We start from the raw sequence: 427,645 nt of genomic DNA on the forward strand, positions 1-427,645 counted from the left end.
GATTTTCGCAGCCGGACAGGCAAGCCGGACGATTCAAAGGTGGTCGATCTCGATGAAGAGGACTATCATCGTCAGCCGAACGGAAAGTCGCCCTGGTCCGGCAAACAGATCGAAGACTGACACGGCATCGCATTAACCGCGCCGGACGCCCAGGGTTGTAAGCCTATCCCCGAAATGTTAGATGGCGGCACCATTCAATGCCCCTCGAGGAAAAGCCCATGGCAGACGATAACAGCAGCAACGGCGCAGCGAGCCCGACCCTTTCGATCCTTGCCCAGTACGTCAAGGATCTTTCCTTCGAAAACCCGGGCGCGCCGCGCTCGCTTCAGGCCCGCGACAAGGCACCGGCGATCAACATCAATGTGAACGTCAACGCCAATCCGCTGTCCGATACGGATTTCGATGTCGTGCTTTCGCTGATCGCCGAAGCCAAGGATGGAGACAAGACGGTCTTCCATACCGAGCTCGTCTATGGCGGCGTCTTCCGTGTGGCCGGCTTCCCGCAGGAGCACATGCTGCCGGTTCTCTTCATCGAGTGCCCGCGCATGCTCTTCCCGTTTGCCCGCCAGATCATTGCCGATGTCACACGCAATGGCGGCTTCCCGCCGCTGATGATCGACCCGATCGATTTCGCACAGATGTTCGCGCAGCGCGTTGCCGAAGAGCAGGCTCGTTCCAAGGTTCAGGCCGTTCCGAACTAAGCCGGTTTCACAGGCCCCCAGGTTCAGATGCCCGGCTTGTCCGGGCATTTTCATTTTCAGTCGAGCCGATCGTATTTCGACCAGACCGCTTTCTGGCCAAGCTTGGCGATCAGAGCGTGATGGGCCTCGGCTTCCGCTTCGCTCAAACGCGGCGCCAGCGGCCGCGGTCTCTCCATAATGGCGGCGACCACGATTTCTTCCACCTCGGCATCGGCCTTGTTCTGGCTCGCGGACCCGGAAACGCCGAGCCCGAGTGCTGCCTGGCGACCGCCGATCATCTCGATATAGACTTCGGCGAGCAGTTCGGAATCGAGCAGAGCGCCGTGTTTGGTGCGGTGAGAATTGTCGATGCCATAGCGGCGGCAAAGAGCATCGAGCGAGTTCGGACCCATCGGATGTTTGCGGCGGGCAAGTGAGAGCGTGTCGACGACGCGATCCGGCAGGATCGGCGGCAGACCGAGCCTGGCAAGCTCGGCATTCACAAAGCCCATATCGAAAGTGGCGTTATGGGCGATCCATTTGCCGTCACCGAAAAATTCGAGGATCTCTTCGACGAGATCGGCAAAGGGCGGTTTGTCCTTCAGGAACTCATCGGTGATACCGTGAACGGCGAGCGCATCCGGATGAACTTTCTGATCGCCCGGATTGATAAAAAGGTGGAGCGTCCTTCCGGTCGGGAAATGATTGAACAGCTCGATGCCGCCGATTTCGATGATGCGATCCGTGCGGTTGTCGAGGCCGGTGGTTTCCGTATCGAAAATGATCTCACGCATGCGGGACGTCTTCCTTCGTTATCCGCCTCTTCAGGTCGGCGATGATGTCTGCCACCTGTTTTCTCGCCGCCTCGATGCTGTGGCCGCTGTCCACGATATAGTCGGCCCGACGACGTTTTTCCGTGTCCGGCGTCTGGCGGGAGAGAATCATATTGAATTTTTCTTCCGTCATGTTCGGGCGCGCAAGCACCCTTTGCCGCTGAACCTGTGGATCGGCACTGACGACGACTATGACATCCACCCTTTGTTCGGCCCCGGTTTCGAACAGCAGGGGGATATCGAGCACAACCATATCCGCGCCCGCCTCTTTCTGCCGGGCCAGGAATTCACTCTCCCGTTTGCGCACCAGGGGATGAACGATCTGTTCAAGCCGCTTGAAGCCGGTTGGGTCGCGGGCGAGCTGCCGGCCAAGCTCCTGACGGTCTATGGCGCCGTTCTTCATCGTGCCCGGGAAAGCTGCATCGACCAGAGGTGCCGCCTCGCCGGCATAGAGGTCATGCACGACAGCATCCGAATCGTTGACCGCGACACCGGCTTCGGCAAAGAGCTTCGCCGTCGTCGACTTGCCCATGCCGATGGAGCCGGTGAGACCGATCTTCAGCATCAGTGTTTTTCCATGTCCGCAATGATCAGCGTGCGCAGCCTTTCATCGACGGCAGGCCGCTTGCCGAACCATTTCTCAAAACCGGGGACCGCCTGATGCAGTAGCATGCCGAGGCCGTCGACGATGGCAAAACCCTGTTCTTCCGCCTGGGCGAGGATCGGTGTTTTCAATGGCACGTAGACGATATCAGTGACCACCGCATCCGAAAGCAGCGGTGAGAAATCGATGGCGGGTGCGGCCTCTCCGTCCATGCCGAGGGAGGTCGTGTTGATGAACAGTCCGGCCCCGGCCATTACTTCGGCGAGTGCGGCGGTCGGATGGGCATGAACCTTCGGGCCAAAGCGGTCGGCCAGTTCACGCGCGCGCTCGACTGTGCGGTTGACGACGTGGATTTCCTTGAGGCCGCGATCGCGGACCGCCTGGATGACGGCGCGACTTGCGCCACCGGCGCCAAAGATGACAGCCCGGTCGTGGCGATCCCATCCGGGATGGCGTTCATCGAGATTGGCGGTGAAACCGCGGCCGTCCGTATTGGTGGCGAAAAGTTTCCCGTCCTCCAGCCACAGCGTATTCGATGCGCCGAGTTCCTGCGAAAGCTCGTCCGGTCTGTCGGCGAGTTTGAACGCCATTTCCTTATGCGGGATCGTGACATTACCGCCGACGAAACCGGCGCTGCCGTTTCTTAGCGAGCTGATGAAATCTGCAAAGTCTTCCGGAGCAACCTCATGTGCCCGGTAGCTGCCGGGCAGATCCAGCGTCTCCAGCCAATAGCCGTGGATCAGCGGCGAGCGCGAATGCCTGACAGGAAAGCCCGTGACAAACGCCCTCGGCCCGTGTGTTTCACGTGAATCATCCATCGATCGCATCCAGTTCCCGGAGTTTGGCAAGGAGAGGCAGCATCGGCAGACCGAGGATCGTGAAATAGTCGCCATCGATCTTGTCGAACAGTTGAATGCCCTCTCCCTCAAGCTGGTAGGCGCCGACGCTCGCCAGAGCCTTCGATCCGACGCGCTTCAGGTGACGCGCGATAAAATCATCGGTCAGCGGGCGCATCGACAGTTGCGCATGTGCGACATGCCGCCACAGGACTTCACCGTTCCTGACAATGGCGATTGCGCTGTTCAAGCGGTGCGTCCTGCCTTCAAGCATGTGCAGGTGATCGGCGGCATCGGCCATATCCTTCGGCTTGTGAAAGACCTGGGAGCCGAGCGACATCGTCTGGTCCGAACCGATGACGAGCGCGCCAGGGAATCGGCGGCTGACCTCATCTGCCTTGGCCTCGGCAAGAACGAGAGCCACCTGATCGGGCGTTGCACCCGATTTTTCCAAGGGAGCCTCAATTGCGCGTTCATCAATGTGGGCGGGATGGGCTTCGAAAGCCAGGCCGGCATTCTCCATCAGCGTCCGGCGGAACGGGCTTGACGATGCGAGAACGAGCTTTGGTGTCATCCGATGTCCTCGGGAGCGATTCAGTTGTTCAGCGCTTAACGCAGCTTCGGGCGCAGGGCAACGATTGCCGCGGCCGTTTCCTCGATCGAACGCCGGGTGACGTCGATCATCGGCCAGTTATGGCGGGCGCAGAGAGAGCGGGCATATTTCAGCTCCTCCGAAATTGCGGCACGGTCGGTATAGTGTTCGCGGTCGAAGCCGGGCGTCGTCCCGAGCAGGCGATTTTCACGGACCTGAGAAATCCGGTCCGTGGTGGCAATAAGGCAGACAATCAGCGGTCTGGTTGCCGTTGCCAACGTTTCAGGCAGAGGCACGCCATAGACGATCGGGATATTCGCGGTCTTGATGCCTCGGTTTGCGAGATAGATGCTGGTCGGCGTCTTCGAGGTGCGGCTGATGCCGACGATTACCACGTCAGCCTCATTATAATCCTCCGGCATCTGGCCGTCGTCATGATCCATGGTGAAGTTCAGCGCCTCGATACGGGCGAAGTAGCCAGCATTCATCACATGCTGAGCGCCAACTCGTCGTCTGGAGGGGGCGCCAAGATAGATCTGGAACGCACCGATAACCGGTTCCAGAACATTGACCGAGGCGACGCCCATTTCGGCGCAGCGTTCGTCGATGATGCTGGCAAGCTCGGGATCGACGATCGTGTAGAGAACGATGCCGGGTTCAGCGTCGATCGCCTGGAGGACCGGCATCAGCTGCTTGCGGTTTCGGATCAGCGGATAGACGTGTTCGATCGGTTGGGCCGATTTGAATTGGGCCGAAGCGGCGCGACCGGCGGAGATCAGGGTCTCCCCCGTTGAGTCAGAAATCAGATGCAGATGAAAGAAGTTCGTTCTGTTCTCCACGCTATTTTCCGCTGCCTGTTGAAAAGACTGGACAGCGAAGAGCTAATGGCCGCGCCGGGATCGAGGCAAGGGAAAACATGCCACCTTATCCACATCTCGAACTTTCGAAGGTCGTCTCCGAGAGGGCTGTGGATGATGGGGACCGTGATCGTGCTTCCTATCATCGTGCACAGCTTATCCACAGCAAGGGCGTCAGCATGAGTGCATGGAAGTTCATGGAATCGCTTCCGGATTCGGATTTTTCATCATTTTTGGCTCGAACAGACGAATCTTTGTTCCCGTTGAGACGGCGTGCGTGACAAATCGCGCTGCCGGTGGATGGATTTTAATCCTTGATAGAAACCGACTCTAAGAAATAGAAACCTTTTAAAATATCTTTGGATTTTTATAGGGAAGAAGCGCTTGAGCGAAACGCGCCGGAAAATCATGCGGGTTCTCGATGGTGAGACCCTGACGCCCCCTCCTCTCTGGCTTATGAGGCAGGCAGGTAGGTATCTGCCCGAGTACAGAGAAACGCGCGCTAAGGCAGGTAGTTTACTTGATCTCTGTTATTCGCCGGATCATGCCGTGGAGGTGACGCTTCAGCCGATACGACGTTACGGCTTTGATGCCGCCATCCTGTTTTCCGATATCCTGGTCATCCCTGACGCGATGAAGCGTAACGTGCGTTTTAGCGAGGGACATGGCCCCGAGATGGATCCGATCGATGAGACCGGTATTGCCGGGCTCGATGGAGAAGGTGTCGTTGATTATCTGCAGCCTGTCCTGGAAACGGTGAAGCGGCTGCGCAAAGAGCTTCCTGCGGAGACGACGCTGCTGGGGTTCTGTGGAGCGCCTTGGACGGTTGCGACCTATATGATCGCCGGACACGGTACGCCGGACCAAGCGCCCGCCCGCCTCTTCGCCTATCGGCATGCGCGCGCTTTCGAGCATCTGCTGATGCTGCTTGCGGACGTCTCGGCCGATTATCTCGTAGCGCAGATCGATGCGGGTGCCGACGCCGTGCAAATTTTCGATTCCTGGGCCGGCGTTCTCGGCGAGAAGGAATTTGAGGCTTTTGCGATCCGTCCGGTGGCGCGCATGATCGCTTCGATCAGGGCACGGCGGCCGCAGGCGCGAATCATCGCCTTTGCCAAAGGCGCCGGTTATATGCTCAAGACTTACCGGCAGAAGACCGGGGCAGATGCGATCGGGCTCGACTGGTCCGTACCGCTCGCCTTTGCGGCCGAGCTGCAGAAGGACGGACCGGTTCAGGGTAATCTTGATCCGATGCGTGTCGTGGCCGGTGGCCGTTCACTGGAGGAAGGTATCGACGACATTCTTCAAGTGCTCGGAAACGGACCGTTGATCTTCAACCTCGGTCACGGCATCACGCCGCAGGCCGACCCGGAGAATGTTCGCCTTCTCGTCGAGCGCGTGCGCGGCGCGGGGGGCGTGTAATGGAAAAGCAGACGGACGAAAGGCCGGGTGTCTACGCCAGGCGGCGCGCGCATTTTGCACTGATCTTCTTTGCGCTTCTCGGCATCGGGCTTTTCGTCTGGAATCCCGACAATCTCTATCTCTGGATCAAGGCGCTTCACATCATCGCCGTGATCTCGTGGATGGCCGGCCTGTTCTATATGCCGCGGCTTTTCATCTACCACACGGATGCGGAGCCGGGCTCGGTTCAATCCGAAACCTTCAAAGTGATGGAGCGCCGGCTGCTGAGGATCATCATGAATCCGGCGATGATGCTGACGTGGATTCTCGGTCTTTATCTCGCCTGGTCGGTCTATGGTTTCCAGGGTGGCTGGCTGCACGCCAAGATCGCGCTCGTGGTTCTTCTGACCATCGTCCATGTCTTTTTCAGCAGGGCCGTAAGGGCGTTTGAGCGCGACGAAAACCGGCGCTCGGCCCGCTATTGGCGCTTCATGAACGAGGCTCCGACGGTGCTGATGATCCTCATCGTCATCCTTGTCGTGGTGAAGCCTTTCTGATGCGGGAGGCGACTGAGGTTAAATTTCAGTCATTTTAAGCAGCCCCCTTGCGGGCCGGGTTCCGACTCGCTATTTTCCGCGCATCTCATCTTCGTGGCATGTGTGTAGAGTTCAGTCGCCTGCGAGCCCCTTTCGCAGTACCGAATACGACCCAACATCGCCTTTCCCCTTCTAAAATAAAGAGTATTGGTCACTTCATGGCTGAGATGAAGCTTCAGGAACTTAAGAGTAAATCCCCGACGGATCTTCTGGCTTTTGCCGAATCGCTCGAGGTCGAGAATGCGAGCACGATGCGCAAGCAGGAGCTCATGTTCGCAATCCTCAAGGTTCTTGCCAGTCAGGATATCGAAATCATCGGCGAGGGTGTCGTTGAAGTCCTCCAGGATGGTTTCGGGTTTCTGCGTTCCGCAAATGCCAACTATCTGCCCGGCCCGGATGATATCTACATCTCTCCCTCCCAGATCCGCCGCTTCTCGCTGAAGACGGGTGACACGGTCGAGGGTCCGATCCGCGGCCCGAAGGAAGGCGAACGTTATTTCGCCCTGCTCAAGGTCAATACGATCAATTTCGACGATCCGGAAAAGATCCGTCACAAGGTCCATTTCGACAACCTGACGCCGCTCTATCCCAACGAGCGTTTCAAGATGGAGCTGGATGTTCCGACATCGAAGGATCTGTCGCCGCGCGTCATCGATCTCGTGGCGCCGCTCGGCAAGGGCCAGCGCGGGCTGATCGTTGCCCCGCCGCGAACAGGTAAGACGGTTCTCCTGCAGAATATCGCGCATTCCATCACCGCAAACCATCCGGAATGCTATCTGATCGTTCTGCTCATCGACGAACGTCCGGAAGAAGTCACGGATATGCAGCGCTCGGTCCGCGGCGAAGTCATTTCCTCGACATTCGACGAGCCTGCGGTTCGCCACGTCCAGGTCGCCGAGATGGTGATCGAAAAGGCAAAGCGGCTCGTGGAGCACGGTCGTGACGTCGTCATCCTGCTCGATTCCATCACCCGCCTCGGACGCGCCTACAATACCGTTGTTCCTTCCTCCGGCAAGGTTCTGACCGGCGGTGTCGATGCGAACGCGCTTCAGCGGCCGAAGCGCTTCTTCGGCGCTGCCCGTAACATTGAAGAGGGTGGTTCGCTGACCATCATCGCGACTGCTCTCATCGATACCGGCAGCCGTATGGACGAAGTTATCTTCGAAGAGTTCAAGGGTACCGGCAACTCGGAAATCGTTCTCGACCGCAAGGTTGCCGACAAGCGCATCTTCCCGGCCATGGATATCCTGAAGTCGGGTACGCGTAAGGAAGACCTTCTCGTTCCGCGTCAGGACCTGCAGAAGATCTTTGTTCTGCGCCGCATCCTTGCGCCGATGGGCACGACGGACGCGATCGAATTCCTCATCGACAAGCTGAAGCAGACGAAGAATAATGGCGACTTCTTCGACTCGATGAATACCTGATCTTTAGCCGGATTCGACAAGCAGAGGCTGGCGAGTCGTTTGCGCGACTGCCAGCCTCTTCTGTTTTGAACTGATTCGGAAACGGACCGACAGGCCGAGGACTGTATGGAGATGTGGAACGACACCATATTCGCGCTTTCGAGCGGCGCCCCACCCTCAGGCGTGTCCGTTGTTCGCATCAGCGGTCCGCAGACGCGTCTTATCCTGGAGACCTTGATCGGCAATTGCCCTTCCCCGCGGACCGCAGCTTACCGAACGATTCGGACTCGGAACGGTCTTCCGATCGATGCCGGGCTGGTTCTCTACTTTCCCGGTCCTGCCTCTTTCACCGGTGAGGATTGCGCGGAGTTTCAGATCCATGGCTCAAGGGCCGTCGTATCTGCGCTCTCGAAGGAGTTGGCGACTTTTCCGCAAACGCGGCTTGCGATGGAAGGGGAGTTCAGCCGTCGTGCCTTCGAAAACGGTAAGCTCGACCTCGTCGAGATTGAGGGATTGGCCGATCTGATCGCAGCGGAGACGGAAATGCAACGCCGCCTGGCGCTTGAGCAGAGTTCGGGCGGCCTGTCACGGCTATATGATTCGTGGGCGGAACGAATCACTCGCTCTCGTGCGTTGATCGAGGCGGAACTCGACTTTCCGGACGAAGACGACGTCCCGGGCTCCGTTTCCGATCAAATCTGGGCATCGTTGGCAGCGCTACGGCTGGAGATGGAGGAACATCTGTCGCATGCCGAAATGGGTGAGATCGTTCGCGACGGTTTCAAGATTGTCATTGCCGGAGCGCCCAATGTCGGCAAGTCCAGTCTGATGAACTGGTTCGCACAGAGGGATGTAGCGATCGTCACGGAGATCGCCGGCACAACACGTGACGTGCTTCATGTCGATATCAACTTGAATGGCTATCTCGTCAGGCTTTACGACACAGCCGGTCTGCGCGACACAGCTGATATCGTGGAGCAGGAGGGCATCAGGCGGGCACAAGTCGCTCTGAACAATGCGGATCTCGTGCTCTTTCTTGTCGATATGGGGTCTCCCTCGCCGATCGATCCCGCTGACTTGGAACGGGCTCCGTCGCGTGTTATTGTCGGGACGAAGCGGGACCTGTATTCAGCGGTCGATTGCTATGACCTGCAGATCTCCACGATGACGGGCGAAGGTCTTTCGGAACTTCGGGACTTGGTTTCTTCCCATATCGAACAAAGGTTTGGAGGCTTGTCGCTATCCGTGCCGACGCGCGAGCGACATAGAGATACGCTCTCGAAATGTGTCGGGGCTCTCTCGGCGGCGATTGAGCAGGAAGGGCAAAGCCTGGAGATCAGGGCGGAATCTTTGCGGCTCGCGGGTGAACATTTGGGGCGTATCACCGGGAGAGTTGACGTTGAAGACCTGTTGGGCGTCATCTTTTCGGAGTTTTGTATCGGAAAATGATTCACGTGGAACAGCGGGCAGCCGTCGGAGAGTTTCACGTGAAACCTTTTGTGGAGTAGCGCATGAGCGCCAAGAGTTATGATGTGATCGTGATCGGCGGCGGCCACGCCGGATCGGAAGCGGCTGCGGCTGCGGCCCGAATGGGTGCGAAGACAGCCCTGATTACCCATCGACGCGATACGATTGGGGTCATGTCGTGCAACCCAGCAATCGGCGGATTGGGCAAGGGCCATCTCGTTCGAGAGATCGACGCGATGGACGGCCTCATGGGGCGCATTGCGGATGCCGCAGGCATCCAGTTCCGCATGTTGAACAAGAAGAAAGGTGCAGCGGTGCGTGGCCCACGCACGCAGGCGGACCGCAAACTCTACCGCCTCGCGATGCTGGATGCCATTGAGGCCATCGAAAATCTTGATGTGATCGAAGGCGACGCATTCGATCTGGAGATCAGTGATAATCGAGTCGCTGGCGTAACAATGAAGGATGGCAGAACTATCCGGAGCCCAGCTGTCGTTATTACGACCGGTACGTTCCTGCGTGGCCTTATTCATATCGGAACTGACAAGACCCCGGCGGGCCGAACCGGAGAACCGCCATCGATGGGATTGTCGATGACCTTCCTTCGATTGGGATTGAAGCTGGGCCGTCTCAAGACCGGAACCCCGGCGCGTTTGAATGGGAAAACGATCGATTGGGCGTCTGTCGGACGCCAGGCTGCTGATGACGAATTGATTCCGTTTTCCTTCATGACGGATCGGATCACGAATCCGCAGGTCGAATGCGGGGTGACACGGACCACCGAGGCGACACATCGGATCATCGTCGACAATCTGCAGAAGTCGGCAATGTATTCGGGACAGATCGAAGGTGTCGGGCCGCGATATTGCCCCTCTATTGAGGACAAGCTGGTCAAATTCGGTGAACGCGACGGCCATCAGGTCTTCCTGGAGCCTGAAGGGCTCGACGACGACACGGTCTATCCGAACGGAATTTCGACGTCGCTGCCGGCCGATGTGCAGGACGCATTCATCAGGACGATCCCTGGTCTGGAGCGGGTGGAAATTTTGCATCCTGGCTACGCGATCGAATATGACCATGTCGATCCGCGTGAGCTCTCAGCGACATTGGAAGTCAAGAAACTTCCGGGGCTTTTTCTTGCCGGACAGATCAATGGAACAACGGGTTATGAGGAAGCTGGCGCGCAGGGCCTGGCTGCAGGCCTCAATGCCGCATTGTCGAGCGGCAATTCGAAGCCCTTCCTATTCAGCCGCACGAATTCCTATATTGGCGTCATGATTGATGACCTGACCTCTCATGGCGTCACAGAACCATACCGGATGTTCACATCGCGCGCGGAGTATCGATTGAGCCTTCGCGCTGATAATGCGGATGCGAGGCTGACACCGAAGGCAACCGAACTTGGCTGCGTATCCACCGAACGTCGCGCTCGTTTTGCGGCATATCGAGAAGAGTTGGACAGCGGCCGTGCGATGCTTCAATCGCTCTCCATCACGCCGAGCGAGGCGCGCAAAGCGGGGCTGAACCTCAACCTGGACGGCCAACGTCGGACGGCTTATGAGCTGCTGTCCTATCCGGAATTCACACTTGCGGATCTGGAGCACGTTTGGGGAGAGTTGCGATCGTTTTCGAAGAAGGTGGGTGAGGCCTTGGAAATCGAAGCAGGTTACTCGGTCTATATGGACCGTCAAGCGGCCGCTATCGAGACGCAGCGGCGAGATGAAGCCCGCTCTATTCCGGGAGACTTCGACTACGATGCCCTATCGGGACTCTCCAACGAGCTGAAGAACAAATTGAACACGCAAAGGCCGACCAACATTGCCCAGGCTCTGAAAGTCGAGGGTATGACACCGGCCGCGATTTCCCTCTTGCTCGTGCATTTAAGGCGAGTCGATCGCGTTCATGAGCGAGTGGCGTAGTGCCTGCAAGGTTTGAGAGTCTTCCAGAATGGAATTGAACGGATTGCGTGTTTCACGTGAAACACAGGAACGGCTGCAGCTTTTTGCCGGGCTGTTTACGAAATGGGCCAAGGCCATCAACCTTGTCGCACCCTCAACAATGGACGATATGTGGAGCCGGCATATTGCCGACAGTGCACAGCTATTCCAGATCGCCCCTCGCCCCCAGACCTGGATTGATCTCGGAAGCGGCGGGGGTTTCCCCGGGGTGATTACCGCCATTTTTCTGGCCGAGCAGCAGCAAGGCTGGGTTCATCTGGTCGAGAGCAACAATAAGAAAGCCGCGTTTCTGCGAACCGCCTTGCGCGAAACCGGTGCACGGGGAGAGGTGCATGCTGTCAGGATTGAAGATGCGCCAAAGCTTGTTCCGGCTTGCGATGCCATCTCCGCCCGTGCGCTCGCTGATCTTGATCGGCTGATGGAATACGCGGCGCCCTGGATGGCTGGCAAGGAGAATAATCGCGCATATTTTCATAAAGGCCGGGATTACCAACAGGAAATCCAGAAAGCACGTGGCCGCTGGGCCTTTGATCTGCTAGAACACAATAGCGCCGTTGAGCGGGATTCTGTCATCCTCGAACTATCGAAACTCCGGCGCCTGGTTTAACAAAGCGGATATTGCGGCAATGGCTGGCGAACGTAATCGGATTATCACCATCGCAAATCAAAAGGGTGGCGTCGGCAAGACCACCACTGCAATCAATTTAGCAACGGCCCTCGCCGCCATCGGTGAGCGAGTGCTGATCGTGGATTTGGACCCGCAGGGCAATGCAAGCACTGGTTTGGGAATCGATCGCCGCAATCGCAAGCTTTCCTCCTATGATCTGATGGTCGGCGAAGCCGGCGTCGCGGAAACCGCGTTGGAGACGGCCGTTCCCAATCTCTTTATCGTTCCGTCAACAATGGACCTTCTCGGGGTCGAGATGGAGATCTCGCAGCAGAGCGATCGCGTTTTCAAGCTCAAAAAAGCTTTGTCGTCGTCCGACGCGCTTGCTTTTTCTTATATTCTTCTCGATTGCCCGCCCTCTTTCAATCTCCTGACCATGAATGCGATGGCGGCCGCCCATTCCGTGCTTGTGCCGCTGCAGTGCGAGTTCTTCGCGCTCGAGGGCCTGAGCCAGCTTCTGGAAACCGTCAATCAGGTTCGGCGAACGGTCAACCCGCAACTCGATATTCAGGGTATCGTGCTGACGATGTTCGACGCTCGTAACAATCTGGCGCAACAGGTCGTCAATGACGTGCGGACGCATCTCGGCGAGAAGGTCTATCACACGCTTATCCCGCGGAACGTGCGCGTTTCGGAAGCGCCTTCCTACGGCAAGCCGGCAATTCTCTACGATCTCAAGTGCGCCGGCAGCCAGGCCTATCTTCAGCTGGCATCGGAAGTCATTCAGCGGGAGCGACAGAGGCTGGCCGCCTAACATAACAGAGTACATGGCAGAGTAAGCGAGTTTTGAACATGAGCGACGATACATCGAAAAGACGGCTTGGCCGCGGCCTCGCAGCCCTTATCGGCGAAATGGATCAGCCTGTTCCGGCAGAAGCGGAGCGACCGACCGTCAGTGCTGATCGGATGATCCCTATCGAGTTCGTCACTCGCAACCCTCGCAACCCTCGCCGCTTCTTTGACGATGCCGAGCTTCACGACCTTGCCAGTTCCATCCGCCAGCACGGTATCGTGCAGCCAATCGTCGTCAGAACGCTTGCGCGGGATCGCTATGAAATCATAGCCGGCGAAAGACGTTGGCGGGCGGCCCAGCTTGCAGGCTTGATCGAAATCCCTGTGATCATCCGCGATGTGGACGACAAGACAGCGTTGGAAATCGCGATCGTTGAAAACGTTCAACGCTCCGATCTCAACGCGCTTGAAGAGGCGCTTGGTTACGAGCAGCTCATTGCCGAATATGGATATACGCAAAACGATCTTGGCGAGATCATCGGCAAAAGCCGCAGTCACGTCGCCAATTCCTTGCGCCTTTTGAAGCTGCCGGAGCCGGTCCGCGACATGTTGGCGGCTGGGAGCCTTTCTGCGGGCCATGCGCGTGCGCTGGTTTCGACCTCGGATCCGGCAGCACTCGCACGCACGATCGTTGCCAAGGGCATGTCGGTGCGTGACGCGGAGAAGCTTGCACAGAACGACATCAAGGCCCAGTCCGAGCCGCAGGCTCCCGTTCAAAAGAACCAGAAAGACTCCGACACGCTGGCTCTGGAGCGCACGTTGTCGGACACGCTCGGGCTCGATGTGTCCATCAATCACAAGGCCAGCGGCGGCCAGATCCGCATCTCCTACAAATCGCTGGAGCAGCTTGAGGAAGTCTGCAGGCTTCTGGAACGCCGCTGATCAGGCTTGAGGGCGTCTTGCCGATTGCAGGGTCGTGGAAAGCAGAGTTTGCATGGCGATGCTATCTTCCAGGATCTGACGCTGTCTCGTCTGCAGGACGGCCGCCTGCAGACGCTTTGTCTCGCGAGAGATTGCGTCCGCGCTCCAGCTCTTTAAAGCTTGTTCCATAATCGGCTTCCGGCGGAAATGCAGGTGCCTGCCCAGCGTCTGCATGACCTGCGCAGGCGGCAATCTCTTCTCATCCATCTCCGCCCGCATCGTGTCGAGAAGCTGGAACTGGCGAAGGCAAGCCTGGAGAACGAGAAAAATCGAGGTCTTGGAACTGGTGATCTTCTGCATCGCATGCAGGAAACTGTTGCTGTTGCCGCTCAGGATCGCGTCAACGGCGTCATCGACCGAGATGGCGCTGGCGTCGCCGATTATTTCGGTAACGTGATGATCGTCAATCGTTCCCATGCCACGGCAATAAAGCGCCAGTTTGCGAATTTCGTTCCTTGAGGCAATTCTGTCGCCGCCGATCAATGCGACAAGCGCCTGCCTCGCGGCCGGCGTTATGCCGAGCCCTTCAGCGGAAAGTTCATTGTCGATCAACGCGTTCAGCGCGCGGCCATCGTCGGCATAACAGGGGATGGCAACGGCCGCACGAGCAGCCTCGACTGTCTTGCGCAAGGCGGACCCCTTTTTTAGGTCGCCTGCTTCGATAATGATGCTTGCTGCCTCAAGAGCAGCACCCGACAGGAATGCAATAGCGTCGACGAGATATTTCTCGTTGGCAGCGCCGCGTATCCAGATCAGCTTTTCGCCGCCGAAGAGGCCGATGGACTGGGCTTCATCGACTAGCCGGCCCGGCTCTTTCTGCAGGTCGCCGACATCAAGCTTGGTAACGGAGAACGGATCGTTCTGATCGATGCCGGTCTTTCCGGCGATCATCGCGGCGCGCTCGGAGACGAGCCCGCGGTCAGGGCCATAGATCAGATAGATGCGATAGAGGCGTGCCGATTTCTGCAGAAACCCTTCGAACTCATGGGATTTGATTTCCGCCACGCCACCGCTCCCTTAGCGGCTGAGCGCGGCGGCGATATCTGCTCCCACGAACTCGGCTGCCTGGTTGGCGGCGCGATTTTCGGCATCGCGGATGGCACGCAGCTTTGCAAATTCCTGATCGGGAAAGTCGACGAGGGCCGTCGCTTCGCGTCTGCCCGCCTTGATTACCTGGTTGTCCTTCGTGGTGCGCAGGGTGTAGCTGACGGAAACCGTCGCGCGGCCCGCGCGAGAGGTATCGGAGGATTGAACGAGCAGGGTATCGGCAACGACCGATGAAACCTGCATGTCAACCATGTAATCGGGCTTCACGGGTTCACCGGCGCCACGTGACGCCAAGAAGATCAGGTGGTTGCGAACTTCCTGTCCGACACGCGTGCTGGCTTCGGAAAAGCCGACGGAACCGAGCTTCTCGTTAACGCCGGTGCTCTCGGAATAGAGCGGCCGAACCTGGCAGGCGGAAAGCAATGCCGCAGAGACAAGGATTGTGACGATGCCGGCGCGTCGCGCAAGCTTGCGGGCGAAATCAGACGACAATGTTTACGATCCTCTGCGAAACCACGATGATTTTTTTCGGTGCCTGACCGTTCAATGCATTCTTCACCGCGTCCAATTCCAGCACGGCTTCGGTGACAGCATTCTGATCTGCGTCGCGCGAAATTGTCAATTCGGCGCGCTTCTTACCGTTGATCTGCACCGGCAGAATCACCTCATTCTCCACGACCAGCGATTCGTCATAATCCGGCCATGCTGTATGGGCGATCAGGTCCTTGTTGCCAAGCGTCATCCAGCATTCCTCGGCCAGGTGCGGCGTCATGGGCGCAACGAGCTGGATGAGGATCTCGGCGGCATTTCGGATGGCAGCCCGGTAGGTCGCATCGCCCTCGCCGGCCGCGACCTTCGTCAGCGGTCCCGCCAGCGCATTGACCAGTTCGTAGATGCGGGCGACGGCCTTGTTGAACCAGAGCCTGTCATAGTCGTTCTGGACGGCCTTCAGCGTCTTGTGGGCAAGCTGCGAGATCGCCAGTGCTTCGCCTTCCTTCGCGGGCCTGGGCTCTACGGCCGACAGTGCCTCCGCAGCCTCCGAGATCAGGCGCCAGAGGCGCTGCGTGAAGCGGTGAGCGCCTTCGACACCGGCCTCGGACCAGATGACGTCCCGCTCGGGCGGGGAGTCGGAGAGAACGAAGAAGCGGGCAGTATCGGCGCCGTAGGAGGCAATGATATCGTCGGGATCGACGACGTTCTTCTTCGACTTCGACATCTTTTCTATCGAGCCGATGGTGATCTCTTCGCCACCTTCCAGCAGATAGGCACTGCGTTTGCCGTCGATCTCCTCGATGCGGATATCAGCAGGGGAAATCCATTCGCGGTGCGTGCCGGCGCCGCGGCTATAGGTTTCGTGGACCACCATACCCTGTGTGAAGAGGCCCTTGAAGGGTTCCTTGACGTCCACATGGCCGGTCTCCCGCATCGCGCGGGTGAAGAAGCGCGAATAGAGCAGGTGCAGGATCGCATGCTCGATACCGCCGATATACTGATCGACCGGCAGCCAGCGGTTGGCGGCAGCCGGGTCGGTCGGCTGCTTCTCCCAGGGCGCCGTAAAGCGGGTGAAGTACCAGCTCGAATCGACGAAAGTGTCCATCGTATCGGTTTCGCGTCGTGCATCCTTGCCGCATTGCGGGCAGGAGACGTGCCGCCAGGTCGGGTGACGGTCCAGCGGATTGCCGGGCTGATCAAAAGTCACGTCCTGCGGCAGCTTGACCGGCAGGTCCTTCTTCGGAACCGGCACAACGCCGCAATCATCGCAGTGGATGACAGGGATCGGGCAGCCCCAGTAGCGCTGACGGGAAATGCCCCAGTCGCGCAGGCGGAAATTGACCTTGCGTTCGCCCTGCGGCGCGTTGCCAAGCAGGGTCGAAGACAGCTTGTCGGCGACGGCCTGGAAGGCTTCGTCCGTCGTCTTGCCATCCAGGAAGCGTGAATTGATCATCACGCCGTCGCCGTCATAGGCGGTATCGCCGATGGTAAAGCTGGCAGCATCACCATCCTTCGGCATGACAACCGGCACGACAGGCAGTCCATATTTGCGGGCGAAATCCAGGTCTCGCTGGTCGCCGGAGGGGCAGCCGAAGATGGCGCCCGTGCCATAGTCCATCAGCACGAAATTCGCGACATAGACCGGCAGCTCCCAGGACGGATCGAGCGGATGCTTCACGCGGATGCCCGTATCCATGCCCTTCTTTTCCGCCGTCTCCAGCGCGGCAAGAGAGGTGCCGGCGCGGCGGCATTCCTCGCAGAAGGCCTCGATTTCGGGGTTCCTGCCGGCAATCTCCTTGGCGAGCGGATGATCGGCGGCAATTGCCAGGAAGGAGGCGCCGAACAGCGTGTCGGGACGGGTCGTGTAGACCACGACTTCGGTTTCGCCGGCAGGGGCGGTTTCCGGGACGATTTCCCAGCGGACCGTCAGGCCCTCGGAGCGGCCGATCCAGTTCTTCTGCATCAGGCGGACTTTTTCCGGCCACTGGTCGAGCGTATCGAGCGCGTCCAGCAGGTCCTGGCTGAAATCGGTGATCTTGAAGAACCACTGTGTCAGTTCGCGCTGTTCCACCAGCGCACCGGACCGCCAGCCGCGACCGTCGATGACCTGTTCATTGGCGAGAACGGTGTTGTCGACCGGATCCCAGTTCACCTTGGACTGCTTGCGGTAGACGAGGCCCTTCTCCAGGAAGTCGAGGAAGAGATGCTGCTGCTGCTGGTAATATTCGACATCGCAGGTCGCGAATTCACGCGACCAGTCCAGCGACAGGCCCATGGCCTTCAGCTGTGCCTTCATCGAGGCGATATTCTGATAGGTCCAGGATGCGGGATGCACGCCGCGCTCCATCGCCGCATTTTCCGCCGGCATGCCGAAGGCGTCCCAACCCATCGGATGAAGGACGTTATAGCCGCGCGCGCGCTTGTAACGCGCCACCACGTCGCCCATGGCGTAGTTGCGGACGTGACCCATGTGAATGCGGCCCGACGGATAGGGGAACATCTCTAGGACGTAATATTTCTCGCGCGGATCGGAGTTGTCGGTCTCGAAGACCTTTTCCTCGTTCCATTTCTGCTGCCAGCGGGGCTCGGCATCGCGCGGATTGTAACGTTCGGTAGCCATGTATCAGAATTTCCGGAAAATCAGGGGAGGTTGGTCGAGACCTTCACCATGAAACCAACCGAGCGTCAAGTTTTGCCGGCACTTCACGCGTTCGATCTTGGCTTTGAGCGATTTCGCAGAGAGAAGTCTTGGCAAGGCCGCGCCTGCCCAGTAGTGCATTGCCGGTGGATTTATGCCTGTTATCGGGACAGAACGATGGAACTTCAAGAGCGGTTGAAAGAAGTATGGTCCAGAATTGCCGCGGCAGCGCGGGATGCAGGCCGCGCAGAGCCGGCAGTGCAGCTTGTGGCTGTCTCGAAGACGTTCGAGGCCGATACCATTCGCCTGGCGATCGATGCTGGCCAGCGCATCTTTGGAGAAAACCGCGTTCAGGAAAGCCAGGGGAAGTGGCCGGGGCTGAAGGCGGAAACGCCCGGCATCGAGCTTCACCTCATCGGCCCGCTGCAATCCAACAAGGCTGCCGAAGCGGTCGCGCTCTTTGACGTGATCGAAACCGTCGATCGTGAGAAGATCGCGCGTGCCCTCGCCGAAGAAATGAAGCGGCAGGCCAAGGTGCTGCGTCTTTATGTGCAGGTCAATACCGGCCTGGAACCACAGAAGGCGGGCATTGCCCCTGACGATACAGCTGCTTTCGTCAGGTTCTGTCGCGATGAGCTCGGTCTTGCCATTGAAGGGTTGATGTGCATTCCGCCGGCGGATGAAAACCCCGGCCCGCATTTCGCGCTGCTCGCCAAACTCGCGGAAAAATGCGCCGTCAAAAAACTGTCCATGGGCATGTCCGGCGATTACGAGACGGCCATCGCGTTCGGTGCCACCAGCGTACGCGTCGGCTCGGCGATCTTCGGAGCGCGTTAACAAACGCGCCCAAAGCACCCTTCCGAATCAGAGGATTGCTCATGATTCGCGGAGCCGTCGCCTGGCCGTTGTTTGGAAAGCGATAATATTCATTAATACGAAAAAAAGTTTAAGCGGGCGCTTTCATTCGCAATCGGAGCGCGCGCAGGTTCTGCGGTATCTCTCTAACCTATTAAAATAATTATATAATCCTCATTGCATCCAATTGTTGCCTCACCGGCTGCCGGGCGCTGCCGCAAGCCCTAACGAGAGCTTAAATTAAATTTTCCGCAAGGCTAATTGAGGAATTATTAACTATGTCGGGCGCAACCATTCGTTAACGGCAATGACCCGGCTCGTTCGGGTTTTGCATGAAGCGTCGCCGTTACCGGACTTGTCCGGATGACCCCTTTCACTTCGATTGCGGAAAACGGAACATGACAAGCATCATCACCAACAACGCTGCCATGGCAGCGCTGCAGACCCTGCGCGCCGTAAATGACAGCCTCAAGGACACGCAGGGCCGTGTCTCCTCGGGATATCGCATCGACAAGGCCGCCGACAACGCGGCTTACTGGTCGATCGCAACCACCATGCGTTCGGACAACAAGGCCCTCTCGGCCGTTTCCGATGCTCTCGGCCTTGGCGCTGCAAAGGTCGATACCGCCTACACGGCTATGGACAACGCCATCGACGTCGTCACGGAAATCAAGGCGAAGATCGTTGCCGCCACGGAAAAGGGCGTCGACAAGACCAAGATCCAGGAAGAAATCGACCAGCTGCAGGAGCAGCTGGTGAGCATTGCCCAGTCGGCTTCCTTCTCCGGCGAAAACTGGGTTGCCGGCGCTTCGGGCACGAAGAGCGTCGTTTCCTCCTTCGTCCGTGACGGCTCCAACGCCGTTTCGGTCAAGATGACGGACTATGTTCTCGATGCCGGCACGCTCGGCAACGTGCTGTTCGGCATGAATACCAACGGGACGATCCAGACGACGAGCGGCATCATCGGTACCGCATTCAACGGCACCTATGGCAATGTCTCCATCGTCATGCCGTCGATCTATGCGCTCGATCTCACCAACTTCACGCAGGGCCAGCTCGATGCGGCGCTCTCCGGCGTGGAACTCGTGCTGCAGGCCATGACGAATGCGGGCTCGCAGCTCGGTTCGATTTCGACCAGAATTCAGCTGCAGGAAAACTTCGTCAGCGCGCTGAGCGATTCCATCGACTCCGGTATCGGCCGCCTCGTCGATGCCGATATGGAAGAAGAATCCTCCAAGCTCTCTGCGCTCCAGACGCAACAGCAGCTTGCCATCCAGTCTCTGTCGATCGCCAATTCCTCGGCGCAGAACATTCTCACGCTCTTCCGCAGCTGACGGCTGCTCAGGAGAAGGGCCACAAAAAACCCCGCCAATGGCGACCGACCATTGGCGGGGTTTATTCGCTTCAGGAGATGACGATCTCAGAACTGATCGTCTTCATCCTCGTCCTTCGGCGTCGAGCGCAGCGAACTCAGCTTGCGGAAGACGGCATCGGCGTCGATTTCCTTTTCTTCCTCACGCTCGTAGCTCGGCGTCAGGCGCTCGGTTTCCTGGGCAGACTGCAGGGTCGCGCCAAGCTCGGCAGCGGTCGGTAGCGGACGGCCCTTGGATGCCTTTTCCACTTCCATATCAAGGTCGATCTGGCTGCAGAGGCCGAGCGTGACCGGATCCATGGGCGTCAGGTTCGCGGAGTTCCAGTGGGTGCGCTCGCGGATCTGTTCGATCGTCGACTTGGTGGTGCCGACGAGGCGCGAGATCTGAGCGTCCTTCAGTTCCGGATGGTTGCGAACCAGCCAGAGAATGGCGTTCGGACGATCCTGGCGCTTGGAAACCGGCGTGTAGCGCGGGCCGCGGCGCTTGGATTCCGGCACGCGGACCTTCGGCTCGGAAAGTTTCAGCTTGTAGTTCGGATTGCCTTCCGCACGGGCGATCTCATCGCGCGAAAGCTGTCCGGTGGCAATCGGGTCCAGACCCTTGATGCCCTGCGCGGCTTCGCCGTCGGCGATCGCCTTGACTTCGAGCGGATGCAGTTTGCAGAACTGGGCGATCTGGTCGAAAGACAGGGCTGTATTGTCGACGAGCCAGATGGCAGTCGCCTTCGGCATGAGCAGTTGTTGAGCCATGGATATAGTCCTTCTGTCGTCCGCGCCGGTGTCGCGGTCCGTGGATTGTCACCACAATGTCCGGGAAATATGGCGCTATATAATCGCACTGTCGCAGAATTGCAATTCTTCAGAAATGAAATGACCTTTGTCTAATTGCCGTCATTTGACGACCTGATATGAATTGCGCAATTCGAGTCCGGTCGCTGCTTCGAAACCGGCGGCTGTTGCATAGCCTTGTGAGGAGGAGTTTCGATGTTGGAGAAGATCTATCCGGTTTCCAAACCGGTGAAGACCCGTGCGCTGATCGATCAGGCCAAGTACGAACAATGGTACGAGGAAAGCATTGAAAACCCTGACAAGTTCTGGGGCAAACACGGCAAGCGCATCGACTGGTTCAAGCCCTATACAAAGGTCAAGAATACGTCCTTTACCGGCAAGGTCTCGATCAAGTGGTTCGAAGACGGCCAGACCAATGTTTCCTATAATTGCATCGATCGTCACCTGAAGACGAACGGCAACCAGACGGCCATCATCTTCGAAGGCGACAACCCCTATATCGACAAGAAGGTCACCTATAACGAACTCTACGAACATGTCTGCCGCATGGCGAACGTGCTGAAGAAGCACGGCGTCAAGAAAGGCGACCGCGTCACCATCTACATGCCGATGATCCCGGAAGCGGCCTATGCGATGCTCGCCTGCGCCCGCATCGGCGCGGTCCATTCCGTCGTCTTCGGCGGCTTCTCGCCGGAAGCGCTGGCCGGTCGTATCGTCGACTGCGAATCCACCTTCGTCATCACCTGCGACGAGGGTATCCGCGGCGGCAAACCGGTGCCGCTGAAAGACAATACGGATACCGCCATCCATATTGCGGCCCGTCAGTATGTGGCGGTCAACAAGGTGCTCGTCGTGCGTCGTACCGGCGGCAAGACGGGCTGGGCGCCGGGTCGCGACCTCTGGTACCATCAGGAGATCGCCAAGGTGAAGCCGGAATGCCCGCCGGTGAAGATGAAGGCGGAAGACCCGCTTTTCATCCTCTACACTTCGGGCTCCACGGGCAAGCCGAAGGGCGTGTTGCATACGACGGGCGGATATCTCGTCTACGCGGCGATGACGCACGAATATGTCTTCGACTACCATCCCGGCGATATCTACTGGTGCACGGCCGATGTCGGCTGGGTCACAGGCCATTCCTATATCGTCTATGGGCCGCTTGCGAACTGCGCCACGACGCTGATGTTCGAAGGCGTGCCGAACTTCCCGGATCAGGGCCGTTTCTGGGAAATCATCGACAAGCACAAGGTCAATATCTTCTACACGGCGCCGACGGCCATCCGCTCGCTCATGGGTGCCGGCGACCATTTCGTGACGCGCTCGTCCCGCGAGAGCCTGCGCCTGCTCGGCACGGTCGGCGAGCCGATCAATCCGGAAGCCTGGGAATGGTATTACAATGTCGTCGGCGACAAGCGCTGCCCCGTCATCGATACCTGGTGGCAGACGGAAACCGGCGGCCATATGATCACGCCGCTGCCGGGCGCGACCGACCTCAAGCCGGGTTCGGCCACCAGGCCCTTCTTCGGCGTCAAGCCGCAGCTTGTCGACAATGAGGGCAAGGTGCTGGAAGGTGCCGCCGACGGCAATCTCTGCATCACCGATAGCTGGCCGGGCCAGATGCGGACGGTCTATGGCGACCATGAGCGCTTCATCCAGACCTATTTCTCGACATACAAGGGCAAGTATTTCACGGGCGACGGCTGCCGCCGCGATGAAGACGGCTATTACTGGATCACCGGGCGTGTCGATGACGTTCTGAACGTTTCCGGCCACCGCCTCGGCACCGCGGAAGTCGAATCCGCCCTCGTCTCGCACAATCTCGTCTCGGAAGCCGCCGTCGTCGGCTATCCGCACCCGATCAAGGGGCAGGGAATTTATTGCTATGTGACGCTGATGGCAGGCAATGAGGGTACGGATGAACTGCGCCAGCAGCTTGTCAAACACGTGCGTTCCGAAATCGGCCCGATTGCTGCGCCCGACAAGATCCAGTTTGCGCCCGGCCTGCCGAAGACGCGATCCGGCAAGATCATGCGCCGCATCCTGCGCAAGATTGCCGAGGACGATTTCGGCTCGCTCGGCGATACTTCGACGCTTGCCGATCCGGCTGTCGTCGAGGATCTGATCGCCAACCGACAGAACAAGGCTACGGCCTAAATCGACGAAGGCCGTTCCGTTATCGGGGCGGCCTTATTCTCCGGCGCAAGAAACCGGCGGCTTGCGGCCGCCATCATAGGCACGAACCAGCCCGTCGCCGAGCAGGTCGCGCGCGGGATCGCGCCCATCGGAAAGCCTGACATTGGCGAGGATGCGTCCGAAATATTTGTCGCCGCTGATGTCGGTCAGTCTGATACTGGGAATACCTGCGATCATCCGCTCCAGCGCCTGGCGCGCTTCGGCCGCCGCCTTTCTGATCTCTGGGCACCGCGAATGGATTTCGGGTGCGTCAATGCCGCGAATGCGGACGTAGACTTCCATCGTCTGCTGCGGCCAGGGCGTTGCCTCCACCAGCAGCGTATCTCCGTCAATGACTTTGATGATCTCGGCCGAAACCGGCCCGGCAATCTCGTCCCGCGCCGCGAAAGCCGGCACGGTGCCAAGAAACAGCAGGAGAATCGGAAGCACTCTGAACATGAAAGGAATAAATTCCTTCATGCTCTCAAAGTCAATAGGAATATTTACTTAGAAATCGATGGCTCGACCATTGATCTCATAGTCGCCGAAGCGCGAAGGCTCGGCCCCGCCCCGCCCGCCGATCTCGGTCGGCAGTTCGGCAGGCTTTGCATTCTTCCGACGTTCCTCGGCCTCGGCGAGTGCGCGCCTGGCGGCCGGAGAAAGCATCTTGCGTGGCGGCTCCGTGCCCTCCGGCACGGGAGTTTCCACGTTGTCGTTATCGGCCGTCTGCATGCTGCACTCCCGCCTGGAAATATTGAAAATGGCTGGCGAATAACCAAATCATAATGCGCCGGCGCCAGGATTTAAAGCATCGCGCCGCAATCGGGAGATGGAGACCTCTGATGAACCTCATGCGTACTGCCATGTTGCTTGCCTTCATGACGGCGCTTTTCATGTTTGTCGGCTTTTTGATCGGCGGCCGCGGCGGCATGATGATCGCCTTTCTCATCGCTGCCGGCATGAACTTCTTCTCCTATTGGAATGCCGACCGGATGGTGCTGTCGGCCTACCGCGCGCAGGAGGTCGATGAGCGCAACGCCCCGGAATTCTACCGGATCGTGCGTGAACTCGCCCGCAATGCCGGTTTGCCGATGCCGAAGGTCTATCTCTACGACAGCCCGCAGCCGAATGCCTTTGCCACCGGCCGCAACCCGGAAAACGCCGCCGTTGCCGCTTCGACCGGCCTGCTGGCGGCGCTTTCGCCACAAGAAGTCGCAGGCGTGATGGCGCATGAACTCGCGCATGTCCAGAACCGCGACACGCTGACCATGACGATCACCGCCACGCTTGCCGGTGCGATTTCCATGCTCGGCAATTTTGCCTTCTTCTTCGGCGGCAATCGCGAGAACAACAACAATCCGCTCGGCTTCGTTGGCGTGCTTGTCGCGATGATCGTGGCGCCGCTTGCCGCGATGCTGGTGCAGATGGCGATCAGCCGTACCCGCGAATATTCGGCCGACAGGCGCGGTGCCGAAATCTGCGGCAATCCCCTGTGGCTCGCCTCGGCGCTCGGCAAGATCGCCCGCGGCGCGGCGCATGTGCCGAACTATGATGCGGAGCGCAATCCGGCCACTGCGCATATGTTCATCATCAATCCGCTCTCCGGCGAGCGCATGGACAACCTGTTTTCGACCCATCCGGACACCGAAAACCGTATTGCGGCCCTTGAGGAAATGGCACGCGGCGGCTTCGACGTCTCGACGCCGCCGGTTCGGGCTGCTAATCCGACGCGCAAATCGCGCTCGGTTCCCAATACCGGTTTCGGCCGCGGTGACTCGCAACCGCCGAAGGGTCCGTGGTCTTGAATTCAGACGGCAAGAAGAAGTCAGCTCGCAAACATAAGCCTTCTGCAGAACGCTCTGCGCCGGCGCCGGTAAAACCCGGCCTGCCGGCGCGTGCCGCTGCCGCAAAGATCCTCGCTGCCGTCGTAGACAAGAAACTGCCGCTCGACGGCGCATTGGACCACGAGCATGGTAATCCGGCCTACAAGGCGCTTGGGGAAAGCGATCGTGCGCTGGTGCGCGCCATCCTCAACGCCGCGCTCAGACATCTGCCGCGCATCGATGCCGCCATTGCCTCGCTGCTCGAGACGCCGTTGCCGGATGGTGCCCGCGCTTTGCATCATGTGCTGGCCGTCGGCGCTGCCCAGATTCTCTATCTTGATGTTCCCGACCACTCCGCCGTTGACCTTGCGGTCGAACAGGCCAATCAGGATCCTCGCAACCGGCGCTTCGCCAAGCTCGTGAATGCTGTCCTGCGTCGTCTTGGCCGGGAGAAGGAACCGATCCTTGCCGAGATTGCCGCCATTTCGCCGATGCCGGCATGGTTTATCGAGCGGCTTGCAAAGGCCTACGGGAAGGAGCAGGCATTTGCCATTTCCGAATCCCAGCTCGAGCCGGCAGCGATCGATCTTACCGTCAAATCCGATGCCGCGGGCTGGTCGAACCGACTGAACGGCATCGTGCTTCCGACAGGAGGTGTGCGGCTCTCCGCTTTTGAGGGCAGCATTCCCTCGCTGGATGGATTTGAAGAGGGAGAATGGTGGGTTCAGGATGCGGCCGCGAGTATCCCGGCAAAGCTCTTTGGTGATCTCGCCGGCAAACGTGTTGCCGATCTCTGTGCTGCGCCCGGCGGCAAGACCGCACAACTCATCCTTGCCGGCGGCAGGGTGACGGCGATCGATCAGTCCGAAAACCGGTTGCGGCGTCTGCGTTCCAATCTGGAGCGGCTCGGCCTCGAAGCCGAGGCGATCGCAGTGGATCTTACGAAATTCGAGCCATCCGAACGCTTCGATGCGATCCTGCTCGACGCTCCCTGCTCGTCGACAGGTACGACGCGCCGGCATCCCGATGTGCTCTGGACGAAGGGTCCGGAGGATATTGCCAAGCTGGCGGCTCTGCAGGAACGTCTTCTGCGCCACGCGATCACCCTATTGAAGCCCGGCGGCGTGCTCGTCTTTTCCAATTGCTCGCTTGATCCGCAGGAGGGTGAAGAGGTCGTTGCCCGCGTTCTCGAAGATGTGAAGAACATCGAGCGGGTGCCGATCGATGCCGCGAAATGGCCGGGCATGGAGCAGGCCATTACACCGGCGGGCGAATTCCGCACGCTTCCTACAATGCTGGATATGCCCGACGGTTTCGCCTCGGGCCTCGATGGCTTCTACGCGGCGGTGCTCAGACGCGCCTGAATGCCATTATATTCTAATTTCATCACAAAATAATACATCGCGGCTGATGAAATCGGTTGGGATTCATCTATTCTTAACCACGAGGGTCAATAGACATTTAATATGCAGTCCGGTCGGCGTCTTGCGAGCATGTATGTTCGGGAAGCTTGGCGGCGCGGTACGCGCCGTGCCGCACTTCTGCGTCTGCGCTTCTTTCGGCATGCAATTCCGGTTCCCGAACGGCTGATCGTCGCGCCGACGGATCTGAGGGGCATCGATTCCCACGTTGCCGACGAGATCATCGACGGCCGGTTTCCGCTCGCCGGCCGGATGCTGGAAACCGGTGGAAAGTCCCCCTTCACGCTCAGTCTCCCGTCGCGCGCCTTCGCGATCCGACTCCACAGTTTCGGCTGGCTTCGGCATATGCGGGCCAACAAGAGCGAGCGCGGCTCGGCCGTCGCCCGCGTGATCGTCGATAGCTGGCTCTCGATCCACGGGAGCCGTATCGAGGGCATCGCCTGGGAGACGGACGTCGTCTCGCAGCGTGTCATTGCCTGGCTATCGCATTCTCCTGTCGTGCTGCAGAATGCCGATCGCGGTTTCTATCGCCGCTTCATGAAGTCGCTCGCCTTTCATATCGGCTATCTGCGCCGCATGGCGCCTTATGCGACCGGCGAGGTCCGATTCCGGCTCCGCATCGCGCTGGCCATGGCCTCTGTCGCCATGCCGGTGCGCGCTTCGACACTGCGGCGGGCAGCCCAGGCGCTCGACCGCGAGTTCGACAGCCAGATTCTGCCGGACGGAGGCCATATCTCCCGCAATCCGCGCATCGGGCTCGAGCTGCTTCTCGACCTGCTGCCGCTGCGCCAAACCTACGTCAATCTCGGCCATGACCTGCCGCAGAAGCTGATTTCCGGTATCGACCGCATGTACCCTGCCCTGCGCTTCTTTCGCCATCAGGATGGGGATCTGGCGCTCTTCAACGGCGCGACATCGACGCTGGCGGACGAACTGATGTCCGTGTTGCGCTACGACGAGACGGCGGGCCAGCCGTTCAAGGCGCTGCCGCATTCGCGCTATCAGCGGCTTGCGGCCGGCAAGACGGTGATCATTGCCGATACCGGCCCCCCCTCGCCCAGCTGCTTCGGAACAGCCCATGCAGGCAGTCTTTCCTTCGAAATGTCCTCCGGCCGCTACCGCTTCATTGTCAATTCCGGATCGCCGAAATTCGCAGGCCAACGCTATGTCCAGATGGCCCGCACTACGGCTGCCCATTCCACGGTGGTGGTAAACGATACGTCCTCCAGCCGGTTTTCCACTTCGCCTTTTCTGGCGCATATGATGACCGAGCCCGTGGAAACGGTTGCTGCCGAGCGGGTGGAGACCGAAGACGGCCGCGAGGGCATCAAGGCGAGGCATGACGGCTATCTCGACACTTTCGGCGTCATTCATGAGCGGGAGCTGACGCTGAACGCGGCCGGCTCGATCGTGACCGGCATGGATCGTTTCGTGACGGATGACCGGTATCACAGCGAAGGCCCGCTGCGGGCGGTTGCCCGCTTCCACATCCATCCCGCCATCGTGCCACGGCAGAACGACACGGAATCCGTGCTGCTGACAGCGCCGGACGGCGAAAGCTGGCTGTTTTCTTCTCCCGGCAACGAAGTGTTGATCGCGGAGGATATTTTCTTTGCCGACAGCGCTGGCATCAGCAGCTCGGACCAGATCGAGATAGATTTCAATCTGGCGGAGAAACCCGAAATTCGCTGGTTTCTGTCACGCAAGGGATAGAGCATTTCCGTCTTCCTTGAATCGCGGCAAGGCTCCGAGTTTCATTCTCACGCAGTTCCAAACGCAAAACCGCGGCACACTTTTGCTGTAATTGCCCCGGCGGCTGTTTGCGTTGGCTCCAAGCTGTGCTAACGCGGCCTCATCAGAACGTCCCTTGCCCGGATGTCTCCCGCCAAGCCCGAACGGAGAAGGTTCATGGCCGTTATTTCCAAGAAAATCCCCGCCCCCGACAAGGTCGAGATCAAGACCGCGCTGCTGTCCGTTTTCGACAAGACCGGCATTATGGAACTTGCCCGCGCGCTTTCGGCGCGCGGCGTGCGACTGCTGTCAACCGGCGGTACCTACAAGGCGATCGCGGCCGAAGGCCTCGCCGTCACCGACGTTTCGGAAGTGACGCAGTTTCCGGAGATCATGGACGGCCGCGTAAAGACCCTGCATCCCAAGGTGCATGGCGGCCTGCTGGCGATCCGCGACGATGCCGAACATCAGGAGGCCATGAAGGCGCACGGCATCGAAGCTATCGACCTGCTGGTCGTCAACCTCTATCCCTTCGAGGACGTGCGGGCGGCCGGCGGCGACTATCCGACGACGGTCGAGAATATCGATATCGGCGGCCCCGCAATGATCCGCGCTTCGGCCAAGAACCATGCCTATGTCACCGTCATCACCGATCCGGCCGATTACGCGGAGCTTGCCGAGCAGCTTTCGGCCGATGCCGGCAAGACGGCCTATGCCTTCCGTCAACGTATGGCAGCCAAGGCCTATGCCCGCACCGCCGCTTATGATGCCGCCATTTCCAACTGGTTTGCCGAAGCCCTTTCCATCGATACGCCGCGCCACCGCACGATTGGCGGCGTCTTGAAGGAAGAGATGCGCTACGGTGAAAATCCGCACCAGAAGGCTGCCTTCTATGTGACGGGTGAAAAGCGTCCGGGTGTCTCGACCGCGGTCCTTTTGCAGGGAAAGCAGCTCTCCTACAACAATATCAACGATACCGACGCGGCCTATGAGCTGGTCGCCGAATTCCTGCCGGAGAAATCGCCGGCCTGCGCCATCATCAAGCATGCCAATCCCTGCGGTGTCGCAACCGGCCCGACACTTCTGGAAGCCTACAAGCGGGCGCTCGCCTGCGATTCCGTTTCGGCTTTCGGCGGCATCATCGCGCTGAACCAGACGCTCGATGCAGAAACGGCCGAAGAGATCATCAAGCTCTTCACCGAGGTTATCATCGCGCCTGACGTCACCGAAGAAGCCAAGGCGGTCGTTGCCCGCAAGCCGAACCTGCGCCTGCTCTCGGCAGGCGGCCTGCCGGATGCGCGTGCGGCCGGCATCACCGCCAAGACGGTTTCCGGCGGCCTGCTCGTCCAGAGCCGCGATAACGGCATGGTCGAGGATCTGGAGCTCAAGGTCGTCACCAAGCGGGCGCCGACGGCTCAGGAGCTCGAAGACATGAAGTTCGCCTTCAAGGTCGGCAAGCACGTCAAATCGAATGCCGTCGTTTATGCCAAGGACGGCCAGACGGCCGGTATCGGCGCCGGCCAGATGAGCCGCGTCGATTCCGCCCGCATCGCGGCGCTGAAGGCCGAGGAAGCGGCCAAGGCGCTTGGTCTTGCCGTCCCGATGACGCATGGTTCGGCAGTCGCCTCCGAGGCCTTCCTGCCCTTCGCCGACGGCCTTCTGTCCATGATCGCCGCCGGCGCGACCGCAGTCATCCAGCCGGGCGGCTCGATGCGGGATCAGGAAGTCATCGACGCGGCAAACGAGCACAATGTCGCGATGGTCTTTACCGGCATGCGTCACTTCCGCCACTGAGGCGGGACAATCGCTCTATTCCCCGGCTTCCGCGGCCGGGGCATGATCAGCTGCGATCCGCCGGATAGGGCGTGCGGATCAGCAGCACCAGGCCTCCGGCCAGGAAGAGGATCAGCGTCGACATGCCGAGATGCGCCGATCCGGTCAAATAGGTCACGATCGAAAACAAAAGCGTTGCCATGAAGCTCGTGGCGCGGCCGGATAGCGCATAGATGCCGAAGTAACGGCCGGCCTCCTCAAGGCTGACACTGCGCGCCAGATAGGAACGTGACGAGGCCTGTACCGGGCCGAAAGCCACACCGATCAGCAGGCCATAGAGGATATAGGCCTTTTCCGCCATCGTGCCGAAAAGGCCGCCGCTGTCGATATTCGAAAGCGGCATCAGCCCGAAGAATGTGTAGCCGGGGCCGGTGGAAATGATGCCGATCGTCGCCAGCAGCAGCAGGGTCAGGCTGATAATGACGGTTGCCTTCGAACCTATTCCCTTATCGACGCGGCCGGCAATCAGGCAGCCGAGGATTGCGACGACATTGAGGATGATCCCGTAAATGCCGATCTCGATCGTCGCCCAGCCGAACATGCCCGCCGCGAAGGCGCCGCCAAGGATCAGCAGGCCGTTGACGCCGTCCTGATAGATCATGCGGGCGATGAGGAAGGTCAGGATGCCGCGGCGCGCCTTCAGTTCACCGAGCGTATTGCGCAATTCCCTGAGACCGAAGCGTACCGCAAAGCCGAAAGGCAGCCCCTTGCGGGCATCCGGCGTGAAGAAGAACATCGGCAGGATGAAGATCAGGTACCAGACGGCCGAAATCGGACCGGTGACGCGCGCATCCTCGCCCGTGTGAGGATCGAGGCCGAACAGCGGATCGAGGCCCAGAATGGTCTTGCCACCTTCCGGGCTGCCGGCCAATAGCGCGACGACGGCAATCAGCACGATCATGCCGCCGAGATAGCCGAGCCCCCAGGCAGTGTTGGAAAGCTTGCCGACTTCATCCTTGCCGACGAGGCGCGGCATCATGGAATCGTTGAATACGATCGAAAACTCCGCCGAGATCGAGGCAAGAATCATGAAGATGACAGGGTAGACAACCGGCGAACCCGGGGCTGCGAACCAGAGGCAGCAGAGGCTGACGATCTTGACGGCCGCGAAGAAGGCGATCCAGGGTTTGCGCGCGCCTGACTGGTCGGCAATGGAGCCCAGAACGGGAGACAGGATGGCGATGATGACCGAGGAGATGGTCGCCATGTTGCTCCACGTCGTCTGCGCGGCGACCGGATCGGCCGTCAGCCGCGAGACGAAGTAGGGGCCGAAAATAAACGTCGTGACCACGGTGAAGAAAGGCTGGGCTGCCCAATCGAAGAGCATCCAGCCCCATATGCCCTTCTCCGTGGCTTTCGGCGGCTGCGTTCCTGTCCAGTCTATGCGATTCAAGCGTCCGCTCCTTTTTGGGGCGGACTGTCTCATCTCGCCCGGTCGCGCGCAAGATCGGTGAGGATGCCTGCGGCAACTGTGATGCGTGCGAGGTTCGGATCGGCGCCGTCGCTGAGGCTAGCGAGCTCCTCGACGATGCGGTTGATGCGCACCCTGTCCTGCGCATGCCAGGCCTGGACCGGCTGCCTTTCCTTGCCGTGATCGGAAAGGGCGGAGATCACGATATCGCGACGGGCGCTGGCGATCTGATCGATACTGCGGGCAAGGGCGAGGTTTTCGTAGTGGTCGGAGGTGACGATGCGGTTGCCCGCGGCAAGCAGCCGGCCGACTCGGAAGGTCTGGGTAACGGCAAAGTAGTTCTCCGCCGCACGCGGCAGCGCCTCTCCGGTGCGGGCAGCGATCTGCATGATTTCAGGCACGAGAGCGAAGGTCGGCAGAGCCGCGATCTCGGCGGCGAGTTTCTCCGGCAGACCGGCCTGCTGGTACTCCTGCTGGCGCGTGGCAACGTCGGATCCCGCCTGATCGGCGAAGGAGGGCCTGAGTTTTTTCAGTGTTGCCTGAAGCCGGCTAATAATTTCGGCCATATCGCCCTTGGTCATGCCGGTTTTGAGCAGCAGGCGTGTCAGCACGGTGAAGCTGTTGCCGATCTCTTCGTAGATGCGGTTCTGAACCTCGCCGGAAACCTTGTTGTCCAGAGCATCCGTTTCGCCCCACAGCCGGTTGAGATCGAAGCCGTCGCGGGCAACGATGGCAGCGCGCACGACTTCCGGAGCAGAGGCTGCGGTCGCGTCCATCATGCTGACGACGAAGCCCGGTCCGCCGCGATTGATCGCCTCGTTTGCGAGCACCGTTGCGACGATCTCCCGTTTCAGCCGGTGGCTGTCGATGTCGGAGGCGTTGGACTTGTGCATCTTCGCCGGGAAGTAATTGAAGAGCGTGTCGACGAAATAGGGATCGTCGGGCAGTTCGCTGGCGATCAGTGCGTCGAAGAGGACGATCTTGGCGTAGGAGAGCAATACGCCGATCTCGGGGCGTGTCAGCGGCCGGCCGGCCGTATAACGTTCGGACAGGGCGGCATCGTCGGGAAGGGTCTCGACCTTGCGGTTGAGCTGTCCGGCCGCTTCCAGCACGCTCATGAAACGGCCGAGTTCCAGACCGTTCGCCGTTCCCTTGCGGGCCGTCAGCGAGATCGCCAGGGATTGCAGGTAGTTGTTGCGCAGCACGAGCGAAGCCACCTCGTCGGTCATGCTGCCGAGAAGCTGGTCGCGCTTGGCGCGGCTGAGCCGCTGTTCGTGCATGGCGTTGGCCAGCGCAATCTTGATATTGACCTCGACGTCGGACGTATTGACGCCGGCCGAGTTGTCGATGGCGTCGGAGTTGCTGCGCCCGCCCTTCAGCCCGTAGGCAATGCGGCCCTTCTGCGTGACGCCGAGATTGGCGCCCTCGCCGATCACCTTGGCGCGCACTTCGTCGGCCGTGATGCGGATCGGATCGTTGGCGCGATCGCCGACGTCCGTATCGGTTTCCGATGCGGCTTTCACGTAAGTACCGATGCCGCCGAACCAGAGCAGGTCGACGGGGCTCTTCAAGATCGCCGTCATGATCTCGAACGGGGTGGCGACCGCCTTGTCGATTCCGATCGCGGCGACGGCCTCCGGCGTCAGCGTGACCGATTTTGCCGAGCGCGAAATGATCATGGCGCCCTTCGAGAGCACGGACTTGTCGAAGTCCTGCCAGCTCGAGCGCGGCAGGTTGAACAGGCGCTGACGCTCGGCAAGCGTCTTGTCCATATCCGGATCGGGATCGATGAAGATGTCGCGATGGTCGAAGGCGGCCAGAAGCCGGATCTTCGGCGACAGCAGCATGCCATTGCCGAAGACGTCGCCGGACATGTCGCCCACGCCGGCCACCGTAAAGGGCGTCGTCTGGATATCGATGTCCATTTCGCGGAAATGGCGCTTTACGGTCTCCCAGGCGCCGCGCGCGGTGATGCCCATCTTCTTGTGGTCGTAGCCGGCCGAGCCGCCCGAGGCAAAGGCGTCGTCCAGCCAGAAGCCGGCTTCCTGGGCGAGCGCATTGGCGGTGTCGGAGAAGGTTGCCGTGCCCTTGTCGGCGGCGACGACGAAATAGGGGTCATCGCCATCGAGACGAACCGTATTGTCCGGCGGGACGATATCGGCGCCGGAAATGTTGTCGGTAATGGACAGCAGTGTGCGAATATAGGTCTTGTAGGCTTCCCGGCCCGCATTGAAGATTTCCTCGCGGCTGCCGCCGACCGGCAGCTTCTTGGGATAGAAACCGCCTTTCGCGCCGACAGGCACAATGACGGCATTCTTGACCTGCTGCGCCTTGACGAGCCCCAGAACTTCGGTGCGGTAGTCCTCGGCACGGTCCGACCAGCGCAGGCCGCCGCGGGCGACGCGGCCGAAACGCAGATGGACACCTTCGACCTCCACGCCATAGACGAAGATTTCACGGAAAGGCTTCGGTTCCGGCAGGCCATCCGCCAGATGCGGGTCGAGCTTGAAGGCGAGCATGGCCTTCGGCGTTCCGTCGGCATTGCGCTGGAAATAATTGGTGCGCAGCGTCGCATCGACGATGTTGACGTAGCGGCGCAGGATGCGGTCGTCATCCAGGCTCGGCACGTCGGCAAGCTTGGCCTCGATTGCCTCGTGCAGTTCGGCGAGCTTCCTGATCCGCACCTTTTCCGTAAGCTTGGTATCGAGCGTGTCGTGGAACAGGCGGAAGATCGAGGCCGCGATGACGGGGTATTTGTCGAGCGTCGTGGCGATATAATCCTGCGAATAGGCAATGCCGGTCTGGCGCAGATAACGCGCATAGGCACGCAGCACATTCACCTCGCGGGCGGAGAGGCCAGCCGAGAGGATCAGCCGGTTGAAGCTGTCATTGTCGATCGTGTCGCTGAAAGCGGCGACAAAGGCTTCTTCGAGCGGTGCGCCAAAACGTGCGAGGTCAATGTCCGCACCGCTGCGGGCCTCGAGTTCCATATCGTGCAGCACGACCATGTTGATGGCGCCGTCGGCGGCCGGAACTTCGATATCGAAGGTCCGTTCGCTCAGGACGTTGAAGCCGAGGTTTTCCAGGAGAGGCACGCGGCGCGACAGCGGCAGCTGCTCGCCGGAATGGAAGATCTTCAGCGACAGGATGCGGCCGCGTTCATCGTCCTGGCGATAGTAGAATTCGATGCGGATCGGCTCGCCGGCGGCACATGCGGCAATGTCGGGCAGATCGCCGACCGCCTCATCCGGCGTGAAGGCTTCCTGGAAAGCGTTGCTGACGCCGAGCTTCGGCGCCTTGGGGCCGGCAAGCATCTCGAAGCGACTGTCCCAGCGCGCGGTGATCTGACGGATCGTTCCCTCGAGCTTGGCCTGTTGGATACGCGGTGTCTTGCCGCCGGAGCGGCCGATGATGAAGTGCACACGCGCCACGCCGCCTTCCGGAAAGGCCGGATAATAGGCGGAAACGCGGCCGTCATAGACGGTCTTCAGATAGGCGCCGATGCGCTCCCGCACGGTCGAGTCATATTCCTCACGCGGCACGAAGACGATGACGGAGACGAAACGGTCGAAATGATCGATGCGCGGCAGCACGCGCACGCGCGGCCGGTCGGTGAGGTCGTTGATCTGCTCGGCAAAGGCGGCGAGCAGCGGCGTGTCGATCTGGAAGAGGTCGTCGCGCGGATAGGATTCCAGCGTATTGTCGAGCATGCGCCCCGAGTGGCTCATCGGGTCGAAGCCGAAATGCTCCTTCACTTTTTCGATCTTGGACCGCAGCAGGGGAATTTCACTGGCAGAGGAAGTGTAGGCGGTCGATGTGAACAGGCCGACGATGCGCAGTTCGCCGGTCACATTGCCCTGCGCATCGAAGCGCTTGACGCCGACATAATCCATGTAGGCACGGCGATGGACGATCGATTTCACATTGGCCTTGGTGACGATCAGAAAGTCCGGGCCATCGAGGAAGGCCAGGATTTCCGGCGTCGTCGTCACCGCGTCCTTGCCGGTGCGCAGAACAAGAACCTCGGGATTGGCAAGAATGCCGAGACCCGTTCCCTTGTCGCGCTCCACCTTCGCATCCGGTCCCTTGCCGGAATAGACGTAGTCGCGCATGCCGAGGAAGGTGAAGTTCTCGTCACGCAGCCAGGTGAGAAACGCGACCGCCTCGTCGCGGTCGGCCTTCTTGCGGCTGGCATTGTAGTTCGAAAGCTCCGCAATCACTTCATCGACGCGCGCAAGCATCGGCTTCCAGTCGGAAACGGCAAGCTCCACCTGCTCAAGCACTGCCTTGATCCGCTTGATCAGGTCGGCGGCCTGAGAGGGGCTTAGCGGCGAAATGTGAAGCTGGATGTGGCTGACCCGCTTTGCCGGGTCGCTCGGCACATCGGCGGAATAGAGTTCCGGAGCCTTGCCGTCTTCCAGGATCAGGATCGGGTGGACCGCCATGAAGATGTCGCGATAGGTGCTGGTCACCTCGCCCATGACGGATTCGTAGAGGAAGGGCTTGTTGTGATCCGTCACCGAGAGGATGGAGACGACAACGCCATCGGGTGTGACATCGGCAACAGTGTCGATGCTGACACGCGGCGTCTTGCCGTTCCAGGCGGCAAGCTCGGATGCCGAGTGTACGGCGGAAAGCGCAAGCATTTCCGGGGTGTAGAGCTCAAGATCGTCGCCGCTTGCCCGGCCGAAGAGAATTTCGGGGTCGAGATGGGGTTCGCCGGTGGCGGCGGCGATCTTGCGCGCGCTCTCGATCTGCTTTTCCCGTTTCGGATTGTTTCTGGTAGCCATGAATCATCCCCCCGATTGTTTTGATGTGGGCAAGTTAGCAGAAGGTTCTTCGAAAGAATCTTTAAAAGAGGGCTCCGAAAAGCAGTTTTCGTGCTTTTTTGGCCATGTTGGCGAGAGATTTCGAAAGTTTTTGGGCCGTCTGGCGCCGGTGCGAGAGGAGGTCTCCTTATCCGGCTTTTGTGTCCCGCCGCACATTTCCACGCTCGCGTGAAGAATGGTTGACAGCGGCTCGTCAAAAAGATCATCAACGGCGGTCGAAATTCGGATTCGGATGCCATGTCGGAAAACGCAGCAGGGGCAGTTATCGTCATTTCCAGCCATGTGGTGCGCGGATCGGTCGGAAACCGCGCCGCGGTCTTCGCGCTGGAAACGCTCGGCCATCAGGTCTGGGCACTGCCGACGATCGTGCTGCCCTGGCACCCCGGCCACGGTCGCTCGACACGGCTCACCTTTGCCGAAACCGATTTCGAGGCGGCGATCGACGATCTCATCCGCGCGCCGTGGATCGGCGAGGTCAAGGCCGTGCTGTCGGGCTATTTCGGCAATGCCGCGCAGGCGCGTTCCGTCGCGAAACTCGTTGCGTCCCTGCGCGAGAGGAATCCGGAACTGCTCTATGTCTGCGATCCGGTGATGGGCGATCTCGGCGGCCTCTACGTGCCGGAAGCGACAGCCGAGGCAATCCGCGACCATCTGATACCGCTTGCTTCGCTTGCGACACCCAACCGCTACGAACTCGCGTGGCTGTCGGGCGCGGCGCTCGACGACAACAATGCGGTCATGGAGGCAGCGCTTTCGCTCGGCCCCTCGCGCATGCTCGTCACATCGGCGGTGCCGATGATGGCGGGCGGTACCGGCAATCTCTATCTTTCCGGAAAACATGCGCTGCTTGCCGAGCATCGTCTTGTCGAGAACCCGCCGAACGGCCTCGGTGATCTGCTTGCCGCCCTTTTCCTGTCCCGCCTGCTCTCGGGCATGGAGGACGAAAAGGCGCTGCAGCTGGCGACCGCCAGCGTGTTCGAAGTGCTGGCGCGCGCCGTCAAGCGCGGCAGCAACGAGCTGATGCTGGCAAGCGATGCCTCCAGTCTTTCGACACCGATGGCGATGGTGCAGATGCGCCACCTCGTCCATCCCGCTCAACGGCGGAAAAAATAGGTTTCGTGCTTTTGCAGTGCAGCAGTTGATCTTGGGTCCGTCGCGCGCTAATCCAATGGCATGTTGAGCTTTCCCAACTCCCTGCTGGACGGTTATCGCAATTTCATGAGCGGGCGCTATGCCGATGCCCGCGACCGGTATCGGCAGCTTGCCGAAAACGGGCAGAACCCGACGACGCTCGTTATTGCCTGTTCCGACTCGCGCGCGGCACCAGAGCTGATCTTCGATGCCGGGCCGGGTGAGCTCTTCGTCATCCGCAACGTCGCCAATATGGTGCCGCCCTATGAGCCGGACGGTCATTTCCATTCCACGTCGGCGGCGCTCGAATTTGCCGTGCAGGCCTTGAAGGTCGAGAATATCGTGGTCATGGGCCACGGCCGCTGCGGCGGCATCCGCGCCGCGCTCGATCCCAATGCCGAGCCTTTGTCGCCTGGCGACTTCATCGGCCGCTGGATGTCGCTGGTGCGACCTGCCGCCGAACAGATCGGCAGCAACGACGTGATGACGCCGGCCGAACGGCAGACCGCGCTCGAACGTGTCTCCATCCGCAACTCGATCAACAATCTCAGGACTTTTCCGGACATCAAGGCATTCGAGGAAGAGGGGAAGCTGCAGCTTCACGGCGCCTGGTTCGACATCTCGACCGGTGAGCTCTGGGTGATGGATTCCGAGACACTGGATTTTATCCGTCCCGAAATCTAGGGATAGACCGCTTTATCAGTTTTTTAGGATATTCCACTACGCTCGCCAGCAGGCAGTATATGCGCGTGGATCAATCATGAATTTCGAAGCGGTGAAATTCAAGAATATCAGAAGGGCAGTGCTGGCCGCCATTCTGCTGCCGTTCGTTTTCATGATTGCCGAGGGAGTGGTGTTGATCCGCTCCTCGCTCACGCAGTACCGCGCGCTCGAAAATGACCATCTCTTTGCCGATGTTCTTGCCCGCGGAGGGTCGATTGCCGCCAATCAGATTCTGGCGGAACTCGTCACCACGCGAACCTACATCAACAATCCCGACGCGACGACCAGGGCTGCGATGCTGGAAAGGCGCAGCGCTCTCGACATGGAACGCGCGCATTTCAACGCCAGTCTTCCAGCCGCCGAAGCGCTGGATGTCGGCCTGCGGTCGCAGCTTTCCAATCTTCGCCTCGCCTATAGCCGCATCATCGCCGCACGCTCGGCGGTGGATCAGGGTTATTACGGCAAGGGCGGCAACCCCGTTCATATCTATGGACAGGCCGGATTAAAACAGCTTGGGCTCGTCGAGTCGCTGTCGCTGCGCATCCACGATCCCGTGTTGATGCGCAAATCCAGCGAGCTGATGAGCATCCTGCTCAGCTATTACGGCGAGCGGCTGATCGGCAATCTCGGCCAGCGCTATCTCGACCGGACCGATTTTTCCGCCATGTCGCACGAGCAGCTCGTTCAGGGCCAGATGATGCTCGGCAACGGTATGGATCGGCTACGCTTCCATTCCTCTTCGCCGGTCGTGCGGGACATTCTTGCTTACAGGGCGCAGGCCGACGAAGTCTGGGCCGATACCTTCACACAGGCCATGGTTTCCGGGGCGCTGCGGCCGGATAAGGCGATCCGGGACAAATGGATCGGCATCCAGAACGCGCGTCTGAGCTTTCTGCGGCAGAAGATCGATTCCGTCACCACCGATATTCATGTGACCGGGCAGGCGTTGTCGATGCGCTCGCATGTTCACATGACGATCGTGCTCGCTCTGTCGTGCGGCCTGGTCCTGCTCGTTGCCCTTATTGCGGCGCTTGCGGTGCGGGGCATCCGTCTCGTCGCCCGCGTCACTGAAGAGCGTGAACTGCTCATCAAGGAGTTGCGCAATGCTGCCCAGACCGATCTTCTGACGGGTCTTTACAACAGGCGTGGCTTCGAGGCTGCCGCTTTGGCGCTTCTGATGCAGGCCAAGTATGGGTCACGCTGGATTTCGGTCGTGCTGTTCGATCTCGATCACTTCAAGAAAATCAACGACATGCACGGCCATGACGCCGGCGATATCGTGCTGAAACGCGTCGCCGGCATCGCACGCGAGACCTTCCGTTCCTTCGACCTGCTGGTGCGCCACGGCGGCGAGGAGTTCATGGCGCTGCTGCCGGATTCGACGCCTGAAGATGCAGCCGTCGTTGCCGAACGTGTCCGGTCGGCCATCGAAGCGGCGGAAATCGAACTGCCGGGTGGCGAGATTCTGCGCGTAACGGCGAGTTTCGGCTGCGCGGGACGTGCGAACGCGGCCAGCAATCGCAATTTCGAAGATCTGGTAAAGCGCGCCGATCTTGCGCTCTATGCCGCCAAAGCCTCGGGGCGCAATTGCGTCGTTGCCGGACCGGTCGTTCCTGCTACAGGCCAGGAAGAGCGGCGCAGGATGGCCGCTGGATCCCACGAATCCCGCCTGTGAAAAAAACGCCGCATTCGCATGCGGCGTTCCAATCACGTCCTATCGTACGTCTTTTCAGCCGCCGTCGATCTGCTGACCGATATAGGCGATTGCCTCCTGGTAGACCGTTGCGGCATTCCAGCCCTGGATGGCGACGAAGTTCGGCTCGCCCGGCTGGTAGCCGGCGCCGGCGCGCCAGCCGTGACCCTTGAGGAAATTGGCCGTCGAAGCCAGCGCATCGGCGCGGGAGCCGACCATATCGACGCGTCCGTCACCATCGCCGTCGGCGCCGTAGCGCACGACGTTGCGCGGCAGGAACTGGGTCTGGCCGATTTCGCCGTGGGCGGCACCTCGGGCCTGCGGGCTGAGATAGCCCTCCGAAACGAGCTGCAAGGCTGCGTAAAGCTGGTCGGTGAAATATTCCGAGCGGCGGCAGTCATAGGCGAGGGTAGAGACTGCGGACAGCGTATGCTGGTTGCCCATATAGCTGCCGAAGCCGGTTTCCATGCCCCAGATGGCGATCAGCGGGCCGGCCGGAACACCGAAGCGGCGCTCGATCGAGGCGAAGAGAGCCTGGTTGGCGGCCTTCATCGAGCGGCCACGGGAAATAACGGCGGCACCGCCGCGCTTCTTCATGAAAGCGTCGAAGGACAGCTTGAAGCTCTTCTGGCCGCGGTCGGCCGAAATTGTCGGCTTGTTGTAGCTGACATTGGCGAAGGCACGGGTGAGAACCGACTGGCTCACGCCATTGGCCGCCGCCGTCTGCTTGAAATCGGCGACCCAGGCTTCGAACCCGGCACTGGTATTGCCGCATTGGGCACCCTGCGCGAACGCCGGTACCGCGTGGAGGACGCCCATTGCCGCGGCGGCCGCCAGAAAGAATTTTGTCATGCGCATGGAGAAACCCCGCTCTCGATCTGCATAGCTTTTAAGCCGGGCAAGAGAATGCCAGCCGTCGGCGATTTTGTCACGATCACCTTTTAGCGAGCGCTTATACGGCAGTATTTGCCCGAAAAAGCCCCGCTCGTCGAGCAGGGCTTTAGCATATTATGGTTTACAAATGGTATCACGCTGCCTGCTTGCGCGGCTTGACGAGGCCGCGGTTGATGAGCAGCTCGGCGATCTGGATGGCGTTGAGGGCCGCACCCTTGCGCAGGTTGTCGGAGACGACCCACAGGTTGAGGCCGTTCTCGACCGTTGCGTCCTCGCGGATGCGCGAGATGTAGGTCGCGTCCTCGCCGGCAGATTCATAAGGCGTGATGTAGCCGCCGTTCTCGTGCTTGTCGATGACGAGGCAGCCCGGTGCTTCGCGCAGGATATCGCGGGCCTGATCGGCGGTGATCTCGTTTTCGAATTCGATATTGACCGATTCCGAATGGCCGATGAAGACGGGAACGCGGACCGCGGTGCAGGTCACCTTGATCTTCGGATCAAGCATCTTTTTCGTCTCGGCGAGAACCTTCCATTCTTCCTTCGTGTAGCCGTCTTCCATGAAGACGTCGATATGCGGAATGACGTTGAAGGCGATGCGCTTGGTGAACTTCTTATTCTCGATCGGATCGGCAACGAAGACGGCGCGCGTCTGGTTGAAGAGCTCGTCCATGCCTTCCTTGCCGGCGCCGGAGACGGACTGGTAGGTCGAGACGACGACGCGCTTGATCTTGGCGAAGTCGTGCAGCGGCTTCAGCGCGACGACGAGCTGGGCGGTCGAGCAGTTCGGATTGGCAATGATGTTGCGCTTGGTGAAGGAGGTGATCGCGTCCGGGTTTACCTCCGGAACGATCAGCGGCACGTCGGCGTCGTAGCGCCAGGCCGAGGAATTGTCGATGACGACGCAGCCCTGCTGGCCGATCTTCGGGGAGAAACGCTTGGAAACCTCGCCGCCGGCCGACATCAGGCAGATATCGGTATCGGAGAAATCGTAGTTCTCCAGGTTGGCGACCTTCAGCGTCCGGTCGCCATAGGATACCTCGGTGCCCTGGGAGCGGGCGGAGGCGAGCGCTACGACTTCATCGGCCGGAAAACCGCGCTCGGAGAGGATGTTGAGCATTTCCCGCCCGACATTTCCGGTCGCTCCCGCGACTGCAACTTTGAAACCCATTTCTCAAGCTCTCTTTCTCTTCTCTCCTCTTGTCCGGTGAGGGGGGAAGCGCGCCATTGTCGCGGCTTCCTGTCCCCGGCCGGGCCGGGGAGAGAGCGGCAGGCCAGAGACGTCAGACGGTTTTCGTCGTCGTTTTGGCCTTGGTTTTGGAAGAAACCGGAACGGCAAGATCCAGCCCGGCATCTTCTGCCAGGTCATTGCGCTCAGCGATGGTGTGCTGGTGGCGAACCATGGATATTCCTTTTCCGTCGTTGCTCATAAGAGGTTTTCCACAGGAGTCAAGGTTTTTGCGCGTGCGGCGCGAGCAGGGGAAGGGCGTCGCAATGCTGCGGCCTTTTGTCATCCCTCTGTCATTGCCGGGGGGTATCCCCGACCCGTTGTAATGACTGCAACGAAAAACGGGGGTTTTTCCATGCGTATGCTTCTCGCCGCCTTTGCGGCCACCACGATTCTCGCCGGCGCTGCCCAGGCAGCTTCGATCTATCCGCTGGATCGTGCCACGATTCTTGCCGGTTCACCGTTCGACTTCAAGGTCGAGCTTTCCAAGCAGGTCAAGCCGGAAGACGTGAAGATCACGGTCAACGGCCAGGATTACAAGACTGTCCTCGGGGGCGAGGCGCAGTTCATCGAGCTGGAAAAGGGCAAGGACGACAAGGCTCTCGGCTCCGCTCTCCTGCTGCGCGGCCTGAAGATTTCCGCTCCGGGCACCTACAAGGTCGAAGTTGCCGCCGGCGATGAAAAGAAGGCCGTGACCTGGGAAGTCTTCGGCACTTCCGCACAGCCGAAGGCCAAGAACATCATCTTCTTCCTCGGCGACGGCCTTTCCGTCGCTCACCGCACCGCCGCCCGCATCATGTCCAAGGGCATGACCGAGGGCAAGGCGAACGGCCGTCTGAACATGGACGACCTCGACCATATGGCCTTCATCGGCACGTCGGCGACCGATTCGATCACCACCGACAGCGCCAATACCATGTCGGCCTATATGACCGGCCATAAGGGCGCCATCAACTCGCTCGGCGTTTATGGCGACCGGACTCTCGATACGCTGGACGATCCGCGTGTCGAAACCCTCGGCGAGGCCCTGCGCCGCCAGACCTCCAAGTCGATCGGCATCGTCACGACTTCCGAATTGCAGGACGCGACGCCGGCTGCCGTCGTCTCCCACACGCGCCGTCGCGACGATAAGGCCGAAATCACCGGCATGCTGTTCGACGTGAAGCCGGACGTCGTCCTCGGTGGCGGCTCGGCCTACTTCCTGCCGCAGGCAACTGCCGGCTCGAAGCGCAAGGACGACAAGGACTATGTCAAGATGTTCCAGGACGCCGGCTACAAGCTCGCGACCGACAAGACGGAACTTGCAGCCGCTGCCGGCGCCAACCAGGACAAGATCCTCGGCCTGTTCCATACCGGCAACATGGACACGACGCTCGATCGCGAATTCCTGAAAAAGGGTACGGTCGGCAAGTTCCCGGCCCAGCCCGGCCTCGTCGAGATGACCAAGGTCGCGCTCGACAAGCTCTCGAAGAACCCGGAAGGTTTCTTCCTGATGGTGGAGGCCGCCAATATCGACAAGATGACCCACCCGCTCGACGGTGAACGCGCTGCCGTCGATACGATCGAGTTCGACAAGGCCATCGGCCTGGCAAAGGAATTTGCCGCCAAGAACCCGGACACGCTGATCGTCGTCACCGGCGACCATACGCACGGCATCACCATCGTCGGCACGATCGACGATACGATCGAAGGTACGGAGATGCGCGAGAAGGTCGCGGGCCGCAGCTTCACCAACTATGTCGATGCCAACAATGACGGTTATCCGGACAGCGTCGACGTTTCCAAGCGTCTGGCCCTGTTCGTCAGCAATTATCCCGACCACTACGAAACCTTCCGCCCGAAGCTGGACAATCCGTACACCCCGGCCATCCAGAACGAGAAGAAGGACTACGTCGCCAACGAAGCCTATAAGGACGTTCCCGGCGCCGTCTTCGTTCCGGGCAACCTGCCGAAGAACGCCGCTTCCGGCGCCCACACCGTCGACGACGTCGTGCTGCAGGCGACTGGCCCCGGCTCCGAAGGCTTCAAGGGCTACATGGAACAGAGCGACGTCTACCGCGTCCTCGCCGATACCTTTGCCCTCGGCGCCAAGCAGACGAACTAACAGCCTGCATCCGGGGTCGCTTGCCGGCCCCGGACTTTTCGTCGATCCTCAATCCCGGCCGCCATGCGGCCGGGTATCCGTTTCCGGAGATCGCCATGGAAAAGCTCTCTTTGCTGCATGTCAGCCGCCGTCGCCTTATCGGCGTCATGGCTGCGCTTCCCTTTGCCGCTGCCCGGCCCGTTCTTGCCGATGATTCCTCGATCAGTTTCGATGAGCTCTACGGAAAGTTCGGCGTGCTCGGTCTCGAATTTTCCGACAAGGTCAAGCGCCTTGCCGGGAAGGATATCAGCATCAAGGGCTTCATGGCGCCGCCGCTGAAGGCCGAAGCACAGTTCTTCGTGCTCACCGAAGTGCCGATGTCACTCTGCCCCTTCTGCTCTTCGGATGCGGATTGGCCGGACAATATTGTCGTCGTCTATCTCGGCGAGAAGCAGACATTCGTACAGCCGAGCCAGACGATCGAAGTGCGCGGCACGCTGGAATACGGGTCGTGGAAGGACCCCGAAACCGGGTTCGTGAGCCTGCTGCGCATTCGCCAGGCCGAATATTCCACCGTTTGAGCACCGATGCTGGCTCTTGAAATCGAACATCTGGCCGTAAGGTTTTCCGGCCTCTCGTCGCCGGCGCTGGCGATCGATCATTTGTCGATCGCTGCCGGCAGCCGGATCGCGGTAACCGGAGCCTCCGGTTCCGGAAAGAGCACTTTCGTCAACGCGATCACCGGCCTGGAACGGGTCCGCGAAGGCCGTATCCGCTGGAACGGCGAGGATATCGCCGCGCTCTCCGAAAGTCGCCGTGACCGTTTCCGGGCTGCCAATATCGGACTGGTCATGCAGGAGTTTCACCTTTTTCCGGGCCTTTCGGCCGCCGAAAACGTGCTCTTGCCCGCGCGTCTCGCGCGCGCCGCGACATCGGCGATCATCGAGCGCGCTCACCATCTCCTTGAGATCGTTGGGCTTGAGCGCGCCGGGCAGAGGATCGAAACCATGTCGCGCGGCGAGATGCAGCGCGTGGCGATTGCCCGGGCGCTCCTGCGCAAACCTGGCGTCATCGTCGCCGACGAGCCGACCGCCAGCCTGGATGCCGAAAGCGGCGAGGCCGTCGGCGACCTGCTGCTCGACCTTGCGGTGGCCGAAGGCAGCACCCTGATCGTCGTGTCGCACGATCCTCGCCTTGCCGGCCGCCTCGATCGCCGCCTGACGTTCCGTTCCGGCCACATCGTCGACGATTCCGCCATCAGGGGAGCGGCAGCATGATCCGCTTCATCCTCGCCGATCTGCGCCGCCTGTGGGCCGGTTCCGTCGTCGTCGTCCTGCTGGTGGCGCTTGCCACGGCGCTTGGCGTTTCCGTCATCCTGCAGGAGCGGGCGCTTCGCCTCGGCAGCGCACGGGCGGCCGACAGGTTCGATCTCGTCATCGGTGCCGGCGGCAGCGAAACCCAGCTCGTGCTTTCGTCCGTTTTCCTGCAGCCGTCCGCGCTGCCGCTGATGTCCGGCGACGTTCTGGCCAGGCTTGCCGCCGATCCGCGCGTCGAATGGGCCGCTCCTGTCGGCTTCGGCGATTCCTTCTCCGGCTATCCGATCGTCGGCACGACGAGAGCGCTGACGGAAACGATTTCCGGCGGGTTCTTCGAGGGCCGGGTTTTTACCAGCGAGGGTGAGGCCGTCATCGGCTCGAGCGTCGACCTTGCCATCGGCAGCGAGATCAAGCCGATGCACGGCGCGGTCGATACCGGCGGCCATACCCATACCGAACTTGCCTATCACGTGACCGGGCGCCTGTTGCCGACAGGCACGGCATGGGACCGCGCCATTCTGGTTCCGATCCAGGCCGTCTGGCATATTCATGGACTGGAAGCGGGCGAAGAGCATGAGCATGAGCATACCGCGGAAGCGGATCGTCCTGAGGGGGCCGTACATGCGGAAGGCGCCGAGGAGGATGCCGACCATCATGCCGAAGCTGATCCGCATGCCGGCCTGAACGAGAACTGGACCACGCAAACGCCGGGCCTCCCGGCAATCCTCGTCAAGCCGAAGACGATTGCCGATGCCTACAAGCTGCGGCAGGACTATCGCGACGGCACGACGATTGCCGTCTTTCCGGGCGAGGTGCTGACCAACCTCTACGCGACGCTCGGCGATGCCAAGCAGATTCTCGTTGCCGTCGCCTCCGGCGCGCAGGGGCTCGTTGCCGCCTCGCTGATCCTCGTGACCGTTATCCATATCGGCCAGCGCCGGCGGCAGATCGGCGCGTTGCGCGCTTTCGGCGCTCCCCGCGGAGCGATCTTCGGCATTGTCTGGCTGGAGTTCTTTATCCTGGTCGCTGCCGGGGTCGGGCTCGGCTTTGCACTCGGTTATGGCGCGGCACTCGTTCTTTCCGGCTTCTTCTCGCAAAGCAGCGGCGTCAGCCTGCCGGTTGGTTTTGCACGCGAAGACGTAGCGCTTGCAATGATCCTTCTCGCCTTTACCGCCGCTCTCGCTGCCTTGCCGGCAGTGCTCGCCTACCGCCAGCCTCCGGCCCAGGCTTTGCGGGGGTGAGGATTGCCGGTTGCGCCGCGGAACCGTGCGGCTGCCGCAATCCATGCACAAAAATTAGACTAAAGTCATAATCCCAAAGCATCCCTCTTTCTGACGCGCCTTTTCTGTCAAACTCTCGTCAGGCGTGTCGTGGCCGGGGATATGCTTTGAGGAGAGTAGGCCGCGACCGTTGCTCATCACTCTGTGGAGGACAGACAATGGCAAATGTCGCAAGCATCGACGGCGCAAAAGCCGGTGCGATGACGGGCGAGGAGAAGAAGGTCATCTTCGCCTCGTCGCTCGGCACGGTTTTCGAATGGTATGATTTCTATCTCTACGGTTCGCTCGCCACTTATATCGGCGCCACCTATTTCACCCAATATCCGGAGGCGACGCGTAACATCTTCACGCTGCTCGCCTTCGCTGCCGGCTTCCTGGTGCGTCCGTTCGGCGCATTGGTCTTCGGCCGCCTCGGCGATCTCGTCGGCCGCAAATACACCTTCCTGATGACCATTCTCATCATGGGCATGTCGACCTTCCTGGTTGGTATCCTGCCCGGGGCCGCTTCCATCGGTATTGCCGCTCCGATCATCCTGATCGGCCTGCGTCTGCTGCAAGGCCTGGCGCTCGGCGGCGAATACGGCGGCGCGGCGACCTATGTCGCCGAACACGCGCCGAACGGCCGCCGCGGCTACTTTACGTCCTGGATCCAGACGACGGCAACGCTCGGTCTCTTCCTGTCGCTGATCGTCATCGTCACCGTCCAGTCGATTATGGGCACGACCGCCTTTGCCGCCTGGGGCTGGCGTATTCCGTTCCTCGTCTCCGTCGTGCTTCTCGGCATTTCCGTCTGGATCCGGCTGAAGATGAACGAGTCGCCCGCCTTCCAGCGCATGAAGGCGGAAGGCAAGGCATCGAAGGCGCCGCTGACGGAGGCTTTCGGCCAGTGGCGGAATGCGAAGATCGCGCTGATCGCGCTTCTCGGCGCCACGATGGGGCAGGCTGTCGTCTGGTATGGCGGCCAGTTCTACGCCCTGTTCTTCCTGCAGAACGTATTGAAGGTCGACCTGCTGTCGGCCAACATCATGGTTGCCATCGCACTCTTCCTCGGCACGCCATTCTTCGTCATCTTCGGCGGACTGTCGGACAGGATCGGCCGCAAGCCGATCATCATGGCAGGCCTGCTGATCGCCGCGGTCACTTACTTCCCGCTGTTCAAGGCGATGACCTATACGGCAAATCCGGCCCTCTATGAGGCGCAGGCGACGATCCGGGCAACGGTGACGGCCGATCCGGCGGATTGCAAATTCCAGTTCAATCCGACCGGTACGTCGAAGTTCACCAGTTCCTGCGATATCGCCACGGCGTTCCTGACCAAGAACTCGGTGCCTTATGACGTCGTGCCGGGTCCGGCCGGCCAGCCCGCGACCGTGAAGGTCGGCAACGATACCATCACCAGCTACGATGCCGTTGCGGCCGGCGCAGATGCGGCCAAAACCGGTGCCGCCTTCGAGAAGGGTGTCAATCTTGCCCTTCACGAGGCTGGCTACCCGCTCAACCGCGGCGCTGCCAAGGTTGCCGATGCCAAGCTCGACGCCTTCATCGCCGCCAATCCGGAACTCGCCCTCAACGCCGATGCGGTACGCGCCGGCCAGAAGGAAACGCTACCGGCCGACAAGCTCGTTGCCGGCAAGCTGCTGACGGCGGACGAGGCGAAGAGTGTGACGGACATGGCCGTCTACACGATCCCTGGCGGCGGTTCCTTCGTGATGTCGGCCGATCCTGCCCGCGTCAACTGGATTGGCACGATTGCCATTCTCTTCGTGCTCGTGCTCTACGTGACGATGGTCTACGGGCCGATCGCGGCCCTGCTGGTCGAACTCTTCCCGACCCGTATCCGGTATACCGGCATGTCGCTGCCCTATCATATCGGCAACGGCTGGTTCGGCGGTCTGCTGCCTGCGACCGCTTTCGCGATGAGCGCTGCCGCCGGCAATATCTACTATGGCCTGTGGTATCCGATCGTCTTTGCGGCGATCACGCTGGTCTTCGGCGTGCTGTTCCTGCCGGAAACCAAGAACCGCGATATCCACGCGCTCGACTGAGGCGCAGGCGATAGCCTGAAATCAAGGACCCGGCGCTCGCAAGGCGCCGGGTTTTTCATGCGCCTTTCTCATGCATCCGGAAAGTATCGCTTGGACGTAGGCCAGCCGTCCGGGCAAAGCTTGAAGAGCAGGCCGTAGCGGGCATAGACGATCGCCGTCAGCAGCGAGAACCAGGCGCCGAAGGCAAGGCCGGCAATGACATCGCTCGGATAATGGGCGCCGACCATGACACGCGTCATGCCGAGCCAGATGGCACCGGCGATGAAGGGAACCCGGTAGCGCGGGAAGAGCAGCGCGGCGGCGGCGAAGAAAGCGCCCACGGTGGTCGAATGGCCGGACGGGAAGCTTTCCAGCGCTGCATGACCGGAAAAAGGCGTGAAGGAGAGCACGCCGAGATCCTGGAAATGTTCAGGGCGGGCGCGGCCGATGGTGCGTTTCAAAACGTTTGCGAGCAGGCCGGAAAAGACGACGGTCGTGAAGAGATATGCGCCGATCCAGCTCACATAAAGCGCCTGGGCCTTTGCTCTCGCGCTCTTCAGAAGCTTGTAGCCGGCCCGGCCGTGAAAGAAGAGCAGGACACTGGTCAGGATCAGCCAGGCGGAATCGCCGAAGTCCGTCAGCACTTTCCCGAAACGACGGATGGCTTCCGGCATATGACCGGCCCCGATCGGTGCGTCGAAGATCAGCATGGAAAGGACGACGGCGTTCAGCGTGATAAAAAAGCAGGCGCGCCATCGCAAAGATGGCATGACGTGTCCACTTCTGTGCCAGCGCCTATCCAGGGAGACTAAGAGCGTCCGCATTCATACTACCCGTATAATCCTTATGGGTAGGAATAGGCAGCGAAACTGCACAGGATTACGACAGAGGCCGGGTCGGTTCAGAAAATTCTCGTCAATGCTGATAACTGTTGCCCGGAAGGCAGTGCGGAGAAGAGCAGGCCGAGGCGCGTGAACAGGATCACGGCAATATGCGGCCCACGCACCGAGCGCAAACCGCCGCCTGTCGGATGAGGATGGATGCCGGCTTCAATAAAAAACCCTCCGCACGGGGTGCGAAGGGCCAAAAAGCGTTTCACGTGAAATATCAGGCAGAAAGCGCCTTGAACTCGGCAAGGATTGCATCGCCCATCTCGACAGTGCCGACCTGGTTGCAGCCGGGCGCCATGATGTCGCCAGTGCGGATGCCCTTGTCGAGCACGTTGGCAATCGCCTTTTCCAGGTTGTCGGCTTCCTTGACCATGTTGAAGGAGTAGCGAAGGCACATGGCGAAGGAGGCGATCATGGCGATCGGATTGGCGATGCCCTTGCCGGCGATATCGGGTGCCGAGCCATGGACCGGCTCATAGAGCGCCTTGCGCTTGCCGGTCTTGCCGTCCGGCGCGCCGAGCGAAGCGGATGGAAGCATGCCGAGCGAGCCGGTCAGCATGGCGGCGACGTCGGAGAGCATGTCGCCGAAGAGATTGTCGGTGACGATGACGTCGAACTGCTTCGGCTGGCGCACGAGCTGCATGCCGCCGGCGTCGGCCAGCATGTGTTCCAGCTGTACGTCGGAATATTTCGCCTTGTGCGTCTCGGTCACGACCTGGTTCCAGAGCACGCCCGATTTCATGACGTTGCGCTTTTCCATCGAGCAGACGCGATTGTTGCGGGTGCGGGCCATTTCGAAGGCGACGCCGGCAATGCGCTCGATCTCGTAAGTATCGTAAACCTGGGTATCGATGCCGCGCTTCTGGCCGTTGCCGAGATCGATGATTTCCTTCGGCTCGCCGAAGTAAACGCCGCCCGTCAGTTCGCGGATGATGAGGATGTCGAGGCCTTCGACCAGTTCCGGCTTCAACGAGGAGGCGGATGCGAGTGCGGGATAGCAGATTGCCGGGCGCAGATTGGCGAAAAGTTCCAGATCCTTGCGCAGGCGCAGCAGGCCGGCTTCCGGGCGCACCTCGTAGGGAACGCTATCCCATTTCGGGCCGCCGACGGCGCCGAACAGGACGGCATCGGCGGCAAGCGCCTTCTTCATGTCGTCTTCCGAGATCGCCGCGCCATGCGCATCATAGGCGCAGCCGCCGACGAGGCCTTCATCGGTGACGAAACCGGCCTTCATCGCCTCGTTCATATAGGCAATGATCTTGCGGACCTCGCCCATGGCTTCGGGACCGATGCCGTCACCCGGCAGCAGGAAAAGATTGCGCACTGTCATGAAAGCCTCCGCGGAAAAACAAGCTGCGGCTTCTTAGACCCCGGAAATGGGCATTTCAAGCGAGAGAACGGGTGAATCGGTACGCTTGCCTGCGCGCCGTGCGATGGCCGGCAAGGTTGCTCCCGCGCCCGCAAACGGGCTAGAAAGATGGCCCTGCCTTTCTTCCCTGGATATTCTGCCATGTCTTTCGCGCCCCTTCATCTCGACACTCCTCTGATCCGGACAGCGCCCGATTTCAGCGCCAGCGGCAAGCCGCTCTGGCTGAAGCTCGATGCCCTCCAGCCCTCCGGAAGCTTCAAGCTGCGCGGCGTCGGCCGGCTTTGCCAGCATGAGGTTCAAAACGGGGCGCGCGAGATTTTCTGCGCTTCCGGCGGGAACGCCGGCATTGCCGCAGCCTATGCCGGGCGGGCGCTCGGCGTGCCTGTCACGATCGTGGTGCCCGAGACCACGGCACCCGACGTGCGCCGGACGATTGCAGCGACGGGCGCCAATGTGCTGGTCCATGGTTCTGTCTTCGATGAAGCCAATGCGCATGCGATCGAACTCGCCGAAAGCCGCAAGGCGACTTACGTGCATCCTTTCGATCATCCGCTTCTGTGGGATGGCCATGCGACGCTGATCGACGAGGTCGTGGCAAAAGGTGCCAAATTCGATTGCGTCGTTACCAGCGTCGGCGGCGGCGGGTTGCTGGCCGGTATTGTCGAGGGGCTGAAGCGGAACGGGCTTTCCGGCGTGCCGGTCATTGCCGTCGAGACGGAAGGTGCGGCCTCGTTTCATGAAAGCCTCAAGGCCAATGAACGGATTTCACTTGCAGGGATCACTTCGATCGCCACGTCGCTCGGGGCTCGGCAGGTGGCCAAGCATGTCTTCGATCTGCCGAAGCATCATCCGATCGAAAGTGTTCTCGTCAGCGACGCCGATGCCGTGGCCGCCTGCCTGAAATTTGCCGATGCACAGCGCATCCTGGTCGAGCCGGCCTGCGGTGCGGCCCTTGCCGTTGCCGACGTGCATGCAGGCCTGTTGTCGCGCTTCGACAATCCGCTGATCGAAGTCTGCGGCGGCATCGGCGTGTCGCTCGAAAAACTCAATGCCTGGAAAGAGAAGTTTCTCTGAGCTGTGGTCAAAGAAAAAGCCGGGCGAAAACCCGGCTTGATCGGCAGGCCATTCGATGGGGCTCAAGCGGCCCAGGGATGAGAAGCGGCGTTCTTCTTTTCGAATTCGTCGATCGCCTTGCCCTTTTCCATGGTCAGGCCGATATCGTCGAGGCCGTTCAGCAGGCAGTGGCGCTTGAATTCGTCGAGATCGAACGTGATCGAGCCGCCGTCCGGGCCGGTGATTTCGAGGTTTTCGAGATCGACGGTCAGAATGGCGTTGGAGCCGCGCTCGGCATCGTCCATCAGCTTGTCGAGGTCTTCCTGGCTGACCTTGATCGGCAGGATGCCGTTCTTGAAACAGTTGTTGTAGAAGATATCGGCAAAGCTGGTGGAGATCACGCAGCGGATGCCGAAATCGAGCAGTGCCCACGGCGCATGTTCACGCGAGGAGCCGCAGCCGAAATTGTCGCCGGCAACCAGGATCTTGGCCTCGCGATAGGCCGGCTTGTTCAGCACGAAATCGGGATTTTCGGAACCGTCTTCGTTGTAGCGGGCTTCGGCGAAAAGGCCCTTGCCAAGGCCGGTGCGCTTGATGGTCTTCAGATAGTCCTTCGGAATGATCATGTCGGTGTCGATGTTGACGACCGGCAGAGGGGCGGCAACGCCCGTGAGCTTCACGAATTTATCCATGACCCATGCTCCATTTCAGCAAAACGTACTTTCTAATTTTGCATCTATTCCAGTTTTCCGGCGAAATGAAGAAGAATCTTTCGCGATGGCGGCCGCACGGTATTTCGCGCGGCCTGCCGATTGTGAACGTCCGCTGCCTGGCTTTTACTTCGACGGTGCGTTCAGGCTCCAGAGCACACCGAACGGATCGCGAAGCTGGCCGTAGCGGTCGCCCCAGAACATCAGTTCGACCGGCATGACCACTTCGGCGCCGGCAGCCACAGCGCGCTCCCACCAGAAATCGATATCGTCGATGACCAGCTGGATGGCGAAGCCCTCATGGCCTTTGAAGGGGTGGCCGTATTCGGGATAGGCGTCCGACAGCATCAGCGAACTGCCGTTGATATAGAGATGGACATGCATCGTGCGGCCGCTCTCGTCCGGCGGTACGAGATAGGCCTGTTCGGCGCCGAAGGCCTTTTTGTAGAATTCCGCGGCCTTAACCGCGCCATCGACCGTCAGATAGGGAAGCAGGCCATTCTTGACCGGCGGCATCCTGGTCTCGTTGCTCTCCATCGCGTCCATGCTCATCCTCCATTCGTTTTTTAAAGTGCCGGCTGAATGCCTGGTCGCTTCAAGGACGTAACATGGGGATGTGAGCCGACAATGCCGGTCAGAATTTTTGGCGAGGGTGATCAGAGATCGATGATCGTGCCGCGACCGTCGTTCCAGATGCGCATTTCACGCTTGCCATCGGTGCGAGCGCGGGCGCGGACAGGAGCGGGCTTCATCTTCATCGAGAGGGCGCGGCCGACCATGAGCACGGTCAGAATGCCGCCGACGGCGAGCGTGACCGAGAACGTCAGGAGCAGCATGGCCACAAAAACCGTGGCGCCGGCGAGCATGAAGAAGATGGAGCGAATGTTCTGCATCGGTTAGAGACCTTTCTACAGAAAGGAATGTGGTCCTTCTTTTTCTTCTCTGCAAGCCAAGCATGGCTTTTTGTTGTCTTGCCGGGCTTTGCGAAGCTTGGCACTAATGTTCCATGAGCCGAACACCACCTCTGCGTTCCCTGCGTCTGCGCCGCTCGGTGCTGAGCGTTCCCGCCATCAATGCGCGGGCGCTTGAAAAGACCCATTCCCTTGATTGCGATGCGGTTATTTTCGATCTGGAGGATTCCGTCGCATCCGAGAAGAAGGCGGAAGCGCGCGACAATCTGAAGGATTTTTTCGCCGGGCCGGCGCTCGAGGGCAAGGAAAGGATCATCCGTATCAATTCTCTGTCATCCGGCTTCGGGCCGGCTGACCTGGAGCTGGTGAAGGCGCTGTCGCCCGATGCCGTTCTTCTGCCGAAAGTGGATGAACCGCAGGACGTGATGGTCATCGGCGATCTGCTTGCCGAGGCCTATGCGCCGGAGGAGCTGCGCATCTGGGCGATGATCGAGACGCCGCGCGGCGTGCTGAATGCCGCAGCCATTGCCGAATCCGGGCGCACGCCGGGCTCGCGGCTTGATTGCCTTGTCGTCGGCCTTAACGATCTGCGCAAGGAAACGGGCGTGCTGCCGCAGCCGGGGCGGACCTATCTCGTGCCCTGGCTGATGCAGGTCGTTCTGGCGGTCAAGGCTTACGGGCTGGATGCGCTCGACAGCGTTTTCAACGATTTCCGGGATGGTGACGCTTTCGATAGCGAATGCGCGCAGGGCCGTGCCATGGGCTTTGCGGGCAAGATGCTGATCCATCCGGCGCAGATCGAAGCCGCCAACCGGCATTTCGGGCCGAGCGCGGAAGAGATCGCAGAGGCTGAGGCAATTATCGCCGCCTTCGCCGATCCGGCTGCCGAAGGGCTTAACGTCATCAATGCGAACGGGCGGATGATCGAACGGCTGCATCTTGTCCAGGCCGAAGCTCTGGTCCATAAAGCGCACCTGATTTCTGCAAGAAAGCCCGCCTGATGAAACTCTACCGCTTCCTGACCGGTCCTGACGACGCCTCCTTCTGCCACAAGGTAACGGCGGCGCTGAACAAGGGCTGGTCGCTGTCCGGCTCTCCCACCTATGCTTTCAACGCTGCGACCGGCCAGATGCAGTGCGGCCAGGCCGTCGTCAAGGAGGTCGAGGGCAAGGATTACGACCCGGACATGAAGCTGTCCGAGCAGTAGGTTCAGCGGTCCGCCGCCTCTTCGGCGCTCGCCTCGATGCGTTCCATGTCGTCGTCGCTGAGGCCGAAATGATGGCCGATCTCGTGGATCAGCACATGGGTGATGATGTCGCCCAGCGTCTCGTCGTTTTCCGCCCAATAATCGAGGATCGGGCGGCGATAGAGGCGGATGCGGTTCGGCATCTCGCCGGTTTCCACGGTGAAACGCTCGGAAATGCCGCGCCCCTCGAAAAGGCCGAGCAGGTCGAAGGGCGTTTCCAGCGCCATATCCTCGAAAACCTCGTCATCGGGGAAGTCTTCGATTTCGATGGTCAGATTGGTCGTCAGCTTGCGAAACTCGTCCGGCAGGTGGCTGTAGGCCTCCATTGCCAGCGACTCGAAGGCGCTGATCGTCGGCGCATGGCGGTCCCGCCAATCATCGCTCCGGTCTATATGGGCCATGAATATTCCTTCCTTTGCGGCCCATATAGAACCTTTAGCGACGATTTTCGAGTGCGGAATCAAAGGCAGGAATAAATTCTTATAAAATGCCGGTTGACTCTTCATTAGAGCTCTGGAATCCATAAGAACATAACAGGAACAAGACGAATGGAGAGAACGCCGTGGCGCAGACCGCCCTGGCGCGCGAGCGGCTTTTTGCGCTCCGCGAAACCATTGCCCGTTTGGAAGGAAAGCCCGCGCCGGTGCTTGCGGCGGCGGAACGTGAAGCCGTAGCGGAAGGGCGTGAAGCGCGGCCGGAGCGCATTCTGCCGCGCCTGCCTTTTGGCATAGGGCCGTTCGACGAGGCGCTGGAAGGCGGTCTGCCGCTTGATGCGATCATCGAGTTCCGTGCGGCCGGCTCCCGCGATGCGGGAGCAGCAAGCGGACTTGCCATGGCGGTTGCGGCACGGCTGCAGAGGCAGGAGGAGGGTGCCGGCCGGCAATTGCCGCTGCTGTGGATCGGCGATGCGGTCGGCACGCTGGAGGCGGGGCGTCCCTATGCTCCGGGCCTTAAGGATTTCGGGCTGAATCCGGAGCGGTTCTTCCATGCCGCGCCGCGCAAGCTGGAGGATGCGCTCTGGCTGGCGGAGGCTGCCATCGAAAGCGCGGCCTTCTCGGCCGTCGTCTTCGAAGTGCGTGGCAATCCCCTGCATTTCGGCCTGACGGAAAGCCGCAGGCTCAGCCTTCGGGCGCGCGCCGTCCATCGCCCGCTCTTTCTGGTCCGCCAGGCGGGGGAGGAGGAGGCAAGCAGTGCCGCCTTCCGCCTGCATGTCGAGCCGGCGCCGTCTGCCCTGCGGCCGCTGCCGAACGGATCCAGACTTTCCGGCAGCATCGGCAATCCGATTTTCCGTCTCACGCTGGAGAAGAGCCGCAATCCGGCCCCGCTCTCCTTTCTTCTGGAGTGGAATCCTCATGAACGCGAATTTCTCCCTGTCGGCGAACCAGACGTCGCTCGTCCTCCAGGCGAACAGTCAGCGCATTCTGGCACTCAGCTTTCCGCATCTGGCAACGGACCGTATCTCCCGCAGGCGATGGGGGCTGTCCTGGCGTTCGAAAGGGCGTCCTGAAGCGGCACCCATCGTCTGTTCCGGCAAGCTCAACAATGCCATGCGGCTGACGGCGCTGGACGAATTCGCCGAGAGACTGGGCTTGAGGAAAGATCAGGGCGTGGCCGAGGCGCGGGCCATGTATCCGGCGCTCGATGTCGTGGAGGAGGATCCTGCAGCCGATCGCCGGCTGCTGGAAGGGGTTGCCGACTGGTGCGACCGCTATACGCCGATGGTGGCGCTCGACGGCAAGGACGGGCTGTTTCTCGACATTACCGGCTGTGCCCATCTCTTTGGCGGCGAGGCGGCGCTTCTCGGAGATATCCTGTCGCGGCTCTTTCATATGGGGCTCGATGCCAGGGCCGCGGTTTCCTCATCGCCGGGCCTTTCCTGGGCCGTTTCCCGCTTCGGGCGGGGCGGCGTCGTGGAAGAGGAGGAGGCGGAGCGTGTGCTGACGCCGCTGCCCGTCGCGGCCTTGCGGCTGGAGGATCAGACTGTCGACGCATTGAGGAAGCTCGGCCTCAAATATGTCGGCGACGTCATCCATGCGCCGCGGGCGCCTCTGACCCGCCGCTTCGGGCCGACGCTGCTTCTGCGCCTTGACCAGGCGCTGGGGCGCGAGGAGGAGCCGATCTCGCCTCGGTTTCCTGTCGCCAGCCTCTCGTGCGAACGCCGTCTGGTCGAGCCGATCGGAACGGAAGAACAGATCCTTGCCGTCGCCGGACAGGTTGCCGTGTCGCTGAAACCGTCGCTGGAGGCGCGCGGTGCCGGGGGGCGGGTATTCGAACTGGTGCTCTTTCGTGTCGACGGCAGGGTTTTCCGCATTTGTGTCGGCGCTTCGCGGCCGCTGCGCGAACCGAAGCTTGTCGCCGGCCTGTTTTCCGAACGCCTGCAGGTGATCTATGACGATATCGATGCCGGCTATGGTTTCGAGATCCTGCGCCTGAATGTGCTGCGGCACGACCCGTTCAGCGAGGCGCAGGGCGATTTCGAAGGCGACCGGCAGGGGGAAATCTCGCTTTCGGGTTTTGTCGACCGTGTCGCAGCCCGGCTCGGCGCGGACTGCCTGCAGAGCTTCCAGCTTCGCGAGAGCCATGTGCCGGAGCGCGCCGTCGTCACGATGCCGGCAATGGAGAGCCTTTCGGCGCGGCGCAGGGCGGAGCAGGGCAGTGCGCCGCCGTTTCGTGGGGAACGTCCGCTGCGGCTCTTTGCGACGCCGGAGCCGGTCGAGGTCGCATTTGCCGAAGTGCCTGACGGGGCGCCGCAGACTTTCCGCTGGCGGCGTCTGCAGCATCAGGTGGCAAGAAGCGAAGGGCCGGAACGGATTGCCATGGAATGGTGGATCGACGGCGCTGACGGCCCGGCACGGGATTATTTCCGGATCGAGGATGAGGCCGGACACCGCTTCTGGATCTACCGTCAGGGCCTCTACGGTGAGACCCCCGATCCTCGCTGGTTCATGCACGGGGTCTTTGCATGAAACCCGATCCTACATTTTTCGAGATCGGCGCGAAGACGAATTTCTCGTTCCTCGAAGGTGCCTCGAAGCCTGAAGAGATGGTCGTACAGGCTGCCTGCCTGAAGCTCGGTGGCCTCGGCATCGCGGACCGGAATTCGGTTGCAGGCGTGGTGCGGGCTCATGCCCAGGCGCAGCAGCTTGAGGAGAGATACAGGAACAGGGATGCGATCTTAGCCGAGGCGAAGAAGAAGGGAAAAACGGAGATCATTCTCGATCCTATCCGGGTTCAGCCGGGCGCCCGCCTCGTCTTTTCGGATGGAACGCCTGAGATGCTTGCCTATCCGCGCAACCGGAAAGGCTGGGCAAATCTCTGCCGCCTGCTCAGCGCCGGCAATCTGAAGGAGGAAGCGGTCAAGGGAACCTGCATCCTGACCGAAGCGGAGCTTATGGAATGGGGCGACGAAATGATGCTTGCCCTTGTTCCGGATCGGGCCGTCGTGAATGATCCGGGCCGCCAGCCTGCCTTCGAAGAATATCTGGAGCGATTTCGCAAACGGTTTCGCAAGGCGTTCTTCATGGCGCTGTCGCCGGTCTATGACGGCCGCGACCGGCAGGCCTTTGCAGTGCTTGCCATGCTTGCCGCCCGCAACCGGGTGCCGCTGATTGCGACCAATCAACCCCTCTATCATCACCCCGAGCGCCGGCCGCTTTCGGATATCGTCATCGCCATCCGGGAACATGTGGAAATACCGAAAGCCGGGTTCCGTCTGGCTGCGAACGGAGAGCGGTATCTCAAGGATTCACGTGAAATATCCAGGCTCTTCCGGGATTACAGAGATGCGGTCGAGAACACGCAGCTGTTTTTCGGCAAGCTGGGCTTTTCGCTGAACGAGTTGAAACACAATTATCCGCCTGAAAACGATCCCGGCGAAACGCCGCAGGAGACGCTTGAAAGGCTGACGAGAGCAGGTGCGCTCATACGCTATCCTGATGGCGTTCCGGAGGAAGTGGCCAAGCAGATCGACTATGAACTGAAGCTGGTCGGCGAGAAGAATTACGCTTCCTATTTCCTGACGGTTCACAGGATCATTCACCACGCTCGCTATAAGCTTGAGGTTCTCTGTCAGGGGCGCGGTTCGGCGGCGAATTCGGTTATCTGCTATTGTCTTGAGATCACGGAAGTCGACCCCACAAAGACCACGCTTCTCTTCGACCGATTCATTTCTATGGACCGGGACGAACCGCCGGATATCGATGTCGATTTCGAGCATGAACGGCGGGAAGATGTCATTCAGTCCATTTATGAAAGATACGGTCATGAGCATGCCGGTCTGACGGCGGCTGTCACCAGCTATCGCACGCGTTCGGCTGGCCGCGAAGTCGCCAAGGCCTTCGGTCTGTCGGAGGATGTTCAATCGGCGATCAGCAGCCTCGTCTGGGGCTGGTCGGAGGATAATCTCTCAGAACGGGATGCGAAGGCTGCCGGCCTCGATATCAAGGACCCGGTGACACAGCACGTACTCAAATATGCCTCCGCACTTCTCGGCTTTCCCCGCCACCTGACCCAGCATGTCGGGGGGTTCGTTATTACCCGGGACCGGCTTGATGAAGTGGTGCCGATCATGAAGACGGCAATGCCCAACCGTTACATGATCGAATGGGACAAGGACGATCTCGACAATGTCCAGATCCTCAAGGTGGATGTGCTGGCGCTCGGCATGCTGACTTGCTTGCGCAGGGCGTTTACGCTCCTTGAGCTGCACTACGAGGTGAAGAAGACACTTGCCGACCTCGGCAACAGGGAACACGGAGAGGAAGGCGAGCCGGTCTATAAGATGATGTGGCGAGCGGATACGCTTGGCGTCTTCCAGATCGAAAGCCGGGCACAGATGAGCATGCTGCCGCGTCTTAAGCCTGAGAGATTCTATGACCTTGTCATCGAAGTTGCCATCGTCCGGCCCGGGCCGATCCAGGGCAACATGGTTCACCCCTATCTGAGACGTCGGGAAGACAAGAAAAAGGGCATTCCGATCGAGTATCCGAGCAAAAAACTGGAAACGGTACTCGAGAGAACGCTTGGAGTTCCGCTGTTTCAGGAACAGGCTATGCAGATCGCTATTACTGCGGCAGGTTTTGAACCCGCAGAAGCAGATCGTCTCCGCCGGTCGATGGCGACATTCAAGAGAACCGGCACAATCGATAATTTTCAAGAGCGGTTTGTCGAGGGGATGGTTGAAAATAACTATCCTCGTGAATTCGCGGAGCAATGTTTCAACCAGATCAAAGGCTTTGGTGAATACGGCTTCCCGGAAAGCCATGCGGCCTCTTTTGCCCTGCTCGTCTACGCCTCTTCATGGCTGAAAGCCTATTATCCCGACGTCTTCTGCGCGGCGATGCTGAACTCGCAGCCGATGGGGTTCTATGCGCCGGCGCAGCTGGTGCGGGATGCGCGCGAGCACGGCGTGAAAATCCTGCCGGCCGATATCAACCGCTCGGACTGGGAATGCACCCTGGAAGCGGACGTTTTTGACCGAACAAATGTCGATTTTCGCCACAGCGAGATGCGGGCGGTCATCAAGACGCGCCATGCCGTGCGGCTTGGCCTTCTGCAGATCAAGGGCGTTTCTTCCAAAGATATGAAGCAGCTCGTGGAAAACCGCGGTGAGGGCTATAAATCAGTGCGCGACCTCTGGCTGCGCTCCGGCCTGCAGAAGTCCGTCATCGAACGACTGGCGGATGCGGATGCCTTCCAATCCCTTCAGCTATCACGACGCCAGGCGCTGTGGGCGGTGCGGGCGCTGGATGTGAAAAGCGCGGCTGAGGAACTGCCGCTGTTCGAGGCGGTTCGTCACATCGACCTTCAGCCTGAACCGATTGCGAGGCTGCCGGACATGCTGCCGGGAGAACAGGTCATCGAGGATTACCGCTATCTGTCGCTCTCTTTGAAAGGGCATCCCGTTTCCTTCCTGCGCGAGGCGTTAGGCAGGGCAGGTGTGACGCGCAATGTCGATCTGCTTGGCGTTGCGAACGGGCAGCGGGTGATGATCGCGGGGTTGGTGCTGGTGCGCCAGCAACCGGGTTCCGCCAAAGGCGTGATCTTCATGACGCTGGAAGACGAGACCGGTGTTGCCAATGCCATCGTCTGGAAAAAGGTCTTTGAAAAATACCGCGCTGTGGTCATGGGCGCCCGGCTTGTGAAAATCCACGGCAAATTACAAAGCCATAGCGGGGTCATCCATACCGTCGTCGAACATATCGAGGACATGACGCCGCTGCTCGGCATGCTCCAGCGCGAAACGAGACGCTTCGGTGTCCGCGAGCGCTCGGACGAGGTGTTGCGTTCGACACAGGATCATCGGCAGCAGAAGGAGGCGGACATTCTTGCACGGGACAACCTGCTCAGAAAAATCAGCGAGAGAAGGCCGTCGGAGAGGGCGCGAGATAGCGATGTCGCGGAGACCGCAAGCGTGATGCCGCGCGGACGGAATTTCCACTGACAGGCTTTCGCAGCTTCGAAACTGTTCCTTCTTAAGGACTTGCGCATGGGCTCGCCGGCATGTGATCGCTTGCCGCGGAATCGTGATCGGATTCGGATCGCGAATTTTCTTGACAGTTCCTATCTTCTTTTGCACAAAACACGATAGTAAGTGTCATGTTTGGAATGAAGACGTGCTCGTCTGCAGCTGCAACTACATAACCGACAAGGAAATCCGAGACGTTATCAACAATCTTCTCGATGAGGATTGCTGGCAGCTCATCGTGCCCGCGAAGGTCTATCACGCCATGTCCAAGCGTGGCCGTTGCTGTGGCTGCTTCCCCAACGTTGTCGATATCATTATCCAGACAACGGAAGAGTATCACGCTCGTCGCCACTCGACGGAAGCGGAAATATTTGATTTCATGTCCCGCCTCAGAGAATTCCATGAAGAAAACAGGAGAGCGGACATTGAAAGGCGACAAAAAAGTCATCGAGCGGCTTAACGAGGCCCTCTTTCTAGAGCTCGGTGCAGTTAACCAGTACTGGGTCCATTATCGCCTTCTCGAGGATTGGGGTTACACCAAGCTCGCCAAGAAGGAACGCGCCGAATCCATCGAAGAAATGCACCATGCCGACCGCCTGGTCGCGCGTATCATCTTCCTCGAAGGCCACCCCAATCTGCAGACACTCGCGCCGCTGCGCATCGGCCAGAACGTCAAGGAAGTTCTGGAAGCCGATCTTGCCGGCGAGTATGACGCCCGCACCGCTTACAAGAAGTCGCGCGACATCTGTCATGACGCCGGCGATTACGTTTCCATGAAGCTTTTCGAAGAGCTTCTGGCTGACGAAGAAGGCCATATCGACTTCCTCGAAACCCAGATCGACCTGCTCGAGAAGATCGGCGAAGCTAAGTACGGCCAGCTCAACGCCGATTCGGCCAACGAGGCCGAATCCGAATAATTCGCCGTCGGCAACCCGTTTCAGCCGGCCGTCCTCTGGGCGGCCGGTTTCGTTTGGGATCTGACGAAGCCCGTCCCAGTGCGCTCAATCGCCCGGGGTGAGGCCGCAGAGGTGGCCAAATTCGGCCACCACGCGCTCGTACACGGCGCGCTTGAAGGGAACGATAAGGCCGGGCAACGCCTGCATGGGCTTCCATTCCCAGGCGTCGAATTCCGGTTCGTGGCCGCCCGGGGGCGGATTGATGGCAATTTCGCTTTCGTCGCCCTCGAAGCGGAAGGCGAACCAGCGCTGGGTCTGGCCACGGTATTTGCCCTGCAGGCCAATGCCGATCAGCTGCGGCGGCAGGTCGTAATTGATCCAGTCCTTCGCCTCGGCAAGCAGCGTCACGGTCTTGATGCCGGTCTCCTCATAGAGTTCGCGATAGGCTGCCTCCAGCGGATCCTCACCCTTGTCGATGCCGCCTTGCGGCATCTGCCAGAGCTGCGGAGAACCGTCATATTCGCTATTGCCTTCGGAAATGCGCCGCCCGGCCCAGACAAGGCCCGCGCGGTTGAGGATCATCACGCCAACGCAAGGGCGATAGGGCAGGTCTTCGGCTTTTACGGTCGCCTGGCTCATGGTCTTCTCCGCTTTGGGATTCCCATCAGGGATTCTTGGGGTCGTTGACGAGGGCAGCGACGCCGACGATTTCGATGCCGCGCATGGTCGCTTCCTCGCTCCATTTGGAAATCGCGTCAATGCTCTCGTCGAAAGCCGAGGCGACGCCGATTGCTTGCCCGTTGCGGCGGGCGATGCGCTCCAATTCGTCGAGCTTCTGCAGGATGGCGTTCACGTCGACCTGGCTGTCCAGCTGCAGGTCGGCAAAGGCGTAAGGAAGTTCCGTGCCCTTGGCAATCACGGCCGTCTTGGATTGCGCCGACGTGCCGTCGTCGAGAAAGAGCAGCCCGCGTTTGCCGATATCCCGCATGACAGGCTCCATGGCCTTGGGATCGGAAAGGAACCGCCCGCCCAGATAGTTCATGATGCCGGTATAGTTGGTGATCTCGCCCATCGCCCGGTGCAGGCTTTCGATGTTGCGTGCCACGGGCTTCGAGGTCAGCAGCGTATCCGGTCCCGGGTCGTTCGCCGGATAGTCGAAGGGCTCCAGCGGCACTTGCAGCAATATTTCATGACCGCCGCGGCGGGCGTCCTGCATCCAGCGCTGCAGGCTGTTGCCGCTGGCGGCAAAGGCGAAGGTGATCTCCTCCGGCAGCTGCTGGATGGCGCGCTGCGTGCCGGTCTGGCTGAGACCAAGGCCGCTGAGGACGATGGCGATGCGGATGCCGCGCGTGCCGGACCATGGCCGCGCATATTGGTCCATCGGACGGCGGCCGTCGGGTCCTGTGATCGGCAGCCGGCCGAAGGGTGTCTCTTCGAGCAGGCTGTCGTTGGGGATGGCCGCCATGCGGGGATCCTGGCCCATCTGCATGGCATCGACGATAACCGGGCCGCTGCCGTCGCGCGGGCGGGGGCTGTATTTGGTAACGACGGAGCCGTCTCCAGTCACCGTGCGTTCCACGTTGGCGCCGGAATTCGGTTCCGAGCGCGGAATGCCGTTCGCTGCCTGACTGTCCGACGTTGGCGGTTGCTGGATTGTGTCCGTCGGCGGGGCGGCGGCCGACCTGTCCTGCGATGCCGGAGGTTTCGCCGGCTCCAGACCATCATCGTGAAATGCCGTGTAGAGGGAAAAGCCGCCGATAGCGATGAGGCAGAAGCTCGCGGCAATCTGTCCGATCCGCAATATGCCGGGGCGCTTGCGCGCCGCCTTGCGGCCGCGGCCTAGAGGTGCATGCAGGTCCGTTCCCAATTCCTTGCCCGCTCCAAAACCGGGAAACAGCGGAAAGCCTCAAGGCCGGGCCGTGCCCGGCCTTGAGGAGGATGAATTACTTGGCAACGACGGCCTTTTCCGGGTCCGGCGGGAAGGACGGATCGGTCTTCTTGCCCCGCAGCAGGTCGAGCGCATAGTTCAGCTGCACGTCGTCCTTCGGATCCGGCGGTACGTAGGCAACGGAGCCCGAACCTTCGTCGGTCTCGTTCTGGCCCTTGATATGGCCGCGCAGGGCGGATTCACCCTCCGTCACCATCTTGCCCTGGAGATCGGCCGGAAGGGGCTCTTCCACCTTGATGTCGGGCGTAATGCCGGTGCCCTGGATCGAGCGGCCCGACGGCGTGTAGTAGAGCGCCGTCGTCAGGCGCAGCGCGCCGTTCTCGCCAAGCGGGATGATCGTCTGGACCGAACCCTTGCCGAAGGAGCGCGTGCCGAGAACCGTCGCGCGGCGCAGATCCTGCAAGGCGCCGGCAACGATTTCCGATGCGGAAGCCGAACCGCCGTTGATGAGAACGATCAGCGGCTTGCCATCCGTGAGGTCGCCGGGACCGGCATTGAAGCGGCGGGTCTCATCCGGATTGCGGCCACGGGTGGAAACCACCTCGCCGCGCTGCAGGAAGGCGTCGGAGACGTTGATCGCCTGATCGAGCAAACCGCCGGGGTTGAGGCGCAGGTCAAGGACAAAACCCTTGAGCTTGTCGGCCGGAACGGCTGCCTTGATCTTGGTGATTGCCTTTTCGAGATCCGGGTAGGTCTTCTCGGTGAAGGAGATGACGCGCAGGTAGCCGACATCATCCTCGACGCGCGACTTGACGGCCTGGACGGCAACGACGTCACGCACGATCGTCAGTTCGATCGGCTTGTCGGCGCCCTTGCGGATGAGCGTCAGCTTGATCGGCGTGTTGACCGCGCCGCGCATCTTCTCGACAGCGTCTTCGAGCTTCAGGCCACGGACGGACTGGCCGTCGATTTCCGAAATATAGTCGCCGGCCAGAACGCCGGCCTTGGCAGCAGGCGTATCGTCGATCGGGGTGATGACCTTGACGAGCTCGTCTTCCATGGTGACTTCGATACCGAGGCCGCCGAACTCACCCTTGGTCTGGGTGCGCATGTCCTCGGCGTCCTTCGCATTCATGTAGCTGGAATGCGGGTCGAGCGAAGACAGCATGCCGTTGATGGCGCTTTCGATCAGCTTGTCCTCAGCCGGCGGCGTTACGTATTGCGCACGCACACGTTCGAAGACGTCACCAAATACCGACAGCTCCTTATAGGTCGATGCACCCGCCGCCTCCGCAGGCACGCCTGCAGAGTAAATGACGCTCATCGCGGTCGCGCCCATCAGTGCGCCGACCAGAACAAGAGAAGCCCTACGAATCATTGCGTGCCTTTCCAGTGTCTTTGGCGGTCCACCACGGTCGGGAATCGACCGGTTTACCGTCCTTTCGAAACTCAATGTAAAGCGTTGGCCGATCTGTTTCCAGCGCCAATGCGGTTGCGCTTGCCACTCTTTTCGCACCCATCACGGCCAGGGGTTCGCCGGAGAAAACGAATTTTCCCTGACGGGTGCTGATCGTGTCCATGCCTGAGAGTACCAGGTGATATCCGTCGCCAGCGTCGAGGATGATCATCTGGCCATAGCTGCGGAAAGCGCCGGCAAAAACCACCAGCCCATCAGCAGGGGCCGTAACCACCGTTTCCGGATTGGTCGCAACCGTCATTCCCATGGCCTCGTGTCCGGTGCCGTCGGCATCTCCGAACTGGCGCAGGATATCGCCCGCCACAGGCAGCTCCAGTTTTGCCTTCAATTCTCCGAAGGGATATGCGGGCGCAATGCGGTTTTTATCGGGCACACCGCTGTCGGCCAGGGCCTTGGCCTGGGCGCGCTGTTCATCGGTCAGGAGCTTGCGATTTTCCTCCGCCTGACGGGCAGCGGCAGCCGCATCGCGTACGGAGGCGATCTCCGTCTCCATCGAGGCGACAAGGCTTTCGAGCGTCGTGGCTTTGCTCGCCAGTTCCTGCGAACGCTGCTTTTCGGCCTCCAGTTCGGCGGCGCTGGAGCGGCTGAGCTTGTCGTTCTCGGCCAGCAGCAGATCCATGCGCTTCTCCTCCTCCAGGCTATTGGCCATGGTGGTGGTCAGGTCTTGCTTCTCCTTGGCGCTTGCCGTCTGCAGCGCGGAGAGATCGGCAAGATCGGCCGCGAGCTTTTCGGTCTCCTTGCGGATGCCGGGCACGACGGCGCCGAGCAGAATGGCGCTGCGGACGGAAGCCAGCGCATCGTCAGGCGTCACGAGAAGGGCGGGCGGCGGATTGCGGCCCATGCGCTGGAGGGCCGCAAGGACTTCGGCAAGAAGGCCGCGCCGCTCATGCAGCGAGCGGCGGATTCCGTCTTCCTTGACGCCCAGTTCGGCAAGCTTCTTCTCGCTGTCGAGAATCCGGCCTTCAAGGGATTTGCGCCGCGCGGCGGAATCGATCAGCGCCTGACGGATGCTTGCCGTGCTCTTTTCCAGATTGGCGATACTGTTCTGAAGCTCGCTCACCTTGTCGGAGGACAGGCTGATCGTCTTTGATAGCTTGTCGAGTTCAGCCCTCGTCTCGTCGCGTTTTCGGGCAAGTTCGGCGGCAGGATCGGGCGGCGGCTGTTCGACGGTTGTCGCCGCCGCGGCCGGTTCGGCCGCGGCTGGCGGAGCATCCTGCGCTCGCGCGGCGAAAGGGTTTCCCGAAATGGCGATGACGGCCGCACCGAGCCCTGCGGCAACGGCCGGCAGAAACAGGCGGGATCGCTTGGTGGCAGCTCTCGTCATGCGTGTCGGGGTTTACTCGTTCAAATCGCCCGGAACCTAAGCTGATTTGGGGCTGTTGACCAGAAAGTTTGAAGGAGAAGAGGCCGCGAGGCAAAACACGGCTGCGTGACCATTTCCGGCTGTATCAGACACGATGGTAGGGGTGGCCGGACAGGATGGTCACGGCGCGATAGAGCTGCTCGGCAATGAGGGTCCGGACGATCTGGTGCGGCCATGTCATCTTGCCGAGGCAGAGCGTCATATCGGCACGGTCGTAAAGGGAAGGGTCAAGGCCGTCGGCACCGCCGATCGCGATCGTCAGGTCACGCTTGCCCTGATCGCGATAGGTGCCGAGCAGGTTGGCAAAGGCTTCGCTGTCCAGCGCCTTGCCGCGTTCGTCCAGAAGAATGAGGACGCTGCCGTCGGCAAGCGATTTCGAGAGCATGGCGGCTTCCTCGCGCTTGCGGGTCTCCGCATTGGCGGCGCGGCTTTCGGCCACTTCGGCAATACGGGAAAGTTCCAGGCCGACCGCAGGACCGGCCTTCGCAAAACGGTCGAAATAACGGGCCGCAAGATCCTTTTCGGGGCCGGACTTCAGCCGTCCCACCGCAAAAAGACCAATCCGCATTCATCCGCTCCTGCCATGCCGCGCTTTGGAAGCGCAATGTGGACGTACCGGCCAATCGACGAGGATCGGCTCGGTCAGTTACCACGTCTCAGGCGCCGGGCGAATGCCGGGCTGCCTGTCAGTGCAGCGTTTCCTCGTCCATATCCGGAGCCGCCCACATCTTTTCGATGTTGTAGAATTCGCGGATTTCGGGACGGAACACATGCACAATAATGTCACCGGTGTCGATCAGGATCCAGTCGCCGCCTTCCTGACCTTCGACACGGGCCGTACCGAAGCCCTCGTCCTTGAGATCAGTGAGCAGGTGATCGGCGATCGCCATGACATGCCTGTTCGAGCGGCCGGAGACGACAACCATGTAGTCTCCCAGCGCCGATTTTCCGGCAATGTTGATGGTGACGATATCTTCAGCTTTGGAATCCTCGAGGCTAGCGAGGACGGCTTCCAGAGCACGGGCAGCGGCATCGGCGCCACGTTCCGCACCCTTCGGGACAACGGCGAGCGTTTTTCCCTTGGCGTGTACTGTTGTCAGTGCTTTCCCTTTCCTGGAATGACAAACCATGCACAACACAGATCCGGCACAACCGGATCACGGTTAAGATAGGCATCAAACCATTAACGTTTCAAGACGCGGCGCAGCGCGCGGGCGGCCGAAAGTGGCATTTGGCGTCACGAAATCGAGATTTCGACCCTGGGTCGATCGGAAGGTGCTGTGTACAGCGTCTGCGGTCGGGCGTAAAGTGCCGGCGATTCCCGCAAATTTCGACTGATATGACCAAAACAACTGAAAATCCGCTCACGCCCGTCCTGCGAATCACCTTCCCCGATGACGACCGCCTCGGCCACGGCAAGATGGAACTGCTCGAGCATATCCGCGAGACAGGTTCGATCTCGGCCGCCGGCCGCGCGATGGACATGTCCTATCGCCGGGCCTGGATGCTGGTTGCCGAAATGAACCGTATGTTCAAGGCGCAGGTGGTGGAATCCCAGCGCGGCGGCCAGAAGGGCGGCGGGGCGGCATTGACGCCCTTCGGCGAGGAACTGCTGGCGCGCTTTCGCGATATGGAAAAGACGGTACGCGCCAGCCTTGCCGACGATCTCGCCTGGCTGGAAGACAACCGTAACCTGCAGCCGGGCGACCGGCGCTGATCAGGCTTCCAGCGCCACCGTCTTGATAATGGCGAAGGCAGGCATGCCCGGGCATAATCCCAGGCGCTCGCAGGACAGCGCCGTGATGCGCGACAGCACGGCGTCTCCGGCGCAGTCGAGGCGGATCTCGACGGTCCCATCCGCCGCCGGCGAAACCTGCAGGATGACACCTTCCAGAATGTTGAGAGCGCTCAACCCTTCCGGCTTGCGTGTCGCCAGCATCACGTCTCTGGCCGGGATGCGGATGCGCACGGGCTTGCCTACGGCCGGGGCGGCGCCGGGGACATAGAGCCTTCCCGCCTTCAGCAGCACCGTCGATATGCGATTGGCCGGATCGATGCTTTCGGCCGTGCCTTCCAGCACGGCGCCGGCTTCCTTTCGGTCTTCCGGCAGCAGGGACGAGCGGCTGAGGATTTCCGTTGCAGGGCCTGCGGCTTCCACTGTGCCGTCGCGCATGACCACGACCTGGTTTGCCAGGCGCGCGACCTCGGCGATCGAATGGCTGACATAGACGATCGGAATATCCATCTCGTCCCGCAGGCGTTCGAGATAGGGCAGAATCTCCGCCTTGCGGGCTTCGTCCAGCGCGGCAAGCGGCTCGTCCATCAGCAGCAGGCGCGGCGAAGACAAGAGCGCGCGACCGATGGCGACACGTTGCTTCTCGCCTCCCGACAATTTTGAAGGGCTGCGGGCCAGCAACTGGCCGATATCCAGCAGATCGACGACGGTGCTGAAATTTTCCGCACGCGCCGATTTCGGCGCGAACCAGCGGCCGTAGGAGAGGTTGGCCCGCACGCTCAGGTGCGGAAAGAGTCGCGCCTCCTGGAAGACGTAGCCGAAACGCCGGCGGTAGCGCGGAACGAAGATGCCCTTTGCCGTGTCCGTCAGCGGTTCGCCATCCAGCAGGACGCGGCCTTCGGTCGGGCGGGTGAGGCCGGCAATGATGCGGATGACGGAGGTCTTGCCGGAGCCGGAACGGCCGAAAAGCGCCGTCACGCCGCGCTCGGAGGTGAAGGCGGCATCGAGGCCGAAGGCGCCGAGGCGGTGTCGTGCTTCGACAATGAGGGTCATTCCGGATCGATCCTCCGACCGGCAAGATAGGCGAGGAATTCGGAAGCAAGCAAGGCGAGCATGGAAATCACGATGGACACGAGGGTAAGCCGCATGGCGCCGGTATCGCCGCCCGGCACCTGGGTAAAGGTGTAGATGGCGGCCGACAGCGTCTGCGTTTCGCCGGGAATGTTGGAGACGAAGGTGATGGTGGCGCCAAATTCACCCATCGCTTTGGCAAAACACAGGATCATGCCGGCGATGATGCCGGGGATGGTGAGCGGCAGCGTGACCGTCAGAAAGACCCATAGCGGGCTTGCGCCCAGCGTGCCGGCCGCCTCTTCCAGCTTGCGGTCGACGGATTCGATGGAGAGGCGAATGCTGCGCACCATCAGCGGAAAGCCCATGACGGCGCAGGCAAGTGCCGCACCGGTCCAGCGGAAGGAGAGCACGATGCCGAGATATTGATCGAGCAGGCTGCCGATCGGGCCGCGACGACCGAAAAGGATGAGAAGGATGAAACCAGTGACGACCGGGGGCAAGATCAGCGGCAGGTGGATGATGCCGTTCAGGACGGACTTGCCCCAGAAGCGCCCGCGGGCAAGCAGCAGGGCGACGAGGATACCGAGCGGCAGGCTTGCCGTCATGGCGACGAAAGAAACACGCAGGCTCAGCAGGATCGCCGTCCACTCTTCATCGCTCAAGCCGAACATATGCAAGCGTCTTCTTTTCAAGAATCAAAATGGTGAAGGCCCGCCGAAGCGAGCCCTCACGCTAAGCTGTCAGCGCCGATTGCGCAATTATTTCAGGATGGTGAAGCCCTGTGCCGTGAAGAAGGGGGCAGCCTTGTCCGATTTCAGAAAATCGAGATAGGCGGCGGCATCCGGATTCTTGCTCTCGGCGAGAAGCGCGATCGGATAGATGATCGGCGGATGGGAATCGGCCGGGAAGGTGCCGACGATCGCAACGCCCTTATCGGCGGCCGCATCCGTCTGGTAGACGATGCCGTAAGGCGCTTCGCCGCGGGAAACGAGGGCGAGCGCGGCGCGCACGCTTTCGGAATAGGCGACCTTGGGTTCGACCGACTTCCAGACGCCGAGCTTGTCGAGCGCCGTCTGCCCGTATTTACCGGCCGGAACCGACTTCGGCTCACCCATGGCGAGCTTGCCATCGCCGACCAGCCCCGCCAGATCGAAGCCCTGCTTGATTTCTACCGGCTTCTGCTTGCCGTTTTCCGCCACGAGCACGAGGCGGTTGCCGAGAAGGTTGGAGCGCGTGTCTGCCTTGATCAGTTTCTTGTCGGCGACATAGTCCATCCAGTTGAGGTCGGCGGAAATGAAGACATCGGCAGGGGCGGCATTTTCGATCTGCTTGGCGAGCGCGCCGCTTGCCGCGTAGGAAGCGACGGCTTCCTTGCCGCTTTCCTTGGCCCAGGCGGCATTGGCCGCATCAAGGGCATCCTTCAGGCTTGCGGCGGCGAAGACCGTTACCTTTTCGGCGGCTGCGGCAGGTGCCGAAAGCGCCGCCGCGCCGAGCCAGATGGCCGAAATCGCGGCGGTTGCCAGTTTCATCCAATAGCGGCGGTTCTGCATGATTTTTCGCTCCATGTTTCGAAATATCTAAACGGATATAACGGCGTGCGCGCTTTGGCTAGAGTTATGTTTCATGAAACATAGCGGCCGCGGAGTCCCGGTTTCCCGCGCCGCATCTTCACGCATTCGTGAGGTGCATGGCTTCTGTCAAGCCTAGCAGGCAGAAGGCAAAAATGTGGCACTTCCGCTTGCCAAACGGCAAGGAGTTCCAGCCAGCCGGTCCGGATCGATCAATATTTGCTGATTAAACCGGCAACGAATTCGGCCTTGATTTGCGGAGGTCTGCGCTACATGCATTGCTGCATTGCACCTGTATATATTCACCTTCTGAACAAATGTGCTAAAAGATAATCATCCGACGGCTTCTCCTCCTCCCATAGCCGTCCGATAGGATCGACAACACTCCTCCTCCCAGTTGTCGATCAAGTTTTAAGCCCGACGCACCTCCTCCCGCGTCGGGCTTTTCATTTCCCGGAAGTTTTCAGACGATCAGACCTGTTCGGCTGCCTTATGCAGCGCGCCGTCGCGAATGGCTGTCGAACTCAGGGTCGAGCGCGGGCCGTGAATGAAGGTCCAGGCCGGGGCGGGCTTCTTCCAGAGAATACGGGCATCATCTTCGTCGATGCGGGCAAAGGCAAAGGTCTTGGCCATTTTCGAGGAAAGGTAGGAGAGCGTCGAGCCCGGCCGGTCGATAACGGCGATCGGGAAGGTGCGGGCGATATCCTGCCATTTTTGCCAGCGATGGAAATTTTCCAGGCTGTCGGCGCCCATGATCCAGATGAAATGCACATGCGGATTGCGGGCTTTCACGCGGGCGAGCGTATTGGCCGTATAGCTGACGCCGAAGGCCTGTTCGAAGGCGGTCACTTTGATATGCGGATCGGTAGCGATGCTTTCGCTGCGCGCGATACGCTCGGCAAGCGGTGCCAGATGATTGCGGCTCTTCAGCGGATTGCCGGGCGTCACCATCCACCAGAGCTGGTCAAGCCCAAGACGGCGGATGGCGATTTCGGCGACCAGGGCATGTCCCTCGTGCGGCGGATTGAAGGAGCCGCCGAATAGGCCGACGATCATGCCGCGTTCACTATGCGGCATGCGGAGATAACGCCGGTCTAGCTGCTCCGTGGTCACGTCAGGGCCGCGTCTGTCCATTGCCGCGAACGCGGTATTTGAAGGAAGTGAGCTGCTCGACGCCGACGGGGCCGCGCGCATGCATCTTGCCGGTGGCGATACCGATCTCCGCACCCATGCCGAATTCGCCGCCATCGGCAAACTGGGTCGAGGCGTTGTGCAGGAGGATGGCCGAGTCGATCTCCGTGAAGAAACGCTCGACGACAGCAGGATCTTCAGCGAGCACGGCTTCCGTGTGGTTCGACGAATATTTCTGGATATGGTCGATCGCGCCGGAAATGCCGTCGACGACGGCAACGGAAATGATCGCATCCAGATATTCGGTCGACCAGTCTTCCTCGGTCGCGGGCTTCAGGCCGGGTACGACCTCAAGAACGGCTGCCGAGGCACGAACCTCGCAGCCGGCTTTAACCAGAACCTCGATCAGCGGTGCCAGATGCGTGCCCGTTGCGGCGCTATCGACCAGCAGGGTTTCGGCTGCACCGCAGACGCCGGTGCGGCGCATCTTGGCGTTGACGATGATCTTCTTCGCCATATCGAGATCGGCCGACGCATCGACATAGATATGGCAGAGGCCTTCGAGATGGGCAAAAACCGGCACCCGCGCCTCGTTCTGCACGCGGGCGACGAGGCTTTTGCCGCCGCGCGGCACGATGACGTCGATTGCACCGTCAAGGCCGCGCAGCATGGCGCCGACGGCGGCGCGGTCCGTGACGGGTACGAGCTGGATTGCATGTTCCGGCAGGCCGGCAGCCTTCAGGCCTTCGACCATGCAGGCATGGATCGCAGCCGAAGAGCGGCGCGAATCCGAGCCGCAGCGCAGGATGACCGCGTTGCCGGCCTTGAGGCACAGCGCACCGGCATCGGCCGTCACGTTCGGCCGGCTTTCGAAGATGACGCCGATGACGCCGAGCGGCGTGCGGGCACGCTCGATCTTCAGGCCGTTCGGACGATCCCAGGACGCAATCACTTCGCCGACAGGATCGGGAAGGGCGGCAATCGCCCGGATGCCCTCGGCCATTTCCGTGACACGCTTGTCGTTCAGCGTCAGGCGGTCGATGAAGGAGGCGAGCATGTCCGTGCCTTCTACATCTTTCAAATCCTTGGCATTTTCCGAAAGAATATGGGCCTTGTTCGCCAGGATGGCGTCGGCCATGGCGCTTAGAGCCATGTTCTTGGAATCGGTGGAAGCAAAGCCCAACGGTCGCGCGGCGGCCTTGGCCTTGCGGCCGATGTCATTCATCAGCACGTCAATGTCAGGGCTTTGCACAACCGCATCAAGCATAACTTGCGTCCTTCTTCTGCCTTTCCGATTTCGAACCGATCTGCGCCGTCATGACCATATCGTCTCGATGGACCATGGCGGCGCGGCCGGGATAACCGAGGATTGCCTCGATCTCGGCCGATTTGCGGCCGGCGATCTGGCGGGCTTCCTCCGCATCATAGCTGACGAGGCCGCGAGCGATCTCGCGGCCCGAGGGCGCGATGATCGCGACCGTATCGCCCCGGGAAAAATTGCCGGAAATGTTGCGTACGCCAGCGGGCAACAGGCTTTTGCCGGCGCCGAGCGCCGTAACGGCACCTTCGTCGAGATGCAGCGTGCCGGCCGGCTGCAACTGCCCGGCAATCCAGGTCTTGCGGGCGGTCACGGGCGTACCCGAAGGGGCAAACCAGGAGGACCGCGCACCGTTTTCGATGGCCGAAAGCGGGCTTTCCGTCTTGCCCGATGCGATAATCATGGCGCAGCCCGCAGTCGTCGCAATCTTGCCGGCATCGATCTTGGTGCGCATGCCGCCGCGCGAAAGCTCAGAGGCCGCGCCACCGGCCATGGCCTCGATCTCGGGCGTGATTTCGGCAATGGTTTCCAGGAATTGCGCATCCGGATCGAGATGCGGCGGAGCGGTGTAGAGACCGTCGATATCGGAGAGAAGGATCAGCAGGTCGGCGCCGGTCATGGTGGCGACACGGGCGGCCAGGCGGTCGTTGTCGCCATAGCGGATTTCACTGGTCGCGACCGTATCGTTCTCGTTGATGATCGGCACGGCGCCGATCTTCAGAAGCTGGTTGATCGTGGCGCGGGCGTTGAGGTAACGGCGGCGCTCCTCGGTATCACCAAGCGTCAGCAGGATCTGGCCGGCAACGGTCTCGTCGCGCGAAAGGCTCTCCGACCAGGCCCGGGCCAGGGCAATCTGGCCGACGGCCGCCGCCGCCTGGCTTTCCTCCAGCTTCAGGGCGCCGGAGGGAAGGTCCAGCACCGAGCGGCCGAGCGCGATGGCACCGGAGGAGACGACGAGAACATCGGCGCCCTTCGACTTCAGCGCGGCGATATCGGCGCACATGGCGTCAAGCCAGGCTTTCTTCAGGCCGGTCTTGCGGTCGACCAGCAAGGCAGAGCCGATCTTGATGACGATGCGGCGATAGCGATCCAGCGGCTTTCGGCTATTCATCACTCTCGTCCTCATCGGTGAGGATCATGTCGCGATGGCGCAGCTTCGGCGTCTTGGCCGGCTTTTCCTCGGTATTGGCTTCGACGATGATGTCGCGCAGCGCACGCAGCACGTCGGTCATTCCCTTGCCGGTCACGGCGGAAATCAGAAACGGCGTCTTGCCACAGGCCTTGGCGAGTTCCTTGGCCTTCTTCTTCAGCGTCGCATCGTCAACGGTGTCGATCTGGGAGAGCGCAACGATTTCGGGCTTGTCGGCCAGATCCCTGCCATAGGCTTCGAGTTCGTGCTTGACCGTCTTATAGGCCTTGCCGACTTTCTCTTCCTGGGCCGAAACGAGATGCAACAGCACGCGCGTGCGCTCGACATGACCGAGGAAGCGGTCGCCGATGCCGACACCCTCATGCGCGCCCTCGATGAGGCCTGGAATATCGGCAAGGATGAATTCCCGCTCGTCGATGGTCGCAACCCCGAGATTCGGATGCAGGGTCGTGAACGGATAGTTGGCGATCTTCGGCCGGGCGCGGGTGACGGAGGCCAGGAAGGTGGACTTGCCGGCATTCGGCAGGCCGACGAGGCCGGCATCGGCGATCAGCTTCAGATGCAGCCAGATGGTCTTTTCTTCGCCCTCGAGGCCGGGATTGGCCCAGTCCGGCGCCTGATTGACCGAAGACTTGAAATGCGCGTTGCCGAAGCCGCCATTGCCGCCGCGGGCGAGGCAGAAGCGCTGGCCTTCCTCGGTCAGGTCGCAGATCAGGGTCTCCTTGTCCTCCTCGAAGATCTGCGTGCCGACCGGAACCTTGAGGGTCACATCGTCGCCGTTGGCGCCGGTGCGGTTCTTGCCCATGCCGTGCATGCCGATCTTGGCCTTGAAATGCTGCTGGTAGCGAAAATCGATCAGCGTATTGAGGCCGTTGACGGCCTCCACCCAGACGTCGCCGCCGCGTCCGCCGTCGCCTCCATCCGGGCCGCCGAACTCGATGAATTTCTCGCGGCGGAAGGAAACGCTGCCTGCGCCGCCGTCACCCGACCGGATATAGACCTTTGCTTCATCGAGAAATTTCATTTTACTTCCAGTACTCAGTGCGTTTGGGCGACCCCTCTTGGCCCATTCGATATAGGCGGTTCAGGCAGAGGTCAAAGAATATCGTGATTTTTACGAGCTATAACATACAGTACGGCTTCGGTCTCGACGGCAGATACGATCTGGAGCGTATCGCCAAGGGTCTCGAAGGTGCCGATGTCATCGCCCTGCAAGAGGTGACGAGAGGCTTTGCCCGCAACGGTCATGCCGATATGCCCGGCGCTATCGGGGCGCTGTTTCCCGACCATTTCTGGGTCTATGGACCAGCCTGCGATATTCATGTCGAGGCGGCGCCGGGCCAGATTTCGTTGCCGCGCGGCACTCGCTTCCAGTTCGGCAACATGGTTTTGTCGCGCTGGCCCATCCTGTCGGTGCGAACGCTGCTTCTGCCGCGCAGCCGCACGGTGGACAAGATCAATCTGCAGCGCGGCGCAACGGAAACCGTCATTGCGCTGCCCGATGGCGCTGTCCGCGTCTATTCCGTCCATCTCGACCATGTCTCCGGAGACGAGCGCATCGCGCAGCTCCGCTATCTCAACGAGCGCATCAATGCCTTCGTTCATGAAGGCGCGTCGCTCACCGGTGGCGCCGAATTCGGGCTTGCCGAGCCACCGCTGCCGACGGATTATGTCGTTATAGGCGATTTCAACATGGAGCCGGAATCGCCGGAATACTGCGCCTTTGCCGGATCCGCCGACCGGTTTTACGGCCGCACGGCGCGCGTCGGCACACCTGTCGACGCCTTTGCGGCGCTCGGAGCCTATAGGCCCGAAAGCTACAGCTGGATGGATCCGGACGATCGCGGCAGGCGCATGCATCTCGATTACTGTTTCGTCAGTTGCGGCCTCAAGGACCGGTTGAAATCCGCTTTCATCGATACGGATTGCCAAGGCTCCGATCATTTTCCTCTTCGGGTCGAGATCGGCGATTAAAAGGACGCCGCCGTCGGGCGGCGTCCTTCGACGTCATGCCACTTTTCTCTGCTGCAACGCGCCCGGCTGCAGCACGGTTTCGATATGGGCGACCATCGTGTTGCGGGCGAAAGAATAGATTTCGCTGCAGCCGGTCATCCGGAAACCGAGCTTTTCCTGCAGCCGGAGCGATGCAGGATTGTCGGCAAAGACGCCCGAATGAACCGGGACGTCAGGCATGCGTCGCGAGAAACGCTCCAGCGCGGCTTCCGCCGCCTCGCTCATATAGCCGCGCCGCCAGTAGTAGCGGTTCAGCCAGTAACCGAGGTGCCAGCGGCCGTGACGAAGTTCGATCGACACGTTGCCGATATGGACATCGTCGCTGCCCGTTATCGCCAGGCTCCAGTCCGGCAGGGCGCCCGACGTGACCGGGATCAGCCAATCCAGCGCATCCTGCCGGTCGTAGGGAGCAGGAACGCGGGCCAGCATGCGGGTGACTGCGAAATCGGAAAGCGATTCCGCGATCGCCGGAGCGTCGCTCAGCCGGTGCGGACGCAGCGTCAGCCTTGCCGTCGTGATGACCGGCGCGGGGCCGGGCATCATGGGCTTGGTCCTGGGTCTCTGCAGGGTAACGGCACTCATGAGATTGCCCCCCAGCTTCTCAGCGACATCCAGGTCTTGCGGTCGAGCCGGTACCATTCGACCGGCACGTTGCTGCCGAGCGCGAGCGAGGCGGCAAGGCCGGAGCCCTGGAACTGGAAGCCGCACTTCTGGATGACGCGGCGCGAGGCGACGTTCATGACCCGGCAACGCGCGTCGATCTGCTCGACCTGCTGCCTTGTCCTGAACACCATGTCGACGAGCGCATGGCAGGCCTCGGTCATATAACCCTGGTTCCAGTAGGGTTCGCCCAGCCAGTAGCCGATCTCGACGGTCTTCTCGTCGGTGTGCGGCTCTACGCCGCAGCAACCCATGAAGGCACCGTTCTCCGCCTTGGTGATGGCATAGACGCACTTACCAATCTCGCCATTTCGCGTACGCCAAACAAAGTCGGCGGCATCATTGGCGGTATAGGGGTGCGGCATACGCGATACCATGGTGGCGACTTTGGCGTTGTTGGCGAGATGGGCAAGGGCGTCAATGTCTTCCTCGTGGGGCGCGCGCATGACGAGCCGTTCCGATAACAAGACAGGGCAATCGGTCCTTAACCGCTCCGGCCTCAGCCGTTCCATGGAAGACCGCTGGTCTTCCCGGGATGACCGTGATTGGTCAACCCTTATCAATTCGCCTTGCATGTTCAGTCCTCCTGTTTGGACAAAGAAAAAGGGGAGATGGCGCCCCATCTCCCCTGTTTTCTGGACTGAACCTGGTACGGTCAGCCGGGTCGATGAGACGCCGGCTGTTTTTGAGCGCTACCGGCTTATTCCGCTGCTTCCGCTTTCGGCATTACAGACACGTACACGCGACCATTGGCCTTCGTTCGGTAGTCCACATTGCCAGCCGTAAGCGCAAAAAGAGTGTGATCCTTGCCGAGGCCGACATTGGCGCCCGGATGCCACTGGGTTCCGCGCTGGCGAACGATGATGTTGCCAGCCACGACGTTCTCGCCGCCGAACTTCTTCACGCCGAGGCGCTTGGATTCGGAATCGCGACCGTTGCGCGAGGAACCGCCAGCTTTTTTATGTGCCATTGGAGTTCTCCTTTAAACCTGAAACCCGTTGATCTTACTTGGCAGCCACGATGTCCGTGATGCGGACAACCGTGTGATGCTGGCGATGGCCGCGCGAACGCTTCGAGTTCTGACGACGACGCTTCTTGAAGGCGATGACCTTCTTGCCGCGGGTCTGGTCGACGACTTCCGCCTTGACGGAGGCGCCGGCTACGAAGGGCGCACCGATCGCCGCGTCGGCGCCTTCGCCGATCACGAGGACTTCGGTGAATTCAATGGAGTCGCCAGCGGAGGCTTCAAGCTTCTCGATGGTCAGCACGTCGTTGGCCGCCACGCGATACTGCTTACCGCCGGTCTTGATGACTGCGAACATTATTTTATCCTTTCATGTTCGATCCAGCTCTCCCCGCAAAGCGCAGGTGGCTGTCTTTTTATCAGTCGAAGTTAAGCAGGGATTTCAGGGAACTGGCCCGGAACTCTGGTCTGCCGGTGAAACCCCGCGCGAGCGCGAGGCGGGCAAGGGGCGGACTTCTCCACTCCTATTGCTGAGGCGGGATACGCGAGTGACAGAAAAGTGTCAAGGCAAAAGGATGGAAAAGCTTGAGATTTCGGCTTGCCAGTCTGTCATTTGCTCGTTATGAGAACGCCCGCGCCGAACAAGCGCCGACCAAGACCGCGGAGAGGTGGCAGAGTGGTCGAATGCACCGCACTCGAAATGCGGCATACCTGCAAGGGTATCGTGGGTTCAAATCCCACCCTCTCCGCCATAACGCTCTTTCGGCCGTAGGGCTTCCCCCGCGATCTGCTGAACTTGTTACATCTTCGATGAAGAAGCCGGAAACAGTTTGGGCCACAATTGAGGCACTGTTAGCGCGAATCTCGAGGCTGGACTTGCTTCGGTTTATAGGAGCGTGAGCGTCGGTTGATGTATTCATCGACCGTTTGCGGTAGAATCGCATCGTTGAGAGTTAACAAAGCCCGCAGAAGGTATTCGCGGATTCCGGAGCGAGACTTCTTCGTCGCGGAACTTTCTATTGCGCTGTGTATGTCTGATAAGACGCTCGATAGCTGACGACATAAGATTAGATCAGCGTCACGCTTGAATACAAGATCATCGATTACCCAATGGTCGGATGGCGCGTTGCGATCTGAGCACGGGCACTTGCAGAGGCGATTTCCTTGATAGAGCTGGTCACCTTCCCACACGAGCTTTTTAGATCGATACGGTATCGCGAAGCCATATTGGTTACTCGTTGGATACTCCGGGTGTTGTTTGTTCGGGCAATCGCAGTGCCGGGTGACAACTAGTATTCCGTGATCTGCGGCTGCAGTCGTGTAACGCTCCAACACATTGACAAGAGATCGGCGAGTCGAATAGTTCGAGGCAGTGTTGTCCCACCACAGCGAATGCCTCGCGTTTTCTATAACTCCGATTTGGCCCATGAGCTCTTTTCTGAGGCTCACCAGATATTCGAATTGATCCATCTCAGCGCCCGGACTTTACGAGGTGCCGTTAACCGGCCCATTCGAAGCGTGCAGTTGTCCCTCAGTTCAAGCTGATGATCTTCGCGGGCGAGAAACTCTGAAACTTTTTAAACCCGCTGACCATTCCCTTGCCTGGCATGGGTGTGCCAATCGACCCTTTCAGCCAGCACTGCTTCTTCGAGTAATTATAGGTGAAGGCCATGCAGCGATTGTCGTCAACGCAGGCAAGGCGACAGTCGAGCGGCGTCTTGGCGGTGCTATGAGGGCGCGCGGAGAGATCGCTGCCTCGAAAGTCAACGTCGTGAAAGAGTGCGCTCTGCGGGTCGATCGTTCCAAGAGCAAATGTGGGCGGGTCGGCGTCGGCACCGCTGAGGAATCGGCCTGAGAAGGCGACGCTATTTCCATCTGCCCGCCCTGCACTGGATTTGAGGAAGCAGTTCGGCCCTTTTGTGATCTTTGGGTTGGCGTTGAAGGTGAATGCCTTGCATTGACCGTTCATCATCAGGCAACTCTGAGCACATTCGGCAGCGTCGCTTGCTCGGATAGAAGAAATGTCGTCGCCGAAGAGATCTAAGCCGGTGTAGATGGCGATCCGGTTTGGGCGCTTTGTGAACTCTTCGATGGGTGAAAGTTTCGCTTGTGTCTGCGGCGTCGGCGTTGTGCTTACCGTTGTCTCTGTCGAGTGCGGCTGCTCCGGCGTCACTGGCTGCGTAGTTGATTCCGTTGCGCTCGTCGTGTTTGGGGCGGGCGGAGATGTATCTGGTGCCGCAGGCGCGCCGGCGGCAGAGGGCTTTGACCCATCGCCAGTTCGATTGAGCTTATAACGGTCAATCTCTTCTGGCGTGAAGACGTGCATGTCATTCGGCGGCGTCTTGAACATGACGCTCAACACGTCCACAGGAGTATCGAAGCGGTTGAGGACGTCAATGATGTCGGAAATCGTGAGCTGCGCTCCCACAAGATCTGAGGTATCAGAGGAAATCTGATGCACGCCGAGCTTGCCGTCGACTTTCCGCTCGATGCCCGCAAGAAACATATAAGCACATGCGGATAGGCATGCGCTGTCTTTCGGGATGTAGGTCGCGAGCTTTCGCTCGTGAATGTCGTCTGCCATCAGCAGACCCATTTGCACGGCACCGCCTGAGCTGTTCAAGGTAACAAGTTTAGCGCCTGGCGCTGCGTGAAGAGCTCGCCTGAAGTTGAGTGCTGAGCCGACGTCGATATCGCCGTTCATTACTATAACATCTGGCTTGGCGTCATCCACGACGAAGGGACCAAAGACTTTCTCAGAAGCGGCTGCAAGGCTGGCCATTGTTGTTACACATAGCGCAGCGCTCAACGCGGCAAATCGAAGCAATTTACGCATGAACAAGCTCCCGGCCCAAGATTATCAAACTACATAGACCTCAAGTTGACAAGGTTGTTGTAGGCGCGACGCTGTATATTCTGGATTGCGGTTAATGGACGACGCTCGTGCCGGGATAGTCCTTGGCACCCCTCTAGGGGCATCCTACGCGTGATCTTCAATTTCGATTAGAGATGACATGGCGACGATCCGGAAGCTCAGAGGACGCTGGCAAGCGCAGGTCCGCCGGCGCGGTATGAAGCCCCGCTGCAAGTCGTTCGACAGCAAGTTCGAAGCTGAGAAGTGGGCACGCGACCTTGAGGCTCAAGTCGATCGTTTCGGCGCTGCGCCAGACACGAGAATCCTGGAAAGCACGACGCTCGGCGAGCTACTGGAGCGCTACCAGCGCGAGGTCTCACCGACCAAGCGAGGCTCGGTGCAGGAAATCCAGCGGATCGATGTTTTGCGACGGCATGAGCTGGCCTATCGAACCATGATTGGGCTGAGCCAGCAGGATATAGCTCTCTTTCGCGACGAGCGCCTTCGGACCGTAGCTCCATCTACGACGGTGCGCGAGCTTGCAATCCTCAGCCACGTGATTGAGGTCGCGATCCGCGACTGGGGTTTTCCACTCGGTCGCTACGTTGTGAAGCTAGTGCGGCGTCCTGTTATCAGAAATGAGCGGCGCCGGCGTCTAAACGGCGATGAGGAGCAGCGTTTGCTCGATCGCTGCGACGCGGGCAAGATCCCCTTCTTCAAGACGATCATCATTCTCGCGGTGGAAACAGGGATGCGCCGCGGGGAGATCTTGGGGCTGAAGTGGCGCGACATCTCGCACAATCGCCGGGTGATCACATTGGCGATGACGAAGAACGGCTCCGGTCGCGAGGTGCCGCTGTCACAACGAGCATTCCAGGCTCTTAACGAGTGGAAGGAAAGAGCGGCCGTAGATCACGCTACCGTCTTCCCGATAACAGCCGGGGCACTCGAACAAGCCTGGCGTCGTCTATTGACGCGATCGAGCGTCAAGGCACTTCGTTTCCACGATTTACGTCACGAGGGAATCGGCCGGCTGTTCGAGCGGGGCTTGAACATCATGGAAGTGAGCAGCATCAGTGGTCATAAGGAGATCCGCATGCTGAAGCGCTACACACACCTGAGCGCCGACGATCTGGTCGTCCGGCTCTCCTGAAATATCCGCGGCGATCGAAGTCCTAGAAAATACGCTGGACACGCTACATGATGCGGCCTGCTGGCTGAGCAAATCCGGCATCCAACTACCCATCCCCGACCCGTCTTGATGTTGACGGCCGTCAACATTTGTCAACAAAACACGGCCTATATATTGACAGCCGTCACATTGACCCGGCCGAAAACACCCGCGTTTTGTCTAATGACCATCCTCATAAGGATACTGATGTTGACGTAAGTTAACGCTACGCTGACAAAAATCTCGCGATTTTGCGATTTTTCCGAGCTGTCAACATGCCCGCGCGCCCTATCAGAAAGCTTACGCGTCTCGGTGCAAGCAATTTCCATCGCTTCACTGATTCGCGCTTCCATCGCACCAGAGCTGTGCTGCTTCGAGCATTCAATCGCTCCGCACCGCAACCCGCCGCTGCCGCCCCGAACACAGCAACCCAAAACCGCTGTAGCGAACTCAAAACCGGATAAAACTTGGGGGCAAGGTCACAGTGGCTGGCTGCCACGATGGATATCCGGTTCGGCGAGAGCAGCGCGATTAAGGGCTGGCGGACGTTACCGTCCTTTTAACTATAGTTGCCGAAAACTACTCTCTCCGATGCAATTTATCCTGCAGAACTACAGTCGGCAGTAACGACTCCTAAAGTCCCGGCTGGCACCTTTGTTCGCATTGATATTGCGTGAGCCTTTTGACCGCTGGGGTTTTACAATGAGTCGTAATCGGGATGATTGGGTCAGCCAGCGGGCATATGCCATCTGGGAAGAGGAAGGAAGGCCGCATGGCCGGGGCGAGAGCCACTGGGCGCAGGCGCTGAGGGAGTTCGAGCAGCTCGAAGCCACCAAGGCTTCCGCAGACGGAAGCGACCTTATCGAGAAGCTGAAGGCTGCCGGTCGGCTGATGCGGGCTTATGACGAGGCCGAAACACAGAACATCAGGCGCAGCCGGCGCAAAGCCGCGAGCCGTTAGGACGGCAACGCGAGCCTTGCGAGTTATGGTCAGGCCGCCGCCCGTCGGGTCGGCGGCTTTTGCGCCTTCAGGCCAGTCTGTCCGCAAGCGTGATGTGGACGTTCTTCAATTCCGAATATTCGTCGAAGCCGTGGCGGCCGAGTTCGCGGCCGATGCCGCTCTGCTTGTAACCGCCGATCGGCATTTGCGGCGTGCCGTCGCCCATGCCGTTGATCCAGGTACGGCCGGCCTTGATGCGGCGGATCGCCTGCAAGGCGGTCGAAAGATTGTTCGACCAGACACAGGCTGAAAGGCCGAAAGGCGTATCGTTGGCAAGCCGGATTGCCTCCTCCGGATCCTTGAAGCGGAAAGTGGAGAGGACTGGGCCGAAGATTTCCTCGCGGGCGATCGACATGTCCGGCCTGACGCCGGTAAAAATCGTGGGTGCAAAGAAGGCGCCGCCTTCGCCGAGAACCGTGCCGCCGGTATAGACCTCGGCGCCATCGGCTTTGCCTTCGGCCACATAGCCGGCGACCTTTTCCAGATGGGCCTTGTGGATCAGCGAGCCGACGGTGCTGGAATTGTCGAGCGGATCGCCGGTGACGATCCTTGCCGCCAGCGCCGCCACCTTCTCCAGAAGTCTGTCGGCGACGGAGTCGTGGACGATCAGGCGGCTTCCGGCAATGCAGGCCTGGCCCGAGCAATGGAAGGCGCCGCCGGAGATCTTTGCCGCGGCTGCGTCGAGATCGGCATCGGCGAAGACCACCTGCGGGCCTTTGCCGCCGAGTTCGAGGCCGACCCTTTTGATGTTCTCGCCGGCAATCGCGCCGATGATGCGGCCGACGCGCTGCGAGCCGGTGAACGTCACCATATCGACATCGGGATGTTCTGCGAAAATCTGGCCGACATCGGCACCGTAGCCGGTCACGACATTCAGCACGCCATCCGGCAGGCCGGCCTCGCGGGCAAGTTCGGCAAGCCGGACGGTCGAGCCCGAGGTGAATTCGCTGGGCTTGATGACGACGGTGCAGCCGGCGCCGATCGCCCAGGGGATGCGCTCGGAACCGATCAGAAGCGGAAAATTCCAGGGCGTGATGATGCCGACGACGCCGGCCGGTTCGCGCAATACGAGGCCGAGCGTATTGGCGCCCATGTCGTTGTGCGTTTCGCCTTCCAGCCCCTGTGCGTGACCGGCGGCATAGTGCCAGAGCGTTGCGGAAAATCCCATTTCGCCGCGCGCCTGGCTGATTGCCTTGCCGACCTCCAGTGCCTCGATCGTGGCAAGCTCTTCCAGATTGGCTTCGATGAGATCGCCGACGCGGCGCATGATGCGGGCGCGTTCGCCGCCGGTCATTTTCGGCCAGGGGCCGTTGTCGAAGGCGTTGCGGGCAGCGGCGATCGCAGCCTCGGCATCGGCGCGCGAACCCTTCGGAATCGTGCCGACGATATGGCCGGGATGGGCGGGGCTTTCGCGGGCGATCGTCTCTCCCGACCGGGCGGCAACGCTCTTGCCGCCGATCAGCATGGAATAGCGGCGATCCTGCAGAAGACGCGGATCATCAAGGCGCGGCGCGATGAAACGATACTGGACGGTCATGACATTGTCCTTGCGGCTGCTGGTTTGGCTATTGGCGGGCGGCCCAGCTCAGGCCGCGCCGGAGAATGAGGGGCATGTAGGGATGGCTGAATTCGGCGGCGACATGGCCGAGGGCCGAATAGAAAATACGGCCCTCGCCGAAATGCCGCTTGAAGACGACCGGCATCGTCACATTACGCGCGGCAGGATCGTACTGGCCGGTGAAAGTGGTCGTGGCGAGGATTTCGACCGAAGGATCGTAGTGCAGGTAATATTGTTCCGAGCGGTAGTCGAAATCCGGAATGCCCTCCATCAGCGGATCGTCCTGCCGGGTGATCGCCACGCGGAAGTCGATGATATTGCCGGGATGGGCGACCCAGGTGACGCCGGAGACGTAGCGGAAGGGAGCGCTTTCCTTGAAGGAGGTGGCAAGGCAGCCATGATGGCCGCCAAGGCCCAGGCCGCCACGCACGGCACCGACGAGGGCATCGGCATGCGGCTTTTCCAGTTTCTCGCCGGTGATGACAGGCACCAGGAGATCGGCCCTGGCAAGTTGCGGGGAGGCGAAAATGCCGAGATCATTCGTGATCTCAACTGCAAAACCGTCCTCACGCAGCAGCTCGCCGACGATATTGGCGCAGGGTTCCGGCTCGTGGCCCGGCCAGCCGCCCCAAACGATGATCGCCTTCTTCATATTTCCTCCTCTAGGCCTGGTGCAACAGGCCCTCGACGGTAACACTATGGCGCAGCGGCGCTCCCGCCAGATAGCGCTCGATCTCTTCGACCACGAGGCGGCCAAGGCGATGACGCTCGCTGCCGATGGCGCCGGCAATATGCGGCGTCATCAGCACATTCTCCAACGTATAAAGCGGCGAAGCGGCCGGCGGCGTTTCGGGCTCCGTCACGTCGAGAATTGCCCAAAGCCGGCCGCTGACAAGCTCGGCTTCCAGGGCCGCGCCATCGACAATGCCGCCGCGGGCCGTGTTGATCAGCGTCGCACCGTCCGGCATGCGGGCGAGCATGCCGGCATCGATCATGCCGCGGGTGGAGGCAAGCAACGGCGCATGGATGGAAACCGTGTCGCAGCTCTCCATCAGTTCCTCGAGCGAAACGAGCGTTGCTCCGATCCTTCGAGCCTCGCCCACATCCATCAGCGGGTCGTGCAGCAGGATGTCGACGTTGAAGGGGCGCAAAAGCTCGATGACGCGCCGGCCGATGCGCGAAGCGCCGACGATGCCGACGCGCTTTGCCCAATTGCCGGCTTTGCCGTCATAGTGCTGGGAAACATTGACGAAGCTGCGCTGGCGCGAATAATCCCGGCCAAAGCGGAAGACCTGCTTGTTGGCAAAGAGGATGGCGGCAAGCGTGAATTCGGCGACCGGGACGGCATTGGCATCGGCGGCGTTGGTCACGAGGATACCCCGTTCAAAAACCTCCGGCGCGATGAAATGCTTCACCGAACCGGCCGCATGGGCAATCAGCCGCAGCGCCGGTGCGGCGTCCAGGACTGCCGCGTCGATCATCGGGCAGCCCCAGCCGGTGACGAGGATCTCCACTTCGGAAAGAGCCCGTTTGGCTTCAGCCGTGGTGAAATCGCGGATGGGCAGATCGGTGATAATACGGCAGGAGGGGCTCAGCCGGCCGGCATCAGAAGCGTCAAAGAGCTTGTCCACGCCAAAGGGGCCGAAGGCGAAAGCAAGTGCCGGGCGGGCTTTCTGCGCGATCAAAGCATCCTGAAGCAATTGCATTCTCCCTTGCGCCGAGAAGAACTCCGCGCAGTCCCGGAGCGGCCAGGCCGCATGGACATTCAGATCGCATGGATGCGCAAGTTACGCAAGTTAATTACGCATATTTCTCAAATTTGCGCAATTTGCGTAACGGTCTCGCCGCGCTGCAGGCTGACGCCGCATTCGATCTGCAGGGGCGTGGCGCCTTGATCCGCGAGACGCCGTTGCACGAGGCCGATCGCCTGCCGGGCCATTTCCGCACAATCGACACGCATCGTCGTCAGCCGCGGATGCATGAGCGCGGCATAGGGAAGGTCGTCGAAGCCGATGACGGAGACCTTCTCCGGCACGGCGATGCCGGCTGCTTCCAGGGCATTCATCAGGCGGAAGGCGCCCATGTCGTTGGCGCAGAAAACGCTCGTCCAGCCGGATTGACCGCGCGAGCGCCTTTCCACCTCGGCCAGCAATTCCGCATCCGTGCCGCCGGCAACGCTGATGGCCGTGCAGACGGCGTCGGGGCAGGTTTCCAGCGCCGAATAGAAGCCGCGGCGGCGCTGGGTGGTCGTCCAGCGCGTATGATCGTGAATATAAAGCAAGTTCCGGTGCCCCGCCTGCAGCAGGGTGCGGCCCGCCAATTCGGCGCCGAAGAAATTGTTCGGGGCCACGCAGTCAAAACGCATGGCGGGATCGTAACCGTTTACCAGCACGGCATGGTGCCTGCCGTCGAGGAAATGCGCCGCAAGGTTTTCCGAAAGGTCGATGCCGACGAAGATCGTCATGTTCGCCTCTTCGTTTTCCTGGTCGCGCAGCATGCGCTCCGGGCCGAGGGCGGTTTCGTCCACCATGCGGATGGAGAGCGTGAAGCCGCTTTCTCTGGCGCTGCCCTTCAGGCCGGCAATGACGGCTTCGTAGAAGGGCGCGAGGCCGCCTGTAGCAAGGCTGCCGGTCACATAGGCCCGCAAGTGGCGCGCCTGCGCCGCCGGCTGGCGGCCGCGCCCGAGATAACCGGCATCCTCCGCCAGTTTGCGGATTTGCAGACGGCGCTCGTCGCTGATGCCGCGCGCATCGGAAAGTGCGCGCGAAACCGTGCTGACGGAAACGCCTGCCGCCTTCGCAATCGCGATCTGGTTCGCGTCGGGCTTACCTGACTTCTTCAATCCCTGTCCTCCTGAACCCTCCGATCATTCGAGGATTCCTGCGACAAATCCACCCTTTGCCACCGGATTTCAACGGCTCTTCGCAGCTTATCGCAACGCAAGAGGGGAGGTTTCGCGCAATCAAATTTGCACAAAGCCGAAATTTGCGCAATTGACAACGCAAATTGCGCATGCAGAATTGCGTCCCTGTGGAAAGCCGGTCTTGCTGCGCACCTGTCGCTCGCGGATTGGCGCCGTCGATTCGGGAGGAGAGGTTCCATGACAAACGACATGAAACGCGAATTCATTCAGGCGATGATCAGCCGCCGTCAGCTTCTGCAGGCCGCCGGCGCCGGTGCCGCGGCTGCGGCCATGTCGGGCCTCGGCTCGGCGGCGAGCGCACAGGAGAAGGTGGAACTGACGATCTGGGCATGGACGCCCAATACGCAGAGCGAGATCGACCTCTTCACCAAGGCCTTTCCCAATATCAGCGTCAAGCTCGAGAATGCCGGCCAGGGGCCGGATGAATATGTGAAGCTGCGCAACGCCATCCAGGCCGGCAGCGGCCTGCCGGATGTCGGCCAGGTCGAATTCACCAATATTGCGGGCTTCCGCCAGCTGCAGGCGCTGCTCGATATGGGCCAGCACGGCGCCAACGAGGTCAAGGACAAGTTCATCGACTGGACCTGGGCTTCTGCTTCGGATGGCGATGCCGTCTACGGTATTCCGTGGGATTCCGGCCCGATGGGCATCCTCTACCGTGCCGACGTGCTTGACCAGCACAAGATTGCCGTTCCGAAGACCTGGGCGGAATTTTCGGCCAATTCCAAGGCGCTCTCGAAGGCGGCGCCCGGCACCTACCTTACCAATTTCGGCGGTACGGCCGACGGCGGCTGGGTGATTGCGCTTCTTGCGCAGGCCGGCTGGAAGCCTTTCGAACTCAAGGGCACGGACCTCAAGCTGAACCTCAACGATGCGGTCGCCAAGAAATGGGCGGTCTTCTGGCAGGACCTGATCGATGCCGATGCCGTCGGCGTCAAGACGCCGGTCTGGACGACCGACTGGTTCACCGGGCTCGACGAAGGCACCTATGCCTCGTGGATGACCGGTGCCTGGGGCGCCGTCTTCATTCCGCAGTTTGCCAAGAAGAGCAACGGCCACTGGCGCGCGGCACCCCTGCCGCAGTGGGAAGAGGGCAAATACGTCTCCGCCAATCTCGGCGGCTCCACATTCGCCGTCTTCAACACGACGAAGCATCCGAAGGAAGCCACGCAGCTTGCCGTCTTCCTCGGCAGCAATCCGGACGTGGCGCGCATGTGGACGACCAAGCAGTTCCTCTTCCCGGTTCTGAAGGAGCTTGCCTCCGATCAGGAGCTGATGGGCCACAAATACGACCTCTATGGCGGCCAGGCCGTCAACGAGATCTTTGCCGAAAGCGCCAAACACGTCGATTCTTCGTTCCAGTATGCGCCGTTCCAGGATTATCTCGCCGCCCAGGTGCAGCAGGAATTCTCGGCCTCCATCGGCGGCAAGGGCTCGCTCAGCGATGCCTTCGACCGCCTGCAGGAAGGGGTCAGCGCCTATTGCGCCGATCAGGGCTACACCGTCTCCCAAGGATGAGCCGCACGGGTGCGGGATTTTCCTCCCGCATCCCTTTTTCGCATGACGCGCCATGCCGGCGCATTTCGCATCGAACTGCCGGAGACGGATAGATGGCCGGTCTGAAAAGCCGCAAGCGGCGATACCGGGTGAGCAAGGGAATTGCGCCCTATCTCTTCCTCGCGCCCTTCGCGCTGCTTTTCATCGCCTTCCTGATCGCGCCGATGGCCTATGCCTTCACGCTGGCGATCTACAAGACGACTGTGGTTGCCGGCACAAAATTCGTCGGCGCGGAGAATTTCGTGCGCGCGCTCGGCGATCCGAAGTTCTGGCAGGGCGTTGCCGTGCTGGTGAAGTTCGCGCTGATCCAGATCCCCGGCATGGTCGCCGCGGCCCTCATCATCGCGCTCATTCTCGACAGCGGCACTGTTTATGCGAAGAGCTTCTTCCGCGTCAGCTTCTTCATTCCCTATGCCGTGCCGGCGGTGATCGCGACGCTGATCTGGGGTTATCTCTACGGCCCGTCGTTCGGACCCTTTACCCAGCTCGCCACGGCCCTTGGCCTGCCGGCGCCGAATTTCCTCGGGCCGAGCACGATCCTGCCGTCGATCGCCAATATCGCGAACTGGGAATATACCGGCTACCAGATGATTATCTACTACGCCGCCCTGCAGGCCATCCCGGCCGATCTCGAAGAGGCGGCCTCCATGGACGGGGCGAACGGCTTTGCCTATGCGATGCGGGTGAAACTGCCGCTGATCGCGCCGATGGTCGTCGTCACCATCATCTTCTCGATCATCGGTTCGCTGCAGCTCTTCTCCGAGCCTTACCTGCTGCGCAACCTGGCGCCGACAATGATCAACAATGCCTATACGCCGAACTATTACGCCTACACGCTCGCCTTCACCAACCAGCAGTACAATTATTCGGCTGCGGTCTCCTTCGTGCTCGGCGGCGTGACGGCGGTGATCTCCTATGCCTTCATGCTGATCGTCAACCGCGGAGGCCGCAAATGACCATTGTCGGCAAATCGAAGCGCTCTTCCGCCTTTCGCCGCAACCGCTGGACGCTGACGGCGATCCTCGCCGTGATCTGGCTCTATACGGCGCTGCCGCTGTTTTACGTGCTCGTCTCGGCGTCGAAATCGAACAACGATCTCTTCACCAGCTTCGGCCTCTGGTTTTCAGGCGATTTCCGGCTGTTCGAGAATATCGGCCAGGTCTTTTCCTACCAGGACGGCATCTTCTCGCGCTGGCTGCTCAATACCGTCTTCTACGCGACGGTTGCCGGGGTCGGCGCGGCGCTGTTTTCAACCATGGCCGGTTATGCGCTGGCAAAATATGATTTTCGCGGCAAGCGGCTGATCTTCGCAATCATCCTCGGCGCGGTCATGATCCCGCAGACGGCGCTCGTCGTGCCGCTCTTCCTGCTGATGTCGAAGGTCGGCATGGTCAATACGCCCTGGGCGGTCATCCTGCCGTCGCTCGTCTATCCGCCGGGCGTCTTCCTGATGCGGGTCTATGCCGACGACGCCATTCCGAACGAGCTGATCGATGCCGGCCGCGTCGACGGTGCCGGGGAATTCCATATCTTCTCGGCGCTGACGCTCAGGCTTCTGATGCCGGGCTTCGCAACCGTGCTGATCCTCTCCTTCGTCGCAACCTGGAACAATTACTTCCTGCCGCTGGTGGTGCTGAGTTCGGCGGAATATTTCCCGGTCACGGTCGGTCTGGCGCAATGGTATGCGACAGCCACCGTCGGCTCTGGCGGCGGGGCCGCCCTCTTCACGCTGGTGCTCGCCGGTGCGCTCATCAGCATCGTTCCCGTCATCGTCGCATTCATCGTCATGCAACGCTTCTGGCAAGGCGGCCTCGGTGCCGGCGGCGTCAAGGCGTGAGGAGACCGGCACATGGCCGTCATTGAACTTCGCAAGATCCGCAAATCCTTCGGTGCACTCGACATCATCGGCGGACTGGACCTCCATATAGAAGACGGCGAATTCGTCGTTTTCGTCGGTCCGTCGGGCAGCGGCAAGTCAACGCTGCTGCGCCTCGTCGCCGGTCTGGAGGAGGCCACCTCCGGCCAAATCCTGATCGACGGCGAGGATGTTACGGAGCTCGGCCCGGCAGACCGCAGCCTGTCCATGGTCTTCCAGTCCTATGCTCTCTACCCGCACAAGACGGTGCGCGCCAATATGGCCTTCGGGCTAGAGGTGGCGCGCACGCCCAAGGCGGAGATCGAGCGGCGCGTGCAGGCGGCGGCGGCATCGCTCAGGCTCGGACCTTACCTTGACCGAAAGCCGAAGGAGCTTTCCGGCGGCCAGCGGCAGCGTGTGGCGATCGGCCGCGCGATCGTGCGCGATCCCGTCGCCTTCCTGTTCGACGAGCCGTTGTCGAACCTCGATGCGGCGCTGCGGGCGGAAATGCGCATCGAGATCGCCAAGCTGCACCAGCGGCTGAAGGCGACGATGATCTATGTGACCCATGACCAGGTCGAGGCGATGACGCTTGCCGACAAGATCGTGGTCCTGAAGGATGGCGAAATCCAGCAGATCGGCTCGCCGATCGACCTCTACGAAAAGCCGGCAAATCTTTTTGTCGCGCAGTTCCTCGGTTCGCCGAAAATGAATGTGTTTGATGCGGAGGCCGTCCCCGGCGGGCTGCGTGTGGCCGGTACGGGACGTCTCGATCTCGCCGCGCCGCCGGCCACTGCCGTCAAACTCGGTGTACGACCGGAAGACATTGCCGTTGCGGCTCCCGGTCAGGGCAATCTCGATGGCAAGGTGGATGTCGTGGAAAGGCTGGGTTCGGATACCTATGCCTATGTGGCGCTTTCCGACGGTGCGCTGGTGACCGTGCGGCTTGCAGGAAATGCCCGGCTATCGGTCGGCGAGACGATCAGCCTGCGGTTCGACAGCAGCGAACTGCATCTTTTCGACGGGGTCGGCAAGGCCATCGCCTTGTAAACCAGCGCATCCGGTATGCAAGAGATTCCTAATCTTCTTCTTTTTGCAAATATGTAACCGAGATAACTTTTTACTGACGTGTAACTTGGCTAAGGTCCGTGCATCTGTGGCTTGCAAAAGGTGAGATGTATGGCAGGTGAAACCGTACTGGTCGTCGGCGGCGCTGGTTATATCGGCTCGCATACGTGTCTCGATCTGGCGAACAAGGGCTACAAGCCTGTCGTCTTCGACAATTTTTCCAACGGTCATCGCGAATTCGTCAAATGGGGGCCGGCGGAAGAGGGCGATATTCGCGATCGCGCCCGGCTCGACGAAGTGCTGGCAAAACACAAGCCGTCCGCGATCCTGCATTTTGCGGCGCTGATCGAGGTGGGCGAATCGGTGAAAGATCCGGTCGCCTTTTACGATAACAATGTCATCGGCACCCTGACGCTGCTGTCGGCGGCGCAGGCGGCGGGCATCGATGCCTTCGTCTTCTCGTCCACCTGCGCGACCTACGGCCTGCCGCAGAGCGTGCCGCTTGACGAGACGCACCGCCAGGTGCCGATCAATCCCTACGGCCGCACCAAATATATCGTCGAGCAGGCGCTTGCCGACTACGACCAGTACAAGAATTTCCGTTCGGTCGTACTGCGTTACTTCAATGCCGCCGGCGCCGATTTCGAAGGCCGTATCGGCGAGTGGCACCAGCCGGAAACGCACGCGATCCCGCTGGCGATCGACGCGGCTCTCGGCCGCCGTCAGGGCTTCAAGGTCTTCGGCAGCGATTACGAAACGCGCGACGGCACGTGTGTGCGCGATTACATCCATGTTCTCGATCTCGCCGACGCCCATGTGCGCGCCGTCCAATATCTGCTCGATGGCGGCTCATCGGTCGCGCTCAATCTCGGCACCGGCACCGGCACGACGGTGAAGGAACTGCTCGGCGCTATCGAGGATGTCTCCCGCAAGCCCTTCCCGGTCGAGTATATCGGTCGTCGCGAAGGCGATTCGCACACGCTGGTCGCCAATAACGACAAGGCGCGGGACGTGCTGGGCTGGGTGCCCCAATACGACCTCTCGCAGATCATTCAGTCGGCCTGGAACTGGCATGCGAGATCGAACCACCACTGAATGCCGGCGAAAGCCCAACGTTCTCATCGTCACTGCCGATCAATGGCGCGGCGATTGCCTGTCTTCGGTGGGGCACGCCTGCGTCAGGACGCCGAATGTCGACGCTCTGGCGAAAGAAGGCACGCTCTTCCGGCGGCACTATGCCGGTGCTGCGCCCTGTTCGCCGGCGCGCGCCACGCTTTATACCGGTCTCTATCAGATGAACCACCGGGTCTGCCGCAACGGCTCGCCGCTCGACCGGCGGTTCGACAATCTGGCGCTGGCGGCACGGCGGGCAGGTTACGATCCGACGCTGTTCGGCTATACGGATACGGCGCCCGATCCGCGTGATATGGATGCCAACGATCCGCATCTGACAACCTATGAGGGCGTGTTGCCGGGTTTTTCGGTTCGCCAGCTGCTGCCGGAGCATGAGAGGCAGTGGCTTTCCTGGTTGCGTTCGCGTGGCCATGCCGATGCCGTCAGCCGCGACGTTCACATTCCCGTCGGCAGCACGGCGGGAGAAATCTCCAGTGCGGCACCCGCCTATTCGCGCGACGAGACGCAGACCGCCTTTCTGACCGGCGAGTTCGTTCGCTGGATGGGCGAGCAGGATGCGCCCTGGTTTGCTCATCTTTCCTTCCTGCGGCCGCATCCGCCCTTTTCGGTGCCGGAGCCGTTCAATTGCATGTTCAAACCGGGTGAAGGCCCGGCCTTTGCGCGCGCAGCGGATCGCGAAACGGAGCAGCAGGGCCATCCCTACCTCGCCTATGCCATGGCGCGTGCCGGCAAGAGCGGCTTCATCCACGGGGCGGAAGGGCCGCTCAGCGATTGGAATAGCGCCGATTTCGACGCCATCCGCTCAATCTACTACGGCATGATCGCCGAAGTGGACGATCAGCTCGGCCGGATCTGGCGGGCGCTCAAAGATGCCGGCGAATGGGACAATACGATCGTCGTCTTCACGTCAGATCATGCGGAGATGGCAGGCGACCACTGGACGCTCGGCAAGGGCGGCTATTTCGACGGCAGCTATCATATTCCGCTCGTTATCCGCGATCCCGCCGCAGCTTCCGCCGGCCGTACGGTCGATCATTTTACCAGCGCTGCGGATCTGTTCCCGACCCTCTGCGAGCGGCTCGGCATTGCGCCTGCCAATGGCGTCGACGGCCGTTCGCTGGCCCCCTTCCTCAATGGCGACAGGGCACAAGGCTGGAGGGACGCGGCTTTCTGGGAGTTCGACTTCCGCGACATAGCCGGGGGCGAGGCGGAGCGGCATTTCGGCCTTCGGCCGAACGAACTCAATCTTGCCGTCATACGCGACGAAAGGTTCAAATATGTGCATTTCGCTGCGTTGCCGGCACTGCTCTTCGACCTTTCGGAGGATCCGATGGAGCTGCGCAATCTAGCCGAAGATCCGGCCTATGCCGGCGCGCGGCTTGCCTATGCCGAACGGCTGCTGTCGCTGCGGGCGCGCCACCTCGACCAGACGCTCGCCTATACCGAACTGACGGAGAAAGGGCCGGTGACGTACCGGCCCTGACTGTGGTCAGAAATTTCCGAGGAAATCCCGTTTGCCGACCGGCGCGCCCTGGTTGCGCAGGATCGCGTGCGCGGTCGTCACATGGAAATAGAAGTTCGGCAATGCGAAGAGGGCAACATATTCGATGCCGGGAACGACCGAGCCGTTGCGGCCCGGTATTGTGATTTCCCTGACGTCGCTGCCTTCGAGCGCTTCCTGCGAGAAGCTTGCGAGATAGGCCTCGGTCTTGGCCATGCGTTCGCGCAGGTCGGCAATCGTCGTCTCGTTGTCCTCGAATTTCGGCGCTTCGCTCGCCGTCAGGCGGGCGAGCGCAAACTTGGCGCTGTCGCTGGCGCGCTGGTACTGGCCGGAAAGCGGCAGCATGTCCGGGGCGAGGCGGGCATTTATCAGGATGGTCGGATCGATCTTCTTTTCCTCGGCATAGGCTTGCGTCTTGTCGAGATAGGTCTTCAGGCTGGCAATGCCGCGCTGGAACATCGGCACGGTGAGGCGATACATCGAAATGGACATTTGTCCTGTCTCCAAAATCCAAAAAGAACAGCCTGTGTGCGCAGGCTGTTCGGGGCTCCGACTAGATGGGGATCTCTACGGTTTTCACAAGAAGCGGCTGTGACAGTTGCGCGGCTATTATGGCCGGATTGCCGCAGGCTGATCACGCATAATTCACCTCTGCAGGAGGCTGCCGGCTCCGCAACGTCAGCGGAAATCGGCAAAGAGGCTTGACGCCGTTTCGATAAAATGGAATGAATATTCCGCGAAACAAATTTTGCGGTTTGTTTGTTCCGTTTTGACGGAGCCGCCACGGGAGAGGCGGCGCGGAATTGAGGTCTGCGGACGGATGTCTGGGACCCCGGCGTGAGGAGGGTGCAGCCGGGCACCGCTTTGTGGAGGAAATACAAATGAAGAAATTCATCCTGGGCACTGCGATGGCGCTCGTCATGTCGACGGCCGCGCACGCAGAAACCGTCGGCGTTTCGATGGCCAAGTTCGACGACAACTTCCTGACCGTTCTGCGCAACGGCATGCAGGACTACGCCAAGACGCTCAGCGGCGTCACGTTGCAGGTCGAAGACGCGCAGAACGACGTGTCGAAGCAGCAGAGCCAAATCCAGAATTTCATCGCATCCAAGGTCGATGCGATCATCGTCAACCCTGTCGATACGGACGCGACGGCTGCCATGTCGAAGATTGCCGCCGAAGCCGGCATTCCGCTCGTCTATGTCAACCGCGAGCCCGTGAACGTCGACAGTCTTCCGGACAAGCAGGCCTTCGTCGCTTCGAACGAACAGGAATCCGGCACGCTGGAAACCAAGGAAATTTGCCGCATTCTGGGCGGCAAGGGCAAGGCCGTTGTCATGATGGGCGAGCTTTCCAACCAGGCCGCCCGCATGCGCACGCAGGACGTCCATGACGTCGTCAAGACGGACGATTGCAAGGGCATCGAGATCGTCGAAGAGCAGACGGCCAACTGGGAGCGCACGCAGGGTGCCGACCTGATGACCAACTGGCTATCGAGCGGCCTCGAGTTCAATGCCGTCATTTCCAACAATGACGAAATGGCGATCGGCGCCATCCAGGCGCTGAAGGCGGCCGGCAAGGACATGAAGGACTACGTGATCGGCGGTGTCGACGCCACGCAGGATGCGCTTGCCGCCATGCAGGCCGGCGATCTCGACGTGACGGTCTTCCAGGATGCTGCCGGCCAGGGCAAGGGCGCGCTGGATGCGGCCCTGAAGCTCGCCAAGGGCGAGAAGGTCGAGAAGAAGGTCTACATTCCCTTCCAGCTCGTCACCCCCGACAACGTCAAGGACTTCGTCGCCAAGAACTGAGACGTGCCGAGATGAAGCGGATGCGGGCGGGAAAGCCCGCATCCCCTACCTGTCCGTATCCGGAGGAAACCAGATGGCTGTCAGCCCGACCACCATGGCCGCGGTCCGCGCAAGCGGCGCAATCCCGAATGCGGAATATCTCCTGACCGCCGAAGGCGTGCGCAAGGAGTTTCCGGGCGTCGTGGCACTCGACGACGTGCAGTTCCGGCTGAAGCGCGGCTCCGTGCATGCGCTGATGGGCGAGAACGGCGCCGGTAAATCCACGCTGATGAAGATTCTTGCCGGCATCTATACGCCCGACAAGGGCGACGTGCGGCTGAAGGGCGTCGAAATCCGCCTGCAGTCGCCGCTCGATGCACTGGAAAACGGGATTGCCATGATCCATCAGGAGCTGAACCTGATGCCCTTCATGACGGTGGCGGAAAATATCTGGATCCGGCGCGAGCCGAAGAACCGGCTGGGTTTCGTCGATCACGGCGCCATGTATCGCCAGACCGAGGAATTGTTTTCCCGGCTCAATATCGCCATCGATCCCGATATCGAGGTTCGGTATCTGTCGGTCGCCAACCGGCAGATGGTCGAGATCGCCAAGGCGGTGTCCTACAATTCCGACGTGCTGATCATGGACGAGCCGACTTCGGCGCTGACGGAGCGCGAGGTGGAGCACCTCTTCCGCATCATCCGCGATTTGAGAGCCCAGGGCATCGGCATCGTCTACATCACGCACAAGATGAACGAGCTCTTCGAGATCGCCGACGAGTTCTCCGTTTTCCGTGACGGCAAATATATCGGCACCCACGCCTCTAGCGACGTTACCCGCGACGACATCATCCGCATGATGGTCGGCCGCGAGATCACCCAGATGTTCCCCAAGGAGGAAGTCCCGATCGGCGAGGTGGTGCTGTCGGTCAAGAACCTCAATCTCGACGGCGTCTTCCGCGACGTGTCCTTTGATGTCAGGTCGGGCGAAATCCTCGGCGTGGCGGGTCTCGTCGGCTCCGGCCGGTCGAATGTCGCCGAGACGCTGTTCGGCGTGACGCCGGCAAGCTCGGGCACGATCGAGCTATTCGGCAAACAGGTGGAGATCACCTCGCCGACGGTGGCGATCCGCAATCACATGGCGTTCCTCACGGAAGACCGCAAGGACACGGGCTGCCTGCTCATCCTCAACGTGCTCGAAAACATGCAGGTGGCCGTGCTGCACGACAAGTTCGTCAAGGGCGGCTTCGTGCAGGAGGGTGCCATCGAGGAGACCTGCGAGGACATGGCGCGCAAGCTTCGCGTCAAGACCCCGAACCTTTACGAGCGGGTCGAAAACCTCTCCGGCGGCAACCAGCAGAAGGTGCTGATCGGCCGCTGGCTGCTCACCAATCCGAAGATCCTGATCCTCGACGAGCCGACGCGCGGCATCGATGTCGGCGCCAAGGCGGAAATCCACCGGCTGGTCACGGAGATGGCGCGCAACGGTGTCGCCGTCATCATGATCTCCTCGGAAATGCCCGAGGTTCTCGGCATGAGCGACCGCATCATGGTGATGCATGAAGGGCGCGTCACCGGTTTTCTCAATCGCGACGAAGCAACGCAGATCAAGGTGATGGAGCTCGCCGCGCAGTGATTGCGCGCGATCGCGATCGCCAAAGGGAGGTTTGACATGACTATCAAGGCAGCAGAGGGCGCAGCGCCGCTTGCAACCCGGCCGAGACGGCGGCGCGTGCCGCCCGAACTCAACATCTTCCTCGTGCTGGTCGGCATCGCGCTGGTCTATGAAATCCTCGGCTGGATCTTCATCGGCCAGAGCTTCCTGTTCAATTCGCAGCGCCTGACGATCATGATCCTGCAGGTTGCCGTCATCGGCATCATCGCCGTCGGCGTCACCCAGGTCATCATCACGGGTGGTATCGACCTCTCCTCCGGTTCGGTCGTCGGTATGACCGCCATGATCGCGGCGAGTTTCGCCCAGGCCTCCACCTGGCCGCGCGCGCTCTATCCGGGGCTCACCGACCTGCCTTTCTTCATTCCGATCGGAATCGGCCTGCTGATCGGCCTTGCAGCCGGCTATATCAACGGCCAGCTGATCGCCAAGACGAAGATCCCGCCCTTCATCGCCACACTCGGCATGATGGTGTCGGCGCGCGGTATCTCCAAATGGTACACGAAGGGCCAGCCGGTTTCCGGCCTGACCGATCAGTTCAATTTCATCGGCACGGGTATCTGGCCGGTCGTCGTCTTCCTCGTCGTGGCACTGATCTTCCACATCGCGCTGCGCTATACGCGCTACGGCAAGTTCACCTATGCGATCGGTGCCAACGTGCAGGCGGCGCGCGTCTCGGGCATCAATATCGAGGCGCATCTCATCAAGGTCTACGCCATTGCCGGTCTCCTGGCGGGCCTCGCCGGCGTCGTCACGGCAGCGCGCGCCCAGACCGCGCAGGCCGGCATGGGCGTGATGTACGAACTGGACGCGATTGCCGCGACCGTCATCGGCGGCACATCGCTGACGGGCGGCGTCGGGCGGATCACGGGCACGGTCATCGGCACCGTCATCTTGGGCGTGATGACCTCGGGCTTCACCTTCTTGCGCGTCGACGCCTACTATCAGGAGATCGTCAAGGGCGTGATTATCGTCGCAGCCGTGGTGGTTGACGTTTACAGGCAGAAGAAACGAACCAAGCACTGAAACCGCAAAGGGGGCTTCGGCCTCCTTTTGCATCGCAAAATTGCAATGCACCGATATTGCCCAAGGGTGAAAAAATAGGTGGCGCTTTCCGTCAGCTTTTCTATTCTTGCCGCTTCGATCCGCCCGTTCGGGCAGCGCAGGAAAGCAGATGCAACTCGTATTCGACGGTCACAACGACGTTCTCCTTCGACTCTGGTCCCATGCGAAAGACGGAAACGATCCGGTCGCGGAATTCGCCGATGGGACGACTGCGGGCCATATCGACGCGCCGCGGTCGAAGGCCGGCGGTCTGGCCGGCGGGCTTTGCGCCATCTACATTCCCTCTGGCGACCTGGTCTTTGCCGATCCAGACGCCAACGGCCACTATGCGACGCCGCTTGCCGCTCCTCTCGACCCATTGTCGTCGCTCGCCATCGCCACGGAAATGGCGGCGATCGCGCTGAGGCTCGACCGCGCCGGCGCCTGGCGCCTCTGCCGCTCGGTGAAGGATATCCGTAGGGCGATGGCGTCGGGCCTTTTCGCCGCCGTCCTGCATATCGAAGGCTGCGAAGCGATCGGCGCCGATCTTGCGGCACTCGACGTCTTTTATGCCGCCGGGCTGCGTTCGCTCGGCCCGGTCTGGAGCCGTCACAATATTTTCGGCCACGGCGTGCCTTTCGCCTTCCCGAGTTCGCCGGATACGGCGCCGGGCTTGACGGATGCCGGCTTCGCGCTGGTGCGGGAATGCAACCGCCTCGGCATCCTGATCGACCTTGCCCATATTACCGAGAAGGGTTTCTGGGATGTGGCCAAGACCAGCGACCAGCCGCTGGTTGCCAGCCATTCCAATGCCCACGCGCTCACGCCGGTCGCGCGCAACCTGACCGACAGGCAGCTGGATGCGATCCGCGAACGTCGCGGCCTTGTCGGCGTGAACTATGCGACGGCCATGCTTCGCCCGGATGGCCGCTCCGACGCCGATACGCCGCTTTCCGATATGATCCGCCATATCGACTATCTCGTGAACCGTATCGGAGTGGATTGCGTCGCGCTCGGTTCCGACTTCGACGGCGCCACCATTCCGGAGGAAATCGGCGACGCCGCCGGGAACCAGAAGCTGATTGCCGCTCTCCGGCAAGCTGGCTATGGTGATGAAGAACTGAGAAAAATGGCCAGCGAAAACTGGCTTCGCATCCTGGCTTCGGCGTGGAGGGAAGAGGACGTCTGAAACCGAACGAGACATTTGTAATCAATCAAAAACAGGGGAACAGACCATGATGATTACCAAACTGAACCGCAGCTTCCGCCTTCTTTCCGCAGGAGCTGCCCTTTCGCTCCTGATGGTGGCAGCGCCCGCCGCCTTCGCGGAGACGCCGAAGGATACGCTTGTGGAAGGCTTCGCCATCGACGACATCATCACGATGGATCCGGGCGAGGCTTTCGAACTTTCGACGGCTGAAGTGACCAGCAATACCTACAGCCTGCTCGTTCGTCTCGACATGAACGACACGTCGAAGGTCAAGGGCGATCTCGCCGAGAGCTGGACCGTTTCCGATGACGGCCTGACCTATACGTTCAAGCTGAAGCCGGGCCTGAAGTTCGCTTCCGGCAATCCGATCACCGCCGAGGACGTGGCCTGGTCCTTCGAGCGCGCCGTCAAGCTCGACAAGAGCCCGGCCTTCATTCTCACCCAGTTCGGCCTGACGGGAGACAATGTCACCGAAAAGGCGAAGGCCGTCGATGCGACGACCTTTACCTTCACCGTCGACAAGCCCTACGCGCCGAGCTTCGTGCTGAACTGCCTGACGGCAACCGTCGCGTCCGTGGTCGACAAGAAGCTGGTCATGGACCATGTGAAGCCGGTCACCGTCGATGCCGACCACAAGTACGACAACGACTTCGGCAACGAGTGGCTGAAAACGAACTATGCCGGTTCGGGCGCCTACAAGCTGCGTGAGTGGCGCGCCAACGAAGTCGTCGTCATGGAGCGCAACGACAATTATTACGGCGAAAAGGCAAAGCTCAACCGCGTTATCTACCGCTACATGAAGGAAAGCTCGGCGCAGCGCCTGGCGCTCGAAGCCGGCGATATCGATATCGCCCGCAACCTCGAGCCCGGCGACCTCGACGCCGTTTCGAAGAATGCGGATCTGGCGACCACCAACGCGCCGAAGAGCACGGTCTATTACGTCAGCCTCAACAGCAAGAACGAGAACCTGAAGAAGCCCGAGGTCCAGGAAGCCTTCAAGTATCTCGTCGATTATGACGCGATCGGCGCCACCCTCATCAAGGGCATCGGCGAGATCCATCAGACCTTCCTGCCGACAGGGCAGCTCGGCGCGCTGAACGAGAACCCCTACAAGCTCGACGTTGCCAAGGCGAAGGAACTGCTTGCCAAGGCCGGCCTGCCGGACGGCTTCTCGGTCACGATGGATGTGCGCAACACGCAGCCGGTGACGGGCATTGCCGAATCCATGCAGCAGACGCTCGCCCAGGCCGGCGTGAAGATGGAAATCATCCCCGGCGACGGCAAGCAGACGCTGACGAAGTACCGCGCCCGTACGCATGACATGTATATCGGCCAGTGGGGCTCGGACTATTTCGACCCGAATTCCAACGCCGACACCTTCACTTCCAATCCGGACAATTCCGATGCGGGCACGGTGAAGTCGCTGGCATGGCGCAATACCTGGGAAGCGCCTGAACTCGACAAGGAAACGAAGGCTGCCCTGCTCGAACGTGACGCCGCCAAGCGTGCTGCCATGTACGAGGACATCCAGAAGAAGTTCCTGGCCAACAGCCCCTTCGTCATCATCTTCCAGCAGATCGAAGTGGCCGGCTATCGCAAGAGCCTCAAGGATTTCAAGCTGGGGCCGAGCTTCGATACGAACTATGTAGGGCCGATCTCGAAGTGATAAGCCGGCTAGGCTGATCCAGTGAGCATCGTCGAAACAAGACAGGAGGCGCGGCCCCGCAAGGGCCGTGCACTCTCCTTTGCCAAGGCGGTGGGGCGTTTCCTCTTTGCCGCCGTCACCACCTATCTCGGCCTTCTGGCCGTCACCTTCTTCATCGGCCGCGTCGTGCCGATCGATCCCGTGCTCGCCATTCTCGGCGATCGCGCGCCGACCCATGTCGTGGAGCGTGTGCGCCGCGAAATGGGCTTCGACCTGCCGCTTTACGAGCAGTTCTACATCTATCTCAAGGGCATTCTGTCAGGCGATTTCGGCAATTCGGTCCTGACCACAAACCCGGTCATGGTCGATATCCGCCGCGTGTTTCCGGCGACCCTGGAACTTGCCACTGTCGGCACCATCATCGGCTCCGTCATCGGCGTGCCGCTCGGCGTGCTCGCCGCCGTGCGCCGCGGCAGCATTGCCGACCAGATCGTGCGCGTCATCGGCCTTGTCGGCTATTCGGTGCCGATCTTCTGGCTGGCGCTGATCTCGCTGGTGATCTTCTATGCGCAGTTGCGCTGGGTGGCCTTCCCCGGCCGCATCGACATTGTCTACGAATACAGTTTTACGCCGGTCACGGGCTTCTATCTGCTCGACAGCGCCTGGCAGGGGCAGTGGGATGTCTTCTATGATGTCTTCCGCCACATCATCCTGCCGGCCTCGCTGCTTGGGTATTTCTCGCTCGCCTATATCAGCCGCATGACCCGCAGCTTCATGCTGAACGAGCTGTCGCAGGAATATGTGGTGGCGGCGCGTGCCAAGGGCCTGTCCGAAACGCGGGTGATCTGGGGCCATGCGCTGAGAAACGCGGCGGTGCCGCTCGTGACCGTCATCGCGCTTTCCTATGCCGGCCTGCTCGAAGGTTCGGTGCTGACCGAGACCGTCTTCTCTTGGCCGGGCATCGGCCTCTACATCACCAATTCGCTGCAGAGCGCCGATATGAATGCCGTGCTTGGCGGCACGATCGTCATCGGCACGGTCTTTGTCGGCATTAATCTCGTCTCTGATCTTCTCTATCGGATACTCGACCCGAGGACGCGCAACCGATGACGGTTCCGACCACGCCTTCCATGCCCATGAGCCGCCGCGATTGGCTGCTGTCCGACAGGCCGCAGTCGCGCATGCAGGCGCGGCTTGGCCGCGCCTATGTCACCTGGCGGCAGTTTACCGCCAACCGGCTTGCCGTCGTCGGCCTGCTGATTATCGTGGCGCTGTTGCTGATTGCCGCTTTTGCGGATGTCATTGCCACGCATAATCCCGTTGTGGGCGATCTCAAGAATGCCCGCCTGCTGCCGCCGGGCAGCACCGGCTACCTGCTCGGCACCGACGATCAGGGCCGCGATATCTTCTCCCGCCTCGTCTACGGCTCGCGGCTGACGCTGCTCGTCGTGGTGCTGGTCGCCATCATCTCCGCGCCGATCGGTCTCATCGTCGGCACGGTGTCGGGCTATGCCGGCGGATGGGTGGATGCGATGCTGATGCGCATCACCGATATCTTCCTCGCCTTCCCGAAACTCGTGCTGGCGCTTGCCTTCGTTGCGGCGCTCGGACCGGGCATTCAGAACGCCATCATCGCCATCGCCATCACGTCCTGGCCGCCCTATGCGCGCATCGCCCGCGCCGAGACGCTGACGGTTCGCCGCTCGGACTATATTTCGGCCGTCAAGCTGATGGGGGCCTCGCCGTTGCGCATCATCGTGCGCCACATCATGCCGCTCTGCATTTCCTCGCTCATCGTGCGCGTGACACTCGACATGGCGGGCATCATCCTGACGGCGGCAGGCCTCGGTTTCCTTGGCCTCGGCGCGCAGCCGCCGCTGCCCGAATGGGGCGCGATGATCGCCTCCGGCCGCCGCTTCATCCTCGACCAATGGTGGGTGGCCGCCATGCCCGGCATTGCCATCCTCGTCGTCAGCCTGGGCTTCAACCTTCTCGGCGACGGCCTGCGCGACGCCCTCGATCCGAAGGAGGCCGGCCAGTGAGTGCGCTTCTGACCGTCAAGAACCTGCGCGTCAGTTATCCGACCCGCACCGGTGTCATCGAGGCCGTGCGCGGCGTTTCTTTCACGCTCGGCAAGGAGCGTCTGGGGATCGTCGGCGAATCCGGCTCGGGCAAGTCGCAGACCGGCCGCGCTATTATGGGCCTGACGCCTAAACACGGCATCGTCGCTGCCGATACGCTGGATTTCAGCGGTATCGACCTCTTGAAGGCATCGGCCGGCGAGCGGCGCAGGCTGCGCGGCAAGCGCATCGCCATGATCCTGCAGGATCCGAAATATTCGCTCGATCCGGTCATGACCATTGGCAAGCAGATCTGCGAAACGCTGCGCACGCATGAGAAGATAGGCAGGGGCGAGGCGCAGGAGCGCGCGCTCGACATGCTGGAAGCGGTGCAGATCCGCGATCCCAAACGCGTCTTCGATCTCTATCCGCATGAGGTCTCGGGCGGAATGGGCCAGCGCGCCATGATCGCCATGATGCTGATCGCCGGGCCGGAGCTGCTGATCGCCGACGAGCCCACCTCGGCCCTCGACGTCACGGTCCAGCTCGACGTTCTCCGGATCATGGACCGGCTTGTGGCCGAACGCGGCATGGGGCTGATCTTCGTCTCCCACGATCTGAGGCTCGTTTCCTCCTTCTGCGACCGCGTCATCGTCATGTATGCCGGCCGCATCGTCGAAGAGATTGCCGCATCCGAGCTTCGCAACGCGAAACATCCCTATACGCAAGGCCTGCTCAACTGCATGCCGCAGATCGGCGAAAACAGGCATCCGCTGCCGGTGCTCGACCGCAAGCCGGAGTGGGCAGCATGACGACGGCGCTTTCCGCAGACCATCTTGGCGTCATCTACGACCATTTCCATGCCCTGAAGGATGTGAGCGTTTCCATCGAAAGCGGCGAATCCTTCGGCCTCGTCGGTGAATCCGGCTCGGGCAAGTCGACGCTGCTGCGTGCCGTCGCAGGTCTTGCTCCCGTCAGCGAGGGAACGATCCGCGTTCATGGCGAGCCGCTGAAAGGGTCGAAGCGCAGCAGAAGCTTCTACCGCAGCGTCCAGATGGTCTTCCAGGATCCCTACGGCTCGCTGCATCCGCGCCAGACGGTCGACCGGCTGCTTCTGGAGCCGCTTGCGATCCACGGCATCGGCGACAGCGAGAGGCGGATTGCCCGCGCGCTCGACGAAGTCGGACTCGGCAACGGTTTCCGCTTCCGTTATCCGCACCAGCTTTCCGGCGGCCAGCGGCAGCGTGTGGCGATTGCCCGCGCGCTGATCGTCGAGCCGTCGATCCTGCTCCTCGACGAGCCGACCTCGGCGCTCGATGCTTCCGTGCAGGCCGAAGTCCTCAATCTTCTGGAGCAGATCCGCCGCGACCGGAAGCTGACTTTCGTCATGGTCAGTCACGATCTCGGCGTTGTCACCCATATGTGCGAGAGGCTTGCCGTCATGCGTGGCGGCGCCGTTGTCGAGCGGCTGACATCGGCCGAACTTGCCGCCGGCAGCGTTCACGAGGAGTACACGCGAAATTTGATGGTTGCCAGCAAAGGGTTCGTGAAGGCTTGAAAGCCTGTGTTTTCAAGCCCTTGAAAAATCTCATGCGTCGCCGGCGTTAAGGATAATCATTCCCTAAAACACGACCATTCGACTAGACTATTGACAGCTGCCTTAGTTCTGTCATGATCCCGTTAACGACCGTTAGCTTTCGTGATCGATGGAGGTTGAGGCATGTTCTTTCTCGGTGGGATGACCATGGGTTACCTCGATCCTCCTGTTAAGGCCGAGCGGAGGGAAAGCGCCTCCGTGACGATCCCGGCGGAAAAGGACCGCCGGTTGATCGAAACTTCCTCCAATGCACCCCAGAACGACGGCGCTCTCGAGCGCTCCTGGATCTGGGCATGGCGCACGCTCTGCTGAGTTGACGCCGGGTGGATTTTCTCTTCCGTCCGCTCTGGACGGAAATTTATCTCTACCTACCTTATAGGGAATATAAGAATATAAAGGCGAGCCGAGGGTTCGGCCGCAAAACAAACAGACGGAGGCGACACATGGCAAATCTGGGTATTTCGCATACTCACGTGAACCAGTACGGATCCGTACCGGCAAAGAAGCCGGTCACTACGCGGCACAGAATCCAGACCGCGATCCATGCAACGCTTTTCACGGCGGCTTTCCTTTTTGTCGTCGCAATGGTTTGCGGCGTCGTCGGCTGAAACCGGCGCGTTCGAGGCGCCGTCTGAGGGCGTCTGACTGATCGAATATTTTCCTGTCCGGAACAATTGGGATGCGCTGGCATTCTCCTGACACTTCGATGTTGTTCAGGGAGAATGTTCATGAAAGGTATCCTGCTGTGGCTGATCGGTATCCCGATCCCCATCATCATCCTTCTTTATCTGTTCCATGCGGTCTAGCCCGTTGCGGAAAGTAGGCGTGAGGCGCTGAGGGCGCCGGGAACGCCGTGCAGGCGCATGGACATCGTCCGTGCGCCTTTTTCACGCCGGCCAGGGGGCGCAGGAGAAAGGTCCTGCGACTTGAATTCTCGAAAGGGTGTCCAACCTTCCCGGACAGTTTTGCCGGGAAGCGTCTTCCCCCGGCTGCGAAGATGACCGGTCCGTCCATTCGAGGGTCATCACGAACAATGCAGAACCGTGCCGAAATCGCACCGTCGTTTGGATCCAGAACCGAGCCCATGGCCATTTCCATTCCGTCTCCGAGCCTGTCGCGCGAGCCCGAGAAGAAGCTGATCGACCACAATGATTCGATCCGCTCGACCTATCTGTCGAACGAAGACATCAGAGCCATGAGCGAAAGGGTCGCCTGCGAGGCCGTGAGCGAGTTGCCAGGTTTCGCGGCATTCGACTTCTTCGCGCGCCACAAGGAAAACCAGGAGGAGATCCTGCGCGTCTACCGCACGACTGCGGCCGACGTCGAGGCGGGGGAGGCGATCACGCCGGCCGCAGAATGGCTGCTGGACAACCACTACATCGTCGAGGAAGCGATCCACGAAGTCCGCCGTGACTTCCCGCGCCGGTTCTACCGGGAACTGCCGCTTATGAAAGTCGGCGGCGTCGAGATACCGCGCACGCTGGCACTGGCCTGGCTTTATGTCGCCCATACGCACGGCACGATCTCGCAGGAAAGCCTGACGGCGCTGGTCGACGGTTTCCAGCAGCACGAAACTCTCAGGATCGGCGAACTCTGGGCATTGCCGTCCCTGGTGCGCTACGTGCTGGTGGAAAACCTCCGTCGTATTTCGAGCCGGGTCGAACGCAGTCGCCGCATGCGCCGCCGCGCCAACGAGGCGGCCAACGAACTGGTGCGTCTTGCCGATGCCGCAAAGGCTGCCGCCTATCTGAAGACCCTGGAAGACCTCGCCGAGGACAACACGTTCTCGACCCAATTCCTCTACCGCATGCGGGACGGGTCGCAGACGTCGAGCCTGGCGATCTCCTGGCTCGACGAACGCCTGGAAAAGCTCGGGCGCGACAGCGAGGAGACGATGATGGCGGAGCATGGCCGCCTCTCGGCCGGCAATGTCACGATGGGCAACATTATTCGCAGCCTGCGCGAGATCAACGATGCCGAATGGTCGGTTTGGGTCGAGCAGGTCAGTCACGTCGACAGGTTGCTCTGGGGCCAGTCCGACTATGGCGACCTCGACTCCGGTTCGCGCAACAGCTACCGCCGGCAGATCGAAAGGCTTGCGAGGCGCTCGCCGCTGAGCGAGGTGCAAATCGCCCAGCTGGCCGTCGACATGGTGGCCGAGGCGAAGCTTGCCGATCAGCCGCAACCGCATGAGCCCGATATCGGCGGTTTTATCGCCGGGGCTCAACGCCCAAAATTCGAAGCGCGCGCAGGCTACCGCCCGACGCTGGCGCAGCACGTCATTCGCGCGGTGCGCAAATTAAACTGGATGGCGATCGCCCTGCCGGTCGGGCTGATCACGATCATTGCCATGGCGATCGTCGCAGGGTTCATGGCCAATGCCGGCATGGGGTCTATTGAGATCGCCCTGCTGGTGATCCTGTTCGCGTTGCCGGCCTCGGAAGGTGCGAGCGGGCTGTTCAACACGATGCTTTCTTTCTTCGTCACGCCCGCGCGGCTTGTCGGATATGAGTTCAAACAGGGCATCCCGGAGGATGCGCGCACGCTCCTCGTCGTGCCGTGCCTGATTTCCGATCGCGACAGCGTCGACGAGATGGTGCGCAATCTCGAGGTCCACTATCTCGCCAATCCGCGCGGCGAGATCTATTTCGCACTGCTCAGCGACTGGCCGGACAGCGAGGTTGAAGAAACCCCTGGCGATCTCGAGGTGCTGGAATATGCGCGCCGGGAGATCGCCGGCCTCTCGGCCCGTTATGCCCATGACGGCAAGACGCGCTTCTATCTGCTGCACCGCCGCCGCCTCTATAATCCGTGCGAGGGCGTATGGATGGGCTGGGAGCGCAAGCGCGGAAAGCTGCACGAACTGAACCTGCTGCTGCGCGGCGACCGCGATACGACCTATCTGCCGGGGGTGAACACCGCGCCGGCCGGTATCGAATATGTCATGACGCTCGATGCCGATACGCGCCTCATGCGCGATACCGTCACCAAACTCGTCGGCAAGCTCCATCATCCGATCAACCGCCCGGTCGTCAACCCTGTAAGCGGGCGCGTCGAAAGCGGCTACGGCATCCTGCAGCCGCGCGTCACGCCGTCATTGACGACAGGCAAGGACGCGTCGGTCTTCCAGCGCATCTTTTCGATCAATCGCGGTCTCGATCCTTATGTCTTCACGGTTTCGGATGTCTATCAGGACCTTGCCGGCGAAGGCACGTTCACCGGCAAGGGCCTCTATCATGTCGATGCCTTCGAGGCCTCGCTGAAGGGGCGCATCGAGGAGAATTCGGTTCTGAGCCATGACCTTCTCGAAGGTTCGATGGCACGTTGCGCACTCGTCACCGATCTCGAACTCGTCGAGGACTTTCCGGTGCGTTACGAGGTCGAAACCTCGCGCCAGCATCGCTGGGCGCGGGGCGACTGGCAGCTTCTGCCCTATATGTTCGGTCCGCAACACGGCGTTACCGCGCTTGGCCGCTGGAAGATGTTCGACAATCTGCGCCGCTCGCTGACACCGATCGCCTGGTTCCTCGCTTCGGTGCTCGGCTGGTATCTGTTGGAGCCATTTGGCGCGCTGATCTGGCAGATCCTGCTGATCGTCTGCCTGTTCGTGGCGCCGACCCTTTCGCTCATCAGCGGCATTATTCCCCGCAGCGGCGATATCGTCGCCAGCGCCCATCTCTATACCGTCTGTTCGGATATAGCGGCCGCCAACGCTCAGGTGGCGCTGCGCATCATCTTCATCGCCGACACCGTCTGCATGATCGCGGATGCGATCGGGCGATCGCTCTACCGCCTCTTCGTCAGCCGCAAACTGCTCCTGCAATGGCGCACCGCCGCCAGTGTCGGGGCCGGCAAGCAGGGCACCATCCTTTCCTACTACCGGGCCATGTGGCATGCGCCGGTGCTGGCGATCTTATCGGTTGCCTTCGCCGCGCTGTCGGGCACCGATGCTTTTTTCGTCGGCGTTCCCTTCGCGCTGCTCTGGATCTGTTCGCCGGCGGTCGCCTGGTACGTGAGCCAGTCGGCCGAGACGGAAGACCGGCTTGACGTGCCCGATGGCGTCTCCAGCGAATTGCGCAAGATCGCGCGCCGCACCTGGCGTTATTTCGAAACCTTCACGACGGCGGAGCAGAACCATCTGCCGCCCGACAACGTGCAGGAAACGCCCCAGGTCGTCGTGGCGACACGCACTTCGCCGACGAATATCGGCGTCTATCTGCTGTCGGTCATTTCCGGCCGCCATTTCGGCTGGTTCTCCTTCGAAGAAACGATCGAGCGCCTGGAGCAGACGGTCGCCACGATCGACCGCATGGAAAAGTTTCGCGGCCATCTTTTCAATTGGTATCACACCGATACCTTGCAGACCCTCGGGCCGCGCTATGTCTCGGCGGTCGACAGCGGCAATCTCGCGGGTCATCTGATTGCCGTTTCCTCGGCCTGCCGCGACTGGGCGGAAGCGCCCTCGGCGCATGTCCAGGGCAATCTCGACGGTGTCGGTGACACGGCCGGCATTCTTGGGGAGGTGCTTGCGGACCTGCCCGACGACCGCAAGACGGTACGGCCGCTGCGCCGCCGGCTGGAGGAGCGCATTGCCGGCTTCCAGAATGCGCTTGCCGCCGTCAAGCGCGAGCATGAGTTCGCCTCGATCCGTGTCATCAACCTTGCGGTCCTGGCGCGCGACGTCCAGAAGCTCGCCGGTAACCTGCACCACGAAGTGAAGTCAAAACAGACGGAAGAGGTCACGTCGTGGGCGGCCTCGCTGGTCAAGGCCTGCGAGGCGCATATCGCCGACAGCACCTTCGACCTTTCCAATATCGACGCGCTGCGCCCCCGTCTGGTCGCGCTCCGCGACAAGGCCCGCGATCTCGCCTTTTCGATGGATTTCGGTTTCCTCTACCGTCCGGAACGCCGGCTTCTGTCGATCGGATACCGTGTCGAGAGCGGCGAACTCGATGCGGCCTGCTATGACCTTCTGGCGTCGGAATGCCGTCTTACCTCGCTCTTCGGTATCGCCAAGGGCGACCTGCCGACCGAGCATTGGTACAAGCTCGGCCGCCAGGTGGTGCCGGTCGGATCGCGCGGCGCGCTGGTCTCCTGGTCCGGATCGATGTTCGAATATCTGATGCCGCCGCTCGTCATGCAGGAGCGTGGCGGAGGCATCCTCAACCAGACCAACAATCTCGTCATCATCGAGCAGATGAACCACGGCCGCAAGCTTGGTACGCCCTGGGGCATCTCGGAGGCGGCCTTCAATGCCCGAGACCACAATCTCAACTATCAATACACGAATTTCGGCGTGCCGACGCTCGGCCTCAAGCGCGGTCTCGGCCATAATGCCGTCATCGCGCCCTATGCTTCGCTGCTTGCCAGCCAATACGATCCCGAGGCGTCGCTGGAGAACCTGCAAAAACTTCGCAAGCTCGGCGCTCTTGGCAGGTTCGGCTTCCATGACGCGGTCGATTTCACGCCGACGCGCGTGCCCGAAGGCAAGCAATGCGCCGTGGTCTACAACTACTATGCCCACCACCACGGCATGTCGATCGCGGCCGTCGCCAATGTCGCGTTCAACGGCCATCTGCGCGAACTCTTCCACTCCGATCCCGTCATCGAGGCGGCCGAACTGCTGCTGCAGGAAAAGGCGCCGCGTGACATCCCGGTCATGAGCGGCAGGGACAAGTCCGAAACGCCTGCCGCCATCCAGGACGACCTGATGCGTCCGGTCGTCCGCAAACTCGCCGATCCGGCATCGCGCGAGCGCGAGCTCGTGTTCCTTTCGAACGGCCACTATTCCCTGATGCTGACGGCAACAGGCGCAGGCTACGCCCGCTGGAACGGTCTGTCCGTGTCCCGCTGGAAACCGGATCCGACCGAAGACCGCTGGGGCAATTTCATCTTCCTGCGCGATACGGCGACCAACGAATGGTGGTCGGCGACAGCCGAACCGAAGAGCGCGGAGGGAGAAACGGTCCGGGTGGAATTCGCTGACGAAAAAGCCGTGTTCAGCAAGGTCCTTGGGGAACTCACGAGCGAGCTCGAATGCATCGTTGCCACCGAACATGATGCGGAGGCCCGCCGCCTGACGCTGTTCAACACGGGTGCGGAAGATCGCTTTATCGAGGTGACGTCCTATCTCGAACCGGTCATCACCTCCGACGACACGGACAATGCGCATCCGGCCTTCGCCCGCATGTTCGTCAAAACGGAGATCGACAAGCGCGGCGACGCCATCCACGCCGAGCGGAACAAACGCGATCCGAACGAAGCGAACATGAGCATCGCGCATCTGATCGTCGACAATGCCGGGGATACGCGCCACACGGAATTCGAGACCGAACGGCGCGCCTTCATCGGTCGCGGCCGCAGCCTTTCGAATGCCGCGGCCTTCGATCCGGGGAGCCGCCTTTCCGGCACCGACGGTTTTACCCTCGATCCTGCCCTGTCGTTGCGCCGGACGGTGCGCGTGCCGGCCGGCAAGAAGGGGGGCGTGATCTTCTGGACGATCGCCGCCCCCAGCCGTGCCGAGGTGGACAAGGCCGTCGACCGCTATCGCCATCCGGATGCCTTCAATCACGAACTCGTCCAGGCATGGACGCGCACTCAGGTGCAGATGCGCCATGTCGGGGTCAGTTCGCAGCAGGCGGCAGCGTTCCAGCATCTCGGCCGCTATCTCGTCTATCCCGACATGCAGCTTCGCGGCGACGGCAATCTTGTCCGAGCCGGCCTGCAGCCGCAATCGGCACTCTGGCCGTTGGCAATCTCGGGCGATTTTCCGATTTTCACGCTGCGCATCGATGACGACATGGACCTTGAGATTGCCCGCGAGGCGCTGCTGGCGCAGGAATATCTGCGTTCACGCGGCGTGACCGCCGATCTCGTCATCATGAACGAGCGGGCGTCTTCCTACGCGCAGGATATGCAGCATGCGCTCGACGCGATGTGCGAGGGCGTGCGCCGCATGGGGCATGCCGACGGTCTGCGCCAGCACATTTTCGCGGTCCGCAAGGATCTCATGGAAGAGAGCACCTACCAGGCGCTGATCGCCGCCTCGCGCGTGACGCTGCATGCGAAAAACGGCAAGGTGATCGACCAGATCAACCGCGTCCGCATGCTTTCCAAACCCGTCGGCCGCAAACCCGCGGGCCAAGAGCCGGAAGAAACGGAAAAGGCGGATCGCGCCGGGACGCCGGGCAAGCGTAGGTCGCCTCTGCCTGCCCCGGCTGTCAAGACCGTTTCGCTCGAGGATGAAGGCGACCTCGACTTCTGGAACGGCTTCGGCGGTTTTGCCCGCGACGGCCGCGAATATGTCGTGCGCCTGCCGGGCGGGCGGGCGACGCCGCAGCCCTGGATCAATGTCGTCTCGAACGACCGGTTCGGTTTCCACGTATCGGCAGAAGGCGCCGGTTTCACCTGGAGCGTCAATTCGCGCGACCATCAGCTCACCGCCTGGTCGAACGATGCCGTCGTCAACCGTCCCGGCGAGGCCCTCTACGTGGCGGATCTCGAAAGCGGTGCAGTCATGACACCATTCGCAAGCCTGTCCCGCCGCAACGACATTCGTTTCGAAGCGCGCCACGGTCTCGGCTACTCCACTTTCTCCAGCACGCAGCACGAGATCGCGCTGGAGGTGACGCAGACCGTGCATCGCGACAAGCCGGTGAAGCTGCAGCGCCTGCGCCTGCGCAACACCGGTTCGGCAGGCCGCAAGCTCAGGCTCTACGCCTATGTGGAATGGGTCCTTGGAAACAATCCGCAGAAGACCGCCCCCTTCATCCTGTCGAAACGGGACGAGGAGGCAGGAGCGCTGTTTGCGACGAACCCCTACAGTATCGACTATGCGGGCCGGACCGCCTTCTTCGCCGCAAGCGAGGCGGTTTCGAGTTTTTCGGCCAGCCGCCGTGAGTTCATCGGCCGGAGCGGGACAATCGAGGCGCCCGTTGCAGTGACGGCCGCTGCTGCTCTTTCCGGCTCAACGGGACTCGATGGCGATCCGGCAGCGATCCTTGCGATCGACATCGAACTCGGCGCCGGCGAAGAACGCGATGTTGCTTTCTTCCTGGGCGATGCGTCCGGCGAAGAGGAGGCGCGTGCCCTGATTGCCGATATTCGCAAGGCATCGTTCGACGATGCGGTGCAGGCAAACCGGGGGTTCTGGCAGGAATTCACCGGCAGGCTGCAGATCTCGACGCCGGATCGGGGCATGAACTACCTCGTCAATAGCTGGCTGCCTTATCAGAGCCTCGGTTGCCGCATCATGGCCCGCACGGCCTTCTACCAGGCGAGCGGCGCCTTCGGCTTTCGCGACCAGTTGCAGGACACGCTGGCCTTCGTGCTGCAGGAGCCGGGCATTGCGCGGCGCCAGATCGTCAACGCTGCGTCGCGCCAGTTCCGCGAGGGGGATGTGCAGCACTGGTGGTTGCCGGGGACGGGGGCGGGCGTGCGCACCATGATCTCCGACGATGTCGTGTGGCTCGCCTATGCGATCGATCACTATTGCAGTGTCAGCGGCGACAAGAGCGTGCTCGACGAGCAGCTGCCCTTCCTCGAAGGCCCGGACCTCTTGGACGGCCAGCATGACTCCTTCTTCAAGCCGGAACTATCCGAGGATACGGTCAGCGTCTACGAACATGCGGCGCTGGCACTCGATCTTGCCATTGCCCGCAAGGGAACGAACGGCCTGCCGCTTTTCCTCGGCGGCGATTGGAACGACGGGATGAACCGCGTCGGCATCGAGGGCAAGGGTAAGAGCGTCTGGCTCGGCTGGTTCCTCGCGGGCACATTGCGTTCTTTCATACCCTATGCCGAAGACCGGGGCGACAAGGCCCGCGCCGCGCACTGGAAGGCGCATCTCGCCGAACTCAGGAAGGCGCTCGAAAGCGTTGCCTGGGACGGGGGCTATTATCGCCGCGGTACGTTCGACGACGGCACGCCGCTCGGCTCGAAGGAGAGCCTGGAATGCCAGATCGATTCGATCGCGCAGTCCTGGAGTGTTCTCTCGGGTGAAGGTGATCCTGAGCGGGCGATCAAGGCGATGGATGCGGTGCTCGAGCGGCTGGTCGATGAGGATGCGCGCATCGTTCGTCTCTTCACGCCCCCTTTCGAACGGTCGCTGCAGGACCCGGGCTATATCAAGGCCTATCCGCCCGGCGTCCGCGAGAATGGCGGCCAATACACACATGCCGCGGCCTGGGTGGTGATGGCGCTGGCGGCACTGAAGCGCGGCGACGATGCCCTGCGCTGTTTCCAGATCCTCAACCCGATCACCCATTGCCTGGACAAGGCGGCCGTCGAACGATACCGGGTCGAGCCCTACGTTGTTGCGGCCGACGTCTACGGGCATCCACCCTATGCCGGGCGCGGCGGCTGGACCTGGTATACGGGCTCGGCCGGCTGGCTCTACCGCGCGGCGGTGGAGGGCATTCTCGGTATCCGGCTAAAGGGTGGAAAACTCTATATTCGCCCGTCGCTTCCTTCCAATTGGGACGGGTTTGCGGCAGAGATCGAACGCGGCGGAAGCAAATACCGCATTTCGGTCTCAAAAGCGTCCAATGCTGACGGCTACACTGCGTCGATAAACGGCAGCGAAATAGCCAATCCCAACGAGGGGTATCCGGTCGGATAACAGCAATCTCCAAGCTGAATTTCCGGCGATTCGCACGGCCAGAGGGGAACCCTTTTGGCCGGCGTAGCGTTTGCAAAACGGATAACAGGAGAGACACCATGGCAGGTATGCCGACCAGAGCCATTGGCGCCCAGCGAAGTTCGATATCAGTGGCGGCGTCCAAGCGTGATACGAGGCTCGATGTGATTCGCGGTCTGGCGCTCATCACGATCTTCATCAATCACGTTCCGGGGCAGATCTTCGAATATATCACGACCAAGAATTTCGGCTTTTCCGATGCCGCCGAAGCCTTTGTGCTGATCTCGGGCATCGCGGTCGGGCTTGCCTATGGTTCGCGCTTCAAGCCGGGCAAGCGGTTGGAAATGGCGATCAAGGCGGCAAGGCGCGCCTTCACGCTTTACCTCGCCCATATGATCACCACCTTCGTCACGCTTGCGCTCTTCATCTGCGGTGCCTGGCTGTTCCATCGACCGGGCCTGCTGGTCGAGATCAACATCCTGGCGGTGCTGATGAACCTGAAGGAGGGCATTCCGGCCCTGCTGCTGCTCGGCCACCAGATCGGCTACAACAATATCCTGCCGATGTACGGCGCGCTGATGCTGATGGTGCCGCTGATCCTGCTTCTGAACGAGAAGAGCACGCTGCTGGCGCTGGCCGTTTCCGGCACGGTCTGGCTGCTTGCGGGCATCTACCATTTTGTCCCGCAAAACATGCTGTTCGAGGGAGACTGGTTCCTCAATCCGTTCTCCTGGCAGTTCCTGTTCACGATCGGCATCGTCTCGATGATGCATGTCAAACGCGGCGGCAGCCTTCCCCGTCATCCGCTGCTTTTCGCGCTGGCGCTGGGCTATGTCGTTCTCTCCTTCATCTGGGTGACGGCGCATCTCTGGGATCTCGGAAACCATCTTGCCGCGCTCGGCCTGCCTGCCGTGCTGACGGGCTTCGACAAGACATTCCTGTCGCTGCCGCGCCTTCTGCACGTGCTGGCGCTCGCCTATCTCGTGGTCAATATTCCGGCAGTATCGCAGGCTTTCCGCCGCCCGGCCGATCATCCGCTGACGATCCTCGGTCGTCACTCGCTGAACATCTTCGTTGCCGGCACGATCCTTGCGATGGTCGGGCAGGTGCTGCTCTACATCACCAATCGGGACCAGGTCATCGGTCCGATCTTCGTGCTTGCCGGCATCGCTGCCCAGCTCGCTTACGCTTATTATCTCGAAGACAAGCGCGAACAGGAAAAGGCCCGGCCTCTCGGCGGCGGCGCTATCCCGGTGCCGGTCCGTATCAACCGGGCTTACAGCCAAGGCAAACGGAAATAGGCCGAGGCTTTGCTGGACAATCGTCAAGCCGGCGGTCGGAAGGCCGCCGGCTTTCCTTTCGTGCGGAACGACCGCGATTGCGCGGCTTCGAAGACCGGGTCACGACTATAAGATTTTGATTTTTTAGCCATTCAACTCGAATGGAACGGCTATGTCCCGCGATCCATCTTGGCTGCGAAAGCAATGCCAATGACAGGGAGCACGACGGTGTACTTCGAACTCAAGGACGCTACGGCCGATATCCTCGCCAAGAGCCGCCAGCACAACGACGTTTGCGATCTTCCGCTCGACCTGATTTCTTCCGAACGCGAAGCCTACGACATTCAGGCGATTGCGCAGGACGCGCTGGGTTTCGAGCGCAGGGGCTATGCTATTGTCGGCAGCAGCGAGCAATCGCGCCGCACTCTCGGCCTTCTCACGCCGATCTATTCCGAGATTCCCGCCTCCGCACTGCATGCCTGTGTCAAGGAATTTCAGCTGCCTGCCGGGACCATCGGCGTCCAGTGCGAACTGGCTTTCACCATGCTGCGGCCCTATCCGCAAACCGGAGAGCCGGTCACTCTCGACAGCGCAGCCGACGCAGTGCTCGATTGTCGGCCGGCCATCGGCATCATCGGGCGACGGACGCGACGTGTCTTTGTCGGGGACAGGGCCGCGATCGCCGACTTCGGCCTGCATGTCGCAACCATCTGTGGCGATCGTATCGGAACTTTTTCGCCCGCAGGCCTCGCCGACATCGACGTTACGACCTTCCTGTTCAAGCAGACGGTCTTTGCCGGGAGGGCGGCTTCAGTCATGGGCAATCCGCTCAATGCCGTCGCCTGGCTGGCGGATCGGCTCTCTGCCAACGGCAGGCAGCTTCAGGCCGGCGATATCGTCGCTACGGGATCGTGCACGGCCATTCTTCAGGTCTGGCCCGGGCAGCATCTGGCGGCGGATTTCGGGCCGCTTGGGCAGATCGAATGCATCTTTAAGTGACACGCGTTTCACACGGAAAGGACGGATCATGAGGCCGCAGCGAAAGCCATTCATTGTCGAGATCAAGAAGGCGAAACAGTTTTGCCGCAAGCCTGCTGCGATCGCGGGCAATCGCGCGGATGTCGTGGCGAAGGCAGAGGCCAAGAGCGCTGTGCGAGGCGAGGGCCGCAGCTGATGGTCAGCCGTAACGTCCCGCATGAATATTTCCTGCTTGATGCCGCCAGGACCGATGGTCCGGTGATCGGCCACCTTCGCGGCAGGCCGATTTCCGCTCTGGTGATTGACCGGAACGGCGGTCGTTACCGCTTCGTCGGCGTCGCTGCCAGGGACGGCCACGGCAGGCTGGATGTCCTGTCCCTCAAGCGGGGCGAATGGATCGTTGCGCCCGATCTTGTCTATGAGAGGGCGGCCTAGCTCAGCTGGGTGTTGCGGGGATGGCGCAAATGACGGGCGGGCCTTCCGTCAATGTTTCACGTGGAATCCCAACCAACGAAAGAGCCGGAAGAGCGATGCTCTTCCGGCTCCCGATCATGTTCCTGTCAGGCCGATCAGGCGGCCTCGGTCGCGTGGGCCTTGCGGACTTCGTCGTCCGTGAGGATGCCGCTGGCGCGCAGCAGGGCGGCGAAGCGGCCGTTCGAGTGGCTAAGCTCATCGAAGCTGCCGTGCTCGACGATGCGGCCGTTGTCGAGGAACAGCACCATATCCGCCTCACGGACCGTCGAGAGACGGTGGGCGATGATGAAGGTGGTGCGGTTCTGGCGCAGATTGTCGATCGCCGCCTTGACGCGGGCTTCGGTCTCGACGTCGAGCGCGGAAGTCGCCTCGTCCAGCACCAGGATCGGCGCATCCTTGAGGATGGCGCGCGCAATCGCGATGCGCTGGCGCTCACCGCCGGAAAGCTTGTTGCCGCGCTCGCCGACATGGGTCTCGTACTGTTCGTCACGGTTCTCGATGAAGTCGGCAGCGGCGGCTGCTTCTGCCGCGCGGCGCATCTCCTCTTCCGAGGCGTTCTCGCGGCCGAGGCGGATGTTGTCGCTGATCGAGCGGTTCAGCAGGCCGGCATCCTGGAAGACGGTGGCGATATAGCGGCGCAGCGACTTGCGCGTGACCTTGCTGATATCATGGCCGTCGACGAGGATCTGGCCGCTTTGCGGATCGTAAACGCGCTGCAGCAGGTTGACGAGCGTCGTCTTGCCGGCGCCGGTCGGGCCGACGATCGCAACCGTCTGGCCGGCCTTTACCTTGAAGGAGACGTTGTGCAGGCCCTGCGAGCTGTTGGCGAAGCCGAAGGAGACGTCGTTGAACTCGACATCGCCCTTGACGTCCTTGATCTCGCCGTTGCCGGCCGGCTCTTCGCGTTCACGGACGGAATCTTCCAGATTGTAGAAGTCCTCCAGCTTCGAACGGGCTTCGAAGATCTGCGTGGCGAACTGGCGCATCAGGTCCAGGCGGGCAATCAGCAGGTTGGCGAAGCCGATGAAGGCGATGACGTCGCCGACGCGCAGCTCGCCGTTCTGGACGAGCACGGTGCCGATGACGAGCACGATCATCATGGCGATCGTGGAGGCCATGCGGTTCAGCGCGCTGGCCAGCGCCCACCAGTCGAGAACCGGATACTGGGCCTGCAGCAGGCGGTCGGCAAAGGATTTCAGGGCGCGGGTTTCAGCCTCGATGCGGTTGTAGCTATGCAGCACCGAGACGTTGCTGATGGAATCGCTGACATGGCCGAAGACGGTATGATAGTGGTTTTCGACCGAAGCCTGGCCGTCCTTCGTGCGGCTCATGACCACGCGGCCGATGAGCCAATAGGCGATGCCGAGGACGATCAGGACCGCAGAGAGGCGGTAGTCCATCGAGATCGCGGTCGGGACAAGCAGGGCGAGCGCAATGGCCGTCGAAAGATGGTTGCGCATGAATTCAAGCCAAAGGCCGAACAGGGTTTCGCAAGCGCGCAGCAGCGTATGCAGCGCGTTGGACGTGCCCCGCTGGTGATGCCAGGAAAGCGGCATGGAGATGATGCGGCCGAAAGCTTCCGTCAGCAGCGTCGCGCGGCGGCCATGGGCCAGCCTGTCGGCTTCACGCGCCACGAGAACGAAGGCAATGGTGTTGAAGACGGCAAATGCCGCCCACATCATGAGGATCGGCTTGACCTCACCCTTGCCGGAAATCGCATCGATGATGCGTCCGAACAGGATCGGTTCGGCGATGGTGATGGCCGCCAATACGATATTCGCGATAACGACGAGGGATACGCGGAGCCTGTAGGCGCCGAGATAGCGCAGAGCCCTTGCATAGACCTTGAATAACGACACGTCGGGACCTCTTTTGCATCTGCGAAAAACGGGATGATGCGATGCTATAAAAACCTACCTGAACCGACGATTAACGGGATATTCAGGTTTGGAATCCGGCTTCGAAATTCGCGCGTCCTGCGCGATCGTAAAGTGCGATAAGTGGCCCCAGTTTCGAAATTGTTGCTTAGGCATACATCGCGACAATTTGCGCTTGCATTCCCCGGAGCGTCTAGCGCACCATCCGGTTTGTGAACTGCAGCTTTTAAGAAAGACCGTTCAGCGGCGGGTTATGAGGCCTGCTCCGGCGGCCTCGAGGGTCCGGGCAAGGGGCATTTTGTGCAAATTCATTCTTTAATTCAATTACTTGTTGTTCTAGAGGAATATTCCGACAGCGAAAGTGCGGTCGAAGAGCTCGGCAAGGTTATCCATGCCAGGGGATTCGATTTCTACGGTCTTCTTCGCCATCCCAAGCAGGGAGACAACCCATGGAGTGTGACTATGGCCAGCCGGTGGCCCGACAGATGGTCACACGTCTACGCGGTGAAAAAATACGTGCTCGTCGATCCGACCGTGCGGTATCTTGCCCATGCGCAACGGCCCTTCCGCTGGCGCGACAGCATGGCGGCTTTCCGGGAGGACCCGCATCAGCGCCGCATGGAGCAGATGATGGTCGATGCCTTCGGTCACGGGCTGGAAGACGGCTATGTCTTCCCGATCTACGGACGCAACGGTATCCTCGGCAGCCTCAGCCTTGGCGGTAAACCTGTCGAACTGTCACCGGCCGAAATCTCGCTTTTCGACGCGATCGCCCGCAAGGCTTTCTGGCGGCTGCTCGATCTGCAGGGCGAAGCTGCTGCGCTGGAAACGGTGCCGGTGACGGATACGCAGCTGACCCGGCGCGAAATGGAAATCCTGCACTATCTTGCCGAGGGCATGACCTCGATGGAGATCAGCAAACATCTGAAGATTTCCAACCATACGGTAGACTGGTACATGAACGGCCTGCAGGATAAGCTGAAGGCCAAGAACCGGCAGCAGGCAGTAGCGCTGGCGTTCCGATATGGGCTGATTACCTAGAATTCGAGAAATTCTGTTTCGCCATAGCGGAGGAAATTGAACTTTCTGTAACAGCACGTTAAGAATTCTTTTCGCGGGTGCAGCATTGCCCGTTTTCGTGCTTTGAGGAGAGTACATTGCCCATATCGAAGATCCTTGTCGCCAACCGATCCGAAATCGCCATCCGCGTCTTCCGCGCGGCCAATGAACTCGGGATAAAAACGGTTGCGATATGGGCCGAGGAAGACAAGCTGGCGCTGCACCGCTTCAAGGCCGACGAGAGCTATCAGGTCGGCCGCGGCCCGCATCTTGCCCGTGATCTCGGGCCGATCGAGAGTTATCTTTCGATCGACGAGGTGATCCGCGTCGCCAAGCTTTCCGGCGCCGATGCCATTCATCCGGGCTACGGCCTGCTTTCGGAAAGCCCGGAATTCGTCGATGCCTGCAATGCCGCCGGCATCACCTTCATCGGCCCGCGGGCCGATACGATGCGCCAGCTCGGCAACAAGGTGGCGGCGCGCAATCTTGCCATTTCGGTCGGCGTGCCGGTCGTGCCGGCCACCGATCCGTTGCCGGACGATATGGCGGAAGTTGCCAGGATGGCCGCTGCAATCGGCTATCCCGTCATGCTGAAGGCCTCCTGGGGCGGCGGCGGGCGCGGCATGCGCGTCATCCGCTCGGAAGCCGATCTTGCCCGCGAAGTGACGGAGGCCAAGCGCGAGGCGATGGCCGCCTTCGGCAAGGACGAGGTCTATCTCGAAAAGCTGGTCGAGCGCGCCCGTCACGTTGAAAGCCAGATCCTCGGCGACACGCACGGCAATGTCGTGCATCTCTTCGAGCGCGACTGCTCCATCCAGCGCCGCAACCAGAAGGTCGTCGAGCGTGCGCCCGCGCCGTATCTTTCGGAAGCGCAGCGCCAGGAGCTTGCCGCCTATTCGCTGAAGATCGCGCAGGCGACGAACTATATCGGCGCCGGCACGGTCGAATATCTGATGGATGCCGATACCGGCAAATTCTATTTCATCGAGGTCAATCCGCGCATCCAGGTCGAGCATACCGTTACCGAGGTCGTGACGGGCATCGATATCGTCAAGGCGCAGATCCATATCCTCGACGGTTTTGCGATCGGCACGGAGGAATCCGGCGTGCCGAAGCAGGCGGATATCCGTCTCAACGGCCATGCGCTGCAGTGCCGCATCACGACGGAGGATCCCGAGCATAATTTCATTCCGGATTACGGCCGCATCACCGCCTATCGCTCGGCCTCCGGCTTCGGTATCCGTCTTGACGGCGGCACGTCCTATACCGGCGCGATCATTACCCGCTATTACGATCCCCTGCTGGTGAAGGTGACGGCCTGGGCGCCGAACCCGCTGGAAGCCATTTCCCGCATGGACCGCGCGCTTCGCGAGTTCCGCATCCGCGGTGTCGCGACCAACCTGACCTTCCTCGAAGCGATCATTACGCATCCCCGGTTCAAGGATAATTCCTATACGACGCGGTTCATCGACACGACGCCGGAACTTTTCCAGCAGGTCAAGCGGCAGGATCGTGCCACCAAACTCTTGACCTACCTTGCCGATGTCACCGTCAACGGCCATCCCGAGGCGAAGGATCGTCCGCGTCCGTCGGAAGATGCCGCAAAGCCGGTGGTACCCTATGCAGACGGCGGCAAGATCCCCGACGGTACGAAGCAGCTTCTCGACAAGCTCGGACCGAAGAAGTTCGGCGAGTGGATGCGGCAACAGAAGCAGGTGCTGTTGACCGATACGACGATGCGCGACGGTCATCAATCGCTGCTCGCCACCCGGATGCGCACGCATGACATCGCCCGGATTGCCGGCACCTATGCGCATGCGCTGCCGAACCTCCTGTCGCTGGAATGTTGGGGCGGAGCGACTTTCGACGTCTCCATGCGCTTCCTGACCGAAGACCCCTGGGAACGTCTGGGGCTGATCCGCGAGGCGGCTCCCAACCTGCTGCTGCAGATGCTGCTGCGCGGCGCCAATGGCGTCGGCTACAAGAACTATCCCGACAATGTCGTCAAATATTTCGTCCGTCAGGCGGCAAAGGGCGGCATCGATCTCTTCCGCGTCTTCGACTGCCTGAACTGGGTCGAGAACATGCGCGTCTCGATGGATGCGGTTGCCGAGGAGAACAAGCTCTGCGAAGCGGCGATCTGCTACACGGGCGACATCCTCAATTCGGCGCGGCCGAAATACGACCTGAAATATTATACGGATCTTGCCGTCCAGCTCGAAAAGGCCGGCGCGCATATCATCGCTTTGAAGGACATGGCGGGTCTTCTGAAGCCGGCAGCGGCCAAGGTTTTGTTCAAGGCCTTGCGCGAGGCGACCGCCCTGCCGATCCACTTCCATACGCACGATACGTCCGGCATTGCCGCCGCCACGGTTCTTGCGGCCGTGGATGCCGGTGTCGATGCCGTCGATGCGGCCATGGATGCGCTGTCCGGCAATACGTCGCAGCCCTGCCTCGGCTCGATTGTCGAGGCACTGCGCGGTTCCGAACGCGATCCGGGCCTCGACCCGGAATGGATCCGACGCATTTCCTTCTATTGGGAGGCGGTGCGCCATCAATACGCAGCCTTCGAGAGCGACCTGAAGGGACCTGCCTCGGAAGTCTACCTGCACGAAATGCCGGGCGGGCAGTTCACCAACCTCAAGGAACAGGCTCGCTCGCTGGGGCTTGAGACGCGCTGGCACCAGGTGGCGCAGGCCTATGCCGACGCCAACCAGATGTTTGGCGATATCGTCAAGGTGACGCCGTCTTCCAAGGTCGTCGGCGACATGGCATTGATGATGGTCTCGCAGGACCTGACGGTTGCCGATGTCGTGAGCCCGGACAGGGAAGTTTCCTTCCCGGAATCGGTCGTCTCGATGCTGAAGGGCGATCTCGGCCAGCCGCCGGCCGGATGGCCGGAAGCGCTGCAGAAGAAGGCGCTGAAGGGCGAGCAACCCTATACCGTGCGCCCCGGCTCGCTGCTTGCCGATGCCGATCTCGATGCGGAGCGCAAGGTGATCGAAGCCAAGCTGGAGCGCGAGGTCAGCGACTTCGAGTTTGCCTCCTACCTGATGTATCCCAAGGTCTTTACCGATTTCGCATTGGCTTCGGACACCTATGGCCCGGTCTCGGTGCTGCCGACGCCTGCCTATTTCTACGGTCTGGCTGACGGCGAGGAACTGTTTGCCGATATCGAAAAGGGCAAGACGCTGGTCATCGTCAACCAGGCGATGAGCGGCACCGACAGCCAGGGCATGGTAACGGTCTTCTTCGAACTCAACGGCCAGCCGCGCCGCATCAAGGTGCCGGATCGCGCCCACGGTGCTTCGGGGGCGGCGGCGCGCCGCAAGGCGGAAGCCGGCAATGCGGCCCATGTCGGGGCGCCGATGCCGGGCGTCATTTCGCGCGTCTTCGTTACCCCCGGACAAGCGGTCAACGCCGGCGACGTGCTCGTCTCCATCGAAGCGATGAAGATGGAAACGGCGCTGCATGCGGAGAAGGATGGGACGATCCTGGAGGTGTTGGTCAAGGCCGGCGACCAGATCGATGCCAAGGATCTGCTCGTCGTTTATGCCGGCTGATCGGAATGTCAGCGATGCCGGGATGACCGTGTCCCGGCATCGCTTCAGATATCGTAGGTATGGGCGGCGTTGATCGTGGAGATGAAGCGCTTGGTGCGCTCCCGTTCCGGCGCATTGAAGATCGCTCTTGCGCTGCCCGTTTCCACCACGCTGCCGGCTTCCAGAAAGACCACGTCGTTGGCGATCTTGGAGGCGAGCCTGAGATCGTGGGTCGCCATGACCATGGTGGTGCCCTCGCGGGCAAGCTGGCCCAGCACATCCACCACTTCCGCAGACAGTTCCGGATCGAGCGCGGAGGTCGGCTCGTCGCAGAGGAGGACGCGGGGCGAAGGGGCAAGGGCACGGGCGATCGCCACGCGCTGCTGCTGGCCGCCGGAAAGCGTTGAGGGCCAGGCGTCGGTCTTGTGGGCCATGCCGACCTTGGTCAGCAGTTCCAGGGCGCGTTCGCGGGCCCTTTCCTTCGGCCATTTCAGGACCGTGACCAGGCCCTCCATGACGTTTTCGATCGCCGTCTGGTGCGGGAAGAGCTGGAAGTTCTGGAAGACCATGCCGGTCTGGCGGCGGATCTTCTGGATCGCCTGCCATCCGACGCGCTTGCCGGGGGAGAAGGAGAGCGCTTCTTCGCCGAGGCGGATGGTGCCGGCGGTCGGAATCTCCAGAAGATTGATGCAGCGGAGCAGCGTGCTTTTGCCGCCGCCGGAAGGGCCGACCAGGGCGGTGACGCTGCCTTCCGGGATGCGGATGCTGATGTCCTTCAGAATGACGGCGTCGCCAAAACGCTTTTCGATATTGGAGAGCTCGATCATGCATTTGCCTCCAGCATGCCGCCATAGCGCGCGAAGCGGCGTTCAAGCCGCTGCTGCAGCGCCGAGAGAACGGAACTCAGGGCGAGATAGATCAGCGCCGCTTCAATATAAAGGATCAGCGGCTCATAAGTGGTGGCGACGATGCGCTGGGCCGCCTGGAAGAGTTCGGGCACGGTAATGGCGGCCGCAAGCGACGTATCCTTGACCAGCGAGATGAAGGTGTTCGACAAGGGCGGAACCGCGACGCGCGCGGCCTGCGGCAGGATGGTGCGGCCCATGGCCTGGCGCCAGCTCATGCCGATCGAATAGGCCGCTTCCCACTGGCCTTTCGGCACGGAAGAGATGACCGCGCGGATGATCTCCGAACTGTAGGCGCCGATATTGAGCGTGAAGCCGATCAGGGCGGCCGGAAAAGCATCAAGCAGAATGCCGATGCTCGGCAGGCCGTAAAAGATGACGAAAAGCTGGACGAGCAGCGGCGTGCCGCGGATGACCCAGACGTAGAAGCGGGCGATGGCTGCGACGGGTGCGGGACCGAAGAGCCGCGCAATCGCGGTAATCAGGCCCAGGATCAGGCCGAAAAGGAAGGAAAGCAGGGTCAGCGGAATGGTGAAGATCAGCCCTGCCCAGAGGAGCGAGGGAAGCGATTCCGCCATCAGTTGAAGCCAGTGCGGCAAGGGCGTGTCCTCAAGAAAAGAGGCGTCCGGCGAGGGTTCGCCGAACGCTTTTTCATGCAGCTATAAAGGATATGGCGGCAGCGCGAAACCGCCGGTTTCAGGACTTACTTCGAAACGTCCTGGCCGAAATATTTGTCGGCGATCTTCTGGTAGGTGCCGTCGGCCTTGATGTCGGCGAGCGCCTTGTTGATCGCTTCGAGCAGTTCAGGCTCGCCCTTGCGGATGATGATGCCGGAATAGTCGGCATTTTCCTGCTGGGCGACGATCTTCACCGGGGCGTCCGGCTTGTGCTTCTTGAAGTCGAGGAAGGACAGGCTGTCGTTGATCGTTGCGTCGGCGCGCTTCGTCAGCACGAGCTGGATCGACTGGTCGAAGCCGTCGGTGCCGACGAGTTCGGCGCCGGCTTCGGTGGCGAGCTTGCCGAAGTTGCTGGTCAGCGACTGGGCGGCTTTCTTGCCCTTGAGATCGGCGAAGGACTTGATGCTGTCGTCGCCGTCGCGGACGATCAGGACGGCCTTGGACGCGATATAGGGTTCGGAGAAATCGTACTTCTGCTTGCGCGCGTCGGTAATGCCGACCTGGTTGATGACGGTGTCGTAGCGGTTGGCGTCGAGGCCGGCGATCAGGCCGTCCCACTTGCCTTCGACGAACTCTGCCTTGACGCCCAGCTTGGCGGCAATCGCTTCGCCGATCTCGACGTCGAAGCCGACGAGCTTGCCGCTTTCGTCGTGATAGGTGAAGGGCGCGTAGGTGCCTTCGGTGCCGATCTTGAAGACGCCGGCAGACTTGATGGCGCCCAGGTTTTCGCCGGCATGGGCGGGCATGAGGGCTGCGGCCTGAATGAGAGCGGCGGCGGCGACGGTTTTCAACCAGTTCATTGTTCTTTCCATCCTTGGGAAGAGTGTGTTCGGATGGCGATACATCGCAGAAAATTGCGGCAACGGAAGCGTAGAAAACTGCAAATAAAAGCGGCAACTGCGAATATTTTTCTCAAGTCGCCGCTCCAGCCGTGAATCCGGCTGAAACCGGTATCAGGCCATGGCGCGACGGCGCAGCCGCTCGCTGACGATGATGATGAAACCTGCCCCGAGGATCATGACCGCGCCGACGACAACATTGTGCGCGGGAATGTCGGCCCAGATCAGATATCCAAGGACGAAGGCCCAGACAAGCGAGGTATATTCGAAGGGCGCCAGCACCGAGACCGGCGCCTGACGCATGCCTTCGAAGAGGGCGAACTGGGCGCAACCGGCCACCACGCCGGTGCCGATCAACAGGGCGAGTTGCGACAGTGTCGGGGTCTGCCAGGTGTAGATGACGGCGATGCTCGTCATGATGAGGAAGAAGACGTTGGAAACCGCAAGCTGGACGATCGTCTTCTCATGCAGCGAGGTCTTGCGCAGCAGCACCATTGCGCATGCCCAGAGCACGGCTGCCTGCAGTGCCAGATAGACCGACCACGAAATCGTCAGCCCGACCGGGTTGCAGGCTATGAGCACGCCGATAAAGCCGATGCCGACGGCGAGCCAGCGTGCAGGCGTCACCTCTTCCCTGAGAATGAGCCAGGCAAGCACCGTGCCGACGACCGGTGCGGCATAGTAGAGGGTCGTGACCTCCGCGAGCTGCAGGTGGCTTGCGGCGGTATAGTATGAAAGCCACGCACAGAGCAGAAGGATGCTCCGGGCGATCATCGGCTTGATGATCGGCGAGGTGAGGGCCTGATGCACGAGCCTGGCGCGACCATAGGCGAGACAGCCGAGAAGAATGGTGAGACTGCGGAAGAACAGGATCTGCCAGACGGGAATGCTCGCCGTCAGAACCTTGACGATGGCGTCATGGAAGGTGAACGCCATATAGGCTGTTGTCGTGAGCAGAATGCCCAGGCTGACGGAGTTTTTCACGGGGACGTACCAGAGGCAGGATGTGCCGGCAGGAATCGGAACGGCCGATCGATAGTGCCGCCCCCGGGGACGGTCAATATGCGATATTTCGCCCTTTGCGCGGGGCATTGTTTCAGACCGTCAGAAAACGTGTAGCCGTGCATGTTGCATGCACGTTTGTCATTGTTTATGCATGGTTTCAGATCCAGAAAGATTGATCCGGTATAAACATGCAAGATTTCCTGTTGCGAGAACGCCAGGCTGTTATTTCCGAGAGGCTCAAGACGCGTGGCCGCGTACTGGCTGCGGAGCTTGCTCTCGAATTCGGCGTCTCGGAGGATACGGTGCGGCGCGACCTGCGCGAGATGGCGGCGGCAGGGCTCTGCGAGCGGGTTTATGGTGGCGCGTTGCCGGCTTCGCCGGCGCGCGGAAGCCTGAGCCAGCGCATGAGCTTTGCCGCCGAGCGGAAACAGGCGCTGGCGCGCGCCGCGGCACGGGAAATTGCAGCCGGCAGCACGGTCTTTTTCGATGCGGGCAGTACCAATCTGGCGATCGCCCAGGCGCTTTCGGCCGATCTTCCGTTGACGGCTGCCACGAATGCACCGGCAATCGCCGCCGTCCTGATTGAGAAACCCGATGTCAACGTGATCCTGATCGGCGGTCTGGTCGATCGCCAGACCGGCGGTTCGCTCGGCGCCAAGGCGCTGCGCGACATGGAGCAGCTGTCGCCCGATCTCTGCATTCTCGGTGCCTGCGGCGTCGATATAGAGGCGGGGTTGACGACCTTCGGCTTCGAGGACGCCGAGTTCAAGCGGTTCGCCACATCGCGGAGCAAGCGGGTCATGGTTGCGGCCACGTCGGAGAAATTCGGCACGGCGGCGCCGCACAGCGTTTTGCCGGTCGCGCATTGCGAATGTCTTGTGGTGGAACATGACGCGGATGCCGTCATGCTTGAGGAATACCGCGCGCGGGGGTGCCGGACGATCATTGCGGAGAAGACGGTCTGAGGCCGTTCCGCCTGTTGTTGGGATCGGGCGGTCAGCCGGATCAAGAGGAAAGACAAGGAAATGGATAATCAGGTGCGCACGGTTCCGGGGGCACGGAGCGGCTTCATCACCAGGAGCAGGGCGGCGGTTTCGCTGCTCTTTCTCATGAACGGCTTCGTCGTCGGCTGCTGGGCGCCGAAGATTCCCGATTTTGCCGAGCGACTGGGGCTTACCAAGTTCGAACTCGGGTTGATGATCCTCGTCTTCGGCTTCGGTTCGCTGGTCATGATGCCGATCGCCGGCGCGCAGATCGCAAGGCATGGCTCGCGCGTCGTCGTGCTGGCGCTTGCCGTCTGTGTGCTGCCAATGCTTCTGGCGCTGACGCTGGCGCCAAACGTCATTACCGGCGCAATCTCGCTCTTCCTGTTCGGCGGCTTCATCGGTGCGATGGACGTGGCGATGAACGCCAATGCGGTGGCGGTGGAAAAATCCATGCGCCGTGCCATCATGTCGTCCTGCCATGCCTTCTGGAGCCTTGGCGGATTGATCGGCTCCGGCCTCGGTGGTTTCGTCATCTCCAAGCTCGGAATTCTCGGCCATGCGGAACTGGCGACCGTGCTGGCCGCAATCTTCCTTGCCGTCGCCTGGCCGATGGTTCTCGCCGATCCGCCGCATCCCGAAGACAAGAAGGAAAAGACGCGGCTGCCGATGGTGCCGCTGCCCTGGCTGCTTGGTCTCATGGCGTTGTTCTGCATGGTGCCGGAGGGCGCGGTGCTGGATTGGGGCGCGCTTTATCTGCGGCAGGAAATGGGTGCGTCGGTCGCGCTGTCCGGCCTCGGTTTTGCAGCCTTCTCGGCGACCATGGCGATCATGCGCTTTGCGGGCGATCTGGTCCGCGACCGCCTTGGCGGCGTGAAAACGCTGCGTATCTGCACCCTGTTTGCCATCGTCGGCATGTTGCTCGCCAGCCTCGCACCGAATGCGGAGATTGCCATACTCGGCTTTGCCTTCTGCGGCGTCGGCATTTCCAACATGGTGCCGATTGCCTTTTCGGCCGCAGGCAACATTCCCGGCCTGAAACCCGGCATCGGCATTTCCGTCGTCACGACCATGGGCTATTCCGGCATGCTGGTGGCGCCTTCGGTGATCGGCTTCGTGGCGGAGCATGTCGGCTTTGCTGCCGTCTTTATGGCGCTGCCGGTGCTGCTTCTGGTCGTGCTCGCCTTCTCCAGGCTTGCGCATTATGCGGACGGCGCCTCGGGTGGCGGCCACTGAGCCGCCTCCAAGCAAAAGTGATATGCGGGGCGGTTGACAAGCCCGCGGGCTTGATCCACCTGAAAGGCTCTGTTTTCCGGGTGTAGAGTTCTTCATGTCTGCTTTCGATTTCGATCCGAAACCGCGCCGCGCCTCCGTAGCCGTTGATGTCGGCGGCGTCATTGTCGGTGGCGGGGCGCCGGTCGTGGTGCAATCCATGACGAATACCGATACGGCGGATGTCGATTCCACCGTGGCCCAGGTGGCCGCGCTCCACCGCGCCGGTTCGGAACTGGTGCGTATCACTGTCGATCGCGATGAAAGTGCGGCTGCCGTGCCGAAGATCCGCGAACGCCTGCTGCGCCTTGGCATGGACGTGCCGCTGATCGGCGATTTCCACTATATCGGCCACAAGCTGCTGGCCGACCATCCGGAATGTGCTGAAGCGCTGGCGAAATATCGCATCAATCCCGGCAATGTCGGCTTCAAGGACAAGAAGGACAAGCAGTTTGCCGAAATCATCGAGATGGCGATCCGCTACGACAAGCCGGTGCGCATCGGCGTCAACTGGGGTTCGCTCGATCAGGAACTGCTGACGCAGCTGATGGACAAGAACCAGGCGGAGGGCTCGCCGCTTTCGGCGCGCCAAGTGACGCATGAGGCGATCGTGCAGTCGGCGTTGCTTTCAGCCCAGCTTGCCGAAGAGATCGGTCTGCCGCGCAACCGCATCATCCTGTCGGCCAAGGTCAGCCAGGTGCAGGATCTGATCGCGGTGAATTCCATGCTGGCCGAACGCTCCAACCATGCGCTCCATCTCGGCCTGACCGAAGCCGGCATGGGCACGAAAGGCATCGTCGCCTCTTCGGCTGCCATGGGCTATGTGCTGCAGAACGGCATCGGCGATACGATCCGCATTTCGCTGACGCCGGAACCGAACGGCGACCGCACGCGCGAGGTGCAGGTGGCGCAGGAGTTGTTGCAGGTCATGGGTTTCCGCCAGTTCGTGCCTGTGGTTGCGGCCTGTCCCGGCTGCGGGCGCACGACCTCGACGGTATTCCAGGAACTTGCCCAGAACATTCAGAACGACATCCGCAAGAACATGCCGGTCTGGCGCGAGAAATATCCGGGCGTGGAAGCGCTGAACGTCGCCGTCATGGGCTGCATCGTCAACGGTCCGGGCGAGAGCAAACATGCCGATATCGGCATCTCGCTGCCCGGCACCGGCGAGACGCCGGCCGCTCCGGTCTTCATCGACGGCAAGAAGGCGCTGACGCTGCGCGGGCCGAACATCGCTTCGGATTTCGAAGCGCTTGTCATCGACTATATCGAGAAGCGCTTCGGCAGGAAGACAGCGGCGGAGTAATCACTCCGCCTTCGTGCTTTCTGCCAACGCGCCGGCAAGCAAGGTCCTTGCGGCCCAGCGCAGGGTCTTTTCGGCTTCCTTCGGCTCCAGCTCGCAAATATCGCGCATCACCACGACCGACTCTATGCCCATGACGAGCGAGAGCGCGTTGACGAGGCGCTTGAACTCCTTTGGCGGTATTTCGCCTTCCAAAGGCGCCATCGCCTGTTTCAGCCAGTCGATGCGGCGGCCGCCACGACGAACCTGGCTGTCGCCGACCGCCGAGCTGCCGAGCAGCGCGCGGAAGACGCTCTCATTGCCGAGCACCATCTGAAAGACGTCCGCAACCAGCCTGTCCAGCCGGTCCGCGACGGTTGCCGCGCCGGCATTGTCAGGCGCGGGCGCAACCTTGATCACATCGGCCACGCCATCCAGTACCGCTTCGCGGATGATCTCGTCCGGTGTCGAGAAGTAGCGATAGGCGGTTGCCCTGGAGATCCCGGCCAAGTCGGCCACCTCGGCGACCGAGGGATGCCCCCCTTTTTCAATGATCTTTCGCGCCGCCCGCAACAGTTCCGTGCGGGTACGGCGCTTCTGGTTCACGCGCTCGAACTTTTTCTCTTGACTGTCCATTTTTGCCTCGTTATGAGATTTTAGTCTCATTAAGAGTTGAGTGTATCACAAACTATCTGGAGCACAAGGCAAATGAATTCCACACCTTCCTTCAAGACGGGCGCAGCGGCACCGATGACCGTCCACTTCCTCGGCAACATCCTCACCTTCCGCGCCCGCTATGCGGATACGCAAGGCAGCTTTACCGTGATCGAAGTCTATACCGCGCCGAATGCCGGCCCGCCGCCGCATACGCAGACCGATCAGGAAGCCTTTCTGGTTCTCGAAGGTCGCTACGAGATCATCGTCGGCGACGAGACGAAGCATTGCGGCCCGGGCGATTTCGTTCATGTCTCGCCGGGCGTCATGCACAGTTTCCGCAATATCGACAACAAGCCGTCGCGCATGCTGCTGATCAATTTCCCCGGCGACCTGCACGAGGAATTCTTCGTGGCCGTCGGCGATCCGCTCGCGCCGGGAACGACGACCTTCCCGCCGATGGGTGTTCCCGATGTCGGCAAGATCGTCGAGACGGCCGCCAGGTTCGGCATCGACATTCCGCTTCCGCCCATGGGCTGAGCATCATCGAAGGGGAGCGATCATGACACCCGATTTCATCAACCGGCTGCTGGCATCTGCCATCACCAGGCTTTTCGCCCGCATTCTCCTGACCCTGATGTTCTGGTCGAGCGGGCTTGCCAAGCTTTTCGACTTCAACACGGCACTTGCCGAGATGGAGCGCTACGGGCTTTCGCCGGCAGCGCCGGTCGCGCTTGCCGTCATCTTCGTGCAGCTCGTCGGATCGGCGCTGGTCATATCAGGGCGCTACGTCTGGCTCGGGGCCGGCGCCCTCGGCGTCTTCACCGTGCTGACCATTCCGATCGCTAACGCCTTCTGGGGCATGAGCGGCGAGGCGGCGTTTCTCGAGATGATATTTGCGGTCGAGCATCTGAGCGTGATCGGCGGCCTCGTGGTCGTGGCGATCCTGATGCGGCAGTCCTCACCCGCGAAAGAAACGGGGCATTTCGCACGCGCCTGACAGGCAATGGGTGGGGCAGGGAGAGGGCGTCGCGCAAGCGGCGCCTCTTCTGTTGCGTCAGCTTTTTCGTTCGGCGATGAAACGGGCCGTGGCAACCAGCGCCGCGGCATGTTCGCCATAGGGGGAAAGCAAAGTTTCCGCATCCTCGACATGCCGGCGCAACTGTTTTTCAGCCCATTCCATCCCGTGCAGCGCCACCAGTGTTCCCTTGCCGCGGGCAGCGTCCTTGCCGGTTGCCTTGCCCATCGTCTTGATGTCCGAGGTCAGGTCGAGGATATCGTCGGCAAGCTGGAAGGCGAGGCCGATCTTCTCGCCGAAACGGCGCAGGCGCTGCCGGTCGTCTGCGGAAGCGCCGGCGACGATGGCGCCGGCCTCGCAGGCAAAGCGGATCAGCGCCCCCGTCTTCATGGCCTGCAGGCGGATGATGCCGGCCTCGTCGGGCGCCTGTTTTTCCGCCGCGAGATCGAGCGCCTGGCCGCCGGCCATGCCGCCGAGGCCGGCAGCACGGGCGAGCGCCAGCACGAGTTCCGTCTTGGCCCGGTCCGGCAGGTCCGTTTCGGGCGCGGCAATGACATCGAAAGCGTAGGTCAGGAGGCTGTCGCCGGCGAGGATCGCGGTCGCCTCGTCGAACTGGATATGCACGGTCGGCTTGCCGCGCCGCAGATCGTCATCGTCCATCGCCGGAAGGTCGTCGTGAACGAGCGAATAACAATGAATGCATTCGAGGGCCGCTCCGACACGCAAGGCCGCCTGCCTGTTGCCGCCGAGAAGGGCCGCACTTTCCACGACAAGGAAGGGTCGCAGGCGCTTGCCGCCGTTGAGCACGGCATAATGCATGGCGCCGCGCAGGAGATCCGGACGGGCGATCTCGTCGGACAGGACCGCCGCAGACAGCAACTGGTCAAGCAGCGCCTCGACCTCGGCAGCGCCGCTTTTCAACCGTGTCTCGAATGTTTCCCTTTTGGCGTCCATGCGCGCTCTTTGGCACGACGGAACGGCTGCTGGCAACGGAATTGTCGATCACCGCGCCAAGATTTCAGCTGTGCTCTGGCAATGCGGGTTTTCAGGCGGTATGACAACGGCGAGGGCGAAAACGGACTGGGACATTGGATATAGCGCCGGAGACAGAGGAGAGCGCCGAGGCGCCGGTTCGCCGGCGCTGGTTTGGAGACCGCCAGGTGCTGAAGCGCATCGTTCTTGCCGTGCTGGCCGTGCTGCTTTTGCCTTACGTCCTGATCTTCCTCTATCTTCTGCCCTTCATCCATCCGGTTTCGACGCTGATGTTGCGGGATCTCGTGCTCCTGCGCGGTTATGACCGGCAGTGGGTGTCGATCGACGATGTCGCGCCTGTTCTCGTCCAATCAGTGATGATGTCGGAGGACGGCCAATATTGTTTCCACGGCGGCGTCGACTGGGGCGAGATGCGCATGCTGGTCGAAGATACGCTGCAGGGCCAGGAAACGCGTGGCGGCAGCACGATCCCCATGCAGACGGCGAAGAACCTCTTCCTTTGGAACAGCCGCTCCTTCATCCGCAAGGGGTTGGAACTGCCGCTCGCGGTTGCCTCCGATTTCGTCTGGTCGAAGCGGCGGCTGATGGAGATCTACCTCAATATCGCCGAGTGGGGTCCCGGCATTTACGGCATCGAGGCCGCGGCGCAGTATCACTTCAAGGTGCCGGCCGCCAAGCTCACCCGCCGGCAGGCATCGCTTCTGGCGGTTTCCCTGCCGAATCCCATCGACCGCAATGCCGGGAAACCCGGGCGGGGTCTGCGGCGGCTGGCGGGCGTGATCGAGCGACGGGCTCAAGGTTCGGGCGATTACATCAAATGCATCTATGATTGATATCAGAACTTGTCGTTGGAAGCGGCAAGCGTCATCTGACATTCTTGGTCCTGCCATAAGGGCGAAAGCAGCACCAACGGAAGCCCTGAGTCGCCCATGACGTCAACGATACTTTCCCCTGAACTTCTTCAATATTCCAGGACCCATAATCCCCATCCGCCGGCGCATCTGGGCACGCGCTACCGCAAGGTCGGCGGCTTCCTGCCGGAGCAGGGCAACACGATCGTCTGCCACCCGGTAAAGGGCTCGCAGACACAACGGACGCTGATCGCGGCGCGCGAAAAGTATCTGGCGATGCCAGAAGCGCCGCAGTTTCTCTTCACGCCGATCACAAGCCTCCACATGACGCTTTTCGAGGGCGTTATCGAGGGCCGCCGTGCGGAGAATTTCTGGCCCGGCGACATTCCGCTGGAAACGCCGATCGACGACATGACCGAGCTTATGGCGGCGCGGCTCGAAGGGTTCTCGGTGTTCGAGCCTTTCAAGGTCGCCGTCGTCAATGGACGGCCGACCGGCCTGCTCGTCGAAGGGGCAACGGCGGCAGACCGCAAGGTGATGCGCGCCTGGCGGGATGCGTTTGCCGATCTTCTGGGTTATCGTCAGCCCAACCACGACGACCACAAGTTCCACATGACCTTCGCCTACGCGATCGAGCGACTGGAAGACGAGGCGCTGCCGCGCTGGCAGGCCATGCTCGACGAGGTGACGGAGGATATCCGCCGGGAGGCTCCGGTATTCGAGCTGATGCCCCCGGCCTTCTGCGTGTTCGAGGACATGAACCATTTCCACGAACTGCTGATTTTCGATTTCGAACCCTGACAGGAAATCACATGGACAAGCTGACGCTTTATATCGCCAACAAGAACTATTCTTCCTGGTCCTTCCGGCCATGGATGGCGCTGACCGGCGTCGGCATCGATTTCGAAGAGGTGCTGATCCCCTTCGATTATCCAAACGGCAATCCCAACATCAAGGCCGTATCGCCGAGCGGCCATGTGCCCTTGCTGCAGCATGGCGGACTGAAGATCTGGGAATCCTTCGCCATCATCGAATACGCGGCGGAGCTTTTTCCTGAAGCCGGATTGCTGCCGGAGGACCGTGCCGGTCGGGCGCTTGCGCGGTCGGTTTGCATGGAGATGATGTCGAGCTTCCGGGCGCTGCGCAGCGCCTGCCCGATGAATATCCGCCGGCCGAAGGGCAGGATTGCGCTGCCGGACGGCGTTTCGGCCGATGTCATCAGGATCGAAACGATCTGGCGCGACCTGCTGCAGGCATCCGGCGGGCCATTCCTGTTCGGTGCCTTCAGCGGCGTGGATGCGATGTTTGCCCCCGTCGTCAACCGCTTCGATGTCTACGATCTCGTCGGCAGCGCCGATATCCTGGCCTATATGGATACGATGAAGGCGCACCCGGCCTGGCGGAAATGGGAAGAGGCCGCGCATGCCGAGCCGTGGATTGTGCCGGAAGACGAGGTCTGAACGGGGAATCAGCGGCATCGCAAAAAATACATCTGGGGACTGGTCAAGACCGCGCCTTGCATGTATAAGCGCGCAAAATTTCCGAAATCGCGACATGTCCGTTTCGGCCGCCAGTCTGGCCGTGGAGATGTTTTGCCCGCAAGTGGAGTAAGAGAAATGGCTGTACCGAAGAGAAAAACAAGCCCGTCCAAGCGCGGTATGCGCCGTTCGGCTGATGCACTGAAGGCTCCGACCTATGTCGAAGACAAGAACTCCGGCGAACTGCGTCGCCCGCATCATATCGATCTGAAGACCGGTATGTACCGTGGCCGTCAGGTTCTGACGCCGAAGGAAAACGCATAATTCCTTATGCGGCTTGTCCGATGAAGTTTTAAAGGCCGGCTCGACGCCGGCCTTTTCTTTTCAGGATATTATAACCTTCGGTGTCTTGAAGTGCGGCGGTGATGTCGGGCAGTATTCCCGACAGTTCAGGGAGATCAGGCCGCATGATGACCGTAATACCGCTGATGGTTATACCTTTTATTCTTTACAATCTGGCGATGTTGGGCCTGTTGGGCGGCGGCGGTATTCCCGCGCTCCAGCACGACGTTATCGTGCTGTCGATGCTCTCGGGTGCGATCTGGAGCATGGCGCTCGGCGACCTCTTCATCGTCGTGGCGCTCGTCGTGCTCTTCTTCGAAATATTGAAGGCAACCCGGAACGGTTCCGGCAACCTCGTCAATCACATGCTGTCGATGCTGGTCTTCATCGCCTTCCTGGTCGAGTTTCTGCTCGTCCAGGATGCGGCGACCCAGGTCTTCTTCATTCTGATGACCATTGCGCTGATCGACGTGATCGGCGGCTTTGCGGTGTCGATCCGCAGCGCCGGCCGCGACGTCTCGATCGGCCTATAGGCTGTCGAGCTTGTTCTGCAGCGCGCGAAGCTGTTCCTTCAGCTCGTCGATATCCTTGGCCTCCGCCTTGCGCGTTTCCTTGGGCGGCGGCGTCATGAAGGGCGAGAACATCTGCATGGCCTGCTGGAACATTTCGGTGTTGCGGCGGACCTGATCCTCGACCATCTGCATGGGAAGCTGCAGGTTCTTGCCGAGCGGCGTTTCGCCGAAGGCGCGGTTCACCTGCTCGCGGATCTGTGCCTGCTGTTCGGTGAAGGCGCGCATGGAATGTTCGAGAAAGCTCGGAACGACCATCTGCATCTGGTCGCCGTAATAGGTGATGAGCTGGCGGAGAAAGGAGATCGGAAGCAAGGTGTTGCCGGTCTTCGATTCCTGCTCGAAAATAATCTGGGTCAATACCGAATGCGTGATGTCGTCGCCGCTCTTTGCGTCCTGGACGACAAAGTCCTCCCCCTTCTTCACCATCTCCGCCAGGTCTTCCAGCGTCACGTAGGTGCTGGTGCCTGTATTATAGAGGCGGCGATTGGCATATTTTTTGATGACGATTTGACCTTCGGTCTTTGCCATTATCAGTCTCCCGAACCCCGTCTGATTGTATGGATACTCCTCCGGTTGCGACTGTAGACGCAAAAGAAGGGTGGTGACAATCTCTTTGTGCGATGCGGCAAGCCCTTTCCTTTACGAGCAAATTCATTCTGGCGCGCTGCAACAATGTGCCCCCGCCGTCTTGGCATTTGACTTGGGCCTGCAGCTTTGTCAGTTTCGACTTATATGTGTGATGAGAAACGAGGAAACCACCCATGAGCAGTTCATCCGTCGTCATCGCCAGCGCAGCGCGTACCGCTGTCGGTTCCTTCAACGGTGCTTTCGGTGCCGTTCCCGCTCACGAGCTTGGTGCCGCCGCCGTCAAGGGCGCGCTGGAGCGAGCTGGTGTTTCCCCTGAAGAGGTCGATGAGGTCATTCTCGGCCAGGTTCTGCAGGCTGGCGAAGGCCAGAACCCGGCCCGCCAGGCGGCGATGAAGGCCGGAATTCCCAAGGAGGCGACTGCCTGGGGCGTCAATCAGCTGTGCGGCTCGGGCCTGCGCGCCGTTGCGCTTGGCATGCAGCAGATCGCGCTTGGCGATGCGAAGATCATCGTCGCCGGCGGCCAGGAATCCATGTCGATGGCGCCGCATGCAGCGCATTTGCGCGGCGGCGTGAAGATGGGCGACATGAAAATGATCGACACCATGATCAAGGACGGCCTGACCGACGCCTTCTACGGCTACCACATGGGCATCACCGCGGAAAATATCGCGCGGCAATGGCAGCTTTCCCGTGACGACCAGGACCAGTTCGCCGTCGGCTCGCAGAACAAGGCCGAAGCCGCGCAGAAAGCCGGCCGCTTCAAGGATGAAATCGTTCCCTTCGTCATTCAGACTCGCAAGGGTGACGTGACCGTCGATGCCGACGAGTATATTCGCCACGGCGCGACGCTGGAGGCCATGGCCAAGCTGCGGCCCGCTTTCGACAAGGATGGCACGGTGACCGCCGCGAATGCCTCCGGTCTCAACGACGGCGCCGCCGCCGCCGTGCTGATGAGCGAGGCGGAAGCTTCGCGCCGCGGTATCCAGCCGCTTGCCCGCATCGTTTCCTGGGCAACGGCCGGCGTCGACCCGCAGGTCATGGGCACAGGCCCGATCCCGGCTTCCCGCAAGGCGCTGGAAAAGGCGGGCTGGTCTGTCGGCGATCTCGACCTTGTCGAAGCCAACGAGGCCTTTGCGGCCCAGTCCTGCGCCGTCAACAGGGATCTCGGCTGGAATCCCGATATCGTCAACGTCAACGGCGGTGCGATTGCGATCGGTCATCCGATCGGCGCTTCGGGAGCACGTATTCTCAACACCCTGCTCTTCGAGATGAAGCGCCGGGGCGCCAGGAAGGGGTTGGCTACTCTGTGCATCGGCGGCGGCATGGGCGTCGCGATGTGCTTCGAAGCAATGTAAATAGCGTACGATGCATGTTTCTTGAGGCCCGCCCGAGAGCGGGCTGACAACAAAAGGGGAGCGGAACATGAGCAGAGTGGCTCTGGTCACTGGGGGTACGCGCGGCATTGGCGCGGCAATTTCGATGGCGCTCAAGAATGCCGGCTATCGAGTGGCCGCCAACTATGCCGGCAATGAGGAAAAGGCGAGAGCATTTCACGATGCCACCGGTGTTCCGGCCTTCAGGTGGGACGTCTCCGACTACGACGCCTGCGGCGAGGGCATAGCGAAAGTCCAGGCCGAACTCGGGCCGGTCGAGATCCTCGTCAACAATGCCGGCATCACGCGCGACGCGATGTTCCACAAGATGACGCCGCAGCAATGGCACGAGGTCATCAACACCAATCTCACCGGCCTGTTCAACATGACGCACCATGTCTGGAACGGCATGCGTGACCGCAGCTTCGGCCGTATCGTCAACATATCTTCCATCAACGGCCAGAAGGGTCAGATGGGGCAGGTGAACTATTCGGCCGCAAAAGCCGGCGACCTTGGATTTACCAAGGCGCTTGCCCAGGAAGGCGCCGTCAAGAACATCACCGTCAATGCCATCTGCCCCGGTTATATCGGGACGGAGATGGTGCGTGCGGTGCCGGAAAAGGTGCTCAACGAGAAGATCATTCCGCAAATCCCGGTCGGGCGCCTGGGCGAACCCGAGGAGATCGCGCGCTGCGTAACCTTCCTCGTTTCCGATGATGCCGGTTTCATTACCGGTTCGACGCTGACGGCCAATGGCGGCCAGTTCTTCGTCTGAGCCTATTTCTTCTGGCTGTGGGCATAGCTGTTCGGGAAGCTGCCGGTACCGTCATAGGGGCCGGCAGACGCACCATAGGCCGCAAGGGCGATGGTGATGAGGGCAGCGATTGCGATGATCCTGTTCATATTCGCTTCTCCCCGGGGACGGCTGCTCGGATAGCAGCTGCCACGCTGCTCCGGTTTCGTCGATAGGTCAGGCGTTTGGATGATGGCGCCTGCCGGCTCTGACGGGCACTTTCTGGATAGCGCGGTCCCGGCTGCGGAAGGCAGCGACTGCCGTCGTCAGAAAAGCCGAGGCGATCAGGACCGCGACGGCGGAATTGAGGAAAATCTGGGCCATGGTAGCGTTCCTTTGCGCTCGCGGGCGGCATGTGCTCGGTCCCTGCGATGTCGGAAGGAATATGGGCCCGGCCCTGGCGACGCGCTAGATTTGACTTCGGCGACCCATCGTCAACGCAGCGTTGACGACGAAAAGGCGGAAGAAAAACGGGCGCCGAAGCGCCCGTTGAAAATTTCTGATGGGCCGATGCCGATTAGCGGCAACGCGCTTCGTAGCGGCGGCCGTAGCGGTCGCGATAGATGCAGTAGCCGCGGCGTTCGACCGACTGGCCGATCAGGGCGCCTGTCAGGCCGCCAGCGACTGCGCCGACTGCCGCGCCGCCCCAGCTGTTGGTGACAGCGCCGCCGATGATGGCGCCCGTGCCGGCGCCGATCGCCGTGCCCTGCTCCGTCGGTGTGCAGGACGCGAGAGCGCCGATGAGAGCGCAGCTAAGAACAATCTTCTTCATGTCTAAACTCCCCAGGTTCTGGCCTTTAAATTCGGCCCATCAGGACAAGAATGATAATGATGACGAGAACTAACCCCAAACCTCCGGAAGGTCCATAGCCCCATCCGCGGCTATAACCCCAATTCGGCAAGGCGCCGATCAATAATAGAATAAGGATAATAAGAAGTATCGTGCCAAGCATGGTGTTTGTCCTGCCTCATCCTCATTTCGACTGGACTAGTAACACGCATCCGCGATTTTTGTTCCCGGCTAAGCTCTCGGAATATCACGCCGGCGTTATCGGCCACCATGACAGAACCGGATTTCGCCGGTTTCGAGGAAAGCAGGTCGGCAAACCGATGTCGACCATTTCCTGTTATGGTTAAAATTCCATTTAAATACAATATGTTGTAGCGAACAAAGCCGGAAAATGAAGATGTCTCTGATTCGTCGGCGATTCGTTCCGGCTTTGATCGGCGGTGACTCCTAAGCCAATTGCCGGCAGCGGCCGGCTTAAAGCATCGTGAATTCGACATGTAAAAGATTAATGCGGTCATACGGCTTTGAACGGCGGCAGCAAAATCGGAATCCGTATCTTGGGATCAGAGACCACAGCGCTCACAAGATCTCGCCGTGAACGAAAAGGGAAAACCTCGACATCAGCGATTCGTCTCCGATTCGTTCCGGCTTTGGTCGAACTGTTAATTTTGGGCTTGACCTTGCGTTTCTGCGGTGCATGCCACAAGCGTTAATCGCGGTTGCCGGCATTTGTTCTCGGTCGTATCGGCAGATTCAGCATCTAGTGTAAAAAAGTGATTCAAAATCAATACTTAGCCGTGAACAAAAGCTGAATCAGCGGGAGTCAGCGATTCGTCTCCGATTCGTTCTCAAGCTGTTCCGAATCTTAAATCAAGCACTTAGCTACTGTGGCTTCCACGCTCAATCCAAAGTCTATTTCAAATCTGCCCTTGCGTTTGGTGCTTCGGCTGTCCATGTGTTCTGTGCCTCTCCCGCAGGAGCCGACTTGACCCCGGGGCGTTCGCGCCTCACTTGCATGGACCATGACCCTGACTTCGCAGCCGATGATACTGAGCGGGCGCGGCGTGACCGCGGTGCTCGGGCCGACCAATACCGGCAAGACCCATTATGCGATCGAACGCATGGTGGCGCACGGCACGGGTGTCATCGGCCTGCCGCTGCGTCTGCTGGCGCGCGAGGTCTATACGCGGGTGGTCGAAAAGGTCGGTGCCCAGAACGTGGCGCTGGTGACAGGCGAAGAAAAGATCTCGCCGCCGAATGCGCGTTTCTCGGTGTGCACGGTCGAAGCAATGCCGCGGGAGACCAAGGCGGCCTTCGTCGCAATCGATGAAGTGCAGCTCGCGGGCGATCTCGAGCGCGGCCATATCTTTACAGACCGGATCCTGCATCTGCGCGGCCGCGAGGAGACGCTTCTGCTTGGCGCTGCCACCATGCGGCCGATCCTGCAGCAGCTCCTGCCGGGGATTACGGTTACGGAGCGGCCGCGGCTTTCCCACCTTCTTTATGCCGGGCAAAAAAAGATTACCCGGCTGCCGCAGCGCTCGGCGATCGTCGCCTTCTCGGCGGACGAGGTCTACGCGATCGCGGAGCTGATCCGACGCCAGCGCGGCGGGGCAGCCGTCGTGCTTGGCGCACTCAGCCCGCGCACCCGCAATGCGCAGGTGGCGCTCTATCAGGCTGGCGATGTCGAATATCTCGTTGCGACCGATGCGATCGGCATGGGCCTCAATCTCGACGTCGACCATGTGGCCTTCGCCCAGGACCGGAAATTCGACGGCTACCAGTTCCGCAACCTCAATCCCGGCGAACTCGGCCAGATCGCCGGCCGTGCCGGCCGGCACGTGCGCGACGGTACCTTTGGCGTCACCGGCCAGGTCTCGCCCTTCGACGAGGAGCTCGTGCAGCGCATCGAGGGCCATGAGTTCGACAATATCAAGGTTCTGCAGTGGCGCACCAAGGATCTCGATTTTTCCTCGATACAATCCCTGCGGGCAAGCCTGGAGACCGGCCCCCGCGTGCCGGGCCTGACGCGGGCGCTGCCGGCAGTCGACCAGCAGGCGCTCGAACACCTGTCGCGCTATCCGGAAATCATTGATCTCGCTAACACGCCGGCACGGGTCGAAAAGCTCTGGGAGGCTTGCGCTCTGCCGGACTATCGGCGCATAACGCCTGCGCAACATGCCGATCTTATCTCTACCCTCTTTTCCGATCTGGTGCGCTATGGCACGGTGAACGAGCAATTTCTTGCGGAGCAAGTTCACCGCTCAGATCGGACAGATGGGGAAATTGACACGCTTTCGGCGCGAATCGCGCAGATAAGAACCTGGACCTATGTATCGAATCGGCCCGGCTGGCTTGCCGATCCGACACACTGGCAGGAAAAGACGCGGGAAATCGAAGATCGATTGTCCGATGCGTTACATGAAAGGTTGACGAAACGCTTTGTTGATCGCAGGACATCTGTGCTCATGAAGCGCCTGAGAGAGAATGCGATGCTGGAAGCTGAAATCAGTGTGAATGGCGATGTCTTCGTTGAAGGACATCATGTGGGGCAGTTGACCGGGTTCCGTTTCACGCCTGTCGGGGGAACGGACGGGCCGGACGCCAAGGCGGTTCAGGCTGCGTCGCAAAAGGCGCTCGCGCTCGAATTCGAAGCTCGCGCCGCGCGCCTGCATGCCGCAGGCAATGCCGATCTGGCGATCGGCTCGGATGGGCTGGTGCGCTGGCTCGGCGATCCCGTCGGCCGTCTTTCCGGCAGCGACCATGTGATGCGGCCGCGTGTCATCCTGCTTGCCGACGAGCAGCTCACGGGCAATGCGCGCGATCATGTCGCTGCCCGTATCGAACGGTTCGTCAACCACCATATCAGCACGGTACTGAAGCCGCTGGACGACCTGTCGCGCGCCGAGGACCTGCAGGGTCTTGCCAAGGGGCTCGCCTTCCAGCTCGTGGAAAATCTCGGCGTGCTCTTCCGCCGCGACGTGACGGAAGAGGTGAAGTCCCTGGATCAGGATGCCCGCGCCTCCATGCGCCGTTACGGCATCCGCTTCGGCGCATATCACATCTTCGTACCGGCGCTTCTCAAGCCGGCGCCGGCGGAACTCATCACCCTGCTCTGGGCGCTGAAGAACGACGGCCTCGAAAAGCCCGGCTATGGCGATCTCATCCCGGTGCTGGCCGCCGGCCGCACGTCCGTCGTCACCGATCCGAGCTTCGAGCGCATGTTCTACAAGCTCGCGGGCTTCCGTTTCCTCGGCAAGCGCGCGGTGCGCATCGACATTCTCGAGCGTCTTGCCGACCTCATCCGTCCGCTGCTGCAGTGGAAGCCGGGTCAGGGCACGCGCCCGGACGGCGCCTATGACGGCCGCCGCTTCACGACGACGACGGCGATGCTGTCCATTCTCGGCGCGACACTGGAAGACATGGAAGAGATCCTCAAGGGTCTCGGCTACCGTGCCGACGCGGTAAAGGCCGAAGAGGCGACCGCATTCCTTGCGACGCAGGATGCGGCATCCGCACCGGCGGCGGTTGCGGCCGAGCCTGCGGCCGAAGAAACGGCTGAGAAGGCCGACCATGACGACGCCGACGGTGCTTCGGAAGAGGCGCCCGCCGTCGAAGCCGCGCCGGCGGCCGCGGAAGCGCCGGCAGTTGCCGAAGCTTCGGCCGAGGCCGGCGAGGCTGCGGAGCCCAAGCCGGTTCTCCTGTGGCGTCTCGGGGGACGCAACGAAAACCAGCGTCAGGCGCGCGGCCATGGCGAGCGCCGTGGCGGACAAGGCCAGGGGCAGGACCGCGCAGACCGCAACAATCGCCGCCATGGCGGCGAAGGCGGCGAAAGCCGGGACGGCAACCGCAACAACAACCGCAACCGGGACGGCGGCAACCGCGAAGGCGGCAATCGTGACGGCGGGCGTCCTCAACATGCGCGCAATGACCGCAACGAGCAGCGCGGCGACCGCAACAAGGATCGTGGCGATCGCAACGACCGCAACAATAACCGCGGCAATTCGCAGCCGCTGCGCTTCGAGGCCAAGCCGCCGCGCAAGGAGAAGCCGATCGATCCGGATTCTCCCTTCGCCAAGCTTGCTGCGCTCAAGGAGCAGATGAAGAAGTAACCATGGGCGAAGAAACACAGCCAGGAAGCGGTTCGCGCCAGCGCATCGACAAATGGCTGTTTTTCGCCCGCATGGTGAAGTCGCGCTCGCTGGCGCAGAGCCATATCCAGTCCGGTCACGTCAGCATCAACGGCACGCGCTGCGCGCAGCCCAGCCAGACGGTCAAGGCGGGCGACCGTGTCGAGCTGACGCTGGAGCGGCGAGATGTCGTCCTTGTCGTCCGCCTGCCCGGCGACCGGCGCGGACCTTATGAGGAGGCGAAGCTGCTCTACGAGGATCTGTCGCCGCCCCCGGATGAGGCAAAACGTCTCACCCCCTATGAGCAGGCCATTCGCGCTAGCGGTTCCGGAAGGCCGACGAAAAAGGAACGCCGTGCAATCGACAGGCTGATGTCGGACGAGGATTAGAAAACTCTTCCCGCCGTCAGCCTTTCAGAGATCGTTTGTCCTTGAAATCCTGCTGTAAAGCCGATACGTCACACGCAGCCTGCCGGGTAGCGTGCTTGCCTCCCAAGCCTGTCCACGCTTTCTCTCCGGCTCAGGGGACAGGCGCGACGTTCCAGGTTGCCCGACCCCGCCCGCATGGACATCCTGGAGTTCTTCATGACCTATGTCGTGACCGACAATTGCATCCGCTGCAAATACACCGATTGTGTCGAAGTCTGCCCGGTCGACTGTTTCTACGAGGGCGAGAATTTCCTCGTCATCCATCCCGATGAGTGCATCGACTGCGGCGTTTGCGAGCCGGAATGTCCTGCCGAGGCAATCAAGCCCGATACCGAGCCGGGGCTCGACAAGTGGCTGAAGATCAATGCCGAATATGCCAGCATCTGGCCGAATATCACGGTGAAAAAAGAGCCGATGGCCGGGGCCAAGGAACTGGACGGCGAGACCGGGAAATTCGAGAAATACTTCTCGGAAAAGCCCGGCAGCGGCGATTGAAAATATCCGCTTGCCGTGCCGTTGAAACCGGGTTCAACGGTAGGTTAAACGTTTCAAATTACGCGTGAGTCACATGGGGGCTATGTGTTGCCTACATGACTCACGTTCAGCAAATTATTGATTTCCTCATATTTTTGTGATACGTTCACCACACTGTTCCATTTGTGGCATGACGCATGCCCAAAACCATCACGAAAGTAGAACAAATCCGTACGCGGTTTCCGTGACATATCAATAACTTGAGCTGTCGGATCCCAAGATCGCGCGCAAGGATGGCTTTTGCTTCTGTCTGGTGGAACCAGAGTGAAGTCACCCGACGGATTTAACCGTCTCATCCGGGCCTGACTGACCCGGCTCCGGCCGCTGCCGGAAGCGTAACAGGGAGTTTTTGATTAGAATGACCACCCAGCAGAAAAAACCTTCTACCGCACGTCACGGCTTCAAGACTGGTGAATCGATCGTGTATCCCGCACACGGCGTCGGTACCATCACGGCTATCGAAGAGCAAGAAGTCGCAGGCATGAAGCTTGAACTTTTCGTCATCGATTTTGAAAAGGACAAGATGCGTTTGAAGGTTCCGGTCGCGAAGGCCATGAGCATCGGCATGCGCAAGCTTTCCGAGACCGACTTCGTTGAGCGTGCCCTCAAGGTCGTGCAGGGCAAGGCTCGCGTCAAGCGCACCATGTGGTCCCGCCGCGCCCAGGAATATGATGCGAAGATCAATTCCGGCGACCTGATTTCCATCGCAGAAGTCGTTCGCGACCTTTACCGTGCAGAGAACCAGCCGGAACAGTCCTATTCCGAGCGCCAGCTTTACGAGGCCGCTCTCGACCGCATGGCCCGCGAAATCGCGGCCGTCAACAAGATGTCCGAAACCGAAGCCGTTCGCCTCGTCGAGACCAATCTCAACAAGGGTCCGAAGCGCGGCAAGGCAATCGAAGAGGACGACTCGCAGGACGAAGCCGCTTAACAGCGCATTGTTTTTGCTGATGAAAAAACCCGGCCTTGGTGCCGGGTTTTTTATTGGAACTTTTTCGACGCTCCAGCGTTCATACACAGTGATGCGGACTTAAGCCGGAGCCTTGAAGCTCGGCCCGATGTCCGCCAAAGCTGTCAATGTTCGATGAGGAGCGGATCATGATCTCCAGAATTTGCCTTTCCGGCAATCTCAAGAAACTGATCCAATCCAGCCGCTTCGGCGGCACATGATGAGAGATAGGGCCTCCTCCTGAAAAGTCCAGGAGCGAGGCCCTTATGCATTCAGGATCCGAGTTTGCTCCGGAACAGCGATGTTCCGGAAACGATGTTTGCTTGTTCATTTTTAGGCACGTGGCCCGTTTAGGAGAGCGATATGAAGAACATGTCTGCAGATCGGCGCATGATCAAAATAGCAATGGCGGCTCCCTATCTCGCCCGTGAAGAAGAGCATAACCTGGCCATCCGCTGGAAAGACCATGAGGACCGCGGTGCCCGCAATCAGATCGCCATGGCGCATATGCGCCTCGTGATTTCCATGGCCGGCAAGTTCCGCAATTTCGGCCTGCCGATGAGCGATCTCGTGCAGGAAGGCTATGTCGGGCTCCTGGAGGCTGCGGCTCGTTTCGAGCCGGCGCGCGATGTGCGGTTTTCCACCTATGCAAGCTGGTGGATCCGTGCCTCGATCCAGGACTATATCCTGCGCAACTGGTCGATCGTGCGCGGCGGTACGAGTTCGGCCCAGAAGGCGCTGTTCTTCAACCTGCGGCGCCTGCGTGCTAAGCTTGCCAAGGGCGATACGCAACTGACGCTGCAGTCCATTCATCAGGAAATCGCCGCTGCTCTCGGTGTTAGCCTCGCCGACGTGCAGACGATGGACGCGCGCCTTTCCGGCAACGACGCTTCGCTGCAGGCGCCTTCCGTGTCGGGTGATGCCGACAGCGCGGAAAAGATGGATTTCCTCGTCAGCGACGAGCCGCTGCCGGATGAGCAGGTCTCCAACATGATTGACGGCGAGCGCCGCCGCGTCTGGCTTGCGTCTGCCCTCAAGCATCTCAACGAACGGGAAATGAAGATCATCAGCGCGCGCCGGCTCGCCGAAGACGGGGCAACGCTCGAAGAGCTCGGCGCCGACCTCGGGATTTCCAAGGAGCGCGTGCGGCAGATCGAAAGCCGGGCGATGGAAAAGCTTCGTACGGCGCTCGTCAGCGCCGATCCGCATATGGCAACCTACGCCTGACCAGGAATTACTCCCCAGCAGCACAGACTGGCCCGGTTTGAAGCCGGGCTTTCTTTTATTCGGAGATAATCTTCACCCGGTCGCCCGGAGACACGGCGGCACCCGTCGGCAGGGCGTTGATCAGCTTGAAGAGATCGAGCTTGCGATCGGTGCCCATCATGCGGGAGGCGAGCGTGGTGATGTTGTCGCCAGGGCGGACCGTCACCACCCGCACGCGCAGCGGCTTCAGCGAAGCGGCTTCGCTCGGCGTCATCCGGCGGAAGCTCGCGCGCAGAACGTTTGCCGTCGGCTCCAGCGACGGGCTGCCCTTCGGCACTGCCGTCAGAAAACGGAAAATCTGGTTGTTGTTTCTGATGACTGTGACATCGAAGTCCCAGCGGTCGGCGGTGGCGCGCGCGGTCGCGGCCTCCATGCCGTTGACGTTGATCGGCTGGATGGTCGAGGGGTCGAGGCCGGTCACCCAGCCGCTGGAAATGTAATTCGTCAGGCTCTGGTTCTGGTTGTCGGCCACACCGTCGAAGCGGATGGCGATATCGTTCGGGCCGGTTGCCATGACCGCTTCGACCTTGTTGTCGATGCTGAAGTCGGGCGGCACGTCGAAGCGGATGCCGAGGCCGCCGTGCAGGAAGGTCTGGCCCCGCACATACCCCTCTTCCGGACTGTCGCCATAGAGGAGGCCGTCGATACCGTCGAGATAATAGTCCCGGCCCTTGTCGCCGACCGAACCTTCCTGGCCGAAGGCGCGGGCATGGCTGCGGGCAAGCTCGATGCGCTGGGCGGAATTCGGATGGCTCGACAGGAAGTCCAGGCTCTGGTCGGCTTCCGGATCGACCGACATGAAGCGGCTGTAGGCGGCCATGGAATCGAGGAACCGGGCGGCCGCATAGGGATCATAGCCGGCTTCGCCGAGCATGCGCACGCCGATGACGTCGGCCTGCAGTTCCTGCTGGCGGGAGAAGGCGGCAAGGCGCAGTTTGCCACGGGCAAGCGCCTGTTTGCCGGCGATATCGCTCGACAGAACTTCGGCGACGACGCGGCTGGCGATCACTTCCGCCTCTTCGCGCTTCTGGCGTTCGATGCCGTGGTTTGCTGTGACATGGCCCATTTCGTGCGAAAGAACGGCGGCCACTTCCGAGGCGTCGTTGGCGAGCGCAAGCAGGCCGCGGGTGACATAGAGATAGCCGCCCGGCAGTGCGAAGGCGTTGATGGCAGGCGAGTTGAGGATGGTGATGCGGTAGGACTGGCTCGGATTTTCCGAGACGGCCGTCAGCGCGCCGGCGATGCGGGCGACAAGGCGCTCGGTCTTGGCGTCCTTGTATTCACCGCCGTAGCTCGCAACGATGCGCGGATGTTCGCGCGCGCCCATGGCGGCACGCGGATCGTTCTTCTGCACTTCGTCGACGATTTGCGGGTTGGACGAGGGGCCGACGGTTGGCTGATAGGACTGCTCGATCAGCGACTCGCAACCGTTCAGCGCCACGGCGCAGGCCGAAAGCAGCAGGAGGCGGCGCGCCCAACGGCGTGGCGCAAGAAAGGCATTCCTGGAAAGCGCGGGCGATTTCCACGTCGTCATGCTGTCCAGTCTGTCTCTCCGCGTCATTTTAAGTCGCCGGTCCGCCGCATCTTCGGGCCGGCCGTTGCCAGGAAAATTCAATAGGCTTCCGCCTCGGTTCTCGCGCTGCACAATCGGCCAATCCAAGTCTTTGCTCTAGCTGATTTCCGCGTGGGTTGCATAGCGAGACTCTATCTAAATGTGGCGCCGTTGCATTTCGGCAATGCCTCGCCCGTCGAGGCACTTCTCGCTCCGATGAAATTATGGCGAAAGTTCCATCGCAAGTGCAGATTCCGACCGCACTGCGGAAAAAATCGGCCATTACGGCGACCGATGCGGGCAAGCGTAACGCTTGCGCGAAGAATGCAATTAAAGGTAGCGTTTCGTCTCTGCTAAAATGAGAGAGGGCAGGCGAGCGCGCCTGTGCCTATTCTGCGGCTTCCGCAGCGAGGTTGGCCGGGTCGCTCTTGCGTTCGCCGGCGCGCGGCAGCTGCACCGGTTTCAGCATGATGGCGGCCACCAGACCGATCAAAGCAATGCCGCAGGAGGTCATGAACAGCGGCGAGAAGGCGGCGGCATAAGCGTCGGCCACGGCCTGGCGGCTGGCTTCGGGAAGTGCTGCCATCATTTTCGGCGTTAGCTCCTCGATATTGGCAACACCGGGAATGGAGGAGCCGAGCCTGCCGAGCTGTGATGCGATGATCGCGCCGTAGATGGAAATGGCAATCGAGGCGCCGCCCATGCGCGACAGCGTGACCGAGCCGGTCGCCGCGCCGACATCGCGGGCCGGCGCGGCGTTCTGAACGCCGATGACCGGAACCTGCTGTGCAAGGCCGATACCGATGCCGTGCAGCAGCATGATGGCGCCGATGAAGGCGATCGGCGTTCCGGCATGAACTTGCGAGATCAAGGCGAAGGCAATGGCGCTGCAGGTGAGGCTGGCGATGGCGAAGGGCTTGTAGCGGCCGGTCTTCGAAATGATACGGCCGGCATTCAGGGAGCCGCAGACGAGGCCGCCTGTCAGCAGGATGAAGAGCAGGCCGGCGCCGGAGGGCGAAAGGCCCGTCGTCGTCTGCAGGAACAGCGCGAGATAGTTGACCATGCCGATGGCGATCGCGCCGCCCATGATGGAGATCACCAGCAACAGGCTGAAGGTTGAATTGCGGAAAAGCTGCAGCGGTACGATCGGCTCCGGCGCGCGGCGCTCGACGAATACCCAGGTGACGGCGCACACCACGCCGAAGGCGACGATGCCGATGCTTTGCGGCGAGATCAGCGCGCCGAAAAGCTCGCTGCTGTCGGTCGCAAGCACGATGCTGGTCGTCGTCAGCGCCAGCAGGAGCGCGCCGGCATAGTCGATCTTCGGCCGGCGATGCGGCTTGCGGTAGGGCAGCATGAAGGCGAGACCGGTCAATACGATGAAACCGATCGGCACGTTGACGAGGAAGATCGAGCGCCAGCCGAAGAGATCGCTCATCGTGCCGCCGAGGACCGGGCCGATGGCGCCGGAGGCCATCAGAACGAGGCTGGAATAACTCTGGTAGCGGGCGCGCTCGCGCGGCTCGAACAGGTCGGCGTTGACGGCGAAGATCGAAACCATGATGCCGCCGCCGCCGAAGCCCTGCAATACGCGGGCGGCAATCAGCGTGTTCATGGAGACGGCAAGGCCGCAGACGGCAGAGCCCGCCGTGAAGATCGCGATCGCCGTCATCATCACATATTTGCGGCCGAAGAGATCGCCGAGCTTGCCGTAGAGCGGCATGACGGCGCTGAGCGCCAGCAGATAGGCAGAACCGACCCAACCGAAGCGATCCAGATGGCCGAACTCGCCGACGATGGTCGGCAGAGCGGTGGAGACAATCTGGTTGTCGAGCGTTGCCATGAACATGGCGGTCATCAGGAAGAGGAAAAGGATGAGACGCTTGCGGGGATCCGTCACGAGCGGTGCGGGGGCAGGTTGCATATCCATGGGAGGGCCATATTCGTTGTGCCAGTGCTTTATGTGCTAATGTCATATATTTGTCAATGGCACATTATTGACATCGGCATATTTTATTTTCGACTCCCGTCTGTTATGGTTCCGTCATGAACGAGACCCTGACCAAGACAAGACCGATCGCGCTTGACGATGCCTCCATGGACAGCGTGCCACGCATCGGCCGCACCATGACGCGCATGCGAATGATGACAGGCCGCCGGCTGATCGGCCGCCTGGCGATCCAGAGCGTGGCGCCGGATCTGGAGCTTTCGCATCTGGACGTGCTCGATGCCGTGCGCCGCGCGCAGGAAAACGGCGAGGTGACGGTCGGGGCCATTGCCGAGATGCTGCGCATCGACCCATCGCGGGCAAGCCGGGTCGTGTCCGATATGGTCGGCCGCAACGTCCTGCGCCGCGAGGCTTCGCAGGCGGATGCGCGCCGTATCGTCGTCGTCATGACGCCGGTCGGGCAGAATCTGCTGGCGGAAATCCAGGCCCAGAAGCTTGCCTTCGTTTCCGAGGTCGTGCGGGACTGGCCGCAGGAAGAAGTCGAAACTTTCTCGCTGCTGTTCGAGAAATTCATCGGCGGCTATGAGACGATCTTCCTTTCCCGCGACAAGGATACGCCGGGCTGAGGAAAAGAGGCGGAGCGTTTGATCTCGCTCAAGCCGGCCCGTCCAAGGCAAGTCTAAGTCTCTCCTCGTTCGACGACATCAGGAGAGATTCACATGAAACATCATCGGCTTCGGCTGAGAGGCATGTTTGCCGCCATTGTTTTCGCATCCTTCGGGCAGGCGGCGCTTTGCGCCGATCTGACGCCTCCGGCAGACGCGCCGGCGGCTGCGCAAAGCCCATGGCAGGTGCGCCTGCGCGCGCTCGGGGTGATCACGCGCGACAACGGCTCGGTCGACGGCATCTCCGGATCGGGTCTGTCCTATTCGGACACTGTGGTTCCGGAAGTGGATATCTCCTATTTCTTCACGGACAATATTTCCGCCGAACTCATTCTCGGCACGACCTATGCCAATGTGCATGGCGAAGGTTCGATTGCCGGACTCGGCGAAATCGGCAAGACCTGGCTGCTGCCGCCGACGCTGACGCTGCAATATCATTTCACCGATTTCGGTGCCTTCCAGCCCTATCTCGGCGCCGGTGTGAACTACACGGTCTTCTACAACCAGTCCGGCAAGAGCGCCGACAGCCTCGACGTGAAGAACACGTTCGGCGTCGCCCTGCAGGCGGGCTTCGACTATATGTTCGACGAGCACTGGGGCGCGAACGTGGATGTGAAGAAGATCTTCCTGCGCCCGGATTTCGATGCGACAGTCGGCGGTGCCGACGTCAGCGGCAAAGCGAAACTCGATCCCTGGCTGATCGGCGCCGGCGTGACCTACCGCTTCTAGGAGAAAGGCGCCGGATGCCCGGCCGGATGTCTGGCGCCCCTTCCCCTTCACCCCCCGTTTGCGCTATGGGCAATGCCCATGAGCCAGTCCACCTTCACCATCCTGCTCGGCGGGGCACTCAGCCTGACCGATCGCCTGCGCGACGCCGTTCGGGACAGCCGCTTCATTGCGGCCGATGGCGGCATGCGCCATGCGGCGGCTCTCGGCGTGGTGCCGGAACTGTGGGTCGGCGATTTCGATTCGACGCCGCCCGATCTCGACGGGGCCTTTCCCACCGTGCCGCGCCAGCCCTATCCGGCCGCAAAGGCTGCGACCGATGGTGAAATCGCCGTTGCCGAGGCGATCGAGCGCGGCGCAAAACGCCTGATCCTTGCAGGTGCGCTGGGCGGCGAACGTTCCGACCACGCGCTTCAACATTTGCTTTACGGGGTCGAACTGGCACAGCAAGGTTTCGACGTGCTGCTCACCTCGGGCAGCGAGGAGGCGGTGCCTTTGCTTCCCGGTGCGCTGGAGATCGACCTTCCGCCCGGCAGCCTGTTTTCCGTGCCGGGTTTCAGCGAACTCAACGGGCTGTCCATCGAAAATGCCCGCTATCCGCTCATCGACTTCCATTTGCCCTTCGGCTCGTCGCGCACCATTTCCAATGTGGCGGAAGGCCGCGTGCGCTTCTCGCTTGCCAGCGGCAGGGCCATCGTGCTCGCGCGGCCCTATGATCTTTCCGGAGTCTGATACTTGGCGCCTCCCATCCTGAAACTCGACGATATCTTCCTGAGCTTCGGCGGCACGCCGCTGCTTGCCGGCGCTGCGCTACAGGTAGAGCCTGGCGACAAGATCTGCCTCGTCGGCCGCAACGGCTCGGGCAAATCGACGCTGCTGAAGATTGCCGCCGGCCTCGTCGATGCCCAGTCCGGTGAGGTATTCCGTCATCCGGCATCGACGGTGCGCTACCTGGAGCAGGCACCGGATTTTGCCGGCTTCGAGACCGTGCAGACCTATGCCGAAGCCGGGCTCGGGCCGGGTGACGATCCCTACCGTGTCACTTATCTTCTTTCGCACCTGGGGCTCACCGGCGAGGAAAGCCCGAAAAATCTTTCCGGCGGCGAGGCGCGTCGCGCAGCCCTTGCGCGCGTGCTGGCGCCGGAGCCCGACATTCTGCTGCTCGACGAGCCGACCAACCATCTCGACCTGCCGACCATCGAATGGCTGGAAGGCGAACTGCAGAAGACGCGCAGCGCGCTGGTCCTGATTTCGCACGACCGCCGTTTCCTGGAAAAAGTCTCGACGGCGACCGTCTGGCTGGACCGCGGCACCTCTCGCCGGCTCGACAAGGGTTTTGCGTTTTTCGAGGCTTGGCGCGATCAGGTGCTGGAGGCGGAAGAGCTTGAACAGCACAAGCTCGGCAAGGCGATCGAGCGGGAAGAACATTGGCTGCGCTACGGCGTGACGGCGCGGCGCAAGCGCAATATGCGCCGCCTGGGCGAGTTGCAGACGATGCGCGCGCAGTATCGCGGCCACAAAGGGCCGCAGGGAACGGTACAGGCGAGCGTTTCCGACGCGCAGGAATCCGGCAAGCTGGTGATCGAGGCCGACAAGATCACCAAGAGCTACGACGACAGAGCGATCGTCGCGCCGTTTTCGATCCGCGTGCATCGCGGCGACTGCATCGGTCTCGTGGGACCCAACGGTGCCGGCAAGACGACGCTTCTGAAGATGCTGACCGGCCAGCTTGCGCCGGACAGCGGCACGGTCAAGCTCGGCACCAATCTCGAGATTGCTACCCTCGACCAGAAGCGCGAGGATCTCGATCCCGAGGATACGCTCGCCAATTACCTGACGGATGGGCGCGGCGAGAACCTGCTCGTCAATGGCGAGCAGCGGCATGTGACCGGCTACATGAAGGAATTCCTGTTCCAGCCGGAGCAGGCACGCACGCCGATCAAGAACCTCTCAGGCGGTGAGCGCGCTCGGCTGATGCTGGCGCGCATCCTGTCGCGGCCGGCGAACCTTCTCATCCTCGACGAACCGACCAACGACCTCGACATCGAGACGCTGGATCTGTTGCAGGAGATTGTCACGGGCTTTCCGGGCACGGTCATCCTCGTCAGCCACGATCGTGATTTCCTCGACCGGACGGTGACGTCAACGATCGCTCCGGCCAATCCGGAAGCGCCCGACGGACGCTGGATCGAATATGCCGGCGGTTATTCCGACATGCTGGCACAGCGCAAGGGTGCGGCCGAAGAGCGCCGGAAGGCCGAGAAGGCTGCGGACAAGCCCAAGACACAGGAGACTGCGGCTGCCGCTCCTTCCGCCTCCAAAGGCAAGCTTTCCTACAAGCAGAAGTTCGCGCTCGAAAACCTGCCCAAGGAAATGGCGAAAGCCGAAGCCGAAATCGCCAGGCGCGAAGAGAAGATGGCCGACCCGAACCTCTTCACAAAGGATCCCGCAACCTTCAGCCGGATGGCATCGGAGATGGAAAAGCTGCGTGACAGCCTGACCCGAATGGAAGAGGAGTGGCTGGAACTGGAAATGCTGCGCGAGGAGCTGGAAGGCTGATCCAACAATAATTTCCCGAAATGTCGGATCGGGTGGTTTTGCGCCGTCCTTGGGCCGAACGTGATCGACGGCATGGTGCCGCCACCTCATAAGGGAGATTTTTCATGCGCATGATTTTCGTGAACCTGCCGGTCAAGGACCTGGTCAAGTCGAAGGAATTCTTTTCGGCGCTCGGCTTTTCCTACAATCCCGCCTTCACCAACGACGATGCCGCCTGCATGATCGTCGAGGAAAATATCTATGTAATGCTGCTGACGCACGGGCACTTCCGGCAGTTCATCGACGGCGAGATCGCCGATACGTCGAAGGGCAAGGAAGTGTTGACCTGCCTTTCGGCCGGCAGCCGCGCCGAGGTGGACGATTACCTGAAGAAAGCGCTGGCAGCCGGCGGCAGCCCTGGAAGCCGATACTCGACATGGGGCCGATGTACGGGTGCAGCTTCCAGGATCTCGATGGTCATGTCTGGGAAATCATGTACATGGACATGTCTGCGGCCGGCTGAGCGGGCCTTTCACAGGCTTTCGCGGACCTCCGGCGGCCAAGACCCGGCATCGGGGTCCGCTTCCCTCACTTTTCCTTGATTCGCCGGCGCCACGTCATGCGGCATAGAGTGCCGCTCCGGCAGCCGGGGGCTGGTGCCGACCAATGGCGACAAGGAAGAGCCACATGCCTCGCAGATTCTATACCGGATTATTCATGGCGCTTGCCGCCAGCAGCTTCGTCGCTTTCGGTCTTTCGCAGGCGGCGAGCGCGCAGGAAAACCAGCGCGTGCGGGTGCGCGGCACGGTGGAAAGCTTCAGTGGCGATACGCTGGTCGTCAAGACCCGTGAAGGCAGCGATGCGACGATTGCGCTCAAGTCCGGCTGGAAGGTCGCCGGCATCAGGAATGCGTCGGTCGACGACATCAAGGTTGGCGATTTCGTCGGCGTCGCCTCGCTTCCGAAAGGCACGGGGCCTGACGGCGCAATCGAGGTGCTGATCTTCCCCGCCGCGATGAAGGGGGCCGGCGAAGGCAGCCGCCCCTGGGATGTGCAGCCGAACAGTTCGATGACGAACGCGACTGTCAGCAATGCGGTCAAGGCGGTCGACGGGCATACGATCACGCTCACTTATCAGGGCAAGGAAAAGACCATCTCGATTGCCGACGGCACGCCGATCGTCACTTTTGCGCCGGCGACGAAGGATGACCTGAAGCCCGGTGCCGGGGTCATCGTCATGGCGGAAAAGGCGGCCGACGGGCGCATTTCGGCTGCGCAGGTCAGCGTCGGCATCAATGGCGTGATGCCGCCGATGTGAATTTGTCTGGCGCCTCGGTTTTACGCCATTCCGGGCGAAGGGCCGCGGCCGCGTTTCTTGAATTGGCTTAGAGTGCCGGGGCAGGAGCCGCCGCGGCGCTCGATCCCGGAGCCGACGCTGCCGGTTCTCCCTGGGGTTTGGAAGGCAGCGCCTCCAGATGCAGCGTGCGCGGATGCAGCGTCTCCAGATAGGTCTCCGAGCGGCCGATATAGATCATGCCGGTTTGCGGCAGGGTGGCGAGCAGCTTCGTCATCGTGTGCTGCCATTCCGGTTCCATGCCTTCGAGCACTTCGTCGAAAACGGCCCAGCGCGGCTTGACGAGAAGCAGGCGGGCAAAGCCGATCGCCTTCTGCTCATCGGCATCGAGAAGCTTATCCCAGCGCGCGCGGTTGTCGATCCGGGCGACCAGCGAATGCAGGCCGGCAGCCTCAAGCGCGGCCTCGACCGCGGCCGTGTCGTAGGCTTCAGGCTTTTCGGGAAAAGCGATCGCCTCGCGCAGCGTGCCGCCCGGGACATAGGCAAGCTGCGGGATGAACATCATATCCTTGATCGGCGGCAGGCCCATGGTGCCGTGACCGGAGGGCCAGAGGCCGGCCATTGCCTGGAAGAGCAGGCGGCGGTTCACGCTGTGATCGCCGTTGATCATGACCTTCTCGCCGGCCTTGATCGTCACGTCGTTCTCACGCATGCGGAAGCCGCCGCACTCGTCGATATCCTCGCCAAGCTTGGCAACGATAACGATGTCTTTCAGCGTCAGCGTATCGGAAGCCGTTTCCTCATAGGTGATGGCGTCCTCTACTTCGAAGCCATCGTCCATGTCCTGAAGCGCCTGGCGAAAATCGGTGACGCGCATCAGTGTCGCGCGCCATTCGGCGATCGGGCCGAAATTGGCGACATACCAGCGCAGCGCCGTGTTGACCTGGTTGAAGGCGCCGACCGACATCATCAGCTGGCCGAAGGTCAGCCCGCCGGAAAAATAGGCGGGTGCTGCGACGATGATCGGTATGACGATGACCAGCCAGCCGTAACCTGCCGAAACCCAGGTGAGGTTGGTATTGGCCATGGCAAGCCGCTTGATGACCGAGAGAACGTTGGTGATATCACCGTTGATGCGCTTGCGCTCGTTCTCTTCGCCACGCGCCACCGTGATCGCCGGCATGTTCTCGTTGGCGTGCATCAGCGCGAAGCGTAGCTCGGCTTCCTTCGAGAACCGGTCGGCATTGAGCTTGACGAGCTTGCGGCCAACGACCTGGCTCAAGACCGAGGCAGATGCGGCGTAAAAGATTGCCGCCCAGACCATGTAGCCGGGGATGGTGAAGCTGTAGCCATTGATGCGGAAGATGAAGCCGCTCGAAAGCTCCCACAGGACACCGATGAAGCTGACGAGCAGGATGGTCGACTGCAGGAGGCCGAGGGCAAGGTTGGTGGTGCTTTCGGCGAGATTGCGGGAATCCTCGTGAAGGCGCTGGTCGGGATTGACGCCGAGGATGCCGATGGTGGAGAGCTTGAGGGCGCGCTTGCGCTCCAGCCACTGATCGACGAGATCGCGCGACAGTCCTTCGCGCATATAGAGGGCCGTCATCTGGTTCAGCCATGCCTGCAGCACGTTGAGCAGCAAGAGCGCGCCGGCGATCATCGCGAAGACTTCAAGCTGGCGGAAGAACTCGCCGAGATCACGACGCTCCAGCGAATCGTAGAAAGGGGCGTTCCATTCGTTGAGGATCACCTGTCCATAGGCAGTCGCCAGGATGATGACGACAAGCAGGATCGCAAGCGCAACGACCTTGCCCCGAACCTGCGAATTCCAGAATGCGGAGAACATCACCCCAAGCCGATACGTCAGGCTGAGATCGTATCCCACCCGGTCCTGACGCTGGATGTCCTTCCTCCCGTTGACGTCATTCTTCATTATTTTTTCCAAAATCGCCCATCCTCCATTATTAACATGGGGACGTTACTGGTCCATCAACAGATTCCACCACCCATAAAGAAAGCGTGATGGTTTGCGCAGCTGTCCGTATTGACAGTTGATTCGCGGGCGGACTGGCGCTAATTAAGATGCCTCGTGGTGATTTGGCCGGCCGGCTTGCAGCCACGTTAAATAAGTCGCTAAAGGGCCGCGTGCGGACCGGTAGCGATTCTTTCGCCGCCGGTTTTTTATTTTGATCGAGTTGACCGCAATGCCCATCAAGATCCCCGATACGCTGCCCGCCTTCGAAACCCTCGTAAACGAGGGCGTGCGGGTGATGACCGAAACGGTGGCGATCCGTCAGGATATCCGCCCGCTGCAGATCGGGCTGCTCAACCTCATGCCGAACAAGATCAAGACCGAAGTGCAGATGGCGCGCCTGGTCGGCGCTTCGCCGCTGCAGGTGGAATTCTCGCTTGTCCGCGTCGGCAATCACAAGGCCAAGAATACGTCCGAAGAACACCTGCTTGCTTTCTACCAGACCTGGGAGGAAGTGAAGCACCGCAAGTTTGACGGCTTCATCATCACGGGCGCGCCAATCGAGACGCTGCCCTACGAGGATGTTACCTATTGGAAGGAAATGCAGCAGATTTTCGACTGGACGCAGACAAATGTCCATTCAACCATGAACGTCTGCTGGGGCGCGATGGCGGGAATCTATCATTTCCACGGCGTGCCGAAATACGAGCTGAAGGAAAAGGCCTTCGGCGTCTACCGCCACCGCAACCTCAAGCCTTCCTCTGTCTATCTCAACGGTTTCTCCGACAATTTCGAGGTTCCGGTGTCGCGCTGGACCGAAGTGCGCCGGGCCGATATCGAGAAGGTCGATGGCCTTGAGATATTGATGGAATCGAGCGAGATGGGTGTCTGTCTCGTCCATGAGCCGAAGGGGCGGCGGCTCTATATCTTCAATCACGTCGAATATGATTCCACGTCGCTTTCGGACGAATATTTCCGCGATGTGAATGCCGGCGTGCCGATCAAGATGCCGCATAACTACTTCCCGCATAACGATCCGGCGCTTCCGCCGCAAAACCGCTGGCGCAGCCACGCGCATCTGCTTTTCGGCAACTGGATCAACGAGATCTATCAGACGACGCCCTATGATATCGAGGAGATCGGTTCGGACATCTGAGCGTCACCGGCCGGGTTTGCGAACGGCGCCGTCGCATTTCTGCGACGGCGTTTTGTTTTCCGGTTCCGCCCGGTTGCGGTTTGCGGCGAAAGGGGGCAGGTTCCGGTTTCTGAAACCCAGGGGCGGAGTGAGCGTCGATCATGGCGGACAAGTTGGAACGGGAAGTTTTCGGCCAGACGAAAGAGGGAGAGACCGTTCATCGCGTCGCCATCAGCGGCGGCGGACTGACGGTCAAGGTGTTGAACTGGGGCGCGGTCATCCAGGATATCAGGCTCGACGGGCACGATGCGCCGCTGGTGCTCGGCTTCGAGAATTTCGACAGCTATCTCGACCATTCGCCATTCTTCGGCGCAACGCCGGGACGCTGTGCCAACCGCATCGGCGACGGCAAGTTCACGCTCGATGGCAAGGCCTACCAGCTTGAGCTCAACGAGAAGGGCGTCACGCACCTTCATGGCGGCAGCAACAATATCGGCAGGCTCGTCTGGACGATCGTCGAACACGAGGCCGACCGGGTCGTGCTGAAGATCGTCGATCCCGATGGCCGCGCCGGCTACCCCGGCAATTGCACGATCCAGGCCAGCTATCATGTGCATGGCAATGGCGTGCTTTCCGTCAACTACGAGACGGTGACGGACCAGCCGACGCTCGCCAATGTCTGCCAGCATTCCTATTTCAATCTCGACGGTCGGGAGGATGCGCTGGCGCATGACATCATGATCGCCGCCGACCACTATCTGCCGACCAACGAGAAGCAGATACCGACCGGCGAGATCCGCCCGGTCGAGGGCACTGCGTTCGATTTCCGGACGATGGCGCCGATGAAGCGTTTTTCCGGACAGGAGCAGGCGCTTTACGACCATAATTTCTGCTTCTCGAACGCGCGCACGGCCAAACGTTCCGTCGTGCTTGCTCGCAGTCTGCATTCCGGCGTTTCGCTGGAAGTGCGCACGACGGAGCCTGGCGTTCAGTTCTATGCCGGCTTCAAGCTCGGTGTTCCGGTTCCGGGCCTAGACGGCCGTAAATACGGCCCCTTCGCCGGCTTCTGCCTGGAAACGCAGGTCTGGCCCGACGCCGTCAACCATGCGGGCTTTCCGAACGCGGTTCTGCGCCCGGGCGAAGTGCTGCGGCAGGAAACGGACTACATCTTCACGAAGGGCTGAGCTCGCTCATGCTCTCGGGATCTATGACCCTCGCGGCCTTCCCGCGAGGGTTTTTCTTTCTGCGAAGCGAATCCGACTTGCTGAATGGTCCTAGATAGGTTCTATTGTATCCTCATGGATAGAACCAGTCTGATAGCAGAGCTGAACGGCCGCGGGCTGCGCGACGAGGCGGCAACGGGTCCGCTTTACAAGCGGCTGGCGCAGGCCCTGACGGGCCTCATTCAGGAAGGTCTCCTGAAACCCGGCGCCGCGCTGCCGGGCGAGCGTGATCTGGCGGAAGCGCTCAAGCTCGGCCGCGTGACGGTGCGGACAGCCTATCGCGATCTCATGACGTCAGGTGCGCTGGAGTCTCGCCACGGCAGCGGCACCTTCGTTTCCAGCAAGGTGGAGCGGATGGAGCAGTCGCTGTGGCGGCTTTCCTCCTTTTCGGCGGATATGCGCTCGCGCGGGCGCTCGCCGGCGGCGAAGATCCTGTCGCGTACGGTCAACAACCCTTCGCCGGAAGAATCCTTCCTGCTCGGTCTTGGAGTCGACGAACCGGTGTTGCGGCTCGACCGCCTTCGCCTCGCCGACGGACTGCCGCTCGCAATCGAGCGCGCCGTCGTACCGGTCAAGTTTCTCGGCGAGGATGCCGGCGGCGAAGGTTCGCTCTACGATGCGCTCGCGGCCCGAGGCCACAAACCGGTACGCGCCATGCAGCGGCTGACCGCCGTCACGCTCGATCCTTCGTCGGCGGCTATCCTGAACGTCAAATCCGGCGCGCCGGCCCTTCTGATCGAACGCGTCTCGCGCCTGGAAGACCAGCGCGTCGTTGAATACACCCGCTCGCACTATCGTGGCGACGCCTATGATTTCGTCGCCGAACTGAGAATTGGAGATGACCTATGAGTGAGAACCAGTCGCTGATGCTGCAGGAGGCGGGCCAGTCGCCCGAGGTGGTCGCTACCCTGCTCGAAAAGGAAAAACCGGTCTTTGCCGAAATTGCCCGGCTGTTCTCCGCCTCCCGCCCAAGCGTCGTGACGACTGCGGCACGCGGCTCCTCCGACCATGCGGCGACCTTTTTCAAATATCTCTTCGAGATCACCTGCGGCGTGCCGGTCGCCTCGATCGGTCCGTCGATCGCCTCGGTCTACGGCGCCCCCCTGCATCTGAAGGGCGGCATCCATTTCACCGTTTCCCAGTCGGGCGCGAGCCCCGACATCGTGGCGCTGCAGGACGCGGCCAAGAAAGGCGGGGCGACGACGATCGCCGTCGTCAATGTCACCGACAGCCCGCTTGCCAAGCAGGCCGATATCGTTCTCGGCCTCAATGCCGGCGCCGAAAAGAGCGTGGCGGCGACGAAGTCCTTCATCGCATCGGTTGCCGCGCTCGCTGGCGTTACGGCTGCGATTGGCGGCAAGGCCGATCTGCAGGCGGCGCTCGAAAAGCTTCCGGCCGCTCTTTCCCAGACGTCCGGCATCGATACCAAGGCGGCCGAGGACGTGCTGTTCAATGCCGCTTCGCTCTATACCGGTGGCCGCGGCACCGCTTTCGCCATTGCTCTCGAAGCTGCGCTGAAAGCCAAGGAAACGGCCGGCCTTCATGCAGAAGCTTTCTCTCTTGCGGAACTGATGCATGGCCCGATGCGCCTTGTACAGCCTGGCTTCCCGATTGTCGGCTTCGTGCCTGACGATGCCGCCTTCGACAACAATGTGAAAGCGCTTGACCGGCTGCAGAAGCTCGGCGCCACCACCGTACCCTTCTCGACAAAGGCGCTCGCCGGCGTCAATCTGCAGGTTCCGACGACCGGCAACGGCCTTGTCGATCCGCTGGTTTCGCTGCTCGTCTACTATCGCCTGATCGAGTCCGTCACCCGCCGCAAGGGCTTCGATCCGGACAAGCCGGCAAACCTGCTCAAGGTGACGGAGACCGTCTGATGACCCGCAAGATCTTCACCGGAGCCCGTATCTTCGATGGCGAACGCTTCCATGACGAGCGGGCGCTGATCGTCAAGGACGGACATGTCGAGGCGATCGTCGGCCTGAACGATCTGCCCGAGGGCGAGGTCGCAAGACTGGCGGGCGGCGTGCTGTCCGCCGGTTTCGTCGATGCGCAGGTCAATGGCGGCGGCGGCCGCATGCTGAACGACGAACCATCGCCGGATTCCATGTACATGATCGCCGACGGGCATCGCCCTTACGGTACGACGGCATTGCTGCCGACGCTGATCACCGACACGGCCGCGGCGACGGCCGCGGCGATCGAAGCGGCCAAGGTTGCGGTGAAGAGCAATCGCGGCGTGGCCGGCCTGCATCTGGAAGGTCCGCATCTGGCGCCGGCCCGCAAGGGCGCGCATCTGGCCGAACTGATGCGTCCGGTCGAGGATCGGGACGTCAAGGCCTTCATTGCCGCGCGCGAGGCGATCGGCACGCTGCTCGTGACCATGGCGGCAGAGCAGGTGACGGTTGCGCAGGTGCGTGAACTGAGCGAAGCCGGCGTCATCGTCAGTATCGGCCATTCCGACAGCACCAGCGAGGCGGCGGAAGCCCGCTTCGATGCCGGAGCTCGGGGTGTGACGCACCTCTTCAACGCCATGAGCCAGCTGGCGCACCGGGCGCCGGGGCTGGTTGGCGCTGCGATCGACCATCCGGCGGTCTGGTGCGGCATCATCGCCGATGGCCACCATGTTGATCCCAAGGCCCTGCGCACGGCGCTGCGCGCCAAACGTGGCGAGGGCCGGCTTTTCTTCGTGACCGATGCGATGTCGCTGGTCGGCTCGCAGACGGATACGTTCACTTTGAACGGCCGCACCGTGCGGCGCGAAAGGGGCGGTTTCTGCTCGAAGCTCGTGCTTTCGGACGGCACGCTTGCAGGTTCGGATGTCGATATGGCATCGACTATCCGCTATGGCGTCACCTATCTGGATCTGACGCTTGCCGAGGCGCTCAGGATGGCGACACTCTACCCGGCGCGTTTCCTGCGGCTTGCCGATCGCGGCCACCTGTCGCCGGGCGCACGCGCCGATCTGGTGCATTTCACCGATGCGATCGAAGTCACTGCGACCTGGCTCAGCGGCGAGCCGGCGTAAGGAGGACGGTGGATGAGCGACATCACCGACGCCTATTTCTCCAATCTCATCGGCCGGCTGGAGGAATTGAAGCGGGCACTTGCCGAACCGATGGCGCAGGCCGCCGAAGCGATCCTCGCAGCCGCCCGCGCCGACAAGCGGGTCTATGTCTTCGGTACCGGCCATTCGCATATGCTGGCGGAAGAGGTGCATTACCGCGCCGGCGGGCTTGCTTTCACCGTGCCCGTTCTCGTCGGCTCGGCCATGCTGCATGAGGGTGCCGTCATCAGTTCGGTCTATGAGCGCACACAGGGCCTGGTGCGGCCGATGCTGGAGCGTTACGGCATGCAGCCGGGCGATGTCATCATCATCGCTTCCAATTCAGGCGTGAATGCTGCACCGATCGAGGCGGCCGACTACGCGCGCGAAATCGGCGCCAAGGTGATCGCCATTACTTCGATCGCCTATTCGACGGCGATCGCCAACGGGCGCCGCCGGCTTGCCGACGTGGCCGACGTGGTTCTGGACAACGGGCTGCCGCCGGGCGATGCCGTTCTCGGTCTTGACGGCACGGGGCTCCGGGTCGGGCCGGTCTCGACGGCGGTGGGCGTCACCGTCATCAATGCCATCTTCGCGGACGTCGCCTCCGAGCTTTCGAAATTGGGCGATGCGCCCGTCTATCTCAGCGCCAACATGCCGGGTGCGGCCGAGATCAACCAGAAGCTCGTGAAGAAATACAGGCCGCGCAACCCGCATCTTTGAACCGGAGGCTCGCGCTTTTGCCTGCCTTCCACTGTTCGGCATCGGCGCCGCGGAAGCGAGCGGATATTTCCGATCAAACGAAAACGGCCCGAAGCGCGTGCTTCGGGCCGTTCGAATCCCTGAAAAGCGATGCGCTCAGTCCTTGGCGCGCTCGACGTAGGAATTGTCTTCGGTCGCGATGACAACGCGCGTGCCGGCGTCGATATGGGGCGGAACCGAGGTGCGGATGCCGTTGGAGAGGATTGCCGGCTTGTAGGAAGAGGAAGCCGTCTGGCCCTTGACGACCGGCTCGGTCTCGACGATCTCGAGGGTCACGTGGCGCGGCAGTTCGAGAGCGAGCGGGACGCCTTCGTGGATCGACAGGATGCAGGTCATGCCTTCCTGGAGATAGGCCTTCTGGTCGCCCATGGTTTCCTCGCTGACGACCACCTGGTCGTAGGTCGCGGGGTTCATGAAGTGGAAGCCTTCACCATCCTCATAGAGGTACTGGAAGTTGACGTCTTCGACGAAGGCGCGCTCGACCTGCTCGGTCGTGCGCCAGCGTTCGGAAACCTTCACGCCGTCGACGATGCGGCGCATGTCGACCTGCGTGACCGGCGTGCCCTTGCCCGGGTGGAAATTCTGGGCGGTGAGAACGACGTAGAGCTTGCCGTCGACATCGAGAACGTTGCCCTTGCGGACCGAAGAGGCGATGATCTTGACCATAAGACTTCCTTGTAAGTCGGCTTTCGGCGTCGTAGAGGACTGTCGGAATGGCCCTGAAGACGCAAATGATTTTTTCTTCGGGGGCGCACTAACCTAAAATCGCGGAAATAGCCACCCCATCCCGGCCGATTCCGGCAAGGAAAGCGTTGAATGAACCTTACGAGCACCAAAGCGTCTCCCTGGTGGACGCCATCAGTGCATTCCGATCGCCGCCCGTTCCTCATCGGGCGCAACGCGATCCAGGCGGCATTGCGCGGTTATTTCGCTCGTGAGGACTTCGTCGAGGTCGATACCGCCACGCTGCAGATCTCGCCGGGCAACGAGGCGCACCTGCACGCCTTTGCTACGGAGGCGCTCACGACCGACGGACAGGCCGCAGCCTTCTACCTGCATACGTCGCCGGAATTTGCATGCAAGAAGCTGCTGGCGGCCGGCGAGCAGCGCATTGCCTGTTTTGCGCATGTCTACCGCAACCGCGAGCGCGGGCCGCTGCACCATCCCGAGTTCACGATGCTCGAATGGTATCGGGCAGGCGAGAGCTATGAGAGCCTGATGATGGACTGCGTGCGTATGCTGGCGCTCGCCGCTGAAACGGTAAAGACGGCGAAACTCACCTATCGCGGCGCCGAGTGCGATCCCTTTGCGGGGCCGGAGCGGCTGAGCGTCGCGGAAGCCTTCGGCCGCCATGCCGGTATCGATCTTCTGGCTTCGGTTGGCGCCGACGGCTCGACGGATCGCGAACATCTGGCCGCAGAAATGCGGCGGGCTGGTATGCGGGTTGCCGATGACGATCATTGGGCCGATCTCTTCAGCCGGGTCCTTGTGGAAAAGGTCGAGCCGCATCTCGGCTTCGGTCGCGTTACCATTCTCGACGAATACCCGGTTTCGGAAGCCGCCCTTGCGCGGCCTTCGGCAGGCGATCGGCGGGTAGCGGAGCGCTTCGAGCTCTATGCCTGCGGGGTCGAGCTTGCCAACGGCTTCGGGGAACTGACCGATGCTGCCGAGCAGCGGCGGCGTTTCGAGATCGAGATGGCCGAGAAGATGCGGGTCTATGGCGAGACCTATCCGCTCGATGAGGATTTTCTGGCAGCACTCGCCCTCATGCCCGAGGCGAGCGGCATCGCGCTCGGTTTCGACCGGCTGGTGATGCTGGCGACAGGAGCCTCGCGGATCGATCAGGTGCTCTGGGCGCCTGTCGCGGAGTATGGCCGATGAATGTCATGCGTCCTCTCAAGAGCGTCGACGATCTCGTCAGGACAGGCCTGATCGAGGAGGCCGAGCGGCTGGCGCTCGAGGAGGTCGCTGCGCGCTATGCCATTGCGCTGACGCCTGCTATGGCACGGTTGATCGATCACGCCGATCCGGCCGATCCGATTGCGCGGCAGTTCGTGCCGGATACGGCGGAGCTTGTCACAAGGCCCGAGGAGCGGTCCGATCCCATCGGGGACCATGCCCACAGTCCGGTGGAGGGTATCGTCCATCGTTATCCGGACCGCGTATTGCTGAAGGCCGTGCATGTCTGCCCGGTCTATTGCCGCTTCTGTTTCCGGCGTGAGATGGTGGGGCCGCAGGGGCTCGGCACGCTCGATCCCGCGGCCCTGTCGGCGGCCTTCGACTATATCCGCTGCCACGGCGAAATCTGGGAGGTGATCCTGACCGGCGGCGATCCGCTGGTGCTTTCGCCGCGTCGTCTCGGCGAAATTCTGAGCGAGCTTGCAGCGATCGAGCATGTGAAGATCGTGCGCTTCCATACACGCGTGCCCGTCGTCGATCCGCAGAAGATCGACGCGGATCTGGTCGCGGCGCTGAAAGCAAGCGGCAAGACCGTCTATGTGGCGCTTCACGCCAATCATCCGCGCGAGTTGACGGCGGAAGCGCGCGCCGCCTGCGCCCGGCTCGTCGATGCCGGCATCGTCATGGTCAGCCAGTCGGTCCTGCTCAAGGGTGTCAACGATGATGCCGATGTGCTGGCGGAATTGATGCGGGCCTTCGTTGAGACGCGGGTGAAACCTTATTATCTGCACCATCCGGATCTTGCGCCCGGCACCAGCCATTTCCGGCTGTCGATAGAGGAGGGGCAGACGATCGTCGCCGCGCTTCGCGGCCGTATCTCCGGCCTCTGCCAGCCTACCTACATCCTGGATATTCCCGGCGGCTACGGCAAGGCCGTGATCGGCCAAAGCGCCCTGAAGGCGACCGGCGAGGGTTGCTACTCGGTCTCGGACTATCGCGGAGGCGAGCATTCTTATCCGCCGGCCGGTTAACGCAGAAGCGTGGCCCCGGCGTACCATTTCTGCACTCGACGCAGCCAAAGCCATTTGCCGCCGGCTTTCTCAGGTCATATCAAGCTATTGATAGATATGAATTATCAGTCATCGTGCGGGCAAGTTCTGTAAAATGCAAAGTGTGAGTCATAGTCATATTTAACCAGTTGTATTAGCGGAATGTTCTGTTTTCCGTACTAAAAGCACTCCCATGAAAAGGCGATGAATGCCGGCTCAGGATCATGAAAATCTGGAGTGAATGGGATGAACAAGACAATCCGCGACCTCGTAGCCAAGTTCGGTAAGCTTCCTGTACCCGTCGATCAGGTCGCCGACGATGCGGATCTCTACGCTGCGGGCCTGACGTCCTTCGCCTCGGTGCAGCTCATGCTCGGCATCGAAGAAGCATTCGACATCGAATTTCCAGACAATCTCCTGAACCGCAAGTCCTTCGCGAGCATCTCGGCGATTGCCAAGACGGTCGATCTCATTCGGGATAGCCGAAAGGTCGCCTGATGAACGTCCCGGTCAAAATCACGGAAGACAGCCTGGTCGCAAGGGCTGCCCGCGTCGCCGAAATTGCGGCAAGACATGCGGATGCCGTCGATTTCGAAGGCCGGTTCCCGCAGGAGGCCGTCAATGCGATGAAGGCCGAGCGCCTGCTCGGCATCCAGATTCCGCGCCATCTCGGCGGCGAGGCCGCTTCCACGACCGATATCGCCGAATTGTGCTCGATGCTCGGCCAGGCCTGCGCGGCAAGCGCGATGGTCTTTGCCATGCACCAGATCAAGCTTTCGAGCCTCGTCGAACACGGCGCCGACAGCGAGTGGCATAGCGCCTTCATGCGCCGCATCGTTGCCGAGCAGCTGCTGATCGCTTCCGCCACCACCGAGGGCGGGATCGGCGGCAACCTGCGCAACAGCATCTGCGCCATCGAAATCGACGGCGACATCTGCAGGCTGCAAAAGGATGCGACCGTCATTTCCTACGGTTCGCACGCCGATGCCATTCTCATCACTTCGCGCAGCCATCCGCAGGCGGCTTCGTCCGATCAGGTGCTGACTGCTTTCCTGAAGGATCAGTACACGCTCGAAAAGACGCATGTCTGGAACACGCTCGGCATGCGCGGCACCTGCTCCGATGGCTTTCTCTTCAAGGGCGAGGCGCCGGCCAAACAGATCCTGCCGAAACCTTTCGCGGAAATCGCCGCGCAATCGATGCTCGCCTCCTCGCACCTTCTGTGGAGCGGCGTCTGGTACGGCATCGCGGTCGATGCCGTTTCCCGCGCGCAGGCCTTCGTGCGCGCTGCCGCCCGCAAGTCTCCCGACGCCACGCCGCCCGGTGCGCTTCGTCTTGCGGAGGTCTCCAACCTTCTGCAGATGGTGAAATCGAATGTGGTTGCCGGCCTCAAGGCCTATGAAGAGGCAAAGGCGGACGGCGACAAGCTCTCCTCGATGGGCTTTGCCGTGGCGATGAACAACGTCAAGATCGCCTCTTCGGAAACGATCCTCGAGATCGTTAATCACGCCATGCTGATCTGCGGCATCATGGGCTACAAGAACGGCACGCCCTTCAGTCTCGGACGCCATCTGCGCGACGCTCATTCCGCGCAGCTCATGATTTCGAACGACCGCATCCTCGGCAACACGTCGAGCATGCTCCTTGTCCATAAGCAGGACACTAGCCTACTGGGGTAAAGCCATGGATATGCAGACATCGTTTCTGGACCGGCTCTTCGAGTCCGGCCTGCTGATCGATACCGGCGTTGACGGCCTTTATGGCCGCAGCGGCCAGTTCGAAGACGTCATTGCCGCCTTCGAGCGGTTGATCGACACGTTCGGCGGCGCAGACGGCGCCGAGGCGATGCGTTTTCCGCCCGGCATGAACCGCGCGCTTTTCGAAAAGAGCGGCTACATGAAGAGCTTCCCGCAGCTTGCCGGTACGGTACACAGCTTCTGCGGCAGCGAACTCGACCACATGAGCCTGCTGCAATGCATGGAAGTCGGCGACGATTGGACCAAGGGCCAGGAAGCGACCGATATCGTGCTGACGCCGGCCGCCTGCTATCCGCTCTATCCGACAGTTGCCAAACGCGGCAACCTGCCGGCCAAGGGTGGTCTTTTCGACCTGCAGTCCTACTGCTTCCGCCATGAGCCTTCCAAGGATCCTGCCCGCCAGCAGCTCTTCCGCATGCGCGAATATGTCTGCATGGGCACCGAGCAGCATGTGACCGATTTCCGCCAGTGCTGGATGGACCGCGGCGTCGAAATGATGAAACAGGTCGGTCTCGATGTGACGATCGACGTTGCCAACGACCCGTTCTTCGGACGCGCCGGCAAGATGATGGTCAACAACCAGCGCGACCAGAACCTGAAGTTCGAATTGCTGATCCCGATCACATCTGCGGCAAAGCCGACGGCCTGCATGAGCTTCAACTATCATCAGGACTCGTTCGGCCTGAAGTGGGGCCTGAACCTTGAAGACGGCAGCGTGGCCCATACGGCCTGCGTCGGTTTCGGCCTCGAGCGTATCGCGCTCGCCCTGTTCCACACCCACGGCCTCGACGTGAAGGAATGGCCTGCAAGCGTGCGGAAAGTGCTGTGGGGCTGAGCGGTTCCATGACGTCGGTCTTTGCGGGTATCGATCCCGATACCTACAAGACGCATGCGCTGCATTCCGGCGAGCGCATGTGGCCGGAGACCAATTGTTATATCGATCTCTGGATCGAGGTGCTCTCGACCTTCGGCGTTGCGCCGGAGGCCATGCTCGGCTTCACGCTGACGCAGGATTTCGAAGGCGACCAGTTCACCTTCTTCAAGGTGCCGCTCGAAGATCTCGAAGCGCTTTACGGCATCCGCGCCACCGAGCTTGCGATCTATGACCGTGTCGAACGGCATGTCGAGGTGCAGATCGCCCGCGGCCGGCTCTGCCTGATCGAGATGGATTCCTTCTACATGCCGGATACGCGCGGCACGGCCTATCGGCAGGAACACGGCAAGACCACGGTTGCGATCAACCGGCTGGATTTTGCCGGCAAGCGTGTCGATTATTTCCATAATGCGGGCTATTTCCGCATCGAGGGCGAGGATTTCGACGGGCTGTTCCAGACTCATCTGACGGATGAGGATGCGCCGTTCCTGCCCTATACGGAATTCGCCAAGTTTCCGGAACGTCCGGCTGGCGAAGCGCATCTGCGCGCGGTTTCCCGACGGCTGCTTGGTTTCCATTTCGGCCGCCGTCCGGGGGCCAATCCGATCCGTGCCTTCGCAGAGGTTTTTCCGCTGCAGGTCGAAGCGGTGGCCGACCGCCCCTTCGGCTTCTTCCACAAGTACGCCTTCAATACGTTGCGGCAGGTGGGCGCGAATTTCGAGCTTGCTGCCGATCACCTCGCCTGGCTTTCTGCCGGCGAATTTGGTGCCGCGGTCGAGGAAGCGCGTCGAATCTCGGAAGCGGCGAAGTCGGTTCAGTTCCAGCTTGCCCGCGCCGTCACCCGCCGCAAGTTCGAGCCGCTGAAGGCTGCTCTTGATCCGGCCGCCGATGCGTGGGATTCGATGATGGCTTCGCTTGCGGAGCGAGTCTGACGCCGGAGATCTGACCATGCGGGGGCGGTTGGCAAGCATCGGGGCTGAGGAAAGCCTGCTTTCCGAAGGCTGGAATCTGGTTCTGACCGAGCCTGACGCCTGCGCGACCCCCCACGATATCCACCTTTCCGCACAGTTCATTCCGGCGCCCGTCCCGGGCACTGTCGCAGCCGCGCTCGAAAGAGCCGGTCTCTTCGACCGCGAAAATCCGCAGGCACTGAACACCAGGGACGCCTGGTATCTGACCCGCCTCTTCGACGCGGAGCCGGGCGAGGCGATCCTGCGCCTCCAGGGGCTTGCGACGGTTTGCCATGTCTTCCTGAACGGTCAGGAAATCCTGTTTTCCGAGAGCATGTTCACGGCCCATGAGATGCCGGTGACGCTGACAGGCGGTGATGAGCTGGCGCTTTGCTTCCGGGCTCTCGGCCCCCGTCTGGCGGAGCCCGGGCCGCGTGCGCGCTGGCGGCCGCAAATGATCACGCCCCAAGGGCTGAAGAACGTGCGCAACACGTTGCTCGGCCATATGCCCGGCTGGTGCCCGGAAATCCACGCAGTTGGCCCATGGCGGCCGATTTCGCTGGTGTGCCGGGGCGCGGCCTCGGTCGATAACGTCACGGTACGCGCCGTGCTGGAGGAAAACGGCACGGGGCGGCTCAGCGTCTCGCTTTACACAGCCGGCGAAGAGCCTGTCATGCTGCTGCGCTGTGCCGGCGCCGAGCAGGGTTTCGAAAAGATCGGCGACCGGCACTATTCGGCGATCCTCAAATTGCCTGACGTCGAGACATGGTGGCCGCACACGCATGGCATACCGCGTCTCTACGACGTGACGCTCGTTCTGGACGGTGAAGAACATTCGCTCGGCAAGACAGGCTTCCGGCGGATCGAGGTCGACCATGGCGCGGATGGCAATGATTTCGCGCTTCTCGTCAACGGCGAGCGGGTCTTCTGCCGCGGCGCCGCCTGGACGACGGCCGATATCGTAAGACTGCCGGGCGAACGGGCCGATTACGAGCCCTTCCTGCGGCTGGCCGCCGAGGCTGGAATGAACATGATCCGCGTCGGTGGTACCATGGCCTATGAGACGCCTGAATTTTTCGCGCTCTGCGACGAACTCGGGCTGATGGTCTGGCAGGACTTCATGTTCGCCAATTTCGACTATCCGAAGAATGACAAGACTTTCATCGGCCATGTTCATGCCGAGGTGGAAGAGTTCCTGCACGGCGTACAGCTTTCACCCTCGCTTGCGGTTCTCTGCGGCGGCAGCGAAATGCACCAGCAGGCGGCGATGTTCGGGCTGCCCGCGGATTTCTGGAGCGGACCGATCACCGACGAGATCATCCCCGCGATCTGCCAGCGCATGCGGCCCGATGCGCCCTATGTGCCGAATTCACCCTATGGCGGGGCCATGCCCTTCTCGCCCAATGCCGGCGTGACGCATTATTATGGCGTCGGCGCCTATATGCGGCCGCTCGGCGATGCGCGGCGCGCTGACGTGCGCTTTGCGGCCGAAAGCCTCGCTTTCGCTCACGTGCCGCAGCAAAGGACCCTGCAGCGGCATCTCGACGTACCCTCTGTTCACAGTCCGCTCTGGAAGGAGCGGGTGCCGCGCGACCGCGGCGCTTCGTGGGATTTCGAGGATGTCAGAGATTTTTATCTCGGCCTTCTCTACGATGTCGATCCGGCCAGGCTGCGCCGCGAAGACCCCGAACGCTATCTTGAGCTTTCGCGCGCCGTGACCGGCGAGGTGCTCGAGGAAACGTTTGCCGAATGGCGGCGCAAGGGATCGTCCTGCAACGGCGCACTCGTCTGGACCCTGCAGGATCTGCTGCCAGGTCCAGGCTGGGGCGTGATCGATTCCACCGGCGAGCCGAAGCCCGTCTGGCATGCCATGCGCCGCGCCTTCCGCCCTGTGCAGGTTATCTTCACGGATGAGGGGACAAACGGCCTCTACGCACATGTCATCAACGAAACCGACAAGGTCGTTGCTCTCGAACTCGATGTCGCGTGCCTGCGCGACGGGCGGCAGCAGGTCGCGAGCGGCAGCAAGGCCTTCAATCTGGAACCCAGAAGCACCGAGCGTATCGCCTGCACCGATCTCTTCGGCGGCTTTTTCGATGCGGCCTATGCCTTCCGTTTCGGGGCGCCCTCGCATGATGTCAGCGTTGCCTGGCTGCGCTCGACGATAGATGGCGCGCTACTCGCACAAGCTTTCCATTTTCCGCGCGGCCGGGCCGAAGCGTTCCACGACGCGACGATCGAGGCGTCCTTCATGCGAGAGGGCGACGATTGGTTCGTCACGCTTGCGACCGACAGGCTCGCCCAATCGGTGCATATCGACGTTGAAGGCTATCGAGCGGAAGAGGACTGGTTCCACCTGGCGCCAGGTCCATCCAAGCGGGTGAGGCTGATCGCGGCTGCGGGCATCGACGGCGATGCGTTGCCGGCGGGCGAAATCAGGAGCGTCGGCGCGTCGCGCCGTTTCGCGCTTTAAGGTCTGGAGAACGGCAGTGACCATCAGGGTGCAGGCGGAAGAAGCTTTGCGGGGCGTCTATCGGAGCGTGCGCGGGCATTTGCTGCAGCGGCTCATTGTGAGGTCGCGGCTCGCTTTCAATCCGCGCCGGCCGGTGGAGATCGTCGGCTATCTGTCGATGGCGGCCGGCGTCGGGGAATCGGCAAGGCTTTGTGCGGCCGCGCTTTCGCATGCGGGTCGGGAAATCATGCTTGCCGATGTCAGCACGCATCCGGACGAAGGCAAGCTGGTGGAGTGGGCGTTCGCCCACGTCTCCGGCGGCCAGCCGGGAAGCCGCATATGGCATCTCAATCCGCCCATGCTGCCGCGGGCGATCCTGAAGAAAGGCCTCGGCAATTTTGCCCGCGCTTTCAATATCGGTTACTGGGCCTGGGAGCTCGAGGTGGTGCCGGCGGAATGGCGCAATGCCATGCATTACATGAATGCCGTCTTCGTTCCCTCAGAGTTCACCCGACGGGCAATCGCGCCGCATACGACAGCACCTGTCATCGTCGTGCCGCATCCGGTGAGCGAGCGGCCGGCGGCTGACGGGACCAGGCAGAAATTCGGGATCGCCGAGGATGCTTTCCTCGTATCGTTCATCTTCAGTGCGGGCTCCTCGATCAACCGCAAGAACCCGCAGGCGGCGATCGAGGCCTTCAGGCTTTTCAGCGCCGAATGCCCCAATGCCTTCCTGCTGATGAAGGCCAGTGGCCATCCTGACCGCGATGAGGCGCTTCGGGCGCTCGTGCAGTCCGTGGAAGGCGACCGCAACATCAGGATCGTCACCGACAATCTGGCAAGTTCGGAGATCAACGGCATTCTTCGCGATTCCAACGCCTATCTCTCGCTGCACCGTTCCGAGGGCTTCGGCCTGACGGTGGCCGAAGCGATCATGCACCGCACGCCCGTCGTATCGACCGGATGGTCCGGCACGGTCGATTTTTGCGATCCCGACAATACCTGGCTGGTCGAGCCGGCGCTCATTCCCGTCGTCGACAGCCATCCGGAATTTGCCGATCTCAAGGACGTCGTTTGGGCCGATCCCTCGCCGAGGGCAGCTGCGGCCCATCTGAGGAACATCCATTCCGATCCTGATGCCGCGCGGCGAAAGGCGGAGGGAGCGCGGGCCTATCTGATACGTCATCTTGCCGAGCACAGCTACGACAAGGCGCTTTCAAGGCTTTCGGCGATGCAGGCGAGCTAAGCCGGGGCCTCACTCCCCTTTATTTTAATATTTCCACTCTAGAGATGGCTTGTTTTCGGCCGCGATGCGGCCCCCAGTGGATGGACGGATGTCGAAGGGCATTATCGCAAACTCAGTGATGAATGCGGCAGCGGGGATGTTGCTTCTGATAACGGGGTTCGTGTCCTCGATCATAACCGCGCGCCTGCTCGGACCTGAGGCCAACGGTATCGTCGCCTTCTCGCTCTGGCTCGTCGTCACCGGTGCCTCGATTGCCGAACTCGGCTCCAGCATCACGCTTCTGAAGACGCTGCCGCAGCTCTCGGCGCAGGGCTACAGCCTCGATCAGCGGAGGGGCTTTGCCTCGATCCTGGTCACGTTCATGGTCTGCTCCACGCTGGTCTTGCTTGGGCTTTATGCCCTGTTCTTCCTGACATCGGAGGAAATGCACTGGGCCGATACCGCCCCCTCGGTAGCGCTTGTGACGGGCGTCCTCTTCTTCATTCAGGCAATCGGCTCTTTCGTCAAATTCTACCTCATCGGTGAAAAGCGGCTCGGCACTTTCTTCCAGCTGACGCTGATCGTCTCGGTTTTCCAGCTTGCGGGCGTGGCCGTCGGTGCGGTCTTCTACGGGGTCGAGGGTGTGCTCGTCGGTTATGCGCTCGGCCAGCTCGTGCTTTTCATCGCCACCCTGCCCATTCTTTTTGCCCGGCGCGATCGTTGCGGCGTTTCCCTCAAATACCTGGCCTCGTCTTCGGTAATCCTGTCGATGCAATTCATCATCGATTCGATCTTCCTCAATCGTATCGAGCTGCTTTTTCTGCAGCAGTTCTGGTCTGTGGAAATGGTCGGCTTCTATGCCGCGGGCCTGTCGATTGCCAATATCGCGCTGCAGCTTCCGATCCAGATGAGCGGCAGCCTGCTGCCCTATTATTCGGAACGGCGGCATACCAGCGCCGATCTGAAATTCCCGGTCGAAGCCTTTGCCGCTGTTATCCGCAGCATGGCCTATATCGTGCTGCCCATGAGCCTCGGCCTTGCGGCGATCTCCAGCCAACTGGTGCATGTGGTCTTCGGCGAAGCTTTCGACCGAAGCGGCGGCGTTGTCGCCCTGCTTGCGCTCGTCGCACCGGCCTATACGTTCATGCAGGTTCTCAGCCTATACCTGCTTTCCATCGAGAAGGCCAATGTGCGGTTGAAAATCAGTGTGATAGGTGGCCTCCTGATGGTAGTGGGTTGTTTACTCATCGTACCTAGTCTGGCTGCCGAGGGTGCCGCGCTCGTGCGCATAGCCGTATTTGTTGCGATGTCGGTAATGATGGTCAGACAAACGGGCTTCGGAACTCAGCTTTCCGGCCTATATCTCAGCCTTGCGAAGATTTTTGTCGCCGCTCTATTCTGCGCTTGCGGCGCTATTGCTGCGCTCGAGCTTGCGCAGGGGCCGATCGGTCTTGTTGTGGCGATCGTCGCCGGCACGTTCGCCTATTTTGCTGCGCTGAAAGTCCTTCGTGCCGTTCCGGCCGAAGACATCCACGTGCTGCGCTCGATCCTCGACAAGATGCCCGCGCTGTTGCAGGGACCGGCAAGGCGCGCGGTCAATTTCATCACCCCGTCGCCAGAAGGGGAAGAGAAGAAGCCGCTCAACGAAGAATTCTCGCGCGAGCCCGCAGAAGGCGCCGGCCGCGCGGCCGCTCTTCCTGTTGTCTTCGACGGGACGATCGGCCTCTTCATGCCGGAAAAGGCTGGCGTGGCGAAACGTTCGGCTGCCGTTCTCTTCGTCAGTCCCTGGGGTTTCGAGGAAATGTGCACACGGAAATTCTATCGTGTGGCAGCCGAGCATTTTTCCGACATTGGCGTGCCGAGCCTGCGTTTCGACTATACGGGCACGGGTGACGCGCTCGATTTCGGCGACGAGACACCCAGCCTTGCAATCTGGAAGAATTGCATTGGCGCGGCCGCCGCGCGGCTGAAGGCGCTCAGCGGCTGCTCGCAGGTCATTCTTGTCGGCCAGGGTCTCGGCGGCACGCTTGCCCACCTGACCGGCCATGAGATCGAGGGCGTCGACAGCATCGTTCTGCTCGCGCCGGTTCTGAGCGGCAGAGGCCATCTGCGCGAAATCAACATGTGGTCGCGGATCATCCATGCCGACCTCGGTCTCGGCAAGGAGCATGCGCCGAGCGCCCAGGTCCAGATCGCGGGCCTGACCCTGCCGGACACGATCGCAGCGGAAATCGGCAAGCTCAACATAAGCTCGCCGCAGGGCCTGGGGGCGCCGAACTACCTCATCCTCGAACGCCCGGTTCGGGCCGACGACACGGCCTTCGCCGATGCCCTGAAGGCGCTTGGCGGCAATGTCGAGCAGCGCGTCTTCGAAGGTTACGACGAGCTGGTCACCAACCCGCTCTTTGCCAAGACGCCGATGGCGGTCGTCAAATTGCTCAGCGAATGGCTCGTCGAAACGACGACGTTTGCAGCGTCTGCCGGGCACTCGGCCCAGGCGATCGAAAACCCGCCGCTCGTCGGTGACGGTTTTGAGGAAATCCCCGTTCGTTTCGGCGCTTTCCAGCATCTCATCGGTGTCGTCAGCCGGCCTCGGGGCGAGATCAAGGGCAATGCCGTGCTCTTCATGTCGACGGCCTATGACCGGCATGCCGGTTGGGGTCGCACGACCGTCGATATGGCGCGTGAGCTTGCGCGTCAGGGCGTCGTTTCCCTGCGTTTCGATTCCGCCAATGTCGGCGACAGCGTTCCGCGCCCGGATGCGCCCGAGCAAGTTCTCTATTCCGCGACGCAGACGGAAGATGCGCTCGCCTCGCTCGATCTCCTGGAAAGCTTCGTGGCCGGACCGATCATGGTTGCGGGCCGCTGCAGCGGCGGTTATGTGGCGCTGCGCGCAGGCATCGAGGATGAGCGGCTGAAGGCGATCGTTTCCATCAATCCCTTCGTCTACTACTGGGACCCCGAGATGCCGGTGCGGCGCGAGCATGTCGTCTCCGTCCCGCGAAGCGTCGACGATTACGGCCAGCGGATGATGCGGCTCGACACGGTCAAGCGGCTGTTCCGTGGCGAGGTCGATGTGATCGCAGCCCTGCAGAATATCTTCATTGCAGTCGGGCGCCGGCTGTCGCCGCGTATTGCGCCGCTCGTCGAGCTTATCCCGGGCCGCCGCCACGTCGCACGCCAGGTGCGCCAGTCTTTCGCGGTGCTCGGCAGACGCAAGGTGCCGCTGACGCTGATCTACAGCGAAGGCGATGTCGGCCTCGACCACATGTACTTCCATTTCGGTCCACGCGGTCACAAGTTTGCCCGGCATCCGAATGTGCGGCTGGTGATGCTGCAGGACGCCGATCACAACCTGACGCCGCCGGAATCGCGCAAGCTGGTGCTGGACGAGATCGTCCGGCTGGCGAAGGCCTGAGATTTCCTGATCTTCCGGATCACGCCAGCAGACCTGCCGTGCGCCCTGCGTCTGGAATCCCATGAAAAGACGGAGATGGAGCGCTTCCGCGGCTTGAAGAAAGCGGAACTGTTCTAGGCGATGATCCCGATTGACCGATAAAGGTCGATATAGCGCTCTGCGACCGCATCCCAGGAATAGGCGTTTGCGGCTTTCATGAGGCTCCTGCGCAGGGCCAGGCCCTCGGCGGCAACCTTCTGATAGGCTTCTTCGATCGCGCTCGCGGCTGCGTCCGGTCGCGTGAAGTCGGCAAGGACGATCGCCTCGTGGCGTCCAGCCAACGACCGATAGGCGTCGTTGGCATTCAGGACCGGCAGCAGGCCGGCACTCATCGCTTCAAGCGCGACGAGGCCGAAACCTTCATATTCCGAGGCGGAAGCAAAGAGAGACGCCCTGGCAATGATGTCGCGGATCGCCTGGTTGTCGGGCGAGATTGCGAGCGTGACGGCGTCCTGCAGCGACCGTTCGGCGATTTCACGCCTGAGATCGGCGGCATTGAGATCGGATTCGGCGCCGACGATATCGAGATGCCAGCCGGGATGGCGTTTGACGAGCACGGCTGCGGTATCCAGCAGGTGATCGAGTCGCTTGTTCACGGAGAAGCGCCCGATCGTGACGATGCGCCTTTCGGGCTGGCGCGAGGCAACGTCGGCAAACTTGCCGATGTCGGCGCCATTTTCGATGGTAATGCCGTCAGGAACGATCCGGATGAACTGGTTGAGGTCGGACGCGCTGCAGCAGACGACCTGCCGATAGGCCATTGCCGAGAGCCGCGTCAGCGTCGTGAACCAGACCTTCTTGATGACAAGGTATTTCTTCGTGTGAAAGAAGCCGCCATGGGTGGTCACGACCATCGGCTTGCGGTGCAGGAAGCTGCCCCAGGCAAGTGCGTCGAAAAAGAAGTCTATGGCATGAACATGGATGAGGTCGGCATCGCCGATATGGCGAAAGACCTGCGGCGCCAGCGGATAGCGGCTGCTGCCGGACCAGGGGATACGGACGACGTCGATGCCGTCAATCGTTTCGCGTGCCGGAAGCCTGTTTTCCGGAGCCACAAAAAGAGAATCGAGCGTGACGACGCGAACGCGAAATCCGCGTTTCAACGTCTGGCGCGCGAGATTGGCGACCACATCTTCCATCCCGCCGCGGTTCGGCAGGAATTGCCGGACGATATGCACGATGAGGGGGGCAGCTTTTGGCTGCGCCCTGTTTTGAAGGGTCTCTATCATGGAGACGGACATTTCCCACCTGTTTTTTGTGGGAATTATCAGCCATGACCGTGCTTAAGGCGCAGTTTATAAGGGCGTTTCGGGGCCGGGTTTATTAGCTAAAGGGTTAACCGGTTCAGAACGCCTTGAAGGTCAATGTCGTCAGGGAACGAACGATGCCGGGGATGTTGGCGATGTTGTCGTTGATGAACTTGCCGATATCCTGGCCCTCTTCGATGTAGACCTTGAGCAGCAGGTCGTAATTGCCTGATGTCGAGTAGAGCTCCGAGACCAGTTCGGTCTTGTAGATGGCGTCGGCAACTTCGTAGGTCTTGCCCGGGGCGCACTGGAGCTGGACGAAGATCGGCTTCATGGGAATTTCCTGCATCGAATTCTGATGGCGCGCATAATGATCGAAACCGCCGCCGCGATGCAAGCCTTCCTTACGTTTCAGAACCCGAACGGGCCTCTGTGACGATCCAGTCGCGGAAGGCGGCAAGCGGGGCGTAGTCGGCGCGTTCCGGCGGAAAGGCGAGATAGTAGCGCTCGCGGCTTTCCGTCTCCCTGTCGATGGCGGCCACGAGATCGCCGCGCTTGAGTTCCTCCTGCATGAGGAAAGTCGGCAGCAGGGCAATGCCAAGGCCGGCGATCGCCGCCTGCGCTGCCGTGGCAAACTGGTCGAACAGCATGCCGTGTACGCTTTCGAAGGCGACGCCATTGTCGGCAAACCAGCGTTCCCAGGCGTCCGGGCGGGTCGTCAGATGCAGGAGCGGCACCGTCAGCAGGTCTTCCGGCCGGGAGATCGCATTGCGCTTCAGGAAATCCGGGCTGCAGGCGGGCAGCGTGCGTTCCGACATCAGGAAGGCGAGTTCCGCACCCGGCCAGTGGGGATGGCCGAAATGGATGGCGGCATCGATGGAATCGAGGCGGAAATCGAAGGAGGACAGCCGGGTGACGAGATTGATCGTCACACCCGGATTGGCGGAAAGGAAGCGGCCGAGGCGCGGCGCCAGCCAGCGCGTACCGAAGGTCGGCAGAATGGCCAGGTTCAGCGTGCCGCCGTGCGGGTTGGCGCGCAGGTTCAGCGAAGCGCTGGAGATGCGCCGCAGCGCCTCGCGGATTTCCCGCGCATAGGCATCGCCGGCAAGGGTAAGCCGCACCGTCTGGCGCTCGCGCAGGAAAAGTTCGACGCCGAGCTGCTCCTCCAGTGCCTTGATCTGGCGGCTGACGGCGCTCTGCGTCAGGTCGAGTTCTCGCGCGGCTGCCGTTACGCTGCCGTTGCGGGCGACCGCCTCGAAGGCGGCCAGATGGGACGTCGACGGCAAAAAACGCCTGGGTGCAAGCATAATCATTCCATATCAGAATGAACTATTTCCGAAACGTCGATATTCATGGGATGAGCGCGCTTGTAAAGAACTTCATCCTGCAAAATTGGAATGAACGCGGAGTTCCCCCATGCCCGGCGCTTTCGTCTCGACCGACCGCATCCGTTCGCTCTTTACGGAAGCCATGTCGCAGATGTACCGGACGGAAGTGCCGCAATACGGCACGCTGATCGAGCTTGTGGGGGAGGTCAACGCCGAAGTCCTCGCGAAAGACCAGGAACTCAGCGAGCGACTTCGGCGTGCAGGCGAACTCGAGCGCATCGATGTCGAGCGCCATGGCGCAATCCGTCTTGGAACGGCCGCAGAGCTTTTCACCATCCGCCGCCTCTTTGCCGTGATGGGCATGCGGCCGGTCGGCTATTACGACCTCTCGGTGGCCGGCGTCCCCGTGCATTCCACCTGCTTCAGGCCGGTCGAGGAAGCGGCGCTGAACGTCAATCCGTTCCGTGTCTTCACCTCGCTTCTGCGGCTGGAGCTGATCGAGGATCAGGCGTTGCGCGCCGAAGCCGCGGCCGTTCTCGCCAAGCGGCAGATCTACACGCCGCGCGCCATCGCCCTCATCGAGCAGTATGAGAAGGCCGGCGGGCTGACGGAGGCGGAGGCGACGGAATTCGTCGCCGAGGCACTGGAAACCTTCCGCTGGCATGGTGCGGCGACCGTTAGCGCCGAGACCTACAAACGCCTGCATGATGCGCATCGCCTCATCGCCGATGTCGTCAGCTTCAAAGGGCCGCATATCAACCACCTGACGCCCCGCACGCTCGATATCGACGAGGTGCAGCGGCGCATGCCGGAACGCGGCATTGCACCCAAGGCCGTCATCGAAGGCCCGCCGCGGCGCAATTGCGATATCCTGCTGCGGCAGACGAGCTTCAAGGCTCTGGAAGAGCCGATCGCTTTTTCCGGCGCGACCGGGACGACATCAGGCACGCATACCGCCCGTTTCGGCGAAATCGAACAACGTGGCGTGGCACTGACGGCCAGGGGCCGGGCGCTCTACGACCAGTTGCTCGCCTCGGTGCGCGGCGAAGTGCAGGTCGGCGCATCCGGTGCCAAGGCCGGCGATTACGATGCCGAGCTTGCCGAACGGTTCAAGGCGCTGCCGGACAGCTGGGAGGAACTCAGGCGCGAAGGGCTTGCCTTCTTCCGCTATTCGGCCACGCCCCAAGGAATCGCAGCAAAGGGGCAGCTGCCATCCGATCCGGACGTCCTGATTGCCAGGGGTTATCTGCGTTTCGATCCTATCGTCTACGAGGATTTCCTGCCGGTCAGCGCGGCCGGTATCTTCCAGTCGAATCTCGGCACGGACCAGCAGCAGAATTACGCGACGCGCTCCAACCGCGCCGCCTTCGAGGCAGCGCTTGGCGCCGACGTGCAGGACGAACTCGCGCTCTATGGCGCGCTGCAAACCGCCTCGCTTGAAACGGCGATGGAAGAGCTTGGCCTTTCCGGCCTGAAGCTGAAGACCGTGGCCTGATATTTGGCCGCTTCCGCCGGTGCGGGAGTGGCGTTAGAGTGCCGAATTCGATCCTGACTGGACTGTCCGATGCTCAATGATCCGCGCTCCCACGGCCTGTGGGAAAAGACCGCTCCTCAGCCGCCGCGTACATCCGCGCTGGAAGGCGTTGCAGAGGCCGATGTCGTCATCGTCGGCGGTGGCTATACCGGCCTTTCCTCGGGGCTGCATCTGGCAGAGGCCGGATCGCGGGTCGTGCTGCTCGAAGCCAAGGAAATCGGCTTCGGCGGAGCCGGTCGCAATGTCGGCCTCATCAATGCCGGCATGTGGGTCATGCCCGACGATTTGCCGGGTGTTCTCGGTCCTGTTTATGGCGAGCGACTGCTCGACCTGCTCGGCAACGCGCCACGGCTGGTGATGGACCTGATCGAAAAGCACGGTATCGCCTGCGAGCTGGAGAAGCAGGGCACGCTGCATTGCGCGGTTGGCGCCGATGGGCTGAAGGAAGTCGAGGAGCGTTACAAGCAGTGGTCGGCGCGGGGCGCGCCGGTCACGCTTCTGGATGCGAACGAGACGGCAAAGCGTATCGGGACGAATGCCTATGCCGGGTCGCTGCTCGACATGCGGGCCGGCACGCTGCAGCCGCTGGCCTATGCGCGCGGGCTTGCCCATGCCGCGCAGAAGGCGGGCGTCGTGCTGCACACCGCAAGCCCCGTCATTGCAACCGAGCGGCAAGGCAGCCGCTGGGTGGTGAAGACGGCGCGCGGACAGGTGAGCGCCGACTGGATTGTCGTGGCGACCGATGCCTACAGCACCGGCCCCTGGGAGCTGGTGCGCAACGAACAGGTATTCCTGCCCTATTTCAACTTCGCCACCGTGCCGCTCGGCCACAATCTGCGCCGGTCGATCCTGCCCAATCGCGAAGGCGTGTGGGACACGAAGGAAATCCTTTCCTCCTTCCGCATGGATCAGGCGGGCCGGCTCGTCTTCGGCAGTGTCGGGGCGCTGCGCAATACCGGCCTTTCCGTGCACAAGGGCTGGGCCAAACGCGCGCTGAAGCGGCTCTTTCCCGAGATCGGCGATGTCGATTTCGAATGCGAGTGGTACGGGCAGATCGGCATGACCGACAATGCCCTGCCGCGCTTCCACAAATTCGCGCCCAACGTCATCGGGTTTTCGGGCTATAATGGCCGCGGGATCGCGCCCGGCACGGTATTCGGCCGCACTTTGGCGCAGCATATTCTTGGCCACATGGCCGAGGCGGATCTGCCCTTGCCGCTGACCGACCCCCGTGAGCCGAGCTTCCGCGGGCTTAAGGAATTGTGGTACGAAGCCGGCGCTCAGGTCGCCCATTTCGCCGATGCCCGTTTCTGAGAACAACAAGACTGGAACCAAGACAATGAACATCGCCGTCCTCGATCTCGCCACCGAAACCGCCAAGCTGCTTGCCGATCTCGGCGTCGATGCCAGGAGCTATGGCGGCGGCACGCTTTCCGTCACCTCACCGATCACGGGCAAGGAAATCGGCAAGCTGAAGGAACATTCCGTCGCGGATGCCAAGGCGGCGATCGACGCGGCGCATAAGGCCTTCCTCGAATGGCGGGCGGTTCCGGCGCCGAAGCGCGGCGAGCTGGTGCGCCTGCTCGGCGAAGAATTGCGCGCCTCCAAGACGGCACTCGGCCGGCTGGTCTCGATCGAAGTCGGCAAGATCACCTCCGAAGGCCTCGGTGAAGTGCAGGAAATGATCGATATCTGCGATTTCGCGGTCGGCCTTTCCCGCCAGCTCTACGGCCTGACCATCGCCACGGAGCGTGCCGAGCACCGCATGATGGAAAGCTGGCATCCGCTTGGCGCCATCGGCATCATCTCGGCCTTCAACTTTCCGGTCGCCGTCTGGTCGTGGAATGCGGCACTCGCCATCGTCTGCGGCAATTCCACCGTCTGGAAGCCTTCCGAAAAGACGCCGCTGACCGCCCTTGCCGTGCAGGCGCTGTTCGAGAAGGCGCTGAAGCGGTTCGTTGCCGAAGGCGGCTCTGCGCCGGCCAATCTCTCGACGCTTTTGATCGGCGGCCGCGAGATCGGCGAAGTGCTTGTCGATCATCCGAAGATCCCGCTCGTTTCCGCTACCGGCTCCACCGCCATGGGCCGTGCCGTCGGCCCGCGCCTGTCCCAGCGTTTTGCCCGCGCTATCCTGGAACTCGGCGGCAACAATGCCGCTATCGTCTGCCCGACCGCCGATCTTGACCTGACGTTGCGCGGCGTTGCCTTCGCGGCCATGGGCACGGCCGGTCAGCGCTGCACGACGCTGCGCCGTCTTTTCGTGCATGAGAGCGTCTATGACCAGCTCGTGCCGCGTCTGAAGAAGGCCTACGGGTCGGTCACGATCGGCAATCCGCTGGAAGCCGGCACGCTGGTCGGGCCGCTGATCGACGGGCAGGCCTTCGAGAAAATGCAGGCGGCCCTAGGCCAGGCCAAGGCTGCCGGCGGCACCGTCGTCGGTGGCGAGCGGGTCGAGAACGGGTCGGCGGAAGCCTTCTATGTTCGCCCGGCTCTCGTCGAAATGCCGGAGCAGACCGGCCCGGTCGAGCACGAAACCTTCGCGCCGATCCTCTATGTCATCAAATACAGTGATTTCGACGCCGTGCTGGAGCTGCATAATGCCGTGCCGCAGGGCCTGTCGTCGTCGATCTTCACCAACAACATGCGTGAGGCCGAGACCTTCCTCTCCTCGCGCGGTTCGGATTGCGGGATCGCCAACGTCAATATCGGCCCTTCCGGCGCCGAAATCGGCGGCGCCTTCGGCGGCGAGAAGGAAACCGGCGGCGGTCGCGAATCCGGTTCGGACGCCTGGAAGGCCTATATGCGGCGTTCCACCAACACCGTCAATTACGGCCGGACCCTGCCGCTGGCGCAGGGCGTCAAGTTCGACGTCGAGTAAGACAGGCAACAAAATTGTTGAAGGCGGCGTTCCCGGAACGTCGCCTTTTTTGGCGAAATCTGGATTTATTCCCGCCAAGATGAAAAATTGAGTCAAGATAATGTGATGCCTATTTTGCCGTTGAAACTTGAAGTAATCAGTCAACAAAAATATACGGCTGCCATCACCCCTGGGGAATTCGGGTGACATCGCTACGGAGGCCATCATGAAAATTGCTCTTAACCGTCTTTCCGGCGCGTTCGCGCTTGTCGCTTCGCTTCTTGCCGCCACCGCGCTTGCAGGCAGCGCCAATGCGCAGGAGTCCGAAGGCATTGTCGTTTACAACGCCCAGCACGAAAGCCTCGGCCGTGAATGGATCGATGCCTTCACCAAGGAGACCGGTATCAAGGTCACCATGCGCCAGGGCAGCGACATGCAGTTCGCCAACCAGATCATCCAGGAAGGCGACGCCTCACCTGCGGACGTGTTCCTGACCGAAAACTCGCCGGCCATGACGCTGGTCGACGGCGCCGGCCTGTTTGCGCCGATCGAGAAGGATACGCTGGATCAGGTTCCGGAGCAGTATCGCCCCGCCGACGGCATGTGGACCGGCATTGCCGCCCGCACGACTGTTTTTGCCTATGACAAGACGAAGCTTTCCGAGGACAAGCTGCCGAAGTCGATGCTCGACCTTCAGGACCCGGCCTGGAAGGGCCGCTGGGGTGCGGCTCCGGCCGGTGCCGACTTCCAGGCCATCGTGGCAGCCCTGCTGCAGCTGAAGGGCGAGGATGCGACCAAGGCATGGCTGAAGGGCCTCAAGGACAACGCCACCCCCTACAAGGGCAACAGCGTTGCCATGAAGGCCGTCAATGCCGGCGAGGTCGAAGGCGCGATCATCTATCACTACTACTGGTTCGGCGATCAGGCGAAGACCGGCGAAAACAGCAAGAATGTCGGCCTGCATTATTTCAAGAACCAGGATCCGGGTGCCTTCGTTTCCGTTTCGGGCGGCGGTATCCTGAAGTCCACGCAGCACATGAAGGAAGCCCAGGCCTTCCTGAAGTTCCTTACCAGCAAGGCGGGCCAGGCAATCCTCAAGGACGGCGATTCCTATGAATATGCCATCGGCAAGGATGCGGCCTCCAACGACAAGCTCACGCCGCTTGCCGATCTCGACGCACCGAAAGTCGAAGCTTCGACGCTGGACAGCAAGAAGGTCGTGGAGCTGATGACGGCCGCCGGCCTCATCTAAGCCTTTCTGCCGCAGGCTATTTCCCGCCAAAACTATTGCTTTTGGCTCAAGAAAACCTTAGGGCATGACGAAATCCGGCAACCGCCATGAAAGGCGGTTGCCTTCCTTTTTCAGCGTGTGAAGGCATCGGCCTTGCTGCAGGACAATAGATTGCTTGCATCCGGCAATAGGGCGCCGGTGGCACCCAGGGCCACGCGACTGGTTTTGCCGCGTGGACGCATGCCGCACGCTTCCGTCGTTCTCCTCGCGTCCGTTGTGGCGATCTTCAGCCTCGTGCCGTTCGGCTTCATCGCCTGGGTGACTTACGATGTGGGCTGGGAAACGGTGAAGACGCTGGTCTTCCGCCCGCGCGTCGGCGAGCTTCTCGTCAATACGGTGCTTCTGGAATCGATCACCATTCCGCTGTCGATCGTCCTTGCCGTCACGCTCGCCTGGCTGACGGAACGTACGGACATTCCCTTCGCGCGGCTCTGGGCATGGCTCGCCATCGCGCCGCTTGCCGTGCCGGCCTTTGTCCATTCCTATGCCTGGGTGAGCCTGCTTCCGGGCATGCGCGGGCTGCAGAGCGGCGTCTTCGTTTCGGTGCTTGCCTATTACCCCTTCCTCTATCTGCCGGTTGCTGCGGCACTGCGCCGGTTCGACCCGGCAATCGAGGATGCCGCCGCCTCACTTGGGCTCGATCCGTGGCGCGTGTTCTTCCGCACGATCCTGCCGCAGCTTCGCCTTGCGATTTGCGGCGGCTCGCTGCTGATTGCGTTGCACCTGCTGTCGGAATACGGGTTGTTCGTGATGATCCGCTTCGACACGTTTGCAACCGCGATCGTCGATCAGTTCCAGTCTTCCTATAACAGCCCGGCTTCCAACATGCTCGGCGGCGTGCTCGTCGCCTGCTGCCTGTTCCTGCTCGGCGTCGAGATCCTGCTGCGCGGTACCGAGCGTTATGCGCGTGTCGGCTCCGGTTCGGCGCGTCCTGCCGATCGCCGCCGGCTCGGCTGGTTCGTGGTGCCCGCCGTAGCGCTGCCGATCGCCCTTGCGGTACTGACGCTCGGCGTGCCGCTGGTGACACTCGGGCGCTGGCTCTATCTCGGCGGGCTCGGCATCTGGCGCATCGACCTGGTGAGCGCCTTCGTGCAGACCATTGTCCTTGCTCTTGCCGGCGGTGTGCTGACGACGATCGTTGCGGCCCCCATGGCCTGGCTGTCGGTGCGTGCGCCGGGCCGCCTTCAGCGTATCCTTGAGGCCTGCCACTATTATGTCGGTTCGCTGCCGGGCGTCGTTGTGGCGCTGGCGCTGGTTTCGATTACCGTTCGCCTCGTCCTGCCGCTCTACCAGACCTTCGCGACGCTGCTCGTCGCCTATGTGCTGCTCTTCCTGCCGCGCGCAATGGTCGGCCTGCGCGCCAGCATCGCGCAGGCGCCCGTCGAACTGGAGCGGGCGGCGATGGGGCTTGGCCGTACGCCCGGACAGGCGGTCAGGCAGATCACCATGCGGCTGGCGGCACCGGGAGCCGCCGCCAGCGTGGCGCTTGTCGCGCTCGGCATCACCAATGAATTGACGGCGACGCTGATGCTGTCGCCGAACGGTGTCGATACGCTGGCGACGAAATTCTGGTCGCTGACGAGCGAGATCGACTATGTCTCTGCGGCGCCTTACGCGTTGATGATGGTCGTGCTGTCGTTCCCGCTTACCCTCATGCTCTATGCCCAATCGAAACGGACTGCCGGCCAATGACGCTGCTTACGATCGATACTATCAGCAAGCGCTACGGCACGGTTCAGGCGCTGAAGGATATCTCGCTTGAAGTGCAGGCGGGTAGCCGCACTGCTATCGTCGGTCCCTCCGGTTCCGGCAAGACGACGCTCTTGCGCATCATTGCCGGCTTCGAACAGCCTGATGCCGGCCGCGTGACGCTGGATGGCGAAGTGCTGGCCGACGGTCCGGCCTGCGTGCCCGCTCATAAGCGCGGCATCGGCATCGTTTCCCAGGATGGTGCCCTTTTTCCGCATCTGAGTGTCGCAGAAAATATCGGCTTCGGCTTCGAGCGTGGTGCGCCGGATCGCGAAAGGCGCATTCGCGAGCTTCTCGAGATGGTGGAGCTGGAAAACAGCATGCTGGATCGCCGCCCGCACCAGCTTTCGGGCGGTCAGCAGCAGCGTGTGGCGCTTGCCCGTGCGCTCGGCCGCCGGCCGCGCCTGATGCTGCTCGACGAGCCGTTTTCGGCATTGGATACGGGGCTCAGGGAGAACATGCGCAAGGCGGTCGCCCGCGTGCTGCAGGCGGCGGGTATCACGGCCGTTCTCGTTACCCATGACCAGGGTGAAGCGCTGTCCTTTGCCGATCAGGTGGCGGTGCTGCGCGAAGGGAAACTGGTGCAGGCCGGAACGCCGCAGACGCTCTACCTCAAGCCGAGGGATCGCGAGACCGCCCTTTTCCTTGGCGATGCCGTGATGCTGCCGGCGATCATCAAGAATGGTTTTGCCGATTGCGCGCTCGGCAACGTGCCGGTCGAAGGAGCCCATCAGGGCAAGGCGGAAATCATGCTGCGGCCGGAGCAGATCCGCGTCGTCGTCGACGAGGCCAACGCGAAATATGGCGGGCGTGTCGTAGACGTGGAATTTGGTGGTGCGACCTGCACGGTGGCGGTGTCGCTTGCGGCTGTCGCCCTTCCGCCGATCCTGATCAAGACCTCAAGCGTCGCATTGCCGGCGCGGGGCGATCTTGTCCGCCTCGATATCGCCGGCAAAGCACATGTCTTTGTGCGGTAGGGTCAGCGTATTTCCGTTTTTCCTCGAAACCCGAAAATGCTCTTTCTTTTGTTTAACGCAATTCCGCACGCAAAACCGCTGCACGCTTTTGCTGGAATTGCTTAGCCTGCCTTCAGAGCCAGTTCTTCCGATTCCTCGCCGGCCAGCCAGCCGCCGGTGAAGCCGGCCCGCTCGAGGCCGAGGCGAATGATCGGGTTCTTGCGCATCAGCTTCCAGATGAAGTCGGAACGGTCGTTCTCGACGGTCATGACGAGAAGGCCCTGATCGATGGCGACGGTGCGGTCGTCGACCCAGCCTTCCGGCCGCTTGGTCTGGACTGTCGGGTTGAAGCCGCCAGGGAAGCCGCCTTCCAGCAGCAGGTTCGGATAGGTGGTCAGCAGTGCCTTGGTGCCGTCGATAGCGGCCTGCCGGTCGTAAGGCAGGCAGGCAAGGGCCGCCCAGGGCGCGATCGTGCCGTCATCAGGACCGAGCGGAGCGCCACGTGCAGCATAACCCAGCACTTTCGGGCTGCGGCCGCCGCGCATGCGCCGCGTCGGCGGCGGACCATCGCAGGCGGTAAAGCCCCAGATATCCTTGCTGTAGCCGACGAACTGGCCGGGGTTGCGTTCGGCATAATCGCGCTGGACGTTGATGACGACCTGCGTGTTGCGGAAATAATCCCAGTTCCGCTCGAGCATCGGCTTGTCCTGGATGCCGCGGAAGTCGATCCAGGCATGGGAGAAGAGATGGATGAAGAGCGGGCCGGCGTAGAGATAGGGTTGCTCGTTGAAGATCATCCACGAATAGCTTGCCGTGAAGGCATCGTAGGACGACTGCGGGATCGGGTGCGTCGGCGAAGCCAGTGCGAGCGTGTAGAGGATGATCGCCTCGTCGAAGCCGTGATAGCGCCAGCGCAGGAAGCCGGAAGACGGCTTCCAGCCCATCGAGATGCAATCGCCCTTGTTCAGCGCCCAGCGCCAGTCGATGCGCTCATAGATGAATTTCGCGAGCGCGCGGATCTCGGTTTCGGTCTGATCTTCGCCGTCGAAATATTGTGCGGCGGTCAGGATGCCGGCGACGAGCAGAGCGGTATCGATGGTCGAAAGTTCGCTGTTCCAGGCGCGATTGCCGGTGTCCACGTGCAGGAAGTGGTAGAAGAAGCCGCGATGCCCGGTCGCGTGGCGTTCCGTGCCCTGCTTGGCGTTGGCGAAGAAATGCAGCGTATTGAACACACGCTCGGCGGCCTCTTCGCGGCTGATCCAGCCGCGCTCGACGCCAACCGGATAGGAGGAAAGCCCGAAGCCGACTGCGGCAATGCTGGCCGGGACGCCCGGGATCGACGTGTCCGGTACAAGGCCGTTTTCAGGATTGGAATATTTCAGGAAATATTTGAACGCTGAATGCTGCAGCCTGTCGACTAGCGCGGCATCAATGTCTTCAATCCGTTGCAGCATGTGCTCCTGCCCAACTGTTCTATCGCCCCATGGTTCAACATGGTGGCTGCCCCCACGCAAATCAAACCTTTTTGATTCGTAGGGATAAGAGAACACAAACGGCCGCCATTGGCGTTAATAATTCTCAGTGAAATAATATCTGGAATAAATAATATAAGCGATGCAGCAAAACGGATTACATAGCATCCTCCAGGGGCGGTCCATTTCCTGCTTTTACCTGCCCTCTTCGGGCAGCCGCCTAGACCGCCCGGACTAATTCAGGCGGCTTCCTCCATCCGGACCAGATGGCCGGCCGCGACTTCGCGATACTGGCGTTTCGGCGGGACGTAACCCACCGGACGGACAGGGCTTTTCAGCTCGTCGGTGCCGAGGTTGCGGCGGATGCCGCGGCGCGCGGGGTCGGGTACGGGGACGGCTGCCATCAGCTTTTTGGTGTAGGGGTGCTGCGGATTGCGGAACAGCTCTTCGCGCGGGCCGATCTCGACGATCTCGCCGAGATACATGACAGCAACACGGTGGCTGACACGTTCGACGACCGCCATGTCATGGGAGATGAACAGGAAGGCGAGATTCAGGCTCTGCTGCAGGTCCATCAGCAGGTTGCAGACCTGCGCCTTGATCGAGACGTCGAGAGCCGAGACGCTTTCATCGGCGACGATGACCTTCGGGTCGAGAGCAAGGGCGCGGGCAATGCAGATGCGCTGGCGCTGGCCGCCGGAGAATTCATGCGGGTAGCGCTTCATCATATCCGGCTTCAGGCCGACGCGTTCGAGCAGGTCGGCCGCCTTGTCCCGCGCCTGCGCGCGGGTGCCAAGTCCATGTTCGGTGAAAGGTTCGGCGACGGCCGCACCGACCGTCATGCGCGGATTGAGGCTGGCGAAGGGGTCCTGGAAGATCATCTGGATGCTGCGGCGCATATTGCGCAAGCTGATCGCATCGAGGTTCAGCACGTCATAGCCGTCGAGGCTGACGGAGCCGGCGTTCGGCTGCACGAGACGGGTAATCGACCGGCCGGTCGTGGACTTGCCGCAGCCGGATTCGCCGACGAGCGCCAGCGTCTCGCCCTGGAAGAGGTCGAAGGAAACGTCCTCCACGGCATGGATGGCGCCGGTCCTGCGGCCGAAGAGACCGCCGCGAATGTCGAAACGGGTCACAAGGTTCTTCACTTCGAGGATCGGTGTCTTGCGACGGTCGACGGTTTCGGCGACCTCCGCCGGCTCTCGCCGCTCGTCGGTTGCCGTATCGACAACGGGGAAGCGCAACGGCCACTTGCGGCCGTCCATCGAGCCGAGGCGCGGCACGGCAGAAAGCAGGGCGCGCGTATAGGGATGTTTGCCACGGTTGAAAATGTCGTCGGTCGTGCCGGTTTCGACGGCCTCGCCGCGATACATGACAATCGTGCGGTCGGCGATCTCGGCGACAACACCCATGTCGTGGGTGATGAAGAGAACGGACATGCCCTCTTCTTCCTGCAGTATCTTGATGAGGTCGAGGATCTGGCCCTGGATGGTGACGTCGAGCGCGGTGGTCGGTTCGTCGGCGATCAACAGTTTCGGCCTCGAGGCGAGTGCCATCGCGATCATCACACGCTGGCGCATGCCGCCGGAGAACTGGTGCGGATATTCGTCGAACCGGGACGCGGCGTTGGGGATGCGCACCTTCTCCAGAAGGCGGATGGTTTCGGCGCGCGCGTCAGCCTTGCTGATGTCGCCGTGGCAGGTGAGCGCCTCGGAAATCTGCCTGCCGATGGTGAAGATCGGATTCAGGCTGGTCATCGGCTCCTGAAAGATCATCGCCGCATCCTTGCCGCGTACTGCCCGCATCTCCTTGTCGGAAAGCGAAAGGATATCGCGGCCATTGAGCCTGATGCTGCCTTCGACGCGGCTCGAGCCTTTGGCGAGCAGGCGCATGATGGAAAGCGAAGTGACGCTCTTGCCGGACCCGCTTTCACCAACGATCGCGACCGTTTCGCCCGGCATGACATTGAAGGAGACGTTGCGGACGACGGATTTCCATTCGCCGTCAGCGAGAAACGAGGTCGTCAGGTTCCGGACGGAAAGAACCGGAGAGATGGATGCTGCAGGCTGATCGGTCATGTCGTTCCCTTGTTGTCTTGCGCCTGGTGATCGGGCTTTCAGGTCTTCAAAGGTGTGGCGAAGGAGGCCGACGGGCGCCCCTCCGCAACACGCGCCGCCTCCAGCGCTGCGATCTTTTCATCGATCTCGCGCCTGTCAATCATCCCGTTCGGATTGGCCTTCGTCGCCATGGTTTCGGCCACGTGCATGTAACGCTCCTGTGCCACCGCATAGAGCCGGCGCAGTTCGGCGAGCGGATCGGGATGGTCGTCGGCACGGATGCTGAGCCAGGGATAGTCCTGATCGCGATGGACGAGGAGGGCTGCGGATTGTCTGCCACGTTTGTCGCCGCCGGCATCTTCGCCGGCCTGCATGGCTTCGAGCAGGCGCTCGATGAAGGGCTTGTCCATCGCCTTCTTGTAGGTGGCAAGCGTTTCGGCAACGACATTGGGGCCGGCCAGCATATTGCCGGCGACCGAGACATTATCATCGAGCAGGTGGCCGGCCCAGTCTATGCATCTTGCGCCGGTAAAGGCTGCGTTGCGGCCCTTGCCGTCAATCAGGTGCAGCTGGCGCTGGTCGCGGCCGGCATCGCGAGCGGTCAGTTCGATAATGATATCGTCCGGCGCCTTGCCGGCGGCCAACAGAGCCAGTCCGTCGGTGCCGTAGAGCGGGCTGACGAAGGCCTGGGTCGCGACCGCGCCGATGCCGCCGCGAATATGCGGCACCAGGCCGCCAACCGCAAAGAAGCGGGTGGCGACGGCAATGCCGAGGTAGCCGGTGTCGGGATCGCGGGCAACGATGGACCAGGTCATGCCTACCTCCCGACCGCATAGGCCTGCATGAGGCGCGGCGTTGCCGCGGCACGCAACAGGCCGTCGGCATCGCGGCGCGCTGCGGTCAGGCGGCCAATGGTCCAGGGTTCGGAGACGGTCAGCCTGTGGCCGCGGGCGCGCAAGTCGTCGAGCACGGCGGCGCTGAAATTGCCTTCCGCCATCAGGCCGCCCGGCTCGCGCGTGCGGGGGTAGAAGGAGCCGGGGAAATGCGAGGTGTGGAAGAGCGGCTGGTCGATGGCCGCCTGCAGGTTCATCCCGTGGTGCACGTAACGCAGGAAGAAGGAAAGCTGCCACTGTTCCTGCTGGTCGCCGCCCGGAGTGCCGAAGGCGAGCGTGGGGCGGCCCTCGTAGAGCGCGAGCGAGGGCGTCAGCGTCGTGCGCGGGCGCTTGCCGGGAGCGAGAGAGGTCGGCAGGCCCGGTTTGAGCCAGAACATCTGGGCGCGCGAATTCAGGCAGAAGCCGAGGCCCGGAACGATCGGCGAGGACTGCAGCCAGCCCCCCGAGGGTGTGACCGAAACCATGTTGCCTTCGCGGTCGATGACGTCGATATGAACAGTGTCGCCGCGCTTTTCCGTCAGATGCGCCATGGTCGGCTCGTAGACGGCGCCGGTCTTGGAATCGGCGCCGAGCATTTGCATCGTCGCGTCATACTGCTGTTCGAAGCCCGGCAGTTTCCCGGGGCGCAGGTCAAGGGACGCTTCGCCTGATATCAGCTTGCGGCGGGCGGCGGCGTAGCTGTCTGACAGAAGCCGATCGAGCGGCACATCGGCGAATTTGGGATCGCCATAGTAGATTTCGCGGTCAGCGAAGGCGAGCTTCATGGCTTCGGTGACGGTGTGGACGAAATCGGCACCGTCGGGCGCCATCGCGGCGATGTCCATATCCTTCAGGATCGACAGCGTCTGCAGGAAAACCGGACCCTGTCCCCAGGGGCCGATCTTGGCGACGGTCCAGCCGTGATAGTCGTAGGTCTGCGGCTCTTCGATCGTGGCCGACCAGTTTGCCATGTCGTCTGCCGTCAGCACCGCCTTGTGGCGGCTGCCGCTCGCATCCATCACTTCGGCAGTCTTCAGATAGTTCGCGATCTTTTCGGCGACGAAGCCGCGATAGAAAGCGTCACGGGCGGCTTCGATCTGCGCCTCGCGGCCCTGCTTTGCCTCCGCTTCGGAAATGATGCGCTTCCAGGTTTCGGCCAGTACCGGGTTCTTGAAGCGCGAGTTCGGTTCGGGAACGGAACCGCCCGGCACCCATGTCTCGTAGGAGGTCGGCCATTCCTTCTGGAAGAATTCGGCAAGCCCCTTGATGGTGGCGGAAACGCGCGGCAGCAGCGGATGGCCGCTTTCGGCATAATAGATTGCCGGCTCCAGCACGTCGCGCACGCTCAGCCTGCCATAGTCCCGCAGCATCAGCATCCAGCCGTCGAAGGAGCCGGGGATGACGGTTGCGAGCAGCCCGTCGCCGGGGATCAGTTTCAGGCCTTCGTCCGTGTAGTGCTCGATGGTGGCGCCCGCCGGGGCCGGGCCTTGCGCGCAGATGACCTCGACCTTGTCCTTCTTCTTCGAATAGATGATTGCCGGCATGTCGCCGCCGGGGCCGACAAGGTGTGGCTCCAGGACCTGCAGGGTGAAGCCGGTGGCAACCGCTGCATCGAAGGCGTTGCCGCCCTTTTCGAGAATGCTCATGCCGACAGCGGACGCGATCCAGTGCGTTGAGGTAACGACGCCGAATGTGCCCAGAATTTCGGGGCGGGTCGTGAATGTGGTCATTTCATATGTCCTTTCGAAAGGTCATGCTTCGCGCGGATCGAGCGCATCGCGCAGGCCGTCGCCCAATAGATTGAAACCGATAACGACGAGGAAGATGGCAATGCCCGGCCACATTGCCATCCACGGCGCCTGGCTCAGAAAATTCTTGGCGACGTTCAGCATCGAGCCCCAGCTCGGTGCGGGCGGCTGCTGGCCGAGGCCGAGGAAGGAAAGGCTTGCCTCGGCGATGATGGCGGTCGCGATCGTCAAGGTCGCCTGCACGAGGATCGGCGCGAGCACGTTCGGCAGGATGTAACGGGTGATGATGCTGAAGTGGCGAAGACCGATGGAGCGCGCACCTTCGATATATTCCTCGGTCTTGACGGCCAACACCTGGCCGCGCGTCAGCCGCACGAAGATCGGCATGGCCGACAGTCCGATCGCGATCATCGCATTGGTGAGGCTTGGGCCGAGGAAGGCTGCGAGCGCAATCGCGGTGATCAGGAAGGGCATCGCCAGGAAGGCTTCGGTGATGCGGGAGATGACCATGTCGACCCAGCCGCCGAAATAGCCTGAAACCAGCCCGAAAGGCACGCCGATGACGACCGCGATCGCCACCGAGAAGACGCCGGCCATCAGCGAGGCCTGGGCGCCCCAGATCATACGCGAGAGGATATCGCGGCCGATATCGTCAGTGCCGAGCCAATGGGCGGCCGACGGCGCCTTGCGGATCGCCGACCAGCTCGTGGCGTTCGGATCGGGCAGCGGCAGGAGCGGCGCGATGATCGCGAGAATGGCGAAGAAGGCGATGATGGCGAGGCCGACGAGTGCGCCCTTGTTGGCCCTGAGCTTGCGCCAGGCGCGGCTCGGTGCACGCTGCTCGGACGAGGCGACAGGTGCGGCTGCGACTTGATCGATGGCGGTCATAACGAAGCCCTCATACGCGGGTTCAGGAGGACGTAGAGCACGTCGGCGACAAGGTTCATCAGAATGAAGCCGATTGCCGTGCAGATGACGACGCCCTGGACCACGGCATAGTCGCGATTGAAGACGGCATCGACGATGAGCTTTCCGAAGCCCGGAATCGTGAAGATCTGCTCGGTGAGGACGGCGCCGGCAAGCAGTTCGCCGAAGAGCAGGGCACTCAGCGTGACGATCGGCAGCACGGCATTGCGGAAGCTGTGTTCCAGCACCACGGAACTTTCCGACAGTCCCTTGGCGCGGGCGGTGCGGATATAATCGGCGCTCAAGACGCTGAGCATGGCCGAGCGGGTGTGGCGCATCAGCGTGGCGGCGAGCGCGTTGCCAAGCACGAAGGACGGCATCAGCATGGTCTCTATCGAGCGCAGCGGATTGGAGAAGAACGGTTCGTAGCCCGAGGCCGGAAGCCAGCCGAGATTTACCGAGACCAGCAGGATCAGCATGATGCCGAGCCAGAAATTCGGGATCGACAGGCCCGAAAGGGCGATGAGGTTGGCAAGGTAGTCAATGACAGTGTTCTTCTTGACCGCCGCCAGAATGCCCATCGGTACGCCGATGATGAAGGCGAAGATCATCGACATGATCGCCAGCTGGATCGTGACCGGCAGCTTTTCGGCGACGAGGTCGAGAACGGGTTGGTTCGTGCGCAGCGAAATGCCGAGGTCGCCCCGCAGCGCCGAGCCCAGCCAGTAGACATACTGGTAGGGGACGGGATCGTTGAGGTGATATTTTTCCCGCAGGAATTCCAGCACCTGTGGATCGCGCTCTTCCCCGGCCATGGCCAGGACCGGATCGCCCGGCAGGAGCTTCTGCAGCGAGAAGACGAAGATCGAAATGATCAGCAGGGTTGGAATGGCGACCAGCAGCCGCTTGGCGATGAACCTGTACATGGGCGCTCCGATAGCATCAGCGGGACGCGGCGAAGTTCGCCACGTCCCTCACGTGTTGGGCTATCAGCCTTCCTTCTTCACGCCGACGAGGCGGATCATGCCGTCGGGCGAAGCAACGAAGCCGGTGATGTTCTTGTGCAGCGCCCAGATCCAGGACTGGTGGCCGAGAAAGATGATCGGCAGGTCGTCATTCAGGATGGCGGTCGCGGCATCATACTTCTGCTTGCGCACGGCGTCGTCCGGAGACTGGCGCGCTTCGTTGAGCAGCTTGTCGACGTCGGCATTGCAATATTTGCTGTCGTTAAGGCCGGCGTTGCAGGTGACGAACTGCTGGATATTGCCGTCGGGATCGACGCGGCCGGACCAGTCGGACCGGCTGAGCTGATAGTTGCCGGCGGTCTGCTCGTTGAGCAGGGTGGCGAATTCCGTTGCCTTCAGGGTGAGGTCGAAGCCTGCTTCGGCGACCATGGACTGGATGATCTGCATCATCTGCATCGTGACCGGGCTGTTCGGAACCTGCATTTCAACCGGAATACGGTCGAAGCCTGCAGCCTTGACCAGGGCCTTGGCCTTCTCGATATCACGCGCGGGAACCGGGACATCCTTGTCGAACCAGGGGCTGCTCGGCGGGAAGGGCTGGTTGCCGGCAACGCCGGTGCCTTCGAAGACGATCTGCATGGCGGCGTCGCGGTCGATAGCCAGCGAGAAGGCCTGGCGCAGGCGCTTGTCCTTGCCGATCGGGTTATCGGCGCGCGCGCCATTGCCGACATTGGCGTAGATGCCAAGCCAGCCGGTATTGACGACATCCTTGTAGACGAGGTTCGGATCGCTCTTGACCGTCTCGGCGTCGGTCGCAGCCAGCCGCTCGATCATGTCGAGATCGCCGGAGCGCAGGTTGGCGAGGCGCACGGTCGAATCCGGGATCGGCAGATAGGTGATCTTGTCGATAAAGACATTGTCCTTGTTCCAGTAGTCCTGGAACTTTTCCAGCACGATGCGATCCTGCTGCACACGCTCGACGAATTTGAAGGGGCCGGCGCAGACCGGATGATCGCCGAACTTGGCGCCGAGTTCCTTGGCCGCCTTGGGCGAAACGATCATGCCGGCGCGATCGGACAGCTGGGCGAGCAGGGTAACGTCAGGCGCCTTCAGCGTGAACTTGACTTCATATTCGCCTGTCGCCTCGACCTTCTGGACGGAGGCCAGCTCGCTCTTGCGGCGCGATTCCGGCAGGGTCATGTTGCGTTCGATGGTGGCGACGACGGCTTCGGCATTGAAAGGCGTCTCGTCCTGGAACTTCACGCCCTGGCGAAGCTTCATGATGAGTTCCTTGCCGTCGGCCGACCAGTTCCATTCGGTCGCAAGCTGCGGCACGATCTTCAGGTCGGGCGAGACATCCACGAGCTTGTCGCACATCGCGGTATAGACGATACGGCCGACGAAGGTGCGCGACTGCGCCGGATCGAGCACGTCGGCATCGTCCTGCAGGCCGATCTTCAGTTCAGTGGCGAGGGCCGGAAGCGCAAAGAGCGCCGCCGCCGCGGCAGTGGTCAGCAATCTGGTCAATTTCATTTCATTCTCCTCTTTATGTTTTTGTTTCACGTTTATCGTGTCGGGCCGGCGGTTATCTCCGCCGTGCCGATTTCCCTGCTCAGGTGGGCTCCTTCTCGGCTTCCGCTTCGCTATGGTCGAGGGAGGTGATGCGGATGAGGCTTTCCTGCAGCGTCAGCAGATGCTGGCGCATGGCTTCGCCGGCCTTTGCCGGATCGCGGGCGGCAATGGCATCGACGATGGCCGTGTGCTGGCCGTAGGTGACTTCGCGTGTGCGGCTGGCGCTGCGGGCGCGCTCGCGGATCGTCTGCCAGGCTTCGTCCTGGCGCACGCGGTTGATGACATCGAAGATCGTCAGGAAGAACGAGTTGCCGGCGCATTGGGCGATCTGGCGATGCAGCGCGCCGTCCCAGAGTTCACGGCCGTCGGCATCCGTGCTGCCGTAGATCTTTTTCACGAGATCATACATGCGCTCGACATCGGCCGTCTTGGCGCGCATGGCCGCGAGCTGGGCAAGCTGCGGCTCGATGCGCAGGCGCACCTCCATGATTTCCATCAGGTCCGTGTCGGCGACGATGGAATCGACATGCTCGCTCCAGCCATCCGGGCGCCTGCCGGCAAAGGTGCCGGAACCTTGCCGGCGCCAGATGCGACCTTCGGCCTCCAGCACTTCGAGCGCGCGGCGGATGGAGCGGCGGCTGACGCCAAGGATTTCGGAGAGTGTGCGCTCAGTCGGCAGCTTGCCGTCGGCGTCGAGACTATCCGACTGAAGAAGAGCCCTCAGCTTCTCCAGCGCATAGTTCGAATTGCCCTGTGCTTCGTCCATGGTTGCCTGAACCAATTTTAGATTGGTTCAATGCAAACCAAATGGGGCCGATCGTCAAGCGCTTTTTTGTGCAGATAAATATTTGCCTGTTTTTTTCGCCTTGAAGCGCAGATTTGCGGCAGATGCGAGGGGCAGATACAGGCGTCCACAGGCGCCGCGCACCCGAGCGGGCGCGCGGTACCAAACGGCAATTGGTTCAGCGATTGAGCGAGCGCGCGGACAGGAAGGTTTGCGGCTCGAAGCCGAAATCCTTGTCGAAAGGATAGGTCGGGTGCTGTTTGCGCAGGCGCGGCAGGCGTTCGACGAATTGATCGACCACGCCGGCCGAAAGCGCCATGAGGTTCGGATTGGCAATCGGCGCCAGTTCCGGCGAAAGGTAGCCCGACTTGACGACGATGATCCTCGCCTTGTACGGATCGAGGCCGAGACGGGTGAAATCGGCAATATTGTGATAGGGGCGGCGCTTGGCGGAAAGCACCAGGTCGATACCGCCGATGGAGACGACCGCCTGCCGATCGGCCGCGTCGCCGGTCTCATGCAGGAATTTTACGGTGAAGCGGCCGGTTACCGGTTTGCTGCCCTTGGTGTCGAGCGAGGCGCCGACGGTCAGATCCAGCGTCGCGCCGACGCCCGCCGCATAGCAGGTCTCCGTTGCGGCCCTGTCGGCAATGCCCGCAAAGACGACGCCGGTTGCGCCCCTTGCAATCAGCTCGGCGAGCACGTCTGCGCGGTCGCCAACACCGCCGCCGGTCGGATTGTCGCCGGATTCGGCGAGCACGACGGGGCCGGTGGGGCTGGCGATCGCCCTGGCGACGCATTCCTCGATCGAACCGGTCTCGCAGCCGAAGACGAACTCTTCGCGCACATCCCAATAGGCCTTCGCCATGCGCTTTGCCTCGCGCTCCAGCACGGCGCGGTCGGTGCCGGTCATAATCGCGGCAGCGGTGGCGCGGGGCTCATCCGCCCAGACGTAGCCGACCATCAGCGAAGCATCCCAGACGCCATCCAGCGCATCGATGCCGGGCAGTTCGGCATAGAGGCTCTTTGCTGGCTCGTCGACGGTGCTCGTACGTTCCCCCGGCAGGACGACGGGGATCGGCGCCCAGAGCAGGGTCGGTTTCACACCGCTCTTCAGGCTCTTCACCAGCATGGAGACCGAGCGGCGCATCGTCTCTTCGACGTCGATATGCGGGGCGGTGCGATAGGTGGAATACATGTCGAGCGCATCGAGGATGCGCTGGGTGACATTGCCGTGCAGGTCGTAGCTTGCCGAAACCGTGCAATCGTCGCCGACGAGCGCGCGGGCAGCGCTGATCCAGTCGCCTTCCGCATCCTCCATGCCCTCGACATACATGGCGCCGTGCATGGCGAGATAGAGGCCGTCGAGCGGCAGAAGCGGCTTCAGGCGCTCGAGGAATTCAGCCTTGAAGGCCTCGTAAGTGTGGCGCGCGACCGGGCCGCCGGCAATGGCGCGGGCATGGATGGTCGGCAGGAACTCGGCGTCGTAATCCTTCAAGAACGCGAAATAGGGGGCTGCCAGCAGGCCATCGCCGCGCACCACCCGGAAATCCTTCTCCTCGTTCAGGACGGGATTGTACGTGCTGCATTCGATATGAATGCCCCCAACGGCGATGCGCATGGAAAACCTCAGCTTACATTAGGACCAATCAGAAAATTATGGGCGGCAATGCTGGCGGCACCGCGCGCCCAGACGTCGCTGTCGACGCGGCGGGTGCGGATCGGCGTCTGGCCGGCATAACGCGGAAGGACATTGGCTTCGATCGCCTGCTGCACGACGGTGCCGAACAGGCCGTCGAAGGAGCCCTCGACATGGGTGACGAGGATCATGCCGGGATCGTTCATCTGGATCAGGTGCGAGATCGCCAGGCCGAGCGCTGCGCCGGCCTTGTGGATGATGGCGATCGCCTCGGCAGTGCCGTGCGAGGCTTCCTCTTCGAGCTCCGACAGCGAGGTGCATTTCAGGCCGGCAGCCCTCGCCATCTCCTTGATCGCCTTCATGGAAGCGATCGTATCCAGGCAGCCGCGCTTGCCGCAGCGGCAGGGCGCGCCGCCCGGCTCGATCGTGGCATGGGCGATTTCGCCGGCGCCGCCATGGTTGCCGCGATAGAGCCGGCCGTCGATGAAGTGGGCACAGCCGATGCCGTCTCCGAGCGACACGACCGAAAAGTTCGGTGTATCACGGGCAATGCCGAAGAGTTTTTCGCTGACGGCCACGGCCTTGGCGTCGTTCTCGATGAACGTATCGACGCCGCTTGCCTGGCGAATGATTTCGGCAAGCGGCACATCCTGCCAGCCGAGCAGGGTGGACTGGACACAGGTCGCCTGTTTTTCGTCCACGAAGCCGGACAGCGCCACGCCGATGCCCGCCAGCTTGGAGCTCGCCTGCGGATGGGCTCTGAGAATTTCCGGCAGGCCGTAGGCGATGGCATTCGCGATGACCTTGGGATCTCTGGAATAGGGCAGCTGCTGGCGAGCAATGATATTGCCGTTCAGATCGCTGAGGATCATCGGCGCCGGCTCTTCCAGAAGCGAGATGCCGATGAAGAAGGCGCATTCCGGCTTCAGGTCGAGCAGGACGGAAGGCCGGCCCTGGCCGTACACGGTTTCCGTTTCGTGCAGAACGCCACGGTCGATCAACTCGCGGGCGATGCCACTCATTGCCGCCTTGCTGAGCCCGATCGCGGAGGCAAGATCGGTCCGGCTCAAGGGGCCGGACTCGCTTATGACCCGCAGAAGCTCACGCTGCGATGAGTTGAACATTAAAATCCCTGATCCTGCCGCTAGTGATTTCGCCTTGACAATAAGTTCACAAAATGAACCAATCAACCAAAATAAATTACAAAATTGATCAAAGCCGACCGAAGGGCCGGTTTCAAGAATCAGCAAGAGGGTGAACCAATGGAAATCATTCGCAAGAGATTTATTAGAACCCGCCAATTCGCTTTGCGTTGCGCTGTTGCCGGAGCGCTGTTTGCGCCGCTTTCGGCCTTCGCTTCCACGCTGACGATCATGCAGACCGAAGCGCCCCGTTCGATGGATCCGGGCGATCAGACCGCGACCTTCACGGCTGCTGTTCTGGATCCGATGTACGAGGGGCTTCTTGTCCGCGCCAAGGATCTGAGCCTGCAGCCGGCGCTCGCCACCGAATGGTCGAGCGACGATGCCGGCATCGTCTGGACCTTCAAGCTGCGCCAGGGGGTAAAATTCCATGACGGTACGCCCTTCGATGCGGATGCGGTGGTGAAGAACTTCGCCCGCCATCTCGATACCAAGCGCGGCCTTGCCGCCAGCGGTCGTCTGCGTACCTTCATCGACAGCGTCACCGCCGTCGATCCGTCGACCGTCCAGTTCAAACTCAAGAAGCCCTATCCGGCGTTCCTCGCGCTTTTGACCACCGGCGCCTGCTGGATGGTCAGCCCGACGGCGGATGCCGCCGGTACGATCGGCAGCAAGGCGGTCGGTACCGGTCCCTACAAACTGCAGGAATACAAGTCCGGCGAATATGTGCTGGAAACCAAGAATGCGGACTGGTGGGGTGGTGCGCCGAAGGGCGCAGACGAGATCAAGTGGACGTGGACGGCCGAGCCGTCGGTCATGAACATGGCGCTGCAGACGGGCGATGCCGATATCGTCAATCCGCTGCCGGCCGCTTTCGCCAAGCAGCTTGCAGCCAATCCGGACATGGTGGTCAACAAGTCGGACGGTTCGGCGGTCTTCTGGGTGTCGCTCAACACCAGGCTGAAGCCGCTCGACGACGTGCGCGTGCGCCAGGCGCTGAACTATGCGACCGACCGCGACGGTCTCGTCAAGGCGATCATGCAAGGCAACGCGACGCCGGCCAATTCGCCGCTCGCGCCTGTCACGCCCGGTTATGACAAGACGCTCGCGCCCTATACCTATGATATCGACAAGGCGAAGAAGCTGCTTGCCGATGCCGGTTATCCCGACGGTTTCGCAATGACGACGATCGTGCAGGAGCCGGAAGCGCGTATCGGCGAACTGCTGCAGGCCATGTGGGCGAAAGCCGGCGTGAAGCTCGACGTGCAGCGCATGGAAAGCGGCGTCTGGTCGAAGGCGGCCTTCGCCGATCCGGCCGGCAAGGCGGCCGCGAACACGGGTTCCGTCATTGCCTCCTGGTCTTCGGGCGTCAACGGTGCCGACCTGCAGTTCCGCCCGCTCTATTATTCGGCAAGCGCTTCGCCTGCCAGCGCCAATCTCGGCTTTTTCAACGATCCCAAGCTCGATGAACTGATCGACAAGGCGGCCTCGACGCTGGACGAGAAGGCGCGCAACGCGATCTATGTCGATGCCCAGAAGGAGGTCAACGAGCAGGCGCCGCATGTTCTCCTCTATACGACGCAGGATCTCTACGCTGCTCGCAAGAATGTGAAGGGTGCCTGGGTCATTCCGGGTGGCCAGGTCGTGGTCGAGGAAGCCACCAAGGACTGATGCGTAACCGGGTGGGCGGTGCTGTGCCGCACACCCGATTCACTGACGATGACGGTCCGATGAAAGCCTATATTCTCAAGAAGCTGCTCGCCTTGCCGCTGATCCTTGTCGGCGTGTCGCTGCTGATCTTCGTTGCCATCCGCGCGCTTCCCGGCGATCCGGCCCGCATGATGGCCGGTCCCGAGGCCACGCAGGAGGCGGTCGACAACATGCGCACCCGCCTCGGTCTCGACCGCAGTATTGCCGAACAATACGGCTCGTTCGCCTATGGCGCGGTCAGGGGCGATCTCGGCATGTCGATTAAGTCGAAACTGCCTGTTGTCGATGAGATTGCCGAGCGCATGCCCTTCACGCTCGGCCTTGCCGTCACCGCCTACCTGCTGGCGATTGCGATCGGTGTGCCGGCCGGCATGATCGGTGCGATCTACCGGCATGGCTGGCCGGACCAGGCCGTCATGCTTCTCGCGATTGCCGGCGCCTCCATCGCCAATTTCTGGCTGGCGCTGATGGCGATGAATACATTCTCGGTCAGTCTCGGCTGGCTGCCGCTTCTCGGCGCCACGTCCTGGAAAAGCTTCGTCCTGCCCTCGATCACGCTCGCAGTGCTGCCGATGGCCGTCATCGCGCGCATGACGCGCTCCAGCATGATCGAAGTGCTGGCGCAGGACTATATCCGCACGGCGCGTGCCAAGGGTGTCGCGCCCGGCTCGATCTATTGGAGCCACGCGCTGCGCAACGCCCTGATCCCGATCGTGACCATCGTCGGTCTGAACTTCGGCAGCCTGATCGGCGGTGCCGTCGTCACCGAATCCGTCTTCAACTGGCCGGGTATCGGTCGGCTGCTGGTCGATTCGGTGCGCTATCGTGACTATCCGGTCATTCAGGGTGTGACGCTTGTGGCCGTCACCGGCGTTGTCGTCATGAATTTCCTGGCGGAAATGGCGATCGCCGCGCTCAATCCGAAAATAAGGTTCGACTGATGGCGATGAGCGAAGCGGAAAAGGTTTCGACCGGCAGCGGGAGCCTGCGCCGCATCCTGCGCTGGCTCGCCTCGCACAGGGGCATCACCATCGGCGGCGGGCTCATCGGCATCATCGTGCTGATGGCAATCTTGGCGCCGCTCATCACCTCGGCCGATCCTTATTCGCAGGACCTGCTCTCGACGATGCTGGAACCCTCCTTCGAGCATCCGTTCGGTACCGACGACAACGGTCGCGATATTTTCGCCCGCGTGCTCTATGGCGCGCGCATCTCGCTGCTGGAGGTCGTTCTCAGCGTCGGGCTTGCCATAGTCGTCGGCGTGCCGCTCGGCATTGTTTCGGGTATGGCGGGGCGTTATGCCGATCAGGCGATCATGTGGTGCATGGATATCCTTTTCGCCTTTCCGGGTATCGTGCTCGCGATCCTGATCGTCAGCGTGCTCGGCACCAGCCTCGTCAACCTGCTGATCGCGATTGCGATCTTCTCGGTGCCCGTCTATGCGCGGCTCAGCCGCAACCTCACACTCGGCCTCAAGGCAATGGATTATGTGGAAGCGGCCATTTCGCTCGGCGTGTCGCGCCACCGAATCATGACACATTACATCCTGCGTAACGCGATCGGCCCGATCATCGTGCAGTCGACGCTGACGGCCGGTACCGTCATCCTGTCGGCCGCAAGCCTCTCCTTCCTGGGTCTCGGTGCGCAGCCGCCACTTCCGGAATGGGGCGCGATGATGAGCGACGGCCGCAACTATCTCGGCCTTAACATCTACATGTCGCTCTTTCCGGGACTGGCGATCATGCTGACCGTGCTCGGCTTCAACATCCTCGGCGATGGCCTGCGCGACCTGCTCGATCCGAGAAAATAAGAAACGAAGATGCAAAGGCGCGGCGCGCTGAACATTTTGTCGTGTCGGTTGGGAAATTTGGAGAAACTGGAGCGGGCGAAGGGATTCGAACCCTCGACCCCAACCTTGGCAAGGTTGTGCTCTACCCCTGAGCTACACCCGCTCAAATCCACATCGGTCCGGGGTAGTAAGTAGCGGGCCGTGGGCGCCACCTTGCGGCGACGGGCGCTATATCGCCCAAACGATTTTCAAATGCAACAGGGAAATGACGGAAAAACGAAGAAAAATTCCAGCAGTGGAAAACCACGTCCGGAAACGCCGCGAATGCAGGGCAAAGCGTCGGTCCTGAAGATTGCCAAGCTTGCGAGGCGGACGTAAGCAGGCAACCCGATCTGCCCTTCTCGCGCTTCATGGAACGACGATGACCGACAACAAGCCCAAGACCCGCCAGGATCTTCTTGCCTTTCTCGACGACCTCGGCATCGCCCACAGCACAAAGGACCACGCGCCCGTCTTCACGGTGGCCGAATCGGTTGCTCTCAGGGACGAGATTCCCGGCGGGCATACCAAGAACCTGTTCGTGAAGGATAAGAAGGACCGCTACTTCCTGCTGACGGTGGAGGAAAACGCCACGGTCGATCTCAAGCAGGTCCACACTATCATCGGTGCCTCCGGCCGTGTCTCCTTCGGCAAGCCCGAGAAACTGATGGAATATCTGGGCGTCATTCCAGGTGCTGTCACCGCACTCGGCGCGATCAACGATACCGGCAACAACGTCACCTTCGTGCTCGACGCGGATCTGATGCATGACGAGATTATCAATTGCCACCCGCTTTCCAACGATGCGACAACCTCGATCGGCAGGGCCGACCTGATACGATTCATGGAAGCGACGGGGCATAAGCCGCTTGTCTTGAAAGTGACGTCCTGACATACGATTTTAGCGCTATTCAGAGACGCCGGCAGATCGGCGCGGCGGGAGATACCTATGAGCGGCAGCGACAATCCTTACAACGGCTCCTTCGGCAATCAGATGTCGGCGACGGCAAGTTATGGCGTGGCACCCCAGCCGGTGGCCGCAGGCGGCCATATCAAGGACACGACGACGGCGAATTTCGCGAAGGACGTGCTGGAGGAATCGCGCAACCAGCCGGTGCTGGTCGATTTCTGGGCGCCCTGGTGCGGTCCCTGCAAGCAGCTGACGCCCGTTCTGGAAAAGGTCGTCAACGAGGGACAGGGCCGCGTCAAGCTGGTCAAGATGAACATTGACGATCACCCCTCGATCGCCGGCCAGCTTGGCATCCAGTCCATCCCCGCCGTCATCGCCTTCGTCAACGGCCGCCCGGCGGATGGTTTCATGGGTGCCGTGCCGGAAAGCCAGGTTCGTCAGTTCATCGATCGTCTCGCAGGCCCGGCCGGCGCCGACCAGGCTGGCGAGATCGAAGCCGTGCTGGCCGAGGCCGGCGAGTTGCTCGCTGCCGGCAATGTCAATGAAGCGGGCCAGCTTTATGGTGCGGTGATCCAGGCGGATCCGGAAAATGCCAAGGCGCTTGCCGGCATGGCCGAATGCCTGATCGCAGCCGACCAGCATGGAGAAGCCCGCCAGATGCTGAGCGAATTGCCGGAAGAGCTTGGCAAGGATGCCGGCATCCAGGCAGTCCTGACGAAGCTCGACCAGATCGAAGAAGCCCGCAAGCTCGGCGATCCCGTTGCGCTTGAACGCGAGCTGGCGCTGAACCCGGATCATCACGAAGCCCGGCTGAAACTCGCCAAGATCCTCAATGTCGAGGGCAGGCGCGAGGAGGCGGCCGAACACCTGCTTTTCATCATGCGCAAGGATCGCGCCTTCGATGACGACGGTGCGCGTCGCCAGCTCCTGCAGTTCTTCGAAGTCTGGGGTTTCAAGGATCCGGCGACGGTTTCGGCGCGCCGCAAGCTTTCCTCGATCCTGTTTTCCTGAGGTTTGCCGCATCCGCCCTTGCGTTTTTGCACAAGGGCACCACATTTCTCGTGAGGACGGGCGCCGCAGATGCGCCCGCCGAAGAGTGCGGGACCAGTCTTCATGCAAGTCGGCAATGCGAGATATCTTAAGCCCGGCGATTTACCGGATGAGATTGCAGTTTTTCCCCTGACGGGGGCGCTTCTCCTGCCTGCGGGGCAGTTGCCGCTCAATATCTTCGAGCCGCGTTATCTTGCGATGTTCGATGCGGCACTGACCGGAAACCGTCTGATCGGCATGGTGCAGCCGGCGCATGGCGAGCATGAAGACAAGACGCATGCCCCCGAGCTTGCGGCCGTCGGCTGCCTCGGCCGGATTACCTCCTATGCCGAAACCGGCGACGGGCGTTACATCGTCTCGCTGACGGGCGTATGCCGCTTCCGGCTGCTGGAGGAAAAATCTCATGGTCAACCGTTCCGCAGCTTTCGCATCGCGCCGTTCATATCGGATCTTTCTGCCGAGAACGAAGAGGATGCGGTCGATCGCAACGCGCTGCTGACGGCCTTCAAGGCCTATCTCGATGCCAACAAGCTCGAGGCGGATTGGGAAAGCGTTGAACGGGCCAGCAACCTTACCCTCGTCAATTCGCTTGCGATGATGTCGCCGTTCGGCCCGGCGGAAAAACAGGCGCTGCTCGAAGCGCCCGACCTCAAGACGCGGGCCGAAACCCTGATCGCCATCACCGAAATCGTGCTTGCCCGCGTTTTCGGCGATTCCGATACCGTTTTGCAGTAGAGGGCGCGATGGACGAAAAACTGAGCCGCGTCGATCCCAAACTTCTCGAGCTGCTCGTCTGCCCGCTCACCAAGGGGCGGCTTTCATATGATCGCGAGCACAATGAACTGGTCTCGGAAAAGGCACGGCTTGCCTATCCGATCAGGGATGGCATTCCGATCATGCTGGTTTCGGAAGCGCGCAGTCTCGAAGACTGATTTCTTCCTGCAGATGCTCTCTGTCAGATCGTCTGGCCCGAAAGCAGCCGCGGATTGTCTCTGGCTGTCGTTCCGGCTGCCTGGCCGATGAAGAAGGATTTCAGACCGGGCAGCCGGTCGACGATGCCGAGGCCGAAGTCGCGGGCAATGCGGATCGGCGCCGTGTCGTTGGAAAACAGCCGGTTCAGCATGTCTGTCGTGACGCCCATGCGGAACGTGTCGAAACGGCGCCAGCTCTGGTAGCGCTCCAGAATGTTGATGGCGCCGATATCGAGGCCAAGGCGATCGGCCTCCACGATGGTTTCGGCAAGCGCTGCCACATCCTTGAAACCGAGATTGAGGCCCTGGCCGGAGATCGGGTGGATGCCATGCGCTGCGTCGCCGGCGAGCGCAAAGCGCGGGGCGACGAAGGAGCGGGCAAGCGTGAGGCCGAGCGGGAAGGCGCGCTTGTCCCCGACGACCTTGAGAGCGCCGAGCTTGTGGCCGAAGCGGCGTTCCAGCTCCTCCTCGAAGACCAGATCGTCGGCGGCAACGAGGCGGTTGGCGTCGTTCGTCCGCTCGGTCCAGACCAGAGAGGAGCGGTTGTTGCGCAGCGGCAGGATGGCGAAGGGGCCGGATGGCAGGAAATGCTCTTCGGCGCAGCCATGGTGCGGGCGCTCGTGCTCGACCGTCGTGACGATGCCGGATTGGCCATAGTCCCAGGTCACCGTCTTGATGCCGGCGAAGTCACGCAGCGTCGAGCGTACGCCGTCGCAGGCGACCAGCAGGCGCGATTGCTGCGTACTGCCGTCCGAAAGGCTGACCTCGATGCTGGTGTCGCCGGTCTTCAGCCCCGTGGCGCTGAGGCCGTGGCGGATCTCGATGCCGAGCCGCTCGCACAGCCCGCGCAGCGCGCCGACCATGGCAACATTGGGGATCATGTGGGCAAACGGCCGGCCATCGGCCACTTCGCCATCGAAGGTCAGGAAGATCGGGCGGACAGGATCGGACATCCTGGAATCGGTCACGATCATCTTGTTGATCGGCTGAGCCTCCGGCTCGATTTCGTCCCATATGCCGAAGACTTCGAGCATCTTCGTTGCGGCCGCGATGATGGCGGAAGCGCGCATGTCTTTCTTCCAGACATGGTCGGGTGCTGCCTCGATGACGGCAATATCGAGATGAGGTGCTGCCTGCTTGACCGCCACGGCCACGGACAGGCCGACATAACCTCCGCCCACAACCAGCATGTCCAGCATCATCAGCTCCTGTTACTTCCTACGACCAGATGCGATCTATATAGATCATGACGTTATCACTTCCTACCGCCGGGAGCCGAACAAAATGACGGAACAGACGGGCAGACCGACCGCCATGGAAACATTGATCGCGACGCTCGATATCGAGCCGATCGAGGTCGATATCTTTCGCGGCCGCAGTCCGCAGGTCGGCTGGCAGCGCGTGTTCGGCGGGCAGGTGATCGCGCAGGCTCTGATGGCAGCACAGCGCACGGTGGACAGCGAGCGTTTCATTCACTCGCTGCATGCCTATTTCATGCGTCCCGGAGACCCTTCGGTGCCCATCGTCTACCAGGTCGAGCGTATCCGCGACGGATCGAGCTTCAACACGCGCCGGGCCGTCGCGATCCAGCACGGCAAGGCGATCTTTGCGCTTTCGGCCTCGTTCCAGCTGGAGGAGCCGGGTTTCGACCACCAGGTCCCCATGCCGTCGGTGCCGATGCCGGAATCACTGCTCGGCGAACAGCAGATCAAGGAACAATATCTTGCCCATGCGCCGGCGGCGGTACGCAAATATTGGGAGCGCGAAAGGCCGATCGAAATCCGGCCTGTTTCGCTCAAGCACTATTTTACCCGGGAGAAGCTCGAACCGCGGCAGGATGTCTGGGTGCGGGCCACCGGTCCGGTACCGGATAGCCGGCTCTATCAGGCCGCGGTGCTTGCCTATATCTCGGACATGACGCTGCTCGATGCATCGCTGCATGCGCACGGAACGTCCATTTTCGATCAGAGCCTGCAGGTTGCAAGCCTCGACCATGCCATGTGGTTCCATCGCCCCGACACGCTCGACGACTGGCTGCTCTATACGCAGGACAGTCCTTCGGCGTCGGGTGCCCGGGGATTGACCCGCGGCAGCCTTTTTACGCGATCGGGTGTCCTGATCGCGTCGGTCGCACAGGAGGGCCTGATTCGGAAAAAGGCAAATGAATAAATAATGTGCATATTTATAAATTTGCGCATTATTTATGCGCTTATTGGCCCATCATTTGCCTGTTTATTGGCGCCTTCTGTTATAGTCTTTAGATTTCAATAACTTATAGACTGTCACGAATCTGGCACGTCCTTTGAATGTCTATCGCCGGTCGCTGTTCATGAAACCGTCAGCGGCAAGGAGAGTCGGCTCCGCGCCGAGGATAACGAAGGATGGGATACAGATGAAAATTGTGATGGCCATTATCAAGCCGTTCAAGCTCGATGAGGTCCGCGAAGCCCTCACGGCGATCGGCATTCAGGGCCTGACTGTGACCGAAGTGAAGGGCTACGGTCGCCAGAAGGGACACACCGAAATCTATCGCGGCACTGAATATGCGGTCAGCTTCCTGCCGAAGCTCAAGATCGAAATCGCGGTCGCATCGGAGATCGTCGACAAGGCAGTCGAGGCCATCGCAGCATCTGCCAAGACCGGCCAGATCGGTGACGGCAAAATCTTCGTCTACTCGATCGACCATGCCGTGCGCATCCGTACGGGCGAAACCGATTCAGAAGCGCTGTAAAGAACGGCAGATCAAGGAGCTATTTCCAATGTCAATTTCGAAGTTTTCCTCCAACATCGCACGGGTAGGCGCCCTGTCGGCCGCTCTGCTGGCGCCGGTTGTCGCTTTCGCGCAGGAAGCCGCCCCGGCAGCCGCCGATGCTGCAGCCGCCGCTGCTCCGGCCATGACGATGGACAAGGGCGACAATACGTGGATGCTGGTCTCCACGGTTCTCGTTCTCTTGATGACCATCCCGGGCCTTGCTCTGTTCTACGGCGGTCTCGTCCGCGCCAAGAACATGCTCTCGGTTCTCATGCAGGTCTTCATGATCACCGCCGTCGTCATGATCATCTGGGTCACCTACGGCTATTCGCTCGCTTTCACGGATGGCGGCTCGCTCAACAGCTTCGTCGGCGGCTTCTCCAAGGCCTTCCTTGCCGGTGTGACGCCGTCCTCGCTGGCCGAAACCTTCTCGAAGGGTGTGGCCATTCCGGAACTCACCTTCATCTGCTTCCAGATGACCTTCGCCTGCATCACGCCGGCCCTGATCGTCGGCGCCTTCGCCGAGCGTATCAAGTTCTCGGCCGTCATGCTCTTCGTCATCCTGTGGGTCACGTTCGTCTACTTCCCGATGGCGCACATGGTCTGGTTCTGGGGCGGCCCGAGCGCTTACACTGCACCAACTGGTCTCATCTTCTCGTATGGCGCGATCGACTTCGCCGGCGGCACGGTCGTTCACATCAATGCCGGTATTGCCGGCCTGATCGGCGCCATCATGCTCGGCAAGCGCACGGGCTATAAGAAGGAAATCATGGCACCGCACTCCATGACGCTCACCATGGTCGGCGCATCGCTCCTGTGGGTCGGCTGGTTCGGCTTCAACGCCGGCTCCAACCTGGAAGCCAACGGTTATGCATCGCTCGCCATGATCAACACCTTCGTTGCAACGGCTGCCGCCGCTGTTTCCTGGTGCATCGTTGAAAGCTTCGCTCGCGGCAAGGCCTCCATGCTCGGTGCTGCCTCGGGTGCCGTTGCCGGCCTCGTTGCCGTGACGCCGGCTGCTGGTTTCGCCGGTCCGATGGGTGCTGTCGTTCTCGGCCTCATCGTTTCGCCGATCTGCTACTTCTTCGTCGATGTCGTGAAGAACAAGTTCAACTATGACGACTCGCTCGATGTGTTCGGCGTCCATTGCGTCGGCGGCATCGTTGGCGCGATCGGCACCGGCATTCTCGTCAATCCGGCCCTCGGCGGCGCCGGTATCGTCGATTATTCGACGCCGGACTTTGCGGCCTCCTATGCGGGCACGGCAACCCAGGTCTGGGCACAGCTCAAGGGCGTTCTGACCACGATCGTCTGGTCGGGCATCGGTTCTGCGATCCTCTACAAGATCGTCGATGTCATTATCGGCCTGCGCGTTCCGGTCGAAGCCGAGCGCGAAGGTCTCGACCTCGCAACGCACGGCGAAGCCGCCTACCACGCGTAGTCACAGGGTTTGCGGCGCCCGGCACAAGGGCGCCGCCGAACGGCCCGTCGCGGCCTATCTAACCATAAGCCGCTCTTGGCCCGGACCTTCCAAGGTTCGGGCCTTTTTCTTTTAGTCATCCGGCATATGCATGGTTAACATCGCTTTAACCCTAGTTTGATTAGGTGGAGCGGACGCATTTGGCGCGGCGAACATTGGCGATTCGCGTGCCCACAGGCATTGGACGGGTTAGAACATGGCAAGAAGCACGTCGGCGGCAATGGATGGCCGCCCTGACCGGTTCTCCTTCTCGGCATTCATGCTGCGGCAGATCCAGGCTCTCGCAGGCTTTGCGGTCTTCGTGGTGCTGGCGCTTGCAGTTGCGGCGCTGGCGACGTGGAACGTGACCGACCCCAGCTATTCCTATGCCACCGGCAATCTGCCGACCAATGTGCTCGGCTATAGCGGCGCTGCCTTTGCCGATATCGCCATGCAGTTCCTGGGGCTTGCCAGCGTCGTGTCGATGCTGCCGATCGTTGCCTGGGCACTGGCACTGATTTCCGGCCGCCGCCTCAGCCGCATTCCGGCGCGTGCCGGCGCCTGGCTTGCCGGCACGGTGCTTTCCTCCGCCGTCATCGGCTGTTTTCCGCCGCCGCTCACTTGGCCGATCCCGAACGGTATCGGCGGGGTCATCGGCGACATGATCCTGCGTTTTCCCGCCCTCTTCGTCGGTGCCTATCCGACCGGTGTCTTTGCCACTGCCGTCGGCTGCGTCTTCGCCGTTCCGACCGCGTGGATGATGCTTTTTGCTGCCGGCATCGTCGGCCGCAGCGAGCTCGACGAGGAGGAGGAAGAAGAAGAAGAGGATTATGTCGATACCCGCAGCAAAGTGCGTGTCGTCGGCGATGAGGACGAGGACGACGATGGCTCCCGCTGGATGGCCTTCAGCGGGGCCATGACGCATGCCTGGTATATGAACCAGGCGCGTCTGCGCCGACTTTTCGGCATGGGGCCACGCAAACGCCGCCAGAGCGACTTCGAATCGCCCTATGATTTCAACGACGACGAATTCGGCACCTTGAACGAGCCGGTGCGTGCCAAACCTGCAGCGCGCGGCGAGCGCATGGATCCTTCCATGGAGCCGCGCGCCGTTTCGAGCCGCCGCGTGGTTTCGACGCCTTCCATTTCGCTCAACGACGATGAGGACGACGATCCGCCGTTCGATACCGACATGCCGCCGCGCCCGGCCGATATCCTGCCCGATGACGATGAGGACGACTGGATGATTCGCGCGCCGGCCAAACCGGCCGGCAAACCCGAGCCGCGCGTCATCCCCGCATCCGCCCGTCCAAAACCCGGCGCCCGCGTCGAACGCGAGGCGCAAGGTTCGTTCATCCGGCCGGAAGGCTTCCAGCTTCCCTCCATGCACCTGCTTGCCGAGCCGAAGAACGTGGTGCGCGATTCCACGCTTTCTGCCGACGCGCTGGAACAGAATGCCCGCATGCTGGAAGGCGTGCTGGAGGATTTCGGCGTCAAGGGCGAGATCATCCATGTCCGCCCCGGTCCGGTCGTGACACTTTACGAACTGGAACCGGCACCCGGTATCAAGTCCTCCCGCGTCATCGGTCTTGCCGACGACATTGCCCGTTCGATGAGCGCAATTGCCGCCCGTGTCGCCGTTGTGCCGGGTCGTAACGCGATCGGGATCGAATTGCCGAACCAGACGCGCGAAACCGTCTATCTGCGCGAGCTCATCGCGTCGCGTGATTTTGAAAGCTCCAAGGCGAAGCTTGCCATGGCGCTCGGCAAGACGATCGGCGGCGAGGCCGTGATCGCCGACCTCGCCAAGATGCCGCATCTGCTCGTGGCCGGTACCACGGGCTCGGGCAAGTCGGTTGCCATCAACACCATGATCCTGTCGCTGCTCTACCGCATGACGCCGGAACAGTGCCGCCTCATCATGATCGACCCGAAGATGCTGGAACTTTCCGTCTATGACGGCATCCCGCATCTGCTCTCGCCCGTCGTAACGGATCCGAAGAAGGCTGTCGTCGCGCTCAAATGGACCGTCCGCGAGATGGAAGAGCGCTACAAGAAGATGTCGAAGATCGGCGTGCGCAATATCGACGGCTTCAATACGCGCGTCGAGCAGGCGCTTGCCAAGGGCGATACGATCTCGCGCACGGTGCAGACCGGCTTCGACCGGCAGACCGGCGAGGCAGTCTACGAGACCGAGGAATTCGACCTGCAGCCGATGCCCTATATCGTGGTCATCATCGACGAAATGGCCGACCTGATGATGGTCGCCGGCAAGGATATCGAAGGTGCCGTCCAGCGCCTCGCGCAGATGGCGCGTGCGGCCGGCATTCATGTCATCATGGCAACGCAGCGCCCCTCGGTCGACGTTATCACCGGCACGATCAAGGCGAACTTCCCGACCCGCATCTCCTTCCAGGTGACGTCCAAGATCGACAGCCGCACGATCCTCGGCGAGCAGGGCGCAGAACAACTGCTCGGCATGGGCGACATGCTCTACATGGCCGGTGGCGGCCGGATCCAGCGCGTCCACGGTCCTTTCGTCTCCGACGTCGAAGTCGAGGAGATCGTCTCCTATCTGAAGACACAGGGCTCGCCGCAATATCTCGATGCCATCACGGCCGACGATGACGAGGATGGCGACTATGGCGGCGGTCCGGCCGGCACGGCAAATCTCTCCGATTCGGAAGACCCCTATGACCAGGCCGTCGCCATCGTCCTGCGTGACGGCAAGGCGTCCACATCCTATGTTCAGCGCAGGCTCGGTATCGGTTATAACAGAGCAGCATCGCTGATCGAACGCATGGAACAGGAGGGCATTATCGGCCCGGCCAACCATGCCGGAAAACGCGAGATTCTCGTGCCGACGGATGGGGATATCCTCGACCGCTGAGGAAAGAAATTTTTGATGGCTCGGCCCATCCGGTGGAAACCTCGGGGCATGTAATCCGTTACCTTTCACCGGGCGATCGCGGCGCCTTGAAGACGCCGCCTTTCGGCGGCATGCAGACCGCATACAGGAGGTTCATATGACCAACTCCGCATCCATCTTTTCCGGCCTGCCGGTATCCCGCCGCGATGTTCTCGGCGTATTCGCCGCCGCGGCCGTTGCAAGTGCCGTCCCGTTCCCCGTTTTCGCCCAGGCGGCAGCACCGGTCGCCAACAGCGCTACGGCGCAGGCCATCGCCGATCATTTCTCCGGCGTTGCCACCATGCAGGGCGAGTTCGTGCAATTCGGCCCGCGCGGGGAACAGACCGGCGGCAAGTTCTTTATCGAGCGTCCCGGCAAGCTGCGTTTCAACTATGATGATCCGTCGCCAATGCGCGTCATCGCCGATGGCAGGAATGTCGCGATCGGCAACGTGAAGTTGAAGACATGGGATCTTTATCCGCTCTCCAAGACGCCGCTCAGCTTGTTGCTGGCGCAGCGTATCGACCTTTCCGCCGGCATGGTGAAGGGCGTGAAGGAAGAATCCGATCTGACGACGATCTCGCTCGGCAACAATACGGTATTCGGCAATTCGACCATCACGATGATGTTCGATCCGAAGACCTACGATCTGCGCCAGTGGACGATCACGGACAACCAGGGCAAGGATACGTCCGTCATGATCTTCAACGTGAAGACCGGCGTTGCCTTCGACGATCGCGTCTTCCGCGTGCCCTACGAGGATATCAAGGGCACATCGGCGAACCGGGATTGATGCTTTTCGGTTGATCGCCGGCCGCTTTTGCCTGCGGCCGGTTTTCTCGCCGATCTCTTTGCTCTAAAGCCTTTTCGGACGGATCTGAAAGGGCCTGGCATGAGCTTTTCCATTACCACCTGGAACATCAATTCGGTGCGGCTGCGCATGCCGATCGTCGAGCAGCTGGTGCGCAAGCACCGGCCCGATATCCTCTGCCTGCAGGAAACCAAGGTTCCGAACGATCTCTTCCCGCTGGCGCCGCTGCGCGCCATGGGCTACGAGCATATCATCGTCCACGGCCAGAAGGGCTACCACGGCGTTGCCATCGCCTCCCGCGTGCCGCTGACGGAAGACCATCGGCAGGATTACTGCAATGTCGGCGATGCGCGCCATATTTCCGCGATCTTCGAACGCGGCAACCGGCGCATCCGCCTGCACAATTTCTACGTCCCTGCAGGCGGCGACGAGCCTGATCGCACGATCAATCCAAAATTCGGCCACAAGCTCGATTTCATCGAGGAAATGAAGAATCTCAAGGCCAGCGCCGAGCCGAACACCTCAGCCATTCTCGTCGGCGACCTCAATATCGCGCCGCTGGAACATGATGTCTGGTCGCACAAGCAGCTTCTGAAGATCGTCAGCCATACGCCCGTCGAAACCGACGGGCTCATCGAGGTCATGAAGCGCGGCGGCTGGCACGATCTCATGCGCCAGCATGTGCCTGCCAATGAGAAGCTCTATACGTGGTGGAGCTACCGTGCGAAGGATTGGGAGGCTGCCGACAAGGGCCGGCGCCTCGACCATATCTGGTCCTCGCCCGACCTCGGCCCGCATCTGCAGCGTATCGATGTGCTGAAGGAAGCGCGCGGCTGGGAGCGGCCGTCCGACCATGTGCCGGTGACGGTACATCTCAACATCTGAACGCGTCAGCTGAAGCGGTGAAACTGGCTTGCGGCCTGTGCCGCAAGATCGGCAATGCTGTCGCGGATGCGGTTTTCCATGATCCGCGCCGCCGACGGATATTCCTCGATCAGGCGATGGAACAGCGCCCGCGTAATGCGGATGATGCCGGTATCCTCGCGCGCGATCGCCGTGAACTTGCGCTCCACCAGCGTGATAAGGGCGAGTTCCGAAATCAATGCTCCGGGGCCGGCGATGGCTTCGGTCCGCCCTATGCCGTCGGGACCGGTCACGCTGAGTTCGAGACTGCCGCTGGTGATCACATAGGCGCTTTCTGCGGGTGAACCCTGACGAAACAGCATCTGGCCGGCCGCAATCACGCGACGATCGGCGCCGAAGGCAATCAGGCGCAGCTGGTCGTCGTTCATGTGCTTGAAGAGCGGAAGCTGCGACAGCAGATGGATATCGTCGGAAAGAGACATGCTACGGGATGATTTTGTAGCCGCCGTTTTCCGTCACGAGGATCTCGGCGTTGGACGGATCCCGCTCGATCTTCTGGCGCAGGCGGTAAACGTGGGTTTCCAGCGTGTGGGTGGTGACGCCGGAATTGTAGCCCCAGACTTCTTCCAGCAGCACGTCGCGGGTCACGACCTTCTGTTCGGCGCGGTAGAGGTAACGGATGATTGCCGCTTCCTTTTCCGTCAGACGGATCTTCTGGCCGTTGTCGGTCGTGAGCAGCTTCTGGCTCGGCTTGAAGAGATAGGGGCCGACGGTGAAGGTGGCGTCCTCGCTCTGTTCGTGCTGGCGCAGCTGCACGCGGATGCGGGCAAGCAGCACCGCGAAGCGGAATGGCTTGGTGACATAGTCGTTGGCACCGGCCTCAAGGCCAAGGATCGTGTCGGAGTCCGTGTCGTGGCCGGTCAGCATGATGATCGGCGCCTTGAAACCGCCCTTGCGCAGCAGCTTCACGGCTTCGCGGCCATCCATGTCGGGCAGGCCGACGTCCATGATCAAGAGATCGACCGGGTTGGAGCGGGCGGCTTGCACGCCTTTGCCGGCGGTCGCTTCCTGCAGGACCGTGAATTCCTCATACAACGACAGTTGCTCCGTCAGCGTCTGGCGAAGGTCGTCGTCGTCATCCACCAGAAGAATGGTGCGTGCGGTCATGCGGGTGCGTCCTTGCGTTCTGTCAGATACTTCCTACGCCAAATTCCACATTTGGCAAGGATTGGCGGTCTGCGGTTGCCGTCTCGGGGTTCATATGGTTTCAATCGAAGCCTAAGGCAATTCAAGAACATGCGAGAAAAATGGAAAAAGCAAGGCGAGAGCGAAATGGCCGGCCCTCAACGCTCGTGGTACGTGCCGCTCCAGGCAGAAAGAGCAGGGCCATCGTGCGTTTTGGTCCGCTTACCCTTATGGCCGCGATCGGCCGGAGCGGCCGCACGGTGGTAAAACGGGAAGGCGACGGCGCAACGCCGATCGCCGCCATGCGGCTGCTCCACGGTTTTCGTCGTGGCGAACGCAACGGGCATCTCCCGACAACCCTTTCCGTCAGGCGCATCCGGCCTGATATGCTGTGGTGCGATCAGCCCACCGATGCGAATTACAACAGGCTGGTCAAGGCGCCGTTCAAGCCGAGCCACGAGGAGATGAAACGGAAGGACGGGCTTTACGATATATGCCTGGTTCTCGACTGGAACGTGACGTCCCGGGTGCGCAATCGCGGCTCGGCGATCTTCCTCCATCTCATCCGCCCCGGTTATGAGCCGACCGCCGGCTGTGTCGCCGTCAGCGCCCGCGACATGCGCCGTATCCTGCCCTTCCTCAGAAAGGGAACGATCGTCCGCGTTCTCTGATTGTATTGCCGGCTGCGTGTCCTATATGGATTTTCGACCGGATGCGCGGGCTGCAATGCATCCAAGGAAAGCCGCTTCGCGGCTTCAATTCATGCCCTATTCAATTCGTGTCTTTGGCCAATCCTTTAAACTTCCGGAGATATATTGTGACCACTCAACCCATCATTACTTTCCACGACGGACATTCCATTCCCCAGGTGGGTCTCGGCGTCTGGCAGACGCCGCAGGAAATCGCGGCGCCGACCGTGCGTGCAGCGCTTGCCGCCGGCTATCGCCACATCGACACGGCGTCCGGCTATGACAACGAAGAGGGCGTCGGCGAAGGCATCCGCTCCTCCGGCATCGACCGCAAGGACATCTTCGTCACCACCAAGCTGCGCAATACGGACCAGGGCTATGACAATGCGTTGCGCGCCTTCGAGATCAGCCTGAAGAAGCTCGGCAGCGATTATATCGATCTCTACCTCATCCACTGGCCGTCGCCGCATCGCGGCCTCTATCGCGAAACCTGGAAGGCTTTCGTGCGCCTGCGCGAAGAGGGCCGCGTGCGCTCTATCGGCGTGTCGAATTTCTATCCCGACCATCTCGACCACATCGTCGGCGATACGAGTGTGGTTCCGGTGATCAACCAGATCGAGCTGCATCCGGACTTTCAGCAGAAGACCGCGCAGGAAGCACATAAGAAGCTGAACATCGTCACCGAATCCTGGAGTCCGCTCGGCCAGGGCCGCTTCATTTCCAATCCGGTCATCGGACAGATTGCCGCCAAGCACGGCAAGACCCCGGCGCAGGCCATCATTCGCTGGCACATCGATACCGGCCTCGTCGTCATTCCGAAGTCGGTTACGCCCTCGCGTATCGAGGAGAACTTCAATGTCTTCGATTTCAAGCTGGACAGCGAAGACATGGCTGCGATCGCCAAGCTCGACAGCGCCGGCGCCCGCATGGGTCCGGACCCCTATACCGCGACCTTCTAGGTCCCGGACAGGATGACCCTCTCCTCGCCCTTGAGGGTCATCCAATGCTGCAGACGATCAATAATTGCAGCTCGAGCCGCTCCCTGGATTGAAACGGAGACTGCAGTCCATATCGAGGGGACGCTTCCTGTCCATATGATAGGGCATGGGTCGGGCGAGCGGGGCCGGCGCGCCGATCGAGCCGGTCGTCTCCGATGAAGCGAAGGCCTTGGCAGGGTACCAGTAGCCGTCCGGCCCCTGGCGATATCCTTCACGCGGGCTCTGGTAGCCACGATAGCCGTTCCAGCTGTGCTCTTGCGCAGCGACCTGCCGGACAATGCGGGCTGTTTCAGGCGATGCGCCCATGTGCAGCGGCGCCGCAAGGGTGGCATTGGCTGGCGCGAGGCAGAGGGCTGCACCGAAGGCAATCGGCAAGCGCTTGATCAGTGTCTTGTTCATAGCTCTTCTCCGTCGACATCATTGAAGACCCTCCCTTTCCGGCTGAATCCGGGCCAAACGGCAGGCGTCGCCTCGTTAACGGATGAGCGGGCGAAAAGAGGCAAGCGAATTGGACACTGTGTCGAATTTCATCCAGGTGTCACAAAGGATACCATCGTTATGCCCTTGAAACAAACAGCCCGGTGCCATGGAGCACCGGGCTGTTTCAAGCTGACTATGCGAGAGAGGTCAGTTCCACTCGCGGATATCGACAAAGTGGCCGGCAATCGCGGCCGCGGCGGCCATGGCCGGCGAGACGAGATGCGTGCGGCCCTTGAAGCCCTGACGGCCTTCGAAGTTGCGGTTCGAGGTCGAAGCGCAGCGCTCGCCCGGCTTCAGCCGGTCGTCATTCATGGCGAGGCACATGGAGCAGCCCGGCTCGCGCCAGTCGAAGCCCGCGGCCTTGAAGATCTTGTCGAGGCCTTCGGCTTCCGCCTGTTCCTTCACGAGGCCGGAGCCCGGAACGATCATGGCGTTGACGGTCGAGGCAACGGTCTTGCCTTCGACGACCTTGGCGGCGGCGCGCAAGTCTTCGATACGGCCGTTGGTGCAGGAACCGATGAAGACGCGGTCGATGGCGATATCGGTCATCTTCGTGCCGGGCTTCAGGCCCATATAGTCAAGCGCGCGCCACTTGGAGGCACGCTTCGTCTCGTCCTGGATTTCGTCCGGGTTCGGCACGATGCCCTGAACTGAGACGACGTCTTCGGGCGAGGAGCCCCAGGAGACGATCGGCGGCAGATCGGCGGCGTTGAGCTTGACGACGCGGTCGAAATGCGCGCCTTCGTCGGATTTCAGCGTCTTCCAGTAGGCGATTGCCTGTTCCAGCGCTTCGCCCTTCGGCGCGCGCGGCTTGCCCTTGATATATTCGAAGGTGATTTCGTCGGGCGCGATCAGGCCGGCGCGGGCGCCGCCTTCGATCGACATGTTGCAGATCGTCATGCGGCCTTCCATCGACAGCGAGCGGATCGCCTCGCCGGCATATTCGATGACATAGCCGGTGCCGCCGGCGGTGCCGATCTCGCCGATGATGGCGAGAACGATATCCTTGGCGGTGACACCAGGCGGCAGCTGGCCGTCGACCTGCACCAGCATGTTCTTCGCTTTCTTCTGGATCAGCGTCTGGGTAGCGAGAACGTGCTCGACCTCGGACGTGCCGATACCATGGGCAAGCGAGCCGAAGGCGCCGTGCGTGGAAGTGTGGCTGTCGCCGCAGACGATCGTCATGCCCGGCAGGGTGAAGCCCTGTTCCGGTCCGATGATGTGGACGATGCCCTGGCGCTTGTCACTCTCGGAGTAATATTCGACGTTGAACTCGGCGGCGTTCTTGGCGAGCTGTTCGACCTGGATGCGGCTTTCCTCATTCTTGATGCCGAGGTGGCGGTCGGCGGAGGTCGGAACGTTGTGGTCGACGACGGCAAGCGTCTTTTCCGGGGCGCGAACCTTGCGGCCGGACATGCGCAGGCCCTCGAAAGCCTGCGGCGAGGTGACTTCATGGACCAGATGGCGGTCGATGTAGAGAAGACAGGTGCCGTCTTCCTGCTCGTCGACCAGATGGTCGGCCCAGATCTTGTCGTAAAGGGTACGCGGTGCGCTCATGGCTAATGTCCGTTTGGCTGGAGCATGGAATTTGAGGATGTGGCGGACAGGCTCCGCCGGCCGTCATTCGATCAACGAAGTCGGCTGTTGAGCGCACCGGAAACGGACGCAAAGAAACGTGCCGGCAGGCGGTAATGGTCCTGCAGCACGAAAATATGCGCACCGATGCATCTGAACTTGGATTCCATGGCGCTGGATATAGCGATTTTTGATCGAAACGGCAATTCGAATCGTAAGGCGCCCTAGCGTCGCGGCATCTGTTTCATTCTCTTCTCGATCCGCCGCAGGACGAGCGACAGGCCGATCGTCAGGATCAGGTAGATATAGGTGACGATCGAATAGGTTTCGAAGAAGCGGAAGGAGCCGGAAGCGTAGACCTTGCCCATCTGGGTGATGTCGGCGACTCCGAGGACGGAGACGAGGGACGAATCCTTCACCATCGAAACGAAGTCGTTGGAGAGCGGCGGGAAGATCACCCGGATTGCCTGCGGGAAGACGACAAGGCGGAAGCGGCGGTAGCGGGAGAGGCCGAGCGACTTGGCCGCCTCGATCTGGCCGATGTCGACCGATTGAAAGCCGGCGCGGAAGATTTCGGCGATGAAGGAGGAATAGCCGATCATCAGGGCGATGATGGCGCGCCACATCAGCGACAGGTCGCGCACCAGGATCGGCTCTGTGATGCCGGCCTTCACCAGGGGCGTTATTGCAAAATTATAGGCAGCGACAAAACCCGGCGCGCCGACGAAGGCGATGTAGAAGAGCAGCACCAGGATCGGGATGCCCCTGATAATCTCGATATAGAAGCGGGCGATCTGGCGTAAGACGATGCTGTCGGAGAGGCCAAGCAGCGCGATGCCGAGGCCAAGCACCGTTGCCAGAACGAAGGCGACGAGTGTCACGAATACGGTCACGCCAACGCCATTGACGACGGTCCGGAAGACCTGCGCGTAAATGTCGTTGGTGACGATGACAACAGCGAGGACGATGCCGATCAGAACAAGGACGGCCAGCCACCAGGGGCGGTCGTCCTTCTCGTGTCGCGGGGATGGTTGTGGCGCCATCTGCGATCGCTCGGACGTTTATTCGCCCATCTTGTAGTCGAGGAACCACTTCTTGTTCAGTGCGTCGAACGTGCCGTCCGCCTTCAGGTCGGCAATGGCGGCGTTGACGGGGGCAACGAGATCGGAACCCTTGGGGAAGATGAAGCCGAAGTCCTCGGTACCGAGCGGTTCGCCGACAACCTTCAGCCCGCCATTCGAGGAATCGACATAACCCTTGGCGGCAACGCTGTCGGTCAGGACGAGATCGACATCGCCGGTTTTCAGAGCCTGGACGGTTGCGCCGAAGGTCTCGAAGAGCTTGATGCGCGGGTTCTGTTCGTTGCCGTCGAGGATTTCGTAAACCGCAGTATAGAAGGGCGAGGTGCCCGGCTGGGCGCCGATCAGGCCATCCTTGAGTTCCGCGAAACTCTTGGCGTCGGTGAAGCGGCCTTCGTCACCGCGCACCAGCATGAACTGCTGCGAGCGCATATAGGGGTCAGAGAAGTCGACCTTCTGCTTGCGGTCGTCCTTGATGGTGATGCCGGTCATGCCGATATTGTACTGGCCGTCCGACACGGCCTGGATCATCGCGTCCCAGCTGGTGTTCTGGTATTCGACCTTGAAGTTCAGCCGCTTGGCGATTTCGTTCATCGCGTCATATTCCCAGCCGATCGCCTTGCCGGACTTGGGATCGACGAATTGCAGCGGCGGATAGGCGTTCTCCGTCACCACGACGACGGTCTTGCCGCCGAGATCCGGCAGGCCGGCGGCAAAGGCTGTGAGCGGCGAAAGCATAACGGCCGTCAGGCCGGCAAGAACGGTGCGGCGAAAGAACATGGTGTGGCTCCCCAATATTTGCATGGCAGAATTGTCATGGAACCTGCTGATATGGCAAGGCTGCAAGCGCCGTCGGGCGACGCAAAAAAGAAAAGGCGGCCCAAAGACCGCCTTTTCCATGCAATGATTTTCGCTTTCGCGAGAGCTTATTCAGCCGAACCTTCAGCAGCGGCTGCAGCTTCTGCTGCGGCCTTTGCTTCGGCGGCTTCTGCTGCTGCCTTTTCGGCGGCGAGAGCCTGAGCTGCGGCGACCTTCTCAGCTTCGATCCGTGCCTTTTCGTCGGCAACGGCCTGGCGCTCGGCATCGTTGAGCTTGCGGGCGCGGGTGCCGGTGTTCTCGACGATACGAGCCGACTTGCCGCGACGGTCGCGCAGGTAGTAGAGCTTGGCGCGACGGACCTTACCGCGGCGAACGACTTCGACGCTTTCGATCAGCGGCGAGTAGACGGGGAACACGCGCTCGACGCCTTCGCCGTAGGAGATCTTGCGGACCGTGAAGTTTTCCTGCAGGCCGCCGCCGGAACGGGCGATGCAGACGCCTTCATAGGCCTGAACGCGGGTACGGTTGCCTTCCGTGACCTTCACGTTGACGCGGACGGTGTCGCCCGGGGAGAATTCGGGAAGCGTGCGCTTGGCTTCGATCTTGGCGGCCTGTTCGGCCTCAAGCTGCTGAATGATGTTCATCGTCTAAACCTTTGGTTCTTCTGAAACAGCCAGAGCGCTCACATTGTCCTTCGGTCTGTGCCTCCGGAGTTTGCCCTTGCAGGCGGGAGCGGATTCGCCATTCTTTGTTTGCTGGCAGACGGGGCGAGCCCCATTTCCGCGTGCGCCATTACACGAAAGAGTCCTGCTTGTCATCCCTTGGACGGCAAATTTGTGAAATCAGCCGTCTTTTCCGGCCTTGCGTGCGGCAAGAAGATCGGGGCGCCTTTCCTTCGTCAGGGCCACGGCCTGTTCGTGGCGCCATTTCTCGATCGCTCCGTGATTGCCGGATGTCAGGATCGCCGGAATCTCGCGGCCTTCCCATTCCTGCGGGCGCGTGTAGTGGGGATGTTCCAGCAGCCCGCCTTCAAAACTTTCATGCAGACCGGAGAGATCGTTGCCCATGACGCCCGGCAAGATGCGGACGATCGCGTCGAGCAGGATCAAAGCCGCCGGCTCGCCGCCAGAGAGAACGTAGTCGCCGATCGAGACTTCCTCGAGTCCACGCGCCTCGATGACGCGCTGATCGACGCCCTCGAAACGGCCGCAGACGATAATCACGCCTTCGCCGGCTGCGACCTGGCGTACACGTTCCTGCGTCAGCGGCTTGCCGCGGGGGCTCATCAGCAGGCGCGGGCGGGTGTCGTTTTCACTGGCGCTGTCGATCGCGCGGGCAAGCACGTCAGGCTTCAGCACCATGCCGGCGCCGCCGCCGGCGGGCGTATCGTCGACGGTGCGATGTTTGTCTGTCGCGAAATCGCGGATCTGCACGGTGTCGAGCGACCATTGCCCGCGCTCGGCTGCCTTGCCGGCGAGCGAAAAGCCAAGATGGCCCGGAAACATTTCCGGGTAGAGTGTCAGCACGGTCGCCCGGAAAGCCATGGCGTCTACTTCTTTTTCTTCGGCTTGCCCGGCGTCAGGCCCTTGAGATCATCGGGATCGTCGATCAGGCCGGCGGCGAGCGGATCGATCAGCAGCTTGCCCGCCTCAAGGTCGATTTCCAGCACGGAGGTTTCCGAGAAGGGAATAAGGACCGGCCGCTTGCCCGGGCCTTTGAGCTCCAGCAGATCGCCGGCGCCAAAATCGAAGACGCCGGTGACGGTGCCGTAGCTCACGCCCTGGTCGTCATAGGCTTCAAGCCCCTCAAGGTCGGCATAGAAGAACTCGTCGTCCTCAAGTTCCTCATCCGGCAGGTTGTCGCGCTCGATATAAAGTTCCAGGCCGTTCAGCGCCTCGGCGGCGTTGCGGTCGTTGATGCCGCGGAAGCGGACCACAACCATGTTCTTCATTTCGCGCAGCTCGAGAATTTCGAAAGCGCGTCCATCCATGCTGTGCAGGTGGCCATAGTCGCCGAGCGCGGTCGGATCGGCCGTGTAGGCCTTCACACGCACCTCGCCGCGAATGCCCTGCGCGCCGCCGATGGTCGCCATCAGCACGGGGTTTTCAAGCTTGGTCATGGGTTCCTTCATTCGAACGCAGGCAGAAGCCGAGATCACGCTTCTCATAAACGAAGTGCAGAAGAATGGAAACGAAAACGGGCGGCATGTCGCCATGCCGCCCGCTCAGATGAAGTCGAAACCGATTATTCGGCGGAAGCAGCAGCTTCAGCGGCGTCGGCAGCCTTCTGGGCTTTCTCGGCAGCGCGTTCCTGAGCCTTCTTGCCCGGCTTTGCCTTTTCCGGGTTGTTGCGGGCTTCGCGCTTGGAGATGCCGGCTTCGTCGAGGAAGCGCAGGACACGGTCGGTCGGCAGGGCGCCCTTGTCGAGCCAGTGCTTGATGCGCTCGCCGTTCAGCTGAACGCGCTTTTCGTCGTCCTTGGCGAGCATCGGGTTCCAGGAACCGAGGTTCTCGAGGAAGCGGCCGTCGCGCGGGCTGCGGGCATCGGCGAGAACGACGTGGTAGTACGGGCGCTTCTTGGAACCACCGCGTGCGAGACGAATTTTCAGTGCCATTTTCTTACTCCTTAGGCTTTTCTTGACCGCTCCGTGGGGCGGTATCGTTCATTGTGCTGCGGCGTGGTCCGCAGCGATCTGCTCATGATGCCGGATGACTTCCTTGATGATGAAGTTCAGGAACTTCTCGGCGAAATCCGGGTCCAGATGCGCGTCTTCGGCAAGCTGACGAAGGCGGGCGATCTGGTATTCCTCGCGCGCCGGATCGGCCGGCGGCAGATTGTATTTTGCCTTCAGCACGCCGACCTCCTTGGTGCAGCGGAAACGTTCGGCAAGAACATGCACAAGGGCCGCATCGATATTGTCGATCGACTGGCGATACTTGGCGAGCTGGGCTTTGACGTCTGGATCAATCATGGGGCAGGCGATCCTTTCACTTCTTCTTGGGCAATCCGGGCAGCCCCGGGAAACCACCACCAAGGCCCGGCAGCTTTGCGCCGCCAAGACCGGGCAATCCGCCCGGCAGGCCTCCGCCTAGACCGGGCAAACCCCCACCCGGCTTTCCGAGACCCGCGGCTTCGGCCTGCTTCTGCAGGGCCTCCAGCTGCTTCGGGTCGATATTGGAGAGATCGGGCATACCGCCCATGCCGCCGAGGCCCCCCAGCCCCATCTTGCCGGCAAGGCCGCCCATCATCTGCTTCATCAGGCCGCCTTTGCCCTTGCCGCCCATCATCTTCATCATGTCCGCCATCTGGCGATGCATCTTGAGAAGCTTGTTGATGTCGGCGGCATCGGTGCCGGAGCCGGCGGCAATGCGCTTCTTGCGCGAATGCTTGAGAAGGTCGGGATTGGAGCGCTCGGCCTTGGTCATCGAGGAGATGATGGCGAGCTGGCGCTTGAACAAGCGGTCGTCGAGGCCGGCGGCAGCCATCTTGTCCTTCATGCCGGCCATGCCGGGCATCAGGCCCATGATGCCACCCATGCCGCCCATCTTCTGCATCTGCTTCAGCTGGTCGGCGAGGTCGTTCAGGTCGAACTTGCCCTTGGCCATCTTGGCGGCCATGGCGGCCGCCTTTTCGGCGTCGATATTTTCGGCGGCCTTTTCGACGAGCGAAACGATGTCGCCCATGCCAAGGATGCGGTCGGCGATGCGGCGGGGATGGAATTCTTCCAGCTCGCCCATGCGTTCGCCGACACCGATCAGCTTGATCGGCTTGCCGGTCACGGCGCGCATGGAGAGAGCAGCACCGCCGCGGCCGTCGCCGTCCATACGGGTCAGCACGAGGCCGGTAATGCCGACGCGCTCATCGAAATTGCGGGCGAGGTTGACGGCGTCCTGACCGGTCAGGCTGTCGGCAACCAGCAGGATTTCGTGCGGGTTCGACTTCTTCTTGATGTCGGCCATTTCGACCATCAAGGGCTCGTCGATGTGGGTGCGGCCGGCGGTGTCGAGAATGACCACGTCATGGCCGCCGAGCTTGGCAGCCTGAACGGCGCGGGCGGCGATGTCGGTCGGCGACTGGCCGGCAATGATCGGCAGCGTGTCGATATTGGCCTGGGCGCCGAGCTGGCGAAGCTGCTCCTGTGCGGCCGGACGTCGCGTGTCGAGCGATGCCATGAGCACCTTCTTCTTCTCGCGCGTCGTCAGCCGGTTGGCGATCTTTGCCGTCGTCGTCGTCTTACCGGAACCCTGCAGGCCGACCATCATGATGACGACGGGGGCGGCGGCGCGCAGGTCGACGCCGACGCCTTCGCCGCCGAGCATCTCGATCAGCTCGTCATGGACGATCTTGACGACCATCTGGCCGGGCTTGATCGACTTCAGGATCTCGGCGCCGACGGCCTTTTCGCGGACGCGATCGGTGAAGGAGCGAACGACCTCAAGCGAAACGTCGGCTTCCAGAAGCGCGCGGCGAACCTCCCGCAGCGCCGCGGAAACATCACTTTCCGAAAGCGCGCCACGGCCTGTCAGTCCATTCAGGATGGAACCAAGACGGTCCTGGAGGTTCTCAAACATCGGCTCTTCCTTGATAACGTTTCGGGGAATTTTGGGATGTCCGAAACGTCGTGCTTTTCCTTGACGAAAACAAGACGCAAAGCCAAAAAGCACCCGAGGGCGCAACGCGCTGTCGGGTGTTGACCTCCGGAATCGATGTCCCGGTCGGCGGCTCGGAGTCTGTTACTCGTCGCAGATTGGGCGCGATAAACAGGAAAGCAGCAGGAAAGTCAAGGCGAATACGCTTGACAGCGCCGTCGTGCACTTTTCGAAGGTTGCGGAACTGCAGGCCATGTCGATATGCGGCCGGTTACGGCAGTGCTAGTACATATTTATATATACTAACATTAAAGTTTTAAAACGTCCGGTATTCCGAGTTTTAAAGATGAATATTTCGATCGGCGTGTCAAATTTCCTGAAAAGTCCAGTTGCAAAATATTCCGCTTCTGATTCTACTTCATACTTAAGTACATCCTGTAAAATGATTCGTGAATATCCTTGATGCCGAATGAATCGGCGGAGATATCAAATGTTAAACCCGGATATCGAAAGCTGGGCGCTGGCGCGCGCGCACGCTATCGTACTGAATGAAGGCCTGAACCTGGCGAAGGCGGCGCAGGATCTGGATCGCAAACGGTCCCGTCTGCTGGTCTACGAGTTGCGAAAGGTGATCACCGCCGCCATCGTCGAAGCCCATGCGGCGTCTCTCGGTCCCGAGGGCAGTCTGCGATAAATCCACATAGATCCGATGCGAAGCGCGTGAGGGGATGCTCGACAGTATCCGCATGTCGATAGTTCCGCATGGCGCAGCCATGCATTCCCCCGTTTTTACCGGGCATGGCTTCGTCGGCAGAAGGGCAGAAGGTTCTTCTCCCACTGGTAATCCGCGGGCATTTCCGCCATATACAGCCGGAATGCAGCAGGAACAGTCAGATGAGCAACACGGTCGAATTCGCGAAGATGAACGGGCTTGGCAACAAGATCCTGGTTGTCGATATGCGCGGTCGGACCGACAAGGTGACGCCGCAGGCCGCGATCGCGCTTAACGCGGATGGCGAGACGCAGTTCGATCAGATCATGGCAATCCATGATCCGAAGGCCCACGGCACCGACGCCTATATCGATATCCTGAACTGCGACGGCTCCAGGGCGCAGTCCTGTGGCAACGGTACGCGTTGCGTCGTGCAGGCTCTGGCCGCCGAGACCGGCAGGAAAGCTTTTACCTTCCAGACGGTCGCCGGCATCCTGAACGCGGTCGAGCATGAGGACGGTACGATCTCCGTCGACATGGGCAGGCCGGTTTTTGAATGGAACCGTATTCCGCTTGCCGAGGAGTTTCACGACACAAGCCGCATCGAGCTGCAGATCGGGCCGATCGACAATCCGGTGCTGCATTCTCCTTCGGCCATGTCCATGGGCAACCCGCATGCGATCTTCTGGGTCGACCGCGATCCGATGAGCTTCGATCTCGAACGCTTTGGTCCGCTGCTGGAAAACCACCCGATCTTCCCGGAAAAGGCCAATATCACGCTGGCGCAGGTCATCTCGAATTCAGCTTTGCGCACGCGCACGTGGGAGCGTGGTGCGGGCCTGACGCTCGCCTGCGGATCGGCTGCCTGCGCTTCTGCCGTCAGTGCCGCCCGCACCGGCCGTACCGGCCGCAAGGTGACAATCGATGTCGCGTCCAGCCCGGTCCGCCAGCCCTTGACCATCGAGTGGCGCGAGGACGACCATGTGGTCATGACCGGTCCGGCAGAATGGGAATGGTCCGGCAGCGTCAACCCTTCTACCGGCGCCTGGTCGCGCGATTCCGCACCTGGAGCGGAAGCGCGGTGAGCGGCGTCGAGGTCATCACCTTCGGCTGCCGTCTCAATACCTATGAATCCGAAGTCATGAGATCGCAGGCGGAAGCGGCCGGGCTCAACAATGCCATTCTGGTCAATACCTGCGCCGTCACCGGCGAGGCCGTGCGCCAGGCCCGCCAGGCGATCCGCCGCGCGCGGCGCGACAATCCGCATGCCCGCATCATCGTCACCGGCTGTGCCGCCCAGACCGAAAAGGAAACCTTTGCCGAGATGGCCGAGGTTGACGCCGTGCTCGGCAACGAAGAGAAACTGAAGGCTGCCTCCTATCGCGCGCTTCCGGATTTCGGCGTTTCGGCGGAAGAGAAGCTGCGCGTCAACGATATCATGAGCGTGCGCCATACCGCGCCGCAAATGGTCAGGCATATCGACGGCCACGTGCGGGCCTTTATCCAGGTGCAGAACGGATGCGACCATCGCTGCACCTTCTGCATCATTCCCTACGGCCGCGGCAATTCGCGTTCCGTGCCGATGGGTGCTGTGGTCGATCAGGCGCGCAATCTCGTCGAAAGCGGCTATCGCGAAATCGTGCTGACCGGCGTCGATGCCACGAGTTACGGCGCAGACCTTCCCGGCGAGCCGACGCTTGGGCTGCTCGCAAAGACATTGCTCAAGCAGGTGCCGGATATCCGCCGGCTGCGGCTGTCTTCCATCGACAGTATCGAGGCCGATCGCCATCTCATGGACCTCATCGCTGACGAGCCGCGTTTCATGCCGCATCTGCATCTGTCGCTGCAGCATGGCGACGATATGATCCTGAAGCGCATGAAACGCCGTCACCTGCGGGCGGATGCGTTGCGCTTCATCGAGGACGTGCGCCGGTTGCGGCCGCAGATCAGCTTCGGCGCGGACATGATTGCCGGCTTCCCGACGGAGACCGAGGACATGTTTGCGAATGCGGTACGGCTGGCGGAAGAGGCCGACATCGCGCACCTGCACGTCTTTCCCTACAGCCCTCGGTCCGGCACGCCTGCCGCACGCATGCCGCAACTCGACCGGTCCCTGATCAAGGACCGTGCCGCGCGCCTGCGCGCCACTGGACAGATGCTGCACCGGCGCCATCTGGACAAGATGGTCGGAACGCGGCAATGGCTGCTGGTAGAAAACAACGGTCTTGCCCATACGGAAAATTTCACGCTTGTCGCCACCCCCGGTCTTCGTCCGCGCGAGATTGTCGAAGCGACGATATCAGGCCACAACGGCAAGCATCTCGACATGCAATTGACGGCTGCCGCGGCGGCCTGACTTCACGGACAGCTCATGGCGCTCAGTTTCATCAAAAAGGTGTTCACCTTCGGCAAGCCGGCGAAAGAGCCTGTGCCGGAAGCCGTGGAAAGGGAACTGGAGCCGCGCTCGCGCGACAAAGACCTGCCGGTTGCCGACGATCCTGTCCTTGCCGAGGAGATGGATACGGCCGGCGGACCTGCGGCGGATATCCAGCGGGATGGTGCGGCTGAGGCGGAGCCTGTCGATCCCGAGCCCGTGGAGGTTGAGCCGGAATTGCTCCCGGCCCCCGATGAACTGGGTGACATGGGCGTGGTGCCATTGTCGCTGCTGGAAGCCGAGGCCGAGGCCGAGGGAAGCCAGACTATCCCTGTTGCCGCCAGTGACGACGAAGCAGCTGCGGAGACAGCCGAAACGCCGCTTGAGGAAATTCCGCCTGCAACTTCGGCCGAGGTGGAAGACGATGTTTCGGAGTCCGCTGCCGAGCCCGTTCTTCCCAAAGGCTTCGCCACCGGACCTGTCGTGGAAGCCGAACCCGTGGTCGTGCCGCCGCCGAGACTTTCCTGGTTCCAGCGGCTGCGTGACGGGCTGGCGCGCACCTCTTCCCAGCTTACGGGCCAGATCACCGCGCTCTTTACCAAGCGCAAGCTCGATGACGATACGCTGCAGGATCTCGAAGATCTGCTGATCCAGGCTGATCTCGGCGTCGAGACGGCGATGCGCGTTACCGACACGCTCGCGTCCGAGCGCTACGGAAAGGATGTTACCGGCGAAGACGTCAGTCGCATCATGGCGGGCGAAATCGCCAAGGTTCTGAAACCCGTCGCCAAGCCTTTGCAGCTCGATCTCTCGCACAAGCCGCATGTCATCCTCGTTGTCGGCGTCAATGGTACCGGCAAGACGACCACGATCGGCAAGCTGGCGGCGAAACTTTCCGGCTCCGGTCTCAAGGTGATGCTGGCGGCGGGCGATACATTCCGCGCGGCGGCCATCGAGCAGCTGAAGATCTGGGCCGAGCGCACCAGGTCCGAATTTATCGGCACCAAGCTCGGTGCGGATGCGGCGGGCCTTGCCTACGATGCGTTCGAGCAGGCGAAAGCCAAAAAATGCGACGTGCTGATCATCGACACGGCCGGCCGCCTGCAGAACAAGGCAGAGCTGATGGCCGAACTCGAGAAGATCGTGCGTGTGCTCGGCAAGCTCGACCCGGATGCGCCGCACACCGTCCTCCAGACACTCGATGCGACAACCGGGCAGAACGCACTCAATCAGGTGGAAATCTTCCGCAATGTTGCCGGTGTCAGCGGGCTCGTCATGACCAAGCTTGACGGCACTGCGCGCGGCGGCATCCTGGTGGCGATATCCGCCAAGCACAAGCTGCCGGTTTATTTCATCGGGGTCGGAGAAGGGGTCGACGATCTCGAACCGTTCGAGGCCGAGGATTTTGCGCAGGCTATTGCCGGCATCGGCCAGTGATGCCACAGATTAGCCGTTGATGGCTTGCATGCATTGCAAAAAAGCAGGTTTGAAAAAGCATGACGACTGAAAGCGATATTACTCCCAGCGCCGCAGACCGGCATCATCCGCTTTTGAAACTGGCGCTGGAGCTGGGCCCGCTTCTGGTCTTCTTCTTTGCCAATCTGCGTGGCGAATGGCTGGTTGCGCGCTTTCCGGCATTGGCCGAACTCGGAGGCCCGCTCTTCGTGGCGACCGGGCTGTTCATGGCTGCGACCATCGTCTCGCTCCTGGTCTCCAAGATCGTGCTTGGGCATTTGCCGATCATGCCTTTTGTTTCCGGCATCGTCGTATTGATCTTCGGTTCGTTGTCGATCTGGCTCCAGAACGAGACCTTCATCAAGATGAAGCCGACGATCGTCAATGCGCTCTTCGGCTTCGCGCTGCTCGGAGGCCTTGCCTTCGGCAAATCGCTGCTCGGCTATGTCTTCAACGCTGCCTTCCAGCTTGATGCCGAAGGCTGGCGCAAGCTGACGATCCGCTGGGGCATCTTCTTCCTGTTCCTCGCGGTGCTGAACGAAGTCGTCTGGCGCAATTTCTCGGACAATTTCTGGATCGCCTTCAAGGTCTGGGGCACGATGCCGATCACCATCATCTTCACAATGGCGCAGATGCCGCTGGTGCTGAAGCACAGCATTCCCACCGAGGCTGAAAGCGAGAAGTGACAGTCATCGACGACGCAGACCGGTCACGGCATCGGATTTTCTGGTTTTCCGCTTGCTTCGCAGTGCTGATCGTCCAGATCGTTTTCGAATATTGGATGGGCCGGGTGCCGATCTGCACGTGCGGTTATGTCAAGCTCTGGGAAGGCACGGTCAATTCCAGCGGCAATTCCCAGCATCTGTCCGACTGGTACACGCCGTCCCACATCATCCACGGCTTCCTGTTTTACGGGCTCACGCATCTTCTGCTTCGCGGCAAGCCGATTGCGGCGCGCTTGCTTCTGGCCGTGCTGATCGAGTCCGGCTGGGAGCTTCTGGAAAATTCGCCTGTGATCATCGACCGCTACCGCACGGCGACGATCTCGCTCGACTATTACGGCGACAGCATCATCAATTCAGCCATGGATACGATCTTCATGGCCGTCGGTTTCTTTTTCGCCTGGCGCGCGCCAGTGGCGCTGACGGTGGCGATCGCGATCTTCTTCGAAATTTTCACGGGCTACATGATCCGGGACAATTTGACGCTCAACGTGCTGATGCTGATCTGGCCGGTCGAGGCGATCAAGGTCTGGCAGGGCGGCGCCTAAAGCAATTCCGGCAAAAGTGTTCGGCGATTTACGTCCGGAACTGCGTGAATCCAGATAAATTCAAGAGACCGGCTTGCCCAATACCTTTTCCATTGCCGGGAAGAGGCCTTCCTTCAGGCTGATATCGTCGAAGGGGCCGACACGCTTGTAGATGATCGTGCCGTCGGGGGCGACGAGATAGCTTTCGGGAATACCGTAGACGCCCCAGTCGATCGCCGCCTTGCCGTTGGGGTCGACGCCGATCGCGTGATAGGGATTGCCGAGTTCGCCAAGGAAGCGCAGCGCGTTCTCGCTTTTGTCCTTGTAGTTGATCGCGACGATGTTCAGCCGTCCGTCTTGCGCCAGCTGCTTGAGAACGGGGTGTTCGTCGCGGCAGGGGATGCACCATGAGGCGAAGACATTGACGAGCGTGAGCTTGCCCTTGACGGTCTCATCCGTCAGTGCCGGCAGGTTGGAGCCTTCGAGCGCCGGCAGGTTCAGCGACGGCGCTTTCGTGCCGATCAGCGCGGAAGGGATTTCGGCGATGTTCTTGCCGTGGAAATCCTGGTCGTAAAGCATTTTAGCCGCCGTTGCGGCAATGCCGCCGAAGACGACAAGCGGAATCAGCGCGGCAATATAACGGCTGAGGCCGCGGCTCTTCGGCCGATTTTCTTGCGGAGCGTCAATCATTCGCTATCCTTGGGTCGGGCGGAACGGCGGCGAATACCGGCCGCCTCGAGCGCTGCCAGTTCCTTCCGGCGGGCACGTCCGTCAGCCCAGGTCCAGAGCGTCACCGCAATGGTGACGATGGCGGCGAAACCATAGGAGCCGTAGACGTAGAAAGCGTAGGAACCCATCCCTAGTCCTCGCGGCTTGCCATGCGGGCGGCCATCCGGCGCTGGGAAGCGATGCGGCGGCGCCAGATCTCGTTTCTCATCGCCATCAGATGCAGCGTGAAGAAGAGCAGGGTGAAGGCGGTCGCCATGACCAGCAGCGGGCGCAGGAATTCCGGATCGATCGCCGGACCGCCGAGGCGCAGCACGCTCGCCGATTGATGCAGCGTGTTCCACCAGTCGACCGAAAACTTGATGATCGGAATGTTGACGAAGCCGACCAGGATGAGGACGGCGGTCACGCGTGCCGCCTTGGAGGGCTCGTCCATGGCGCGGTTCAGCGCGATCAGTCCGAGATACATCAGGAAGAGAATGAAGACGGAGGTCAGGCGTGCATCCCAGACCCACCAGGTGCCCCACATGGGCTTGCCCCAGAGCGAGCCGGTGACGAGCGCAAGCAGGGTGAAGGCGGCGCCGAGCGGGGCTGCGGCCTTGGCCGACACATCTGCCAGCGGATGGCGCCAGACAAGCGTGCCGATCGCCGAAATGCTCATGATCGTGTAGCACATCATGGAGAGCCAGGCGGAGGGCACGTGCACATACATGATGCGCACCGTTTCACCCTGCTGGTAATCTCCTTCCGTCGAGAAGCTCAGATAGAGCCCGACGATAAAACAGAGGGCCGTGATGCCCGCGAGCCAGGGAATGACGCGCGATGCCAGCGCCAGGAACCGCGTCGGGTTGGCGAGATCACTGAATTTGCTGATGGCAAGGCTCGTTTCGCTCATATCCGCTTCCTTACCTTGATCCGCCGGAGGCCGCAATCGAAGCGCCAATCAATCCGCCGTGTTTCTCAGGGCCAGCGCCGCAGCCGCCGGGCCGATGACGGCGAAGAACAGGGTCAGGGCAATGAGGATCAGAAACGGGGGCAGGAAGGGCGACGGTCCGACGACCGCCGCATAGGTGGCGCTGACGCCGAAGATCAGAACCGGGATCGTCAGCGGCAGGATCAGGACGGAGACAAGCAGGCCGCCGCGCGGCAGCGCGACGGCAACGGCCGCGCCGACCGCGCCAATGAAGGTAATCGCCGGCGAACCGACCAGAAGTGTGAGCATGGTGGCGCCGATCGCCGTCTCGTTCATGTTCATGAAAAGGCCGAGCAAGGGGGAAGCGACGACGAGCGGCAGGCTGGTCGCCGTCCAATGCGCGGCGCATTTGACAAGCACGGTCAGCACCAGCGGCGTCTCCTGCATGAGCATCAGGTCGAGCGAACCGTCGTCGCGCTCGGCCTGGAACAGGCGGTCGAGCCCGAGAAGGGCGGCAAGCAGCGCCCCGATCCAGACGATCGCAGGGCCGATGCGCGAAAGAAGCGCAAGATCGGGGCCAACGCCGAAGGGAATAACGGCGACGACCGTCAGAAAGAAGAGGATGCCGATCAGTGCACCGCCGCCCGCGCGGATGGAAAGCCTGAGGTCGCGAAGGAAGAGGGCGGTCATCCCCAGACTCCATGCTCGACGCCGGCAAAACCGGTCATGCGCAATTCTCCGGCGTTTTCGAGCCCGAGCGGCTGATGCGTCGCGGCAATCACAATGCCGCCACCCCTGCGATGCCCTTCGATTAGGCTCGCAAACAGGCGGTCGGCGCTGGCATCGAGTGCCGCTGTCGGTTCGTCCAGGATCCAGACCGGGCGATGTGCGACCAGAAGCTTGGCGAAGGCAAAGCGGCGCTGCTGACCGGCGGAGAGATAGCCGAAGGGCAGGTGAGTGATGCCGGGCAGGCCGACGGCGGCCGCAGCCTCTTCGGTGCTCAGGCCGGAGGTCTTGTCGGAGCCAAGGAAGGATCGCCAGAATTCCAGGTTCTCTGCAACCGTAAGTTCATTCTTCATTGCGTTGCGATGACCAAGGTAGTGGCTCGCTTCGGCTGCCGGACGGCTTTCGGCATTCCCCGAATCAGAGAATGTGACGGAGCCCTTTTCGGGCCTCAAAAGGCCCGCCACTACGCGCAGCAAAGTGGACTTTCCCGATCCGTTTTTACCCGTCAGGATCAGTGCCTCGCCGGCCTGCAAGCTAAAGGAAACGTTAACGAAAATCAGATCTTCCCCGCGCCGGGCAGCCAGATTCTCAGCGGTAAGATGCATGCATCGGCTCTTTCTTCATTGGCGCTTTCGGCGGGATCAAAAAATGTCCAATTTTGACCTTTGGTGCTATGGCAAGTCTTTACGAAATTATCTATAAGACCTGCAACCACGCCAGCGGTCGGCGTGAATTTCATCCTTGCGCCGAACTTGGGGTCTTCTCCTCACGTGCGGACAGCGGAAATGGCCGTACCCGCATCCTGATGTGCATTAAGTGCATAGGCGTTCGCACGACTGTGTTGGCTATCAGAAACGGGGTCTCTCGTGTCTAAATCTCTTGACAGTTTCAATTGTCGGTCCACGCTTTCCGTTGGTGGAAAGGACTATGTCTACTACAGCCTGCCGAAGGCTGAGGCAAACGGCCTGCCCGGCGTGTCGAAGCTCCCCTATTCGATGAAGGTGCTGCTGGAAAACCTGCTGCGCTTCGAAGACGGCCAGTCGGTCACCAAGGAGCACATCCTTGCCGTTGCCCAATGGCTTGATAACAAGGGCGCCGTCGAGAACGAGATCGCCTATCGCCCGGCCCGCGTGCTGATGCAGGACTTCACCGGCGTTCCCGCCGTCGTCGACCTTGCCGCAATGCGCGACGCAATGGTTTCCCTCGGCGGCGATCCGGAGAAGATCAACCCGCTCGTCCCGGTCGATCTCGTCATCGACCACTCGGTCATCGTCGACGAATTCGGTACGCCGCAGGCTTTCGCCAAGAACGTTGAGCTGGAATATCAGCGCAACGGCGAGCGCTACCGCTTCCTGAAGTGGGGCCAGCAGGCATTCAAGAACTTCCGCGTCGTTCCTCCGGGCACCGGCATCTGTCACCAGGTCAATCTCGAATATCTCGGCCAGACCGTCTGGACGAAGGAAGAGGACGGCGAGACGATCGCTTATCCGGATACCTGCGTCGGTACGGATTCGCACACGACGATGATCAACGGCCTCGGCGTTCTCGGCTGGGGTGTCGGCGGTATCGAAGCGGAAGCCGCCATGCTCGGCCAGCCGGTTTCGATGCTGCTGCCCGAGGTCATCGGCTTCAAGCTGACCGGCAAGCTCAAGGAAGGCGTCACCGCGACCGACCTCGTTCTGACCGTCGTGCAGATGCTGCGCAAGAAGGGCGTCGTTTCCAAGTTCGTCGAATTCTTCGGCCCGGGCATGGACAACATGCCGCTCGCCGACCGTGCGACGATCGGCAACATGGGGCCGGAATACGGCGCGACCTGCGGCTTCTTCCCGGTCGACGGCGAAACCATCAACTACCTCACCATGTCCGGCCGCACGCATGACCGGATCGCGCTCGTCGAAGCCTATTCGAAGGCCCAGGGCATGTGGCGCGAAGGTGACGGTTCCGACCTCGTCTTCACCGACACGCTGGAACTCGACCTCGGCGACGTCGTGCCGTCGATGGCCGGCCCGAAGCGTCCGGAAGGCCGCATCGCGCTGGAAAACATCGCTTCCGGTTTCGCCAGCTCGATGGACGCCGACTACAAGAAGCCCGGCCAGCTCAACAACCGCTATGCGGTCGAAGGCACGGATTTCGATCTCGGCCATGGTGACGTGGCGATCGCCGCCATCACCTCCTGCACCAACACGTCCAACCCGTCGGTGCTGATCGCTGCCGGCCTTCTCGCCCGCAATGCCGTTGCCAAGGGCCTGAAGACCAAGCCTTGGGTCAAGACCTCGCTTGCTCCGGGATCGCAGGTCGTCGGCGAATATCTCGCCAAGTCCGGCCTGCAGGCCGATCTCGACAAGCTCGGCTTCAACCTCGTCGGCTTCGGCTGCACGACCTGCATCGGCAATTCCGGCCCGCTGCCGGCGCCGATCTCGAAGACGATCAACGACAAGGGCCTGATCGTTTCCGGCGTGCTCTCGGGCAACCGCAACTTCGAAGGCCGTATCTCGCCGGACGTCCAGGCGAACTACCTTGCTTCGCCGCCGCTCGTCGTCGCCTACGCGCTTGCCGGCACGGTGCAGAAGGACCTGACAAAGGAACCGATCGGCGAGGACCAGAACGGCAACCCGGTCTACCTCAAGGACATCTGGCCAACCTCGCACGAAGTGCAGGACTTCATCCAGAAGTACGTCACCCGCGAACTCTACGAAACCAAGTATGCCGACGTCTTCAAGGGCGATGCGAACTGGCAGGCGGTCAATGTTCCGGCCGGCCAGACCTATGCCTGGGACGATCAGTCGACCTACGTCCAGAACCCGCCGTATTTCGTCGGCATGGGCAAGAAGGGTACCGGCACGTCCGACATCAAGGGCGCACGCGTCCTCGGCCTGTTCGGCGACAAGATCACCACCGACCACATTTCGCCGGCCGGTTCGATCAAGGCTGCTTCGCCGGCTGGTGCCTACCTGCTCGGCCACGACGTCGCCGTCGCCGATTTCAACCAGTACGGCACGCGCCGCGGCAACCATGAAGTGATGATGCGCGGCACCTTCGCCAATATCCGCATCCGCAACTTCATGCTCGGCGCGAACGGCAAGGAAGGTGGTTACACCATCCACTACCCCTCCAAGGAAGAGACCTCGATCTACGATGCGGCCATGCAGTATAAGGCCGAGGGCGTTCCGCTCGTCATCTTCGCGGGCGTGGAATATGGCAACGGCTCGTCGCGTGACTGGGCTGCGAAGGGCACGAACCTGCTCGGCGTCAAGGCCGTCATCGCCCAGAGCTTCGAGCGCATCCACCGCTCGAATCTGGTCGGCATGGGCGTCATCCCCTTCGTCTTCGAAGAGGGCACGACCTGGCAGAGCCTCAACCTGAAGGGCGACGAACTCGTGACCATCGAGGGCCTGGAAAACATCAAGCCGCGCGAAAAGAAGATCGCCAAGATCACCTATGCCGACGGCACGGTGAAGGAGGTTCCGCTGCTGTCGCGCGTCGATACGCTGGACGAGGTCATCTACCTCAACAATGGCGGCATCCTGCAGACGGTTCTGCGCGATCTCGCAGCCTGATTGTTAAGATACTTGCCTGATAATGGCCGCCGGAGAGCAATTTCCGGCGGTTTTTCTTTGCGGAAAACGGGCTGTCCTGCTGCTCACGGGGATGTGTTTCGGCAGCAATCGGCCTGGGGCTTGGTCTCACCCGTTCGTGACTTTCCGTTTGGACCCGGAAGGATTATTCGTACGTTCATATCTCAGAGCCGGCAGTTCAGGACCACTGCCGACACTGAAAAAGAGGTGCTGATGAATGTCCCCGCGTTTTATGATCCCGCTGATCGCCGGGCTTGCTTTTGCAACTCCGCTCCTGGCCGAAGACGGTGCGCCGAAAGGCGTCGTTGAGCTGTTTACGTCGCAGGGCTGCTCCTCCTGCCCGCCGGCCGATGCCGCCTTCCGTAAGCTCGTCAACCAGGGCAACGTCATCGCGCTCGCCTATCATGTCGATTACTGGAACTATCTCGGCTGGGCCGATACGCTGAGCTCGAAGGAAAATACCGAGCGTCAATACGGCTATGCCCGCATGATGGGCCGCAGCAACGTCTATACGCCGCAGGCTATCGTCAATGGCCGCGACCATCTTGCCGGAGCCGACCTTGCCGGCATCAACGGCAAGATCAACGGTTACGCCGACGAGGGCAAAGGGCTGACCGTGCCTGTCAGCGCTCGCATGCGCGGCGACGAACTGGAGATCAAGCTGGGTGCCGGCCAGGGCAAGGCCAATGTGGTCATCGTCTATTTCGACAAGGAAAAAACGATCGACGTCGAGAAGGGTGAAAACAGCGGCCAGAAGATTTCCTACCTCCACAGCGTGACCGACGTGGAGACTGTCGGCATGTGGGATGGAAAGGCGACGACGCTGACGCTGCCGGCCAGCGTGATGGAAAAACCGGATCTCGAAGGATCAGCGATTCTCTTGCAGTCTTCCACGCCGGCAGGCGACCCGGGAGCGATCCTCGGCGCAACTGTCGTCATGGCAGGAAAAAACATCTAAGGATTTCATCCGCTTGCGGATGAAAGTCAGGCGGCCCGGCCAAGCGTATTCGGGGCTGGGGTTAAGGTCGATACGCTCCGCCGGGCCCTTTGGCGCGCTGGCGCCAAACTGGAACCTATAGTTCTCTTGGAAATGAGGCGCTGTTTTGACTGAAATGCGGCACTCAGGAGAAAGCCGGTTTCGTCCCCAGTGTGACAGTCCGTACCCTTGCAATTTGCCGCGGCTCGGGCAAACTGTCACTCTCCTGTCACACGCGGAGGTCTTGGGAGTCTGATGACAGATACGCCGGATTTGCGACGCGGCGAAAGCCGCTCCGTCGACCACAGCTCTTCAACCGTCGTTGATCTCAAGGAATACAGACAGAACAAGGATCCGATGCCGGTGACGTTTCACCGGCGGGAGCTCGACCAGATTCTGTGGATCTACGGACGCATGGTGGGCGAGGGCGAATGGAAAGACTACGCCATCGATCACACCAAGGAAAAGGCGGTGTTTTCCGTCTTCAAGCGTTCCGGCGAAATGCCGCTCTTCCGCATCGAGAAAAATCCGAAGCTCGCCGCCAAGCAGGGCGCCTATTCCGTCGTGAACTTCAACGGCATGATCCTGAAGCGTGGCCACGAGCTCGAGCCAGTGCTGAAGGTTTTCGACAAGTCACTGAAACTCGTCGATAAATAGCGATATTAGAGCATTTCCGTTTTTCTTCGAAACACGAAAATGCCCTATCTCTTTGTTTTCACACAATTCCGGACGCAAAACCGCTACACACTTTTGCTGGAATTGCTCTAGCCTTTGAACAGCGTGCCCGGATAGGCTTCCGGATCGGGATGGGTTTCCGTTCCTTCGCCAAGTCTGCGCTGCATCAGCATCGTATCCAGCCAGCGGCCGTGCTTGTAGCCGGCACCTTTCATCAGGCCGATCTCCTCGAAACCCAGCGACCGGTGAAGCGCGATCGAAGCCGGGCTCGCGCCGCCGATAACCGCGGTCATCTGACGGAAGCCGGAGACCGTGCAGCGCGAAATCAGCTCCCCAAGCAGCAGCTTGCCGATGCCCTTGCCGCGCGCGCCTGTACCCAGATAGATCGAATCCTCCACCAGCCAGCGATAGGCCGGACGGGTGCGGAATGCCGATGCGTAGGCATAACCGAGCAGCGTTCCGTCCTCGGCTGTGGCGACGATATAGGGATAGCCCTGTTCGCGAATGGCGGAGTAGCGGGCCGCCATTTCCGTTTCGGTCGGCGGGACGATCTCGTAGCTCGATGTGCCGTTCAGCACGGATTCCCGGTAGATTTCGGTAATTGCGGGGAGATCGGAAGGAAGGGTATCGCGCAGGAGAGGGAGCATTTCGGATCGATCGGCACGGTTGAAGGAAGCGTCCCGTTGAAGCACTCCGGCGAACAGCCCGCAACAAAAAAGGCGGCCGAAGCCGCCTTTCCGTTTTCAATGCAAGCCGCTTATTTCCGGTTGCCCATGAACTGCAGCAGGAACATGAAGAGGTTGATGAAGTCGAGGTAGAGCGTGAGCGCGCCCATGATGGCCTTGCGGCCGGCGACGTCATAACCGTCTGCCTCATAGTACATTTCCTTGATGCGCTGCGTATCGTAGGCGGTAAGGCCTGCGAAGATCAGCACGCCGATCACGGAGATCGCGAACTGCAGGGCGGACGAGGCCAGGAAGATGTTGACCAGCGAGGCGATGATCAGGCCGAAGAGACCCATGATCAGGAACGATCCCATCGCCGACAGGTCACGCTTGGTCGTGTAGCCGAACAGCGACAGCGCGCCGAAGGAGGCAGCTGTCACGAAGAAGGTCTGCGTGATGCTCGACTGCGTGTAGACCAGGAAGATCGACGACAGGGACAGGCCGACCAGCGCAGCGTAGACCCAGAAGGTCGTCTGCGCGGCTGCCACGCTCATGCGGCCGATGCGGAAGCTCAGGAAGAAGACAACCGCAAGGGGCGCAAGAATGACGACCCAGCGCAGCGGCGACTGGAACAGCAGGTTGCCGAACTGCGTCAGACGGCCGTCCTGAACGGCGAAGGTGAATGCGAAATAAGCGGCCAAACCAGTGATCGCCAGACCCAGCGCCATCAGGTTGTAGACCTTGAGCATATAAGCGCGGAGGCCTTGATCAATCACTTCGCCGGTTTGCACGCGGCTTTGGTAGTTACGAAGATCAGCCATAGTTTCCTCTTACAAGCTCCGATGGAAATACGGTGTCGGGTTCACGACCCGGGCGCCGCTGCGGAGCTCCAGCATGCCTGCTGACAATATGAGGCTTTCGCCCTTTTCAAACAAGGCCTTTGCAATCAGTCGTTCGGTTAAATCGCCGTAAGGTGAGAGGATTTGAGCCTCCCGCCCTCACAGCTCGCGCAAAACGGGTGCTGCCTTCTGCCCGAGGATGCGCCAGGTGCCGATGAGGCCGATGCCGACCGTCAGGACAAGGGCGGTCACAAGGGTCAGGCCCGCGACGTCGGGCATGAAGGTGTTGGGCAGCCGCATGATGCGGCTGACGATGAACCAGGCCGCGATGCTGCCCGCAAAGAGCGCGAAGACGGCGGTGGCGGCCCCAAGGATCAGATATTCGTAGCTGAAGGCGCGGATCAGCATGGCGCGGGTCGCTCCGAGCGTCTTCAGCACGACAGCATCATGGGTGCGTGCCCGGTTGCCGGCGGCGAGCGCTCCCGCCAGCACGAGTACCGAGGCGATCAGGGCGACGGAGGCCGCGGCCCGGATGGCGGTCGCAAGTTCGCCGACCAACTGGTTGACGATATCGATCGCATCCTTGACGCGCACACTGGTGATCGTCGGATAGGTGTTGGTCACGGATTTCAGGATCGCAGCGTCCTCGGCTTCGGTCGATGCCGGATCTGTCAAGGTCGCCAGCCATGCGTGCGGCGCGCCGCGGAAGGTGTTGGGCGAGAAGACCATGACGAAATTGATGGAGAGCGATTCCCACTCGACCCGCCGCAGATTGGCGATCCTGGCGGTGATGTTGCGGCCGAGCACATTGACGGTGACGGTATCGCCGATCTTGAGACCTAATTCATGGGCCTCCTCGGCCGAGAAGGAGACAAGCGGCTCGCCGCTGTAGTCCTTCGCCCACCATTGACCCTCGACAAGGGCCGAACTCTCGGGCAGGCTGTCCTCATAGGTGATGCCGCGGTCACCGTTCAACACCCAGCGGCCGGCGGCCGGCACGTTCATCTTCGTCACGTCCTGGCCATTGAAGGCGAGGATGCGGCCACGCAGCATCGGCACTTCCACCAGCTTGCCGTTCGGCGACTGTGTACGGATCAGGTCACGGAAGGCATCGACCTCGGCGCTCTGGATATCGACGAAGAAAAAGTTTGGGGCGCCCTCACTCATGCGACCCGTGAGCTGCCGACGGAGATTGCCGTCGATCAGCGTCAGTGTCACGAGCAGTGCAAGACCGAGGCCGAGCGAGAGCACGACGGAGGGCGTGAGCGCACCAGGGCGGTGGATATTGCCGATCGCAAGCCTCAGCGCCGGCGAGTTGACGCGCGGGCTTCTGCGCGCAAGCCAGGCGATCAGGGCCGCGACGAGGCGCAGGATGACGAAGGCGAAGATGATCGCGCCGACGAAGACCACGGCGATGAAGCGGTCATAGGCGGTCAGAACGGCAAGGCCGGCGAGGTCTGCCATGAAGAGCGCTGCCAGCAGCACATAGGGCCAGGAAGGCAGGTGGCGAGCCTCGAAACCCTGTTCGCGAAAGAGCGCGGTGGCAGGCACTTCGCGCGCATGGCCAAGCGGCAGGATGGCGAAGGCAAGCGTCGTCAGCATGCCGAAGAGGGCGGCAAGCAGCAGCGCGCCGGGATAGAGCGTCGGGTCGGTGGAAACCGGCAGGAACTGGGCGAGGAACTGCGCCGCCAGCATCGGGGACAGGGCGCCGAGCACGAGGCCGATCAGAATGCCGCCCGCCGCGATGATGGCAATCTGGAACAGATAGATCCAGACGACGACGGCTGCCGGAGCGCCCAGGCATTTGAAGGTTGCGATCGTTGTCCGTTTGGCATCGAGGAAGGCGCGCACCGCGTTGGCGACGCCGACACCGCCCACGATCAGCGCCGTCAGGCCGACCAGGGTCAGGAATTGGGTGAAGCGGGTGATGTTCTCCGTCAGCGAGGGCGCGGCGCGATCGCTCGTGCGGATCGACCAGCCGGCCGCGGGAAATTCCCTGGAGGCGCGCGCCTGGATGCGGTCCATCGTGCTGCGGTCTTCCAGCTTGATCTTGTAGGCATGCTCGACAAGGCTGCCGGTCTGGATCAGGCCGGAGGCCTGAAGTGCCTTCCGGCTGACAAGCATGCGGGGCGCGAAGCCGAAGCCTTCCGACAGCGCATCCGGCTCGGTCTTGACCGTGCCTGTGATGCTGAGCTTGACGTTGCCGAGCAGCAACTCGTCGCCGATCTGCAATCCCAGCCGCTCCAGCAGCAGCGGCGCGACGACCGCGCCGTAAGTGCCGCCTTCTCCTGATAGCAGGGAGGAGAGCGGATAATTCGGCTCTGCTTCAAAAGTGCCGTAAAGCGGATAGGCGTCGTCGACAGCCTTGACTTCGACCAGGGCCTGGTCCGAACCGTCGGGCTTGCGGGCCATGGAGCGCAGACCGGTGGAAACGGAAACCTCGCCCAGGCCACGGAGGAAATTCATTTCCTGCGGCGTGGCCTCGCGGTTGTTCAGTTCGAAGCGTACGTCGCCGGCCAGAAGCTCCTGTCCCTGCGAAGCGATCGTATCGGTGATCGACTGCGACACGGAATTGACCGCGGCGATTGCGGCAGTGCCGAGTGCGATGCAGGCGAGGAAGATATAGAAACCCCTCAGGCCACCGCGCAGCTCGCGCAAGGCCAGTCGGAAGGCGAGCGAGATGCGCGGGCTGACGATCGTCATGCAATCGCCGCCTCCGACTGGCGGACGGCGCTGTCGCCTTCGATGCGGCCCGAGCGGACGCGGATCTGGCGCGAGCAGCGGTTGGCAAGGCCGATATCGTGAGTCACCAGCAGCAGGGTCATGCCGCGTTCGGCCTGTTTGGAAAACAGGAGGTCGGCGATCTGCCGGCCCGTATCGGTATCGAGATTGCCGGTCGGTTCGTCGGCAATCAGTAGTGCAGGTGAGGGCGCAAGGGCGCGGGCGATCGCCACACGCTGCTGTTCGCCACCCGAAAGCTGGCCGGGATAGTGTTTCAGGCGCTCGCCAAGCCCGACGGATGTCAGCTCGCGCTGGGCAATCTCGAAGGGATTGGGAATATTGGCGAGCTCGAGCGGGACGGCAACGTTTTCCAGCGCCGTCATATTGGCGATCAGGTGGAAGGACTGGAAGACGATGCCGATGTTGCGACCGCGGAAATCGGCGACCTGATCCTCGCTCAGAGCATGCAGGGGCGTGTCGTTGATATTGATCTCGCCGCTATCGAGTTTCTCCAGGCCGGCAAGCACCATCAGCAGCGTGGACTTGCCCGAGCCGGAGGGGCCGACGATGCCGACGGATTCGCCGGCGGCGATCTGGAGATCGATGCCCTTCAGCACATGCACGGAGGCCGCCGCATTCCCGAGCGTCAAATCGGCGTGTTTCAGATCGATAATGGTTTTGGCCAACAGAAATCGCCCTATATAGTTCCGTAACCGAATGGCCGCATAACGGCACCTAGCCAATCTAGGGAAAGCATTATGAGATTTAAAGTTGCCGCCCTTCACTTCGCTGTCATCGTTTTCTCTCTGGTTTTCTCGACGGTTGCGCAGGCACGCACGATCAATCTGGTCGGATTCGGCGACAGCCTGATGGCGGGCTATCAATTGTCGCCGGGAGACGGCTTTCCCGAGAAGCTGCAGGCGGCGCTGAAGGCCAAGGGGATCGACGTTTCGATTACCAATGCCGGCGTTTCGGGCGACACTACCACGGGCGGGCTTGCGCGAATCGACTGGTCCATTCCCGACGGCACCGACGGCGTCATCCTTGAACTGGGCGCCAATGATGCGCTTCGCGGCATCCCGCCGGAGCAGAGTGAAAAAAATCTCGATCAGATGATAAGCCGGTTAAAAGAGCGCGGCATTGCGGTGCTGCTTGCCGGCATGATGGCGCCGCCGAACATGGGCGCGGATTATGCCGAACGCTTTAACCCGATTTACCAGAAACTTGCGGAAAAACATGGCGTTGAACTCTATCCGTTTTTCCTCGACGGGGTGGTTCTGGATGCCGGTCTGAAGCTTGACGATGGCATGCATCCGAATGCCAGAGGCGTGGACGTGATGGTGGACAGGATGGAGCCGGCTGTCACAAAATTCGTCGAGACGATTTCTTCTGTGAAGAAATAGGGGCTTGCACAGGTTTGTAATGCGTGATTCCGTGTGAGCACCTGCAAAAGATTCGGGGAGTGCTCGTTATGCCGAGACTATTTACCGCCCTCGAAATTCCGCGCAATGCGGCGATGAGCCTGTCATTGTTGCGCGGTGGTCTTCCCGGAGCACGATGGATCGATGTGGAGAACTACCACATCACACTTCGCTTCATCGGCGATGTCGACGGACGCACGGCAGACGAAATCGTCGAGCGTCTCGATCGTATCGACCGGCCGGAATTCCAGCTCCGGCTTGAAGGCATCGGCTCCTTTGGCTCCAAGAAACCGCATTCGATCTGGGCCGGGGTTTCTCCCTCTCCGGAAATGTATGCCCTGCAGGGCGAGATCGAGCGGATCTGCCAGCGCATCGGCCTGCCGCCGGACCCGCGCAAGTTCACTCCGCATGTAACGCTTGCCCGGCTGAAATATTCCCGCGTCGATGACGTCGTTCACTACCTCGCCGGCCGCGGCAACTTCCAGACCTCGACCTTCAGCGTGCCGCGCTTCGTGCTTCTGTCGTCGCGTGAATCGGTTGGCGGCGGACCTTACCTGACCGAAGAGGTCTTCCCGCTCCACGAGCCGCTGACGGTGCCGAGCCTCTCGAGCAGCTTGCTGCAGCCGCTGAAGAGCCTGGCATAAACGAACTCGAAGTCTTCCCGGTCGCCATAATAGGGATCGGGAATGTCTTCGCCGGTGCCGAGCGCGAAATCGCCGAAGAGATGGACCTTGTCTGCGTGCGGTGAACGCCGGCGCAGTTCAGCGACATTCGAGCGGTCCATGGCGAGGATCAGATCGAAATCGTCAAAATCCTCGGGCCGTATCTTCCGGGCGCTCTGCCCGGCAATGTCGATGCCGTGGGCGACTGCGGTGGCGATCGAGCGTCGATCGGGCCGTTCTCCCTGATGCCAGCCGCCGAGACCGGCGGAATCGATGCGAAAAGCATCGCCAAGCCCCGCCTTGTCCGCCACGTGGCCGAATATTCCCTCGGCCAGCGGAGAGCGGCAGATATTGCCCATGCAAACAAAGAGGATGCTGATACGTTTCATCTGAAGATCCGGTGGAAGGCTGAAAGGAACATGGCATGAAAATGGAAAAGCTGGAAAGGCCGGCGATCGACCGGTTGCTTGGCGAGATTGCGGGCTGGACGCTCGATGATGCGGCAGGCTCGATTTCGAAGACGTTCAAATTCGCGAATTTCGTGGAAGCTTTCGGTTTCATGGCGGAGTCGGCGCTTGCGGCCGAGAAGCTCAACCATCATCCGGAATGGTTCAACGTCTATTCCCGGGTCGAGGTGAAGCTCAACACGCATGATGCCGGCGGGCTGACCGAGCTGGATTTCAAGCTTGCAAAAGCCATGGAGAAAGCCGCGGCGCGGCGGGCTGGCTGAAGCGGCCGATTGAAACGGCCTTGGCCGTCACCATATGTTCGGAGCGACCAAAAGGGATATCGGGATGGACGAGGTCAAATACGGAGAAATCCTGTTGCCGGGCGACGAGGATACGCAGAATCGCCGCGAGAAGACGGTGCGGCAGAAATTCTGGCCGACCTTTCGCCGCGCCGTGCGGCAGATTCCCTTCTCCCGCGATGTCGTTGCCGGATTCTATTGCGCGCTCGATCCGCAGACGCCAGCCCGAGTGCGTGGTGTTCTTCTGGCCGCCCTTGCCTACTTTGTCCTGCCGGTCGATATCGTGCCCGATATCTTTGCCGTCATCGGCTTTTCGGACGATGTCGCCGTCCTGTCGGCAGCCTTTGCGATGGTGAGGGGCAATGTCCGGCCCAGCCACTACGAGGCAGCCGACCGCGTTCTCGCTGACCGTTTCGAAGACGGCATGAAGACGATCTGACGCGCGTCGCGATCCTTCAGATCCGCTCGCTGCGGTGGAGGCCTTTGCTCTTGCGCATGTCTTTATCGCAGAGCGGCCTGACAGTTTTGCGCGACGTGGTTTAGACCTCTTCCCGCTCCAGCAGGTTTCGGAGCTTGCCAAAGGCAAGCCTGATACGCGACTTCACCGTGCCCAGCGGAAGGCCGGTCGCATCGGCGATTTCGGAATGGGACTGGCCGAGGAAAAAGGCAGCCTGCAGCAGCGCCCGCTGCTCCTCGGGCAACTGGCTGACGGCATCGCGCACCTGCGCATCGCGGTCGTCGTTGGCGACGATCTCATCGGCGCGCATCTCCTCGGGCGGCTGCAGCGTCGGGTCCTCGCCGTCGAGAATACGGACCTGGGCACGGCGCTGCTGGTCGATGCGCCGGTTGCGGGCGATGCGGAAAAGCCAGGTGGAAAGCGAGGAGCGGGCAGGATCGTAGAGAGCGGCCTTATGCCAGAGAACGATCATGATTTCCTGGACGAGCTCCTCGGCCTCGCCTGATGTCATCTTCTGGCGCATCAGCCAGGATTTCAGGCGCGGCGCGAAATAGTCGAACAGGACGGAGAATGCGGACTCGTCGCGCTGATCGGCGACAGCCTTTGCGAGGGCAGCGAAACGCTGTCTTTCCTCGGCATCCATATCCCCTCACGCACTCCCTACGGCGAAGATTTTGTCCTGAATTTCCACACTTTAATGAGGTACAACGGATTTGAGAAAGGTCAAACTCTTGCCTGAATCTTTGTGTCTTAAATTCACCCGAACCGATGGCTCAGCCCATCACGGCAGAACGCGGCACCCGCGTCGCTGCCGGGTTCGGAAAGTTGACAGTCGGGCGAAAATGAAACAGGCAGATACAATTCGCAGCTATTGTTGACCATTTGGTAACCTGAATTAAGTCAAAATAAAGCAGATCGTGATTATGCGCCGCCCGCAATGATCGCTTCGGGCCTTGAACCGCAAGAACCGGCAGGAATTCCATGTTTGTAAAAAGTATCGTATCCGCTCTCGCCCTCACCATTGTCACGGCTGGAGTGGCGGAAGCACAGCAGGCGGCTCCGACCCGCATTCAGCAGTTCCAGGCATGGGGCGCTTATTCTTACAAGTCCGGCAATGCGACCGTCTGCTATGTGCTGTCTGTTCCGACCACCAAGCAGCCGGCCAATGTCGACCACGGCGACAATTTTTTCATCGTTTCCCAGCGTCCGGGGCAGAACATCTCCTATGAGCCGCAGGCGATGATGGGTTACACGGTCCAGGAAAATTCCAAGATCAACGTCACCATCGACAACAAGACCTTCGTGATGTTCACCAAGGACAAGGCCGGCTGGGTCGAGAATGCAGCTCAGGAGCCGGCACTCGTCGCGGCGATGAAGAGCGGCCATTCGATGACCGTCAGCGCCACGTCGCGCAAGGGCACCGGCACCTCCTACAGCTATTCGCTGTCCGGCATCTCGGCGGCGCTGAAGCAGATCGAAAGCTGCAAGTAAGCCGACGCCATGAAGGCAATGTTTCGAAGGCCGGCCTTGCGCCGGCCTTTGCCGTTTCCATCTATAGTGACGCGCGACAAAAATGATGCTAAAGCGGCGCGCAACTGCGGAAGGATGGCGATCTGTCGCCGCTCCGCCATTCATTTTCTGCAATCATGCGTCACCGGCCCCGTAAGTCTTCCGGCTTTCCGGGATGGTTGCCATGTTGAGTTCGGGATTAGAAAACTATGTCCGTCATGGATGCGATGACCGTCACCAAGCCTGCTCAGCGGGCGCCTCTCGGCGTTGAGCTTTCGCCGAAGCCGTCGCTGATCGGCCTGACGCGGGAGGAAATGGGTGCGGCGCTGCGCGAGAAGGGTGTGCCGGACAAGCAGATCAAGATGCGCGTTTCGCAGCTGTGGAACTGGATCTATGTGCGCGGTGTCTCCGACTTCGACCACATGACGAATGTCGCCAAGGACATGCGCGAGATGCTGAAGCAGCATTTCACCATTGCCCGGCCGGAGATCGTCGAAGAGCAGATTTCCAATGACGGCACGCGCAAGTGGCTGTTGCGCTTCCCGCCGCGCGGCGCCGGCCGTCCGGTCGAGATCGAGGCCGTCTATATTCCCGAGGAAGGCCGCGGCACGCTGTGCATTTCCAGCCAGGTCGGCTGCACGCTCACCTGCTCCTTCTGTCACACCGGCACGCAGCGGCTGGTGCGTAACCTGACGGCCGAGGAAATCCTCTCCCAGCTTCTGCTCGCCCGCGACCGGCTGGGCGACTTCCCGGATCGTGACGTGCCGGTCGGTGCCGTCGTACCCGCCGAAGGCCGCAAGGTCAGCAATATCGTGATGATGGGCATGGGCGAGCCGCTCTACAATTTCGATGCCGTCAAGCAGGCCCTGCTGATCGCCACGGATGGCGACGGCCTGTCCTTGTCCAAGCGCCGGGTCACGCTTTCGACGTCCGGTGTCGTGCCCGAAATTCTTCGCACCGGCGAGGAAATCGGCGTCATGCTGGCGATCTCGCTGCATGCGGTACGAGACGACCTGCGCGATATCCTCGTGCCGATCAACAAGAAATATCCGCTGAAGGAACTGATCGAAGCCTGCCGGAACTATCCGGGGCTGTCGAACGCGCGGCGCATCACCTTCGAATATGTGATGCTGAAGGACGTCAATGACAGCCTGGAGGACGCCAAGGGGCTGATCCAGCTTCTGAAGGGCGTGCCGGCGAAGATCAACCTCATCCCCTTCAACCCGTGGCCGGGAACAAACTACCAGTGTTCCGACTGGGCGCAGATCGAGAAGTTTGCCGATTTCATCAATTCGGCCGGTTACGCTTCGCCGATCCGCACGCCGCGCGGTCGCGACATTCTTGCGGCCTGCGGCCAGCTCAAGTCGGAATCCGAGCGCATGCGCAAGACCGAGCGACTGGCCTTCGAGGCGATGATGATCGCCAACCACGGCGCCGACGACTGATCAGCAAGTTTGATCCTCATTACAACTCTGCGCGATTGATTAACGGGGGCGCTTTTCCTAAAAGTGCCCCCAAAATTATCCTGGAGGACACCCATGCGCTCAATTCTTCTGGCCTTTGCCGCAACTCTGGCTCTGACGCTGCCGGCCAGGGCCGATGACGTCACGGTTGCCGTAACCGCGATCGTCGAGCATCCGGCCCTCGACGCGGCGCGCAACGGCGTGCGCGATGCGCTGGCGGCTGCCGGCTACAAGGAAGGCGAAAACCTCAAGTTCGTCTTCGAATCCGCGCAGGGCAATCCTGCAACGGCCGCCCAGATCGCCCGCCAGTTCGCCGGCGACGAGCCCAATGTCATCGTGCCGATCTCGACACCGTCGGCGCAGGCCGTCGTTTCGGCGACCCGCGATATCCCCGTCGTCTTCACGGCCGTGTCCGATCCGCTCGGCGCGCAGCTCGTCAAGAACATGGACAAGCCGGGCGGCAACGTGACCGGCCTTTCGGACATGTCGCCGGTTGGCGAGCATATCGCGCTCATCAAGGAAATCCTCCCGAACGTGAAGACGATCGGCTACCTCTACAATTCCGGCGAGGCGAATTCGGTCTCGCTATTGGCAGCGCTGAAGGCCGAAGCCGAAAAGGCCGGCATCACGATCGTCGAATCGGCCGCGACGAAATCCGCTGAAGTGCAGGGTGCTGCCCGTGCGCTCGTCGGCCGCGCCGATGCCGTCTACATTCCGACCGACAATACGATCATTTCGGCGCTTGAAGGTGCCGTCGCGGTTGCCGAGGAAAGCAAGCTGCCGCTTTTCACCGCGGATACGGATTCCGTCTCGCGCGGTTCGATCGCAGCCCTCGGCTTCAACTACTACGATGTCGGCAAGCAGACCGGCGAGATCGTCGTTCGCGTGCTGAAGGGTGAAAATCCCGGTGATATCGCGGTGAAGACTGCGGCCGGCAGCGACCTCGTCATCAACAAGGCCGCTGCGGCCAAGATGGGTGTCACCCTGCCGGAGAGCGTCGTTTCGCGCGCCAACAAGGTCATCGAATAATCGGCTGTCGTTCCAAGGTCTTAGTCAGGATCAGCCGCTCCCGTTTGCACGGGGGCGGCTGAATATATTAAAAGGCTGCGGTTTCGCGACGGGCGGAACGGAAACAAAAAGGGGCTGAAAGCCTTGAGCCAAATCGCATTCTGGGGGGCCGTCGAGCTCGGCCTGGTCTATTCCTTCGTCGCTCTCGGCGTCTATCTTGCCTTCCGCGTCCTCGATTTTCCGGATCTGACGGTGGACGGTTCCTTCCCGCTCGGAGCAGCCGTGACCGCCGTGCTGATCATCGCCGGCGTCAACGCGTGGCTCGCAGCGCTGATTGCGATGGGCGCAGGGGCTGCAGCCGGCATGGTGACGGCGCTCCTCAACGTGCGCTTCAGGATCCTCAATCTTCTCGCCTCGATCCTGACGATGATCGCACTCTTCTCCGTCAATCTGCGGGTCATGGGCAAGCCGAACGTTGCGCTCATCAACGCCGATACGATGATCAGCCCTTTCTTTGGTCATGGGCTCCGGGACTTCTATGTCCGGCCGCTTTTCGTCGGGGTTCTGGTGGTCGCGGCCGTCATCGTCGTCTGGCGTTTCCTTGAGAGCGATGCCGGGCTTGCGATGCGTGCAACGGGTGCCAACGCCCGCATGGCACGAGCCCAGGGGGTCGATACCAGCCGGCAGATCTATCTGGGCATGGCGATTTCCAATGCGCTGGTGGCGTTTGGCGGCGCGCTCTTTGCGCAGACCAACGGGTTTGCCGATGTCACCTCGGGCGTCGGTACCATCGTCGTCGGCCTTGCCGCCGTCATTATCGGCGAGACATTGCTTGGCCGCCGCGGGCTGCTGATTGCGCTTGTCGGATGCGTGTTCGGCTCGATCATCTATCGCATCGCCATTCAGCTGGCGCTGTCGAGCGATGTCATCGGCCTGCAGGCCTCCGACCTTAATTTTGTGACGGCGGTTCTCGTGACCGTCGCGCTCATTCTTCCCCGCCTTCGCGGAGGTGCCGCATCATGATCAGCGTCAAGGACATCAAGGTCGTTTTCGGTCGCGGCACGCCGCTGCAGAAACAGGCGCTGAACGGCGTCAGCCTGACGATCGAGGAAGGTTCCTTCGTCACCGTCATCGGTTCCAACGGCGCGGGAAAATCGACATTGCTCGGCGTGCTCGCAGGCGATGTCCTGCCGAGCGAAGGCTCGGTGCTGATCGGCAAGACCGATGTTACGCGCAAGTCCACGTCGGCACGCGCCGGTCTGGTCGCCCGCGTCTTCCAGGACCCGCTGACGGGAAGCTGCGGCGCGCTGTCGATCGAGGAAAACCTTGCTCTTGCCGCCCGCCGCGGGGAGAAGCGCGGCCTTGCTCCGGCGCTCGGCGGCAACAGGCGCGATTATTTCCGGGAACGGATTGCCGAGCTGAATCTCGGTTTGGAAAACCGGCTGAAGGACCGTATGGATCTTCTGTCCGGCGGCCAGCGGCAGGCGGTCTCGCTCGTCATGGCGACGCTCGCCGGTTCGGAGGTGCTGCTGCTCGACGAGCACACGGCGGCACTCGATCCGGGCATGGCGGAATTCGTGATGAACCTCACGCAGAAGATCGTTTCCGAGCGCAAGCTGACGACGATGATGGTCACGCACTCGATGCGCCAGGCGCTGGACTACGGCCACCGCACGATCATGCTGCATGGCGGCGAGATCGTTCTCGACGTTGCCGGCGACAGCAGGAAGAACCTGCAGGTCGAGGATCTGATCGCCATGTTCCGCAAGATGCGCGGCCAGACGCTTGACGACGATGCCCTGCTGATCGGCTGACTGGGCCGCGTCGCAATCTTCGGATCGCCACGCGCTTCAGGTCTTCGTTTCACCCATGTCGTGCAGAACCGCCGCGCACTTCTGCGCGACATGCCTAGCGTGCCTGGGTAAGCAGGATCTTGGCGGCGAAGACCGAAAAGACGCCGGCAAACGTATAATCCATGCCGCGCAGCACCTTCCTGTTGTTCTGCAGCCAGCTCGACAGCCAGTCGGCCGCCATGACGACGGCTGCGTTAACCGGCATGCCGATGACGATGAAGCAGAAGCCGAGGAACAGCAGCTTGTGAGTGACGGCGGGATCGTTAGCGCTGACGAACTGCGGCAGAAAGGTCATGAAGAAGATGATGACCTTCGGGTTCAGGAGGTTGACCCAGAAGCCCGAGGAAATGTTCGACAGGATCGTGCCCTTCGGGCCTTCCACCTTGGCGACGGTCAGCTTCGAGCCGTAGCGGATCGCCTGCACGGCCAGCCAGAAAAGATAGGCCGCACCACCGGTTTTCAGGATGAGGAAGGCGGTCGGCGAGGCGGTGATCAGCGCAGAGATGCCGAACGCGACCAGCATCGTGTGCACGACGATACCAAGGCTGGTGCCGAGGACGACGAAGAGGGCCGCCTTCTTGCCCTGCGCCAGGGCACGGCTGATCGACAGCGTCATGTCGGGGCCGGGAGTTGCCGCCAGCAGCAGCGTGGCGGCGGCGAAGGCGACAAGCGTCGGAAAGCTCGGCAGGAAATCCATGGTCTACTCTGAAAGCCGGAAAAGATCTGACGATGTCTTACCCGGCTTTCAGAAAATTACCAATCAAACCTTCTGATGGCGCCGATTACTTCTGTTCGAGGAAGGCCTTGAACTTGTCGGCATAATCCTTGTGCCAGCGCGACAGGGGCGGGCGGTTCTCGATGATATCGCCGATTGCCCAGGCCATGCGGCGCTCGTCCACGGGACGGGCGACGTCGTTGTCCGGGCAGAGGATGTAGAAATCGCCGCGCTCCAGGCTTTCGACCATGAAGTCGACGGTCTGTTCCGGCGTCCAGGCGCCGGCAGGCTTTTCGAGGCGGTCGCCCTTGGTGAGGCCGGTGAAGACGAAGCCGGGAATCAGCAGATGCGCCGATATCTGCGAGCGATCGGTGTTGCGCAACTCGTGTTCGAGCGCTTCGGTGAAGACCTTCACGCCGGCCTTGGAGACGTTGTAGGCGGGGTTTCCGGGCGGCGTCGTGATACCCTGTTTGGAACCGGTATTGATGATGAGGCCGGGTTCGCCATGAGCGATCATGCCGGGGCCGAAAACTCTGGTGCCGTTGATGACGCCGAGGAGATTGACGGCGAAGATATTGTCCCAGTTGGCCTGGGCGCTGAAGATCGAGGTTTCTGGGCCGATACCGGCGTTGTTCATCAGCACATGCACGCGGCCGAAGCGCTGGATGACGGCGCGCTCAAGTGCCTCGATCTGTTCTTTCTGGGAGACGTCGGTTTCAACGGCCATCACATGTTCCTGACCGGCGATCGCCTCCAGCTCGGTGCGGGCATCTGCCAGCCTGTTGCCGCCGAGATCGGCAATGACAACGCTCATGCCGGCCCTGGCAAAGTATTTTGCGGCGGCAAGGCCAATGCCGGAAGCGCCCCCGGTGATGACGGCAACATTGGATTTCTTGAAAATGGCTTGAATATTCGTCACGGGACTGGCCTCTCCTCTCAGCATTGTTCGGACGATGCCGAATATGGGCTGCCGTTTGCCACTGTCAAACCCTATCGGCCCTTATCGGCCCGGTTGCTGTCCTCGTTGCCCTTGCGTCACGCGCCAATCTCGCTAAAAGTGCCGCGATACCGGGCCTTGCGGGTTTGCCGCGGCCTCTATGCAACGGATCTCATCATCATGGCATCATACAAAGACGTGAAGAAAGTCGTGCTCGCCTATTCGGGCGGCCTCGATACCTCGATCATCCTGAAGTGGCTGCAGACCGAGCTCGGCGCTGAAGTCGTCACCTTCACGGCCGATCTCGGCCAGGGCGAAGAGCTGGAGCCGGCGCGCAAGAAGGCCGAGATGCTCGGCATCAAGGAGATCTATATCGAGGACGTGCGCGAAGAATTCGTGCGCGATTTCGTCTTCCCGATGTTCCGTGCCAATGCCGTCTACGAGGGCGTCTATCTGCTCGGTACCTCGATCGCCCGCCCGCTGATTTCCAAGCACCTCATCGACATCGCCAAGAAAACCGGCGCCGATGCGATCGCGCACGGCGCGACCGGCAAGGGTAACGACCAGGTTCGTTTCGAGCTTTCGGCCTATGCGCTGAACCCCGATATCAAGATCATTGCGCCGTGGCGCGACTGGGCCTTCAAGAGCCGTACCGAACTGCTCGAATTTGCCGAGAAGCACCAGATCCCGGTTGCCAAGGACAAGAAGGGCGAGGCTCCCTTCTCGGTCGATGCCAACCTGCTGCACTCCTCTTCCGAGGGCAAGGTTCTGGAAGATCCGGCGCAGGAAGCGCCTGAATACGTGCATATGCGCACGATCTCGCCGGAAGCTGCGCCCGACAAGGCGACCATCATCAAGGTCGGTTTCCGCAAGGGCGATGCCGTCTCCATCAATGGCGTCGAAATGTCTCCGGCCACGCTGCTCGCGACGCTCAACAATTACGGCCGCGACAACGGCATCGGCCGCCTCGACCTCGTTGAAAACCGCTTTGTCGGCATGAAGTCGCGCGGCGTCTATGAAACCCCCGGCGGCACGATCCTGCTGGCGGCGCACCGCGCCATCGAGTCGATCACGCTCGACCGCGGCGCTGCCCACCTCAAGGACGAGCTGATGCCGCGTTATGCCGAACTGATCTATTACGGCTTCTGGTTCTCGCCCGAACGCGAAATGCTGCAGGCCCTCATCGACAAGAGCCAGGAGCATGTCGAAGGCGAAGTGACGCTGAAGCTCTACAAGGGCAATGTCATGGTCATCGGCCGCGAGAGCGAAAAGTCGCTCTATTCCGACAAGCTTGTTACCTTCGAAGATGACCAGGGCGCTTACGACCAGAAGGATGCCGCCGGCTTCATCAAGCTCAACGCGTTGCGGCTGCGCACGCTCGGCAAGCGTAACCTGAAGAAGTAAGCCTCCTCGGATTGATCCATAAAGGCCCGCCGGTCTGAACTGCCGCGCGGGCTTTTTCTTGCCGTTTGATGCGCTGCCGACGCGCGGCTTGACGCGGCAGGTGCATTGCATAAGCTGGACCTGTCATCACTGGAGCCTCTCCATGCCGCTTTCCCTGCTTCTCGGCGCCTTTCTGGCGGCGCTTTTCTATGTGCTCATCCCCGGTCCGGCCTTCCTGCAGCTTCTCGGCATCGGCGCCGGACAGGGTCGCAAGGCGGGCGCTTTCTTCATGATGGGGCATCTCGTCGGCGATCTCGTCTGGTCCGGACTGGCGCTGGTTGCGATTGTCGGGGCCAAGACGATCGGTACCTTCGTCTTCGACCTGCTTGGGCTCGCCTGCGGTTTCTACCTCGCCTGGATCGGCTGGAGCGCCGTCAACGCCAGGCCGAAAGCCGAAGGGCAGGCGCTGCTGGTCGTGGAGCGGCCGTTTCGGCGCGGGCTGATTTTCGGCGTCACCAATCCGAAGGGTTATCCGGTGGCGCTTGCCACTTTCACCGCGCTGGTCGCGGGTTCGGCAAGCGCGCTCGATTTTGAAGCCCTGCCGATGTTGCTCAGCATTTCCTTCGTGGGCTTCGTCACCGCTGACGTCATCCTGATCGGCATCATCGGCGCCGGCGTCGTTCGCCGTTTCTACCGCGCCCATGAACGGCTGATCGTACGCTGCTCGGGGGTGCTCTTCATGGGCTTCGCCGTGCAGGCGCTGTGGCACGCCGCACCCGGCCTGCTCGGCTGGCGCAAAGCCTGATCAGGCCTCGCTGGCAAGGAAGCCGACGACCGATTTCAACGTCTGAACCTCATTCGGGTCGCCGATCGACATGGCGATCTGAAGCTGGTTCTTGTAGTAGTCCAGGAAATTGAAGCTCGTGCCGTCCGTAACATTGGAGAGATCGATGACATTGCCGCGCGGATCGATCGCGTGCATGGGCAGGGGCTCGGATATCGCTGCAAAAGTATTCTGATCGATCAGGCCGTTGTCAAAGCTCTGGCGCGCATAGCTGCGCAATTCACCCGCGCTGACGGCTGTGAAATCGATCGTCTTGCGGCTGTCGAAATCTTCGATCTGAAATGAGCCCTGAGCGACAGTCTGTTTGGGCTCGATGGTAATATCAGCGGTCTTCGAACTTTTTGCGTTATTGTTTGTATTATTTTTGAATAGCAAACTCTGAGAAGACCGCAGGGAAAAAATTTCCATGCGCATGTCCTCTTACTTGAAGATTAAGGGGAAACTAGCGTCTTGGGCTGATTCGCGTCAATCGTTAACGATTGGTTAATTTTTATGTATCAATTCTTGCCCACAAGATTTAGCGGGGCGAGCAAAAGTCCAAGCCAACCACATATCAATTCTGTGGCGACCTTCCTATATTACCGATCCACTTGCCGGCATAAAGGACTCTCATATGTCTTCTCCCACTCCATTTAATCAGGCACTTGTCAACTGGAATGGCCTTCACGGCCTGCCGCGTTTCGATGCGGTCGCCGATAGCGATTTTGCCGCCGCCTTTGAAGCTGCCCTTGCCTCGCACGAACGGGAGATCGACGAGATCGCCGGCAACGGGCAAGAGCCGACATTCGAGAATACCATCGTTGCGCTCGAAATTGCGGGAGACGAGCTGTCCCGTGTTTCGGCGCTCTTCTGGAACCGGGCGGGCGCTCACACCAACGAGGTCATTCAGGCGCTGGAGCGGGACATCTCGCCGAAGATGTCGCGGCACTATTCGAAGATCGGCATGAATGCCGATCTCTTCAAGCGCATCGACGCGCTCTGGGAGGCGCGCGAAACGCTTGGCCTGACACTGGAGCAGACGCGCGTGCTGGAGCGGCACTGGAAAGGTTTCGTCAGATCGGGCGCAAAGCTGCCGAAGGCGGAGCAGGAGAAGCTTGCGGCGATCAATGAAAAGCTTGCCGGCCTCAGCACCAGCTTCGGGCAGAATGTGCTTGCCGACGAAAAGGGCTGGTCGCTGATCCTCTCCGCAGAAGAGGAGCTTGCCGGCATTCCCGATTTCCTGCGCGACGCCATGGCAGCGGCCGCCTGCGAACGCGGCGAGGACGGCAAATATGCGGTGACGCTCTCACGCTCGATCATCGAGCCCTTCCTGACTTTCTCCGAACGCCGGGATCTTCGCGAGCAGGCTTTCAAGGCCTGGGTGGCGCGCGGTGAAAATGCCGGGGCTACCGATAACCGCGGCATTATCCGTGAAACGCTTGCCCTGCGCGACGAAGTGGCAAAGCTCCTCGGATACGGCAATTTCGCAGAGCTGAAGCTCGACAACACGATGGCAAAGACGCCCGAGGCCGTGAACGACCTGTTGCGCGCGGTCTGGGCCAGGGCGGTGAAGCGCGCCCGTGAGGAGGAAGCCGATATTGCCGGATTGATTGCCGCCGAGGGCAAGAACCATGAGGTCATGCCTTGGGACTGGCGCCACTATGCGGAGAAGATCCGGGCACAGCGGTTCAGTTTCTCCGAAGCGGAGCTCAAGCCCTATCTGCAGCTCGAAAAGATTATCGCCGCCTGCTTTGACGTTGCCGGCCGGCTGTTCGGCATTCGCGCCGTCGAGAAGAAAGGCATCGCCGCCTATCACCCGGATGTGCGGGTCTTCGAGATCCGTGACCGGGACGACAAGCTGGTCGCGCTTTTCCTTGGCGATTATTTCGCCCGCAGTTCGAAGCGTTCCGGCGCCTGGATGAGCGCCTTCCAGTCGCAGCACAAGCTCGCGCTGAAGAACGGCCATCATGGCGAGTTGCCGATCATCTACAATGTCTGCAATTTCGCCAAACCCGCCGAAGGCAAGCCGGCGTTGCTTTCGCTCGACGATGCGCGCACGCTGTTCCACGAGTTCGGCCATGCGCTGCACGGCATGCTCTCCAACGTCACCTATCCCTCGGTGTCGGGAACGGCCGTCTCTCGCGATTTCGTGGAACTGCCCTCGCAGCTTTACGAACACTGGCTGACGGTTCCCGATATCCTGAAGGAATATGCGGTGCATTTCGAGACCGGGGCGCCGATGCCGCAGGCGCTGCTCGACAAGGTGCTGGCCGCCCGCACCTTCAATTCCGGCTTCAACACGGTGGAGTTCACCTCCTCGGCGCTGGTCGACATGGCCTTCCACACGCGTAATACGGTGGACGATCCGATGGCCGTCCAGGCCGAGGTTCTCTCCGAAATCGGCATGCCGAAATCGATCGTCATGCGCCATGCCACGCCGCACTTCCAGCATATCTTCTCCGGCGGTTATTCGGCCGGCTACTATTCCTACATGTGGTCGGAAGTGCTCGATGCCGATGCCTTCGCCGCCTTCGAGGAAACCGGTGACGCCTTCAATGGGGAAATGGCAAGGAAGCTTCGAGAGAATATCTATTCGACCGGCGGTTCCATCGATCCTGAAGACGCCTACAAGGCGTTCCGCGGCAAGCTGCCGAGCCCGGATGCGATGCTGGTCAAGAAGGGGCTTGCGACCTTCGAGGAATTGACAGGCAGCGACGCTTAAGACAGTTTGATGACATGGAGCCAAGCGGCATGGTGGACGCCATGCCGCAGCTTTCGCGTGCCACCCCCTTTCGCAAACGCGAAAAAAACGGTAAGAGCGCGCCAAACGTAAATGGCGCGTCCACTTGGCGTAGCGCCCCAGCCTCAGAGATTATGACATATGGCACTTCGCAACATCGCGATCATCGCGCACGTTGACCATGGCAAAACCACCCTCGTCGACGAGCTTCTGAAACAGTCCGGTTCGTTCCGCGAGAACCAGCGCGTCATGGAACGCGTCATGGACTCCAACGACATCGAAAAAGAGCGCGGCATCACCATTCTCGCCAAGGCGACCTCGATCGAGTGGAAAGACACGCGCATCAACATCGTCGACACGCCCGGCCACGCCGACTTCGGCGGTGAAGTCGAGCGCATCCTCTCGATGGTGGATGGCGCAATCGTTCTCGTCGACGCTGCCGAAGGCCCGATGCCGCAGACCAAGTTCGTCGTCGGCAAGGCGCTGAAGGTCGGCCTGCGCCCGATCGTTGCGATCAACAAGATCGACCGTCCGGATGCACGCGCCGAAGAAGTCGTCAACGAAGTCTTCGACCTCTTTGCCGCGCTCGACGCAACCGACGAACAGCTCGACTTTCCGATCCTTTACGGCTCCGGCCGTGCCGGCTGGATGAATTTCGACCCGGCAGGCCCGACCGATGAAGGTCTGGCACCGCTGCTCGACCTCGTCGTCAAGCACGTTCCGGCGCCGACGGTCGAAGAAGGTCCGTTCCGCATGATCGGCACGATCCTGGAAGCCAACAACTTCCTCGGCCGCATCATCACGGGCCGTATCGCCTCCGGCTCGATCAAGCCGAACCAGGCCGTCAAGGTTCTCGGCCAGGACGGCAAGCTGATCGAACAGGGCCGTATCTCCAAGATCCTCGCCTTCCGCGGTATCGAGCGTCAGCCGATCGAAGAAGCCCATGCGGGCGACATCGTCGCGATCGCCGGCCTCTCCAAGGGTACGGTCGCCGACACGTTCTGCGATCCCTCCGTTGCCGAAGCCATGAAGGCGCAGCCGATCGATCCGCCGACCGTCACCATGTCCTTCATCGTCAACGACTCGCCGCTTGCCGGCACGGAAGGCGACAAGGTCACGAGCCGCGTCATCCGCGACCGTCTCATGAAGGAAGCCGAAGGCAACGTCGCCCTGAAGATCGAGGAAAGCGCCGACAAGGACTCGTTCTTCGTTTCCGGCCGCGGCGAACTTCAGCTGGCGGTTCTGATCGAAAACATGCGCCGCGAAGGCTTCGAGCTTGCCGTTTCGCGTCCGCGCGTCGTCATGCACAAGGACGAGGCCGGCCAGCTGCTGGAGCCGATCGAAGAAGTCCTGATCGACGTTGACGAAGAACATTCCGGTGTCGTCGTCCAGAAGATGTCGGAGCGCAAGGCCGAGATGGTCGAGCTTCGTCCGTCGGGCGGCAACCGTGTCCGTCTCGTCTTCTACGCGCCGACCCGCGGCCTCATCGGCTACCAGTCGGAACTGCTGACCGATACGCGCGGCACGGCGATCATGAACCGTCTGTTCCACAGCTACCAGCCCTACAAGGGCGAGATCGGCGGCCGTGTGAACGGCGTGCTGCTCGCCAACGAAGCCGGCGAAGCCGTCGCCTATGCCCTGTTCAACCTGGAGGACCGCGGCCCGATGATCATCGACGCCGGCGAGAAGGTCTATATGGGCATGATCATCGGCATCCATTCGCGCGACAACGACCTCGAGGTCAACGTGCTGAAGGGCAAGAAGCTCACCAACATCCGCGCTGCCGGCAAGGATGAAGCCGTGAAGCTGACACCGCCGATCCGCATGACGCTCGAGCGCGCGCTCTCCTGGATCCAGGAGGACGAGCTGGTGGAAGTGACGCCGAAGTCCATCCGCCTGCGCAAGATGTATCTCGACGCCAACGACCGCAAGCGCTTCGAAAAGTCGAAGGCCGCCCTCTAAGCGTCCCTCGTCATATCCTTCGAAAACCCCGGCCTTTGCGCCGGGGTTTTTTATTGTGCGCTGCGTCGATTCCGGCTTGTGACAATCGTTAAAAAAGCGTTAAAATTTGCCTGTCGTCCACATATCAAGTCTGTGGGCAATCGATCACCATGCGCTCGCCGCATATGGTTAATTGCCTCCGGCAGGACCAGAGTAAGCGTTATGAAGACGTTGTCGATCGATGTCCGGCGGGCTGAACCGCACGATGCCCGAGCCATTTCGGAAGCTCACCGGCTTTCCTGGCAGCATACTTATGCGGGTATCATTCCGCATCGCGCTCTGACCCAGATGATCGAGCGGCGCGGGGAGAACTGGTGGCGCAAAGCCACGCGCGGCCCGGCGACGCTGCTCGTTCTGGACGTGGCGGGAACCGTTGCCGGTTATGCCACCCTCGGCCTCAATCGCGCACGCGCATTGCCTCAGGAAGGCGAAATCTACGAGCTTTATCTGCGCCCGGAATATCAGGGCATTGGCCTCGGCAAGTTGCTTTTCGGTGAGGCCCGCAGGCTGTTGAAGTCCCTCGGCTGCAATGGCCTGGTCGTCTGGTGCCTGGAAGAAAACGAAAATGCCGCCAGCTTTTATCGCGACCATGGCGGAATCGATTTCTGCGAAGGCATGGAAAATTTCGACCATAAGCAGATCAAAAAGATCGGCTTCATCTGGAACTGATTGCGGACGGCGCGGTCACCACATCTTCCATTAGAAAATATAAATATTATAGCCCCTCGCATATTAAGCATTGCTTGCGAGGTATGTTGCGTTGCGTCATGAAACCGATTAACTGGCTTCGAGCAATTCAACCTCCCGGGAGTTTCCTATGCGCATCGACGCCGTTTCAATCGGTAAGAATCCACCTGAAGACGTCAACGTTATCGTCGAGGTTCCGGTCGGCGGTCATCCGATCAAGTATGAAATGGACAAGGAAGCCGGCACGCTGGTCGTTGACCGTTTCCTCTACACGCCGATGACCTATCCGGGCAACTACGGCTTCGTTCCGCACACGCTTTCCGAAGACGGCGACCCGATCGACGTTCTCATCGCCAGCACCCGTCCGCTGGTCCCGGGCTGTGTGATCAACGTCCGCCCGATCGGCGTTCTGAAGATGGAAGACAATTCCGGCAAGGACGAGAAGATCATTGCCGTTCCCTCGCCGAAGCTGACGCTGCGCTACGAGAAGGTCAAGGATTACACCGACCTTCCGGAAATCACGCTGAAGCAGATCGAACACTTCTTCGAGCACTACAAGGATCTGGAACCCGGCAAGTGGGTGAAGATCTACGGCTGGGGCGATTCCAAGGAAGCCGGCGCGCTCATCCTGGAAGCGATCGAGCGGGCCAAGAAGGAAAAAGCCTGATCTTCAGGCTGAGAGTGCTTCGAGCTTTCTGATCAAATCCTCCGGGTCGCCATCGATCCGGAGGATTTTTTTACGCGACGTGTCGCCGGAGATGAGCTCGACGGAGGATTTGGCGATGCCGAGCGACTTGGCGATGAGCGCAATGAGCGCCTTATTGGCTTTTCCCTTTTCCGGAGCGGCGGTTACGCGCGCCTTTAGCAGCATTCCGCCTTCGCCATCGGATTCGATACCGTCGATGGCATCCCGCCCGCCGTTCGGCGTCAGCCGGACGGCGAGGCGGATATGATCGTCAAATTTCTTCCAGGGCGGGCTCAAACGACCAGCGGATAGATTGTCGTCCAGAGGAAGGAGCGCAGGAAGAAGATGATCAGCAACAGGATGATCGGCGAGATGTCGATGCCGCCGAGATTGGGCAGCAGGCGACGGATCGGGCGCAGTACAGGTTCGGTGACATTATAGAGGAACGTCCCGACCTGATTGACGAACTGGTTGCTGGAATTGATGACGTTGAATGCATAGAGCCAGGAGAAGATAGCGCTGGCGATCAAGATCCAGGTGTAAATTTGCAAAGCCAAATCAATGGTTTGAAACAGCGCAATCATCGTCGTCTCCAATTCGTTGTTGACAGACATGTAGACATTGGCGACTAAACGAGCAAGTGCCGTGTGGAAGCCCACGGTGAATCATGTTTAACGGCCGCTTTTGCATGGCTTTTGGCGCCCGTTTCCTCGGAAAAGCTTCATGTCGCTTTCGTCCTCCGGAGATCGTTTTGCCGCGTTCCGGCATCCGTCCTACACCCGCTTTTTCTTCGCGCGGTTCCTGCTTTCCTTCTCGCAGCAGATCGTCAGCGTTGCGGTGGGCTGGCAAATGTATGACCAGACGGGGAGCGCCATCTATCTCGGCCTGATCGGGCTCGTGCAGTTCCTGCCGTCGCTGGTGCTGATCCTTGTCACCGGTTCGGTGGCCGATCGGCACAATCGGCGCGCCATCGCTTCGATCTGCTCGCTCGTCAGTGCGCTCTGCACGCTGGCGCTCCTGGGGATGACGATCACTGGCAGCTTTTCACCGATCCCCGTCTTCGTCGTGCTCTTGATCTTCGGTGTCGAACGCGCCTTCATGACGCCGGCGGTGCAGTCGCTTGCGCCGAACCTGGTGCCGGAAAAGGATCTCTCCAACGCGATCGCCTGGAATTCGTCGTCCTGGCAACTGGCGGCGATCACCGGCCCCGTGCTCGGCGGCCTGCTCTACGGCGTCAGCGCTTCGACGGCTTATTGGGTTGCCGTCATCTTCTCCGCGCTCGGCGCGATCCTGCTCTCTATGATCCCCAAGCCGCCGCAGAAGACGACGGGTGAGGCCAAGAGCTGGGACATGATCCTCGGCGGCTTCCGTTATATCAGGGAGGAGAAGGTGGTGCTTGGCGCCATCTCGCTCGATCTCTTCGCCGTCCTGCTGGGCGGCGCGACCGCATTGATGCCGATCTTTGCGCGCGATATCCTGACGCTCGGTCCCTGGGGCCTCGGCCTGCTGCGCTCGGCGCCGGGTGTCGGTGCCATCATCATGGCGATCTTCCTTGCAGCCTATCCGCTCAAGCACAAAGCCGGCCTATATATGTTCATCGGCGTGGCGACATTCGGCCTGGGTACGATCGTGTTCGGGCTGTCGACCAATACCGAGGTTTCCATCGCGGCACTCGCCATCATGGGCGCTGCAGATATGATTTCCGTTTATGTCCGCGAGAGCCTGATTGCGCTCTGGACACCGGATCATCTGCGGGGACGCGTCAATGCCGTCAATACGGTCTTCGTCGGCGCGTCTAACGAGCTTGGTGAATTCCGGGCGGGTACCATGGCCTCGGTCTTTGGCGCCGTCCCGGCCGTCATCATCGGCGGCATCGGCACGCTTGCCGTGGCCGCCATCTGGGCAAGCAGTTTTCCCAAGCTCAGGAAGATCGATACTCTCGACGCGCCTATACGAGAAGCGGCGTAGCCGCTGCCGTCCTGCCCTCGAAGACGATATCCAGGAAATCGTCGAGCCAGGCCTTCAGCGGCGCATCGAACAGCATGCGGCCTTCAAGGTGTTCGCGTCCCTGTTGCGCGTTCGGCAGGATGAAGCGGTGGGCGCCGTGGACGACCCAGCGGTGCATCATTGCCCGCGTCAGCTCCGCGTGGAATTGCAGACCCCAGGCATTGCCATTGTAGCGGAAAGCCTGATTGGGATAGGCGTCGCCGGATGCCAGCAGCTCGGCGCCATGCGGCAGCTCGAAACCTTCCCGGTGGAAGTGGTAGACCATTTTCGGCCAGCGCATCAAAAGCCGGCCCTTCTCGGTGGAATGCAGCGGATACCAGCCGATTTCGGTCGATCCGTCACGATTGGCCGCGACCTTGCTGCCGAGCTGGCGCGCCAGCATCTGTGCGCCGAGGCAGATGCCGAGATAGGGACGGTTTTCCGTGAGCGGCACCTCCAGCCAGTCGATCTCGGCCTTGACGAATTCATCGGGATCGTTGGCGCTCATCGGGCCGCCGAAAATCACCGCGCCGGCATGGTCGTCGAGCGTGGAGGGCAGGCTGTCGCCGAGGACCGGTCGGCGGATATCGAGATCGTAGCCTTTCTGGACGAGAAGCTGGCCAACACGACCGGGGCTGGAGCGCTCCTGATGAAGAATGATGAGAATGGGGCGCCTGTCGCCCCTTACGATCCTGTCAGTCGGCATCGTCCTGCACCACCTGTGCATCCGTGACCCGCGCGGCAGCCTCCTGCCGCTTCTGGATACGCTCGCGCGAGGAAACGCCCAGGAGATCGGCGATCCGCCAGATCACGTGATCTTCCATTTCGCTGCGCTCGCCATCGGCATAGACGATATCCCAGAGAATGCCGATCAGTTCCAGCCGCTGTTCGGTATCGAGATGTCTCTTCAGATCGGACGTGAAACGGAAATAGTCGACCGCCGTGCTTTCGGCTTCCAGTCCGGCGGCCATCAAGGCGTCGAGCTGTTTGCCGTCGAGCGCATATTGCTCCTTGAGCAGCTTGCGCAGCCGTTTCTTCTCGCTGTCCTTGATCTGGCCGTCGGCCTCCATGACCTGCATGCAGAGCGCGGCGACCGCGATACGCGGGTCATCGGGGGCAAAGCCTGATTTCGGACGGTCTGCGGTCAGATTCTGGAAGAATGCCTGAAAGCGTTCGAACATACGGATTTTCGTTCCAATTCAGAAGAGGCGGAGCCGCGTCCTGGGTTCCGGTTCCATCTTGGGGTCGCGGACGCCAGGGTCGTCCGGCAGGCCGCCAAAGAAAGGTTTCGGTTCGGGCGCGGCGGGAGCCGGCCGAGAGGTGGACGGTTCGGAAGCCTTTGCCGATGCCGGCGTCGGTGCTGCGGGGCGAACGGCTTCGGCGATCGTCGCGGCCCGTTCGAGCTCGATGATGCGGTGGTCGTTGACCACGCTTTCCGGGCGGGTTTCACGCAGCGGCGGCAAGGTCTTCAGTGCCGTCTCGATCGAAACGGCCGACCCTTCCTCGACGGGGCCTTCGAGCTGGCCGAAAGGTGCCCTCCATTCGAATGCGTCGAGGCGACCGGTCACTGGCGAAACCGGCAGCCATTTGTCGGAAACAAAACCATCGGCAACCCAGGCCGGATCGCGCGGTGCCTTCAGCGCCTGCGCCAGCCAGTGGCGCACGCGGCCCTGATCGCCGGTTTCGGCTTCCTCGATATCGGCAAGCAGAAGGAAAGCGGCTTCGCGCGGTTCGATGCGGGCAGCGGCCTCTGCCTTGGCGCGGGCCTTGGCGAATTCCTGTGCGTCGAGCGCGGCTTGGGCAACAACGAGAAGGGCGTCGACATTGTTCGGCCGCATGCCTTCCAGCCGCTCGGCGCGCTTCAGTCGATCGAGCGTGGAATCACCGCTGCGGGCGCGGACATAGATGCGGCCGATCTCCGGATGCGGTCCGGCCTTCCACGCCTGCTCGAGGATGGAGGCTGCCTTGCGGATGCCGCCTTCGCGAAACAGCGCCTTTGCAGCGATAAGGGCGGCGGGTACGAAATCCGCGGACAGTTTCAGCGCTTGCAAGGCATCATCACGGGCGCCGGCGGGATTGCTTTCCAACTGGTCATCGGCGCGTGCAGTCAATAGCACCGCATGGAGACGGTTTGCCTCGGCCTTTTCGATCACCTTGGCAGCCTTCTGCTGTTCCAGCAGGCGGATGGCATCGTCCCAGCGGCCGGACTGGCTGCGATATTCGAGCGTCGCCTGCGCGGCCCAAGGCAGATAGGGCGCATTGTCGGCGGCCTTTTCCGCATATTGGCGGGCGGCCTCGTTGGCGCCGAGGCGCTTGGCTTCAAGATAGAGGCCGCGCAGCCCGAGCTCCCGGGTCTCCGGGTCGTTGGCCATGGCCTCGAACTTGGAGCGCGCCTCGTCGTGGCGGCCTTCGATAAGGGCGGCCTGCGCCTCCAGGAGATTGATCAGCGGCTCCTGATCGGCGCGGATGAGGCCGCGCGAGCGGGCCGCCATCTTGCGGGCGAGCAGCGCATTGCCGGCGCCGGCGGCAATGAGGCCGGTCGACAGGGCCTGATAGCCGCGATCACGTTTGCGGGCGCGGAAATAGCGCGTCACGGAATGCGGCGAGGTCCAGATCAGTCGAACGAGCCACCAGGCCACCATGACGGCTGCGACCAGCGCAATGATGGCGCTTGCCGCGACGATCAGCTTGGTCTGATAGATCTGGCCCTCCCAGATCAGCGACAGATCGCCGGGGCGATCGGCAAGCCAGGAGAAGCCATAGGCGAGAATGAGGACGAGGAGCGCAAAGACAACCAGGCGGACCATGCTCATCCTTCCTTGCCGGTGCCGGAAACGGCCTTGGAGAGTGCGCCGCCGACGAGATCCTCGACGCGGATGCGGGCCTCGAGCGATTGTTTGAAGGCCGCGGACGCCTGTTTGGCGGCGGTGGGCAGGCTGTTCCATTCGGTGGCTGCACCGGGCAGATCGCCGTTCTTCACCTTGTCCTCCATGCGCGCTGCAATCGCCTCCACGCTTTCACCTTCGACATTGCCGACGGGGCGGACCGACACCAGGGATTTGGCGCTCGACATCAACCGGTCCGACCAGCTCTGGTTGGGATCGGGCTGGTTGACGGATTCGACGATGGCAGTGGCGACATCGGGCACCTGGCGGATCAGCTCGGCGCGCGAGGGCACGCCGGTTTCGGCAAAGCCGCGCAGATCGGTCGCGGCCGGATCATCCGGTGCGACGCCGGCGAACGTATCGAGTTCGGCGATGAAGGGACCGCCGCGGTCGATTGCGGCCTTGAGGGCCGCGGCTGCGATGGCGCGGGCGACCGCAACATCCTCGCGTGGCTCGTTCAGCTTCTTTTCGGCTTCGGCAAGACGGCTGGAAATATCGGCACCGCTGGAGGCCTGCTGCTCGGTGGTCTGCGCAAGGCTCGTCTTCAACTGGTCGATCTGAGCGGTTAGATCTGCAATCTTCCGGTTGAGTGCTTCGACATCGGCCGAGCCGGGCGATGCCCCGGGCACCGATGCCGGAGGGGCCGTTTCGAGGGCCGCGATACGCCTTTCGAGGGCGCTGTTATCGGCAGCCGGCGGATTGGCGGCAAGGCTTGCGACGGATTGCTTGAGGCCCTCGATCTCGCCGGAAAGATCGGCCATCTCGGCCGCGTTGTCCGGCCGGGTGGAGGAGCCCGGCAGATAACCGGCATATTGAATGGCGCCGGCGCCAACCAGCGCGACGAGGCCGCCGAAGATGCCCGCGGCGATCAGGCCTGATGTCACCGCGCCCCTTTGTGGCGCAAGCGACTGCGCCGCTTCCGATGGTGGCGGCTCCTTGGACGCGGGCTCTTCCTGCGCGCCTGCCGCTCGCTCGCTCTCATGTTCCGACAGTGGTTCCCCCTGGGCTTGCGCGGTGGTTACGGCTTCGTCGGCAGGGGCACTTTCGGCTGCTTGCGGGGCTTCGTCGGCAGGTGTCCCAGGATCGTTCGCCGAGGCGAAGTCCTGCGCGTCCAGGTCGATCGTGACCGGTTCGTCGGAGCTCTTCGAGTGGCGTGGCGGATTTCCCGATACCATGAGGTCCTCATTATCCTGCATTGCAACGAAACTAGACAGGGATGGCATTTAAGGGAAGAGGTTAGATCAAATTTGGGCGGCTAAAGCCTTCAAAGCAGCGACAAAAGGCTTTTTTCATCCGGCATCGGCGAAATCTCCAGGGCTCTCCTCAAGAGCGGTGGAACAGCTTCCGCAACAGTGTTGCTGAGGCAGATGAGACGGATTTTCGGCAGCCGCAGCAGAAGGGGTTCCACCTGCGGGATATTAAACAGATTTCCGGCCGTTTGACGCGAGTAGAAAAGAACCGCATCGGGAGGGTTGTTCGTCAGAAGAGCCGTCACGGTTTCCGGGTTGGGAGCAAGCGGCTCCATCCGGTAACATTCAGCCACGGAGAAATGCCGCCCGAGCTCCTTCAGTCGCGCCTCGAAGGTTTCGGCGCGGGGATTGCCGGCGAGATAGACGAGTCCGTCGATATTGTCTGCCGCGATCAAATCGGCCAGGTCGCGGCCGCTGCCGGATGACGCCGTGACCAAGCGGAACCCCAGCCTGCGGGCCTCGTCGGCTGTCGTTTCGCCGACGGCAAAGACATGGCGCGAAAGGTGGCGTGAAAGTGCCTCGCCCAGGGGCTCCAAGCTGCGCACCGCTTCGGCACTCGTTACGGCGACCGGTCCGGCGGTTGTTTCCAGAGCCTGGCGCGCGGCTGCCATGTCGTGCACGGGGCGGGCAAGCGGCAGCAAGAGCGGTTCGTGGCCCAGCTCGCGTAAACGTTGAGCGGTTCGCTCGCCCGAATGCGCCGGACGGGTGACGAGCACGCGCATAAGGACTAGCTCCAGTCCTCGAAGAAGCTGCTGCCGGCCCTTGCACGTACATCCTGTCCGGCGCGGGTGCCGAGTGCAGCCGCATCGCGGCGATGACCGTCGACGGTGATCGCATGCTGGTGGCGGCCGTCCGGCGTGAGGATGAGGCCAGAGAAGCGGATCTGATCGCCCTCGCAGACGGCATAACCGCCGATCGGCGTGCGACAGGATCCGTCAAGAGCGGCAAGGAAAGCGCGCTCGCAGGAGACGGTGTCGAAGGTCGGCGCATCGTTGATCGGCGCCAGCAGCTCATCGATCCTGGCATCGCCGATGCGGCTTTCGAGACAGATGGCGCCCTGTGCCGGGGCGGGCGGGAAACTGTCCGGATCGAGAATGTCGGTGATGACCTCGACCTTGCCGAGACGCTTGAGACCGGCAAGCGCCAGAAGCGTCGCGTCAACCTCGCCTTCCCGTAGCTTGCGCAAGCGTGTGTCGACAAGGCCGCGGAAGGTGATGACGTTGATATCGGGCCGCATGCGGCGGATGAGGGCCTGACGGCGAAGCGAGGACGAGCCGACGGTTGCGCCATGCGGCAGGTCGATCAGCTTTGGTGCCGTGCGCCCGACGACGGCGTCGCGGATGTCTTCGCGCGGAAGGTAGGCGGAAAGGTAGAGGCCTTCCGGAAGGACCGTCGGCATGTCCTTGCTGGAATGCACGGCGAAATCGAGATCACCGGCGACGAGCTGCTGCTCCAGTTCCTGGGTGAAAAGTCCCTTGCCGCCGATCTCGGCCAGCGAACGATCGGTGATGCGGTCGCCCTTGGTCGTCAGCACGACGATTTCGAACATCTCCTCCGGCAGGTTGTGGGCTGCCATCAGCCGATCGCGGGCTTCGTGTGCCTGTGCCAGCGCCAGCGGGCTGCCGCGCGTGCCGATCCGGAAAGGTTTTGTTTGCATCCGCTTTGATCCGTTGTTACCGGAGTTCTCGTAAACGGGTTTAATCCCTATCGCAATCAACGAACAGGTTTCATGGCTCCCTTTCTGCGCATTCTCGGGATCGAGACAAGCTGCGACGAGACGGCCGCCGCAGTCGTCGAGCGCGATGCGGAAGGCCGCTCCAACGTGCTGTCGGATGTCGTTCTTTCCCAGCCGGACGAGCACAGCGCCTATGGCGGCGTGGTGCCGGAGATCGCCGCACGCGCCCATGTCGAGGCGCTGGACGAGCTCATCGACGAGGCGCTGAAGCGCGCCAATGTGTCGCTCTCGGATGTCGATGCGATCGCGGCGACCTCAGGTCCCGGCCTGATCGGTGGCCTGCTTGTGGGGCTTATGACCGGCAAGGCGATCGCCAGGGCGGCCGGCAAGCCGCTTTATGCGGTCAACCATCTGGAAGGCCATGCGCTGACGGCGCGGCTGACGGACGGGCTTTCCTTTCCCTATCTGATGCTGCTCGTTTCCGGCGGCCATACGCAGCTCATCCTCGTGCGGGGTATCGGCGATTATGAACGCTGGGGCACGACGATCGACGATGCGCTCGGCGAGGCCTTCGACAAGACGGCAAAACTGCTGGGCCTTCCCTATCCCGGCGGTCCGGCGGTGGAGCGGATGGCGCAGACAGGCAATGCCGATCGTTTCAATTTCCCGCGGCCGCTGGTCGGCGAAGCACGGCTCGACTTTTCCTTTTCCGGCCTGAAGACGGCCGTGCGGCAGGCGGCGACCGAAATCGCGCCGCTGACCGATCAGGATGTCGCCGATATCTGCGCCTCTTTCCAGAAGGCGATCTCCCGCACGATGAAGGATCGTATCGGCCGCGGTCTGCAGCGGTTCAAGGTGCAATTCGCTAATCTGCCGCAAAAGCCGGCGCTGGTGGTTGCCGGCGGTGTCGCCGCCAATCAGGAAATCCGCAGCACGTTGCAGGCGCTGTGCGACAAGAACGGTTTCCGCTTCATCGCGCCGCCGCTCAGGCTCTGCACCGACAATGCCGTGATGATCGCCTGGGCGGGACTGGAGCGTATGGCCAAGGGAGTTGCGCCTGACGATCTCGACGTGCAGCCGCGCTCGCGCTGGCCGCTCGATTCCAGGGCCGAGACGCTGATCGGCTTCGGGAAGCGAGGAGCCAAGGCATGAGCGAGCGCATCGCGGTCGTCGGATCGGGGGCTTTCGGCACGGCGCTTGCCGCCGTCATCGCCCTGACCGGGCGAAATTCGGCCGTTCTCGTCGGCCGCAATCCCGCGCTGATTGAAGATCTGAAGACCGAACGACTGCACGAGGCTGTGCTGCCCGGCATTCCGCTGCCTGAAGCATTGGAATTTTCCGCCGATGCGGACGCGATCGGAAGGGCCGGCATTGTGCTTTTTGCCATGCCCTCGCAGGCACAGGCGGATGCCGCACGGCAGTATGGTCCTTATCTGGCTAAGGATGCGGTTATCGTCACCTGCGCCAAGGGCATCGAACGCAAGACCGGCGCGCTTTTGACGGACATGCTGGAACAGGAACTGCCCGATCATCCTGTCGGCGTGCTGTCGGGTCCGGGCTTTGCCGCCGATATCGCCAAGGGGCTGCCGACGGCCATGGCGATTGCCGCCGCCGACATGCAGGTGGCCGAGCGGCTGGCGCAGGCGATCTCCGGCCGCACGTTCCGCCTCTATGCTTCGGCGGACCGTATCGGCGTGCAGCTTGGCGGCGCTTTGAAGAACGTTCTGGCGATCGCGTGTGGTATCGTCGAAGGCAGCGGCATTGGCGATTCGGCACGTGCCGCACTGATTGCCCGCGGGCTTGCCGAGATGTCGCGTCTCATCGTTGCCAAGGGCGGCCATGCCGATACCGCGCGGGGGCTTTCCGGCCTCGGCGATCTGGTGCTGACGGCAACCAGCCATCAGTCGCGCAACCTGCGTTTCGGCATTGCGCTCGGGCGCGGCGAAAAGGTCGATCCGTCCCGTGGCGAGCTGGTGGAAGGCGCTTTTGCAGCGGCGGTTGCCTCGCGGCTTGCCGGAGAACTCGGTGTCGAGATGCCGATCACCGATGCGGTTTCGGCGATCATCGAGGGCAAGCTCGGCATTTCCGAAGCCATCGAACAATTGATGACACGTCCGATTACGACCGAATAGGAGACAGACATGCTTTTTGCCCTTCTCTGCAAGGACAAGCCCGGCCATCTCAACGTGCGTATGGAAACGCGCCCGACCCATCTCGATTATCTCAACAGGCTGAATGCGGAGGGCAAGCTTGCCATGGCCGGCCCGTTTCTCGACGCGGAAGGCAAGCCGAACGGCAGCCTCGTGATCGTCCATGCCGAAACGGCTGACGAGGCCAAGGCGCTCGGCGCGGCCGACCCTTACGCGCTGGCCGGTCTTTTCGAAAGCGTCGAAGTGAAGCCCTTCAACTGGGTCTTCAACAAGCCGGAGGCTTGAGCGGGATGGCGCACTGGCTTTACAAATCCGAGCCTTCGGCCTGGTCCTGGGAACAGCAGAAGGCGGCAGGCGAGAAGGGCACCGAATGGACCGGCGTGCGCAACTACCTGGCACGCAACAATATGCGGGCCATGCAGATCGGCGACAAGGGTTTCTTCTATCATTCCAATGACGGGCTGGAGATCGTCGGTATCGTCGAGGTCTGCGCGCTGTCGCATCCGGATTCGACGGCCAAGGGCGATGACCGCTGGGATTGCGTCGATATCCGCGCGGTCATGGATGTGCCGAAGCCGGTGACGCTGAAGGACATCAAGGCAAACGAGAAGCTGTCCAAGATGTCGCTGGTCACGTCGATGCGGCTTTCCGTGCAGCCGGTGACGGACGAGGAATGGGTTGAAGTCTGCCGCATGGGCGGCCTCGACAACCCGCCGCGCTGAGCAGCCGTGAAAACCGATCCGGAAATCTTCATCCGCGCCAATACCAGCCTGCTTGCGCCGCCGCATGTGCCGGAAATCCGGCTCTATCTGGCGAGTGAAGCTCATGAGCTCTGGCTGAAGACGGAAGAGGAGCTGGAAGCAATCGGCCTGCCGCCGCCTTTCTGGGCATTCGCCTGGGCGGGCGGGCAGGGGCTGGCCCGCTATGTTCTCGATCATCCCGAAACGGTTCGCGGCAAGCATGTCCTCGATTTTGCGAGCGGTTCCGGACTGGTGGGAATTGCCGCGGGCAAGGCAGGAGCCGCAAAGGTGCTGGCGGCCGATATCGATCCGTGGGCGCAGACGGCGGTGCGGCTGAATGCGGCGGCCAATTCAGTTTCGCTGGATTTCACCGGCTCCGATCTCATCGGCCAGAACATAGACGCGGATGTCGTGCTTGCGGGCGATGTCTTTTACGACAAGGCTTTCGCCGCCGCGCTGATACCGTGGTTCGAGGCGCTGGCAGACGCTGGCAAGGACGTACTGGTCGGCGATCCGGGGCGAGCTTATCTGCCGAAAGACAGGCTGGAATTGCGGGCAGTCTATGAAGTGCCGGTCACACGAGCGCTGGAAGACAGCGAGATCAAGAAGACGAGTGTCTGGCGGTTCAGGCCTCAGGGCCTGATGACGCAGACATTGGCTTCATAAGAGCAGGGATCGTCGGCAATCCCGACATCGATGACCTTGGCTCTCGGCACAAGCTCCCGTGCGGGCGCGGCCGCACGATAGTACCCGTCGCCCCCGACATAGGTTCCGCCATCCGTCTGATAGGCATAGGAGGAACCGGCGTAGAGGCCGTTGCCTGGGGGATTCCGATCATAGTTCGCAGACGGGGACGCGATGACGACGATATTGCCGCGGCCGTAACGGCTTACCCCCGGATAGTTGAACTGCTTCAGAAAAGGCGTTCGGGGGCGATAGCGGACGACGTGGTTGCGGGTGAAGTGCAGGCCATTCTCCCAATGGGTATGCCTGCCAAGGAACACGCCGTCGTTAAAGCCGCGATGGCGCGGAAAACGATGATCGGCATTGCGCTCTCCGGCCGCGGCAGGCAGTGCCGTCAGCACCGCAAGGACAACAAGGGCGGTCTTGGACAGACTGCGAAACATGGGCCAAACTCCGAAACGCTAACAAATCGTTAACGCCAGATTGCGCCAAAAGCCTGATCTTGTCCACGCAGGCGTGTGGTCAGCTTATAAATTGAGCGAAAGAGACGAGTTTCGCGGTCATGAAAACTTCCCGGTAACGCGAATCGATTAAATTAAAAGCAGGCAGCAATTATGCTTGTCGTCAGGGATTTCGGTGATTAAACGTCGAGATTGATGCAACGCACACAGAATTTTGTCATTCGTGTGGTTGACAGAGAAAAGCCCCTGACATCAAGGGCAAAGAGAAGACGCCGCGAGGTTCTGATGGCGAATGTGACAAACCGGCCCCTGTCGCCGCATCTGCAAATTTACAAGCCAATTCCCACCATGGTCATGTCCATCGTTCACCGTATCACCGGTGGCGCTTTGTACTTCGGTACGTTGCTGGTCGCCTGGTGGCTGATCGCGGCCGCCACCGGCCAGGCCTATTACGACTGGGCCAACTGGGTGCTTGGCAGCCTTATCGGAAAGCTTGTCCTGCTCGGTTATACCTGGGCGCTGATCCACCACCTGCTCGGCGGCTTCCGTCACTTCATGTGGGACCTCGGATATGGCTTCGAGAAGGAATTCTCGACCAAGCTCGCCATCGCCAATATCATCGGATCGCTCTGTCTGACCGTGCTGGTCTGGGTGATCGGCTTCATCATTCGCTTCTGAAGGTCGCACTCATGGATATGCGCACTCCTCTGGGCAAGGTTCGCGGCCTCGGCTCCGCCAAGGAAGGGACGGACCATTTCTGGCGCCAGCGCCTGACGGCCGTCGCCAACGTGCCCCTCATCATCTTCTTCGCGATCTTCATGATCGTCTATGCCGGCGCGCCTTATGCCGATGTGGTTCGAGCGCTTTCGAACCCGTTCGTTGCCGTCGTCATGGGTCTGGTGGTCATCTCCGGCACCATTCACATGAAGCTCGGCATGCAGGTCATCATCGAAGACTACGTTCACGGCGAGATCGGCAAGCTGCTGCTCCTGATGCTGAACACCTTCTTTGCGGTTCTCGTCGCCGGCCTCTGTCTCTTCGCCATTCTGAAAATTGCATTCGTAGGATAACCGTATCATGGCACCGTCTTCACCCGCTCAGAATGGGAAGGCCTACACCTATGTCGACCATTCCTATGACGTCATCGTCGTCGGCGCCGGCGGCGCCGGCCTGCGCGCCACGCTCGGCATGGCCGAACAGGGCTTCCGCACCGCCTGCATCACCAAGGTGTTCCCGACCCGTTCGCACACGGTTGCCGCCCAGGGCGGCATTGCCGCCTCGCTGCAGAACATGACGCCAGACAGCTGGCAGTGGCACCTCTACGACACCGTCAAGGGTTCCGACTGGCTGGGCGATGTCGATGCCATGCAGTATCTCACCATGGAAGCGCCGAAGGCGGTCTATGAGCTGGAGCATTACGGCGTGCCCTTCTCGCGCAACGAGGAAGGCAAGATCTACCAGCGCCCGTTCGGCGGTCACATGCAGAATTACGGTGAAGGTCCGCCGGTGCAGCGCACCTGCGCTGTCGCCGACCGTACCGGCCACGCGATCCTGCACACGCTCTATGGCCAGTCGCTGCGCAACAACGCCGAATTCTTCGTCGAATATTTCGCGCTCGACCTCATCATGTCCGACGATGGCAGCCGCTGCACCGGCGTCGTTGCCTGGTGCCTCGACGACGGCACGATCCATCGCTTCGCCGCCAAGATGGTGGTGCTTGCGACCGGCGGTTACGGCCGCGCCTATTTCTCGGCAACGTCGGCCCATACCTGCACCGGCGACGGCGGCGGCATGATCGCACGTGCCGGCCTGCCGCTGCAGGACATGGAGTTCGTGCAGTTCCATCCGACCGGCATCTACGGCTCCGGCTGTCTGATCACGGAGGGCGCCCGCGGCGAAGGTGGCTACCTCGTCAATTCCGAGGGCGAGCGCTTCATGGAGCGCTATGCGCCGTCGGCCAAGGATCTGGCGTCGCGCGACGTCGTTTCGCGCTGCATGACGCTGGAAATTCGCGAAGGCCGCGGTGTCGGCAAGAACAAGGACCACATCTTCCTGCATCTCGACCATCTCGATCCGGCCGTTCTGCACGAGCGCCTGCCGGGCATTTCGGAGAGCGCCAAGATCTTCGCCGGCGTCGATGTGACCCGCGAGCCGATCCCGGTCCTGCCGACCGTCCACTATAATATGGGCGGCATTCCGACGAATTACTGGGGCGAGGTCCTGAATGCCGACAGCGCCAACCCGGAACGCGTCATTCCCGGCCTGATGGCCGTCGGCGAAGCCGGCTGCGCCTCGGTTCACGGCGCAAACCGCCTCGGCTCCAACTCGCTGATCGACCTCGTGGTCTTTGGACGCGCCGCCGCTATCCGCGCCGGCGAGATCATCGACCGCAACGAGCCCGTGCCGGCGCTGAATGTTGCTGCCTGCGACAAGATCATGGACCGTTTCGACGGCCTGCGTTACGCCAATGGCGGTACGCCGACGGCGGTGCTGCGCGAGAAGATGCAGCGCGCCATGCAGGAAGACGCCGCCGTGTTCCGCACGCAGGAATCGCTGGAATCCGGCTGCCGCCGCCTTTCGGAAATCTGGGGCGAGCTCAAGGACATCAAGGTCACCGACCGCTCGATGATCTGGAATTCGGACCTTGTCGAGACGCTGGAACTGCAGAACCTGATGGCCAATGCCATCACGACGATCTACGGCGCCGAGGCCCGCAAGGAAAGCCGCGGTTCGCATGCCCGCGAAGACTATACGTCCGGTCCGTTCGCCGGCCGCGACGACGTGAACTGGCGCAAGCACACGCTGGCCTGGGTGAACGAGGCTGGTGATGTGAAGCTCGACTACCGGCCTGTCCACACCGACCTCATCGCAGACGGTATCGATCCGCACAAGATCGAGCCGAAGGCGCGCGTATACTGATCAGAGGAACCTGACATGGTTGAACTCGCTCTCCCCAAGAACTCCCAGATGCGCGAAGGCAAGGTGTGGCCGAAACCGGCGGGTGCCAAGAACACCCGCGAGTTCCGCGTCTATCGCTGGAGCCCGGATGACGGCCAGAACCCGTCGATCGACACGTTTTATGTCGATGTCGACGATTGCGGGCCGATGGTTCTCGACGCTCTCCTCTACATCAAGAACAAGATCGACCCGACGCTGACGCTGCGCCGTTCCTGTCGTGAAGGCATTTGCGGTTCCTGCGCGATGAATATCGACGGCACGAACACGCTTGCCTGCACCAAGGGCATGGACGATATCAAGGGCACGGTGAAGATCTACCCGCTGCCGCACATGCCCGTCGTCAAGGACCTGGTGCCGGATCTCAGCAATTTCTATGCCCAGCATCGCTCGATCGAGCCCTGGCTGAAGACGGTTTCGCCGACGCCGGCCAAGGAATGGAAGCAGAGCCATGAGGACCGTCAGAAGCTCGACGGCCTCTACGAGTGCATTCTCTGCGCCTGCTGCTCGACCTCCTGTCCGAGCTACTGGTGGAACGGTGACCGTTACCTCGGTCCGGCCGTGCTATTGCAGGCCTATCGCTGGCTGATCGATTCCAGAGACGAAGCCACCGGTGAGCGTCTCGACAATCTCGAGGATCCGTTCCGCCTTTATCGTTGCCACACGATCATGAACTGCGCGCAGACCTGCCCGAAGGGTCTGAACCCGGCCAAGGCAATCGCCGAAATCAAGAAGATGATGGTCGAGCGCCGCGTGTGAGTGCCGCCATATCAGCCGGCATCGATGGTTTTGATCCCGAGGCGGTCGCCGAAATTCGTTCGCGGCTCGCCTCGGTCAAACAGCAGGGCATCCGCATCGGTTTCGCGATCGAAAGCGGAAGCCGTGCCTGGGGCTTTCCCTCGCCCGACAGCGATTACGACTGCCGGTTCATCTATGTCCGCCCGCTTGCCGATCATCTCGCACTTGTCTCGCATCGGGACGTGATCGAGTTTCCAATCGTGGGCGATATCGACACCGGCGGCTGGGATCTGCGCAAGGCGCTGCTGCTTGCGCTCAAAGGCAATGCGGTCGTGGTAGAATGGGTGAAATCGCCCGTCGCCTATGAGGAAGAGCCGGGGTTTCTCAGCCGTCTCTCCGAGGTGCTCGACGCGATCATGGTGCCGCAGAAGGTCGCAATGCATTATGTCGGCCTCCTGCGCAGCCATTGGCAAGCGCATGGAGACGGGCCGATCAAGCTCAAGAAGCTGCTCTATGCGATTCGCCCGGCAATTGCGCTGGAATGGATGCGGGCAACTGATTTTCAGAGATTGCCGCCGATGAACATGATGGAATGTCTGTCGGCTGTCGTTATCGATGAGGCATTGCGCGAGGCAATCCACGATCTGGTGATCGTCAAGGGCCGGACGCGGGAGATGGGCGAGGGCCTGCCGCCCAAGCGCATCCAGTCCCTTTCTGGCCGCGTCGATTGAACGCCATGCAGATCTTGCCGAGCGTATCAAACCTGATCAGGATGCGGACAGTCGGGCACATCACCGTGCTGACATATTTTATCAGCAAGAAGTCCAGCGCGCGCTTGGTTGAATTGTGCCGGTTTCGCCATAGGTGTCACGAAGGCCGATTTGCATTGTGCTGACTTGATTAACCAAAGTGAAATACGGTAATTCGAACCCAGAATTGAAATATCTCTGCGGTTGAGGCGGACATTCGGGAGCTTGATGATGCAGTTTCGATATGTGGTGACGGGTCTAACGGCCGCTCTGGCCCTGGCGGGATGCCAACGCACCTCATATGACTACAGCAGTAACAGCGCACCTCCACCGCTCACCGCGCAGCCCGTACCTTCCGTACAGGGCGGCCAGCTTCCGCCTCCGACCGGGCAGTTTCCTGCTGCTCCGACCTCGACAGCGCCGATGGCCGGTGTCCAGCCGGGCGGTGCTGCACCTGCGACCGCCATGGATGTCACCAAGGAATCGATGGTCGGCAGCTGGCGCGTCAACGGCAGCTGCGACATGTTCCTGACGCTAACCAATCTCGGCAGCGGCTCGCGCGGCGGTACGCGCGGCTGCGTCGGCGAATTGACGGCGATGGGCTCCTGGGAAGTGTCCGGCAAACAGGTTCTGCTCAAGGACCGCAGCGGCAACCAGATCGGTTCCGTCTACAAGGTCGCCGACAACAGCTTCAGCGGCCAGACTTCGACCGGGCAGCCGATCAACCTCAGCCGGTAAGACAATCCGGCGGGTTCCCGCCGGTTACGCATAGGCGGACAAGCCCTCATGCAGCCAATGCCAGACTATTCGCTCAGCGTCACCGAGCAGCTCAAATCGCTGACGGTTTCGGGGACGTTGCAGGTCGATTCCGCCCAGATGGATGTGGCGAAATGCCTCGACCGGGTGCTCGCTTCCCTTAAACAGAAGCGGCCGGCCGCCAAGAGCAGCGCGCTCGGCTGGCTGTTTGCCTCCAAAAAGAAGAACGAGGCCGGCATCCGGGGCCTCTATATTCACGGCAGCGTCGGGCGCGGCAAGACGATGCTCATGGACATGTTCTTCCAGATGGCGCCCTGCCGGAAAAAACGACGGGCGCATTTCCATGAATTCATGGCCGACGTGCATAACCGCATCGCTGCCCACCGCCAGAAGCTCAAGAACGGCGAGGCGAAGCAGGCCGATCCGATGCCGCCGGTTGCCGCCCAGCTTTTCGAGGAAGCGGAACTGCTCTGTTTCGACGAATTCACCGTCACCGACATTGCCGATGCGATGATCCTGTCGCGGCTGTTTTCCGAGCTTTTCGCGCGCGGCTGCGTGCTGGTGGCAACCTCGAATGTCGAGCCTGACAATCTCTACAAGGACGGTCTCAATCGCGGGCTTTTCCTGCCCTTTGTCAGCCTCCTCAAGAAACATGTCGAGATCGTCACGCTCGATTCGCCGACCGACTACCGGATGGAAAAGCTGGACAGCCAGCCGGTCTATCTCGTCCCGATCGACGAGCGCACCGACATGGCCATGGATGCCTCCTGGACGCAGGCGCTGCATGGCCGCAAGGCGCAGCCGATTGAGATTGCCATGAAAGGGCGGGCGATCCATGTGCCGCTCGCCGTCGATCGCATGGCGCGCTTTTCCTTCTCCGATCTCTGCGACAAGCCGCTGGGTGCGGCCGACTTTCTGGCCATCGCCGAAAGGTTCGACACGGTCTTCGTCGATCACGTTCCCTTGCTTGGCCCGGAAAAGCGGAACCAGGTCAAGCGTTTTATCATTCTCATCGATACGCTCTACGATCACGGCGTCCGCCTTTGCGTTTCCGCTGCCGCCATGCCCGAAGACCTGCTTGTCGAAAGACGCGGCACGGAAGGCTTCGAATTCGACCGCACGGTATCGCGCCTGTTCGAGATGAGAAGCGCGGAATATCTGGCGGCGCACCATGAACGGCGGGCTGCCGAGTAACAGTTTGGTGACAATTTATCTTACGTTTACGTAAGAATTTTGGTATCTAAACGATTGAAATTGCTGCACCAAAAATAATGGATTGCCATTTTTTGGCTTTAGGTCTATGCGATTGCGGCATTGGGCGATGCCCGCGCGTCGCCCGACGGATTTTGATCGCAAAGGAAAAGCGAAATGGCGCGTAACAAGATCGCACTCATCGGTTCTGGCATGATTGGTGGCACGCTGGCGCATCTCGCCGGCCTGAAGGAGCTGGGCGATATCGTCCTCTTCGACATTGCCGACGGCATTCCCCAGGGCAAGGGCCTCGATATCGCACAGTCCTCCCCGGTCGAAGGCTTCGACGCCAATCTGACTGGCGCCAGCGACTATTCCGCGATCGAAGGTGCCGACGTCTGCATCGTCACCGCCGGCGTTCCGCGCAAGCCGGGCATGAGCCGCGACGACCTTCTCGGCATCAACCTGAAGGTCATGGAGCAGGTCGGCGCGGGCATCAAGAAATATGCCCCGAACGCTTTCGTCATCTGCATCACCAACCCGCTCGACGCGATGGTCTGGGCGCTGCAGAAGTTCTCCGGCCTTCCGGCCAACAAGGTCGTCGGCATGGCCGGCGTTCTCGACTCCTCGCGCTTCCGCCTTTTCCTCGCCAAGGAATTCAACGTTTCCGTCCAGGACGTCACGGCCTTCGTTCTTGGTGGCCACGGCGACACGATGGTGCCGCTTGCCCGCTATTCGACCGTTGCCGGCATTCCGCTGACCGACCTCGTCACCATGGGCTGGGTCACCAAGGAGCGCCTCGAAGAGATCATCCAGCGCACCCGTGACGGCGGCGCCGAAATCGTCGGCCTGCTGAAGACCGGTTCGGCCTATTACGCTCCGGCCGCTTCGGCGATCGAAATGGCTGAATCCTACCTCAAGGACAAGAAGCGCGTTCTGCCCTGCGCGGCCCATCTCTCGGGCCAGTACGGCGTCAAGGACATGTATGTCGGCGTTCCCACCGTCATCGGTGCCGGCGGTGTCGAGCGCATTATCGAGATCGATCTCAACAAGACCGAGAAGGAAGCCTTCGACAAGTCCGTCGGCGCCGTTGCCGGCCTTTGCGAAGCCTGCATCAACATCGCGCCTGCCCTCAAGTAATCGGCGCGCTGACCCAATCGAAATAGGGACAAACCCATGAATATTCATGAATATCAGGCCAAGGCTCTGCTGAAGAGCTACGGTGCGCCGGTTGCGGAAGGCGTTGCTATCCTCAAGGCTGACGAAGCCGAGGCTGCCGCCAAGTCGCTTCCCGGTCCGCTCTACGTGGTCAAGAGCCAGATCCATGCCGGCGGCCGCGGCAAGGGCAAGTTCAAGGAGCTGTCGCCCGAAGCCAAGGGCGGCGTGCGTCTCGCCCGCTCCATCGAAGACGTCGTTGCCAATGCCAAGGAAATGCTCGGCAACACGCTGGTAACGGCCCAGACCGGCCCGGCCGGCAAGCAGGTCAACCGCCTCTACATCGAAGACGGCGCCGACATCGCTCGCGAACTCTATTGCTCGCTGCTGGTCGACCGCTCGGTCGGCAAGGTCGCCTTCGTCGTTTCGACCGAAGGCGGCATGGATATCGAGGCGGTTGCCCATGACACGCCGGAGAAGATCCACACGATCGCCATCGATCCGGCTGCAGGCGTCACCGCTGCCGATGTCGAGAAGATCTGCAAGGCGCTGGCTCTCGACGGCGCTGCCGCGGAAGATGTCAAGTCGCTCTTCCCGATCCTCTACAAGGCCTTCGACGAGAAGGACATGTCGCTTCTCGAAATCAACCCGCTGATCGTCATGACCAACGGCCACCTGCGCGTTCTCGACGCCAAGGTTTCCTTCGACGGCAACGCGCTCTTCCGCCATGACGACGTCAAGGCGCTGCGTGACGAGACCGAAGAAGACACCAAGGAAATCGAGGCCTCCAAGTGGGATCTCGCCTATGTGGCGCTCGACGGCAACATCGGCTGCATGGTCAACGGCGCAGGCCTTGCCATGGCGACGATGGACATCATCAAGCTCTACGGCAAGGAGCCGGCGAACTTCTGCGACGTCGGCGGCGGCGCCGGCAAGGAGAAGGTTGCTGCGGCCTTCAAGATCATCACGGCCGATCCCAAGGTCGAAGGCATTCTCGTCAACATCTTCGGCGGCATCATGAAGTGCGATGTCATTGCCGAGGGCGTCATTGCCGCGGTCAAGGAAGTCGGCCTCAAGGTTCCGCTCGTCGTGCGCCTTGAAGGCACCAATGTCGAGCTCGGCAAGAAGATCCTGAACGAGTCGGGCCTGGCCATCACCGCGGCCGACGACCTGGACGACGCGGCCAAGAAGATCGTCGCAGCGGTCAACGGCTAATTTGAAGGATCTGAAAGAATGTCTATTCTCGTCAACAAAGACACCAAGATCCTCGTTCAGGGTCTGACCGGCAAGACCGGCACTTTCCATACCGAACAGGCGCTCGCCTATTACGGCACGCAGATGGTCGGCGGCATCCACCCGAAGAAGGGCGGCGAAACCTGGACCGGTGCCAAGGGCGAAAGCCTGCCGATCTTCGCGACCGTTGCCGAGGGCAAGGAAAAGACCGGCGCAGACGCGACCGTCATCTACGTTCCGCCGGCAGGCGCAGCCGATGCGATCATCGAAGCGATCGACGCCGAGATCCCGTTTATCACCTGCATCACCGAAGGCATTCCGGTCATGGACATGGTTCGCGTCAAGGCTCGCCTCGACCGTTCCAAGTCGCGCCTGCTCGGACCGAACTGCCCGGGTATCCTGACGCCGGAAGAATGCAAGATCGGCATCATGCCGGGCTCGATCTTCCGCAAGGGTTCGGTCGGCATCGTTTCCCGTTCGGGCACGCTGACCTACGAAGCCGTCTTCCAGACCTCCAACGAAGGTCTCGGCCAGACGACGGCAGTCGGTATCGGCGGCGACCCGGTCAAGGGCACCGAATTCATCGACGTGCTCGAAATGTTCCTGGCCGACGAAGCCACGACCTCGATCATCATGATCGGCGAAATCGGCGGCTCGGCTGAAGAAGACGCTGCCCAGTTCCTCAAGGACGAAGCCAAGAAGGGCCGCAAGAAGCCGATGGCCGGCTTCATCGCCGGCCGCACCGCGCCGAAGGGCCGCACCATGGGCCATGCCGGCGCTGTGGTTTCCGGCGGCAAGGGCGATGCGGAATCGAAGATCGCGGCGATGGAATCGGCTGGCATCAAGGTGTCGCCCTCTCCGGCGCGCCTCGGCAAGACGCTGGTTGAAGTCCTCAAGGGCTGAACCAACCTATATATCCCGGGCGGAGGAATGGCATCCCGGCCTCCGCCCGGCTCTCCATTTTAATGCGGATGCGCCGCGGACAGGCGGCAATCGGAATGCGGCAGCCGGCGATGAAGCCGGCAAATTCATCTAAGTCAGGAGGCGGGCGGAAGCGTCCGCATATCACCATGGCACGGCAAGAAGCCAACGAGCAATTTCAGATCACTTCGTTTCTGGATGGCGCCAATGCTGCCTATATCGAGCAGCTTTACGCCCGCTATGAAGACGATCCCAACTCGGTCGACGACCAGTGGCGGTCCTTCTTCAAGGCGCTGGAGGACGATCCGAACGATGTGAAGAAGGCGGCCAAGGGCGCTTCCTGGCGCAAGAAGAACTGGCCGCTGCAGGCAAGCGGCGATCTCGTCTCGGCGCTCGATGGCGACTGGGGCATCGTCGAAAAGGTCATCGAGACCAAGGTGAAGGCCAAGGCCGAAGCTGCCGGCCAGCCGGCCAGCACGACCGACGTGCTGCAGGCGACGCGCGATTCCGTCCGCGCCATCATGATGATCCGCGCCTATCGTATGCGCGGCCACCTTCATGCCAAGCTCGATCCGCTCGGCATCGCCGCTCCGGTCGAGGACTATCACGAGCTTTCGCCTGAAAATTACGGCTTCACGGAGGCCGACTACGATCGCAAGATCTTCATCGACAACGTGCTCGGCCTCGAATACGCGACCATCCGCGAGATGATCGAAATCCTCGAGCGCACCTATTGCTCGACGCTCGGCGTCGAATTCATGCACATCTCCAATCCGGAGGAAAAGGCATGGATCCAGGAACGTATCGAAGGTCCGGACAAGGGCGTTGCCTTTTCGGCCGAAGGCAAGAAGGCGATCCTCGCCAAGCTCGTCGAAGCCGAGGGCTACGAACAGTTCCTCGACGTCAAGTTCAAGGGCACCAAGCGTTTCGGCCTCGACGGCGGTGAATCGCTGATCCCGGCGCTGGAACAGATCCTGAAGCGCGGCGGTTCTCTCGGCCTCAAGGAAGCCGTGTTCGGCATGGCCCATCGCGGCCGCCTGAACGTGCTCTCCCAGGTCATGGGCAAGCCGCACCGCGCCATCTTCCACGAATTCAAGGGCGGCTCCTACGCACCGGACGAAGTCGAAGGTTCCGGCGACGTGAAGTACCATCTCGGTGCTTCCTCCGACCGCGAATTCGACGGCAACAAGGTGCACGTCTCGCTGACGGCCAACCCGTCGCATCTCGAAATCGTCGACCCCGTCGTCATGGGCAAGGCGCGCGCCAAGCAGGATATGAGCGCCACCGTCTGGGACGGCGACATCATTCCGCTGTCCGAACGCGCCAAGGTTCTGCCGCTGCTGATCCATGGCGACGCGGCCTTTGCCGGCCAGGGTGTCATCGCCGAAATCCTCGGTCTCTCGGGTCTGCGCGGCCATCGCGTCGCCGGCACGATGCACGTCATCATCAACAACCAGATCGGCTTCACCACGAACCCGGCCTTCTCGCGCTCGTCGCCCTATCCGTCCGACGTCGCCAAGATGATCGAGGCGCCGATCCTGCACGTCAACGGCGACGATCCGGAAGCCGTCGTCTATGCAGCCAAGGTCGCGACCGAATTCCGCATGAAGTTCCACAAGCCTGTTGTGGTCGACATGTTCTGCTATCGCCGCTACGGCCACAACGAGGGCGACGAGCCGTCCTTCACCCAGCCGAAGATGTACAAGGTCATCCGCGGCCACAAGACGGTTCTGCAGCTCTATGCGGAACGTCTCGTTCGCGAAGGCCTTCTTACCGACGGCGAAGTCGAGAAGATGAAGGCCGACTGGCGCGCCCATCTCGAGCAGGAATTCGAGGCCGGCCAGCATTACAAGCCGAACAAGGCCGACTGGCTGGACGGTGAGTGGTCCGGCCTGCGCACGGCAGACAATGGCGACGAACAGCGCCGTGGCAAGACCGCCGTGCCGATGAAGACGCTCAAGGATATCGGCCGCAAGCTGTCGGAGATCCCCGAGGGTTTCAACGCGCACCGCACGATCCAGCGCTTCATGGAAAACCGCGCCAACATGATCCAGAGCGGCGAAGGCCTGGACTGGGCGATGGCGGAAGCGCTTGCTTTCGGTTCGCTCGTGGTCGAGGGCCACAAGATCCGTCTGTCCGGCCAGGATTGCGAGCGCGGCACCTTCTCGCAGCGCCATTCGGTTCTCTACGATCAGGAAACCGAAGAACGTTACATCCCGCTTGCCAACCTGTCGCCGACTCAGGCCCGTTACGAAGTCATCAACTCGATGCTTTCGGAAGAAGCCGTTCTCGGCTTCGAATACGGCTATTCGCTGGCTCGCCCGAACGCGCTGACGCTCTGGGAAGCCCAGTTTGGCGATTTCGCGAACGGTGCGCAGGTCGTCTTCGACCAGTTCATCTCGTCGGGCGAACGCAAGTGGCTGCGCATGTCGGGTCTCGTCTGCCTGCTGCCGCACGGCTACGAAGGACAGGGTCCGGAACATTCGTCGGCCCGTCTGGAGCGTTATCTTCAGCTCTGCGCCGAGGACAACATGCAGGTCGCCAATGTTACGACGCCGGCGAACTACTTCCACATCCTGCGCCGCCAGCTGAAGCGCGACTTCCGCAAGCCGCTGATCCTGATGACGCCGAAGTCGCTGCTGCGCCACAAGCGCGCTGTCTCGACGCTTGCCGAACTGGCCGGCGAATCCTCCTTCCACCGTCTCCTGTGGGACGATGCGGAGGTCATCAAGGATGGTCCGATCAAGCTGCAGAAGGATGCCAAGATCCGTCGCGTCGTCATCTGCACCGGCAAGGTCTATTACGACCTGCTGGAAGAGCGCGAAAAGCGCGGCATCGACGACATCTACCTGCTGCGCATCGAGCAGCTCTATCCGTTCCCGGCCAAGGCGCTCATCAACGAGCTGTCCCGCTTCCGGAATGCAGAGATGGTCTGGTGCCAGGAAGAGCCGAAGAACATGGGCGCCTGGTCGTTCATCGACCCGTATCTGGAATGGGTGCTGGCCCATATCGATGCAAAGTACCAGCGCGTTCGTTACACCGGTCGCCCGGCAGCCGCCTCGCCGGCAACGGGCCTGATGTCCAAGCATCTGTCGCAGCTTGCCGCGTTCCTCGAGGATGCGCTGGGCGGCTAACAAAAAGGAGAGGCGCGATGGCATATTTCTTCATGAGACTTGTGCCGCCGCGCCCCACTTTCCCGCATGACGGGACCGGGGAGGAGATGGCGGCGATGAAGCGCCATGCCGAATATTGGCACCAGAACGCTCTTGCGGGATCGGCGGCTGTCGTCGGTCCCGTCTTCGAGGGTGAAGGGGCTTTCGGCATCGCGATCGTCGAGGTTGCGGATCAGGCGGCAGCGCAGGCGCTTGCCGATGCGGACCCGATCATCACTTCCGGCTTCGGTTTCCGTTTCGATGTCTTGCCAATGCCCTCAATCATTTTCCGGCCGCAGGCCGGTACCGCTACCTAACACGATAACAAGCACAATCAGGATTTGAACAATGGCCACAGAAATCCGCGTTCCAACACTCGGTGAATCCGTCAGCGAGGCAACCGTCGGCACCTGGTTCAAGAAGGTCGGCGACGCCGTGAAGGCCGACGAGCCCATTCTCGAGCTTGAAACCGACAAGGTGACCATCGAAGTTCCGGCTCCGACCTCCGGCACGCTTTCGGAAATCGTCGCCCAGGCTGGCGAGACCGTGGGCCTTGGCGCGCTTCTCGGCCAGATCGCTGCAGGTGCGGCCGCCGCTGCCGCTCCTGCCGCCGCAGCCCCGGCCGCTGCACCCGCCGCTCCGGCTCCGACGCCTGCAGCACCGGCCGCTGCCGCTGCTGCTCCGGCCGCCTCCGTATCGTCCATGCCGCCGGCTCCGGCTGCGGCAAAGATGCTCGCAGAAAACAATCTCTCGGCCGATCAGGTCGACGGCTCCGGCAAGCGTGGCCAGGTCCTGAAGGGCGATGTCATCGCAGCCGTCGCCAAGGCCGCGGCCGCTCCGGCGGCCGCCCCGGCGGCACCTGTTGCCGCGCGCGGCCCGTCGACCGTCGAGGATGCGGCTCGCGAAGAGCGCGTGAAGATGACCCGCCTGCGCCAGACGATCGCCAAGCGCCTCAAGGATGCACAGAACACGGCTGCCATGCTGACCACCTATAACGAGGTGGACATGAAGGCCGTCATGGACCTGCGCAACAAGTACAAGGATGTCTTCGAGAAGAAGCATGGCGTGAAGCTCGGCTTCATGGGCTTCTTCACCAAGGCCGTCACGCACGCGCTCAAGGAACTGCCGGCCGTCAACGCCGAAATCGACGGCACCGACATCATCTACAAGAACTACTGCCATGTCGGCATGGCCGTCGGCACGGACAAGGGCCTCGTCGTCCCGGTCATCCGCGACGCTGACCAGATGTCGATCGCCGAAATCGAGAAGGAACTCGGCCGCCTCGCCAAGGCAGCCCGTGACGGCTCGCTCTCTATGGCCGAAATGCAGGGCGGCACCTTCACCATCACCAACGGCGGCGTCTACGGTTCGCTCATGTCCTCGCCGATCCTCAACGCACCGCAGTCGGGCATTCTCGGCATGCACAAGATCCAGGAGCGTCCGGTCGCCATCGGCGGTCAGGTCGTCATCCGCCCGATGATGTATCTGGCGCTCTCCTACGATCACCGCATCGTCGACGGCAAGGAAGCCGTGACCTTCCTCGTGCGCGTCAAGGAAAGCCTGGAAGATCCGGAACGTCTGGTTCTGGACCTCTAAGCGGAGCGATCTGCCATGCGAGACCGGATCATGCGAGCGGCAGGCGCGGCACTCTGCGCCACGGCTACCTTCATGCCGGTCTCGGCTCTTGCCTTCGACGTGAACAAGGCGAGCAGCAATTTCGACCTCGTGTCGCTCAGCGATGCGGAGCTTTCCGCACGCTCCATCAAGACCGTCGACATAGGCAATGTCGAACTCACCTCGGGCCGTATCGTTGCCGCCGATCCGCTGGCGCAGCCAGACCGGCAGGCCCTGGCAAGAACGGTTCCTGCCGGGGACTACCCGGTGCGGCTCTATGAGGCTGCCGGGCGGGTAGCCGCGGCCAGCATGCGCTTCGGCGAGGGGAGGCCCGATCACTGGGAGCTTGCCACTCTTCCAGGCCAGGATGTCGCCACGCTGAAGGATGACGAGATATTCGGCTATCCCGTCGATGCCGGCCTCGGCAGTTACATGGATGCCGATACGCTTGCCCTCATCGAGGAACGCGAGCAGCAGGTGCAGGCGCAAAAGCCGGATTCCGACGTGAACTATTACGACGACGTGCTCGCATCGGAACTCGACGCCAACAAGGGCGCCTATGACCTGCACCGCCCGGTCGCCGGCAAGAAGGGCAACGTCGCGATCTTCTGGAGCGGCTGGGGCGACGGCTTCTATCCGGTCTTCTGGGGGGTGGACAGAGACGAGCATCCGCTGGTGCTGCTCACGGACTTCCAGGTCATCGCGAATGCCGACGGGCGCAGAGAGCCGAGCCACCAATGAACGCGGCAGGACTGAGGCGGACAAAAAGGAAGGGGCTGGCCGCGATTGCGATCGCCACGCTTTCCTGTGCGCCGGTTTCTGCGATCGCCGCCGAGTGCAAGCAGGCTCAGGCGATTTACGGAGACCGTGACGACGCTTATGAACTGCGGTTCTCGCCGATTACCTCCGAAGCCATGACGTCGAGCCACCGGTTCAGGCTCAGCGCGCTCAAAACCCCTGTCGTCATGGATGGTTATGTCATGGCGTCAGACGACCCGGCGCGGACCATGGGCATGGTGCTGTTCAATTGTCCGGACGGCGACGTTACCGGGGCCGATCTCGACGCCTGCACGGTCTGGCAGGGATTTATCTATCGCACGAGCGAAGGTGGGCTCGATAACCTCCAGTCCGGTGACAGTCCGGCAGCCGACAGAATCGTCTTTCCGGGTCTCGGTCCGGCGGTCCGCCAGTCGTCTGCCTGGGGTGAGGGCAAGGCAGAGGTTGCACCCTGGGATGTCCTCGATTTGAAGGGATGCGCACAATGACCGACGGTCCCGTCCTGCTTGTTACCGGCGGCAGTCGTGGCATTGGCGCGGCTGCCTGCCTTGTCGCTGCGCGTCATGGCTGGCGCGTTGCGGTGAACTACGCTTTGAACGAGGCGGCGGCGAACTCCGTCGTTTCCGAGATCAAGAAGGCCGGTGGTGATGCGATCGCCATCAAGGGCGATGTCGGCAATGCCGGCGATATCGTCTCGATGTTTGCGGCAGTCGACAGTCATTTCGGGCGTCTGGACGGGCTTGTGAACAATGCCGGTGTCGTCGACCGCGTTGCGCGTGTCGATGAAATGTCGGCCGAGCGCCTCGAACGGATGATGCGGATCAACGTCACCGGCTCGATCCTTTGCGCCGGCGAGGCGGTGCGGCGCATGTCGACCGCCCATGGCGGCAAGGGCGGCGCGATCGTCAACATCTCGTCCATGGCGGCCGTCATCGGCGGACCGGCGCAATATGTCGATTACGCCGCATCCAAGGCCGCCATCGACAGTTTCACGATCGGGCTTTCCAAGGAAGTCGCGGCCGAAGGCATCAGGGTGAATGCGATCCGGCCCGGCATCATCGAAACGGATATTCATGCCTCCGGCGGACAGCCGGACAGGCCGAAAGAAATGGCTTCATCGATCCCGATGAGGCGAACCGGACAGGCGCAAGAGGTGGCCGACGCGATCGTCTATCTGCTCTCGCCTTCGGCATCCTACATAACAGGCGCGATCCTCAATGTGAGCGGCGGGCGCTAGTCAATAACGCAAAGGGAAAAAGCAATGTCCTATGATGTGATTGTTATCGGAACCGGCCCCGGCGGCTATGTCGCGGCAATCAAGGCCGCCCAGCTCGGCCTCAAGGTCGCGGTCGTGGAAAAGCGCGCCACTTACGGCGGCACCTGCCTGAATGTCGGCTGCATCCCCTCCAAGGCGCTGCTGCATGCTTCCGAAATGTTCCATGCGACGCATCATATGGAAGAACTCGGCATCGAGGTCGCGGCTCCGAAGCTCAACCTCGACAAGATGCTGGCGCACAAGGACGCGACGGTGAAGTCCAACGTCGACGGCGTTGCCTTCCTCTTCAAGAAGAACAAGATCGATGCCTTCCACGGCACCGGCAAGATCGTTTCCGCCGGCAAGGTTTCCGTGACTGCCGAAGACGGCACGGTTCAGCAGATCGAAGGCAAGAACATCGTCATTGCCACGGGCTCTGACGTTGCCGGCATTCCGGGCGTCAAGGTCGATATCGACGAGAAGGTCATCGTCTCCTCGACCGGCGCCATCGCGCTGGAGAAGGTGCCGGAAACGATGATCGTCGTCGGCGGCGGTGTCATCGGCCTCGAACTCGGCTCGGTCTGGTCGCGCCTCGGCGCCAAGGTCACGGTCATCGAATTCCTCGACAAGATCCTCGGCGCCATGGATGCCGACGTTTCCAAGCAGTTCCAGCGTATGCTCGGCAAGCAGGGCATCGACATCAACCTCAGCTCCAAGGTGACGGGCGTCGAAAAGGGCGGCAAGGGTGCCAAGGTAACGTTTGAACCGGTGGCAGGCGGTGCTGCCCAGACGCTCGAAGCCGATGTCGTCCTCATCTCCACGGGCCGCATCCCCTACACGGCCGGCCTCGGCCTGGAAGAAGCCGGCGTCAAGCTCGACAATCGCGGCCGCGTCGAAATCGATGGTCATTTCAAGACCAATGTCGAGGGCATCTATGCGATCGGCGACGTCGTGAAGGGTCCGATGCTGGCGCACAAGGCTGAAGACGAAGGCGTGGCGCTTGCCGAAATCCTCGCCGGCCAGCACGGCCACGTGAACTATGACGTCATTCCGAGCGTCGTCTACACGCAGCCGGAAGTCGCGTCCGTCGGCAAGACCGAGGAAGAGCTGAAGGCTGCAGGCATCGCCTACAAGGTCGGCAAGTTCCCGTTCTCGGCCAATGGCCGCGCCCGCGCCATGCTGGCAACGGACGGTTTCGTGAAGATCCTGTCGGACAAGGAAACCGATCGCGTGCTTGGCGGCCACATCGTCGGCTTCGGCGCCGGCGAGATGATCCACGAAATCGCCGTATTGATGGAGTTCGGCGGCTCGGCCGAAGACCTCGGCCGTACGTGCCATGCGCATCCGACCATGTCGGAAGCCGTGAAGGAAGCGGCGCTCGCCGCCTTCTTCAAGCCGATCCATATGTAAGATTAAATATCAGCAATCATTCATAATGCCGCTTGCTTTCGAGCCAGCGGCATTTTTATTTGGTGGGCAAGCTTCGCTAACTCTTTGACGAAAGCCAAGAAAATGAATGATCGCGTTGTCGTCGGCTATAGTCTCTCCCAGCGTTTCCTTCACTGGGCAACCATGCTCCTGGTTCTCTTCAATCTTCTTTTGCCCGATGGCATGAATGCCTGGTACCGGATTGTCCGCCGTGGCGGCATGCCTTCGCCGGAGCAGATTGCCTCAGCCAATATCCACGCCTATGTCGGGATCGCAATCCTGCTCGTGACGATCATCAGGCTCGGCCTGCGTTTCGTGCAGGGCGTGCCGCCGGAAGCCGCAGACGAGCCGGCGATATTTCGGCTCGCTGCGCGGCTTGTGCATGCGAGCCTCTATCTGCTGCTGCTTGCCCTGCCGGTTTCAGGCATTGCCACCTATTATTTCGGTGTCGATGCGGCGGGCTCGCTGCATGCCGATGTGCTGAAGCTCATCCTGTGGATCGTTATCGCTGCGCATGTCCTCGGTGCTCTGGCCCACCAGTTTTACTGGAAGACGGATGTCTTGCGGCGGATGACAGTCGGTTAAGGCTTCAGGTGATCAATTGACCGCCGTTACCGTGAAACCCTGCCGGCGCAGCAGTTCGACGACGCCATCCTTGCCCGGCAGGTGCAGGGCGCCGACGGCCATGAAGACATTGCCGTTGGCGAGAATGGGGGCGGCGCGCTCGGCCATTACCTTGTTGCGGTCGAGGATGATGCGCTGCTCGAAGGCGGCGTAGTCGCTGTCCTCGTCGCTGCCTTCGGGCGTCACGGTCTTCAGCATCGGCATGGTCATGCCGATGTCGCCGGAGAGATAGATATCGGTCATGGTCTCGACGACGTCGTTCATCTTGGTGCCAAGCTCCAGCGTTTCGATCAGCGACTTCAGATGAAATTCGACCGGCAGTTCGGCCATGGCCTGCAGCTGCTCGGCCAGGGTTTCCAGGCCCTTGACCTGTTTGCCTTCGGCAGCCGCATCGGCGGCGATCTTCTGGTCCAGGAACTGGACGCCTTGTGCCTTGCGGGAGATCTCGCAGGCGGGCAGCGCCACGGCGCTCGAAATCATCCAGGGGCGCATGCGGGACACGGCGGAGAGCGGGATGCCACGCTGCTTCAGGCCGGCTTCGAGACGGCTGTAATCTTCAGGTGAGAGAAGCTTGTCGATGGTGGTCCCGTCCGTGAACATCATCAGGTCGGGCTTCATCAGAAGGGCGGCCGTTGCTTTCTTCTCGTCGAGGATTTCGTCGGATTCGATGACGATCGTGTCGGCGCCGTCATGGGCAAGCTGCGCACGTGTCGGCAGGTTCAGGACGCGCGGATCGGTAACATGCATGGTGCCGAGCAGCCAGGACGGCCTGACGCCCGGTTTTTCGATCTTCCAGAAAATACCTTTGCCGTTGGGCGTCGCATCCGCTTCCTTCACGGCTTCGGCATAGCGGGCAGGATCGTTCTGCTGCAGTTCGGTGAGCAGGTTTTTCCCGGTGCAGCCGTCTTCCGCAGCATCGGCCGGCGTGACGGAAAAGACGGCGGCGAGCAATGCGGCGGCGAGCAGCACATGAAAGGCCGCCGCGAGCCAGAGCAGGATATTGCCCGGCTGGACGATGTGAAAGGTCCGGTGGCCGATGGAAATGGTCATGCTGGTAATCCGGTCACAAGTGCTTCAAGTCTCATGCTCTACGCCGGGCTTGCGCATATTCCTTTAAGAGACAGTGTTAACGAAGGATTACGCGCGAGGATGCGCCTTATCATACACTTCAAGAAGCCTGGATGCATCGACGCCGGTATAGACCTGCGTGGTGGAGAGGCTGGCATGGCCGAGCAGTTCCTGAATGGTGCGCAAGTCGCCGCCACCGGCCAGCAGATGCGTGGCGAAGGAGTGGCGCAGCGCGTGCGGGGTGGCGCTCTCCGGCAAGCCAAAGGCACTGCGCAACTTCTGCATGGCGCGCTGGATGATGGCAGGCTGCAGCTTGCCGCCACGGGCGCCGCGAAACAGCGGCTCGCCCTCGTCAAGATCAAAGGGGCAGAGCTGCCGGTATTTGTCGACGGCTTCGAAAACGATAGGCAGCAACGGAACGAGGCGCGTCTTGTTGCCTTTTCCGGTGATGCGCAGCGTCGTTGTCCCGGCCCTGATATCGGCGGGCGTCAGGTCGAGCGCTTCGGAAATGCGCATGCCGCAGCCATAGAGCAGGGTCATGACCGCCGCGTCACGTGCGGCAATCCACGGTTCGTCGTGAAGCTGCGCATCGCTGCTGACGACGGCAATCGCCTGCCTGTCCGACAGGGGCTTCGGAAGAGATTTCGGCTGCTTCGGCGAGCGGATCGCAGCGGCGCCCGCCGCGTTGACCAGGCCCTTGCGTTCCAGGTGCCGCAGGAGCGAGCGAAGGCCGGCGAGGTTACGGCCGAGCGAGCGGGCGCCGGCTCCGTCCCGTCGGCGGGCGGCCAGAAAGGCGCGAAAGTCAGCCGGGCGCAGCGTCTCGATGTCGCGCAGCGTCGCCGGACCGCCGAGATGGCCGGTCAAAAAGGTCAGGAACTGGCGTGTATCGCGCTCATAGGCATCGAGCGTATGTCCGGAAAGGCGGCGTTCGCGCGCGAGATTTTCGAGCCAGGCGCTGCGCTCCGCGATCAGTTGTGGATCGGCGATGATCAGAAGTTCATTCACGGACGTGGCTCTTGAATTTGATTTCCGTGACGCCAATTCTGAAACAGTGGCGTTATGGAATTGCTAATGCTTGCCAAGCCCTTGTCATGTATCGATCATAATTCACTGAGATAGCTTGTAGCTCCCATAAGACAGGAATTTTTATGGCACGGCGCGACACCATGACGGCTTTCGGACAGCTTGCGGAAGCGATCGCCCTGGTCTCTCATGGAAAACCCGGCCATATCGTCGATACGTTGATCGCCGAGCGCGGGCAGAAGATCGTCCGCCATCCGCTCTGGCCTGTCATGCGGCCGTTTCTCTACACGCTGCTGCGCTACAACAAGGCGATCGAATTCGCCAACGATGTGGCCAACATGCCGGGCTTCCAGTCGTTCGAATATATGAGCAACCTGCTGAAGCTGGATATCAACGTTACCAATGCCGAGCGCATTCCTGCCTCCGGCGGCTTCATCCTCGTCAGCAATCACCCGACCGGCATTGCCGACGGCGTGGCCGTCTTCGATCTCCTGAAGACGCGCCGACCGGACATGATGTTCTTTGCCAATCGTGATGCGGTACGTGTCAATCCGCGCTTTGCGGAAATGATCATTCCGGTCGAGTGGCGCGAGGAGTTCAAGAGCAAGCTCAAGACGCGCGAGACGCTGCAGCTGACCAACCATGCGGTGAAGGAAGGCAAGGCGACCGTGCTATTCCCTTCAGGTCGCATCGCCTATTGGGCGAACGGGCGGCTGAACGAGCGGCCCTGGAAAACCTCTGCGGTCGGCCTTGCCCGCAAATACGGTCTGCCGATCCTTCCCGTTCACATGACGGCGCGCAATTCCGGCCTGTTCTACTGGTTCGCCAAATGGTCGACTGAGCTGCGCGACATGACGGTCTTCCACGAGCTTCTGAACAAGAAGGGCGATCGTTTCGATTTCGTGATCGGCAATCTCATTCCCGCCGAACAGCTCGACGGCGACCTGAACGAAGTGACGAAGGCGCTGGAAAAGCACACAATCCGCGACATGGCTACAGATGGAGATGCGCAGTTCGTGCCGGTGTCCGATCCGTCTGCGCAACCGGCTGAATCCGTGGCCGTCTGACCTCTTTATGGTTCCAATTTGCCGCCGTTGCGGGCATGGTCTGGCGCAATGAGCACAGATTCGTCCGATCTCTTTGGCGCGCTTTTCGAGGCTCCGCCCGCGAACCGTACGGTTCCGGTGCTGGTGCCGATGCCGGCGCCGAAAGCCTATTCCTATTCGGTGCCTGAAGGCATGGCTGTCGAGCCCGGCTCGGTCGTGCAGGTGCCGCTCGGGCCGCGCCAGGTGATCGGCGTCGTCTGGGATGGCGGCGAGGACGGTGTCGATCCCAAGAAGCTCCGGCCGATCACCCATGTCTTTGATTGCCCGCCGCTCAACAAGGAGATGCGGGATTTTATCGACTGGGTGGCTGCCTACACGCTTTCGCCGCCGGGACTGGTGGCGCGCATGGCACTGAGGGCGCCGAACGCCTTCGAGCCCGAGCCGATGGTGGAAGGATTGCGCTTCGTCGGCGGCGAGCCGGAAAGGATGACGCCGGCGCGCGCCCGCGTGCTCGATGCAGCCGCCGACGGGCCATCCTGGACGCGCATCGGCCTTGCCCATGCTGCCGGGGTCTCCACCAGCGTCGTCGACGGGCTGATCGCGCAGGGCATATTCGAGACGATCTTCCTGCCGCCGCCGCCCGTCGTCGCCAGGCCCGATCCGGACTTTGTCGCTTCCCGCCTCGAAGGCCCGCAGAAGGAGGCGGCAGAGGAAATTCTGGACGAAGTGCGCAGGGGCGAATTCGCGGTCTCGCTGATCGACGGCGTGACCGGTTCGGGCAAGACCGAGGTCTATTTCGAGGCGATTGCCGAGACGTTGAGACGCGGCAAGCAAGTGCTGATCCTGCTGCCGGAAATCGCGCTGACGGCAAGCTTCCTCGAACGCTTTCAGGATCGTTTCGGTGCGAAACCTGCCGAATGGCATTCCGATCTTGCGCCGCGTATGCGCGAAAAGGTCTGGCGGCAGGCGGTAACGGGCGAGGTACGGGTCGTTGCCGGCGCGCGCTCGGCGCTGTTCCTGCCCTTCGAAGATCTCGGCCTCATCATTGTCGACGAAGAGCATGATCCTGCCTACAAGCAGGAGGATCGCGTCTATTACAACGCGCGCGACATGGCGGTCGTCCGCGCACGGATCGGCGATTTTCCGGTCGTGCTCGTTTCGGCGACGCCTTCGGTCGAAAGCCAGGTCAACGGCCAGAGCGGACGCTACAGCACGATCCATCTGCCGACGCGTTTCGGCGATGCGGCACTACCCGACCTGCATCTGATCGACATGCGGCGCCATGCGCCGGAGCGCGGCGGCTTCCTCTCGCCGGTGCTGATCCGGGCGATCGGCAAAACGGTGGAAAAGGGCCAGCAGGCGCTGCTCTTCCTCAACCGCCGCGGTTATGCGCCGTTGACGCTCTGCCGTGTCTGCGGCCATCGGTTCCAGTGCCCGCAATGTTCCAGCTGGCTGGTAGAGCATCGCTTCCGCCGGCAGTTGCAATGCCATCAGTGCGGCCATAACGAGCCGACACCGGAGGCCTGCCCGGAATGCGGGACGCTCGACCATCTCGTCGCTTGCGGGCCGGGCGTGGAGCGTATCGCCGAAGAGGTGGAACGGCATTTTCCCGACGCACGCACTATCGTGCTTTCGTCCGACATCATGGGCGGCGTGAAACGGCTGCGGCTGGAGCTGGATGCTATCGCCAAGGGGGAGGCGGATATCGTCATCGGCACGCAGCTCGTCGCCAAGGGGCACAACTTTCCGCTGATGACGCTGGTCGGCATCGTCGATGCCGACCTCGGTCTCGCAAACGGCGATCCGCGCGCGGCAGAGCGGACCTACCAGCTTCTGTCGCAGGTTACCGGCCGTGCTGGCCGAACGGGCCTGAAGAGCCACGGCCTGCTGCAGACCTACCAGCCGCAGCACCCTGTCATGCAAGCGATCGTTTCCGGCGATGCGCAGGCCTTTTACGACCGCGAAATCAGCGAACGCGAGCGTGCGGCGCTGCCGCCGTTCGGCAGGCTTGCCTCCATCATCGTTTCGGCCGACACGCGCCACGACGCGGAAAACCATGCGCGTGGCATGCGCAATGCCGCACCGCAGGTGTCGGGCATTTCCGTTCTCGGGCCGGCGGAGGCGCCGCTGGCGCTGGTGCGCGGGCGCCATCGCTTCCGCCTGCTGGTGCACGGGCGCCGCAATTCCGACATGCAGGCCTATCTTCGCGCATTGCTGTCGCAATCGCCGAAAGAGCGCGGTTCGGTTCAGGTGCAGCTCGATATCGATCCGCAGAGCTTCCTGTAGATCATTGACATCTCAACGTTTCCGGATGCCGCCGATCATGGCATAAACGCAGAATCAGGCGATGAATCGGGGGCGAGGCATGGAGTTCTACTTTCCGACGGAATTTGGCGAGCAGCTTGCCTTTGGTGCGGCGGCCTTCACCGCACTCGCCGGCTTCGTCATCATGTTCGCGCCCGGTCTCGCCATGCGGACCTTCGGCCTGGCGCCACGCGGCGAGCGGCGCGAAGGCTTCAGCGAAGTCCGCTCCATGGGCGGCCTCTATCTCGGTCTCGGTACTGCAGCGATCATGCTCGCGCAAGACTGGACTTATCTGGCCCTCGGGGCAGCCTTCGCGATGGCTGCTTTTGCACGCATTATCTCGATCCTGTCTGATGAGGGGAGCACGCTCCTCAACTATTTACTTCTGGTTGTGCAGGCGATCGTCGCGGCGCTGCCGCTGCTCTATGTGTTCGGCTTCCTGCAAGGCTGATCCAGAGCTGAAATTAAAGCGTTTCGCAGGCCGCTTTCTGGTGTTTCCGTAATTTTGCTGACAGAAAATCATGCGAAACACGTATTCGGACGTTACGCGTGTTGCGAGTCCGAACATCCTATGTTAGACGGACCCCGAATTTCGGAAGAAGCAAGAGGCTTCTCTTGCGATTTCTGGGGGAAATCAAAACGAATTCAAAGTCATAGGTTCGGCGCCCGCCGAAAGTCCGATTTTGAATTGAAATCAGGGAAATTTGTGCCCGTGGCAGACACGTCCCAGCTTACTTCTGGTGTTGCAGAGCGCTATGCCTCGTCGCTTTTCGAGCTGGCCCTCGAAGAGGGCGCCGTCGACAGCGTTACCGCCGATCTCGACCGGTTCCAGGCCATGCTGGATGAAAGCGACGACCTGAAGCGCTTTGTCCTCAGCCCGGTTTTCTCTGCGGAAGACCAACTCAAGGGTATCGTGGCGATCAGCGAAAAGGCTGGCATTTCGGGCTTCTTCGCCAATTTCCTGAAGGTCGTGGCGCGTAACCGCCGCCTGTTTGCCCTGCCGGGCATGATCAAGGCCTTCCGGGTAATCGCTGCCAACCATCGCGGCGAAATTTCTGCCGAAGTCACTTCGGCTCATGCTCTTTCTGCAGAGCAGGAAAATGAATTGAAGGCGGCGCTGAAGGGCGTCACCGGCAAAGACGTGGCAATTGCTGTCACGGTTGATCCGTCAATTCTTGGTGGTCTGATCGTCAAGGTCGGGTCCCGTCAGATTGATACGTCTCTTCGTACCAAACTCTCTACCCTTAAGCTTGCATTGAAAGAGGTCGGCTGATGGATATCCGCGCTGCGGAAATTTCCGCAATTCTTAAAGACCAGATCAAGAACTTCGGCAAAGAGGCAGAAGTCTCGGAAGTCGGCCAGGTTCTCTCCGTTGGTGACGGTATCGCTCGCGTTTATGGCCTGGACAATGTTCAGGCTGGTGAAATGGTCGAGTTTCCCGGCGGCATCCGCGGCATGGCGCTCAACCTTGAGTCCGACAATGTCGGTGTCGTTATTTTCGGCTCCGACCGCGACATCAAGGAAGGCGACACCGTAAAGCGTACCGGCGCGATCGTCGACGTTCCGGTCGGTCCGGAACTGCTCGGCCGCGTTGTCGACGCTCTCGGCAACCCGATCGACGGCAAAGGCCCGATCAATGCGACCCGCCGTGCGCGCGTCGACGTCAAGGCTCCGGGCATCATCCCGCGCAAATCGGTTCATGAGCCGATGTCGACCGGCCTCAAGGCTATCGACGCGCTCATCCCGGTTGGCCGCGGCCAGCGCGAGCTCGTCATCGGCGACCGCCAGACCGGAAAGACCGCTATCATTCTCGATACGTTCCTGAACCAGAAGCCGATCCATGACAACGGCCCGGATCAGGACAAGCTGTTCTGCGTTTACGTCGCCGTCGGCCAGAAGCGCTCCACCGTTGCCCAGTTCGTCAAGGTTCTGGAAGAGCGCGGTGCGCTGAAGTACTCGATCGTCGTTGCCGCGACCGCTTCCGATCCGGCTCCGATGCAGTTCCTCGCTCCGTTCGCAGGCTGCGCAATGGGCGAATACTTCCGTGACAACGCCCAGCACGCGCTGATCGGCTACGACGACCTGTCCAAACAGGCTGTCGCTTACCGCCAGATGTCGCTGCTGCTGCGCCGCCCGCCGGGCCGCGAAGCCTATCCGGGCGACGTTTTCTACCTGCATTCGCGTCTCCTTGAGCGCGCTGCAAAGATGAACGACGACAAGGGCGCTGGTTCGCTCACCGCTCTGCCGGTCATCGAAACGCAGGGCAACGACGTTTCGGCCTTCATTCCGACCAACGTGATCTCGATCACCGACGGCCAGATCTTCCTCGAAACCGACCTGTTCTACCAGGGTATCCGTCCGGCCGTTAACGTCGGCCTGTCGGTTTCCCGCGTCGGTTCCTCGGCTCAGATCAAGGCGATGAAGCAGGTTGCCGGTTCGATCAAGGGCGAACTCGCCCAGTATCGTGAAATGGCCGCCTTCGCCCAGTTCGGTTCGGACCTCGACGCTGCGACGCAGCGCCTGCTGAACCGCGGTGCGCGCCTGACCGAACTCCTGAAGCAGCCGCAGTTCTCGCCGCTGAAGACGGAAGAGCAGGTCGCCGTGATCTTCGCCGGCGTCAACGGCTACCTCGACAAGCTGCCGGTTGCTCAGGTCGGCAAGTTCGAACAGGGCCTGTTGTCCTACCTGCGTTCGGAAGGCTCCGCCATCCTCGATGCGATCCGCACGGAAAAGGCTATCAGCGACGCGACGAAGGGCAAGCTCACCGCTGCTCTCGACAGCTTCGCCAAGTCTTTCCAGTAATCGGACCTTAGGTTAGGACGGATAACGGATGCCTTCACTTAAGGATCTGAAAAACCGGATCGCCTCCGTCAAGGCGACGCAGAAGATCACCAAGGCGATGAAAATGGTCGCTGCGGCGAAGCTTCGGCGTGCCCAGGAGGCGGCCGAGGCCGCCCGGCCTTACTCGCAGCGCATGAATGCGGTCCTGGCGAACATCGCCAAGGCCGTCACCGATGCGGACGGCGCGCCGGTCCTGATGACCGGCACGGGCAAGGACCAGGTTCACCTGCTCGTCGTCTGCACGGCCGAACGCGGCCTGTGCGGCGGCTTCAACTCGCAGATCGCCCGCTTCGCGCGCGACCACGTTCGCAAGCTGGTGGCCGAAGGCAAGACGGTGAAGATCTTCACCGTCGGCAAGAAGGGCTACGACATCCTGCGCCGCGAATTCGCGTCGATGATTGTCGAGCGTAAGGAACTGCGCGAAGTCAAGAAAATCGGGTTCGAGAATGCCGACCAGATCGGCAAGCGTATCATCGAGATGTTCGAGGCCGGCGAATTCGACGTCTGCACGCTGTTCTACTCGGAATTCAAGTCGGTGATCAGCCAGGTTCCGACCGCGCAGCAGCTCATCCCGGCCAAGGCCCCGGAAGCCAGCGCCGAGGATGCAGACCACGCCGGCGCGGTCTACGAATACGAGCCGGATCCGGCGTCGATCCTCGACGAGCTGATCCCGCGCAACATCTCCGTTCAGGTCTTCCGCGCTCTCCTCGAGAACGTTGCGGGCGAAATGGGCGCCAAGATGAGCGCGATGGACAATGCGACGCGCAATGCTGGTGAGATGATCAACAAGCTGACGCTGAGCTACAACCGTCAGCGTCAGGCGCAGATCACCAAGGAACTGATTGAAATCATTTCGGGCGCGGAAGCGCTCTGAGTTAGGGAAAAGAGGGTAAGAAAATGGCTGAGGCAGCTACCCGCTCTGTCGGCAAAGTCACCCAGGTTATCGGCGCCGTCGTCGACGTTGCTTTCGAAGGCGAACTGCCGGCGATTTTGAACGCGCTCGAAACCGACAACAACGGCAACCGTCTGGTTCTCGAAGTCGCTCAGCATCTGGGCGAAAACGAAGTCCGCACGATCGCCATGGACTCGACCGAAGGTCTCGTTCGCGGCCAGCAGGTCACCGATACCGGCGCGCCGATCTCGGTTCCGGTTGGTGACGAAACGCTCGGCCGTATCATGAACGTCATCGGCGAGCCGGTCGACGAAGCAGGTCCGCTGAACACCGCTCACAAGCGCGCCATCCACCAGGATGCTCCGGCTTACGTCGAGCAGTCCACGGAAGCGCAGATCCTCGTTACCGGCATCAAGGTCGTCGACCTTCTCGCTCCCTATGCCAAGGGCGGCAAGATCGGTCTGTTCGGCGGCGCAGGCGTCGGCAAGACCGTTCTCATCATGGAACTGATCAACAACGTCGCCAAGGCGCACGGTGGTTACTCGGTCTTCGCAGGCGTGGGTGAACGTACCCGCGAGGGCAACGACCTTTACCACGAAATGATCGAATCGGGCGTCAACAAGCATGGCGGCGGCGAAGGCTCCAAGGCTGCGCTGGTTTACGGCCAGATGAACGAACCGCCGGGTGCGCGCGCTCGTGTCGCCCTGACCGGTCTGACGGTTGCCGAACACTTCCGCGACCAGGGCCAGGACGTTCTGTTCTTCGTCGACAATATCTTCCGCTTCACGCAGGCTGGCTCGGAAGTGTCGGCTCTGCTCGGCCGTATTCCTTCGGCCGTGGGCTATCAGCCGACGCTTGCCACCGACATGGGCCAGATGCAGGAACGCATCACCACGACCACGACGGGCTCGATCACCTCGGTCCAGGCCATTTACGTTCCGGCCGACGACTTGACCGACCCGGCACCGGCAACCTCGTTCGCCCACCTGGACGCAACGACGGTTCTGTCGCGTTCGATCGCTGAAAAGGGCATCTACCCGGCCGTTGATCCGCTCGACTCCACCTCGCGCATGCTCGACCCGATGGTCGTCGGCGAAGAGCACTACGAAGTTGCTCGTAAGGTCCAGTCGACGCTGCAGCGCTACAAGGCCCTGCAGGACATCATCGCGATCCTCGGCATGGACGAACTGTCCGAAGAGGACAAGCTGTCGGTTGCCCGCGCCCGCAAGATCGAGCGCTTCCTGTCGCAGCCGTTCTTCGTTGCCGAAGTCTTCACCGGTTCGCCGGGCAAGCTGGTTGCTCTCGAAGACACGATCAAGGGCTTCAAGGGCCTCGTCAACGGCGAGTACGACCACCTGCCGGAAGCTGCCTTCTACATGGTCGGCTCGATGGAAGAAGCTGTCGAGAAGGCCAAGAAGCTCGCTGCTGCTTAATGAGCGACGCTTTGGACGAGATTTTCTGCTGCGACACTCTCCGGAGTGTCGTGGCCGAGCTTCCTGAACCGGCCGCGCCGACCCTCTACCGTGCCGATAACGGCGTGATGATGATGGTCGTGGGGCTGGCTCAGACCGAGGAAGGCCTCGGCTATCTCGACCATGCGATAATGCACTGCCCGTTCTGCGGGACCAAACTGCAAGATGCAAAAGCCATAGCCGAGAAGGTAAGTCACTGATGGCTGACAATTTCAACTTTGAGCTCGTTTCGCCGGAGCGTCTGCTGCTGTCGCAGATGGTGACTGAGGTCGTCATTCCCGCGACCGAAGGCGAAATGACGGTCATGGCCAACCATGCCCCGACGATGACGACCGTCAAGCCGGGTATTGTGAGCGTTCGTTCCGCCTCCGGTTCCAAGCAGGACTACGTCGTGTTCGGCGGTTTCGCCGATATCCTGCCAACCGGCTGCACGCTGCTGGCAGAATCGGCTGTTCCGGTCGAAGAACTCAACAAGGACGAGCTGACGCGCCGCATCGAGGCCGCGAAGAAGGAACTCGAGGATGCCGAGCATCACGAGCACAAGTCCAGGCTTGAGCATTTCATCATGGAACTGACCCATCTGCGTGGTGTCGTCCAGCAGGATTGATCGCTGCAACCAGCGACAAGACAGAGTGCAAGGCGGTCCTTCGGGGCCGCTTTTCTTTTGCGGCGTGGAAATCCGCGGGCAGGCATGCGTCACGGGCTGCATCCGCAACGGCATCGAGGTGGGAACGGCACCCCGGAAGGTTTGCCGCGCTAAGGCAGGCTTTCCGTTGCGGGGGAGGTTCTGCAATCCACGCGGAGAGCGCAGAAACAAAAGGCGGCTTCTGACCGCCTATATCCGGAGCGTTTCTTTGGAAGAAGCTACTTAGAAGCCGGTGCCGCCGCGCAGTTCCGACAGCAACGTGCCGAACAGGATTTTGATATCCAGCCAGAGGCTGAAATTTCTGATGTAATAGATATCGCTGGCAATGCGGGCGCGCGCCTCCGTCGGACGCTCTGTCGGGCCACGCCAGCCGCGCGTCTGGGCAAGGCCGGTAATGCCAGGCCGCATCAGGTGACGATAGTGATATTCGGGTACCAGCTCCTCGTAGAGCATGCCGGCCGCGCGCATGTTGATGGCGTGGCAGCGCGGGCCGACGAGCGACATATCGCCCTTGAGGACATTGAGGAGCTGCGGCAGCTCATCAATGTTGGTCTTGCGCAGGAAGGAGCCGATCCGTGTCACGCGCCGATCGCCCCTGACGGTCTGTTCGACGCCGGTGGGATCGCAGAGATCCGCCCGCATGGAGCGGAACTTGTAGACCGTGATCTTGCTACCTTTCAGGCCCCAGCGAACCTGCCGGAAAAACACCGGGCCGCCGTCATCGATCACGATGAGCAGCGCAATCGTCAGAAAAACAGGAAACAGGATGATCAGTGCGCTTGCCGCACCGAAAATATCGAAAGCCCTCTTCAAGCCAAGCTGAAGCCTGTTCCGGCCTTCCAGCGCGGTAAAGCTCTCCGGCTGACGAATATTGGAATTCGCTGCGTCGAGAGCCGGCATCTTCACTGTTTTCGTAAAGAAAGCCGTGTCTTGAAGCTTATTTGAAGTAAACACGTTCATTAAGCAACGTCCGTGGAAATACTCGCATATTGCGTCGCGCTGGCACAAATACATGGGCAAGATCGATTTGTCACCCGCTTCTTTAAGGTTTCCATAACCTTAATCGAGCCAAATTTGGGAGTATTTCGAAATATGTCCCTGATATTTTTGATGGGTTGGGAATTAACTATATTGAGTAAAGGCTAATTCTTGCGCGTTATGCGTGCGGCCCATCGTATTGCCGCTCGCTCGAGAGCGAAATAACTGAGGCTCGCGAGAAGAAAAACGATCGCCGTCGCAAAGGTGCAGCCGATAAACCAGTCCCGTAAAGGCTTTTCTTCACCGATCCCGAATATGGCCGGCGAGATCGTCTGCATCGAGGTCAGAACGATGTCCTGCCAGATATAGATGCCGAATGACACGGTTGCCGTGAAGCGCATGAGGGCATTGTCGAGCACAGTCGCAAGCAGCACGGAGCGCGACAGGGCCACGAGCGCCGCGGCGACCATAACCGGGAACAGCGGAAAGGCGTAGGGGATGCCCAGCCATCCATAGGCTTCCCATGGTCCGCCCGCCGATAGCGGCAGCTGGAGGCCGGCAGCGACCAGACAGGCGAGTGCGGCGATGTCGAACCGGATCCGGCGTTTGCGCGGCAGCATGATCTGGATGCCGGCCGCGAAGGCACCCAGCGCAAAAACGGCGAAGAAACCGAAGGGATTGTAGTTCGGCATCCACTCCTTCGCGCCGCCCTGCATGCCGTACTGCCAGCCGCGCTCAATCTCATTGGGCGGGACGAGCATGCGGAAGGTTTCGTGGGTAAGCAGCGTCACCGCAATGATGCCAAGCCAGGCAAGCCGCGTGACGAGCGCAGAACGGCGGTCTTGCGGTATCGCGAAAAGCCAGAGGAAGCCAAGCGGCAGCAGCGTATAACTCGTGACCTCAAAGCATATGGACCAGAGCGGACCGTTGCCCTCGACAGGAAAGAAGGTGCGCCAGTGCCACTGGCTCATGAAGAAGAGGCCACTGGCATAACGCAGAACGAGTTCCGGCGTCAGCCTGTGCTCAAGCAGCGTGATGCTGAGGACGAAGCCCGCCGTCAAGGCCACCCAGTAACCGGGCACGATGCGGGCTGCGCGTCGCAGGACATAGGTGCGCAGGCCAGGCATGGCGCGGCCGGCATCCAGGCTGCGCCAGAACGGCAGGGCCAGCAGGAAACCGCTGAGGATGAAGAAGATGGCGACGCCGAAATTGCCGAAGCGCAGAGCGGTCAGCACCGGCTGCAAGCCTTCAGTCCTGTTGAGGTCGACGCGCAGGATAAGATGGTGGATGAGCACCAGCAGGCAGGCGGCCGCACGCAAGAAATCCGCTCCGGCCACCCGGTCCTGCTGCTGCATGTCACTCCTCGCTCCTGGCCGGACTTTGCAGCGGAAAGCTGCCGCCGGCAAGAGCGGGATTATCTCAGCCAAGCAGATCGTTGGTGTAATAGGTGGAAAAGTCGGGCTTTTCCTTCAGCGCCGCGCCATTGGCATCCAGCAGGATGCCGTGGTCGAAGAGGAAAGCTCCGATCGCTTCCGCCTTGGCCGGATCGATGAGGCCGATCGCGCCGTCGGTACTCTTGAGGAAATGGCCCTCGACCAGCGCCTTTTGCGATGCCTTGACCAGCTCGGTGTTCAGCAGCGCGCCGTTGCTGCCGGCAATGAGGAGATCACAGGCCTCGTCCGGATTGTCGACCGAATAGGCGTAACCCTTGAGCGTGGCCTGGATGAAGGCGCGGGCGTTTTGCGGATTGGCCGACAGATAGGCGTCGCTGGATGCGATTGCCGTCGTCTGCTCGTCGGGAATGCCGTAGTCGCTATAGCGCCAGCGACCGACCTGCCGGTTCTCCAGCTGCGCGGCGATACCCTCCCAGGTATAGATTTCCAGCGTGAAGTCCACTGCGCCATTATCGAGTGCCTCATAGGCGGAGGTGCCGAGCGTGACATTCTGGAATGCGCCCTTGCCGCCGTCGTTGCGGATCATTGCGGAGACGAGCGCCTCCTCCCATGCGCCGCCGAAGCCGCCATAGGTTTTTCCGTCCAGATCCCTCGGGCTCTTGATATCGTCGCGGCCGCCCTTGAAGATCAGCCTGCCGGTTTCCGTCTGTACGACGGCATAAACGAGCTTCACATCCGCGCCGGCGGCGCGTTGGGTGAAGGCTTCAATCTCTCCGCAGATGCCGAAATCGGCAACGCCGTTGGCGACAAGCGTGCCGGCGCTGGTATCGGCATAGGGCAAGATCTCGACGTCGAGGCCGGCCGCCTCGTAGAAGCCCTTGGCCTTGGCGACATAGATGCCGATGTGATTGGTGTTCGGCGTCCAGTCGAGTGCGATGCGAACCGCGGCTCTGGATTGGGCGAAGGCAGTGCGGGCGGCGAGGCTTGCAGCCATGGCGGCAAAAAGGGTCTGTCGGCGGGTGAGAAGCATCGGGACCTCCTCAGGTTCTTTGCGGATGCAGCAATGTTTGAAGAATTTCGGTTTCGATCGCCTGGGCGGCCGGGGAGCCGAGATCGGCAAGCGTGCGGGGTCTTTTCAGCGGCACGTCGAATTCCCGGATCACCGCCGACGGACGGGCGGAAAGCACGTAGATGCGATCGGACAGGAAAACCGCTTCCCGCACATCATGGGTGATCAGCAGGGCCGTCCAGCGGTGGTCGGTCCACATGCCCTGCAGCCATTCCTGCATCTGGGTGCGGGTGAGCGCGTCGAGTGCCCCGAAGGGCTCATCGAGCAGCAGCATGTCCTGTCGCTGAATTACGGTGCGCAGCAGGGCCGCACGCTGGCGCATGCCGCCAGAAAGGGCGGCGGGATAGTGATTCTCAAAACCGGCAAGGCCGAAGCGTTCGAAGAGAGGGGCGGCAACGGAGCGCGCCTGGCTGCGGCGCATGCCGTGCACTTCGAGGCCGAGGATCGCATTGTCGATGACGCTTCGCCACGGCATCAGCGCATCGCGTTGCGGCATGAAGGCAAAGGCGTGTGCGGCTTGCGAAAGCGGCATGCCGTCAAAGAAAATGTCGCCGCCATCGGCCTGCAGTGCCTGTGTCAGAAGGCGAAGGATCGTCGATTTGCCGGAGCCGGAGGGGCCGACGATCGAGACGAATTCGCCTCTGGCGACATGAAGGGAAATATCCTTCAGCACGTCCATGCCGGCGAAGGATTTCGAGACGTTCTTCAGCTCAAGCATCCCGCTCATCGGCGTTTCTCCGCAGGAGATTGCCAGGGCATGACCAGGCGCTGCACCGCCAGCGTGAGAGCGAAGAGGCCCAGGGTCAGGAGGGCGCTGACGACGACGGCGGCAAGCACGAGGTCCGGCCGGAAATTGTTCTTGGCATTGAGCATGTAGATCCCGAGGCCGCGTGCGGCGCCTGCATATTCGGCAAAGATTGCACCGACCACGGCATAGGTGATCGCTATGCGCAGGCCGGCAAAGAAGAACGGCATGGCGGAGGGAAGCCTTGCCAGGCAGAAGATACGCCAGCGGCTTGCCTTCATGGAACTCAGAAGCTCGGCAATATCCCGATCCGTCGCTTCATAGCCCTGCAGCAGGGCGACAAGCAGCGGAAAGAAGGTGACGAGGGCGACGAGCAGAAGCTTCGGCAACAGCCCGAAACCGAACCAGAGCACGACCAGAGGGGCGATTGCGACCAGCGGCAATGTCTGGCTGACGATGAAGAGCGGCAGCAGCGCGCGGCGCATGAAGGGTATGAAATCCATCAGCACCGAGGAGGCGAAGGCAAAGAGCAGCGACAGGGCGAAACCGCCGAGCGTCGCGCCAAGCGTGGGCCAGGTATTGTCGAGCAGCGCCTGCCTGTTCAGCCAGCCTTGTGTGAGGATGCGCGAAGGCGAGGGCAGGATGGAGGGCTTGATGCCAGAGAGATCGACATAGAACTCCCAGACGGCCAGGAAGGCGCATACGGCAAGAATGGCTGGCAGGGCCCGCCGCAGTGGTGCAAATGTCGAATCCGGTTTCGATAAGGTCATTGCCGTCAGGCGTCTCAGGCTTTGCTCGGGCTGTTTGCCGAGACCGTAATATCCAGCGTCACATGGCCCTCGGGATCGCCGAAGCGGTAGAAGGCTTCATGGATGGTCGCGAAGATCGCACCGGCATCGCCGCGCAGCTTGGTACAGAAATTCTTGGATCGGTCGAAAGTGCCGGAGCGCTTCAGGAAATCGATGCAGCCGTAGATCTCGTCCATATGGGTGCCGGTTCCCATGACATAGAGAGAAAACTGGGCGGCGGTCGGCTGGCCGGTCCTTGGCGTTTCCCTGACCGCTGCCATCGCCGCCTCCACACGCTCGGCCAATGGTTCGGAGCGGATCGTGGCCAGGCCGGTGCCGCAGATGGCGTCATCCGGCTCGCCGGGGCAGCCGCGCGAGACGGCAGCGGATAAAACGCAATGTTCGCCGCTTGCCGAGGCCGCAACGAAGAGGTCGCGCATGGCGGCAAACAGTACGTCGGGCGGGCCGACCATCAGCGTGGAAATATCGTCGGTTTCGATGCGGAGCCGGTCACGATAGGGCTCGAGCGCCTTGATCGCATCAAGGATGATGCCGACGAAATTGCCGGACATCGGATACAGGGACACTTGCGCGCCGGAAAACATTTGGACCTCGCTCCGCTGGCATTACCCAGATCAGCTTTGAAGGGTCCGGAGGCATGCGCCTCACATCTCAGCCCCAGCAATATGGAGCTCCCCCGTGAAATTGTGGCGGAAGCTAGCACCGGCTCGGCGATACCGCAACCGCAAAATTGCTATCCGGCTACACGGTCGGCAAGCGGAGGATGGCAGGCCGGGCGCATCCGCCATCTGTCGGGAAAGGAGGAAACACCCGGACGGAGGTCCTGTCCGGGTGTCCAGCCGGTTTCGGACCTGCCAGAAACGGAACCGGATGTCGCTGTCTCAGGCGGCTGCGCCGGCATAGGGGCGGTCGCTGCGCGCGGCAATCAGTGCTTCGGTCCACCATTGCAGCTGGGCTGTCATTCGCGAAAGCCGGCGCAGCGCATCCTGGGGATCGTGCAGCCGGCCCTCATCGTCGAAACGACGCCAGGGAGAGCTGAAGCTCACCGCATCGCAGATCGTGACGGCGTGAAGCTCCGCAAAGACGAGGCGCAGCTGCTCGACCGCCCGCAATCCGCCGGATACGCCGCCATAGGAAACGAAGGCGACCGGCTTGCCGTGCCAGGGCTCGGCAAAGAGGTCGATGAGGAATTTCAGGGAAGCGGTGAAGCTGTGATTATATTCCGGCGTGACGAGAATGAAGCCATCGGCCTGATGGAGCCTGTCGGCAAGCCGTCTTGCCTCGGGATGATGCGGCGCATGTTCCCGCGGCAGCGAAAAGGCCAGCGGGTCGATGATGTCGATTTCGAATTGCGGGAAGCCGACAAGCTCTCTTGCCAGCCATTTTACGACCCTGTCGCAGATGCGCCCGTCGCGCGTGCTGCCGTAGATGACGGCAAGCCTCATGGCTTTCTGCATGCATTGCTCCTTCTTTGTCGGCTTTACGGCCTCGGGAGCGCAGTCTATAAAACCTCAACCAATATTGAGGTCAATAGGCCATGCAGCAGAACCCGACATTCTCCCTGAGCAGGCTTCTGACGGTGGGGGAGGTGGCAGAACGCAGCGGACTTGCGGTTTCCGCCCTGCATTTCTACGAGGCGAAAGGACTGATTTCCAGCATTCGCACCCGTGGCAATCAGCGCCGCTATGGTCGCGACGTGCTGCGGCGTCTCGGCATCATCAAGGTGGCGCAACGCGTCGGCATCCCTCTTGCTGAAATCCAGACCGCCTTCGAGACCCTGCCGCAAGGCCGCACACCGACAGTGGAGGATTGGCAGAGGCTGTCTGCGCTCTGGAAGGATGATCTCGATGCTCGCATCAGGCGGCTCAGCCTGCTGCGCGACCATCTGACGAGCTGTATCGGCTGCGGCTGTCTCTCCATTGATGCCTGTCCGCTGCGCAATCCCTTCGACGTGCTCGGCAGTCAGGGCACCGGTGCGCGGCTTCTCGATCCGGATGCGTAGGCCTGCGGGCTTTCTTTTGGCCGGTTGCCGCATATGTTAGGCCTGATAGCGCAAGCGGCGGGGCCAGCCCGCCAAGAGGAGAGCTTCGTGTTTCATCCCAAACTGTTCGAAAACCGCAATGTCGTCGTGACGGGTGCCGGGCGGGGCATCGGCCTTGAAGTTGCCCGGCAGTTTCTGGATTGCGGAGCGCGCGTGCTTGTGCATACCGGGCGCAAGGGCGAACGCGAACTGCCGGATTTTCTTCTGACGGCCGAATCGGAGCGCCGGGCGCTGCTGCTGCCGGCCGATTTCCTGCATCCGGGTGGGGCTGCGAAGTTTGCGCAGGAAGCGCTCGATTTCTTCGACAAGATCCATGTTCTGGTCAACAATGCCGGTACGATGCATGGACGTTTTCCCGCCGGCGAGCTGACCGATGCCGACTACGAGACTGTCGTGCGCCTCAACCAGACGTCGGTGGTGGAACTTACACGCGCACTGCTTCCTGCTCTTCGGGCAGCGCAGGGTGCGGCCATCGTCAACACGGTCTCGATATCGGCGCTGACGGGCGGCAGTCCGGGTTCGGCGATCTATTCCGCATCGAAAGCCTTCGTTGCGACCTATTCCAAGGCGCTCGCCCGCGAACTCGCGCCTGACGGTATCCGGGTCAATTGCGTGTCGCCGGGCACGATCGATACCGATTTCCATGCACGCTATTCATCTCGCGAAAAACTGGAGCAGACACGCAAGTCGATCCCGCTGCAGCGGCTCGGAACATCGGAAGATTGCGCCCCGGCCTATCTCTTCCTGGCGGCGCCTTCGCTCTCCGGCTACATCACAGGCCAGGTTCTCGAGATCAATGGCGGCCAGCTTATCTGCTGATTTGGTTGGACTTTTTTTGGTATTTCGCGACATTTGACCAATTCGCTTCTGCGAATATGATATTGTACTGATCTACCTTATTACCTCCTTCCGAGAAGCAGATGCCATTGCCTAAACCGAAGCCGGGCATGACCGGCCAGGACTTGCAGAAGCTTGCTGACAAAGCCCACGAGGCGAGTGATCTCCTGAAGGCGCTAGCCCATCAGACCCGGTTGCTCATCCTCTGTATCCTTTCGGAAGGCGAAAAGACGGTGGGCGAGATCGAGGATATCCTTGGTATACAGCAGGCTATGGTGTCGCAGCAGCTTGCCCGGCTGCGGCTCGAAGGCCTCGTCAACACGCGGCGCGACGGCCGGCTCGTCTATTACAGCATGGGCAATGAAAGCGTTCTGGCTTTCCTCGAATCACTTTTCAGTCTCTTCCCGGTTGCCGAGAAGGGCTGAGGCTGCAGCTCTTGCGAAGCGGCCGGCAAGCCGCGAAGATAGGCCTCATCCCGAATTCGGCAGGGGGGGCCGGATGATCGACAAGCTGGAATTCTTCATCGCACTCGCCAACGAGAAACATTTCGGTCGTGCGGCGGAGGAATGCGGCGTTTCCCAACCCACGCTGTCTGCCGCCATTCGCCAGCTCGAGGACCAGCTCGGCGTCATGCTGGTGCAGCGCGGCTCCCGTTTTCAGGGATTGACGCCGGAAGGGCAGCGCGTCCTCGAATGGGCGCGGCGCATCGTCGGCGACACACGCACGATGCGCGAGGAAATGCGCGCCGCCCGCAAAGGTCTCTCCGGCCATCTGCGGCTGGCTTCCATTCCGACCGCGCTCGCCATGCTGTCGCGAATCACGACGCCCTTTCAGGAGCGACACCCCGACGTCACCTTCTCCATCGTCTCGCGCAATTCGCTGCAGGTGCTGGGAATGCTCGAAAATCTCGAGATCGATGCCGGCGTCACCTATCTGGAAAACGAGCCGCTCGGGCGTGTCACCTCGGTGCCGCTCTACGCGGAGCGTTACAATCTCATCACTGCCGCCGGCAGCCCGCTCTCGGATCGCGAGAGTGTGACATGGCGTGAAGTCGGCGATCTTCGACTTTGTCTATTGACGGCCGACATGCAGAACCGCCGTATCATCAACCGACATTTGACCGAGGCGGGCGCGACGGTGCATCCGACGCTCGAATCAAACTCGATGATCGTGCTGTTTTCGCATGTTCGGACCGGGCGCTGGGCGAGCATCATGCCGCGTAACGTAGCGAAATCATTCGGTTTTCCTGTGGAGATCCGAATGATCCCGATCGTCGAGCCAGAGGCGCACCATCTTGTGGGCCTTGTCGCCCCCTACCGGGAACCGTTCACGCCCCTTGTTTCTGCTTTGTTGCATGAGGCAAGAACACTCGTGGAAGATGCGGAACTTTGATAGAAAAAAACTATCAAGCAACGAGACTGCTTTATTGATCGCGGCCCGCTTCCCTGAGACAGTTCCCTAGAAATCGCAAGGACATGGGGAGGTTTTTGCGCATTTCGCGGAATTCGCAAGCCGAGGGAGGGCTGCTGATGAACATACGTATCGCCGAGGGCGATATTGCCGGGCGCGTGCGCTCGATCGTTGCCGATCTTCGATCCCTCGAAGGCCCGTTGCTCCCCATTCTGCATGAGGTTCAGGACGAGTTCGGTTACGTGCCGCAGGAAGCCCTGCCGGTCATCGCCGACGAACTCAATCTTTCCCGCGCCGAGGTCCACGGCGTCGTGACCTTCTACCACGATTATCGCGATCACCCCGCCGGTCGGCACGTGCTGAAGCTCTGCCGTGCCGAAGCCTGCCAGTCGATGGGCGGCGACGCGCTGGCCGAGCGTATCAAGAGCCTGCTCGGCATCGATTTTCATCAGACGACACTGGACGGCAGCGTGACGCTGGAGCCGGTCTATTGTCTCGGTCTCTGCGCCTGTGCGCCGGCCGCCATGTTCGACGGCGAAGTGCATGGCCGGGTCGATGACGCGCTTGCGGCCGAACTCGTCGAGGAGGCGCGCCGATGACCGTAAGAATCTATATTCCGCGCGATGCCGCAGCGCTCTCGCTCGGGGCTGAGAAGGTGGCAAAGGCGATTAACCAGGAGATCGCCGCCCGCGGCCTCGATGCGGTCGTCGTGCGCAACGGCTCGCGCGGAATGCTCTGGCTCGAACCGCTGGTCGAAGTCGAGGTTTCCGGCAAACGGATCGGCTACGGGCCGGTCGCGGCGAAGGATGTCGCAGGCCTCTTCGACGCGGGATTGATGGATGGCAGGGCGCATGAGCTCTGTCTTGGGGAAGTCGAGGACCTCCCATTCCTGAAGGGCCAGACCCGCCTCACCTTTTCCCGTTGCGGCATTACCGATCCGCTTTCGCTTGCGGATTACGAAGCCCATGGCGGGCTTGCGGGCCTTCGCCGCGCAGTGGCGATGCAGGCTGCCGATATCGTCAGGGAAGTGACCGATTCCGGCCTTCGCGGTCGCGGCGGGGCGGGCTTTCCGACCGGCATCAAGTGGAAGACGGTGCTCGATGCGGCCGGGTCGCGCAAATATATCGTCTGCAATGCAGATGAGGGCGACAGCGGCACCTTTGCCGATCGGATGATCATGGAAGGCGATCCTTTCGTGCTCATCGAAGGCATGGCGATTGCCGGGCTTGCGACAGGTGCCACGAAAGGTTTCGTCTACACGCGTTCGGAATATCCGCACGCCATCGCCACGATGACGGAGGCAGTAGAGATTGCCCGCAAGGCCGGCATCCTCGGCAGTTCGGTGCTCGGTTCCGGCAAGGCATTCGACATGGAAATCCGCACCGGTGCCGGCGCTTACGTCTGCGGCGAGGAAACCGCGCTGCTCAACAGCCTCGAAGGCAAGCGGGGCATCGTGCGCGCCAAGCCGCCGCTGCCGGCGCACAAGGGCCTGTTTAACTGTCCGACGGTCATCAACAACGTCATCTCGCTCGCCTCGGTGCCTGTGATCATGGAGAGGGGGGCGGCCTTCTATCGTGATTTCGGCATGGGCCGGTCACGCGGCACCATCCCGCTGCAGATCGCCGGTAACGTGAAATATGGCGGCCTTTATGAAACCGCCTTCGGCCTGTCGCTCGGTGATATCGTCGAGAAGATCGGCGGCGGCACGGCGTCAGGCCGGCCGGTGAAGGCGGTACAGGTGGGCGGACCGCTCGGCGCCTATTTTCCGCGGTCGCTCTTCGATACGCCGTTCGACTACGAGGCCTTTGCCGCCAGGGACGGGCTGATCGGCCATGCCGGCCTCGTCGTCTTCGACGATACGGCAGATATGCTCAAGCAGGCGCGGTTCGCCATGGAATTCTGCGCGGTGGAAAGCTGCGGCAAGTGCACGCCCTGTCGCATCGGCTCGACGCGCGGCGTCGAAACGGCGGACAAGATCGCTCAGGGCATCGAACCGGAAAAGAACCGCGAGCTGCTGGCCGATCTCTGCAATACGATGAAATTCGGCTCGCTCTGCGCGCTCGGCGGTTTCACGCCCTATCCCGTCATGAGCGCGATGACGCACTTCCCCGAGGATTTTGCCCCGGTCCCTCTCATCGAAGCGGCGGAATAGATCATGTCTCTTGTTCACGAAATCGACTACGGAACGCCGGCCTCCAAATCCGAAACGATGGTGACGCTGACCATCGACGGCAGGCAGGTGACAGTCCCCGAGGGTACCTCGATCATGCGGGCCTCGATGGAGGCCGGCATTCAGGTGCCGAAGCTCTGCGCGACCGATATGGTCGATGCCTTCGGCTCCTGCCGCCTCTGTCTCATCGAGATCGACGGCCGCAACGGAACGCCGGCCTCCTGCACCACGCCGGTGGCTCCAGGCATCGTCGTCCATACGCAGACGGAGCGGCTGAAGAACATCCGCCGTGGCGTGATGGAGCTTTATATTTCCGACCATCCGCTCGACTGTCTGACCTGCGCTGCCAACGGCGATTGCGAGCTGCAGGACATGGCGGGCGCCGTCGGGCTGCGCGACGTGCGCTACGGCTACGAGGGCGACAACCACGTCAGGGCACGCAATGGCGGCGAGATCAATCTGAAATGGATGCCGAAGGACGAATCCAATCCCTACTTCACCTATGATCCGTCGAAATGCATCGTCTGCTCACGCTGCGTGCGCGCCTGCGAGGAAGTACAGGGCACGTTCGCCTTGACGATCGAGGGGCGCGGCTTCGGTTCGCGCGTCTCGCCCGGCATGCACGAGCATTTCGTGGAGTCCGAATGCGTTTCCTGCGGCGCCTGCGTGCAGGCTTGCCCGACGGCGACGCTGACGGAAAAATCGGTCATCCGCATCGGCCAGCCGGAACATTCGGCGGTCACGACCTGCGCCTATTGCGGCGTCGGCTGTTCCTTCAAGGCGGAAATGCGCGGCGAGGAACTGGTGCGCATGGTGCCGTGGAAGGACGGACAGGCCAACCGCGGCCATTCCTGCGTCAAGGGCCGCTTTGCCTATGGATATTCGACCCACAAGGACCGCATCCTCAATCCGATGATCCGCGAGAAGGTGACGGATCCCTGGCGCGAAGTGAGCTGGGATGAGGCCTATGCGCATGTCGCTTCGGAGTTCCGCCGTATCCAGTACCAATATGGCCGCGAGGCGATCGGCGGCATCACATCGTCCCGCTGCACCAATGAAGAGACCTATCTTGTCCAGAAGCTGGTCCGCGCCGGCTTCGGCAACAACAATGTCGATACCTGCGCACGTGTCTGCCATTCGCCGACGGGCTACGGTCTCGGTCAGGCCTTCGGCACCTCGGCCGGCACGCAGAATTTCGACAGCGTCGAACAGTCGGACGTCGTCGTTATCATCGGTGCCAACCCGACCGACGGCCACCCGGTTTTCGGTTCGCGTCTCAAGAAGCGGCTGCGGCAGGGCGCCAAGCTCATCGTCATCGATCCGCGCCGCACCGATATCGTGCGCTCGCCGCATGTCGAGGCATCCTTCCATCTGCCGCTGAAGCCCGGCACCAATGTCGCGATGCTGACCGCTTTGGCGCATGTGATCGTGACCGAGGGTCTCTGCGATGAGAAATTCATCCGCGAGCGTTGCGACTGGTCGGAATTCGAGGACTGGGCGGCGTTCGTGGCCGAGCCGCAGCACAGCCCGGAGGCCGTGGAGAAATTCACCGGCGTCAAGCCGGAAGACGTGCGCGGTGCCGCCCGGCTCTATGCGACCGGCGGCAATGGCGCCATCTATTACGGCCTTGGCGTAACCGAACACAGCCAGGGCTCGACGACCGTCATGGCGATCGCCAATCTTGCCATGGCGACCGGCAATATCGGCCGTCCGGGCGTCGGCGTGAACCCGCTGCGCGGCCAGAACAATGTGCAAGGCTCGTGCGACATGGGGTCCTTCCCGCACGAGCTGCCGGGTTATCGCCATATCTCCGACGATGCGACGCGCGATATTTTCGAGAAACTCTGGGGCGTGAAGATCAACAACGAGCCGGGTCTGCGCATCCCGAACATGCTGGATGCCGCCGTCGACGGTTCGTTCAAAGGCATCTATATCCAGGGCGAAGATATCCTCCAGTCCGATCCGGACACCAAGCATGTCGCCGCCGGCCTCGCTGCCATGGAATGCGTGGTCGTGCAGGATCTCTTCCTCAACGAGACGGCAAATTACGCCCATGTCTTCCTGCCGGGTTCGACCTTCCTGGAAAAGGACGGCACTTTCACCAATGCCGAGCGCCGCATCAACCGGGTGCGCAAGGTCATGACCCCGCGCAACGGTTATGCCGACTGGGAAGTGACGCAGAATCTCGCACAGGCCATGGGCCTCGACTGGCACTATGCGCATCCTTCCGAAATCATGGACGAGATTGCCGCGACGACGCCGAGTTTCGCTTCCGTTTCCTACGACTATCTCGAAAAAATGGGCTCGGTTCAGTGGCCCTGCAACGAAGCGCATCCGCTCGGCTCGCCGATCATGCATGTTGACGGATTCGTGCGCGGCAAGGGCAAGTTCATCCGCACGGAATATGTGGCGACCGACGAACGCACCGGGCCGCGCTTCCCGCTGCTTCTGACCACCGGCCGCATTCTCAGCCAGTATAATGTCGGCGCGCAGACGCGCCGTACCGACAACGTCGTCTGGCACTCGGAAGACCGACTGGAAATCCACCCGCACGATGCCGAACAGCGCGGCATTCGTGACGGCGACTGGGTCAAGCTCGGCAGCCGTTCCGGCGATACGACGCTTCGCGCGCTGATCACCGATCGCGTGGCGCCCGGCGTCGTCTACACGACCTTCCATCATCCGGATACGCAGGCAAACGTCATCACCACCGATTTCTCCGACTGGGCGACGAACTGCCCGGAATACAAGGTGACGGCGGTGCAGGTATCGCCGTCCAACGGGCCGTCCGACTGGCAGGTCGAATATGATGAGCAGGCCCGCCGGTCCCGCCGCATCGCCGGCAAGATGGAGGCCGCCGAATAATGACGGAAAGGCCGACCCGGATCGCCGTGAAGGAGGTCGCCCGCAAGGGCGGCGTCATGATGCGGGGCGAACGTATCGTGCCCGAAGAAGTGCCGATCGCCTTTTCCTATGGCGGCAGCACACATGCGGTGATGATGGGTACGCCCGACGATCTGGAGGATTTCGCAGTCGGTTTCAGTCTGACGGAAGGCATCATCACGGATCGCAGCCAGGTTGCCGGCATCGAGCTGCTCGAGGACGAGAAGGGTGTCGATGTCCAGGTGACGCTTCTCGACGATGTCGAGGATGCGCTGAGGAAACGGCGGCGTAGCATGGCGGGACCTGTCGGTTGCGGCCTGTGCGGCATCGAATCGATCGAGCAGGCGGTCCGCGCCGTGCCGGATCTTTCCCGGGCCGGGCTATCGCTGTCGCATGCCGATATCGTCAAGGCGACCGCGCTGCTCAACGATTCCCAGCCGCTGCATCGCGAGACGCGGGCAGTGCATGGGGCCGGCTTCTATGTTCCCGGCAAGGGATTGGTCGCGGTGCGTGAGGATGTCGGCCGGCACAATGCGCTCGACAAATTGTGCGGCGCGGTCATCAGGGCGGGGACGGCCGGCGCTTCCGGCGCCGTCGTCGTCACCAGTCGCCTGTCGGTCGAAATGGTTCAGAAGACGGCAATTCTCGGCGCACCCGTGCTGATCGCCATTTCCGCGCCGACCGCGCTCGCCATCCGCACGGCCGAAGAGGCCGGCATGACGCTGGTTGCCCTCGTGCGCGGCCAGGATTTCGAGATTTTCACCCACCCGCATCGCCTGTCGCCCGGAAGCATCGCCGATGTCGCATGATACCAAGACCAAGCTCGTCTATATGGCAAACCAGATCGCAACCTTCTTCAAAACCCAGCCCGAAAGCGAGGCTGTGCAGGGAGTTGCGACCCATATCAACAAATTCTGGGAGCCGCGCATGCGGCGGCAACTCTTCGAAATTCTGGAGAAGGAAGATAACGGCCTCGATGCACTCGTGCTGCAGGCCGTGCCTCTGATCCGCAAACCGGAGCCGGCGCAAAACCAGCTTCGGTAAACCAACATCGGCGTGTGAATGAGGGGAAGTGGGATCAACCCGCTTGCACATACGCCTGTGGCAACAAGGTCTGAAACAAGGAGGAGTTGTTCATGACTGCAGCGGATACAAGTTCAGGCGACGTATTGGCAGGCGTGGGCCTGCTGGATCGCGAAAGAATCATTGCAAGACCCGGCTTCAACCGGTGGCTCGTGCCGCCGGCCGCACTTGCCATCCATCTTTGCATCGGCATGGCCTACGGCTTCAGCGTGTTCTGGCTGCCGCTGTCGAAATCTCTCGGCATTGCGGCATCGACCGTCTGCCCGGACCTGACGCTTGCCTCGGCACTCTTTACCACCACCTGCGACTGGCGCGTTGCCGATCTTGGCTGGATCTATACGCTCTTCTTCGTGCTGCTCGGTTCGTCCGCTGCCATATGGGGTGGCTGGCTGGAGCGGGTCGGACCGCGCAAGGCGGGCGTCGTCTCGGCCTGCTGCTGGTGCGGCGGCATCATCATCGCTGCTTTCGGGGTCATTTCCCACCAGCTCTGGATCATGTGGATCGGCGCCGGGGTGATCGGCGGCGTCGGCCTTGGTCTCGGTTATATCTCGCCGGTTTCGACGCTGATCAAATGGTTCCCGGACCGGCGTGGCATGGCAACCGGCATGGCGATCATGGGTTTCGGCGGCGGCGCGATGATCGGCGCTCCGCTTGCCAATATCCTGATGAACACGTTCAAGACGGACACGTCCGTCGGCGTCTGGCAGACCTTCATCGCCATGGCGATCATCTATTTCGTGTTCATGCTCGGCGGAGCGTTCGGCTACCGCATTCCGCCGGCCGGCTGGCGTCCGGAAGGCTGGACGCCGCCCACCGCCAAGAGCACGATGATCACCACCAAGCACGTGCACCTGCGCGATGCGCACAAGACGAAGCAATTCTGGCTGATCTGGGCGGTGCTCTGCCTCAACGTGTCGGCCGGCATCGGCGTCATCGGCATGGCGTCGCCCATGCTGCAGGAAATCTTCGCCGGCTCGCTGATCGGCTTGCCGGATGTCGGTTTTGCGCAGCTTGATGCAGGCCAGAAGGCGTCGATTGCGACGATTGCTGCCGGCTTTGCCGGCCTGCTGTCGCTCTTCAACATCGGCGGACGGTTCTTCTGGGCCTCCCTGTCCGACAAGATCGGCCGCAAGAACACCTACTATACTTTCTTCATTCTCGGCATCGTTCTCTATGCTGCGGCTCCAACGCTCGCAGATATGGGCAACAAGGCCCTCTTCGTGCTGGCCTTCGCCGTCATCCTGTCGATGTATGGCGGCGGCTTCTCGACCATTCCCGCCTATCTCGCCGATATTTTCGGCACGCAGTTCGTCGGCGCCATCCATGGCCGGCTGCTGACGGCCTGGGCAACGGCGGGTATCGTCGGCCCTGTCGTCGTCAACTATATCCGCGAGGCGCAGATCGCCGCCGGCGTAGCACCCGGTCCGGCGCTCTATACAGGCACGATGTATATTCTTGCCTGCATGCTGGCGCTCGGCCTGATCGCCAATGCCTTTGTCCGGCCGCTCACCGACAAATGGTTCATGTCGGATGAGGAGGTCGCCGCTCTTCAGGCGAAGACTGCGGCTGCCAATGCCGGGCCGACCGGTTCCTTCGGCATCGGTACAGGCGGCCTCGACGCCAAGGCGGCGCTTGCCTGGGCCGTGGTCGGAATTCCCCTTCTCTGGGGCGTCTGGGTGACGCTGCAGGCAACCCTGGCATTGTTCGGCTAGAAGGAATTCCTCGCCGGCGAGCTCCTGAAAGGCTGGAGTTGGAGAGGACCGGGCGGGAGACATGTCTCCCGCCCGGTTTTTCAGAGCATCGCTTCATTGCAGGAGCAATCGTGCAATGCCTGCCAAGACTGGTGTCGGGGCCGCCGTCTCAACGAGATCTGACGGCGGACCTTATGCCGGCGCGCAACGAGACCCCGACCAGCAAAAAACCGCCCTTGAGGGGGCGGTTTCTCGTTCATGCCGTGCAATTGGCTTTTAGGCGGCCAGTTCGTCCGTCTCGTTTTCCTTGAACATCTTTGCGAGGTTCAGGAAGCAGATCATGCCGTTTTCGGAAGCGATGATGCCTTCGCAGAAGGCACGGTCGAAGGACGCGGTAACTTCCGGAACGGGTTGCACCTGGCTGGAAGAGATCGTCAGAATGTCCGAAACGCGGTCAACCAGCATGCCGATGACCATGTTGTGCACTTCGGCGACGACAATGGCGCTGCGTTCATTGGCGACGGTGCTCTTCATGCCGAGTTTGTAGGCCAGGTCGATGATCGGGATGACCGAACCGCGCAGGTTCATGACCCCGATGACGTCCGCCGGAGAGTGCGGGATCGGCGTCGAAGGCGCCCAGCCGCGGATTTCGCGGATGGTCGTGGTCTTCACGCAGAATTCCTGATCGTGCAGGCGGAAGGCAATGATTTCGAGCGTGTCGCCGCTGAAGCTAGTAGAGTTGATCGTGGCCATTAAAATTCTTCCCAACTATCGTAAGCCAGGGCAGAAGCGGATGCGCCACCATTGGCGCGGACGAGCTTTGCCTTCCCACCATGCGATGGCTTTGCACCTGGCGAAGCATCGTTGCGGTTATCGATGACTTTAGCGGAAGAGTGTTGCCCAAATCTAAACTGTGAGACGAGATTGCGAAGGTTTTCGGTTTCGGACGAAAGCCGGGCGCTTGCCGCCGTCGTCTCTTCCACCATGGCGGCGTTCTGCTGCGTGCCCTGATCCATGATGTTGACAGCCTTGTTGATTTCGGCAAGCCCGGTCGATTGTTCGCGGGAGGACTCGACGATCGCCGTCACGTTAACGTCGATATTGCCGACCTGGACGACGATCCGTTCCAGTTCCTGGCCGGTCTGGCCGACAAGATCGACACCGCTTTTTACATGCTCCGAGGAGGTGGTGATGAGCGCCTTGATCTCCTTGGCGGCGCTCGCCGAGCGCTGCGCGAGTTCACGAACCTCCTGAGCGACGACGGCAAAACCCTTGCCGGCCTCACCGGCGCGTGCCGCCTCGACGCCGGCGTTCAGCGCCAGCAGGTTGGTCTGGAAGGCGATCTCGTCTATCACGCCGATAATGTTGCTGATCTCGTGCGAGGATTTCTCGATCTGGCCCATGGCGTCGACCGCCCTGCGGACGATATTGCCGGAATGCTCGGCGCCGCGCTTCGTTTCCGCGACAAGGCCGCCTGCTTCGGCAGCCCGGCCGGCACTGTCGGCGACGGTCTGGGTGATCTGATCCAGTGCGGCAGCGGTTTCTTCGACGGTTGCCGCCTGCTGCTCGGTGCGTTTGGACAGTACGTCGGCAGCTTCCTTGGTCTCGCGGGCACCGCTGGCGATCGCCTCGGCGTTGTCGAGGACCGTGCGCATGGCGTCGCCGAGCCTGTCGATCGCGGCATTGAAGTCGGTCCGGACTTTCTCGAGCGCGGGCGGGAAAGGATTTTCGATCCGTTTCGTCAGGTCGCCCTCGGCAAGCGCCGTCAGGCCGGTTGCCAGATCGTCGACGGCACGCACGCGTGCGGTGACGTCGGTCGCGAACTTGACCACCTTGAAGATGCGGCCGCTCATGTCGAAGATGGGATTGTAGGACGCCTGGATCCAGACGACCTTGCCGCCCTTGCCGATCCGCAGAAATTCCTCTGCGACGAACCGGCCGGCGGCAAGCGTCTTCCAGAATTCCTTATAGGCTTCGGAGCGCACATAGGCCGGCTCGCAGAAAATGCTGTGATGCTTGCCGCGGATTTCTTCCATCCGGTACCCCATGACCGAGAGGAAGTTGTCGTTCGCCTCCAGGATCTCGCCATCCGGTGTGAATTCGATGACAGCCTGAGCCCGCGAAAGGGCCGTGATTTTGCCTTCGGCGTCGGCGGCTTTCAGCTTGGCGGCGGTGACGTCGCTTGCCAGCTTGACGATCTTGTAGGGCTTGCCACCCGACATCAGCGGGTTGTAGCTCGCTTGGATCCAGACCTCGCGGCCATCCTTGCCGATGCGCTTATATTCGCCGGCATCGAATTCTCCCCTGCCGAGCTTCTGCCAGAATTCCCGGTAGGCGGGGGAGGCGACGTAATCCGGTTCGCAGAAAATGCTGTGATGCTTGCCGACAATGTCGCTGAGCTTGTAGCCCAACGCTCGGCAGAAATTCTCGTTCGCGTTCAGGATCTTTCCCTGCAGGTCGAATTCGATCGTCGCCTGCGATTTCATGAGAGCGACGACGATCGCGCGCGAATCCGATGTCGCGCCCAGCGAAAACAATGACATTTCAATTCTCCGATACGTGATGGCGACCAGCCGATGTCTCGGAGAATGGTTCGGATTTCGGGCATGACGGGGCCACAGTAAAACTGCAGTATATCCGGCAATACTTGAAAATCCGTCCTGCTTCGCAAGTGCGGCGGATCGGTTCAATGCATTTGCGAAACCCGCCCCGTGGCCCTAGATGCGGAACTGAAATCTAATCGCATGATTTAGGTATAATTTCTTCGTTAATAATGAGTAACCAAATCCAATTTCTGCCGAATTTCGGCCGATTTTCACGGATTTGTGCAGATTAAACCCGAGATATCCCGAGGTTAATCAGCGTCGGTTGTAAGATGATCGGCGATTTTGCTTTAGGTTATTGTCTTTTCAATTTGTGAAATCGCCCAGTCGACCTGTTGCCTGGTGATGACCAGCGGCGGCGCCAGGCGAATCGTGTGGTCATGCGTATCCTTAGCGAGAAGGCCGCGATCCTTGAGAGCGTAACAATATTGCCGGGCACCGCCGGCTTCCGGCTCCAGTTCGACCGCAAGCATAAGGCCACGGCCGCGCACGTCCCTGACGATATTGGAGCGGATGGAGCGCAGGCCTTCGAGGAAATAGGCGCCCATCGTCTCGGCGTTTTCGATCATGCCTTCTTCGGTCAGCACTTTCAGGGCCGCGCGGGCGACCGCGCAGGCGAGCGGATTGCCGCCGAAGGTCGAGCCGTGCTGGCCGGGCTTGAGCACGCCGAGGACTTCGGAATTCGAGAGCACGGCCGAGACCGGATAGAAGCCGCCGGAAAGCGCCTTGCCGATGAGCGTCACGTCGGCCTCGATACCCTCGTGTTCTTCGGCGAGCAGCTTGCCGGTACGGCCGAGGCCGGTCTGGATCTCATCGAGGATGAGGGTGACGTTGTTTGCCGTGCAAAGTTCGCGCACGCGGGTGAAATAACCGGCCGGCGGGATGATGACGCCGGCTTCGCCCTGGATCGGCTCGATCAATGCCGCAACGGTGTTGGCATTGATGGCGTCCGCGAAGGCTTCGGCATCACCGAAGGGAACAATGCGGAAGCCCGGCGTATAGGGTCCGAAGCCGGCACGCGCGTCAGGATCGGTCGAGAAGCTGATGATGCTGAGCGTGCGGCCGTGGAAATTGTTGGCGCAGACGATGATCTCGGCCTGGCCTTCCGGCACGCCCTTCACCTCGTAACCCCATTTACGAACCGCCTTGATGGCGGTCTCCACGGCTTCCGCGCCCGAATTCATCGGCAGGATCTTGTGGGAGCCGGTCAGTGCGGCAAGCTCCTCATAGAGATAGGCGAGCTGGTCGTTGCGGAAGGCGCGCGAGGTGAGCGTCAGGCGGCCGGCCTGCTCGACCATGGCGGCCAGGATCTTCGGATGGCAATGGCCCTGGTTGACGGCGGAATAGGCCGAGAGGCAATCGAGGTAGCGCTTGCCGTCCGTATCCCAGACATGAACACCTTCCCCCCGCGTCAGCACCACATCAAGCGGCTTGTAGTTGTTGGCACCAAGACGCTGTTCGGTAGCAATGAGGTTCGACGAGATGTTCATGGCCGGTGCTCCCTTATGCGGCGCGTGTAGGACGATCGAAGATGCGGCGGCCGAAGAGGCTTGCCGTCATCTCCACCATGATGCGGGCGCTCTTGCCGCGGTCATCAAGGAAAGGATTGAGTTCGACGAGGTCGAGCGAGGAGACGAGGCCGCTGTCGGACAGCATCTCCATGATCAGGTGCGCCTCGCGGAAGGTGGCGCCGCCGGGGACGGTGGTGCCGACGCCGGGCGCAAAATCGGGATCGAGGAAATCGACGTCGAAGCTGACATGCAGCAGGCCGTTCGCCTTCTCGACCGTTTCGAGAATCTGGCGGATGATCGCCGCTACGCCGGTCTCGTCGATCGAACGCATGTCGGAGACATTGACGCCGTGCTTGCGGATTTCCTGCCGTTCCGAGGCATCGACCGAACGGATGCCGACCTGGAAAACCTTCTTCGGGTCGACCAGCGGACGATCCCCGGGCAGGATCTCGGCAAGATTGGCGAGCCCGCAGAAGAAGGCGACCGGCATGCCATGAATATTGCCTGACGGCGAGGTTTCCGGCGAATTGAAATCCGAATGCGCGTCGAGCCAGAGAACGAAGAGCGGACGCCCCTTCTCGGCCGCATAGCGCGCCATGCCGGAGACACTGCCCATGGAAAGGCTGTGGTCGCCGCCAAGGATCAGCGGGAAGCGGCCGGATCTCGCGGCGTCGTAGGTAGCGGCTTCAAGCGCGCGCGTATAGGCGCCGACGGTGCGAAGATTGTGTGCCTTCGGATGGTTGGGCAGGTCCCTTGCCGGCACGACATCGAGGTCGCCGGCATCGATGACGTCATGCCCGAGATCGATCAGCGCCCTGTCGACGCCTGCAATGCGCAATGCCGTCGGCCCCATGCCGGCGCCCCTGCGGCCGGAACCTTCCTCAAGGGGAACGCCGATGAGGGTGACAGATCGAGATTGTGCTTCCATTCCGAGGGCTCCGTTGTGAGGCCTGTTTCGGCCGATAGTGGGATAAAGTGGCGGCGGCAAATAGATGGAAAAGTGTCAGAAATGGAATATGATTGCGCAAATTGATAAAGCTAATTTGACAAAGCGAAACCATGGACGATCTCGACAACGAGCTTCTGAGCGCACTTCGCCACAATGCGCGAATCTCCGTCTCCTCGCTTGCCGCCATGACCGGCGCATCGCGGGCGACGGTTGCTGCGCGCATCGACCGGCTGGTCGAAAACGGCACGATTGCCGGTTTCACGATCCGCACCGGCCATGAGACCCGTTCGGCCGGCGTTCGGGCGATCGTCATGATCGAAGTGCATGGCAAACTTGCCGACAAGGTCGCCACCCAACTCCGCGGCCTGCCGCAGGTGCGCGCGCTGCACAGCACCAACGGCAAATGGGATTTCGTCGCCGAACTTGAGGATCGTGACCTCGTATCCTTCGATGAAACCCTCCGCCGTATACGTCTCATCGACGGCATCAACACGACCGAAACCAACATCTTGCTGAAGACCAGCAAGGCGAGCTTCTAGCCCTGCCTCAATTCCAGGCCGGCCTCAGTATTCGTGTTCATAGACGATACCGGCCTCGCCGTCGCCCTTGCCGCCGGCAGCACCCCGCAGCTTCACGCCGCGCCCGACATCGAGATTGATGATCGCCTTGGCGCCCGATTCTCCGCCCTGCTGCAGCTCGAAATAGGTCCGCTCGTTGAGATAACGGCCGACGCTGACGCTGGTCTGGCCCCTTTCGTCGGTGCTGATGTCGAGGTCGTCGACGCCGAGCTGGTTGCGCAAACCCTCGAAGAGCGAGGTGGAGCGATTGCCGGCGAGCTGGCTGACGGCATCGGCAAGCTGGGCGATCTGGACCGGCGACAGGCGCGACATGGATTGGCCGAAGATCAGCTGGGCCAGCACCTCGTCCTGCGGCAGGGCAGGTGAGGAGGAGAAGGTGATGGCCGGATCGGTTGCGAGGCCGGTGACATCGACCGTCAGCGTCGTCGTGCCTGACGTGGACGTGGCCTCCATGTCGAGGGCCGGCGTCAGGTCGCCGGCAAAGGTGATGCGGCTGCGGTCGGAGAAATCGAGACGGCGGTTGAGGATGGTCAGACGGCCGCGCCGCATGGTGAAGGCGCCGGCGACCTGCGGTGCGGCAGCCGAGCCGCGGATCGTGATGTTGCCGCCGACTTCCGCATCGATGCCTCGGCCGCGCACGAAGATCTGCGAGGGCGCGTCGAGCTGGATATCCAGCATGATGGTCGAGGACCTTTCGCGTGGCTGCCGTTGTGCATTGTCCCTGAGCTGGGCGAGCACCGCAGGCGGCGCGTGGATGTGGCGGATATCGATTTCACGCAGCGATGTCGGAAGCCTCTCCGGCACTGTGATCGACGCCTTGTCGACGTGAATCTTGCCATTGAGCGTCGGATTGGAAAGCAGCGGCCCCTTCAGGCCGAGCGCGCCGTCCACGGTTGCGACAACCAGCGTGCCGTCGACATAGACGGCACGGTCCAGGCGGATGGAAAGGTCGGCCGGGAAGTTGCCGCTGATGCCGACCGAGCCGCTTGCCGAGATCGAGCCGCCGCTGGCCAGGCGGCCGTTCAGCCGCGAAATGACAGCCTGCTGTCCGTTGAACGTAATGGTTGCTCCCAGGCCTTCAAGGGCAAGGTTACGACGCACGTCGATCAGTTTTGCGCCATCTGTCGTCACCGTTCCCCGGAGGATGGGTGCTGCCGTCGTGCCGCTGACCTCGAGATTGACGTTCGCGATTCCTTCGGCGACGAGCCCCTGTTGGGCGAGCTGCGCACCGAGAACGGCAAAGGGGAGATTGCCGTTGAAACGCATCGACATGGCACGATTGCCCGTCATAGCCAGATTGCCGCCTCCCTTCAGGGACAGCCCGCCGTCGCCGGCAAGGCTGGTATCGACCGTCAGGCGGCTGTCGGCGAGCCTGCCGTTCGCACCGATCGTAAACGGGGCAAGGCCGGCGCTCCTGGTCTGGCTGGTTTCGGCGTTTTTCCAGTCGACCTTGAAATCGACTGCGGGCAGCGGAAGCGATCCGGAGGCGGTGGCCGTTGCCGAGATGGCGCCCGATGCGCCAAGGTTCGGGACAAAACCGTTGGCGACGGCCGCCGGCAGATTGGCAATATCGGCCTTGACGTTCATCCCCCTGATGGTCGTGCCGGCGATCGCGAGATTGCCCGTTGCCTTCAGCGAGACGCCGCCGTTGCCGTTGAGATTGGCGTCGAAATCCAGCCGTTGCCTGCTGAGCTTGCCGGAGGCGGCAAGCGTCAGGCCGGACAGCCCGGCCGTTCTGGTGTGTCTCGTCCCGGCGTTTTTCCAATCGATCTTGAAATCGGCCGACGGCGCGGTAAGCGCACCCGAGGCAGTTGCCGTTGCCGTGACGATGCCTTCGGCTCCGAGGTCCGGGACGAAGCCATTCGCCACCGCTGCCGGCAGATTGGTGATGTCGGCCCTGGCATCGATAGCCTGGACCGTGGTGCCTGCCAATGCGAGATTGCCGGCGGTTTTCAGCGAGACGCCACCCCTGCCATTCAAACTGGCGTCGAAATCGAGACGGTTGCTGACATATTTGCCCGATGCGGCAAGCGCCAGGCCGGAAAGACCGGCGGTCCTCGTTTGGCGCGTGGCAGCATTCGTCCAGTCAAGCTTGAAATCGACCACCGGCTCTGCCGGCGTGCCTGAGGTAATGGCGCTGCCGGAGATCGTGCCTTCGGCGCCAAGGCCGGGCACAAAGCCGTTGGCCAGGTTTGCGGGCAGGCCGGCAATGTCTGCGTTGACGGCGAGGTCGCGAATGGCGGTGCCGTCGATCGTTACGCCGCCGTTCGCCTTCAGAAGGGCGCCATTGCCACTGCCGAGATTGGCGTCGAAATCGACCCTGTTGTTTTCGTATTTGCCGGTGGCCCTGGCGGAGAGGTCGGTGAGCCCGTTGCTCCTGGTCTGGCGTGTCGCCGCATTCGCCCAGGCAAGGTCGAAGGTGACGGCCGGTGTCGGCAGCGAGCCGGAGGCGGACGCTTTGCCGGAGATCGTGCCTTCGGCGCCGAGATCGGGGACGAAGCCGTTGGCAAGGCTGGCCGGAAGGTTTGCGAGATCGGCATCGACCTTGAGACTGCGCACGGCGGTCCCCGCAAGCTCGACATTGCCCGTCGCCTTCAGCGTCAGGGTCTTCGGTCCGGCGAGACTGGCATCGAAATCGAGCTTGCGGTCGGCAAAATGGCCGGTGGCGGCAAGGTCGAGCCCGGTCAGGCGGGCTGTCTTGATGTGCCGCGTCGTGGCGTCCTGCCAGGTGAGTTTGAAATCCGCGGTCGGCGCGGCCGGCGTGCCGGATGCCGAGGCCGTGCCGGAAATCGTTCCGCCGGCATCGAGATCCTGCACGAAACCGTTGGCGATATTGGCGGGCACATTCGCAAGTTCGGCATCGACCTTGATATTGCCGATCGTCGTTCCGGTAACAGCGACATTGCCGCGGGCTTTCAGCGACAATCCGCCCTTGCCGGCGAGCGCCGTGTCGAAATCGAGCCTGCTGTCGGCAAACCTGCCGAATGCATCGAGCGACAGACCGGAAAGTCCGGCCGTCTTTGTCTGGCTCGTCGCGGCCCCTTTCCAGTTTAGCTTGAAATCAGCCGCCGGCGCTGCGGGTGTGCCCGTTGCCGTGACCGTTCCTGAAACCGTACCTTCGGCCGCAAGGCCGGGAACGAAGCCATTGGCGATCCTGGCCGGCAGGCGGACGATATCGGCGTTGACATTCAGGGCCGGGCCGTTCGGATCTGCCAGGCCAATGTCGCCCGCCGCCTTCAGGGAAAGCCCGTCAGCGCCGCTCACGTCGCCATCGAAATTCAGCCTGTTGTCGGCGAAAATACCCGATGTCGAGATGCCGAGAGGGTCGAGGCCGGCGCCTTTCGTGTGGCTGGTGGCGGCATCCTTCCAGTCGAGCTTGAAATTGACTGTCGGGGCGGCCGGTGTCCCGGTCACATTGACCGTCCCGGAAATCGTGCCATCGGCGGCAAGGTTGGGAACGAAACCGTTGGCGAGGCTTGCCGGCAGGTCGGTGATGACGGCATCGAGCTTCAGCGTCTCGCCGGCAGAGCCCGTAACCGCGACCGAACCCTTGCCAGTCTTCACGGTCAGGCCGTTCAGGCTGGCAACTCCCCTGGTGATGTTGACCTGTGCGGGTGACGCCAGTTCGACGGGAATGTTGCGCGGTTTTGCGGCGAAACGATCGAGGCGGAGGTCGATCATGCCGCCTGCAGACTGCACGCTGCCGGCCGCTTCCAGCGGATTGCCGTCATAACCTGCGTCCAGCTTGAAGTCGGTGCGGGTCTGCTGCTGAACGAAATCAAGCGCAATGCCAGTAAGCTTGTTGCTACCGGCGCTGAATTCGTCGGCCCGTATCGTGCCGTTGGCGGCAAAAGCCTGGAGATCGCTGACGGTTATGTCGATGGTCGGTCTGGCGATCGTCAGCGTGTCGCGGTGGATGCCGCTGCCGTTGGCGGTGACCTTGAGTGCGATCCTGCCGTCGCTGCCGGCAATGTCGACGGAGCCCTTGAGGTCGCCTTCCGCCTTTTGACCGCCGAGGGCGGCAAGCAGGCTGATGTCCGGGAAGTCGAAAGTCAGTGCCCCTGCCGGCGTCATGCCTGACGAAAGCGTGAGGTTGCCAGCCAGGCGGTTGCTGCCGACCTCCGCTGTCAGCGCGGGAATGGAAATCGTGCCGTTCTCCGACTTGACGTCGCCATTGATGCCGATCGGCTGACCGTCGATCGTGCCGGTCGCGGCGATCCGGCCCTTCGGCGCGGCAGGATCGGCGGAACCCGTCAGGTCGATGTTGAGATTGCCGACCGTGCGGTCGGCCATCTGCAGGGTGGCGGCTTTCACGCTGGCGGTGAGCGCAAGTGCGGGAAGCGTTCCGCTTGCCTTGACGCTGTAGTCGGCTTCTCCGCTCGTGCCCGACAGAAGCTTGCCGATATCGGGAAGTCTGCCGGCAAGGTCGGCCGTCAGCGCGCCTTCTTCGAGGGCGACATTGCCGGTTGCCTCGACGGTCGGCGATGCGAGCGTGATGTTGGAGAGCGTGACCTTCGACGGGATGGTGCCGGCAACCTGGGTTTCGAGGCTGATCGGCGCATCGAATTTCTCGGCGATGGCCGGCGGCAGGGCGGCGGGCTGGACGGTAAATTTCGCATTGCCGGTCAGCGTATTGTCGGCCAGGCCGTAGGAGCCGTTGAGATCGGCGCCGATATTGGCGCTTTCGATGGTCGTGCCGTTGAAGCCGATGCCGTTGCGCGAAATCTGAAGCGGAGCGACGAGCGTGATCGGTCCGCGAACCGCACGGTTGAGGTTGGGCTCGGTGAATGTCGCGTCTCCGGCGACAAGGCGCAGCTGGATATCGCCGGCGCCGTTGGCCAGATTGAAGGCATCGCTCTTGGCCGTCAGCTTGACGTTGCCGATATCGGCCTGCGGCATTGTCGCCGAATCCAGCGAGCCGCTGGCGTTGATGCGCACGGCCTGGGCCTGTCCGGTCATCGCCAGATTGAGGCCTGAAATCATGAAGCGGGCTTCGTCATCGGCAAGCGGCCAGCGGAAATCGACCGGACCCGAAGTGCCGAGCACATTGGCATTCAGGCTGTTGTTGCCGGCAGGATCGAGCGTGCCGGATGCGGCGATGACGACGCTGCCGGTTGCGATATTGCCGGTCTGAATGTCGATCTTGCCATGATTGTCGAAGGTCGCCGAGACATCGACGTTCGTCTGGCCGGCAAAAAGCGGCCGGAATGCCATGGGAAGCAGCGAGCTCACGTCGCCGCCGCCCTTGAGGTCGAGATGATGCAGGCCGTCGGGCGTGATCGCGTGCTTGCCTTCAAGCGAGGCGCGCTGCTGGCCGTCGAGGGCGGCCTGCAGCTTGCCGTTCCAGTCCGAGATCGGCCCTTCGCCGTTAAGCGCGATATTGACCGCCGGGCTGCCGGGCAGGCCGAGGAAACCCGCGAGCAGGCCGCCCTGCGGCTCGGCCAGCTGGGCGTTCAGCCGCAGATGGCCGCTTGCCGGGGTAAATGCGACATCGGCGGAGAGTTTGGCCTCGGGAACCTGGTGGCGGTTGACGTTGATCAGCGCCTCCCCGCCATCGCCATCGGCCTTTAGGCTGCCTGTTGCGGCCAGCGAGAAGGCGCGGCCGGTCAGCGGCGCTGCGAGCGAAATATCGGGCAGGGCGATGTGTTCGACATCGACCTTCAGCGGCAGCCGGAAACCGTCGCCGCTCTCTTCCCCTGCCGCAGCCGGCCTGGAGGGCAGGGTGCGAACCGGTCGGCGGCGCACGTCGATGGAGGCGACGGAGACCTGCCTGGCGTGGAAGGTGCCCGTCAGCAGGGCCAAGGGGTTCCAGTCGATGGCGATGCCGCGGATTTCCGCGAATGTGCCGCGCGTATCCGAGAGCGTGATTTCGGCTGCGCGCAGGCCGCCGGTCAGCAGGCCTTCGGGTTCGCGCACCGATATCGTCATATCGCGGTTGGAAAGGGCGGAAGCGACGTTTTCGGTGACGATGCGGGCACCGAAAGAGGTGAAGCCGAAGATCGCCAGCGCAATGACGGCGAGAATGATCGCAGCGCCGAGCCCGTAGCCAAGGAGCCGCATGATCCAGTTCATGATTTTCGCCAACATTTGCATAGAGCGGACACTATCCCGTTTTCATGACAGCTCACAGGCCGGAAAATACTGCGAAATCGGCCATTTCCGTGATTGGCCTAGAATGATTGGCCTATGCCGGCATAGATTCCATAATCCGTCCCACCATCGTACCTGTTCAGTGGCACGGCGAAATCAAGCCGCAGAGGCCCGAAAGGCGTTGCATAGCGGATCCCGGCGCCCGCACCGGCCCTGATATCGGAGAAATCAGGCGCAATACTGTCCGAAACCGTGCCGACATCGATGAAGGGCACGATGCCGATCGTATCGGTGATCTTGATGCGCGCTTCGAAGGAGCCGGTCACATAGGAGCGGCCGCCCGTGGCCTCATCGTTTTCGTTATAGGGCGAGATTTCCTGATAACCGTAGCCGCGCACCGAACCGCCGCCGCCGGCAAAGAAGCGCTGGGTTGCCGGAATCTGCTCGACACCGCCGCCGCCGATCAGCGTGCCGGCCGCAAGCTTGCCGGCGAGCACGATGCGATCCTCCGCGCCGAGGCCGAGATAGCCCGATATCGAGCCCTCGAAGGCCGAATAGACCGTGCCGTTCATGAACTCGTAGCCGGGCTTTGCCGATAGCGTGGCGTGGTAGCCGCCGGTCGGATTGTATTTGTCGTCGCGGGCGTCGCGATCATAGGTGATCGGCAGCGTGAAGGTCAGGTAGTTGTTGTTGCCGAAGGCGTCGTCGTCATTCTCGAAGCTCAGCTCGCCGGCTGCCGACAAGGTATCCTGATCGGTCAATTCATAGGAGAGGCCGAGCGAGGCGGTGATCAGCCTGGCATTATAGGCATCCGGATTCTGGGTCTTGGCGACGATGCCGGCCTTCAGGGTGGCGGATGGATGGATGAAGCCCGGTTTTGTGAAGAGGATGCCGGCGGAGTAATCGAGATCGCCGAAATCGGACGCTTCGCCGAGGCGCGAGACGGCACCTTCGATGCGCAGCGATTCGGCTTCGCCGAACAGGTTGCGGTGGCCCCAATAGCCATTGATGCCGAAGCCGTCGATCGTCGAATATTGCGCGCCGATGCCGAGGTAACGCCGCTTGCCTTCGGAAACCTCGATCGTCATGGGCAGGGTGCCGTCGGCGGCCAGCGCGTCGGCTTCGTGGATCGTCACGCTTGAAAAGACGCCGAGCGCGCGCAGGCGCTCGCCTGCCTTTCTCAGGGCTTCGGGCGAATAGGCTTCGCCCTTCTCCAGGCGCGAATAGCGCTGGATGAATTCCGGCTCGACCCTTTCTTCGCCAGTCACGCCAACCTTGCCGATCGGAGCAACCGGACCGCCTTCAGCAGCGAGGACGATATCGACCGTGTTGCGGCTGTGATCGGCGACGACGCGCCGCTCGGTCAGCTTGGCGAACGGCCTTCCTTCGCCCTTCAACTGGTCGACGATCGTATCGCCGGCCTTGATGATGGCGAGCGAACCGGCTTGCGCGCCCGGCGCCAGATTGTAATCGGCGGGATTTCGATGCGCAGCGTCGCCGCCGAACTGCACCTCGTTCACAGTGAAGACCGGGCCGGGCGTTATATCCACCTTGACCGGGATGGGTTTTGAGCGATCGAAAGTCGGGTTCGGCGGCAGGTCGTCCAGGTTGCGGCCGTCGACGGTGATCGTCACGACGCCGCCGTAGCGCGCTTTTTCGTAGAGTGTGGCGATCAGCCTGTCGCGGTCGTCGCGCGCTTTCACGACGACGCCGAGATCGCCGGAAACCGGAAGGTTCTTGTCGCCGACCAGGCGAGAACTGTCCTCCAGCGCCTTCTTGAGATCGCTGTCGGCCGTCCCGGTCTCGAGCACCACGTCATAGCGCACGGGATCGGGCACCTGCAGGCTCTCGTCCTCGTCCTTGCCGAATATGGTGATGCCGAAAAGCTTGAATGCGTAAGCCTTGCTCACGAGGACCGGTGAAAATGCAGCCGCTGCTGCAACCACCAGCATGGCGCCTGCTTTATACGCAATACCCGTTTTCAGGCCCGTCCCTCTAATCCGCATCCGCTGCTTTTGGGTTACACTAAAATGAAGCTCTGCGTTGCCCAGCCGAGCGCAAGCTTAGCGGCAAAATCGCGCCACGTGTACCAATTTAAATTGTCGGCGCACTAATTTAGTACAAAAAAATCCCGGACGACGATCCGGGATTTCCATTTTTCCGTCCTGATTGCAGATCTCAGCGGCAATCGTCGATATAGCGACGGCCGTAGCGATCACGGTAATAGCATTGGCCGGGCTGCTCCGCGACCCTGCCGATCAGCGCGCCCGAAACGCCGCCGATCGCTGCACCGACGGCCGCGCCGCGCACGTCGCCGGTGACTACGCCGCCGATGACGGCACCCGAAGCCGCGCCGATGCCGGCACCTTGCTGCGTGGGTGTACAGCTTGCGATCGAAAGGCCGATCAGTGCGAGTACGAGGACTTTTCTCATCTCTTCTCTCCGAGGTTCTTGGCGCCCCAGCGGGCGGATGTCGTCCCTAGCCTGTTTTTTCTCAAGGCTAGCCCGGAAACTATGTCGCAAGAAGGGCTTGTCTACCGTCATCAAGCCTTTTTTCGTAAGGCGCGGGTTTCTTTCCACGATTAAAGCAGGAGTTTCGAGGATTTTTCCGCGGAATTGACGCCGATCAAATTCCTTGGGCGCGACTCGCGTATTTTTTATCTGGAATCATTCAAAAGTCTGCGCCTTTTGCCGCAGTTGATGATAAAGCAGGGACCAAGGGTTGACGTGCGGTTGCCGTCTCAGCAACAAACAGCCGTACGAACTGGAGCATATGATGGATTTCGAAGCGTTTTTCAAAAACGAGCTGGATGGGCTTCACACCGAAGGCCGTTACCGCGTTTTTGCCGATCTGGAACGCCATCGCGGCAATTTTCCGCGCGCAACGCGCCACACGGCCAATGGCGAGCAGGAAGTAACCGTCTGGTGTTCTAACGACTATCTCGGCATGGGTCAGCACCCCAAGGTGATCGAGGCGATGAAAGAAGCCATCGATCACTGTGGCGCGGGTGCGGGAGGCACCCGGAATATTTCTGGCACCAACCACTACCATGTTCTGCTCGAGCAGGAACTCGCGGATCTGCACGGCAAGGAAGCCGCGCTGACTTTCACATCCGGCTATGTTTCCAACTGGGCGGCACTCGGCACGCTCGGCGCCAAGATTCCCGGGCTCATCATCTTCTCCGATGCTTTCAACCATGCCTCGATGATCGAGGGTATCCGCTACGCCAAGTGCGAGAAGGTTATCTGGAAGCACAATGACGTGGCAGATCTCGAGGCGAAGCTCGCTGCTGCCGATCCCAAGGCGCCGAAGCTCATCGCCTTCGAATCCGTCTATTCGATGGATGGCGATATCGCGCCGATGAAGGAAATCTGCGATCTCGCCGACAAATATGGCGCCATGACCTATCTCGACGAAGTGCATGCCGTGGGCATGTACGGTCCTCGCGGCGGCGGCATTGCCGAGCGCGAAGGCCTGATGGACCGTATCACCGTCATCGAAGGCACGCTCGCCAAGGCTTTCGGCGTCATGGGCGGTTATATTGCCGCTTCGGCGGCGCTCTGCGATTTCATCCGCTCCTTTGCGTCGGGCTTCATCTTCACCACGGCGCTGCCGCCGTCGCTGGCGGCCGGCGTGGTCGCGTCGATCCGGCATCTCAAGGTCAGCCCGTTCGAGCGCGCGCGCCATCAGGATCGCGTCCGCAAGCTGCGCGGCCTGCTCGACCAGCGCGGCATTCCGCATATGCCGAACCCGAGCCATATCGTGCCGGTCATGGTTGGCGATGCCGCCAAGTGCAAGTGGATCTCGGATCTGCTGCTCGACAATTTCGGCGTCTATGTCCAGCCGATCAACTATCCGACGGTGCCGAAAAAGACCGAACGCCTGCGCATCACGCCGACGCCGCTGCATTCGGATGCCGACATCGAGCATCTCGTCGGCGCGCTGCATTCGCTCTGGTCGCGTTGCGCGCTCGCCCGTCACGTCGCTTGACGCCACGGCGCCTGATTTTTCAGGACCGGCTTTTACCGGATGAGCCCGGCAGCTCGCTGCCGGGCTTCCTTGTCTGCGGCGAAGACATCGTCCATCGTCGCGGCCGCCGGCAGGGCGGTGAGATCGTCCATCACCTTTTCGGTAATTTCGGCCATGGCGAGGAAGGGCAGGCGGCCCTCAATGAAGGCTTCGAGCGCGACTTCCTTGGCGCCGTTCAGCACCGCGCCCTGGACGCCGCCGCGCGTCATCGCCAGTCGGGCGAGCCGCAGGGCTGGGAAACGCTTCTCGTCCGGCGCCTCGAAGTCCAGCCTTGCCAGCTTTGCGAAATCCAGCCGTTCGATCGGCAGGTTTGCCCGGCGCGGGTGGGACAGCGCATAGCCGATCGCGGTGCGCATGTCGGGCGCACCGAGCTGCGCCAGCACGGAGCCGTCCGTATAGCCGACCATCGAATGGATGACAGACTGCGGATGGACGATCACCTCCACCTGTTCGGGGCGCAGGCCGAAAAGGTGCTTCGCCTCGATCATTTCCAGCGCCTTGTTGAACAGCGACGCGCTATCGATGGAAATCTTCAGGCCCATCGACCATCTCGGATGGGCGCGCGCACTCTCCACCGTGACATCGGCCATCTTCTCTAGCGAGGATGTGCGGAAGGGGCCGCCCGATGCCGTCAGGATGACGCGTTCCACGGCATGGCGCTGGTTCTCCTCAAGCACCTGGAAGATCGCGTTGTGTTCGCTGTCCACGGGCAACAGCTTGCCGCCGCCGTTTTTCACCGACTCGATGAAAAGGTCGCCGGCCGAAACGAGGCATTCCTTGTTGGCGAGCGCGATATCGGCGCCGCGGCGTGCCGCAGCAAGGGTCGGCGCAAGGCCGGCCGTGCCGACGATGGCGGCCATCACCCAGTCCGCCTCGCGGTCGGCTGCTTCCATGAGGCCGGACTTGCCGGCGGCGACCGCGATGCCGCTGCCCGAAAGCTCGCTTTTCAGCGATTCGTAATGGCGGTCATCGGCGATGACGGCGAGCCGGGCGCCCGACGCTTTTGCCTGTTGCGCCAGCAATTCCACATTGCCATGGCCGGTCAGGACGGAAATTTCGAAATTTTCCCGGCCGCCCAGATGATCGACGACATTGAGCGTATTTTGGCCGATCGAGCCGGTCGAACCGAAGATACTGAGGCGCCGAGGCGCGGTTTTGCTCGTCATCATCGTCGATTTCGCAAGAAATTGCATATCCGGCATCGGCTCTACAGGGGATCGGGGAAGGCAGCAAGTGTGCAGTGCAGCAAATATCGGCCCCAGAGGGGTTTGGAGATCCGCGCGGTCGGCTTCGGCCACAAGGCGGTCGATGCGCGGCAGGCGGCAGCATCAGCGCTGCGAGCGGCGATTTCTCCAGTACCGTCGCCTTCAGCCAAAAAAACTGCCCAATCTCGGGCTGAGCGCATCCGTGCCTGATCCGTTTTCGGCGGCGCGGACGTGACGTGCCAATTTGAACTATCGGCTTCGCTGGCAGGCGAAACCAAAGCGCGGTCAGCCGCGTTTCTTCCTCACGACAGAGGAGGACAGAACCATGGTCTTCAAGGAACAGACATTTCACGGCCGTCAGCCCGAAGCCGAGGCCGACTACACCAATCGCGCGACGCTGGAAGCTGCGGTCGCAAACGCGCTGGCTGTGGCCGGCGGTATCGACGCATCCGATGTCGAGGTTACGGCCGAAGGCGACGAGATCGTCTTGAGCGGCCATGTCGGTACGGTGGAAGAAATCGAGCGGGCAACGGTTATCGCAAGAACAGTGGAGGGCGTGCATACGGTTCGCAACCGTATTCTTCTCGTGGACCCGACGGTTAACGTTCGACATTAACCATTAACGGAACATTAACTTTATGTAAGTTTATCCGTGCCGACCCCTGACCTAGGCTTGGATCATTCCATAGCCCCCGGAAAGTCAGGTGTTTCGATGCATCAGATGGAAATGATCAATCGCCGGACATGGAGCAGTCCGCTCTCCCGGCGCGACTATCGCAACAGCAGCAGCTTCATCAATGAAGGCGAGCGCACGGTGTTTGGCATCGGCCTTGCGAATGCCGCAGGCGGCAGCGTTCTCGATATTGGCGTCGGCGGCGGCCGCACGGCAGCGCTTCTCGCCAGACAGGCCAGCCACTATGTCGGTATCGACTATACGCCTGAAATGGTGACGCTTGCGCGGTCGAACCATCCGGGCCTTCGTTTTGAAAACATGGATGCGCGCGATCTGTCGGCCTTTGCCGCCGGCTCCTTCGATCTCGTCGTTTTCAGCTATAACGGCATCGATTCCGTCGACGCCGACGGGCGTAAATCGGTCCTGCGCGAGGTTTCGCGTGTGCTGAAGGCCGGCGGCACATTCGTTTTCTCGACATTCAATCGCGACTGGCATGGTTTTGGCGCAAACCGCGCCCGCTCGTCCATCATCTGGTCCAACCATCCGGTGAAGCTGAGCTTCCGGCTTCTCAAGCATGCGATGGGACTGGTGCGCGAGCGCCGTTTCGCGCCGCTGGAAGAGCGGGATGGCGAACATGCGATCCTGCTGCATCGCGCCCATGATTTCGGCATCATGGTTTACGCTACAACGCCCGGCCAGCTACGCTCGCAACTCATGGAAAGCGGCTTCAGCGGCGAGCCGCTGCTCTTTTCGGTCGATGGTCGCCCGCTCGCCGGCCAGACGCCGGCAGAGGAGGAATATTTCCACGTCGTGGCGCGCAAGCCGTCACTCAGCTGATCAGCCGAAACGCTCGCTCAGGAAGCCGGCGGGAGCCTTTTCGCCGACAAGCCGATCGGTCTTATGCGCGGTAACGGGGGCGTGCGGCTGGTAGCTGACGGCGACGAGCAGGCCGCAGGTGATTGCACAGCCGATGGCAAGCAACATCATTCGGATACGCATGACGGATACTCCTGTTACTCGTGTTTTCCGCTAAAACGCGGGGGAAATCGCGAAGTTCCTCCTGCGCGGAAAAGTAAGCCCCGGCATTCCGGTCAGCCTTGCTGGCCTCGTCTGGGCGGCGATGGGCTTTATCGGCGGCTGGATCGTCGCGGCGCTGCTAGGGGCCGGCGCAAAACGTGCGGTGCGGTGGCGACCTGGGTATCGGTGAGAGAATGGTGATCCCGACGCGATTCGAACGCGTGACCCTCAGATTAGGAATCTGATGCTCTATCCTGCTGAGCTACGGGACCACTCGGATGCCATGCATACAAAAGGCTTGGCGTGAAGCCAAGCCTTTTTCAGCGTTTCGGATGCCGTTTCGTTTCAGGCGCCGAGGCGCTGTTCGGCAAGGCGCACCCAGTAGGAAATGCCGTGGGCGATGGCTTCGTCGTTGAAATCGTAGGCGGGGTTGTGCAGGCCGGCGGTGTCGCCGTTGCCGATGAAGATGAAGGCGCCGGGGCGGGCGTTCAGCATGTAGGAAAAATCCTCGCCGCCCATCATCGGATCGACTTCGGGATTGACGTTGTCTTCGCCGGCAATATCGGCTGCGATGGCGACGGCATACTCGGTCTCCTCCGCATGGTTGAAGGTGACGGGGTAGTTGCGGTGGAAGTTGATGTCGGCTTGCGCGCCATGGGCCGCGCAGATGCCGTTCACGATTTCGCGCAGGCGCGCCTCGGCCTGGGCACGCACGTCTTCGTCCAGCGTGCGGATCGTGCCGGCGAAAGTGGCGTCGTTGGGAATGACGTTGTGGGCGAAGCCGGCATTGAACTTGGTGACGGAGACGACGACCGAGCGCAGCGGATTGACGCTGCGCGAGGCGATCAGCTGCAGGTTGGTGACGATCTGCGCGCCTGTGGCGATCGGGTCGATCGTGCGGTGCGGCTGGGCGGCATGGCCGCCGCGGCCCTTGATGGTGATGGTGAATTCGTCGGTCGCCGCCATGATCGGGCCTTTGCGGGTGGCGAACTGGCCGACGGGCAGGCCCGGCAGATTGTGCATGCCGTAGACCTCTTCGATGCCGAAGCGCTCCATCATGCCGTCCTTGACCATCAGGTTGCCGCCGCCGCCGCCTTCTTCGGCCGGCTGGAAGATGACAGCGACATTGCCGTTGAAATTGCGGGTCTCGGCAAGGTATTTTGCGGCACCCAGCAGCATGGCGGTGTGCCCGTCGTGGCCGCAGGCGTGCATTTTTCCCGGCGTTTTCGAGGCCCAGGGCTTGCCGGTGATTTCGGTCAGCGGAAGAGCGTCCATATCGGCGCGCAAGCCGACCGTGCGGCTGCCTTCACCCCTGCCCTTGATGAGGCCGACGACGCCGGTGCGGCCGATCCCGGTCACGATCTCGTCGACGCCGAATTCCTTCAGCTTTTCAGCGACGAAAGCCGCCGTGTTTTCGACTGCGAAGAGAAGTTCCGGACGCGCATGGATGTGACGGCGCCACTCTGCAACTTCGTCCTGAAGTTCGGCGGCTCTATTCAGAATCGGCATTCTTGGCTTCCTGTAAATGAAATGCGTGGGGCCTGTCTGAAAGCATCACAAGGGCGTGATGCCTTGGAAATAACTTAGTCAATGACCTTTGCCATGTCATAGCCATATAGGGTAAATAGGGGAAGGTTTCGAGATAATTCCCTGAAGGACGAGCACTTGTCGACGCGCCACGATCGTTTGTTCGCCGCTTTGCGGCCCTTTTCTTTTATAGCGACAGCAACAGCGGTTCTGGTCTCGTCCGTTACACTTGCCGAGGCCAATCCGCATATTCTCGTCGACGTGCAGACCGGCCGCGTGCTCGAACATGAGGAAGCCTTCCGCAAGTGGTATCCGGCTTCGCTCACCAAGCTCATGACCGTCTATACGGTCTTCGACGCCATCCGTTCCGGCCAGATCAGCCTCGATACGCCCGTCGTCATGAGCAAGCGGGCGGCAGCCGCGCCGCCGGCCAAGATGGGCTTCAAGCCCGGCCAGAAGTTCACGCTCGACAGCGCGCTGAAGATCCTGATGGTCAAGTCGGCCAACGATATCGCCGTGGCCGTTGCCGAGGCTGTCGGCGGCACGCAGGAGGGGTTTGTCGTGCGCATGAACGCCGAGGCGGCAAAGCTCGGCATGACGGATTCGCATTTCGTCAATCCGAACGGCCTGCCGGGCAAAGGGCAATACACGACGGCGCGCGACCTTGCGATCCTGACGGTCGCCCTGCGGCGCGATTTCCCGCAATATGCCGGCTATTTCTCGCTTGAAGGTTTTACCACCGGCAAACAGAACGTGCCGAATATCAATATGCTGATCGGCCGCTTCGCCGGCGCCGACGGGATGAAGACCGGCTTCATCTGCGCCTCCGGCTTCAACCAGATCGGTTCGGCTACCCGTAACGGCCGCACGCTGGTTTCCGTCGTGCTCGGCACCGACAGCCTGGCCGCGCGCGCCGATGCGACGGCAAACCTGCTGCAGAAGGGCTTTACCACGCAGTTTACGGCCAATGATACGCTCGGTTCACTAAAGCCTTACGGGCCTGGCCAGGACCAGGTGACGGACATTACCGCCGATATCTGCAGCGCCAAGGGCGCCAAGGTGCGCAGCGAAACGCGTGACGAAGTCGGCCGCATGAAGGTGCAGTCGCCCTATATTCACGAGATGGATCACGAGCCGCAGTTCGTCTTCGCCGGCCTCATTCCCGGCCAGGATCCGCAGCCGGTCGCCCAGAACGACAAGACCGCCAAAGGGGATGCGGTGGAAGCGCTCGCCAATGTGCCGGTGCCGCTGCCGCGGCCGGCATCCTTCTAGGGAAAGACCATGAGCATGTTTAGCGACAAGATTCCGGTCACGATCCTGACCGGTTTTCTCGGCGCCGGTAAATCGACGCTTCTGAACCGTATCCTCAAAGATCCTGCCATGAAGGATGCGGCCGTCATCATCAACGAATTCGGCGATGTCGGCATCGACCATCTGCTCGTCGAAAGCTCCGGCGATTCCATCATCGAGCTTTCCGACGGTTGCCTCTGCTGCACCGTGCGCGGAGAGCTGGTCGATACGCTCGCAAACCTGATGGATGCCGTGCAGACGGGCCGCGTGAAGCCGGTCAAGCGCGTGGTCATCGAAACGACTGGGCTTGCCGACCCGGCGCCCGTCATGCAGGCGATCATGGGCAATCCCATCATCGCGCAGAATTTCGAGCTCGACGGCGTCGTCACCGTCGTCGATGCCGTGAACGGTCTGCAAACGCTCGACAATCACGAGGAGGCTCGCAAGCAGGTTGCGGTCGCCGACAGGCTGATCGTCTCGAAGAAGAGCATAGCCAGCAATACGGATGCGCTGACGGTGCGCCTGCGTGGCCTCAATCCGCGCGCGAGCGTCATGGATGCCGATAGCGAAGAGGCCGGCTCGGTGGACGTGCTGGTCAACGGGCTCTACGATCCCACGACCAAGATCGCCGATGTCGGGCGCTGGCTGCATGATGAGGATGAGCATGAGGCGCATCACCATCATCACGATCATGGCCATGCCCACGGTCATCACCGCCATCATCATGGCCATGAGCATCAGGACCCGCATGACGTCAACCGTCACGATGCGTCGATTCGCTCCTTCTCGATCATCGAGGAGAAGGCGATCGATCCGATGGCGCTTGAAATGTTCATCGATCTCCTGCGCTCGGCGCATGGCGAAAAACTGCTGCGCATGAAGGCGATCATCGCCACCTCGGACCGGCCGGAGCGGCCGCTGGTGCTGCACGGCGTCCAGAGCATTTTCCATCCGCCGGTGCGGCTTGCCGCCTGGCCGAACCCCGAGGACCGGCGCACCCGCATGGTGCTGATCACCAAGGATCTGCCGGAGGCTTTCGTGAAGGACCTCTTCGATGCCTTCCTCGGCAAGCCGCGGCTCGACACGCCGGATCGCGCTGCGCTCAGCGACAATCCGCTCGCCATTCCGGGCATGCGGATCTGACGGATCGCGATACGCTTCGAAGCGTTGCGTCGGGCCGCATCATCAAGAAGGGCGGCATCGAACAGCGGAGGGAGGCTCCTTCCACATCAACAGGGCTGCTTCAGCCCTTGCGGATCAGGAAACGGTGGCCGCGCTCGGTCTTTTCGGTGCTGATGAGCTCGTGGCCGTCTTTATTGCAGAAATGCGGGATGTCGATGACGGCGAGCGGATCGGTCGTATCGACGAGGATCAGCGCGCCGCTCGGCATGGCCGTCAGCTTCTTGCGTGTCCTGATGACGGGAAGCGGGCATTTCAGCCCGCGCAGATCGTAGAGAACGGCGTCCAAGCCGGTCAGTTCCTGGCCCAGAACTTCCAGAACGGCTTTTTGGTGGCATCCGCAGTTTCCTGCGGCGAAGGCTCAGGTGCGGCATAGGCCAGCGGGTTCTGCGTCGGTACCGGAATATTGGCCGGCAGCGCTGCGGCAACGGTCGTGGCCTGAGCCTGCGTCACTGGCGTCGCAGTCGCCGCGGTCTTTGCGGCAACGCTCTTGGCGGCCTGATTGGCCATCAACTCTTCGAGTTCGGCAACCTTGACCATGCGGCCGGCTTCCAGCGACGTGCCGGTCGGCGCATAGGCGAGTTCGCGGCCCTTGCGCAGTTTGGCAACGACTGCCTTGCGTTCGGCTTCCGTCGGGTCGTACCAGGCAAGGCCGTCATATTTCTTCAGAGCCGCCTGGTAGTCGGCATCATAGGTCTTGCCGTAGGAGGCGAGTGCTGCCGTCAGTGCCGGCGGTGTCGACATGGCCGGGCACTTGCCAGCGGGATTGAAGCTGCCGCCATCGCTTATCTGCTGGTTGAAGACGTATTTCTTCTCGCAGACATTGACCTCGGGCGGGCGCTTGGTGACTTCGAAATTGTCGTAGCCGACCTTCAGCATCTTCCAGAAGTCGTAGTTCGGGTCGAGGCGGTGCTTGACCATGTTCTCGGCCGTCATGCGGAAGGGGAAGGCCTGAAGCTGCACCGTCTGCTGACCGCCCTTGAAGGCGTCGCGGGCGAAGGCATAGATTTCCAGAACCTGCTGGTCCGTCATCGAATAGCAGCCGGACGAGGAGCAGGCGCCGTGGATCATCAGGTCGCTGCCGGTACGGCCGTTGACGGCGTCATAGCGGTTGGGGAAACCGGTGTTGATGGCGAGATAATATTTGGAATTGGGGTTCAGGTTGGCGCGGGTGAGGTTGTAGAAACCTTCCGGGGCCTGGCGGTCGCCCGTCTTCACCTTGGGGCCGAGCTTGCCGGACCAGGCGCAGATCTTGTAGTCGGCAATCTTGTCGAAACGGTTGTCCGACTTCGCCTTCCAGATCTCCAGCGAACCTTCTTCCTTGAAGATGCGGATCATGATCGGCGAATTGCGGTCCATGCCCTTGGCCGACATATCGGCCAGGATACGGGGCGGAAGCGGCTGCTCGACCTTGTTCTTGACGGTCGAGAGGTCGATGCCCTGGGCCGATTCCAATGCGTCGTTGCAGCCGGTCAGAGCCAGTGCCATGAGCGAAACATAGGCAAAATGACGTATGCGCATTCAATCAGCCCATCAATAATGCGACCCAACCCGCCTGCGGAAACCGGGCACAGCTCGGAATCATAGGCGGCTTATACTTGATAAATCCTTACCAGCCTATGACTTTTCCAGAGATGTCCTGCAAGCGCAGATGTTACAGATAACATTATTGTGGCCAAGATTTGGCCCCAATCGGCTGGTCCGGCCTGTGGATTTTACAGGTTTCGACCCATGGCAAGGAACTTCTGGCGGCGATCGTTGCGCAGCTGTTCGCCGGAACGCGAGGCCATTTCGGCCAGAGCGTTGGCGATCATGTCGCCGGTGGCGGCAATGACGCTGTCGGGATCGCGGTGTGCGCCGCCGAGCGGTTCGGGGATGATGCCGTCGATGACGCCGAGCGCCTTCAGGTCCTCGGCGGTGATCTTCATGTTGGTGGCGGCCTCCTTGGCGCGGGTGGAATCGCGCCAGAGGATGGAGGCGGCACCTTCCGGCGAGATGACGCTGTAGATCGAATGTTCGAGCATGTAGACGCGGTTGCCGGTGGCAATCGCGATCGCGCCGCCCGAGCCGCCTTCGCCGATGATGATCGAGATCAGCGGCACCTTGACGCCGAGGCACATTTCCGTCGAACGGGCAATGGCTTCGGCCTGGCCGCGCTCTTCGGCGCCGACGCCCGGATAGGCGCCCGCCGTATCGACGAGTGTGATGACCGGGAGCTGGAAACGATCCGCCATTTCGAGGATGCGGATCGCCTTGCGGTAGCCTTCAGGACGGGCGCTGCCGAAATTGTGCTTCAGGCGGCTCTTGGTGTCGTTGCCCTTCTCCTGGCCGATGACGGCGACGGGCTGGCCGCGGAAGCGGGCAAGGCCGGCCTGGATGGCGGCGTCCTCGGAAAACTTGCGGTCGCCGGCAAGCGGCGTGAATTCCTGGAAGAGAGTCTTGGCGTAATCGACGAAATGCGGGCGCTGCGGATGGCGCGCGACCTGCGTCTTCTGCCAGGCGTTGAGCTTCGAATAGATATCGACGATTGCCTCGCGCACGCGGACTTCGAGTCTGCCGACTTCGTCGGAGGTGTCGATGCTTTCGTCTTCCGTCGCCAGCTTCTTAAGCTCGATGATCTTACCTTCGAGGTCGGAGATCGGCTTTTCGAAGTCGAGATAGTTGTGCATGAGGTGCGTTTCCGTTCCTTGTGCGCGGGGCGGTTTCCTGGTTCTGCCCCTTGTCGCCGGTCCTATTCGTGCTTTTTCGCCTGTTTTGCAAGGGGGTGGTGCGTATGGACGAGCTGCTGGAGCCGTTCTTCCAGAACATGCGTATAGATTTGTGTTGTCGAAATGTCCGAATGGCCGAGGAGTTCCTGCACCACGCGAAGGTCGGCGCCGTTGGCCAGAAGATGGCTCGCAAAAGCGTGCCGCATGACATGCGGCGAGATCATCGAGGGCGTCAGGCCGGCGCGGATCGCGAGGTTCTTGAGGTCGCGGGCAAAGACCTGGCGCGGCAGGTAGCCTTCCTTCGATGCGGCCGGGAACAGCCAGGGACTGTCGTGCGGATCCTTCGACGCGGCGCTTTCTGCTGCCAGCATGCGGCCATAGGCCTTCACGGCGGCGATGGCCGATTGCGAGAGCGGAACCAACCGCTCCTTGCTGCCCTTGCCCCGGATCATCAGGAAACGGCCTTCCTGATCGAGAACGCGCGCCGGAAGCGAGACCAGCTCGCTCACACGCATGCCGGTGGCATAGAGCAATTCCAGCAGTGCCAGCATGCGCAACCGGTGAAGCTGGCCGGGCGCGGGGTCGGCGGCTTCGCTCTCGGCCCGGGTGAGCAGCTTCGTCACGTCCTCGACACCCATCGTCTTCGGCAGGGACCGGCCCTTTTTCGGCGCGTCGAGAATGCCGGTCGGATCGTCCGTGCGCAGGCCCTCGGCATAGAGAAACTTGTAGAACTGACGCATGGCGGCAAGCCGGCGGGCCTGCGAGGAGGGCTTGAAACCCTGCGCGGACAGAGAGGCGAGATAGGCGTCGAGGTCGCTGGAGGCGGCTTCCGTCAAGCGGATGCTGCGCCCGTGCAGGAAGGAGCGAAGGTCGTCCAGGTCTCGCTCGTAGGATTGCAACGTGTTGACCGCGGCGCCGCGTTCGGCGCTCATCATTTCGAGAAACGATTCCACATGGACGCGGCCGAGATCCTTCATCGCGTCACTTCTTCGTGGTGTTGATCGTGCCGGTCGAGGGCGGGTTCACCCGTTCGGAGGGAATGCGGATCGTCACATCCCGCTCCTGCGGCTCGACGAAGGTGACAAGCGCCCACATCGCTCCATAGATCAGTCCCGCGATGACCGCCAGGACGGACAGGAAACGGATCAGGGTCGGCATCCGACTACTCCTTAGAACTCTGCTTCTGTTATAGGAAGCATGTTTGCAAGCGCAAGAAGCGGTATTGGTGCCATGATTCCCTTGCCCGCGACTTGACGCTACACCCGCATTTGTCGATACCGTTTGCAAACAAAGTGTGAATGGACCGATGAGTGAACCCCCAGTTTCCGTTGCAGACAGCCTGAGAGACAGAGCTCGCGCCGCGCTCGGTTCACGCAATCTCATCCTCGTCGGCCTCATGGGGGCCGGAAAATCCTCCGTCGGCCGCCTCGTTGCGCACCAGCTCGGCATTCCCTTCGTCGATAGCGACATAGAAATCGAGCGCGTTTCGCGCATGACGATCACGGAGCTTTTCGCCGCCTACGGGGAGGAAGAGTTCCGGGCGCTCGAAGCGCGGGTGATGAAACGCCTGCTGAAGGGCGGCCCGCGCGTGGTTTCCACCGGCGGCGGCGCCTTCATCAACACCCGCACGCGCAGGCATATCAAGAAGGGCGGCCTTTCGGTCTGGCTGAAGGCCGATCTCGACGTGCTCTGGGACCGGGTCAACAAGCGCGACACACGCCCGCTGCTGAAGACCGAAAACCCGAAGCAGACGCTGGAAAACCTGATGAATGCCCGCTACCCCGTTTATGCCGAGGCCGATCTCACGGTGCTTTCGCGCGACGTGCGCAAGGAAGTCATGGCCGATGAAGTGCTGAGAGCGGTGGTCGAGGCGCAGAAAGAAAGTATAGTCACATGAATGCGATCACGCCTGCCTCCGCCGTCCGCAAGGTGCATGTGCCGCTTGGCGAGCGCGCCTACGATATTTTGATCGGACCGGGTCTGATCGCCAGCGCCGGCGGCGAGATCGCCTCGCGGCTGAAAGGACGCAAGGCGGCCATCGTCACCGACGAACATGTGGCGCCGCTTTATCTCGACGCCTTGAAGGCAAGCCTCGATGCCGCCGGCATCGTTTCGGCGGCGGTCACAATGCCGGCCGGCGAGAAGACCAAGAGCTTCGAGCATCTGATCAATGTCTGCGACAAGGTTCTGGAGGCACGCGTCGAGCGCAACGACTATGTCATCGCGCTCGGTGGCGGCGTCATCGGCGATCTCTCGGGTTTTGCCGCCGGCATCGTCAGGCGGGGCGTACGTTTCGTCCAGATACCGACCTCGCTGCTGGCTCAGGTGGATTCCTCCGTCGGCGGCAAAACCGGCATCAACAGCCGCCACGGCAAGAACCTCGTCGGCGTCTTCCATCAGCCGGATCTGGTGCTCGCCGATACGGATGTGCTGAGTTCGCTGAGCGAGCGTGAATTCCGCGCCGGTTATGCCGAAGTCGCCAAATACGGGCTGATCGACAAGCCGGATTTTTTCGCCTGGCTGGAGAACAACTGGCAGGCGGTTTTTGCCGGCGGTTCGGCGCGTATCGAGGCGATTGCCGTCAGCTGCCAGGCCAAGGCCGATGTCGTGGTTGCCGACGAGCGCGAGAACGGCCAGCGGGCACTGCTCAACCTCGGCCATACGTTCGGTCACGCGCTGGAGGCGGCGACCGGCTATGACAGCAGCCGCCTGGTCCACGGCGAAGGCGTTTCGATCGGCATGGTGCTGGCGCATGAATTTTCGGCGCGCATGAACCTTGCAAGTCCCGACGATGCCCGCCGCGTCGAGGCGCATCTGAAGGCGGTCGGCCTGCCGACCCGGATGGCGGAAATCCCCGGCACCCTGCCGCCGGCCGAGGTGCTGATGGATGCGATCGCGCAGGACAAGAAGGTCAAGGGCGGCAAGCTCACCTTCATCCTCACGCGCGGCATCGGCCAGTCCTTCGTTGCCGATGACGTGCCGGCTTCCGAAGTAATCAGCTTTCTCAAGGAAAAACATCCCTGATGTCACTCGAGGGCACCCTGGCGTTTTTGTCGGTCTACTGGCCGGAGATCGTTTCGATCGTGGCCCTTGTTTTGATGTCCGCCTTCTTTTCGGGGTCCGAAACGGCGCTGACCGCCGTTTCGAGAAGCCGGATCCATACGCTCGAAGCCAATGGCGACGAGCGTGCCGGACTGGTACGAACGCTGATCGAGCGCCGCGACCGGCTGATCGGCGCGCTTTTGATCGGCAACAATCTCGCCAACATCCTGTCCTCGTCGCTGGCGACGAGCGTGTTTCTGGCTATTTTCGGCAATTCCGGCGTGGCGCTGGCGACGCTCGCCATGACCGTCATCCTCGTCATCTTCGCGGAAGTCCTGCCGAAGAGCTGGGCGATCTCGACGCCGGAGCGTTTTGCGCTCAACGTTGCCATACCGACGCGGCTTTTCGTTGCGGTGGTCGGTCCGATTTCCTCCTTCGTCAATGCGATCGTGCGCCGGATCCTTGGGCTCTTCGGCATCAACCTGTCGCGCGAGGTTTCGATGCTGTCTGCGCATGAGGAATTGCGCGGCGCCGTCGATCTGCTGCATCGCGAAGGTTCGGTCGTGAAGGCCGATCGCGACCGGCTGGGCGGCGTGCTCGATCTCGGCGAGCTCGAGCTTTCCGACATCATGGTCCACCGCACGGCGATGCGGGCGATCAATGCCGACGATCCGCCGGAGGCCGTCGTCCGGGCGATCCTCGAAAGCCCCTATACACGCATGCCGCTGTGGCGCGGCACGATCGACAACATTATCGGCGTCGTGCATGCCAAGGACCTGCTGAGGGCGCTGGCCGAGCCGAACATGGAGCCGCAGCAGCTCGATATCGTCAAGATTGCCCAGAAGCCCTGGTTCGTGCCCGACAGCACCAATCTCGAAGACCAGCTCAACGCCTTCCTGCGCCGCAAGCAGCATTTCGCCGTCGTCGTCGACGAATATGGCGAAGTGCAGGGCATTGTGACGCTCGAGGATATTCTGGAAGAGATCGTCGGCGATATCTCGGACGAGCACGATATCGACATGCAGGGCGTGCGCCAGGAAGCCGACGGCTCCATCGTCGTCGATGGCGGCGTGCCGATCCGTGATCTCAACCGCGCGCTGGACTGGAACCTGCCGGATGAGGAAGCCACGACGATTGCCGGTCTCGTCATCCATGAATCGATGACCATTCCGGAAGAGCGGCAGGCCTTCACCTTCTACGGCAAGCGCTTCGTCGTCATGAAGCGGGAGAAAAACCGCATCACGAAGCTGCGCATCCGTCCCGCCGACGAAGACGAGACGAAACCCGCCTGATTATGACCTTCACGCCGGCAGGGACAGCCCCCATGCCGGCTCATTCCACGGGATCTGACATGTTCGACATCATCTGGCGCTCCGTCGCCATCGGCATCGGCGCAACCGCCCTCATGGATATCTGGGCGATCCTTCTCGCAAGGCTTGGCGTGACGCCATCGCCGAACTGGGCGCCGGCCGGCCGCTGGTTCTGGCATCTCGGCAAGGGCAAGGTCTTTCACGACAATATCGGCGATGCCGAACCCTATGCCAACGAACTGGCGCTTGGGTGGATCGGCCATTACGCGGTCGGAATCCTCTATGGCATCCTGCTGGCTGTCTTCGTCGGCCCGGCCTGGTTTGCCGCGCCGAGCTTTCTGCCGGCCTGGATTCTCGGCATCGTCACCGTCGGTGCGGGCTGGTTCCTGATGCAGCCGGGTCTCGGCCTCGGCTGGGCGGCCTCGAAGACGCCGAACCCGACGAAGGCGCGGGTGCTCAATCTGCTGGCGCACACCGTTTTCGGTTTCGGGCTCTACGCCACGGCGCTGCTTATCCGCTGATCGCTACCAGCGAACGGGCTCGCCGGGGGCGGCCGGCTCGACGGCCAGTGCGTGAAGCCCGGCATCGAGTTCGGGCTTCAGCAGGTCGGTGATCGCCCTGTGACGCTGCAGGCGCGACATGCCGGTAAACTTTTCCGAGACGATGCGAATACGCAAATGCGTTTCGCCGGTGCCCGTCATGCCCGGCTGGTGGCCGGCATGCAGATGGCTTTCGTTGATGACGGAAAGGCGTTCGGGCGCGAAGGTCGCCTTGAGCTTCTCTTCGATGCTGGTCTGGAGTGTCATCGCCGGGTCTTCTGAGTTCACGAAAAAGGTTCCCACCAAGCCAGCAACATTCCCGTTTGTCAATTCTTGTTGTGATCCGTCAGCAGCCCCATAATTAGCGCCGTCATGAGACTTGATTCCAAATATTTCGATCGCATCCGCACGCGCCGCAGGCGAGAGCAGGAGCCCGAACAGGCGCCTCCGAGCTGTCAGTGGGACGGCTGCGACAAAAAAGGCACGCATCGCGCTCCTGTGGGACGCAATGCGGAAGGCCAGTTCTTTTTGTTCTGTTTCGAACACGTCAAGGACTACAACAAGGGCTACAATTATTTCTCCGGCCTCTCGGACGGCGAAATCGCCCGTTACCAGAAAGAGGCGATCACCGGCCATCGCCCCACCTGGACCGTGGGCGTCAACAAGGATGCGAAGAACAGCCCGCTGCATGCCGAAATTCGCTCCGGCGCCTATTCGCGCGTGCGTGATCCGTTCGGTTTCGTCAAGGAAGGTGGCGGCAAGGGCAGCGGACCGCGTTTCCCGCAGGCCCGCAAGCTGAAATCGCTGGAAGCCAAGGCTTTCGACACGATGGGACTTGCAGCGAACGCCACCTCGGCCGAGATCAAGAGCAAGTACAAGGAACTGGTCAAGAAGCACCACCCTGATGCGAATGGCGGGGATCGCGGCTCGGAAGAGCGTTTCCGCGCGGTCATCCAGGCCTATCAATTATTGAAGCAGAACGGTTTTTGTTAATTCCCGTCCTTGCTCTTGAGCTTCAATCGGGTATGGTCCACATCGGCTGAGGCCGCAGGCAACCGCGGCATATATATTTGTGCGTTTCCCGACACCGCCTCTGCCGACCTTCCGGACGCGGCGTTTCTTGTCCGGGACTCTTTCAAGAATGCTCGCCAGCGGTCATCATCCCGCCGAGGTTTCGTTTCAGTCCCGGAGAAGTATCGCCGACGTTCCGACCCTGGAGAGCGCGGAACACAGGCTGCGGCACCATGGTTGCGCAATGGCTGAGATAGTGTGGCCGGGTGACCGTCACCCGCCTTGGAGACATGATGAGCAAGATTGACCTTGATATTTCCGAACTGCCCGACACCACCGTTTCGGTCCGGGAGGTCTTCGGCATCGATTCCGACATCCGCGTTCCTGCCTACAGCAAGGGCGATGCCTATGTTCCGGATCTCGATCCCGACTATCTCTTCGACCGCGAGACGACGCTCGCGATCCTCGCCGGCTTCGCCCATAACCGACGCGTGATGATTTCCGGCTACCACGGCACGGGCAAGTCTTCGCATATCGAGCAGGTCGCCGCTCGCCTCAACTGGCCCTGCGTGCGTATCAACCTCGACAGCCATGTCAGCCGTATCGATCTCGTCGGCAAGGATGCCATCGTCGTCAAGGACGGGCTGCAGGTCACCGAATTCAAGGACGGCATCCTGCCCTGGGCCTACCAGCACAATGTCGCGCTCGTCTTCGACGAATATGATGCCGGCCGCCCGGACGTGATGTTCGTCATCCAGCGCGTGCTGGAATCGTCGGGCCGCCTGACGCTGCTCGACCAGAGCCGCGTCATCCGTCCTCACCCGGCCTTCCGCCTGTTTGCGACCGCCAACACGATCGGCCTCGGCGACACGACCGGCCTCTATCACGGCACGCAGCAGATCAACCAGGCGCAGATGGACCGCTGGTCGATCGTCTCGACGCTGAACTACCTGCCGCACGACCACGAAGTGAACATCATCGCCGCCAAGGTGAAGAGCTTCGGCAAGGACAAGGAAGGCCGCGAGACGGTTTCCAAGATGGTCCGCGTCGCCGACCTGACGCGCGCATCGTTCATGAACGGCGATCTTTCGACCGTCATGAGCCCGCGTACCGTCATCACCTGGGCCGAGAATGCCGAGATCTTCGGCGATATCGCCTTCGCCTTCCGCGTCACCTTCCTCAACAAGTGCGACGAGCTGGAGCGCCCGCTGGTGGCCGAACACTATCAGCGCGCCTTCGGCGTGGAACTGAAGGAAAGCGCTGCCAACATCGTGCTGGGGGCGTAAGGCCCGTCGATCATGGCATCTCGTGGTGACAATTCGAAAGCAAAGCCCGGCGCGCCTGTCGATGTCGAGCCGTTGCGGCGCGCGATAACCGGTTGCGTGCGCGCCATTGCCGGCGACGATCAGGTCGAGGTGGCTTTTGCCAATGAGCGCCCCGGCATGACGGGCGAACGCATTCGCCTGCCGGAGCTTTCCAAGCGGCCGACGGCGCACGAGCTGGCGGTCACGCGCGGCCTTGGCGATTCCATGGCGCTGCGCATCGCCTGTCACGACGAGAAGGTCCATTCCAGCATGGCGCCGCAGGGTTCCGACGCCCGGGCGATTTTCGATGCCGTCGAGCAGGCGCGCGTGGAATCGATCGGTTCGCTGCGCATGGAAGGCATGGCCGCAAACCTGCGCTCCATGACGGAAGAGAAATACGCCAAGGCGAATTTCACCGGCATCGAGCGGCAGGAGGACGCGCCGATCGGCGAGGCCGTTGCCATGATGGTGCGCGAGAAGCTCACCGGGCAGAAGCCGCCGGCTTCGGCCGGCAAGGTTCTCGATCTCTGGCGCTCCTTCATCGAGGAGAAGGCCGGCAGCGAACTCGACAATCTCTCCGGCGTCATCAACGACCAGCAGGCCTTCTCGAAGGTCATCCGCAATATGCTGTCGGCGATGGAAATGGCCGAGGAATACGGTGACGACGACAGCGACCCGGATTCCGACGATCAGTCCAACGAGGACGATCAGCCGACGGGCGACGAGCAGAACGAGGACGAGGTCGACGAGGATGCCGGCAGCGATGCCGCCCCCGTCGAGGACAGCGAAGTCTCCGACGAGCAGATGGAGGACGGCGAGACCGAAGGCGCCGAAATCTCCGACGACGACATGATGGAGGAAGGCGAGGACGATTCGGAAACGCCGGGTGAAACCCGCCGTCCGAACACGCCCTTTGCCGATTTCAACGAGAAGGTCGATTACCACGTCTATACGGAGGAGTTCGACGAGGTCATCACGGCCGAAGAGCTGTGCGATGCCTCCGAACTCGAGCGTCTGCGCGCCTTCCTCGACAAGCAGCTCGCGCATCTGCAGGGTGCTGTCGGCCGTCTTGCCAACCGCCTGCAGCGCAAGCTGATGGCGCAGCAGAACCGCTCCTGGGATTTCGATCTCGAGGAAGGTTATCTCGATACGGCCCGCCTGCAGCGCATCATCATCGATCCGACGCAGCCGCTCTCCTTCAAGATGGAGCGCGACACGCAGTTCCGCGATACGGTCGTGACGCTCCTGATCGACAATTCCGGCTCCATGCGCGGCCGGCCGATCACGGTTGCCGCCACTTGCGCCGATATTCTGGCGCGCACGCTGGAGCGCTGCGGCGTCAAGGTGGAGATCCTCGGCTTCACGACCAAGGCCTGGAAGGGCGGCCAGGCGCGCGAGAACTGGCTTGCGAACGGCAAGCCGCAGACGCCGGGCCGCCTCAACGACCTGCGCCACATCGTCTACAAGTCAGCCGACGCCCCGTGGCGGCGTGCGCGCACCAATCTCGGCCTGATGATGCGCGAAGGGCTGCTCAAGGAAAACATCGACGGCGAGGCGCTGATCTGGGCGCATAACCGGCTTCTGGCCCGGCGCGAGCAGCGCCGCATCCTGATGATGATTTCGGATGGTGCGCCGGTCGACGATTCCACGCTGTCGGTCAATCCCGGCAACTACCTGGAGCGGCACCTGCGCGCCGTGATCGAACAGATCGAGACGCGTTCTCCGGTCGAGCTTCTGGCGATCGGCATCGGCCATGACGTGACGCGCTATTATCGCCGCGCCGTGACGATCGTCGATGCGGACGAGCTTGCCGGCGCCATGACCGAACAGCTTGCTGCGCTTTTCGAGGATCATGCCGGGCAACCGCACGGCGGTCGCCTGCGCCGTGCCGGCTGATAACGGTTTCGGGGAAACGGTTCGCATGGCGTTTGAAAACCTGTCTCGCGCGGCTCTGGTCGTCCTTGGCCTCGCGACAGGTTTCTCAGGCGCTCATGCAGGCGAACCCGCGAAGATCATCAGCCGGAAGATTGCGGATTTCCATATCGGCCGCGACGAAACCCGTTTCGGCCCTTTACAGTTTATCGGCGGGCTGGAGATGGTGTCGGACAATTCCCTGTTTGGCTCGCTCTCGTCCATCCGCATGCGTGCCGACGGCAGGAGTTTCGTCGGCGTGCTCGATACCGGGCACTGGCTGACGGGCAGCATCGAGCGCGATGCCAAGGGCAGGCTGTCCGGCCTTTCCGATGTCGAAATCACGCCGATGCGGGATCGTGTTGGCCGCACCTATGAGGGCAAGGGGCGCATGGATGCCGAGGGCCTCGCGCTGGATGGCGACCGGATTCTGGTCTCCTTCGAGCAGGACCATCGCGTCGATGTCTATCCGGACCCCGGCTTCCTCGGCTCGCGCTCCCTGTCGACGGTCGGGATCCTCATTCCCACCGACGAGATGCGGGCAAACCGGGGAATTGAAACCGTTGTCGTCGCCCCTGCCTCAAGCCCGCTGAAAGGCGCACCCGTGATCGTGACGGAGCGCAGCCTCGACGAGGACGGCAACCGGCTTGCGGCAATTCTGGACGGGCCTCTGAAGGGGCCGTTTACGGTCGAGAGGGACGGCAGCTTCGATGTCACCGACGGCGCCTTCCTGCCCGGTGGCGATCTGCTTCTCCTGGAGCGGCGCTTCAATATGGCCGAGGGCATCGGCATGCGCATTCGCCGCATCAAGGCAGGCGACATCAAACCCGGTGCCGTCGTGAATGGCGAACTGCTTGTCGAGGGCAATTTCAATTACAATATCGACAATATGGAAGGGCTCGATGCCTTCCAGGCCGCCGACGGCACGACGCATGTCATCCTGGTGTCGGACGACAACCACTCCATTCTTCAGCGCAATCTGATGCTGGAATTCCGGCTCGTCGATTGAGCGGCGGTTGAACGGCTGTCATAAGTCTGCGTTATGCGGACATTCCTTTCGCTGTCAGCTTTCGAGATCGTATGATGCGCATCCATATCACGGGAGCATCGGGCTCCGGCACGACCACGCTCGGCCTGGCGCTGGCCGAAACGCTCGGCATCCGTCATCTCGATACCGATCATTTCTTCTGGATGCCGACCGATCCGCCCTTCACGACGCAGCGCGAGGTCGGCGCGCGTGTCGCGATGCTCAGGCAGGAGGCGCAGCCCGATGGCAGCTGGGTGCTTTCCGGCTCGGCGCTGAAATGGGGCGCGGAATTCGAGCCGCTTTACGATCTGGTGGTCTTTCTGAGGATCGTTCCGGCCCTGCGCATGGAGCGCATCCGCAGGCGCGAGGAGCAGCGTTACGGCGAGAGGATCAGGCCGGGTGGCGACATGGCGGTTCAGAGCCGCGCCTTCATGGAATGGGCCGAGAGCTACGATACGGCCGGGCCGGAACGGCGCAGCCTCGTCGGGCACGAGGAGTGGTTGGGGACGCTGACGAGGCCGATCCTGCGGCTCGATTCGTCACGGCCTGTCGGCGACCTCGTCGCGGCAGTGCTGGACCACCCGGCGGTCATTGCGCGGCGCCCTCGATCCTCGTGATATCTGCGCGTGGTGGTGCCGTTGGCGGGCGTGGGCTGGCCGCAAAGTCTGCAACCAGCCCCTCCAGCATTCATGACCAAGCGTTTTCCTGGGACGCTCGATCACGAATGATCTTCATGCAAAGCGGGGAGCAAAGGCGGGGGTGCGAATATCCCGATCCGCCGCCCGATTGCGGGCCGGCGCTTACCGTGCCGCGACGGGCTGCATCGGGCGCAGCACGTTCATCAGTGCGCCATAGGGCAGCAGCATGACGAGGCCGACAAGCATCTTCACCAGGAAATCGCCGAGCGCCCAGGAGATCCAGCGCGGGGCCTCCGTCGAGAGGATGCCGAGGATCGGTGCGCTCTCCAGCGCGAAGGGCTCGTTCGGGCCAAGGAAGACGAAGAAGGCGGCGAAGGACAGCGAGAAGAACATCACCGTATCCAGCGCCGAACCGATCAGCGAGCCGATAAGCGGCGCGCGCCACCAGGCCTGACGGCGCAGGCGGTTGAAGACGGCTATGTCGAGAAGCTGGCCGGCGAGATAGGCCGAGCCGGAGGCGATCGCGATACGCGGAACCGAAGTGAAGAAGGACAATGCCACACCGACGACAAAGCCGGCGAAAACCACCTTGCGTGCAGCCTGCGGGCCGAACTGGCGGTTCGTCAGGTCGGTGATCAGGAAGGCGATCGGATAGGAGAAGGCGCCCCAAGTGAGAATGTCGGCGAGATTGATGCCGGCAATCGTGGCGTTCAGCGGAAACTGGACGAGGAAGTTGGAGGCGACGACGACGAGCGTCATCAGGGCGACATAGGCAAGCGTATAGCGGGTCTTCAGCATTTTTTTATCCTGGGTGATGCCACCAGTTCGCGTGAAATTTAAGCCGAAAGGCTCTCAAAGCAAAAGGCTTGTCCGGATATTATCCGTGCAAGCCTTTTAAAGCTTTGGAAAGACGTGGGCCGACGCTTAGGCAGCGGCGGTTTCAGCGGTCTTCTTGACGATCTGACGACGCAGCAGACGGGCGCGCATCGAAAGTTCGCTTTCGTTTGCCTTCAGCAGGAAGGCGTCAAGGCCGCCACGATGCTCGACGGAACGAAGAGCAGCAGCCGAAACGCGAAGACGGTAACGCTGGCCGAGCGCGTCGGAGATCAGCGTAACCTGGCACAGGTTCGGGAGGAACCGGCGCTTGGTCTTGTTGTTGGCATGGCTGACATTGTTACCAGTCAGGACTGCCTTGCCGGTCAATTCGCACATGCGGGACATGGAACACCTATTCTTGTTTTTCTCGAGCCATTGGGTGACAATCCGGCAACAACCGGCTGCGCAATCCAACAGGCCATGATTGGAAAGTTGCGGTTCTATAGTCAGACAGGTCGCGCGCGTCAAGCCAAACCTTGGCCTTTCCCGCAATTCTGTCAAAAAGCTGCTGTTTTCTTCGGAATGCGGCAGGAGTATAGACCGCAATGCAAGGGCGCAAGCGACCCGGCAAGACAAGGCTCTCACTATGGCTCATCCTGGCAGACGGATATTGGTTTCGGCATTCGCGGCACTCCTGGCCTTGCCGGCCGGCGCGAGCGAGATTCAGCACCGCACGGAATACAAGGTGGCCCTTGCCGGCCTGACGATCGCGCGGGCGGCCTTCGTCACCAGGATCGAAGACGACCATAGCTACAATATTGACGGGGACATCAAGTCGGCCGGTCTCGCCGACCTCGTGACCGATATCCTGGCCAAGACCAGCGTGACCGGCGTGGTTCGCAACGACCGGCTGCAGGCGGCGAAATACGTTCTCTATTACAAGACCGGCAAGAAGGCGCGGACCTACGAGGTCAGCTACCGCAACGGCAATATCGTTTCGGCCACGACCACGCCTGAGCCGCGCCGGCCGAAGAACTGGATTCCGGTAACGCAGGGCGACATGCGATCGGTGCTCGACCCGATCTCGGGCCTGATCTTTACCGGCGATACCAACGTCTGTGCGCAGAAGCTGCCGATCTTCGACGGCGAGACACGCATGGATCTCGTGCTTTCGCCGAAGGGCGACGAGGATTTCTCCACCGATGGCTTCAAGGGCAAGGCGACCGTTTGCGGCGTGCGCTTCATTCCGCGCTCGGGCTACAAGAAGGGGCGCAAGGACCTCGTCTACCTCAGCAAGAGCAACCGGATGGAAATCTGGTTTGCCAAGGCGGAGGCTGCAAATGTATATGCACCAGTCTATGTCCGTATTCCCACCGAATACGGAACGGTGACGATTACGGCTGTGAAATACAGCAGCGTGAATAGCTGACGGAGGCTCCTCAGGTCTCCGTAAGGGGGACGGGTGAAACTTCGGGCAACGTTGATCGGTTTTGCGGCCATCTTGATGTGGTCGTTTCTGGCGCTCTTTACCAAGGCATCCGGCAAGATGCCGCCGTTGCAGCTTTCGGCCATCTGTTTTGCCATCGGCAGCATCCCCGGCATTCTCGTGCTCGTCTCCAACCCGTCGCGGATGGCACTTCTGAAGCAGCCGGCAAAGGTCTGGATCACCGGAATTGCCGGTCTGTTCGGTTATCACTTCCTCTATTTCACGGCCTTGAGAAACGCGCCGGCGGTCGAGGCGGGGCTGATTGCCTATCTCTGGCCGCTGCTGATCGTCGTCGGTTCGGCGCTGCTGCCGGGCGAGAGACTGCGCTGGTATCACATCGTCGGCGCTCTGGCCGGTCTGTGCGGCACCTTCCTGATCGTCGGGAGCAACGGTATCGATTTCGATGGTGCCTACGCTGTCGGTTATGGCGCGGCCTTCCTCTGCGCCTTCACGTGGTCGGGCTATTCATTGCTGACGCGGCGCTTCGATGCCGTCTCGACCGATGTCGTCACCGGCTTCTGCCTTGCGACATCGGTACTTTCGCTGATTTGCCATGTGATGCTCGAGACGACCGTCTGGCCGGCGAGCGGCTTCGAGTGGCTTGCCGTCGTGGGCCTCGGTCTGTTTCCTGTCGGTGCGGCCTTCTATGCCTGGGATCACGGGGTCAAGAACGGTGATATCCAGATCCTGGGTGCGGCAAGCTATGCCACGCCTCTGCTTTCGACGCTGATCCTGACGATCTTCGGAATTGCCGAGCCGAGCTGGCGCATTGCGTTTGCCTGTCTGCTGATCACGGGCGGGGCGGTGCTGGCCGCACAGGAGATGTTGCGCCGCAAGCCGCAGATGCAGCCGGCGGCGGAACAGGCTTAATCGCCGGGTTTCCAGTCTGGCGGCGCCATCTCGAATTTGGAGAATTCGAAGCCGGGCGCCACGGTGCAGCCGACCAGCGTATAGTCCCCGAGCGTTTCGGCCGATTGCCACCAGTTGGCGGGAATGATGGCCTGCGGCCGTTCACCGCCGGCGATATCCATGCCGAGCGTCAGCGTCTGGCTGCCGGTACCGTCTTCGGAGCGATGCAGCGCGAGCGGCGCACCGGCATAGTAGTGCCAGACCTCGGCTGCGTCGTGCACGCGGTGCCAGTGCGAGCGCTGGCCCCTGGCAAGCAGATAGTAGATCGCCGTCGAATGGCCGCGCTCGCCGCCGTTGCCGTCGCGGAAGGTCTGGACGTACCAGCCGCCTTCGGGATGCGGCTGCATGCCGAGTTCGCGGATAATGTCCTCGGGAGTGAGGTCCCTGCCCGCCATGTCCTAGAAGTTGTCCTTGCGTTTGCGGATTTCGGCGAAGACTTCTTCATTGGTCTTGCCTTCCATCAGCAGGTTGCGGCGGATGGCAGGATCGGCGGCACGCAGGAAGGGATTGGTTTCCTTCTCCAGCGCCAGGGTCGTCGGGATGGTGAACCTGCCTTCGGCCCGCAGCGCTTCGATTTCGGCCGCACGGCTCTTCAGGCGCGCGTTGTCCGGGTCGATCGTGAGCGCAAAGCGGGCGTTGGAGAGCGTGTATTCGTGGCCGAAATAGACGGCGGTCTCATCCGGCAGGACGGCAAGCTTCTGCAGCGAATGCCACATGTCGGCTGCCGGACGCTCGAACAGGCGGCCGCAGCCGAGCGCAAAGAGCGTATCGGCGGCAAAGAGCAGCTTGTCGTCGGCAAAGTGGTAACAGATATGGCCCGCCGTATGGCCGGGCGTTTCAATGACGTTGACCGTATGGTCGCCGAACAGGAAGCTGTCGCCGTCGCCCATCGTCTTGTCGAGGCCGGGAATGGCCACGGCCTCGTTGATCGGGCCGATGATTTCAAGGCCGTACTGTTCCTTCAGCGCCAGATTGCCTTCCACGTGGTCGATATGATGATGGGTGGTAAAGATATGGGTGATAGTCCAGCCGCGGCGTGCGGCGGCAGCTTCGACGGCTGCCGCATCGGGGGCGTCGATCGAGGCAGTCTGGCCGGTCTCGGTGTCATGGACCAGCACGCCGAAATTATCGCTGCGGCAGAGAAAAACGTCTAATTCCAAAGGTTTCATCGCTCAAACAATCCCTTATCCCTCGAACTGACCGGGAATGTAGAGGTTCCGGCCTTGAAGTCCAACCGGTCATTGATAACATTTGGGATAATGCACGCCGATATCGTCGATCTTCGCCAATTCTATCATTCCGAGCTTGGACGCATGGCCGAGCAGTCGATTGCCATGGCATTGTCGTCGCTTTGGGTGCGGCTGCCGCAGGAGCGGCTGGTGGGCATTGGCTATTCCGTGCCCTTCCTCGACCGGTTCCAGGCCGATACGGAACGCACTTTCGCCTTCATGCCGGCCGGGCAGGGGGCCGTGAACTGGCCGGTGGGCTCGCTTTCCTCCACGGCGCTGATCTTCGATGAGGAATTGCCGCTGCCGGATTCCTCGATCGACCGGGTGCTGATGGTGCACTCGCTGGAATTTGCCGAAAGCCCGCGTGAAACCCTGAAGGAACTCTGGCGGGTGCTGGCTCCGGGCGGGCGGCTCGTCATCGTCGTGCCCAACCGCCGCGGTGTCTGGGCGCGCATGGAGCACACGCCTTTCGGTTCGGGCCGGCCCTATTCGCGCGGCCAGCTGACCCATCTGCTGCGAGAGACCAATTTCACGCCGGGCGCTACGGCGGAGGCGCTGTTCTTCCCGCCGTCGAAACTGCGCGCCGTGCTGCGCCTGCGCCGCGGCTTCGAGCGGATCGGCCGCACGCTCTGGCCGGCTTTTTCCGGCGTCATCATCGTGGAAGCGCAGAAACGGCTCTACCAGGGCCTGCCGGTTGCCGCCCGCGCCTCGCGGCGCGTCTTCGTGCCCGTGCTTGCGCCGCATGGCGTGCCGACCACACGCAGCCGCTAGGCTTGCGGCCCTCGACAAAATTGCCGTTCCGTTCTAATTGCACTCAAGTCTTTCGCCGGCTTTCCGGCAGTTCCCAAGGTCGATCCATGAGCGTTGAGATGATGAAGCCCGTTCCGCGTCCCGGTATTCTGGATATTGCAGCCTATGTGCCGGGCAAGGAGCATGCACCGGGTGTGGCCCGCGTCTACAAGCTCTCCTCCAACGAGACGCCGCTTGGCGCAAGCCCGAAGGCGATCGAGGCGTTCAAGGCAGCTGCGGGCAATCTCGAGCGCTACCCGGACGGCCAGGCGCACGAGCTGCGCGAGGCGATCGCTTCCGTGCACGGCCTCAACCCGGCAAACATCCTGTGCGGCAACGGCTCCGACGAGCTGCTCGGCCTGCTCTGCCACGTCTATCTCGGGGCCGGCGACGAAGGCATCATCACCGAGCACGGCTTCCTCGTCTACAAGATCCAGATCATGGGCGCGGGCGCCACGCCGGTTGTGGTCAAGGAAAAGGACCATACGGTCGATGTGGATGCGATCCTGGCTGCCGTGACGGACAAGACGAAGATCGTCTTCATCGCCAATCCCGGCAATCCGACCGGCACCTATATTCCCGTCACCGAGATCCGTCGCCTGCAGGCCGGCCTGCCGAAACATGTCGTCCTCGTGCTCGATGCGGCCTATGCGGAATATGTTCGGCGCAACGACTACGAAGCGGGCATCGAGGTCGTCTCCTCGAACGCCAACGTCGTCATGACCCGCACCTTCTCGAAGGTCTACGGGCTGGCGGCGCTGCGTGTCGGCTGGATGTATGCGCCGGCCGAGATCATCGATGCGCTGAACCGCGTGCGCGGACCCTTCAACATGAATGCGCCGGCAATCGCTGCCGGTGCCGCGGCGATCCGCGACCAGCCCTTTGTTCAGCAGGCGGTATCCTTCAACCAGATGTGGATCGAGAAGCTGACGAGCGCCCTCGAGGGCGTCGGGCTGAAGGTCACGCCGTCGGTCGCCAACTTCGTTCTCATTCATTTCCCGGATACCGACGGCAGGCGGGCGGCGGATGCCGATGAATTCCTGACGAGCCGCGGTTATATCCTGCGCGCAGTGCGCGGCTACGGCTTCCCGAATTCGCTGCGCATGAGCGTCGGGCCGGAAGAGGCCAACCGCGGCGTCATCGAGGCGCTCGGCGAATTCATGGGACGCAAGGCATGACCGCGCAATTCAACCGCATCACCCTGATCGGCATCGGCCTGATCGGCTCTTCGCTTGCCCATGACATCAAGCGTTTGGGCCTTGCCAAGGAAGTCGTCGTCGCCACGCGCAGCGCCGAGACGTTGAAGCGTGCCGAGGAGCTCAAGCTCGGCGATCGTTATACGACCTCCTCGGCCGAGGCGGTGAAGGATGCCGATCTCGTGATCGTGTCGGTGCCGGTCGGCGCCTCCGAAAGTGTCGCGAAAGAGATTGCCGGCAGCCTGAAACCGGGTGCGATCGTCACGGATGTCGGGTCGACCAAGGCGTCCGTGATTGCCCAGATGCAGCCGCATATGCCGAGCCATGTGCATTTCATTGCCGGCCATCCGATCGCGGGTACGGAAAAATCCGGCCCGGATGCGGGCTTCCCCGGCCTGTTCCAGGGACGCTGGTGCATCCTGACGCCGCTGGAAGGAACCGACGCGACGGCGCTGAAAACACTGCGCAGTTTCTGGGAAGCGCTCGGCTCCAGGGTTGACGAAATGGATGCCCAGCACCATGACAAGGTGCTCGCCATCGTTTCACACCTGCCGCATCTCATCGCCTACAATATTGTCGGAACGGCTGACGATCTGGAGACGGTGACGGAATCGGAAGTCATCAAATATTCCGCCTCCGGCTTCCGTGATTTCACCCGCCTCGCCGCATCCGACCCAACAATGTGGCGCGACGTCTGCCTGCATAATCGTGATGCGATCCTGGAAATGCTGGCGCGCTTCTCGGAAGACCTCGCCTATCTGCAGCGGGCGATCCGCTGGGGCGAGGGCGACAAGATTTTCGAACTCTTTACCCGCACCCGCGCCATCCGCCGCTCGATCGTCCAGGCAGGTCAGGACGTGGACACGCCTGATTTCGGCCGCCCGCATCCGCTGGAACAGAAATAGACATGGCGGAGATCGCGAAGCCAGTCCGGACGGATAGGGAATGGCTGCTTCGCGAAGATTATCATGTCGGCGAGGCCTGGATTTCGCGCTGCATCGATCTCGGCGAATATCTGATCGCCCGCGAGCTGGGCGAGATTGTCGGCTTCCTGCGCTTCTCCCGCTTCTGGGGCAGAATTCCCTATATGGAAATGATCCGCGTGCTGGAGGGGCATCGCCGGTCCGGCGTCGGCACGGCGCTGTTTCTCGCCTGGGAGAAGGACATGCGCGACAGTGGCGCGCGACTGCTGATGACCTCGAGCGAGTGCGATGAAAGCCGTCCGCAGGATTGGCATCGCCGCAACGGCTTTTTTGAAACCGGATCGATCGGGCTGCCCGGCATCCAGGCGGTGCCGGAAGTCTTCTTCCTCAAGAGGCTCGATTAGACCGGCGGGATCTTGCCGAGCGGAATGAAGCCGCTCACCGTGGCGTTGCCGTGATCGACGATGAGATCGACCGAAACCTTGTCGCCGCCGCCGGCAAGCGCCTTCAACAGCTTGGTCGCAGTATCGACCGTCGAGGCAATGTCGGGGAAGGCCTCCTTGATGCTTTTGCCCCACGGGCCGAGCTGTTCGATCTCCAGCTTGAACTTGCCGGACAGGAAGCCGTTTTCGTCGAAGGCGAAGGGGCCGGAGACGGTCATCACCTTGCCATCGCCGATATCGGCCACGATGCGGCGAAGCTCGCCCTGAGAACCGTGAAGGCCCTGCTCGTCCGTGCCGTCGATCATTCCGGCCTTGCCGATCAGCGTCAGGTCGGCGCTCGCGGAGAATTTCGGGAAGACCTGCGGCCAGTCCTTGATAACAGCGTTGGAATTTTCGACCGAGATCGCGCCGTCAAGGTCCGCCCCGTTCTGCCGCAGGTGGATTTCGGTGCGGGCGGCATTAAAATTGATGGTCTGGCCGGTAAAGGAGGAGATGGCGACGGCCTTCAGCCCGTCGATGACGGTCGATGTGCGGTCGATGCCCTGCGCCTTGGTGACGAGGCTCGATTGCAGATTGTCCCATTGGGCATTGATGGTCAGGCCCTGCGCGGTGCGGATTTCGGCCGGGGAGTCGAGTTCCCAGACGATATGGCCGGGAGCGTAGACCTGGGCGGCAGATCGCAGCGCGCCGAAGGTGGCGGAGATGCCGTTCACATTGTCGTCCACGTCCACCTTGGAGCAGAAAAGGCCGATCCGGAAAGGAAAGCCGCGGAATTCGATATCGGCGCACTCGCCGCTCACGCCGGTGTCGGCGCGGGGAGCAATTGCGGTCAGCACCGTCTGTTTCAGCGCGGAGGCTGCATAGAACCAGCCGCCCGTGTAGAGAGCGATCACCAGAAGGATGGCGCCGCCCAGCAACCAGAATTTCCTGCCGCTGCTATATTGGCCGCTGCCGGATTGGCTTGACGCTGCCATGATGTTCTCCAATGGTGAGAGCGAAATCTGATTTTGATCTGGCGTGCGATATGGACGAATTTTGGGTATTTGGCTACGGCTCGTTGATGTGGAATTCGGGCTTCGAATTCGTCGAGCGATCGCAAGCCCTGGTTTATGGCTACCGGCGTTCGCTCTGCGTGCGCTCCTTCGTCCATCGTGGCAGCCGCGAAAATCCCGGGCTCGTCCTCGGTCTCGACAGGGGCGGCGCCTGCCGTGGCATGGCCTTTCGGGTCGCCGCGGAGAAATGGGACGAGGTGATCGACTATCTGCGCGCCCGCGAACTCGTCACCAATGTCTATCTGGAACGACACCTGCCGCTGCAGCTGCAGGACGGCCGCAGCGCGCGGGCCATCGCCTATGTGGTCGATCGCGCCCATGAGCAATATGCCGGCGCGCTCGATGCCACTGCTGCGGCGCGCATCGTCAACGTCTCTGTCGGCCAGTCAGGCCCGAACGACGCCTATGTCTTCAACACGCTCGCGCATCTCAAGGAGATGGGCATTCGCGACCAGTGGCTCGAGCAGGTGGTTGAGGAAATCACGCGGCTGCGGGCTGCGGCATAGATCCCGTCCCAGAGGGTCCACGTCTTCGGTTTCACGCAATTACGCCGTGGCGGCCTTTGCCTTGCGCAACTCGGCCAGCCGCTCCACGGCCGTCGGCGGCAGCGGCACATGCGGGTTGCGTTCGACTGTTTCGATCAGAAGCTGATCGCTGGCGCTTTCGGTCACGTCGATCAGGTGGGCGAAGAAGGCGTCAGGGTCCATGCCGGGCATGATAGGCGGCAGGATCTGTACCTTGAAATGACCAGGATAGCGCATGGTGCTGCGGCGCGGCCAGAACAGACCGGGATGCATGACGATGGGCACGACCGGCAGCTTCAGGTCGCGATACATGCGGGCGATGCCATATTTGTAGACCGGCTCGGCACCCGGCGGGCGGCGCGTGCCCTCGGGATAGATGATGAGCTGGCGGCCGGTGGCAAGCTCTTCCCTGGTGCGCTTCAGCACCTCGACCATCACCTTGCCTCTTGCGCCGCGATCGACCGGGATCATGCGCTGCTTCTTGGCGTACCAGCCGAAGAGCGGGATCCACATCAGTTCGCGCTTGAGGATGTAGACGGGATCGTCGAGCTCGGGCAGCAGCGCATAAGTATCCCAGAAGGATTGATGCTTCGGCGAAATGATGAAGCTGCCCTCCGGCAGGTTCTCCAGGCCCTCGACTTCGAATGTGGTGCCGACAATCACCCGCATCAGCCAATGGTTCGAGCGCGCCCAATTCTTGGGAACGTTGTAGGCGAGCTTGCGCGGGATGATGAAGTAGATGGGGGAGAGCACGATCATCCGCAGGATGAGGTTGGCATAGAAGATCGTGTTGAACAGAACGGAACGCAGGGCGATCATGAAACTTTCCCGAGGCATGGTCACGCCGACCGGCCTACACGATATTGCCGGCCAGAAAAAGCGTCTGATTGCCGGGGCCTGAGCAAAAGCCTCAGTTCTGGCCCGCCAGACTGGCGGAACGCAGGCCGGTATGGCGCAGGCCCACGAGGTTGCGGGCGCCTGCCAGCAGCACCTTGGCATATTCGGCCAGCATGACGCGCAAGGCGTTCGGGTCGGTGAACCAGTCGCGCGTCTTCAGATCGGAATTGACGACAGGATAGGGGATGAACTCGATCTCCGGATCCACATAGGCAAGTTCGGCCAGGCTGCGCGGCATGTGGTAGTTGTTGGTGACGACGAGGATGCTCTTATAGCCTCTGGCATGAATCCAGTTGGAGGCTTCCTCGGCATTGCCGATCGTATCGAGCGCGTCGTAGCCGATGTCGACACAGCAGGAGAAAAGATCGGCCGATCCTTGTGTCGTCCTGCGAATCTGCGTCGGCGTGGTGGAGGGATGCGCGCCTGAGATCAACAGCCGCCTGCCGGCGCCCTTCTGCAGGAGTTCAACGGCCTGATCGATACGCTGGTAGCCGCCGGTCAGCACGATGATGGCGTCCGCCCGCGGCTCGGCGGGCGGTTTCAGGGTCGTCACCGAATCTGCGAAGCGCAAAAAACCGCCGAAAATCAGTGCTGCGATCAATATGCAGGAAAAGCCCATCCAGCGCAGAATGCGACGGATCGGGCCACGCCGCGGCGAGACACTCTCGGGGCGTTCAAGCTCCGGGTCCGGGCGAATCGGATTGCGTGTCGTATGGCCCATCGTCATGAGTCGTGATTATACGCTGATTGCGGCGCGGAACAGACGCTTTCATGGCAAAACGGCATGGCTGTGATTAATTCACGATGCCGTCGGCCCGCGTCGGATCGGAACGCAACGTGTCGATCTCATAGATCGTACGCATGACCGTCAGCCGCGCCGTCAGCGTCGTCAGCAGGGCGATCACGATCATCGTCGCGAAGATGCCGAGATAGCCCAAGGCGCCGACCGAAAAAGTGCCGAAGAGGGCCGTTGCCTGATCGGTCTCGGGCGTGGCGATTGTCCTGGCCTGCAAGAAACCGGCGCCGGCGAAGAAGAGGGCAGCCAAAGCGCTGCCGATCGCCGAACCCTTGAGGCTGATCTTCAGGAAATGTTTCTGGAATTCGGTGGCGACGAAAGAACTTTCAGCGCCAACGAAATGCAGGACTTCCACGATGTGGCGGTTGCCCGACAGCACGCCGCGCGTGGCAAAGACCACCGTCAGCACCATGGCGGTGAAAACGAGAAGCAGGATGCCGGTGCCGATCATCACCGTCGTGCGGGCCATGGCAACCAGCCGGTCGACCCAGGTACGGTGATCGTCAAGGAAGGCTTGCGGAATGCTTTCCTTCAGAAGGTCGCGCATTGCCGCAAAGTCGGGCGGGTGGCTCTCGTCGATGGTGACGATGACGAGGCGCGGCACGGGAAGTTCCTTGATGTCGAGCCCGCTGCCGAGCCATGGCTCGAGAAGACGGGCGGTGGCGGCTTCGTCGACGATCTGGCCGCTCTTCGTGCCGACGAAGGTCAGCGCTATGTCGCGGGCCTGAACGAGCGCCTTTTCCATGTCGAGGTTGTCGTCCGGCTTGATCTGGATGGTGACTTCCCGGGAGATCTGGCTCTCCCAGCTTGCCGCCGTCGAGCGGACCATGCTGACGCCGCCGAGCGTCAGGCAGGCGAGGAAGGCCATGATGGCGATGACCACCATCAGCGCATTGCCCTGAATGTTCGAGGGCGGCAGGATCGGCGCCGTCGGGCGCACGCGCATTTCCGGCCGCTTGGGCTGCTGGGCGGGGGCAGCGGCGGGCGCCTTTGCGCGGGTCCTGGTGGGCGTCTTAGTCATAAATATCGAGATGCCCTTCCGAGAGGATCATGCGGCGGGCTTCCACCTGGTCCATCAGCGAGAGATCGTGTGTGGCGATCACCACTGCTGTGCCAAGGCGGTTGAGTTCCATGAAGAGGTTCAGCAGGCGCTTGGCCATCGGCGGGTCGACATTGCCGGTCGGCTCGTCGGCAAGCAGCACCTCCGGCCGGTCCATCAACGCGCGGGCGATTGCGGCGCGCTGCTTCTCGCCGCCGGAAAGCACCGGCGGCAGAACGTTGATGCGTTCGCCGAGCCCGACCCATTTCAGAAGTTCCAGCACGTCTGTCTTGTATGTGCTTTCATCCTTGCCGCGCACGCGAAGCGGCAGGGCCACATTCTCATAGGTGGTCAGATGGTCGAGAAGACGGAAATCCTGAAAGACGATGCCGACGCGGCGGCGCAGCAGCGGCAGTTCCGGCCGCGGGATCTCGGATATGTCGCGCCCGAACATGCGGATCAGGCCGCGGGTCGGCTGCAGCGACATGAAGAGAAGGCGCAGCAGCGTCGTCTTGCCGGCGCCGGACGGACCGGTCAGAAACTGGAAGGACTTTTTCGGGATGTCGAAAGTCAGGTCCCGGAGGATTTCCGGCCCCATGCCATATCGCAAACCGACATTTTCGAAGTGGATCAACGGGCAGCTCAGTCTTTCGTGGTTTCACCGCATGACTTGTTAACCAACACCGTTAACAGCGGGTAAATTTTGCCGGAAAAACGCCCGTTTGATGGCGATCTTTGCGAAGCATTAACCATTGAAATTTACGACTGGGCTGGATTCGTTTCAATGCCAAGATTGTCTTGGGCAGCGAAACCATGTGGACATCCGAGAGGTCGCCACCATGGAAGCATCCTCCTTCAGACGACAGGCCGCCGGACGGGCCTATGATTTTCTGCCGCCGGAGCGGGCTATCCGCCAACCCCGCCGCATGCCGCGCAGGGACGATGTTGCAGATGCCGAGTTCGTTGTCGTCGGCAAGCTGCGGCCACAGGGCGCATCTGCCGGTACCCGCGATCATAACGACAACCGCCGTCGTGGCGTCCCGCCGGCGACCCGGCCTCCGATCCTGCTTGCCATGGCGGCAGCGGTCGTTCGTGGCGCGGAGGCCTGGTTGCAGCAGGCTTCACTGCGGAGCTTTGCGGCGCTGGTTCTTTCGCTTTTCGTACTGGTCTTCGGGCTTGCCGGCGGATTTTCGGGATTTTCGGAGGGCGGAGCCTCACCGGCCGCTGCGCTGCACTTCTCGCATGTGACGATTACGCCGCGCGACGCCAACGGCATGCGCATCCTGCTGATCAACGGCATCATCGAGAATGACAGCGGCGTCACGCAATCTGTGCGGCCCATTCGCGCCGATCTCATTGCCGACGAGCGGCTGACTGCGAGCATCGTCATCGCGCCGCCGACGGATGCCATTTATGCCGGCCAGAGCCGTGGCTTTTCGGCGCGCCTGCAGCATGCCGGCGGCAAGGTGCCGGAGGTCCGGCTTTCCTTCATGCCTTGAGCGTCAGGAGACGTTTTTAGGTGGGCGGCCGGAAAAACCGGTCCTTCCGGGGTGTTTCGCCGGGATTAATGTGCTAACGGCTACCCTTCATTTTTACGGAGCAAGCCCTTATGCCTGTCGTGCGCGGAAAAAACATCGAGCCGCTCTTTACTGCCGAGCAGATCGCCGAGCGCAACCATTCCATGGCGCAGCAGATCGCGGCCGGCCCGACGAAGGACCTGCTGGTCATTGCCGTGCTCAAGGGCTCCTTCATCTTTGCGGCCGACCTGTTGCGCGCCCTGCACGATACGGGCCTTGCGCCCGAGGTGGAGTTCATCACGCTCTCGAGCTATGGTACGGGCACGGTTTCGCAGGGCGTGCGCATCGTCAAGGATATCGACAGCGACGTGAAGGACCGCGATGTCCTGCTGATCGACGACATCCTCGAATCCGGCCGTACGCTGCGGTTTGCCAAGGAACTGCTCTACGAGCGCGGCGCGCGCAATGTGACGATCGCCGTGCTGCTCGACAAGCGCGTCAAGCGCAAGGAGGAACTGGAAGCGGATTATGTCGGCTTCGAATGTCCCGATTATTTCGTCGTCGGCTACGGCATGGATGTCGCCTATGCCTTCCGCGAACTGCCCTTCGTCGGCGTGGTTACCGGCGACGCCTGAGGCGTGCTGCTTCAAGACGGCTTGTTAACCATTCCGTCGATCGGCCCGACATGTTTACCGATCGCTAGGGAAGCGCATGCGATCTCCGTCGCGGGGCATGACGACGGAGCAATGCACAGATGGCAAAAATTCTGATCACGGAAGACGAGGATTCCCTTCGTACTTTCGTAGCCCGGGCACTACGCCTTGACGGTCATGAGACCGATGAAGCCGCCGATGGGGCGGAAGGGCTGGAAAAGCTGAAAGGCGGCAGCTACGACCTGCTGCTTTCCGATATCCGCATGCCGGTCATGGACGGCATCGAACTGGCGCATCAGGCGAAAGACGCCTTTCCGGCGCTGAAAATCCTGCTGATGACAGGTTATGCCGAACAGCGCGAACGGGCCGACGACCTCGCTGAAAAGATCATCGATGTCGTGCCGAAACCGTTTGCCCTGCCGGATATCCGCAAGGCCGTGGCGAGAGCGCTGGTCGCCTGACATTGTGGCGCGGCGTGCCTCAAGGCACGCCAACTGCCCACTTTCCCTCGATATCACTGAATATCCAGTAGCCGTTCGAGATACTGACGCTCGATCGCCTGGGTCGGATTGTTGCCGAGCTTTTCACGGATCGCGTCCAGGATCTCCCGGGCGCGCTGAACATCGATCTCGTCGGGTATTTTCACATCGTTGTTCATGTCAGCCCCGTCGGTCTGACGCAGGCGGCCGAGCGGATCGCGACCGTTCTGGTTGCCCTGGCCAAGCTGGCCGTTCGGGCCTTGCTGTCCCTGCTGGCCCTGTTGGGCCTGCATCATCTGGTTCATCATGTCACGTGCGCCCTGGCGCAGGGCCTCGAGAGCCCGTCCCTGGCCTTCAACGGCGCTGCTGCCGTTGCCCTGGCCGAGGTCACGGCCGGCGCCTTCCATTTCGCGCTGTGCCTGACCGAAGCTTTCGCCCGGCTTCATGCCCATGTCGCCAAGGCTTTTCTGCAGTTCCTGCAACTGCTTGCCGAGCGCATCCTGCTGGCCACGAAGCTGTTTCAGCGCTTCGCGCAGTTGCTCGGCCGTCATCTGGTCGCCGGGCTGCTGGCCTTGCTCCTGCTGGCCCTGCTGTTGTTGCTGGCCATCCTCGCCCGGCATCATGTCGTCCATGCCGGGGTCGCCGCGCTGCATGCGGTCGCGAAGCTGCTGGTCGAGGCGGAACGTCTCGTCCATCAGTTTCTGCTGGTCGCGCAGGATCTGGCCGAGCTTGTTCATCTGCTGGGTGAGCTGGCTGTTTTCCTGCTGCTGCTGGCCGCGTTGCGGGCGAGCTGTCTGCAGGTTGTTCATCAGCCTCTGGAGTTCGGAGAGCATCTGCTGGGCGGCATCGCGATTGCCCGACCGGGCCAGGTTTTCAATCTGGTCCATCATGCGCTGCAGATCCTGCTGGCGCAGGAAATTCTGAGCGTTCTGGTTCGGCTGCATCGGCATGTTCTGCAGGCGCTCCGCAAGCTCGTTCATATAGTCCTGCATCGCCTTGCGCAGCTCGTCCATCAGCTTCTTGATTTCGGCATCCGAAGCATTGCGGTTCAGCGCGTCGGCGAGGTTCTGCTGAGCGTCGCGCAGCCGCCGTTCGGCAAGCGAAAGATCGCCCTCCTCAATGCCGAGGGCGATTTCCCAGAGATATTGGGCCGTATCCTTGAGCTGTTCATCGGCCTTGGCGAGCTTCATGCGCGCGAGCGCGGATTCGATCAGCAGGTAGTGGGTGGTGTTGGGGATCGTCTCCTCGGGCCGGATCGTCACGGCTTCGTTGAGTGCGATGGCCTCGGGCATCCTGCGGGTATCGAGAGCAAAGGTCTGGCGCTCCTCGGCGACAGCTGCCGCCAGCGGCTCGCTGAAGGGGCGTGACGGCATGACCATCTCATAAGGCGGGCTGCGGCCCGTCTGTCCCGCGGCATCCTTGGCGACGAGGGTGATGCGCACACGCTTGCCGGCCAGCGGATGTTCGGTCAGGTTCTTGCTCGTCAGGCCCTTGCCGTCACGCGCGTTGCGGCGCGGAATGTCCAGCCGGAAATCCGGCAGAGGATAGAGCGGCGTTGCGGCGGGATCGGATTCGACCGGCACGATCTCGGCATGGGCTTCCTGCACGCCGTAATCGTCCTTCACCGTGAAGCCGATTTCCAGAGCGCCGTTGACGGCGCGGCGGGGCATGCCGTCGAAGGCAATTTCCGGCGCCTTGTCAGGCAGCACCTCAAAATTCCAGGTGCGGCCGTTTGCCTGCAGTGCGCCATTCTCCTCGAGCTTCATGATGTGCGTCTGCGCCGTCGGCTGCGGTGCGGCCGGCGTGCCCGAAGCCTGTTCGGTATTGGTACCCGTCGCCTGCTGCGGCCGGGTGTCGTCCTGCACCGCGATTTCCTGGCTCTGGCCACTGTCCTTCCTGAACAGCACGTTCTCGGTCGACTGGCCGCCGCTGACACGCACCGTCAGACTGGAAAACTGCGGAACGCCGATCGGCGCCTGTTCGCTGCCGTCGGCTGTCAGATAGATCGGCGCGCGGCCGGTATAGGCCGGTGGCGTCACCCATGCATCGACGCGTACGGACGGATTGCTCGTAACCTGTGCGGGCGCGGGCTGAAACGCATCGGCGAGCGTGCCGCCGTTGATCGACAGCGAATAGGCGAAAGCCGTGACGACAAGCAGCGCCGGAACGGCACGCAGGGCGAAGCGGTCGTGCCGGGCGATATCGGGGCGCGGCAGGCCGGCATCCAATGTCGCGATCTTCTGTGCCATGCGCATCTGGTGTTCGCGCCACAGGGCGCGGGAGAATGGCGTGTCGAAGGCGGGCTCATCTTCCTGTACCATGACCGGCTGATGCGCCAGGCCGTTGCGTTCTTCCAGCATACGGTCGGCATCGGCCACCTGTGGCCAGCGAAGATTGCGGAACGGCAGCAGGCAAACAAGAAAGCCGGCGGCAAAGGCGACCAGGAGGATGACGCGCAGCCAGTCAGGCACGATGCGGAAGAAGCCGAACCAGGAAACCGACAGATAAATCGCGATGACGGAAAGAGCAGGCACCAGCAGCGGAAGAAGCCGCTCGGCAAACAGCACGATCCGGGCCAGGAAACGTTTTGCCGCCACCAGCCGCGCCAGAGAGGGTTGAAGCGCGAATGCGCCTTTCTTCTGCCTTGCGGGGCTTGTCATCAATCCGGTCTCCGCGATCTGGCGTTCAGGGAACAGAGGGCGCTTCCGGCGATTGCTGGGCAATACGCTCACGAAAGAAAAGGATAACACTCTTTGTGGCGAAGGCGAGGGCGAGCACCGGTCAATACCGGTTTTTCGTGTGTGGTCGCCAAAAAGTGATTGCGACTTTTAGTCCAGCCAGGCCGGGAGGGAATCGAGACCGATCAGCTCGGAATAGGTGCGGCGGGGCCGGATCACATGGAATTCGTCGCCCTTGACCAGGACTTCGGGCACCAGCAGGCGGCTATTGTAGGTGCCGGCCTGGACCGCGCCATAGGCGCCTGCGGTGCCGACTGCCAGAAGATCGCCCGGTTTCGGGGTCGCCATTTCGCGGTCGAGCGCGAGATAGTCGCCCGTTTCGCAGACGGGGCCGACGACATCGGCACGGATGCGCGGCGCGCTGGCGGCCGAAATCACGACCGGGCGGATCTCATGATAGGCTTCATACAGCGTCGGGCGGATGAGGTCGTTCATCGCGCCGTCGACGATCACAAAGGTCTTTTCGCCACCATCCTTCACGTAGATGACCTCGGTCACGAGAATGCCGGCATTGCCGACGATCAGGCGGCCCGGCTCGGTAACGATCGTGCAGTTGAGGGCGCGAAGCTGATTCTTGACGACCGCGGCATAGGCGTCCGGCAGGGGTGGCGGGTCGTTGTCGTCTCTGTAGGGGATGCCGAGGCCGCCGCCGATATCGACATGGTGGATGGAGTGGCCGTCGGCACGCAGCGTGTTGACGAGATCGTGCAACAGCTTGAAGGCTTCGTCGAAGGGCTGCAGCTCGGTGATCTGGCTGCCGATATGCATGTCGATGCCGGTCACTTCGATGCCGGGCAGGCTGGCGGCGCGGGCATAGATGGCGCGGGCGCGCTCCCAGGAGATGCCGAACTTGTTTTCCTTCTTGCCCGTCGAAATTTTCGCGTGGGTGCGGGCATCGACATCGGGATTGATGCGGAAGGAAACGGGCGCCTTTTTGCCGGCGCGCACGGCGCGCTGGTTGAGGACTTCGAGTTCCGGTTCGGATTCGACGTTGAAGCAGTAGATGCCGGCTTCCAGCGCATAGTCCATCTCGTGCGGCGTCTTGCCGACGCCGGAAAACATGATGCGGTTGGCGGGAACGCCCGCGGCAAGCGCGCGGCGCAGCTCGCCTTCGGAAACCACGTCGATGCCGGCGCCGAGCCGGCCGAGCGTCTTCAGCACGGCCTGGTTCGAATTCGCCTTCATTGCGTAGCAGACCATGGAATCGACATCGCCGAAGGCTTCGGCGAAGACCCGGTAGTGGCGTTCGAGCGTGGCTGTCGAATAGACGTAGAAGGGCGTGCCCACGGCCTTGGCAATCTCGGGAACGGGAACGTTCTCGGCGTAGAGAATGCCGTCACGATACTCAAAGTGGTTCACGGACGTCGCGCCTTAGAGAAGGGGATCGAGAACGAAAGGCTTGTCGACGGTACCCGGCTGTTTCGTCGGCTTGGAAATGTCGCCGCCCTTCGTGGCGTTGGCGCTCGGCGGGTCGAGATCACCCTTGCGGCCGCATCCGGCAACGGCAAGGCCGATGACGGCAAAAACCACCGTAAGGCGGATGAAATGCGGCAAGCTCATCTGCATGGATATCCTCATATCGGGCACTGGGCGGGCACTGACTGGCACTTTCATAGCGAAGTTTATCAGCCTTGTGCACCCCGATTGTTGAAGCCTGGTCCCCGGCGCATTTGCTGTCCGCCGGGGAAATTCGTCAGTTGCGGGCGCGCCAATAGGCGATTTGCTTCCTGACTTCGGAAGGCGCCGTTCCGCCGAAGCTCTTGCGGCTTGCAACCGAAGCCTCGACCGTCAGGACGTCATAGACCTTCTCGGTGATGGCCGGGTTGATCGCCTGAAGATCGGCAAGCGGAAGTTCGGCGAGATCGCAGCCCCTGCTTTCGGCAAGGGCCACGGCGCGGCCCGTCACATGGTGCGCGTCGCGGAAGGGAAGCCCTGCCTCGCGTACCAGCCAGTCGGCGAGATCGGTCGCGGTCGAATAGCCGGAGCCGGCCGCCGCCTTCATTTTCGTCGTGTTGACCGTCATGTCGCGGACCATGCCGGTCATGGCGGCAATTGCCAGTTCCAGGCTTTCGGCGGCGTCGAAGACCTGTTCCTTGTCTTCCTGCATGTCCTTGGAATAGGCGAGCGGCAGGCCCTTCATGATCGTCAAAAGGGCGATCAGCGAGCCGTTGATACGGCCGGTCTTGGCGCGCACCAGTTCGGCCGCGTCCGGGTTTTTCTTCTGCGGCATGATGGAGGAACCGGTCGAGAAGGCGTCGGAAAGGCGCACGAAGCCGAATTGCGGCGTCGACCAGATGACGATCTCTTCTGCCAGGCGCGACAGGTGCACGGCGCAGATCGCGGCAATTGCCAGGAATTCGATCGCGAAGTCGCGATCCGAGACCGTGTCGATCGAATTGCGGGTCGGCTCGCGGAAGCCGAGCGCCTTGGCCGTCATGTGGCGGTCGATCGGATAGCCGGTGCCGGCGAGTGCGGCCGCACCGATCGGGCTTTCGTCCAGATGTTCGATCGCATGGCGCACGCGCGAGCGGTCGCGGCCGAACATTTCCACATAGGCCATGCAATGATGGCCGAAAGTGACCGGCTGGGCGGTCTGCAGATGGGTGAAACCGGGCATGACGCTGTCTGCATGTTCCTCGGCGCGATCGAGGAAAGCCGCGATCAGGTCCGTCAGCATGGCCTCGGTCTTCTGCAGTTCTTCCTTGACCCAGAGGCGGAAGTCGAGCGCCACCTGATCGTTGCGCGAGCGGGCGGTGTGGAGACGACCGGCGGCCGGGCCGATCAGGGTCGCCAGCCGGGCTTCGACATTCATATGGATGTCTTCGAGCTGGCGGGAAAATTCGAAATTGCCGCTTTCGATTTCTGACAGGATCGTGTTTAGCCCGTGAACGATCTTGTCCTTATCGTCTGCTGAAATGATGCCCTGATGGGCGAGCATCGTGGCATGCGCGATCGAGCCGCGGATATCCTGGGCAAACAGCTTCTTGTCGAAACCGATCGAGGCATTTATCTCCTCCATGATCGCATCGGGGCCGGAGGCGAAACGTCCGCCCCACATCTGGTTGGAGGATTTGGTGTCCGTCTTGTCCTCGGCCATGGAAGATGCCCGTCCTGGAGAATGAAATGACGACGAAAAAACCTTTCGGCCTGCCGTCCGTGAAACTGATCGCAATCGCCGCCGTTGCAGGCGTTGTTGCCGGTGCGGCAGCGGTATACGTGAAGGAGACGGGCATTGGCAATGGCGTCGGTGATACGGCCTCGGCCGAATGCCCGCTGACAAAGGAGCGCGCCGCCAATCTGAGCCCGCTCATGAAGGGCCAGGTTGCCGCCATGGTTGCTGCCAGCCAGCCGAAGAAACTTCAGACCGTCGCCTTCAACGGTCCGGACGGCCAGCCGATGACGCTCGATCATTTTGCGGGCAAGACCGTGCTTCTCAATCTCTGGGCCACATGGTGCGTGCCCTGCCGCGAGGAGATGCCGGCGCTCAACGCATTGGAGAAGGAGATGGGCAGCGACAGGTTCCAGGTCGTGCCCGTCAATATCGATAGTGGCGACGACGAGAAGCCGAAAGCCTTCCTCAGCGAAATCGGGGTCGATGCCCTGCAGCTCTACCGAGACAATACGATCGGCGTCTTCAACAGCCTGAAGAAAGAGGGCCTTGCCTTCGGCCTTCCGGTGACGCTGCTGCTCGATGACAAGGGCTGCCTGATCTCGGCCATGAACGGCCCCGCCGCCTGGGACAGCGAAGACGCCAAGGCGCTGATCAAGGGTGCCGTAGGCTCTTGAGAGCGGCGGTCAGGAATCGCCGGCGCCGCGAATGAGGAAGATGCCTGCAAGCCCGATCAGGACGCAGCATTGCAGCACGAACATCGGCAATTCGCTCGACATGGGATTTTCCTTCCGTTGATCGCAAGGAAAGCATGTCGCGGACATTTGTTCCATTCGCCTTTTCAGGCGATCATCCCTCAGCGGGTCGGAACCGGGGTTTCGCCGCGATAATCGTAGAAGCCGCGGCCGGATTTGCGGCCGAGCCAGCCGGCTTCGACATATTTCACCAGCAGCGGGCAGGGGCGATACTTGCTGTCTGCAAGGCCGTCGTGCAGAACCTGCATGATCGACAGGCAGGTATCGAGGCCGATGAAATCTGCAAGCTGCAGCGGTCCCATCGGGTGGTTGGCGCCGAGCCTCATGGCCGTGTCGATGGCATCGACCGTGCCGACGCCTTCATAGAGCGTATAGATCGCTTCGTTGATCATCGGCAGCAGGATGCGGTTGACGATGAAGGCCGGGAAATCCTCGGCCACCGTCACCGTCTTTTCCAGCGATGCGACGAATTCCTTGGCGGCGGAGAAGGTCGTTTCCTCGGTGGCAATGCCGCGCACCAGTTCCACGAGTTTCATGACCGGCACCGGATTCATGAAATGGATGCCCATGAAGCGCTCGGCACGGTCGGTCGCAGCCGCCAGACGGGTGATCGACAGCGAGGACGTGTTGGTGGCAAGGATCGCTTCCGGTTTCAGAACCGGACAGACCTGCGCATAGATCTTGCGCTTGACGCTTTCATCCTCGGTCGCCGCTTCGATGACGAGGTCGGAGGGGGCGAGGTCGTTGATGTCAGCCGAACCGGTGATGCGCGAAAGCGCCGCGCTGCGCTCTGCATCGGTCATCTTGCCGTTCGTCACCTGCCGGGCAAAATTGCCGTTGATGGTGGCAAGGCCGGACTCGATGCGATCCTGCGACAGGTCGTAAATGTGAACCTTGTATCCTGCGGCGGCCGAAACATGCGCGATGCCACAGCCCATCTGGCCCGCACCGATGATACCAATATTCTTCAACACCGCGCTCATCTCCAACCCCCGCCCGGCATACGCCCCCGCGCTGCCGGTATTTTTATATGAAATTGCCGGACGAAAGATCGCCCGGCAAAAGTAGTAGACCGATAGAAGACAATTTTCCAGTCATTCGCAAGTGCGAAAAGAAGGCAATATGCCCGATCAGAGGGCTTTTTCGAGCTCCGGCAGCACGTCGAACAGATCGGCGACAAGTCCATAGTCGGCAATCTGGAATATCGGTGCTTCCTCGTCCTTGTTGATGGCGACGATGACCTTCGAATCCTTCATGCCGGCGAGATGCTGGATGGCGCCGGAGATGCCGCAGGCGATGTAGAGCTGCGGTGCGACGACCTTGCCGGTCTGGCCGACCTGCCAGTCGTTCGGGGCGTAACCGGCATCGACGGCGGCGCGGGAAGCGCCGACGGCAGCGCCGAGCTTGTCGGCGACCGGCAGAATGACTTCCTTGAACTTTTCGGCCGAGCCGAGCGCACGGCCGCCGGAAATGATGATCCTGGCGGAGGTCAGTTCCGGCCGTTCGGAGGCCGACAACGCGTCGGACACGAAGGTCGAAAGGCCGGGACTGGAGGTGGCGGCAACAGGCTCGACAGCGGCGGAGCCGCCCTCGGCAGCAGAGGCGAAGGAGGCGGTGCGTACGGTGATGACCTTCTTGGCGTCGGTTGCCTGCACCGTCTGGATGGCGTTGCCGGCGTAGATCGGGCGCTTGAAGGTGTCGGGCGAAACCACTTCGACGATTTCGGAGATCTGGGCGATATCGAGGAGGGCTGCGACGCGCGGCATGACGTTCTTGCCGGTCGATGTGGCGGCAGCGACGATCGTGTCATAGCTGCCGGCCAGCGAGACGATCAGGTCGGCCAGCGGTTCGGCAAGGTTGTTGGCGAGGTCGTCGCTTTCGGCGAGCAGCACCTTGGAAACGCCTGACAGTTTTGCAGCCGCGTCGGCGGCAGCCTTGGCACCCTTGCCGGCGACGAGAACGTGGATGTCGCCGCCGATCCCGGCGGCCGCCGTCAGGGCCTTGGCGGTCTGGTCGGAAAGGCTCGCATTGTCGTGGTCAGCCAGAAGAAGAATGGCCATATTCGTAATCCTTTCTCGAACCTTAGAGGACGCCGGCTTCGTTCTTGAGCTTGTCGACAAGCTCGGCGACCGATTTTACCTTGACGCCCGCCTTGCGGCCGGACGGCTCCTCCGTCTTCAAAACCTTGAGGCGCGGGGTGGTGGAAACGCCGAAATCGGCCGGGCTCTTCTTGTCGAGCGGCTTCTTCTTCGCCTTCATGATGTTAGGCAGCGTGGCGTAACGCGGCTCGTTCAGGCGCAGGTCGGTCGTCACGACGGCCGGAAGCTTGACCTTGATCGTCTGCAGGCCGCCGTCGATTTCGCGCGTGACGGTCGCGCTGTCGCCGTCGATCTCGACCTTGGAGGCGAAGGTTGCCTGCGCCGAGCCGAGAAGGGCTGCGAGCATCTGGCCGGTCTGGTTGGAATCATCGTCGATCGCCTGTTTGCCGACGATGATGAGACCCGGCTTTTCGGCATCGGCGACGCCCTTGAGGATCTTGGCGACGGCGAGCGGTTCGACCGCGTCGTCGGTCTCGACGAGGATGGCGCGATCGGCGCCCATGGCGAGCGCGGTGCGCAGCGTTTCCTCTGCCTTGGCCGGGCCGATCGAGACGACGACGACCTCTTCGGCCTTGCCGGCCTCCTTCAGGCGAAGGGCCTCCTCAACGGAAATCTCGTCGAACGGGTTCATCGACATCTTGACGTTGGCGAGGTCGACGCCCGATCCATCCGGCTTGACGCGGATCTTCACGTTGTAATCGACAACGCGCTTGACTGGGACGAGAATTTTCATGGGGTCCTTCCTTCGAACAGAGATGGGCCTTCAACAGAGACTTCTGGGAAAATGCGCGCTCGGGCGCCGCTCCGATTGTCGAATGGCGACATGGATACGCGTTTTTCCTCCAAATACAACGCTTGCCTGACGCTGCCGGTCGATTTGAATCGCAATATATTAACGTTTACGTTCACGTCAATATTAAAGCTTGTCCCGCCCCCAGGGCAGACGCGGCGGTGCGGGCATGCCCGAAGCGGTAACGCGGATGGGGATCGGCCGATCCTGGACGGCACGCGGCGTGACGATCTGCCGGTCGAAAAGCGGCACGCCAGGCCGGCGCAAAATGAAAACGAGCAGGGCACCCGCTATGATGCCGCCGACATGCGCGCCCCAGGAGACATTGCCGTTGGCATCGGCCAGCAGCATGAAAAATTGCTGACCGACCCAGAAGAGGAGCGGAATGAAAGCCGGCAGCGGCAGGGGCACGCGGAAGAAGACCAATACCCAGACGCGTACGCGCGGATGCAGCATGAGATAGGCGGCGACGACGCCGGAAATCGCACCCGACGCGCCGACGAGCGGCGCCTCCGACGCCGTCGACAGCAGGCCGTGGCAGAGGGCGCCGGCCGCAGCGCAGGCGAGGTAAAAGACGAGGAAGCGCAAATGCCCCATCGCATCCTCGACATTGTCGCCGAAGACCCAGAGGAAGATCATGTTGCCGGCAAGATGCCAGAAACCCGTATGAATGAAGGAATAGGTAATGTAGGTCGCCGCCTCCGGCACGATCTCCAGCCCCGGCGCCAGTTCGGCGTGGCCGAAGATGATAGCCGGGATATAACCGAGGCCGATGGTTGCGGCCTGGGCGACCTGCTCGCTTTCGACTGTGGTGAAGATCCAGGCGGCGATGTTTGCCGCCATCAGGCCAAGCGTGACCCACTGGACCTTGATATGCTTCAGCGTATTGGCATCGTGCAGCGGTATGAACATGAAGGCCTGCCCCCGGGCGATCGTGATGGCTGCGACCCTACCTGTTTTTTCCGGGAACCCAAAGCACATCCGCCGTGCCGCCGTCATTGGCGTGGCGGGCGGCGACGAACAGGAAGTCGGAGAGGCGGTTGACATATTTGAGCGCTGCGGCGCTGACCGCTTCTCCCTCGCTGCGGGCAAGGGCGACCATCAGCCGTTCGGCGCGGCGCGCAACCGTCCGGGCAAGGTGCAGATGGGCGGCGGCGGGGCTGCCCGCGGGCAGCACGAAGGATTTCAGCGGCGCCAGATCGGCATTCAGCCTGTCGATATCCTGCTCCAGCCTGTCAACCTGGCTTTCGACGATGCGCAGAGGCTCATAGGCCGGTGGCTCGTCTGTCTCCGGAGTGGCGAGGTCGGCGCCGAGGTCGAACAGGTCGTTCTGGATCAGCACCAGCATGGCGTCGAGTTGGTGCAGGCCCGCCGTGTGCAGTCTCGCAACGCCGATTGCCGAATTGGTTTCGTCGATCGTCCCGTAGGCTTCGACGCGCAGATCGTGTTTGACGCGGCGCGGGCCGGAAACCAGCGCCGTGGTGCCGTCGTCTCCGGTTCTGGTATAGATCTTGTTGAGCTTGACCATTGCCGGGTCTCGGATCAGCTCGGGCGTCCGCCGCCGGTCAGCCACAGCGTCAGCATGATCAGGACGACGGCGATCGCCTGCAGGAGCACGCGCAGCTGCATCAGCTTGTTGGAAAGGTTCGCATCGCCACCCTTCATCATGTTGAACAGGCCGCGGATCAGGACAAGGGCGACGAGGCCCATGACGATGATCGCGATGACGTAGGTGACCGTGGACATGGCAGTCTCTTTTCTCTTCAGTCCGTCCAGCGCATCAGGCGGTAGAAAAGGTCGGCCGGAAGCAGCCTCTTCAATATCATACCCTGTTTCGCCGGAGTCGTTACCGGATAATGTGGCTTCGGTTTTTTCGAGTTCAATGCATGCGTCAATACCGCATAGACCGCCTCGGGACCAAGCTTGTGCCTGTTGATCGGGCCTGAGCCTTCGAGACGGGCAAGCTGTCGACGGTATTCGATCGCGTACGGAGAGGTTTCAAGGTCGATATGCTCCCGGATCTTCGTCAAAGCGTTGGCCGTGAACCGGCTGGCGATTGGTCCAGGCTCGATCAGGCTCACGTGAATGCCGCTTCCCTGCAGTTCCATGCGCAAGGTGACGCTCAGGCCTTCCAAGGCGAATTTCGAGGCGGTGTAGGCGCCGCGATAGCGATAAGGCACAAGGCCGAGGATCGAGGAACATTGCACGATGCGGCCTTCACCGCGCCGGCGCATGAGGGGAATGACCTGCCGGGTGAGTTCATGCCAGCCGAAGACATTCGTCTCGAACTGGTCGCGCAGCGCCTGGGTGGGGAGATCCTCGACCGCGCCCGGCTGCCCGTAGGCGCCGTTGTTGAACAGCGCATCGATTCGTCCGCCGCTGCGTTCGGCCACTGTTTTCACCAGAGCCGAGATCGTCTCCGGCTGAGTATAGTCCATCAGCAGGGCTTCGATGCCGTCTGCTTCCAGCGGCGGCATATCCTCGGTCTTGCGGACTGTGGCGAAGACCCGCCAGCCATCCGCTCTCAAGGCGCGGGCGCAATAGGCGCCGATGCCGGAAGAGCATCCGGTGACGACGATGGTGCGCGACTCCGCCATTCAATGATTCCTGTACAAAGTAGGACTCGTTTCCCATATTCGCGGGAAGGATACAATTGGGAAGCCGAATGCAGAAAGTCCTGCGCACCCTCTATGATGTGGTCTACGACGCCATCTGCCACCTCATCGACGATGACGGTTTTGCCATGGCGAGCCACGTGGCACTCTCCAGCCTGCTTGCGGTCTTTCCCTTCCTGATCTTCGGCACGGCGCTTGCCAATTTTCTCGGCGCAGATCAATTTTCGAACTACGCGATCCATTTCATCTTCGACACCTGGCCGGCGGCTATCGCCAAGCCGCTTTCTGACCAGCTCGTCGAGGTTCTGACAATCCCGCGTGGCGGTCTTCTCACCATCTCGGTGCTTGCGGCGGCATACTTTGCTTCAAATGGCGTGGAAGCCCTGCGCATCTCGCTCAACCGCGCCTATCGCGTGCAGGAAACCAGGCCATGGTACCTGACGCGCCTTTTCAGTCTCGGCTACGTGCTTGTCGCGGTCATTATCGTCGCGGCCATCAGCATCCTGCTTGTTGCCGTCCCCGTCGGCCTCGATTACGCGCGCGACTGGCTGTTGCATACCGATACTCTCGAACTGCTTCCGGAAATCGTAAGGCAATGGCTGCCAACGGCGGTCGATACGCTCGAAATCGTCTTCGGCTGGCGAATCTACGGCACTCTGCTGCTTCTGACGCTCGGTCTGCTGGTTGTGCATCTATGGTTGCCCGCCGGCAAGCGCCGCGTCTTCGATGTTGTTCCCGGCGTTCTTCTCACCTTGCTGCTTTGGCTCGCGGGTGCCTTGATCTTTGCCTACTACCTCGCGACCTTCGCCAATTACACCGCCACCTATGCCGGTCTGGCATCCGTGATGATCGTGCTGATTTTCCTCTACATGGTGGGCGTCATTTTCATCGTCGGCGCAGAGATCAATGCGGCGCTGATGAAGTTTCGGGTGCTGCGCAATTTCTCGCGCACCTTTTCCGTGGTCGGCCGCGATCATGTTGCCAAATCAAAGCCCGACAAGTCAAAGCCCGACAAGACGGCGAATATCGGCAGCTGACAGGCCTCTTGCGCGCAGTTCCGCAAGGCCGGTGTCGCCCTGGCTCTTGGAGAGCTTGCGACCCTCTCCGTCCGCAATCAGGCGGTGATGGTGGTAGACGGGCTGCGGCAGGTCCAGCAGCGTCTGCAGCAGCCGGTGGACCGAGGTGGCGTGAAAGAGGTCGAGGCCACGCACGACATGGGTCACGCCCTGCAGCGCGTCGTCGATGACGACGGAGAGATGGTAGCTGGAGGGAGCATCCGAGCGCGAGAGAACGATATCGCCCCAGGCGGCCGGCTCGGCGAGGATGTCGCCCTTTCGTTCGTCGCCGGTTTCGGTCCAGAACAGCGGCTCGGCGAGCAGGTCCATCGCTCTATGCATGTCGAGGCGCCAGGCATGTTTCAGGCCGGAGGCCAGCAGGGCCTCGCGCTCTTCCTCGCTCCGGTCACGATCATCGGCCGGATAATGCGGCGTACCGTCGGGATCGCGCGGCCAGGGACCGTTCACGCGCTCGTAGGCCGCAACGCGGGTCTTGACCTCGCCACGTGTCAGGAACGACGGATAGACCAGCCTGCGTTCGATCAGAGAGCGGAGGGCGGCCTGGTATTCGGAAAAATGTTCGGACTGGCGGCGTACCGGCTGCTCCCATTCTATCCCGAGCCAAGTGAGATCGGCATAGATGCCGGTTTCGAATTCGGGTGTGCAGCGTGTCAGGTCGATGTCTTCAATGCGCAGCAGCAACCGGCCTTCCGCCGCTTTCGCCATGTCTTCGTTCAGGAAGGCCGACAGCGCGTGGCCGAGGTGCAGTGGCCCGTTGGGGCTCGGGGCGAAACGGAAGACGGGTTTTTGACGCGGAGTCGTGATCATGCTTTCTTCTGGCACGGATTTGAAGCGATCGCGAGGCAAGGTGCGGGTCATCAGCAATGAAAAGGATATTGAAGAGGGGCTTGCCGCTCTTCTCGTTCTCGATCCCCGGCTCGTGGCGATCGCCAGGGAGGCCGGCCCGGTCCCGCTGCGGCTGCGCGAGCCGGGGTTTGCGGGGCTTGCCCACATCATCGTTTCGCAAATGGTATCGCGCGCCAGCGCCGAGGCGATCTGGCGGCGGATGCAGCCCGAAAGCGGATTGCTGAGCGCGGAAACTTACATATTGCTTCACCCCGATGCCTGGCGCGAATTCGGGCTTTCGCGCGCCAAGGCCGACACGCTGACGCGGATTGCGCAGGCGGTGGCTTCCGGGCGAATCAATCTGCAGGCGCTGGCGCAAAAACCGCCTGCCGAAGCGCTCGCTGAGCTGACGACGCAGAAGGGAATCGGACCGTGGACGGCCGAGGTCTATCTGATGTTCTGCGGCGGCCATGTGGATGTGTTTCCGGCGGGCGACGTGGCGCTGCAGGCGGCGGTCGCTGCGGCATTCGGTCTCGCTGAACGCCCGCAAGCCAAAGCCCTTGCAGGGCTTGCGGAAATCTGGTCGCCCTGGCGCTCCGTGGCAGCCCGGCTTTTCTGGGCATATTACGCCGCAAAAATGCGTCGCGACGTGTTGCCGATCGGCTGACGGACGCCATCGGTCTATTCGCCTTTATCCCCTGAATTTATTGGACTTCACAATCCTGTAACAACCGGCCTAATATACAGGTGCAGATGCCGAATCGATCCAGGAGGGCTCCTTGACGATTGCAGTCTCACCACAGGCCCTGCCAGCGCTCGTCCTGAACGCTGACTATCGGCCGCTGAGTTATTACCCCTTGTCGCTCTGGTCCTGGCAGGACGCGATCAAGGCGGTATTTCTCGACCGTGTGAACATTATCGCGGAATATGAGCACGAGGTTTCCTCACCGAGCTTTTCGATGCGGCTGCCGAGTGTCGTGTGCCTCAAGACTTACGTTCAGCCGTCCCGCAATCCCGCCTTTACCCGCTTCAACGTCTTCCTGCGCGACAGGTTCGAGTGCCAGTATTGCGGCGCTCATGACGATCTGACTTTCGACCATGTCATCCCCCGTGCCCACGGCGGCGAGACGACCTGGGAGAATGTCGTGGCAGCCTGTTCGCCCTGCAACCTTCGCAAGGGCAGCAAGCTTCCGAAGCAGGCGGGCATGTTCCCGGCGCAGAAGCCGTACCAGCCGACCGTGCAGGATCTGCACAATAACGGCCGGCTCTTCCCGCCGAACTATCTGCACGACAGCTGGCTCGATTACCTCTACTGGGATACCGAGCTGCAGCCCTGATCGAAGCTCTTACGCAGTCTTCTTCACGCTCCAGAAGGCGAAGGCTGCGAGGATGAGGCTTGCGATCACATTCCAGCCCGCAAAGGACAGGCCGAGAACGCGCAGTGCTGCGTCCGTGCAGGACGGACCCTTGATCGAGTTCAGCTCGCCCAGGAGATCGCCAGCATTGGTGGTCATGCTGCTGGCGGTGGTCGAGCAGGTGGCCGGACCCGGCCAGAAGTGCCACTCGACGCCGGCGTGGTAGACGCCCATGCCGGCGCTGACGAGCATCAGGATGCCGACGGCGAGAATGATGGCGCGCGTCATCCAGTTCGGCAGGCCAACGAGCGCCGTGACTGCGCCGACGATCGCGATCGGGATGCCATAATAATAGGGCTGGCGCTGCAGCAGGCAGAGCGCGCAGGGAATATAGCCGCCGATATACTGGAAGCCGAGAGCCGTTCCGACGACTGCCGCCATCGCGATGGCAAGCAGCAACGGCAAGACGACGCCCGGGCGGGCAAACGGCGAGGTGGTGGCATTCATGGCGGAACTCCGCGAAGTTGGCTCAGTGGGCAAAATATCGGTAGGCGATGTATAGCACGATCACGGCCGCCGCGCCGATGCTGACGATCTGGCCGAGGCGCTTCTCGATGAAATGGCGGATCGGTTCGCCGTAGCGGCGCAACAGCCAGGCAAGGAAGAGAAAACGGGCGCCGCGGGCGACGATTGCCGAAACGATGAAAAGCGGCAGGCCGACATGGATGACGCCAGACAGGATGGTCACGACCTTGATCGGGGGCAGGTGGGCCAGACCCGAGGTGACGAGCAGCAGCAGGATCGTCTCGTAGGTGACGTAGGATTTCATCTGCTCGAACTGGTCGAGCTTTCCGTAGAATTCCAGGATCGGGCGCGCAATGGTTTCATAGGCGTAGTAGCCGAGCGCCCAACCGGCGATGCCGCCCAGTACCGAGGCGACGGTGGCGACGATCGCGTAGCGGTAGGAACGTTCGGGTCTGGCAAGTGACATCGGCAGGAAGAGCACGTCAGCGGGAACCAGAAAGACGGAGCTTTCGACGAAGGCGATGACGGCGAGCCAGACTTCGGCCGATTTCTTCGAGGCCAGAGACATGGTCCAGTCGTAAAGTCTGCGGAGCATCCGTTTCCTTTCTCTGTTGCGACGCACAAAGCATTAGGGGGCGATCATGACGCTGTAAATGCTCGGCCGCCGGCTTCCCGCTCTTCGCATTGAAAATTTTCGTGATCTGTCGCCGCTTGCCCTCCCAAGATTTAGCAGGATGGCAAGGCGGCCAATCTGCGGCAATTTATGGGAGGGTAGATACGCGATGGCATGTCATGCGACTGAAGGTCATAGAGGGCGGGCTCAGTACCGCCAGGGAACGGGACGGCGGAACGGAGAGCGGCTGGCCAAACCGTGAGGATGTCCGGCGCGAGGCCAAGCGGCGCCTTGGCGCCAGCGGCTATCACCGGTCGCGCGCCATGGAATATGCGGCAGGCGTGCCGATGCCGTCTTCGCTCAGATATCTTGCCATGCAGATCGAATTTGCCGCCGAGGCACTCTGCCGTCTCGATCGCATTCCGGCCGATTTCCATTCGGATCTCTACTGGCCGAAACTGGATGACGTCACAACAGGCTGACCGGGTTTGCGACGACTGTTCGATCTACGTGAACGACAGGCCCGACGCGGCGCCTTCATGACAGATCCATGGATTTTTCCCACTGCTGGCGCATGACGTTCATCTCCGTGCGTTTCTGCGCCATTTCGCTGACGATGGCGCGAAGGTTCGGGTGGCGCGACATGAACATGTTGAAGTCGCGCCGCTCCAGCACCTCGAACTGGCAGAAATCGACGGCGATGACATCGGCTGTGCGGCGTCCGCCACTGAGCAGCGCCATTTCGCCGAAGAAGGCACCAGGCTCTAGCCGTACCGCGCCGCTTGCCAGGCGCACCTCGACTGCGCCGGAGGAGATGAAATACATGCTGTCGCCGCGGTCGCCGCGGCGGATGACGCGCTCGCCGGGCGAGGCGAGTTTGGGGTTGAACAGCAGGAGCAGTTCCTCAAGCGCATCCTCGCCGACTTCGGAAAAAAGCGGGAAGGTCTCGACCAGCTGCTGGATGCGCAGATGGTGCTGGCGCGCGCGCTCCTCGCCGAGCGCCCTGATCTTTTCCAGCTCGCCTGCCAGAACGTTCTGGTTCTTCCGGCCGTAATTTTCGTAGACGCGCGGCCACGTCACCTTGATGTAGCGGTTCAGCTTCTCCGCCGCGAAGATGACGAGCGGGTTCAGCGTGATGGAAAGGATTGCGGCGGCGAGGATCAGATCCTGTCCTTCATGCGGCAGCAGCCCGAGCGAAACGCCGAGGCCGGCAAGGATGAAGGAGAATTCGCCGATCTGGGCGAGACCGCCGGCTGCCGTCAGGCCCATGCCGATCGGATAGCGCAGCAGCGTGACGATGCTAAAGGAAATGATCGCCTTTCCGAGGATGATCAGGGCCAGCGCGCCGATGATGTCGAGAGGCTGGCGCAAGATAATCGACGGGTCGAACAGCATGCCGACCGAGACGAAGAACAATACCGAGAAGGCATTCTGCAGCGGCAGGGAATCGGCCGCCGCGCGATGGCTGAGATGGGATTCGCTCATGACGACGCCGGCAAAGAAGGCGCCGAGCGCGAAGGAAACGCCGAAAATTGCCGCCGAGCCGAAGGCAATGCCGAGCGCGATGGCGAGCACGGCGAGGGTGAAGAGCTCGCGCGAGCCGGTGCGGGCAATCAGGGTCAGAAGCCAGGGCACGATGCGGGGGCCGAGGAAGATCGCCATGGCCGTGAAGGCTGCGACCTTCAGCAAGGTGAGGGCGATGGTGGCCGCAAGCGGCAGGTCGAGGCCATGCGAGGCGGCGTCGCTCGCATGGCCGCCCAGAAGCTCGGCAAGGGCCGGCAGCAGCACGAGCGCCAGAACCATGGCGAGATCCTCGACGATCAGCCAGCCGACGGCGACACGTCCGCCTGCGGTATTGACGAGGTTGCGCTCTTCCAGCGCTTTCAGGAGCACGACAGTGCTGGCGACCGAAAGGCTGAGGCCGAAGACGATGCCGGCGCCGAGGCTCCAGCCCCAGAGTTCGCCGAGGCCGACACCGAGCAGGGTGGCCAGCAGGATCTGGGCGATGGCGCCCGGCACGGCGATGCCGCGCACGGCCAAAAGGTCGGATGCGGAGAAGTGCAGGCCGACGCCGAACATCAGCAGGATCACGCCCATTTCGGCGAGCTGGCTCGCAAGCTCGGTGTCGGCGACAAAGCCCGGCGTGAACGGTCCCATGAGAATGCCGGCGAAGAGATAGCCGACCAGCGGCGGCAACCGCAGCCTGTCGGCGCAGTAGCCAAGAACCACCGCAAAGACGAAGCTTATGGCTACCGTCGCGATTAAACCCGCTTCCTGATGCATCAGCCCTCTCAAAATGCCTGGAGGCCGGCACTTTAGGATGAAGCGCCGCCAAATTTAAAGAGTTGATTTGAAAGGATCGGGCTTAAACCGCCGGCTTTTTTGGCGGAACCACTAGTCTCCTGTGTCGTTGCCCATACATCACAAGGAGAAGAGATATGCGAAAGATCATCATCAATTGTGCAATCGCTGCCCTCGCCCTGGGCTCGGCTGCCGTACCTGCAATGGCAGACAGCGTAACGGTGACGCGCGAGCGTTCCTATGACGGCTACGACCGTTACGACCATGACCGGGTGCGTCCCGGCATTACCATCAGCGATCGTGGCGTTACGTTTGGTGCGGTGCGCGAACGTGACCGCTGGCACGATCGGGACCGCGAGCGCTGCGTCACCCGGAGCGTGACCCGCCAGACCGACGAAGGCGCCGTCACAAAAACGGTCCGCCGTTGCAATTAAAGATCGGGCCGAAGGCCCGGCATTCCGCTGCGGACTTCGGTCTTGGCCGCCAAGGTTCATGCCCTCGCCCTTCGGGCGGGGGTGCAAGCTCAAATCCAATTATTTCAGGGATATTTGGTGCCCCATGCCGGGGTCGAACCAGCACTTCTTTCGAAACTCGATTTTGAGTCGAGCGCGTCTACCAATTCCGCCAATGGGGCAGCGAAATACGAGGCGGCTGTCTAACATGCGTTCGCCCGCGCGTGCAAGACGGCGGGCGAAGTTTCGCTCTTGCGAAAGCTGCCTTTAGTGGGCGACCGCTTCGCTCGGGCCGGTGAGGCCGGACTTCTTCAATGTGATGGCCAGGATCGACGCCAGCAGGCAGAAGGCGCCGGCGACGAAGAAGGCGGGCAGGTAGCTTTCCAGCGCCGTGCGGGACAGGCCGGCGCCATAGGCGGCGGTGGCGGCGCCAAGCTGGTGGCCGGCGAAGACCCAGCCGAAGACGAGACCGGCCTTTTCGCGGCCGAAGCGGTCGGCGGCGATCTTGACGGTCGGCGGCACGGTGGCGATCCAGTCGAGGCCGTAGAAGACGGCAAAGATCGAGAGGCCATAGAAAGAGAAATCGCTGAACGGCAGGAAGAGCAGCGAGAGACCGCGCAGACCATAATACCAGAAGAGCAGCCAGCGATTGTCGAAGCGGTCGGAGAGCCAGCCGGAGCCGATCGTGCCGAAGAAATCGAAAATACCCATGACGGCAAGAACGCTGGCAGCTGCGAGCGGCATGATGCCGAAATCGCCGCAGAGCGTGACGAAATGCGTCTGGATGAGACCGTTGGTGCTGAGCCCGCAGATGAAGAAGGTGGCAAACAGGATCCAGAAGGTCGACGTCGTTGAAATTTCGCGGAGAACCGTGATCGGCGTTGCGAGCGCTGCGCCGAGCGTGCCGCGGGAAGGGGCCGGCGTCACCTGGGTTTCGCCGACCGAGGGCAGGTTCACGTCCGAGGGGCGGTCACGCATGAAGAGCAGCACCATAAGGGCCGCGGCCATGATCATGGCGCAGACGAAGAAGACAGTGGCGCGCCAGCCGTAGCGCTCGGTCAGCTCTGCCATCAGCGGCAGGAAGACGAGCTGGCCGGTTGCCGAACTTGCCGAGAGCATGCCGACGACGAGACCGCGATGCTTGACGAACCAGCGTGTGGACACCGTGGCTGCCAGCACCATGGCCGTCAGGCCGGTGCCGAAGCCGACGACGATGCCCCAGAGCGCCAGGAGATGCCAGAGCTTGGTCATGAAGAGCGAGCCGACGAAGCCCGCGCCGATCAGGGCCAACGCAAAGACGATGACCTTGCGGACGCCGAAATAGTTCATGAAGGCGGCCGCAAAGGGTCCCATCAGGCCGAAGAGGATCAGGCGAATGGCGAGCGCGGAGGAAATCTGGGAGGTTTCCCAGCCGAATTCGTCCTGCAACGGTTTGATAAGCACGCCCGGCGCGCCCATGGCGCCGGCAGTTACCAGCATGGTCAGGAAGGTGGCGGCGACGACGACCCATCCGTAGTGGATGTTTCGCCGGGCAAGGGATGATGCAAGGACTGCAGAGACCATGGGCAAATTCCGTTTGAGACGTGGGGACCATACAGGACCGTTTTACATGACGGCCATCATATTTGTTGCGTATTGATGATGGACATCATATAATTTGTCAAGCGACCATTTCCGGAGACGAAAAATGCGGGTCAGCCGCGAGAAATTTGCAGAAAACCGCGAAAAGATCCTGACGGCGGCCAGTGTGCTTTTTCGCGAAAACGGGTTCGACGGTGTCGGCGTGGCCGATATCATGAAGGCCGCAGGCCTTACGCATGGCGGCTTTTACGGCCATTTCGAATCGAAGGACGATCTTGCGCTCGAGGTCAGCCGCAAGCTGATCGAGCGTGTGGAAGAGCGCTGGCGCGAATTGATCGCCGGTGCGCCGGGCCGGCCTCTTCAGGCGCTTCTCGATCATTACATCCATTGGCGTACCGTCGACGATCCGGGGAGAAGCTGCGTCTTCGCCTCGCTTATCCAGGAAGTCAGCCGCAGCGAAGGTGCGGTTCGGGCGACCTTCAGCGAGGGGTTGTCGACGCTGGTCGATGTGCTGGAGGAGGTTGTACCGGGTGCGACGCAAGAAGAACGTCGCGCCAATGCGACGACGACGCTTTCATCGATGATGGGCGCCGTCATTCTTGCCCGGGCGGTCGAGGATCGGGCGCTCGCCGAGCAGTTTCTCGTCACGATGCGCCGCAAGCTCGACCCGGCGCAGCAATCCTGAAGCACTCTCGCGCAATTGCCTGAATGGCTTTAATCGCGGAAGGCGATCAGGGCATGACCTTCGACAATTTCGGTAAAAGTGCCGTCCGGTGACAAGGCGGCGAGTTCGCTGCGGAATGCCGCTTCGAATTCTTCCGTCCTGTCGCCCAGCGCCTGTGGAGACGTGAGCGACATGGAGAAGGCGCGGCCGACAATATCCTCCGTCCCGATGAGCCGTTCGTTGACGATGCCGATGCGTTCGAGATCGCGGAAGGGGGAGCGCAGCAGGACCGTTTCATGCGGGCCGAATTCCGGCGCACGACGCAGCTGGCGCTCGGCGCTTTTTTCCGGCGAATAGGTCTGCGAGAGCTGCTGCAGCGCATCGCGCCAATCCGGTGTCGCGGCAATATGCCTGTCGGAGAAGAGAACGACAGCGCCGCCCGGAGCGATGATCTCGTCGAGTGCCGCAAGCGTTGCCGGGCGATCCATCCAGTGGAAGGAGCGGCCCATGACGGCAAGCTTCAACGGCGCCAGATCCGGACCGAGATCGTAGGAGGAACCCTGGACGAGGCTGATGCTGACGCCGGCTGCGGCCGCATTCTCGCGGGCGGCATCCAGCATTTCCGGCTCGGGATCGATTCCGGTGACGTCAGCGCCGGCCAGACGCGCGAAGGCGACGGCGAGCGGTCCCGGTCCGCAGCCGAGATCGAGCACACGGTCGCCGGACCTCAGCCCGGTTCGTTCGGTAACACGTTCGATCAGCCTGTCCGGATAAGGGATACGGTAGCGACTATAATAGGCAGCGGTGGTGCGGAAGCGACGAGCTTCGAAGGGAACGATGGTCATGCGGATGGCCCTCTGTTTGCCGCAAGCGCTAAGGCCTAAGTGTGACCGGCTCGTGATGGTTTTTCGGCTTGTGTTCGGGACGCCTCGAAGGAGGTCACGTTTTCGGCCACCCAGCGCCAGAGCGGCGCGATGTGCTTCAACAGGCCGCGACCGGCGGAGGCAATTCATATCCACCGATATTGGCACTTCCGGGCAGGGCATGCGCAGCGCCTGCCCGTCATCGAAGCGGAATGTGCCTCCCTCCGGCGATGCGGAGGGAGGGGCGACGCACGGGTTTATTTGAAGCCGGCGACGTTGTGCGGGATGTATGGGGCTTCGAGCGCCGCGATATCCTCGGCGCTCAGCTTTACCGTCAGCGCACCGACGGCATCCGTCAGATGCTGCGGCTTGGACGCGCCGATGATCGGGGCGGTGACGGCGCTCTTCTGCAGGATCCAGGCGGTTGCGATCTGGGCGCGCGAGACCCCGTGAGCCCTGGCGATCTCGGCGACCTTCTCGACGATCTTGCGGTCGGCATCTTCGGCCTGCTTGTAGAGCGTCTTGCCGAATTCGTCGGTCTCGCTGCGATTGGTCTTCTCGTCCCAGTCGCGGGTCAGGCGGCCGCGGGCAAGCGGGCTCCAGGGGATGACAGCGATCTTCTGGTCCTCGCAGAGCGGCAGCATTTCCCGCTCTTCCTCGCGGTAGAGCAGGTTGAGGTGATCCTGCATGCTGACGAATTCCGTCCAGCCATGGAGGCGGGAGGTGTAGAGCGCCTTGGCGAATTGCCAGGAATACATGGAAGAGGCGCCGATATAGCGAGCCTTGCCCGCCTTGACCACGTCATGGAGGGCTTCCAGCGTTTCCTCGATCGGCGTCGTGTAGTCCCAGCGGTGGATCTGGTAGAGATCGACATAGTCGGTGCCGAGACGGCGCAGGCTGTTGTCGATCTCGTCGAAGATTGCCTTGCGCGACAGGCCGGCGCCGTTCGGGCCGGGGCGCATGCGGTTGAACACCTTGGTGGCGAGCACGATGTCCTCGCGTTTGGCGAAATCCTTGATGGCGCGGCCGACGATTTCCTCCGACGACCCGTTGGAGTAGGTGTTGGCCGTATCCAGGAAATTGATGCCGAGATCGATCGCCTGCTTGAGCAGGGCGCGGCTTTCCTCTTCCGGCAGGCTCCAGGCGTGATTTCCGCGGTTCGGATCGCCATAGGTCATGCAGCCGAGGCAGATCTTCGAGACTTCGAGACCGGTCTTCCCGAGTTTCACATATTCCATGAAAGTGCTCCGTGATGAATTTCAGCGACTCCCCAGGCGCATGCGCATGATGTAGCGCAGAAATCGCCGAAGTCTCAGCAAGCCTAGCGGAGAATGTGTTCTGCAGTTAGCGCAATAATACGTGATGGGCGGGCGCAATGTCGCCCTATCCTTGCGGATTACACCGCTTGCGTGCGCGGCCGGTGAGGTGTTAGCTGGTGCAGCATTTACCGGATCAATGCCCATGAACCTGCCGCCCGGCGATCGATATGACGCGCTCTACCGCGATTTCTCCTGGCAGATCCCCGAGGATTTCAATATCGGCCGCGCCGTCAGCGACGATTGGGCCGCGCGTGATCCGGATCGCGTCTGCCTCGAACATTTCAGTCCTGACGGCCACCATTTGTCCTTGACCTATGGCGAGCTTGCCGGTCGCTCCTCCTCCTTCGCCAATGCGCTTTCGGCGCTTGGCATCGGCAGAGGAAATCGTGTGGCGCTGCTTCTGCCGCAATCCTTCGAGACGGTCATTTCGCATGTGGCGATCTACAAGATGGGCGCGATCGCGCTGCCGCTTGCGCTGCTTTTTGGGGTCGAGGCGCTGGAATACCGGCTGAAGGCTGCGGGTGCGACAGCCGTCGTCACCAACGGCTTCGGGCTTGAGCGCATCAGCCAGATCCGCGATCGCCTGCCCGACGTCCGGCATGTCATCAGTATCGAAGGGGCCTCGGCCGGTATACTCGGCTTCGCCGACCTGGTTTCGGCCCATCCGCCCGTCTTCGATATTGCGCAATCGGGGCCGGACGAGCCGGCGCTGATGATCTTCACGTCGGGCACGACGGGGCCGCCGAAAGGCGCGCTGCACGGCCATCGGGTCTTGGCCGGCCATATTCCCGGCATGCAATTTGCCCACGAAGGCTTTCCGCAGGCCGGCGACAGGATGTGGACACCGTCGGACTGGGCGTGGGCCGGCGGCCTGCTCAACGCTCTGCTTCCGAGCCTGCTGCTCGGCGTGCCTGTCGTGTCATCGCCGGCACAGAAGTTCGATGCCGACATGGCCTATCGCATCATGGCCGAGATGAGGGTGCGCAATGCCTTCATCCCGCCAACGGCGCTGCGGCTTCTGAAATCCGTCGAGGATCCGCGCTCGAAGTATGATCTCGTGCTGCGCACCATCGGTTCGGCAGGTGAATCGCTGGGGCGGGAGACCTATGAATGGGTGCGCCGGACGCTTGGCATTACCGTCAATGAATTTTACGGGCAGACGGAGTGCAATTTCGTGCTGTCTTCGAGCGCCGCCTTCGGCGTGACGAAGGCCGGCGCGATCGGGCGCGCGTCGCCCGGCCACAGGGTGGCGATCGTCGACGATGAAGGCGAGGAGCTGCCGGTCGGCGCGCAGGGGCAGATCGCCATTGCCAGCCCCGATCCGGTGATGTTCCTCGGTTACTGGAACGATCCCGAAGCGACGGAGCGGAAATATGCCAGGGGCTGGCTGCTGACTGGCGATATTGGCTGGCAGGATGCTGAGGGCTACATCACGTTCGCAGGCCGCGACGACGACGTCATCACCTCATCGGGATACCGCATCGGCCCGGCGGAGATCGAAGACTGCCTGCTCGGCCATCCGGCCGTCCAGCTCGCCGCTGCCGTCGGCAAACCCGATCCGCTCAGAACCGAAATCGTCAAGGCCTATATCGTGCTTGCGCCGGGCCATGCTGCCGGCGCGGAGCTTGCCGCAGAAATCAGGGACTGGGTGAAGACGCGGCTTTCGATGCACGAATATCCGCGCGAGGTGGAATTCGTCGATGCCCTGCCGCTGACGACAACGGGCAAGGTCATTCGCCGCTTGCTGCGAGAGAAGGCTGCGGCCGAGATCTAGCCGCGGCCGGCGAGCGACATGATCTTCTCGCGCAGCATCTTCGCCATGTTGCGGGTGCTGCGGTACATGTGCAGCTGGGCGGCGACCTGGCGCATGTCGCGGTCGCCATTCTGGGTAAGACCGATCACCAGCGTGCCCATTTCCTCGCGCTCCTGCCAGAAGCGGCTCATGATCGGATGATCGGAGACTGCGCAGGAATCCGAGCGCACGACGTTGGCATCGTCGAGATGCCATTCGGTCAGTTCGCTCATCAGGAGCTTGCCGGGCGAATAGCGGGAATAGCTTTCGTCATAGGCGGTCTTCCAGGTATAGGCTTCGCCGCCCATCATCAGCACGACCACGGCGGCGATCGCCTTGCCGTTGATGTCGATCGTATGGATGCGCACCGCATCGATTTCCGCCAGATTGGAGACGGCCTCGCGGGCGAAGGCGGTGTGGTAGCGGTCGGTCACCAGTGCGCTGCGGCGTTTGCCCTTCCAGCCGCCGGCTTCCAGCGCCAGGAATTCCTCGAAGCGCATATGGATTTCACGCGGCTGGCGGGCAACGGTGTGGACGACGTTGCCGAGTTCTTCGAGAAGCCGCCACTGGCGGCGCATTTCGCGCAGGTGCGAGGACGATACGGTGCGGCCGAGATAGGCCATGGCGTCGTCATCGCTCTGCAGCATCGGCCGCTCATAGGGATTGGCGACGGTCAGCGGCAGGTTGCGGCTCAGCGCCACCGCCTTTGCCATGCGCACGAAGATGCCGTTCAGCCGCACGTCCGGAAGGACCAGGGTGCCCGGCAGGCCGAGATCCTGAGTGACAAGACCTTCGAAGAGATTGTCCAGCGTCTCCGCCGCATCCTCGGCATCGACCAGGGGAGTGCCCAGCGGACCGAAGCTGTTTGCCCAGCCGCGGATGATCGACGGGCCGACGGCAAAGCCGGGCTTGTCGACCGAGAAGGGCATGAGCAGGCGCATGCGGCTGCGCTTCTCGTTGTGGTCTCTGATGATGGCGAAATTGACCTGCCGGTCTTCCAGACGCGGCATGGCCGGCGCCAGGAAACGGCCGCTGAAGAAGACGTTCGGCTCCATCGCGCGGTTGGAGAGGAAGTCCAGTTCTTCCTGCAGATCGTAACCCAGCCTGCCGGGATACAGGCAGAGCTCGCGGCCCGGCCGGCCGATTTCGATCCGTGCCTCAGCCTGCGGCGCTTCGAACTTGAGCGCGGCAAGATCGTGAACCATGCGGTTCGCGTTGCTGTCGGTGCTCTCGGTGATGGGTGGTACACGTACCATCTATCGGGCTCTCATGTCTGGCGTTGCGGCGGAAGGGGTTGCGAAGGCGAACAGCGTGAAGCCGAGGGCTCGACGCACGAAGACATGCAGCAGGAGCGCTTCCACGGCCATGGCGGAGGCCGTGGCGATTGCCGTTCCGACGATGCCGTAGTGCGGGATCAAGAGGAGATTGAGGCCGACATTGGCGGCGAGCGCGCCGGCATAGAGGGCCACACAGAGATTCTGCTTGCCTGCCATCATCAGCAGCGTCTCGGCGGGGCCGACCAGCGCCTTGGCAAGGATACCGGCCAGCAGGATCGCCATCAGCACATAACCGGCCGTAAAGGCGCCGCCGAAAAGCGACAGCAGCAGATGGCCGGCAGCCAGCACCGCAAGGCCGGCACCAAGCGCGGGCCAGAACGTCCAGCGGGCGGCATCGATGGCCGCAATCTCAAGATCGCTCCGGTTCCCCTCGGCGATGATCGAGGAAAAACGCGGACCTGCCGCGGCTTTCACCGAGAAATTTATGAAATGGACCAACGCCATGGTCTTGGCGGCTGCGAAATAGATCGCGACGTCATGCGGCTCCAGGAAAATGCCGACGACGACGACATCGGAATTGGTCAGCAGGAAGCTTACGCCCTCGATGAGGAAGATCGGGAAAGCGACGCCAAGCCATTCCAGGAAATCCACCTTGCGGGGACCGGCATCATAATGCTTGCGCATCCGATAGAGCGTGGCGGCATATTGGCCGAGCGCGGTGACGAAGGTCGCCGCGAGTGCTGCCTGCATGGCGGTGACGGCCGTATGCGGCGCGCCGAAGAAGATCGCGGCCAGCATGAAGAGGATGATGAGGACCGGCCTGACGATATAGACCGGGCTCAGCGCCATGACGGGCCAGTGATTGGCTCGCGACGTGCCCTCGAGAATGTCGCCGAGGGCGATCATCGGCATGGCCATGAGACCGAGGAAGATCGGCACCAGATAATAGCTCTCGATCCTGTCGCCGAAGAAATGCAGACCGAGCATGCCGGCAATGAGAATGGTCGTGCCCGAGAGCATGGCAAAGACGCGCGCCGTCCCCGTCAGGCCGCGGATTTCGGCAAAGGCGCCGGCCGCGCGATATTGCGGCAGGAAGCGGACGATGGCGGTGTGGAAACCGAGGCAGGACAGATCGCCGCAGAGGACGACCAGCACCCACACGAAGACGAAGATGCCGTATTCGTATTCGCCCATCAGCCGGGCGAGCACGATCTGCGACAGGAAGGCGAGGGCTGCGCTCAGGATGCGGATCGAAAAGGCGATCAGCGCCATGCGCTGGGCGGCGGCCTTGTCACCCCGTTCGGTGAGAACAGCGCCCGCCATACGCAACGCCCGGCCTGCGATCGGCCGCAGCCCTGCGGGCAGCATCTTTTCCGCTGTTTCTATGACCGCCATTCTGAACACGCAAAACTCTAGGGGCAGGGCATTCGCACGGCCAAGTCTTGCCAGATCAGCGTTAAGAAAGGGTATGCCCAATCGGCGGTATTGGCTCCTGCGCTGATCCATAATTGGGCGGAAATTACCCAAGAAAATGGCGCCCGAAGGCGCCATTGTCAGACCTGTTCGAACGCACCGTGGCAGTGCTTGTACTTCTTGCCCGAGCCGCAGGGGCAGGCCTCGTTGCGGCCGACCTTGCCCCAGGTCGATGGATCGTTGGGGTTGCGGTTTTCCGGCGGGACAGCGACTTCAAGCGCCTGATAGGTCGTGTTGGTGAATTCGTCCTCACCCGTCATCGGGTCCAGATGATGCGCCTGCATGACCGGCGGTTCCGGCTGCGGCGGGGCCTGCTGGACCAGTTCCACACGCATCAGCTGTGCGGTGACGGCCTGACGCAGGTTGTTGAGCAGCGACTGGAAGAGCTCGAAGGCTTCCGACTTGTATTCCTGCAGCGGATCGCGCTGGGCGTAGCCGCGGAAGCCGATGACGGAGCGCAGATGGTCGAGGTTGACGATGTGCTCGCGCCAGAGATGGTCGAGCGTCTGCATGACGACCTGGCGCTCGACATAGTGCATGATATCGGGGCCGAAGCGCTCGACCTTCTCGTTGAAGGCGGCGTTGGCGGCTTCCATCAGGCGTTCGCGGATATCGTCTTCGCCGATACCCTCTTCCTTCACCCAGTCCTCGATCGGCAGGTCGAGGTTGAGGATGTTGGCAGCCTGCGTCTTCAGGCCAGCGGCATCCCACTGTTCGGCATAGGCCCGTTCCGGGATGTGGGTCGCGACCAGATCGTCCACCACTTCGCGACGCATGTCGGACACGGTCTCGGAAATGTTCGGCGCTTCCATCATCTCGACGCGCTGTTCGAAGATGACCTTGCGCTGGTCGTTCAGAACGTCGTCGTATTTCAGGAGATTCTTGCGGATGTCGAAGTTGCGGGCCTCGACCTTCTTCTGGGCGCGTTCCAGAGCCTTGTTGATCCAGGGATGGACGATCGCCTCGCCTTCCTTGAGACCGAGTTTCTGAAGCATGCCGTCCATGCGGTCGGAGCCGAAAATGCGCATCAGGTCGTCCTGAAGCGACAGGTAGAATTTCGAGCGGCCGGGGTCGCCCTGACGGCCGGAACGACCACGCAGCTGATTGTCGATACGGCGGCTTTCATGGCGCTCCGTGGCAATGACGTAAAGACCGCCGGCGGCAAGCGCCTTTTCCTTGAGCTGCTTGATCTCGTCGCGGATCGCCTCGATCCTGGCGTCGCGCTCGGGACCCGGCTCGACTTCGCCGAGTTCGCGCTCGACACGCATGTCGAGGTTGCCGCCGAGCTGGATGTCGGTACCGCGGCCGGCCATGTTGGTGGCGATCGTGACGGCACCCGGCACGCCGGCCTGGGCGACGATATAGGCTTCCTGCTCATGGTAGCGGGCGTTCAGAACCTGGAAGTTCGAGAAGCCCTGCTTGCGCATCAGGTCGGCGAGGAATTCGGACTTTTCGATCGAGGTGGTGCCGACGAGCACCGGCTGGCCGCGCTTGTGGGCGTCCAGAATCTCGGTGATGATCGCCTTGTACTTCTCTTCGACGGTCCGGTAGACCTCGTCGTCTTCGTCGATACGCTTGATCGGCAGGTTGGTCGGAACCTCGATGACATCGAGATTGTAGATGTTGCCAAATTCTTCCGCTTCCGTCTGGGCCGTGCCGGTCATGCCGGCCAGCTTGTCGTACATGCGGAAATAGTTCTGGAAAGTGATCGAGGCCAGCGTCTGGTTTTCCGGCTGGATCTGCACTTTTTCCTTGGCTTCCAGCGCCTGGTGCTGGCCTTCCGAATAGCGGCGGCCCGGCATCATGCGGCCGGTGAATTCGTCGATGATGACGATTTCGCCATTGCGGACGATGTAGTCCTTGTCGCGCTGGAAGAGCTTGTGGGCCTTCAGCGCATTGTTGATGTGGTGGACGATCGCGACATTCTCGATGTCGTAGAGCGAGGCACCCTTCAGCAGGCCGGCCTGCTTCAGAAGGTTCTCCAGCTTCTCGGTTCCCACTTCGGAGAAGTTCGCCGAGCGCTGCTTTTCATCGATCTCGTAATCTTCCGGGGTCAGCAGCGGAATGAAGGTGTCGATCGTGTTGTAGAGATCGGAACGGTCGTCGAGCGGACCGGAGATGATCAGCGGCGTGCGGGCTTCGTCGACGAGGATCGAGTCCACTTCGTCGACGATCGCGAAATTGTGGCCGCGCTGGACCATCTGGTTCTTCTCGTACTTCATGTTATCGCGCAGATAATCAAAGCCGAGTTCGTTGTTGGTCGCGTAGGTGATGTCGCAATTGTAGGCGTCGCGGCGCTCTTCGTCGGACAGGCCGTGGACGATGACGCCCGTGGTCATGCCGAGGAAGCCGTAAAGACGTCCCATGGTGGCGGCGTCGCGCTGTGCGAGATAGTCGTTGACGGTGACGACGTGCACGCCCTTGCCGGAAAGCGCGTTCAGATAGACCGGCAGCGTGGCGACCAGCGTCTTGCCTTCACCGGTCTTCATCTCGGCGATGGCGTTGGAATGCAGGATCATGCCGCCGACGAGCTGTACGTCAAAAGGTCGCATGCCGAGCACGCGGCGGGAGGCTTCGCGAACGACCGCGAAGGCCGGGATCAGGATGTCGTCCAGCGTCTTGCCTTCCGCCAGAAGAGCGCGAAATTCCGCCGTCTTGGCGGCAAGCTGCTCGTCCGTCAGCGCCTTGGTCTTCTCTTCTATAGAGTTGATTGCGGCGACGTTCGGCTGGAAGGACCGCACGCGGCGATCGTTGGCTGAGCCAAATAACTTGCGGGCAATACCGCCAAAGCTGACCATATGACTGGTCCTTTCTGAATATTCTTCCCCGACGTTTCTTATTCGCTACCCAGCCGAAAAACAGGCGCACGCTTGAAAACGCCCGGAAACTGTTCTGGACGCGAGGTTGCGTGACAGATAAGAGGGGGGGCAAATGATGTCAACGGATTTGGCTGATATAGAAAGGCCACATTCCGGTGTTGAAGCCTGTTTTCGGGCTGGATTCACGAGAGCTGGAGCCGGCGGGTATAATTGTGAAGGGTTATTTGATGTTGAGCACCAACAAACTTGCTGCGCTGGCGTTTACGGCCTTCGTCGCCTTCCAGGTTCCGGCCTATGCCGACGATGCCGTTGTCGCCAAGGTCGGCAATCTGGAAATCCACCAGTCGGAACTCGATCTGGCGATCGCCAATCTCGACCCGCAGCTTGCGCAGCTTCCCGACGACCAGAAGAAGATCGCCGGACTCTCCGCCGCGATTAACGTGAAGCTCCTGGCCGCCGACGCCACCGCCGAGAAGCTTGACCAGACGGACGATTTCAAGAAGCGCATGCAGTACCTCGCCGACCGCGAGCTTCACAACGCCTACTTCAAGAAGCATGTCGTCGACACCGTGACCGATGCGGATGTGAAGGCCCGCTACGACAAGGAAGTCGCAGCTATTCCGAAGCAGGAAGAGGTCCACGCCCGCCACATCCTCGTCAAGACCGAGGACGAGGCCAAGGACGTCATCAAGCAGCTCGACGCCGGCAAGGATTTTGCCGAGCTTGCCAAGGAAAAGTCCACCGATCCGAACAAGGATGACGGCGGCGACCTCGGCTATTTCACGCGCGGCCGCATGGTCAAGGAATTCGAGGATGCCGCTTTCGCCCTCGAAAAGGGCGCTTACTCCAAGACCCCTGTGAAGACCGACTTCGGCTATCACGTCATCAAGGTCGAGGACAAGCGCGACGCTCCGCCGCCGCCGTTCGAGCAGGTGCAGGACCAGGTTCGTCAGCTCGTCATGCGCGACAAGTATTTTGCGCTGCTGAGCGAGGCGAAGTCCTCGGCCAAGGTCGAGATTGTGGACGAAACGCTGCGCAAGGGCTACGAAGACGCCAACAAGCAGGCCGAGCCGGGTGCCGAGCCCGCGCCGGCTCCGGCGCCGCAACAGTAATCACCAGCAATCAGGCCCGGTTCTTCCGGGCCATTCACTATCATCGTTTGTTATCGCATTTCCGGGACGGCGAACCGGTTGCCATTTCGCCTGGAAATGCTCATTGGCAGGTCGTTCCAGATGTCCGCTACCGTTTCTCCGCTTGCCCCGAAAACCTTCGCTTCGCTGCCGGTCCTACGCGGCGTGCGCATGGCGACCGCTTCCGCCGGCATCAAGTACAAGAACCGGACGGACGTGCTGATGATGGTCTTTGACGCGCCGGCCTCTGTCGCCGGCGTCTTCACCAAGTCGAAATGCCCCTCCGCGCCTGTCGATTTCTGCCGGGCCAACCTGCCGCACGGCACGGCGCGCGCGGTCGTCGTCAATTCCGGCAATGCCAATGCCTTCACCGGCATGAAGGGCCGCGCTGCGACCGAGCTTACGGCAAAGTCCGCTGCCGCCGCCGTCGGTTGCGCGGAAAACGAGATCTTTCTCGCATCGACCGGTGTCATCGGCGAGCCGCTCGACGCGACCAAATTTGCCGGTGTGCTCGACAAGATGCAGGCCGATGCGACCGGCGATTTCTGGTTCGAGGCCGCCAAGGCGATCATGACCACCGACACCTATCCGAAGGTTGCGACCCGCAGCGCCGAAATCGGCGGCGTCAAGGTGACGATCAACGGCATCGCCAAGGGGGCCGGCATGATCGCGCCCGACATGGCGACCATGCTCTCCTTCGTCGTCACGGATGCTGCAATCGACTCTCCCGTATTGCAGTCGCTCCTGTCCGCCGGCGTCGAGCCGAGCTTCAATTCCATGACCGTCGACAGCGATACGTCGACCTCCGATACGCTGATGCTGTTTGCGACGGGTGCTGCCTCATCCGACGGGCAGGCGCGCATCACGAGCGCGGACGACCCGCAGCTCGGTGCTTTCCGTTCGGCGCTCAACGAGCTTCTCAGGGATCTGGCAATCCAGGTCGCCCGCGACGGCGAGGGCGCCACGAAGATGCTCGAAATCACCGTGACCGGTGCCGAGAGCGATGCCGCTGCCAAGACGATTGCGCTTTCCATCGCCAATTCGCCGCTGGTCAAGACGGCCGCTGCCGGCGAGGACGCCAATTGGGGCCGTGTCGTCATGGCTGTCGGCAAGGCCGGGGAAATGGCCGACCGGGACCGGCTTGCCATCTGGTTCGGCGATGTGCGCGTTGCCGTTAACGGCGAGCGTGATCCCGGCTATTCCGAGGATGCGGCCTCTGCAGTCATGAAGAAGCAGGATATTCCCGTGAAGGTCGATCTTGGTCTCGGTTCCGGCAAGGCCACGGTCTGGACCTGCGACCTTACCAAGGAATATGTTGCGATCAATGGCGACTACCGGAGCTGACCGTTCGTTGATGCACGCATCCCTTCCGAAGCAGAACCTGCCGCTGGTCCGGCGGCTGGAGGCCGTGGGTTTTCGTGCCTGGCCGGCCGCGTCCGTGCAATATGACGGCAGCTGGCAGGTCCGCCTGACGGCGGGCCATCCCTCCAACCGGCTGAATTCCATCGTGCCTCTCGATCCCTCGGACCATCGCGATGTCGAGATCCGGCTGGAGAAGGCAAGCCGCAAGTTCGAGGCCTACGGCCGGCCCGCCGTGGTGCGTGAGACACCGCTTGCCTCGCCTGTTCTGATCGATCTGATCAAGGAACAGGGATGGAAACGTTTCGACGAGACGGCGGTGATGGTGTGTGACCTGTCGCAGGCCGATCTGCCCGACACGCTCGATCATCTTCCGACGCATGACGTCGGTCGTTTTGTCGATGCCAATCTCGCGGTCGACCAGGCGCCGGTATCGTTGAAGCCGGCGCTTGCCGAAATCATTTCCGCGATCAAGCCGCCATCGGGGCTTTTCATGATCGACGATGCGGCGCACGGCCCGCTGGCGACGGTTCTTTGCGTACAGGACAATGACCTTGCCGGTGTCATGTCGCTTTCGGTCGCAGGAAGTCATCGACGCAAGGGGCTCGGCATCGAGATCCTGACTTCGGCGCTGCGTTGGGCGCGGATGCGCAGCGCCCGCACCGCCTGGCTGCAGGTGAAGCTTTCCAACGCGCCGGCGATCGCCCTTTACGAGCGTCTCGGTTTTCGCGATGCCTACCACTATTGCTACTGGCAGGAGTGCTGCGAATGAACGAAGCGGGAAGGAAGCTGCTTCTGGTCGCCGCCTGCGCGTTGATCGATACCGACGGGCGTATCCTTCTGGCACAGCGGCCGGAAGGAAAGTCGCTTGCCGGCCTGTGGGAGTTTCCCGGCGGCAAGGTCGAGCCCGGCGAGACGCCCGAGGAAACGCTGGTGCGTGAACTGCACGAAGAACTCGGCATTACCACAAAGGTGCCCTGCCTTGCGCCGCTGACCTTCGCCAGCCACAGCTACGACACGTTCCACCTGCTGATGCCGCTTTATGTCTGCCGCCGCTACGAGGGCATCCCGCAGGGCCGTGAAGGCCAGGCGATCAAATGGGTACGCCCGCAGGCGCTGCGCGACTATCCGATGCCGCCGGCCGACGAACCGCTCATCCCGGTGCTGCAGGATTTACTTTAGCCCTTACTCAATATTAGCGCGAAACGTCCATTTCGCCTGTGGATATTAATCGATCATTTAGCACCTTCTGGCAATGATCGGCCTCACTCAAGCAACTGGCGTGTGTGTATTTAAGGGCTTGACGTCATGGACGACGATTTCTGGAAAGCTGTGCGCGAAAAGGAACGCGCTTCTTCGTCTGCCTCGCGCAGGACGGGGGCGCTGAATATTGCGCTTCTCTTCGGTACGGCCGTGGTGGCGCTCACCCTGATCCTGACGCCCATGCTGGCGGATTCCTCCAAGAAGAGCGTGCTCGCCAGCGCGCCGGCGGATTTCGATACGATCACCACCGGTTCGATCCCTAAAAGCGAGAACGGCAAGCGTTATACGATCCGCCGCAGCGTGCTCCAGGATACGCCCGGCTCCGTCTGCGTCGTTCAGGGCTACGGCGTCGGTGCCGGCTGTTGAGGAATGCAGGTTCCGTCGGCTGAAGGCTCGTTATTTTCAAGGCTGTCTTGCGCGCAAAGGGTTGGGTTGATGAATTTGCTGAAGAGATTTCTGGCCGACAAGAGCGGTGCGACGGCGATCGAATATGGGCTGATCGCAGCACTGATGGCGGCGGCCCTTATCGGTGGGCTGGGTGTGTTCACCAACGGCCTGCGCGGCGTCTTCAACACCGTCGAGAACAACCTGACGATCAACTGATTTTCCTGCCGGCACCTACTGTTTGAGCTTCTGCTCCTCTACCTTGAGGGCGTCGGCAAGCCGTGCTTTGGCCGATCCCGGCTTCAGCGGCTGTTGCTGGCTTTCATGCGGCGCCCATCCCGACACGTAGATCACCGAAAATGTCGCCCGGATACGCCCGTCCGGGTCCGAATAGCGCTCGGCATAGATTTCGCCCGCCCGCAGGAAGAAGGCGCGCGTCAGCGGCTTGCGGCTGCGGGCGGCGAGCGGATTGGTCATGCCCATCGCTCTGAGGTCGCGCATCAGCGGAAAGATTGAATCATAGCGTACCGTGTAATTCTCCGCATCGATGACGGGGAGTGCGAAACCGGCACGCTGCAGCAGGCCGCCGATATCGCGCACATCGGCGAAGGGAATGACGCGCGGGCTTGCGCCGCCGGTCATTTCTATCTCGGTCGCCAATAGCACCTCGCGCAATTCCTGCAGCGTGCCGCTGCCTGGAATGGCGGCCAGGAACAGGCCGTCCGGTTTCAATGCGCGGCGGATCTGGATGAAAACGCCGGGTGTGTCGTTGGTCAGGTGCAGGCTGAGCGGGGCAATCACCAGATTGGCCGATTGAGGCGACATCGGCACGTCTTCGAGCGGTGCTTCGAGGAAGGATTCGCCCGGCGCGACATAACGAAGGTCGCTTTCCACGCGGGTGAGGTTGCCGACCTTGCCGGTCGCGATCGCAGCACGGGCGGCCGCGCCGGTGGTGCCGTGCAGTTCCACCGCATGTTCGAAGGTCCGTTCGACAACGGCCAGGCGGTCTGCCAGTTCCTCGGCGGCGATGTCGAGCAGGAAGCCCGCTTTCGGGTCGTTGTTTACGAGCGCGCGCCGGCGGTTTGCGGCAATCTGCGCCTTGTCGAAGATAATATCCATGACGATGTCCATATTCCCCCGCCTGGCGGGCGGCAAGGCGATTTTCCTTTGACGGGCGGCGACCGAAAGCGCGTTGCTTTCGGTCTTTGTTTTTACCCATGCCGTCATCGCAAAACCGCTACCCGGTTTTGTGCGACATGCTTTATTCTGCCTGATATGGGGACGATCGAGACGAAAGGTGAGACAGGGCGGATACGGGCGCAGCTTCTGCGGCCCTTTTTCATGCTTGCCGATCTTGTCTATCCGCCGTCCTGCGCGGCCTGCGGAGTTTCGACAGGCGGACATCGCGGCCTTTGTGCCAGGTGCTGGTCAGAGGTCCGCTTCATCGAAAGGCCCTATTGCGAGGTGCTCGGCATCCCCTTTTCGCATGATCTCGGCCCCGGCATCCTGAGCGCAGAGGCGATCGCCAATCCGCCGCCCTTCGACCGGCTGCGGTCGGCAGCCACTCATGACCATGCCGTTCGCACCCTCGTACACGGCCTCAAATATCGGGATCGCACCGATCTCGCGCCGATGATGGCCGGCTGGATGCTGCGCGCATCGGACGGCATGGTCGAGCGCTGCGATGCGGTCATTCCGGTTCCCCTCCACCGCACCCGCATGGTCTCGCGCAAATTCAACCAGGCCGCAGAACTTGGCCGGCATTTGGCGAGGCTTGCAGGCAAACCCCTGTTGCCCGCCACACTCCTGCGCGTGAAGCGCACCAGCCAGCAGGTCGGTCTTGGTGTGCGGGCACGCGAGGACAATGTCCGCGGCGCTTTTGCGGTTGCCGCGGGCAGGGAAAGCGACGTTTTCGGCAAACGCATCGTGCTGGTCGACGATGTCTATACGACAGGTGCCACGGTCGGTGCGGCAACGCGCGCGCTGCGCAAGGCGGGTGCTGCCGATATAACCGTTTTAACCTTTGCAAGGGCACTTGCAGAAACTATATGACAAAAAGAAAACAGCACTGTCTGGAGAGCTTCATGGTACCCGTTACCATCTATACCCGCCAATTCTGCGGCTATTGTGCACGCGCCAAATCTCTTCTTGAAGAGAAGGGCGTCGATTTTGTCGAGCATGACGCGACCTTCTCGCCGGAGCTTCGCCAGGAAATGCTTGGCAAGTCGAACGGCCGCACCACCTTTCCGCAGATCTTCATCGGCAGCACGCATGTCGGCGGCTGCGACGATCTCTACGCGCTCGATCGGGCCGGCAAGCTCGATCCGCTGCTGGCAGCCTGAGGAAGAGCGATGAGCTTTACGGCTGCCGCCATCCAGATGTGTTCCGGTGTCGATCCGGAACGGAATGCCGCTTCGATGGCGCGCCTCGTGCGCGAGGCCGCAGCAAAGGGCGCAACTTACGTGCAGACGCCCGAAATGACCGGCATGTTGCAGCGTAACCGCGCCGCGGCAAAGGAAGTGCTGCGCGACGAGAGCAATGACATCATCGTCAGGACGGGCTCGGCGCTTGCCGCCGAACTCGGCATCTTCATGCATGTCGGCTCGACGGCGATTGCGCTCGACGACGGCAAGATGGCCAATCGCGGCTTCCTGTTCGGACCTGACGGCAAGATCCTGAACCGCTACGACAAGATCCACATGTTCGACGTCGATCTCGACAATGGCGAGAGCTGGCGCGAAAGCGCGGCCTACCGGCCGGGATCGGAGGCGCGCGTTCTGTCGCTGCCCTTCGCCGAGATGGGCTTCACCATCTGTTATGACGTGCGTTTCCCGCAGCTCTTTCGCGCACAGGCGGTGGCCGGTGCCGAAGTGATGACCGTTCCAGCGGCTTTTACGAAGCAGACCGGCGAGGCGCATTGGGAAATCCTGCTGCGGGCGCGCGCCATCGAAAACGGTGTCTTCGTCATCGCCGCCGCGCAGGCCGGTCTGCATGAGGACGGACGCGAGACGTTCGGCCATTCGATGATCGTCGATCCCTGGGGCAAGGTGCTGGCGTCAGCCGGCCCGACCGGGGAGGCCGTCGTTCTGGCCGAAATCGATCCGGCAGCCGTCAAGGCTGCACACGACAAGATTCCGAACCTTAAGAACGGTCGGGAGTTTTCCATCGAGAGGATTGCGGGGGGAATGTCAGGAGGCGTAGCAGCTTGATCCGTTATTCCCTTATTTGTGAGAATGCCCACGAATTCGAAGGCTGGTTTTCCGAAAGTGCCGATTTCGATCGCCAGGTCGCAAGCGGCTTTCTGACCTGCCCCGTCTGCAATTCCGGCTCCATCTCCAAATCGCTGATGGCGCCGTCCGTCGCGACCGCGCGCAAGAAGGATGAAATGCAGGCCGTCGCCATGGATACGGCCCGCCGCGAAGCCTTCCTGAAGCTTAAGCAAGCTGTTGCCGCGATCAAGGCGAATTCCGAAGATGTCGGCGCCCGTTTTCCCGAGGAAGCCCGCAAGATCCATTACGGTGAGGCGGATGCCCGCGGTATCATCGGCAAGGCAACGGTCGACGAAGCGCGGTCGCTGGTGGAAGAAGGCATAGAGATCGCCGCCCTGCCGATCCTGCCCGAAGACGTGAACTGATTGAAGGCTGCAGGCCCTTCATGATTTGGGCCTGCATGCGGCGCGATCAGGCCGGGCGCTTTGCCAGCAGCATATAGTTCACATCCATGTCCTTCGACAGGTTCCACTGGTTTGCCAGCGGATTGAAGAAGACGCCCGTACGGTCGACGATCTCGAGACCGTTTGCAGCCAGCGGTTTTTCCAGCTCCTGCGGGCGCACCAGCTTTTCATACTGGTGCGTGCCGCGCGGCAGCCAGCGCAGCACGTTCTCGGCAGCGAAAATGGCAAGTGCGGCCGCCTTCATCGTGCGGTTGATCGTGGCGACGAACATCAAGCCGCCCGGCCGGACCATGCCGGCGCAGGTATTCATGAAAAGCTCGACATCGGCCACATGTTCCACCACTTCCATGTTGAGCACGATATCGAAGGTCTCGCCTGCCTCGGCAAGCTGTTCGGCGCTGACGGCGCGATAGTCGACCGCGACACCCGATGCCCTGGCGTGGGTGGAGGCGATGCCGATATTCTTTTCCGAGGGATCGGCGCCGACGACGTCAGCGCCCATGCGGGCAACCGGTTCCGACAGAAGGCCGCCGCCGCAGCCGATATCGAGCACGCGCAGGCCCTCCAGCGGTTTGGCGCTTCTTGCATTGCGAGAAAAATTCTCCGCTGCCTTGTCGCGGATATAGGCCAGGCGAACGGGATTGAACTTGTGCAGCGGCTTGAACTTGCCCGTCGGGCTCCACCACTCGGCCGCCATGGCGGAAAAGCGATCGACTTCGCTCTGGTCTATGGTGGTTTTGGCAGCCTGGGTCATCTTACCGCTCCTTTGCATCCTGCCAGTGAAGTCGGACGATCGGCAGGATAAGTCAAGGGGCGGCTCGGTCGCATCGGCTGGCGAAGACGTGCCGGAAATTCTCGGATTGCATTGGCTCTGACAAGCGGCCCCCGCATGTCTGGGGGGCTGCAAGCCGCTTCGGAGATTGGTTCAGCGGCATCGACGGCGCGGGCCATTCGTCGGTTGGTAGGTATTGTCGGATGCGCGAGAGGAGCGGTACTTGCTGTAGCAATAGTCGGCATGCGAATTGCCGGTGCGAAGGCGCGGCTGCGAGGCAATGATGCCGCCGATGATCGCGCCCGCCGCAAGGCCGCCAATGATGGCGCCCGTATTGTCACGGCGACAGTGCCGATCACGGACGATCGTCTGCGGGTGGTGTGACGAGGAAATACCCTTCCACTTCGGCTTCTTCGCGCCCTTGCCACCCCCTGTCAAACTCGCTAAGAGACGCCCAACTTTCGTCCTTGGTTGGCGGGGCTTTAGAAGCGTTCCAGAAACCAGTCTTTCCGGGCTCTTCGGTCATCTGGCAGCCGGGGTTTTCTGAGGCCCGGGAGGGCAATGCGTTTCTCCCGGCGGTTTGTGAATGGCGCGCGGCGTGCCGGGGAAGCAGATCCCGTTTTCCGGCAATCGCGTGCGGGTCGTGGTAGAGGCTTATGGCACGCATCGTTATGAAATTCGGCGGAACCTCCGTCGCTGATCTGGACCGCATCAAGAACGTTGCCCGCCATGTGAAACGTGAAGTCGATGCCGGCCATGAAGTGGCGGTCGTCGTTTCCGCCATGTCCGGCAAGACCAACGAACTCGTCGGCTGGGTGCAGAATACGCCGAAGGTGATCGGTGCCAACTCGCCCTTCTACGACGCGCGCGAGTATGATGCCGTCGTGGCTTCCGGCGAACAGGTGACGTCGGGCCTTCTGGCGATCGCGCTGCAGAGCATGGGCATCAACGCCCGTTCCTGGCAGGGCTGGCAGATCCCGATCCGCACGGACAATGCGCATGGCGCAGCGCGCATCCTGGAGATCGACGGCGCCGATATCATCAAGCGCATGGGCGAGGGACAGGTTGCCGTCGTTGCCGGCTTCCAGGGCCTCGGCCCCGACAACCGCATCTCGACGCTTGGGCGCGGCGGATCGGATACGTCGGCCGTTGCGATTGCCGCCGCCGTCAAGGCGGACCGCTGCGATATCTATACCGATGTCGATGGCGTCTATACGACCGACCCGCGCATCGAGCCCAAGGCGCGGCGGCTGAAGAAGATCGCATTCGAAGAAATGCTGGAAATGGCGTCGCTCGGTGCCAAGGTTCTCCAGGTGCGCTCGGTCGAGCTCGCCATGGTGCATAAGGTTCGCACCTTCGTGCGTTCGTCTTTCGAGGATCCCGATGCTCCGGGCATGGGCGACCTCTTGAACCCGCCCGGAACGCTGATTTGTGACGAGGATGAAATCGTGGAACAGGAAGTAGTCACCGGCATCGCCTATGCCAAGGATGAGGCTCAGATCTCGCTTCGCCGTCTTGCCGACCGGCCGGGCGTTTCCGCCGCCATCTTCGGCCCGCTTGCCGAGAGCCACATCAACGTCGACATGATCGTTCAGAACATTTCCGAAGACGGTTCGAAGACCGACATGACCTTCACCGTTCCCTCGGGTGATGTCGAGAAGGCCATCAAGGTCCTGTCCGACAACAAGGAGAAGATCGGCTACGACGTCGCGCAGAGCGAATCGGGGCTGGTGAAGGTTTCCGTCATCGGTATCGGCATGCGCAGCCATGCCGGCGTTGCGGCGACAGCCTTCCGCGCACTTGCCGAAAAAGGCATCAACATCAAGGCGATTACAACCTCGGAGATCAAGATTTCGATCCTGATCGACGGTCCTTATGCAGAACTCGCTGTCAGAACTTTGCATTCCTGCTACGGTCTGGATAAGAATTGATTCCCAGCGGGCGGCCTGCCCCTTCAGGTTGAAGATGCGGCCGGTTTTGCTGGCCGCATTAGGCGTTTGTTTCGGGGAGCTTGAGACGCAATGAGAGACCTTTCCGGCGGTCCGCGCGTATTGCTCAAGCGGCTGCGCGAGTTGATGGCGGAGCCGCTGGAGCCGCAGGAGCGACTCGACCGGATCGTGCGGCAGATCGCCAGCAACATGGTGGCGGAGGTCTGCTCGGTCTACGTGCTGCGCGCCGACGGTGTTCTCGAGCTCTATGCGACCGAAGGTCTCAAAAAAGAAGCCGTCCACCTTTCGCAGCTGAAAATGGGACAGGGCCTCGTCGGCACGATTGCCGCGTCCGCCCAGCCGCTCAATCTTTCCGATGCGCAGTCGCATCCGGCCTTCCGCTACCTGCCGGAAACGGGCGAAGAAATCTACCATTCCTTCCTCGGCGTGCCGATCCTGCGTACGGGACGCTCGCTTGGCGTTCTCGTCGTGCAGAACAAGGCGAGCCGCAACTATCGCGACGAGGAGCTGGAAGCGCTCGAGACGACGGCGATGGTTCTCGCCGAGATGATTGCGACCGGCGAACTCAAGAAGATTACCAAGCCGGGTCTCGAACTCGATCTTACCCGCTCCGTCACGATCGACGGCGACACCTATAATGATGGAATCGGCCTCGGTTACGTCGTGCTGCACGAGCCGCGCATCGTCGTCACCAACCTTCTGAACGAGGACGCGGAAAAGGAAATCCGGCGGCTGGCGGAAGCCATGGGCTCGCTCCGGATCTCCATCGACGACATGCTGTCGCGCCGCGACGTTTCCATGGAAGGCGAGCACCGCGAGGTGCTGGAAACCTACCGCATGTTCGCCCACGACCAGGGCTGGGTGCGCAAGCTCGAAGAAGCGATCCGCAACGGCCTGACGGCGGAAGCGGCCGTCGAGAAGGTGCAGAGCGATACCAAGGCGCGCATGATGCGCCTGACCGATCCGTACCTGCGCGAACGGATGCACGATTTCGAGGATCTCGCGAACCGGCTGCTGCGTGTGCTGACGGGCTACACCGGCCGCACGACCGCCGAGGGCTTCCCGACCGATGCGATTATCCTGGCGCGCGCCATGGGTGCTGCTGAACTGCTCGACTATCCGCGCGCCAATGTGCGCGGTCTGGTGCTTGAGGAAGGCGCGGTGACGAGCCATGTGGTGATCGTCGCACGCGCCATGGGCATTCCCGTCATCGGCCAGGCGGCCGGCGTCGTGGCGCTCGCCGAAAACGGCGACGCCGTTATCATCGACGGCGACGAGGGGCATGTGCATATCCGGCCGATGCCGGAACATCAGCGCTCCTACGAGGAAAAGGTCCGCTTCCGTGCAAGACGGCAGGAGCAGTTCCGGGCATTGCGTTCGGTCGAGCCGGTCACGCGGGACGGGCAGCGCATCCAGCTTCTGATGAATGCCGGCCTGCTGGTCGATCTGCCGCAGCTGGCGGAATCGGGCGCGGAGGGCATCGGGCTTTTCCGCACCGAACTGCAGTTCATGATCGCTTCGACCATGCCGAAGGCGGAAGAGCAGGAAATGTTCTACCGCAATGTGCTGAAACAGGCGGGCGGGCGTGTCGTAACCTTCCGCACGCTCGATATCGGCGGCGACAAGGTCGTGCCCTATTTCCGCGGCCATGAGGAAGAGAATCCGGCGCTCGGCTGGCGGGCGATCCGCCTGTCGCTCGACCGGCCGGGTCTCCTGCGCACGCAGTTGCGCGCCATGCTGAAGGCTGCGGCCGGCACCGAACTGAAGCTGATGGTGCCGATGGTCACCGAAGTGTCGGAGCTGCGGCAGGTGCGCGAATTGCTGCAGAAGGAAGTGCAGCATCTTTCTCGCTTCGGCCATGGCTTGCCCCGCAAGCTGCAGTTTGGCGCGATGCTGGAGGTTCCGGCCCTGCTGTGGCAGCTCGATGAGCTGATGGACGCGGTCGATTTCGTCTCGGTCGGCTCCAACGACCTGTTCCAGTTCGCCATGGCGGTCGATCGCGGCAATGCGCGGGTTTCCGAGCGGTTCGATCCGCTGGAACGGCCATTCCTGCGCATCCTGCGCGATATCGTGCGCGGTGCGGACCGCAACAAGACGCCCGTAACACTGTGCGGTGAGCTGGCCGGCAAACCGCTTTCGGCCATGGCGCTGCTTGGCGTCGGTTTCCGTTCCATTTCCATGTCGCCGGCCTCGATCGGACCGGTCAAGGCCATGCTGCTCGGGCTCGATGCCGAGGCCTTGACGAAGGCGGTCAATGAGGCGCTGGACGACCGGAATGCGACCGTTCCGATGCGCGAGGTGCTTGCCCGCTTCGCCGAGAGCCACAATATTCCCCTTTAGACACATCAATAAGAAGAACAGGAGCAAGGGGTGGCGAAGCTTCCCATTGAAAAGATGCGCGAGCTTGAGCGCCGCTTCGGCGAGATCGAAGCGCGCATGTCGGCCGGCCCTTCGGCCGACGTTTATGTGAAACTCGCATCCGAATATTCCGAGCTGCAGCCGGTCGTCACCAAGATCCGTGCCTATCAGAGGGCTGTCGGCGAGCTTGCCGATCTGGAGGTGCTGCTCGAGGACAAGTCCGTCGACCGCGACATGCGCGATCTCGCCGAACTTGAGCTGCCTGATGTGAAGGAGCGGATCGAGACGCTGGAGAACGACATCCAGATCCTGCTTCTGCCCAAGGATGCGGCCGACGAGAAGAGCGCGATCCTGGAAATCCGCGCCGGTACCGGCGGCAACGAGGCGGCCCTTTTTGCCGGCGACCTCTTCCGCATGTATGAGCGTTATGCCTCGACACATGGCTGGAAGGTGGAAGTGCTCTCGTCAAGCGAGGGCGAAGCCGGCGGCTACAAGGAAATCATTGCGACGATCACCGGCAAGGGCGTCTTTGCCAAGCTGAAGTTCGAATCCGGCGTGCATCGTGTGCAGCGTGTGCCCGAAACGGAAGCCGGCGGGCGCATTCACACCTCGGCTGCGACCGTCGCCGTTCTTCCCGAGGCGGAAGAGATCGACATCGAGATCCGGCCGGAAGACATCCGCATCGATACGATGCGCTCCTCGGGTGCGGGCGGCCAGCACGTCAACACGACGGACTCGGCGGTGCGCATCACCCACCTGCCGACGGGGATCGTCGTGACCAGTTCGGAAAAATCCCAGCACCAGAACCGCGCCAAGGCCATGCAGGTGCTGCGCTCGCGTCTTTATGACGCCGAGCGGCAGAGGGCAGACAGCGAACGTTCTGCCGACCGCAAGAGCCAGGTCGGCTCCGGCGATCGCTCCGAACGTATCCGCACCTATAACTTTCCGCAGGGACGCGTGACCGATCATCGCATCAACCTGACGCTCTACAAGCTCGACCGGATGATGGTCGGCGAGATCGACGAAGTGGTGGATGCGCTGCTGGCGGACTATCAGGCGAGCCAGCTGGCACAGCTTGGCGAGCAGCAATGACCGTATCCGGGCCGACGGTTGCAGAGGTGCTTGCCGAGGCCCGGCGCCGCTTTACGGAGGCGGGCATCGCCGATCCGCAGACCGATGCCCGGCTGCTGGTCGCCGGATTGCTGAAGCTTTCGCCGACCGGAATGTTGACGGCCGGCCGCGAGCCGATTTCGCAGGAGCAGGCGGAAAGCATCGGCCGGGCGATCGACAGGCGGCTGAGGCACGAGCCGGTGCACCGCATTCTTGGAGAGCGGGAATTCTACGGCCTGCCGCTTTCGCTGTCGGCGGGCACGCTGGAGCCGCGGCCGGACACGGAAATTCTCGTCGATACGATCATTCCTTATCTGCGAGACCTTGCAAAGTCGGAGAACAATCTCCACATCCTCGACATGGGAACCGGGACCGGAGCGATTTGCCTTGCGCTCCTGAGTGAATGCCCGGAAGCGTCAGGCATCGGCAGCGACATTTCGGCCGATGCGCTGGAGACGGCAAGATCAAACGCAGAAAGAAACGGATTGCAGGCGCGATTTTCGACCATTCGATCGAGCTGGTTCGAGAACATCCACGGGACGTTTCATGCGATTGTCTCAAATCCGCCCTATATTGCTTCCAATGTCATTCACGATCTCGCTCCCGAAGTGACGAAATTTGATCCGGCTGCAGCGCTGGACGGCGGCTCGGATGGGCTTGACGCCTACAAAGCCATAGCAAAGGATGCGGCAAGGTTCGTACGGCCAAATGGGGTCGTGGGACTGGAAATCGGCTACGATCAGCGAAACGATGTGACGGCGATCTTCGAAGCGGAAGGCTTCAAGTGCCTCAAATCCGTGAAAGATTATGGTCAAAATGACAGAGTGCTCGTGTTCTCGCTGGCATGACCGGCGACAAATTGCGGCATCGAACTGGACATTATTGCTATTGCGAAGAAAAGGCTTGGATTTCCCGAGGAAGCAATATAGGTTGCCCTCACGCGTTGGGCGCATAGGAATGAACGAGATTCGTTCGGTACTTGCTCAGCTTCGGGGGTCTGCTCTTTTAAACGAGAGTTTCAAAAGTTGAACACGACCCAATGCGTGAATCAGTCAAACTGACTTGAAGACAAGCGGCAGGTCGGCGCGAAGGCGCACTATGCTTGCGGCACGAAGGCCCTGATCCGGATGGACCGGTCTTGGCGGTTGGTGCCATGTATCCAATCACAAACAGAGAATTCAGGTGAACGATCGATGAGGCCAGGACAGCAGAACAAGCGCGGTCGAGGGCGTGGCAATAACAACAATAACAATGGCGGCGGTGGAAATAACAACAACAACAATTTCAACCGCAAGGGCGGAAACCCGCTGACAAGGACTTATGACAGTTCCGGCCCCGATGTGAAGATCCGTGGCACTGCCCAGCATATCGCTGAAAAATATGCGCAGCTCGCCCGTGACGCCCAGAGCTCCGGCGACCGCGTCATAGCTGAGAACTATCTCCAGCACGCCGAACACTACAACCGCATCATTGCCGCCGCACAGGCGCAGATGCAGGAACGTTTCCAGCGCGATGACCGCCACGACTATAATGATCGTGACAATGCGGACCGCGATGGCGACGAAGTGGATACGGCCGACAATGACGATGTCGTCATCGTTCAGCCGCCTCACCAGCAGCAGCGCGAACAGCGGCAGGCTGCTCCGGTAGCGCCGCCGGCACAGCAGGCGGAAGCGATCGACGGAACCGGCCCGCAGCCGGAAATCGAAGGCATTCCGGCCGAAGTCGCGATGGAAGAGGAAGGCTCGGCTGCGCCGCAGCGCGAGCGCCAGCCCCGCCGCCGCAATGCCGGCAGCCGCCCGCGCCGTCCGCGCCGCGGCGCCGAAGGTGAGGCCGCCGGTGAGGAAGGCGCTTCCGCCGAGGCCCCGGTTCTGGCCGAGGCTGCCTCCGAATAAGCCTCTTCGTCTGTGAAGTTTGAAAGGCTGCCCTCTTCGGGCGGCCTTTTCTTTGCGAAGTCGCCTGCCGCGATTGTCGTGAACGGCGTTTACACGCACATTTACAGTAACGTACTTCCGCATCGAGCCTTCGTGGCGTTCACTCCGGGACACCTGTCGGGACCGGAGGAGCGCTGCCATGAAGTATCTTGTGTTCTTGTGCGTGCTGCTGGTCGCTGCTTCCGCCGAGGGCGCGGAGAAGGCAGCAAGGCAAGCCTTCGACGATGAGATCGAGCGAAAGGCCGTCCAGGCCGTCGTCTGGGGAATTCCCGTCGTCAACTACGACCTGATGCGCCAGGAGATGCTGACCAAGACGCCGGGCAGGGTTGGACAGGTCATCTATTGGGGGCGGCCGCTGGATTGGAGGAACCAGACGCTGACGCCCAATCCTGATGCCCTCTATTTCATGACTTTCTTCACGGCAAAAGACGGCCCGGTCGTTCTCGATCTGCCGGCCGCAGAAGGCAGCTCCTCTTTCAACGGCAATATCGTCACCGCCTGGCAGCTGCCGCTCGAAGATGCCGGCCTGCTCGGATACGACAAGGGCAAAGGCGGAAAATTCGTGGTCCTGCCGCCAGGTTACAAGGACAAGCTGCCGGAGGGCTTCATCCCGCTGCAGTCGGAGGTCTATGGTGGCTACATGCTTTTCCGCTCTAACCTGAAGAGCCACGGCGATGCCGACGTGCAGGCTTCGATCGCCTACGGCAAGACGCTGAAGGTCTATCCTCTCTCCGCGGCCGCCAGTCCGCCCGAGACCGTTTTTACCGACGTCAAAGACATCCTCTTCGATTCCACCATCAGATGGGACGACAGCTTTTTCGACAACCTGAACCGCGTCATTCAGGAGGAGCCGTGGATAGCTCGGGATCGGGTCATGATCGACCAGCTGAAATCGCTTGGCATCGAACAGGGCAAGCCGTTTGCGCCGGACGCGCATGTGAAATCTCTGCTGACCGAAGGCATCAAGGAGGCCCGGAAGCTTCTGGAGGCCAAATACGATGCGGGGCTTCCCCCATTTTTCACCGACAGGAGCCGTTGGACCTTGCCGGCCTACCCGGACCTGATCACCGCCGCGCAAGCCAATTTCGACGCGCCGGACGCTTATCCCGTCGATCATCGCGGCGTCGCTTACAGCTATGCCTATATCGGCATCAAGCGGCTGGGCGCGGGACAATTCTATTCGATCTCGATCCGCGATAAGGACGGCAACGATTTCGACGGCGGCAAGACCTATCGCCTCAACGTTCCGCCAAACGTGCCGGTCGAACAATACTGGTCCGTAACGGCCTACGATAGACAGACGCACGCCCTGATCAGGAACGTCCCGCGCGCCAGCCGTTCGTCGCAGATCCCCGACCTTATCAAGAACGAGGACGGCTCGATCGATCTCTATTTCGGGCCGAATGCGCCGAAGGGCAGGGATGCCAACTGGGTGCCGACGGACCCGAAGCGGAAGTTCGAGCTGATGTTCCGCGCCTACGGTCCCACCAAGGCGTTCTTCGATAAGGAATGGGTGCTGCCCGACGTTACGCTCATGGGCCGATAGGGGCCGGGAGGCATGGTTTCGGGGCGGCTGTTTTCCGATGCCTTGCCCCTTTAAACTACCGGGATTCCCCACCATATGCTCTTGAGTTTCGTTTGCCGCAAATCTCAATGGCGACAAACAGGGCTTGCCTTTTGAGGGAGCTCAATCTCAATCATCGGTCTGTGCCTTATGAAGGGCAGGGCGATTCATGGAGGTAACGCATGAATATCGAAAAATACTCCGAGCGGGTGCGCGGTTTCGTTCAGTCGGCCCAGACCTATGCTCTGGCGCAAGGGCACCAACAGTTCACGGCAGAACATGTGCTGAAAGTGCTGCTCGACGACGATCAGGGCATGGCCGCTTCGCTGATCGAGCGCGCCGGTGGCGACGCAAAAGCCGCACGGCTTGCCAATGACGCCGCACTTGCCAAGCTGCCCAAGGTTTCCGGCGGCAACGGCAATATCTATCTCGCCCAGCCGCTCGCCAAGGTTTTCTCCACTGCCGAAGAGGCGGCAAAGAAAGCAGGCGACAGCTTCGTGACGGTCGAGCGCCTGTTGCAGGCGCTGGCGATCGAAACTTCCGCTTCCACCTATCAGTCGCTGAAGAATGCCGGCGTGACCGCGCAGGCGCTCAATCAGGTTATCAACGACATCCGCAAGGGTCGCACCGCCGATACGGCGAGCGCCGAGCAGGGTTTCGACAGCCTGAAGAAATATGCCCGCGACCTGACGGGCGATGCCCGCGAAGGCAAGCTTGACCCGGTGATCGGCCGCGACGACGAGATCCGCCGCACCATCCAGGTTCTCTCGCGCCGCACCAAGAACAATCCTGTTCTCATCGGTGAGCCCGGCGTCGGCAAGACGGCGATCGTCGAAGGTCTTGCCCTGCGCATCGTCAATGGCGACGTGCCGGAAAGCCTGAAGGACAAGAAGCTGATGGCTCTCGACATGGGTGCCTTGATTGCCGGTGCAAAGTTCCGCGGCGAATTCGAGGAGCGCCTGAAGGCCGTATTGAACGAGGTTCAGTCGGAGAACGGCGAGATCATCCTTTTCATCGACGAGATGCATACGCTGGTCGGTGCCGGCAAGGCGGATGGGGCGATGGACGCTTCCAACCTGTTGAAGCCTGCTCTTGCCCGTGGCGAATTGCACTGCGTCGGCGCAACGACGCTCGACGAATACCGCAAACATGTCGAGAAGGACCCTGCTCTTGCCCGTCGCTTCCAGCCGGTCATGGTCGAGGAGCCGACGGTCGAGGATACGATCTCGATCCTGCGCGGGCTGAAGGAAAAGTACGAGCAGCATCACAAGGTGCGCATCGCCGATGCGGCATTGGTTGCCGCTGCGACGCTTTCGAACCGCTACATCACCGACCGCTTTCTGCCGGACAAGGCGATCGACCTGATGGACGAGGCAGCCGCCCGTCTGCGCATGCAGGTGGATTCCAAGCCGGAAGAGCTCGATGAACTCGACCGCCGTATCATCCAGCTGAAGATCGAGCGCGAGGCCTTGAAGAAGGAAACCGACGTTGCTTCCGCCGACCGGCTGAAACGGCTGGAAGGTGAGCTTTCTTCGCTGGAGGAAGAGGCTGATGCGCTGACGGCCCGCTGGCAGGCGGAGAAACAGAAACTCGGCCTTGCCGCCGATCTGAAAAAACAGCTCGACGATGCCCGCAACGAGTTGGCGATCGCCCAGCGCAAGGGCGAATTCCAGCGCGCCGGCGAGCTTGCTTACGGCGTGATCCCGGGTCTGGAAAAGCAGCTGAGCGAGGCCGAAAGCAAGGAAGACAACAGCCGCAACGCGATGGTGCAGGAGGTCGTCACACCCGACAATATCGCCCATGTCGTCTCCCGCTGGACCGGCATTCCGGTCGACAAGATGCTGGAAGGCGAACGCGACAAGCTGCTCCGGATGGAAGACGAACTGGCGAAATCGGTGATCGGGCAGGGCGATGCGGTTCAGGCCGTATCCCGCGCCGTACGCCGCGCGCGTGCCGGCCTTCAGGATCCAAACCGACCGATCGGCTCATTCATCCTCCTCGGCCCGACCGGTGTCGGCAAGACGGAACTCACCAAGGCGCTTGCCCGCTTCCTGTTCGACGACGAGACGGCAATGGTGCGCATGGATATGTCGGAATATATGGAGAAGCACTCCGTCGCCCGGCTGATCGGTGCCCCTCCCGGCTATGTCGGCTATGACGAAGGCGGTGCGCTGACGGAAGCCGTTCGTCGCCGGCCCTATCAGGTCGTGCTGTTCGACGAGATCGAGAAAGCCCATCCCGACGTATTCAACATCCTGCTGCAGGTGCTGGACGACGGTCGCCTGACCGACGGGCAGGGCCGGACGGTCGATTTCCGCAACACGATGATCATCATGACGTCGAACCTCGGCGCCGAATATCTGACGCAGTTGCGTGAAGGGGAGGACAGCGAGACGGTTCGCGAGCAGGTGATGGACGTCGTTCGCGGCCATTTCCGGCCGGAATTCCTGAACCGTATCGATGAGATCATCCTTTTCCACCGCCTGAAGCGCGAGGAAATGGGCGCGATCGTCGATATTCAGCTGAAGCGGCTGGTATCGCTGCTGTCCGAGCGCAAGATCGTGCTCGATCTCGACGAGGATGCCCGCAACTGGCTGGCAAACAGGGGCTACGATCCGGTCTACGGCGCCCGTCCGCTGAAGCGGGTGATCCAGAAGTTCGTGCAGGATCCGCTTGCCGAGCAGATCCTGTCGGGCCAGGTGCCGGACGGATCGACGGTGAAGATCACCAGCGGTTCGGATCGGCTGCTGTTCCGGACGAAACAGTCGGTCAGCGAAGCGGCATAAGGCTGTGCCGACAGGAATGGAAAAAATGGCGGCTCCCGGGCCGCCATTTTTGTTTCCGCAGAAGGAGCGAATTATTTGCTGGCGACCTGATCGGAGGCGGGCTGGTTGTTCAGAAGCGTGTCGATGCGCTTGCGCTCGTCCTCGAACTTGGCGAGCGCAT

Annotated in this window: 403 protein-coding genes, 4 tRNA genes, 3 pseudogenes and 2 riboswitches (2 of these 412 cut by a window edge); of the genes and pseudogenes, 237 read left to right on the plus strand and 173 right to left on the minus strand. The window is 61.5% G+C overall.

All coding sequences use genetic code 11. The annotated features are described in order from the left end of the window. Positions 1 to 120: the 3' end of an FxsA family protein gene (locus ACU8HS_RS09240; protein WP_447015795.1), read on the plus strand. 396 nt of this gene lie to the left of the window's left edge; 120 of the gene's 516 nt are visible here — the last part of the coding sequence; its start codon lies beyond the left edge, outside the window; its stop codon occupies positions 118 to 120. A gap of 98 nt (positions 121 to 218) precedes the next feature. Beyond that, entirely contained in the window at positions 219 to 701 is a 483-nt protein-coding gene (gene secB, locus ACU8HS_RS09245; RefSeq protein WP_112562578.1) for a protein-export chaperone SecB, read from the plus strand. Positions 702 to 757: 56 nt separating this feature from the next. On the opposite strand, the gene dnaQ is transcribed toward secB, so the two are convergent. The 5 genes from dnaQ to ACU8HS_RS09270 are packed head-to-tail and all read right to left on the minus strand — an operon-like array spanning position 758 to position 4,384. Continuing rightward, positions 758 to 1,474 carry a DNA polymerase III subunit epsilon gene (gene dnaQ, locus ACU8HS_RS09250; RefSeq protein WP_112755950.1) on the minus strand — a complete coding sequence of 239 codons (717 nt, stop codon included), beginning with the start codon at positions 1,472 to 1,474 and terminating at the stop codon, positions 758 to 760. Beyond that, complete coding sequence (gene coaE, locus ACU8HS_RS09255; RefSeq protein ID WP_112755952.1) at positions 1,467 to 2,078, minus strand: dephospho-CoA kinase; 612 nt, start codon at positions 2,076 to 2,078, stop codon at positions 1,467 to 1,469. The genes dnaQ and coaE overlap by 8 nt, the downstream gene beginning before the upstream one ends. Beyond that, a complete protein-coding gene (locus tag ACU8HS_RS09260) occupies positions 2,078 to 2,935 on the minus strand; it encodes a shikimate dehydrogenase (protein ID WP_447015796.1) in 858 nt (285 codons plus the stop codon). The genes coaE and ACU8HS_RS09260 overlap by 1 nt, the downstream gene beginning before the upstream one ends. Continuing rightward, on the minus strand, positions 2,928 to 3,527 hold the full coding sequence (locus tag ACU8HS_RS09265; RefSeq protein WP_447015797.1) for a Maf-like protein: 600 nt from the start codon (positions 3,525 to 3,527) through the stop codon (positions 2,928 to 2,930). Before ACU8HS_RS09265 ends, ACU8HS_RS09260 begins: the two co-directional genes overlap by 8 nt. 35 nt (positions 3,528 to 3,562) lie before the next feature. Next, positions 3,563 to 4,384, minus strand: coding sequence for a pyruvate, water dikinase regulatory protein (locus ACU8HS_RS09270; RefSeq protein WP_112562568.1), 822 nt, complete (start codon positions 4,382 to 4,384; stop codon positions 3,563 to 3,565). Positions 4,385 to 4,786: 402 nt separating this feature from the next. Here ACU8HS_RS09270 and hemE point away from each other — a divergent pair, with 402 nt between their 5' ends. From hemE to ACU8HS_RS09310, 8 genes are all read left to right on the plus strand, one after another. After that, on the plus strand, positions 4,787 to 5,824 hold the full coding sequence (hemE, locus tag ACU8HS_RS09275; RefSeq protein ID WP_447015798.1) for a uroporphyrinogen decarboxylase: 1,038 nt from the start codon (positions 4,787 to 4,789) through the stop codon (positions 5,822 to 5,824). After that, positions 5,824 to 6,360 carry a protoporphyrinogen oxidase HemJ gene (hemJ, locus tag ACU8HS_RS09280; protein WP_113413169.1) on the plus strand — a complete coding sequence of 179 codons (537 nt, stop codon included), beginning with the start codon at positions 5,824 to 5,826 and terminating at the stop codon, positions 6,358 to 6,360. Before hemE ends, hemJ begins: the two co-directional genes overlap by 1 nt. 197 nt (positions 6,361 to 6,557) lie before the next feature. Further along, positions 6,558 to 7,823: a transcription termination factor Rho gene (rho, locus tag ACU8HS_RS09285; protein ID WP_029868909.1), complete on the plus strand. Its 1,266-nt coding sequence runs from the start codon at positions 6,558 to 6,560 to the stop codon at positions 7,821 to 7,823. A gap of 105 nt (positions 7,824 to 7,928) precedes the next feature. Next, positions 7,929 to 9,251, plus strand: coding sequence for a tRNA uridine-5-carboxymethylaminomethyl(34) synthesis GTPase MnmE (gene mnmE, locus ACU8HS_RS09290; RefSeq protein ID WP_113413170.1), 1,323 nt, complete (start codon positions 7,929 to 7,931; stop codon positions 9,249 to 9,251). A 62-nt stretch (positions 9,252 to 9,313) separates the two neighbouring features. Continuing rightward, positions 9,314 to 11,188, plus strand: a complete 1,875-nt coding sequence (gene mnmG, locus ACU8HS_RS09295) for a tRNA uridine-5-carboxymethylaminomethyl(34) synthesis enzyme MnmG (protein ID WP_447015799.1) — start codon at positions 9,314 to 9,316, stop codon at positions 11,186 to 11,188. Between the two features lie 28 nt (positions 11,189 to 11,216). Then, positions 11,217 to 11,834, plus strand: a complete 618-nt coding sequence (gene rsmG, locus ACU8HS_RS09300; protein WP_113413172.1) for a 16S rRNA (guanine(527)-N(7))-methyltransferase RsmG — start codon at positions 11,217 to 11,219, stop codon at positions 11,832 to 11,834. A gap of 19 nt (positions 11,835 to 11,853) precedes the next feature. Further along, on the plus strand, positions 11,854 to 12,648 hold the full coding sequence (locus ACU8HS_RS09305) for a ParA family protein (protein WP_112562556.1): 795 nt from the start codon (positions 11,854 to 11,856) through the stop codon (positions 12,646 to 12,648). A gap of 38 nt (positions 12,649 to 12,686) precedes the next feature. Continuing rightward, the gene (locus ACU8HS_RS09310; RefSeq protein WP_112702760.1) at positions 12,687 to 13,568 is read left to right on the plus strand and encodes a ParB/RepB/Spo0J family partition protein; all 882 of its coding nucleotides are present in this window, start codon (positions 12,687 to 12,689) and stop codon (positions 13,566 to 13,568) included. Here the strand turns inward: ACU8HS_RS09310 and holA are convergent, their stop codons facing one another. The 3 genes from holA to leuS are packed head-to-tail and all read right to left on the minus strand — an operon-like array spanning position 13,569 to position 17,766. Further along, positions 13,569 to 14,612 carry a DNA polymerase III subunit delta gene (gene holA / locus ACU8HS_RS09315; protein WP_113413173.1) on the minus strand — a complete coding sequence of 348 codons (1,044 nt, stop codon included), beginning with the start codon at positions 14,610 to 14,612 and terminating at the stop codon, positions 13,569 to 13,571. A 12-nt stretch (positions 14,613 to 14,624) separates the two neighbouring features. After that, entirely contained in the window at positions 14,625 to 15,146 is a 522-nt protein-coding gene (lptE, locus tag ACU8HS_RS09320) for an LPS assembly lipoprotein LptE (protein ID WP_112702758.1), read from the minus strand. Further along, entirely contained in the window at positions 15,136 to 17,766 is a 2,631-nt protein-coding gene (gene leuS / locus ACU8HS_RS09325; protein ID WP_113413174.1) for a leucine--tRNA ligase, read from the minus strand. The genes lptE and leuS overlap by 11 nt, the downstream gene beginning before the upstream one ends. Before the next feature lie 195 nt (positions 17,767 to 17,961). On the opposite strand from leuS, the gene ACU8HS_RS09330 reads away from it, so the two are divergent. Continuing rightward, positions 17,962 to 18,621 (plus strand): YggS family pyridoxal phosphate-dependent enzyme, encoded by a 660-nt coding sequence (locus tag ACU8HS_RS09330; protein ID WP_112702756.1) that lies wholly within the window; start codon positions 17,962 to 17,964, stop codon positions 18,619 to 18,621. Between the two features lie 416 nt (positions 18,622 to 19,037). Next, positions 19,038 to 19,973 carry a flagellin N-terminal helical domain-containing protein gene (locus tag ACU8HS_RS09335; RefSeq protein WP_112562544.1) on the plus strand — a complete coding sequence of 312 codons (936 nt, stop codon included), beginning with the start codon at positions 19,038 to 19,040 and terminating at the stop codon, positions 19,971 to 19,973. 86 nt (positions 19,974 to 20,059) lie between these two features. Here ACU8HS_RS09335 and ACU8HS_RS09340 read toward each other — a convergent pair whose 3' ends face one another. Beyond that, complete coding sequence (locus ACU8HS_RS09340; RefSeq protein ID WP_112562542.1) at positions 20,060 to 20,761, minus strand: DUF1013 domain-containing protein; 702 nt, start codon at positions 20,759 to 20,761, stop codon at positions 20,060 to 20,062. Between the two features lie 234 nt (positions 20,762 to 20,995). Here ACU8HS_RS09340 and acs point away from each other — a divergent pair, with 234 nt between their 5' ends. After that, positions 20,996 to 22,951, plus strand: a complete 1,956-nt coding sequence (acs, locus tag ACU8HS_RS09345; RefSeq protein ID WP_113413175.1) for an acetate--CoA ligase — start codon at positions 20,996 to 20,998, stop codon at positions 22,949 to 22,951. A gap of 33 nt (positions 22,952 to 22,984) precedes the next feature. Here the strand turns inward: acs and ACU8HS_RS09350 are convergent, their stop codons facing one another. Beyond that, positions 22,985 to 23,428 carry a thermonuclease family protein gene (locus ACU8HS_RS09350; protein WP_112702806.1) on the minus strand — a complete coding sequence of 148 codons (444 nt, stop codon included), beginning with the start codon at positions 23,426 to 23,428 and terminating at the stop codon, positions 22,985 to 22,987. A 48-nt stretch (positions 23,429 to 23,476) separates the two neighbouring features. Continuing rightward, positions 23,477 to 23,701, minus strand: a complete 225-nt coding sequence (locus ACU8HS_RS09355) for a DUF1674 domain-containing protein (protein WP_112702755.1) — start codon at positions 23,699 to 23,701, stop codon at positions 23,477 to 23,479. Positions 23,702 to 23,811: 110 nt separating this feature from the next. Here ACU8HS_RS09355 and htpX point away from each other — a divergent pair, with 110 nt between their 5' ends. From htpX to purH, 4 genes are all read left to right on the plus strand, one after another. Further along, positions 23,812 to 24,774, plus strand: coding sequence for a zinc metalloprotease HtpX (htpX, locus tag ACU8HS_RS09360; RefSeq protein WP_113413176.1), 963 nt, complete (start codon positions 23,812 to 23,814; stop codon positions 24,772 to 24,774). Continuing rightward, positions 24,765 to 26,156: an RsmB/NOP family class I SAM-dependent RNA methyltransferase gene (locus tag ACU8HS_RS09365; RefSeq protein WP_113413177.1), complete on the plus strand. Its 1,392-nt coding sequence runs from the start codon at positions 24,765 to 24,767 to the stop codon at positions 26,154 to 26,156. Before htpX ends, ACU8HS_RS09365 begins: the two co-directional genes overlap by 10 nt. A 102-nt stretch (positions 26,157 to 26,258) precedes the next feature. Then, complete coding sequence (locus tag ACU8HS_RS09370; RefSeq protein WP_112702753.1) at positions 26,259 to 27,926, plus strand: heparinase II/III family protein; 1,668 nt, start codon at positions 26,259 to 26,261, stop codon at positions 27,924 to 27,926. A 195-nt stretch (positions 27,927 to 28,121) separates the two neighbouring features. Further along, positions 28,122 to 29,738 carry a bifunctional phosphoribosylaminoimidazolecarboxamide formyltransferase/IMP cyclohydrolase gene (purH, locus tag ACU8HS_RS09375; RefSeq protein WP_113413178.1) on the plus strand — a complete coding sequence of 539 codons (1,617 nt, stop codon included), beginning with the start codon at positions 28,122 to 28,124 and terminating at the stop codon, positions 29,736 to 29,738. 46 nt (positions 29,739 to 29,784) lie between these two features. Here the strand turns inward: purH and ACU8HS_RS09380 are convergent, their stop codons facing one another. Both ACU8HS_RS09380 and ACU8HS_RS09385 read right to left on the minus strand, forming a co-directional pair. Then, entirely contained in the window at positions 29,785 to 31,203 is a 1,419-nt protein-coding gene (locus ACU8HS_RS09380; protein ID WP_113413179.1) for an MFS transporter, read from the minus strand. Further along, positions 31,200 to 35,978, minus strand: a complete 4,779-nt coding sequence (locus ACU8HS_RS09385; protein ID WP_447015800.1) for an NAD-glutamate dehydrogenase — start codon at positions 35,976 to 35,978, stop codon at positions 31,200 to 31,202. The genes ACU8HS_RS09380 and ACU8HS_RS09385 overlap by 4 nt, the downstream gene beginning before the upstream one ends. A gap of 276 nt (positions 35,979 to 36,254) precedes the next feature. Here ACU8HS_RS09385 and pdxY point away from each other — a divergent pair, with 276 nt between their 5' ends. From pdxY to ACU8HS_RS09400, 3 genes are all read left to right on the plus strand, one after another. Then, entirely contained in the window at positions 36,255 to 37,130 is an 876-nt protein-coding gene (gene pdxY / locus ACU8HS_RS09390; RefSeq protein ID WP_113413181.1) for a pyridoxal kinase PdxY, read from the plus strand. A gap of 60 nt (positions 37,131 to 37,190) precedes the next feature. Then, a complete protein-coding gene (locus ACU8HS_RS09395) occupies positions 37,191 to 37,832 on the plus strand; it encodes a carbonic anhydrase (protein WP_447015801.1) in 642 nt (213 codons plus the stop codon). 91 nt (positions 37,833 to 37,923) lie between these two features. Then, positions 37,924 to 39,546 carry a GGDEF domain-containing protein gene (locus ACU8HS_RS09400; RefSeq protein WP_447015893.1) on the plus strand — a complete coding sequence of 541 codons (1,623 nt, stop codon included), beginning with the start codon at positions 37,924 to 37,926 and terminating at the stop codon, positions 39,544 to 39,546. A gap of 54 nt (positions 39,547 to 39,600) precedes the next feature. Here ACU8HS_RS09400 and ACU8HS_RS09405 read toward each other — a convergent pair whose 3' ends face one another. The 3 genes from ACU8HS_RS09405 to ACU8HS_RS09415 all read right to left on the minus strand — a co-directional run bounded on the left by ACU8HS_RS09405 (position 39,601) and on the right by ACU8HS_RS09415 (position 41,969). Continuing rightward, positions 39,601 to 40,422 (minus strand): lytic murein transglycosylase, encoded by an 822-nt coding sequence (locus ACU8HS_RS09405; RefSeq protein WP_112755984.1) that lies wholly within the window; start codon positions 40,420 to 40,422, stop codon positions 39,601 to 39,603. A 169-nt stretch (positions 40,423 to 40,591) separates the two neighbouring features. Beyond that, positions 40,592 to 41,626, minus strand: coding sequence for an aspartate-semialdehyde dehydrogenase (locus ACU8HS_RS09410; RefSeq protein ID WP_112562517.1), 1,035 nt, complete (start codon positions 41,624 to 41,626; stop codon positions 40,592 to 40,594). Positions 41,627 to 41,738: 112 nt separating this feature from the next. Next, complete coding sequence (locus ACU8HS_RS09415; protein WP_447015802.1) at positions 41,739 to 41,969, minus strand: hypothetical protein; 231 nt, start codon at positions 41,967 to 41,969, stop codon at positions 41,739 to 41,741. Between the two features lie 69 nt (positions 41,970 to 42,038). Between ACU8HS_RS09415 and ACU8HS_RS09420 the strand changes: the two genes are divergently transcribed. The 5 genes from ACU8HS_RS09420 to ACU8HS_RS09440 all read left to right on the plus strand — a co-directional run bounded on the left by ACU8HS_RS09420 (position 42,039) and on the right by ACU8HS_RS09440 (position 48,407). Next, the gene (locus ACU8HS_RS09420; protein WP_112702747.1) at positions 42,039 to 43,787 is read left to right on the plus strand and encodes an alkaline phosphatase; all 1,749 of its coding nucleotides are present in this window, start codon (positions 42,039 to 42,041) and stop codon (positions 43,785 to 43,787) included. 95 nt (positions 43,788 to 43,882) lie between these two features. Further along, complete coding sequence (locus ACU8HS_RS09425; RefSeq protein ID WP_112756282.1) at positions 43,883 to 44,347, plus strand: hypothetical protein; 465 nt, start codon at positions 43,883 to 43,885, stop codon at positions 44,345 to 44,347. Positions 44,348 to 44,353: 6 nt separating this feature from the next. After that, on the plus strand, positions 44,354 to 45,043 hold the full coding sequence (locus ACU8HS_RS09430) for an ABC transporter ATP-binding protein (RefSeq protein WP_447015803.1): 690 nt from the start codon (positions 44,354 to 44,356) through the stop codon (positions 45,041 to 45,043). Further along, complete coding sequence (locus tag ACU8HS_RS09435) at positions 45,040 to 46,323, plus strand: ABC transporter permease (protein ID WP_447015804.1); 1,284 nt, start codon at positions 45,040 to 45,042, stop codon at positions 46,321 to 46,323. The genes ACU8HS_RS09430 and ACU8HS_RS09435 overlap by 4 nt, the downstream gene beginning before the upstream one ends. 197 nt (positions 46,324 to 46,520) lie before the next feature. Then, a complete protein-coding gene (locus ACU8HS_RS09440) occupies positions 46,521 to 48,407 on the plus strand; it encodes an MFS transporter (protein WP_112562507.1) in 1,887 nt (628 codons plus the stop codon). Between the two features lie 68 nt (positions 48,408 to 48,475). Here ACU8HS_RS09440 and lpxE read toward each other — a convergent pair whose 3' ends face one another. From lpxE to leuB, 3 genes are all read right to left on the minus strand, one after another. After that, complete coding sequence (gene lpxE / locus ACU8HS_RS09445) at positions 48,476 to 49,210, minus strand: lipid A 1-phosphatase LpxE (protein WP_447015805.1); 735 nt, start codon at positions 49,208 to 49,210, stop codon at positions 48,476 to 48,478. 77 nt (positions 49,211 to 49,287) lie between these two features. Continuing rightward, positions 49,288 to 49,485 (minus strand): hypothetical protein, encoded by a 198-nt coding sequence (locus tag ACU8HS_RS09450; RefSeq protein WP_447015806.1) that lies wholly within the window; start codon positions 49,483 to 49,485, stop codon positions 49,288 to 49,290. Positions 49,486 to 49,493: 8 nt separating this feature from the next. Beyond that, positions 49,494 to 50,606, minus strand: a complete 1,113-nt coding sequence (gene leuB / locus ACU8HS_RS09455; RefSeq protein ID WP_112702744.1) for a 3-isopropylmalate dehydrogenase — start codon at positions 50,604 to 50,606, stop codon at positions 49,494 to 49,496. Between the two features lie 180 nt (positions 50,607 to 50,786). Here leuB and ACU8HS_RS09460 point away from each other — a divergent pair, with 180 nt between their 5' ends. Beyond that, positions 50,787 to 51,719, plus strand: a complete 933-nt coding sequence (locus ACU8HS_RS09460; RefSeq protein WP_112702743.1) for a pyridoxal-phosphate dependent enzyme — start codon at positions 50,787 to 50,789, stop codon at positions 51,717 to 51,719. A gap of 62 nt (positions 51,720 to 51,781) precedes the next feature. Here ACU8HS_RS09460 and leuD read toward each other — a convergent pair whose 3' ends face one another. From leuD to ACU8HS_RS09475, 3 genes are all read right to left on the minus strand, one after another. Then, entirely contained in the window at positions 51,782 to 52,390 is a 609-nt protein-coding gene (leuD, locus tag ACU8HS_RS09465; protein ID WP_112562499.1) for a 3-isopropylmalate dehydratase small subunit, read from the minus strand. A gap of 144 nt (positions 52,391 to 52,534) precedes the next feature. After that, on the minus strand, positions 52,535 to 52,954 hold the full coding sequence (locus ACU8HS_RS09470; RefSeq protein WP_113413184.1) for a VOC family protein: 420 nt from the start codon (positions 52,952 to 52,954) through the stop codon (positions 52,535 to 52,537). A gap of 110 nt (positions 52,955 to 53,064) precedes the next feature. Continuing rightward, complete coding sequence (locus ACU8HS_RS09475; protein ID WP_112562495.1) at positions 53,065 to 53,301, minus strand: hypothetical protein; 237 nt, start codon at positions 53,299 to 53,301, stop codon at positions 53,065 to 53,067. Positions 53,302 to 53,414: 113 nt separating this feature from the next. On the opposite strand from ACU8HS_RS09475, the gene ACU8HS_RS09480 reads away from it, so the two are divergent. Both ACU8HS_RS09480 and ACU8HS_RS09485 read left to right on the plus strand, forming a co-directional pair. Further along, positions 53,415 to 54,320 carry an HpcH/HpaI aldolase/citrate lyase family protein gene (locus tag ACU8HS_RS09480; RefSeq protein ID WP_113413185.1) on the plus strand — a complete coding sequence of 302 codons (906 nt, stop codon included), beginning with the start codon at positions 53,415 to 53,417 and terminating at the stop codon, positions 54,318 to 54,320. Then, entirely contained in the window at positions 54,320 to 54,526 is a 207-nt protein-coding gene (locus ACU8HS_RS09485) for a DUF1737 domain-containing protein (protein WP_112562491.1), read from the plus strand. Before ACU8HS_RS09480 ends, ACU8HS_RS09485 begins: the two co-directional genes overlap by 1 nt. A 2-nt stretch (positions 54,527 to 54,528) precedes the next feature. On the opposite strand, the gene ACU8HS_RS09490 is transcribed toward ACU8HS_RS09485, so the two are convergent. Continuing rightward, on the minus strand, positions 54,529 to 54,966 hold the full coding sequence (locus tag ACU8HS_RS09490; protein ID WP_112702739.1) for a metallopeptidase family protein: 438 nt from the start codon (positions 54,964 to 54,966) through the stop codon (positions 54,529 to 54,531). A gap of 161 nt (positions 54,967 to 55,127) precedes the next feature. Here ACU8HS_RS09490 and ACU8HS_RS09495 point away from each other — a divergent pair, with 161 nt between their 5' ends. The 5 genes from ACU8HS_RS09495 to bfr all read left to right on the plus strand — a co-directional run bounded on the left by ACU8HS_RS09495 (position 55,128) and on the right by bfr (position 61,948). Further along, entirely contained in the window at positions 55,128 to 56,072 is a 945-nt protein-coding gene (locus ACU8HS_RS09495) for an ImuA family protein (protein WP_447015807.1), read from the plus strand. A gap of 40 nt (positions 56,073 to 56,112) precedes the next feature. Beyond that, complete coding sequence (locus ACU8HS_RS09500; RefSeq protein WP_447015894.1) at positions 56,113 to 57,531, plus strand: Y-family DNA polymerase; 1,419 nt, start codon at positions 56,113 to 56,115, stop codon at positions 57,529 to 57,531. Then, positions 57,528 to 61,007 carry an error-prone DNA polymerase gene (locus ACU8HS_RS09505; protein WP_113413187.1) on the plus strand — a complete coding sequence of 1,160 codons (3,480 nt, stop codon included), beginning with the start codon at positions 57,528 to 57,530 and terminating at the stop codon, positions 61,005 to 61,007. Before ACU8HS_RS09500 ends, ACU8HS_RS09505 begins: the two co-directional genes overlap by 4 nt. 85 nt (positions 61,008 to 61,092) lie before the next feature. Beyond that, positions 61,093 to 61,491: a (2Fe-2S)-binding protein gene (locus ACU8HS_RS09510; protein ID WP_112562686.1), complete on the plus strand. Its 399-nt coding sequence runs from the start codon at positions 61,093 to 61,095 to the stop codon at positions 61,489 to 61,491. Then, positions 61,457 to 61,948, plus strand: a complete 492-nt coding sequence (bfr, locus tag ACU8HS_RS09515) for a bacterioferritin (protein ID WP_162702937.1) — start codon at positions 61,457 to 61,459, stop codon at positions 61,946 to 61,948. Before ACU8HS_RS09510 ends, bfr begins: the two co-directional genes overlap by 35 nt. Positions 61,949 to 62,032: 84 nt before the next feature. On the opposite strand, the gene ACU8HS_RS09520 is transcribed toward bfr, so the two are convergent. From ACU8HS_RS09520 to rsfS, 6 genes are all read right to left on the minus strand, one after another. After that, on the minus strand, positions 62,033 to 62,566 hold the full coding sequence (locus ACU8HS_RS09520) for an RNA pyrophosphohydrolase (protein WP_112562480.1): 534 nt from the start codon (positions 62,564 to 62,566) through the stop codon (positions 62,033 to 62,035). Positions 62,567 to 62,591: 25 nt separating this feature from the next. Further along, positions 62,592 to 63,794, minus strand: a complete 1,203-nt coding sequence (locus ACU8HS_RS09525) for a divergent polysaccharide deacetylase family protein (protein WP_113413188.1) — start codon at positions 63,792 to 63,794, stop codon at positions 62,592 to 62,594. Positions 63,795 to 63,870: 76 nt separating this feature from the next. After that, the gene (locus ACU8HS_RS09530; RefSeq protein WP_112562476.1) at positions 63,871 to 65,193 is read right to left on the minus strand and encodes a S41 family peptidase; all 1,323 of its coding nucleotides are present in this window, start codon (positions 65,191 to 65,193) and stop codon (positions 63,871 to 63,873) included. Next, positions 65,183 to 66,586, minus strand: coding sequence for a murein hydrolase activator EnvC family protein (locus ACU8HS_RS09535; protein WP_447015895.1), 1,404 nt, complete (start codon positions 66,584 to 66,586; stop codon positions 65,183 to 65,185). The genes ACU8HS_RS09530 and ACU8HS_RS09535 overlap by 11 nt, the downstream gene beginning before the upstream one ends. Positions 66,587 to 66,740: 154 nt before the next feature. After that, complete coding sequence (rlmH, locus tag ACU8HS_RS09540) at positions 66,741 to 67,223, minus strand: 23S rRNA (pseudouridine(1915)-N(3))-methyltransferase RlmH (protein WP_112562474.1); 483 nt, start codon at positions 67,221 to 67,223, stop codon at positions 66,741 to 66,743. Positions 67,224 to 67,341: 118 nt separating this feature from the next. Beyond that, positions 67,342 to 67,785: a ribosome silencing factor gene (gene rsfS, locus ACU8HS_RS09545; protein WP_112562472.1), complete on the minus strand. Its 444-nt coding sequence runs from the start codon at positions 67,783 to 67,785 to the stop codon at positions 67,342 to 67,344. A 209-nt stretch (positions 67,786 to 67,994) separates the two neighbouring features. Here rsfS and ACU8HS_RS09550 point away from each other — a divergent pair, with 209 nt between their 5' ends. Beyond that, complete coding sequence (locus ACU8HS_RS09550) at positions 67,995 to 68,372, plus strand: winged helix-turn-helix domain-containing protein (protein WP_112562470.1); 378 nt, start codon at positions 67,995 to 67,997, stop codon at positions 68,370 to 68,372. On the opposite strand, the gene modC is transcribed toward ACU8HS_RS09550, so the two are convergent. From modC to obgE, 7 genes are all read right to left on the minus strand, one after another. Further along, complete coding sequence (modC, locus tag ACU8HS_RS09555; protein ID WP_447015808.1) at positions 68,373 to 69,443, minus strand: molybdenum ABC transporter ATP-binding protein; 1,071 nt, start codon at positions 69,441 to 69,443, stop codon at positions 68,373 to 68,375. Next, positions 69,440 to 70,141 carry a molybdate ABC transporter permease subunit gene (modB, locus tag ACU8HS_RS09560; RefSeq protein WP_112562465.1) on the minus strand — a complete coding sequence of 234 codons (702 nt, stop codon included), beginning with the start codon at positions 70,139 to 70,141 and terminating at the stop codon, positions 69,440 to 69,442. The genes modC and modB overlap by 4 nt, the downstream gene beginning before the upstream one ends. Positions 70,142 to 70,222: 81 nt before the next feature. Continuing rightward, positions 70,223 to 71,014: a molybdate ABC transporter substrate-binding protein gene (gene modA, locus ACU8HS_RS09565; RefSeq protein WP_112562463.1), complete on the minus strand. Its 792-nt coding sequence runs from the start codon at positions 71,012 to 71,014 to the stop codon at positions 70,223 to 70,225. A 489-nt stretch (positions 71,015 to 71,503) separates the two neighbouring features. Beyond that, on the minus strand, positions 71,504 to 72,166 hold the full coding sequence (locus tag ACU8HS_RS09570; protein ID WP_447015809.1) for a nicotinate-nucleotide adenylyltransferase: 663 nt from the start codon (positions 72,164 to 72,166) through the stop codon (positions 71,504 to 71,506). Beyond that, positions 72,147 to 73,430 (minus strand): glutamate-5-semialdehyde dehydrogenase, encoded by a 1,284-nt coding sequence (locus tag ACU8HS_RS09575; protein WP_112562459.1) that lies wholly within the window; start codon positions 73,428 to 73,430, stop codon positions 72,147 to 72,149. Before ACU8HS_RS09575 ends, ACU8HS_RS09570 begins: the two co-directional genes overlap by 20 nt. Continuing rightward, positions 73,423 to 74,592 (minus strand): glutamate 5-kinase, encoded by a 1,170-nt coding sequence (proB, locus tag ACU8HS_RS09580; protein WP_112702732.1) that lies wholly within the window; start codon positions 74,590 to 74,592, stop codon positions 73,423 to 73,425. The genes ACU8HS_RS09575 and proB overlap by 8 nt, the downstream gene beginning before the upstream one ends. Then, the gene (gene obgE, locus ACU8HS_RS09585) at positions 74,585 to 75,655 is read right to left on the minus strand and encodes a GTPase ObgE (protein ID WP_112702731.1); all 1,071 of its coding nucleotides are present in this window, start codon (positions 75,653 to 75,655) and stop codon (positions 74,585 to 74,587) included. Before obgE ends, proB begins: the two co-directional genes overlap by 8 nt. 83 nt (positions 75,656 to 75,738) lie before the next feature. On the opposite strand from obgE, the gene ACU8HS_RS09590 reads away from it, so the two are divergent. After that, entirely contained in the window at positions 75,739 to 76,605 is an 867-nt protein-coding gene (locus ACU8HS_RS09590) for an endonuclease/exonuclease/phosphatase family protein (protein ID WP_112756261.1), read from the plus strand. A gap of 33 nt (positions 76,606 to 76,638) precedes the next feature. Here the strand turns inward: ACU8HS_RS09590 and ACU8HS_RS09595 are convergent, their stop codons facing one another. The 4 genes from ACU8HS_RS09595 to rplU all read right to left on the minus strand — a co-directional run bounded on the left by ACU8HS_RS09595 (position 76,639) and on the right by rplU (position 78,626). Then, positions 76,639 to 77,226, minus strand: coding sequence for a GNAT family N-acetyltransferase (locus ACU8HS_RS09595; protein WP_112562451.1), 588 nt, complete (start codon positions 77,224 to 77,226; stop codon positions 76,639 to 76,641). Then, entirely contained in the window at positions 77,223 to 77,879 is a 657-nt protein-coding gene (locus tag ACU8HS_RS09600) for a GNAT family N-acetyltransferase (RefSeq protein WP_112544911.1), read from the minus strand. The genes ACU8HS_RS09595 and ACU8HS_RS09600 overlap by 4 nt, the downstream gene beginning before the upstream one ends. 125 nt (positions 77,880 to 78,004) lie before the next feature. Further along, positions 78,005 to 78,274: a 50S ribosomal protein L27 gene (gene rpmA / locus ACU8HS_RS09605; RefSeq protein ID WP_112562449.1), complete on the minus strand. Its 270-nt coding sequence runs from the start codon at positions 78,272 to 78,274 to the stop codon at positions 78,005 to 78,007. A gap of 34 nt (positions 78,275 to 78,308) precedes the next feature. After that, positions 78,309 to 78,626, minus strand: a complete 318-nt coding sequence (gene rplU, locus ACU8HS_RS09610; protein WP_007824851.1) for a 50S ribosomal protein L21 — start codon at positions 78,624 to 78,626, stop codon at positions 78,309 to 78,311. A gap of 304 nt (positions 78,627 to 78,930) precedes the next feature. Between rplU and ACU8HS_RS09615 the strand changes: the two genes are divergently transcribed. Beyond that, positions 78,931 to 79,020, plus strand: a tRNA-Ser gene (locus ACU8HS_RS09615). 779 nt (positions 79,021 to 79,799) lie between these two features. Here the strand turns inward: ACU8HS_RS09615 and ACU8HS_RS09620 are convergent. Beyond that, positions 79,800 to 81,104, minus strand: coding sequence for a PAN domain-containing protein (locus tag ACU8HS_RS09620; RefSeq protein WP_447015810.1), 1,305 nt, complete (start codon positions 81,102 to 81,104; stop codon positions 79,800 to 79,802). A gap of 178 nt (positions 81,105 to 81,282) precedes the next feature. On the opposite strand from ACU8HS_RS09620, the gene ACU8HS_RS09625 reads away from it, so the two are divergent. Together ACU8HS_RS09625 and ACU8HS_RS09630 are read left to right on the plus strand one after the other, a co-directional pair. After that, positions 81,283 to 82,275: a site-specific integrase gene (locus ACU8HS_RS09625; RefSeq protein ID WP_447015811.1), complete on the plus strand. Its 993-nt coding sequence runs from the start codon at positions 81,283 to 81,285 to the stop codon at positions 82,273 to 82,275. Between the two features lie 720 nt (positions 82,276 to 82,995). Then, on the plus strand, positions 82,996 to 83,253 hold the full coding sequence (locus ACU8HS_RS09630) for a DUF2934 domain-containing protein (RefSeq protein ID WP_112562447.1): 258 nt from the start codon (positions 82,996 to 82,998) through the stop codon (positions 83,251 to 83,253). A gap of 67 nt (positions 83,254 to 83,320) precedes the next feature. On the opposite strand, the gene ACU8HS_RS09635 is transcribed toward ACU8HS_RS09630, so the two are convergent. The 4 genes from ACU8HS_RS09635 to ACU8HS_RS09650 all read right to left on the minus strand — a co-directional run bounded on the left by ACU8HS_RS09635 (position 83,321) and on the right by ACU8HS_RS09650 (position 87,692). Then, positions 83,321 to 84,829, minus strand: coding sequence for an aldehyde dehydrogenase family protein (locus ACU8HS_RS09635; RefSeq protein WP_447015812.1), 1,509 nt, complete (start codon positions 84,827 to 84,829; stop codon positions 83,321 to 83,323). A gap of 28 nt (positions 84,830 to 84,857) precedes the next feature. Next, a complete protein-coding gene (locus ACU8HS_RS09640; protein ID WP_112756267.1) occupies positions 84,858 to 85,502 on the minus strand; it encodes a ThuA domain-containing protein in 645 nt (214 codons plus the stop codon). A gap of 10 nt (positions 85,503 to 85,512) precedes the next feature. Then, positions 85,513 to 86,556: a hydroxyacid dehydrogenase gene (locus tag ACU8HS_RS09645; protein WP_113413204.1), complete on the minus strand. Its 1,044-nt coding sequence runs from the start codon at positions 86,554 to 86,556 to the stop codon at positions 85,513 to 85,515. 107 nt (positions 86,557 to 86,663) lie between these two features. Continuing rightward, positions 86,664 to 87,692 carry a LacI family DNA-binding transcriptional regulator gene (locus ACU8HS_RS09650; protein ID WP_112756032.1) on the minus strand — a complete coding sequence of 343 codons (1,029 nt, stop codon included), beginning with the start codon at positions 87,690 to 87,692 and terminating at the stop codon, positions 86,664 to 86,666. Positions 87,693 to 87,950: 258 nt separating this feature from the next. Here ACU8HS_RS09650 and ACU8HS_RS09655 point away from each other — a divergent pair, with 258 nt between their 5' ends. The 6 genes from ACU8HS_RS09655 to ACU8HS_RS09680 all read left to right on the plus strand — a co-directional run bounded on the left by ACU8HS_RS09655 (position 87,951) and on the right by ACU8HS_RS09680 (position 94,870). After that, on the plus strand, positions 87,951 to 89,291 hold the full coding sequence (locus ACU8HS_RS09655) for an ABC transporter substrate-binding protein (protein ID WP_113413206.1): 1,341 nt from the start codon (positions 87,951 to 87,953) through the stop codon (positions 89,289 to 89,291). A gap of 92 nt (positions 89,292 to 89,383) precedes the next feature. Beyond that, entirely contained in the window at positions 89,384 to 90,286 is a 903-nt protein-coding gene (locus ACU8HS_RS09660; protein WP_113413207.1) for a carbohydrate ABC transporter permease, read from the plus strand. Next, entirely contained in the window at positions 90,283 to 91,167 is an 885-nt protein-coding gene (locus ACU8HS_RS09665) for a carbohydrate ABC transporter permease (RefSeq protein ID WP_112562435.1), read from the plus strand. The genes ACU8HS_RS09660 and ACU8HS_RS09665 overlap by 4 nt, the downstream gene beginning before the upstream one ends. 12 nt (positions 91,168 to 91,179) lie before the next feature. Then, complete coding sequence (locus tag ACU8HS_RS09670; protein ID WP_112756036.1) at positions 91,180 to 92,235, plus strand: ABC transporter ATP-binding protein; 1,056 nt, start codon at positions 91,180 to 91,182, stop codon at positions 92,233 to 92,235. 129 nt (positions 92,236 to 92,364) lie between these two features. Next, positions 92,365 to 93,348 (plus strand): UDP-glucose 4-epimerase GalE, encoded by a 984-nt coding sequence (gene galE, locus ACU8HS_RS09675; protein WP_112562431.1) that lies wholly within the window; start codon positions 92,365 to 92,367, stop codon positions 93,346 to 93,348. Continuing rightward, on the plus strand, positions 93,326 to 94,870 hold the full coding sequence (locus ACU8HS_RS09680; RefSeq protein ID WP_447015813.1) for an alkaline phosphatase family protein: 1,545 nt from the start codon (positions 93,326 to 93,328) through the stop codon (positions 94,868 to 94,870). The genes galE and ACU8HS_RS09680 overlap by 23 nt, the downstream gene beginning before the upstream one ends. Positions 94,871 to 94,876: 6 nt before the next feature. Here ACU8HS_RS09680 and ACU8HS_RS09685 read toward each other — a convergent pair whose 3' ends face one another. Then, positions 94,877 to 95,380, minus strand: coding sequence for a DUF1993 domain-containing protein (locus ACU8HS_RS09685; protein WP_113413209.1), 504 nt, complete (start codon positions 95,378 to 95,380; stop codon positions 94,877 to 94,879). A gap of 389 nt (positions 95,381 to 95,769) precedes the next feature. On the opposite strand from ACU8HS_RS09685, the gene ACU8HS_RS09690 reads away from it, so the two are divergent. The 14 genes from ACU8HS_RS09690 (at position 95,770) to ACU8HS_RS09755 (ending at position 118,236) form a co-directional block, all read left to right on the plus strand. After that, on the plus strand, positions 95,770 to 96,699 hold the full coding sequence (locus tag ACU8HS_RS09690; RefSeq protein WP_112562425.1) for a sugar ABC transporter substrate-binding protein: 930 nt from the start codon (positions 95,770 to 95,772) through the stop codon (positions 96,697 to 96,699). Positions 96,700 to 96,772: 73 nt separating this feature from the next. Continuing rightward, on the plus strand, positions 96,773 to 98,314 hold the full coding sequence (locus tag ACU8HS_RS09695) for a sugar ABC transporter ATP-binding protein (protein WP_112562423.1): 1,542 nt from the start codon (positions 96,773 to 96,775) through the stop codon (positions 98,312 to 98,314). 36 nt (positions 98,315 to 98,350) lie between these two features. Then, the gene (locus ACU8HS_RS09700) at positions 98,351 to 99,376 is read left to right on the plus strand and encodes an ABC transporter permease (protein WP_112756046.1); all 1,026 of its coding nucleotides are present in this window, start codon (positions 98,351 to 98,353) and stop codon (positions 99,374 to 99,376) included. Positions 99,377 to 99,524: 148 nt separating this feature from the next. After that, positions 99,525 to 100,583 (plus strand): dipeptidase, encoded by a 1,059-nt coding sequence (locus ACU8HS_RS09705; RefSeq protein WP_112756047.1) that lies wholly within the window; start codon positions 99,525 to 99,527, stop codon positions 100,581 to 100,583. A gap of 46 nt (positions 100,584 to 100,629) precedes the next feature. Then, positions 100,630 to 102,270, plus strand: a complete 1,641-nt coding sequence (locus ACU8HS_RS09710; RefSeq protein WP_112564301.1) for an ABC transporter substrate-binding protein — start codon at positions 100,630 to 100,632, stop codon at positions 102,268 to 102,270. 21 nt (positions 102,271 to 102,291) lie between these two features. Next, entirely contained in the window at positions 102,292 to 103,359 is a 1,068-nt protein-coding gene (locus tag ACU8HS_RS09715) for an ABC transporter permease (protein WP_112756048.1), read from the plus strand. Next, entirely contained in the window at positions 103,356 to 104,291 is a 936-nt protein-coding gene (gene nikC, locus ACU8HS_RS09720) for a nickel transporter permease (protein ID WP_447015814.1), read from the plus strand. Before ACU8HS_RS09715 ends, nikC begins: the two co-directional genes overlap by 4 nt. Beyond that, entirely contained in the window at positions 104,288 to 105,121 is an 834-nt protein-coding gene (locus tag ACU8HS_RS09725) for an ABC transporter ATP-binding protein (protein WP_112564307.1), read from the plus strand. The genes nikC and ACU8HS_RS09725 overlap by 4 nt, the downstream gene beginning before the upstream one ends. Beyond that, positions 105,118 to 105,867, plus strand: coding sequence for an ABC transporter ATP-binding protein (locus tag ACU8HS_RS09730; protein WP_112756050.1), 750 nt, complete (start codon positions 105,118 to 105,120; stop codon positions 105,865 to 105,867). Before ACU8HS_RS09725 ends, ACU8HS_RS09730 begins: the two co-directional genes overlap by 4 nt. A gap of 162 nt (positions 105,868 to 106,029) precedes the next feature. Then, positions 106,030 to 106,218 (plus strand): hypothetical protein, encoded by a 189-nt coding sequence (locus ACU8HS_RS09735; RefSeq protein WP_113498475.1) that lies wholly within the window; start codon positions 106,030 to 106,032, stop codon positions 106,216 to 106,218. A 772-nt stretch (positions 106,219 to 106,990) separates the two neighbouring features. Then, positions 106,991 to 115,525: a GH36-type glycosyl hydrolase domain-containing protein gene (locus ACU8HS_RS09740; protein WP_447015815.1), complete on the plus strand. Its 8,535-nt coding sequence runs from the start codon at positions 106,991 to 106,993 to the stop codon at positions 115,523 to 115,525. Between the two features lie 98 nt (positions 115,526 to 115,623). Continuing rightward, positions 115,624 to 116,844, plus strand: a complete 1,221-nt coding sequence (locus ACU8HS_RS09745) for an OpgC domain-containing protein (RefSeq protein ID WP_113413213.1) — start codon at positions 115,624 to 115,626, stop codon at positions 116,842 to 116,844. A 207-nt stretch (positions 116,845 to 117,051) separates the two neighbouring features. Further along, complete coding sequence (locus tag ACU8HS_RS09750) at positions 117,052 to 117,822, plus strand: hydratase (protein WP_113413214.1); 771 nt, start codon at positions 117,052 to 117,054, stop codon at positions 117,820 to 117,822. 174 nt (positions 117,823 to 117,996) lie between these two features. Continuing rightward, the gene (locus ACU8HS_RS09755) at positions 117,997 to 118,236 is read left to right on the plus strand and encodes a hypothetical protein (RefSeq protein WP_112756054.1); all 240 of its coding nucleotides are present in this window, start codon (positions 117,997 to 117,999) and stop codon (positions 118,234 to 118,236) included. Between the two features lie 134 nt (positions 118,237 to 118,370). Here the strand turns inward: ACU8HS_RS09755 and ACU8HS_RS09760 are convergent, their stop codons facing one another. Continuing rightward, complete coding sequence (locus tag ACU8HS_RS09760) at positions 118,371 to 120,134, minus strand: glucan ABC transporter ATP-binding protein/ permease (protein WP_112564316.1); 1,764 nt, start codon at positions 120,132 to 120,134, stop codon at positions 118,371 to 118,373. Between the two features lie 318 nt (positions 120,135 to 120,452). Between ACU8HS_RS09760 and ACU8HS_RS09765 the strand changes: the two genes are divergently transcribed. Together ACU8HS_RS09765 and pyc are read left to right on the plus strand one after the other, a co-directional pair. After that, positions 120,453 to 121,193: a LuxR family transcriptional regulator gene (locus ACU8HS_RS09765; RefSeq protein ID WP_112564318.1), complete on the plus strand. Its 741-nt coding sequence runs from the start codon at positions 120,453 to 120,455 to the stop codon at positions 121,191 to 121,193. A 116-nt stretch (positions 121,194 to 121,309) separates the two neighbouring features. Further along, on the plus strand, positions 121,310 to 124,774 hold the full coding sequence (pyc, locus tag ACU8HS_RS09770) for a pyruvate carboxylase (protein WP_112756056.1): 3,465 nt from the start codon (positions 121,310 to 121,312) through the stop codon (positions 124,772 to 124,774). Positions 124,775 to 124,818: 44 nt separating this feature from the next. Here pyc and ACU8HS_RS09775 read toward each other — a convergent pair whose 3' ends face one another. The 4 genes from ACU8HS_RS09775 to ACU8HS_RS09790 all read right to left on the minus strand — a co-directional run bounded on the left by ACU8HS_RS09775 (position 124,819) and on the right by ACU8HS_RS09790 (position 128,158). Next, positions 124,819 to 125,580: an amino acid ABC transporter ATP-binding protein gene (locus ACU8HS_RS09775; protein ID WP_112756058.1), complete on the minus strand. Its 762-nt coding sequence runs from the start codon at positions 125,578 to 125,580 to the stop codon at positions 124,819 to 124,821. Continuing rightward, positions 125,577 to 126,257 carry an amino acid ABC transporter permease gene (locus ACU8HS_RS09780; protein ID WP_112756060.1) on the minus strand — a complete coding sequence of 227 codons (681 nt, stop codon included), beginning with the start codon at positions 126,255 to 126,257 and terminating at the stop codon, positions 125,577 to 125,579. The genes ACU8HS_RS09775 and ACU8HS_RS09780 overlap by 4 nt, the downstream gene beginning before the upstream one ends. Before the next feature lie 104 nt (positions 126,258 to 126,361). Beyond that, positions 126,362 to 127,135: an amino acid ABC transporter substrate-binding protein gene (locus ACU8HS_RS09785; protein ID WP_112756061.1), complete on the minus strand. Its 774-nt coding sequence runs from the start codon at positions 127,133 to 127,135 to the stop codon at positions 126,362 to 126,364. Positions 127,136 to 127,288: 153 nt separating this feature from the next. Further along, complete coding sequence (locus ACU8HS_RS09790) at positions 127,289 to 128,158, minus strand: DMT family transporter (RefSeq protein ID WP_113413216.1); 870 nt, start codon at positions 128,156 to 128,158, stop codon at positions 127,289 to 127,291. A gap of 209 nt (positions 128,159 to 128,367) precedes the next feature. Between ACU8HS_RS09790 and ACU8HS_RS09795 the strand changes: the two genes are divergently transcribed. From ACU8HS_RS09795 to ispG, 3 genes are all read left to right on the plus strand, one after another. Beyond that, positions 128,368 to 129,144 (plus strand): DeoR/GlpR family DNA-binding transcription regulator, encoded by a 777-nt coding sequence (locus ACU8HS_RS09795; protein WP_113413217.1) that lies wholly within the window; start codon positions 128,368 to 128,370, stop codon positions 129,142 to 129,144. Positions 129,145 to 129,204: 60 nt separating this feature from the next. Further along, on the plus strand, positions 129,205 to 130,398 hold the full coding sequence (locus ACU8HS_RS09800) for an MFS transporter (RefSeq protein WP_113413218.1): 1,194 nt from the start codon (positions 129,205 to 129,207) through the stop codon (positions 130,396 to 130,398). Between the two features lie 94 nt (positions 130,399 to 130,492). Continuing rightward, positions 130,493 to 131,740 (plus strand): flavodoxin-dependent (E)-4-hydroxy-3-methylbut-2-enyl-diphosphate synthase, encoded by a 1,248-nt coding sequence (ispG, locus tag ACU8HS_RS09805; protein ID WP_113413219.1) that lies wholly within the window; start codon positions 130,493 to 130,495, stop codon positions 131,738 to 131,740. On the opposite strand, the gene ACU8HS_RS09810 is transcribed toward ispG, so the two are convergent. After that, a complete protein-coding gene (locus ACU8HS_RS09810; protein WP_377314667.1) occupies positions 131,741 to 132,352 on the minus strand; it encodes a TetR/AcrR family transcriptional regulator in 612 nt (203 codons plus the stop codon). 72 nt (positions 132,353 to 132,424) lie between these two features. On the opposite strand from ACU8HS_RS09810, the gene ACU8HS_RS09815 reads away from it, so the two are divergent. After that, a complete protein-coding gene (locus tag ACU8HS_RS09815; RefSeq protein WP_447015816.1) occupies positions 132,425 to 132,910 on the plus strand; it encodes a cupin domain-containing protein in 486 nt (161 codons plus the stop codon). A 22-nt stretch (positions 132,911 to 132,932) separates the two neighbouring features. Next, positions 132,933 to 133,370, plus strand: coding sequence for a DoxX family protein (locus tag ACU8HS_RS09820; protein WP_447015817.1), 438 nt, complete (start codon positions 132,933 to 132,935; stop codon positions 133,368 to 133,370). Between the two features lie 57 nt (positions 133,371 to 133,427). Here ACU8HS_RS09820 and ACU8HS_RS09825 read toward each other — a convergent pair whose 3' ends face one another. Next, positions 133,428 to 134,342, minus strand: a complete 915-nt coding sequence (locus ACU8HS_RS09825) for a polyprenyl synthetase family protein (RefSeq protein ID WP_112564342.1) — start codon at positions 134,340 to 134,342, stop codon at positions 133,428 to 133,430. A 134-nt stretch (positions 134,343 to 134,476) separates the two neighbouring features. Here ACU8HS_RS09825 and mtgA point away from each other — a divergent pair, with 134 nt between their 5' ends. The 5 genes from mtgA to ACU8HS_RS09850 all read left to right on the plus strand — a co-directional run bounded on the left by mtgA (position 134,477) and on the right by ACU8HS_RS09850 (position 137,585). Next, a complete protein-coding gene (mtgA, locus tag ACU8HS_RS09830) occupies positions 134,477 to 135,214 on the plus strand; it encodes a monofunctional biosynthetic peptidoglycan transglycosylase (protein WP_112564344.1) in 738 nt (245 codons plus the stop codon). A gap of 96 nt (positions 135,215 to 135,310) precedes the next feature. Then, positions 135,311 to 136,033 carry a DUF1868 domain-containing protein gene (locus ACU8HS_RS09835; RefSeq protein ID WP_447015818.1) on the plus strand — a complete coding sequence of 241 codons (723 nt, stop codon included), beginning with the start codon at positions 135,311 to 135,313 and terminating at the stop codon, positions 136,031 to 136,033. A gap of 11 nt (positions 136,034 to 136,044) precedes the next feature. Then, a complete protein-coding gene (locus tag ACU8HS_RS09840; RefSeq protein WP_447015819.1) occupies positions 136,045 to 136,692 on the plus strand; it encodes a glutathione S-transferase family protein in 648 nt (215 codons plus the stop codon). Between the two features lie 156 nt (positions 136,693 to 136,848). Then, on the plus strand, positions 136,849 to 137,034 hold the full coding sequence (gene rpmF, locus ACU8HS_RS09845; protein ID WP_026186748.1) for a 50S ribosomal protein L32: 186 nt from the start codon (positions 136,849 to 136,851) through the stop codon (positions 137,032 to 137,034). A gap of 143 nt (positions 137,035 to 137,177) precedes the next feature. Then, positions 137,178 to 137,585, plus strand: coding sequence for a hypothetical protein (locus ACU8HS_RS09850; RefSeq protein WP_112564349.1), 408 nt, complete (start codon positions 137,178 to 137,180; stop codon positions 137,583 to 137,585). Here the strand turns inward: ACU8HS_RS09850 and phaR are convergent. Beyond that, entirely contained in the window at positions 137,580 to 138,152 is a 573-nt protein-coding gene (phaR, locus tag ACU8HS_RS09855) for a polyhydroxyalkanoate synthesis repressor PhaR (RefSeq protein WP_112564351.1), read from the minus strand. The two genes, ACU8HS_RS09850 and phaR, sit on opposite strands and share 6 nt — an antisense overlap. A 233-nt stretch (positions 138,153 to 138,385) precedes the next feature. Between phaR and ACU8HS_RS09860 the strand changes: the two genes are divergently transcribed. Both ACU8HS_RS09860 and phbB read left to right on the plus strand, forming a co-directional pair. Beyond that, positions 138,386 to 139,567, plus strand: a complete 1,182-nt coding sequence (locus tag ACU8HS_RS09860) for an acetyl-CoA C-acetyltransferase (protein ID WP_112756078.1) — start codon at positions 138,386 to 138,388, stop codon at positions 139,565 to 139,567. A 67-nt stretch (positions 139,568 to 139,634) separates the two neighbouring features. Continuing rightward, a complete protein-coding gene (gene phbB, locus ACU8HS_RS09865) occupies positions 139,635 to 140,360 on the plus strand; it encodes a beta-ketoacyl-ACP reductase (RefSeq protein WP_112564355.1) in 726 nt (241 codons plus the stop codon). 2 nt (positions 140,361 to 140,362) lie between these two features. Here the strand turns inward: phbB and ACU8HS_RS09870 are convergent, their stop codons facing one another. The 4 genes from ACU8HS_RS09870 to ACU8HS_RS09885 form a co-directional block, all read right to left on the minus strand. After that, a complete protein-coding gene (locus ACU8HS_RS09870; RefSeq protein WP_447015820.1) occupies positions 140,363 to 140,488 on the minus strand; it encodes a hypothetical protein in 126 nt (41 codons plus the stop codon). Positions 140,489 to 140,555: 67 nt separating this feature from the next. After that, positions 140,556 to 140,702, minus strand: coding sequence for a hypothetical protein (locus ACU8HS_RS09875; RefSeq protein ID WP_447015821.1), 147 nt, complete (start codon positions 140,700 to 140,702; stop codon positions 140,556 to 140,558). 193 nt (positions 140,703 to 140,895) lie between these two features. Further along, positions 140,896 to 141,150, minus strand: a complete 255-nt coding sequence (locus tag ACU8HS_RS09880) for a YMGG-like glycine zipper-containing protein (protein ID WP_112564357.1) — start codon at positions 141,148 to 141,150, stop codon at positions 140,896 to 140,898. A gap of 25 nt (positions 141,151 to 141,175) precedes the next feature. After that, positions 141,176 to 141,331, minus strand: coding sequence for a DUF3309 family protein (locus ACU8HS_RS09885; protein ID WP_017962528.1), 156 nt, complete (start codon positions 141,329 to 141,331; stop codon positions 141,176 to 141,178). Between the two features lie 859 nt (positions 141,332 to 142,190). On the opposite strand from ACU8HS_RS09885, the gene ACU8HS_RS09890 reads away from it, so the two are divergent. The 5 genes from ACU8HS_RS09890 (at position 142,191) to ACU8HS_RS09910 (ending at position 148,436) form a co-directional block, all read left to right on the plus strand. Continuing rightward, on the plus strand, positions 142,191 to 145,280 hold the full coding sequence (locus ACU8HS_RS09890) for a helicase-related protein (protein ID WP_447015822.1): 3,090 nt from the start codon (positions 142,191 to 142,193) through the stop codon (positions 145,278 to 145,280). A gap of 2 nt (positions 145,281 to 145,282) precedes the next feature. Continuing rightward, positions 145,283 to 145,687 carry an RNA-binding S4 domain-containing protein gene (locus ACU8HS_RS09895; protein WP_112702699.1) on the plus strand — a complete coding sequence of 135 codons (405 nt, stop codon included), beginning with the start codon at positions 145,283 to 145,285 and terminating at the stop codon, positions 145,685 to 145,687. A 195-nt stretch (positions 145,688 to 145,882) separates the two neighbouring features. Further along, complete coding sequence (gene fdxA / locus ACU8HS_RS09900) at positions 145,883 to 146,221, plus strand: ferredoxin FdxA (RefSeq protein ID WP_112564521.1); 339 nt, start codon at positions 145,883 to 145,885, stop codon at positions 146,219 to 146,221. 397 nt (positions 146,222 to 146,618) lie between these two features. After that, entirely contained in the window at positions 146,619 to 147,191 is a 573-nt protein-coding gene (locus tag ACU8HS_RS09905) for a CarD family transcriptional regulator (RefSeq protein WP_003543775.1), read from the plus strand. Between the two features lie 381 nt (positions 147,192 to 147,572). Further along, positions 147,573 to 148,436: an RNA polymerase factor sigma-32 gene (locus tag ACU8HS_RS09910; RefSeq protein WP_112564363.1), complete on the plus strand. Its 864-nt coding sequence runs from the start codon at positions 147,573 to 147,575 to the stop codon at positions 148,434 to 148,436. 55 nt (positions 148,437 to 148,491) lie between these two features. Here ACU8HS_RS09910 and ACU8HS_RS09915 read toward each other — a convergent pair whose 3' ends face one another. Both ACU8HS_RS09915 and ACU8HS_RS09920 read right to left on the minus strand, forming a co-directional pair. Next, entirely contained in the window at positions 148,492 to 150,036 is a 1,545-nt protein-coding gene (locus tag ACU8HS_RS09915) for a M48 family metalloprotease (protein WP_112702698.1), read from the minus strand. A gap of 379 nt (positions 150,037 to 150,415) precedes the next feature. Then, complete coding sequence (locus ACU8HS_RS09920; RefSeq protein ID WP_112564367.1) at positions 150,416 to 151,957, minus strand: MDR family MFS transporter; 1,542 nt, start codon at positions 151,955 to 151,957, stop codon at positions 150,416 to 150,418. Positions 151,958 to 152,073: 116 nt separating this feature from the next. Between ACU8HS_RS09920 and ACU8HS_RS09925 the strand changes: the two genes are divergently transcribed. The 6 genes and pseudogenes from ACU8HS_RS09925 to ACU8HS_RS09950 all read left to right on the plus strand — a co-directional run bounded on the left by ACU8HS_RS09925 (position 152,074) and on the right by ACU8HS_RS09950 (position 157,221). After that, positions 152,074 to 152,601: a MarR family winged helix-turn-helix transcriptional regulator gene (locus tag ACU8HS_RS09925; RefSeq protein WP_447015823.1), complete on the plus strand. Its 528-nt coding sequence runs from the start codon at positions 152,074 to 152,076 to the stop codon at positions 152,599 to 152,601. A 93-nt stretch (positions 152,602 to 152,694) separates the two neighbouring features. Beyond that, complete coding sequence (locus ACU8HS_RS09930; protein WP_377314698.1) at positions 152,695 to 153,369, plus strand: OmpW/AlkL family protein; 675 nt, start codon at positions 152,695 to 152,697, stop codon at positions 153,367 to 153,369. 78 nt (positions 153,370 to 153,447) lie between these two features. Further along, complete coding sequence (locus tag ACU8HS_RS09935) at positions 153,448 to 154,098, plus strand: thiamine diphosphokinase (protein WP_112702695.1); 651 nt, start codon at positions 153,448 to 153,450, stop codon at positions 154,096 to 154,098. Positions 154,099 to 154,101: 3 nt separating this feature from the next. Further along, positions 154,102 to 155,925 (plus strand): ABC-F family ATP-binding cassette domain-containing protein, encoded by a 1,824-nt coding sequence (locus ACU8HS_RS09940; protein WP_447015824.1) that lies wholly within the window; start codon positions 154,102 to 154,104, stop codon positions 155,923 to 155,925. A 104-nt stretch (positions 155,926 to 156,029) separates the two neighbouring features. Then, positions 156,030 to 156,427: pseudogene (locus ACU8HS_RS09945) on the plus strand (VOC family protein). A gap of 164 nt (positions 156,428 to 156,591) precedes the next feature. Then, positions 156,592 to 157,221 carry a hypothetical protein gene (locus tag ACU8HS_RS09950; RefSeq protein WP_112756089.1) on the plus strand — a complete coding sequence of 210 codons (630 nt, stop codon included), beginning with the start codon at positions 156,592 to 156,594 and terminating at the stop codon, positions 157,219 to 157,221. A 67-nt stretch (positions 157,222 to 157,288) separates the two neighbouring features. Here ACU8HS_RS09950 and ACU8HS_RS09955 read toward each other — a convergent pair whose 3' ends face one another. Then, positions 157,289 to 159,130 carry an ABC transporter ATP-binding protein/permease gene (locus ACU8HS_RS09955; protein ID WP_447015825.1) on the minus strand — a complete coding sequence of 614 codons (1,842 nt, stop codon included), beginning with the start codon at positions 159,128 to 159,130 and terminating at the stop codon, positions 157,289 to 157,291. A 146-nt stretch (positions 159,131 to 159,276) separates the two neighbouring features. Then, a riboswitch (SAM riboswitch) is annotated at positions 159,277 to 159,354 on the plus strand. A gap of 47 nt (positions 159,355 to 159,401) precedes the next feature. Between ACU8HS_RS09955 and metA the strand changes: the two genes are divergently transcribed. The 6 genes from metA to ACU8HS_RS09985 all read left to right on the plus strand — a co-directional run bounded on the left by metA (position 159,402) and on the right by ACU8HS_RS09985 (position 165,296). Further along, positions 159,402 to 160,325 (plus strand): homoserine O-acetyltransferase MetA, encoded by a 924-nt coding sequence (gene metA / locus ACU8HS_RS09960; RefSeq protein ID WP_112564522.1) that lies wholly within the window; start codon positions 159,402 to 159,404, stop codon positions 160,323 to 160,325. A 140-nt stretch (positions 160,326 to 160,465) separates the two neighbouring features. Beyond that, positions 160,466 to 161,488, plus strand: a complete 1,023-nt coding sequence (locus ACU8HS_RS09965; RefSeq protein WP_112702691.1) for an aldose epimerase family protein — start codon at positions 160,466 to 160,468, stop codon at positions 161,486 to 161,488. 114 nt (positions 161,489 to 161,602) lie between these two features. Continuing rightward, positions 161,603 to 162,376, plus strand: a complete 774-nt coding sequence (locus ACU8HS_RS09970) for a GntR family transcriptional regulator (protein ID WP_112702690.1) — start codon at positions 161,603 to 161,605, stop codon at positions 162,374 to 162,376. Further along, on the plus strand, positions 162,373 to 163,404 hold the full coding sequence (locus ACU8HS_RS09975) for an SIS domain-containing protein (protein ID WP_112564387.1): 1,032 nt from the start codon (positions 162,373 to 162,375) through the stop codon (positions 163,402 to 163,404). The genes ACU8HS_RS09970 and ACU8HS_RS09975 overlap by 4 nt, the downstream gene beginning before the upstream one ends. Continuing rightward, positions 163,404 to 164,555 (plus strand): N-acetylglucosamine-6-phosphate deacetylase, encoded by a 1,152-nt coding sequence (gene nagA / locus ACU8HS_RS09980; RefSeq protein ID WP_112702688.1) that lies wholly within the window; start codon positions 163,404 to 163,406, stop codon positions 164,553 to 164,555. Before ACU8HS_RS09975 ends, nagA begins: the two co-directional genes overlap by 1 nt. Positions 164,556 to 164,567: 12 nt before the next feature. After that, on the plus strand, positions 164,568 to 165,296 hold the full coding sequence (locus ACU8HS_RS09985; RefSeq protein WP_112564391.1) for an SIS domain-containing protein: 729 nt from the start codon (positions 164,568 to 164,570) through the stop codon (positions 165,294 to 165,296). A gap of 135 nt (positions 165,297 to 165,431) precedes the next feature. Here ACU8HS_RS09985 and efp read toward each other — a convergent pair whose 3' ends face one another. After that, entirely contained in the window at positions 165,432 to 166,001 is a 570-nt protein-coding gene (gene efp, locus ACU8HS_RS09990; protein WP_112564393.1) for an elongation factor P, read from the minus strand. Positions 166,002 to 166,151: 150 nt separating this feature from the next. Between efp and epmA the strand changes: the two genes are divergently transcribed. From epmA to ACU8HS_RS10035, 9 genes are all read left to right on the plus strand, one after another. After that, positions 166,152 to 167,216: an EF-P lysine aminoacylase EpmA gene (epmA, locus tag ACU8HS_RS09995; RefSeq protein ID WP_112702687.1), complete on the plus strand. Its 1,065-nt coding sequence runs from the start codon at positions 166,152 to 166,154 to the stop codon at positions 167,214 to 167,216. Beyond that, the gene (locus ACU8HS_RS10000; protein ID WP_447015826.1) at positions 167,213 to 168,265 is read left to right on the plus strand and encodes a lysine-2,3-aminomutase-like protein; all 1,053 of its coding nucleotides are present in this window, start codon (positions 167,213 to 167,215) and stop codon (positions 168,263 to 168,265) included. The genes epmA and ACU8HS_RS10000 overlap by 4 nt, the downstream gene beginning before the upstream one ends. 264 nt (positions 168,266 to 168,529) lie before the next feature. Next, entirely contained in the window at positions 168,530 to 168,781 is a 252-nt protein-coding gene (locus tag ACU8HS_RS10005; protein WP_112564399.1) for an acyl carrier protein, read from the plus strand. Further along, positions 168,781 to 169,962: an acyl-CoA dehydrogenase family protein gene (locus ACU8HS_RS10010; protein WP_113498519.1), complete on the plus strand. Its 1,182-nt coding sequence runs from the start codon at positions 168,781 to 168,783 to the stop codon at positions 169,960 to 169,962. The genes ACU8HS_RS10005 and ACU8HS_RS10010 overlap by 1 nt, the downstream gene beginning before the upstream one ends. Positions 169,963 to 169,966: 4 nt before the next feature. Then, positions 169,967 to 170,875, plus strand: a complete 909-nt coding sequence (locus tag ACU8HS_RS10015; RefSeq protein ID WP_447015827.1) for an amino acid--[acyl-carrier-protein] ligase — start codon at positions 169,967 to 169,969, stop codon at positions 170,873 to 170,875. Between the two features lie 8 nt (positions 170,876 to 170,883). Then, positions 170,884 to 171,846 carry a DUF1839 family protein gene (locus ACU8HS_RS10020; RefSeq protein WP_447015828.1) on the plus strand — a complete coding sequence of 321 codons (963 nt, stop codon included), beginning with the start codon at positions 170,884 to 170,886 and terminating at the stop codon, positions 171,844 to 171,846. Positions 171,847 to 171,862: 16 nt separating this feature from the next. After that, a complete protein-coding gene (locus ACU8HS_RS10025) occupies positions 171,863 to 174,337 on the plus strand; it encodes a glycoside hydrolase family 2 protein (RefSeq protein WP_447015829.1) in 2,475 nt (824 codons plus the stop codon). Between the two features lie 46 nt (positions 174,338 to 174,383). Further along, on the plus strand, positions 174,384 to 175,562 hold the full coding sequence (locus ACU8HS_RS10030; RefSeq protein ID WP_447015896.1) for a glycosyltransferase family 4 protein: 1,179 nt from the start codon (positions 174,384 to 174,386) through the stop codon (positions 175,560 to 175,562). Between the two features lie 88 nt (positions 175,563 to 175,650). Next, complete coding sequence (locus ACU8HS_RS10035) at positions 175,651 to 178,959, plus strand: oligosaccharide flippase family protein (RefSeq protein ID WP_447015830.1); 3,309 nt, start codon at positions 175,651 to 175,653, stop codon at positions 178,957 to 178,959. 113 nt (positions 178,960 to 179,072) lie between these two features. Here ACU8HS_RS10035 and ACU8HS_RS10040 read toward each other — a convergent pair whose 3' ends face one another. The 3 genes from ACU8HS_RS10040 to ACU8HS_RS10050 all read right to left on the minus strand — a co-directional run bounded on the left by ACU8HS_RS10040 (position 179,073) and on the right by ACU8HS_RS10050 (position 181,558). Beyond that, on the minus strand, positions 179,073 to 180,239 hold the full coding sequence (locus ACU8HS_RS10040; protein ID WP_447015831.1) for a glycosyltransferase family 4 protein: 1,167 nt from the start codon (positions 180,237 to 180,239) through the stop codon (positions 179,073 to 179,075). A 103-nt stretch (positions 180,240 to 180,342) separates the two neighbouring features. Beyond that, positions 180,343 to 180,579 carry an Lrp/AsnC ligand binding domain-containing protein gene (locus ACU8HS_RS10045; protein ID WP_007825394.1) on the minus strand — a complete coding sequence of 79 codons (237 nt, stop codon included), beginning with the start codon at positions 180,577 to 180,579 and terminating at the stop codon, positions 180,343 to 180,345. Between the two features lie 70 nt (positions 180,580 to 180,649). Then, entirely contained in the window at positions 180,650 to 181,558 is a 909-nt protein-coding gene (locus tag ACU8HS_RS10050; protein WP_112702679.1) for a LysR family transcriptional regulator, read from the minus strand. A gap of 103 nt (positions 181,559 to 181,661) precedes the next feature. On the opposite strand from ACU8HS_RS10050, the gene hglS reads away from it, so the two are divergent. The 6 genes from hglS (at position 181,662) to ACU8HS_RS10080 (ending at position 189,981) form a co-directional block, all read left to right on the plus strand. Continuing rightward, positions 181,662 to 183,068: a 2-oxoadipate dioxygenase/decarboxylase HglS gene (gene hglS, locus ACU8HS_RS10055; protein ID WP_447015832.1), complete on the plus strand. Its 1,407-nt coding sequence runs from the start codon at positions 181,662 to 181,664 to the stop codon at positions 183,066 to 183,068. 69 nt (positions 183,069 to 183,137) lie between these two features. Next, entirely contained in the window at positions 183,138 to 184,421 is a 1,284-nt protein-coding gene (locus tag ACU8HS_RS10060; protein ID WP_113413235.1) for an NAD(P)/FAD-dependent oxidoreductase, read from the plus strand. Between the two features lie 25 nt (positions 184,422 to 184,446). After that, on the plus strand, positions 184,447 to 185,985 hold the full coding sequence (gene amaB, locus ACU8HS_RS10065; RefSeq protein WP_112702676.1) for an L-piperidine-6-carboxylate dehydrogenase: 1,539 nt from the start codon (positions 184,447 to 184,449) through the stop codon (positions 185,983 to 185,985). Positions 185,986 to 186,190: 205 nt separating this feature from the next. Next, on the plus strand, positions 186,191 to 187,216 hold the full coding sequence (locus ACU8HS_RS10070; RefSeq protein ID WP_112564421.1) for an iron ABC transporter substrate-binding protein: 1,026 nt from the start codon (positions 186,191 to 186,193) through the stop codon (positions 187,214 to 187,216). Positions 187,217 to 187,366: 150 nt separating this feature from the next. After that, positions 187,367 to 188,947, plus strand: coding sequence for an ABC transporter permease (locus ACU8HS_RS10075; RefSeq protein WP_447015833.1), 1,581 nt, complete (start codon positions 187,367 to 187,369; stop codon positions 188,945 to 188,947). Then, positions 188,944 to 189,981, plus strand: coding sequence for an ABC transporter ATP-binding protein (locus ACU8HS_RS10080; RefSeq protein ID WP_447015834.1), 1,038 nt, complete (start codon positions 188,944 to 188,946; stop codon positions 189,979 to 189,981). The genes ACU8HS_RS10075 and ACU8HS_RS10080 overlap by 4 nt, the downstream gene beginning before the upstream one ends. A gap of 101 nt (positions 189,982 to 190,082) precedes the next feature. On the opposite strand, the gene ACU8HS_RS10085 is transcribed toward ACU8HS_RS10080, so the two are convergent. The 10 genes from ACU8HS_RS10085 to ACU8HS_RS10130 all read right to left on the minus strand — a co-directional run bounded on the left by ACU8HS_RS10085 (position 190,083) and on the right by ACU8HS_RS10130 (position 203,099). After that, positions 190,083 to 191,414, minus strand: coding sequence for a glucoamylase family protein (locus ACU8HS_RS10085; RefSeq protein ID WP_112564425.1), 1,332 nt, complete (start codon positions 191,412 to 191,414; stop codon positions 190,083 to 190,085). Positions 191,415 to 191,671: 257 nt separating this feature from the next. Then, on the minus strand, positions 191,672 to 193,510 hold the full coding sequence (locus ACU8HS_RS10090; RefSeq protein ID WP_447015835.1) for an ABC transporter ATP-binding protein: 1,839 nt from the start codon (positions 193,508 to 193,510) through the stop codon (positions 191,672 to 191,674). Positions 193,511 to 193,548: 38 nt separating this feature from the next. Continuing rightward, positions 193,549 to 194,304: a DUF1028 domain-containing protein gene (locus ACU8HS_RS10095; RefSeq protein WP_113413237.1), complete on the minus strand. Its 756-nt coding sequence runs from the start codon at positions 194,302 to 194,304 to the stop codon at positions 193,549 to 193,551. A 2-nt stretch (positions 194,305 to 194,306) separates the two neighbouring features. After that, entirely contained in the window at positions 194,307 to 196,091 is a 1,785-nt protein-coding gene (locus ACU8HS_RS10100; protein WP_113413238.1) for a gamma-glutamyltransferase family protein, read from the minus strand. A 21-nt stretch (positions 196,092 to 196,112) separates the two neighbouring features. Then, positions 196,113 to 196,997: an ABC transporter permease gene (locus ACU8HS_RS10105; RefSeq protein WP_113413239.1), complete on the minus strand. Its 885-nt coding sequence runs from the start codon at positions 196,995 to 196,997 to the stop codon at positions 196,113 to 196,115. Then, positions 196,994 to 197,941, minus strand: a complete 948-nt coding sequence (locus ACU8HS_RS10110) for an ABC transporter permease (protein ID WP_112564441.1) — start codon at positions 197,939 to 197,941, stop codon at positions 196,994 to 196,996. The genes ACU8HS_RS10105 and ACU8HS_RS10110 overlap by 4 nt, the downstream gene beginning before the upstream one ends. A 63-nt stretch (positions 197,942 to 198,004) precedes the next feature. Continuing rightward, a complete protein-coding gene (locus ACU8HS_RS10115) occupies positions 198,005 to 199,513 on the minus strand; it encodes an ABC transporter substrate-binding protein (protein ID WP_112702667.1) in 1,509 nt (502 codons plus the stop codon). Positions 199,514 to 199,592: 79 nt separating this feature from the next. Next, entirely contained in the window at positions 199,593 to 200,318 is a 726-nt protein-coding gene (locus tag ACU8HS_RS10120; RefSeq protein ID WP_447015836.1) for a FadR/GntR family transcriptional regulator, read from the minus strand. Positions 200,319 to 200,514: 196 nt separating this feature from the next. Beyond that, positions 200,515 to 201,957, minus strand: coding sequence for a M81 family metallopeptidase (locus ACU8HS_RS10125; protein ID WP_447015837.1), 1,443 nt, complete (start codon positions 201,955 to 201,957; stop codon positions 200,515 to 200,517). Between the two features lie 8 nt (positions 201,958 to 201,965). Continuing rightward, a complete protein-coding gene (locus ACU8HS_RS10130; protein WP_112702665.1) occupies positions 201,966 to 203,099 on the minus strand; it encodes an ROK family transcriptional regulator in 1,134 nt (377 codons plus the stop codon). A gap of 183 nt (positions 203,100 to 203,282) precedes the next feature. On the opposite strand from ACU8HS_RS10130, the gene ACU8HS_RS10135 reads away from it, so the two are divergent. Genes ACU8HS_RS10135 through ACU8HS_RS10145 form a run of 3 tightly spaced genes read left to right on the plus strand, consistent with a single transcriptional unit; the run spans position 203,283 to position 206,637 of the window. Continuing rightward, the gene (locus tag ACU8HS_RS10135) at positions 203,283 to 204,788 is read left to right on the plus strand and encodes an ABC transporter substrate-binding protein (RefSeq protein ID WP_447015838.1); all 1,506 of its coding nucleotides are present in this window, start codon (positions 203,283 to 203,285) and stop codon (positions 204,786 to 204,788) included. A gap of 59 nt (positions 204,789 to 204,847) precedes the next feature. Beyond that, entirely contained in the window at positions 204,848 to 205,768 is a 921-nt protein-coding gene (locus ACU8HS_RS10140) for an ABC transporter permease (RefSeq protein ID WP_112702663.1), read from the plus strand. Next, positions 205,768 to 206,637: an ABC transporter permease gene (locus ACU8HS_RS10145; protein ID WP_447015839.1), complete on the plus strand. Its 870-nt coding sequence runs from the start codon at positions 205,768 to 205,770 to the stop codon at positions 206,635 to 206,637. The genes ACU8HS_RS10140 and ACU8HS_RS10145 overlap by 1 nt, the downstream gene beginning before the upstream one ends. Positions 206,638 to 206,704: 67 nt before the next feature. On the opposite strand, the gene ACU8HS_RS10150 is transcribed toward ACU8HS_RS10145, so the two are convergent. Next, a tRNA-Gly gene (locus tag ACU8HS_RS10150) sits at positions 206,705 to 206,779 on the minus strand. 258 nt (positions 206,780 to 207,037) lie between these two features. On the opposite strand from ACU8HS_RS10150, the gene ACU8HS_RS10155 reads away from it, so the two are divergent. From ACU8HS_RS10155 to ACU8HS_RS10170, 4 genes are all read left to right on the plus strand, one after another. Next, complete coding sequence (locus ACU8HS_RS10155) at positions 207,038 to 207,547, plus strand: prolyl-tRNA synthetase associated domain-containing protein (protein ID WP_112702661.1); 510 nt, start codon at positions 207,038 to 207,040, stop codon at positions 207,545 to 207,547. A gap of 57 nt (positions 207,548 to 207,604) precedes the next feature. Continuing rightward, positions 207,605 to 208,576: a thioredoxin gene (gene trxA, locus ACU8HS_RS10160; RefSeq protein ID WP_112564457.1), complete on the plus strand. Its 972-nt coding sequence runs from the start codon at positions 207,605 to 207,607 to the stop codon at positions 208,574 to 208,576. Positions 208,577 to 208,678: 102 nt separating this feature from the next. Beyond that, entirely contained in the window at positions 208,679 to 209,350 is a 672-nt protein-coding gene (locus ACU8HS_RS10165) for an LON peptidase substrate-binding domain-containing protein (RefSeq protein WP_112564459.1), read from the plus strand. Between the two features lie 8 nt (positions 209,351 to 209,358). Continuing rightward, complete coding sequence (locus ACU8HS_RS10170; RefSeq protein WP_112545684.1) at positions 209,359 to 209,547, plus strand: Trm112 family protein; 189 nt, start codon at positions 209,359 to 209,361, stop codon at positions 209,545 to 209,547. 23 nt (positions 209,548 to 209,570) lie between these two features. Here the strand turns inward: ACU8HS_RS10170 and ACU8HS_RS10175 are convergent, their stop codons facing one another. Then, entirely contained in the window at positions 209,571 to 210,785 is a 1,215-nt protein-coding gene (locus tag ACU8HS_RS10175) for a ubiquinone biosynthesis hydroxylase (protein WP_447015897.1), read from the minus strand. An 85-nt stretch (positions 210,786 to 210,870) separates the two neighbouring features. Between ACU8HS_RS10175 and tesB the strand changes: the two genes are divergently transcribed. The 6 genes from tesB to ACU8HS_RS10205 all read left to right on the plus strand — a co-directional run bounded on the left by tesB (position 210,871) and on the right by ACU8HS_RS10205 (position 218,401). Further along, complete coding sequence (gene tesB / locus ACU8HS_RS10180) at positions 210,871 to 211,755, plus strand: acyl-CoA thioesterase II (protein ID WP_447015840.1); 885 nt, start codon at positions 210,871 to 210,873, stop codon at positions 211,753 to 211,755. 223 nt (positions 211,756 to 211,978) lie between these two features. Beyond that, positions 211,979 to 212,317, plus strand: coding sequence for a P-II family nitrogen regulator (locus ACU8HS_RS10185; RefSeq protein ID WP_085990525.1), 339 nt, complete (start codon positions 211,979 to 211,981; stop codon positions 212,315 to 212,317). Positions 212,318 to 212,345: 28 nt separating this feature from the next. Continuing rightward, entirely contained in the window at positions 212,346 to 213,779 is a 1,434-nt protein-coding gene (locus ACU8HS_RS10190; protein WP_112564461.1) for an ammonium transporter, read from the plus strand. 235 nt (positions 213,780 to 214,014) lie between these two features. Then, positions 214,015 to 216,687, plus strand: coding sequence for a DNA translocase FtsK 4TM domain-containing protein (locus tag ACU8HS_RS10195; protein WP_447015841.1), 2,673 nt, complete (start codon positions 214,015 to 214,017; stop codon positions 216,685 to 216,687). Between the two features lie 136 nt (positions 216,688 to 216,823). Next, positions 216,824 to 217,498, plus strand: coding sequence for an outer membrane lipoprotein carrier protein LolA (locus ACU8HS_RS10200; protein ID WP_112756136.1), 675 nt, complete (start codon positions 216,824 to 216,826; stop codon positions 217,496 to 217,498). A 99-nt stretch (positions 217,499 to 217,597) separates the two neighbouring features. After that, complete coding sequence (locus ACU8HS_RS10205; protein WP_447015842.1) at positions 217,598 to 218,401, plus strand: exodeoxyribonuclease III; 804 nt, start codon at positions 217,598 to 217,600, stop codon at positions 218,399 to 218,401. A gap of 5 nt (positions 218,402 to 218,406) precedes the next feature. Here ACU8HS_RS10205 and ACU8HS_RS10210 read toward each other — a convergent pair whose 3' ends face one another. Together ACU8HS_RS10210 and ACU8HS_RS10215 are read right to left on the minus strand one after the other, a co-directional pair. Continuing rightward, on the minus strand, positions 218,407 to 218,862 hold the full coding sequence (locus tag ACU8HS_RS10210) for a cyclic nucleotide-binding domain-containing protein (RefSeq protein WP_447015843.1): 456 nt from the start codon (positions 218,860 to 218,862) through the stop codon (positions 218,407 to 218,409). Between the two features lies 1 nt (position 218,863). Then, positions 218,864 to 219,547, minus strand: coding sequence for a response regulator transcription factor (locus tag ACU8HS_RS10215; RefSeq protein WP_112564470.1), 684 nt, complete (start codon positions 219,545 to 219,547; stop codon positions 218,864 to 218,866). Between the two features lie 140 nt (positions 219,548 to 219,687). On the opposite strand from ACU8HS_RS10215, the gene ACU8HS_RS10220 reads away from it, so the two are divergent. Beyond that, complete coding sequence (locus ACU8HS_RS10220; protein WP_447015844.1) at positions 219,688 to 220,236, plus strand: L,D-transpeptidase family protein; 549 nt, start codon at positions 219,688 to 219,690, stop codon at positions 220,234 to 220,236. A gap of 146 nt (positions 220,237 to 220,382) precedes the next feature. Further along, on the plus strand, positions 220,383 to 221,213 hold the full coding sequence (locus ACU8HS_RS10225) for an aldo/keto reductase (protein WP_447015845.1): 831 nt from the start codon (positions 220,383 to 220,385) through the stop codon (positions 221,211 to 221,213). Between the two features lie 57 nt (positions 221,214 to 221,270). On the opposite strand, the gene ACU8HS_RS10230 is transcribed toward ACU8HS_RS10225, so the two are convergent. From ACU8HS_RS10230 to ffh, 10 genes are all read right to left on the minus strand, one after another. After that, the gene (locus tag ACU8HS_RS10230; RefSeq protein WP_447015846.1) at positions 221,271 to 221,651 is read right to left on the minus strand and encodes a cell surface protein; all 381 of its coding nucleotides are present in this window, start codon (positions 221,649 to 221,651) and stop codon (positions 221,271 to 221,273) included. 228 nt (positions 221,652 to 221,879) lie between these two features. After that, positions 221,880 to 223,289 (minus strand): 3-isopropylmalate dehydratase large subunit, encoded by a 1,410-nt coding sequence (gene leuC / locus ACU8HS_RS10235; RefSeq protein WP_112702652.1) that lies wholly within the window; start codon positions 223,287 to 223,289, stop codon positions 221,880 to 221,882. A gap of 242 nt (positions 223,290 to 223,531) precedes the next feature. Next, on the minus strand, positions 223,532 to 224,350 hold the full coding sequence (locus tag ACU8HS_RS10240) for an amino acid ABC transporter permease (protein ID WP_377314756.1): 819 nt from the start codon (positions 224,348 to 224,350) through the stop codon (positions 223,532 to 223,534). An 18-nt stretch (positions 224,351 to 224,368) separates the two neighbouring features. Further along, the gene (locus ACU8HS_RS10245) at positions 224,369 to 225,166 is read right to left on the minus strand and encodes a basic amino acid ABC transporter substrate-binding protein (protein WP_112564480.1); all 798 of its coding nucleotides are present in this window, start codon (positions 225,164 to 225,166) and stop codon (positions 224,369 to 224,371) included. Between the two features lie 146 nt (positions 225,167 to 225,312). Next, positions 225,313 to 225,849 (minus strand): 50S ribosomal protein L19, encoded by a 537-nt coding sequence (rplS, locus tag ACU8HS_RS10250; RefSeq protein WP_112564482.1) that lies wholly within the window; start codon positions 225,847 to 225,849, stop codon positions 225,313 to 225,315. A 198-nt stretch (positions 225,850 to 226,047) separates the two neighbouring features. Further along, entirely contained in the window at positions 226,048 to 226,749 is a 702-nt protein-coding gene (trmD, locus tag ACU8HS_RS10255; protein WP_112564484.1) for a tRNA (guanosine(37)-N1)-methyltransferase TrmD, read from the minus strand. Positions 226,750 to 226,754: 5 nt separating this feature from the next. Next, positions 226,755 to 227,324: a ribosome maturation factor RimM gene (gene rimM, locus ACU8HS_RS10260; RefSeq protein WP_112564529.1), complete on the minus strand. Its 570-nt coding sequence runs from the start codon at positions 227,322 to 227,324 to the stop codon at positions 226,755 to 226,757. A gap of 125 nt (positions 227,325 to 227,449) precedes the next feature. Then, on the minus strand, positions 227,450 to 227,818 hold the full coding sequence (gene rpsP / locus ACU8HS_RS10265) for a 30S ribosomal protein S16 (RefSeq protein WP_112564486.1): 369 nt from the start codon (positions 227,816 to 227,818) through the stop codon (positions 227,450 to 227,452). 48 nt (positions 227,819 to 227,866) lie between these two features. Continuing rightward, positions 227,867 to 228,175: a chorismate mutase gene (locus ACU8HS_RS10270; RefSeq protein WP_112564488.1), complete on the minus strand. Its 309-nt coding sequence runs from the start codon at positions 228,173 to 228,175 to the stop codon at positions 227,867 to 227,869. Between the two features lie 16 nt (positions 228,176 to 228,191). Further along, positions 228,192 to 229,775: a signal recognition particle protein gene (gene ffh, locus ACU8HS_RS10275; RefSeq protein ID WP_112564490.1), complete on the minus strand. Its 1,584-nt coding sequence runs from the start codon at positions 229,773 to 229,775 to the stop codon at positions 228,192 to 228,194. Between the two features lie 487 nt (positions 229,776 to 230,262). On the opposite strand from ffh, the gene ACU8HS_RS10280 reads away from it, so the two are divergent. The 6 genes from ACU8HS_RS10280 to ACU8HS_RS10305 all read left to right on the plus strand — a co-directional run bounded on the left by ACU8HS_RS10280 (position 230,263) and on the right by ACU8HS_RS10305 (position 235,604). Next, positions 230,263 to 230,487, plus strand: a complete 225-nt coding sequence (locus ACU8HS_RS10280; protein ID WP_112702644.1) for a hypothetical protein — start codon at positions 230,263 to 230,265, stop codon at positions 230,485 to 230,487. A 200-nt stretch (positions 230,488 to 230,687) separates the two neighbouring features. After that, complete coding sequence (gene dapF / locus ACU8HS_RS10285; RefSeq protein ID WP_112702643.1) at positions 230,688 to 231,590, plus strand: diaminopimelate epimerase; 903 nt, start codon at positions 230,688 to 230,690, stop codon at positions 231,588 to 231,590. Next, a complete protein-coding gene (gene mtaB / locus ACU8HS_RS10290) occupies positions 231,587 to 232,861 on the plus strand; it encodes a tRNA (N(6)-L-threonylcarbamoyladenosine(37)-C(2))-methylthiotransferase MtaB (RefSeq protein WP_113413247.1) in 1,275 nt (424 codons plus the stop codon). The genes dapF and mtaB overlap by 4 nt, the downstream gene beginning before the upstream one ends. A 15-nt stretch (positions 232,862 to 232,876) precedes the next feature. After that, entirely contained in the window at positions 232,877 to 234,316 is a 1,440-nt protein-coding gene (ftsY, locus tag ACU8HS_RS10295) for a signal recognition particle-docking protein FtsY (RefSeq protein ID WP_113413248.1), read from the plus strand. Between the two features lie 59 nt (positions 234,317 to 234,375). After that, positions 234,376 to 235,020 (plus strand): septation protein A, encoded by a 645-nt coding sequence (locus ACU8HS_RS10300; RefSeq protein ID WP_112564502.1) that lies wholly within the window; start codon positions 234,376 to 234,378, stop codon positions 235,018 to 235,020. After that, positions 235,017 to 235,604: a DUF2585 domain-containing protein gene (locus tag ACU8HS_RS10305; RefSeq protein WP_112757062.1), complete on the plus strand. Its 588-nt coding sequence runs from the start codon at positions 235,017 to 235,019 to the stop codon at positions 235,602 to 235,604. Before ACU8HS_RS10300 ends, ACU8HS_RS10305 begins: the two co-directional genes overlap by 4 nt. Positions 235,605 to 235,664: 60 nt before the next feature. Here the strand turns inward: ACU8HS_RS10305 and ACU8HS_RS10310 are convergent, their stop codons facing one another. From ACU8HS_RS10310 to ccmA, 5 genes are read right to left on the minus strand one after another with little or no spacing between them, the layout of a single operon-like run. Next, on the minus strand, positions 235,665 to 236,273 hold the full coding sequence (locus ACU8HS_RS10310) for a DsbE family thiol:disulfide interchange protein (protein WP_113413249.1): 609 nt from the start codon (positions 236,271 to 236,273) through the stop codon (positions 235,665 to 235,667). Further along, entirely contained in the window at positions 236,270 to 236,440 is a 171-nt protein-coding gene (gene ccmD, locus ACU8HS_RS10315) for a heme exporter protein CcmD (protein ID WP_113413250.1), read from the minus strand. The genes ACU8HS_RS10310 and ccmD overlap by 4 nt, the downstream gene beginning before the upstream one ends. Positions 236,441 to 236,442: 2 nt before the next feature. Continuing rightward, entirely contained in the window at positions 236,443 to 237,204 is a 762-nt protein-coding gene (locus ACU8HS_RS10320; protein WP_112757068.1) for a heme ABC transporter permease, read from the minus strand. Between the two features lie 48 nt (positions 237,205 to 237,252). Continuing rightward, the gene (gene ccmB, locus ACU8HS_RS10325; RefSeq protein WP_112564512.1) at positions 237,253 to 237,912 is read right to left on the minus strand and encodes a heme exporter protein CcmB; all 660 of its coding nucleotides are present in this window, start codon (positions 237,910 to 237,912) and stop codon (positions 237,253 to 237,255) included. Continuing rightward, the gene (ccmA, locus tag ACU8HS_RS10330; protein WP_113413251.1) at positions 237,909 to 238,553 is read right to left on the minus strand and encodes a heme ABC exporter ATP-binding protein CcmA; all 645 of its coding nucleotides are present in this window, start codon (positions 238,551 to 238,553) and stop codon (positions 237,909 to 237,911) included. Before ccmA ends, ccmB begins: the two co-directional genes overlap by 4 nt. Positions 238,554 to 238,814: 261 nt before the next feature. On the opposite strand from ccmA, the gene acnA reads away from it, so the two are divergent. From acnA to ACU8HS_RS10345, 3 genes are all read left to right on the plus strand, one after another. Beyond that, positions 238,815 to 241,505 carry an aconitate hydratase AcnA gene (gene acnA, locus ACU8HS_RS10335; protein WP_112702636.1) on the plus strand — a complete coding sequence of 897 codons (2,691 nt, stop codon included), beginning with the start codon at positions 238,815 to 238,817 and terminating at the stop codon, positions 241,503 to 241,505. Positions 241,506 to 241,740: 235 nt separating this feature from the next. Beyond that, positions 241,741 to 242,481 carry a DUF1223 domain-containing protein gene (locus tag ACU8HS_RS10340; RefSeq protein ID WP_113413252.1) on the plus strand — a complete coding sequence of 247 codons (741 nt, stop codon included), beginning with the start codon at positions 241,741 to 241,743 and terminating at the stop codon, positions 242,479 to 242,481. Positions 242,482 to 242,754: 273 nt separating this feature from the next. Beyond that, positions 242,755 to 243,156 carry a DUF2794 domain-containing protein gene (locus tag ACU8HS_RS10345; RefSeq protein WP_112564518.1) on the plus strand — a complete coding sequence of 134 codons (402 nt, stop codon included), beginning with the start codon at positions 242,755 to 242,757 and terminating at the stop codon, positions 243,154 to 243,156. 107 nt (positions 243,157 to 243,263) lie between these two features. Here the strand turns inward: ACU8HS_RS10345 and ACU8HS_RS10350 are convergent, their stop codons facing one another. The 4 genes from ACU8HS_RS10350 to ACU8HS_RS10365 form a co-directional block, all read right to left on the minus strand. After that, a complete protein-coding gene (locus tag ACU8HS_RS10350) occupies positions 243,264 to 243,821 on the minus strand; it encodes a GNAT family N-acetyltransferase (protein ID WP_112702797.1) in 558 nt (185 codons plus the stop codon). Positions 243,822 to 243,931: 110 nt separating this feature from the next. Then, complete coding sequence (locus ACU8HS_RS10355; protein WP_112572930.1) at positions 243,932 to 244,660, minus strand: Bax inhibitor-1/YccA family protein; 729 nt, start codon at positions 244,658 to 244,660, stop codon at positions 243,932 to 243,934. Positions 244,661 to 244,837: 177 nt separating this feature from the next. Beyond that, positions 244,838 to 247,381: an ABC transporter permease gene (locus ACU8HS_RS10360; protein ID WP_113413253.1), complete on the minus strand. Its 2,544-nt coding sequence runs from the start codon at positions 247,379 to 247,381 to the stop codon at positions 244,838 to 244,840. Then, positions 247,378 to 248,085 (minus strand): ABC transporter ATP-binding protein, encoded by a 708-nt coding sequence (locus ACU8HS_RS10365; protein WP_112756477.1) that lies wholly within the window; start codon positions 248,083 to 248,085, stop codon positions 247,378 to 247,380. Before ACU8HS_RS10365 ends, ACU8HS_RS10360 begins: the two co-directional genes overlap by 4 nt. Before the next feature lie 72 nt (positions 248,086 to 248,157). Between ACU8HS_RS10365 and ACU8HS_RS10370 the strand changes: the two genes are divergently transcribed. Together ACU8HS_RS10370 and thpR are read left to right on the plus strand one after the other, a co-directional pair. After that, positions 248,158 to 248,802, plus strand: a complete 645-nt coding sequence (locus tag ACU8HS_RS10370) for an arylesterase (protein WP_112572924.1) — start codon at positions 248,158 to 248,160, stop codon at positions 248,800 to 248,802. Between the two features lie 68 nt (positions 248,803 to 248,870). Beyond that, the gene (gene thpR / locus ACU8HS_RS10375) at positions 248,871 to 249,464 is read left to right on the plus strand and encodes an RNA 2',3'-cyclic phosphodiesterase (protein ID WP_112572922.1); all 594 of its coding nucleotides are present in this window, start codon (positions 248,871 to 248,873) and stop codon (positions 249,462 to 249,464) included. On the opposite strand, the gene ACU8HS_RS10380 is transcribed toward thpR, so the two are convergent. Next, positions 249,371 to 249,871, minus strand: coding sequence for a low molecular weight protein-tyrosine-phosphatase (locus ACU8HS_RS10380; RefSeq protein WP_112572920.1), 501 nt, complete (start codon positions 249,869 to 249,871; stop codon positions 249,371 to 249,373). The two genes, thpR and ACU8HS_RS10380, sit on opposite strands and share 94 nt — an antisense overlap. 35 nt (positions 249,872 to 249,906) lie before the next feature. Between ACU8HS_RS10380 and ACU8HS_RS10385 the strand changes: the two genes are divergently transcribed. Continuing rightward, complete coding sequence (locus ACU8HS_RS10385; protein WP_112756479.1) at positions 249,907 to 250,212, plus strand: 4a-hydroxytetrahydrobiopterin dehydratase; 306 nt, start codon at positions 249,907 to 249,909, stop codon at positions 250,210 to 250,212. Positions 250,213 to 250,276: 64 nt separating this feature from the next. After that, on the plus strand, positions 250,277 to 250,669 hold the full coding sequence (locus tag ACU8HS_RS10390; RefSeq protein ID WP_113413254.1) for a YkvA family protein: 393 nt from the start codon (positions 250,277 to 250,279) through the stop codon (positions 250,667 to 250,669). A 100-nt stretch (positions 250,670 to 250,769) separates the two neighbouring features. On the opposite strand, the gene ACU8HS_RS10395 is transcribed toward ACU8HS_RS10390, so the two are convergent. Beyond that, the gene (locus tag ACU8HS_RS10395) at positions 250,770 to 251,330 is read right to left on the minus strand and encodes a sigma-70 family RNA polymerase sigma factor (protein WP_112572916.1); all 561 of its coding nucleotides are present in this window, start codon (positions 251,328 to 251,330) and stop codon (positions 250,770 to 250,772) included. A gap of 338 nt (positions 251,331 to 251,668) precedes the next feature. On the opposite strand from ACU8HS_RS10395, the gene ACU8HS_RS10400 reads away from it, so the two are divergent. The 5 genes from ACU8HS_RS10400 (at position 251,669) to ACU8HS_RS10420 (ending at position 256,481) form a co-directional block, all read left to right on the plus strand. Then, the gene (locus ACU8HS_RS10400) at positions 251,669 to 252,178 is read left to right on the plus strand and encodes an invasion associated locus B family protein (RefSeq protein ID WP_112572914.1); all 510 of its coding nucleotides are present in this window, start codon (positions 251,669 to 251,671) and stop codon (positions 252,176 to 252,178) included. 227 nt (positions 252,179 to 252,405) lie between these two features. After that, entirely contained in the window at positions 252,406 to 253,641 is a 1,236-nt protein-coding gene (gene rlmN / locus ACU8HS_RS10405) for a 23S rRNA (adenine(2503)-C(2))-methyltransferase RlmN (protein WP_112704805.1), read from the plus strand. Between the two features lie 93 nt (positions 253,642 to 253,734). Then, a complete protein-coding gene (locus ACU8HS_RS10410) occupies positions 253,735 to 254,688 on the plus strand; it encodes an ABC transporter substrate-binding protein (RefSeq protein ID WP_112704806.1) in 954 nt (317 codons plus the stop codon). A 123-nt stretch (positions 254,689 to 254,811) separates the two neighbouring features. Next, positions 254,812 to 255,690, plus strand: coding sequence for an ABC transporter permease (locus ACU8HS_RS10415; protein ID WP_112756483.1), 879 nt, complete (start codon positions 254,812 to 254,814; stop codon positions 255,688 to 255,690). After that, positions 255,687 to 256,481 (plus strand): ABC transporter ATP-binding protein, encoded by a 795-nt coding sequence (locus ACU8HS_RS10420; protein ID WP_112572906.1) that lies wholly within the window; start codon positions 255,687 to 255,689, stop codon positions 256,479 to 256,481. Before ACU8HS_RS10415 ends, ACU8HS_RS10420 begins: the two co-directional genes overlap by 4 nt. A 94-nt stretch (positions 256,482 to 256,575) precedes the next feature. On the opposite strand, the gene ACU8HS_RS10425 is transcribed toward ACU8HS_RS10420, so the two are convergent. Beyond that, positions 256,576 to 257,217 carry a LysE family translocator gene (locus ACU8HS_RS10425; protein WP_112704808.1) on the minus strand — a complete coding sequence of 214 codons (642 nt, stop codon included), beginning with the start codon at positions 257,215 to 257,217 and terminating at the stop codon, positions 256,576 to 256,578. 85 nt (positions 257,218 to 257,302) lie between these two features. Next, positions 257,303 to 258,154, minus strand: coding sequence for an SDR family NAD(P)-dependent oxidoreductase (locus ACU8HS_RS10430; protein ID WP_112704809.1), 852 nt, complete (start codon positions 258,152 to 258,154; stop codon positions 257,303 to 257,305). A gap of 198 nt (positions 258,155 to 258,352) precedes the next feature. Here ACU8HS_RS10430 and ACU8HS_RS10435 point away from each other — a divergent pair, with 198 nt between their 5' ends. Together ACU8HS_RS10435 and ACU8HS_RS10440 are read left to right on the plus strand one after the other, a co-directional pair. Beyond that, entirely contained in the window at positions 258,353 to 259,576 is a 1,224-nt protein-coding gene (locus ACU8HS_RS10435) for an argininosuccinate synthase (RefSeq protein ID WP_112572933.1), read from the plus strand. A 142-nt stretch (positions 259,577 to 259,718) separates the two neighbouring features. Further along, a complete protein-coding gene (locus ACU8HS_RS10440; protein WP_112704810.1) occupies positions 259,719 to 260,360 on the plus strand; it encodes a LysE family translocator in 642 nt (213 codons plus the stop codon). On the opposite strand, the gene ACU8HS_RS10445 is transcribed toward ACU8HS_RS10440, so the two are convergent. Then, positions 260,361 to 260,807 carry a hypothetical protein gene (locus tag ACU8HS_RS10445; protein ID WP_112572897.1) on the minus strand — a complete coding sequence of 149 codons (447 nt, stop codon included), beginning with the start codon at positions 260,805 to 260,807 and terminating at the stop codon, positions 260,361 to 260,363. A 205-nt stretch (positions 260,808 to 261,012) separates the two neighbouring features. On the opposite strand from ACU8HS_RS10445, the gene ACU8HS_RS10450 reads away from it, so the two are divergent. From ACU8HS_RS10450 to ppa, 4 genes are all read left to right on the plus strand, one after another. Continuing rightward, positions 261,013 to 263,100 carry a M3 family metallopeptidase gene (locus tag ACU8HS_RS10450; RefSeq protein WP_447015847.1) on the plus strand — a complete coding sequence of 696 codons (2,088 nt, stop codon included), beginning with the start codon at positions 261,013 to 261,015 and terminating at the stop codon, positions 263,098 to 263,100. Between the two features lie 159 nt (positions 263,101 to 263,259). After that, positions 263,260 to 265,080, plus strand: a complete 1,821-nt coding sequence (typA, locus tag ACU8HS_RS10455) for a translational GTPase TypA (protein WP_112572893.1) — start codon at positions 263,260 to 263,262, stop codon at positions 265,078 to 265,080. 201 nt (positions 265,081 to 265,281) lie between these two features. Beyond that, positions 265,282 to 265,788, plus strand: coding sequence for a GNAT family N-acetyltransferase (locus tag ACU8HS_RS10460; RefSeq protein ID WP_112572891.1), 507 nt, complete (start codon positions 265,282 to 265,284; stop codon positions 265,786 to 265,788). A 148-nt stretch (positions 265,789 to 265,936) separates the two neighbouring features. Next, a complete protein-coding gene (ppa, locus tag ACU8HS_RS10465; protein WP_112572889.1) occupies positions 265,937 to 266,473 on the plus strand; it encodes an inorganic diphosphatase in 537 nt (178 codons plus the stop codon). A 3-nt stretch (positions 266,474 to 266,476) separates the two neighbouring features. Here ppa and ACU8HS_RS10470 read toward each other — a convergent pair whose 3' ends face one another. Next, positions 266,477 to 266,788: a DUF167 domain-containing protein gene (locus tag ACU8HS_RS10470; protein WP_113413258.1), complete on the minus strand. Its 312-nt coding sequence runs from the start codon at positions 266,786 to 266,788 to the stop codon at positions 266,477 to 266,479. Then, positions 266,785 to 267,075: a YggT family protein gene (locus ACU8HS_RS10475; RefSeq protein ID WP_112572932.1), complete on the minus strand. Its 291-nt coding sequence runs from the start codon at positions 267,073 to 267,075 to the stop codon at positions 266,785 to 266,787. The genes ACU8HS_RS10470 and ACU8HS_RS10475 overlap by 4 nt, the downstream gene beginning before the upstream one ends. Before the next feature lie 139 nt (positions 267,076 to 267,214). Here ACU8HS_RS10475 and ACU8HS_RS10480 point away from each other — a divergent pair, with 139 nt between their 5' ends. Then, positions 267,215 to 268,459 carry an MFS transporter gene (locus ACU8HS_RS10480; protein ID WP_112572886.1) on the plus strand — a complete coding sequence of 415 codons (1,245 nt, stop codon included), beginning with the start codon at positions 267,215 to 267,217 and terminating at the stop codon, positions 268,457 to 268,459. On the opposite strand, the gene ACU8HS_RS10485 is transcribed toward ACU8HS_RS10480, so the two are convergent. The 6 genes from ACU8HS_RS10485 to hemC form a co-directional block, all read right to left on the minus strand. Further along, positions 268,440 to 269,183, minus strand: a complete 744-nt coding sequence (locus ACU8HS_RS10485; RefSeq protein ID WP_113413259.1) for a glutamine amidotransferase — start codon at positions 269,181 to 269,183, stop codon at positions 268,440 to 268,442. The genes ACU8HS_RS10480 and ACU8HS_RS10485 overlap by 20 nt on opposite strands. Continuing rightward, entirely contained in the window at positions 269,173 to 269,658 is a 486-nt protein-coding gene (locus ACU8HS_RS10490) for a tellurite resistance TerB family protein (protein WP_112572882.1), read from the minus strand. The genes ACU8HS_RS10485 and ACU8HS_RS10490 overlap by 11 nt, the downstream gene beginning before the upstream one ends. Positions 269,659 to 269,676: 18 nt before the next feature. Continuing rightward, positions 269,677 to 271,284, minus strand: coding sequence for a heme biosynthesis HemY N-terminal domain-containing protein (locus ACU8HS_RS10495; protein ID WP_447015848.1), 1,608 nt, complete (start codon positions 271,282 to 271,284; stop codon positions 269,677 to 269,679). Between the two features lie 2 nt (positions 271,285 to 271,286). Then, positions 271,287 to 272,558, minus strand: a complete 1,272-nt coding sequence (locus ACU8HS_RS10500; protein WP_447015849.1) for a mitofilin family membrane protein — start codon at positions 272,556 to 272,558, stop codon at positions 271,287 to 271,289. 68 nt (positions 272,559 to 272,626) lie between these two features. Further along, positions 272,627 to 273,334: a uroporphyrinogen-III synthase gene (locus ACU8HS_RS10505; protein ID WP_447015850.1), complete on the minus strand. Its 708-nt coding sequence runs from the start codon at positions 273,332 to 273,334 to the stop codon at positions 272,627 to 272,629. A gap of 5 nt (positions 273,335 to 273,339) precedes the next feature. Continuing rightward, positions 273,340 to 274,269, minus strand: coding sequence for a hydroxymethylbilane synthase (gene hemC, locus ACU8HS_RS10510; RefSeq protein ID WP_112572874.1), 930 nt, complete (start codon positions 274,267 to 274,269; stop codon positions 273,340 to 273,342). 72 nt (positions 274,270 to 274,341) lie between these two features. Between hemC and tsaD the strand changes: the two genes are divergently transcribed. From tsaD to ACU8HS_RS10535, 5 genes are read left to right on the plus strand one after another with little or no spacing between them, the layout of a single operon-like run. After that, positions 274,342 to 275,439, plus strand: coding sequence for a tRNA (adenosine(37)-N6)-threonylcarbamoyltransferase complex transferase subunit TsaD (gene tsaD, locus ACU8HS_RS10515; protein WP_447015851.1), 1,098 nt, complete (start codon positions 274,342 to 274,344; stop codon positions 275,437 to 275,439). Beyond that, positions 275,436 to 276,419, plus strand: a complete 984-nt coding sequence (locus ACU8HS_RS10520; RefSeq protein WP_113413265.1) for an NAD(P)H-dependent glycerol-3-phosphate dehydrogenase — start codon at positions 275,436 to 275,438, stop codon at positions 276,417 to 276,419. The genes tsaD and ACU8HS_RS10520 overlap by 4 nt, the downstream gene beginning before the upstream one ends. A 9-nt stretch (positions 276,420 to 276,428) precedes the next feature. Beyond that, a complete protein-coding gene (locus ACU8HS_RS10525) occupies positions 276,429 to 276,722 on the plus strand; it encodes a YciI-like protein (RefSeq protein WP_112572868.1) in 294 nt (97 codons plus the stop codon). 5 nt (positions 276,723 to 276,727) lie between these two features. Next, positions 276,728 to 277,159: an EVE domain-containing protein gene (locus tag ACU8HS_RS10530; protein ID WP_112572867.1), complete on the plus strand. Its 432-nt coding sequence runs from the start codon at positions 276,728 to 276,730 to the stop codon at positions 277,157 to 277,159. Between the two features lie 6 nt (positions 277,160 to 277,165). After that, positions 277,166 to 277,843, plus strand: a complete 678-nt coding sequence (locus ACU8HS_RS10535; protein WP_377313065.1) for a class I SAM-dependent methyltransferase — start codon at positions 277,166 to 277,168, stop codon at positions 277,841 to 277,843. Here the strand turns inward: ACU8HS_RS10535 and ACU8HS_RS10540 are convergent. Beyond that, positions 277,810 to 278,304 (minus strand): hypothetical protein, encoded by a 495-nt coding sequence (locus tag ACU8HS_RS10540; RefSeq protein ID WP_112571915.1) that lies wholly within the window; start codon positions 278,302 to 278,304, stop codon positions 277,810 to 277,812. The genes ACU8HS_RS10535 and ACU8HS_RS10540 overlap by 34 nt on opposite strands. Positions 278,305 to 278,607: 303 nt before the next feature. On the opposite strand from ACU8HS_RS10540, the gene sdhC reads away from it, so the two are divergent. From sdhC to ACU8HS_RS10630, 18 genes are all read left to right on the plus strand, one after another. Then, complete coding sequence (sdhC, locus tag ACU8HS_RS10545) at positions 278,608 to 279,000, plus strand: succinate dehydrogenase, cytochrome b556 subunit (RefSeq protein WP_112756509.1); 393 nt, start codon at positions 278,608 to 278,610, stop codon at positions 278,998 to 279,000. Positions 279,001 to 279,011: 11 nt separating this feature from the next. Continuing rightward, positions 279,012 to 279,392 (plus strand): succinate dehydrogenase, hydrophobic membrane anchor protein, encoded by a 381-nt coding sequence (gene sdhD, locus ACU8HS_RS10550; protein ID WP_112571911.1) that lies wholly within the window; start codon positions 279,012 to 279,014, stop codon positions 279,390 to 279,392. Positions 279,393 to 279,399: 7 nt separating this feature from the next. Then, the gene (gene sdhA, locus ACU8HS_RS10555; protein ID WP_162702949.1) at positions 279,400 to 281,241 is read left to right on the plus strand and encodes a succinate dehydrogenase flavoprotein subunit; all 1,842 of its coding nucleotides are present in this window, start codon (positions 279,400 to 279,402) and stop codon (positions 281,239 to 281,241) included. Positions 281,242 to 281,256: 15 nt separating this feature from the next. Further along, the gene (locus tag ACU8HS_RS10560; protein WP_007822372.1) at positions 281,257 to 282,036 is read left to right on the plus strand and encodes a succinate dehydrogenase iron-sulfur subunit; all 780 of its coding nucleotides are present in this window, start codon (positions 281,257 to 281,259) and stop codon (positions 282,034 to 282,036) included. Then, complete coding sequence (locus ACU8HS_RS10565; protein ID WP_447015852.1) at positions 282,033 to 282,746, plus strand: nucleotidyltransferase domain-containing protein; 714 nt, start codon at positions 282,033 to 282,035, stop codon at positions 282,744 to 282,746. Before ACU8HS_RS10560 ends, ACU8HS_RS10565 begins: the two co-directional genes overlap by 4 nt. 249 nt (positions 282,747 to 282,995) lie before the next feature. After that, positions 282,996 to 283,502 carry a protease inhibitor Inh/omp19 family protein gene (locus tag ACU8HS_RS10570; protein WP_112571929.1) on the plus strand — a complete coding sequence of 169 codons (507 nt, stop codon included), beginning with the start codon at positions 282,996 to 282,998 and terminating at the stop codon, positions 283,500 to 283,502. 48 nt (positions 283,503 to 283,550) lie between these two features. Further along, the gene (zapE, locus tag ACU8HS_RS10575; protein WP_113412695.1) at positions 283,551 to 284,714 is read left to right on the plus strand and encodes a cell division protein ZapE; all 1,164 of its coding nucleotides are present in this window, start codon (positions 283,551 to 283,553) and stop codon (positions 284,712 to 284,714) included. Positions 284,715 to 284,888: 174 nt separating this feature from the next. Beyond that, positions 284,889 to 285,851, plus strand: a complete 963-nt coding sequence (gene mdh / locus ACU8HS_RS10580; RefSeq protein WP_112571905.1) for a malate dehydrogenase — start codon at positions 284,889 to 284,891, stop codon at positions 285,849 to 285,851. Between the two features lie 36 nt (positions 285,852 to 285,887). After that, the gene (gene sucC / locus ACU8HS_RS10585; RefSeq protein ID WP_447015853.1) at positions 285,888 to 287,081 is read left to right on the plus strand and encodes an ADP-forming succinate--CoA ligase subunit beta; all 1,194 of its coding nucleotides are present in this window, start codon (positions 285,888 to 285,890) and stop codon (positions 287,079 to 287,081) included. Between the two features lie 18 nt (positions 287,082 to 287,099). Beyond that, complete coding sequence (gene sucD, locus ACU8HS_RS10590; protein ID WP_112571901.1) at positions 287,100 to 288,002, plus strand: succinate--CoA ligase subunit alpha; 903 nt, start codon at positions 287,100 to 287,102, stop codon at positions 288,000 to 288,002. Positions 288,003 to 288,169: 167 nt separating this feature from the next. Then, complete coding sequence (locus tag ACU8HS_RS10595; RefSeq protein ID WP_113412697.1) at positions 288,170 to 291,154, plus strand: 2-oxoglutarate dehydrogenase E1 component; 2,985 nt, start codon at positions 288,170 to 288,172, stop codon at positions 291,152 to 291,154. Between the two features lie 17 nt (positions 291,155 to 291,171). Continuing rightward, entirely contained in the window at positions 291,172 to 291,489 is a 318-nt protein-coding gene (locus tag ACU8HS_RS10600; RefSeq protein WP_112571897.1) for a YciI family protein, read from the plus strand. A gap of 31 nt (positions 291,490 to 291,520) precedes the next feature. Then, entirely contained in the window at positions 291,521 to 292,768 is a 1,248-nt protein-coding gene (odhB, locus tag ACU8HS_RS10605) for a 2-oxoglutarate dehydrogenase complex dihydrolipoyllysine-residue succinyltransferase (RefSeq protein WP_113412698.1), read from the plus strand. Between the two features lie 15 nt (positions 292,769 to 292,783). Then, entirely contained in the window at positions 292,784 to 293,527 is a 744-nt protein-coding gene (locus ACU8HS_RS10610) for a DUF4241 domain-containing protein (RefSeq protein ID WP_113412699.1), read from the plus strand. Continuing rightward, entirely contained in the window at positions 293,524 to 294,051 is a 528-nt protein-coding gene (locus tag ACU8HS_RS10615; RefSeq protein ID WP_112756521.1) for a hypothetical protein, read from the plus strand. Before ACU8HS_RS10610 ends, ACU8HS_RS10615 begins: the two co-directional genes overlap by 4 nt. Further along, entirely contained in the window at positions 294,048 to 294,800 is a 753-nt protein-coding gene (locus ACU8HS_RS10620; RefSeq protein WP_112571892.1) for an SDR family oxidoreductase, read from the plus strand. Before ACU8HS_RS10615 ends, ACU8HS_RS10620 begins: the two co-directional genes overlap by 4 nt. A gap of 24 nt (positions 294,801 to 294,824) precedes the next feature. Further along, positions 294,825 to 296,228 carry a dihydrolipoyl dehydrogenase gene (gene lpdA, locus ACU8HS_RS10625; RefSeq protein WP_112705783.1) on the plus strand — a complete coding sequence of 468 codons (1,404 nt, stop codon included), beginning with the start codon at positions 294,825 to 294,827 and terminating at the stop codon, positions 296,226 to 296,228. Between the two features lie 102 nt (positions 296,229 to 296,330). Further along, on the plus strand, positions 296,331 to 296,831 hold the full coding sequence (locus tag ACU8HS_RS10630; protein ID WP_113412700.1) for a cytochrome b/b6 domain-containing protein: 501 nt from the start codon (positions 296,331 to 296,333) through the stop codon (positions 296,829 to 296,831). Between the two features lie 12 nt (positions 296,832 to 296,843). Here ACU8HS_RS10630 and ACU8HS_RS10635 read toward each other — a convergent pair whose 3' ends face one another. Then, on the minus strand, positions 296,844 to 297,920 hold the full coding sequence (locus ACU8HS_RS10635; protein WP_113412701.1) for a TraB/GumN family protein: 1,077 nt from the start codon (positions 297,918 to 297,920) through the stop codon (positions 296,844 to 296,846). Between the two features lie 87 nt (positions 297,921 to 298,007). After that, on the minus strand, positions 298,008 to 298,943 hold the full coding sequence (locus ACU8HS_RS10640; protein WP_113412702.1) for a tyrosine recombinase XerC: 936 nt from the start codon (positions 298,941 to 298,943) through the stop codon (positions 298,008 to 298,010). A gap of 143 nt (positions 298,944 to 299,086) precedes the next feature. Here ACU8HS_RS10640 and ACU8HS_RS10645 point away from each other — a divergent pair, with 143 nt between their 5' ends. The 9 genes from ACU8HS_RS10645 to ACU8HS_RS10685 all read left to right on the plus strand — a co-directional run bounded on the left by ACU8HS_RS10645 (position 299,087) and on the right by ACU8HS_RS10685 (position 308,123). Further along, entirely contained in the window at positions 299,087 to 300,028 is a 942-nt protein-coding gene (locus ACU8HS_RS10645; RefSeq protein WP_112571888.1) for a GNAT family N-acetyltransferase, read from the plus strand. A 48-nt stretch (positions 300,029 to 300,076) separates the two neighbouring features. Then, positions 300,077 to 302,293 (plus strand): primosomal protein N', encoded by a 2,217-nt coding sequence (locus ACU8HS_RS10650; RefSeq protein ID WP_113412703.1) that lies wholly within the window; start codon positions 300,077 to 300,079, stop codon positions 302,291 to 302,293. 79 nt (positions 302,294 to 302,372) lie between these two features. Beyond that, positions 302,373 to 302,762: an AGROH133_08824 family phage infection protein gene (locus ACU8HS_RS10655; protein WP_113412704.1), complete on the plus strand. Its 390-nt coding sequence runs from the start codon at positions 302,373 to 302,375 to the stop codon at positions 302,760 to 302,762. Between the two features lie 255 nt (positions 302,763 to 303,017). Continuing rightward, positions 303,018 to 303,584, plus strand: coding sequence for a F0F1 ATP synthase subunit delta (locus ACU8HS_RS10660; RefSeq protein ID WP_112571882.1), 567 nt, complete (start codon positions 303,018 to 303,020; stop codon positions 303,582 to 303,584). Continuing rightward, a complete protein-coding gene (gene atpA, locus ACU8HS_RS10665) occupies positions 303,584 to 305,113 on the plus strand; it encodes a F0F1 ATP synthase subunit alpha (RefSeq protein ID WP_112705789.1) in 1,530 nt (509 codons plus the stop codon). Before ACU8HS_RS10660 ends, atpA begins: the two co-directional genes overlap by 1 nt. A 28-nt stretch (positions 305,114 to 305,141) precedes the next feature. Beyond that, positions 305,142 to 306,026: a F0F1 ATP synthase subunit gamma gene (locus ACU8HS_RS10670; RefSeq protein WP_112571878.1), complete on the plus strand. Its 885-nt coding sequence runs from the start codon at positions 305,142 to 305,144 to the stop codon at positions 306,024 to 306,026. Between the two features lie 23 nt (positions 306,027 to 306,049). Then, on the plus strand, positions 306,050 to 307,477 hold the full coding sequence (gene atpD / locus ACU8HS_RS10675; protein ID WP_112571876.1) for a F0F1 ATP synthase subunit beta: 1,428 nt from the start codon (positions 306,050 to 306,052) through the stop codon (positions 307,475 to 307,477). Beyond that, entirely contained in the window at positions 307,477 to 307,716 is a 240-nt protein-coding gene (locus ACU8HS_RS10680) for a hypothetical protein (protein WP_112705790.1), read from the plus strand. Before atpD ends, ACU8HS_RS10680 begins: the two co-directional genes overlap by 1 nt. Beyond that, positions 307,716 to 308,123, plus strand: a complete 408-nt coding sequence (locus ACU8HS_RS10685) for a F0F1 ATP synthase subunit epsilon (RefSeq protein ID WP_112571872.1) — start codon at positions 307,716 to 307,718, stop codon at positions 308,121 to 308,123. Before ACU8HS_RS10680 ends, ACU8HS_RS10685 begins: the two co-directional genes overlap by 1 nt. 261 nt (positions 308,124 to 308,384) lie before the next feature. Here ACU8HS_RS10685 and ACU8HS_RS10690 read toward each other — a convergent pair whose 3' ends face one another. From ACU8HS_RS10690 to ACU8HS_RS10720, 7 genes are all read right to left on the minus strand, one after another. Continuing rightward, positions 308,385 to 309,122, minus strand: coding sequence for a sugar transferase (locus ACU8HS_RS10690; RefSeq protein WP_112756529.1), 738 nt, complete (start codon positions 309,120 to 309,122; stop codon positions 308,385 to 308,387). 182 nt (positions 309,123 to 309,304) lie between these two features. Then, positions 309,305 to 310,495: an acyltransferase family protein gene (locus tag ACU8HS_RS10695; RefSeq protein WP_113412705.1), complete on the minus strand. Its 1,191-nt coding sequence runs from the start codon at positions 310,493 to 310,495 to the stop codon at positions 309,305 to 309,307. A 64-nt stretch (positions 310,496 to 310,559) separates the two neighbouring features. Continuing rightward, the gene (locus ACU8HS_RS10700; protein WP_113412706.1) at positions 310,560 to 311,564 is read right to left on the minus strand and encodes an ABC transporter substrate-binding protein; all 1,005 of its coding nucleotides are present in this window, start codon (positions 311,562 to 311,564) and stop codon (positions 310,560 to 310,562) included. Positions 311,565 to 311,574: 10 nt separating this feature from the next. Further along, positions 311,575 to 312,330 carry an ABC transporter ATP-binding protein gene (locus ACU8HS_RS10705; RefSeq protein ID WP_112571864.1) on the minus strand — a complete coding sequence of 252 codons (756 nt, stop codon included), beginning with the start codon at positions 312,328 to 312,330 and terminating at the stop codon, positions 311,575 to 311,577. Beyond that, positions 312,327 to 313,118, minus strand: coding sequence for an ABC transporter permease (locus tag ACU8HS_RS10710; RefSeq protein ID WP_113412707.1), 792 nt, complete (start codon positions 313,116 to 313,118; stop codon positions 312,327 to 312,329). Before ACU8HS_RS10710 ends, ACU8HS_RS10705 begins: the two co-directional genes overlap by 4 nt. A 14-nt stretch (positions 313,119 to 313,132) precedes the next feature. Next, a complete protein-coding gene (locus tag ACU8HS_RS10715; protein WP_113412708.1) occupies positions 313,133 to 313,741 on the minus strand; it encodes a YkoF family thiamine/hydroxymethylpyrimidine-binding protein in 609 nt (202 codons plus the stop codon). Then, positions 313,732 to 313,845: riboswitch (TPP riboswitch) on the minus strand. (Overlaps the previous gene by 10 nt.) A gap of 193 nt (positions 313,846 to 314,038) precedes the next feature. Then, positions 314,039 to 314,614, minus strand: coding sequence for an NADPH-dependent FMN reductase (locus tag ACU8HS_RS10720; protein ID WP_447015854.1), 576 nt, complete (start codon positions 314,612 to 314,614; stop codon positions 314,039 to 314,041). 80 nt (positions 314,615 to 314,694) lie between these two features. Here ACU8HS_RS10720 and soxR point away from each other — a divergent pair, with 80 nt between their 5' ends. The 10 genes from soxR (at position 314,695) to ACU8HS_RS10770 (ending at position 325,293) form a co-directional block, all read left to right on the plus strand. Continuing rightward, positions 314,695 to 315,159 carry a redox-sensitive transcriptional activator SoxR gene (soxR, locus tag ACU8HS_RS10725; RefSeq protein WP_112756539.1) on the plus strand — a complete coding sequence of 155 codons (465 nt, stop codon included), beginning with the start codon at positions 314,695 to 314,697 and terminating at the stop codon, positions 315,157 to 315,159. Between the two features lie 87 nt (positions 315,160 to 315,246). After that, the gene (locus ACU8HS_RS10730; RefSeq protein WP_112756541.1) at positions 315,247 to 316,017 is read left to right on the plus strand and encodes an SDR family oxidoreductase; all 771 of its coding nucleotides are present in this window, start codon (positions 315,247 to 315,249) and stop codon (positions 316,015 to 316,017) included. A gap of 101 nt (positions 316,018 to 316,118) precedes the next feature. Next, positions 316,119 to 316,460: an ArsR/SmtB family transcription factor gene (locus ACU8HS_RS10735; RefSeq protein ID WP_112571852.1), complete on the plus strand. Its 342-nt coding sequence runs from the start codon at positions 316,119 to 316,121 to the stop codon at positions 316,458 to 316,460. Between the two features lie 73 nt (positions 316,461 to 316,533). Next, entirely contained in the window at positions 316,534 to 317,427 is an 894-nt protein-coding gene (locus ACU8HS_RS10740; protein ID WP_112571850.1) for a LysR family transcriptional regulator, read from the plus strand. A gap of 137 nt (positions 317,428 to 317,564) precedes the next feature. Further along, positions 317,565 to 318,044 carry a formate dehydrogenase subunit gamma gene (locus ACU8HS_RS10745; protein WP_112571848.1) on the plus strand — a complete coding sequence of 160 codons (480 nt, stop codon included), beginning with the start codon at positions 317,565 to 317,567 and terminating at the stop codon, positions 318,042 to 318,044. Then, the gene (locus ACU8HS_RS10750) at positions 318,041 to 319,597 is read left to right on the plus strand and encodes a formate dehydrogenase beta subunit (RefSeq protein ID WP_113412710.1); all 1,557 of its coding nucleotides are present in this window, start codon (positions 318,041 to 318,043) and stop codon (positions 319,595 to 319,597) included. The genes ACU8HS_RS10745 and ACU8HS_RS10750 overlap by 4 nt, the downstream gene beginning before the upstream one ends. Before the next feature lie 3 nt (positions 319,598 to 319,600). Further along, positions 319,601 to 322,480 (plus strand): formate dehydrogenase subunit alpha, encoded by a 2,880-nt coding sequence (gene fdhF, locus ACU8HS_RS10755; RefSeq protein WP_447015855.1) that lies wholly within the window; start codon positions 319,601 to 319,603, stop codon positions 322,478 to 322,480. Further along, positions 322,480 to 323,307, plus strand: coding sequence for a formate dehydrogenase accessory sulfurtransferase FdhD (gene fdhD, locus ACU8HS_RS10760; protein ID WP_112705803.1), 828 nt, complete (start codon positions 322,480 to 322,482; stop codon positions 323,305 to 323,307). Before fdhF ends, fdhD begins: the two co-directional genes overlap by 1 nt. Then, positions 323,297 to 323,542: a formate dehydrogenase subunit delta gene (locus ACU8HS_RS10765; protein WP_112571840.1), complete on the plus strand. Its 246-nt coding sequence runs from the start codon at positions 323,297 to 323,299 to the stop codon at positions 323,540 to 323,542. The genes fdhD and ACU8HS_RS10765 overlap by 11 nt, the downstream gene beginning before the upstream one ends. Before the next feature lie 92 nt (positions 323,543 to 323,634). Continuing rightward, positions 323,635 to 325,293 carry an OFA family MFS transporter gene (locus ACU8HS_RS10770; protein WP_447015856.1) on the plus strand — a complete coding sequence of 553 codons (1,659 nt, stop codon included), beginning with the start codon at positions 323,635 to 323,637 and terminating at the stop codon, positions 325,291 to 325,293. 255 nt (positions 325,294 to 325,548) lie between these two features. Here the strand turns inward: ACU8HS_RS10770 and ACU8HS_RS10775 are convergent, their stop codons facing one another. The 4 genes from ACU8HS_RS10775 to rocF all read right to left on the minus strand — a co-directional run bounded on the left by ACU8HS_RS10775 (position 325,549) and on the right by rocF (position 330,314). After that, entirely contained in the window at positions 325,549 to 326,025 is a 477-nt protein-coding gene (locus ACU8HS_RS10775; protein ID WP_029868938.1) for a chemotaxis protein CheW, read from the minus strand. Further along, on the minus strand, positions 326,025 to 327,815 hold the full coding sequence (locus tag ACU8HS_RS10780) for a methyl-accepting chemotaxis protein (RefSeq protein ID WP_377313084.1): 1,791 nt from the start codon (positions 327,813 to 327,815) through the stop codon (positions 326,025 to 326,027). Before ACU8HS_RS10780 ends, ACU8HS_RS10775 begins: the two co-directional genes overlap by 1 nt. Before the next feature lie 350 nt (positions 327,816 to 328,165). Next, positions 328,166 to 329,365 carry an ornithine--oxo-acid transaminase gene (gene rocD, locus ACU8HS_RS10785; protein WP_377313085.1) on the minus strand — a complete coding sequence of 400 codons (1,200 nt, stop codon included), beginning with the start codon at positions 329,363 to 329,365 and terminating at the stop codon, positions 328,166 to 328,168. Between the two features lie 13 nt (positions 329,366 to 329,378). Beyond that, complete coding sequence (rocF, locus tag ACU8HS_RS10790; RefSeq protein WP_377313086.1) at positions 329,379 to 330,314, minus strand: arginase; 936 nt, start codon at positions 330,312 to 330,314, stop codon at positions 329,379 to 329,381. 131 nt (positions 330,315 to 330,445) lie between these two features. Here rocF and ACU8HS_RS10795 point away from each other — a divergent pair, with 131 nt between their 5' ends. Further along, the gene (locus ACU8HS_RS10795; RefSeq protein WP_112571830.1) at positions 330,446 to 330,874 is read left to right on the plus strand and encodes an Lrp/AsnC family transcriptional regulator; all 429 of its coding nucleotides are present in this window, start codon (positions 330,446 to 330,448) and stop codon (positions 330,872 to 330,874) included. 24 nt (positions 330,875 to 330,898) lie between these two features. On the opposite strand, the gene ACU8HS_RS10800 is transcribed toward ACU8HS_RS10795, so the two are convergent. From ACU8HS_RS10800 to ACU8HS_RS10810, 3 genes are all read right to left on the minus strand, one after another. Beyond that, a complete protein-coding gene (locus ACU8HS_RS10800; protein ID WP_447015857.1) occupies positions 330,899 to 337,006 on the minus strand; it encodes a translocation/assembly module TamB domain-containing protein in 6,108 nt (2,035 codons plus the stop codon). Positions 337,007 to 337,083: 77 nt separating this feature from the next. After that, complete coding sequence (locus tag ACU8HS_RS10805; RefSeq protein WP_447015858.1) at positions 337,084 to 339,009, minus strand: autotransporter assembly complex protein TamA; 1,926 nt, start codon at positions 339,007 to 339,009, stop codon at positions 337,084 to 337,086. A gap of 172 nt (positions 339,010 to 339,181) precedes the next feature. Next, the gene (locus tag ACU8HS_RS10810) at positions 339,182 to 339,436 is read right to left on the minus strand and encodes a YMGG-like glycine zipper-containing protein (RefSeq protein WP_112571824.1); all 255 of its coding nucleotides are present in this window, start codon (positions 339,434 to 339,436) and stop codon (positions 339,182 to 339,184) included. Between the two features lie 343 nt (positions 339,437 to 339,779). Here ACU8HS_RS10810 and hemA point away from each other — a divergent pair, with 343 nt between their 5' ends. Continuing rightward, a complete protein-coding gene (gene hemA, locus ACU8HS_RS10815) occupies positions 339,780 to 340,994 on the plus strand; it encodes a 5-aminolevulinate synthase (RefSeq protein WP_112571822.1) in 1,215 nt (404 codons plus the stop codon). 32 nt (positions 340,995 to 341,026) lie between these two features. Here hemA and dxr read toward each other — a convergent pair whose 3' ends face one another. Beyond that, positions 341,027 to 342,202: a 1-deoxy-D-xylulose-5-phosphate reductoisomerase gene (gene dxr / locus ACU8HS_RS10820; protein ID WP_447015859.1), complete on the minus strand. Its 1,176-nt coding sequence runs from the start codon at positions 342,200 to 342,202 to the stop codon at positions 341,027 to 341,029. A 361-nt stretch (positions 342,203 to 342,563) separates the two neighbouring features. Between dxr and ACU8HS_RS10825 the strand changes: the two genes are divergently transcribed. Both ACU8HS_RS10825 and ACU8HS_RS10830 read left to right on the plus strand, forming a co-directional pair. Next, positions 342,564 to 342,854, plus strand: coding sequence for a BON domain-containing protein (locus ACU8HS_RS10825; protein ID WP_112571820.1), 291 nt, complete (start codon positions 342,564 to 342,566; stop codon positions 342,852 to 342,854). A 105-nt stretch (positions 342,855 to 342,959) separates the two neighbouring features. Further along, entirely contained in the window at positions 342,960 to 343,748 is a 789-nt protein-coding gene (locus ACU8HS_RS10830; protein ID WP_447015860.1) for a class I SAM-dependent methyltransferase, read from the plus strand. Here the strand turns inward: ACU8HS_RS10830 and ACU8HS_RS10835 are convergent, their stop codons facing one another. Next, the gene (locus ACU8HS_RS10835) at positions 343,749 to 343,910 is read right to left on the minus strand and encodes a hypothetical protein (RefSeq protein ID WP_447015861.1); all 162 of its coding nucleotides are present in this window, start codon (positions 343,908 to 343,910) and stop codon (positions 343,749 to 343,751) included. A 79-nt stretch (positions 343,911 to 343,989) separates the two neighbouring features. Between ACU8HS_RS10835 and ACU8HS_RS10840 the strand changes: the two are divergent. Next, positions 343,990 to 344,118 (plus strand): annotated as a pseudogene (locus ACU8HS_RS10840) (DUF2937 family protein); the annotation flags it as partial. A gap of 5 nt (positions 344,119 to 344,123) precedes the next feature. Here ACU8HS_RS10840 and ACU8HS_RS10845 read toward each other — a convergent pair. Together ACU8HS_RS10845 and ACU8HS_RS10850 are read right to left on the minus strand one after the other, a co-directional pair. Further along, a tRNA-Arg gene (locus tag ACU8HS_RS10845) sits at positions 344,124 to 344,200 on the minus strand. Positions 344,201 to 344,273: 73 nt separating this feature from the next. After that, positions 344,274 to 345,437 carry a M20 aminoacylase family protein gene (locus ACU8HS_RS10850; RefSeq protein ID WP_112757137.1) on the minus strand — a complete coding sequence of 388 codons (1,164 nt, stop codon included), beginning with the start codon at positions 345,435 to 345,437 and terminating at the stop codon, positions 344,274 to 344,276. Between the two features lie 156 nt (positions 345,438 to 345,593). Here ACU8HS_RS10850 and ACU8HS_RS10855 point away from each other — a divergent pair, with 156 nt between their 5' ends. Further along, positions 345,594 to 346,727: a D-alanyl-D-alanine carboxypeptidase family protein gene (locus ACU8HS_RS10855; RefSeq protein ID WP_447015862.1), complete on the plus strand. Its 1,134-nt coding sequence runs from the start codon at positions 345,594 to 345,596 to the stop codon at positions 346,725 to 346,727. Positions 346,728 to 346,736: 9 nt separating this feature from the next. Continuing rightward, the gene (locus ACU8HS_RS10860) at positions 346,737 to 347,888 is read left to right on the plus strand and encodes a CobW family GTP-binding protein (protein WP_112756570.1); all 1,152 of its coding nucleotides are present in this window, start codon (positions 346,737 to 346,739) and stop codon (positions 347,886 to 347,888) included. A gap of 100 nt (positions 347,889 to 347,988) precedes the next feature. Here the strand turns inward: ACU8HS_RS10860 and ACU8HS_RS10865 are convergent, their stop codons facing one another. The 5 genes from ACU8HS_RS10865 to ACU8HS_RS10885 all read right to left on the minus strand — a co-directional run bounded on the left by ACU8HS_RS10865 (position 347,989) and on the right by ACU8HS_RS10885 (position 351,790). Further along, the gene (locus tag ACU8HS_RS10865; RefSeq protein ID WP_447015863.1) at positions 347,989 to 348,213 is read right to left on the minus strand and encodes a sulfurtransferase TusA family protein; all 225 of its coding nucleotides are present in this window, start codon (positions 348,211 to 348,213) and stop codon (positions 347,989 to 347,991) included. 5 nt (positions 348,214 to 348,218) lie between these two features. Next, positions 348,219 to 349,445, minus strand: a complete 1,227-nt coding sequence (locus ACU8HS_RS10870; RefSeq protein WP_447015864.1) for a L,D-transpeptidase family protein — start codon at positions 349,443 to 349,445, stop codon at positions 348,219 to 348,221. A gap of 194 nt (positions 349,446 to 349,639) precedes the next feature. Beyond that, positions 349,640 to 350,593 (minus strand): acetyl-CoA carboxylase carboxyltransferase subunit alpha, encoded by a 954-nt coding sequence (locus ACU8HS_RS10875; protein ID WP_112571805.1) that lies wholly within the window; start codon positions 350,591 to 350,593, stop codon positions 349,640 to 349,642. A 62-nt stretch (positions 350,594 to 350,655) separates the two neighbouring features. Further along, positions 350,656 to 351,609 carry a site-specific tyrosine recombinase XerD gene (gene xerD / locus ACU8HS_RS10880; protein WP_447015865.1) on the minus strand — a complete coding sequence of 318 codons (954 nt, stop codon included), beginning with the start codon at positions 351,607 to 351,609 and terminating at the stop codon, positions 350,656 to 350,658. Positions 351,610 to 351,613: 4 nt separating this feature from the next. Further along, positions 351,614 to 351,790 (minus strand): hypothetical protein, encoded by a 177-nt coding sequence (locus tag ACU8HS_RS10885; RefSeq protein WP_183849492.1) that lies wholly within the window; start codon positions 351,788 to 351,790, stop codon positions 351,614 to 351,616. A gap of 148 nt (positions 351,791 to 351,938) precedes the next feature. On the opposite strand from ACU8HS_RS10885, the gene ACU8HS_RS10890 reads away from it, so the two are divergent. Genes ACU8HS_RS10890 through ACU8HS_RS10905 form a run of 4 tightly spaced genes read left to right on the plus strand, consistent with a single transcriptional unit; the run spans position 351,939 to position 355,505 of the window. After that, the gene (locus ACU8HS_RS10890; RefSeq protein ID WP_112571801.1) at positions 351,939 to 352,529 is read left to right on the plus strand and encodes a shikimate kinase; all 591 of its coding nucleotides are present in this window, start codon (positions 351,939 to 351,941) and stop codon (positions 352,527 to 352,529) included. Continuing rightward, positions 352,526 to 353,656, plus strand: coding sequence for a 3-dehydroquinate synthase (gene aroB, locus ACU8HS_RS10895; RefSeq protein WP_112756576.1), 1,131 nt, complete (start codon positions 352,526 to 352,528; stop codon positions 353,654 to 353,656). Before ACU8HS_RS10890 ends, aroB begins: the two co-directional genes overlap by 4 nt. After that, on the plus strand, positions 353,656 to 354,966 hold the full coding sequence (locus tag ACU8HS_RS10900; protein WP_377313094.1) for an HlyC/CorC family transporter: 1,311 nt from the start codon (positions 353,656 to 353,658) through the stop codon (positions 354,964 to 354,966). Before aroB ends, ACU8HS_RS10900 begins: the two co-directional genes overlap by 1 nt. A 59-nt stretch (positions 354,967 to 355,025) precedes the next feature. Continuing rightward, positions 355,026 to 355,505, plus strand: a complete 480-nt coding sequence (locus ACU8HS_RS10905) for a DUF2938 domain-containing protein (protein WP_112571795.1) — start codon at positions 355,026 to 355,028, stop codon at positions 355,503 to 355,505. A gap of 3 nt (positions 355,506 to 355,508) precedes the next feature. Here the strand turns inward: ACU8HS_RS10905 and ACU8HS_RS10910 are convergent, their stop codons facing one another. Then, on the minus strand, positions 355,509 to 355,790 hold the full coding sequence (locus tag ACU8HS_RS10910; RefSeq protein ID WP_112571792.1) for a BolA family protein: 282 nt from the start codon (positions 355,788 to 355,790) through the stop codon (positions 355,509 to 355,511). 105 nt (positions 355,791 to 355,895) lie between these two features. On the opposite strand from ACU8HS_RS10910, the gene ACU8HS_RS10915 reads away from it, so the two are divergent. The 5 genes from ACU8HS_RS10915 (at position 355,896) to ACU8HS_RS10935 (ending at position 361,393) form a co-directional block, all read left to right on the plus strand. Further along, positions 355,896 to 356,516, plus strand: coding sequence for a J domain-containing protein (locus tag ACU8HS_RS10915; protein ID WP_112571790.1), 621 nt, complete (start codon positions 355,896 to 355,898; stop codon positions 356,514 to 356,516). A gap of 311 nt (positions 356,517 to 356,827) precedes the next feature. After that, positions 356,828 to 357,820 carry a cobaltochelatase subunit CobS gene (cobS, locus tag ACU8HS_RS10920; protein WP_112571788.1) on the plus strand — a complete coding sequence of 331 codons (993 nt, stop codon included), beginning with the start codon at positions 356,828 to 356,830 and terminating at the stop codon, positions 357,818 to 357,820. A 12-nt stretch (positions 357,821 to 357,832) separates the two neighbouring features. Further along, positions 357,833 to 359,734, plus strand: a complete 1,902-nt coding sequence (cobT, locus tag ACU8HS_RS10925; protein ID WP_112571786.1) for a cobaltochelatase subunit CobT — start codon at positions 357,833 to 357,835, stop codon at positions 359,732 to 359,734. A 25-nt stretch (positions 359,735 to 359,759) separates the two neighbouring features. Then, positions 359,760 to 360,758 (plus strand): esterase-like activity of phytase family protein, encoded by a 999-nt coding sequence (locus ACU8HS_RS10930; protein ID WP_113412750.1) that lies wholly within the window; start codon positions 359,760 to 359,762, stop codon positions 360,756 to 360,758. A gap of 71 nt (positions 360,759 to 360,829) precedes the next feature. Next, complete coding sequence (locus tag ACU8HS_RS10935) at positions 360,830 to 361,393, plus strand: ATP-binding protein (RefSeq protein WP_112756584.1); 564 nt, start codon at positions 360,830 to 360,832, stop codon at positions 361,391 to 361,393. Between the two features lie 183 nt (positions 361,394 to 361,576). Here the strand turns inward: ACU8HS_RS10935 and ACU8HS_RS10940 are convergent, their stop codons facing one another. Together ACU8HS_RS10940 and rpmB are read right to left on the minus strand one after the other, a co-directional pair. Then, complete coding sequence (locus tag ACU8HS_RS10940) at positions 361,577 to 362,212, minus strand: VUT family protein (RefSeq protein ID WP_112571782.1); 636 nt, start codon at positions 362,210 to 362,212, stop codon at positions 361,577 to 361,579. 126 nt (positions 362,213 to 362,338) lie between these two features. Then, positions 362,339 to 362,635, minus strand: coding sequence for a 50S ribosomal protein L28 (gene rpmB, locus ACU8HS_RS10945; protein ID WP_112756588.1), 297 nt, complete (start codon positions 362,633 to 362,635; stop codon positions 362,339 to 362,341). Positions 362,636 to 362,876: 241 nt separating this feature from the next. Between rpmB and ACU8HS_RS10950 the strand changes: the two genes are divergently transcribed. Continuing rightward, positions 362,877 to 363,659 carry a DUF3108 domain-containing protein gene (locus ACU8HS_RS10950; RefSeq protein WP_112705818.1) on the plus strand — a complete coding sequence of 261 codons (783 nt, stop codon included), beginning with the start codon at positions 362,877 to 362,879 and terminating at the stop codon, positions 363,657 to 363,659. 33 nt (positions 363,660 to 363,692) lie between these two features. After that, a complete protein-coding gene (yddG, locus tag ACU8HS_RS10955; RefSeq protein WP_112756590.1) occupies positions 363,693 to 364,586 on the plus strand; it encodes an aromatic amino acid exporter YddG in 894 nt (297 codons plus the stop codon). Here the strand turns inward: yddG and ACU8HS_RS10960 are convergent. Together ACU8HS_RS10960 and gloB are read right to left on the minus strand one after the other, a co-directional pair. Further along, the gene (locus tag ACU8HS_RS10960) at positions 364,583 to 365,020 is read right to left on the minus strand and encodes a cupin domain-containing protein (RefSeq protein WP_112571775.1); all 438 of its coding nucleotides are present in this window, start codon (positions 365,018 to 365,020) and stop codon (positions 364,583 to 364,585) included. The two genes, yddG and ACU8HS_RS10960, sit on opposite strands and share 4 nt — an antisense overlap. Positions 365,021 to 365,023: 3 nt before the next feature. After that, complete coding sequence (gloB, locus tag ACU8HS_RS10965; RefSeq protein WP_112756592.1) at positions 365,024 to 365,794, minus strand: hydroxyacylglutathione hydrolase; 771 nt, start codon at positions 365,792 to 365,794, stop codon at positions 365,024 to 365,026. Positions 365,795 to 365,848: 54 nt separating this feature from the next. On the opposite strand from gloB, the gene ACU8HS_RS10970 reads away from it, so the two are divergent. From ACU8HS_RS10970 to ACU8HS_RS10985, 4 genes are all read left to right on the plus strand, one after another. Next, positions 365,849 to 366,625 carry a class I SAM-dependent methyltransferase gene (locus tag ACU8HS_RS10970; protein ID WP_112571771.1) on the plus strand — a complete coding sequence of 259 codons (777 nt, stop codon included), beginning with the start codon at positions 365,849 to 365,851 and terminating at the stop codon, positions 366,623 to 366,625. Between the two features lie 98 nt (positions 366,626 to 366,723). Next, on the plus strand, positions 366,724 to 367,821 hold the full coding sequence (hisC, locus tag ACU8HS_RS10975; RefSeq protein WP_447015898.1) for a histidinol-phosphate transaminase: 1,098 nt from the start codon (positions 366,724 to 366,726) through the stop codon (positions 367,819 to 367,821). Then, entirely contained in the window at positions 367,818 to 368,744 is a 927-nt protein-coding gene (locus ACU8HS_RS10980) for a prephenate/arogenate dehydrogenase family protein (RefSeq protein ID WP_112756597.1), read from the plus strand. Before hisC ends, ACU8HS_RS10980 begins: the two co-directional genes overlap by 4 nt. Before the next feature lie 2 nt (positions 368,745 to 368,746). Then, positions 368,747 to 369,166 (plus strand): GNAT family N-acetyltransferase, encoded by a 420-nt coding sequence (locus ACU8HS_RS10985; RefSeq protein ID WP_447015866.1) that lies wholly within the window; start codon positions 368,747 to 368,749, stop codon positions 369,164 to 369,166. Here the strand turns inward: ACU8HS_RS10985 and ACU8HS_RS10990 are convergent. Continuing rightward, complete coding sequence (locus ACU8HS_RS10990) at positions 369,163 to 370,179, minus strand: DUF2125 domain-containing protein (protein WP_112571763.1); 1,017 nt, start codon at positions 370,177 to 370,179, stop codon at positions 369,163 to 369,165. The two genes, ACU8HS_RS10985 and ACU8HS_RS10990, sit on opposite strands and share 4 nt — an antisense overlap. Before the next feature lie 50 nt (positions 370,180 to 370,229). Here ACU8HS_RS10990 and ACU8HS_RS10995 point away from each other — a divergent pair, with 50 nt between their 5' ends. Further along, positions 370,230 to 370,763 carry a gamma-glutamylcyclotransferase gene (locus ACU8HS_RS10995; protein ID WP_112756601.1) on the plus strand — a complete coding sequence of 178 codons (534 nt, stop codon included), beginning with the start codon at positions 370,230 to 370,232 and terminating at the stop codon, positions 370,761 to 370,763. A 39-nt stretch (positions 370,764 to 370,802) separates the two neighbouring features. Here the strand turns inward: ACU8HS_RS10995 and ACU8HS_RS11000 are convergent, their stop codons facing one another. The 4 genes from ACU8HS_RS11000 to ftsE all read right to left on the minus strand — a co-directional run bounded on the left by ACU8HS_RS11000 (position 370,803) and on the right by ftsE (position 374,147). Next, positions 370,803 to 371,600 carry a lysophospholipid acyltransferase family protein gene (locus tag ACU8HS_RS11000; RefSeq protein ID WP_112571759.1) on the minus strand — a complete coding sequence of 266 codons (798 nt, stop codon included), beginning with the start codon at positions 371,598 to 371,600 and terminating at the stop codon, positions 370,803 to 370,805. A gap of 91 nt (positions 371,601 to 371,691) precedes the next feature. Further along, positions 371,692 to 372,405: a YdcF family protein gene (locus ACU8HS_RS11005; RefSeq protein ID WP_447015867.1), complete on the minus strand. Its 714-nt coding sequence runs from the start codon at positions 372,403 to 372,405 to the stop codon at positions 371,692 to 371,694. Positions 372,406 to 372,472: 67 nt separating this feature from the next. Then, a complete protein-coding gene (locus ACU8HS_RS11010) occupies positions 372,473 to 373,420 on the minus strand; it encodes a cell division protein FtsX (RefSeq protein ID WP_377313121.1) in 948 nt (315 codons plus the stop codon). Positions 373,421 to 373,487: 67 nt separating this feature from the next. Further along, positions 373,488 to 374,147 carry a cell division ATP-binding protein FtsE gene (gene ftsE, locus ACU8HS_RS11015; protein WP_007825071.1) on the minus strand — a complete coding sequence of 220 codons (660 nt, stop codon included), beginning with the start codon at positions 374,145 to 374,147 and terminating at the stop codon, positions 373,488 to 373,490. A 205-nt stretch (positions 374,148 to 374,352) separates the two neighbouring features. On the opposite strand from ftsE, the gene ACU8HS_RS11020 reads away from it, so the two are divergent. The 3 genes from ACU8HS_RS11020 to ACU8HS_RS11030 all read left to right on the plus strand — a co-directional run bounded on the left by ACU8HS_RS11020 (position 374,353) and on the right by ACU8HS_RS11030 (position 376,144). After that, positions 374,353 to 375,012, plus strand: coding sequence for a hypothetical protein (locus ACU8HS_RS11020; protein WP_112756603.1), 660 nt, complete (start codon positions 374,353 to 374,355; stop codon positions 375,010 to 375,012). A 110-nt stretch (positions 375,013 to 375,122) separates the two neighbouring features. Beyond that, positions 375,123 to 375,665, plus strand: coding sequence for a hypoxanthine phosphoribosyltransferase (hpt, locus tag ACU8HS_RS11025; RefSeq protein ID WP_112705826.1), 543 nt, complete (start codon positions 375,123 to 375,125; stop codon positions 375,663 to 375,665). Between the two features lie 119 nt (positions 375,666 to 375,784). Beyond that, positions 375,785 to 376,144 carry a response regulator gene (locus ACU8HS_RS11030; RefSeq protein WP_112545534.1) on the plus strand — a complete coding sequence of 120 codons (360 nt, stop codon included), beginning with the start codon at positions 375,785 to 375,787 and terminating at the stop codon, positions 376,142 to 376,144. A gap of 53 nt (positions 376,145 to 376,197) precedes the next feature. On the opposite strand, the gene ACU8HS_RS11035 is transcribed toward ACU8HS_RS11030, so the two are convergent. The 4 genes from ACU8HS_RS11035 to argH form a co-directional block, all read right to left on the minus strand. Continuing rightward, the gene (locus ACU8HS_RS11035; RefSeq protein ID WP_447015868.1) at positions 376,198 to 378,822 is read right to left on the minus strand and encodes a TIGR02302 family protein; all 2,625 of its coding nucleotides are present in this window, start codon (positions 378,820 to 378,822) and stop codon (positions 376,198 to 376,200) included. 168 nt (positions 378,823 to 378,990) lie between these two features. After that, on the minus strand, positions 378,991 to 380,259 hold the full coding sequence (lysA, locus tag ACU8HS_RS11040) for a diaminopimelate decarboxylase (protein WP_447015869.1): 1,269 nt from the start codon (positions 380,257 to 380,259) through the stop codon (positions 378,991 to 378,993). A gap of 12 nt (positions 380,260 to 380,271) precedes the next feature. Further along, on the minus strand, positions 380,272 to 380,466 hold the full coding sequence (gene lptM, locus ACU8HS_RS11045) for an LPS translocon maturation chaperone LptM (protein WP_447015870.1): 195 nt from the start codon (positions 380,464 to 380,466) through the stop codon (positions 380,272 to 380,274). Positions 380,467 to 380,593: 127 nt separating this feature from the next. Beyond that, positions 380,594 to 381,997, minus strand: coding sequence for an argininosuccinate lyase (gene argH / locus ACU8HS_RS11050; RefSeq protein WP_112705828.1), 1,404 nt, complete (start codon positions 381,995 to 381,997; stop codon positions 380,594 to 380,596). Between the two features lie 26 nt (positions 381,998 to 382,023). Between argH and tlpA the strand changes: the two genes are divergently transcribed. Next, complete coding sequence (gene tlpA, locus ACU8HS_RS11055; protein ID WP_112705829.1) at positions 382,024 to 382,686, plus strand: thiol:disulfide interchange protein TlpA; 663 nt, start codon at positions 382,024 to 382,026, stop codon at positions 382,684 to 382,686. 179 nt (positions 382,687 to 382,865) lie between these two features. Here the strand turns inward: tlpA and ACU8HS_RS11060 are convergent, their stop codons facing one another. The 7 genes from ACU8HS_RS11060 to ACU8HS_RS11090 form a co-directional block, all read right to left on the minus strand. Beyond that, positions 382,866 to 383,747 carry a 3-hydroxybutyryl-CoA dehydrogenase gene (locus ACU8HS_RS11060; RefSeq protein ID WP_112571741.1) on the minus strand — a complete coding sequence of 294 codons (882 nt, stop codon included), beginning with the start codon at positions 383,745 to 383,747 and terminating at the stop codon, positions 382,866 to 382,868. 147 nt (positions 383,748 to 383,894) lie between these two features. Then, on the minus strand, positions 383,895 to 384,824 hold the full coding sequence (locus ACU8HS_RS11065; RefSeq protein WP_112705830.1) for an electron transfer flavoprotein subunit alpha/FixB family protein: 930 nt from the start codon (positions 384,822 to 384,824) through the stop codon (positions 383,895 to 383,897). A 22-nt stretch (positions 384,825 to 384,846) separates the two neighbouring features. Beyond that, on the minus strand, positions 384,847 to 385,596 hold the full coding sequence (locus ACU8HS_RS11070; protein WP_112571737.1) for an electron transfer flavoprotein subunit beta/FixA family protein: 750 nt from the start codon (positions 385,594 to 385,596) through the stop codon (positions 384,847 to 384,849). Between the two features lie 183 nt (positions 385,597 to 385,779). After that, positions 385,780 to 386,565, minus strand: coding sequence for a rhomboid family intramembrane serine protease (locus ACU8HS_RS11075; RefSeq protein ID WP_112705832.1), 786 nt, complete (start codon positions 386,563 to 386,565; stop codon positions 385,780 to 385,782). A 37-nt stretch (positions 386,566 to 386,602) separates the two neighbouring features. Beyond that, a complete protein-coding gene (locus ACU8HS_RS11080; RefSeq protein WP_112756616.1) occupies positions 386,603 to 387,181 on the minus strand; it encodes a cob(I)yrinic acid a,c-diamide adenosyltransferase in 579 nt (192 codons plus the stop codon). 14 nt (positions 387,182 to 387,195) lie between these two features. Next, positions 387,196 to 387,399 carry a twin transmembrane helix small protein gene (locus ACU8HS_RS11085; RefSeq protein WP_112571731.1) on the minus strand — a complete coding sequence of 68 codons (204 nt, stop codon included), beginning with the start codon at positions 387,397 to 387,399 and terminating at the stop codon, positions 387,196 to 387,198. Positions 387,400 to 387,416: 17 nt separating this feature from the next. Next, complete coding sequence (locus tag ACU8HS_RS11090) at positions 387,417 to 388,250, minus strand: SDR family oxidoreductase (RefSeq protein WP_113412733.1); 834 nt, start codon at positions 388,248 to 388,250, stop codon at positions 387,417 to 387,419. Between the two features lie 68 nt (positions 388,251 to 388,318). On the opposite strand from ACU8HS_RS11090, the gene ACU8HS_RS11095 reads away from it, so the two are divergent. Continuing rightward, on the plus strand, positions 388,319 to 389,305 hold the full coding sequence (locus ACU8HS_RS11095; RefSeq protein WP_112571728.1) for a YihY/virulence factor BrkB family protein: 987 nt from the start codon (positions 388,319 to 388,321) through the stop codon (positions 389,303 to 389,305). Here ACU8HS_RS11095 and gluQRS read toward each other — a convergent pair. Continuing rightward, entirely contained in the window at positions 389,270 to 390,151 is an 882-nt protein-coding gene (gene gluQRS, locus ACU8HS_RS11100; protein ID WP_112705836.1) for a tRNA glutamyl-Q(34) synthetase GluQRS, read from the minus strand. The two genes, ACU8HS_RS11095 and gluQRS, sit on opposite strands and share 36 nt — an antisense overlap. Between gluQRS and ACU8HS_RS11105 the strand changes: the two genes are divergently transcribed. Continuing rightward, on the plus strand, positions 390,150 to 390,836 hold the full coding sequence (locus ACU8HS_RS11105) for a DNA-3-methyladenine glycosylase family protein (protein WP_113412734.1): 687 nt from the start codon (positions 390,150 to 390,152) through the stop codon (positions 390,834 to 390,836). The genes gluQRS and ACU8HS_RS11105 overlap by 2 nt on opposite strands. A 112-nt stretch (positions 390,837 to 390,948) precedes the next feature. Then, positions 390,949 to 391,506 (plus strand): HNH endonuclease, encoded by a 558-nt coding sequence (locus ACU8HS_RS11110; RefSeq protein WP_112571722.1) that lies wholly within the window; start codon positions 390,949 to 390,951, stop codon positions 391,504 to 391,506. A gap of 9 nt (positions 391,507 to 391,515) precedes the next feature. On the opposite strand, the gene ACU8HS_RS11115 is transcribed toward ACU8HS_RS11110, so the two are convergent. After that, positions 391,516 to 392,031: a disulfide bond formation protein B gene (locus tag ACU8HS_RS11115; RefSeq protein WP_113412735.1), complete on the minus strand. Its 516-nt coding sequence runs from the start codon at positions 392,029 to 392,031 to the stop codon at positions 391,516 to 391,518. Positions 392,032 to 392,053: 22 nt separating this feature from the next. Next, positions 392,054 to 392,644 carry a YqaA family protein gene (locus ACU8HS_RS11120; protein ID WP_112705839.1) on the minus strand — a complete coding sequence of 197 codons (591 nt, stop codon included), beginning with the start codon at positions 392,642 to 392,644 and terminating at the stop codon, positions 392,054 to 392,056. A 197-nt stretch (positions 392,645 to 392,841) separates the two neighbouring features. Here ACU8HS_RS11120 and ACU8HS_RS11125 point away from each other — a divergent pair, with 197 nt between their 5' ends. Then, positions 392,842 to 393,144, plus strand: a complete 303-nt coding sequence (locus tag ACU8HS_RS11125) for a hypothetical protein (protein WP_113412736.1) — start codon at positions 392,842 to 392,844, stop codon at positions 393,142 to 393,144. A 55-nt stretch (positions 393,145 to 393,199) separates the two neighbouring features. Here ACU8HS_RS11125 and ACU8HS_RS11130 read toward each other — a convergent pair whose 3' ends face one another. After that, a complete protein-coding gene (locus ACU8HS_RS11130; protein WP_113412737.1) occupies positions 393,200 to 394,945 on the minus strand; it encodes a cation:proton antiporter domain-containing protein in 1,746 nt (581 codons plus the stop codon). A 155-nt stretch (positions 394,946 to 395,100) separates the two neighbouring features. Here ACU8HS_RS11130 and ACU8HS_RS11135 point away from each other — a divergent pair, with 155 nt between their 5' ends. Further along, positions 395,101 to 395,397, plus strand: a complete 297-nt coding sequence (locus tag ACU8HS_RS11135) for a hypothetical protein (RefSeq protein ID WP_112571712.1) — start codon at positions 395,101 to 395,103, stop codon at positions 395,395 to 395,397. Positions 395,398 to 395,512: 115 nt separating this feature from the next. On the opposite strand, the gene ACU8HS_RS11140 is transcribed toward ACU8HS_RS11135, so the two are convergent. Further along, positions 395,513 to 395,597: transfer RNA gene (locus tag ACU8HS_RS11140), tRNA-Leu, on the minus strand. A gap of 85 nt (positions 395,598 to 395,682) precedes the next feature. Then, complete coding sequence (locus ACU8HS_RS11145) at positions 395,683 to 396,978, minus strand: MFS transporter (protein ID WP_113412738.1); 1,296 nt, start codon at positions 396,976 to 396,978, stop codon at positions 395,683 to 395,685. Positions 396,979 to 397,102: 124 nt separating this feature from the next. Between ACU8HS_RS11145 and ACU8HS_RS11150 the strand changes: the two genes are divergently transcribed. After that, complete coding sequence (locus ACU8HS_RS11150) at positions 397,103 to 397,681, plus strand: TetR/AcrR family transcriptional regulator (RefSeq protein WP_112705841.1); 579 nt, start codon at positions 397,103 to 397,105, stop codon at positions 397,679 to 397,681. A 29-nt stretch (positions 397,682 to 397,710) separates the two neighbouring features. Here ACU8HS_RS11150 and ACU8HS_RS11155 read toward each other — a convergent pair whose 3' ends face one another. Together ACU8HS_RS11155 and ACU8HS_RS11160 are read right to left on the minus strand one after the other, a co-directional pair. Further along, the gene (locus tag ACU8HS_RS11155) at positions 397,711 to 398,505 is read right to left on the minus strand and encodes a class I SAM-dependent methyltransferase (RefSeq protein ID WP_447014430.1); all 795 of its coding nucleotides are present in this window, start codon (positions 398,503 to 398,505) and stop codon (positions 397,711 to 397,713) included. Positions 398,506 to 398,780: 275 nt separating this feature from the next. Next, entirely contained in the window at positions 398,781 to 399,761 is a 981-nt protein-coding gene (locus ACU8HS_RS11160) for an aldo/keto reductase (RefSeq protein ID WP_112705843.1), read from the minus strand. 223 nt (positions 399,762 to 399,984) lie between these two features. Between ACU8HS_RS11160 and ACU8HS_RS11165 the strand changes: the two genes are divergently transcribed. After that, positions 399,985 to 401,616: an AMP-binding protein gene (locus ACU8HS_RS11165; RefSeq protein WP_447014431.1), complete on the plus strand. Its 1,632-nt coding sequence runs from the start codon at positions 399,985 to 399,987 to the stop codon at positions 401,614 to 401,616. Here ACU8HS_RS11165 and ACU8HS_RS11170 read toward each other — a convergent pair. The 3 genes from ACU8HS_RS11170 to secA all read right to left on the minus strand — a co-directional run bounded on the left by ACU8HS_RS11170 (position 401,613) and on the right by secA (position 407,182). Next, entirely contained in the window at positions 401,613 to 402,890 is a 1,278-nt protein-coding gene (locus ACU8HS_RS11170) for a GNAT family N-acetyltransferase (protein ID WP_447014432.1), read from the minus strand. The two genes, ACU8HS_RS11165 and ACU8HS_RS11170, sit on opposite strands and share 4 nt — an antisense overlap. Beyond that, positions 402,891 to 404,306 carry an oligosaccharide flippase family protein gene (locus ACU8HS_RS11175; protein ID WP_113412742.1) on the minus strand — a complete coding sequence of 472 codons (1,416 nt, stop codon included), beginning with the start codon at positions 404,304 to 404,306 and terminating at the stop codon, positions 402,891 to 402,893. Positions 404,307 to 404,464: 158 nt separating this feature from the next. Next, the gene (gene secA / locus ACU8HS_RS11180) at positions 404,465 to 407,182 is read right to left on the minus strand and encodes a preprotein translocase subunit SecA (protein WP_112705847.1); all 2,718 of its coding nucleotides are present in this window, start codon (positions 407,180 to 407,182) and stop codon (positions 404,465 to 404,467) included. Between the two features lie 248 nt (positions 407,183 to 407,430). Between secA and ACU8HS_RS11185 the strand changes: the two genes are divergently transcribed. From ACU8HS_RS11185 to ACU8HS_RS11210, 6 genes are all read left to right on the plus strand, one after another. Further along, positions 407,431 to 408,315: a peptidylprolyl isomerase gene (locus ACU8HS_RS11185; protein ID WP_112573429.1), complete on the plus strand. Its 885-nt coding sequence runs from the start codon at positions 407,431 to 407,433 to the stop codon at positions 408,313 to 408,315. A 120-nt stretch (positions 408,316 to 408,435) separates the two neighbouring features. Then, positions 408,436 to 409,677, plus strand: coding sequence for a bifunctional glutamate N-acetyltransferase/amino-acid acetyltransferase ArgJ (gene argJ, locus ACU8HS_RS11190; protein WP_447014433.1), 1,242 nt, complete (start codon positions 408,436 to 408,438; stop codon positions 409,675 to 409,677). Continuing rightward, entirely contained in the window at positions 409,658 to 410,464 is an 807-nt protein-coding gene (locus ACU8HS_RS11195) for a GNAT family N-acetyltransferase (RefSeq protein WP_112573427.1), read from the plus strand. The genes argJ and ACU8HS_RS11195 overlap by 20 nt, the downstream gene beginning before the upstream one ends. Beyond that, positions 410,461 to 410,874 (plus strand): 8-oxo-dGTP diphosphatase MutT, encoded by a 414-nt coding sequence (gene mutT / locus ACU8HS_RS11200; protein WP_112573425.1) that lies wholly within the window; start codon positions 410,461 to 410,463, stop codon positions 410,872 to 410,874. Before ACU8HS_RS11195 ends, mutT begins: the two co-directional genes overlap by 4 nt. Before the next feature lie 126 nt (positions 410,875 to 411,000). Continuing rightward, positions 411,001 to 411,321: a hypothetical protein gene (locus ACU8HS_RS11205; protein WP_112573423.1), complete on the plus strand. Its 321-nt coding sequence runs from the start codon at positions 411,001 to 411,003 to the stop codon at positions 411,319 to 411,321. A gap of 69 nt (positions 411,322 to 411,390) precedes the next feature. Continuing rightward, positions 411,391 to 411,558, plus strand: coding sequence for a Flp family type IVb pilin (locus ACU8HS_RS11210; RefSeq protein ID WP_112573421.1), 168 nt, complete (start codon positions 411,391 to 411,393; stop codon positions 411,556 to 411,558). A 15-nt stretch (positions 411,559 to 411,573) separates the two neighbouring features. Here the strand turns inward: ACU8HS_RS11210 and ACU8HS_RS11215 are convergent, their stop codons facing one another. Continuing rightward, on the minus strand, positions 411,574 to 412,458 hold the full coding sequence (locus ACU8HS_RS11215) for a methyltransferase domain-containing protein (RefSeq protein WP_113412751.1): 885 nt from the start codon (positions 412,456 to 412,458) through the stop codon (positions 411,574 to 411,576). A gap of 156 nt (positions 412,459 to 412,614) precedes the next feature. Here ACU8HS_RS11215 and ACU8HS_RS11220 point away from each other — a divergent pair, with 156 nt between their 5' ends. The 4 genes from ACU8HS_RS11220 to ACU8HS_RS11235 are packed head-to-tail and all read left to right on the plus strand — an operon-like array spanning position 412,615 to position 414,973. Then, positions 412,615 to 413,391, plus strand: coding sequence for a ComF family protein (locus ACU8HS_RS11220; protein ID WP_112573419.1), 777 nt, complete (start codon positions 412,615 to 412,617; stop codon positions 413,389 to 413,391). Between the two features lie 32 nt (positions 413,392 to 413,423). Continuing rightward, positions 413,424 to 413,681: a glutaredoxin 3 gene (grxC, locus tag ACU8HS_RS11225; RefSeq protein ID WP_112705850.1), complete on the plus strand. Its 258-nt coding sequence runs from the start codon at positions 413,424 to 413,426 to the stop codon at positions 413,679 to 413,681. A gap of 9 nt (positions 413,682 to 413,690) precedes the next feature. Then, on the plus strand, positions 413,691 to 414,548 hold the full coding sequence (locus ACU8HS_RS11230; RefSeq protein WP_112573415.1) for a carbon-nitrogen hydrolase family protein: 858 nt from the start codon (positions 413,691 to 413,693) through the stop codon (positions 414,546 to 414,548). Beyond that, positions 414,545 to 414,973, plus strand: a complete 429-nt coding sequence (locus ACU8HS_RS11235) for a DUF1178 family protein (RefSeq protein ID WP_113412744.1) — start codon at positions 414,545 to 414,547, stop codon at positions 414,971 to 414,973. Before ACU8HS_RS11230 ends, ACU8HS_RS11235 begins: the two co-directional genes overlap by 4 nt. Before the next feature lie 46 nt (positions 414,974 to 415,019). Here ACU8HS_RS11235 and ubiG read toward each other — a convergent pair whose 3' ends face one another. Next, positions 415,020 to 415,766 carry a bifunctional 2-polyprenyl-6-hydroxyphenol methylase/3-demethylubiquinol 3-O-methyltransferase UbiG gene (gene ubiG / locus ACU8HS_RS11240; protein ID WP_113412745.1) on the minus strand — a complete coding sequence of 249 codons (747 nt, stop codon included), beginning with the start codon at positions 415,764 to 415,766 and terminating at the stop codon, positions 415,020 to 415,022. Between the two features lie 171 nt (positions 415,767 to 415,937). Further along, positions 415,938 to 416,138: pseudogene (locus ACU8HS_RS11245) on the minus strand (BA14K family protein); the annotation flags it as partial. A gap of 302 nt (positions 416,139 to 416,440) precedes the next feature. Between ACU8HS_RS11245 and ACU8HS_RS11250 the strand changes: the two are divergent. The 7 genes from ACU8HS_RS11250 (at position 416,441) to clpB (ending at position 427,485) form a co-directional block, all read left to right on the plus strand. Beyond that, positions 416,441 to 417,715 carry an aspartate kinase gene (locus ACU8HS_RS11250; RefSeq protein WP_112573409.1) on the plus strand — a complete coding sequence of 425 codons (1,275 nt, stop codon included), beginning with the start codon at positions 416,441 to 416,443 and terminating at the stop codon, positions 417,713 to 417,715. 90 nt (positions 417,716 to 417,805) lie between these two features. Then, positions 417,806 to 420,073 (plus strand): phosphoenolpyruvate--protein phosphotransferase, encoded by a 2,268-nt coding sequence (gene ptsP, locus ACU8HS_RS11255; RefSeq protein WP_112573407.1) that lies wholly within the window; start codon positions 417,806 to 417,808, stop codon positions 420,071 to 420,073. Between the two features lie 30 nt (positions 420,074 to 420,103). Beyond that, the gene (gene prfA / locus ACU8HS_RS11260; RefSeq protein ID WP_447014434.1) at positions 420,104 to 421,183 is read left to right on the plus strand and encodes a peptide chain release factor 1; all 1,080 of its coding nucleotides are present in this window, start codon (positions 420,104 to 420,106) and stop codon (positions 421,181 to 421,183) included. Beyond that, positions 421,180 to 422,049 (plus strand): peptide chain release factor N(5)-glutamine methyltransferase, encoded by an 870-nt coding sequence (gene prmC, locus ACU8HS_RS11265; protein ID WP_447014435.1) that lies wholly within the window; start codon positions 421,180 to 421,182, stop codon positions 422,047 to 422,049. The genes prfA and prmC overlap by 4 nt, the downstream gene beginning before the upstream one ends. 345 nt (positions 422,050 to 422,394) lie before the next feature. Then, positions 422,395 to 423,096 carry a DUF4167 domain-containing protein gene (locus ACU8HS_RS11270; RefSeq protein WP_112573401.1) on the plus strand — a complete coding sequence of 234 codons (702 nt, stop codon included), beginning with the start codon at positions 422,395 to 422,397 and terminating at the stop codon, positions 423,094 to 423,096. A gap of 178 nt (positions 423,097 to 423,274) precedes the next feature. After that, positions 423,275 to 424,681: a DUF1254 domain-containing protein gene (locus ACU8HS_RS11275; protein WP_447014436.1), complete on the plus strand. Its 1,407-nt coding sequence runs from the start codon at positions 423,275 to 423,277 to the stop codon at positions 424,679 to 424,681. A gap of 200 nt (positions 424,682 to 424,881) precedes the next feature. Further along, positions 424,882 to 427,485, plus strand: coding sequence for an ATP-dependent chaperone ClpB (gene clpB / locus ACU8HS_RS11280; protein WP_447014437.1), 2,604 nt, complete (start codon positions 424,882 to 424,884; stop codon positions 427,483 to 427,485). Between the two features lie 71 nt (positions 427,486 to 427,556). Here clpB and ACU8HS_RS11285 read toward each other — a convergent pair whose 3' ends face one another. Next, positions 427,557 to 427,645: the 3' portion of a M23 family metallopeptidase gene (locus ACU8HS_RS11285; protein ID WP_112705857.1), read on the minus strand. It continues 1,855 nt past the right edge of the window; the window shows 89 of its 1,944 coding nt (coding positions 1,856-1,944); its start codon lies off the right edge, out of view; its stop codon occupies positions 427,557 to 427,559.

It is taken from the genome of Rhizobium sp. KDH_Rht_773_N (assembly GCF_052946295.1).

Excerpts from the sequence above, each read along its gene's own strand:
- ACU8HS_RS10940 (WP_112571782.1), bottom strand. The coding sequence starts at position 362,212 with ATGCTGAAGACCCGCTATACGCTTGCCTATGTCGCCCTGATGACGCTC.
- ACU8HS_RS10115 (WP_112702667.1), bottom strand. The coding sequence starts at position 199,513 with ATGAAATTGACCAGATTGCTGACCACTGCCGCGGCGGCGGCGCTCTTT.
- ACU8HS_RS10350 (WP_112702797.1), bottom strand. The coding sequence starts at position 243,821 with ATGCTCCCTCTCCTGCGCGATACCCTTCCTTCCGATCTCCCCGCAATT.
- rocD (WP_377313085.1), bottom strand. The coding sequence starts at position 329,365 with ATGAACATCTCGTCGAACCTCATTGCTACCGAACAGCGTCTTGGTGCC.
- dapF (WP_112702643.1), top strand. The coding sequence starts at position 230,688 with ATGAGCAACACGGTCGAATTCGCGAAGATGAACGGGCTTGGCAACAAG.
- ACU8HS_RS10710 (WP_113412707.1), bottom strand. The coding sequence starts at position 313,118 with ATGACCTTATCGAAACCGGATTCGACATTTGCACCACTGCGGCGGGCC.
- ACU8HS_RS10090 (WP_447015835.1), bottom strand. The coding sequence starts at position 193,510 with ATGACCGATCAGCCTGCAGCATCCATCTCTCCGGTTCTTTCCGTCCGG.
- ACU8HS_RS10870 (WP_447015864.1), bottom strand. The coding sequence starts at position 349,445 with ATGCGCATACGTCATTTTGCCTATGTTTCGCTCATGGCACTGGCTCTG.
- ACU8HS_RS10715 (WP_113412708.1), bottom strand. The coding sequence starts at position 313,741 with ATGTTTTCCGGCGCGCAAGTGTCCCTGTATCCGATGTCCGGCAATTTC.
- ACU8HS_RS10645 (WP_112571888.1), top strand. The coding sequence starts at position 299,087 with ATGGCACGGCGCGACACCATGACGGCTTTCGGACAGCTTGCGGAAGCG.
- cobS (WP_112571788.1), top strand. The coding sequence starts at position 356,828 with ATGAGCAAGATTGACCTTGATATTTCCGAACTGCCCGACACCACCGTT.
- typA (WP_112572893.1), top strand. The coding sequence starts at position 263,260 with ATGGCACTTCGCAACATCGCGATCATCGCGCACGTTGACCATGGCAAA.
- ACU8HS_RS09810 (WP_377314667.1), bottom strand. The coding sequence starts at position 132,352 with ATGGACAGTCAAGAGAAAAAGTTCGAGCGCGTGAACCAGAAGCGCCGT.
- ACU8HS_RS09660 (WP_113413207.1), top strand. The coding sequence starts at position 89,384 with ATGGCCGGTCTGAAAAGCCGCAAGCGGCGATACCGGGTGAGCAAGGGA.
- ACU8HS_RS09705 (WP_112756047.1), top strand. The coding sequence starts at position 99,525 with ATGCAACTCGTATTCGACGGTCACAACGACGTTCTCCTTCGACTCTGG.
- ACU8HS_RS09665 (WP_112562435.1), top strand. The coding sequence starts at position 90,283 with ATGACCATTGTCGGCAAATCGAAGCGCTCTTCCGCCTTTCGCCGCAAC.
- ACU8HS_RS10125 (WP_447015837.1), bottom strand. The coding sequence starts at position 201,957 with ATGCGCATCGCCGTTGGGGGCATTCATATCGAATGCAGCACGTACAAT.
- ACU8HS_RS10185 (WP_085990525.1), top strand. The coding sequence starts at position 211,979 with ATGAAAATTGTGATGGCCATTATCAAGCCGTTCAAGCTCGATGAGGTC.
- hisC (WP_447015898.1), top strand. The coding sequence starts at position 366,724 with ATGATGAAGCCCGTTCCGCGTCCCGGTATTCTGGATATTGCAGCCTAT.
- ACU8HS_RS10320 (WP_112757068.1), bottom strand. The coding sequence starts at position 237,204 with ATGAGCGAAACGAGCCTTGCCATCAGCAAATTCAGTGATCTCGCCAAC.
- cobT (WP_112571786.1), top strand. The coding sequence starts at position 357,833 with ATGGCATCTCGTGGTGACAATTCGAAAGCAAAGCCCGGCGCGCCTGTC.
- ACU8HS_RS11155 (WP_447014430.1), bottom strand. The coding sequence starts at position 398,505 with ATGACCATCGTTCCCTTCGAAGCTCGTCGCTTCCGCACCACCGCTGCC.
- rplS (WP_112564482.1), bottom strand. The coding sequence starts at position 225,849 with ATGAACATCATTCAGCAGCTTGAGGCCGAACAGGCCGCCAAGATCGAA.
- ACU8HS_RS10495 (WP_447015848.1), bottom strand. The coding sequence starts at position 271,284 with ATGGTCCGCCTGGTTGTCTTTGCGCTCCTCGTCCTCATTCTCGCCTAT.
- ACU8HS_RS10765 (WP_112571840.1), top strand. The coding sequence starts at position 323,297 with ATGTCGCATGATACCAAGACCAAGCTCGTCTATATGGCAAACCAGATC.
- ACU8HS_RS10530 (WP_112572867.1), top strand. The coding sequence starts at position 276,728 with ATGGCGCACTGGCTTTACAAATCCGAGCCTTCGGCCTGGTCCTGGGAA.
- ACU8HS_RS11070 (WP_112571737.1), bottom strand. The coding sequence starts at position 385,596 with ATGAAAATTCTCGTCCCAGTCAAGCGCGTTGTCGATTACAACGTGAAG.
- ACU8HS_RS11060 (WP_112571741.1), bottom strand. The coding sequence starts at position 383,747 with ATGAGCGCGGTGTTGAAGAATATTGGTATCATCGGTGCGGGCCAGATG.
- ACU8HS_RS09485 (WP_112562491.1), top strand. The coding sequence starts at position 54,320 with ATGAAACTCTACCGCTTCCTGACCGGTCCTGACGACGCCTCCTTCTGC.
- ACU8HS_RS09305 (WP_112562556.1), top strand. The coding sequence starts at position 11,854 with ATGGCTGGCGAACGTAATCGGATTATCACCATCGCAAATCAAAAGGGT.
- ACU8HS_RS10745 (WP_112571848.1), top strand. The coding sequence starts at position 317,565 with ATGAACATACGTATCGCCGAGGGCGATATTGCCGGGCGCGTGCGCTCG.
- ACU8HS_RS10105 (WP_113413239.1), bottom strand. The coding sequence starts at position 196,997 with ATGACCGCCATCGATCAAGTCGCAGCCGCACCTGTCGCCTCGTCCGAG.
- mdh (WP_112571905.1), top strand. The coding sequence starts at position 284,889 with ATGGCGCGTAACAAGATCGCACTCATCGGTTCTGGCATGATTGGTGGC.
- ACU8HS_RS09840 (WP_447015819.1), top strand. The coding sequence starts at position 136,045 with ATGGACAAGCTGACGCTTTATATCGCCAACAAGAACTATTCTTCCTGG.
- leuD (WP_112562499.1), bottom strand. The coding sequence starts at position 52,390 with ATGGATAAATTCGTGAAGCTCACGGGCGTTGCCGCCCCTCTGCCGGTC.
- lptM (WP_447015870.1), bottom strand. The coding sequence starts at position 380,466 with ATGCAGATGAGCTTGCCGCATTTCATCCGCCTTACGGTGGTTTTTGCC.
- ACU8HS_RS10685 (WP_112571872.1), top strand. The coding sequence starts at position 307,716 with ATGGCTGACAATTTCAACTTTGAGCTCGTTTCGCCGGAGCGTCTGCTG.
- leuS (WP_113413174.1), bottom strand. The coding sequence starts at position 17,766 with ATGGCTACCGAACGTTACAATCCGCGCGATGCCGAGCCCCGCTGGCAG.
- ACU8HS_RS11080 (WP_112756616.1), bottom strand. The coding sequence starts at position 387,181 with ATGGTCAAGCTCAACAAGATCTATACCAGAACCGGAGACGACGGCACC.
- hemC (WP_112572874.1), bottom strand. The coding sequence starts at position 274,269 with ATGCAAACAAAACCTTTCCGGATCGGCACGCGCGGCAGCCCGCTGGCG.
- ACU8HS_RS11275 (WP_447014436.1), top strand. The coding sequence starts at position 423,275 with ATGAAGTATCTTGTGTTCTTGTGCGTGCTGCTGGTCGCTGCTTCCGCC.
- ACU8HS_RS09895 (WP_112702699.1), top strand. The coding sequence starts at position 145,283 with ATGGGCGAAGAAACACAGCCAGGAAGCGGTTCGCGCCAGCGCATCGAC.
- phaR (WP_112564351.1), bottom strand. The coding sequence starts at position 138,152 with ATGGCAAAGACCGAAGGTCAAATCGTCATCAAAAAATATGCCAATCGC.
- ACU8HS_RS10095 (WP_113413237.1), bottom strand. The coding sequence starts at position 194,304 with ATGACCTGGTCCATCGTTGCCCGCGATCCCGACACCGGCTACCTCGGC.
- ACU8HS_RS10270 (WP_112564488.1), bottom strand. The coding sequence starts at position 228,175 with ATGATTGATCCAGACGTCAAAGCCCAGCTCGCCAAGTATCGCCAGTCG.
- ACU8HS_RS11075 (WP_112705832.1), bottom strand. The coding sequence starts at position 386,565 with ATGTTCATACCGCTGCACGATGCCAATACGCTGAAGCATATCAAGGTC.
- phbB (WP_112564355.1), top strand. The coding sequence starts at position 139,635 with ATGAGCAGAGTGGCTCTGGTCACTGGGGGTACGCGCGGCATTGGCGCG.
- ACU8HS_RS10830 (WP_447015860.1), top strand. The coding sequence starts at position 342,960 with ATGGAAATGATCAATCGCCGGACATGGAGCAGTCCGCTCTCCCGGCGC.
- ACU8HS_RS09630 (WP_112562447.1), top strand. The coding sequence starts at position 82,996 with ATGAGTCGTAATCGGGATGATTGGGTCAGCCAGCGGGCATATGCCATC.
- ACU8HS_RS10475 (WP_112572932.1), bottom strand. The coding sequence starts at position 267,075 with ATGATTGCGCTGTTTCAAACCATTGATTTGGCTTTGCAAATTTACACC.
- ACU8HS_RS10505 (WP_447015850.1), bottom strand. The coding sequence starts at position 273,334 with ATGCGCGTGCTCGTCACCCGTCCGGCGCATTCGGGCGAGCGAACCGCT.
- ACU8HS_RS11160 (WP_112705843.1), bottom strand. The coding sequence starts at position 399,761 with ATGGAATATGTGAAACTCGGGAAGACCGGTCTCGAAGTCTCGAAGATC.
- ACU8HS_RS10835 (WP_447015861.1), bottom strand. The coding sequence starts at position 343,910 with ATGCGTATCCGAATGATGTTGCTTGCCATCGGCTGTGCAATCACCTGC.
- ACU8HS_RS10140 (WP_112702663.1), top strand. The coding sequence starts at position 204,848 with ATGAAAGCCTATATTCTCAAGAAGCTGCTCGCCTTGCCGCTGATCCTT.
- ACU8HS_RS10060 (WP_113413235.1), top strand. The coding sequence starts at position 183,138 with ATGCTCAATGATCCGCGCTCCCACGGCCTGTGGGAAAAGACCGCTCCT.
- pdxY (WP_113413181.1), top strand. The coding sequence starts at position 36,255 with ATGTCGGAAAACGCAGCAGGGGCAGTTATCGTCATTTCCAGCCATGTG.
- hpt (WP_112705826.1), top strand. The coding sequence starts at position 375,123 with ATGCCTGTCGTGCGCGGAAAAAACATCGAGCCGCTCTTTACTGCCGAG.
- ACU8HS_RS10040 (WP_447015831.1), bottom strand. The coding sequence starts at position 180,239 with ATGTCCGTCTCCATGATAGAGACCCTTCAAAACAGGGCGCAGCCAAAA.
- ACU8HS_RS09330 (WP_112702756.1), top strand. The coding sequence starts at position 17,962 with ATGGAACTTCAAGAGCGGTTGAAAGAAGTATGGTCCAGAATTGCCGCG.
- ACU8HS_RS10570 (WP_112571929.1), top strand. The coding sequence starts at position 282,996 with ATGCAGTTTCGATATGTGGTGACGGGTCTAACGGCCGCTCTGGCCCTG.
- ACU8HS_RS11170 (WP_447014432.1), bottom strand. The coding sequence starts at position 402,890 with ATGGTACGTGTACCACCCATCACCGAGAGCACCGACAGCAACGCGAAC.
- ACU8HS_RS09340 (WP_112562542.1), bottom strand. The coding sequence starts at position 20,761 with ATGGCTCAACAACTGCTCATGCCGAAGGCGACTGCCATCTGGCTCGTC.
- rocF (WP_377313086.1), bottom strand. The coding sequence starts at position 330,314 with ATGGAAGCACAATCTCGATCTGTCACCCTCATCGGCGTTCCCCTTGAG.
- ptsP (WP_112573407.1), top strand. The coding sequence starts at position 417,806 with ATGAGAGACCTTTCCGGCGGTCCGCGCGTATTGCTCAAGCGGCTGCGC.
- ACU8HS_RS10110 (WP_112564441.1), bottom strand. The coding sequence starts at position 197,941 with ATGTACAGGTTCATCGCCAAGCGGCTGCTGGTCGCCATTCCAACCCTG.
- ACU8HS_RS10435 (WP_112572933.1), top strand. The coding sequence starts at position 258,353 with ATGGCATCATACAAAGACGTGAAGAAAGTCGTGCTCGCCTATTCGGGC.
- ACU8HS_RS09405 (WP_112755984.1), bottom strand. The coding sequence starts at position 40,422 with ATGCGCATGACAAAATTCTTTCTGGCGGCCGCCGCGGCAATGGGCGTC.
- ACU8HS_RS10860 (WP_112756570.1), top strand. The coding sequence starts at position 346,737 with ATGAGCATGTTTAGCGACAAGATTCCGGTCACGATCCTGACCGGTTTT.
- aroB (WP_112756576.1), top strand. The coding sequence starts at position 352,526 with ATGAATGCGATCACGCCTGCCTCCGCCGTCCGCAAGGTGCATGTGCCG.
- grxC (WP_112705850.1), top strand. The coding sequence starts at position 413,424 with ATGGTACCCGTTACCATCTATACCCGCCAATTCTGCGGCTATTGTGCA.
- ACU8HS_RS10420 (WP_112572906.1), top strand. The coding sequence starts at position 255,687 with ATGATCAGCGTCAAGGACATCAAGGTCGTTTTCGGTCGCGGCACGCCG.
- ubiG (WP_113412745.1), bottom strand. The coding sequence starts at position 415,766 with ATGACCCAGGCTGCCAAAACCACCATAGACCAGAGCGAAGTCGATCGC.
- ACU8HS_RS11120 (WP_112705839.1), bottom strand. The coding sequence starts at position 392,644 with ATGCTCCGCAGACTTTACGACTGGACCATGTCTCTGGCCTCGAAGAAA.
- nagA (WP_112702688.1), top strand. The coding sequence starts at position 163,404 with ATGACCCGCAAGATCTTCACCGGAGCCCGTATCTTCGATGGCGAACGC.
- ACU8HS_RS09800 (WP_113413218.1), top strand. The coding sequence starts at position 129,205 with ATGGATAATCAGGTGCGCACGGTTCCGGGGGCACGGAGCGGCTTCATC.
- ACU8HS_RS09835 (WP_447015818.1), top strand. The coding sequence starts at position 135,311 with ATGACGTCAACGATACTTTCCCCTGAACTTCTTCAATATTCCAGGACC.
- ACU8HS_RS10020 (WP_447015828.1), top strand. The coding sequence starts at position 170,884 with ATGACGTCGGTCTTTGCGGGTATCGATCCCGATACCTACAAGACGCAT.
- tlpA (WP_112705829.1), top strand. The coding sequence starts at position 382,024 with ATGACGACGAAAAAACCTTTCGGCCTGCCGTCCGTGAAACTGATCGCA.
- ACU8HS_RS10280 (WP_112702644.1), top strand. The coding sequence starts at position 230,263 with ATGAATCGGCGGAGATATCAAATGTTAAACCCGGATATCGAAAGCTGG.
- ACU8HS_RS10080 (WP_447015834.1), top strand. The coding sequence starts at position 188,944 with ATGACGCTGCTTACGATCGATACTATCAGCAAGCGCTACGGCACGGTT.
- ACU8HS_RS10700 (WP_113412706.1), bottom strand. The coding sequence starts at position 311,564 with ATGCTTCTCACCCGCCGACAGACCCTTTTTGCCGCCATGGCTGCAAGC.
- ACU8HS_RS10340 (WP_113413252.1), top strand. The coding sequence starts at position 241,741 with ATGTCCCCGCGTTTTATGATCCCGCTGATCGCCGGGCTTGCTTTTGCA.
- atpA (WP_112705789.1), top strand. The coding sequence starts at position 303,584 with ATGGATATCCGCGCTGCGGAAATTTCCGCAATTCTTAAAGACCAGATC.
- fdhF (WP_447015855.1), top strand. The coding sequence starts at position 319,601 with ATGTCTCTTGTTCACGAAATCGACTACGGAACGCCGGCCTCCAAATCC.
- ACU8HS_RS10395 (WP_112572916.1), bottom strand. The coding sequence starts at position 251,330 with ATGGATGCCGAGGAAAGACAGCGTTTCGCTGCCCTCGCAAAGGCTGTC.
- zapE (WP_113412695.1), top strand. The coding sequence starts at position 283,551 with ATGCAGCCAATGCCAGACTATTCGCTCAGCGTCACCGAGCAGCTCAAA.
- ACU8HS_RS09955 (WP_447015825.1), bottom strand. The coding sequence starts at position 159,130 with ATGAAGAATGACGTCAACGGGAGGAAGGACATCCAGCGTCAGGACCGG.
- ACU8HS_RS10705 (WP_112571864.1), bottom strand. The coding sequence starts at position 312,330 with ATGAGCGGGATGCTTGAGCTGAAGAACGTCTCGAAATCCTTCGCCGGC.
- ACU8HS_RS10210 (WP_447015843.1), bottom strand. The coding sequence starts at position 218,862 with ATGTCTCTTTCCGACGATATCCATCTGCTGTCGCAGCTTCCGCTCTTC.
- ACU8HS_RS10015 (WP_447015827.1), top strand. The coding sequence starts at position 169,967 with ATGGATATGCAGACATCGTTTCTGGACCGGCTCTTCGAGTCCGGCCTG.
- rpmB (WP_112756588.1), bottom strand. The coding sequence starts at position 362,635 with ATGTCCCGCATGTGCGAATTGACCGGCAAGGCAGTCCTGACTGGTAAC.
- ACU8HS_RS10595 (WP_113412697.1), top strand. The coding sequence starts at position 288,170 with ATGGCACGGCAAGAAGCCAACGAGCAATTTCAGATCACTTCGTTTCTG.
- ACU8HS_RS09875 (WP_447015821.1), bottom strand. The coding sequence starts at position 140,702 with ATGGCCCAGATTTTCCTCAATTCCGCCGTCGCGGTCCTGATCGCCTCG.
- ACU8HS_RS10195 (WP_447015841.1), top strand. The coding sequence starts at position 214,015 with ATGGCAAGAAGCACGTCGGCGGCAATGGATGGCCGCCCTGACCGGTTC.
- ACU8HS_RS10995 (WP_112756601.1), top strand. The coding sequence starts at position 370,230 with ATGGACGAATTTTGGGTATTTGGCTACGGCTCGTTGATGTGGAATTCG.
- ACU8HS_RS11250 (WP_112573409.1), top strand. The coding sequence starts at position 416,441 with ATGGCACGCATCGTTATGAAATTCGGCGGAACCTCCGTCGCTGATCTG.
- ACU8HS_RS09620 (WP_447015810.1), bottom strand. The coding sequence starts at position 81,104 with ATGCGTAAATTGCTTCGATTTGCCGCGTTGAGCGCTGCGCTATGTGTA.
- ACU8HS_RS09355 (WP_112702755.1), bottom strand. The coding sequence starts at position 23,701 with ATGCAGACGGCCGATAACGACAACGTGGAAACTCCCGTGCCGGAGGGC.
- ACU8HS_RS10650 (WP_113412703.1), top strand. The coding sequence starts at position 300,077 with ATGAGCACAGATTCGTCCGATCTCTTTGGCGCGCTTTTCGAGGCTCCG.
- ACU8HS_RS11090 (WP_113412733.1), bottom strand. The coding sequence starts at position 388,250 with ATGGCGGAGTCGCGCACCATCGTCGTCACCGGATGCTCTTCCGGCATC.
- ACU8HS_RS11145 (WP_113412738.1), bottom strand. The coding sequence starts at position 396,978 with ATGGTCTCTGCAGTCCTTGCATCATCCCTTGCCCGGCGAAACATCCAC.
- mnmE (WP_113413170.1), top strand. The coding sequence starts at position 7,929 with ATGGAGATGTGGAACGACACCATATTCGCGCTTTCGAGCGGCGCCCCA.
- ACU8HS_RS11125 (WP_113412736.1), top strand. The coding sequence starts at position 392,842 with ATGCGACTGAAGGTCATAGAGGGCGGGCTCAGTACCGCCAGGGAACGG.
- ACU8HS_RS10635 (WP_113412701.1), bottom strand. The coding sequence starts at position 297,920 with ATGACCATTTCCATCGGCCACCGGACCTTTCACATCGTCCAGCCGGGC.
- ACU8HS_RS10500 (WP_447015849.1), bottom strand. The coding sequence starts at position 272,558 with ATGCAGGATAATGAGGACCTCATGGTATCGGGAAATCCGCCACGCCAC.
- ACU8HS_RS10905 (WP_112571795.1), top strand. The coding sequence starts at position 355,026 with ATGTTCGACATCATCTGGCGCTCCGTCGCCATCGGCATCGGCGCAACC.
- ACU8HS_RS10445 (WP_112572897.1), bottom strand. The coding sequence starts at position 260,807 with ATGGAAATTTTTTCCCTGCGGTCTTCTCAGAGTTTGCTATTCAAAAAT.
- ACU8HS_RS09880 (WP_112564357.1), bottom strand. The coding sequence starts at position 141,150 with ATGAAGAAGATTGTTCTTAGCTGCGCTCTCATCGGCGCTCTCGCGTCC.
- ACU8HS_RS10400 (WP_112572914.1), top strand. The coding sequence starts at position 251,669 with ATGTTTGTAAAAAGTATCGTATCCGCTCTCGCCCTCACCATTGTCACG.
- rpmF (WP_026186748.1), top strand. The coding sequence starts at position 136,849 with ATGGCTGTACCGAAGAGAAAAACAAGCCCGTCCAAGCGCGGTATGCGC.
- ACU8HS_RS09925 (WP_447015823.1), top strand. The coding sequence starts at position 152,074 with ATGAACGAGACCCTGACCAAGACAAGACCGATCGCGCTTGACGATGCC.
- rho (WP_029868909.1), top strand. The coding sequence starts at position 6,558 with ATGGCTGAGATGAAGCTTCAGGAACTTAAGAGTAAATCCCCGACGGAT.
- nikC (WP_447015814.1), top strand. The coding sequence starts at position 103,356 with ATGACGGTTCCGACCACGCCTTCCATGCCCATGAGCCGCCGCGATTGG.
- ACU8HS_RS10680 (WP_112705790.1), top strand. The coding sequence starts at position 307,477 with ATGAGCGACGCTTTGGACGAGATTTTCTGCTGCGACACTCTCCGGAGT.
- ACU8HS_RS09745 (WP_113413213.1), top strand. The coding sequence starts at position 115,624 with ATGGCAGGTATGCCGACCAGAGCCATTGGCGCCCAGCGAAGTTCGATA.
- ACU8HS_RS11085 (WP_112571731.1), bottom strand. The coding sequence starts at position 387,399 with ATGTCCACGGTCACCTACGTCATCGCGATCATCGTCATGGGCCTCGTC.
- ACU8HS_RS10005 (WP_112564399.1), top strand. The coding sequence starts at position 168,530 with ATGAACAAGACAATCCGCGACCTCGTAGCCAAGTTCGGTAAGCTTCCT.
- ACU8HS_RS10425 (WP_112704808.1), bottom strand. The coding sequence starts at position 257,217 with ATGGATTTCCTGCCGAGCTTTCCGACGCTTGTCGCCTTCGCCGCCGCC.
- ACU8HS_RS10485 (WP_113413259.1), bottom strand. The coding sequence starts at position 269,183 with ATGCCGACTGACAGGATCGTAAGGGGCGACAGGCGCCCCATTCTCATC.
- rpmA (WP_112562449.1), bottom strand. The coding sequence starts at position 78,274 with ATGGCACATAAAAAAGCTGGCGGTTCCTCGCGCAACGGTCGCGATTCC.
- ACU8HS_RS10370 (WP_112572924.1), top strand. The coding sequence starts at position 248,158 with ATGAGATTTAAAGTTGCCGCCCTTCACTTCGCTGTCATCGTTTTCTCT.
- ACU8HS_RS10525 (WP_112572868.1), top strand. The coding sequence starts at position 276,429 with ATGCTTTTTGCCCTTCTCTGCAAGGACAAGCCCGGCCATCTCAACGTG.
- ACU8HS_RS10310 (WP_113413249.1), bottom strand. The coding sequence starts at position 236,273 with ATGATTGACGCTCCGCAAGAAAATCGGCCGAAGAGCCGCGGCCTCAGC.
- ffh (WP_112564490.1), bottom strand. The coding sequence starts at position 229,775 with ATGTTTGAGAACCTCCAGGACCGTCTTGGTTCCATCCTGAATGGACTG.
- ACU8HS_RS10190 (WP_112564461.1), top strand. The coding sequence starts at position 212,346 with ATGTCAATTTCGAAGTTTTCCTCCAACATCGCACGGGTAGGCGCCCTG.
- ACU8HS_RS09695 (WP_112562423.1), top strand. The coding sequence starts at position 96,773 with ATGGCTGTCAGCCCGACCACCATGGCCGCGGTCCGCGCAAGCGGCGCA.
- ACU8HS_RS10795 (WP_112571830.1), top strand. The coding sequence starts at position 330,446 with ATGGACGATCTCGACAACGAGCTTCTGAGCGCACTTCGCCACAATGCG.
- dnaQ (WP_112755950.1), bottom strand. The coding sequence starts at position 1,474 with ATGCGTGAGATCATTTTCGATACGGAAACCACCGGCCTCGACAACCGC.
- ACU8HS_RS11195 (WP_112573427.1), top strand. The coding sequence starts at position 409,658 with ATGGCGACTACCGGAGCTGACCGTTCGTTGATGCACGCATCCCTTCCG.
- xerD (WP_447015865.1), bottom strand. The coding sequence starts at position 351,609 with ATGAAGGATCTCGGCCGCGTCCATGTGGAATCGTTTCTCGAAATGATG.
- ACU8HS_RS09930 (WP_377314698.1), top strand. The coding sequence starts at position 152,695 with ATGAAACATCATCGGCTTCGGCTGAGAGGCATGTTTGCCGCCATTGTT.
- ACU8HS_RS09385 (WP_447015800.1), bottom strand. The coding sequence starts at position 35,978 with ATGGCTACCAGAAACAATCCGAAACGGGAAAAGCAGATCGAGAGCGCG.
- ACU8HS_RS09310 (WP_112702760.1), top strand. The coding sequence starts at position 12,687 with ATGAGCGACGATACATCGAAAAGACGGCTTGGCCGCGGCCTCGCAGCC.
- ACU8HS_RS10175 (WP_447015897.1), bottom strand. The coding sequence starts at position 210,785 with ATGCTGGACATGCTGGTTGTGGGCGGAGGTTATGTCGGCCTGTCCGTG.
- ACU8HS_RS10915 (WP_112571790.1), top strand. The coding sequence starts at position 355,896 with ATGAGACTTGATTCCAAATATTTCGATCGCATCCGCACGCGCCGCAGG.
- ACU8HS_RS11135 (WP_112571712.1), top strand. The coding sequence starts at position 395,101 with ATGCGAAAGATCATCATCAATTGTGCAATCGCTGCCCTCGCCCTGGGC.
- ACU8HS_RS09915 (WP_112702698.1), bottom strand. The coding sequence starts at position 150,036 with ATGACGCGGAGAGACAGACTGGACAGCATGACGACGTGGAAATCGCCC.
- ACU8HS_RS09410 (WP_112562517.1), bottom strand. The coding sequence starts at position 41,626 with ATGGGTTTCAAAGTTGCAGTCGCGGGAGCGACCGGAAATGTCGGGCGG.
- ACU8HS_RS11230 (WP_112573415.1), top strand. The coding sequence starts at position 413,691 with ATGAGCTTTACGGCTGCCGCCATCCAGATGTGTTCCGGTGTCGATCCG.
- prmC (WP_447014435.1), top strand. The coding sequence starts at position 421,180 with ATGACCGTATCCGGGCCGACGGTTGCAGAGGTGCTTGCCGAGGCCCGG.
- ACU8HS_RS10805 (WP_447015858.1), bottom strand. The coding sequence starts at position 339,009 with ATGCGGATTAGAGGGACGGGCCTGAAAACGGGTATTGCGTATAAAGCA.
- obgE (WP_112702731.1), bottom strand. The coding sequence starts at position 75,655 with ATGAAATTTCTCGATGAAGCAAAGGTCTATATCCGGTCGGGTGACGGC.
- ACU8HS_RS10120 (WP_447015836.1), bottom strand. The coding sequence starts at position 200,318 with ATGGACGAAGCACAGGGCAATTCGAACTATGCGCTGGAGAAGCTGAGG.
- ACU8HS_RS11095 (WP_112571728.1), top strand. The coding sequence starts at position 388,319 with ATGCAGAAAGTCCTGCGCACCCTCTATGATGTGGTCTACGACGCCATC.
- purH (WP_113413178.1), top strand. The coding sequence starts at position 28,122 with ATGGCCGTTATTTCCAAGAAAATCCCCGCCCCCGACAAGGTCGAGATC.
- ACU8HS_RS11150 (WP_112705841.1), top strand. The coding sequence starts at position 397,103 with ATGCGGGTCAGCCGCGAGAAATTTGCAGAAAACCGCGAAAAGATCCTG.
- ACU8HS_RS09870 (WP_447015820.1), bottom strand. The coding sequence starts at position 140,488 with ATGAACAGGATCATCGCAATCGCTGCCCTCATCACCATCGCCCTTGCG.
- proB (WP_112702732.1), bottom strand. The coding sequence starts at position 74,592 with ATGAATAGCCGAAAGCCGCTGGATCGCTATCGCCGCATCGTCATCAAG.
- ACU8HS_RS09420 (WP_112702747.1), top strand. The coding sequence starts at position 42,039 with ATGCGTATGCTTCTCGCCGCCTTTGCGGCCACCACGATTCTCGCCGGC.
- ACU8HS_RS10735 (WP_112571852.1), top strand. The coding sequence starts at position 316,119 with ATGCCATTGCCTAAACCGAAGCCGGGCATGACCGGCCAGGACTTGCAG.
- ACU8HS_RS09850 (WP_112564349.1), top strand. The coding sequence starts at position 137,178 with ATGATGACCGTAATACCGCTGATGGTTATACCTTTTATTCTTTACAAT.
- ACU8HS_RS09430 (WP_447015803.1), top strand. The coding sequence starts at position 44,354 with ATGCTGGCTCTTGAAATCGAACATCTGGCCGTAAGGTTTTCCGGCCTC.
- thpR (WP_112572922.1), top strand. The coding sequence starts at position 248,871 with ATGCCGAGACTATTTACCGCCCTCGAAATTCCGCGCAATGCGGCGATG.
- ACU8HS_RS09490 (WP_112702739.1), bottom strand. The coding sequence starts at position 54,966 with ATGGCCCATATAGACCGGAGCGATGATTGGCGGGACCGCCATGCGCCG.
- ACU8HS_RS09970 (WP_112702690.1), top strand. The coding sequence starts at position 161,603 with ATGGATAGAACCAGTCTGATAGCAGAGCTGAACGGCCGCGGGCTGCGC.
- ACU8HS_RS10875 (WP_112571805.1), bottom strand. The coding sequence starts at position 350,593 with ATGCACAACTATCTCGACTTCGAAAAGCCGATCTCCGACCTCGAAGGT.
- ACU8HS_RS09710 (WP_112564301.1), top strand. The coding sequence starts at position 100,630 with ATGATGATTACCAAACTGAACCGCAGCTTCCGCCTTCTTTCCGCAGGA.
- ACU8HS_RS09460 (WP_112702743.1), top strand. The coding sequence starts at position 50,787 with ATGTCTTTCGCGCCCCTTCATCTCGACACTCCTCTGATCCGGACAGCG.
- ACU8HS_RS11220 (WP_112573419.1), top strand. The coding sequence starts at position 412,615 with ATGGGGACGATCGAGACGAAAGGTGAGACAGGGCGGATACGGGCGCAG.
- ACU8HS_RS09860 (WP_112756078.1), top strand. The coding sequence starts at position 138,386 with ATGAGCAGTTCATCCGTCGTCATCGCCAGCGCAGCGCGTACCGCTGTC.
- ACU8HS_RS11205 (WP_112573423.1), top strand. The coding sequence starts at position 411,001 with ATGGACGACGATTTCTGGAAAGCTGTGCGCGAAAAGGAACGCGCTTCT.
- ACU8HS_RS09480 (WP_113413185.1), top strand. The coding sequence starts at position 53,415 with ATGAGCCGAACACCACCTCTGCGTTCCCTGCGTCTGCGCCGCTCGGTG.
- ACU8HS_RS10560 (WP_007822372.1), top strand. The coding sequence starts at position 281,257 with ATGGTTGAACTCGCTCTCCCCAAGAACTCCCAGATGCGCGAAGGCAAG.
- ACU8HS_RS10200 (WP_112756136.1), top strand. The coding sequence starts at position 216,824 with ATGACCAACTCCGCATCCATCTTTTCCGGCCTGCCGGTATCCCGCCGC.
- ACU8HS_RS10890 (WP_112571801.1), top strand. The coding sequence starts at position 351,939 with ATGAGTGAACCCCCAGTTTCCGTTGCAGACAGCCTGAGAGACAGAGCT.
- ACU8HS_RS10240 (WP_377314756.1), bottom strand. The coding sequence starts at position 224,350 with ATGGCGCCACAACCATCCCCGCGACACGAGAAGGACGACCGCCCCTGG.
- sdhD (WP_112571911.1), top strand. The coding sequence starts at position 279,012 with ATGGATATGCGCACTCCTCTGGGCAAGGTTCGCGGCCTCGGCTCCGCC.
- ACU8HS_RS09985 (WP_112564391.1), top strand. The coding sequence starts at position 164,568 with ATGAGCGACATCACCGACGCCTATTTCTCCAATCTCATCGGCCGGCTG.
- ACU8HS_RS11115 (WP_113412735.1), bottom strand. The coding sequence starts at position 392,031 with ATGAATGCCACCACCTCGCCGTTTGCCCGCCCGGGCGTCGTCTTGCCG.
- ACU8HS_RS09730 (WP_112756050.1), top strand. The coding sequence starts at position 105,118 with ATGACGACGGCGCTTTCCGCAGACCATCTTGGCGTCATCTACGACCAT.
- rsmG (WP_113413172.1), top strand. The coding sequence starts at position 11,217 with ATGGAATTGAACGGATTGCGTGTTTCACGTGAAACACAGGAACGGCTG.
- ACU8HS_RS10380 (WP_112572920.1), bottom strand. The coding sequence starts at position 249,871 with ATGAAACGTATCAGCATCCTCTTTGTTTGCATGGGCAATATCTGCCGC.
- ACU8HS_RS10450 (WP_447015847.1), top strand. The coding sequence starts at position 261,013 with ATGTCTTCTCCCACTCCATTTAATCAGGCACTTGTCAACTGGAATGGC.
- ACU8HS_RS09550 (WP_112562470.1), top strand. The coding sequence starts at position 67,995 with ATGACCAAAACAACTGAAAATCCGCTCACGCCCGTCCTGCGAATCACC.
- ACU8HS_RS10035 (WP_447015830.1), top strand. The coding sequence starts at position 175,651 with ATGTCGAAGGGCATTATCGCAAACTCAGTGATGAATGCGGCAGCGGGG.
- ACU8HS_RS09950 (WP_112756089.1), top strand. The coding sequence starts at position 156,592 with ATGCCTCGCAGATTCTATACCGGATTATTCATGGCGCTTGCCGCCAGC.
- rplU (WP_007824851.1), bottom strand. The coding sequence starts at position 78,626 with ATGTTCGCAGTCATCAAGACCGGCGGTAAGCAGTATCGCGTGGCGGCC.
- ACU8HS_RS09335 (WP_112562544.1), top strand. The coding sequence starts at position 19,038 with ATGACAAGCATCATCACCAACAACGCTGCCATGGCAGCGCTGCAGACC.
- ACU8HS_RS10825 (WP_112571820.1), top strand. The coding sequence starts at position 342,564 with ATGGTCTTCAAGGAACAGACATTTCACGGCCGTCAGCCCGAAGCCGAG.
- modC (WP_447015808.1), bottom strand. The coding sequence starts at position 69,443 with ATGACCCTCATTGTCGAAGCACGACACCGCCTCGGCGCCTTCGGCCTC.
- rlmN (WP_112704805.1), top strand. The coding sequence starts at position 252,406 with ATGTCCGTCATGGATGCGATGACCGTCACCAAGCCTGCTCAGCGGGCG.
- ACU8HS_RS09700 (WP_112756046.1), top strand. The coding sequence starts at position 98,351 with ATGACTATCAAGGCAGCAGAGGGCGCAGCGCCGCTTGCAACCCGGCCG.
- ACU8HS_RS09370 (WP_112702753.1), top strand. The coding sequence starts at position 26,259 with ATGCAGTCCGGTCGGCGTCTTGCGAGCATGTATGTTCGGGAAGCTTGG.
- ACU8HS_RS09260 (WP_447015796.1), bottom strand. The coding sequence starts at position 2,935 with ATGGATGATTCACGTGAAACACACGGGCCGAGGGCGTTTGTCACGGGC.
- ACU8HS_RS09755 (WP_112756054.1), top strand. The coding sequence starts at position 117,997 with ATGGTCAGCCGTAACGTCCCGCATGAATATTTCCTGCTTGATGCCGCC.
- atpD (WP_112571876.1), top strand. The coding sequence starts at position 306,050 with ATGGCTGAGGCAGCTACCCGCTCTGTCGGCAAAGTCACCCAGGTTATC.
- ACU8HS_RS10610 (WP_113412699.1), top strand. The coding sequence starts at position 292,784 with ATGCGAGACCGGATCATGCGAGCGGCAGGCGCGGCACTCTGCGCCACG.
- efp (WP_112564393.1), bottom strand. The coding sequence starts at position 166,001 with ATGGTCAAGATCATCGCCTCTTCGGTCCGCAAGGGCAACGTTCTCGAT.
- ACU8HS_RS11175 (WP_113412742.1), bottom strand. The coding sequence starts at position 404,306 with ATGGCGGTCATAGAAACAGCGGAAAAGATGCTGCCCGCAGGGCTGCGG.
- ACU8HS_RS10050 (WP_112702679.1), bottom strand. The coding sequence starts at position 181,558 with ATGATTATGCTTGCACCCAGGCGTTTTTTGCCGTCGACGTCCCATCTG.
- ACU8HS_RS09905 (WP_003543775.1), top strand. The coding sequence starts at position 146,619 with ATGACCACCCAGCAGAAAAAACCTTCTACCGCACGTCACGGCTTCAAG.
- ACU8HS_RS10935 (WP_112756584.1), top strand. The coding sequence starts at position 360,830 with ATGATGCGCATCCATATCACGGGAGCATCGGGCTCCGGCACGACCACG.
- hglS (WP_447015832.1), top strand. The coding sequence starts at position 181,662 with ATGCCCGGCGCTTTCGTCTCGACCGACCGCATCCGTTCGCTCTTTACG.
- ACU8HS_RS10910 (WP_112571792.1), bottom strand. The coding sequence starts at position 355,790 with ATGACACTCCAGACCAGCATCGAAGAGAAGCTCAAGGCGACCTTCGCG.
- tesB (WP_447015840.1), top strand. The coding sequence starts at position 210,871 with ATGACGGAACAGACGGGCAGACCGACCGCCATGGAAACATTGATCGCG.
- mnmG (WP_447015799.1), top strand. The coding sequence starts at position 9,314 with ATGAGCGCCAAGAGTTATGATGTGATCGTGATCGGCGGCGGCCACGCC.
- ACU8HS_RS11065 (WP_112705830.1), bottom strand. The coding sequence starts at position 384,824 with ATGGCCATTCTTCTTCTGGCTGACCACGACAATGCGAGCCTTTCCGAC.
- fdhD (WP_112705803.1), top strand. The coding sequence starts at position 322,480 with ATGACGGAAAGGCCGACCCGGATCGCCGTGAAGGAGGTCGCCCGCAAG.
- ACU8HS_RS11105 (WP_113412734.1), top strand. The coding sequence starts at position 390,150 with ATGCTTTCTTCTGGCACGGATTTGAAGCGATCGCGAGGCAAGGTGCGG.
- ACU8HS_RS10740 (WP_112571850.1), top strand. The coding sequence starts at position 316,534 with ATGATCGACAAGCTGGAATTCTTCATCGCACTCGCCAACGAGAAACAT.
- odhB (WP_113412698.1), top strand. The coding sequence starts at position 291,521 with ATGGCCACAGAAATCCGCGTTCCAACACTCGGTGAATCCGTCAGCGAG.
- ACU8HS_RS10355 (WP_112572930.1), bottom strand. The coding sequence starts at position 244,660 with ATGGCTGATCTTCGTAACTACCAAAGCCGCGTGCAAACCGGCGAAGTG.
- ACU8HS_RS10520 (WP_113413265.1), top strand. The coding sequence starts at position 275,436 with ATGAGCGAGCGCATCGCGGTCGTCGGATCGGGGGCTTTCGGCACGGCG.
- rpsP (WP_112564486.1), bottom strand. The coding sequence starts at position 227,818 with ATGGCACTGAAAATTCGTCTCGCACGCGGTGGTTCCAAGAAGCGCCCG.
- ACU8HS_RS10130 (WP_112702665.1), bottom strand. The coding sequence starts at position 203,099 with ATGTTCAACTCATCGCAGCGTGAGCTTCTGCGGGTCATAAGCGAGTCC.
- ACU8HS_RS10230 (WP_447015846.1), bottom strand. The coding sequence starts at position 221,651 with ATGAACAAGACACTGATCAAGCGCTTGCCGATTGCCTTCGGTGCAGCC.
- ACU8HS_RS10810 (WP_112571824.1), bottom strand. The coding sequence starts at position 339,436 with ATGAGAAAAGTCCTCGTACTCGCACTGATCGGCCTTTCGATCGCAAGC.
- ACU8HS_RS10070 (WP_112564421.1), top strand. The coding sequence starts at position 186,191 with ATGAAAATTGCTCTTAACCGTCTTTCCGGCGCGTTCGCGCTTGTCGCT.
- ACU8HS_RS10300 (WP_112564502.1), top strand. The coding sequence starts at position 234,376 with ATGACGACTGAAAGCGATATTACTCCCAGCGCCGCAGACCGGCATCAT.
- ACU8HS_RS09435 (WP_447015804.1), top strand. The coding sequence starts at position 45,040 with ATGATCCGCTTCATCCTCGCCGATCTGCGCCGCCTGTGGGCCGGTTCC.
- ACU8HS_RS10540 (WP_112571915.1), bottom strand. The coding sequence starts at position 278,304 with ATGTTTCGCAGTCTGTCCAAGACCGCCCTTGTTGTCCTTGCGGTGCTG.
- galE (WP_112562431.1), top strand. The coding sequence starts at position 92,365 with ATGGCAGGTGAAACCGTACTGGTCGTCGGCGGCGCTGGTTATATCGGC.
- ACU8HS_RS09470 (WP_113413184.1), bottom strand. The coding sequence starts at position 52,954 with ATGGACGCGATGGAGAGCAACGAGACCAGGATGCCGCCGGTCAAGAAT.
- modA (WP_112562463.1), bottom strand. The coding sequence starts at position 71,014 with ATGCAGAACCGCCGCTATTGGATGAAACTGGCAACCGCCGCGATTTCG.
- ACU8HS_RS10245 (WP_112564480.1), bottom strand. The coding sequence starts at position 225,166 with ATGTTCTTTCGCCGCACCGTTCTTGCCGGCCTGACGGCCGTTATGCTT.
- ACU8HS_RS09265 (WP_447015797.1), bottom strand. The coding sequence starts at position 3,527 with ATGACACCAAAGCTCGTTCTCGCATCGTCAAGCCCGTTCCGCCGGACG.
- ACU8HS_RS09885 (WP_017962528.1), bottom strand. The coding sequence starts at position 141,331 with ATGCTTGGCACGATACTTCTTATTATCCTTATTCTATTATTGATCGGC.
- ACU8HS_RS09965 (WP_112702691.1), top strand. The coding sequence starts at position 160,466 with ATGGCGGACAAGTTGGAACGGGAAGTTTTCGGCCAGACGAAAGAGGGA.
- ACU8HS_RS10750 (WP_113412710.1), top strand. The coding sequence starts at position 318,041 with ATGACCGTAAGAATCTATATTCCGCGCGATGCCGCAGCGCTCTCGCTC.
- ACU8HS_RS10655 (WP_113412704.1), top strand. The coding sequence starts at position 302,373 with ATGGAGTTCTACTTTCCGACGGAATTTGGCGAGCAGCTTGCCTTTGGT.
- ACU8HS_RS10720 (WP_447015854.1), bottom strand. The coding sequence starts at position 314,614 with ATGCAGAAAGCCATGAGGCTTGCCGTCATCTACGGCAGCACGCGCGAC.
- ACU8HS_RS10025 (WP_447015829.1), top strand. The coding sequence starts at position 171,863 with ATGCGGGGGCGGTTGGCAAGCATCGGGGCTGAGGAAAGCCTGCTTTCC.
- ACU8HS_RS10220 (WP_447015844.1), top strand. The coding sequence starts at position 219,688 with ATGGAAAAAGCAAGGCGAGAGCGAAATGGCCGGCCCTCAACGCTCGTG.
- ACU8HS_RS09935 (WP_112702695.1), top strand. The coding sequence starts at position 153,448 with ATGAGCCAGTCCACCTTCACCATCCTGCTCGGCGGGGCACTCAGCCTG.
- rlmH (WP_112562474.1), bottom strand. The coding sequence starts at position 67,223 with ATGCGGATTGGTCTTTTTGCGGTGGGACGGCTGAAGTCCGGCCCCGAA.
- ACU8HS_RS10775 (WP_029868938.1), bottom strand. The coding sequence starts at position 326,025 with ATGGCCACGATCAACTCTACTAGCTTCAGCGGCGACACGCTCGAAATC.
- ACU8HS_RS09600 (WP_112544911.1), bottom strand. The coding sequence starts at position 77,879 with ATGCAAGGCGAATTGATAAGGGTTGACCAATCACGGTCATCCCGGGAA.
- ACU8HS_RS10850 (WP_112757137.1), bottom strand. The coding sequence starts at position 345,437 with ATGCCGATTCTGAATAGAGCCGCCGAACTTCAGGACGAAGTTGCAGAG.
- ACU8HS_RS09890 (WP_447015822.1), top strand. The coding sequence starts at position 142,191 with ATGACCCTGACTTCGCAGCCGATGATACTGAGCGGGCGCGGCGTGACC.
- rsfS (WP_112562472.1), bottom strand. The coding sequence starts at position 67,785 with ATGGTTTGTCATTCCAGGAAAGGGAAAGCACTGACAACAGTACACGCC.
- ACU8HS_RS10170 (WP_112545684.1), top strand. The coding sequence starts at position 209,359 with ATGGACGAAAAACTGAGCCGCGTCGATCCCAAACTTCTCGAGCTGCTC.
- ACU8HS_RS09475 (WP_112562495.1), bottom strand. The coding sequence starts at position 53,301 with ATGCAGAACATTCGCTCCATCTTCTTCATGCTCGCCGGCGCCACGGTT.
- sucC (WP_447015853.1), top strand. The coding sequence starts at position 285,888 with ATGAATATTCATGAATATCAGGCCAAGGCTCTGCTGAAGAGCTACGGT.
- ACU8HS_RS10670 (WP_112571878.1), top strand. The coding sequence starts at position 305,142 with ATGCCTTCACTTAAGGATCTGAAAAACCGGATCGCCTCCGTCAAGGCG.
- leuC (WP_112702652.1), bottom strand. The coding sequence starts at position 223,289 with ATGAGCGCACCGCGTACCCTTTACGACAAGATCTGGGCCGACCATCTG.
- ACU8HS_RS10695 (WP_113412705.1), bottom strand. The coding sequence starts at position 310,495 with ATGCAGCAGCAGGACCGGGTGGCCGGAGCGGATTTCTTGCGTGCGGCC.
- ACU8HS_RS09530 (WP_112562476.1), bottom strand. The coding sequence starts at position 65,193 with ATGATTCGTAGGGCTTCTCTTGTTCTGGTCGGCGCACTGATGGGCGCG.
- fdxA (WP_112564521.1), top strand. The coding sequence starts at position 145,883 with ATGACCTATGTCGTGACCGACAATTGCATCCGCTGCAAATACACCGAT.
- ACU8HS_RS10390 (WP_113413254.1), top strand. The coding sequence starts at position 250,277 with ATGGACGAGGTCAAATACGGAGAAATCCTGTTGCCGGGCGACGAGGAT.
- ACU8HS_RS11020 (WP_112756603.1), top strand. The coding sequence starts at position 374,353 with ATGGAAGCATCCTCCTTCAGACGACAGGCCGCCGGACGGGCCTATGAT.
- ACU8HS_RS10385 (WP_112756479.1), top strand. The coding sequence starts at position 249,907 with ATGAAAATGGAAAAGCTGGAAAGGCCGGCGATCGACCGGTTGCTTGGC.
- ACU8HS_RS10780 (WP_377313084.1), bottom strand. The coding sequence starts at position 327,815 with ATGTCATTGTTTTCGCTGGGCGCGACATCGGATTCGCGCGCGATCGTC.
- ispG (WP_113413219.1), top strand. The coding sequence starts at position 130,493 with ATGTCTGCTTTCGATTTCGATCCGAAACCGCGCCGCGCCTCCGTAGCC.
- ACU8HS_RS10980 (WP_112756597.1), top strand. The coding sequence starts at position 367,818 with ATGACCGCGCAATTCAACCGCATCACCCTGATCGGCATCGGCCTGATC.
- ACU8HS_RS11005 (WP_447015867.1), bottom strand. The coding sequence starts at position 372,405 with ATGACGATGGGCCATACGACACGCAATCCGATTCGCCCGGACCCGGAG.
- ACU8HS_RS11210 (WP_112573421.1), top strand. The coding sequence starts at position 411,391 with ATGAATTTGCTGAAGAGATTTCTGGCCGACAAGAGCGGTGCGACGGCG.
- trxA (WP_112564457.1), top strand. The coding sequence starts at position 207,605 with ATGAGCGGCAGCGACAATCCTTACAACGGCTCCTTCGGCAATCAGATG.
- mutT (WP_112573425.1), top strand. The coding sequence starts at position 410,461 with ATGAACGAAGCGGGAAGGAAGCTGCTTCTGGTCGCCGCCTGCGCGTTG.
- ACU8HS_RS09740 (WP_447015815.1), top strand. The coding sequence starts at position 106,991 with ATGGCCATTTCCATTCCGTCTCCGAGCCTGTCGCGCGAGCCCGAGAAG.
- ACU8HS_RS11270 (WP_112573401.1), top strand. The coding sequence starts at position 422,395 with ATGAGGCCAGGACAGCAGAACAAGCGCGGTCGAGGGCGTGGCAATAAC.
- secB (WP_112562578.1), top strand. The coding sequence starts at position 219 with ATGGCAGACGATAACAGCAGCAACGGCGCAGCGAGCCCGACCCTTTCG.
- trmD (WP_112564484.1), bottom strand. The coding sequence starts at position 226,749 with ATGGCTTTCCGGGCGACCGTGCTGACACTCTACCCGGAAATGTTTCCG.
- argH (WP_112705828.1), bottom strand. The coding sequence starts at position 381,997 with ATGGCCGAGGACAAGACGGACACCAAATCCTCCAACCAGATGTGGGGC.
- ACU8HS_RS10165 (WP_112564459.1), top strand. The coding sequence starts at position 208,679 with ATGCAAGTCGGCAATGCGAGATATCTTAAGCCCGGCGATTTACCGGAT.
- ACU8HS_RS09690 (WP_112562425.1), top strand. The coding sequence starts at position 95,770 with ATGAAGAAATTCATCCTGGGCACTGCGATGGCGCTCGTCATGTCGACG.
- ACU8HS_RS10800 (WP_447015857.1), bottom strand. The coding sequence starts at position 337,006 with ATGCAAATGTTGGCGAAAATCATGAACTGGATCATGCGGCTCCTTGGC.
- ACU8HS_RS09505 (WP_113413187.1), top strand. The coding sequence starts at position 57,528 with ATGAAACCCGATCCTACATTTTTCGAGATCGGCGCGAAGACGAATTTC.
- ACU8HS_RS09975 (WP_112564387.1), top strand. The coding sequence starts at position 162,373 with ATGAGTGAGAACCAGTCGCTGATGCTGCAGGAGGCGGGCCAGTCGCCC.
- ACU8HS_RS10410 (WP_112704806.1), top strand. The coding sequence starts at position 253,735 with ATGCGCTCAATTCTTCTGGCCTTTGCCGCAACTCTGGCTCTGACGCTG.
- ACU8HS_RS10690 (WP_112756529.1), bottom strand. The coding sequence starts at position 309,122 with ATGAACGTGTTTACTTCAAATAAGCTTCAAGACACGGCTTTCTTTACG.
- ACU8HS_RS09775 (WP_112756058.1), bottom strand. The coding sequence starts at position 125,580 with ATGATCGAGCTCTCCAATATCGAAAAGCGTTTTGGCGACGCCGTCATT.
- ACU8HS_RS09380 (WP_113413179.1), bottom strand. The coding sequence starts at position 31,203 with ATGAGACAGTCCGCCCCAAAAAGGAGCGGACGCTTGAATCGCATAGAC.
- ppa (WP_112572889.1), top strand. The coding sequence starts at position 265,937 with ATGCGCATCGACGCCGTTTCAATCGGTAAGAATCCACCTGAAGACGTC.
- ACU8HS_RS09440 (WP_112562507.1), top strand. The coding sequence starts at position 46,521 with ATGGCAAATGTCGCAAGCATCGACGGCGCAAAAGCCGGTGCGATGACG.
- htpX (WP_113413176.1), top strand. The coding sequence starts at position 23,812 with ATGAACCTCATGCGTACTGCCATGTTGCTTGCCTTCATGACGGCGCTT.
- ACU8HS_RS10000 (WP_447015826.1), top strand. The coding sequence starts at position 167,213 with ATGAATGTCATGCGTCCTCTCAAGAGCGTCGACGATCTCGTCAGGACA.
- ACU8HS_RS09595 (WP_112562451.1), bottom strand. The coding sequence starts at position 77,226 with ATGAGTGCCGTTACCCTGCAGAGACCCAGGACCAAGCCCATGATGCCC.
- lpdA (WP_112705783.1), top strand. The coding sequence starts at position 294,825 with ATGTCCTATGATGTGATTGTTATCGGAACCGGCCCCGGCGGCTATGTC.
- epmA (WP_112702687.1), top strand. The coding sequence starts at position 166,152 with ATGAACCTTACGAGCACCAAAGCGTCTCCCTGGTGGACGCCATCAGTG.
- secA (WP_112705847.1), bottom strand. The coding sequence starts at position 407,182 with ATGGTCAGCTTTGGCGGTATTGCCCGCAAGTTATTTGGCTCAGCCAAC.
- amaB (WP_112702676.1), top strand. The coding sequence starts at position 184,447 with ATGAACATCGCCGTCCTCGATCTCGCCACCGAAACCGCCAAGCTGCTT.
- ACU8HS_RS09640 (WP_112756267.1), bottom strand. The coding sequence starts at position 85,502 with ATGAAGAAGGCGATCATCGTTTGGGGCGGCTGGCCGGGCCACGAGCCG.
- ACU8HS_RS11010 (WP_377313121.1), bottom strand. The coding sequence starts at position 373,420 with ATGCGCGTGCGCCCGACGGCGCCGATCCTGCCGCCCTCGAACATTCAG.
- gluQRS (WP_112705836.1), bottom strand. The coding sequence starts at position 390,151 with ATGATCACGACTCCGCGTCAAAAACCCGTCTTCCGTTTCGCCCCGAGC.
- dxr (WP_447015859.1), bottom strand. The coding sequence starts at position 342,202 with ATGATGACGAGCAAAACCGCGCCTCGGCGCCTCAGTATCTTCGGTTCG.
- ACU8HS_RS09425 (WP_112756282.1), top strand. The coding sequence starts at position 43,883 with ATGGAAAAGCTCTCTTTGCTGCATGTCAGCCGCCGTCGCCTTATCGGC.
- soxR (WP_112756539.1), top strand. The coding sequence starts at position 314,695 with ATGCAGCAGAACCCGACATTCTCCCTGAGCAGGCTTCTGACGGTGGGG.
- ACU8HS_RS10440 (WP_112704810.1), top strand. The coding sequence starts at position 259,719 with ATGCCGCTTTCCCTGCTTCTCGGCGCCTTTCTGGCGGCGCTTTTCTAT.
- ACU8HS_RS10600 (WP_112571897.1), top strand. The coding sequence starts at position 291,172 with ATGGCATATTTCTTCATGAGACTTGTGCCGCCGCGCCCCACTTTCCCG.
- ACU8HS_RS10480 (WP_112572886.1), top strand. The coding sequence starts at position 267,215 with ATGTCGCTTTCGTCCTCCGGAGATCGTTTTGCCGCGTTCCGGCATCCG.
- ACU8HS_RS10985 (WP_447015866.1), top strand. The coding sequence starts at position 368,747 with ATGGCGGAGATCGCGAAGCCAGTCCGGACGGATAGGGAATGGCTGCTT.
- ACU8HS_RS09680 (WP_447015813.1), top strand. The coding sequence starts at position 93,326 with ATGCGAGATCGAACCACCACTGAATGCCGGCGAAAGCCCAACGTTCTC.
- hemA (WP_112571822.1), top strand. The coding sequence starts at position 339,780 with ATGGATTTCGAAGCGTTTTTCAAAAACGAGCTGGATGGGCTTCACACC.
- ACU8HS_RS10085 (WP_112564425.1), bottom strand. The coding sequence starts at position 191,414 with ATGCTGCAACGGATTGAAGACATTGATGCCGCGCTAGTCGACAGGCTG.
- lpxE (WP_447015805.1), bottom strand. The coding sequence starts at position 49,210 with ATGCGGACGCTCTTAGTCTCCCTGGATAGGCGCTGGCACAGAAGTGGA.
- sdhA (WP_162702949.1), top strand. The coding sequence starts at position 279,400 with ATGGCACCGTCTTCACCCGCTCAGAATGGGAAGGCCTACACCTATGTC.
- ACU8HS_RS10360 (WP_113413253.1), bottom strand. The coding sequence starts at position 247,381 with ATGACGATCGTCAGCCCGCGCATCTCGCTCGCCTTCCGACTGGCCTTG.
- ACU8HS_RS10950 (WP_112705818.1), top strand. The coding sequence starts at position 362,877 with ATGGCTCATCCTGGCAGACGGATATTGGTTTCGGCATTCGCGGCACTC.
- ACU8HS_RS10205 (WP_447015842.1), top strand. The coding sequence starts at position 217,598 with ATGAGCTTTTCCATTACCACCTGGAACATCAATTCGGTGCGGCTGCGC.
- ACU8HS_RS10990 (WP_112571763.1), bottom strand. The coding sequence starts at position 370,179 with ATGGCAGCGTCAAGCCAATCCGGCAGCGGCCAATATAGCAGCGGCAGG.
- ACU8HS_RS11165 (WP_447014431.1), top strand. The coding sequence starts at position 399,985 with ATGAACCTGCCGCCCGGCGATCGATATGACGCGCTCTACCGCGATTTC.
- ACU8HS_RS09825 (WP_112564342.1), bottom strand. The coding sequence starts at position 134,342 with ATGGACGCCAAAAGGGAAACATTCGAGACACGGTTGAAAAGCGGCGCT.
- ACU8HS_RS10155 (WP_112702661.1), top strand. The coding sequence starts at position 207,038 with ATGACCGACAACAAGCCCAAGACCCGCCAGGATCTTCTTGCCTTTCTC.
- argJ (WP_447014433.1), top strand. The coding sequence starts at position 408,436 with ATGTCCGCTACCGTTTCTCCGCTTGCCCCGAAAACCTTCGCTTCGCTG.
- ACU8HS_RS09785 (WP_112756061.1), bottom strand. The coding sequence starts at position 127,135 with ATGAACTGGTTGAAAACCGTCGCCGCCGCCGCTCTCATTCAGGCCGCA.
- ACU8HS_RS10100 (WP_113413238.1), bottom strand. The coding sequence starts at position 196,091 with ATGACCACATTCACGACCCGCCCCGAAATTCTGGGCACATTCGGCGTC.
- ACU8HS_RS11130 (WP_113412737.1), bottom strand. The coding sequence starts at position 394,945 with ATGCATCAGGAAGCGGGTTTAATCGCGACGGTAGCCATAAGCTTCGTC.
- ACU8HS_RS09575 (WP_112562459.1), bottom strand. The coding sequence starts at position 73,430 with ATGCTTGATGCGGTTGTGCAAAGCCCTGACATTGACGTGCTGATGAAT.
- ACU8HS_RS10930 (WP_113412750.1), top strand. The coding sequence starts at position 359,760 with ATGGCGTTTGAAAACCTGTCTCGCGCGGCTCTGGTCGTCCTTGGCCTC.
- ACU8HS_RS09570 (WP_447015809.1), bottom strand. The coding sequence starts at position 72,166 with ATGGACAGACGCGGCCCTGACGTGACCACGGAGCAGCTAGACCGGCGT.
- ACU8HS_RS09395 (WP_447015801.1), top strand. The coding sequence starts at position 37,191 with ATGTTGAGCTTTCCCAACTCCCTGCTGGACGGTTATCGCAATTTCATG.
- ccmB (WP_112564512.1), bottom strand. The coding sequence starts at position 237,912 with ATGACCGCCCTCTTCCTTCGCGACCTCAGGCTTTCCATCCGCGCGGGC.
- ACU8HS_RS09500 (WP_447015894.1), top strand. The coding sequence starts at position 56,113 with ATGCGGCTGACGGCGCTGGACGAATTCGCCGAGAGACTGGGCTTGAGG.
- leuB (WP_112702744.1), bottom strand. The coding sequence starts at position 50,606 with ATGACAGTGCGCAATCTTTTCCTGCTGCCGGGTGACGGCATCGGTCCC.
- ccmD (WP_113413250.1), bottom strand. The coding sequence starts at position 236,440 with ATGGGTTCCTACGCTTTCTACGTCTACGGCTCCTATGGTTTCGCCGCC.
- ACU8HS_RS09635 (WP_447015812.1), bottom strand. The coding sequence starts at position 84,829 with ATGACCGTCCAGTATCGTTTCATCGCGCCGCGCCTTGATGATCCGCGT.
- ACU8HS_RS09645 (WP_113413204.1), bottom strand. The coding sequence starts at position 86,556 with ATGCAATTGCTTCAGGATGCTTTGATCGCGCAGAAAGCCCGCCCGGCA.
- ACU8HS_RS10145 (WP_447015839.1), top strand. The coding sequence starts at position 205,768 with ATGGCGATGAGCGAAGCGGAAAAGGTTTCGACCGGCAGCGGGAGCCTG.
- ACU8HS_RS09670 (WP_112756036.1), top strand. The coding sequence starts at position 91,180 with ATGGCCGTCATTGAACTTCGCAAGATCCGCAAATCCTTCGGTGCACTC.
- ACU8HS_RS10770 (WP_447015856.1), top strand. The coding sequence starts at position 323,635 with ATGACTGCAGCGGATACAAGTTCAGGCGACGTATTGGCAGGCGTGGGC.
- ACU8HS_RS11215 (WP_113412751.1), bottom strand. The coding sequence starts at position 412,458 with ATGGATATTATCTTCGACAAGGCGCAGATTGCCGCAAACCGCCGGCGC.
- metA (WP_112564522.1), top strand. The coding sequence starts at position 159,402 with ATGCCCATCAAGATCCCCGATACGCTGCCCGCCTTCGAAACCCTCGTA.
- ACU8HS_RS09920 (WP_112564367.1), bottom strand. The coding sequence starts at position 151,957 with ATGGATATGCAACCTGCCCCCGCACCGCTCGTGACGGATCCCCGCAAG.
- ACU8HS_RS10960 (WP_112571775.1), bottom strand. The coding sequence starts at position 365,020 with ATGGCGGGCAGGGACCTCACTCCCGAGGACATTATCCGCGAACTCGGC.
- acs (WP_113413175.1), top strand. The coding sequence starts at position 20,996 with ATGTTGGAGAAGATCTATCCGGTTTCCAAACCGGTGAAGACCCGTGCG.
- ACU8HS_RS10630 (WP_113412700.1), top strand. The coding sequence starts at position 296,331 with ATGAATGATCGCGTTGTCGTCGGCTATAGTCTCTCCCAGCGTTTCCTT.
- ACU8HS_RS11000 (WP_112571759.1), bottom strand. The coding sequence starts at position 371,600 with ATGATCGCCCTGCGTTCCGTTCTGTTCAACACGATCTTCTATGCCAAC.
- ACU8HS_RS10885 (WP_183849492.1), bottom strand. The coding sequence starts at position 351,790 with ATGCCGACCCTGATCCGTTTCCTGTCCGTCCTGGCGGTCATCGCGGGA.
- gloB (WP_112756592.1), bottom strand. The coding sequence starts at position 365,794 with ATGAAACCTTTGGAATTAGACGTTTTTCTCTGCCGCAGCGATAATTTC.
- sdhC (WP_112756509.1), top strand. The coding sequence starts at position 278,608 with ATGGCGAATGTGACAAACCGGCCCCTGTCGCCGCATCTGCAAATTTAC.
- ACU8HS_RS10620 (WP_112571892.1), top strand. The coding sequence starts at position 294,048 with ATGACCGACGGTCCCGTCCTGCTTGTTACCGGCGGCAGTCGTGGCATT.
- ACU8HS_RS10045 (WP_007825394.1), bottom strand. The coding sequence starts at position 180,579 with ATGAAGCCGATCTTCGTCCAGCTCCAGTGCGCCCCGGGCAAGACCTAC.
- hemJ (WP_113413169.1), top strand. The coding sequence starts at position 5,824 with ATGGAAAAGCAGACGGACGAAAGGCCGGGTGTCTACGCCAGGCGGCGC.
- ACU8HS_RS10010 (WP_113498519.1), top strand. The coding sequence starts at position 168,781 with ATGAACGTCCCGGTCAAAATCACGGAAGACAGCCTGGTCGCAAGGGCT.
- ACU8HS_RS09820 (WP_447015817.1), top strand. The coding sequence starts at position 132,933 with ATGACACCCGATTTCATCAACCGGCTGCTGGCATCTGCCATCACCAGG.
- ACU8HS_RS09415 (WP_447015802.1), bottom strand. The coding sequence starts at position 41,969 with ATGACAAAAGGCCGCAGCATTGCGACGCCCTTCCCCTGCTCGCGCCGC.
- ACU8HS_RS09520 (WP_112562480.1), bottom strand. The coding sequence starts at position 62,566 with ATGAGCCAGGCGACCGTAAAAGCCGAAGACCTGCCCTATCGCCCTTGC.
- ccmA (WP_113413251.1), bottom strand. The coding sequence starts at position 238,553 with ATGCATCTTACCGCTGAGAATCTGGCTGCCCGGCGCGGGGAAGATCTG.
- ACU8HS_RS10460 (WP_112572891.1), top strand. The coding sequence starts at position 265,282 with ATGAAGACGTTGTCGATCGATGTCCGGCGGGCTGAACCGCACGATGCC.
- ACU8HS_RS10900 (WP_377313094.1), top strand. The coding sequence starts at position 353,656 with ATGTCACTCGAGGGCACCCTGGCGTTTTTGTCGGTCTACTGGCCGGAG.
- ACU8HS_RS09910 (WP_112564363.1), top strand. The coding sequence starts at position 147,573 with ATGAAGAACATGTCTGCAGATCGGCGCATGATCAAAATAGCAATGGCG.
- tsaD (WP_447015851.1), top strand. The coding sequence starts at position 274,342 with ATGGCTCCCTTTCTGCGCATTCTCGGGATCGAGACAAGCTGCGACGAG.
- sucD (WP_112571901.1), top strand. The coding sequence starts at position 287,100 with ATGTCTATTCTCGTCAACAAAGACACCAAGATCCTCGTTCAGGGTCTG.
- rimM (WP_112564529.1), bottom strand. The coding sequence starts at position 227,324 with ATGACCAAGCTTGAAAACCCCGTGCTGATGGCGACCATCGGCGGCGCG.
- ACU8HS_RS11185 (WP_112573429.1), top strand. The coding sequence starts at position 407,431 with ATGTTGAGCACCAACAAACTTGCTGCGCTGGCGTTTACGGCCTTCGTC.
- ACU8HS_RS09685 (WP_113413209.1), bottom strand. The coding sequence starts at position 95,380 with ATGTCCATTTCGATGTATCGCCTCACCGTGCCGATGTTCCAGCGCGGC.
- ACU8HS_RS09655 (WP_113413206.1), top strand. The coding sequence starts at position 87,951 with ATGACAAACGACATGAAACGCGAATTCATTCAGGCGATGATCAGCCGC.
- ACU8HS_RS11035 (WP_447015868.1), bottom strand. The coding sequence starts at position 378,822 with ATGACAAGCCCCGCAAGGCAGAAGAAAGGCGCATTCGCGCTTCAACCC.
- ACU8HS_RS09625 (WP_447015811.1), top strand. The coding sequence starts at position 81,283 with ATGGCGACGATCCGGAAGCTCAGAGGACGCTGGCAAGCGCAGGTCCGC.
- clpB (WP_447014437.1), top strand. The coding sequence starts at position 424,882 with ATGAATATCGAAAAATACTCCGAGCGGGTGCGCGGTTTCGTTCAGTCG.
- ACU8HS_RS10615 (WP_112756521.1), top strand. The coding sequence starts at position 293,524 with ATGAACGCGGCAGGACTGAGGCGGACAAAAAGGAAGGGGCTGGCCGCG.
- ACU8HS_RS11030 (WP_112545534.1), top strand. The coding sequence starts at position 375,785 with ATGGCAAAAATTCTGATCACGGAAGACGAGGATTCCCTTCGTACTTTC.
- ftsY (WP_113413248.1), top strand. The coding sequence starts at position 232,877 with ATGGCGCTCAGTTTCATCAAAAAGGTGTTCACCTTCGGCAAGCCGGCG.
- ACU8HS_RS09815 (WP_447015816.1), top strand. The coding sequence starts at position 132,425 with ATGAATTCCACACCTTCCTTCAAGACGGGCGCAGCGGCACCGATGACC.
- ACU8HS_RS09350 (WP_112702806.1), bottom strand. The coding sequence starts at position 23,428 with ATGTTCAGAGTGCTTCCGATTCTCCTGCTGTTTCTTGGCACCGTGCCG.
- coaE (WP_112755952.1), bottom strand. The coding sequence starts at position 2,078 with ATGCTGAAGATCGGTCTCACCGGCTCCATCGGCATGGGCAAGTCGACG.
- ACU8HS_RS09795 (WP_113413217.1), top strand. The coding sequence starts at position 128,368 with ATGCAAGATTTCCTGTTGCGAGAACGCCAGGCTGTTATTTCCGAGAGG.
- ACU8HS_RS10215 (WP_112564470.1), bottom strand. The coding sequence starts at position 219,547 with ATGACCGCACGCACCATTCTTCTGGTGGATGACGACGACGACCTTCGC.
- ACU8HS_RS10490 (WP_112572882.1), bottom strand. The coding sequence starts at position 269,658 with ATGTTCGAACGCTTTCAGGCATTCTTCCAGAATCTGACCGCAGACCGT.
- ACU8HS_RS09735 (WP_113498475.1), top strand. The coding sequence starts at position 106,030 with ATGTTCTTTCTCGGTGGGATGACCATGGGTTACCTCGATCCTCCTGTT.
- ACU8HS_RS10345 (WP_112564518.1), top strand. The coding sequence starts at position 242,755 with ATGACAGATACGCCGGATTTGCGACGCGGCGAAAGCCGCTCCGTCGAC.